Raw genomic sequence first — 461,373 nt, 5'->3', positions numbered from 1 at the left:
GGCACGGCAACCGGTGAGCAAAGTAACTGGATGTCAGGTCAGCATGGCGAAGAAGGTGGCTCGATGCGCGGTGCGGCGAATGCCCTGCGTAACCAGGCTGCGGCAATGGGCGGTAACGTGATTTACGGCGTGAGCAGCCCAACGCAGAGTATGCTGTCCAGCTTCGTGCCGACCGCCAGCCAGATGAACGGCCAGGTCTACAAGTGCCCGAACTGATTGCCTTTTTCCCTCTCCCTGTGGGAGAGGGTTAGGGTGCGGGGAAACTAGCGCTGCCGCAGCTGCAGATCCAGCGGCGTCTTGCTCGGCTCTCCGCCAATCTCGCGTGCCAGCTTCGGCACCATATAGCCTGAAACCAGCGTTAACAGTTCGCGCATAATCTGCCGGGCTTCTTCATCCGTCACCATGAAATGGGCCGCGCCCTGAACGCGATCCAGCACGTGCAGGTAATAGGGCATCACGCCCGCATCAAACAGGGCATTGCTCAGGTTAGCCAGCACGCGGGCGTTGTCATTGACGCCGCGCAGCAGCACGCTCTGGTTCAGCAGCGTCACGCCCGCTTTACGCAGACGCGCCATCGCCGCGCGAAAGTCATCGTCAATTTCATTCGCGTGGTTAATATGGTTCACCAGCAGCACCTGCAATCTTGACTGCTCCAGGCGTGACACCAGGCCGTCAGTGACACGTGCCGGAATGACAATCGGTAAACGGCTGTGAATACGCAGGCGCTTAACGTGCGGGATGGCTTCAAGCTGAGTCAACAGCCAGTCCAGCTCATGATCTTTTGCCATCAGCGGGTCACCGCCGGAAAAAATAATCTCATCCAGCTCCGGATGGGCGGCGATATAGTCCAGCGCGACCTGCCAGTTGCGTTTATTGCCCTTGTTTTCGGCATACGGGAAGTGCCGACGGAAGCAATAACGACAATTTACCGCGCAACCGCCTTTTACCAGCAGCAGGGCGCGGTTGAGATACTTGTGCAATAAACCCGGCACCACGCTGTTCTGCTCTTCCAGCGGATCGGTGCTGTATCCCTGCGCGGTGACAAACTCATCCTGCGAAGTAAGCGTTTGTTTTAAAAGTGGATCGTCGGGGTTGCCTTTCTCCATTCGCGCCACAAACGCACGGGGAACGCGCAGGGCGAAAAGGCGTTTTGCCTCGCGGCCTGCAAGCAACTCTGGGTGCTGATCGAGGTCTAAAAGACGCAGCAATTCATCAGGACTGGTGATTACATCGGCAAGTTGCGATAACCAATCTTCTCTGGACGGGGTGTTTAGGGTTACAATATGCGCCATTTTGTGGCTTAGCTACCAGTTAACAAATTTAGAGGGCCTTATGGCAACGTACTATAGCAACGATTTTCGTGCTGGTCTTAAAATCATGATGGACGGCGAACCGTACGCGGTTGAAGCCAGCGAATTCGTTAAACCAGGTAAAGGCCAGGCATTCGCACGCGTTAAGCTGCGCCGTCTGCTGACCGGTACCCGTGTTGAGAAAACCTTCAAGTCTACTGACTCCGCTGAAGGCGCTGATGTTGTTGATATGAACCTGACCTATCTGTACAACGACGGTGAGTTCTATCATTTCATGAACAACTCCACTTTCGAACAGCTGTCTGCTGATGAGAAAGCGGTAGGTGATAGCGCTAAGTGGCTGCTGGATCAGGCTGAGTGCATCGTGACCCTGTGGAACGGCCAGCCTATCGCTGTGACCCCACCAAACTTCGTAGAACTGGAAATCGTTGAAACCGATCCAGGTCTGAAAGGTGATACCGCAGGTACCGGCGGTAAACCAGCCAAACTGTCTACCGGCGCAGTGGTTAAAGTTCCACTGTTCGTACAGACTGGCGAAGTGATCAAAGTGGATACCCGCTCCGGCGAATACGTATCCCGCGTGAAGTAATTTACGTCATGATTGAAGGCGCAGCGCCCGCTGCGCCTGATTTTTGCAGGCAGGGATGATGAAACGTACCGTTAAAATTCTGCTTCTGTTAGCGTTTTCCAGTGCATTGCTTTCCGGCTGTAACACCACCCGTGGAATGGGACAAGATATCCAGGATCTCGGTCATATCATTTCTCACGCCGCCAGCTAAGTTCGTCTAATTTTCCTAAAAATGCTTCCTTTTCCGTCAACCGGCGGGATCTTGTCTATTCTTAAGTTGCTATACACAAAACAACTTTGGCTATAAAAGGAAGATATTATGGTTAAGAAGACAATTGCAGCGATCTTTTCAGTCTTGGTACTTTCTTCAGTGTTAACGGCCTGTAATACCACGCGTGGCGTCGGTCAGGATATTTCTGAAGGTGGTAGCGCAATCTCTGGTGCGGCAACTAAAGCTCAGCAGTAATTAACATACGGTACGAGACCAGCGGGTTTCGTACCGTCAGCTTTCTGATTCCTGCAGGGATAAGAACGGAGAAAAACGCGTATCCATATGCAGTTTCATGCGGATATTGCGTTTGTAGGTATAGACTGTTTTTCCATTGATACTCAGGTGAGCGGCAATTTTTTGATTGCTTGCCCCGTCCATCCACAATGTCAGCACTTTCTCTTCCTGCCGGGTCAGCAAGGGGGCGGCTGCCGTTGGCCTTTCAGCGCTGGCGCGCGAGTTTAATGCGTCGTTGATAGTCGTTGCCACTTCTTCGAGACTGGCGTTTTTCAACAGCGACGACCACACCGGGAACTGTCCGAGCCAGTCGGTCATGCCGCGGTCCTCTCCCGATTGCAGCATAATAAACGGTAATCGTTCACTGGCGTTAAGCAAGGACGAGAGCTGCTGAAAATGATGAATATCCTGCCTGAAGCCGTACAGGTCGGCGATGACCAGCGTGGGTTTCCATTGCAGAATGTGCTCCCTGGCAAGGAACAGATTATTTAGCCCGGTCACAACGTAGTGTCCCGGGAACAAACCGGAATGATTGAGCCATGCTTCAAACCCCGTGCGGGTGAAGTGACAACGGTCAATCAAGAGAATTTTGAACATATTTTATTCGCAGTCGGCTAGTGGTTTGGCTTCCTGCCATCAGAAAGCACATCATCATAGAGAAGTCGGATGAGTGCTAAATGCCGGAACTACGCGCCATACTGCGGCTATTTCTTGCCTTAACGTGTTCAGCAAAAAATGATTGAAAAAAAATAGCACGCTAACCACAATATGGGGCGTAATCTCTGCCTTACGGGACGACCCGTAAGCGTTTCTTTCACCGGGGACGGCCCCAACTTGAATTAAGTTAAGGAGCCTGAAATGTCCTGGATCATTCTTTTTATTGCTGGCCTGCTCGAAGTGGTATGGGCAATTGGTCTCAAGTACACCCACGGATTTACCCGCCTGACGCCCAGCGTCATAACCGTCACCGCAATGATCGTGAGTATTGTCCTGTTATCCTGGGCGATGCGCTCGCTGCCTGTGGGAACGGCTTATGCCGTCTGGACGGGCATTGGTGCGGTGGGGGCCGCCATCACCGGCATTCTGCTGCTGGGAGAGTCAGCGAGTCTGGCGCGTATCGCCAGCCTCGCCTTGATTGTGGCCGGCATCGTTGGGCTGAAGCTCAGCACCCATTAATGGGGCTGTTTTACCCAGATGAGCTTTGACACATCAAACCCTTGTCGGGTCGCGACGTCCAGCATCTGCTGTTTCATTTCTGACGAAATAGTTGGCGTGCGGGAAAGTATCCACAAATAGTCGCGATCCGGCCCGCAGACCAGCGCGTGACGGTACTCTCTGTCGAGCGCGATCACGTTATAGCCCCCATAAAACGGGCCGAAGAAAGAGACTTTGAGCGCGGCCCGTCGCGGGTCGCCCGTGAAGTACGCTTTCCCAATCGACTGCTGCCACATCTCCCGATCGGGATTATAGCCCCGGTTGATCACCTGAATACCGCCATCATCCATCGGGCTGTAATTCGCAGTGACCTTCTCTAAGCCCTGCTCAAACCGATGGTCGAGGCGCGCGATTTCATACCATGTTCCAAGGAAGCGTTGTGCATCAAAAGGCGAGACGACGGTAACGCCTGGAGGTGGGGTAGGGGAACTGCAGGCAACCACTAAAAACGCGGCTGTCACCGCGGCGATAACAGGCAGAATGCGCATAGGAGTTTCCTTACTGTTTTTTGTTAAGTGTAGATGACGGCAAGGAAAATGTGGTTTTTGTGCGGTGTGTTTCGCCGGGTGGTCACCCCGTGAATTTTGTAGGCCGGGTCAGGCAAAGCCGCCACCCGGCAATGTTTTACTGCAGCGCGTCGAGGATACGGTATGCCGCCTCAACGCGTGCCGGGTTCGGATAGCTTTTATTCGCCAGCATCACAATGCCGAGCTGCTTTTCGGGAATAAATGCCACGTAGCTGCCAAACCCGCCGGTAGAGCCTGTTTTATGGACCCAGGATGCGTTGACCGGGGGCGCCGGTGGATTCACTTCTCTCGCAGGCAACGGTGCCAGCGCCACCTTATTGTCGCTACCTTCAACCACGGTTTTGGCATCGACCGGCCAGTTAAGCATTTCCCAGCCTAACCCCTGATACATGGCACCCACGCGCCAGTAGCGAGACTGCGCCAGGGTAATGCCTTTCCTGAGTGAACTATCCTGAAGCGAGTCCGGCTTCATGTTGACTATCACCCAGTTTGCCATATCCTGCACGTTGGTTTTTACGCCATAGGCTTCAGCGTCCAGCATGCCTGGCGAAACGTGTACCGCTTTACCGTCGCGGTATCCCCAGGCGTAATGCGCCTCTTCCGCTTTCGGAACGTTAATCCAGGTATGGTCCAGCTTGAGCGGCTTAAAGACCCGCGTCGTTATGGCCTGCTCATAGCTCATGCCGGAAGGTTTGACCGCCAGCGCGCCAAAAAGACCGATGCTGGCGTTGGCGTAAAGACGCGTGGTGCCCGGCTTCCACTGCGGCTGCCAGTTTTGATAAAAGCGCAGCAGAGAGGCGTTATCCGTGACCTCATCCGGTACCTGTAACGGCAAACCTCCTGCGGTATAGGTTGCCAGATCCAGCATGCGGATCCCCTGCCACTGCTTGCCTGTCAGTTCAGGCCAGTATTTGGTCACCGGATCGCCCAGCGATATTTCACCCCGAGCAATGGCATCGCCGCCCAGTACGCCGGTGAAGGTTTTACTTATAGAGCCCAGCTCGAATAAGGTTTGTGGGGTGACAGGTTTATTCGCCGCAACATCGGCTTTACCGAAGGTAAAGTAGTGCGGCTGACCCTGATAAATCACCGCCACTGCCATACCCGGAATGGCCTGCGCTTTCATCAGCGGCGTAACGGTACGTTCCACCACCTCAGCCAGCTGTTTTTCTGACATCGGTGCAGCCAATACCGAGCAGGAGGTGCTGAGCAGCAGGGCGCAGCAAAGGGATTTAGTCATCATCAGTTATCTTCCGTAATAGCAGTTCAAGGGAGTGTCCGGGCCCGTCAGACCGCTGTAGTCTGTTGGATTTGACTATGGCTGACAAACGGTTAAATTTACCATTAGCTGTTAATTTTTCTAACGGACGAGACCATGACGCGCAGCTATCTCCCTCTTAATTCCCTTCGGGCGTTTGAAGCAGCCGCCAGGCATCTCAGTTTTACGCATGCCGCTATCGAGCTGAACGTCACCCATTCCGCGATTAGCCAGCACGTAAAGGCGCTGGAGCAGCACCTTAATTGCCAGCTGTTTGTCCGCGTTTCGCGTGGCCTGATGTTGACCACCGAAGGCGAGAATTTGCTGCCGGTGCTGAATGACTCGTTCGATCGTATCGCCGGAATGCTGGATCGCTTTGCCAGCCAGCGCGCTCAGGAGAAGCTCAAAATAGGTGTGGTAGGGACTTTTGCCACGGGAGTTTTATTCTCGCTGCTTGCGGACTTTCGCCGCTGCTATCCGCATATTGATCTTCAGCTTTCCACCCATAACAATCGCGTCGACCCGGCGGCTGAAGGGCTTGATTACGCCATTCGCTACGGTGGCGGCGCGTGGCATGGAACCGATGCTGAATTCCTTTGCCCTGCGCCGCTGTCTGCGCTCTGTACGCCCGACATTGCCTCCTGTCTAAAAAGCCCGGCAGATATCCTGAAGTTTACCCTGCTGCGCTCCTACCGGCGCGACGAGTGGGCTGCGTGGATGCAGGCAGCGGGTGAACATCCTCCCTCACCGACGCACCGGGTGATGGTGTTTGATTCGTCCGTGACCATGCTGGAAGCCGCGCAGGCAGGCACAGGGATTGCCATTGCGCCTGTGGACATGTTTACCCATTTACTCAGCAGCGAACGCATCGTGCAGCCGTTTGCAACGCAGATTGACCTCGGCAGCTACTGGCTCACAAGACTACAGTCACGGACAGAAACGCCCGCAATGCGCGAGTTTGCCCAGTGGCTGGTGGGGAAGATGCAGAAATAAAAGGCCCGCCGGGTGGCGGGCCTGAAGCGTCAGATGGTGACCACGGCAATCAGCGTCACCACGGTCAGGATGGTCGCCAGACCGTAGAACACCCATTTCCCGCTCGGTACATGAATTTTCAGGTCATGCATCGCATGGTGAATACGGTGCAGACCACACCACAGCGGCAGGACGATCATCAGGAAGATGAATACGCGGCCGATAAAGCTGCTCGCGAACGCCAGTACGCGCTCGTAGCTCAGCGCATCGCCCGGGAACAGCCCCAGCGGCAGCATAATGCCGACCAGCAGAATGATGACGGGGGCGATGATGGCACTCCACATGCCGCCTGCGCCAAACAGGCCCCAGAAGACCGGCTCGTCAGAACGTTTTGGATTTGGATTGATCACAGTAGTCTCCTTACCAGAACAGTGCGACAAACAGAATGACCACAGTGACCAGAATCGTCACTGCCCAGAGCCCTTTAATTACCGGCTCTGGCCCCATTTTCTCGCCTTTTACGATGATGTTCGCTGCTTTTGGCGCCAGCTCAAACCAGGTTTTGGTATGAAGCAGCGCGGCCGCGAGCACGATCAGGTTCAGAACAACAATGATCGGGTTTTGCAGGAAACCGACAAAGCTGGCCCAGGCTTCCGGGCCATGCTTGAGGGCAAAAACGCCGTACATCAGCTCAAGGCTGAACCAGACCGCCGGTACCGCCGTGCCTTCACGCAGCATGTAGAAGCGATAAAACGGCAGGTTTTTCCACCAGGTGGACGGCACAGGCCGCACATAGGCTTTGCGTTTAGTCGTCATCATGCACTCCTTAGCGTGGTTTCAGGGTAGCGATAAGAAAGTCTTTCGAGCTTTCCACTTTACCCTGTTGAATAGCGGCGGCCGGGTCGACGTGCTTCGGACAAACTTCGGAGCAGTAACCCACAAAGGTACAGCTCCAGACGCCGTTCTGGCTGTTAAGCTGCGCCATACGTTCTTTTTTACCGTGGTCGCGGCTGTCTTCGTTATAGCGGTGCGCCAGGGTAATGGCGGCCGGGCCGATGAACTCCTTGTTCAGGCCAAACTGTGGACAGGCTGCGTAGCACAGGCCGCAGTTGATGCAGCCGGAGAACTGATGATATTTCGCCATCTGAGCCGGCGTCTGGGTATTTGGCCCCTGATCCGGCGTGCGCGGATTACCGATGATGTACGGCTTAATGGCTTCCAGGCTTTCGATAAAGTGGGTCATATCGACCACCAGATCGCGTTCAATCGGGAAGTTGCCCAGCGCTTCTACCTTAATGCCTTTGGTGTACTCGCGCAGGAAGGTCTTACAGGCCAGCTTCGGCACCTTGTTGACCATCATGCCGCAGGAGCCGCAGATTGCCATGCGGCAGGACCAGCGGTAGCTCAGGTCTGGCGCCAGGTTATCTTTGATATAGCCGAGCGCATCCAGCAGGGAGGTTTGCTCGTCATAAGGTACTTCATAGAAAGCGCTGTGCGGTGCGGCGTCCACTTCCGGATTGTAGCGCACCACTTCAACCTTCATTTTTTGCATCTCAGCCATTCGCCTTCTCCTTCTTCTCGGCGGCTTCTGCTTCTGCACCGTACACGCGTTTAGCCGGCGGCAGCGTGGTGATTTTCACGTCGCTGTAGTCCAGACGTGTGGTGCCATCTGCATCGCGCCAGGCGAGAGTGTGTTTCAGGAAATTGACGTCGTCACGTTCGGTACAGCCTTCGTCCAGACGCTGGTGGGCCCCACGCGACTCTTTACGCGCCAGCGCAGAGTGCGCCATACATTCCGCGACGTTCAGACCGTGGCCCAGCTCAATGGTGTAGAGCAGGTCGGTGTTGAATACGCTGGAGGTATCGGTGATGCGTACGCGCTTGAAGCGCTCCTGCAGTTCCGCCAGCTTATCGACGGTTTTTTGCATCAGCTCTGGTGTACGGTAAATACCGCAGCCTTCTTCCATCGACAGGCCCATCTCGTCGCGGATCTTCGACCAGTTCTCGTTACCCTCCTGGTTCACCAGATCTTTCAGGCGTTTTTCAACGTCTGCGACCTGCGCATCCAGCGCGGCACCGTTGGCTTCGCCTGCGGTAGCTGCCCGCTCCATCGCGCGCTCGCCCGCCATGCGGCCAAAGACGACCAGCTCTGCCAGCGAGTTAGACCCGAGACGGTTGGCGCCGTGCAGACCCACGGAGGAACACTCGCCGACGGCGAACAGGCCTTTAATACGGGTTTCGCACTGCTGGTCGGTTTCGATCCCGCCCATGGTGTAGTGCGCGGTTGGACGCACCGGAATCGGCTCTTTCACCGGGTCGACGCCGACGTAAGCTTTCGCCAGCTCGCAGATGAACGGCAGACGTTCCAGCAGTTTCTTCTCGCCAAGGTGACGCAGGTCGAGATAGACCACATCGCCGCGCGGCGTGGAGATGGTGTTGCCTTTGCGCCACTCGTGCCAGAAGGCCTGAGAGACTTTGTCGCGCGGGCCGAGTTCCATGTATTTGTTCTTCGGCTCGCCGAGCGGGGTTTCCGGGCCCATGCCGTAATCCTGCAGATAGCGGTAGCCGTTTTTATTGACCAGAATACCGCCTTCACCGCGGCAGCCTTCCGTCATTAGAATGCCGGAGCCCGGCAGGCCGGTTGGGTGATACTGGACGAACTCCATATCGCGCAGCGGTACGCCGTGACCGAGCGCCATGCCCATGCCGTCACCGGTGACGATGCCGCCGTTGGTGTTATAACGATAAACGCGACCCGCACCGCCCGTCGCCATCACTACCGCGTTGGCGCGGATCTGGACAAGCGTGCCTTCCATCATGTTCATCGCCACCAGGCCACGCGCCTGTCCGTCATCAACCAGAATGTCGAGGACGAAATGTTCATCGAAGCGCTGAATTTGTGGGAACTGGAGGGAGGTCTGGAACAGGGTGTGCAGCATGTGGAAGCCGGTTTTATCGGCGGCGAACCAGGTGCGTTCAATCTTCATACCGCCAAAGCGGCGAACGTTGACGCTGCCGTCCGGGCGGCGGCTCCACGGACATCCCCACTGCTCAAGCTGGGTCATTTCCGTTGGACAATGATGCACAAAGTAGTCAACGACATCCTGTTCGCAAAGCCAGTCGCCCCCTGCAACCGTGTCGTGGAAATGGTATTCAAAGCTGTCATGATCCTGCGCAACGGCGGCGGATCCTCCTTCTGCTGCCACTGTGTGACTACGCATTGGATAGACTTTTGAAATCAATGCGATTTTAGCGTTGGGATTAGCTTGTGCTGCAGCAATCGCAGCACGTAATCCAGCCCCGCCAGCGCCTATTACGGCAAGATCGGCTTGAAAAGTTTGCACGACATTCCTCCAGATTTTTGTTATTTCGCAACGCGACAAACTAAAGGTAGTTCACCCGTCCAAAAGGACGATTGCGAAAGCGTTTCCACTGCTCCTTTATGGGTAAAACAGTATAACCGTGTAGATGTCAGGGAAATTTGACGTGTTCGATTTTTTTGCTGTTCTGTACGGCGATTTATCATGAAGATTGATGAAATACGTCACGAAAAAGTTCACCTAAATGAAATGCCCTTTTTTACTGCGCAAAATTTGTCTCTGCCCCTGCTAACGAGTAGACTTCGTGCCCTTGTCTGAAATCGGAGAACAACTCATGAGCGAAACGGCCACCTGGCAGCCGAGCGCATCCATCCCTAATCTGTTAAAACGCGCTGCAATTATGGCGGAGATCCGCCGTTTCTTTGCCGACCGCGGAGTCCTGGAGGTGGAAACGCCGTGCATGAGTCAGGCAACGGTAACGGATATTCATCTGGTGCCGTTTGAAACCCGTTTTGTTGGCCCCGGCCACTCTCAGGGCATAAATTTGTATCTGATGACCAGCCCGGAATACCACATGAAACGCCTGCTGGCGGCGGGGTGTGGCCCGGTGTATCAGCTGTGCCGCAGCTTCCGTAATGAAGAGATGGGGCGTCACCACAACCCGGAATTCACCATGCTGGAGTGGTACCGCCCGCATTATGATATGTACCGCCTGATGAATGAGGTGGACGATCTGCTCCAGCAGGTGCTGGACTGCTCGGAAGCCGAAACGCTCTCCTATCAGCAGGCTTTCCAGCGCCATCTGGAAATCGATCCGCTGTCGGCGGACAAAACCCAGCTGCGCGAAGTGGCGGCAAAACTGGATCTGAGCAACGTGGCGGATACCGAAGAGGATCGCGACACGCTGCTGCAGCTGCTGTTTACCTTCGGCGTAGAACCCCAGATTGGCAAAGACCGTCCGACGTTTGTCTATCACTTCCCGGCAAGCCAGGCGTCACTGGCGCAGATCAGTACCGAAGATCATCGTGTCGCAGAGCGTTTTGAGGTCTATTACAAAGGCATCGAACTGGCGAACGGCTTCCACGAACTGACGGATGCCCGCGAGCAGCAGCAGCGCTTCGAGCAGGATAACCGCAAGCGCGCCGCGCGCGGTCTGCCGCAGCAGCCTATTGATGTGAATTTGCTTGAAGCATTAAAAGCAGGTCTGCCGGATTGCTCCGGCGTGGCGCTGGGTGTTGACCNCTATTGATGTGAATTTGCTTGAAGCATTAAAAGCAGGTCTGCCGGATTGCTCCGGCGTGGCGCTGGGTGTTGACCGTCTGGTGATGCTGGCCCTGGGCGCAGAGCAGCTTGGCGATGTGATTGCGTTTACCGTAGATCGCGCCTGACGGCAGTTTACCCTCTCCCGCGGGAGAGGGTTGCCCCGCTTACCTTACAAACTTCCCGCCGGGCGCGTACGCGCCGCTGACGTCAGCGTTCTTCCCGTTTTACGCCCGTCCAGGCTTTCGAGACGCATCTGGAACGGTGGGAACGGCATATCAATACCGTGCTCGCGGAAGCCCGCCAGAATCAGCTGGTGGATCTCATGGCGCAGCGGCATACGGTGTCCCATTTCGGCGGCGTAGATGCGCAGCTCGAAAATCTGGATCCCCTGCTGTAAATCCACAAGGAATACTTCCGGCGCCGGGTTGTCGATTACCAGCGAACAGCGCTCAGCCGCAGTGTAGAGGATCTGGGTGACCTCTTCGCTGTTGGCGTCCGACGGCGCCGGTACCGTCAGCACCACGCGGGTAACGGAGTCTGACAGCGACCAGTTGATGAACTGCTCGGTAATAAACGCCTTGTTTGGCACGATGATCTCTTTGCGATCCCAGTCGCTGATCGTCGTCGCGCGGGTGTTGATCTTCGTGATGCTGCCGGTCAAATCGCGGATCGTTACGGTATCGCCAATACGGATCGGTTTTTCGAACAGAATGATCAGGCCAGAGATGAAGTTGGCGAAGATCTCCTGTAAACCAAAACCTAACCCTACACCAAGGGCCGCCACCAGCCACTGCAGCTTCGACCACTCAATACCGATCATCGAGAAGCCAACCAGCCCGCCAAACAGCATGATCAGATATTTGGTAATGGTCGTAATCGCATAGCCCGTCCCCGGCGTTAAATCCAGATGCTGCAGCAGCGCCAGCTCCAGCAGCGCCGGGAAGTTGCGTACCAGCTGCGTGGTGATGATCAGCACCAGAATGGCAATCAGCACCGCCCCTAAGGTAATCGGCTCCAGGCTTTCAACACCCTGCACCGTAGACGTCACGTCCCAGAGAGAGATGTTCTCCAGGAAGCCGAATGCGGAGTGGATCTCTGACCACAGGAAGATGACCGAGAGGAGGGCAATCAGCATCAGTATGGAACGAACCAGGCGCAGGGACTGGGTACTGATGGCATCCAGATCCAGCTCGACTTCGTCCGCTTCCGTTGTGCCTTCCGTACTGTTGACGTGGTTTGGCTCTTCTTCACCACGCGCGCGCTGGGCGAGGATCTCCGCCCGGCGATGCTTGGCACGATCGAAGGCCAGACGGCGGCGCTGGATCAGCATCCAGCGGCGGATCACGTGGTACACCACCAGCAGCAGGAACCAGATGGCCACCGAGGTTTCCAGCCGCGCCAGCAGCGCCTGCGCGGTTGCCAGATAGCCTACCGCGGCTGCCAGCATCGCAAACAGCGGCGCGCTAAGCAGCAGGTTCCAGAGCAGCCGGTTGAACATGTTTTCGCCGCTGCCGGATTTATCGAGATAGAGCGGAATACCCGCGCGTTTCAGGCTGAGCGTAACGATGGCCAGCGCCCCGCATATCAGCATAAAGCAGAGGCGGCCCAGCGAGCCTGAGAATTCCCGGTCGTTGAGATTATCGAACATGATCAGCGCCATAATCAGCGGCACAATCAGCCCGATGCTCATCAGGTAGTAACGCATGGCGCGCGCAACGCGATTACGCGGCCAGCCAAAGTGGGTGATGAACAGGCCATTGGGGCGCGCGAAGGTGGCGCAAATCATGACCACCCACAGCAGCGGCACCGTGGCGGTGACGCCATCGCCAATCGCGACCGCGAGCGGATAGGGCCAGGCTTCTCGCAGGCCATACCCCAGCGTCATCCACAGCACCGGCAGCGGGGAGGCGACAAGAATCGACCAGAATACGGTGCGCAACGTCAGCCAGAAGTGATCCTGGGTGACTTTCCCGACCCTGGAGCTGGAACGCTCCAGGAAGCGGGTGAAATGTCTGCGCGAGTAAATGCTGAAGCCCACCAGAATCAACGCCCCGAGCAGCGGGAAAATGGTCTCTTTGCTGGTAAACATCATCACGCTGGCCTGTCCCAGCTGGCTGACGGTGTCCAGCGAAATCAGGCGACGCAGGTCCTGGACAATCTCAATCGGCCACGAGAAGGTCATCGGACGCACGTCGGACGTCCAGAAGAGATAACGGTGCGTAGCCTCGTTCACCTCTTTCAGCGCATCTTCCAGCTGGCTATTGGAGACTTTTAGCTTGGTCAGCTCCAGAATCAGCGTATCCCCGCCCTGGAGCAGGGAGTTCAGCAGTTCACGCTGGGTACGCAGCTGGGCTTCCAGAATACGGTTTTGCTCGCTGGTCAGGGGCTGTCCGTCAGCCTGACGGATCTGGCGAATTTGCGGCTGTTTATTGAGAAGATCTTCAAAGTGCAGTCGCTGAACGCGCAGCTGGGCCATCTCGGTATCCAGCTGTTGCGGCTTCGGCATTTCCGGCAGGCGCGCGACCTGGGCACGTAACGCTTCGCCCAGCAGGTTTGATGATCCGAGCCATTGGGACTGCTCGCGCAGGGTGTTGAGCGCCTGGCGAACCTGCAGGGTTTGATTGGTGGCCTGACGCTGCTGCGAGGCAACCAGATCCATGCGCTGCGCCTGCTGGTTCAGCGCGGCAGAAAGCTCGCGGTTGACCCTGAATTGTTCGTTGATACCGGCAGGCAGGTTTTCGCTGTTTTCCGCCAGCAGTTCGGTGCTTTCAAGGGCACGCTCGGCTTCGCGCTGACGCTGGCTGTTAAGCTGATTGCGCAGGGCCTGGAGATACGCATCCAGCTGCTCGCTCTGCTTCTGAGCGAGTTCAGAGCGCATCCGCGACAGCTCCTGGCGGTTATTGGCGGAAAGCTGCGCCAGCTCCAGCTCATCGACAAGGGCCTTCAGGCGAGCAGATTCTGCCTGCAGGCCCAGATTTTGAGCCTGAGCCTGTGGCGTATTGCCGCTTTGCGTACCCACGCGACGCTCAACTTCATTAAGCTGGCGGCGGGCATCGGTTTGCTGCTGCGGAAGCTGGCTGAGGGAGTCGGCAATTTCACGCGCTCGCTCCTGCTCCTGCTGGGCAAGGCGGCTCTTTTCCAGAAGCTGGCTGCTGACCTGCAGGATCTCCTGGTTCAGGGCGTCGGAGGTCATGCCTGCTGGCACATCGCGCGGTTCGTCACGCAAATTATTGAGCTGCGCGCGCAGCGTCTGCGAGAGTTTGGGGAAATTGTCGATAACCTGCTGATACTGCTGAGCGCGCTCAAGAGAGCCTTTTCGCTCCTCAAGCGCGTTCAGGGCAGCCTGGAGCGACTCGACGGTCTCTGGCTGAGCGGGTTTAGCCGCTTTTGCCTGCTCCAGTTCCTGGGTTATCTGTTTGGCGTCGGGGGCTGTCGCTGCGTACGCCCCCATGCTGAGGCACCAGGCCATCAGTAGAACGATAATCGGGCGCACGTCAGCGATCCTTCTGTTGTTAGCCTTCGTCTTTTTTGTCGTCAACCAGCGGGCTGGCGTCGTGCTCGGCGTTGATCTCTTCCTGCGGTAGCGGCGCTGGTTCTGCATCCGGCGTCACGAAGGTTTCGGTAGAGACCGCCAGCGGCTGGCCCAGTTTGGTGACCGACAGGCTTTCGAGCTGTTCAGCCAGCTTCACTTTGCCCGGCGCAAACAGGTTGATTACGGTAGAGCCCAGCTTGAAGCGACCCATCTCCTGACCTTTCAGCAGGGCCACCGAGCCTTCCGCTTCACCGGCAGGCCAGGTCCAGCGTTTGATCACGCCTTCGCGCGGTGGGGTGATGGTGCCCGCCCAGACGGTTTCGATGCTGCCTACGATGGTCGCACCCACCAGAATCTGCGCCATAGGGCCAAATTCAGTATCGAACAGACAGATGACGCGCTCGTTGCGGGCAAACAGGTTCGGCACGTTCTGCGCGGTCAGGTGGTTTACAGAGAACAGGTCTCCCGGGACGTAAATCATTTCACGCAGGATACCGTTACACGGCATGTGCACGCGATGGTAGTCGCGCGGTGAAAGATAGGTGGTGGCAAAGGTACCGTTACGGAACAGATCCGCCATCAGGTAGTTACCAGCCAGCAGCGCTTCCAGACTGTAGTTATGGCCCTTCGCCTGCAAGATTTTGTCGTCTTCGATATTACCCAACTGGCTGATCACGCCGTCTGCCGGCATCACCAGGACGTTAGGGTCGGTGTTCAGCGGGCGCACTTCGTCACGCAGCGGGCGTACGAAGAACTCGTTGAAGGTGCGGTAGCTGGCGGTATCCGGCTTCTGCGCCTCTTTCATATCGACCTTGTAATATTTTACGAAAAGGTCGATGACCAGTTTGGTCAGCCAGCCCGCGCGTTTGCTTGCGCCCCAGCCCGCCAGGCGAGTGAGCCACAGTTTTGGCAGAATGTATTGAAGCGAAAGTTTAAATGCGTTTAACAAGGTAGCCTCCAGGCCATTGTTTTGTCGTTCCTGATCCGGCGTTAAGCCGCCGGAACCTGAAAAAAGGGGACGATTTTAGCGATGCTTAGCTTAGTTGTCAGTTATCAGAATCAGAAAAGTTTTTACGCGTTTTTACGTCTTCCATGCTCTCAAGAATGCGGTGGTAATTCTCGAAGCGAGTTTCCGCGATCTCACCTTTCTCAACCGCTTCACGAATAGCGCAGCCTGGGTCGTTATCGTGCTTACAGTCGCGGTATTTACAGGCGCCTAAATAATCATGGAATTCGACAAATCCGTTAAAGATTTGTTCCGGCTCAAGGTGCCACAAACCGAACTCACGCACCCCCGGGGAGTCGATCACGTCGCCGCCGTGCGGGAAATGATACAGACGCGAGGCGGTGGTGGTGTGCTGGCCCAGGCCAGAGACGTTGGACACATCGTTGGTCAGGATCTCTTGCTGGAGGCCGAGCAGGTTGTTCAGCAGGCTCGATTTACCTACGCCGGACTGGCCCGCAAAGATGCTGATGCGGTCGGTCAGCGCCTCTTCCAGCGGTTTAAGGCCATCTTTGGTGCGGCTGGAGACCATCAGCACGCGGTAACCAATCTTGCGGTAGATATCCATCTGCTCATTCACGAAGGCCATACCGTCGTCATCCAGCAGATCGATTTTGTTCAACACGATAATCGGTTCAACCTGCAGCGTTTCGCAGGCGACGAGGTATCGGTCGATAATGTTGAGCGAAAGTTCGGGCAAAATCGCCGAAACAATGACGATCTGGTTAATGTTGGCGGCAATAGGTTTGACCCCGTCGTAGAAATCGGGACGGGTTAACACGGACGTGCGCTCATGAACCGCTTCAACGATACCTTTTACCGTAACGCCTTCCGCCGCCTCTTTACCCGGTCGCCAGACCACGCGATCGCCGGTAACCAGTGAACGGATGGTGCGACGGATATTGCAACGGTGAATATCCCCGTCGGCGGATTCGACATCGGCATGCATACCGAAACGGCTGATGACTACGCCTTCTGTCGCTTCACCAAACAGGTTGTCGTCATAATCCGGCTTCTCCGAAGTGGTTTTAAGACGGCGCTGGTGGTTGGCGTTTACGCGGCGCTGCTGCCCTTTGGAGAGTTTATTTTTACTCAATCGCGCTGGCTCCTGGTCGCCCGTAAGGGGCAAAACCTCTATGATACACTCTAATTAATACTAGTTAACCTGCTACTGCCGGTTATGCGAGAAGGGTGGAAAATAACATGAGCGCGGATGAAAACAACCTGATTTGGATCGATCTCGAAATGACCGGGCTGGATCCCGAGCGCGATCGCATCATTGAAATTGCAACGCTGGTGACGGACGCTAACCTGAATATCCTGGCTGAAGGGCCAACGATTGCGGTGCATCAGTCCGACGACCAGCTGGCTTTGATGGATGAATGGAACGTGCGCACCCACACCGGCAGTGGCCTGGTGGAGCGCGTGAAGGCGAGCACGTTCGGCGATCGCGAGGCGGAGCTGGCGACGCTTGAGTTCCTGAAACAGTGGGTTCCGGCAGGCAAATCGCCTATCTGTGGGAATAGTATCGGCCAGGATCGCCGTTTCCTGTTTAAGTACATGCCGGAGCTGGAGTCATATTTCCACTACCGCTATCTGGATGTCAGCACCCTGAAAGAGCTGGCGCGTCGCTGGAAGCCTGAAATCCTCGACGGCTTCAAAAAGCAGGGGACTCACCAGGCGATGGACGATATCCGTGAGTCTGTGGCGGAGCTTTCCTACTACCGCGAAAACTTTATTAAGCTGTGATTTTGCGATCCGGCGCCTTGCGTGGCCGGGTTTTTGTCGTTAAATTGTTCAGCTTGCCGATTAATTAAGCATTTGAACTTAATTTCGAAAAAATCGCTTTAAGGGGGGTTGCAGCTAAAAGGATTTCTCGTATAATGCGCCTCCCGTAACGACAGAGAATTACACGTTACGACAGCAACAAAAGCAGTGCAGATTTGCGGGAATAGCTCAGTTGGTAGAGCACGACCTTGCCAAGGTCGGGGTCGCGAGTTCGAGTCTCGTTTCCCGCTCCAAAATTTGAAAAGTGCTTCCAAAGCACGGACCACCCACGCGGGAATAGCTCAGTTGGTAGAGCACGACCTTGCCAAGGTCGGGGTCGCGAGGTCGAGTCTCGTTTCCCGCTCCAAAATTTGAAAGTGCTTCTAAAGCACGGACCACCCAAGCGGGAATAGCTCAGTTGGTAGAGCACGACCTTGCCAAGGTCGGGGTCGCGAGTTCGAGTCTCGTTTCCCGCTCCAAATTCTTCTTAATCTCTAAAATATCCACAGCGAAAAGAGTCGTTGGGGACGTTTTCTATTGTCTCTGAAATACTCTTGTGAACAGAGTTATCCACAGAAACTACGCTTAACCGTAACAGGGTTAAAACTTAGCAGGGTGAATAATATCTTTGTAACGCGCTGTATTTAATAAATAAATTTTCATTTCAAAATGTTATTGAGATCACTTGACCTCTTCTCCAGCCCAGATGGCGCTTGAGTTTGTAATTTTATTCACAGGCTGTGAATAGTTCAGGCATCCCGCGTAAGCCCTTTTTCAATCACCCGCACCAGACGCTGTTTCTTCGGTAGCTGCACCTCGATCGTGCAGGCATTACGCTTCTCTATTTGCTGCGCAATCGCCCATTCTATGTGTTCATCAAGAAGTGGGTGCTCACCTTTACGGCTTTCAAGCGCCCGAACATTCGCTTCATCCCACGGGGCATTACCCAGCGCGACGGCAACATTACGCAGCCAGCGCAGATGACCGATACGGCGAATGGCCGAACCTTCCGTCACTTTCAGGAACCAGGCTTCGGTCCAGGCGAATAACTCAACCAGCTGCGGTGCATGCAGCGCCTTACGCGGGCTGAAATCCTCTTCGTCCGTGAGCTGCGAATAGCGGTTCCACGGGCAGATCAGCTGGCAGTCGTCGCAGCCGTAGATGCGGTTGCCGATAAGTGGTCGAAATTCCTCTGGAATGGCCCCTTCCAGTTCGATAGTGAGGTAGGAGATGCAGCGGCGCGCATCAACGGTGTAAGGCTCGACGATGGCACCCGTCGGGCAGATGGTCATGCAGGCCACGCAGCGTCCGCAGCCTTCCTCTACCGGGCCGTCTACCGGCAATGGTAAATCAATCAGCAGTTCACCCAGGAAGAAGAACGATCCGGCGTCGCGGCTGAGGATAAGTGAGTGCTTACCTGTCCAGCCAAGCCCGGCTTTTTCGGCGATCGGGCGCTCAAGAATAGGCGCAGAATCGACAAAGGGTCTAAAATTCAGCGAAACACAGTGCTGCTGAATAGTTTCCCCGAGTTTTTTTAAACGGTTACGCAAGAGCTTATGGTAATCACGTCCCAGGGCGTACCTGCTGACGTAACCCAGAGCGGGATTTTTTAGCGTGCGCGCAAAGGCCGCGTTGGCGGGCAGATAATTCATGCGCACGCTGATGACGCGTAACGTGCCCGGCAAAAGCTCGTGAGGGCGGGCGCGCATCATGCCATGACGCGCCATCCACTCCATTTCGCCGTGGTATTGTTTGTCCAGCCAGGCCTGCAGTTTTGGCTCGCTGGCGGAAAGGTCGGTATCGGTAATGCCCACCTTCTGGAAGCCAAGCTCAGCACCCCACTGTTTTATTTTTTGCGCTAATTCATTGAGATCGAGGGGCTGTGACATGACGGACCATACGGTGAAGAAAAACCCCGCAAGTATACCACATTCCATCTGGCATGCGGATGACCTCCGGCGCGCCGAAAAAGAGGCCGCAGACAGCCTCGGGATTACCCTTTATGAACTGATGCTGCGCGCGGGGGAGGCGGCGTTTAACGTTGCCCGCAGCGCGTACCCTCAGGCCGCCCACTGGATGATTCTGTGCGGTCACGGCAATAACGGCGGCGACGGCTACGTCGTCGCCCGTCTCGCGGTTGCGGCAGGTATCCGCGTGACGTTGCTGGCCCTGGAGAGTGATAAACCGCTGCCTGAAGAGGCCAGCGCGGCGCGGGAGGCGTGGCTTAACGCAGGCGGCGTGATTCATGCGCCTGATATCGTCTGGCCGGAAGAGGTGGATCTGATTGTTGACGGTCTGCTGGGTACCGGGCTACGCAGTGCGCCTCGCGAGAACATTGCCGCCCTTATTGAACACGCTAACAGACATTCCGCGCCGGTAGTTGCCCTGGATATTCCCTCTGGCCTGATTGCACAAACCGGCGCGACGCCGGGGGCGGTCATTCAGGCTGCACATACGGTAACCTTCATCGCCCTCAAGCCGGGGCTACTGACCGGTAAAGCACGAGACGTTGTTGGCGTGCTGCACCACCATGCGCTGGGGCTGGAGAGCTGGCTGTCCGGGCAGGAAACGCACCTCGCGCGTTTTGATGCTTCGCAGCTTGCGGCGTGGCTCCCGCCGCGCCGGCAGACGTCCCATAAGGGCGATCACGGCAGGCTGGTGATTATTGGCGGCGATCATGGTACGGCAGGTGCGATTCGCATGGCCGGCGAGGCGGCTCTGCGCTGCGGTGCCGGATTAGTGCGAGTACTCACTCGCATTGAGAATATAGCGCCGATCGTTACGGCCCGACCGGAGCTGATGGTCCATGAGCTTACGCCTCAGTCGCTTGAAGAAAGCCTGGAATGGGCGGATGTGGTGGTGATCGGCCCCGGGCTCGGGCAGCAGGCATGGGGCAAACAGGCCCTGCAAAAGGTCGAGAATTTTCGTAAACCGATGCTGTGGGATGCCGACGCGCTTAACCTTCTGGCAATAAACCCCGATAAGCGTCACAATCGCATTCTGACGCCACACCCCGGCGAAGCCGCGCGCCTGCTTAACTGCAGCGTGGCAGAAATTGAAAGCGATCGCTTACTTTCTGCTCAGCGTCTGGTAAAACGTTACGGAGGTGTTGCTGTTTTGAAAGGGGCAGGAACCGTTGTTGCCAGTGACGAGACGCAGGGCATTATTGATGCCGGAAATGCGGGCATGGCAAGCGGCGGCATGGGCGATGTGCTTTCCGGCATCATTGGCGCATTGCTTGGACAGAAACTTCCCCTTTATGATGCAGCCTGCGCGGGCTGCGTGGCCCACGGTGTCGCGGCGGATAAACTGGCCGCGCGTTACGGTACACGCGGCATGCTGGCCACCGATCTTTTTTGCACGCTGCGGCGTGTTGTTAACCCGGATGTGATTGACGTAGAAAATGACTAATCGAGCGATTCCTTTACCTGATGAACAAGCCACTTTAGAACTCGGCAAGCGCGTGGCGCAGGCCTGTCAGGGGGCAACCGTCATTTATCTGTATGGTGATTTAGGTGCGGGTAAAACCACCTTCAGCCGGGGTTTTTTGCAGGCGTTAGGGCATAACGGGAATGTGAAAAGCCCAACCTACACGCTGGTAGAACCGTACACCCTTGAAAATCTCATGGTGTATCACTTCGATTTATACCGCCTTGCGGATCCTGAGGAGCTGGAATTTATGGGGATCCGTGATTATTTTGCCAACGACGCCATTTGCCTGGTGGAGTGGCCGCAACAAGGTGCGGGTGTGCTGCCTGACCCGGATGTCGAAATTCACTTAGATTACCAGGCACAAGGGCGTGAGGCGCGCATCAGTGCTGTTTCCTCATCAGGCAGTTCCTTACTGGCGCGACTGGCCGGTTAAGCGTAGGGATGACGGGATGATAAATCGCGTTAAAGGTTGGTTGTTGGCTGCCACCGTGCTGCTGTGCGCGCAGGCCGGGGCGGCAAACCTCTCAGATATTCAGGTATCAAACGGCGAAAGCCAGGCCCGGATCACGTTCAGCTTTATGGGCGATCCTGAATATGCGTTTTCACAACCAGACAGCCACAGCGTGGCGCTGGATATCAAACAAACAGGCGTGATCCAGGGGCTACCGCTGCGGTTCAGCGGCAACAACCTGGTAAAAAGTATCCGTTCGGGAACGCCGCAGGATAGCCAGTCGTTACGCCTGGTGGTTGATCTGACCGAAAAGGGCAAAACGAAGGCGGTGAAGCAGCAAAACGGGGCGAACTATACGGTGGTGTTTACCATCAATGCCGACGCGCCGCCACCGCCTCCACCGCCGCCGGTCGTAGCGAAGCGCGTGGAAGAACCGGTGTATACGCCGCGTCCTTCTGAACCTGCGCGTAATCCGTTTAAATCGCAGAACGATCGCATTACTGCGGCAACCAGCAGCAATACGGTGACGCGTCCGGCGGCCAGCGCGCGACGCGCGACGGTCAGCGGTGACAAAGTGATTATCGCCATTGATGCGGGCCACGGCGGGGAAGACCCGGGGGCGATTGGCCCTGGCGGCACGCGAGAGAAAAACGTCACTATCGCTATCGCGCGGAAACTGCGTTCGCTGCTCAATGACGACCCCATGTTTAAAGGCGTGTTGACCCGCGACGGGGACTACTTTATCTCCGTAATGGGACGCTCGGACGTGGCGCGTAAGCAAAACGCGAACTTCCTGGTCTCTATTCATGCGGACGCCGCACCGAATCGTAGCGCCACCGGCGCCTCGGTTTGGGTGCTGTCGAACCGTCGCGCTAACAGCGAAATGGCCAACTGGCTGGAAGAGCACGAGAAGCAGTCTGAACTGTTAGGCGGCGCGGGCGACGTGCTGGCGAACAGCCAGTCCGATCCGTACCTCAGCCAGGCGGTGCTGGATTTACAGTTCGGTCATTCGCAGCGCGTCGGGTATGATGTCGCCACTAACGTATTGAACCAGCTGCAAAGCGTTGGCGTGCTGCATAAGCGCCGTCCGGAACATGCCAGCCTCGGTGTTCTGCGCTCCCCGGATATCCCGTCCATCCTTGTAGAGACGGGCTTTATCAGTAACAACGGTGAAGAGCGTCTGTTGGGAAGCGATAGTTACCAGCAGCAAATTGCCGAAGCGATTTATAACGGTTTACGTAAATATTTTGAGGCGCATCCTCTGCAGTCTGCGCCGCAGAGCGGCTCAGCACAGACGGCCAGCGCAGCGCTGCCGGGTGAGATGACCGCGACCAACTAAGGAGCATTCATGCCGATTCAGGTTCTACCGCCGCAGCTCGCGAACCAAATCGCCGCCGGTGAGGTGGTGGAACGCCCTGCGTCGGTGGTGAAGGAGCTGGTGGAAAACAGCCTCGATGCGGGCGCAACCCGCATCGATATTGATATCGAACGCGGTGGCGCGAAGCTTATCCGCATTCGCGACAACGGCTGTGGCATTAAAAAAGAGGAGCTGGCGCTGGCGCTGGCTCGTCACGCCACCAGTAAAATCGCCTCTCTGGACGATCTGGAAGCGATTATTAGCCTCGGTTTTCGCGGTGAAGCGCTGGCCAGTATTAGCTCGGTTTCGCGCTTAACGCTGACCTCCCGTACCGCTGAACAGCAGGAAGCCTGGCAGGCTTACGCCGAAGGGCGCGATATGGATGTGACGGTCAAACCCGCGGCGCACCCTGTCGGCACGACGCTGGAAGTCCTGGATCTGTTCTACAACACCCCCGCCCGACGCAAGTTTATGCGTACCGAGAAGACCGAGTTCGGCCATATCGACGAGATCATTCGCCGTATCGCGCTGGCCCGTTTCGATGTCGCCATCAACCTCAGCCATAACGGTAAGGTGATGCGCCAGTACCGCGCGGTGGCGGAAGGTGGACAGAAAGAGCGTCGCCTGGGCGCTATCTGCGGGACGCCGTTTCTGGAACAGGCTCTGGCTATTGAGTGGCAGCACGGCGATCTGGCTTTACGCGGCTGGGTTGCCGATCCAAACGCGAGCAGTGCTGCGTTCTCTGAAATTCAGTATTGCTACGTGAACGGGCGCATGATGCGCGATCGTCTCATCAATCACGCGATTCGCCAGGCCTGCGAAGACAAACTCGGGGCCGATCAGCAGCCAGCTTTCGTCCTTTATCTGGAAATCGACCCCCATCAGGTGGATGTAAACGTTCATCCTGCCAAGCATGAGGTGCGTTTCCACCAGTCGCGTCTGGTTCACGACTTCATTTATCAGGGCGTGGCCGCCGTGTTGCAGCAGCAGGCAGCGCCAACGCTGCCGCTGGAGAACGACGCCCCTGCGCCGCGTCCGCTGCCTGAAAACCGTGTAGCGGCAGGGCGCAACCATTTTGCTGAGCCTGCCGTCGCGCGTGAACCGGAAGCTCCGCGCTTCTCCCAGGCCGGGAGCGCACCGCGTCCAACGGGCGCGAACTACCCGAATGCCCAGCCGGGCTATCAGAAGCAGCAGGGAGCGTTGTACCGCAAGCTGCTGGAAACGCCCGCCGTGGAGCGAAAAGAGCACATTCCGCCAGCTCAGCCTTCTCTGGACGGCCATAGCCAGAGTTTTGGCCGGGTGCTGACGATTATCGCGCCGGATATGGCGCTGCTTGAGCGTGACGGCAAACTGATGCTTCTGGCCCTGCCGGTCGCCGAACGCTGGCTCAAGCAGGTGCAGCTTACGCCAGGCGAAAATGCAGCCTGCGCGCAGCCGTTATTAATTCCGGTTCGCCTGAAAATATCCCCTGATGAAACGAGGGTATTGCAGCGCGCAGAGCCGCAGCTGGCGCAAATGGGTATTGAAACTGTGCTCGAACCACAACATGTGACAATTCGTGCCGTGCCTTTACCCTTACGCCAACAAAATTTACAAAACTTGATTCCTGAACTGATAGGCTACCTGGCGCAGCAAACGTCGTTTGATGCCGCCAACACCGCGCAGTGGATCGCCCGCCATCTGGCAAGCGAACACGCGCCGTGGAGTATGGCGCAGGCCATTAGCGTGCTGGCGGAGGTAGAACGCCTCTGTCCGCATCTGGTGAAAACGCCGCCGGGTGGGTTATTACAACCTGTTGATTTACAAACGGCGATGAACGCCCTGAAACATGATTGACGCAAGTAAGGCGAGCCTGCCTAAGGCAATTTTTTTAATGGGCCCAACGGCCTCCGGCAAAACGGCGCTAGCCATTGAGTTGCGTAAAGTTTTGCCTGTAGAGTTGATTAGCGTCGACTCCGCCCTCATCTACCGGGGGATGGACATCGGCACGGCGAAGCCTGACGCAGAAGAGTTGCGTGCGGCACCGCACCGTTTGCTCGATATTCTCGACCCGGCTCAGGCGTACTCCGCAGCGGATTTCCGTCGGGATGCCTTAGCCGAGATGGCCGAGATAACGGCGGCGGGACGTATACCGCTGTTGGTTGGCGGAACCATGCTCTATTTCAAGGCGTTGCTGGAAGGGTTGTCACCTCTGCCATCCGCGGATCCGGAAATAAGAGCGAAAATTGAGCAGCAGGCGGCAGAGCAGGGTTGGGACGTTTTGCATCAGCAACTGGCGGAGATTGACCCGGTTGCTGCAGCACGGATCCATCCAAATGATCCGCAAAGGCTTTCCCGGGCACTGGAAGTTTTTTTCATTTCGGGTAAAACTTTAACGGAACTGACGCAAACGTCAGGAGACGCTCTGCCGTATCAGGTGCATCAGTTCGCCATCGCCCCGGCGAGCCGTGAACTGCTCCATCAGCGAATTGAGCAGCGTTTTCATCAGATGTTAGCTTCAGATTTTGAAGCAGAAGTGCGGGCGCTATTTGCCCGTGGAGATTTGCATACGGACATGCCTTCCATTCGTTGTGTGGGATATCGCCAGATGTGGTCGTATCTTGAAGGTGAGATTTCATACGATGAAATGGTTTATAGAGGTGTTTGCGCCACGAGACAGTTAGCGAAGCGCCAGATCACCTGGTTGCGCGGTTGGGAGGGTGTTCACTGGTTAGACAGTGAAAAACCGCAACAGGCGTTAAACGAAGTGATTGAGGTTGTTGGTGATATCGCTCACTGAATGTGTACAATTGAGACGTATCGTGCGCAATTTTTCAGAATCGCAAGGTTCTAAGTACAAAACAAGCATATAAGGAAAAGATAGAATGGCTAAGGGGCAATCTTTACAAGATCCGTTCCTGAACGCATTGCGTCGGGAACGTGTTCCAGTTTCTATTTATTTGGTGAATGGTATTAAGCTGCAAGGTCAGATTGAGTCTTTCGATCAGTTTGTGATTCTGTTGAAAAACACGGTCAGTCAGATGGTCTACAAGCACGCTATTTCTACTGTTGTTCCGTCCCGTCCGGTATCTCATCACAGCAATAACGCTGGCGGCGGCACTGGTAGTAACTACCATCATGGCAGCAGCGCGCAGGGTTCTTCAACGCCGGCGCAGGACAGCGACGAGACCGAATAAGGTTTCGCACTGTTATCCACACGGGGAGCCAGGGATCCTGCGTTCCCCGCTGATCTTTTTAGAGAGGTTTACGCTTGTTTGACCGTTATGATGCCGGTGAGCAGGCGGTGCTGGTACACATCTATTTTTCGCAAGACAAAGATATGGAAGACCTCCAGGAGTTTGAATCTCTGGTCTCTTCCGCCGGTGTCGAAGCAATGCAGGTGATTACCGGTAGCCGTAAAGCGCCGCACCCAAAGTATTTTGTTGGTGAAGGTAAAGCAGTCGAAATTGCGGATGCCGTAAAAGCAACCGGCGCGTCAGTCGTGTTGTTTGATCATGCGCTGTCTCCAGCCCAGGAGCGCAACCTGGAAGCCCTTTGCGAATGCCGTGTTATCGATCGCACGGGTTTGATTTTAGATATTTTTGCTCAGCGTGCACGTACCCACGAAGGGAAACTGCAGGTTGAGCTGGCGCAGCTGCGCCATCTGGCAACGCGTCTGGTGCGTGGCTGGACACACCTTGAAAGACAAAAAGGCGGGATTGGTTTGCGCGGCCCGGGTGAAACCCAGCTCGAAACCGACCGTCGTTTGCTGCGTGGCCGAATTACCCAGATCCTTTCACGTCTGGAACGTGTAGAGAAACAGCGTGAACAGGGGCGTCGGGCGCGAACCAAAGCCGACATCCCGACGGTGTCGCTGGTGGGCTATACCAACGCCGGTAAATCCACCCTGTTTAACCAGATAACCGAGGCCCAGGTGTATGCCGCAGACCAGCTGTTTGCGACCCTGGACCCTACGCTGCGCCGTATTGACGTCGCAGACGTCGGTGAAACGGTGCTGGCGGATACCGTAGGGTTTATCCGCCACCTGCCGCATGACCTGGTGGCGGCGTTTAAAGCCACCCTGCAGGAGACGCGACAGGCGACTCTGCTGCTGCACGTGATTGATGCGGCAGACGTGCGCGTGCAGGAGAACATCGACGCGGTGAACGTGGTGCTCGAAGAGATCGACGCCCACGAGATCCCCACGCTGTTGGTCATGAATAAGATCGATATGCTGGACGATTTCGAACCGCGTATCGACAGAGATGAAGAAAACAAACCGATTCGGGTCTGGCTTTCTGCCCAGACCGGTATTGGTGTGCCACTGCTTTTCCAGGCTTTGACAGAACGTCTTTCCGGTGAGGTAGCTCAGCACACGCTGCGACTGCCGCCACAGGAAGGCAGGCTGCGCAGCCGGTTTTATCAGCTTCAGGCGATAGAAAAAGAGTGGATGGAGGATGACGGCAGCGTGGGGATGCAGGTGCGTATGCCGATCGTTGACTGGCGTCGCCTCTGTAAACAAGAACCTGCGCTGGTCGACTATATCGTCTGATCAGAAAGGGGATGCCTGAATAATTCGCCCTTGCATAACAAATATGGAGCATATACATGGCGTGGAATCAGCCCGGTAATAACGGACAAGACCGCGACCCGTGGGGAAGCAGCAAACCTGGCGGCAACTCTGAGGGAAATGGCAACAAAGGTGGTCGCGAGCAGGGGCCGCCGGATCTGGATGATATCTTCCGCAAACTGAGCAAGAAGCTTGGTGGCCTTGGCGGAGGAAAAGGTTCTGGCTCGGGTGGCAATTCCACTCAGAGTTCGCGCCCGCCAATGGGTGGCCGCGTAGTGGGCATCGTGGCCGCTGCGGTAGTCATCATCTGGGCAGCCAGCGGGTTCTACACCATTAAAGAAGCAGAACGCGGCGTAGTCACCCGTTTCGGTAAGTTCAGCCATCTGGTTGAGCCGGGTCTGAACTGGAAGCCGACCTTCATTGACGATGTGACCGCGGTAAACGTGGAATCTGTCCGTGAACTGGCCGCCTCTGGCGTGATGCTGACCTCTGACGAAAACGTGGTGCGCGTTGAGATGAACGTGCAGTACCGCGTGACCGATCCTGAGCGTTATCTGTTTAGCGTGACCAGCGCCGATGACAGCCTGCGTCAGGCGACCGACAGCGCCCTGCGCGGTGTGATCGGTAAATACACCATGGACCGTATCCTGACCGAAGGTCGTACCGTTATTCGTAGCGATACCCAGCGCGAGCTGGAAGAGACCATTCGTCCGTACAACATGGGTATTACTCTGCTGGACGTCAACTTCCAGGCTGCGCGTCCGCCGGAAGAGGTGAAAGCCGCATTTGACGATGCGATTGCTGCCCGTGAAAACGAACAGCAGTACATCCGTGAAGCAGAAGCGTACACCAACGAAGTTCAGCCACGCGCTAACGGTCAGGCGCAGCGTATTCTGGAAGAAGCGCGCGCGTATAAGACGCAGACCATCCTGGAAGCTCAGGGTGAAGTGGCTCGCTTTGCGAAGATCCTGCCGGAATATAAAGCGGCACCGGAAATTACCCGTGAGCGTCTCTATATCGAGACCATGGAAAAAGTGCTGAGCCACACCCGCAAAGTGTTGGTTAACGACAGTAAAGGCGGAAACCTGATGGTTCTGCCGCTGGATCAGATGCTGAAAGGCAGTTCTGCGCCAGCAGCGAAAGGCGACACCAGCGGCGCGAACAACCTGCTGCGTCTGCCGCCAGCCTCATCAGGCAGCGCCAGCACGAACACAACGCCTTCTTCGAACGATGGTGACATTATGGACCAACGCCGTGCTAACGCGCAGCGTAACGACTACCAGCGTCAGGGGGAATAAGGATGCGTAAGTCAGTTATTGCGATCATCGTCATCGTACTGGTCGCGCTTTATACCTCGATCTTTGTGGTGAAAGAAGGCGAGCGTGGGATTAAGTTCCAGTTCAGCAGCGTCGTGCGTGACGGCGACAAACGCCCGGTGATTTACGAGCCGGGTCTGCACTTCAAGGTGCCGTTTATTCAGTCCGTGAAAACGCTTGATGCGCGTATCCAGACCATGGATAACCAGGCCGACCGTTTCGTGACCAAAGAGAAGAAAGACCTGATCGTTGATTCCTATATCAAATGGCGCATCAGCGATTTCAGCCGTTACTTCCTGGCAACGGGCGGCGGTGACGTTTCTCAGGCAGAAGTGCTGCTGAAACGTAAGTTCTCTGACCGCCTGCGTTCCGAGATTGGTCGTCTGGATGTGAAAGACATCGTGACCGACTCCCGTGGTCGTTTGACCCTGGAAGTACGCGATGCGCTGAACTCCGGTACAGCGGGCACTGAAGATGAAGTTTCAACGCCGGCAGCAGATGATGCGATTGCCAAAGCGGCTGAACGCGTTCAAGCGGAGACCAACGGTAAAGTGCCGGTGATCAACCCGAACAGTATGGCTGCGCTGGGTATCGAAGTGGTTGACGTGCGTATTAAGCAGATCAACCTGCCAGTTGAAGTGTCCGAGGCGATTTACAACCGTATGCGCGCCGAGCGTGAAGCGGTAGCCCGTCGTCACCGTTCACAGGGCCAGGAAGAGGCTGAGAAGCTGCGTGCTGCAGCGGACTACGAAGTCACCAAGACGCTGGCGGAATCTGAGCGCCAGGGCCGTATCCTGCGCGGTGAAGGCGATGCCGAAGCGGCGAAGCTGTTCGCGGATGCCTTCAGCCAGGATCCTGACTTCTACGCCTTTATCCGTAGCCTGCGCGCTTACGAGAATAGCTTCCAGAGCAACCAGGATGTGATGGTGCTCAGCCCGGACAGCGATTTCTTCCGTTATATGAAGACGCCGACTAACGCAACGCGATAAACTCAGGTCCGTTTGAGTATTCAAACCACCGCTCCCAACGGAGCGGTGGTTTTCTTTTATAAGGAATAAAAATGAATTCAACGATCTGGCTCGCACTGGCTTTGGTCCTGGTGCTGGAAGGTCTTGGACCGATGCTTTATCCGCGTGCCTGGCGCCGAATGATCGCCACGATGAGCCAGCTGCCGGATAATATTTTGCGTCGTTTTGGCGGCGGTCTTGTGGTTGCGGGCATCGTGATCTACTACATGTTGAGGAAAACGATTGGCTGATCAAAAAGTAGACGCAATCGGCGTATTTTGAGGTCAAAAAGTGCTGTATATCTGAAAAAGCGATGGTAGAATCCATTTTTAAGCAAACGGTGATTTTGAAAAAAATGGGTAACAACGTCGTCGTACTGGGCACCCAATGGGGTGACGAAGGTAAAGGGAAGATTGTTGATCTTCTGACTGAACGGGCTAAATATGTTGTACGCTACCAGGGCGGTCACAACGCAGGCCATACTCTCGTAATCAACGGTGAAAAAACCGTCCTCCATCTTATTCCATCAGGCATTCTTCGTGATAACGTCACCAGCATCATCGGTAACGGCGTTGTGCTGTCTCCTGCTGCGCTGATGAAAGAGATGAAAGGTCTGGAAGACCGTGGTATCCCTGTTCGTGAGCGTCTGCTGCTCTCCGAAGCCTGCCCGCTGATCCTGGATTATCACGTGGCGCTGGACGTAGCGCGTGAGAAAGCGCGCGGCGCGAAAGCGATCGGCACCACCGGTCGTGGTATCGGTCCGGCTTACGAAGATAAAGTTGCACGTCGCGGTCTGCGCGTGGGCGACCTCTTCGACAAAGCAACCTTCGCTGAAAAACTGAAAGAAGTGATGGAATATCACAACTTCCAGCTGGTGAACTTCTACAAAGCTGACGCTGTTGACTACCAGAAAGTGCTGGATGACGTCATGGCGATCGCTGACATTCTGACCGGTATGGTTGTTGATGTGTCCGATCTGCTGGACCAGGCGCGCAAGCGTGGCGATTTCGTCATGTTCGAAGGTGCGCAGGGTACGCTGCTGGACATCGACCACGGTACCTATCCGTACGTAACGTCCTCTAACACCACTGCAGGTGGCGTGGCGACCGGCTCTGGCCTGGGTCCACGTTATGTGGATTACGTGCTGGGCATCATCAAAGCGTACTCCACTCGCGTGGGTGCGGGTCCATTCCCGACCGAGCTGTTTGATGAAACCGGCGAGTTCCTGTGCAAGCAGGGTAACGAGTTTGGCGCGACCACCGGTCGTCGTCGTCGTACCGGCTGGCTGGATGCGGTTGCAGTGCGTCGTGCAGTGCAGATCAACTCCCTGTCTGGCTTCTGCCTGACCAAGCTGGACGTACTGGACGGCCTGAAAGAAGTGAAAATCTGCGTAGGCTACCGTATGCCAGATGGCCGCGAAGTGACCACCACTCCGCTGGCTGCTGACGACTGGGAAGGCATTGAGCCAATCTACGAAACCATGCCGGGCTGGTCTGAGACCACTTTCGGTGTGAAAGAGCGTAGCGGCCTGCCGCAGGCGGCGCTGGATTACATCAAGCGTATTGAAGAACTGACCGAAGTGCCGATCGATATTATTTCTACCGGCCCGGATCGTACTGAAACGATGATCCTGCGCGACCCGTTCGACGCATAATCTTCGTGACTGCTGGCCTGCGGGGAGACCCGTAGGCCGGATAAGCGTAGCGCCATCCGGCGACCGCTCCTGGATTTCCGCTTTTTCGCCCCGTCTGTCAAATAAATTAGCCGCTCACTATCTGGCTGGTTTATCATCATTAATGAATATCTCTGCGGTTTAACCGCGTTTTCCCTTTTTCCTGAGGTTGATGTGCAGTTAACAAGTTTCACCGATTACGGCTTACGTGCGCTGATTTACATGGCGTCGTTACCCGAGGGGAAGATGACCAGTATCTCTGAAGTGACAGAGGTCTACGGCGTATCCCGTAATCATATGGTCAAAATAATCAATCAACTTAGTCGTGCCGGATACGTTGCTGCCGTCCGCGGGAAGAATGGTGGGATCCGTCTCGGTAAACCGGCACAGAGTATTCGTGTTGGCGATGTGGTACGTGAACTGGAGCCGCTGTCTCTGGTGAACTGCAGCAGCGAGTTCTGTCACATCACGCCCGCTTGCCGCCTGAAAAAGGCGCTTTCAAAGGCCGTGCAAAGTTTTCTCATGGAACTGGATAACTACACGCTGGCCGATTTGGTTGAAGAGAATCAACCGCTTTATAAATTATTGCTGGTGGAATGAAGAAAATTTCCACCGGAGCTGACAACGGAGGAACCGACATGTCACATGATCCTTTCCAGGAACGCGAAGCCGAAAAATACGCGAATCCTATTCCCAGCCGCGAGTTCATCATTGAACACTTAACAAAACGCGAAAAACCCGCCAATCGTGAAGAACTTGCCGTTGAATTAAACATTGAAGGTGAAGAGCAAATTGAAGCCCTTCGCCGCCGCCTGCGCGCGATGGAGCGTGACGGGCAGCTGGTCTTTACCCGCCGCCAGTGCTACGCGCTGCCAGAACGCCTCGATCTGCTGAAAGGGACCGTCATTGGTCACCGCGATGGCTTCGGCTTCCTGCGCGTGGAAGGCCGTAAAGACGATCTGTACCTCTCATCTGAACAGATGAAAATGTGCATCCACGGCGACCAGATCCTGGCGCAGCCGCTGGGCGCTGACCGTAAAGGCCGCCGCGAAGCGCGCGTGGTACGCGTTCTGGTGCCAAAAACCAGCCAGATCGTCGGCCGCTACTTTACCGACGCGGGCGTGGGCTTCGTGGTGCCGGACGACAGCCGTCTGAGCTTCGACATTCTGATCCCACCTGAAGAGGTGATGGGCGCCCGCATGGGCTTTGTGGTGGTGGTTGAACTCACCCAGCGCCCAACCCGTCGCACCAAAGCGGTAGGTAAAATCGTCGAAGTGCTTGGCGACAACATGGGCACCACGATGGCCGTTGATATGGCATTGCGTACCCATGAAATTCCGTACATCTGGCCGAAAGCGGTTGAAGAGCAGATCGAAAGCCTGCGCGAAGAAGTGCCGGAAGAATCCAAAGTGGGCCGCGTGGATCTGCGCTCCCTGCCGCTGGTCACTATCGACGGTGAAGACGCCCGCGACTTTGATGACGCCGTATACTGTGAGAAAAAACGTGGCGGTGGCTGGCGTCTGTGGGTTGCTATCGCTGACGTAAGCTATTACGTCCGTCCGCACACCCCGCTGGATAACGAAGCCCGCAGCCGCGGTACCTCGGTCTACTTCCCGTCCCAGGTCGTGCCGATGCTGCCGGAAGTGCTGTCTAACGGCCTGTGCTCCCTGAACCCGCAGGTTGACCGTCTCTGTATGGTTTGCGAGATGACCATCTCCACCAAAGGGCGCTTAACCGGCTATAAGTTCTACGAAGCGGTGATGAGCTCGCATGCGCGTCTGACCTATACCAAGGTCTGGCATATGCTGCAGGGCGACCAGGATCTGCGCGAACAATACGCGCCGCTGGTCAAACACATCGAAGAGCTGCATAACCTCTACAAAACGCTGGATCAGGCGCGCGAAGAGCGCGGAGGGATCTCGTTTGAGAGCGAAGAAGCGAAATTCATTTTCAACGCCGAACGCCGCATTGAGCGTATCGAGCAGACCCAGCGTAACGACGCGCACAAGCTGATCGAAGAGTGTATGATCCTGGCGAACATCTCGGCGGCACGCTTCGTTGAGAAAGCCAAAGAGCCTGCGCTGTTCCGTATTCACGATAAGCCGACCACGGAAGCCATTACGTCGTTCCGCTCCGTGCTGGCTGAACTGGGTCTGGAACTGCCCGGGGGCAACAAGCCAGAGCCGCGCGATTACGCTGAGCTGCTGGAGTCTATTGGCGACCGTCCTGACGCAGAAATGCTGCAGACGATGCTGTTACGCTCTATGAAGCAGGCGATTTACGATCCGGAAAACCGCGGACACTTTGGCCTGGCGCTGCAGTCTTACGCCCACTTTACGTCGCCGATCCGTCGTTATCCTGACCTCTCTCTGCACCGTGCGATCAAGTATCTGCTGGCGCAGGAGCAGGGCCATAAAGGAAACACCACCGAAACCGGTGGCTACCACTATTCGATGGAAGAGATGCTGCAGCTGGGTCAGCACTGCTCCATGGCCGAACGTCGTGCCGATGAAGCAACACGCGACGTGGCGGACTGGCTGAAGTGTGACTTTATGCTCGATCAGGTCGGTAACGTCTTTAAAGGCGTGATTGCCAGCGTGACCGGCTTTGGTTTCTTCGTTCGTCTGGACGAGCTGTTCATCGACGGTCTGGTGCACGTCTCCAGCCTGGATAACGACTACTACCGCTTCGACCAGGTCGGCCAGCGCCTGATTGGCGAATCTGGCGGCCAGACCTACCGTCTGGGCGACCGTGTGGAAGTGAAGGTCGAAGCCGTGAATATGGACGACCGTAAGATCGACTTCAGCCTGATCTCCAGCGAGCGCGCGCCGCGTAACGTCGGCAAAACCGAGCGTGAAAGGGCGAAAAAAACCGGTAACGGTAAACCGGGCGGCGGTAAACGTCGTCAGGCGGGCAAGAAGGTAAACTTCGAGCCGGACAGCGCGTTCCGCGGCGAGAAGAAACAGAAGCCGAAGGCGGCGAAGAAAGAAGCCCGTTCAGCGAAAAAACCTTCCGCGAAAACGCAGAAAATCGCTGCCGCCACTAAAGCGAAGCGCGCGGCCAAGAAAAAGCAGGCGGAGTAAATTCTCCCCTCAACCTGACCCTCTCCCCAGCGGGGGGAGGGGAAATACTTATTACGAGAACCATCAATGAGTGAAATGATTTACGGCATCCACGCGGTGCAGGCCCTTCTCGAGCGCGCACCGGAGCGTTTTCAGGAAGTGTTTATTCTGAAAGGGCGTGAAGATAAGCGTCTGATGCCGCTGATCCACGCCCTGGAAGCGCAGGGCGTGGTGATCCAGCTGGCGAATCGCCAGTTCCTGGATGAGAAAAGCGAAGGCGCGGTCCACCAGGGGATCATTGCCCGCGTGAAGCCGGGTCGTCAGTATCAGGAAAACGATCTGCCGGATCTGATTGCCGAGCTCGAGAATCCGTTCTTCCTGATCCTCGATGGCGTAACCGATCCGCACAACCTCGGCGCGTGCCTGCGCAGCGCCGATGCGGCGGGCGTGCATGCGGTGATCGTGCCGAAAGATCGCTCCGCGCAGCTGAACGCGACGGCGAAGAAGGTGGCCTGCGGCGCGGCGGAAAACGTTCCGCTGATCCGCGTGACTAACCTGGCGCGCACTATGCGTCTGCTGCAGGAAGAGAATATCTGGATCGTCGGTACCGCCGGTGAAGCGGATCATACTCTGTACCAGAGCAAAATGACCGGCCGTCTGGCGCTGGTGATGGGCGCGGAAGGCGAAGGTATGCGTCGTCTCACCCGCGAGCACTGCGACGAGCTGATCAGCATACCGATGGCGGGCAGCGTGTCGTCCCTGAACGTTTCCGTTGCGACGGGCATCTGCCTGTTTGAAGCGGTGCGTCAGCGCGGAGAATAAACAGCAAGGCCGTCCACAGGACGGCCTTTTGTGTTTTCTCCCTCTCCCTGTGGGAGAGGGGCGGGGTGAGGGCACCAGACGGTGACAACCTCACTCCTCTAGCGACCGCAAATGGTCGTCCTTCCTCAGCGTCATCAGCGCGAAAATACTCACTACCGCCGTCGCCATCACGTAATACGCCGGAATATCCAGGTTGCCCGTCTGCTTAATCAGCCCGGTAATAATTAACCCTGCGCATCCCGAGAAAATCGCGTTCGACAACGAGTAGGCCAGCCCCAGCCCCGTATAGCGCACGCGCGTCGGGAACATCTCAGACAGCATCGCCGGGCCCGGACCCGCCAGCATGCCCACCAGACCGCCCGCAATCAGTACCACAACAGCCTTCACCGCCAGCGTGCTCGACTCCGCCTGCAGGATTTTCAGCAGCGGAAGGGCGAGGATCAGCAGCAGCGCGGTGGCGATAATCATCACCGTGCGGCGTCCGATCCGGTCACTCAGGATCCCCGACGGAATGATGGTCAGCGCAAAACCAATATTCGAAATCACCGCTATCAACAGCGCCTGGTTGAACCCGGTGTGCAGCGCCGACTGAAGATAGGTCGGCATAATCACCAGGTAGGTATACCCCGCCGCAGACCAGACCATGACGCGCCCAATCCCCATCACGATGGCCCGGAGCGTGGCGACAGTATCCGCCTGAGCGACAGCCGGTTTATCCTGCTGCTGCACAAAGCTCGGTGTCTCTTCCATACTGACGCGAAGCCACAGCGCCACAACGCCCATGGGCAGCGCCAGGAAGAACGGAATGCGCCAGCCCCAGTCGTGCAGGGCTTCAGGCGTGAGAAGGGTGGAGAGCAGCGCCACGATGCCTGCGCCCGCCAGCAGCCCCAGCGCCACGGTAAAGGACTGCCACGCGCCATAGAGCCCACGCTTGCCGCGCGGGGCGAACTCCGTCATCAGCGAGACCGCGCCGCCGTACTCGCCGCCCGCGAACAGCCCCTGCAGGATGCGCAGCAGCGTAATAATCAGCGGCGCGGCAATCCCGATGCTGGCGTAGACCGGCACAACGCCGATGGCGGCGGTAGCGAGCGTCATCAGCACCAGCACGATAATTAGCGTCGGCTTACGGCCAATCCGGTCGCCGATGCGGCCAAACACCACCGCACCCAGCGGGCGGAAGAAGAAGGCGATGGCAAACGAGGCGTAGGTGAGGATCAGGCTGGTCAGCCCCGCCTCTCCTTCAAGCTGGAAGAAGTTTTTCGCAATGACGGTCGCCAGAAAACCGTAGACCGCAAACTCATACCACTCGATAAAGTTACCAATGGAGCCTGCAATTAATGCTCGCTTGTGCGCGTCCGGTTGCATAACGATCCTCACTGAAAAGGGTAAGAATAAATTATTCAACAAAAGCGGAGTCATGAAATAGTTTATTCTTATGTTCTGTGAGCTATTTCACGAATGATATCAGCGGGATCGTGAACGTGTGACTCCCCTCCCATGCAGCGCGTGCGCGGTCTGTCCATACTTATCGTCATTGCCACTGAAGGAGGGAGACAGCATGCACTGGCAGACCCATACCGTTTTCAATCAACCTGCACCGCTTTCCAACAGCAACCTTTTCCTCTCGGACTGCGCCCTGCGCGATGCAGTTACGCGTGAAGGCGCCGAGTGGGATATCGAACTCCTCGCCAGCATTGGCCAGCAGCTGGGTACGGCGGAATCACTGGAGCTGGGCAGGCTGGCAAACGTTAATCCGCCCGAGCTACTACGCTATGACGCCGCCGGAGAGCGGCTGGACGACGTGCGTTTTCATCCGGCATGGCATCTGCTGATGCAGGGGCTTTGCGCCAACCGCGTGCATAACCTGGCGTGGGAAGAGGAGGCGCGTAAAGGGGCGTTTGTCGCTCGGGCCGCACGCTTTGTGCTGCATGCTCAGGTGGAGGCGGGCACGCTTTGCCCGGTCACCATGACGTTCGCCGCCACGCCGCTGCTGCAGCAGGCGCTCCCCAAAGCATTTCACGACTGGCTGACGCCGCTGCTCAGCGATCGCTACGATCCGCATCTCGCCCCCGGTGCGCAAAAGCGCGGCCTGCTGATTGGCATGGGGATGACGGAAAAGCAGGGCGGCTCGGACGTGCTTAGCAACACCACCAAAGCGGAAAAATGCAGCGACGGCAGTTACCGGCTGGTGGGGCATAAATGGTTTTTCTCCGTCCCGCAAAGCGATGCGCATCTGGTGCTGGCCCAGGCGAAGGGCGGGCTATCCTGCTTTTTTGTGCCGCGCTTTTTGCCTGACGGACAGCGCAACGCCGTCCGGCTGGAGCGCCTCAAGGACAAGCTAGGGAACCGCTCCAACGCCAGCAGCGAGGCGGAGTTTCTTGATGCCTCCGGCTGGCTGCTGGGGGAAGAGGGCGAAGGGGTACGGCAGATCCTCAAAATGGGCGGTCTGACGCGATTTGACTGCGCGCTGGGCAGCCACGGACTGATGCGTCGGGCGCTCTCGGTGGCGCTGTACCATGCCCACCAGCGTCAGACCTTCGGCAAAAACCTCATCGATCAGCCGTTAATGCGGGAAGCATTAAGCCGGATGGCGCTGGTGCTGGAGGGGCAAACGGCGCTGCTGTTCCGCCTGGCCCGGGCGTGGGACAAGCGTGCCGATCCGCAAGAGGCCGCCTGGGCGCGGCTGTTTACCCCGGCGGCGAAATTTAGCGTCTGTAAAGCAGGCATCCCGTTTGTGGCTGAGGCGATGGAGGTGCTGGGTGGGAATGGATATTGCGAAGAGAGCGAACTTCCCCGCCTGTACCGCGAGATGCCGGTGAACAGTATCTGGGAAGGGGCAGGAAATATTATGTGCCTGGACGTTCTGCGCGTGCTGGCGAAGCAGCCGGGTATTCACGACCTGCTTGCCGACGAGTTTGCGCAGGTGAAAGGGCAGGACAGACACTTCGACCGCAGCTGGCGACAGCTTCAGCAAAAACTGCGTAAACCGCAGGAGGCGCAGGGGCGGGAGATCGCGCAGCAGCTTTTCTTGCTGGGTGCCGGAAGCCAGATGCTGCGGCACGCATCGCCCCCGGTGGCGCAGGCGTGGTGCCGCATGATGCTGGACACCCGTGGCGGCACGCTGATGAGCGAGCAGGTACAAAGCGACCTGCTGCTGCGTGCGACGGGCAGAGTTGGCTAGCCTTTTAGCTGGAACAGGCTCACCAGCTGAGTCAGGTGTGAACCCTTCTCGCGCAGCGTTTGAGCGGTTTGCTCGCTGCGTGAGATGCGGTCGGCATTGATATGCGACGCTTCGCCAATATGGGTCATGGCGAGGTTCACCTGGCCGATCCCGGCGGACTGCTCGCGTGAGGCATGGTTAATCTCGGTGACCAGCTGGCTGATGTTATCAATATGAATGATGATGTCGTCCATCGCCAGGCGCGTCCGTTCAGACAGCGCATGACCCTCACTCACTTTTCTGAGCGTATCGCCAATCAGCTGCTCAATCTCCTTCACCGCGTTAGCGCTGCGACCCGCCAGCGCGCGAACTTCCTGCGCGACTACCGCAAACCCTTTTCCGTGCTCGCCCGCGCGAGCCGCTTCCACAGCCGCATTCAGCGCCAGAATATTGGTCTGGAAAGCGATGGATTCGATCACGCGCGTGATGTCTTCGATGCGTTTTGACGCTTCGCGAATGTCGTCCATGGTCGACACCGCGTGGGTGACCGTCTCACCGCCCTGATGGACCGCGAGCGAGGTTTCACCCACCAGCTGCTGCGTTTGCTCCATGTTGGCGGCATTTTGCTGCACGGTGGCGGCCAGCTGCTCCATGCTGGCGGACGTCTCCTCCACGCTGCTGGCCTGCTTGTTGATCTGCTCTGAAATCTCGCCAGTGTCGGCGGCCAGCGCGTTGGTGCCCAAATGGATCTCGCCTGCGGCCTCACGGACCTGCAGGACAATTTTTTGCAGGCCGCCGCCGATGCCGTTGATGGCATCGATCAGCTGGCCGACTTCGTCCTGACGCGTCACGGGCAGGGTGGAACGGAGATCCCCTGCGGCATATTGACGGGCAAGATGGATCACGTTGCGCAGCGGTCGGGTCAGCACGCGGCGAATAATGACCACGAACAGGCCAGCAAAAAGGATGGACAAGACTACGCCGGCCAGCAGGAAGCGATCGCGCATGGCGGTAACGCTTGAGAGCAGCACCGATTTATCCACTTCGCCCACGATAGTCCAGTTCCAGCCCGGCAGCGGGGTATAGGCCATTTTCAGCGTCCGGCCGTCGTCGCTTGTACGCTCCAGCGTGCCGGGTTTGTCACTCAGAAGCTGTTGCTGCGTCGCGCCGTCCCACTGCGGCAGTTTTCCCTCTTCGCTGGCGTGGAACAGGTATTGCCCGCGCGTTTTGCCGTTGCTGCGATCCAGCACGAAGAAGCGACCGCTCTCGCCCAGGCGGCGGTTGAGGATTTTCTCGCGCATGACGTTCCAGGAGTGGGTGATGTCCACCCCGACAAAGACGATCGCAATGACCTGCCCTTCGGCGTTTTTAACGGGCTGGTACTGGGTGATGTAGCGTTTGCCGAAAAGCAGCGCCAGGCCGCGGTAGACTTCACCTTTGTTGACGGCTGCAAAGGCCGGGCTGGCGTTATCCAGAACGGTACCCATTGCCCGATCGCCATTCTCTTTGCGCAGGGAAGTGGCTACGCGCACAAAGTCGTTACCGCTGCGTACAAACAGCGTCGAAATGGCTCCCGTACGGTTCAGGAACTCGTCCGAAAGGGTGTTATTTTCATGCAGCCCGGTTTCTCCGCCTTTCAGAAGCGGAACGCTGAGCCCGTTAATCGTCTGGGTTTGGGAAATATCAATGTTCAGGGGCTGCGGTAAAAAGGTGGTAAACAGACGGGTATATCTCTCAACCTCTTCACTCAGGCTGGTATTAAACATCTGCACCATGTCGACCATGCCGGTGGACTGATTATGCAGATCTTCGACCGCAAGGGCTTCAAGCTGCTGGCTGGCTTTTTGGCTGAGCAGAAAAGTGAATAGCAGAAACAGCGTGGCGACACTGACGCCAGTCAGCAGCGAGAGTTTCGCCCCCAGGCCCGCACGGCGGAAAAAGTTGATCATAAATTGCTCATCATTGAAAAGTTATGGTTCTTCAACGGCAGAGCGGGGATTACGTTTACTGTTTTAATGTAACAAAATGTTATTCAATTGTTCTTTATTGGTTTTATATAAGATAAAAAATTTGCAAAAACGAAAAGCCACTAAAAATAAGTGGCTTTTATCAGGAGGGAGTTTACACGTAGAGAATGGCCTGTACCCGCCAGCGATCGATATGGTTATCTTCCTGCATCTGGATGATGCGATACCATGAAGCACCCTGCTCATCGGCCTTTAATGCCACGACACGTTCAACGTCTTGCGGGCTCCCCGAGATATTATTCACGGAGATCTGGCCAATTTCATTCAGGCCAGTCACACAATCAGCACTGGCGAATTCTGCTGACTGCGCGGTGGTGCTCAGCAGGCCTGCTGAGAGCAACAGTGAGGTCAAAGCAAGAGTTCGTTTCATCGTCAGCTCCATTTCACATATATCCGGTATCCGCCGGGCAATCCTTCGCTAATAAACTCCCTTCCATTGATGCGGGCGTGGAGTTTATTGTGGACAGGAAAATGTCTATGGACGCAAAGCAGTGTAAATCTCGTTCAAAGGAAAACCATTATTTGCGGTACAAAATGGCCTGTGAGTACCACTGTCCCGTTATGATGGTTTCGTCGATCATAATGATGACGTAATAATCTGCTTTGGCGGCGACGGCCTGTGCTTTTATTGCCGATTCTGCGTCATCCGGAGAACCGCGAACCAGCGCGGAGATGGTGCCCATTCGTTGTAATCCTTCCGTCTGATTACGACGAATCTCCTGTGGATGATCGGCGACCGGTGGAGCGGGTTGCGGTGTTCCCTGCAGCGCGCTACAGCCACTCAGCAGAAACACCAGCAATAAAGCAGCAAACCTGCGCATAACCATATCTCGTTTCCTGATAGCCATAGTGTAGTTGGCTGTGAATTTAGTTTTGGGGGAATGTTCCCGAAGTGTTATCTGGGACGTATATTTCGAATGAAAATGACGCGAAAGCGTAACCCAGTTCTCAACATTATGAATCATAGATTCGCACAGGGTCGACAATGATTGAAATTGAAATACGCCACCTCGGCGACCATGAAATTTTACACGCGATGCCGGCGGGTAAACGTGATAAACCGCTGCCTGTTGTCGTTTTTTATCACGGGTTTACCTCATCGAAGCTGGTTTACAGTTATTTTGCGGTAGCGCTGGCGCAGGCGGGTTTTCGCGTGGTGATGCCAGATGCACCCGACCACGGCGCACGCTTTACGGGTAATGAACAGGCGCGGCTGGGTCAGTTCTGGCAGATTCTGCACGGGAGTCTGACCGAGTTTGCCGGGCTGCGCGATGCGCTTTATGGGGCAGGGCTGGTGGCCGACAATCGTCTGGCGGTAGCCGGGGCATCGATGGGCGGTATGACGGCGCTGGGGATTATGACGCATCATCCTGAAGTGAAGTCTGTCGCCTGTCTGATGGGCTCGGGCTACTTTACTTCGCTGGCGAAGACCCTTTTCCCCCCTCAGGATTTAACGGAAATGACGGCGACGCTGGCAGAGTGGGAAGTGACCCGGGCATTGCCGCGCGTGGCCGATCGTCCGCTGCTGCTGTGGCACGGTGACGCGGATGATGTGGTCCCGCCCGAGGGAACCTTCCGTCTGCAGCAGGCGTTAATCAATGAAGGGCTGGACGGTAATCTGACCTGCCTGTGGGAACCGGGCGTCCGCCACCGCATCACGCCAACGGCGCTGGACGCTACGGTGGCGTTTTTCCGCCAGCACCTGTAACGCGCAGGACTTTGACGCCCTTATCTTCCCGCTTCGGGAGGATCTCTGGGGGCTCTTTTACCGGGAGTATTCCGGAGCTATTCACAAAAAAAAGCCCCCGGGCAGGGGGCAACGTCAACTATGGCTATGTTCTCGTTGTTGGCTTTCCTGGTGCTAGCGTTAAAGCGTTATCGGTAAATATCTGCACTGGCGTGCATATTGCCGTTGCTGCCGGGCTCACGCGTTAACATCACGTGGTAATAGGTTGCGCCCTGCGCATCGGTTTCTTCATTTAGTGCCTGATCTGCTTCACTTTCCGTGGCGAAATTATGATTGATGTAAATTACGCCCAAGCTTTGCACATCATCCATGTTTCTGGCCTGTCGGCTGTCTATCTTGATGGCTGCCATCGCGTTTGCACTGAGCAAAAGCGCCGCCATCATGGCTAATGCGATTTTTTTCATGATATGCGCTCCACGACTACGTGCTGCGAGAGGGGGGATGCTCCTTCTTTAATTCAGGCGATCTCTGATTAAAGTGTAATCACTCATCCGGCGGGGATGCGTGACCATTTCTGATGCAGTTGTTCAAAAAAACAACGCTTCCGGGTGTGACCAATTTTAAATCACCCACTTAGACCCGCTTCGCGCTTTGTGCGAATTATTTGTGCAATCAGCTTGAGTTTCCAGGGGCGCGCAAGTATTATGACGCGTCAATTTTTCAGCCGACCTTTAACACGTTCCTTGCCTCCCCGGGCCTCGGCTGACCCAGACAGGAGGCTGAATAATCCGTAAGGAGCAATTCGATGCGTCATTACGAAATCGTTTTTATGGTCCATCCTGACCAGAGCGAACAGGTTCCGGGTATGATCGAGCGTTACTCTGCTGCCATCACTGGTGCAGAAGGTACGATCCACCGTCTGGAAGACTGGGGCCGCCGTCAGCTGGCTTACCCGATCAACAAACTGCACAAAGCACACTACGTTCTGATGAACGTTGAAGCGCCGCAGGAAGTGATCGATGAGCTGGAAACTACCTTCCGCTTCAACGATGCCGTTATCCGCAGCATGGTTATGCGTACCAAAAACGCAGTTACCGAAGCATCTCCGATGGTTAAAGCGAAAGACGAGCGCCGTGAGCGTCGCGATGATTTCGCAAACGAAACCGCAGATGATTCTGATGCTGGGGATTCTGAAGAGTAATTTCTGATGACCAACCGTCTGGCGTTGTCCGGCATCGTATGCAGGGCTCCCCTTCGAAAGGTCAGTCCATCAGGAATTCCGCATTGCCAGTTCGTGCTTGAGCATCGTTCTGTGCAAGAGGAAGCCGGGTTTCACCGGCAGGCGTGGTGCCAAATGCCCGTTATTATTAGCGGACACGAAAACCAGGCCATTACTCACAGTTTAACGGTCGGTAGCGCAGTAATCGTTCAGGGGTTCATCTCTTGCCACAAGGCAAAGAACGGCCTGAGCAAAATGGTTCTGCATGCCGAGCAGATTGATTTGATAGATTCTGGAGACTAGCCATATGGCACGTTATTTCCGTCGTCGCAAGTTCTGCCGTTTCACCGCGGAAGGCGTTCAAGAGATCGACTATAAAGATATCGCAACGCTGAAAAACTACATCACCGAAAGCGGTAAGATTGTCCCAAGCCGTATCACCGGTACTCGTGCAAAATACCAGCGTCAGCTGGCTCGCGCTATCAAACGCGCTCGCTACCTGTCCCTGCTGCCGTACACTGATCGTCATCAGTAATCGGGCACGGTCCATTAATACGACTTTAAGAGGATAAGGTAATGCAAGTTATTCTGCTTGATAAAGTAGCAAACCTGGGCAGCCTGGGTGATCAGGTTAACGTTAAAGCGGGTTACGCACGTAACTTCCTGGTTCCACAGGGTAAAGCTGTTCCAGCTACCAAGAAAAACGTAGAGTTTTTCGAAGCACGTCGCGCTGAACTGGAAGCCAAACTGGCTGACGTTCTGGCGGCTGCTAACGCTCGCGCTGAAGCAATCAACGCACTGGGCACCGTTACCATCGCGTCTAAATCAGGCGACGAAGGTAAACTGTTCGGTTCCATCGGTACTCGCGATATCGCTGATGCAGTTTCTGCAGCAGGCGTTAAAGTGGCTAAGAGCGAAGTTCGTCTGCCGAACGGCGTTCTGCGTACCACTGGTGAGCACGAAGTTGACTTCCAGGTTCACAGCGAAGTGTTCGCTAAACTGGTTGTTAACGTTGTAGCTGAGTAATTTTTTACTCTGCTCACGTTGAAACGCCGGCCTTGTGCCGGCGTTTTGCTTTTTACAGATCCGGGTCTTAACGCGCCCTGATGAAACTGCCGTCTGGCTGGCGGGTAAACAGTACCTGTTGCCCATTTCCCGTATCAATCGTTAACCCTGTCACCACCCCGCTGGCATTCTGGCGAACCTGTACCATCTGTCCATTCTGCAGGTTACTGAGCGGCTTACCCGCACCTTCCACCTTCGCCATGGCATACACGTCGGTTGGCGGCAGGTTGTGGTCGCGGAACAGCTGTGCCAGCGTTTTGCCCGGCTCTACGCGATAGGAACGCCACTGTTGCTCAATGCCGGTAGGCTGTTGCGTCTGAGGCTGAGACGGGGCGGCGGCTTGATCCTGCGGCTGTTCATCCTGAATGGGCTCTGGCTCAACCGGCGCGACCTGACCCGGATCGTTAGACGGGGTCACAAGCTGCGTCTGCATCGGCTGTGCGTCAGGCTGTGGCCGCGTCTGCGACTGAATATCCAGCTGAGCATTGCGGGCGACGGGTGCGGTATCGACATCATCGCCCCCGGAAGGAAGCAGGAAGCCCACGATCACCATCAGCGCGCCAATGATGATCCCTCTGCGATGCAGAGGAGGCAGCGGGTCCATGATGCGAAAATTGTCCGGCGCCTGCCAGATTTTCGCCAGGGTAGGTTTCAGTTCAAATCGCCCGGGCATGGCACTCCTCCTGCTCCGCGTATTTTTTATCCTGTGCCCCGAAGTATAGTTTGCTAACTGCCTGAACGGCGTAGTAAACCCGACATCCGTGACATCAGTTCGGGATTAATCCTGGTTATCTCTATTGTTTCTGTTTCGTCGCGGTTTGTCACCTTAACTTCAGACAAAGTTTTACCCATAAGGGCATGGCTGATATGCTGCCCGCTACTTTAAATGTGATGGAAGGAAAACCCATGACCACCCCGACTTTTGACACTATCGAAGCGCAGGCAAGTTACGGTATCGGCTTGCAGGTAGGACAGCAGCTGAGCGAATCCGGCCTGGAAGGTCTGTTACCAGAAGCGCTGGTGGCGGGTATCGCTGACGCGCTGGAAGGCAAACAGCCTGCCGTTCCGGTAGACGTTGTGCACCGTGCGCTGCGTGAAATCCACGAACGTGCTGACGCCGTGCGTCGCGCGCGCTTCGAAGAGATGGCAGCCGAAGGTGTGAAATATCTGGAAGAGAACCGCGAGCGTGAAGGCGTGAACAGCACCGAATCCGGTCTGCAGTTCCGCGTGATCAATCAGGGCGACGGCGCAATCCCGGCGCGTACCGACCACGTTCGCGTGCATTACACCGGTAAGCTGATCGACGGTACCGTGTTCGACAGCTCAGTGGCGCGCGGCGAACCGGCTGAATTCCCGGTCAACGGCGTGATCGCAGGCTGGATCGAAGCGCTGACCCTGATGCCGGTCGGTTCCAAATGGGAACTGACTATCCCGCATAACCTGGCCTACGGCGAGCGCGGCGCTGGCGCGTCCATCCCGCCATTCAGCACCCTGGTCTTTGAAGTCGAGCTGCTGGAAATTCTGTAATCGAATTTTCTTATTTCCTCTCCCCGGTTGGGGAGAGGAAAATAGTGTAAAAACCTATAGTTACGGTGCTATCAACATTTTATCTTGCAAACGAAACTGTTGCGTGTATTTTTGTGAGCTGTTTCGCGCTGTATGAGTGATATGACACTCACTTTCAACATATTATTAACATAATATCTAAATCATAGTATTCATCCCGCCGATTCTTACCTAATATCGATTAGCCCTTACAAGGGAACGTCATCTTTTGACGTATTTAAAGGCCAGAAGAGCCTTAACAACACAGACAGGCATAAACAGGAAAATATCACATGGTAGATCAGGTCAAAGTCGTCGCCGACGAAGAGGCGTCGTCTGAACAGTCGCTACGGCGCAATCTCACTAACCGTCATATTCAGCTCATTGCGATTGGGGGTGCCATCGGTACCGGGCTGTTTATGGGGTCAGGCAAAACCATCAGTCTCGCCGGGCCGTCGATCATATTCGTTTATATGATCATCGGTTTTATGCTCTTCTTCGTGATGCGTGCAATGGGTGAACTGCTGCTCTCGAACCTCGAATACAAATCCTTTAGCGACTTCGCTTCTGACCTGCTCGGGCCGTGGGCGGGCTATTTTACCGGCTGGACCTACTGGTTCTGCTGGGTCGTCACCGGTATGGCGGACGTCGTGGCGATTACCGCCTACGCGCAGTTCTGGTTCCCGGGGCTGTCGGACTGGGTCGCCTCGCTGGCGGTCATTGTTCTGCTGCTGAGTCTTAACCTCGCCACCGTTAAAATGTTCGGTGAGATGGAGTTCTGGTTCGCGATGATCAAAATCGTGGCGATTGTCGGGCTTATCGTCGTGGGTCTGGTGATGGTGCTCACCCACTTCCAGTCGCCAACGGGCGTTCAGGCGTCGTTTACCCATCTGTGGAATGACGGCGGCTGGTTCCCGAAAGGCATTAGCGGCTTCTTTGCCGGCTTCCAGATCGCGGTTTTTGCTTTCGTGGGCATTGAGCTGGTGGGCACGACGGCAGCGGAGACCAAAGATCCCGAGAAGTCTCTCCCGCGCGCGATTAACTCTATTCCGCTGCGTATCATCATGTTCTACGTCTTCGCGCTGATCGTCATTATGTCCGTGACGCCGTGGAGCTCCGTGGTGCCAACCAAGAGCCCGTTCGTTGAGCTGTTCGTGCTGGTAGGCCTGCCTGCTGCCGCGAGCCTGATTAACTTCGTGGTGCTGACCTCTGCTGCCTCGTCTGCCAACAGCGGCGTATTCTCCACCAGCCGTATGCTGTTTGGTCTGGCGCAGGAAGGCGTGGCGCCGAGCGCGTTCGCCAAGCTGTCGAAGCGCGCGGTACCGGCAAAAGGGTTGACCTTCTCCTGCATGTGCCTGCTGGGCGGCGTGGTGATGCTCTACGTGAACCCAAGCGTGATTGGCGCGTTCACCATGATCACCACGGTCTCAGCGATCCTGTTTATGTTCGTCTGGACCATCATCCTCTGTTCATACCTGGTGTACCGCAAGCAGCGCCCGCACCTGCATGAAAAATCGATCTACAAGATGCCGCTGGGCAAGCTGATGTGCTGGGTGTGCATGGCGTTCTTCGTCTTCGTGCTGGTTCTGCTGACGCTGGAAGATGATACCCGTCAGGCACTCATCGTCACGCCGCTGTGGTTTATCGCGCTGGGGCTGGGCTGGGTGTTTATCGGTAAGAAACGTATGGCAGGCGTAAGGTAAAAGCAAAACGGCAACTTCGGTTGCCGTTTTTAGTTTTTGCACCCTCTCCCCGTGGGAGAGGGCCGGGGTGAGGGCATCAGGCCGCAGCGGCCTTTTTTATTCCCCAGCTAATGCCCGCGGGAACAGAACGTTGTTCTCAAGACTGATGTGTTCCATCAGGTCGTCAATCATCTCGTTAATGCCGTTGTACATCGCTTTCCACGTTGTGCACGCTTCTGGCGGCGGCGTGACGTTGTGGGTGGTGTGTTTGATTACTTCCAGCAGTTCACCCGCGTCATCGTGTTCGCTTTCCATCACGCTGATAGGCCCCATCGCCTGGCTTCCCATTCCCTGTTTAATCATCGGGAAGAGGATCTGCTCTTCTTTCATCATGTGGCTGGAAAGCTCTTCGTGCAGCAGGGTCAGGTATTTCGCCAGACCGCGCGGTACGGAAGGTTTGTCGGCATGTACGCGCTCAACTTTGGTCGCCTGCAGGATCAGTTCCGGCAGCTGTTCACGGTGACGGTCATGGTATCGCACGATGATATGGTCGATGATTTCAGCGAGCGGGGCGGTTCGCCAGTCTTTGTCGACGGGCTGCCCGGCCAGCTGCGCCAGCTCTGCTTCAATCACCTCAACGTCCAGTTCCTTGCGTGAGGCCGCACGCGCCAGGGTTTGCTTACCGCCGCAGCAGTAATCCATATCGTATTTACGGAACAGCGCAGAAGCGCGAGGAATGGAGAGCGCCAGCTCGCCAAGGGGTTGGTCGCGAAAGGCCATAGCAGTTACCTCGTCATCAATAATATAAAATGCATATTAAATGCATCTTTAAGCCAGCGCTATAACCCTTTAGAGGGAAGGGGGAAAGTGGGATGCAGATCACAAAAAAATACCCCGTTTAACTCTCTGAATGGACTTAGGAAAGTGGTTTAGAAACTTTTTAAAGGTGTAGAAACAGTAAACAACCCGCCGCGCCTGCCGATATATCCACGTCAGACAAACCTGCATATAACAAAGGCAACGCATGTTTAAACGTATAAAAGTCATTACCCTTCTGATTTCGGTGCTGCTTGTGCTCGGCATCATGCAAGTGATTTCCGCGGGTATCTTTATCAACGCGCTGAATAACGATAAAGACAATTTCACCGTGTCGCAGCTCTCCAGCAAGAACGTGGCGGAGTTTACCGATGCGTGGATCAGTCTGAACCAGGCGCGCGTGACGCTGAACCGCGGGATGCTGCGTCTGCAAAGCAGCATGGCCTCTCAGATTAACGGTGGGCAGCTCAATGAGCTGGTCAACACGGCGAAAAATCTGCTCGCCGATGCGCAGGTCCATTACGATAAATACTATGCCTTGCCAAATACGCCGGGCCTGGACGAGAACCTGGCCAAGCGTCTGGAAGAGCAGTACCGCATTTACTCCTCAACGCTGACGCAAATGAACGTTCTGCTGAGCCAGGGCAATCTGGAAGACATGTTCAAGCAGAACGCGGAGCAAAAGCAGACCGCGATGCAGGCGGTTTACCGTGAATGGCGTGAAGCGCAGGCAACGCTTACCGATAAAGGCATCCAGGACAATGAAAGCGACTACAGGCGCATCCTGTGGATCCTCTCTGCGGTTATGCTGCTGGTGATTGTGGTGATTATCTCCAGCTGGGTAGCCATGCGCCGCGTGCTGCTGCTGCCTCTGGAAGAGGTGATTAACCATATTCGCGCCATTGCGGCGGGGGATTTAACCCAGCCGATTCAGGCTGAAGGTAAGAACGAAATGGCTATCCTGGCGCGCAACGTTCAGGAGATGCAGACCTCGCTGGCGAACACCGTGGGCGTGGTGCGTGAAGGTGCGGATACCATCTACACCGGTGCCGGTGAAATTTCTGCCGGCAGCAACGACCTCTCTTCCCGTACCGAGCAGCAGGCCGCGTCTCTGGAAGAGACGGCAGCCAGCATGGAACAGCTGACGGCAACCGTGAAGCAGAACGCCGATAACGCGCGTCAGGCTTCCCGTCTGGCGCTGGACGCCTCCTCTACGGCGAAGAAGGGCGGTAACGTGGTTGAAGGCGTGGTGCGTACGATGGACGAAATCGCCACCAGCTCCAGTAAAATCGCGCAAATTACTAACGTAATCGACGGTATTGCCTTCCAGACTAACATCCTGGCGCTGAACGCGGCGGTGGAAGCGGCGCGCGCGGGCGAGCAGGGCCGTGGTTTTGCGGTGGTGGCAGGGGAAGTGCGTACTCTCGCCCAGCGCAGCGCCCAGGCGGCGAAAGAGATCAAAGCGCTGATCGATGATTCCGGCGAGCGCGTGAACGCGGGCTCCCAGCTTGTTAACGAAGCCGGGGAGACGATGGCAGAGATCGTCAATGCGGTCACCCGCGTCACCGACATCATGGGTGAAATCGCCTCGGCCTCTGACGAGCAGAGCCGCGGTATCGACCAGGTGGGCCAGGCGGTAGCCGAGATGGACCGCGTGACCCAGCAGAACGCCTCGCTGGTAGAGGAATCTGCGGCCGCGGCGGCGGCGCTGGAAGATCAGGCTGCCCGCCTGAACGAAGCGGTGGCGGTGTTCAAAATCACCCGCAACCAGGCGGTCAAAGCGGCGCCGGTGAAAACCTACGTGCCCAAAGCGCAGCCCGTAGCGGCGGCGTCTGAAGGGAACTGGGAAACGTTTTAACATCATGCCGGGTGGCGCTGGCGCTTACCCGGCCTACGAAACGGCTTCTTGTAGGCCGGGTAAGGCGGAGCCGCCACCCGGCAAAAATCACGCCTCCGACGCCGGAATGACCCTCGGTTTTTCCGGCTTCGCTCTTACCGCCATCACCACTCCCACCACCAGCAGCGCGATGCCGCAGGCCGTGAATAGCGGCGGCACGCTCTGGCGCATCAGGAAGGTATAAAGCAGTCCGGCCAGGGTTTCGAAGACAATCAGCGGCCCTAAAATCACCGTCGGCAGCTTCTGGCTGGCAATATTCCAGCACAGCGCGCCCACCCATGAGCACAGCACCGCAATCGCAACCATCAGGCCAACAAACACCCAGGGTCTTGGCCCGAAAGGTTGAGCGAAGTCTGGCTGTTGTTGGCCTAACCAGATGCACGCCCCGGCATAGCCCACCAGCGAGACGGGCAGCGTGACCAGCGCCTGCGCCGTCGCCCACATCATCGGGTGCTTGTCCGGGTTCTCCCGCAGCCAGCGCGCGTTGCGCAGGGCATACCATGCCCAGCACGCCACGGAAATGAACGCCAGCACAATGCCAGAACCGTAACGCCACAGGTCAATATCCGCCTGCCCGTGACGCAGCTCGGCAATATTGACGCATACCAGCCCCACGGCGGTGCATACCAGCGCCGGCGCCATTTTTGACCACGCCAGTTTGCCATCGCGGTGGCTGTAGAGCAGGTTAGCAAAGACGGGGATGACGACCGGCAGCGTGCCGATAATCATGGTAGATACCGGCGCACCGGTACGCTGAATGGCACTCGCAAGGCAAACGTAGTAGATAAGATTGCCCATCATGGTCAGCGCCAGCGCGGTGCACCAGTCCTGACGGCTGAGCTGACGCAGGCGCGCGCGTCCCAGCCACGCCAGAGGCAGGGCAATCAGCCCGAGCGCCAGATAACGTCCGGTCGACTGCAGTATTGCCGGATACTCGGGCACGATCAGCGGTCCGACAAAAATCAGCCCCCACATCATCCCGGCCAGCAGGGCATACAACACTCCACTAATCATTTTTCCATCCACAGGTATTTACGCTGCATGCAGTGTAGGAGGGGAAAATGCGCGCGTATTGTATGAGATTGCGCATTAGCGCCGGGTGACCTGCTTCTGGTAGCGCACGGGCGTAATGCCGTAGCGGCGGGTAAACGCGCGGGTTAAATGGGACTGGTCGGTCAGCCCGGTCGCGGCTGCCACTTCGGCGGCCGGCATGCCGTGGGTGAGGAACGCTTTGGCGCGCCAGAGGCGAATGGCCATCAGCATCTGGTGCGGCGTAACGTGAAAATGGGCTTTGAACTGGCGCTGGAAGTGGTACGGGCTGAGCGAAACGACGCTGGCCAGCTCGTCCAGCGTCAGGGCGCGCATATAGTTGTCGTGCAGGTACTCGCGCACGCGTTCGAAGCGGTGCGCGCCTTCCTGAATCACCGGCGCGTGATGGGCCAGCGGCTGGAAGGTCTCAATCAGATCCAGCAGTAATCCTTTTTGCGCAAGCGGATCGTCCGTATGCCACAATCCGTAAATCAGCCTGCCGATTTGCTGCGAGCGCAGCGGGTCATGACGCGTGACATCGCTAAACCACCAGTGCCGGAGGCCGGTCACCTCTTCCAGCAGATCGGGTTCGATATAGACCATCCGGTAGCGCCAGCCGCCTTCGGTGGCGGATTCGCCGGTATGGATCTCGTCCGGGTTCATGGTGACGACGGATTTTTCCGCCGCGAGATGCTGGGTACCGCGATAGCGAAAGCGTTCGGCACCGGTTTCAATCGTGCCGATCCCGAAGGCTTCATGGGTGTGCGGCTCAAAGGCGTAGTCAGAAATATGCGCGTGATAAAGCTCCAGACCCGGCAACTGCGCCAGATGGCGAAAGCGCGCGCTGTCTCTTTCATCATTAAACTGTTCAGGTACGCCTTGCACGTTGAGCCTCCTCGTGGTCATCTTTTCATTATCAGAGATGACCGGAATTTATGCACTAAACATCTTTGCCCGGACGGTCTTACGGTAATCCCCCGGTGAAACCGTTGTTTTATGCTTAAACTGGCGATTAAAGTGCGCAATATCCTGATATCCAACCGCATTTGCAATCTCCTGAATACACAGATTGGTGGATTGCAGCATTGTCATGGCGGATTCAATTCTGGCGGTTAATAAATACTGCAGTGGGGACATGTCGGTGGCATTTTTAAAGCGGCGATTAAAGTTGCGCAAACTCATGCCAGCCATATCTGCAAGATTCTGCATGGATATATCCGAGGCGCAGTTGGCTTTTATCCAGATTTGAATTTGAATAATATCTTCATCCGGATGGGGTTTGTTTTCTTCACTGTAACATTGGCGTTCAAACTGGCTACGAATTTCATGGAAAAATGTCCGTTGAGTATGTGTGGCTACACGTTTCCCGTATATCGTTTCTATAAAATGGATCGTCAGATCGGACAGGGCCTTAACGCTTGCGGCGCAGAAAATATTATCGGCCTGAGTGAGAAAATGTTTTGTCTGTAATTTTACGCTGGGGTAGTCGCGCGAGAATTGTTTGAAGTAGTGCCAGTGGGTGGTGGCGGGCTTTCCGTTTAGCAATCCCGACTCCGCCAGAAAACAGCAGCCCGTTCCGACGGCGGCGATGCGGGTTCCTCGCGCGGCCTGCTCGGTCAGCCATTCCAGAAGTTCAGGCTGTTGTCTGACCACCGCGCGAGGGTTGCGCCACAGGGCAGGAAGATAGATCACGTCATAGTGCCTGTCTGCGGCAAGGGTGGTATCGGCGGTAATGCTAAAACCACTGTGCGTCAGAATGGGCTCGCTGTTTATGCCAATGGTATTCACCTTCAGAATATTCTCCGGGCGACAGAGCCTGAAGGGCGACTTCTCCGGTTTGTGCGTGCCTGCGTGGGATGTTGTTTTTTGCTCAGCTAAATAGCTACTGGCTGCCGCTTTCCACATTTCAATCGGAAGACTGAGACCGGAACTTAGCATGCGTTCACATAACACAAATCCTATTTGTGTATTTGTCATTTTTGATTAATACCTGTTTTGACTATTATTTTTGGTAGCTCATCGTTGCCGTGGCCAAAAAAGTCAGCGTTTTGGCTGGATTTTCATATTAGCTTTTGTTGGTGATTTGTAAACTAATATCTGAAATTATCGCACTTGCTTAATAAAATAAATCCACGACCACGAGAGAATAAATTATGGTGAAATTACCCGTAATAACGGCTTTTGGCGGCTATAGTCCAGCTGGTCGTAGTTCTTCACATCATGCATTTCGTCGAATGATTATTGAATCATTATCGGAAGAGGAACAGCAGGATACCTTATTATCGTTAGCCATCCTGATGGGCGTCCTTAAATATGATGAAGGTGGGCATTACGATATTTCCGGTAAAAGATTCACACCTGCTCAGGCTGCCGCGAGGATAAAAGACGAGGTGCTAGAGGGAACCCTTATCAGAAAAATTACGCGCGACTATTTTGATGTCGATGCTATTGCCAGCCATGCAAAATTGAATATGGCTTCAGGCGAAGAGGGATTCAGTTTTAATATATCTGCCAGGCAATTACCTCAACCCTTACCGGCGGGATGGCACGTTGAGGAATTAGCGGATCGGCGCGTCCGTATTACCGTTCAGGGAGAGATGGACTGCAAAATTGAGGCGTTGCTGCGCACGGAGGTTCAGGCTGCAGGGCTGTTGCCGCAGGGATTCCGTCCGGGCGATCATTACAATTCACAGTTCCATCCGCGGGCGTTACAGATGGCGATTGTCGGAGCGTCAGACGCCATCAACGCCCTGGGGATCCCGTGGCGAGAGATACAGGACAAAATCACGCCGGATCAGCTCGGCGTCTATTCGGGCAATATCATGGGGCAGCTCGACGATTATGGCTTTGGCGGGATGCTGCAGTCGCGCCTGAAAGGCCATCGCGCCAGCGCCAAACAGTGCCCGCTGGGCCTGAACAGCATGTGCGCCGATTTCCTCAATGCGTATGTGCTGGGTAGCGTCGGTCATACCAGCGCCACGCTGGGGGCGTGCGCCACGTTTCTGTATAACCTGAATGCGGCAGTCGAAGATATCAAAGCGGGGCGCATTCGCGTAGCCGTCGTTGGCAGCGCCGAAGCGCCGGTCACCTCAGAAGTGATTGAAGGATTCGATGCCATGGGCGCCCTGGCAACGGAGAGCAAGCTTAAGCACACTGATGAAACGGAAACGGCCGACTGGCGCAACAGCAGCCGCCCGTTTGGCAACAGCTGCGGTTTTGTTATCGCAGAATCCAGCCAGTATGTCGTGCTAATGGACGACGAGCTGGCGCTGCAACTTGGCGCAGAGATCCACGGTTCGGTGGGGAATGTCTTCATCAACGCTGACGGCTTTAAACGCTCTATTGCGTCACCGGGGCCGGGGAATTACATCACCGTGGCGAAAGCCGTAGCCTCTGCGGTATCGATGGCCGGGATAGAGACGGTGCAGAAGGGATCGTTTATTCAGGCGCACGGCTCAAGCACGCCGAAGAATTGCGTCTCCGAGGCGGATATTTTTGATCGCGTTGCGCAAGCTTTTTCGATTCGCGACTGGCCGGTGACGGCGGTGAAATCGTATCTCGGACACTCTCTGGGCCCCGCCAGCGGCGACCAGCTAATCAGCTGCCTCGGCGTCTTCCGCTATGGTATTTTGCCGGGAATTAAAAGCGTGTCCCACATCGCGCCGCAGGTGAACAATGCGCGCTTAACCATTCCTCTTCAGGACTGCAAATTAAAGGAAGGCCAGGGACAAATCGCCTTTATTAATTCAAAAGGCTTTGGCGGTAATAATGCCACGGGGGTGGTTTACTCGCCAAAGCTTACCCATCAATGGTTGCGCAAACGCTATGGGGAAACGGTGTTTGCGAATTATCAGCAGCGTAACCGCCAGGTGCGACGTCAGGCTAACGCCTACGACGAGGCGGCGTCGCAGGGGGAACTTAATGTCATTTATCTTTTCGGCCAGCAGGGGATAAATGAGGAAGATATTAAGATTGATACGAATGGCATCACCATTCCCGGATTTGAAAAACCGATAACGTACGCAACGGATAAAGAATACCCGGACTTTTAATCGTTATATCTGTTTTTATTATTAATAAATATGAGCGGGCCGGGTAAGGGAAATCACCCGGCCGCAGGAAAGAACGGTGACACCGTTAAAGAATGGCTTTAATACTCTGCGCCAGCGGCGTCGTTGCGCGCCCGATCAGCTTGCTCAGCGTATGGCTATCGTCAAAGAGTCCCCCTTTGGACGCACCCACATCCGAGTCCGCCAGCATATCTGCCAGCCCTGCAGGCAGGCCGACGCTTTTCAGGGCGGCGGCAAAATCCGCTTCACTGAGATTCTGATAGGTTACCGGCTTCCCGCTCTGTTTGCTGAGTTCAGCCGCCAGTTCGCTCAGCGTCCAGCCGTGGTCGCCCGCCAGTTCGTAGACCTTGCTCGCGTGGCCCTCTTCAGCAATCACTTTGGCGGCCGCCGCGGCATAGTCGGCGCGGGTGGCAGAGGCAATTTTGCCTTCGCCTGCCGCACCAATAAACACGCCGTGTTCCAGCGCAGGCGGCGCGCTCGCCAGGTAGTTTTCGGTATACCAGCCATTGCGCAGCAGGGCATAAGGGATGCCGGACGCCGCCAGCGCTTTTTCAGTGGCAACGTGTTCAACGTGCAGACCCAGCGGTGAGTTGTCCGCATGCAGCAGGCTGGTGTAGGCGATAAATTTCACGCCTGCCGTTTTGGCGGCGTTAATCACGTTCTGGTGCTGGGTCGCGCGCTGGCCGACTTCGCTGGAAGAGATCAGCAGCAGCTTATCCACGCCGCTCAGCGCGGCGGTGAATGCGGCTTCATCCGTGTAGTCCGCCTGGCGAACGACAATTCCCTGCTGGCTTAAGGCCTGCGCTTTCGCCGGGTTACGTACGATGGCCACAATCTGGCTGGCCGGTACGGTTTTCAACAGCTGTTCGATAACGAGATGGCCAAGCTGGCCGGTAGCACCGGTAATCGCGATCATGATGAATCTCCTTCGTGTTTGTCTGGTGTTGTGGCACACTAGCACCATAGCTAACTTTTAGTAAGTACGTACAAAAAGGTAAGTATGAAAACAACGATACCGACGCTCAGCGAACAAATGCGCGATGGCAATCTTTTCGCGGAACAGTGCCCGTCACGCGAGGTGCTCAAACACGTGACCAGCCGCTGGGGTGTCCTGATTCTGCTGGCCCTGCGCCAGGGAACGCATCGCTTTAGCGATCTGCGCCGTAAAATGGGCGGGGTGAGCGAAAAGATGCTGTCCCAGTCACTCCAGGCGCTGGAGCAGGACGGGTTTGTCGATCGCGTGTCGTATCCGGTGGTGCCGCCGCACGTAGAGTATAGCCTGACGCCGATGGGGATTGAGGTCAGCGAGAAAGTCGCCGCGCTGGCGGACTGGATTGAGGTGAATACGCCGAAGGTGATGGCGAATCGGGACGATCGCGCGGCCTGATGTCTTCACCCTGACCTAATGCCTGCGTGGGCGACCCCCTCTCCCTTGAGGGAGAGGGCTGGGGTGAGGGGGAACATATAACTCTGGTGGTCATTCCGTCCACTTGATGTTCCTTGCTACTCTTTAACGACATGGCCTTGGAACGTGCCAGGGCGGCTCAATCGCCGCCGCCCTGGCGACCCGGGCTCCCGGCGGTAAATCGCCGCTTCGCGGTGCCCTCAGCTTATTCCTTCAGGCTATCGGGTCGGGCATGAGCCTGCATCCCTGCAGGCCACGCCCTCTCGGCGCATCCTTGCGCCTCGCCCCGGCCTTGCGGAAACGCTTCGGCGATTTACAGCCGGACCAGGGCATCGCTGCAATTCATTAATTTTTCTGAAGAAATATTCATCGCTTCGAGTTGGAAAATTACTGAGGACCCCTCTCCCATAGGGAGAGGGAACAAACACGAAAAACGGCAACGTATGCTGCCGTTTTGTTTTTACTTGCTCAAATCCACCTGATAAATCGCGAACCCGATATCATCCGTTGCGACCTTCTTCATCGGATACTGGGCTTTATCCTTGATAAACGCGGCTGCCTTATCGGACGGCGACGTTTCTATGCGGATATCCAGCTTCGTATCGCTGTGGATCGGCGCGAGGCGCCAGTTGTTGTCCACCGCCGGATGAATTTCGCCCGCCTTCTTCGACTCCGCGCTGATCCACGCCGCCAGCACCGAGCGGTTCTCGTCCGGCGAGGCAAAGGCGATGTGGCTATCTCCCGTACCGGCAAACTTACCGCCGTAGGCGCGGTAGTTATTGGTCACCACCAGGAAGGTGGCATTCGGGTCGATCGCCTTGCCGTTGAAGGTCAGGTTTTTGATGCGCTCAGCCTGGAGGTTGAGAGCCTGACACTCGCCGTCATATTTCGCCGGCTGGGTGACGTCAATCTGGTAGTTCACGCCGTCGATCACGTCGAAGTTATAGGTACGAAAGCCGTCCCAGTTAATCAGCGACTGCGGCTTACTGCTGTGCGGGTCAATCTGGTTAAACTGTCCGGCAGAGCACTCCAGCCACTCTTTCACCTCCTGGCCCGTCGCTTTTACCACCACTAGCGTGTTCGGGTAGAGGTAGAGATCGGCGGCGTTACGGAAGGTCAGCTGGCCCTTTTCGACTTCAACATAGCTTGCCGGGTCGTTCTTACGCCCGCCCACCTTGAATGGCGCAGCCGCTGACAGGACCGGCAGTTTTGCCAGATCCGGATCGCCCTGCACAAAGTGTTCCGCATAGGCTTTCTGCGCCATGTTGACGACCTGAACGGTCGGGTCGTCCTGCACCAGCGCCAGGAAGCTGTACATGTTATCGGCGGATTTGCCGATCGGCTTGCTGACGAATTCGCGCGTGGCGTCGTGATCGTGCTTCAGCACGTCGACCAGTTTTTTATCTTCCGCCGCCAGAGATTTTTTAGCCGCAGCGTCGTAAATCGGGCGCGCTTCGGCTTTTGACTGCGTCACCTTCCAGCTGCCGCCGTCGTTATTCAGCACCAGATCCACCACGCCAAGATGGTCGCCCCACATGCCCGGCATCACCGAAGGCACGCCGTTGAGCGTCCCTTTCTCAATGTCCGCTCCTTTGATGCTGGCGAAATCTTTGCCCGGGAAGACCGCGTGGGCGTGGCCGAACAGGATCGCGTCGACGCCTGGGACTTCACTCAGATAGTAAACGGAGTTTTCTGCCATGGCCTGATACGGATCGGCGGAGAGGCCCGAGTGGGCGACAACGACCACCAGATCGGCGCCTTTTTCGCGCATTTCCGGCACGTATTTCCGCGCGGTTTCGGTGATGTCGTTAACGGTCACTTTACCGTCGAGGTTGGCTTTATCCCACGTCATGATCTGCGGCGGCACAAAGCCGATATAGCCGATTTTCAGCGTCTGTTTTTTGCCGTCCTTGTCGACGACGTTTGTCTCTTTAATCAGGTAAGGGGTAAAGAGCGGCTTTTGCGTCTTAACGTCGATGATATTGGCGTTAACGTACGGGAATTTCGCACCGGCGAGCGCATCGTGCAGGTATGTCAGACCGTAGTTGAATTCGTGGTTACCGAGGTTGCCGACGGTATAGTCCAGGGTGTTCATCGCTTTATAAACAGGATGGATCTCGCCTTTTTTCAGCCCCCTGGTCGCCATGTAATCCCCGAGCGGACTGCCCTGAATGAGATCGCCATTGTCGACCAGCACGCTGTTTTTCACTTCGCCACGCGCCGCATCGATCAGGCTTGCCGTGCGTACCAGACCGAATTTTTCCGTCGGGGTATCTTTGTAGTAATCGAAGTCCATCATGTTGCTGTGCAGATCGGTCGTTTCCAGAATACGCAGATCTACCGTCGCCGCCTGTACGCTTGCTGCAATCAGCGTCGCCAGAAGCGTTGCACTAAACTTAATCATCAGAGGAGTCCTTTTTTCGATGCAGAGCACAAAAGAGTATGTATCTATAGCTTGTTGCTTACAGAAATGTGAATCCTGACAGAAAAAAGTCACCTGAAACCGGAATTGCTTCACAGATAGCGGAATTGTTCACATTACGATATAACTAAAACAAAGAGTTAACCTCACTGCGTTAACAAAGAGGTGGAAAATGCTAGTTAAAATTTGTCAGCTCGCACGGGATGCGGGAGATGCCATCATGCAGGTGTATGACGGCAGTAAACCTATGGAGGTGGTCAGCAAAGCCGACGACTCTCCGGTCACGGCGGCGGATATCGCGGCGCATAAGGTGATCCTGAAAGGATTACAGGCTTTAACGCCGGATATCCCCGTTCTGTCAGAAGAAGCGCCGCAAAGCTGGGACGAGCGCCAGCACTGGCAGCGTTACTGGCTGGTCGATCCGCTGGACGGGACAAAAGAGTTCATCAAGCGCAACGGTGAATTCACCGTCAATATCGCCCTGATTGAGAAGGGCAAAGCGGTGCTGGGCGTGGTCTACGCGCCGGTGATGAAGGTGATGTACAGCGCTGCAGAAGGGAAGGCGTGGAAGGAAGAGTGCGGCGTGCGCAAGCAGATCCAGGTGCGCGATGCGCGTCCACCGCTGGTGGTGATTAGCCGCTCGCACAGCGACAGCGAGCTGCAGGAGTACCTGCAGCAGCTGGGTGAACACCAGACCACCTCGATTGGCTCATCGCTGAAATTCTGCCTGGTGGCGGAAGGCCATGCGCAGCTCTACCCTCGCTTTGGGCCAACCAACGTCTGGGATACCGCGGCAGGTCATGCCGTTGCCGCGGCCGCCGGGGCGCATGTTCATGACTGGCAGGGCAAGCCGCTGGACTATACCCCGCGCGAATCCTTCCTCAACCCCGGCTTCCGCGTCTCTATTTACTGAGCCAGCAGCTTATGCAGCAGGTCGACAACCTGCTGCACCTCTTCCTGGGTTAACGCGCCGTCTTTCGCCCACTGTACGCGGCCCTCTTTATCCAGCACGATAATCGCGGAGCTCTCTTCTTCCAGCTGCCAGGCCTTACGGGTTACGCCGTTGCTGTCGACGATAAACTGCGACCACGGGTAGAGCTTTTTATTGCTCTCAAGGCTTGAGCGCACAAACATCCCGGAGCCCGGAATGGCGTCGTCGGTGTTAACAATGGTGGTCGTCTGGTAGCGGTCGTGAGGGAATTTTGCGGCCTTGATCGCTTCCACCAGGGTAGCATTTTTCTCTTTTGCGGATGTACGACCGGCAATATGTTGTACAACTCTCACTTTGCCCGCGAGCTGCGCGCTATTCCAGGCTTTGTAGCTAAACTTATCATTGTCGAGAATCAATTCTCCCCGGTCAGCAATGCCGACTGGCGGTACACGTTGTCCTTTTTCAATGTTGTGAGCGGAAGCCCACAGTGGCAGCAGCAGGCAGGCTGCTGCAAGGATATTACGTAGGGTCATGGCGTTTCCTTATTGTTTGCAGGTGATCCGACCACTTGGTCTTGCGCTTTTAATCATAAGTGCGATCAATGGGGTTTTCCCGCAATCCCGATGCCAGTTTGCGGGCGAACGCACATATCCATGAAAAAACGACGGCTTATACTGCGCCCGGTCACGCTTTGCAAAGATTATTCTGAATAATTGTAATCAAACGGTAAATAAACTTATGCACACTGGGTAACACCGTAGTTCTGGTCTATAGTCATTGGGCATTAAAATTTGCGCTCAGGACAGTCGGGCCGATTGTGGCACCGCAAGAGCGTATGATTCGCAGGAGATACAAGAATGAAAATTTTCCAACGCTACAACCCGCTTCAGGTGGCGAAGTACGTGAAGATCCTGTTCCGTGGACGGTTGTATATCAAGGATGTTGGCGCTTTTGAGTTTGATAAGGGCAAGATCCTTGTCCCAAAAGTGAAGGACAAACAGCACCTGTCTGTGATGTCCGAAGTCAACCGTCAGGTTATTCGTCTGCAGACTGAGATGGCTTAACCAACGTGCTATGCAGTAGTTAAAAAAAACGGCTCCCAATGGGAGCCGTTGATGTTTGTAGAGGCTGGCGCTTTACGCCGACACCTTCTCTTCCGCGTCCGGCAGCTTCGGTACCAGTACGGTCGGTTTATTGTCGATGCGGGTCACGAGCAGCTGGTCGATGCGGTAGTTATCAATATCCACCACTTCAAACTTGTAGCCGGAGAACTTCACCGAGTCGGTACGTTTCGGGATCTTACGCAGCATAAACATCATAAAGCCGCCAATGGTCTCGTAGTTACCGGACTGCGGGAACTCGTCGATATCCAGCACGCGCATCACGTCTTCAATCGGTGTGCCGCCATCAATCAGCCATGAATTATCGTCACGCTGAACAATCTGCTCTTCCAGCCCCTGGCCAACCAGGTCGCCCATCAGTGTGGTCATCACGTCGTTCAGGGTGATAATACCCACCACCAGCGCGTATTCGTTCATGATAACCGCGAAGTCTTCCCCGGCGGTTTTGAAACTTTCCAGCGCTTCTGAGAGCGTCAGGGTGTCCGGCACAATCAGGGTATTGCGGATCTGCACGCCGCTGTTGAGCGCCAGGCTCTGGTTTGCCAGCACGCGGTTCAGCAGGTCTTTGGAGTCGACGTAACCGATGATGTGGTCGATATCTTCATTACAGACCAGGAACTTAGAGTGCGGATGCTGCGCTACTTTGTTCTTCAGGCTCTGCTCATCTTCATGCAAATCGAACCAGATAATGTTTTCACGGCCCGTCATGGAAGACGGCACGGTACGGGATTCCAGTTCGAATACGTTCTCAATCAGCTCGTGCTCCTGCTTGCGCAGCACCCCGGCCAGCGCGCCGGCTTCCACCACCGCATAAATGTCGTCAGAGGTGATGTCGTCTTTACGCACCATCGGCAGCTTAAAGATGCGGAAAATGACGTTCGCCAGGCCGTTGAAGAACCACACCAGCGGACGAAACACGTACAGACAGAAGCGCATCGGGTTGATGATACGCAAAGCCACAGCTTCTGGCGCAATCATACCGATGCGTTTCGGGGTCAGGTCTGCAAAGAGGATGAACAGGCCGGTTACCAGCGAGAAGGAGAGGATAAAGCTCAGCTGTTCGGCCAGTTCAACGGACATGTACTTAACAAACAGACTATAAAACGCCGGGGAAAACGCCGCATCACCCACGATACCGCCGAGAATGGCGACCGCGTTGAGGCCAATTTGCACCACGGTGAAGAACATCCCGGGATTTTCCTGCATTTTCAGGATGCGGGTGGCATTGATGTTGCCTTCATCGGCAAGCAGCTTCAGTTTGATTTTACGGGACGCGGCCAGCGAGATCTCAGATATCGAGAAAAACGCGCTGACGGCAATCAGACAAAGTATTACTAAAATACTGTTTAACATAGTTTATCCGGCTTCTCGCCAGATCCTCAGAAGGGGAGTTGATACCATTTGTGTGAAAACACATTGAAAATCAGCTCGTAGCGTTGAGCCGATTATTTCAGCGGGTAGTATAGCGTAAAGAGATGTAAATCTGCCAGAGGTCACAATTTGGCATAAAAAAGACCGGACAGCGTGGCGCTGTCCGGTACGGGCGACGATTTAACGGCTGATAATCAGGCCAGCTGTGGCGGCAGGCAGACGCCGATGCCCCCGATACCGCAGTAGCCGTACGGGTTTTTATGCAGATACTGCTGGTGATCGTCCTCGGCATAGTAGAACGGTTTCGCGGTGGTGATTTCCGTCGTCACCTCGCGCGTATCGCCCGCTTCACGCATGGCCTGCTGGAAACGCTCAAGGCTGGCGCGCGCGGCGGCATCCTGCTCGGGCGTGAGCGGATAAATAGCCGAACGGTACTGTGTGCCGTGGTCGTTGCCCTGACGCATGCCCTGCGCCGGGTCGTGGTTTTCCCAGAAGACCTGCAGGAGCTGCTCGTAGCTGATGACTGCAGGGTCATAGACCACGCGTACCGCTTCCGCATGCCCGGTTTCGCCGGAGCAGACTTCGCGATAGGTAGGATTCGGCGTGTAGCCGCCCGTGTAGCCAGCCGCCGTGCTGTAAACGCCGGGCAGCTGCCAGAAGAGGCGCTCAACGCCCCAGAAGCAGCCCATGGCGAACAGGGCGATTTCCATTCCCTCCGGCACGTTGGTCATGGAATGGTTATTGACGGCGTGTAAGGTCGCCACAGGCATAGGGGGGTTGCGTCCCGGTAATGCATCAGTTTGTGAAACCAGATGCTTTTTGTCGAATAAACTCACGATGGGGCCTCCCGGGGTGCGATGTTTCGGTTAAGGTTGTCACGAAGCGTTTAATTGAACACAATAAATGCGCTGAATGAGTCTAGATTTAATCATAAGAAATATTTGGGTGTTACACCCGTTTTCAACCCGTGATTTGGGTTTTTGGCCAACAGGCCGTATTTTGCCGCGGAGCGGTACTTCATTTGCTTCCAGGGTGGAAACAGGGATATTCAGGAGAAAACGTGACAAAAATCCGCCAGTTATGTTTAGTCAGTGTATTGCTGACAAGCGGGATTGCCAGCGCGGCGAATGTCCGTTTGCAGGTTGAGGGGTTATCCGGGGCGCTGGAAAAAAACGTGCGTGCGCAGTTGTCGACCATCCAGAGTGATGAGGTGACGCCGGACCGGCGTTTTCGCGCGCGCGTCGATGACGCCATCCGTGAAGGGCTGAAAGCGCTGGGGTATTACGAACCCACCATTGATTTCGATCTCCGCCCGCCGCCAAAGAAGGGGCGCCAGGTTCTTATTGCCCGCGTTTCGCCGGGTGAGCCGGTATTGATTGGCGGCACGAACGTCATTCTGCGCGGCGGGGCGCGTACCGACCGGGATTACCTGGACCTGCTCAGCACGCGGCCGAAAATCGGTACCGTGCTTAACCACGGTGACTACGATCATTTCAAAAAAGAGCTGACGAACGTTTCCCTGCGTAAGGGCTACTTCGACAGCCAGTTCAATAAAAGCCAGCTAGGGATTGCGCTGGATCGGCGTCAGGCCTTCTGGGATATCGATTATGACAGCGGAGAACGCTATCGCTTTGGCGATGTGACGTTTGAAGGGTCGCAAATTCGTGAAGAGTATCTGCAAAACCTCGTGCCGTTCAAAAAAGGGGATTACTACCAGTCGAGGGACCTGGCGGAACTGAACCGTCGTCTTTCCGCTACCGGCTGGTTTAACTCCGTGGTTGTCGCACCGGAATTTGATAAGTCTCGCAAAACGAAGGTGTTGCCGCTGCATGGCGTTGTCTCGCCGCGCACCGAGAACACCATTGAGACCGGTGTTGGCTACTCGACGGATGTTGGACCACGCGTGAGAACCTCGTGGAAAAAGCCGTGGATGAACTCGTACGGTCACAGCCTGACCACCAGCCTGAGCCTCTCTGCGCCCGAGCAGCAGCTGGATTTCAGCTATAAAATGCCGCTGCTGAAAAACCCGCTTGAGCAATATTACCTTGTGCAGGGCGGTTTCAAGCGCACCGACTTGAACGACACAAAGCAGGACTCGACGACCCTTGCGGTCTCCCGCTTCTGGGATCTCTCCAGCGGCTGGCAGCGCGCCATTAACCTGCGCTGGAGCCTGGACCACTTTACCCAGGCCAACGTCACCAATACCACCATGCTGCTTTATCCGGGCGTGATGATCAGCCGTACCCGCTCGCGCGGCGGCCTGATGCCGACCTGGGGCGACTCACAGCGCTACTCCATCGATTATTCCAACTCCGCCTGGGGCTCCGACGTGGATTTCTCGGTGATTCAGGCGCAAAACGTCTGGATCCGCACGCTGTACGACAAACACCGCTTTGTGATGCGCGGCAATCTCGGCTGGATTGAAACGGGAGACTTCGAGCGCGTTCCGCCGGATCTGCGCTTCTTCGCCGGGGGCGACCGCAGCATTCGTGGGTATAAGTACAAATCGATCTCGCCTGAGAACGAAAAGGGCCAGCTGACCGGGGCATCAAAACTGGCGACCGGATCGCTGGAGTATCAGTACAACGTCAGCGGAAAGTGGTGGGGCGCCATGTTTGTTGACGGTGGCGAAGCGGTGAACGATATCCGCCGCAGCGACTTCAAAACCGGCGCGGGCGTGGGCGTACGCTGGCAGTCACCCGTCGGACCCATCAAGCTCGACTTCGCCGTGCCTGTCGGCGACAAAGAAGAGCACGGATTACAGTTTTACATCGGTCTGGGGCCTGAATTATGAGTTTATGGAAGAAAATAAGCCTCGGGGTGCTGATTTTTATCGTGCTGCTGCTCGGTACGGTGGCGTTTCTGGTGGGAACGACGACCGGGCTGCATCTGCTGTTTAACGCTGCGAACCGCTGGGTGCCGGGGCTGGAGATTGGCCAGGTAACGGGCGGTTGGCGCGATCTGCGTCTGAAGAATATCCGCTACGAGCAGCCGGGCGTGGCGGTGAACGCCGGGGAGTTCCACCTGGCGGTGAAGCTGGGCTGCCTGCGCGACAGCAAGCTCTGCGTCAACGATCTGTCGCTTAAAGACGTCAACGTGGCGATAGATTCGAAAAAAATGCCGAAGTCTGCGCCGGTCGAGGAAGAGGACAGCGGCCCGCTGAATCTCTCCACGCCGTACCCGATCGCGCTCTATCGGGTCGCGCTTGATAACGTCAATATCAAAATCGACGACACTACCGTTTCGGTGATGGATTTCACCTCCGGCCTGCGCTGGCAGGAGAAAAACCTGACCCTGACGCCGACGTCCCTGCAGGGCTTGCTGATCGCGCTGCCGAAGGTGGCCGACGTGGCGCAGGAAGAGATCGTCGAGCCGAAGATCCAGAACCCGCAGCCGGAAGAAAAGCCGCTGGGCGAAACGCTGAAAGATCTCTTCTCGAAGCCTGTCTTGCCGGAAATGACCGACGTTCATCTGCCGCTGAACCTCAACATCGAGGAGTTCAAAGGCGAGCAGCTGCGCCTGACCGGCGATACCGATCTGACGGTCTATAACATGCTGCTGAAAGTCAGCAGCATTGACGGCAACATGAAGCTCGACGCGCTGGATATCGACACCAACCAGGGCTCGGTGAATGCGTCAGGGAATGCCCTGCTGCGCGACAACTGGCCGGTGGACATCACGCTGAACAGCGCGCTTAACATCGATCCGCTGAAAGGCGAAAAGGTGAAGGTCAAAGTGGGCGGGGCGCTGCGCGATAAGCTGGATGTCGGGGTGAATCTCTCCGGCCCGGTGGACATGGTCCTGCGCGCGCAAACGCAGCTGGCGGAAGCCGGGCTGCCGCTCAATCTGGAGGTTGTCAGCAAGCAGCTTTACTGGCCGTTCACCGGCGAAAAGCAGTTCCAGGCCGATGACCTGAAGCTGAAGCTGAGCGGCAAGATGACCGACTACACGCTCTCGTTCCGCACCGCGGTGAAGGGCCAGGGCGTGCCGCCTGCGAATATCACGCTGGATGCGAAGGGCAACGAACAGCAGGTCAACCTCGACAAGCTGACAGTCGCGGCGCTGGAAGGCAAAACCGAGCTGACCGCGCTGCTCGACTGGCAGCAGGCGATCAGCTGGCGCGGCGAGCTGAAGCTGACGGGCATTAACACCGCCAAAGAGGTGCCGGACTGGCCCTCGAAGCTGGATGGCCTGATTAAAACCCGCGGCAGCCTGTACGGCGGTACGTGGCAGATGGACGTGCCGGAAATCAAGCTCACCGGGAATGTGAAGCAGAACAAGGTTAACGTTGAAGGCTCGGTGAAAGGCAACAGCTATCTGCAGTGGGTTATCCCGGGGCTGCACGTGGCGCTGGGCCGCAACACGGCGGATATCAAAGGCGAGCTGGGGGTGAAAGATCTCAATCTGGACGCCACCATCGACGCGCCGAATCTGGATAACGCCCTGCCGGGTCTGGGCGGCACGGCGAAAGGCCTCGTGAAAGTGCGCGGTACGGTGGAGGCACCGCAGCTGCTGGCGGACATTACCGCCAATAACCTGCGCTGGCAGGAGCTGAGCGTTGCCCGCGTCCGCGTGGAAGGGGATGTGAAATCCACCGATCAGATCGGCGGTAGCCTGAACCTGCGCGTGGAGCGCATTTCTCAGCCGGACGTGAACATTAACCTGGTCACCCTGGACGCCAAAGGGAACGAGAAGCAGCACGACCTCCAGCTGCGCGTGCAGGGCGAGCCGGTCTCCGGCCAGCTTCACCTTACCGGCAGCTTCGACCGCAAGGAAGAACGCTGGAAAGGGACGCTGGATAACACGCGTTTCAATACGCCGGTCGGGCCGCTGGCGCTCTCGCGCGCCATAGCCCTCGACTACCGCAACGCTGAGCAGAAGATAAGCATTGGGCCACACTGCTGGACCAACCCGAATGCGGAGCTGTGCGTGCCGCAGACCATCGATGCGGGTGCGGAAGGGCGCGCGCAGATCAACCTCAACCGCTTCGATCTGGCGATGCTGAAGCCGTTTATGCCGGACACGACCCAGGCCAGCGGCGTCTTCAGCGGGAAAGCCGATGTGGCCTGGGACACCACCAAAGAGGGGCTGCCGCAGGGCAGCGTCACGCTGTCCGGGCGTAACGTGAAGGTGACGCAGGAGGTCAACGACGCGCCGCTGCCGGTGGCGTTCGATACCCTGAACCTGAGTGCCGATCTGCATAACAATCGCGCGCAGCTGGGGTGGACGATCCGCCTGACCAACAACGGTCAGCTGGACGGGCAGGTCCAGATTACCGATCCGCAGGGACGGCGTAATCTGGGCGGCAACGTCAACGTCCGTAACTTCAACCTGGCGATGGTGAACCCGATTTTCGCGCGCGGGGAAAAAGCGGAGGGCATGCTGAACGCTAACCTGCGCCTGGCCGGTAACGTGCAAAGCCCGCAGCTGTTCGGTCAGATGCGGCTCAGCGGCGTGGATATCGACGGTAACTTCATGCCGTTTGACATGCAGCCCAGCCAGATCGCGATGAACTTCAACGGCATGAGCTCGACGCTGAGCGGCTCGGTATTGACGCAGCAAGGGCAAATCAACCTGAGCGGCGACGCGGACTGGAGCCAGCTCGACAACTGGAGCGCCCGAATTGCCGCGAAGGGCAGCCGGGTACGCATCACCGTACCGCCGATGGTGCGCCTGGACGTCTCGCCTGATGTGGTCTTTGAAGCCACGCCAAGCCTCTTCACGCTTGACGGACGCGTCGACGTGCCGTGGGCGCGCATCGTGGTTCACGACGTGCCGGAAAGCGCGGTCGGCGTCTCAAGTGATGAAGTGATGCTCAATGAAAATCTGAAACCTGTCGAACAGAAGAGCGCGGGCATACCGATCAATAGTAACCTCATCGTGCACGTGGGAAATAACGTGCGGTTGAATGCGTTTGGGCTGAAGGCGAGGCTGACGGGCGATCTGAAAGTGGCGCAGGATAAACAAGGGCTTGGCCTGAACGGGCAGATCACTATTCCTGAAGGGCGTTTCCACGCCTATGGTCAGGATCTGATTGTGCGCAAAGGCGAGCTGCTGTTCTCCGGTCCACCGGATCAGCCCCTGCTGAACATCGAGGCGATTCGTAACCCGGAAGCGACGGAAGATGACGTCATTGCTGGCGTTCGCGTCACCGGTTCCGCCGACGAACCGAAGGCGGAGATCTTCTCTGACCCGGCGATGTCGCAGCAGGAAGCGCTCTCTTATCTGCTGCGTGGACAAGGTCTGAACAGCGGACAAAGCGACAGTGCGGCGATGACCTCGATGTTAGTGGGTCTGGGGGTTGCACAAAGTGGGCAGGTTGTGGGTAAAATCGGCGAGACGTTCGGCGTAAGCAATCTGGCGCTGGACACCCAGGGCGTGGGTGACTCCTCGCAGGTGGTGGTCAGCGGCTATGTACTGCCGGGTCTGCAGGTAAAATATGGTGTGGGGATCTTTGACTCACTGGCAACTCTCACGTTACGCTATCGCCTGATGCCCAAGCTATATCTGGAAGCAGTGTCCGGCGTAGACCAGGCACTTGATCTGCTCTATCAGTTTGAGTTTTAGCAATGCGAATATTTGTCTACGGCAGTTTACGAACCAAGCAAGGCAACAGTCACTGGATGACCAATGCCCTGCTGCTGGGGAATTACAATATCGAGAACTACCAGTTGTACAGCCTGGGCCACTATCCAGGCGCGGTTCCGGGCGAAGGAACAGTACAGGGTGAAGTCTATCGTATTGATAACGCGACGCTTGCCGAACTTGATGCCTTGCGCACCAGGGGCGGTGAATACGCACGCCAGTTGATCCAGACGCCGTACGGAAGTGCGTGGATGTACGTCTACCAGCGTCCGGTCGAAGGGTTAACGCGGATTGTAAGCGGTAACTGGTTAGACAGAGACCAGTACTGAAAAAAACAACGCCACCGTGAGGTGGCGTTGTTTTTTTTATTTCTTCAACTCTCTTCTGTATCCCGGCGTCGGGTTAAAAACAGAGGAACGAACAGCATGATGTACGGGGCAATAAGCCATAAAAAACACAAGGCGCGTGAACGGCCATAGTAGTTTATGCACCGCGTATTGCTTGAAATGACGGGCAGGAAAAACAGTAAAAACAGCAGAATCACATAATCGCTTCGATAAGGGATCCATAAGTAAAACAAAAACCAGGCAAGCTGGAATGTCATGATGCAGAGATACTGCCATTTACTGTCTTTACCGTAACAGTCAAACGCCTTTATGTAGCCCATCTTTATGCTTTGAAGAAAGAAACTTAGCATGTATAACGCTCACGATCGCGACGGTCAGGAGTTTATGTGTTTTTTAAAGGCACAAAAAAGCCCCGACTCGCGGGGCCTTCATTAACAGCAGTAAGAATTACTTCTTAGCTGCGCGTTCGAAAGAGGCAATGATTTCTGCTTTCGCCGCTTCTGCGTTGTCCCAGCCGTCAACTTTAACCCACTTGCCTTTTTCGAGGTCTTTGTAGTGCTCGAAGAAGTGAGTGATCTGCGCTTTCAGCAGCTCTGGCAGGTCGTTCACATCTTTGATGTGATCGTATTCTTTGCTCAGCTTGGTGTGCGGTACCGCAACCAGCTTCGCATCTTCACCGGATTCGTCGGTCATTTTCAGCACGCCAACTGGACGGCAGCGAATGACGGAGCCTGGCTCCAGTGGGTATGGCGTTGGGACCAGCACGTCAACCGGGTCACCGTCCAGAGACAGGGTGTGGTTGATGTAACCGTAGTTGCACGGATAGAACATCGCGGTAGACATGAAACGGTCTACGAACAGGGCGCCGCTCTCTTTGTCCACTTCGTATTTGATCGGATCTGCGTTAGCCGGGATTTCGATAACTACGTAGATGTCTTCTGGCAGTTCTTTACCCGCTGGGACGTTGAGTAAGCTCATGTCGGTGTCCTTTAAAATGGATGGTAAACAAGTGGCAGGTATTATAGCCAACTCGCGCTGAATGTCTCCGCCTGTTTTCGCTTTCTCTCCCCGCTTTCTCCACTTTTCAGACCGATTCCATGACAGAAAAATCCATAAACTCAGCCGCATTTTTCATGGTGAAATGAAAGCGATTACAAACTTGTGATTAACGTTTTATTCACTTTTCTGAAGTGTGATGTAACGCAATTCGTTACATATTTCATGGGCTATAGTCATTTCGCAGAACATCTTTTAACCAACAATAAACACCCCTACGAGGACGCTCATATGTGGAAGCGCTTACTTCTTGTCACAGCAGTTTCGGCAGCCATGTCGTCTATGGCGATGGCCGCTCCCTTAACCGTAGGTTTTTCGCAGGTCGGCTCTGAATCTGGCTGGCGAGCGGCAGAAACCAACGTTGCCAAAAGCGAGGCTCAGAAACGCGGCATTACCCTGAAAATCGCCGATGGTCAGCAAAAACAAGAGAATCAGATCAAAGCCGTGCGCTCCTTTATCGCCCAGGGCGTGGATGCCATCTTTATTGCACCCGTCGTGGCGACCGGCTGGGAACCCGTCCTGAAGGAAGCGAAAGACGCTGAGATCCCTGTCTTCCTGCTCGACCGTTCCATCGACGTCAAAGACAAATCCCTCTATATGACCACCGTGACCGCCAACAACGTGCTGGAAGGGCAATTGATTGGCGACTGGCTGGTGAAACAGGTCGACGGCAAGCCGTGTAACGTCGTTGAGCTGCAGGGCACTGTCGGCGCGAGCGTGGCCATCGACCGTAAAAAAGGCTTTGCTGAGGCCATCGCTAAAGCGCCAAACATCAAGATTATCCGCTCTCAGTCCGGCGACTTTACGCGCAGTAAAGGTAAAGAGGTCATGGAGAGCTTCATCAAAGCTGAAAACAACGGCAAGAACATCTGCATGGTTTACGCCCACAACGATGACATGGTGATCGGTGCGATTCAGGCAATTAAAGAAGCGGGCCTGAAGCCGGGCAAAGATATCCTCACCGGCTCTATCGACGGCGTGCCGGACATCTACAAAGCGATGATCGACGGCGAAGCCAACGCCAGCGTGGAGCTGACGCCAAACATGGCGGGCCCGGCATTCGACGCGCTGGAGAAATTCAAGAAAGACGGCACGATGCCTGAGAAGGTGACGGTCACCAAGTCCACGCTCTACCTGCCTGACACGGCGAAAGAAGAGTTAGAGAAGAAGAAGAATATGGGCTACTAAGAACCGCGCCCCTCACCCCAGCCCTCTCCCCGGAGGGGAGAGGGAAAAGGGCGGTTTGGGCAGAAATTTATAGACTGGCACGAATAGTCCCCTCTCCCCTCCGGGGAGAGGGTCAGGGTGAGGGGGAAAACCATGACCACTGAACAACACCAGGAAATCCTCCGCACAGAGGGCTTAAGCAAATTCTTCCCCGGCGTAAAGGCGCTGGATAACGTTGATTTCAGCCTGCGGCGCGGTGAGATCATGGCGCTGCTGGGTGAGAACGGCGCGGGAAAATCGACGCTGATTAAATCCCTCACCGGCGTTTATCACGCCGATCGCGGCACCATCTGGCTGGAAGGCAACGCCATTTCGCCGAAAAATACCGCCCATGCCCAGCAGCTGGGGATCGGGACGGTGTACCAGGAAGTAAACCTGCTGCCGAATATGTCGGTGGCGGATAATCTGTTTATTGGCCGTGAGCCGCGACGTTTTGGCCTGCTGCGCCGCAAAGAGATGGAGGCGCGGGCGACAAAGCTGATGGAGTCGTACGGCTTCTCCCTTGACGTCCGCGAGCCGCTGAACCGCTTTTCCGTGGCGATGCAGCAGATCGTCGCCATCTGTCGCGCGATCGATCTCTCCGCGAAGGTACTCATCCTCGACGAACCCACCGCCAGCCTCGATACCCAGGAAGTTGAGATGCTCTTTACCCTGATGCGCCAGCTGCGCGATCAGGGCGTCAGCCTGATCTTCGTTACCCACTTCCTCGATCAGGTATATGAGGTAAGCGATCGCATCACGGTGCTGCGCAACGGCAGCTTTGTCGGCTGCCGCGAAACCCGCGAGCTGCCGCAGATCGAACTGGTGAAAATGATGCTGGGCCGCGAGCTGGAAACCAACGCCCTTCAGCGCGCCGGGCGCACGCTGCTCAGCGAGAAACCGGTCGCCGCGTTCAGCGATTACGGTAAGAAAGGGGTGATCTCGCCGTTTAATCTGGAAGTCCGCCCTGGCGAAATTGTCGGGCTGGCGGGCCTGCTGGGCTCCGGCCGGACCGAAACCGCCGAGGTGATATTCGGAATCAAGCCGGCCGACAGCGGCACCGCGCTGATCAAGGGCAAACCGCAAACCCTGCGATCCCCGCATCAGGCCTCCTGTCTGGGCGTCGGCTTCTGCCCGGAAGATCGGAAAACGGACGGCATTATTGCCGCGGCTTCGGTGCGGGAAAATATCATTCTGGCGCTGCAGGCCCAGCGCGGCTGGCTGCGCCCGATCCCCCGTAAAGAGCAAAACGCCATTGCCGAGCGCTTTATCCGTCAGCTGGGTATTCGTACCCCGAGCGCGGAACAGCCTATCGAGTTCCTCTCCGGCGGCAACCAGCAGAAGGTGCTGCTCTCCCGCTGGCTGCTGACCAAACCCCAGTTCCTGATCCTCGACGAACCGACCCGCGGCATTGACGTGGGGGCGCACGCCGAAATTATCCGGCTTATCGAAACCCTGTGCGCGGACGGTCTGGCGCTGCTGGTTATTTCGTCCGAGCTGGAAGAGCTGGTGGGCTATGCCGATCGCGTCATCATCATGCGCGATCGCAAACAGGTGGCAGAGATCCCGCTGGATAAGCTGTCCGTTCCGGCGATCATGAATGCCATCGCGGCATAAGGAGTAAATCGTGATGCCCCGTTCGCTTTCGCAAACCGGTGAGTCTAAGCGCCGCTTCAGCTGGCCAACCGGCACGCCGCAAATCGCAGCGCTGCTGGTGGTTCTGCTGGTGGATAGCCTGGTCGCGCCGCATTTCTTCCAGATTATCGTGCAGGATGGGCGCCTGTTTGGCAGCCCGATAGACATTCTAAACCGTGCCGCGCCCGTGGCGCTGCTGGCCATCGGGATGACGCTGGTCATCGCCACCGGCGGGATTGACCTCTCCGTCGGCGCGGTGATGGCTATCGCCGGGGCCACGGCAGCCTCCATGACCGTGTCCGGACACAGCCTGCCGGTGGTACTGCTGGCGGCCTTAGGCACCGGCGTGCTGGCCGGATTATGGAACGGCATTCTGGTGGCGGTGCTGAAAATTCAGCCCTTTGTCGCCACCCTTATCTTAATGGTGGCCGGGCGCGGCGTGGCGCAGCTGATTACCTCCGGGCAGATTGTCACCTTTAACTCGCCGAGCCTGGCGTGGATCGGGAGCGGCAACCTGCTGTTCTTCCCGACGCCGGTGATCGTTGCCCTGGTCACGCTCGTTGTCTTCTGGCTTTTCACCCGCAAAACGGCGCTGGGCATGTTCATTGAAGCCGTCGGGATCAACATCCGCGCCGCGCGCAACGCCGGGGTCAACACCCGTCTGATGGTGATGCTGACCTACGTGCTGAGCGGCGTCTGCGCCGCCATCGCCGGGGTCATCGTCGCCGCTGATATTCGCGGGGCCGATGCCAACAACGCGGGACTCTGGCTGGAGCTGGACGCGATCCTCGCGGTGGTGATCGGCGGTGGATCGCTGATGGGCGGGCGCTTTAACCTGCTGCTCTCGGTGATTGGCGCGCTGATCATTCAGGGAATGAACACCGGGATCCTGCTTTCGGGGTTCCAGCCGGAACTCAACCAGGTGGTGAAAGCGGTGGTCGTGCTCTGCGTGCTGATCGTCCAGTCGCCGCGCTTTGTCAGCATCATTAAGGGGATCCGTGGCCATGATAAAACGTAATTTACCGTTGATGATCACGCTGGGCGTGTTTGTGCTGGGGTATCTCTACTGCCTCACCCAATTCCCCGGTTTTGCCTCGACCCGCGTGATTTGCAATATCCTGACCGATAACGCCTTTTTAGGCATCATCGCCGTCGGGATGACCTTTGTGATCCTCTCCGGCGGGATCGATCTCTCCGTTGGCTCGGTGATCGCGTTCACGGGCGTATTCCTCGCGAAGGCGATCGGCTTCTGGGGGATCTCTCCGCTGGTGGCGTTTCCGCTGGTGCTGGCGATGGGCTGCGCGTTTGGCGCCTTTATGGGGCTGCTGATTGACGCGTTAAAGATCCCGGCGTTTATCATTACCCTCGCCGGGATGTTCTTCCTGCGCGGAGTGAGCTATCTGGTGTCGGAAGAGTCGATTCCGATTAACCATCCGGTGTACGACACGCTCTCCAGCCTGGCGTGGAAAATTCCCGGCGGCGGCCGCCTGAGCGCGATGGGGCTGCTGATGCTGGGCGTGGTGGTGATTGGCATCTTCCTCGCCCACCGTACCCGGTTTGGCAACCAGGTTTACGCCATCGGCGGTAACGCCACGTCGGCAAACCTGATGGGGATCTCCACCCGCAGCACCACCATCCGCATCTATATGCTCTCGACCGGCCTGGCGACGCTGGCGGGTATCGTCTTCTCGGTGTATACCCAGGCGGGCTATGCCCTTGCAGGCGTGGGCGTGGAGCTGGATGCGATTGCTTCTGTGGTCATCGGCGGCACGCTGCTCAGCGGCGGGGTGGGGACGGTGCTGGGAACGCTGTTCGGCGTGGCTATCCAGGGGCTGATACAAACCTATATCAACTTTGACGGCACGCTCAGCTCCTGGTGGACGAAGATCGCCATCGGCATTCTGCTGTTTATTTTTATTGCCCTGCAGCGTGGCCTGACGGTGCTCTGGGAGAACCGTCAAAGCTCGCCTGTTACCCGCGTAAACACATCGGTAACAGAGCGATAACACGCTGAATTTGCTTAAAGTCTAAACATTTTCCGGTAGCGGCCGATACTCTTTTTTTATGCCCAGAAATATCTCGCTACCGGAAATAATATCATGCTTAAAACGCTATCGATTCGTACCGGCTTGCTCTCTTTACTGGCCGTTATGACCCTTCTGCTGCTGATTGTCAGCGGCATTGGCATTTATGCCCTCACACAGAGTTCTTCTTCACTGCAGCGTATTAATCACCTTCAGGGTGAGCAGATGGTGCAGCTTAATTCAGGCTATACGCTGATCCTGCGCGCGCGCAATGAGGCGGGCCAGGCCGTCCGCATGATGGAAATCGGCATGCTGGACGATGCGGCCAAAGCGGTAAAAAACATCAATCAGGAAGTTGCCCTGGCCCAGAAAACGCTGAAAGGCGTGATCGACGGCGGCGTGGCTGACGAGCAGGGGCAACAGCTGCTCGATAAAGTGGCGGCCAGCCTGGCGACGTATAGCCAGCAGGGGATCAACCCGATGCTGAAAACCCTGAATGATCAGAGCGCGGACGGGTACTACGATCTTCTGGAGAAGACGCTGATTCCGGTGGCGAAGCAGTTTGATAACGACATGCAGGCGTTTCAGAAATGGAGCGAAGCGCGTGGTCAGGCGGAAGTGAGCGCCGTGCAGGCGAGTAAAACCCGCGTACTGATCCTGATTATCGTCGCAGCGCTGCTGACGGCGGGCATTATCGTGCTCGCGTGGCTGGTGCTGCGCCATATGCTGCTCAAGCCGCTCTCTGCATCGATCGCTCAGCTGGAGAACGTGGCGGCGGGGGATTTAACCCATACGCTGAATGCCCCCGCGAGCCAGGAGTTTAACCGCCTCAATGCGGTGATAGAGGAGATGCGGCAGTCGCTGATGAACTCGGTTATGCGGGTACGCGATGCCAGCTCGCAAATTGACACCGGTAGCCGCGAGCTGACGCTGGGAAACCGCGATCTTGCCGAGCGTACGGAATCCACCGCCACGTCGCTGGAGCAGACGGCGGCCAGCATGGAACAGATCACCGCGACGGTGAAGCTCAACGCCGATAACGCCGAGCAGGCGCACCAGCTGGCGAAGTCGGTGTCCGACACGGCCGATCACGGCAGCGAAATGGTCTGCTACGTAATTGAAAAAATGCGCGATATCTCCGGCAGTTCGGCGCGCATCGCCGACATCCTGAGCGTGATCGACGGTATTGCCTTCCAGACCAATATTCTGGCGCTTAACGCCTCCGTGGAAGCGGCGCGCGCGGGCGAGCAGGGGCGCGGGTTTGCCGTCGTCGCGGGCGAAGTGCGAAACCTTGCCAGCCGCAGCGCCGACGCTGCGAAAGAGATCCGATCGCTTATCAGTGATTCGCAGACCCACGTTAACGAGGGCAGCGAGCTGGCACAGCAGGCCGGCGAAACGATGGACGAAATCGCAACAGAAGTGCTGCGGATGACCAAACTGATGCGTGAGATTGCGACCGCGTCTCAGGAGCAGAGCCGCGGCATTGAGCAGGTGAATATTGCGGTGAATCAGATGGACGAAACCGCGCAGCAGAATGCGGCGCTGGTGCAGCAATCCTCCGCCGCGACCCGCTCCCTTGAAGAGCAGTCGCGTCAGCTGATGGAAGCCATGTCATCATTCAAAGTGACGACTCAGACCGCTGCATAATATTACCCAGCCCCGGTACGTTCTGTGCCGGGGTTTTATTTTTTCCGGAATTAACTGCCGCAATATTATCGTGAATTTCACCCATTAATATTTCCAGTGAGCTGGTTAAGGCTAACGCTTTTTCCGTCGGTTCAAGATATAAACCTTTGCGGAAAAATAACGGTTCATCAAAGAGTTGATTAAAACGCTTTAGGGCCAGACTCACCGCCGGACGTGACATCTCCAGACGCAAAGAGGCTTTAGCCATGCTGCCGCAGCGGACGATTTCAATAAAGACAGGGATAAGATTTAAATCAATGCCGGTATTAGCACGGGAATAATTGTTCATTGCGATTCTGCTCCACGAAATATCTGTCAAACTGTTATGGAAATAATGCAGGAGCAGTGGTGAATATTAAAGCCTGTTTTTTATAAACACTTATACGGTAAAATATATAAATGACCAGGGGAGCCAGAACGGCTCCCCTGTAGAGAGGCATTACGCGTCCGGATACTCACGGATAAAACGTTCAACGTCTTCAACCATGTGGTTGTTGCCGACGAAGAATGAACGGCGCTGGTGAAGGCTTTCCGGCACGATATCCAGAATACGTTCTTTACCGTCGCTCGCCTTGCCGCCCGCCTGTTCGGCGAGGAACGCCATCGGGTTGCACTCGTACAGCAGGCGCAGCTTCCCGTCCGGGTGGCTGGCGGTGCTTGGGTAGAGGTAGATACCGCCTTTCAGCAGGTTACGGTGGAAATCCGCGACCAGAGAGCCAATGTAGCGGGACGTGTACGGGCGCTGGGTCGCTTTATCTTCTTCCTGGCAGAATTTAATGTACTTCTTCACGCCGTTCGGGAATCGGATGTAGTTGCCTTCGTTGATGGAGTAGGTGTTACCCTTCTCCGGGAAGCGCATGCGTTCCTGGCTCAGGCAGAAAACGCCCAGTGAAGGATCGTACGTAAAGGCGTGAACCCCGCAGCCGGTGGTGTACACCAGCATGGTGGAGGAGCCATAAACGACGTAACCGGCAGCAACCTGGTTAATGCCCGGCTGCAGGAAATCTTCTTCGGTCACCGGCGTGCCAACAGGCGTGACGCGGCGGTAGATGGAGAAAATGGTACCGACAGAAACGTTAACGTCGATGTTTGAGGAACCGTCGAGCGGATCCATCAGAACAACGTATTTAGCGTGTTCACACCCTTCGAAAACAACAATTTCATCTTCTTCTTCAGAGGCGATACCCGCAACGATGTCGCGCGCGCGCAGTGCAGCTTTCAATTTTTCATTTGCGAACAGATCGAGCTTCTGTTGAACCTCGCCCTGAACGTTCTCGGCACCGCTGGCACCCAGGATGTCGACCAGACCGGCCTTGTTGATATCGCGGTGGATGATCTTAGCGCCCAGCTTTATTGCCGACAGCAAAGCAGTGAGTTCACCGGTAGCATGAGAGAACTCGTGCTGCTTTTCGACAATAAATTCACCTAACGTTTTCATAACACTTTCCCTGCATCTTTGTGAGTAGAGCGATTGTATGTTCACTAAAACGACTAAAGCCCAACAATCTTAACAAACATTCAAATATTAGCGCAGAGGTGAATCGCGCCAGCAACATACGGATTTACCTGAAATGCGTTTCACAGCCGCTAACATGTGAGTAAAATGTGCGCCACATTGAAGAAGGATAGTGACGTATGCGCATTCATATATTGGGGATTTGTGGCACTTTCATGGGCGGACTGGCAATGCTGGCGCGCTCGCTGGGCCATGAAGTGACAGGTTCGGACGCCAATGTGTATCCGCCAATGAGCACACTTCTGGAGAAACAGGGCATCTCGTTAATTCAGGGCTACGATGCCAGCCAGCTGGATCCCGAGCCGGACCTGGTGATCATCGGCAACGCCATGACCCGCGGCAATCCGTGCGTCGAGGCGGTTCTGGAACGCAATATTCCGTTCATGTCCGGCCCGCAGTGGCTGCATGACTTCGTCCTGCGCGACCGCTGGGTGGTTGCCGTTGCCGGTACCCATGGCAAAACCACGACTGCGGGCATGGCGACCTGGATCCTCGAAGCCTGCGGCTACAAGCCGGGCTTCGTGATTGGCGGCGTACCGGGTAATTTCGACGTTTCTGCGCGTCTGGGTGACAGCCCGTTCTTCGTGATCGAAGCCGACGAATACGACTGCGCGTTCTTCGACAAACGCTCCAAGTTCGTGCATTACTGCCCGCGCACGCTGATCCTCAACAACCTTGAGTTCGACCACGCGGATATTTTTGACGACCTGAAAGCGATCCAGAAACAGTTCCACCACCTGGTGCGCATTGTTCCGGGCCAGGGGCGCATCATCCTGCCGGAAAACGACATCAACCTGAAGCAGACGATGGCGATGGGCTGCTGGAGCGAGCAGGAGCTGGTGGGCGAGCAGGGCCACTGGCAGGCGAAGAAGCTCAACGCCGATGCCTCCGAGTGGGAAGTGCTGCTCGACGGTGAAAAAGTGGGTGAGGTGAAGTGGGGCCTGGTGGGCGAGCACAACATGCACAACGGCCTGATGGCTATTGCTGCGGCGCGTCACGTTGGCGTTCTGCCTGCGGATGCGGCCAATGCGCTGGGCTCGTTCATTAACGCCCGTCGCCGTCTGGAACTGCGCGGTGAAGCCCACGGCGTGACCGTATATGACGATTTTGCACACCACCCGACGGCCATTTTGGCAACGCTTGCCGCCCTGCGCGGCAAGGTCGGCGGCACAGCCCGCATCCTCGCGGTGCTGGAACCGCGCTCGAACACCATGAAGATGGGCATCTGCAAAGATGATCTCGCGCCGTCGTTAGGACGTGCCGATGAGGTCTTCCTGCTGCAGCCGCAGCATATTCCGTGGCAGGTGGCCGAAGTGGCCGATGCCTGCATTCAGCCCGCGCACTGGAGCGCGGATGTGGATGCGCTCGCGGATATGGTGGTGAAAGCCGCTCAGCCTGGCGATCACATTCTGGTGATGAGCAACGGCGGTTTTGGTGGGATCCATCAGAAGCTGCTGGACGGTCTGGCGAAGAAAGCGGAAGCGGCAGCCGCAGAGTAAAAAAAAGCCCGGTGGCGCTTGCGCTTACCGGGCCTACATTCTTTCCTCCCTCGCCCTCCGGGGAGGGGGGAACTGATTACTCTTCGTTCTCAGACAGCTCGCGCAGATACTGGAAAATCAGGCGCGCAGACTTCGGCGGCTTATTCCCTTCTTTCTCTTTCTGCGCGTTGCGGATCAAGGAACGCAGCTGCTGGCGGTCGGCATCCGGCCACAGGTTCAGCACTTCCGGTACGGCATCATCACCCTGTTCAATCAGGCGATCGCGGATCTGCTCAAGCTTATGGAAAAACGCAACCTGCTGGTTGTGGCGGTTTTTCAGCTTGTCCAGCGCCTGGCGGATCGGATCGACGTCGCGCTGACGCAGCATTTTCCCGATAAGCTGAAGCTGGCGACGACGGCCTTCTTTCTTGATTTTCTGTGCCAGTTCAATGGCATCACGCAGATCCTGGTCGAGCGGGATCTTGTCCAGCGCGTTTTTACCCAGTTCTACCATTTCTGCGCCAAGCTGTTTTAACTCTTCGGCGTCACGTTTAATTTCACTTTTACTGACCCAGATGATCTCATCATCTTCGTCTTCGATGTCATCACCGGGAACGTCGTCGAGCCAGTCTTCGGGCTGCTTAGTCATGTCAGGCTCCTTAAAAAAAGAGGCTAATGTTACCAGTTAAGACGCGCACTGAAAAACGGTTCTCTGTTAGACTTCAGATAACTCTCTCTTACAGTATGGCATTTGCGATGAAAGTAACCTCACAAGTTGAAGCGCAGCGTAAGATTCTTGAAGAAGCCGTCTCCACCGCGCTGATGCTTGCTTCAGAAAAATCAGATGGCGCCGAAGTGGCGGTCAGCAAAACCACCGGCATCAGCGTGAGCACCCGCTATGGTGAAGTGGAGAACGTAGAATTCAACAGCGATGGCGCGCTTGGGATCACGGTGTATCACCAGAATCGCAAAGGCAGCGCGTCATCTACCGATCTCAGCCCGGATGCCATTGCCCGTACGGTGCAGGCGGCGCTGGATATCGCCCGTTATACCTCTCCGGATCCTTACGCAGGCGTGGCGGATAAAGACCTGCTGGCGTTTGACGCGCCGGATCTCGATCTTTTCCACCCGGCGGAAGTAACCCCGGACGAAGCGATCGAACTCGCCGCGCGCGCCGAGCAGGCTTCCCTGCAGGCCGATAAGCGCATCACCAATACCGAAGGCGGCAGCTTCAACAGCCATTACGGCATCAAAGTCTTCGGCAACAGCCACGGCATGCTGCAGGGCTACTGCTCTACCCGTCATTCGCTCTCCAGCTGCGTGATCGCTGAAGAGAACGGTGACATGGAGCGTGACTACGCCTATACCATTGGCCGCGCGCTGGGGGATTTGCAGTCTCCTGAGTGGGTGGGTAAAGAGTGTGCCGAACGCACGCTGTCACGCCTGTCGCCGCGCAAACTCTCCACCATGAAGGCCCCGGTTATTTTTGCCAACGAAGTGGCGACCGGTCTGTTTGGCCATCTGGTGGGCGCTATCGCAGGCGGCTCGGTTTACCGTAAATCGACCTTCCTGCTCGACTCGCTGGGCAAGCAGATTCTGCCGGAATGGCTCACCATTGAAGAACATCCGCACCTGCTGAAAGGGCTGGCCTCCACGCCGTTCGACAGCGAAGGCGTGCGCACCGAACGTCGCGATATCATCAAAGACGGTATTCTGACCCAGTGGCTGCTGACCAACTACTCCGCGCGCAAGCTGGGGCTGAAAAGCACCGGACACGCTGGCGGCATCCACAACTGGCGCATTGCCGGACAGGGCCTGAACTTTGAGCAGATGCTGAAAGAGATGGGCACCGGTCTGGTGGTCACCGAGCTGATGGGCCAGGGCGTAAGCGGCATTACCGGAGACTACTCGCGCGGCGCGGCGGGCTTCTGGGTGGAAAACGGCGAAATCCAGTATCCGGTGAGCGAAATTACCATCGCTGGCAACCTGAAGGACATGTGGCGCAATATCGTTACGGTCGGTAACGATATTGAAACACGTAGCAATATACAGTGTGGTTCTGTACTTCTGCCGGAAATGAAAATCGCCGGTCAGTAATACCCGTAAAGGCGTTTTAATAATAAAAAAGGAAGTGAGCAATGCGTAAACATCTGTTAGCGATCGTCGCGGCTTCAACGCTGGTTCTTGGCTCTTCTGCGTTTGCTGCCGATCTTGAAGACGACATGGGCATCCTCGGTCAAAACCTGAAGGTGGTGCAGAAAACCGACAATGCGGCTGAAATGAAAGACGCGCTGACCAAAATGCGTGAAGCGGCGCTGGACGCACAAAAAGCGACGCCTCCGAAGCTGGAAAGCAAAGCGGCAGACAGCGCAGAAATGAAAGACTATCGCCACGGCTTTGACGTGCTGGTCGGCCAGATCGACGGCGCGCTGAAGCTGGCTAACGAAGGCAAAGTGAAGGAAGCCCAGGCGGCGGCCGAGCAGTTTGTGACGACCCGTAACACCTATCACAAGAAATACCGTTAACCGATCGCGCATCTGACAAACAACCAGCGGGGGCCAGCGGCCCCCGTTTTTTTTTATGCGGTAATAAGTAAACCCTATCGCCATCACATTTTTGCGTCACCGCGCCTGAACGTTTCGTTTCCCCGGCGCGCGTTTTGCCGCTGGAATACGTGATATTCATCACGCAAATACCGGGATTAATTCAGATTCACCGCATTTATGTGGCACAGATCACTGCTGCGGCTCGCCTTTCCACTTCGAAGTGGAAAACAACTCGCTACAAACAATTCCCCCCCAACGTTAGTTTTATTCCAGAGCCATTAACGGGGTAAGACCAGTGATTAACGGAGCGGTAATGAACGACGTTGGGGAACAGGCAGAGCAAACAGAACAGCTCGCGAACACCATGCTGCAGCAGGTTTATGCCCTGCTGGCCCGAAACAACATCATCCCCAATGCGGTACAGGAGCAGATGCTCACCTCCCACGTGCGCGCAATGGCGCACCGGTCCGTGACCGGCGAGCCGCTGCCGGAGGTTGAAGCAGAGCTGTTTGACGAAATTTCACCGGATTCAATGCGGCTCGCCCGTGAAGTGGTCGCGCAGTTTGGCAATCTTCCTGATGAAGAAGCCTGGCTGCTCTCCGTTCACTTTGAAGTCGCGAAAGACAACCTTTAAGGAGCAACACATGGAACAGATTACAGTCGTGATTGGCGATCGCCTGGGTAAAGGTCAGAAAGTGGCTGCCGGTGTGGAAAAAGCAGGTGGACGCGCGGTGGTTGTACCGGGCATGGCGGCGGACATGAAGCTCGGCGACGTGATGAAAGCGGAAAACGCCACCTTCGGCATCTCCTTCTGCGGCAGCGGCGGCGCGGGTGCCATCACTGCCCAAACCAAATATGGCTACAAGGCCAAATACGGCATGCGTTCGGTGGAAGAGGGCGTGACCGCCATCAACGAAGGCTGCAACGTGCTGGGCTTCGGCTTTATGGATAAAGAAGAGCTGGGCGAGCGTCTGGTGCAGGCGTGGCAGAAGAAATACGGCGCATAAGCATGAAAGAACAGTTCACAACCACGGTGAGAGTGAAGGGCAAAGGCGACGCCAAAGCGCGCGCCTTTGCCGACGCGCTCAACCACGTTCAGGCCGCGGTGATGAAAGCCTCACCGCATATCTTACTGCGTATTGAGCCACAGGATGTGCAGGTCGTTCAGGCGCAAGAAGCGGTGCGAAAAGAAGCGTTTCTGTTCTTCTTTCTGCGCCGGGAAAGACGCACCTACAGCGTGGAGCTGGATGTGACCGTCAACGTGACCGCTATCAATCTTGACCAGGTGGATTTCGTCACGCAACGCTGATTATTCATAAAAGGGCAGACTGATGTTCTTAATTATATTAATAAAATCGCTCATCATTGGCGGCCTGGTTGGCGTCGGTGTCGGAGCCGGGGCTGCACGCATGTTTCATGCGCCTACCACTCAGGGTATGGGCGCGTTTCGTACGTTGGGGGAACTGAACTCCTGCGAAGGGGATCCGGCGTCCCACTTCTCCTTTGGGTTAGGTTTCTTCTTTAACGCCTGGGCCTCTTCCGTGGCCGCAGGGGCTTTCACACAGGACGTTGACCACCGCATCATCCCGAACTGGGGTGCTGCTGCGCTGATGATCAAAAACCGTAACGTCGGCGAAACGCTGCACGACCCGCGCAAAATGGCGATTGCCTGCGGCGTGATTGGCATGCTCGTCGTCACCTTCCTGAACCTGACCGCCTCCTCCGTGCCGGCAGCGCTTCAGGTCACCGCCGTGAAGGTTCTGGTACCGGCGGCAAACCTGCTGGTGAACACCGTGATGCCGGTGATCTTCTGGCTGGCAGCTATCGACGCGGGTAAAAAATCGGGCTTCTGGGCCACCATCTTTGGCGGCGCGGCGCAGCTGATTATGGGGAACGCCGTACCGGGCCTGGTGCTGGGGATCCTGATCGGTAAAGGCGTGGAAGAGAGCGGCTGGAACCACGTCACCAAAGTGATGATGGCGGCGATCGTCCTGCTCTTCGTGCTGAGCGGCTTCTTCCGCGGCTTCGACATGAAGATGATCGAATCCTTCCATCTGACCGTGCCGAACTGGCTCGACATGATCCACAACTCGCTCAGCGGTAAATAACAGGAGCCTCTAAATGGAACAGAATAAAGGTTTTTGGTATGCCGACTGGTCGTTCCCGATCTTCGTTGGCCTGCTCTCCTCCGGCGTTTTCGCCGGGACGCACATGTACTACCTCTACGGCATCGGCGCGTTTAACGAAGTGGCCTTCGTGGCGATGCTGAAAGCGGGGATCGATACCGGGGTTTACGGCGCGGTGGCGGCGTTCGGCGCGAGCTTCCTGTTCGCCCGCATTATCGAAGGGTCGCTGGTGGGTATTCTCGACATCGGCGGCGCCATCCAGACCGGCGTGGGTCTCGGCGTTCCGGCGCTGCTGCTGGGCGCGGGCATCATGTTCCCGGTGACCAACTTCATTGCCGCGCTGATTACCGGCCTGGTGATTGGTCTGGCGATTGGCTACGTCATCATCCTGGCGCGTAAGTTCACCATCAACCAGAGCAACTCCACCTACGGTGCAGACGTGATGATGGGCGCGGGTAACGCCTCCGGCCGTTTCCTCGGGCCGTTGATTATCCTCAGCGCCATGACCGCCTCCATTCCTATCGGCGTCGGCTCCCTGCTGGGTGCGCTGGTGTTCTACATCTGGCAGAAGCCGATCACCGGTGGCGCGATCCTCGGCGCAATGCTGTTGGGCTGGCTGTTCCCGGTCGCCCTTTAATACCCGCGGGCGCTCAGGCGCCCGCCTTATCAGGAGATTCTCATGTTTGATTTACTCCTGCGCCGTGCGCGCCTTGCCGACGATACCCTGACCGATATCGCCATTCAGGACGGGAAGATCGCGGCGCTGGGCAAGATTGACGCCCCCGCGTATAAAACGGTTGAGCTGAACGGCGACGTGTTCGTCAGCGCAGGCTGGATTGACTCCCACGTTCACTGCTACCCGAACTCCCCGATTTACCACGACGAGCCGGACAGCGTGGGCATTGCCACCGGCGTCACCTCCGTGGTGGACGCGGGCAGTACCGGTGCCGACGACGTGGACGATTTCTACGAAATCACCCGTAAAGCCTCCACCGAGGTGTTTGCCCTGCTGAACATCTCCCGGGTGGGGCTGATTGCCCAGAACGAACTGGCCAACATGGCGAATATTGACGCCGACGCGGTGAAGCAGGCGGTGAAGCGCCACCCTGATTTTATCGTCGGCCTGAAGGCGCGCATGAGCAGCAGCGTGGTCGGTGAAAACGGCATTACGCCGCTGGAGCGCGCTAAAGCCATTCAGAAAGAGAACGGCGACCTGCCGCTGATGGTGCACATCGGCAACAACCCGCCGAACCTCGACGAAATCGCCGAGCTGCTGAGTTCCGGCGACATCATCACCCACTGCTATAACGGCAAACCCAACCGCATTCTGACGCCCTCCGGCGAGCTGCGCGCCTCCATCACCTCCGCCCTGAAGCGCGGCGTGCGCCTGGACGTTGGCCACGGTACGGCGAGCTTCAGCTTTGAGGTGGCGAAACGCGCCATCGCGATGGGCATTCTGCCGCACACCATCAGCTCGGATATCTACTGCCGCAACCGCATCAACGGGCCGGTCGGCTCGCTGGCAAGCGTGATGTCGAAGTTTCTCGCCATCGGCATGTCCTTGCCGCAGGTGATTGACTGCGTGACCGCCAACGCCGCCGACGGCCTGCGCCTGGCGCGCAAGGGCCGCATCCAGCCGGGTCTCGACGCCGACCTGACGCTGTTCACGATTAAACGCCAGCCGACGGTGCTGACGGATGCCGAAAACGACAGCCTGCAGGCTGAACACATTCTGGTGCCGCTTGCCGCGATCCGCGCGGGCAAGGGCTACATGACCGAACAAGGGAGCACGGAACATGCCTTCGATTTATGAGAAGTACCATTTAAAGCAGGTTATCAACACCTCTGGCCGCATGACGGCGCTGGGCGTCTCCACGCCGCGCCCGGAAGTGGTGCAGGCGGCGATGGACGGCATGAATCACTATTTCGAGATGAAGGATCTGGTCAATAAAACCGGGGAATACATCGCGAAGCTGCTGCATGTGGAAGGCGCGACGGTGGTTTCCTGCGCGTCGGCGGGCATAGCCCAGTCGGTGGCGGCGGTGCTGGTGAAAGACAGCGACTGGCTGCTGGAAAACCTGCACGTGACCCCGATTGAGAACAACGAAATCGTCCTGCCGAAAGGCCACAACGTAAACTTTGGCGCGCCGGTGGGCACCATGGTGGCGCTGGGCGGCGGCAAGCTGGTGGAGGCGGGCTACGCCAACGAATGCTCTGCCGATCAGCTGGCTGCGGCGATCACCCCGCGCACGGCGGCGATCCTCTACATCAAATCGCACCACTGCGTGCAGAAAAGCATGCTCAGCGTCGAGCAGGCGGCGGTGGTGGCGCGCAAGCACGATCTCCCGCTGATCGTCGACGCGGCGGCGGAAGAAGATCTGCACGCGTACTACCGATCCGGCGCCGATCTGGTGATCTACAGCGGCGCGAAGGCGATTGAAGGCCCAACCAGCGGGCTGGTGATCGGTAAAACCCAGTACGTTGAGTGGGTGAAGCGCCAGACGGCGGGCATTGGCCGCGCGATGAAGGTGGGCAAAGAGGGCATTCTTGGCCTGACCTGCGCCATCGAACACTACCTGACGGCGACCAAAGAGAGCGGCGCCGAGATGGTGGCGAAGATGACGCCGTTTATCGACGCGCTCAACACCCTGAACGGCGTGACCGCGCGCGTGGTCTGGGACAGCGCCGGTCGCGATATCGCCCGCACCGAGATCAAGTTCGACGAAGCCACAACGGGCGTCGGCACGGGCGATCTGGTGGCGAAGCTCAAGCAGGGGGAATACGCCATTTACTTCCGTGGCTACAAGGCCAACGAAGGGATTATCGAGGCGGACGTGCGCAGCGTGAATGCTGACCAGCTGAACATCGTGTATCGCCGCATTAGCGAAGTATTAGGACAGGAGAAAAAAGCATGAAACTGACCCCCAACTTTTACCGTGACCGCGTCTGCCTGAACGTGCTGGCAGGATCGAAAGCCAACGCCAGCGCCATTTACGAGGCGGCGGAAGGTCACGTGCTGGTGGGCGTGCTCTCCAAAAATTACCCGGACGTGGCGAGCGCCGTTGCCGATATGCGTGAATATGCCGCGCTGATCGATAACGCACTCTCCGTCGGCCTCGGCGCGGGGGATCCGAACCAGTCGGCGATGGTAAGCGAGATCTCCCGTCAGGTGCAGCCGCAGCACGTCAACCAGGTCTTCACCGGCGTGGCCACCAGCCGCGCGCTGCTGGGGCAGAATGAGTCGGTGGTCAACGGCCTGGTCTCTCCGACCGGCACCGTGGGCATGGTGAAAATCTCCACCGGACCGCTGAGCAGCAACGCACCGGACGGCATCGTACCGGTTGAAACCGCGATTGCCCTGCTGAAGGATTTCGGCGGCAGCTCCATCAAATACTTCCCGATGGGCGGCCTCAAGTGCCGTGATGAGTACAACGCGGTGGCGGAAGCCTGCGCCCGTCACGACTTCTGGCTGGAGCCGACCGGAGGTATCGATCTGGAAAACTATGAGGAGATCCTGCAGATCGCCCTCGACGCGGGCGTGAGCAAAATCATCCCGCATATCTACAGCTCGATTATCGACAAAGCCAGCGGCGACACGCGCCCGGAAGACGTGCGTACGCTGCTTGCGATGACGAAGAAGCTGGTGAAGTAGTATCTGCCCTCACCCTAACCCTCTCCCAAAGGGAGAGGGAACTTTTACCCCCTCTCCCTTTGGGAGAGGGCCGGGGTGAGGGAAAACAAACCGCACAAATATAAAGGAGCCACCATGCACACCCGTACCCTGCTTGTTGCTTCACTCTCAATGCTCGCCACCGCCGCTATCGCCCAGCCGCAGTACGCCTGGGTGGGCACCTACAACCCCAACGGCGAAGGGCTGTACCGCTTTACCGTTGACCCGCAAAGCGGCGCGCTGGCGAATAAAACGCTGGTGAGCAGGCTGCCGAACGCCGCGCAGCTGGCCGTCTCGCACGACGGCAAAACGCTCTATCTGGCAAGTGAAGTGGAGCAGGGCGTGGTGCAGGCGCTGCGGGTGGGGGATAACGGCGCGCTGAGCGAGCTTAATCAGGTGGCCTCCGGCGGCGCGGGGCCGGTTTACCTGTCGCTGACGCCGAACGGTCGACATCTGCTGGTGGCTAACTATGTCAGCGGATCGATCGCCGTTTTGCCAGTCAACGCAGACGGCAGCCTGGGTGAGGCTACGGATAAACGTCAGGATCAGGGCGAACCGGGCGCGGCGAAGCCGGAAGCGGCTGTCGAAGGAAGCTTTGCCATCAGCGATCATAACGGCCCCCACGCGCACATGATCGCCGCCGATCCGAGCGGGAAATACGTGTTTTCCACCGATCTTGGGCTGGATCGCCTCTACCAGTATCGTTTTGACGATCGAACAGGGAAGCTGACGCCGAACGATCCGCCGTTTATCAGCGCCTCCTCAAAAGGCGCCGGGCCGCGCCACTTTGTCTTTACGCCAAAAGGCGATGCCCTGTGGCTGATTAACGAAGAGGCGTCTACGCTCACCCATTATACCGTGAACGCTAACGGCACCCTGAAAGAGGGCAAAACGCTCTCAGCCCTGCCGGAAGGTTACAAAGGCACCAGCTTTGCTGCCGGGCTCGCATTAAGCGCCGACGGTAAACAGCTGTATGTGGCTAACCGTTTGCATAACAGCATCGGGCACTTTACCGTAACAGCGGAGGGCACGCTGACGCATCAGGATGACGTGTGGACGCGCGGCGACTACCCGCGCACCCTGACGCTCGATAAGCAGGGACACTGGCTGTACGTCATGAACCAGCGCAGCGACAACATCACCCGTTTCCGCGTGGCGCAGGACGGGAAATTAAGCTTCGAGCCGGACTATACCCCGGTCGGCAGCCCATCTCAGATGGTCATTTCACCTTAAGCTGTAAGAGGACAAACCCGTGCGATTTCCGAACCAACGTTTAGCGCAACTGTTCGATTTGTTGCAAAACGAGACGCTGCCGCAGGACGAGCTGGCGCAGCGGCTGTCGGTCTCCACGCGAACCGTCCGTGCCGATATCACCGCCCTGAACGCGCTGCTGGCAGGCCACGGCGCGCAGTTTATATTGAGCCGGGGCAACGGCTATCAGCTCAAAATTGATGATGCCCAGCGCTACCAGCAGCTGCAGGCATCCCACCCGCGCGCGCTGCGTATTCCCCGGACCGGGCCGGAGCGCGTGCACTATCTGGTGGTGCGTTTTCTGACCTCGGCATTTTCTCTTAAGCTCGAGGATCTGGCGGACGAGTGGTTCGTCAGCCGCGCCACGCTGCAGAGCGACATGACCGAAGTCCGCGAGTGGTTCCACCGCTATAACCTGACGCTGGAAACGCGTCCTCGCCACGGCATGAAGCTGTTTGGCAGCGAGATGTCGACCCGCGCCTGCCTGACCGATCTGCTCTGGGAGCTTGCGCAGCAGGACAGCCTGAACCCGCTGGTGACCGACGTGGCGCTGAATGCAGGCGTGGCGGAGCAGATGGTGCCCGTGCTGCACGAGGCGCTGACGCGTCATCACATCCGTCTGACCGATGAAGGCGAGCTGTTCCTGCGCCTGTACTGCGCGGTGTCGGTGCGGCGCATCAGCGAGGGCTATCCGCTGCCGGAATTCCACGCCGAAGACGTGGAAGAGAATGTGCGCGAGGCGGCGAAGGATATCGCCGTCACTATCCAGCAGCTGGCGGGCAAAGCGCTTTCACCTTCAGAGGAGAGCTGGCTGTGCGTGCACATTGCGGCGCGGCAGATCCAGGAGATTGCCCCGAGCGCCATTAACGCGGATGACGACGAAGCGCTGGTCAACTACATCCTGCGCTACATCAACACCCACTATAATTACAACCTGCTCAGCGACGCGCAGCTGCACGCGGACCTGCTCACGCACATCAAAACCATGATCACCCGGGTGCGGTATCAAATCATGATCCCCAATCCGCTGCTGGATAACATCAAGCAGCACTACCCGATGGCGTGGGATATGACCCTCGCGGCGGTGTCGAGCTGGGGAAAATACACGCCGTATGTGATCAGCGAAAACGAAATCGGCTTCCTGGTGCTGCATATCGGCGTCGGGCTGGAGCGCCATTACAACATCGGCTACCAGCGCCAGCCGCGGGTGCTGCTGGTATGCGACGCCGGGAATGCTATGGTCCGCATGATCGAGGCGGTGCTCCAGCGCAAGTACCCGCAGATTGAGGTGGCCCGCACGCTCACCCTGCGCGAGTACGAGCTGGCGGATTCCATCGGCGAGGACTTTGTCATTTCCACCGCCCGCGTGAGCGAAAAATCTAAACCGGTGGTGATGATCGCCCCATTCCCGACCGATTACCAGTTAGAACAGATCGGCAAGCTGGTGCTGGTGGACCGCACCCGCCCGTGGATGCTGGATAAATACTTCGACGCGGCCCATTTCCGCATTATCGACAAGCCCGTTGACCAGCAAACGCTGTTCCGTGAACTGTGCGCGCAGCTTGAAGGCGAGGGGTTTGTCGGCGCGGAGTTCCTGGATTCTGTCGTCGAGCGTGAAGCCATCGTCAGCACCATGCTCGGCGACGGCATCGCGCTGCCGCACTCCCTCGGCCTTTTAGCGCAGAAAACGGTGGTCTATACCGTGCTCGCCCCGCACGGCGTTCAGTGGGGAGATGAAACCGCGCACGTCATCTTCCTGCTCGCCATCAGCAAAAGCGAATACGAAGAGGCGATGGCGATTTACGATATCTTCGTCACCTTCCTGCGTGAACGGGCGATGTCGCGGCTCTGTAGCTGCGGAGATTTTGCCGGGTTTAAGGCGGTGGCGATGGAGAGTTTGAGCCGGTTTTGAGGTAAGGGCGGACGGATAACATCCGCCTTTTTTCAACGCAGATGATGCACAACCTGGTTGCTGCTGCCGCGCCAGATCAGCGCCGGGTCTTTTAAATCCTGCACGAACTTGCCGTCGACCAGGACGTTAATCAGATCCACTACTTCTCTTTGCTGCGCATTGAGTTCATCCAGCTTATATCCCGTCCAGACCCAAATATCTTTGCCTGCACATTCGCGGCGAATGCGCTTCACCAGCTTCAGGATCTCCGGCACGTTTTGCGGGTGCAGCGGATCGCCGCCGGAGAGCGAAATCCCCTGGCGTTTGATGCGCGAGTCGTTCAGGTCGTTGACGATCCGGTCTTCCATTTCGGCGGTGAACGGCATGCCGGAATTTAAGCGCCAGGTGCTTTTGTTATAGCAGCCGGGGCATTCGTGGACGCAGCCTGAAACGAACAGGGTGCAGCGGGTGCCGGGGCCGTTGACGATGTCGACGGGGTAGTATTGATGATATCGCATAGAAAATGTCCAGAGAATTTGTGCGCGCTGATGCCCTCACCCCGACCCTCTCCCACAGGGAGAGGGGGAAGAGTTCCCTCTCCCTTGAGGGAGAGGGGTAGGGTGAGGGGGAGAACCCTGCGCCGAACTTACCCGATCTGCCCATTCCCCAAATGCTTCACGCGACGCTTCACCTCTTCCTGCTTCCCGGCGTTAAACGGACGCGCGTCCGGGCTGCCGAGATAGCCGCACACGCGACGGGTCACGGAGACGCGAGCCGCATCGTGGTTGCCGCATTTCGGGCAGGTAAAACCTTTGCTCGTACACTCGAACTCACCGGTAAAGCCGCACTCGTAGCACTCGTCGATTGGCGTGTTGGTCCCGTAATACGGCACGTGCTGATAGCTATAATCCCACACGTCTTCCAGCGCCTTCAGGTTGTGCTGAATGTTCGGGTACTCGCCGTAGCAAATGAAGCCGCCGCTGGCGATCGGCGGATAGGCCGCTTCGAAGTCGATCTTGTCGTACGGGTTCACCTTTTTCTCCACGTCGAGGTGGAAGCTGTTGGTGTAATACCCTTTGTCGGTCACGCCTTCCACGATCCCGAACTCGGCGGTATCCAGACGGCAGAAGCGGTCGCACAGGTTCTCGCTCGGCGTGCTGTAGAGGCTAAACCCGTAGCCGGTTTCCTCTTTCCACTGGTCAACCGCGTCGCGCAGGCGCTGAACGATGGCGATGCCTTTCTCACGCAGGGCCTCGCTGTCGTACATATGCGTATCGCCCGCCAGGGCGTTGATGGTCTCGTGAATACCGATATAGCCCAGCGAAATGGACGCGCGACCGTTTTTGAAGATCTCAGACACGTCATCATCCGCTTTCAGACGTACGCCGCAGGCCCCTTCCATATAGAGAATTGGCGCCACGCGGGCCTTGACCCCTTCCAGACGTGCAATACGGGTCATCAGCGCCTTACGCGCCAGCTGCAGGCGCTCGTCCAGCAGCGTCCAGAATTCCGCTTCATTGCCTTTCGCCTCCAGCGCGATGCGCGGCAGGTTCAGGCTGATGACGCCCAGGTTGTTGCGCCCGTCGTGGATCTGCTCGCCGTTTTCATCTTCGTACACGCCGAGGAAGCTGCGGCAGCCCATTGGCGTTTTAAACGAACCGGTCACTTTGACGACCTGATCGTAGTTCAGGATGTCCGGATACATGCGCTTGCTCGCGCACTCCAGCGCCAGCTGTTTGATGTCGTAGTTCGGATCGCCAAACTTGTGGTTCAGGCCGTCGCGGATGGCGAACACCAGTTTCGGGAACACTGCCGTTTTGCGGTTCTTGCCGAGACCGGAAATGCGGTTGCGCAGGATGGACTGCTGGATCAGGCGTGATTCCCAGCTGGTGCCCAGCCCAAAGCCGAAGGTCACAAACGGCGTCTGGCCGTTGGCGGTGTGCAGCGTGTTTACCTCATACTCCAGCGACTGGAAGGCGTCGTAGCACTCTTTCTCGGTGCGGGAGTGCGCGTAGCCGTCGGCGTCCGGGATCTGCCACTCTTCGGCCGTTTTACGATGCTTGTTGAAGCTTGCCGTCACGAACGGGGCCAGCACTTCATCAATGCGGTTAATCGTGGTGCCGCCATAAATATGGCTGGCGACCTGAGCGATAATCTGCGCGGTGACGGCGGTGGCCGTGGAGATCGACTTAGGCGGTTCAATCTCGGCGTTACCCATTTTAAAACCGTGGGTCAGCATGCCTTTCAGGTCGATCAGCATGCAGTTGAACATCGGGAAGAACGGCGAATAGTCGAGATCGTGGTAGTGAATTTCACCGCGCTCGTGCGCCGAGACCACGTCGCGCGGCAGCAGATGCTGACGGGCATAGTGTTTGGCAACGATACCGGCCAGCAGGTCGCGCTGAGTCGGGATCACTTTACTGTCTTTGTTGGCGTTTTCATTGAGCAGGGCGGAGTTGGTCTGCTCCACCAGGCCACGGATCTCCTGGTTCAGACGACCGCGCTTCTCACGCTGCACGTCACGATCGTGACGGTACTCAATGTAGGCGCGCGCCAGCTGCTTGTAGGGCCCCGCCATCAGCTGGTTCTCAACCGCGGTCTGGATCTCACTGATATCGACCTGGCTGCGTTCGTTCATCTGGCTGCTAACGACTTCTGCGACGGTGGCGCAGTAATCTGCGTCATCGACTCCCGCTGCTTTAGCTGCACGCAGAATGGCTTCCTGGATGCGCTCTGATTTAAACGGCACTTTACAGCCATCACGTTTCATCACATGCGGTGTCATGATCACTCCATTTTTTGAAAACAGGTTATCCACAGAGGTGGAGAAGTCATAACCAGGCATATTCCCCGCCGGGCCAAAGACTTCCCGCGTTCCCAGCTCGTGTTATCCACAATTCCGGCCAGCGTAAGCGCCGTCTTGTTGTTGGAATAGTAGACGATAAATACAAGATGTTGGGTCGGCGTGCATTTTAAGTGCTACATATAGTGATTTGCATCAAACATGTTTGCGATTTATTTGATGCAGAACAAAGTAAAAAGACGAGAGTACAAACGACGGGCGCTTCAGCGATTGTAAAGGCGCGAGAGAAAAATCTGATTATTTACTCAACAAAAACAGTAAAGTAAGCCGGGTGCTGAGCCGCACCCGGTAGAGAGAATTACTGCTGCAACCACCAGACGGCTTCAAACGGACGCAGCGACGTCGTTTGCGGTGCAGGGTAGTTACTCATCACCACCTGCGACCTATCGCTGAGAGCGTCTGTCTGCCATTCCTGCGGCGTATTACTCAGGTTCGCCGCCACCATCAGCGTCTGCCCCTGCCACTGACGACGGTAGCACCAAAGAGAAGGATGTTCCGGCAGAAGATCCTCATAATCTCCCCACGTCAGCACCGGCAGGGTTTTACGCAGGCCGATCAGCGACTGGTAGGTGTAGAACACCGAATCCGGGTCGTCGAGCGCCGCGCGGGCGTTCACCGTCTCGTAGTTATCGCAGACCCCAATCCACGGCTCGCCCTCGGTAAAGCCCGCATTGTGCGAAGCGTCCCACTGCATTGGGGTTCGCCCGTTATCGCGGGACTTACTCGCCAGAATCGCCAGTAGTTCATCCGGTTCGCGGCCGTTGGCGCGCAGTTCGGCGAACATGTTCAGGCTTTCCACGTCGCGATAGTCGGTGATGCGGCTGAAGTGCGGGTTGGTCATCCCCAGCTCCTCGCCCTGGTAGATATACGGCGTGCCCTGCATGCCGTGCAGCACCATGCCGAGCATCTTCGCGGCCTGTACGCGGTATTCCCCTTCGTCACCAAAGCGCGACACGATGCGCGGCTGATCGTGGTTACACCAGAACAGCGCGTTCCACGCCCTGTTGTGCATCCCCTGCTGCCAGTGGCGGAAGAGGGTTTTCAGCGCCACGAAGTCCGGCTTCGCCTTCGTCCATTTTTCGCCGCCGGGGTAGTCCACCTTCAGGTGGTGGAAGTTAAAGGTCATCGACAGCTCGCGTCCGTCGAGCGAGGCGTACTGCTGGCAGTTCTCCAGCGAGGTCGAGGACATCTCGCCCACCGTCATCAGGTTGCGCGGGGTGAAGACGTCGCGGCTCATCTCCTGCAGATATTCGTGAACGCGCGGCCCGTCGGTGTAGAAGCGGCGGCCGTCTCCGGTGTTGTCGTCCGGGAAATCCTGATCTTTCGAAATCAGGTTAATCACGTCGAGACGCAAGCCGTCGACGCCGCGATCGGCCCAGAACTCGCACACCTTTTTCAGCTCGGCGCGCACTTCTGGGTTCTCCCAGTTGAGATCCGCCTGCTCCGGGGCGAACAGATGCAGGTAATACTGCTCGCTCTCGGCGTGCCAGCGCCAGGCGTTGCCACCAAACTTGGAGCGCCAGTTGTTGGGAAGCAGCTCCGGCGTGCCGTCGCGCCAGATGTAGAACTGGCGGTACGGGCTCTCTTTGTTCAGCGACTCGCGGAACCAGGCGTGCTGCGTGGAGGTGTGGTTAAACACCATATCCAGCACGATACGGATGCCGCGCTCGTGCGCCCGGGCAACCAGCTCGTCGAAATCATCCAGCGTGCCGTAAGCCGGGTCGATGGCGGTGTAATTCGCCACGTCGTAGCCGTTATCCACCTGCGGGGAGATATAAAACGGCGTCAGCCAGATGGCGTCGATGCCGAGGGTTTTCAGGTAGTCCAGACGCTGCGTCACGCCGCGCAGATCGCCGGTGCCGCTGCCGGTGGTATCCTGGAAGCTCTTTGGGTAAATCTGATAGATGACGCCGTTCTGCCACCAGTGAGGAAGGGTATTCATAGTGCGTTCCTGCAAATGCGAAGGGGCGCAACTGCGCCCCGAAAGAAGAAGTTAAACAATCTGCAGCGAGCCCTGACGGAACTTACGCTGGTAAACCACGGTGGTGAGCGCCATAGGGACGATAATCGCGATGGCCATCGCCAGGGCAAACACCTGCCAGTAAGCGGGCTGGATGGAGAGGATGCCCGGCAGGCCGCCGACGCCAATCCCGTTCGCCATCACGCCGTTCAGACCACACACCAGGCCCGCCAGACCGGAACCGATCATCGCGCAGAGCATCGGGAAGCGGTATTTCAGGTTGATACCGTACATCGCCGGTTCTGTGACGCCGAGGTAAGCAGAGATGGCTGCCGGAACGGAGATCTCACGCTCGTTGTGCTTGCGGCTGACGATGATGATGCCAGTGACCGCCGACGCCTGTGCAATGTTAGACAGGGCGATAATCGGCCAGACCGGCGTGCCGCCGAGGCTCTGGATCATCTGCATATCAATGGCCAGCGTGGTCTGGTGCACGCCGGTGATCACCAGCGGGGCGTACAGGAAGCCAAACAGCGCGGCTCCAATCGGCGCGAAGCTGCCGGTCATCAGGTGACGCACCGCGAAGGCTACGCCGTCGCCGATCATGCGGCCAAACGGACCGATAAAGGCGTGCGCCAGGAACACCGCCAGGATCAGCGAGCAGACCGGCACCACCACCAGATAGAGGTAATCGGGCACGATGCGCTTCAGGCGCGTTTCAATAAAGCCCAGCGCCAGACCCGCCAGCAGGGCCGGAATGACCTGCGCCTGATAGCCCACTTTGGCGATAGTAAACAGGCCGAAGTTCCACACCTCAGGCACCTGCTGACCAAGTAAGTAAGCGTTCATTAACTGTGGAGAGACCAGCGTGACGCCCAGCACGATACCGAGAATCGGCGTGCCGCCCATTTTGCGCACCGCGGACCAGCAAATCCCGACCGGCAGATAGAAGAAGATCGCCTCGCCAATCAGCCACAGGAAATCGTAAACGGTTTTCAGCGCCGGATACATCTGCGCCAGGGTTTTGCCGTCGCTCATCGGCACATCGCCGATGACGTTACGGAAGCCTAAGATTAAGCCCCCGCTGATCAGCGCGGGCAGCAGCGGGAAGAAAATTTCCGCGAAGTGGGAAATCAGCTGCTCGTGCCACTTCATATTCTGGCGCGCGGCCTTCTTCGCCTGCTCTTTATCGGCAGAAGAGTGCCCGGTTGTCGCCAGCAGAGCCTGATAGTAATCGCCCACTTCGGTACCAATAACGACCTGGAACTGCCCGGCGTTGGTGAAGCAGCCTTTGACCATGGAAAGTTCTTCAATGGCCTTCGGGTTGGCTTTGGCCGGATCGTTCAGCACGAAGCGCAGGCGGGTAATGCAATGGCTGACGGTGGCGATGTTTTCGCGTCCGCCGACCAGGACGATCAGCCGATCGATATCTGCTTGTTTGACTTTACTCATCATGAAACCTCATGACAGATGGTGAGGGGGTGTAATGACCTGAGCGCAAGCCTACTCCTTCAGCGTGACGGCGAAAATGGGAACGTTCCCGAAATCAGGCGAAGATCACAATAATCTGTTTTAGAGGGGTTACGAAAGGTGAGCGGGAATGACGATCTGACGAGGCTCTGAACGCCCGTTTATCTGCTCGATCAGCTGCGCGGCGGCCTGTCTGCCGGACTCGGCGTAGCCCGGATCGACGGTGATGATCTCCGGGTGCAGGAACTTCATCAGCGGCGTGCTGCCGACGCTCGCCACCTGCAGATTATCGATGCGCTGCTCCTGCAGAAATTTGCTGGCACCCAGCGCCAGGGTATCCGTGGCGCACACCAGCGCCGTGGTCTGCGGCGTCAGAACGCTGGCGACCTGCTCGTAGCCCTGCTTCATGCCCAGCCCGGGCAGGGAGGCCACGGCGGAGAGGTTGTGCTTTTTGCAAAAGGCCAGATAGGCCTCATGCCGACGCTTGCCGGTGGTGACGTCCGCGTGCGGGACGCCGAGGAAGCTGATGTGACGATGGCCCTCGTCAAACAGGCGCTGCATCAGGGTAATGATCGCGCCCTCGTCGTCATAGCAGACGGAGGCAAAACCGTGTGCATCGCGCGCCAGCAGCACCAGCGAAGGCTGCCAGGGTTTCAGCATCTCGTCCTTAATGCCGGTAAAACCGAACAGCACCACGCCATCAATGTTGCGCCGCTGGAGCATCCCCAGATGCTCTTCAACCAGCTGCACAGAGAACTGGCTCTCCATCATGATCGGATCATACCCCTGCTCGTAGAAGGCGGGTAGCATGGTCTGCACGGCGAGATTTTCAGACAGAGAGTCCAGACGAGAAACAATGATGGCGACGACTTTGTCACTCTGCCCGCGCATGGCGCGCGCGGAGCGGGAAGGGGAAAAACCGTGCTGATTCATGACCGCCTCAACGCGCTCGCGGGTGCGTTCGCTGACGCCGCTTTCGTTGTTCAGCACGCGTGAGACGGTCGATTTCCCCACGCCGCTTAAACGCGCGATGTCTTTAATCGTAAGGCGGTTCTGCATGCTGTATTCCCTGTAACAACGACGATGTAGTGAATTGAGCCTAATGCTATAGCGCGATTTCGCTATGGGCAAAGTCTGGTTTACGTTCGGTTTATTTGCAGGGGGGTATAATACCGCCCGAATCGTCATAAAGGGTACGCTTAAATCCTTATACTGCGCAGCGACACCCTGTTTTTTTACTTACCGGAGGCTTCATGGATCCCGATCCCACACCTCTCCTGAACGGGAGAATGCGTTCTTTCCGGTAAGCCAGCTTTTGCTGTCTCACCGGCGTGAGGCAGCAACGTCTTAAACGTTCCTGCTTGAAAAATTGAGTGCCTCTCAGGTACGGCTTTGCCACGCCTGAAGGAATTGCTGCGTCCGCATTCGCGGATGCGGAGGAATGACTATGTTTAAAAATATCACCCGGCAGCTGCAGGCCCTGCTGAGCCGCCACCTGCCACACCGTCTTGTTCAGCGCGACCCGCTGCCAAACGCCAAAAACATGGCGGGGGCGGCGATCCCCGCGTCCCTGACCGAACGCTGCCTGAACGTGGCGGCGATGGATGAAAACGAAGTCTGGCGCGCGTTCGGCGGACACCCGGAAGGGCTAAACGCGGCCGAAGTGGAAAAAATCCGCGCCGTGCACGGCGATAACCAGATCCCGGCGCAAAAGCCGTCTCCGTGGTGGGTGCACCTGTGGCTCTGCTACCGCAACCCGTTCAACCTGCTGCTGACCGTGCTCGGCCTCATCTCCTACGCGACGGAAGATCTGTTTGCCGCAGGCGTCATTGCCCTGATGGTGGGTATCTCCACGCTGCTGAACTTTATTCAGGAAGCCCGCTCCACCAAAGCGGCGGACGCCCTGAAGGCGATGGTCAGCAACACCGCGACCGTCTCGCGCGTGATTAACGATCTCGGCGAAAACGCCTGGGTGGAGCTGCCTATCGACCAGCTGGTGCCGGGCGATCTGGTGAAGCTGGCCGCGGGGGACATGATCCCGGCGGATTTACGCATTATCCAGGCGCGCGATCTGTTCGTCGCTCAGGCCTCCCTGACCGGGGAATCCCTGCCCGTTGAAAAGGTAGCGCGCAGCCGCGACCCGCAGCAGATGAACCCGCTTGAATGTGACACCCTGTGCTTTATGGGCACCACGGTGGTCAGCGGCACCGCGCAGGCGATTGTCACCGCCACCGGGGGCGACACCTGGTTTGGTCAGCTTGCCGGGCGCGTCAGCGAGCAGGAGAGCGAGCCAAACGCCTTCCAGAAAGGGATTGGCCGCGTCAGCATGCTGCTGATTCGCTTTATGATGGTGATGACGCCGATCGTGCTGCTGATCAACGGCTACACCAAGGGCGACTGGTGGGAGGCGGCCCTGTTCGCGCTCTCCGTGGCCGTTGGCCTGACGCCGGAAATGCTGCCGATGATCGTCACCTCCACGCTGGCGCGCGGGGCGGTGAAGCTCTCTAAACAGAAAGTAATCGTTAAACACCTCGACGCCATTCAAAACTTTGGCGCGATGGACATCCTCTGCACCGATAAAACCGGCACCCTGACGCAGGACAAAATCGTGCTGGAGAACCACACCGATATCTCCGGCAAAACCAGCGAGCGCGTCCTGCACAGCGCGTGGCTGAACAGTCATTACCAGACCGGGCTGAAAAACCTGCTCGACGTCGCGGTGCTGGAAGGGGTGGACGAGGAATCCGCCCGCACGCTCTCCGGCCGCTGGCAGAAGGTGGATGAGATCCCGTTCGACTTCGAGCGCCGCCGCATGTCGGTGGTGGTGAGCGAGCAGACGGACGTGCATCAGCTGATCTGCAAAGGGGCGCTGCAGGAGATCCTCAACGTGTCGACGCAGGTTCGCTATAACGGCGACATCGTGCCGCTGGACGACACCATGCTGCGCCGCATCAAGCGCGTCACCGACAACCTGAACCGTCAGGGGCTGCGCGTGGTGGCGGTCGCGAGCAAGTTCCTGCCCGCGCGCGAGGGGGACTATCAGCGTATCGACGAATCCGATCTAATCCTCGAGGGCTACATCGCCTTCCTCGATCCGCCGAAAGAGACCACCGCGCCGGCGCTGAAAGCGCTGAAGGCGAGCGGTATTACCGTCAAAATTCTCACCGGCGACAGCGAGCTGGTGGCGGCCAAAGTGTGCCATGAAGTGGGGCTGGACGCGGGCGACGTGGTGGTGGGAAGCGATATTGAGCACCTGTCCGACGACGAGCTGGCGAAGCTTGCCCAGCGTACCACGCTGTTTGCCCGCCTGACGCCGATGCACAAAGAGCGCATCGTCACCCTGCTTAAGCGTGAAGGGCACGTGGTGGGCTTTATGGGCGACGGCATCAACGACGCGCCCGCGCTGCGTGCGGCGGATATCGGTATCTCCGTCGATGGCGCGGTGGATATCGCCCGCGAAGCGGCGGATATTATCCTGCTGGAAAAGAGCCTGATGGTGCTGGAGGAGGGCGTGATCGAAGGGCGCCGTACCTTCGCCAATATGCTCAAGTACATCAAGATGACCGCCAGCTCCAACTTCGGTAACGTCTTCAGCGTGCTGGTGGCGAGCGCGTTTCTGCCGTTCCTGCCGATGCTGCCGCTGCATCTGCTGATCCAGAACCTGATGTACGACGTGTCGCAGGTAGCGATCCCGTTTGATAACGTCGACGACGAGCAGATCCAGAAGCCGCAGCACTGGAACCCGACGGATCTGGGGCGCTTTATGCTGTTCTTTGGGCCGATCAGCTCCATCTTCGACATCCTGACCTTCTGCCTGATGTGGTTTGTGTTCCACGCCAACACCCCGGAACACCAGACGCTGTTCCAGTCCGGCTGGTTCGTGGTGGGTCTGCTGTCGCAGACGCTGATTGTGCACATGATCCGCACCCGCCGCATTCCGTTCATCCAGAGCCGCGCCGCGTGGCCGCTGATTGTGATGACGGGGATTGTGATGGCGCTCGGCATCGCGCTGCCGTTCTCGCCGCTGGCAGGCTACCTGCAGCTGCAGGCGCTGCCGCTGAGCTACTTCCCGTGGCTGGTGGCGATCCTCGCGGGCTATATGGTGCTGACGCAGATGGTGAAAGGATTCTATGCGCGTCGGTACGGGTGGCAGTAATTTTTTACCCTCACCCTAACCCTCTCCCTGGAAGGGAGAGGGGACCGCTCGGTGCCGCCTTTCACCCTCGCTCCTTTGGGGAGAGGGCCGGGGTAAGGGGGCTGGCTTTCCTCCCAAATTCAACAACCTGTGATCTCCGTCGGCGCATTCGCTTGACGACAAATTGAGCGCATGTTAACAGAATGTTTTGCCTTTATTTGGCCCGTCAGATAAGGAACATTCATGTTACGGTACAGTCTCTTAACCGCCGGGCTGATGCTCGGCGCCTCAGCCTTTGCCGCCCCGGCAGGCGACCTCCCTTTGATGCCCTGGCCTGCGAAGGTCGAACGCCCGACGACCCAGGGCGCGCTGGTGCTCAACAACAATGTATCCATTAGCGTCAGCGGGGACGATCTCGGTGACGCCGTCAACCGCCTGCGCCAGCGCATGGCCCTGCAAACCGGCTGGACGCTGCAGCCGCAGGCCGACAAGCCTGAAAAGCCGACCATCCGCATCGCGGTTGCCAAAAAGGTCAAGCCGCAGCCGCTGCCGGACAGCGATGAAAGCTATAGACTCACGGTGGACGCCAGCGGCGTCGATATCTCCGCCAACACTCGCTTCGGCGCGCTGCGCGCCATGGAAACCCTGCTCCAGCTGATGCAGAACGGCGCGGAAAACACCTCGCTGCCGTGGGTCACCATTGAAGATTCGCCGCGCTTCCCGTGGCGCGGGCTGCTGCTCGACTCAGCTCGTCACTTTATTCCGCTGCCGGATATCAAGCGCCAGATCGACGGCATGGCCGCGGCGAAGCTCAACGTCCTGCACTGGCACCTGACCGACGACCAGGGCTGGCGCTTCAGCTCGAAGCGCTACCCTAAGCTGACGCAGCTTGCCAGCGACGGGCTGTTCTACACGCCTGAACAGATGCGCGAGGTGGTGCGTTACGCCGCCGAGCGCGGTATCCGCGTGGTGCCGGAAATCGACATGCCGGGCCACGCCTCGGCGATTGCCGTAGCCTATCCGGAGCTGATGAGCGCCCCGGGGCCGTACGATATGGAGCGCCACTGGGGCGTGCTGAAGCCGGTATTAGATCCCACAAAAGAGGCAACCTACGCCTTTGCTGATGCGATAGTCAGCGAACTGGCGGCGATCTTCCCCGATCCGTATCTGCATATCGGCGGCGATGAGGTGGACGACAGCCAGTGGAAAGCGAACGCCTCGATCCAGAACTTCATGCGCGACAACAGGCTGGCGGACAGCCACGCGCTGCAGGCGTATTTCAACCGCAAGCTGGAAACGATCCTTGAGAAGCATCACCGTCAGATGGTCGGCTGGGACGAGATCTATCATCCCGACCTGCCGAAAAGCATTCTGATCCAGTCCTGGCAGGGGCAGGACGCGCTGGGGCAGGTGGCGCAGAACGGCTACAAGGGCATTCTCTCCACCGGCTTCTATCTCGACCAGCCCCAGTCCACCGCCTATCACTACCGCAACGAAATTGTCCCGCAGGGGCTGAACGGCGTGGATGTGATTGCAGACACGGACAGCGTCCAGAGCTGGGCCTTTTCCATGCCGCGCCTGAAGGGCAAGCCGGTGGAGGGGAGCTTCACGCTGGTGAAAGGGGACGCAGGCTGGCGCGGGTTTATTGATTTTGCCGGGAAATCGCGCCGCGCGGTGCAGGATATTGAATGGCGTGACGACAGCCAGGTGACCTTCACCGTCGATACGTGGATGGGCGAGACGCGCCCGGTGGTCTCCGTTGATAACGACAAGCTCACCGGCTATTTCCTGGTGGGGAATACGCGTTACCCAATCAGCGGCACGCGTCTGGACGCGGTGCCGAAAGGCATTCCGCCCGTCGTGCCGGACGTGGCGAATCAGGCCAACCTGCTCGGCGGGGAAGCCGCGCTGTGGGCGGAAAACGTGGTGGCGCCGGTTCTGGATATCCGCCTGTGGCCGCGCGCCTTCGCGGTGGCGGAGCGGCTGTGGTCCGCGCAGGACGTCAACGACGTCGAGAACATGTACACTCGCCTGCAGGCGATGGACAGCTGGTCGACGGTGTCTGTCGGGCTGCAGCAGCATACCCAGCAGCAGGTGCAGTTTACGCGCCTTGCCGGTAATGCCGACACGCTGCCGCTGCAGATCCTCGCGCAGGCGGTAGAGCCCGCGCAGTATTACACTCGTCAGCACCTGAAGTTCCAGGCGGGAAATTATCATCAGTTCGAACCGCTCAACCGCTTCGCCGATGCGCTGAACGCCGAAAGCGCCACCGTGCGGCAGATGAACAAATGGGCGGACCGCCTGGTGAGCGATGCGGAAGACGCGGAAAGCGCCGACGCGCTGCGCCACGTCTTTAACCGCTGGCAGAGCAACACCAGCGACGCGCTGGCGTTAAGCGAAAACAGCTATCAGCTGAAGGCGATGAAGCCGGTGATCCAGGAGGTAGATAAGCTGGCCTCCATTGGCCTGCGGCTGACGGATCTGGTCGCGCGCCAGGGCACGCTGGATGATAAAGAGATAGCCTCGATTCAGAGCGAGCTGGATAACGCGGCGAAGGTTCAGGACGAAGTGGTGATTGCGGCGGTCTATCCGCTGGAGACGCTGCTCAGGGCGACGCGGAATCAGTAGCAAGCAACAAAAAAGGCAGCCTGGGCTGCCTTTTTTATCGCCAAAGCGAATTAGCGACGTACGGCGATCGCTTCGATTTCAATTTTCACGTCTTTTGGCAGACGGGCCACTTCCACGCAGGAGCGCGCCGGGAAGGTGGCGTTGTGCTCGGTGAAGAACGCTTCGTAAGTGGCGTTAACGGTCGCGAAATCGTTCAGATCCTTCACGAAAACGGTGGTTTTCACGATATCGCCCACTTTCAGACCGGCAGATTCAACGATAGCCTGCACGTTTTCCAGGGACTGACGCGCCTGTGCCGCGACGTCTTCCGGCACCGCGCCGGTTTTTGGGTTCACCGGGATCTGCCCGGAAGTGATGATCATGCTACCCAGATCAACGCCCTGAACGTAAGGGCCGATAGCCGCTGGTGCATTTTCCGTCGCGAGTACTTTGCTCATGTTTTCTCCAGAATTACAGCGTTAAGAATGTTCCCGGCCATTATAACAGCCGGGATTTCATTACCAACCTCAATTAGTTGGCCAGCACCACATAATGAGAAAACTCTTTTTCGCAGTATTTGCATTTGAGCGCGATGTCATCGGCGCGTTTTTTCACTGCAAAGCTGGAAGAAACCGGCTCAGCGTGACTGATGCAGTTGCTGTTCGGGCAGACCAGCACGCTTTCGATACGATCCGGCAGGCTCGGACGGGATTTGCCGACCACTTCATACTCGTCGATGCGGTTGACGGTGGCGTCCGGCGCGTACAGCGACAGCTGGTTGACCTGCTCGTCGGTCAGGAAGGTGTTCTCGATTTTAATCAGGTCCTTGCGGCCCATCTCGCCCGACGGCAGGTTCAGGCCGATGGTGATGCGCTGGTCGGTTTCGGTCAGTTTGAACAGCGTCAGCAGCTTAAAGCCCACCTGCGCAGGGATGTGGTCAATCACGGTGCCGCGCTTGATGGCTTCAACCTGGAGTTTGTTATCGTGTGTCATGGTCGTTTCCCCTTACAGTGCCAATTCGCGATTCAGAACCAGTGCCAGTAACGCCTGGCGGGCGAAGATGCCGTTTCCGGCCTGCTGGAAGTACCAGGCGTGCGGCGTCTTATCCACGTCTGTGGTGATCTCATCGATGCGCGGCAGCGGATGCAGCACCTTCATGTTGTCGCGCGCGCCCTCGAGGTCGCTGGCGCGCAGCACGAACTGTGCCTTCACGTTGGCGTATTCGGACGGATCCAGACGCTCTTTCTGCACGCGGGTCATGTAGAGAATATCCACGTGGCTCATCACCTCTTCGATGCTGGCGTGCAGGCTCCACTGAATGCCTTTCTCATCCAGCATGTCGAGAATGTACTGCGGCATCGCCAGCGCGTCAGGCGCGATGAAGAAGAAGCGGTTGCCGTTAAATTTCGCCAGCGCCTGGGTCAGGGAGTGGACGGTGCGGCCATATTTCAGGTCGCCGACCATGGCGATATTCAGGTTCTCGAGCTTGCCCTGCGTCTCCTGAATGGTGAACAGATCCAGCAGGGTCTGCGTCGGGTGCTGGTTGGCACCGTCACCGGCGTTCAGCACCGGGATGCCGCCGGAAAATTCGGTCGCCAGGCGCGCCGCGCCCTCCTGCGGATGACGCATCACAATCGCGTCGACGTAGGTGCTAATCACTGAAATGGTGTCCGCCAGGGTCTCGCCTTTTTTACCCAGCGACGTGTTGCTGCTGTCCGAGAAGCCCACCACGCTCGCGCCCAGGCGGTGCATGGAGGTTTCAAAGGAGAGGCGGGTGCGGGTCGAGGCTTCGAAGAAGCAGCTCGCAATCACCTTGTGCTTCAGCAGCTCCGGTTGCGGATTGGCCTTCAGTTTTGCCGCGGTTTCCAGAACCAGTTCCAGCTCTTCGCGGCTGAGGTCGTTTATGGAAATGATGTGTTTTTGATAAAGCGGATTCATGTTTATCTCCTGACGCCGGGCAAAAAAAAGCCCCTCAAATGAGGGGCTCTGGGAATAGGTTTAGCAACGGGAAGAAAAACGGCAGGCCAGCGTCTGATTTCAGACGCGGTAAGACGTTATGTCGTACACGCTTGACCATGCTTCCTCCCGGCAAATTGTCGGGCATTATACGCAGCTCGCTTTTCGGATCAAGCGATTTAATGCACGCTTTACTCAATGCAAACGGTTCTTTATGAATATTAATGCGTTCTGAGTAAATAATTAATTTGCTTATGCACCAGTGCGGTGCGCTTCACGACCCGGGGAGCGACCCAGACGATACTGCTGCCGGCCACCACGCCTAAAATTTCCGGTAGCTGGTGATAATCCAGAATACGCGCCACCGCGCGGCCATATCCGGCGACGGTATGAACAAGGATAAACTCGCTATTGTGCTCGACGCTGACCACCATTTCGGACACGGTACGCGCGGCGTCGGGGGCAGGGCGCAGCTGGGGATTCAGCGAATAAATCTTTAGCCCTTTGGCATTTCGAATTTTTATGACGCCGAGCAATTTAAGCAGACGTGAAACGGTGGACTGGCTGATGGTCTCAAAACCACGCTCCTGCAAATCCCGGCGGATCTCCTCCTGAGAGAGATAGCTCTTTTCTGCGATCAGGCGCTGGCAGACCGTCAGCTGTAGTTGCTCTTTGGGAGAGTACTCTTCGTAATCCATCATAGTTCCCATATCAGTTCCTGAAATAACCGGTGGCACCGCACCGATCCGTAGGCCGGATAAGCGCAGCGCCATCCGGCAAATCACAACAAGGCACCCAGACTTAACGCCACCATAATCACCACAGTTAAAATGCCCAGCAGCGGCGCCACCCATTTCAGATAGCGCACGTAGGGCACGCGGGCGATAGCCAGCCCGCCCATCACGACGGCAGAAGTGGGCGTGACGAGGTTAACGATGCCGGAGGCCGACTGGTAAGCCGTCACCACCAGGTCGCGGTTGACGTTAGCGAAATCGGCAAGCGGCGCCATGATCGGCATCGTCAGAACGGCCAGGCCGGATGAAGAAGGCACAAGAAACGACAGCACGACCTCCAGCCAGTACATCACGTTGATAAACGCTACCGTGGACAACCCGCTGACCAGCCCTTCCGCGCTGTGCAAAATGGTGTGGGTAATCATGCCCTTATCCATGATGACTACGATACCGCGCGCGATGCCGATAATCAGCGCGACGCCCAGCAAATCTCGCGCGCCGTTGATAAACGTCGACGTCAGCTCCTCTTCGCTCATGCGGGCAATCAGGCCGACGATAATCGCGCTGGCGAGAAACACCGCTGAGATCTCTGCCATCCACCAGCCCAGCACCGCCACGCCGTAGATCATCACCGCGAAGGCGAGGGCGAAAATCACCAGGATGATTTTGCGCACCGGGGTGAATTCCAGCGACTGTTCGCCCTTGTCGCCGAGGAAATGGGCGCGGTTCTCTTCCTGTTTGTCTGCGACGATCGACAGCGACGGATCCTGGCGCACCTTACGGGCGTAACGCATCACCCACGCCACGCAGATGACCCAGCCGATGACCAGCAGCGCCACGCGCAGGGCAATGCCGTTAGTGAAGGGGATCCCGGCGGCGTTGGCGGCGATCACCGTGGCAAACGGGTTAATGGTAGAGCCGAGCGTGCCGATCCCCGCCCCGAGCAGCACGGTAGAGGCGGCGACAACCGGATCGAACCGGGCGGCCAGCATCACCGGTACCAGCAGGGTGTAGAACGGCAGCGACTCTTCGGCCATGCCGTAAATGGTGCCACCTGCGGCAAACAGCGCCATCAGGATCGGGATCATCCACTCCTCGCGCCCGCGCAGCCGGGTGGTGACGCGCTCGATCCCGGCGTCAATCGCCCCGGTTTTGGTGACGATCCCGAGAAAACCGCCGATGATCAGGATAAACAGCGCGACGTCGATCGCCCCGGCCTGGCCGGAGACCGGATCGTACAGCCCGGCGATGGGCGCCATCAGGACGGAAACCAGCCCCTGCGGATGTGCCGCCACGTGCGCGTACGTTCCGGCAATCGGGACTTCTTTACCGAGGGTTTCGTTCATCGCCATCTGGTACTGACCGGCGGGGACGACCCAGCTCAGCGCCGCCACAACGGCAATCAGGAAAAAGAGAATGGTGTAAGCGGAGGGAAACTTAAACTTGCCCATGATGTTCTCCTTAAACCCGGCGCACCGCGCGGCGCGCCGGGCGGTGATTAGTCGCCGAGTGTCGCCACCATGACCGCTTTAATGGTGTGCATGCGGTTCTCTGCTTCGTCGAAGACGATGGAGTTCGGTGATTCGAAGACCTCTTCCGTCACCTCCAGCCCCTTCAGGCCGTAGGCCATCTCGATCTCGCGGCCCACTTTGGTGTGCTCGTTGTGGAACGCCGGCAGGCAGTGCATAAACTTGACGTTCGGGTTGCCGGTGGCTTTCATCACGTCCGCGTTGATTTGAAACGGCTTCATCAGGCTGACGCGCTCGGCCCAGGCTTCCTTCGGCTCGCCCATGGAGACCCACACGTCGGTGTAGAGGAAATCGGTCCCCCGCACGCCTTCTTCCACGTCGTCGGTGAGGGTGATGCGCGCGCCCGTCTCTTTCGCGATGGCGCGGCACTGCTCAACCAGCCCGGCTTCCGGCCAGAAGGATTTCGGCGCGACGAGGCGGATATCCATCCCCATCTTGGCCGCGCCGACCATCAGCGAGTTGCCCATGTTGTTACGCGCGTCGCCGAGGTAGGCAAAGCTCAGCTCCGGCAGGGTTTTGCCCGGCGCGTGCTCCAGCATGGTCATCAGGTCGGCGAGGATTTGCGTGGGGTGGAACTCGTCGGTCAGGCCGTTCCACACCGGCACGCCCGCGTACTCGCCCAGCTCCTCAACGATGGCTTGGCCGTAGCCGCGGTATTCGATTCCGTCATACATGCGGCCCAGCACGCGGGCGGTGTCCTTCATCGACTCTTTATGGCCGATCTGCGAGCCGCTTGGGCCGAGGTAGGTGACCTGCGCGCCCTGGTCGAACGCGCCCACTTCGAAGGCGCAGCGGGTGCGGGTGGAGGTTTTTTCAAAGATCAGGGCGATGTTTTTTCCGACCAGGGTTTGCTTTTCACGTCCGGCTTTTTTGGCGGCCTTCAGCTCGATGGCGAGGTCGATCAGGTACTGGATCTCCGCCGGGGTGTAGTCCAGCAGTTTCAGGAAGTTGCGGTTTTTCAGATTGATGGTCATGTGGGAAATCCTTTTAAAAATTTAGCTGTCTGGTGCCCTCACCCCAGCCCTCTCCCACGGGGAGAGGGTGTAATCGTCTCCTCTCCCTTAGGGAGAGGGTTAGGGTGAGGGGAGAGTGTGCTCAATTACGAATCAACGTGCCTTTCTCGCCCGCCAGGATCTCAGCGCCGTCGGCCAGCGCGCCGATCCCGGCAATGCCGTTGCAGGCTTCTACAAACTCGCGGCAGGCGGCCACTTTCGGCCCCATCGATCCGGCGTCGAACTGCATGCCTCTGAGCAGCTCCGGCGTCACCTGCGCCAGCGGGCGCTGGGTCGGCTTGCCCCAGTCGAGGTACACCGCGTCGGCATCGGTCAGGATCAGCAGGGCGTCGGCCTCGATCTGGCGCGCCAGCAGGGCGGCGGAGAGGTCTTTGTCGATCACCGCCTCAATGCCGCGATAGCCGTTGGCGTTCTCCACTACCGGCACGCCGCCGCCGCCGTTGCAGATCACCAGATGATCGCGCTGGATCAGCGCCGTGATGGCGTCGCTCTCGACGATGCGTTTCGGCTGCGGTGACGGCACCACGCGGCGGACGTAGCTCCCGTCGGCCTTGAACACCCAGCCTTTTTCCGCGGCGAGCGCTTTCGCCTGGGCTTCGCTGTACACCGGGCCGATGTATTTGGTCGGGTTGCTGAAGGCAGGGTCGGCAGCGTCCACTTCCACCTGCGTGAGCAGGACGCTCACCTCGCGCTGCGGCAGATTGTTTTTCAGCGCCTGCTGGAGCATGTAGCCGATCATTCCCTGGCTTTCGGCGCCGAGAACGTCCAGCGGGTAGGGCGTCACTTTGTCGTAGGCGCTGTTCTGCAGCGCCAGCAGCCCGACCTGCGGCCCGTTGCCGTGCACCAGCACCACGCGCCACTGTTCCGTCAGCCCGGCGATGGTGCGGGCGGCCTGCTCGATGTTCTGGCGCTGGATTTCAGCTTCCAGCGGCTCGCCGCGCTTGAGCAGCGCGTTGCCGCCCAGCGCAACAACCAGAGTGGGTTTTCGTTCCATGATGGCTCCTTTAAATTCCGTCGCGTTCCAGCGGGCAGCTCATGCAGCGCGCGCCGCCGCGGCCGCGTCCGAGCTCGTCGCCCGGGATAGGCAGCACGGTGATGCCCGCTTTGTCGTACTTCTCGTTGGTCCAGACGTTGCGCTCGTAGCCGATCACCACGCCCGGGCGGATGGTCAGCACGTTGTTGGCGTCGTTCCACTGCTCGCGTTCGGCTTCAAAGGCGTCGCCGCCGGTGGTGATCAGGCGCACCTGGTTAATGCCGAGCGCTTTCTCGATGGCGTGCAGCAAGTCGGTTTCCTGGGTGCGCAGCAGGCCGCCGCGTCCGTCCGGGGTGAGAGTCCAGCACTGGGCGTCCTTGCGCACCACTTCCGGGTAGACCGAGAAGGTGTCCACGTCGATGTGGGTCATCACGGTGTCGAGGTGCATGCAGGAGCGGTGTTTTGGCAGCTCAACGGCGATCACGCGCTCGGCCTGACGGTGTTTGAACAGGCTGTTGGCGAGGAACTCCACGCCCTGCGGCGTCGTGCGTTCTGACATGCCGATCAGCACCGCGCCGCGTCCAATAACCAATACGTCGCCGCCTTCTAGGGTGGCGTGGTCGTAATTAATATTCTCGTCGCCGAAATACTTAATAAAATCGCCGTCGGCAAACGCCGGGTGCCAGCGATATATTGCCCGCAGGTTATTGGTTTCACGCTGACGGGCCGGTTTCGCCATGGGGTTAATAGAGACGCCGTTATAAATCCAGCACGAGGTATCGCGGGTAAATAAATGGTTCGGCAGCGGCTTCATAATAAAATCATTCGCCGTGTGGGTATCCACCACCATATTTTTAATCGCCGCCGGAATTTCGCCGTAGGTTAATCCGCCGCTCAGTCTGCGCGCCAGTTCGCGGTGCGGCATATCCGCCAGCCAGCCGCGCACGTCGCCGGCAAAGGTGGGGCCGAGGCGATAGTCGGAGATTTGAGTATCCAGCAGCCAGGCTTTCGCTTCTGCAATATCAAGGGTTTGTGTCAAAAGGTCGGTCAACAGCAGGACTTCCACACCCTGCTCGCGCAGCGTGTTGGCGAAGATGTCATGCTCCTCACCCGCCCGCTCAACCGAGAGCACGTCATCGAAAAGCAGCTCCTGACAGTTCGATGGCGTTAAACGTTTCAGACTTAAATTAGGACGATGCAGCATAACGCTACGCAATTGACCAATTTCAGAACCGACGTAATGCTTTTCCATAATTATTCCTTTAACTGTTTTTCAGAATAAAAAGGGCATGCGCCATGTGATGTGTTTAATTTCATGGCGGCTAAGCTCAATTGATTTCGTGATTCATACTAGGCAGTTAAATAATCCGTATTGTGATATTGCTCACGCGAAACCGGATATTTAGCTGTTTGTTTTCATTTGCATGATTCGCATCAGATAATGATTAATTTCATATTATTGAGGGGTGAATAGCTAAGCATGATCTGCTGGCATTATTTGAGGTTGTTATTATTTTGTAGATTTTAATCGTTTGAAATAAGTTGTTATGTGTCTGATTTTAAATGATAAATATTATAAGCAAGAATGGCTATGCAATTAACGTAATTAACTATTTTTGACTTAAGAAAAATCAATAAATAATTATGGTTTTTTAGAGCAAATTATCAAAACAGTAAAGTGTGAGACGGCAACGAGTTTTGTTAATAAGAGAGCATGATCAAGAGGTTAGAACAGCCGTCCGATAAGCGTTGATCGAGGTTATGCATAACCCCTGCATAATTGCCTGGGCAGGATTAACAGTGGGTTAACACCTTTCCCGATAAACATGCGCTCGCGCAAACCTCTTCAAAAAAGGGCTGGTATGGCAGTCTTAACTCTCGTATAAAAGATAAAAATGAAACGTTGTTTTACGTAGAGGAATTTCACATGATTATCGGCAACATCCACCATCTGCAGCCCTGGCTGCCTGACGAGTTGCGCAAGGCGATTGAGCACGTTAAAGCCCACGTCACCGACGCCACGCCGCTCGGGAAACACGACATCAACGGCAGCAGCCTGTTTTATCTGGTCTCGGAAGACATGACCCAGCCGTTCGCCGGGCGCCGCGCCGAGTACCACGCGCGCTATCTGGACATCCAGATTATTATGAAGGGCCAGGAAGGGATGACCTTCAGCACCCTGCCGCACGGTACGCCGGACACCGACTGGCTGGCGGACAAAGACATCGCGTTCCTGCCGGAAGGCGAGCAGGAGAAAACAGTGGTGCTGAGCGAAGGGGATTTTGTGGTGTTCTGGCCGGGCGAAGTGCATAAGCCGCTGTGCGCGGTGGGGGCACCGGCGCAGGTCAGGAAAGTGGTTATTAAAATGCTGGTTGAGTAATTTCCCCTCATTACAGGGGAGAGGGTGTAAAAGTTCCCTCTCCCTGTGGGAGAGGGCCGGGATGAGGGCATCAGACCGCAGAAGAGTCCATCACTCCCCAAGCGTCGCCACCATCACCGCCTTAATCGTATGCATCCGGTTTTCCGCCTGGTCGAACACGATGCTCGCCGCCGACTCAAACACCTCGTCCGTCACTTCCATCCCGCCGTGCAGATCGAACTCTTTCGCCATTTGCTTGCCGAGGGTGGTCTGGTCGTCATGGAACGCCGGCAGACAGTGCAGGAACTTCACGTTCGGGTTGCCGGTCAGCACCATCATCTGCGCATTCACCTGATACCCGCGCAGCAGCGCAATCCGCTCCGCCCACTTCTCTTTGGCTTCGCCCATCGACACCCACACGTCGGTATAGATAAAGTCCGCGCCCTTCACGCCCGCCGCCACGTCTTCCGTCAGCGTGATCTTCCCGCCGTGCTTCTCCGCCAGCGCGCTGCACTCCGCCACCAGGCTCTCTTCCGGCCAGCAGGCTTTCGGGGCCACCAGGCGCAGATCCAGCCCGGTCAGCGCCGCCGCTTCCAGCATCGAGTTGCCCATGTTGTTGCGCGCGTCGCCCGCGTAGACCAGCGTCATCTCGTTAAACGCCTTGCCAGGCAGGTGCTCCTGCATGGTCAGCAGGTCCGCCAGCAGCTGCGTCGGGTGGAACTCGTTGGTCAGCCCGTTCCACACCGGCACGCCCGCGTACTGCGCCAGCGTTTCGACCACTTCCTGGCCGTGGCCGCGATACTGAATGCCGTCGTACATCCGCCCGAGAACCCGCGCGGTATCCTTAATTGACTCTTTATGCCCAATCTGGCTGCCGCTCGGCCCTAAATACGTGACGCGCGCGCCCTGGTCAAATGCGGCAACTTCGAAAGAGCAACGTGTACGGGTCGAGTCTTTTTCGAAGATGAGCGCGATGTTTTTACCGGTAAGCTTCTGTACTTCCTTGCCATTTTTTTTATCGGCTTTGAGCTGTGCGGCAAGGGTCAGCAGAGAAGTGAACTGTGCAGGGGTAAAGTCGAGCAGTTTCAGAAAGTGTTTCTTGTATAAATCGGACATTTTATCCTCGCATGGCGAACGCCACTTATTGAATTAAAATTCACTTTATATGTGTAATTATTCATTTGCAACCCCGTTTCACAATTCTTTCTTACAAAGGTGGAGGCAAACCCGTCCGTGTGTGAAAATAGAAGTATCTGCCGCACTTTAAAGAGGATTGAGCCATGGCAAACCCGGAACACCTGGAAGAGCAACGCGAAGAGACGCGTCTGATTATTGAAGAACTGCTGGAAGACGGTAGCGATCCGGACGCGCTGTACACCATCGAGCACCATTTCTCTGCGGATGATTTCGACGCCCTGGAAAAACTGGCCGTGGAAGCCTTCAAGCTGGGTTACGAAGTGACCGAGCCGGAAGAGCTGGAAGTGGAAGAGGGCGACACCGTCATCTGCTGCGACATCCTGAGCGAGGGCGCGCTGAAGGCAGAGCTTATCGACGCGCAGGTAGAACAGCTGATGAACCTGGCCGAGAAGTTTGAAGTGGAATACGACGGCTGGGGAACCTACTTCGAAGATCCGAACGGTGAAGACGGCGAAGAAGGCGACGACGAAGATTACGTCGACGAAGACGACGACGGCGTGCGTCACTAAGCGTTTCAGGCGGTGGCGCTCGCCACCGCTTTTTCAAGGCAGAACCATGGATTACCCGCAGATACTCGCCCCCGTACTCAACTTCCTCCAGTGCCCGACCCCGCAAGCATGGATTGATAAAGCCCGCGACCCGGCGAACCTGCCGCTGCTGCTCACCGACCACATGGTGTGCGAGCTCAAGGCCGCCCAGACCGCGCTGCTGCTGGTGCGTAAATACGTCGCCGACGAAAGCGGTGCCGACGCGCTGCTCGACTGGCTCAAGCCCTACGAACAGTTCACCTTCCGCGACGGCCCGGAGCCCGACTTCATCGCCCTGCACAGGCAGATTGGCAAAAGCGTGATGCCCAAAACCGACGACCCGTGGGGCCAGGCGCTCATCGACAGCATGGTGCTCCTGATTAAAGAGGAGCTGCACCACTTCTGGCAGGTGCGCGAGGCGATGCTGGCCCGCGACATTCCGTACGTCAAAATCACCGCCAGCCGCTACGCCAAAGGGATGCTGAAGGAAGTGCGCACCCACGAACCGCTGACGCTGATCGACAAGCTCATCTGCGGCGCCTACATCGAAGCCCGCTCCTGCGAACGCTTCGCCGCGCTGGCCCCGTTCCTCGACGACGACCTGCAGAAGTTCTATCTCTCGCTGCTGCGCTCGGAAGCGCGCCATTATCAGGACTACCTGACGCTGGCCCAGCAGGTGAGCGACGACGATATCTCACCGCGCATAAAGCTTTTTGGCGAAATTGAAGCCACACTTATCTCGACACCGGACAACGAGTTTCGCTTCCACAGCGGCGTACCGGTGTAAACCGGCACAACTCAAGGATAAGGATGCGAGATGAATAAAACGTGGACCCGTACCGCGATGGTTGTTGTGGTGGCCGCCGCCGTGGCGTTCTGGGTGTTCTTCGACAGGCAGCGCGCTCCGGAACGGCAAATGGATTCCGCCCTTAACGCGATGCCCGCCTGGCAGGTGATTAAGGAGCAGGAGCCCGCGCTGCATCAGCGCATCCTCGACCAGATGGCCGCCCTGCAAAAAGCGGGCGAGCCGGAGCAGCAGATTATCGACACCATCCAGCCGCAGATCCTGCATCTGCAGATGTCGCGCCTGCAAAACGCCCCGGACGCTAACGTGGTGAACTACATGACCATCAACATGGAGCATACCGCCGCCATCCAGAAGGTGAGCGACGACGCCTGCTTCCGCTTCCTCTACCCGACGGTGAAGGGCGGCGTGAACCCGATGCGCATGCTGGATAAAGACCTGATGGCGCGGCGCATGCAGGCCGACGCCGACATGATGCGCGCGGCCTACGGCAAAAACCGCCACACCGTGACCCCGGCCGAACGCGAGGCGGCCGTCGAGGACGTGCGACCGATTATGAAGGCACTTGCCGATAAGTACGGCGAGGACATCCAGCTGCTGCAGATGCCGGAGAAAGCGGCGGGCAAAGAGAAGCTTTCCTGCGATATGGTGCAGGAGATGTGGGCCAAGGTGCTGTCGCTGCCGGAGAAGAAGGCGGCGGGGGTGATTCGTCTGGCGGTGTCCGAGCTGGAGTGACGAAGGGCGCTGGTTTTTTGGGCACTTAGCGCGGGTTTAGCGCGTCGTCGCTTGCATGGCGGCGCGCGACAGGTATAATCCACAACGTTTCCGCATCCCCTTCAGTGCCGAAGTGGCGAAATCGGTAGACGCAGTTGATTCAAAATCAACCGTAGAAATACGTGCCGGTTCGAGTCCGGCCTTCGGCACCATTAGTACTTCCAAGAACATCCGACAAAGTCCAATTATCCCTTAAAAATCAGTGCTTGCAGCGATTTTACGTCCTGAGTTGTACGAGGTTGTCCGTTGAAATCCGGATGTCATTGGGGGCATAATTGGGGGCATCTTAACTTCGATTAGAAATGTGCCCCCAAATGAAGCTCAACGCCAGACAGGTCGAGACCGCAAAGCCAAAAGACAAAACCTACAAAATGGCCGATGGCGGCGGTTTGTATCTCGAGGTTTCGGCCAAGGGCTCTAAATATTGGCGCATGAAATACCGACGCCCCTCTGACAAAAAAGAGGATCGCCTCGCTTTTGGTGTTTGGCCTACGGTAACGCTTGCTCAGGCACGAGCAAAGCGTGATGAAGCTAAAAAAATGCTAGTGCAGGGCATTGACCCTAAAGCTGAACAGAAAGAAGCTCAGGCAGAGAATTCGGGGGCATATACTTTCGAAATCATTGCCCGCGAATGGCATGAAAGTAACAAGCGCTGGAGTGAAGACCATCGATCGCGCGTTCTTCGCTATCTTGAGCTTTATATCTTCCCTCATATCGGTTCGTCCGACATTCGCCAGCTCAAAACCAGTCACCTGTTAGCCCCGATTAAAAAAGTTGATGCCAGTGGTAAGCATGACGTAGCTCAGCGCTTGCAACAGCGCGTCACGGCTATTATGCGTTATGCAGTACAGAACGATTACATCGACTCTAATCCAGCCAGTGACATGGCCGGGGCGTTATCGACAACTAAGGCGCGACATTATCCCGCTTTACCCTCCAGCCGGTTCCCTGAGTTTCTTGCTCGTCTTGCTGCATATCGTGGCCGTGTAATGACACGGATCGCAGTCGAGCTTTCCTTACTAACTTTCGTGCGCTCCAGTGAGTTACGCTTCGCGCGTTGGAATGAGTTCGACTTTGATAAATCTCTCTGGCGCGTACCAGCAAAACGAGAAGAAATTAAAGGCGTGCGTTACTCGTACCGTGGCATGAAGATGAAAGAGGAGCATATTGTTCCGCTTAGTCGGCAGGCGGTGATTTTGTTGGATCAGTTAAAGCAGATTAGTGGTGATAAAGAGCTGCTTTTTCCGGGTGATCATGACGCAACTAAAGTTATGAGCGAAAACACAGTAAACAGCGCATTACGTGCGATGGGATACGACACGAAAACCGAGGTCTGCGGGCATGGATTCAGGACGATGGCGCGTGGTGCGCTAGGTGAATCAGGATTATGGAGTGAGGATGCAATAGAGCGACAATTAAGTCATTCGGAACGTAATAACGTGCGTGCTGCATATATTCATACTTCCGAGCATTTAGACGAGCGTCGCCTGATGGTACAATGGTGGGCGGACTATCTGGAAGAGAATACACATAACTATATAACACCTTATGATTTCGCTAAAAATTAATTATTTTCTCAGTGCATGCGAAGGAGAGTAGATGAGCATTAAATCAATCAGGATTGAAAATTTATTATCTTATGATACGTTAATAATAAATAATATTAAAGATTTAAATTGTGTAATTGGGAAAAATAATGTAGGTAAAAGCAATTTATTAAAACTATTGTCCTTTTTTTACAAAAAAATCGATAATATTAAATGCATACCTCCTGAGTTACACTCAAATTATAGTAGTCATGGAAGTATTTCAATACAATATGATTTAACAAGAATTAAAAATATAGTAACTTCAAAAAGAAAAGGAAAAACAGATTTTTTTAAACATATATACAACACCTTTTTTAAAGGTTCACCAATGGGGGTTGAGAAAGATTTTTTCACTAACAGAATCAATGACACAACTTTTACGCTTAAATTGACAATCCATAGTAATAATGCATTTTCTTGGTCAACCAAAAATAATTCTGAAATAGATTTGATTGGCTATTTATTTCCATTTTTTGAAATAGAAACTAGGCATATAAATTTGTATGATTGGGATAAGTTATGGGATCTAATTAGCAGATTGAAGTCGTTCAAAGTAGATGGGGTTAAAAAAGAAGAAATTATTGATTTCTTGAATGAAAAAATCTCTCCTAATAGTAATGCATATAAGGATTTCACCTCTAAAATTCAGGATATAACAAAGGTATCATCCTATAGCTATAGAGAGAGGGTATTAAACTATGTAAAAATTGGGTTAAATGGTCAAACGTTTAATGTTGGCGGTAAAGACCTTACTACTCAATCGGATGGAACAAATTCTTTAGAATATTTATCACTTTTCTTAAAGCTTTTAGTTTCTTTAACTCGGAGAGAATACATTTCACCAATAGTTTATATTGATGAGCCTGAAATTGGGCTTCATCCTAAGGCGAATGAAAAACTAATCTATGAGCTTTATCAATCTTATGAATCTTTCAAAAAAACAAAAGAATCCTTTGAAAAGGGTAAATATGCAACTCCGTTGCCAAAAATTTTTATCGCAACCCATTCAGCAAATATAGCCAAACATATTATCAAATATTTTAAAGATAATCATCAGATACTTCATTTTAGGATTGAAGAAAATCATACTCGCGTTGGTGTAATGAAGTCTACATATGAAGATAGGCGTTTTTTAAATATCTTTAATGATAATGAAGCAAGATTATTTTTTAGTGATATTATCTTATTTGTTGAAGGCGATACTGAACTGGAAGCGTTCTCAAACTTTTCACTTTCTAAAAAATATCCTCACATGAATAATGTGGAACTTTATCAGGCAGGATCAAATGTATATCTTGAAAATTTAAATCCGAACAGATCAAAATTATCAATTCCGTATTTTTACCTATTTGATAGAGACAAAACGTTACAATACGAGGTTACTAAGCGGCAGTGTAAAGTAATGCTTCAGGGAAATGGGGGGTTATTCAGTTTAAAACCTGAGAAATTAGACTCTGAAATAGAATACTATATGAAGGGATATAGTTCTGAATACAGGGTTCAAGTTTCAATCTTGAATGATATTAAATCTTCAGAAGGAAAGGTTCTATCTTTTAATAATAAAACGTTAGACTTTGATAATATCAGTAAAGCATATGTGAATAAACTTGTTGATAATATAGATAGTTATTTATCAAATAAGAATATTATAGTGTTAAGTAGCACTTTTGAAGAGTGCTTAATAAATGAGAATTCGCTTCCATTGTTTTTACTTTGGCTTCATCATTCCAATGGTATAGATGTCGATAACATACTTAAAAACTTAGAGGGGCTAACATATTTCAATTACAGAACTCTTGCTACTTATTTACGGTTGATTTTTAATGGAAAGGCAACAACTGGTTTAGTCTATAAACATCTAAAAAACAAAGACTTTAAACTTGGGCAGCGTTTATTAAATATTGTCGAAAGAGAAATTCAGAAGAAGTGTTTTTATACGGGGAAAACTGGTGGATGGGTCACTTCATTTCTTGATTTCGCTATAGCCCATCTTGAATTGGAAGCAGCAAAAACATCTACATCGTTTGATAGTAAATTTTCTTTAATTTTCCCAGAGTTTTATAGTATGATAGATAAGCTTCGTCTCGATAGAGGGTAAGGGGCCATGAAAATGGTTCAAGATCTGATTCGTCAGACTTGACTAGCCCTAATAAAGACCAGTTCCTCCTACGATGTTATGATTATCTTGGATGAGCTTTTAGTTTCACTGCCCGTGAAAAGTTGTTCTTGGTATCGGGACGAAGCACATTTTATACATTATTAGGTTGCTACTATAATGCATATTATCGATAAAAATTTGTTCAAAACTCAAATTGCACCAAAGGATCTTTTGGAGGATGATGTCATTCCATCGATTCCATATTCTAGCGTGCTCGAAAAAAAGATAAAAAAAAGATACATATATGCTTTAAAAAATAAATCCCCTGCATTGCTTGCTCAGCGAAATTTAATTGAAGTGTTGTTACGAAGAATTGATTTAAATGATAGTGTAGTAGGTTTTAGGAAGGGCGCCTGCTATTTGAATTTTCTTGAGCCTCACTCGAATAACTATCACTTCCTTCGTTTTGATATAAAAAACTTCTTCCATTCAATTGACGAAAAGTTGTTGAGGGATTGCTTTTCATCATATTTTAAAGACGAGTGTATTGACCCCAAAAATAAGCAAAAATTAATTTCATCATTCCTCAATTTGATATTGTTTCATGTCGGCAGTTCCTTTGGGAATGATGATGATAAAGGAAAAAGAATTTTACCTGTTGGCTTTCCTGCGTCTCCGTTCGTATCAAATATTTTTCTTCGTAAAATTGACATAATTATCCAAAGAACATGTGCGCTGTATAATATAACATATACTAGATATGCCGATGATATGCTATTTTCATCCTCTCGCGCTGACAAGTACATTCATTCGGATTCTTTTGAGCATGAAATTAAAGTGATTCTTTCATCACATAAATTAAAGGTAAATGAGAAAAAAATCGTTAAGGCGAAGCATAGGATATCTCTAAATGGATATGTTATCCAATCCTCTTCATTGACAAATAGGAAGAATGTTAACGATATAAGTGGTGTTTTTATTTCAAACAAGAAGATAATAAAGTTAAAAAAAATCATCCATGAATTTAATAAAAAGCCAGTAGATTACACTAAAATCATGGAGGGGATTTTTAGGGAGAAAATAAAGCCTGATAATTTTGCTTTCCCGATAACTAGAGCGTTTAAACAAAAATTTTATAAAACCCAGGTTCGTAATAAGCTTTGCGGCTATCGTGCTTATTTAATATCGTTCATAAAGTTTAACCTCAGATATGATTGCATTCCTGATGAGAAAATAGAGTCATATTCAAAAATGATTGATGAAATTGACGCTATTATTAAGTGATAGTTGGTTGAGGGATATTTTTGCACTGTAAGATGACTTTATCAATATAGTTTTGCGCAATACTTACGCCAGCACGCCAGCACGCCAGCACGCCAGCACGCCAGCACGCCAGCACGCCAGCACGCCAGCACGCCAGCACGCCAGCACGCCAGCACGCCAGCACGCCAGCACGCCAGCACGCCAGCACGCCAGCACGCCAGCACGCCAGCACGCCAGCACGCCAGCACGCCAGCACGCCAGCACGCCAGCACGCCAGCACGCCAGCACGCCAGCACGCCAGCACGCCAGCACGCCAGCACGCCAGCACGCCAGCACGCCAGCACGCCAGCACGCCAGCACGCCAGCACGCCAGCACGCCAGCACGCCAGCACGCCAGCACGCCAGCACGCCAGCACGCCAGCACGCCAGCACGCCAGCACGCCAGCACGCCAGCACGCCAGCACGCCAGCACGCCAGCACGCCAGCACGCCAGCACGCCAGCACGCCAGCACGCCAGCACGCCAGCACGCCAGCACGCCAGCACGCCAGCACGCCAGCACGCCAGCACGCCAGCACGCCAGCACGCCAGCACGCCAGCACGCCAGCACGCCAGCACGCCAGCACGCCAGCACGCCAGCACGCCAGCACGCCAGCACGCCAGCACGCCAGCACGCCAGCACGCCAGCACGCCAGCACGCCAGCACGCCAGCACGCCAGCACGCCAGCACGCCAGCACGCCAGCACGCCAGCACGCCAGCACGCCAGCACGCCAGCACGCCAGCACGCCAGCACGCCAGCACGCCAGCACGCCAGCACGCCAGCACGCCAGCACGCCAGCACGCCAGCACGCCAGCACGCCAGCACGCAGGGGGCACTTTTAATACAGGTGTAATGGTGTTCTCAGGCTGCCCCAAGACTGGCGCTGTAGTGCAGGGACGGGAAAACGCATGTAAAACCATGCCCCCTTTGGATGCATGGCTTAATTGAGGGAAATAACTGGATTTATATAGGTTGTTTGACGGGCTGCTGCACGGTCAGCGTGGCGACGGAGATAAATCCCGCTCTGTTTAGTGGTGATTTTGTCACCATTATTAACTCACTAAGCAGCAACAGGCCTGAAATGCTTTCTGCCGCGTAATTCTGCTCTGGCCAGCTGCTCTTCACCCTAGTAACTTGCGTTTCGACAGCGCCCCAAAGCGGTGAGATTTACCCCTATCTTGACCCTGTCGGCTCCTCGGGATTTGAATGATCAACACCATTTAATCCCACAGCGCGCACTCGTAGCCCCGCCACGCCTGCCCGCTTTATGGAGTGGTTTTCATGCAGTTGCATGATAGGCTCTTAACCGCGCCTAATCTGGCCTGAGAAGTAAAAATGCAAGTGCATATAGTCATGCGATTTCATGCAGTATAGGCATGCACTCATGCTACAGACATCAAAAAACCCGGCACTGGCCGGGCTTAAGTGAGCTTTTCTGTTCAGGTCAGAACAGCTTTCTTTTTTTTTCTGTCGTCATGTGATCCTGATACCGGTGCTGAACCGATCAGACTCATCACGTCGTCCCGGAATCTCAACGGCAATATTTCATTCGTCCACTTCAGCATTAGATTCAGGATAAATTCACGATACAACGTATCTGCATCATTTGTCCCTTCAATAATGCCCGGTATATGCGCTGAGCTATTCCGCTCAAACTGTCTGTACTTCATCCTGAGCAGGCTGCTCAATTCGGCACCGTGGAAAATAAAAAAATCTCGTAAAAGCTCATCGATACGCTCCTCAGTGATGCCATGATGGCAGTTTATATAGACGTTTGCCTTACGCGCGGTCGCTGCAGCCAGTACCGGCAGCTGCTCTTCTTTTTCAGTAATCAGCCCGGCCAGTTCTGTGGCTGTTTCCTGTTGTTCCAGATACTCAGCCCGGAGAGCTTTCATCTCCGGCGTTACGATGCCGCCGCTCTGGTTAAGCAATTCCCTGAACTGCGCCCGATTGTCTTTGCTGACCTGCTCAGTTTCGGTCTGATGCTGGCGCAGAGCCCGAAGGTTCTCAATGGCTGCTTCTTCGGCCTGTCTGGCCTCCACCCAGGTCTGCATTTTTTGGTAAAGGTCGATAATTCGGGACTGCCATTCCGAGGAAAGGCTTTTTGTCAGTTTTTCCGTCTCGCGGGCTATTTCATTTGCAGGCAATCTCATGAGCCAATCCGCATCCTGAAGCGGTTTTTTTGCCCTCGCGAGAAGTGTTACTACATGTCCGGTTGCGGCCTGAATCTGGTTTTCCGTCAATTGTTGTTCTGTCATATCGTTGTTCCTCCTCATTTTATTGTGCATGACGGTCTTTAAGGGTACAGGCTGAACCGTAGCGGCCCAGTGTATGCGGCTGACGTACAAGAGAATCGCTCTGTGATTCAGGCTCAGGCGCCGCTGGTTTATGGGGCTTCATAATTATCGTGTCCACACTTTCCAGGGCAGTAAATGTGCAGGAGCATTCAAGATTCTGGCACTGATACCATGAGCGTTTAACCGATGGAGCTTCATATGCGCTGGTTCTGGCGTGTGCGACCGTGCCACATTCAGGACACTTCAGGGCCATATCAATACCCTCCTTTTTCATTAAGCCTGTTGAGGCGGGCCAGGAAAACTTTATGTTTTGCCGGAGTGAAAGTGGCTGAAGCATCAGCTCGCATTGATGCATCCACCGTTAATCCGGTTTCGTCGATAACGCTCTTATATGCTGCTGAAATTACAGGAGTACGGATTTCGGTTTGTCGGACTACAGCGGTGCGTAATATTTTCATTGCCGCCTCAAGCCCGTATGGTGCGCAAAGAAAAGGAGCCAGAGCGTCAGTGAGTGCATCACCATGCTCGCTCATGAAGTTTTCAGCTGCGCTTGTAACACAGCTTTCCAGCACAATCTGGTGAGCATAAAGACCATCCCGGGCGGCACAGTTAATTTGCCATTCGAGGAGTGCAAGGCGCTCACGAAGATTTTCAAGCTGGCTGGCATATGCTGCCGGTTTTTCTTCAGTATCCAGAAGAGCCGCCAAACGAAGCTGGCTGGTACTTTGCACATTACGTAGTGTCAGCCAGCTTTTTATCGCCGCGCGGTAATCGTTAAGAGCTTCCTGATTAATGGTTCCGGTAGTCATGTCAGCACCTGGTGGTTTGTCGTGTTGTCAATTGTGCTGTCATGCATACAAAGCTGCCATTGAACGCCATTGTGCGAGCGACTAGACAAAGACTTCTTTTTGGCTAGCCAAGAAAGGTCTCGCTTAGCTGAGTTTGTTTCAGACTTACTTTAACTATTCACTACTATTCACTTAGATAAAATAATAGATAATACAGTAAGTTAAAAAGTGAAGGGGTGGCAAAGCAGTATTCATCGACTGTTCATAACTGTTCACATGGAATAAAATCATTTATAGTATTTTTTCATAATGGATGGCTGTTTTATTCCTCATGGGTATTCATTTTTTGCTCCCCACCACTATTCACCCTTATTCAGTAGTATTCAACAGGCACATAAACAGACTGCATCTTTTGGCTGGAAAATAACATTTTTGCCTCTTGCCATGGTGTTGCATTTCATACTGATTTTTATAAAACTAGAGCTGTCCGGTTCTGTATGGATTCATTTTTGATATATTTTAAGATTTAAGGTGGAGTTATTTAACATCAAGTTTTTTATGCAGGCCAAAATTTTATACATTGGATGCGTTTCGTGAATATGTCCGTATGTAGGGACCTGCAATGCAAGGCCCCGTATAGTATTTATGCAGCATTGCTGTATGAACTCCGGAGGCAGCAGCATTACGTGCAATGACTCATGGGGTTAGTAAACCATTAGATGAATGGTAGTTCCTATTAATGCTCCTGTATTTATAGCCCGCAGGCATAGTGTTTATTATGTCATTTTATAAGGTTTGATCGGATTTTAAGTTCCATAAAATCAATACGTGACGCTAAATAAATAATGCGTGCGCAAGCAAGCTATATACACATAATAAGGAACTACCTGAATCCGTATGAATTTATCCGGACTTTTGTTGAAATTAAGAGGGTAGACAAATGCATAATATTTCTGTTTCTGCGCCAGCTCCGGCTGCGCCATTATTTCCTATTCCGAACCAGCATGAGCGTTTTTTACGCCTGCCTGAGGTGATGCACTTATGCGGGTTGTCTCGCTCGACCATTTACGATCTGATCAGCCGCGATGCGTTTCCGAAGCAGATCCCGCTTGGCGGAAAAAATGTCGCCTGGGCACAGTCTGAGGTCAGCGCATGGATGGCGGACCGTATCAGCGCCCGTGGGCGGGGATGTGATGCATGATGATACCTGAACACATTAAATACCTTTTCTCAGGCTTGCTTACTGTCGCCATTTCTATGTATAGTCTTTCCGCTGTCGCAAAATCGGCAGCCGGAATTGGCGTTCCGCGAAACTCAATGGCGACACCAGACGCGCCAGGCGTCTTTTTTTTCGTCGTAGCTCAGGCACACCCATTTTCCGGGCTGTGGTGTTTATGTGTACACCGTGGTTCTATCGTGATAATGGCAGTCCGGGCGGGGCAGCCTTCGGGCTGGCCGGTATCCATTGAGGCCGGTTACGCCAACCCCGTTCGGGCTGCCACCAGTGAAATTGGCGTTTCCGGTGGTAGCAATAACCGCCACTCAATGGAGGCTGCCATAATGGCTACAATCCTCACCTCGTCACACCCGAAATATGTCTTTGTGTTTGCCGCAATCCGCCGTGCAGACACTCAACCTCGCATTTGTATGCTCCGCACTGTGGCCTGCGATGAGCGTTCCGCACGCCTTTCGTTGGTTCGTGATTATGTGCTCTCCCTTTCTGCACGCCTGCCTGCCAAAGAGGTGACACTATGAACCAGTTTGAGATCTCCTACGACGATATTGTAAGGCTGAAACATTTACGCAATGTGGGTGAATATGTCACTGGCATGGCAGCCCTGCAGGACTGTTATGAACAGCCAGCGGGGGCCCAATGTGAACAACTGGTTTCCCTCATCTATCTGATGACAGAGCAGTTGGATGGTGTGGTGCAGCGCTGCCATGACGACCTGATGAATGCGGAGGTGGCCTGATGCAATCCTGTGAATCTCATCTGGCACTTCGCGCCGCTCTGTATCGACGTGCCGTAGCTTGTGCCTGGCTGACTCTCAGCAGTCAGCGGGAACGTTATTCCGGCCTGACACTCGCTGAACTTGAAGATGCCATCGCCCGCGAGCTGGAAGGGTTCTATCTGCGCCAGCATGGGCAGCAAAGGGGACTGGAAATTGCCTGCGCGTTGCTTTCGGATCTAATGGAGTCGGGGCCGCTTAAGGCCTGTCCGGTTCTCTCACTGCTCGGAGTGACGGTAATGGATGAACTTTGCTCCCATCACCTCAATAAACCAGCGCTGCATTAAGGAGGGCCGCACAATGTCAGGAATGAAAGTTAGCCAGGCTGAGAAAGCAGCTCGAGGTCACTGGTCAAGTATCTTACCCGCACTGGGCGTAAACGTATTGAAAAATCGTCATCAGCCTTGTCCGGTATGCGCCGGGAAAGACCGCTTTCGATTTGATGACCAGGAAGGACGGGGAACGTGGTTCTGTAACAAGTGCGGGGCAGGTGATGGTTTGGCGCTTGTGAGTAAAGTACTGGATGTAGGCGTTAGTGAAGCGGCAGACAGAATAAACGGCATTACCGGAAATCTGCCACCGGTATCTCAGGAAAGGCTTGAATCCGGTTCTCTTGATAATAAGACCGGGAAACAAACTGCAGCAGCGCTGGCTGCCCGTTTGTTTGAGAAATCTCGTCAGACCACTGGCAATGCCTATCTGACGGGCAAAGGGTTTTCTGCACTGCCTTGCCGGGAATTAACCGCCGTGCATAAAGTCGGTGGTGTGACATTCCGTATGGGAGATCTTATCGTTCCACTGTATGCAGATGGGGATCTGGTAAATTTGCAGTTAATCAAGGCTGATGGCGGCAAATGCTTCCTTAAAGGCGGTCAGGTTAAGAATGCCTTTTACCTTGTTGAAGGTACTGCCAAATCAGCTAAACGGCTCTGGATAGCGGAAGGATATGCCACTGCACTTACTCTCAACCATCTGACTGGCGATGCTGTCATGGTGGCCTTTTCATCCGTCAATTTCCTTTCCCTGGCGAGCGTTGCCTGCAGTCAGTACCCAACGCACCAGATAATTATTGCTGCTGACCGCGATCTCAACGGTGCGGGGCAAACAAGGGGCGTAGCTGCTGCCAAGGCCTGCAATTGCACAATGGCGCTCCCACCTGTGTTTGGTGACTGGAATGATGCATTCACGCAGAATGGCGAAGAAGCCACCCGGCAGGCAATTTATGAGGCCATAAAACCAGCCGTTGCCAGCCCGTTCGACACAATGAGCGAAGCTGAATTTAGCGCGCTGAGCGTCAGTGAAAAAGCGCAGAGGGTAGTGGATCACTATAAAAATGCACTGGCAGTAGACCCGAATGGGCAGCTCCTTTCACGCTATGAGGCGGGGGCCTGGAAAGTTATCTCTTACGCCGATTTTGCCCGTGATGTGGCTGCGCTGTTTCAGCGCCTTGGCGCACCTTTTTCATCCGGGAAAATTGCCTCTATCGTGGAAACCCTCAAACTGATTGTTCCGCAACAGCAGAATCCAGCGCGGCAGCTGATCGGGTTTCGCAACGGTGTGCTCGATACCCGGACAGGATTGTTCAGCCTGCACGATAAGAAGCACTGGTTACGTACGCTGTGCGAGGTGGATTACACGCAGCCTGTAGACGGCGAGGCACTGGAAACTCATGCCCCGGCATTCTGGCGCTGGCTGGATCGCGCCGCAGGTTTCAAACCAGAAAAGCGGGACATTATCCTGGCGGCACTGTTTATGGTGCTGGCTAACCGTTATGACTGGCAGCTGTTTCTGGAGGTCACTGGCCCTGGCGGAAGCGGAAAGAGTATTCTGGCTGAAATAGCAACAATGCTGGCAGGTGAGGATAATGCTACCTCTGCAACCATTGAAATGCTTGAGTCACCACGAGAACGAGCCGCATTAATTGGTTTTTCACTGATTCGACTTCCCGACCAGGAAAAGTGGAGCGGTGACGGGGCCGGCCTAAAAGCCATCACTGGCGGCGATGCGGTATCCGTTGATCCCAAATACCAGAACGCCTATTCAACCCACATTCCTGCAGTTATTCTGGCTGTGAACAATAACCCGATGCGTTTCACTGATCGTAGTGGTGGAGTTTCACGCCGAAGGGTGATCCTGCATTTTCCCGACCAGATAGCCCCGGAGGAACGCGATACCCAGCTCAAAGAGAAAATTGCCAGCGAGCTGGCGGTGATTGTTCGCCAGCTTATGCAACGTTTCAGCGACCCAATGAGTGCCAGGACATTACTTCAGTCGCAGCAGAACTCCGATGAAGCGCTCACCATCAAGCGTGATGCTGATTCAGCGTTTGATTTTTGCGGATACCTTGAAGTCTTACCTGACACCACGGGAATGTTTATGGGGAACGCTAACATTGTCCCACGTCAGCCTCGTACATACCTTTACCATGCCTATCTGGTCTACATGGAAGCCAACGGCTATAAAAATACGCTCAGTCTGACCATGTTTGGCAAGGGGCTGCCGTTAATGCTGAAAGAGTATGGGCTGCAGTACGAGAAGCGGCGGACCAATCAGGGAATGCAGACCAATCTGGCACTCAGAGAGGAAAGCAATGCTGACTGGCTACCTAAGTGCGATGGCCCAGCAACCAATTAACGTATAACTGACCCGGCATACGCCGGGTTTTTTCTTTTCAATGAATGTAGAGTTTACTGTTCACTCTACACCATATTGTTAACTTCTATTTTATTGATATTAAAGTTAATTATGTCGCAGTGAACAGTGTGCACGCTTTTCTAAAGAAAAAGTAATTTTGGGTGTTGAGGACTTTTGGTTTGGATCCGTTGCACGGAACCTAACCGGGGATATTAAAATTGTGCTTTGATTACAAATGGCTAAAAACTCGTCTTTTTTACCGATGGGAAGAAAAAAAGTGGGGGCACAAATGGGGGCATAAATCTGTTTTTATATTGAAAAATATTTATTTAACAATGACTTGTGTCTATATTTGAGTCCGGCCTTCGCACCATTAGTTCTTCTATAACCATCCGCAAAAGTCCGATAAACGCTTCAAAAACAACAACCTTTTGATATGTCTGTTCTGTTCACATGCCATGTTGTTTTCCAGAACATGCAAAGGGTGATTAATGTATGTTCGACTCGTTAATAAAATTGACTCATTCTTATACCTTCCTCTATTGCAACTTCGCACAAGCAAGGCGCTGTTAAGCTGAACTCTATTTCATCGATACCAACTTCAAATATTTTTCAGCTAAAAACTAACACATCAGAGTTTGGATACGATTCATGTTGTCGGCGTGGCTGGTTGTTGTTGAAAATGTTAGCTATTCTGTACCAAACGGACATTGAATTCAGTAATGATGCACTTTGATGGTATAACGCATGATAGTTTTGTCTTTAGGCTTAACCCTCAACACCAATACTGGCAGCCAGATTTACATCAATAGCACTCTTGGAAAAATGCAGTAGACCTAATGAAAATCTGTTTGTAGAGTCGTTATCTCGCTTACATTTTTTATGGTTATTTCTTGGAATATTCGTTCTACGGTGATAGTGTCAGATGTGATAGTGCAAGGCATATGTTTAAACATATACAGTAAGGAATATTGTAATGCTTGCAGATACCTCTGAACTCCGTGAGTTCATAAAAAATATTTACCCAAGTTTTGCCTTACATAGCACAGCAAAAGCATCAGGACAGCGAGTTGTTTACTTTGGACGATTTACCTCACATCAAAGTATTGAACCCCATAATTGTGACTCATGGGGTGAGGTTGTTGTGAAAATTAGTGAGGCGACATCTAGATCTTCTATTTCATATTTGCAAAAAGAAATTGAAATTCTAAAATCATTAAAGACAGATTGTTTTCCAAAGTTATTTTTCGATGAGGTAATAACGACTCATCCAATAACTGAGGAACCATTAAATCCAGTGAGAATTATTAGTATAGAGGAGAAAATAGATTCGCAGAATTTAACTGAGATTATCAAGGATTATAATACTGAGAAGAAAGTTATTCTGTTCTTGATAGAAATGATTAATGCAATGAAGTTGCTATGGGGGCATGCTCAATCTCTTGTTCATAGAGATCTAAAACCGGATAATATTTTAGTAAAAAAAGATGGTCGTTTGGTCATAATTGATTTAGGTATTCTTAGGCAGGAAGGGGTGAAAGGAGTGACCAATAGCTTTAATGTGATTGGGCCATGTACACCATGTTATGCAAGTCCTGAACAAGCTACTAATGACAAGAAGAATATATCATTTAAAACTGATATGTTTTCTCTTGGTATTATTTGTTATGAAATGTTAAGTGGTGCGAACCCATTTCTTGGTGATGAGGGTGAACACTATTTTGATGATGTTTTAGAACGCGTCTGTACATATGACCCTCCATCGCTTGAGACACATGGAGTGTCTAGTGCATTTTCAAGAGTTATCGCAAAAATGATGAGTAAAGAACCATTTAAAAGATATCGTACAGTTGGAATTCTCTTACAAGACTTGGAGGCTTTGGTATAACTTATGGCTATAAAATTATTACATCAAATGGGGCATAATTCTATATGGAATAAAGATTCATTTGAAAAAGATGGTGTTGGTGTTGGGCTTTGTTACAGCCCTGTACATGAAATTGCAAAGAATATAAATTCAACAAAAAGACAGCTAAAAGAAACCTCAATTTTTGATCCTCAATTTTACCTCCCTAGTTCTCAGAAAAAGAAATTTCAGTCGTATGATTTTTTCCCAAATACTATTCTTGGCGAAAAAGGATTTAATACAATTGATTTTACTGCTATTTCAAGTGAATCAGCAAAGCGTTGTGTGGATTTCCAGATTAAGAATAATTTTGAAAAAATTGTCATACCCGCCAGATTTTACGAACAAATACATCCAAAATATATTGAGCAGCAAAGTGAAAGTTTTGTAGTTCCGTTTATCAATTATATAAAAAAAATAGGTATTGGAGCCAGAAAGAAAATAGTTCTTACTGTCCCAATAACCTCAGGAATGTTGAATGTTGAAGAGTATAAGATTAATATCTTAAACTGGATAACAAGTTTCCCCGAAATTTCAGGGGTGTATTTTATTTGTCAGCATGAAAGAACGTCAAAGCAAATTTCAGATGCTAATTTCTTGCTGGATTATATGGATACGATAAAATCTACGTTGGACGCTGATCTTGAAGTTATTGTGGGCTATACTAACACTGAATCAATTTTATATACATTATGTGGAGATTTATATTTAACAGTCGGTGCATTCGAAAACACAAGGATTTTTTCCTTAGATAAATTTATTGTTTCGGATGAAGATAGAAGGGGACCAAAACCAAGAATTTATATGCCTGCTCTGTTGAATTGGATTAACTTTGAAGAAGCAAAGCTACTTAGAAAACAGAGTCCACAGTTGTGGAGTAAAATTTATACACCAACTAAATATTCTGAAGATGCTTTTAACGCGACAACGACTATAACTTTCCAAAATCCATTGTTATATAAACATTATTTTTTGATGTTCTCCGACCAGATAGATAATATTTCTCAATATCAAGGGGTTAAGCGAGTAGGTTATGTGGCATCAATGGTTGAGCAAGCAATTGAAAACTATACAAGCATTAAGAAGGTATTCACCCTTGAGAAAAATGGTAGTGATGAACACCTTATTCCATGGAGAAATACAATAAAAATGTTCTCAAATAGATGATAAAGAGAGGAATTTTTTTGCTAGTAAGGAATTGGCTTTCCAAAAAGCCAATTCTGATTTATGGCATTCTGGTTTCGGTGAAAACACTTCCTCATAAATTCCATTAACAGAAACGGTTGCTAATCCAATATTGAGTTTTTTGAATTCATCAATATTTAATTTGGCAGCATTTGCTCTATATTGATCTAGAACAACCCACGACTCGTTCGAAAATATTCGGTACCTGCTAGCTTGCCATAAAGCTTTCTTCCAATCACGTAGCTTAGCTTCAATTGCTATGATGGAGGAACAAAGTGGTTTTGGTTGTCTTATTTTTAAATAATTACCATTTTCTGTCTTAATACAGTATCCGGCTTCGATAAATTTATTCAATGCTTTCTTGGCTGAGCTTTCAGATGTGCCAGAAAGGGATACTAAGTATTCTTTAGAAAAGGTTTTTTTGAAAGGTAGTGCTCTAAGTGTATAAGCCCAATCTGCTGGGATTTTACCAAGGTCCAGTAAGCGATCGTCTTTATTAGTTTTGAAAACAACCAAATCAGCAATACCAAAACCACAATCGAACTCATGCTCTAAGTTGATACTTTTACTATCTTCTTTAACTAAAGATGAAAAAATATTAACCAGAGCATGCTCTGACACAAATGGCTCTTGCGCAACATTGATTTTTTTGGTGTATCTATTTGTTTTTATTATGTTTTTCATGGCCTTTGACTATCTGTTTGCATATGCATCTAATATAGTATAGTGTGATTCTTTTTAAGAATCTATCAATTATTTTATTTATTAAGTCGGTAAGCAGGATCGTATGAGTAATTATTACGGAATAGATAACCATAAAATATTTCAGATGAATAATAAAGGTAGGGATTTTTTTGTTGGTGATTTGCATGGTTGTTTAAAGATTTTATTGAGAGCTTTAAAGAAAATTGAATTTAATTTTGAAACTGATCGTTTATTTTGTACAGGGGATACTATTGACAGGGGAGAAGAATCTTCTGATTGTTTGAGATTATCTGAGAATGGGTGGTTTTTTTCAGTGTTAGGTAACCATGAAGCAATGCTCCTTGATGCAATGGATAATTTATATAAAAAGGAGATCTGGTATCGGAATGGAGGTCAGTGGTGGAATGAGATAAACAATTCAGAAAGATTTTTTCTTCAGGATGTTGTATTAAAGAATTTTTGTATATCTATGACAGTAAAAACTATTATAGGAGATGTTGGCATTATCCATTCAGGTTACCCTTTTAACGAATGGCCTTTGCGGAATGATGAGGAATTAATTAAAAGCGACCTTAAAAATATACTTTGGGATAGGGAGATACTCAAGGAATCTCAAGCTGTAATTACTCCGGGTGTTTCATTGATAATATCAGGGCATACACCTCAACAGACTCCGGTTTTACTAGGTAATCATTTATTTATTGATACAGGATGTGGCCATCTTGTGAATGAGAATATTCACAATCCTAGATTAACATTATGTGAAATAATGTCTTCTACAAGTATTATTTTTCATGAGGTAGACTTGAGAAGTTATAGTGTTAAGAATTTTTCTATATAGTTGATACGAAAGTCTAGAGGACAGTAAGACGCTGTTTTAAATTTAAATATATTTTTTAAGGTATTTTACGAGCTAAATAATCAAAACTAAGTTCTGAATACCTCCCTCCGATGCCACTCCACAAACCCCTCCCTTGGATAATTCCCTTTCACCATCGGCAAAGCAATCTGCTTACCAGCAAAATCCCAGAACAACCGCCCAACAATCCCATTCCCATTCACCGCCTCTGATACCAGCACCCGCATATTCTCATCCAGCCCAATCGATCCCTTATCAAACGCCTTATGATGAATCGCACACAGCGCTAGTCCGTTCGGGATCTCACACGGTCCGCCAAACTGCTTCCACTTGATATGCGCGGCTTCAAGTCCAACAGAGGCGTTATCATGCCGCATATTGAATCCGCAAATTGCGCACTCGTAGTTATACGCACGCAATACCTGCTGGCGGAACAGCGGATCGCGAACCTTACGGTACTGCTGGATATCAAAGCCCATTTCATCCGCGATCTCTTCCTGAATGCTTTCAGGAAAGTGCGCTTCAAGGATCTGCTGCGCTAGCGAGCCGATCAGATTTTTGTTCTTATTCAGCAGCGCAAAGTGTTCTTCATCAAACCCGCCTGCGACATTATGTTCTACAAGTTCTTTAACAGGCGGTTGTTTACTGCCAGTGGTTGAGCAGAACTCAGTATTCTGAAGATCCCAGAACCCATCCCCCTTAAGCCGCCAGAAGGGCATGTTCGGGTAATGTGTCTTCCGTTGCGGTCCAAAGCGTTCTAACAGGCTAAGCAACTGCTCGTGTACCTCGGTTCCATAATCAAACAGTCGTGCATGCCCCTGCTGATAGTTCGCCAGCACGTACAGAAGCAATAAAGGCTTATGCGGCGCACGCTGTTCGCCTTTGCGCCAGATAGTGATGTCGGCAATTGCCTGTTCGAGAGTTTTGCTGGAAGCCATCGCGTTACGGAAGAAGGTAAATAATTGCGATGATGCTCGCAAAACTCAGACCAATCAACCCACAATCAACAAAAACATGACCTTAACGCACCCAACCCTATTTCCTGAATCCCCCTCGCAAATTCCAAATTTACCCCACGCCAAACCGCTGTATTTATATTCAGTCCTGTATAATGAGCATCAGAAATTACGCCGAACGGCAAAAGAAGTATCACAGAGAATTTAACGAGGAATTCGCGATATGAAGGTGCTGCAACACCCCCATACCGCTAACCACAAACAACTATGAAGGAGTTGAAAATGGCTGCGACGAATTTTAAGCCAGAGTTTACTGTTTGCAAAACAGAATCAGACGCTTTCAGCGGCATGATTGAAAACCGCGAGCTGGTACGCAAAAACAGCGCCCGCCGTCTTCACGGCAACCCGCCCAACGCGGCGCCCGTCCATCCCCGCGCCGAAACGCCGCAGGACAGTGCCGCCTGCTGCGAACTCTATGCGCGCATAGACATGAAATACCTTCTCCTGGGCGGCGAGTGGTTAACCCGCGCGGGCTTTATCAACGGTATGCCCGTCAAAATCCGCGCCATGAAAGACTGCATCGTGATTACACCACAGCATACAAGAGAATTATGGGGATGCCTGGAAGGGATGAGCGTGGTGAATATAAATAAGCAGAAAGTCGCGCAGTGGTTGAAGACCTTCCCGGGTGCGCTGAATGATACGGGTGATGTTCCGGTGATTAAGCGTGGCAGCGGGCAGGCTGTTTAAACTTCAAACCAGTATGCACGGGCATGTGAGCGCATGCTCGCACTACGCTAAAAGTCGCTCAATCATGATTTATTTGTTCTCTAACAGCCTTAACCAGTACAGCATGAAGCTCGCCAACGGTTAAATCGCGTATCACAGGTTCCGGAATGCCCCGTAGCCTGCGAATCAAGCGGCAGATACCGAAGTAATCTATGCCCTCGGTGCTAAAAAGAAACTCGTTTTCAGCGAGGGAAAAAGTTTTCTCATAGCCATCTTCAGTGACAAGCGTAACGTCAAACGCTGCCTCGCAGTCTTCAATCAGGGCATCGCCATCCATGCCGCATATATCAAGGTCGGCTTCGATTAGGGTGTTCTCATCAATGCGCTTGCGAAGATGTCCAGAGGACTGACGTACAACCTCAATGACCTGCGAAAGAGTGGGGTACATTATGTTGGATTCCGTGGGTGAAGAAATGACGTAGGCATTGATTAATAGACCGAGTTAACGCCTGGGACTTATTATTGAAGGTACAAAGAAAATCAAAATAATCCACACAAACATCCCAATGATTTTTAGCGGCCAGGGTTCGAATACATCAAGGCACACAATTGTGCCTATAATTAATAGTGGTCCTCCCAATACTTCCAGTATTCCTTCTAAGATAGATAACTTATGAGGCAATACACGATTCAGTAAAACACAAGTAAGATGTGTGCCTCCTAAAATAATGATTATAGCTAGAGTGCATTCTCTCCAGTTATCAGTGACACCTACGCAAATGAGGCATAGCACAATCACAAAAACGCAAAGTAACGTATTCAGCATGGAAATAATAAACTTACTCATATCATTTTCCGCCGCGTATTAAAGATATAAAGAAATCATGAATATATCATTCTTAAAAGAATGATAAACGGCATTGGCTAATAATGGATTTAATTATTTGTTGAGACTCGTTTATTTCCGTAATCATCGAGTTAGCGGCTTCATGCCTATCCCACACACTCCGCCGCCCAACCTCAATCAACTCACCTCATCAAAACACCGGCACCCCCAGCCCAACCTTCACCTCCCTCAACGTCGCCTGCGTCACCCCCTGCGCCCGTTCGGTCCCGCGCTTCAGCATCGCCATCAGCTCACCTTTATCCTGCATGTACATCGCCCTCCGTTCCCGCATCGGCGCAATCAGCTCCTGCAAACACCCCTCCAGCTCGTTCTTGCAAACCCGGTCGCCCAGCCCGCCCGCCTGATAGTGCGCCTTCATCGTCGCCACTTTCTCCTTGTCCGGATGAAACGCGTCGAGATACGTAAACACCACGTTCCCCTCAATCTGCCCCGGGTCGCTCACCTTCAGGTGGTTCGGGTCGGTGTACATGGCGCTGACCGCGCGATGAATGGTCTCTTCGCTGGCCGAAAGGTGCAGCGTGTTGCCCAGCGATTTCGACATCTTGGCGCTGCCGTCGATGCCGGGCAGGCGGCTGGTGTCGCTCAGCATCGCCTTGCAGTGGCGCAGCACCGGGGCAGGCAGCAGGCTGTTCATCTTGTGCACAATCTCGTTGGTCTGCTCAATCATCGGCAGCTGGTCGTCGCCGACGGGCACGCACTCGGCCTTAAACGCGGTGATGTCCGCCGCCTGGCTGATGGGGTAGGCCATAAACCCGACCGGCAGCGAGCGGGCGAAGCCCTTCTGCGCAATCTCGTTTTTCACCGTCGGGTTACGCTCCACGCGGGCGACGGTGACGATGTTCATATACAGCATCGTCAGCTCGGCGAGGGCGGGCAGGGCGGACTGCAGGCAGATCGTGGTCAGGTTTGGGTCGATGCCGGCGGCGAGGTAGTCGGCCAGTACTTCGGGAATGTTGTCGCGAATTTTTTGCGGGTTGCTGCCGTTGTCGGTCAGCCCCTGCAGGTCGGCAATCAGCACAAACTGGCTGTGCGTCTGCTGGAGCGCCACGCGCTGGCGCAGCGATCCGACGAAGTGGCCGAGGTGCAGCGGGCCGGTTGGGCGATCGCCGGTGAGGATGGTTGGTGCGTTCATAAAGACTCCTTAATATGCAGTTGCCGAAAGGGGTCTTAGAAATGTGAAAGCCGCCTTTCGGCGGCTATCTGAAAATGGGGAAAACTACTCCGTGCCGCCTTTAAGAAGGCAGCCACCAGCGGTTTACGGTGAGCACGGCGTGGTTTATGTTCATTTCTTTACCGTACCACGTCCGGCGCGAAAAACAAAAGGGCACGTCATGCTGCAATCTCTCAACCATCTGACCCTCGCGGTCAGCGACCTGCAAAAAAGCGTCACCTTCTGGCACGAGCTGCTGGGGCTTGCGCTGCACGCCCGCTGGAATACCGGGGCCTATCTCACCTGCGGCGATCTGTGGGTCTGCCTGTCGTACGACGAGGCGCGCGAGTACGTGCCGCCGCAGGAGAGCGACTACACCCACTACGCGTTTACCGTGGCGGAAGAAGATTTTGAACCGCTCTCGCAAAGGCTTGAGCAGGCGGGCGTCACCGTCTGGAAGCAGAACAAAAGCGAGGGGGCGTCGTTCTATTTTCTCGACCCGGACGGGCACAAGCTGGAGCTGCACGTGGGCAGCCTCGCCGCGCGGCTGGCGGCGTGTCGCGAGAAGCCCTATGCGGGTATGGTGTTTACCTCAGACGAGGCTTGAGGCGCGCACCTTCAGCCTGCCCGCCAGCGTCACGTGCGTGGCGGCATCTTCCTGATTGCACAGGTACTCCACCGCCAGCCGCCCCAGCTCGCTGTAGGGCAACTGGATGCTGGTCAGCGGCGGGGTGAGCTGCTCGGAGATCTTCTGGTCGTCGTAGCCCGCCAGCAGCATGTCCTGCGGAATGCGCACGCCGTTCACCGCCAGCGCTTGGTAGCAGCCAATCGCCAGCCAGTCGCTGGCGCAGAAAATGGCGTCCGGGCGCTCGGCCAGTTCCAGCAGAGAGGTCGTCGCGGTAAAGGACTCGCTGAACTGCCAGTTGGTCTGGCGCACCAGGCCGTCGTCGCACGCGAGTCCGGCTTGCTGCAGCGCCGCCTGGTAGCCCGCCAGACGCTGGCGGGAGGCCTCCATCCAGATCTCGCCGGTGATGTGGGCGATGCGTGTGGCCCCGCAGGCGATGAGGTGTTTAGTCACCTGGAAGGCATTGGCGTAGTCGTCCGGGATAAACGACGGCAGCAGCGGCGAGCCGGGGTCGCGCTGGTTGAGCAGCACCAGCGGGATGCGGGTGCAGTCCTGGAACGCCGTCATGTCCACCAGCGTGGTGACCGGTGAGGCGAGAATAATCCCGATGCAGTTGCGCTTCTCCAGCTGGCGGATGATGTTCAGCGCCAGCTCGATGTCGTCGCCGTAGTCGTAGACGGTGAGCAGGGTCTCGTTGCGCCACGCGGCTTCCCGCGCCTGGCTGATGGCGTCGATAAACGGGTCGAAGCTCTGCATAGAGCTGACCAGCAGGGCGATCTCTTCCTGGTTGCGCGGGGCGTGAACGGCGGGGAGGCGGTCGTAGCCGAGCTCGGTAGCGACGCCAATGACCCGCTGGCGGGTGTCGTCGCTGAGCTTGATGTTGCGTGACTGGTTAAGCACCAGCGATACCGTCGCCTGCGACACGCCCGCCGCCCGCGCAATATCGTTCATCGTCACTTTCGTTTTTCGCTTCATCCGTCCTCTCCCTTTCGCGACTTCGCATCATACCCTAACCGCACGCTTTAGCGCCGTCGATCACGTTTCTCATTCATCGAAGCGTGAACTTTGTGAGGGGCATCGCTTTTCTAAACGCCGTGATTTGCGCATTTGTCCTGCAGCTAATATTTATTAGCTAAATATTATCAGTAAGAGGACGCGTAATGAAAGAGCAGTGGAGCAGGGAGCAGGCACAGTCGTGGTATGAGCAAAAAGGCTGGCTGTGCGGGTTTAACTATCTGCCGTCGACGGCGGTGAACTGGACCGATATCTGGCAGGAAGAGACCTTTGATGCCGAAACCATCGAGCGCGAGCTGGGCTGGGCGGCGGACGCGGGCTACAACACCCTGCGCATCAACCTGCCGTTTATCGTCTGGGAGCATGACCGCGACGGGCTGATGGCGCGCATCGACCGGTTTTTGACGATTGCCGACGGTCGCGGCTTCAGCACCATGCTGACCCTGATGGACGACTGCGGCTTCTCCGGCGACGAGCCGTACCTCGGCCCGCAAAAGCCGCCCGTGCCGGGCAAGCACAACAGCCAGGCGGCGGCGAGCCCGGGGCGCGACAAGGTGTGCGATCCCGACTGCTGGGCAGACATTGAACGCTATATCCGCGACGTTGTCCGCCAGTTCCGCGACGACAGGCGCGTCCTGCTGTGGGATCTGTATAACGAGCCGGGCAACCGCGGCATTTTTGCGACCGGCACGCAGGAGGTGCAGTACGACGCGAAGCTGGAGACCTGCGCGCACGAATTGATGAAGCTGGCTTTCCAGTGGGTGCGTGAAGAAGATCCGACCCAGCCGCTCACCGTCTGCGCGTGGCGTCTGCCGCCGGAGGAGGAGGGCGAGACGTTCTTCCAGCATCCGCTGGACCAGACCGCGCTGGCGCTCTCGGACGTGGTGAGCTTCCACGCCTACACCCACACGGGGCGGATGACGGCGATTATCCAGCAGCTGCAAAAGCTCGGTCGCCCGCTGTTCTGCACCGAATGGCTGGCGCGCCACGTGGGCAGCACCATCGAAGAGCAGCTCCCGCTGATGTACGCGGCGAAGGTCGCGCCGTACCAGTGGGGGCTGGTGCGCGGCAAAACGCAGACGTGGCTGCCGTGGCCGGTGGTGATGAAGGAGTCCACGGACTACTGCCGCCTCTGGTTCCACGACGTGTTCGAGGAGAACGGCATTCCGTTCTCGCGCCGTGAAATCGCATTAATGCAGCAGCTGCGCAAGATCGCCCCGAAAGTTCAGGGCTAATAATATCGACCCGGCGGACCACCGCCGGGCAACCAGGCAGGCATATAACAATGGCAACGACAATGAAAATACCGTCTCGCGAGCTGTGGTCTTATTTTGGCTATGGTTTAGGTCAGTGTTTTAGCTTTGGTTTAGTGGGTTCGTTTATTAACTATTTTTACACCGACGTGCTGGGGATTTCGGCGCTGGCGGCGAGCACCATCTTCCTGATTGCCCGCGCGTGGGACGCGGTTCACGATCCGCTGTTTGCCAGCATTATGGACACCATTAACAGCCGGTTCGGCAAGTTTCGCCACTTTTTGCTGATCGCGCCGCTGCTGATCACCGGCGTCACGCTGCTGTCGTTCTATAAAATCGAAGCGGACATGACCACCAAAATCCTCTACGCCGGGGTGACCTACATCCTGTGGGGGACGCTGTACGCCATCTCCGATATCCCGTTCTGGTCGATGTCGTCGGTGATGACCAACGACTCCGCCCAGCGCACCCGCGCGGTGACGGCGGCGATGCTCGGGGTCAACGCGGGGATTGCCTGCGCCAACATCTTCTTCCCGAAGCTGGCGGCGTTCTTCGCCCAGTACAGCAACGATAAAGGCTACTTTATGGCGGCGCTGGTGATGATGCTGGTGGGCCTGCCGCTGATGCTCAACGGCTTTATGCAGATCAAAGAGCGCGTGCCGCCGAGCCCGGAAAAGGTGACCATCCGCGACACCTTCCGCAATCTGCGCCAGAACAAGCCGCTGTTTATCGTCCTGCTGTCGTTCTTTTTCTGCGTGTTTCATAACGTGGCGGGCGGGCTGTATATCTACTTCTTTATCAACAACCTGGGCGATGGCAGCCTGCAGATGGCGATTGGCGTGATGGGGATCGTGGCGGCGGTGCTGTGCCTGGTCGCCCCGATGCTGACGCGCCGGATGCAGAAGCGGAAGCTGTTTATGATCCTCTGCGGGCTGGACGTGGCGGTGCGCGTGGTGATGTGGTTTGTCGGGTATCAGCAGGTGACGATGCTGTTTATTCTGCTCGGCCTGAGCACGCTGTTCGTGATGATGACCAACATCCTCACCTCGTCGATGATTGCCGACACCATCGAGTACGCGGAGTACCACACCCACAAGCGCTGCGCGGCGATCACCTTCTCCGGGCAGACCTTTACCGGTAAGATGTCGGTGGCGGTGGGTGGCGGGTTAATCGGCGTGTTCCTGACGATGATTGGCTACGTGCCGCAGGCGCAAATCCAGAGCGAAGGCGTGCTGTCGGGGCTGTTCTTCGGGATCTGCCTGCTGCCGGCGATAGGGTCGCTGATCCGAATAGTGTTTATGTCGCGCTTTACCTTCACCGAGGAGAAGCACGCGGAGATTTGTCGGCTACTGGCGGAGCGGAACGCGTCTGCGAAAGCGCCGGGTGGCGGCTGCGCCTTACCCGGCCTACGAAACCCCGTGAGGCAATAAATCGCACAGGCCGACAAAACCCCGAGGATCCACAAATCGCACGGGACATGTAGGCCTGATAAGCGAAGCGCCATCAGGCTTCGCTTTTAAAGACTTACAGCGACTTCACAAACGCCAGCAAATCTTCGTTGAGCTGGTCCTGATGGGTCAGCGCGAAGCCGTGCGGCGCGTTGTCGTACACCTTCAGCGTGGCGTTTTTGATCATCTCCGCCGCCAGCTTGCCGGTGCTTTCAAACGGTACGATCTGGTCGTTGCTGCCGTGGATCACCAGCGTCGGCACGTCGATTTTCGCCATATCCGGGCGGAAGTCGGTTTCGCCGAACGCGGTCACGCAGTCGATGGTGCCCTTCAGCGACGCCAGCAGGGCGATGTTCAGCGTCTGGGTCAGGGCACCGGCGGAAACGGTCTGCCCGGCGTTGATGCCGTAGAACGGCGTCGCGAAGTCGCTGATGAACTGGGCGCGATCTTTACGCAGTCCGTCGCGAATGCCGTCGAACACGCTCTGATCCACGCCCTGCGGGAAGGAGTCGGATTTACCGAAGATCGGCGTCACCGCGCCCAGCAGCGCCAGACCGGCCACGCGCGCGCTGCCGTAGTTGTTGATGTAACGGGTCACGTCGCCGCCGCCCATGGAGAAGCCCACCAGCGCCACGTCGCGCAGATCCAGCGTGGTAATCAGGTCGTTGATGTCGGACGCAAAGGTGTCGTAGTCGTAGCCGTTCCACGGCTGATCCGAGCGGCCAAAGCCGCGGCGGTCAAAGGCGATGGCGCGGAAGCCGCGCTCGGCCAGGTAGTTCAGCTGGCTGTCCCACATGTCGCCGTCCAGCGGCCAGCCGTGGCTGAAGAGAACCGGTTTGCCCGCGCCGCCGTCCTTGTAGTAAATCTGCGTGCCGTCTTTTGCCTTAAACGTTGCCATAGTGTGTTCCTGTGCAGGTGATGATTAGGATTATACCGGCGCGACCAGGTAGCGAATTGCCGGTGATGTTGTGCCCTGATGAAAAGCCAGAACGCGGCTCTGCAGCAGGAGGTCATTCATGGTGTGGCGCTCCTGCTGGCGCAGATGCTCGATCCACGAGCCCATCAGGAAGGTCTCGATAAACAGACCGGGGCGCTCAATATCCTCGTATACCGCCCAGCTCATCGCCCCGGCGCGGCGGCGCACCCGGCGCAGCTCGTGGACGGCTTCCAGGAAGGCTCTGGTGTTCTGCGGGTCGATGATGTACTCGTGCGATACCAGCACCGGGCCGCGCTCGTTGGGCAGATCGATCTCCACGCCGTCCAGCGGCTGGCCGCTCAGGTCGAGGTTCAGGTCCGGATCTTTCCCCAGCTTCCAGCGGAACACGGTGGCGCTCGCCAGCACCATCCCCAGCGTGGCCACAACCAGCGAGGTTGGGGTGCCGAAGCGGGAAGCGATCTGCCCCCAGATGGCGCTGCCCGCAGTCATCGAGCCGAAGAACACCGTCAGGTAGACCGCCAGCGCGCGGGCCTTCACCCAGCGGGCGGCGCTGCGCTGCGCGCCGAGATTCAGCGTTGAAAGCACCGCAATCCACGCGAAGCCGGTGAAGAATTCAAACAGGTTGAGCAGCCAGACGTGGCGCACGAACGCCAGCGCCAGCATGGTGAGGGCAAAGGTCAGGCTGGCGGCCACCATCAGGCGGTCGGCGTCGAGCCGCTGGCGCAGGCGCGGCAGCAGGATCGCCCCGGCAATCGCCCCCAGGCCAATGCACGCCAGCATCACGCCGTAGCCCGCCGGGCCTAAGCCCAGCTCGCGGCGCGCCACCAGCGGCAGTAGCGCCCAGCCCGCGCTGCCGAAAACGAAGAAGGCCACGGTGCGCACCAGCACGTTGCGCAGCACCGGCGCGGCGTGCACGTAGCGAATCCCGGAGCGTACCGCGGAGAAGAAGTGCTCCGGCGGCAGGCGCTGAATGGACGGTGCCGGACGCCAGCGCCACAGCACCCACGCCACGCCGACCACGGACAGCGCGTTGAGGGCAAACACCATCCACGGCCCGGCGAGCGACAGCAGAAAACCGCCCAGCGCCGGGCCAATCGCCCGGCTGATGTTCACCCCCAGCGAGTTCAGCGCCACGGCGGCGCCCAGCTCCGGCTTGCTCACCAGATCGGGCACCACGGCCTGGAACGGCGGCGAGCTCATCGCTGCGCCCACGCTCAGCAGGAACGTCGCCACCAGCAGAACGGTGGGGGTGACGTGTCCGGTGAAGGAGAGCACCGTCAGCCCGGCGGCGGCGATGAACACCCACAGCTGGGAGAAGAGCAGGTATTTACGTCGGTCGACGATGTCCGCCATCACCCCGGACGGCAGGGCAAAGAGGAACATCGGCAGGCTACTGGCCGCCTGCACCAGCGCGATATCCAGCGGGTCGGCGCTCAGAGTCAGCATGCTCCAGTTGATGCCGACGTCGCTCATCCATGAGCCGACGTTAGAGACCACCGTGGCGATCCACAGCATGCGGAACACCGGCTGGCTCAGCGGCTGCCAGGGCGAAACCGTCGGTGCGGGCGTCGTCTCGACGTGTGCGTCGCGAACGTCGTTAACCTGGGTCATGCGAACCTCTCCGTTGCCTTACGCTGCAGCCGCCACTGGCCCGGCCCGGTGAGGGCGAGGGTGGTGAAGATAATCAGCAGCAGCCAGCCAAACTGCCCTTCGGCAATCGACCAGTTCGGGTGGACCGCCAGCATCGCCACCAGCAGCACGGCGATAATCGGCACGCACGCCAGGCGGGTGTACACGCCCGCAATGATAAACAGCGGGCAGATTACCTCGGCGACAATCGCCGGGATCAGGCTGGCGTAAGGCCCGAAGCCGAACGGATCTTCAATGCGCGTCAGCTCTTCGCTGAAGTGCAGCACCTTCGGCAGGCCGTGCACGTACAGCAGCAGCAGGCTGCCGGTCAGGCGCAGGAAGAACAGCCCCAGGTCGACCCGGGGCGGAGCAAAGGTGTTTTTCATCAGAATGCAAAGCAGCTGCAGCCCAGCGCCCCCCAGAAAGCGTTATCGTCGGACACCGGCATCTCTGACGTGCGGGCGAAATCATGCTGGTGGCTGTGAACCCCGCACGGGCCGCTGCAGTGATGGATGGCGCTCATCCCGACGCGGGCGGCCTGCGGCGGCGCGCTGCGGTAGTGGCCCGGTACCTTCACCACCGGGGACCACTCGGGAAGGACCGGAATGGCCGGCGGCGCGAGCGGGCCAAAGCTGCCAGCGGCGTAAACGATGTCGCCGTTGACCACGGTGAGGACGGACTCGATGCCCTTGATCTCCTCTTCCGGCACGCGGAAGAAGTCTTTGCTGAGCACTGCCAGGTCGGCGAGCTGGCCGACCTTGATCTGCCCCTTCTGGTTCTGCTCGCTGGAGAACCACGCGCTGCCCTGGGTCCAGAGCATCAGGGCGGTATCGCGATCCAGGCGGGCGCTGTGGTCGTACATCTGCATCCCGCCGACGGTGCGGCCGGAGACCAGCCAGTAGAGCGCGGTCCACGGGTTGTAGCTCGCCACGCGGGTGGCGTCCGTCCCTAAGCCCACCGGCACGCCGGTCTCGAGCATTTTCGCCACCGGCGGCGTGTGGCGGGTGGCTTCGATGCCGTAGCGCTCGGCAAAGTACTCGCCCTGGAACGCCATGCGGTGCTGGACGGCAATGCCGCCGCCGAGCGCTTTGATGCGGTCGATGTTGGCCTGGGTAACGGTTTCCGCATGGTCGAAGAACCAGTGCAGGCCGTTGAACGGTATGTCGCGGTTCACCTTCTCGAAGACGTCCAGCATGCGGCTGATGGATACGTTATAGGTGGCGTGCAGGCGGAACGGCCAGCGGTGCTCCACCAGATGGCGCACCACGCGCTCCAGCTCGTCCTCCATGCCCGGCGCGAGGTCCGGGCGCGGTTCGAGGAAGTCTTCAAAATCGGCGGCGGAGAAGACCAGCATCTCGCCCGCGCCGTTGTGGCGGAAGAAGTCGCTGCCCTGGCCCGGCGTCAGCATGTCGGTCCATTTTTCAAAGTCTTCCAGCTCGTGGCCCGGACGCTGGGTAAACAGGTTGTAGGCGATGCGGATGGTCATCTGCTTTTTCTCGTGCAGCTCGGCAATCACCTCGTAATCTTCCGGGTAGTTCTGGAAGCCGCCGCCCGCGTCGATGGCGCTGGTCAGCCCCAGACGGTTCAGCTCGCGCATGAACTGGCGGGTGGAGTTAACCTGCTGCTCCAGCGGCAGCTTCGGCCCTTTGGCGAGCGTGGCGTAGAGGATCATGGCGTTCGGACGGGCAATCAGCATCCCGGTCGGGTTGCCGTTGGCGTCGCGCTGGATCTCCCCGCCCGGCGGGTTTGGCGTGTCCTTGGTGTAGCCGACCACCTTCAGCGCGGCGCGGTTGAGCAGGGCGCGGTCGTACAGGTGCAGGATGAAGACCGGGGTGTCCGGCGCGGCGTCGTTGATCTCGTCCAGGGTCGGCATGCGGCGCTCGGCAAACTGGAACTCGGTCCAGCCGCCCACCACGCGCACCCACTGGGGCGACGGCGTGCGCAGGGCCTGCTCTTTCAGCATCCGCAGGGCGTCGGCCAGCGACGGCACGCCTTCCCAGCGCAGTTCAAGGTTGTAGTTCAGCCCGCCGCGGATCAGGTGCAGGTGCGAGTCGTTCAGGCCGGGGATGGCGGTGTGGCCTTTTAAGTCGACCACTTTGGTGCCTTCGCAGTGGTGCTGCATCACCTCGGCGACGGTACCCACTTCCAGAAATTTTCCGTCGCGCACGGCAACGGCTTCCGCGACAGGGTTCTCGCGATCGACGGTGTGAAACTGGCCGTTAACCAGAATGAGATCGGCTTTACCGAGGGTAACCATAAACTGCTCCTGACTGAGAGGGGAATGGTCAGGATTATGGGAACCGGTTTCGGCAAAGATCCAGTTATACAATAGGATAGGTATACCAAAGTATAACTATACTTAAGGTTAACTATACGAAGAGATAATTACGCGCAGGGACGGAAAACCGCAGGATGAGGGTGACTTTATCGTCGCGGCGCTCGCGGCGATTTCACCCTTAACCACTGGAAAATGCTATGACCTCTTCAAAGCTCGAAGTGTTAACCCCTGCGAACTGTCAGGTAATCTTTATCGATCACCAGCCTCAGATGGCGTTTGGCGTGCAGTCTATTGACCGTCAGGTGCTGAAAAACAACACCGTGGCGCTGGCGAAAGCGGCTAAGGTGTTCAACATCCCGACCATCATCACCACCGTTGAGACCGAAAGCTTCTCCGGTAATACCTATCCGGAGCTGCTGGACGTGTTCCCGGGCCAGGACATTCTGGAGCGTACCTCCATGAACTCCTGGGACGACCAGAAGGTGCGCGACGCGCTGCAGGCCAACGGCAAGAAGAAAGTGGTGGTTGCCGGCCTGTGGACCGAAGTGTGCAACAACAGCTTTGCCCTGTGCGCGATGCTGGAAGGCGACTACGAAATTTATATGGTGGCGGACGCGTCCGGCGGCACCTCCAAAGAAGCCCACGACTACGCGATGCAGCGCATGATCCAGGCGGGCGTGATCCCGGTCACCTGGCAGCAGGTGATGCTGGAGTGGCAGCGCGACTGGGCGCGTAAAGAGACCTACACCGCGGTGATGGACATCGTGCGCGAGCACTCCGGCGCGTACGGCATGGGCGTCGATTACGCCTACACCATGGTGCACAAAGCGCCGTCTCGCCAGAAGAGCGAGCACCGCACCTTAGCGCCGGTCCCGGCCCGCTAAGTTCCGCTGGCGGGCTGGTCCCTCATCCGGCTCGCCGCTGCCTCTTTCTCTGGAGTTCACAATGAGTACTGGGCTGATATCCCTTGCGGCAGGCGTGTTGATTGGCCTGATGTATGCCGTGCTGAAGGTGCGCTCCCCCGCGCCGCCCGCGCTGGCGCTGATTGGCCTGCTGGGGATGCTGGCGGGTGAACAGGCGACGCGCCATCTGTTATCCCGCGACGGCGCGCCGCCGCCTCCGGTGACCGTTCCGCAGGTCAAATCGCAGACGGGAGCGTCGTCATGAAAGCATGGATAATTTCGCTGGTGTGCGGCGTGGTTGCTGGGGTAATTTACGCCCTGCTCGACGTGCATTCCCCGGCGCCGCCGGTTGTCGCCCTGCTTGGCCTGTTTGGCATGCTGGTGGGCGAACAGCTCATCCCGGTGGGACGGCGTTTACTGAGTCGCGAACCGCTTACCCTCGCCTGGTTTCGTCACGAATGCGTGCCGAAAATCAGCGGCACGGCGCCTCCTGCGCCCGCGAAGGACGATCGCGACGTTTAATGATTTACCAGAGGAAAGACAGCATGACGCTGCCGTGGCGCATTGCCATCATTGATGACGAACGATCCGTCCGCAGCGGGCTGAGTAATCTCCTGGAGTCGGAAGGCTATGCCGCCGATACGTTTGATTCGGCAGAGGTGTTTCTGAGCCATCCTTTCGCCCTGTCCGGTGCGGCGCTGGTGATCACCGACATCAAGCTGCGGGGCATGAGCGGCCTGGAGCTGTTTGAAAAGCTGCGGCTGCTGGCCGTACCGCCTCCGCCCGTGCTCTTTATCTCCGGTCATGCTGATGAAAATATGCAGCGGTACGCTCTTGATCTGGGCGCCGCTGCATTTTTGCGTAAGCCCATTAACATCGATATTCTGCTGGATCATATTCAGCGGGAGATGGCCCGCCGACAATAAGGATCGCGGATGAACGAACACGAGCAGCCTGCATTCTGGCCCGCCCTGGGGAATCTTCACCAGGGGCGGGTTTTTGTCCTTAAAGAGGATGTGATTTTTACCGTGCTGGCGCAGGAGGGCGGAATCGCCTGGATGCACGCGCGACATCCTCATTCCGGCGGCTCGTTCATTATCGCTACCGCGGTCAGCGACGAAGAGGAAGAGCGGGCCACCCGGCTGCTCAAAAACGAGTTTGCGCTGCGCGACGTGCTGCAGGACAGCTGGGCCATTCGCGCCGTTGCGTCAACGCAGTACCGGGGGCGCTTCGCGCTGGTGTACGCCCCGTTTTCGTTTGAGCTGCTGGCGCGGCGTGCGGGCAGGGCGATCTCGGGCATCACGCGCTTTCTCGAGATGGCGATCCAGATCTGCGTTCCCCTGCGCCAGATGCATCTGCAAAACCTGATCCACGGCGATATCAAGCCCGGCAGTATTTTTGTTCATCACGACGCCACCTGCCGTCTGGGCAGCTTTGGCCTTTCAAGCAGTCTCTCAGATGCCATCACCCAGACCCGGCTTGCCGTTTCAGGCGGTACGCCCGCGTATATGTCGCCGGAGCACACCACCCGCACCCAGCGCCCCGTCGACGGCCGCAGCGATCTCTACAGCCTCGGTATGGTGCTGTACGAACTTCTGACCGGACGCCTGCCGTTTGAGCTGGGGGAGGACGATCGGGCCAACTGGGCGCACTACCATATTGCCTCCGCGCCGCTGGCCCCGGACGCGATCCGCCCGGACGTGCCGGGAATGCTGTCGACCATCATCCTGAAGCTGCTGGAAAAGCACCCCGATAACCGCTACCAGACGGTCGACGGATTGATTGCCGACCTTCGCCGCTGCCAGGCGACGCTGACCTGCGAGGGCGAGATCGTCGCCTTTACCCCCGGCCAGCAGGACCGCACCCCGGCGATCCATCTGGCGGACTCCCTCTTCGCGACGCATCCGCAGGCGAACGACGTTATTGCGGCGTTTGAGCGGGTGAGTCAGAACCTGGTGCCGGAGCTGGTGACAATCGGCGGGCCGTCGGGGATCGGCAAATCTTCGATCATCGCGACGGCGCTCAAAACGCTGCAGCAGCGTACGGTGCTGCTGGCGGTGGGCAAAGTCGACCAGTTTTCGCCGTCGCTGCCCTACGGCGTATTAAGCTCCGCGTTCCGCACCCTGACGCTGCACCTGCTGGGGCTGCCCGCAGACGAGGTGGCGAAGTGGAAAATCCGCCTGTCTCGCGCCCTGGAGGGGCACGAGGCGCTGGCCGTCAGCCTGGTGCCCGAGCTGGGCCTGCTGCTGGAGAGCAAGCCGCGCTTCTCGGCCGATACGTTTTCCATAGATGCCCGGGCGCGCTTCAGCCATATGGTGCTGGCGCTGGTAAAAACCTTTGCCTCGCAGGGCTGCCCGCTGGTGCTGGTGCTCGACGATCTCCAGTGGAGCGACGCCGCCAGCCTGCATACGCTTAAATACCTGCTGATGAACTGCGGCGCTGTTCCGCTGCTGGTGGTCGCGGCCCACCGGGATATCAGCGCCGTGCCCGACGCCGCCCTGCAGGCGCTGCTGGCGGGCCTGCCGGAGGCGGCGCAAAACGCGAGCGAGATTGTCCCGCAGGCGCTTTCCGTGAAAGCAGTGGCGCGCTGGCTGGCGACGGTATTTCGCACCCGCAGCGCGGCGACGACCGACCTCGCCACGCTGATCCACGAGAAGACGGGCGGCAACCCGCTCTTTGTGCACGAGTTTTTCCGCCGCATCGTGGATGACGGCCTGGTGGTGCACAACAAATATCAGGACAAGTGGCACTACGATCTGCAGGCGATCCGCGCCAGGCACTACACCGAAAACCTCGTCACCCTGGTGCTGGAGCAGCTTGAAGAACTCCCCGACGAGACGCGCCGCCTGCTGGGCAGCATCGCCTGTCTCGGCGGCACGGGCGAGATAGAGATGATCTGCCGCGTGGTCGGCATGTCGATGGCGGAAATGCGCTATGCGCTGCACCCGGCGGTGATGGCCCAGCTCATCGTGCTGGCGGAAAAAAAGTACGCCTTCACCCATGACCGGGTGCAGGAGGCGGCCTTTGCGCTGCTCGATCGGCATGAGAGAAGCCATATTCACCTGACCACCGCCAGCCTGCTGGCCGACGCCGCGCGTCAGGCGGCGGGCAACGAGCTGCTGTTCCGCGCCGTTCACCACGTCACGGCCGCGCTGGACAGCATCCAGCCCGCACCGCAGCGCGAAATGTTCCGCGAGCTGAGCCTGCTGGCCGCGCGGCGCGCGAAGCGTTCGGGAGATTACCTTTCGGCGCTCGGCTATATCCAGACCGCCAGAGCGCTGGGCAACGCCGGGACGGTGTCGGACTTTATGCTCGACATCGAAGAGGCGGGCTGCGAGTTTGCGCTGGGGCACCTGGAGCGGACCCGCGAGCTGTGTGACGCCATTCTCGGCTGCCCCGGCGGGCTGACCGAAAAGGCGCTGGCGGCGAACCTGCTGGTGGAGGTGTACATTCGCCAGTCGGACAGCCGTCTGGCGCTGGAGGCGGCGCTCTGCTGGCTGGGGATTTTCGGGATCCAGATTAGCCGCTATCCGGAAGATGCCGACTGCGACGAGGCCTGGGCGCTCTTTTGCAACCGCACGGCCGACGCGCCGCAAAACCTGTTTGCCCAGCTGTCGCGGATGGATAATCCGGAAACCGAAGCGGTGATGAACCTGCTCTACAGCGCCAGCATTTGCGCCAGCTTCATCTGCCCGCGCCTGCACTTTTTGCTGCTCTGCCGCATGATGCACCTGACCCTCGACCACGGCATTACCGGCGCCTCCACCACGGCGATGGCCTGGTTTGGCGTGCTGATTGGCCACCGCTACGCCGAGTACCGCCTCGGATTCCGGTACGGCACCCTGGCCCGCGAGCTGGTGAATCGCCACGGCTACGACGCGTTCGAAGCCAAAACCCTGCTGCCGCTCGACCAGCTCAGCGTCTGGACCCAGCCTTTATCGTTTACCATCGAGTGCGCGAAGGCCTGCTTCACCTCGGCGGTGACCCACGGGGATATGACGATGGCCTGCTTTGCGGCCTGCCACCAGGTGATTAACTTCCTCTCGCGGGGCGATCACCTGGACGGGGTGTTGACCAGCATCGATCGCGGCCTGGCGTTCGTGCGTAAAACCCACTTCCAGGACGTGGAAACCATTTTGATGGTCCAGCGCGGCTACGTTGAGTTTCTGCGAACGCCGGTCATCGGCACCTGGACCGCGTCGCAGGTGCTGCCGGAGGCGCTGCTTCCCGCGTCGCCGGAGCAGGCGCCGGAGAAAAACTCCACCATGCTCTTCTGGTACTGGCTGTATCGCGGCATGGCGCACTTTACCTGCGGCGAATATGCCGACGCGCAGGCGGATCTCGAGATGGCGGGCTGGTACGCGTGGTCTGCGCCGGGCCACATCCATCTGCTGGATTACCATCTCTACAGCGCCCTGGCGCTCTCCCGTCAGCTGACGCCGGAGACCTTCTCGGCGAACCACCGCCGCAGCATTCACGCCCACTACGACAAAATCGCCCTCTGGGCGCGCGTTAATCCCGGCACGTTCGCGGATAAAGAGGCGCTGATTTACGCCGAAATCGTGCGTCTGGACGGAATGAACAGCATTGCGCTCGAGCAGTATGAGAAGGCGGTCCGGCTCTCCCGCGAGGGCGGGTTTAACCCGATCAACGCGCTGGCCCACGAGCTGGCGGGGCGCTTTGCGCTGGCGTGCGGTTACCCGACCGCCTCGGACGCCCACTTCCGCGGCTCGATTGCCGCCTGGGGCCGCGCGGGCGCGCAGGCCAAGGTGCGCCAGCTGGAGCAGGATTTCCCGCACCTGCTGGCCTCCGGGCAGGCCAGCGCCTACGACACGGTGGCGTTCGCCCAGAACGAGACCATCCGCGATCTGCAAAGCGTCATCAAAGCCTCCCGCGCGCTGTCGGAAGAGATTAACCTGGAGCGCTTAATTGAAAATCTGATGACCATCCTGCTCGAACGCGCCGGGGCGCAGCGGGGCCTGCTGCTGCGCGTGAGCGAGAGCCTCATCCCGGAGATTGAGGCCAGCGCCTGGACCAGCACCGAGGGCGTGCGGGTGCGGATCCTGAAAGACGTGCCGACGGCGACCGACCTGCCGCTGTCGGTGCTGGCGGCGGTGATCCGCACCGGGCAGGAGATCCGCACCGGCAGGCCGGAGGAGTTCCATCCCTTCAGTCAGGACCCTTATCTGGTGACCTCGGGGGCGGCGGTCATGTGCGTCCCGATGTTCAAACAGGCGCGGCTGGTAGGCGTGCTCTACCTCGAAAACCGCCTGATGCCGGAGGTCTTCACCGCCGAGCACTCGCGCGTGGTGAGCCTGCTGGGCGCGCAGGCCGCGGTATCCCTTGAGACGGCGCGGCTGTACGCCGAGCTGCTGGCGGAGAACATCCAGCGCCGACGGGTGGAGAAAGAGCTGCGATCCAGCCAGACCTCGCTGATGCTCGGCGAGCAGATCAGCCACACCGGCAGCTGGCGCTGGGAGCTGGAGCAGGATCTGATGTTTGTCTCGGAAGAGTACGCCCGCATTCTCGGCCTGCCCGGGCAGCAAAAGACGATCTCCATGGCGGAGTTTTTGACCTTCGTCCATGAGGACGATTACGCCCGCATCAGCGCCATCGTCACCCAAAGCGTGCGCGACGGGCTCTCCATGCGCGCGGAGTTTCGCGTTAAGCGTACCGACGGCTCAACGCGCTACATCCTCGGGATTGGCGATCCGGTGGGCGTGGGCAGCGAGGTGAACGAGTATTACGGCATCATCACCGATATCACCGGCCAGCGCGCGGCGGAGGATGCCATGCGGGTCGCGCAGGCGGATCTGGCGCGGGTTTCCCGGGCCACCACCGTCGGGCAGCTGACCTCCTCCATCGCCCACGAGATCAACCAGCCGCTGATGTCGATCGTCTCGAACGCCGGGGCGAGCCTGCGCTGGCTCAACCGCGAGCCCGCCCGTCTGGATAAAGTGCGTGAGGGGCTGGAGGAGATCGCCGCGGAAGGCGCGCGGGCGGGGGAGATCATTCGCAGCATCCAGTCCCTGACGCGCAAGCAGGATCCCACCTTCTCGCGCATCGACATGCACTACCTGATCCACCATATCATCACGCTCTCGCGCAGCGAGCTGGAGCAGAGACACATTAGCGTTGATTATCTGTTAAGGGCGCAGGACAGCTTTATCACCGGCGATAGCGTGCAGATCCAGCAGGTGCTGCTCAATCTGGTGATGAATGCGGTTGAGGCGATGGCCGAGGTGAAGGATCGCGCCAGCACCATTACCCTCAGCACCGCCAACGCGGACGGGAAAGTGATCGTCGAGATCGCCGATACCGGGAGCGGCATTGAGCCCGAGCGGCTGGAGCAGATTTTTGACTCGTTCTACTCCACCAAGGCGCAGGGGATGGGGATGGGGCTGACCATCAGCGCCAGCATCATCGAGCGCCACTGCGGGAAGCTGAGCGCGCGCCGCCGGGAGCCGTACGGCACGGTGTTCGCGTTTGCGCTGCCGCTGGCGGCGCAGGAAGGGTAAAGGTTACTCCGCAGGCTGGCTATTGGTCAGGCGCTCAACGGCCCTGACCAGCTCCGCGACGGAGCGCACCTGCATTTTCTCCATCACGCGGCGGCGGTGCACCTTCACCGTGATCTCGCTGACGCCCAGCTCGGCGGCAATCTGCTTGTTCAGCATGCCGCTTATCGCCAGCGTCAGCACCTCGTGCTCGCGCGGGGTGAGGGACATGTGGCGCTGCTTCAGGGCGTAGTGCTCTTTATTGCGCGCGGCGTTGTGTTCCGCCAGCTGAAGCGCGGACTCAATGGCGTCGATAAGCGCGGTGGATTCGACGGGCTTGGTGAGAAATTCGTACGCGCCGCCTTTAATGGCGCGCACCGACATCGGGATAGTGCCGTGGCCGGTAAGAAAAATAATCGGGATCTCGCGCCCGCTGTCCTTTAGGGCGTCAGCCACCTCAAAGCCCGAGATGGCGGGCATTTGCATATCGAGGACCACGCACGACGGGAGCTCTTCAAAGCGGTGTTGAAGAAACGCTTCTGCCGATGAAAAGCCGACGGCGTTCAGGTCCGCCGAATCCAGCAGCCCGATCACGGACTGCCTGACTGCGTCATCGTCATCAACCACATACACAATGTGTTCCATTCACCGCCCCGGTGCTGATTTACATGTCGAGGATGCAAACAATCCCGCCGGTTACGTAAGGGACTGTTTATGCTGACTTTCATCTTAACACATTAACTATCATTATCATTTAACAATATGATAACCGTATGAAGATGAAGTATAGCGATACGTGACCGGGGCGGCTAAGCAACGAAACGCTGATTTTATGCACCCACAAGCTCAATGCGGTTGCCGTCCGGATCCGCAATTACCGCTTCATAGAAGCCGTCCCCGGTCATGCGCGGGGCGCTGAGCAGCGTGCCGTTGGCCTGTGCCCGCTCCGCCATGCTGTCGACCTGCGCTTTGCTGCCGACGTTGATGGCGATATGCGCCCAGCCGATAAACTCCGGGTGCGCAGGGGCGTCGGACAGATCCGGCAGCGTCATCAGCTCGATGGTCGGCCCGTTATCCAGCGTAATAAAGTGTGATTCGAAACCGGGACGATTTTTACTGACGTAGCGTTCGTTACTGCGGCCACCAAACACCGTTTCCCAGAACTGAACCTGCGCGTTCAGGCTGCGGGTCCAGAGTGCGACATGGGCAATATTCATAAGCTCCCTCGTTATTTGTCTGTGAGGACTTTCACCGGTAAAACAGGCTACACTCTGGTTTTGAGCGCGACAAGCTGAGGAAATAACAATGCACTACACACTGAAAGATAGCGACAAGGAAAAAGCGGAAGGGTCAAACGGCGCGGGCGCTCTGCAGCAAAAACTGCTGGAGTCTCGTTCGATTGTGATCTCCGGTGAGATCAACCAGGAGCTGGCGCAGAAGGTCATCACCCAGATGATCCTGCTGCAAAGCGTCAGCAACGATCCGATCAAGCTGTATATCAACAGCCAGGGCGGCCACGTGGAAGCGGGCGATACCATCCACGACTTCATCAAGTTCATCCGCCCGGAAGTGCACGTCATCGGCACCGGCTGGGTGGCGAGCGCCGGGATCACCATCTTCCTGGCGGCGAAAAAAGAGCACCGCTACTCGCTGCCAAATACCCGCTTTATGATCCACCAGCCGCTGGGCGGCGTGCGCGGTCAGGCGACGGATATTGAGATCGAAGCGCGCGAGATCATCCGCATGCTGGATCGCGTGAACAAGCTGATCGCTGACGCCACCGGCCAGCCGCTGGAAAAAGTGAAAAAAGACACCGATCGCAACTTCTGGATGTCTCCGGCAGAAGCGCTGGACTACGGCATCGTGGGTAAACTGATTACCCATTATGACGAGCTGAAGCTGGATTAAGTTTTCGCGGCGTGTTTGTGTCGGGTGGCGGCTTCGCCTTACCCGACCTACGCCGGACCTAGCGTACCTCGAACACCACCGCCATCCAGTTCGTTCGCGTGCCTGGCGGAAACGCCGGGTAAGGATCGAGCCGTGTGCATGCCCCCGCCCAGATGTATGTATCCTCATCAATGCGATACCAGTGCGCGTTGCCTTCCACAGCATCCCCCATCACCGCAGCCTGCACCGTCAGCTGGCTTCCCGCAGGGAGTTCACGCGCCACGGGCGAGAATACCGAGGGGTTCTGTTTACGCGTGTAGACCGCTGTTTTGGTCTTAACAAAGCCAGTGACCGGCAGTTCAGTGAAATCGCTCATTTCAGGCCTCATGACAGTTCTCTCTTAACGTAACGATATAAGCCGCTGTAAATATGGCGATCACGATAAAGCGTGAAACTGTCAGAATGTGTCATGCAGAAGTCTGAAAGGCACCCGTTGAGCGGGTGCCTGGAGGATTACTTAATTCTGGGCTGCGATGCTGATAAGTTCGTAGATTTTTTTTGCCCCGGCATTTGATTGAGTCAGTTCAATATTATGTTTCTGGCCATTCTTCATATGCAGGACAATTTTTTTATTAAAGGATCCTTTTATGACTACGCTACTGACTTCGCTGAAGCGGGCGTAGAAAGTTTCATACAATTTTCCCAACACGCAAAAAACACCGTCATCGGTTAATACCACACCATGATCCCCTTGGCCGAAAACCGTTTCGTCGTAGTAGAACAGGATCGCATCTTCCGTGAGAGGAGGCAGCGATTGACGATGACTGGCCGCCTGGACGAAATTGCTTATTTTTTTCGCGTTGAGATTGTCGTAGCGGTAAAAATTGTGGTCTTTGTTCGTCGCATACTGTGTTAATTCACCCCCGGCTGGTTTGTGTTCCAGCGCTGGCAAGGTTTGCTGTGGCTGTTGTGGTGTTGTTATCGTTGCCTCCGATACGGAACCAACCATAGAGGCACCAACAGCTCCCATCCCCGGAAGCGTCTGGGAGGTCACGCTATGTTGAATGGTGGTCACAGTTCGGGTGTAAGCGTTGACATGGCTCCCTCCTCGCATATGCGCTGATACGTTTTGCGGGGTTTTGACCACGGTCTGCACCGGGGTCAGCACGGTTCTGAATGCCGCGCGTAAGGATGCCACAATCGAGACGATCAGAAGTGCGATAAGTGGGACCGAAAGCCACATAATTGAAAAATAGAAAATACTTTGCTTAGTGTTGGTTGCCAGCTGCGTTAACCTGGAACAATAAAGCCCTGCAGTTATCACGTACACGACACCACAAGCGATAGTGGCAGCCATGTTGCTCTCCCCGTCCATTGCCATTTCCTGGATAACGGGAAAGAGCAAACATCCATAGAGAACAGCGCTAAAGAGCGCATCGGGAAGTAATGTTTTTATCGTCTCAAAGGCTTTCGCAATATTGTAGAAGATCCACAGAAGTAACAATATCCAGCCAATGACAGGAATAGCTGCGGCGATAGCCATAAGTATCATGCTGACGATCATACTGCCAAGAATATTGCCTAAATGCCCTTCCGAAATAAGATACCAGATAAAATACAGGAAGGAACCGGCGAGAACGGCCGGGAAGGCGACCACAATGCTTGCAGGTATAAAGAAAATGAACCCGCCAAAGATAAGTAATAACAAAAAGCAAAGGCCAGGCCCATTATTGTCAGGTGTTGAGTTTGCTTCAGCGTCTATAGACATATTAGTGATCTGCCTGCGGGTTAATGATAGGGAATGGAATAAATGCCCTTGGTGTAAGCAAACTGAGAGGTAAAGGCTGTTTGGTCTTTCCGTTAACTAACGCCAGTGACGTCAGGCGCAGCGTGAGATTGCTTTCGCAATAATGCTCGCCTTCGGCGAAAGCCGTTTGGTATCGCGTGGCATCAGAATCGCCGAATGGGTCTACCTGCAAAGTATCATGAGCTACAAGGTTATTTTTTGCATCAACGAGGTCAAAGCCTATCTCTAACGAACCAACGCTTTCCATGCCACTGTCCAGCGTGAAAGTGGCGCTGCACATCCCTTGATTTGCCCAGACGGTGTTTGAGTGCCAGATCTCAATCGCATGAGTTGGAGCAGCGAATAAAAGACATGCGAATACTATGCTACAGTGTAAGTAACGGCTCATCATATTTTATCATCCTGAAAATGATGTATTAATCAACATAACCGTATGTTGCATCATCACCGGTGTCCGCTTCTTTTACGAGGCCTTGACCGCGATATTCATTAGGTAAAAACCCCCCATTAGTGCACTCTTTTTTCATGATGAGCTTTTGGTTTTTATATACTTTCAGGCCGGTATAATCCCATCCTTTTCCCGTGCCGCTATAAACAACATAGCTGTAGTTGCCATTGATGAAACGATAATAATAAGCGCCGCCACCCGAGAACGTCATTTCACCCAGGCGAACCTGCGTTTTGTCTCCCTCATTTTGGGGGAGAGTCATTTCTACTTTTTCAAGTGAGCCGTAATAATAAGTAGGAACATCATGATCCAGACGGACGATAACATATTTTCCGTTCGTGAGTTCGCAGTTGAAAATAAGTTCAGGCTCAGGCGGTGCAGCATGAACGCTTGGAGTTGTCGCCAGAAGTGTCAATAATCCAGCAGAGAGTAATTGAGATTTCAACGTTATTTTTCCTTAGCAGGTAAAGCAGCCGGTAATCCGGCTGCTATTTTATTATTGTAAAGCCAGTGTTTCTTGTAATTCATTCAGCTGTCCCTGCAGCTTCTGCAGTTCCATCTGTTTTTGCAATTCGGAAGCGCTTGGTTTGTTTTGCGCCTCCTTCATACTTTTTTCCAGGTCTGCAACTTGCTTTTGAGCATCAGCCCGGCCAGCTGTTTTTTTCTTCAACTGGGCGACCAGATTGTTCATCGACTTTTGCAGTTCTTGCTGCGATTTTTGTTTACTGGCTACGTTGGCATTGCTCAGTGCTTTCTCTTTTTCAATCGCATCATTCACCGCTTTGAACTCTTTATTCAGTTCCTGATCGTGTTGCAGCGTTTTTTGTTTATCTTCAACGCGCTTATCCCAGGTGCCGGAGTAGTTGCAGTTAAATTTGGTAATAATGCTGACATCACCGGTTGTCGGGTCACAATCTCGCGCGTTAGTGGCACAGCCGGCTAATATGAGTGCGCTGAGTGCAAGAAAAATATAACGCATTGCTATTCCCCTCAACCGACTTTCAGCGCGGTGCGCTGGGTATAGAGGCTATCGAGCTCGCCCTGCAGAGAGCCAATTTTGTCGCGCATCAACGCAATCTCGCTATCCAGATTTTGGGTATCACTGCCGGATTTGCTCATGTCTGCAGAAACGTCCTGCCACTGCTTCTCATGTTTTTTCATGTCGGTGATGGTGCCGCGAAGGTAAGCAATGTTGGCATCCACTCCTTTAATTTGCTTCTGTACGGCGTCTTTTTTCACCGTGTTTGCAGCCATATCTTTTTCTATTTGAGCGAGGGTCTTTTTATCAGAGTCGATAACCGATTTTGCAACGCTGGTTGCGTTCTGAATGCGTTTGTTTTCGGCTTCAACATCCTTAATCGTTGCGTTTAACTGCAGCTCTTGGGAGGCGTATTTTTTGCGCTGATTATCCAGATAGGCGTTAGCCCCCATACCCACACCGCAACCGGCGATAGCGGCGGCGGCCATACATACCGCTTTGTTGCTGGAGTTACTGACAGCGCAAGCCAGTGCGCCGATTACCGCGCCGCCAGCACAGGCCTGCCAGCCTGATTTATTGAAAAACTCAACGTCCTGATTATTGGCAAGGCGCGGGTCGACGCCGCCACTACTTCCCGTACTGCCATTCTGGCACCCCGCCAGAAATACCATCATTCCTGCTATCACTGCTGTGCGAATAACCTTTAACATTCCAATCTCCTGAACTATTTAATTATTTTTTTTACATGAACTAAGCCACGCCTCGCGCGCAACTTTTCCATCTTTCCAGTACCCCTGAAGGTTCTTCCAGTAGGTATTGAGATAACCGTTAAGGTTGGTTTTTCCGCGTGCAGCCATCTGTTGCAATACGACAGCGACCTGCGGTTCGATGAGGGGTTTGTCATAGGTTGTGCCCATGTCTACCAGGGTGTCAGCGTAATAACTGGTAATAAAATCAAGGGCTTTTTGATGTTGACCAAGCTGTTCCTGACGGCGGGAGCAATTAGCATCAAGCTGGCTGCCTGCGGCACAGGTTTTGGTGAAGAGCTGGTTGAGACGATCGTAAAACTCGCCGTCATCTTTCATTTTTGTGCACAAAAAGGCGCCCAACTGTAACGATGTGCGTATTGCCTGATCCCGTTGTTCATCCCGAAGCTGGCTATTTGCGCGCAGCTCACCACGCAGTTGCTCAAGTTGTTTCTTCAGTGCGTCATCCTGGACTTTTGCCGAGATAGCATTCAGGTTTTTTAGCGAATCATCAGCTTTGCCTGCAGGTGTCTCCTTTTTACCCGTGCCTAATGATTGCCACTCTTTTTCAATCTCTTTCACCCGCTCGCGTGATGTCAGGGTTGTGGAAACTAAAACCAGACGAACACCGGTGCTTTTGGTTGTATTCTCGCCCGCATTGGCATAGTACGGCTCCTCTCCACGCAGTGAACTGCGGATATCCGCCTGAGGAGTCATATAACTGCCCCCCCGAACGACATAGCCCCCAGCCTTACCATGCAGGCGATCGAGCTTGTTCAGGCGGAACGGGTCAAACATCATCTCTGCTGCGTTGCCCAGTATGTCGTGCAATCCCAGCGGGTTAGGTTTCAGCAGGCCGGTAAGCTGAAGTTTTCCATTTGCAGACTGTGCCCCCGCAAACCAGACATAACCGTTTAATCCTTCAGGCATGGGGAAGTGGCGATCGCGGAACTCTGCGGGGGAAACCGCGAGCCCGCCGCGTGCGGCAAACTCCCACTCGGTTTCTGTCGGAAGCCGTAAAAATCCCGCCTGACCATCATCTTCAGGCAGTGCAGAAAGTTTTTCTTTTCGTAACCACAGGTTGTATTGATTTGCGAATACCATGGCATCCATCCAGCCAATACTCACCTTCGGTAAACGTCCTTTCATATCCGTCGTCGGGCATTCCCCAGAAAGCGCGCGATACTGCAGGTCGCTCAGTTCATATTTGGCCATCAGGTAATAACGGCCCTTACCACCCTTCTCCGGGAAACTGCCTGCAATGTGTTCCTGGCGAGATTGTTCAACGTATCCCCAGTCGTCGCCTTCTTGCCCCAGCGTGATGTTGTAATCTTCCAGCGGTTTATTCAGCGGGATAGCGACTTTGCGAAATGCCATGGCACCGTCGCACGGCATAGGCAATATCACGTCATCGGCCAGAGGTTTTGGGTTCCAGAACTTTTCATCCCAGGTGGCATTCGCCGCGCAGGCGTACCCGAGTCCAATGATAGCCAGGCTCATCGCCAGTTTAGATTTCACGTAAACTCTCCGCAGGTTCGATTTTCAGTGCGCGCAGTGCTCCGATAGCGGCCACGCCTAACGCCACGGCAAGGACACAGAGCAATGCGGCGATAAAATGAAGGGGGTCAAGGTGACAGACGAATGCCTGGTCCGGTAAAGAACTGCCCAACACATGGTTGAACAATGCGCTGCCCAGCAGGTAGATGATCACACCCAGTCCGTATGAGACGCCGGTCAAACACAGCGCCTGAATAATAATAAAAAGCGTCACAGCGCGACGGCGAAAACCCAGAAGGCGCAGCACGGCCATATCTTTGCGCTTACGATCAATGTTGGCGATGAAGGCACCGACTAACGAGGCGATGCACCCTGATGCAGAGATCCAGGCAATCACGCCAAAGATAATCCCCAGCACACGGTCGATGGCACGCACAGACTCAATTTGAGCTGACTGAGTGATAGCCTCAATGTTCTGCGTCTCCAGCCACCGCGCGAGGAGTGAAACGTCATCTATCGAACTGGCATAGATACGTGCTCTTGAATAGCGGGTTCTCTCTCTGGGCGGCTTGCCATCGCTGACCCCCAGCAAGGGAACCTGAAAGCCATCGCGGTAGTCTTCCAGAGCAACAAGCAAAGACAATGTAATAAAGGCACCTTGACGTGAAAATTTTGCGTCATCCAGCACGCCGGTAACGGTTAAAGCGAACGTGGCGCGTTGGTTTTTCCCTTCGCTTTTTCGGCTCACCATCAGGCGCAGGATATCTCCTGGCTGCACGCCAAGGCGCCGTGCCGCACTGGCGCTGAGTACGGTATCGCTGTCTTTGACCGGTGCTCTGACATCCTGCAAAAGAGGATCGCCTTTGGCCGTCGGGATCACTTCAGCACCCGGGACAAAGTGTTGCCCGTCCCGGACCAGATCGGCCTGAGTGTTCAGCGAACGGGTTAACGGAATCGAAAATCCGACTTCTGAACGGCGGGCGAGCTTATCAAGCCAGGCAAAATCATAATTACCATTACCCGTTATACGTACTTCCCGGGTGCGAGGGTCGTCGAGAAGCTGATGGCGAAGCTGGCTGACAATGCCATTCTTCAATCCGAACAGCAGCAATAACGGTGCGATAACGGCAATCAAAGAGAAGATGATGCACAGCGCGACCTTGCGATCGTGAATGAGATCGCGCAGAGCCATACGGCATAGCAGGGTGCCTGACGCTGGCATATCAGCTGGGTAAGAAGACACTTTTTCCCTCTCCGGTCACGGCCTGATATCGGTCAATCCCAAAATGCGTCACGCGCTGCCAGTCGTGGCTCACAACAATGGCTGCCATATCCAGTGAGCGCACCATGCCGATCATCAGGTCAAACAACCGGTCTGCATTATCAGGATCCAGCGCCGCAGTCGGTTCATCGGCAAGGAGTAAGCGTGGCTGGTGGGCAATCGCACGGATGAAGGCAACGCGCTGGCGCTCGCCGATAGAAAGCCGGGAAGGCATTCTTGTCAGCAGCGGTCGCACGCCCAGGCTGTCGATGGCCTTATCGAGCCAGGCTGACTGTAGGCTAAGTCCTGCCAGCCTGCGAACCAGAGTGATGTTTTCTATCACGGGTAACCAGGGCAACAAGCCGCCGTGCTGTAGCATAAACCCAAGCTCGCGTGCGCGAAGCGCGGCCAGGACAGGCTCGTTTTCAGCCATGAGCGGTATTGAAATATCGCGACCGGCGAGCCGGTATTCGGCAAGATGCGCTGGGCGGAGGATCGCCCCTATCATCTCCAGAAGCGTGCTTTTACCGCACCCGCTAGGCCCGGTTAGAGCGACCACCTCTCCCTTTTTCAACGAGAGGTGCGGGAGGGCGACGCTATAGCCATGCGTCCCGCCCCGGCTGATCTCCATATCGCGGATCCTCAACATCAGGGCAGGTTCTCCAGAGGTACCGGATAAACGTTATCGCGTGGGTCGCTATCGGGCGCTAATGCCACCCAACGGTCTACATCCTGGTTGTAGCGTTGATAGTAATTAAGCTTGGTATTCAGCCTGCGGATGAAACGCTCCTGCTCAAGGCCATCCCAGCTTTTCCAGGTTTCTTCGTCCAGGCTCAATACTTCACTGAGGTAAGGTAAGCTCTCGATATATTCACCGAGCAGTCCCATCTCTCCGAGTCGGGTCGCATTTTTCCCTTTCGCCTGGTTTGGATCGTTGCCCATGGTTGCCGCCAGAGAACGCAGGCTGGCAAACATGTCATCCGGAGAGATCATCCCCTCATTGGCGGCATTGACGATCTTCTTCATGACATCGCTCAGATCGCTGAGCTCGCTTTTCGTGAGCAGTACGCGCACCTCGGTCGCCGGGATGTTTTGGTCAATCAGATCGCGGTCGCTTATCCATGACTTGAATACCGGTGGTGCCGTGGTGCCTTGCTTTTCACCCAGATAGGCAAGACGCATTGCCTTACTTAACTTGTCGGCATCACTGAGCAGGGGATCTTCTTTCTTACCGGCATATTTAGGGCTTGCCCCCAGCGCGCTCCCCGCCGTTTCTTCGCCGCTCCAGGCTGTTTTAATCTGGCCGGTAATGGCATTCGCCAGGTTATCGACCATACTACCGAAGCTATTTACATCACCTGAATCAATAGGATAGTAGAGCGGTTTGTGCAGGAATGGATTTAACGTCAGCTCCTGATACTGGGCTTCAGCAGAACTGTGATTTTTCTTACCATCAGAGGTTTTCAGATGTAACGCATACAGCGCAACGCCACGATAGGCGGCTTCCTGACGCACCTGGGCGGCATCCAGATGGGTTGACGAGAGCTTATCTGTGCCATCAAGCGCGCCTGCGTCAGTAATCAGTACAACGTAGCGGGCGCCAAACTGCGTCCAGTCCACTTTGTCCAGCGCTGTCATGACCCCGCCGTAAGCATCTTCATCAACCTTGCTGCTGGAAACGGTAGCCTGCTTCAGGTCATGTACTTTAGCGAGGAAGTCTTTACCATCTTTAACGGTATTGGGGTCGACATACATCTTGCTGTCGTATTCAAGACCCGGCACCGCTTTCACGCTGGAGCGGAAAGCTACCAGGCCAAACTTGACCTGATCCTGTAAGTGTTCCTTCTCGATCCTCTTGTAGATCTTATCGATCGCCTCTTTAGTGCGATCGATATACGGCCCCATCGAGATGGTGGAGTCGATCACAAAGACAACCGAGGCGGAGAACCCTTTCATCATGTTCTTTTCATCAGCAGCGGACGCGGCCTTTTTTGCGGGCGACTTTTCGCTGACGGAGGCAACGTTGAGTACACGTACCTGGAAGCCGGTATCGGTAAACACATCATCTGAGCCAAGAACAGGTAAGAGATAAAAGTTTTTTAACTGATCCACCATGTAATCAGGCTCGCGTGCCAGAACCTGCGGGACCGGTTTATGGCTGCTCAAACTGTTGAGCATTGGTTGCAATGTTGCCGCAGGGTTTTTGCTGTTCAGAAGAGACTCAACGTCGGATTTCTCTTTAAAGAACAGCATCGGTTGACGGCCAGCAGGATTGGTAAACGCCAGCGTCAGCTGCATTTTCCAGTCAACGGTGCAGGAGGAATTCATCCAGCCAGCGGTATGACCAAAGCTGTCCGGCCCAACCTGCAGCCACGTGTCCTGACCCTGCGTTGTCCTTTGGTAAACATAGAATCGACTGAAGGCCGGCTGCTCTTTACCTGCTTCACCTGCTTTGGCGGACAGCTGGCAGCCTGGGTAAGTCAGTACCCGCTGGAATAACGCATGTTTACCTTCCTGCAAAAGCGGCTGTTTACCCGCGGCACAGGCGGGGGATGCCAGCGTTGCGGCACACACCAGGCTACTGAACCAATGCATGTATTTCATTGTTTATCCTATTTCTTCAGCTCAGCTAAACGGGCTTTGGCCTCGTTATTCTGCGGATCCAGATTTACAACCGACTCATACCAATACGCCGCTGTCTCTGCGTCAGGATTGAAGCATCCCCCTGGTTTTGCGGTTTTCGGGTCATATTCTTGTGCATAACGAACGGCCATCTGCGTATCGCCGGACTGGGCTTTATAGGCGTAAAGGCGCTGAGCGATATCGCAATGTTTTGCCGCTTTCGCTTTTGCGATGACGTCCAGCAGTTGTGCACTACTTGGCTGGCTACGCAGGCACCCTTTAACGAACGCCATTTCATTGCCGCTCGCCATTTGTTCATCACCACACGGCCCGGTAATTTTCGCGACGGGCGCGGGAGGTGCCGCTGGAATTGCAGGCTCTGGCTTACGGGTAAACCACCACCCAGCAGCGGCCAGCAGGAGCAATAGAATGGCTAATCCCGCAAATAACGGCAGCTTACTTTTCGGCTTCTGCGGCTGTTGAGATACAGGCTTTTCTGCGACAGGTTCTAAAACGACAGGTTCCGGTTCTTGAACGGACATCGGCTGCACGATGGGGGTATCATTCAGCGTCTGTATATTTTCCGGGAGTGGGTTTTCACCACCGGCCTGGGAGCTGAGTAGCCCTTCAGCGATGGTCAGAATCCCCATATCCTTATTACTTCCATCTTTGATGGTGATGCGATAGGCCGCCTGGCGGTTGGCGAGTAGTGGATCGATCAGAGAAGGGCCGACCTGAACGCAGGGCGTCTCCTCATTTTGTATCAGTGGAGGAAGGGCGAGGAAAATCTCGCCACTGACCCAATCACCGTGGCTATCCAGATACAGGCGATCCTGATTACGTACTACCGAGATTGTGACGCCCTCGGCATCGCCTTTCCAGCCTTTCAACAAGAGCAATGCGAATCCTGGTTGTATAGGGGTCAGCGTCTTAAGTTCAGGTTTGATCACGTCCAGTTACTCCTTTGCCAATTTAATCTGGCGGAGAATGACGCCCAGATTTTCGTTCTGCGCGACGCTAATCTCGCGTCCGGCAGAATGACCTGCGTTTTCGGTAATGAGTGCTTCCAGTCCAACCAGCCAGTCGATGATAAAGAAGGCACTGTAGTTCAGCTGTTGCGGCGTCAGGCGTGCCAGGCGTTCATCACCTTTCCAGACCACGCTGTCGCACGTTGGTGGACGGGTAAAGATCGGCTGTTCGGGCTGGTTGAGACGGGCCGGGCGTTTCGATTCCGGCATATTTTGATAGCCCAGCCAGGTGATGAAATCGCTCATCACGTGAAGCACGCGTGAAACCTGACGCTCGACCATACGTTCGCGACGAACGCCAGCCTGCTCGGTATTTTTCATTGCATTGACCAGCACGTCCTCGACACGTGAACGCAATAACCCCGTGATCAATTCGTCTACCAGCGCTTCGGCAATCGGGCGCGGAAGACTGATGTAGTTGAGCATGGCGGCGGTTTCAGGCAGGCCGCGCAGATGGTTAATCCAGAGCTGAACGCTCTGGTGCGCGAAAGCGATCTCATGGCTGTGCGTCGTCACCGCAGTTGCGCTGCTTTCGAAAGCATCTTCCACACCGATATCAAAGAATCCTGCATCTTCTTCTTCTGCTTCATGCGCAGACAGGGTCGTTTGCTGCATGTAAAGTGCATGGAGATCGCGGCGTGCCGGAACCAACCGCGCCAGCAGTTCGCCGTGCATGCCGCTGCGTTTTTTCAGGGTGGCAAGGATCTCTTGCGCAATTCGGGATTTTCTGGACAGCTCTTCTTCGCCGTCCGGCTGGTACCAGTTCCCCAGTCCCCCTTCGACCAGTTCGTGGCGGATCTCGTCGAGCTGTTCTGCGATCCGCTCCAGTTTCAGTTCAGGACGGGCGACGCGGGCCAGATAATCGGCCATTCGGCGCATACCACCGTCGTTGAGGGTGAGCATCGCATCCCAGGCTTCAGCAGGGTTCGCGATGTAGCGAGCGACAGCTTCATCTTCAAGGAAGGTTTTCCGCATCAGTGCGAGCTGCCCGCCATTGTCGTCGTTGAAAGCCGCTTCACTACCTGCGTTCATGCGGATAAAGGGCGTTTGCTGGCGCGGTTTGCGTACCAGGAACGTGTTATTGAACGCCTGGCCCTGGCTCCATTCCTGCATCCATTTGTACTGGCCAAAACGCTCGGTCATCGCCATTTTGATCATCCCGCCAAGCCCCCAGGACTGGCGAAGAAGTGCTTCGTCATGGGAAAGGTTTTGGCTAATGCGCAGATCAAACATGGTTAATGCCCAGACTAGGCCAGGTAAGCGACGACCACGCGCGTCGGCATCGGCGCCCTGGGTGTAACGGATCCACTCGTCCAGAACGCCGCCCACTTCTTTGACATCAGACTGTTTTGTTGAGGCCGTACACACCACCAGGACATTCATCTCCTGGTTTTCGGTGTAACGTTCAAAAAGATAGGCCACTTTTCCGCGCAAAATTAACTGCGCTAGCGGGTTGCTCTCTGCATTTTTAACCTCGCGAGTGACATCACTCATGGACTCCACCGCCAGACGGCCGCGATAACCCGGGAAATCAAGCAAGTCGACGGCTTCGAAGATTGTTTCGCGAGGCGGAGCCATTAACGGGATATGCAATTCAACGGTAAGCGCAGTGAGCTCTGCCAGCGATAGCGAAATAGACGCACCCGTTTGCCCATTTACCACAGGACAGACTTCAATAGTCTGATCCGACGGGGTATTCAGCCGCTCCAGCATATCGACGTTCATGATGCTATCCCGCTGGATAAGCAGGCCGTTTTCGTTACGAACCAGCGTGCTCAGTGGGGCACGCAGCTCCTGCACTCCACCGAGACGCTGTAGCGTGTTGGCAAAACGGATATAGGCATTGGTTAGTTCTGGTACTTCGCCCCATAAAACGGAGAAAAGCTGGCCGCGATCTTCAACAGAAAGCCATGGTGCGAGGCTTACTGCCTGTGGCCAGTAGGTCAGGGCAAAACGGCTTTGCGTTTTCTCAGCATGGCGGATGAGGTAATCCCAAAAAGAAACTACGTCATCTTCGGTCACGCCAGGGCTGCGGGAGGTCAGGCGTCGTTTCGACAGGGACGTTAACAGATCGCTGATGCGTTTTTCATCGAACTGCCAGTCAAATTTTTCCTGGTTGAAGTCATGGATGAATGCGTTGGCGAGGATCTTCCCCATTTCCACTTCGTTGAAGAGCTGTAACGTGACAGGCCAGCGGTCGTCTGAGCTCTGAGCACTGCGGCTAAACCGGGTAACAAGACCCGTCGCCTCTTTGCCGCCGCCAGGCGGGTTGATGTGGGTCAGAAAATCGAGCTGATTGCCGCCGAGGCGTGTTTCCAGCTTTCCGTTTTCACCCGCAGCCAGCGCGGAAATGAGATACGATTTGCCTGCCTGCGACAAGCCAAAGAAGCCGATTGTCATCGGTTTCGCTGCGGCCTGCGCCAATCTGCGTGCTTTGTTACGGCTGCGGCGCAAGTTCATGGTCAGGCGATCGGCTTCAGTGTTCAGGCGCGGCGCGTCCTGACGAACGCTTGCGATCCAGTCAATGGCCCGGCCTGCACCTTGTTCGACGCCATTCCAGCCCTGGATAATGGTGTTGGGATGAATAGTGCTCATTAGCTTTTAATACTCCCGCTATCCAGCCAGTAATGGGTTTCACTCAGCCCATTACCGACCATTGTGTTCAACTGGAATGCAACATCTCTACGACCATAACCGCGCTGTGCGTTTTTCATTTCCATCGAGCCAATCTGGAAGCGCTCCGGACTGACCGGTTCTTCGCTACTACGTCCACGTCCCTGTTCTGCGGTTAAACCGATGCTTATTACAGCATCACCCGACAGCTCGCTTGCCAGGTTCGCACTGGTAATTTTTAGGGTGTAAAGTGCGGTCGATGGCCAGCGTTCGTTATCAAGCTGGCGGAAACCGATACGCACTTCCCCCCGTGCTTCAAAGCCTTTCCCTTCCGGTAACTGGAAATCAGCGGAGTCCAAATCAACGTCGCGATAGGCGACATTGCTGTCTTTAATCACATTGTTTCCATCAAGCATCCCGACATAGCGGATGGTTGAATAAGGCTTAAAGTTCGCAGTGCGGAAGAAGAAGTTGTTGAGCCTGGATTTCTCCGCTAACAGGCACAGCATCGCCCCCACAACGGCTGTCGATTTCGGATCGTCAATGCATCCTTTTTTGTTAAACGGATACCAGCCACCGGTTTCATAACCGTGGAGTGGCAGCACGCGAGAAGGGGGAACAGGTTGAAGCTGGCGAATGAGCGCTTGAATTCCCGGCAGGCGGGATGGACGACCGGTTAAAAGTAATACATCGCAGTTGTAGTGCCAAAGCACTTCGCACAACGCGCGCAGGCTGTGGCAAATGTTCATTCGCCCGCTGCGAGGGTCGATAAATTCATTGTGCAGACGCGCAAGATCCAACTCCAGCGGTACATCCAGAATGGAGAACGGTACTTCGCTCGCAAGCTGTCCGGAACGGGCAACGTCGTTGACGTAATCCTGTACTTTCTCGGTTGGAAGATTATCGGCAAGTAGCTCACGGAAGGTGTAATTCAGTATCTCCCGACCATTTTCCGGGGAGTACTCTTCATAGCGATGCAAAATAGATAACGCCAGAGGCGCGAAGATCTGCAATGTAAGCTGCTGACGTAATACCTGTTTTCCGGCTTCGATCGATTCACTACCGAACAGTTGTGACATCATTGATTCGGCTGCAAGATCGCTGTGGCCGACTTTGGTCATGGCCGCTTTTACTGCTGGCTGGAGGAAAAGCCGTATAACATCCAGCAGTATGTCGTCGCCTGCTACCTTAAACCCTTCACGGAAAAGCTGTTTCGGGGTAATCCGGACGTTAATGCCCTGGCCTTCATCCAGCGTGTAGCGAGAAATGACGAGATCGGTCGTTCCTCCGCCAATGTCAATCGACGCGATTTTTAATGAGCGTGTATCGCTGGTGTCCTTTTGAGTATCGGGACGGCGAGTAGCTGCAAAAAATTCGTCCGTGCGACCGCCAAAGTAGTTCTGCGTTTCGTTATAGAGATATACCAACTGCCCACAGGTGGCTTCGTCCCACTTCACGTGTACGCCTGGATGGGCGTATTTCAAGCATTGCGGGTCATCGCCTTCATAATCCATCTCTTCCCAGCCGAGCGCTTTCCAGACCATGCGGATAGCGTCATGCATGCTCTCCTCAAAGATAGCGCGCTCAGGCTTTGGCATCGCCGGAGGGACAGTCATAATGACATTTCGTAAACGACGCGGTGTGCTGGCGTGGTTCATCTTCAGCCGCTGTGAAGGGCTGTTGATTTGCATGAGAGCCTGGCTTAATACCTCTGACAACATCATCGTCATCAGCGAGCTACGACTGTATACCGGCGTGAAGACGGGCATACGGTCTTCTTCATTTTTCAGGCGAATGAGCAATTTCCCCTGATCGTTGACCATATACAGCAGCGGTGCTGCAGTGGCTAACGGCTCTCTGTCACTTTTCACGAAGGCCTGGCTAAAGCGCCATCCCGGTGAATAGGGTTGATCGTCCCAGAGGTAGCGTTTAGGGCTGGAGATCCCTGTTGAGCCCTCGGTACCCAGGCGTTGAGCCGCCATTCTGAAGGCTTCTCCGCCGACGCGTCCAATGGTTGGCCATGTGAAGGCATCGCTGCGCCCGCTTTTTAGCGAGAAATCCTGCTTGCCGAATTCGGCCTGGGCAAACTCGAGACGGCTGTCAAAAGGCTCGTTATAAACAAATTGCGGTTGGCTCAAATCTCGGAGCTGAAGCTGATAAAGTTGAGAAAGCCCTTTATTGTCGTCACGATGTTCTTCGATCAGGATGCCGCAGCTACGTGAGTTACCAATGTCCAGCACGAGGTCTACAGGTATCGCTGAGTCCCGGATTTTTACGTCGTTGACCTGTACTTCAGGAACGACAATCGTCGTCGCCAGGACATGCAGCAGGTTAAGATAATGCGCCTGATGTTCCTTCTGCAGTAGTTGTTCATCAATGTCATCAATATGTTGGCGTAATACTTCGCGAGCCTGAGTACTGAAAATTTCCCGTAGCCATTCATTCACCCATGGCAGTGAGAGAAACTCCCCCATCTCGTGAGGATGGCGTGCCAGAGCAAATCCCGCCCCTGAACGGATATCATCCTCGCCCGGTGCGAGATACTGCGTATTCTCGCGATCCGGGAAAATTTTGGTATCAAAAATCAGAGTAGCGCGCCAGGTATTGCCCTTTTCATCCGGCTCAGGCAGCTCATGGAACTGGACGCGTGACCAGTTATACGGCCCGTGAGCAAAGGCTCGTGGCGGGTTGAAGCGGAAAAATGGCAGCGGTAACCAGAGGCCGCGATAGAGGCGTAGCGACTCTTCGGTCGTCAATGTGTAGTCGGAGTCTGCGTAGCGAGGAGGTTCGCTGTCAGGCTGAGGGATCTGCAGCTTATCTTCCCTCTCATTATAGATAAGCCGCATAATAGCCTCGTCGCCCTGTTGACGAAGAAATTCCCCATATTCTTTACGCGTTGGCAGGGTAAAGGCGAAATCAAGGAACTGGATCCCGCTGTCGCGAATAAGTTTGACCTGTTTTTTAAAATCAGTGAGTTCAGCGAGCATTTACTGACTTGCCTCCTGCTTCATCGAAATAGGGAAAAGTGTTTTGGCGTCGTAACGGCCTTTGCAATCCGCAATGTTTTGCGCGCCGGGAGCACACAGAATTTCTGGCATTTGGTAGCGTGAGCCATCGGAGCACAGTGCTTCTCCCTGATTGTTAATGGCGAGATGACCTGACTGAATAGCCGCGTTGACCGCGCCACGACAGGTCACACCGTCGCCACGGATCATCTGTACTTCGCCCTTACCGTCATTGATTTGGTAACTCAGACTAAGGGGCTTTCCTGTGCGTTGGTCCTGAATACCAGCCCCTGCGTGCCAGTTCCCGTCCAGAAAACGGGTGTTTCCTTGGGCCAGTGAAGATGCGGGCAGGGTCAACGGGACTTTAGCGCCAGTTGAGGTATTGGCCGATGGCTCTTCGAGAGCAGGTGCTGTTCCGCCGGGATGAGGGCTATTCGTGGCTGACGCAGGATCCACAGCAGATGCCGTTGCTGCTGCGCTTTGTGACGGCGTTTGTAATGCTGATTGCTCTTGTGACGTTGTGAGTGAAGTGCCCGTGGTGCTTAAAATCTCACTGCCCGTTGTCGAATGCAGGTTCGCCTTAGACGTTGTTGTGCTGATGATGGCCCTTGACGACGGCGCAAGAGATTCGGCTGTTGGAAGGTGGGGCGCGGGCAAAGCGGGTACGGAAGATGAAATACCAGGTATCGTTATGCCTGGCATGCAACCCCGTAAGAACAGTAGTGCTAAAAAGAGTAACAGAAGTAGCGGCAGTAGCCAACGCAACCATGCGGGTAAGAGCAACCACCAGCGTCCTTTGGCGGGCCTTTGATGCGTGAAAGTGCGTTCTGGTATCACCGGTTCAATACTGGCTGATTGCGGAGGCAAGGCTGTAGATATTGGACGCAAACAGTCTAACGGCTCGATGCGGGCCTGGTTAGTGGCGTTCACAAATCCCCAAAAACTGATGACTGGCTTTCCACCTACCAGCCACACGTGCTGCTGATCGGGGAATTGCATCGCTTTTTCAAGTAATTTCCCAAAGAGCCGGCGTTCCGGCTGCTGGCTTTGGGCAAATTCATTACTTATCTGGCGAAACGCTGCATGGGTGGTTTCGAGTTGTGCGAGCGCGGCCTGGCGCTCAGCTTCCGTTGCGGCCGTCCATGGAATAACGTCACCGGCCAGCGGGGCATACCAGTCGATTCGATCGCCATGCTCGCTGATTTGCGGGATGGCTAAAGTGTCAGCAACCGCCGTTTGTTTTCTAAGTCGTAGGGTTTCACGCAGCTGTAATGCGGAAATATATACTGCCTGTCCATTCTCACCCATCGACTGATATTTATCGAGCTTGTCACTGCATAGAAAAATTTCTTTCACGCTGCATGCCTTTGCTGTTAAACGAACAAGTGAAAGCAAGTTCCACTGTGGAAAAGGACGCCGCAAATACGCCGGGTAATCTGCGTCAATTGTTTATGGCAACAAAATATTGAGTATTATCGGCAAATGGCCGAAAACGTTTAGACCTAAACTAAACTTATTATTGGGACGTGCGCCTATCCGATTGCCGCAAAAAAAGTTTCGCTGTGAAACTATATTTCTGGCAATGTATTCATTTTCTCTAATGTGTTAATCACAACCCTGCGGTATATATTCCTTCACGGCGTTGTTCATCATCTTATTAAACTCCTGCGTATTATTGACAGCAAATACCTTTCCACCTGTATTGCTGGCAATACAGTTTCCGGCGCCGGTATTCATGATATCGACAACATTGACCTGTAATCGGGGCTTACGTTTTTTTAGCTCAAGCGCGACATCGCAAGGCGAGCCTCCGCATGTCTCTTCCCCGTCCGTCACCAGTAGAATTATGGCATCACGGTCAACGCCATTAACTCGTTTCCCCGCCTCTTCTAACGCCTCTGCCAGAGCGGTTTTACCCACCGGCTGGATTTTATCAATTAACTTTTTTAGCTCAGCGCGTTGTTCCGGCAGGAAAGCCGGAGTTGCGTTCACCTGGTGGCAATTAGCTGCGGCAATAAGGCTAATGTCCATGTCATTTGGCACGTCATCGATAATGTGTTTAGCGGATTGATGCGCGAGCGTAATGCGACGAGGTTCACGATCGATACCGGGTACAGGTTTATCCTGCATCCACCGCATTATCTCTTCTGGTGTGGCATCCATGCTCATGGCCATAGAGCCAGAAGCATCAAAAATAATAACCATTTCAGGTGCCTGCTGTTTTGTCCGCTGTGCCGGGCAGAGCATTTTGACCTGATGCTCAGGGGCTGGCTGGACGGGAGAAACGGCAGGAGTGGCTACTTTGACAGTCGGCCAGCAGCCGCGCAGGAGAACAAGAGCCAGAAGCAGAGCCAGTGCTAAAAGCCCCAGCCATAACCACCCACGCTTTTTAGCCAGCGGTTCTGCCGGCAACTTAGTTTCAGGCATGATGTCCCAGCCTGTAATCACAGGCTGACCGTCAACGATCCATATTCTTTCTGGTGAGGGCTGTCTGGCTATTTTTGCCAGTAACTGCAGTGTTTCGGGAGAAGTCTGCGCGCTAGTCGAGAGTGTTTGATGAAGTTGAGTGAGTGCCGCCAGCTTTTGTGAGAGGAGTATGGCGATTTTGTCTCGCTCAACGACGTTTAAAGCGTTAAAGCGTTGGGGTTTACCATTTATTTCGCTATACCATTCAACCGCACCATCTTCAGCCTGCTGAGGGCGGGCAAAAAGATTGAGATAAGTTTTAGAAAGGTGTCGGTCAATAAGATTATTTAAGGCAGAAAACGTTGAAATATATTCTTGTAAGCAATGTTCGCTTTCAACAGTCCTTGTGATTCTAATCATTGCCTTTAATGAGCCAGGTATGCAAAAGAAAATAGCTTAGAGCTAAATATAAAGAATGACAATCTCTAATGCTAATCTTGTTCTTAAAATTAAAAAACTACCAGTTTTAAGAGGTAAGATGCCTTGAGTAAAAGTAAACGTCGGACGGGGGAAAAGGTTCAGGAAAAAGTATCATTTAAGTTTTACTTTAATACTACTTCACCTAATGACCAGGTTTAATCATTGCCAACACGCGCGTGGCAGGCAAATCATCTGCGCTTGACCCACGACAAAGCAGCCCTCCACGCTCTCCACCATAATCGCGCCTGTTTCCCCTCTCACTGGTGCTACCCATGGCGTATCAACTGAACCTGAACTGGCCGGAATTTCTTGAGAAATACTGGCAAAAACAACCCGTAGTGCTGAAAAATGCCTTCCCGAATTTTGTCGACCCGATTACCCCGGACGAGCTGGCAGGGCTGGCGATGGAGCCGGAAGTCGATAGCCGTCTGGTGAGCCATTTCAATGGCAAATGGCAGGCCAGCAATGGTCCGTTTGAGCACTTTGACGATCTGGGAGAAACCGGCTGGTCGCTGCTGGCGCAGGCGGTGAACCACTGGCACATGCCCGCCGCGGAGCTGGTGCGTCCGTTCCGCGTCCTGCCGGACTGGCGTCTGGATGACCTGATGATCTCCTTCTCCGTGCCGGGCGGCGGCGTGGGCCCGCATATCGATCAGTACGACGTATTCATCATTCAGGGGATGGGCAGCCGCCGCTGGCGCGTCGGCGACAAGCTGCCGATGCGTCAGTTCTGCCCGCATCCGGCGCTGCTGCACGTCGATCCGTTCGAGCCGATCATCGACGAAGATCTGGCCCCGGGCGATATCCTCTACATCCCGCCTGGATTCCCGCACGACGGTTTTACCCATGAGACGGCGCTCAACTACTCGGTCGGTTTCCGCGGGCCGAACGGTCGCGATCTGATCAGCAGCTTCGCCGATTATGCGCTGGAAAACGATCTGGGCGGCGAGCACTACAGCGATCCGGATCTGACCTGTCGCGAACACCCTGGCCGCGTGGAGCAGTACGAACTCGATCGCATTCGCCAGATGATGTTCGATATGATTAGCAAGCCGGATGATTTCACAAAATGGTTCGGCAGCTTTGTCTCTACGCCGCGCCACGAGCTGGATATCGCGACCGCCGAGCCGCCGTACGCGCCGGAAGAGGTGCTGGACGCGCTGCAGGGCGGCGAAACGCTGTCTCGCCTGAGCGGCCTGCGCGTGCTGAACGTCAACGGCAGCTTCTTTATCAACAGCGAACAGCTGGAGACGGTAGACGCGAAAGCGGCGGATGCGCTGTGCCGCTACACCGAACTCGGTCAGGCCGAGCTGGGCGATGCGCTGAAAAACCCGGCGTTTGTTGAAGAGCTCACCGGGCTGATTAACCAGGGATACTGGTACTTCGACGAGTAACCTGCCTGTTGCCCGGTGGCGCTGCGCTTACCGGGCCTACAGGATCGGTTTTCTCCCTCTCCCTGTGGGAGAGGGTCGGGGTGAGGGTATCAGGCCGCACTACTCTTCCATCGCAATCACAATCGCTTCACCCATCTTCTTCAACGCCTCGCGATTTTTGTCCGTCGGCGGCAGCGCCACGTTGATCCGCAGGCAGTTGCGGTACTTCCCGGAGGCGGAAAACAGCGACCCGGCCGCGGCCTGGATCTTCAGCCGACACAGCTGCTTGCTGACGCACACCATGTCGACCTTTTCCGGCAGCTCAATCCACAGCAGGAAGCTGCCCTGCGGGCGCGTGACGCAAATCTCTGCCGGAAAATACTGCCGCACCCAGCAGGTGTAGGTTTCCATATTCTGCTGATAAATCTGGCGCATACGACGCACGTGGCGATGGTAATGGCCGTCGCGAATAAACGCCGCCACCGCCATCTGCGTGCCCGGCACGTTAAACCCGCCCGCGGCGTATTTCATGTGCATCACCCGGTCGTAATAGCGCCCCGGCACAATCCAGCCGACGCGCAGGCCCGGCGCCACGGTTTTGGTAAACGAGCTGCAGAGGATCACGCGGCCGTCGATATCCATCGAATGAATGGTGCGCGGGCGCGGGTACTCCGCCGCCAGCTCGCCGTAAATATCGTCCTCCACAATCACGATATCGTGCCGCTGGGCCAGGGCTAAGACCTGCTTTTTCCGCGCTTCCGGCATGATAAACCCGAGCGGGTTATTGCAGTTGGGCACCAGAATCACGGCCTTGATCGGCCACTGCTCCAGCGCCAGCTCTAACGCCTCGATGCTGATCCCGGTCTCGGGATCGGTAGGAATTTCAATCGCCTTGATGTCAAACCCGCGCAGCATCTGCATGGTGCCGTGAAACGACGGCGACTCCACCGCCACGATATCCCCCGGCTTGCACACCGAGAGCAGGGCAATCGACAGCGCGCCGTGGCAGCCGTTGGTGATGACAATCTCGTTCGCCGCCACGGTGGATCCGCCGTCCAGCATCAGGCGGGCGATCTGCTCGCGCAGCTCCAGGCGGCCGTCGAGCACGTCATAGCTCAGCATCTCGGCAGGATTATGCTGCGCGATGCGGCTCATCTCGCGCCACAGGGGCTTCAGGCTCGGCTGGTTAATATCCGGCGAGCCGCCGCCGAAGGAGATCATCTCTTTGTCGGCGCGGGCGTCCAGCAGCATCATCACCTCATCCCACTGGGTGACGTCCACGGGGCGCTGCACCGGGCGCGTCATGGCCGGAACCGGCGGCTGGGCCTTGCGCTGCGAGACAAAATAGCCGGAGCGCGGCTGAGGGGTGATCAGCTGGAGATTTTCGAGGATCTGATAGGCCTGCTGTATGGTGCTGATGCTCACGCCGTGCTCCTGGCTCAGCGTGCGCACCGACGGCAGACGTTCGCCGCTGCGATACAGCCCTTGTTCAATACGTTCTGCCAGAAGGTTGGCGAGATGTTGATAGCGCGTCATGCTGTATCCTTTGTTTTCACCATACAGATTACAAAACCAGTACAGATTGCCGTAAAAATTGGCATGCAGATACTGTTTTAGCGGATCTGTATGTTAAACAAAAGGTGTTTTTGAGTCTGTATTGCACAGGCCGATTTCCAGGATGATAACCCCACTGGTACAGTGAGGAGAGCATCATGGAATTCTATGAGAATCGTTCAAAACGTCCGTTCGTCGTGTTTGTCTGGATCGGCAAAACGATCTGCAACTGGTATCGCATCAACCGCACTCGCCGCATCCTGAGCCAGATGAGCGACGAGCAGCTCAAGGACGTTGGTTTATCCCGCAATGATGTTTAAACCGTAGGCCGGGTAAGGCGTAGCCGCCACCCGGCGATTTCAGCTCAACAGCGCAAGCGTCTGCCGCTTCGGCCTCTCCAGCAACGCCAGCGCCTCTTCATATGACCGCACGTTGTTATAGCCCATCACCAGCCCGTAGCGTTTGCCCGAGCCGCGATACCACTCCGAAAGCGCATTCACCTGCAGCTGCTGTTCCTGCCAGCAACGGGCGATCTCCCGGTCACCGCTTCCTCTGGTCAGGAACGCCACGATATGCATCCCGCCGTCATTTTGCTCGGTGAAAAACAGATCGCCATACACCTCGCGCAGGGCGGCAATCATCCAGTCGCGGCGGGTTTGATACAGCGCGCGCATCTTTTTCAGGTGACGGAAAAAATGCCCTTCGTTGAGAAACGCGGTGAGGATCTTTTGCGTCAGCACCGGCTGGCCGCTGGTGGTAATGTCCGCGCAGTCGGTAAAGGCCCCGACGGTGCTGGCGGGCATCACCACGTAGCCAGTGCGCAGCGACGGCATGATGGTTTTACTGAAGGTGCCCATAAAAATCACCCGGTCGTGCTGGTCGAGGCTTTTCAGCGACGGCAGCACCTTGCGGGTGTAGTGAAACTCACCGTCGTAATCGTCTTCGATGATCCACGCCTCGTTCTGGCTGGCCCAGTCGAGCAGCTGCTGCTTGCGCGGCAGCGAGAGGGTGACCGCCAGCGGGCTCTGGTGCGACGGGGTGACGATGGCAAAACGGGCGTCGCGGTGGTGACGGAGCAGATAATCCGTATCGATACCTGAACGGTCGACCGGCACCGTGTGCAGGCGCGGCACGATCCGCTTGAGCAGCTGCTGGCCCATAAAATAGCCCGGATCTTCAAACACCACCTTGTCGCTGCGGCTGGCAAGGGTGTCGAGGATCAGCCGCAGGCTGCCGCTGTAGCCGCTGGTGATCAGCACCTGTTCGGCGCTGCAGGACAAGCCGCGCGAGATGTTGAGATAGCTGGCGATGGCCTGGCGCAGCGGATACCAGCCCAGAACGGGCGGGTTGAGCATCTCCTCCTGACGCATGGCGCGCGTCGCCTGGCCCGCCAGCAGCAGCCATTTTTTATACGGAAAGCTGTCGAGGGCGGGAATGCCGGGGCGCAGAAACCCCGCCCGCTCGCGCTGGCTGATGAGGGATGCCGGAAGCGTGCCGGTGGTCTGTTCCGCAGGGGCATTGTTATCCGGCAACAGTAAATCGGGGTTCACCCGCGTGCCGCGTGCGCCCTGGCTCACCAGATACCCTTCGCCCGTCAGAATGGCGTACGCCGTTTCGACGGTTTTACGCGCCACCTTCAGCTCTTCCGCCAGCACGCGGATGGCGGGCACCTTATCGCCCGGCTTCAGCACGCCGCGCGTGATGTTGTCGCGATAGCGGGAATAAATCTCGTGATAGCCCGGCTTCATGTCCTACCTCGTTTCGCGCTTTTTGTATCTTTTTACTATGTCATGAACGGCGTAGATTTGCTGTATCGCATGACATATGCCGCACAAAAAGAGGAAAGACAATGAGCACTCGCGTCAACCACCATAAAGCTACACCTGCCCTCGCTAACGCCCTGTCCGCCCTGAGCATGGAGGTGGCAAAAACCTCCATCGACCCGGCGCTGAAGCACCTGATCGACATTCGCGTGTCGCAGCTGAACGGCTGTACCTTCTGCCTGGATATGCACTCGAAAGAGGCCAAAATTGCCGGCGAGCGCGAGCTGCGCCTGTACCATCTGGCGGCCTGGCGCGAGTCCCCGCTGTTCAGCGCCCGCGAGAAAGCCGCGCTGGCCTTCACCGAAGCGCTGACCCAGATTGGTGTTCACGGCGTGAGCGACGCGCTGTACCGCAGCGTGGCGGAGCACTTCTCGGACGTGGAGATTTCAGAGTTGAACTTCGCCATCGTGGCGATCAACGCCTGGAACCGTCTGGGGATCACCTCCCGCATGGCGCCGGGCTCGCTGGACGCGGCTTACGGGCTGAACAAGGCTAACCTGGAATAATCCCGCGCTCGCGGATCGTTGCCACCAGCGCCCGCAGGCCTGGCGGAACGTGGCGATGGCCGGGGTAGTACAGGCGCAGTCCGGCAAAGGGCTGCGCCCAGTCGTTTAGGACGCTCACCAGTTCTCCACGCTCCAGCTCTTCACGGATATACAGTTCCGGCAAAAATCCCACCCCTAATCCCGCTTTTACGGCGCGGATCGAGGCAAAAAGATCGGACGTCGCAAAGCGCGGTGGCACGGCAAGGGCGTACGTTTCCCCCCGACGCGCCAGCTCCCAGCGGTAGATCCCACCGTGGGCCATACGCATGCCGATCCCCTGATGCGAAAGCAGATCGTCCGGCGTCTGCGGAATGCCGTGACGGGCAAAATAGTCCGGCGTGGCGGTAACCAGCTGGCGGATCTCCCCGGTCAGCGGCACGGCGATCATGTCCTGCGGCACGGACTCTTCAAGGCGGATCCCCGCGTCGTAGCCTTCCGCGACGATGTCGATCATTCGCGCTTCGCTGACGGTCTCTACGCGCATCTTCGGGTAGCGGATCATAAAGTCGATCAGCAGCTGGTCCAGAAACAGGGTGCCGATATGGTTCGGCACGTTCAGACGCAGCGTGCCGGCGGGTTCCCCGGTGTCGCTGTGGATCTCCTCGCTGGCGAGACGGATCTCCTGCAGGGCCGGGCCGATACGCGCCACATAGCGCTGTCCGGCGTCGGTGAGCGCCACGCTGCGGGTGGTGCGGTTAAAGAGGCGGGTATCAAGGCGGCTCTCCAGCCCGGCGATGGCGTTGCTTACCGCCGTGGCTGACATGCCCAGCTCCTGCGCGGCGGCGCGAAAGCTGCCGCGTCGCACGACCGCCATCACCACTTCCAGCTCTGTCAGACCTGAACGATGCATAGATTATCCTGAAAATCGAAACAACCCTTGCAGCATAGCGTGGATTATCGCAACAGAGAAGCCGTGACAGACTGTGCTCACACAGCCTGAGGAGGTTTATATGCACACCATCGAACAGATCTTTATTAATGGCGAATTTGTTACCCCGCACGGCAACGAGTGGTTTGATTTGTACAACCCGGCGACGGCGCAGGTCATCGGCCAGGTTCGTCTGGCGGATGAGATTGACGCGGAGCGTGCCGTTGCGGCGGCGAAAGCGGTGTTCCCGGCGTGGTCGCAGACCACTAAACAGGAACGCCTCGCGGCGCTAAAACGTATGCACGCCGCCGTGGCCGCCCGTCACGACGATCTGCTGGAAGCGGTCATTGAAGAGTACGGCGCGCCCGCCTCGCGCTCTGCGTGGATGGCTAGCTATCCGGCGGAGGTGATTGCTCAGGCCATTGAGGCGCTGGAGGCGTTTGAATTTATCACCCCCGCAGGCGCAGCGACGGTGCAGATGACGCCGCTTGGCGTGGCCGGGCTCATCACGCCGTGGAACAGCGACGCGGGGTTTATCTGCGGCAAGCTGGCGGCCGCGCTGGCTGCGGGCTGTACGGCCGTCATCAAGCCGAGCGAAATGAGCGCCCTGCAAACCCGGATTGTCACCGAAGCGCTGCGCGATGCCGCGCTGCCGGCGGGCGTGTTTAACATCGTCACCGGACGCGGCGAAACCGTCGGTGAAACCATCAGCCGTCATCCCGACGTGGCAAAAATCTCGTTTACCGGCTCGACGAATACCGGCAAGGCGATCCTGCGCAACGCGGCGGAGAGCTTTAAGCGCGTTACCCTGGAGTTAGGCGGTAAATCGCCGACGATCCTGCTGGATGATGTGGATCTGGCGCAGGCGATCCCGCTGGTGATTCAGGCCGGATTTATGAACAGCGGGCAGGCGTGCGTGGCCGGAACGCGCATTCTGGTGCCGCAGGCGCGCAATGCGGAGATCGAAGCCGCATTGGCGCAGGCCGTGGCGGCGGTGAAATCGGGCGATCCGCGCGATAGCGCGACGGACGTCGGCCCGATGGTCAGCGAAAAGCAGTGGCAGCGGGTGCAGGGCTATATCCGTAAAGGAATCGAAGAGGGAGCGCGCCTGCTGGCGGGTGGTGAAGGGAGACCAGACGGCACGCGAGACGGCTGGTTTGTGCGCCCTACGCTGTTTGCCGACGTGAACAACCAGATGACGGTCGCCCGTGATGAGATTTTCGGCCCGGTGCTGTGCGCGATCCCTTATCGTGACGAGGCGGAGGCTGTCGCCATTGCCAATGATACCGACTACGGACTGAGCGCGATGGTGCTGGGCGGCGATGCGAACCGCGCGCGACGCGTGGCGCAGCAGATTGTTTCCGGTCGCGTGCTGGTGAATACCCTTGCCCATGAGCCGAAGGCGCCGTTCGGCGGGTTTAAGCACTCCGGCGTGGGGCGCGAGATGGGCGAGTGGGGAATTCGGGCGTTTATGGAGCCCAGGTCGATTCTAAGCTAAAACCTGCCCGGTGGCGCTGCGCTTACCGGGCCTACATCATCCCACAGGCCGGATAAGCGCAGCGCCATCCGGCACAACACTTCGCTCTTTGCCGAAGCATCGTTCCTCTCTACCCTGCATTATCTCCCCAACATCACTACGTAGAGACCATCATGATTGCAGTCATTTTCGAAGCCAAAGCCGCGCCCGCCCATCAGGCGCGCTACCTGCAGCTCGCTGCCGAACTCAAACCTTTGCTGGCGGACATCGACGGCTTTATCGATATCGAACGGTTCCAGAGCCTGACGACCGACGGCAAAATCTTGTCGCTTTCCTGGTGGCGGGATGAAGAGGCCGTCCGCCGCTGGAAGCAGAACGTATTCCATCAGGCGGCGCAGGCCGAAGGGCGGGAGTCGATTTTCGCGTACTACCGCATTCGGGTGGCGCAGCTGGTGCGGGAGTACAGTTCCGAAACCGGAGGGCACGCGGATGTATGACGTTCAACTCATTCTGCTGACGGATGATGATAAGCTGGCCGCAGAGATCACCGAACCCTGGGCGACACATGTTAAAAACGAGCCTACCTCCTGATAACGGCGCGGCGCTGGAACAGGCCATTGCCGCGGTGGCTGCCGCAATGGCCGATCCGTCGCGCGTAAAGATGCTGTGCGCGCTGATGGACGGGCGGGCGTGGACCGCCACCGAGCTGAGCGCGGCGGCAGACGTTGCGCCGTCGACCGCCAGCGGCCATCTCGCCCGGCTGGTGGAAGGGCAATTGGTTACCTGCCTGTCGCAGGGGCGGCACCGCTATTATCGTCTGGCGGGGCACGACGTGGCGGCGCTGGTGGAGCAGATGATGGGGCTCTCCTGGAGCCGCATCACCCCGCCGGAAACAAGCGCGCCGAAAGCCATGCGCGAGGCCCGAACCTGCTACGACCATCTTGCCGGAAGGGTTGCGGTGCAAATCTACGATTTTATGCAGGCGGAAGGCTGGCTGGAGGCAGACGGTTCAGCGCTCACGCCGTATGGCCGCGAGCAGTTCCTGACGCTCGGCGTTTCGTTAAGCGCTCACCCGCGCCGAAAAGCCTGCTGCGCCTGTCTGGACTGGAGCGAGCGGCGGTTTCATCTGGGCGGTGAGGCGGGCGCGGCGCTGCTCATTCATCTGGAAAGCAAAGGGTGGATCCAGCGGGTGGCTGGGTACAGGGAGGTGGTGGTGACGGCTTCGGGGAAAAGTGCCGTTCAGAGACTTTTTAGCCGCTAAACTCTGCTGCGGGCTGGTGCCCTCACCCCGACCCTCTCCCACGGGGAGAGGGAGAAAATCGTTTCGCAATTCCTGCTCTTTTACCTCTCGTTTCTTGATACTTACCCTGATAACTATTATCGTTACCGCGTGTGACGAGAGGTTTCCCCATGAGCGAAGAAGAACTGTTTAGCCGCAGGCCGATGGGCATGCGGATGGCGATGATCGTGCGCCAGTGGCGTGCCGTCATCGACGACGCCATTCTCGATACCGGGTTAACCCAGTCGAGCTGGACGGTGATGATGCAGCTTCATCAGCTCGGGGATAACGTCTCCGTGAGTGAGCTGGCGGAGGTGCAGGGCATTGAACTGCCGCCGCTGATGCGCACCCTGACACAGCTGGAAAAGCAGGGTTACCTGCTGCGCTCCGTATCGCCTTATGACAAGCGCATCCGGCTTCTGACGCTGACGCCTGAGGGAAAAGCCATATTAAAAAGGCTCACTCAGGTGATTGAGACCTATCAGGCGCGCGTATCGCAAAACATCGCGCCGGAACATATCGACATTTTCAGCGCCACCCTGAATCAATTCGCCTGCAATTTGCGGACAATCCGCGAAGAAGATAACAAGACCGAAAAATAATGACCCCTGAACAAAAGTTTGCCCGCTGGGTAAGGGTGAGTATTGCCTCTTTCCTGCTGATGTTTGTCTACTTTATCGTCGCGGATATCTGGATCCCGCTGACGCCGGACTCCACCGTGATGCGCGTGGTGACGCCGGTTTCTCCGCGCGTCTCCGGCTACGTGGCGGCGGTACATGTCCACAACAACAGCCAGGTGAAGAAAGGCGATCTGCTGTTTGAGCTCGACGACACGCCGTTTCGCAATAAAGTGGAAGCGGCGCAAATCGCGCTTGAGCAGGCACGCCTTTCCAACGACCAGCTGGATGCGCAGATCGCTGCCGCGCAGGCCAGCCTGAAAACCGCCGTGCTGACCGCGCGTAACGACAAAGTGACCTTCGATCGCTACCAGAAGCTGAGCACCCTGCAGAACGTCTCGCAGGCGGATCTGGATAAGGTTCGCACCACCTGGCAGAGCAGCGAGCAGTCCGTCAGCTCTATCCAGGCCAATATCCATAACCTGCGCATTCAGCGCGGCGAGCGGGACGAGCATCGCAACGTGACGCTGCAAAAATACCGTAACGCGCTGGATGAGGCGGAACTTAACCTCGGCTGGACGAAGGTCTATGCCCAGGCGGACGGCACGGTCAGTAACCTGCAGTTAAGCCCGGGCTTTTACGCTTCCTCGGGTTCAGCCGCGCTGGCGCTAGTGAACAACCAGACCGATATCGTCGCCGATTTTCGCGAAAAAAGCCTGCGCCATACCCATCAGGGCACCGACGCCGCCGTGGTGTTCGACGCCTTCCCGGGGCACGTTTTCCGCGCCCACGTGACCAGCAGCGACGCGGGTATACTGGCGGGTCAGGAGGCCGTTAACGGTCAGCTGTCCGAGCCGGAAACCTCCAACCGCTGGGTGCGCGATGCCCAACGCATGCGCATTCACGTGACGCTGGACGAAGAATTGCCGAAGCATCTGCCGACCGGCGCGCGCGCCACCGTGCAGCTCTACAACAGCGAGGGGCCGTTTGCGCGCTTCTTCTCGGGGATGCAGATCCACCTGGTGAGCCTGCTTCACTATGTCTATTAGCACCCTGGCGCGGGTGTTTACCCCGCACGGCAACATCGTCTATACGGCAAACGACTTTCGCCAGACCCTGCGCATCGTCTTCGCCGGGATGATTGCGCTGAGCATCTCCAGCTTCTACAACACCAGCTACGGCGTATTTTTCGTAGTCTATCCGATCATGCTCCTGTCGCTGGTGCCGGTGTTTAACCGCCACGTGGCGAAGCAGTTTATCTTCAGCGCCGCGCTAAACTGCGTCGAAATGATCTTCATTATCGGCTATCTGTCGCAATGGCCGGTCATCATGACGCTGGTGGTGTTTGCCCTGTACGTGATGCGTTTTCGCTTTATGAGCAAGGGGCCGCTGTTCCTGTTTGGCTCAATGGGCGTGGTGTGCCAGAGCGTGATGCTCAACTTTATGAGCTACCCCACTACCAGCTGGCACACGCTGCTGTTTTCCAACATCGAAGCGAGCGTGATGGCGGTGTGCCTGAGCGCGCTGATGAACTATCTCCTGCCGGACGTGGAGCCCCGCAGGCCGCCGCCGCTGATTGAGAAAGACGATGCCCGCGTGCGCCACGAGTCGCTGCTCTCCGGCACCGTCGCGACGCTGATATTCGTGGTGTTTCAGATTAGCGACTTAAGCGATTCGCTTTCGGCGCTGATGGCGGGGATTTTGATCCTGTTCCCCATGCACTACCGCGGTTCGGTGATGAGCTCGATCTGGCGCGTGGTCGGCGTGGTGCTGGGCTGCCTCTATATTCTGGTGGTGCAGCTGATCCTCTACGATCACAGCAGCCATATGCTGCTGATGATGCCGCTGATTGGCCTCGGGCTGGCGTTTGGTGCGCGTCTGCACGTGATGGAAAAGGTGGGCGCGGGCGTGGGGTTCTCCAGCATCACGACCATCGGCATTATGTTCGGGCAGAACATGCACCCGGACACTGACCTGGTGTTCAGCGATCTCTACCGCATCACCTCCGTTACCTTTTCGCTGGTCGCAACGCTGACGATGGTCTTCCTGGTGCACCTGATCCTCAACCGCTTTGAGGCGACGCGCTACGTCATCGCGCCGCCCAAAGTAGATTAATGCCCCAGCACGGCAGGCAGCTGCGAGAGTAAAAACAGGATCAGGCCTATCGTCCCGCCGACCAGCGTGCCGTTGACGCGGATGAACTGCAGGTCTTTTCCGATATTGAGCTCAATCTGTCGGGACATGTCTTTGGCGTCCCAGCTTTTGACCGTGTCGCTGATGTGGCGCGTCAGGAACGCGGCGAAATCCGGCGCGAGGCGGTGCGCGGCCTGCTCCAGATGTTCGTTCAGCGACGCCCGCAGGCTGGCGTCGTTAGACAGCGTTTCGCCAAACCACAGCCCGGCGTTGGCGATGCGCTGCTTCACGCGCGAATCCTCGCTTTGCATATCCGCTTTCAGCCACTGGCGCAGGTCGGCCCACATCTCTCCCAGATAGCGGTTAAACGCCTCATCGTTTTTCAGGTAGTGCTTGATGTTGTCGGCTTTCGCCGCCATTTCCGGATCGTTTTTCAGGTTGTCGATAAGCTTCAGCGTGGCGCGGTCGAACGCCTGGCGGATCTGGTGCGTGCGGTCGTGGCTGATATCGTCCAGCAGCGCGTTCACCGCGTTCGACACCATCTCCGCGCTTTGATCGCCCAGCCACTCGGTGGGCAGCACCATCGCTTTGCGCGGGTGTTCGGTCTTCAGCCAGTGGACAATCTGATCGGCAATAAAGTCCCGCGTGCTCTCCCGCTGAATCAGGGTAATCAGACGGTTGATGATCGCATCCAGCAGCACCTGGTGGCGGTTGTTTTTGGTCATGCTCTCCAGCATCACGGCGCTGGTTTCGGTGAAATCGACCTTGTCGATGGCCTTATGCACCGCCCGTTTGAGCAGGCGCTGAATGCGTCCATCGTCGGTGAGTTCGAGAAAACCGCTCATCACCTGCATCAAGTGCAGCCCGACGCGCTGAGCGTTGTCGGGCTTGCTGAACCAGGCGCCGATCATCTGGGCAGGTTCATAGCGGCGGATGAGTGCCACCAGCGACTGGGTATCAAGAAACTTCTCCTGCACAAACTGGCCGAGATTGTCGCCGATCCGGTCTTTATTGCGCGGGATAATCGCCGTATGGCGCGAGATAAACGGAATGGGCACCCGGCGGAACAGCGCAACTACGGCAAACCAGTCTGCCAGCGCGCCGACCATCGCCGCCTCGGCAATGGCCTTCACGCCGCGCACCCAGAAGGTCTGCGGCAGGAACAGGGTGGTGATAAACGCTGCGGCGGCAACCAGCAGCAGCGACAGCGCCAGCAGCTTGGCGCGTTTGAGTTCAGCTATTTTTTCCATGGGTTAAGGATAGAGGGAAGCGGGGGGAAAGTGCAAAGAAGGAGAAGGACCTCCGCGTTTCAGCTTCTGGAATGCGCCTTCAGATATTGAAATTGAACGATGTCGACCGGTTCAATTTACGAACGTTTTGTATATGCTTTTTTGTATATACAATAAGGGAAGGGTACACTATGCCAACGGAGTTTGAATGGGATACCAACAAAGCGAAAAGCAATCTCATTAAGCATGGGATCCGCTTTGAAGAAGCTGTTCTGGTGTTTGACGATCCTTACCATTTATCTTTGCAGGATCGTCATGAAAATGGAGAGTTCCGTTGGCAGACCATTGGCCTTGTACATGGTCTAATTGTCATTATGGTCGCACACACGGTACGTTTTGAAAGTGGTGACGAAGTCATTCGAATCATTAGCGCACGAAAGGCGGACCGTAAAGAGAGGAGCCGTTATGAGCATGGTTAAACATAAACGCGGTAGTGCGCCTGAGATGAGTGCTCGCCGTGAGGCTGAGCTCAAAGCACTAGCCGAAAAATCGGAAGCAGAGATTGATTACAGCGATATCCCTGCCATGGAAGATGAACAGTGGTCAGGGGCGGTGCGAGGGAAGTTCTATCGGCCACTCAAAACTCAGGCGTCTGTACGTATCGACGCTGACGTGATGGAGTGGCTTAAACGGCCTGGAAAAGGTTACCAGACGAGGCTCAATGCCATTTTGCGTGAAGCTATGCTGCGCGATCAAAACAAAAAATAAGCAACGGGCGGCGTCAGGCTGCCCGCTATCTCAGCGTATATTTTCCAGTAGCCGCCACAGCACCCACCCGCCAAATCCCATCAGCACCACCCCCGCCGTGCGCTCTATCAGCCACAGCGAACGGCTGAGCTTCTTTTGCACCGACGATAGCCCCATCAGCGATACCAGCGCCAGATCCCACACCAGCACCACCATTACCATCCAGACGCCGCAGGTCGCCTGCTGAAGCAGCGTGACGTCCGGACCCAGCAAGGCCGTCATCAGCGCCAGATAGAACAGCGCGTTCTTCGGGTTTAGCAGCGCCGAACCGAGCCCCAGCAGGATCTGCTTTTGCAGCGAGGGAAAGCGCTGGTGGGTTTCATTCAGCGCCAGCGCCTGCTGGCGGCTGCGAATCAGATGCGAGCCGATCCACAGCAGGTACAGCGCCCCGCAAAGTTCGATAAGGGTAAACAGCCACGTAAACTGGCGCAGCGCGCTCCAGCCGATAATCACCAGAAGAATATAAAGCGCGTTGCCCGCGGCAATGCCGAGGCACAGTCCGGCGCTGCCGCGCAGCCGATAGCGCGCGGCGTAGCCCACCAGCAGGAAGAAATCCGGGCCCGGGCTTAACAGGGCGACAAAGTGCGCCAGCGCCAGGGCGAGAAAAGCGGAAGGGAAGAACAGTTCCATAGCGACCTCGGTTAACAATCCGAGGTCAGAGTACGGCGCTGCAGAACCTATTTATTGTCTGATATTGATCGGCCGGTGGCGTACTGGCGCGGCGTGGCGGCGGTATAGCTGACGAAGGTCTTATGAAAATGGCTCTGGTCGGCAAAGCCGCTCTGGTAGCCAACGTCGGCAATATCATCCCCGGCACGCAGCCGCGCCTTGGCGTACTCCACGCGGGAGATGTTGAGAAAGTTGCCCGGCGTCAGGCCGGTGTCCTGTCTGAAGGTGCGAATCAGCGTCTCCTTGCGCAGCGAGAAGCGTTGGGCAAGCTCGTCGAGGGAAGGCGGGCAGGCGAGATCGGAAAGGAATGCCTGCTGAACCTGCTGGCTGGTTGCGCGAAGCGCGTCAGCGTTATCCGCGGTGCGGGGAAGGGAAGAAAGCAGCGTTTCCAGTGATGCCGGAGACAGGGTCTCAACAACGTCCAGGTAATGGGCAAACAGGGTTGGGCTACGAATCACCTGTAGCGCCAGCGGAAGCCCTGTGTCGATGTAGAGCATATGGTAGCTGCGCGGTTGCCCGGCGACGGGGTTACAGCTGTGCGGCACACCGGCCGGGATCGCGATGAGGTCCCCGGGGTTAAGGATGTACTCTCTGTCATGACACACGCAGCAGGTTTGGCCCTCCACAATCGCGCCGATGGAAAGCTGAGGGTGACTGTGGCGTTTGTACGCCTGCGTACTCTGCCAGGTGCTGCGCAGCTCAAGGCCTGAGGCGTGGTGAAAAGTCTGGCGGATATGTCGGGTATCGGTCATGGACGCTCCTTCTGGAGGTTTTTTATACCACGTCAGCGAACCGTCCGGCAGCGCTTCATTAAGAACCTTCCGGATATACCCAACTTTACGTCCACAGCCAGTCATGTTGACTACCCTTAATACCCTAAGCGGTAAAACAAGGAGATTCGACATGGCTTATCAGACAGTAAATCCTGCCACTAACCAGCTCATCAAAGAATACCCCTCACATACCGACGCGGATATCGAAGCGGCGCTCAGCGCGGCCGATGCGCTTTATCATTCGGACTGGGCGAAAGGCGACATCAGCCAGCGCCTGCCGGTGCTTTATAAGCTTGCCGATCTGATCGACGAGCGCGTGGAGGATCTGGCGAAAATCGCCAGCCAGGAGATGGGTAAGCTCATCGAACAGAGCCGCGGCGAGGTGAAGCTGTGCGCGCAGATCGCCCGCTACTACGCCGACAACGCGCAGCGGTTCCTGGCCCCGGTGAAATATGACTCAGAACTCGGTGAAGCCTGGGTGGAGCATCACCCCATCGGCGTGCTGATGGCCGTTGAGCCGTGGAACTTCCCGTATTACCAGCTGATGCGCGTCCTGGCGCCGAACCTGGCGGCGGGTAACCCCGTCATCGCCAAGCATGCCAGCATCGTGCCGCACTGCGCCGAGACCTTTGCCCATCTGGTGCGCGAGGCGGGGGCGCCGGAAGGGGCATGGACCAACCTGTTTATTTCGTCCGAGCAGGTGGCGAACATCATTGCCGACGATCGCGTGCAGGGCGCCGCATTAACCGGCTCCGAAAAGGCGGGCAGCGTGGTGGCGGCGCAGGCGGCGAAGCACATCAAGAAATCTACGCTGGAGCTGGGCGGTAATGACGTGTTCGTGGTGATGGATGACGCAGACCTTGAGAAGGCCGTGAAAATTGGCGTTAACGCGCGACTCAACAACGCCGGGCAGGTCTGCACCGCGGCGAAGCGCTTTATCCTGCATGAAAAGATTGCAGAGGCCTTCCTGAGCAAATTCACCGAGGCGTTTAAGCAGGTGAAGATTGGCGATCCGCTGGACGAAAGCACCACGCTGGGGCCGCTGTCGTCTAAAGATGCGCTCGAAACGCTGACCAGACAGGTTAACGAGGCGGTGAAAAACGGCGCCACGCTGCACTATGGCGGCAAACCGGCGCAGCGCGACGGGAGTTTCTTCGAACCGACGATCCTGACGAATATCTCCCGCGATAACCCGGCGTATTTCGGAGAGTTTTTCGGCCCGGTGGCGCAGATGTACGTGGTGAAAAACGACGACGAGGCGGTCGCGCTGGCGAACGACTCCCACTACGGCCTGGGCGGGGCGGTATTCAGCCAGAATATCGAGCGCGCGAAGAAAATGGCGTCGCGGATTGAGACCGGGATGGTGTACATCAACTGGCTCACCGATACCGCGCCAGAGCTGCCGTTCGGCGGCGTGAAGCGCTCCGGCTACGGGCGCGAGCTGTCGGATCTGGGGATCAAAGAGTTTGTGAACCAGAAGCTGGTGGTGGTGCATAAGTAAGAGGTCATAAAAAACCTGCCAGCCGGCAGGTTTTTTTAAAGGGATTATTGCACTTCGATCTTGTCCCAGCCGCTTTTGAACATGCAGCTGTCAACTAACGTATCCCGGCGATATTCATTCGCGTCTTCAACCGTGTAGCTCGTGGAAATATCCTTTTTCTTGTTCTTTTTGTCCGTTTTTTCCGAGCTGGATCCGGTTACGACGTTATCCGGGGGCAGATCGATCAGCGCCTGCGCTTCGCATTCCGCGAGCTTTTTATTCATTTCCGCATCGCTGACGCCCGGTTTCACCCATTTGTACTGGACGCAGCCGGCGAGCATCAGCGTGAGGCTCAGAACGCAAAGCGCGGTCATGCGGTGTTTCATCAGAAGGTGACTCCACCGCCTACATATGCGCCGTCAATCAGCGTGTGGCCAGGACGACCGTCTTTGCCGTCCACGCTCACGTGGCGGTAGCCCACTTTCAGGGTCACTGGCGTAATTGGCGTCCAGCTTACGCCGCCGTTGGCTTCGACGTAGTTTTTCACGCTGTTGTTCAGGCCTTCTGGTGCGACATAGCCTTCACCGTACACGTGGATGCTGTCGGTCAGGGCAACGTTTACGCCGCCGCCAATCGGGAACGCCACGCCGTTATCGCCTTTTTTCGGGCCGAGGTAGATGGCTTTTGCGCCCGCGTTCAGCATCACCGGGCCAAGACCCAGGTTGTAGCCTGCGCCCACGCCGCCGGTCTGGGTACCGTCGTCGGTGTTTTTCAGCCAGTTACTTTCGAGATAAACACCGGATGAGGATTTCCCCATTTCCAGATTGAGGTTGGTAAAGTTTTTACCCTGCTCAACGGTGCCGCCCATCGCCAGTGCGGAACCCGATACGGCAGCCAGAGCAGAAAGAAGAAGGATATTCAGTTTTTTCATGTTTTTTGCCTCGTCATTAAATTCATCTGGGCGCACCTTAACAAGCGATGTTAATGACTGCAAATGTGATATAAATCGAGCTTTTATACTGATATTGTTAACTTTTTTATTGAAGTTGTTGCAATGATGTTTGATTGTCGGGGTGTCAACAGGGGATGTTTTTAGCGTTTAGGAACCGTTTAGTTTTTTGACTAAACATAAACTGAACGAGGCGGGGATAGTGATTTGAGATGAATTAATTGGGTTTCTAATAATTTCCAAAAATGTTTCGCCTGTCACACAAAACAACAAAGCCTTACATTTCGAGCGATGAATATACGTTCAATCGCGCAGGCCGGTTTCCCTTCCATGTCATTTTTCTGACACGTTTATTCTTTACGTTGTTGGCTTCACTAACTGGATGCTAACAATATGAAAAGAAAAATTATTCCTGTACTTATCGGCTGTGCGCTCTCTTTCTCTGGCCTGGCGGCGCAGCCCACTGCTGAGCGCTATGTCGTCAGCTTCCCTGAAGGCTCCCACGTGAGCTACAGCGGCGCGTTTGCCAGCGCGTTTCCGAACGGACTCCCCGTGGGAATCGGTTCTGGCCTGCTGTTTACGGGCAAGCAGGGCGACGCCCTGACCTTTGCGACCGTGACCGATCGCGGTCCAAACGCCGATGCGCCAAAAATGGGTAAAAACGAAGCCAAAATATTTGTCACACCTGATTTCGCGCCGCTGCTGATGACCATCCGCGTTCAGAACGGCAAAGCGGAGGCTGTCGACGCCCGCCCGCTGCATGATGATAAAGGCGAGATTAACGGTCTGCCGCTGCAAAGCGGCGTGATTGGCTCCACCAATGAAGTGGCGTTCAGCGATACCCTCAAGATCCTGAAGGGCGACAACCGTGGCCTGGACACGGAAGGCATCACCCCGGACGGCAAAGGCGGCTACTGGCTGTGCGACGAATATGGTCCGTTCCTGATTAACGTCGACAGCAAAGGGAAGATCCTGGCGATCCACGGGCCGCAGGCCGCGGAAGGGGAGAAATCCATCGCGGGTGGCCTGCCAAACATTATCAAATGGCGCCAGGCGAACCGGGGCTTTGAAGGCCTGACCCGGATGCCGGATGGGCGGATTATCGCCGCCGTGCAAAGCACGCTGGATATTGACGGCAAGAGCAAAAAGCAGGCGCTGTTTACGCGTCTGGTGAGCTTCGACCCGGCGACCGGGAAAACGGCGATGTACGGTTACCCTATCGACAGCGCGGCCTACAGCAAAAACAGCGACGCCAAAATCGGCGACATCGTGGCGCTCGATAACCAGCACATCCTGCTGATTGAGCAGGGAAGCGATAAAAACGACGGGATGCGTAACCTGATTTACAAGGTGGATCTCAGCAAGGCGAGCGACCTTTCCGCCTTCGACAAGCCGGGCGAGTACCCGGAGTTTGATGATGAGAAAACCCTGGCGCAGCGCGGCATTACCCTTGCGGCTAAAACGCAGGTTGTCGACCTGCGCGCGCTGGGCTGGCAGCAGGAAAAGGCCGAAGGGCTGGCGCTGATCGACAGCAAAACGCTTGCGGTAGCGAACGATAACGACTTTGGCGTAAAGGTGGCGATGCAAAACCCGGTCGAGGGCAAGAAGCTCAAGGATTATCGGGTGAACGCGGAAGGCAAGCTGACGCTGGATGATAAGCCGGTGGAAACCACGCTCAGCGTGAAGCCGCTGAAGAAGCCGGAGTCGGACAGCGAGCTGTGGATTGTGACGCTGCCGGAGGCGGTGAAATAAGTATCCCCACAAAATAATGCCTGCACAGACGCCCCCTCTCCCTTGAGGGAGAGGGCTGGGGTGAGGGGGAACATACGGCTCTAGTGGTCATTCCGTTCACTTCATGTTCCTTGCTACTCTGTAACGGCATGACCGGTGAACGTGCCAGGGTGGCTCAATCACCACCACCCTGGCGACCCGGGCTCCCGGCGGTAAATCGCCGCTTCGCGGTGCCCTCAGCTTATTCCTTCAGGCTATCGGGTCGGGCATGAGCCTGCATCCCTGCAGGCCACGCCCTCTCGGCGCATCCCTGCGCCTCGCCCCGGCCTTACGGAAACGCTTCGGCGATTTACAGCCGGACCAGGGCGTCGCTGTAAGTCATTAATTAACCTGAAGCAACGTTCATCGCTTCAGGTTAATAAATTACTGGGCAGAGGGGATGCATGGCTGTTATTTCTTCAGCCCCGCAAACGCCGCCCGAATCTCTTCTTCCGGGAGTTGGATACCGATAAACACCATCACGCTGTGCGGTGCTTCCTCGCCCCAGGGGCGATCCCAGTCGGCGCTGTACAGGCGCTGCACGCCCTGGAACAGCAGGCGGTTCGGCTCGCCGTCAATCCACAGCATCCCTTTGTAGCGCAGCAGCTTGTCGGCAAACGACAGCAGCAGGTTTTCCATCACGCGCGAAACCTCGCTGATGTCCACCGGGTAGTCCAGCTCCACCACTATCGACGCCACGTCGTTTTGCCTGTCTCCCATAAAGTGGAAGCGCGGTTTCGCGGTGACGTTCTCCTCCAGCATAAAGCCGTTGGTGTTGAACAGCTGAGACAGATCGATGTCGCCATGCGTCACCGTGTGAACCGGCGCGCGGGAGTTAATGCGCGTCAGGCGCTCGCGCAGTTTTTCGCTTTCGCCCGCCACGTCGGTTTTGGTCAGCAGGATGCGGTCGGCGTAGCCCACCTGAGACTGGGCGATGGTGAACTGGTTCATCTGCTCGTCGGCGTGAACCGCGTCGACCATGGCAATCACGCCGTCCAGCAGGTAGCGCTGGCAGAGGATTTCGTGAGAGAAAAAGGTCTGAATAATCGGGCCGGGGTCGGCCATGCCGGTGCACTCGATCACCAGGCGGTCAAAGTCGATCTCGCCGCGATCGCGGCTGTCGAGTAGATCCAGCAGGGCGTCTTCTAATTCGTTAGAGCGGGTGCAGCAGATGCAGCCGTTGGTCAGGGTTTTGATCTGGGTGGCGCGATCGCCGATCAATTGATCGTCAACGGAGACCTCGCCGAATTCGTTTTCGATGACGGCGATTTTGAAGCCGTGCTGTTCGTTCAGGATGTGGCGCAGCAGGGTGGTTTTACCGGCGCCGAGGAAACCGGTCAGCAGGGTAACGGCAATCGGGGTCATGGTCTCTCCTTTAGCAGCAGCGAACGCCGCCTTCTCCACTTCCGCCGTAGCGCGCTTCCTGACGCTCGCGGAAGAATTCGGTGTAGGTCATGTAGGGCTTATCCGGATGGTTGGTCTTCATATGCTCAACGTAGTTGTCATAGTCCGGAATGCCAATCAGCATTTTCGCCGCCTGACCGAGGTATTTTTTTGCTTCGCCTAAGTTACCAAACATTGTGGGTTCCAGACAGAAAAAGCCCGGCGATGTGAGTCCGCTGGGCTTATGTTTTCCTCACCCCAGCCCTCTCCCAAAGGGAGAGGGGGAGGATTGCGGATTAATGGTGTGAAGAGGTCTTCACGCCGCCTTCCGGCACCGGCACGTACGGGGTTTCTTTATCCGTACGGCCGTCGGCGTTGCGCACGTTCAGCCAGGTTTTGATGCCGTAGAAGATGATGCTGTACACCACCACCAGGAACAGAATGCTCAGTCCCGCGTTGGTGTAGTTGTTCACCACGATATGGTTCATATTGGCAATCTGCTGCGCGGTCAGGTCCGCGCCGCCTGCGGCAATCTTCTCTTTGTACTGGTTAGCCATGAAGAAGAAGCCTTCCAGCTGCGGGTTGGCGCTGAACAGCTTCAGGCCAAGCGCCCAGGTGGTGCAGAGCAGCAGCCACAGCGCAGGAACAACGGTTACCCAGATGTATTTGGTGCGCTTCATCTTCACGAGGACCACGGTACCCAGCACCAGAGCAACGGCTGCGAGCATCTGGTTAGAGATACCGAACAGCGGCCACAGGCTCTTCACGCCGCCGAGCGGGTCGACAACGCCCTGATACAGCAGGTAGCCCCAGAGGCCTACGCAGCCCGCAGTACCCAGAATGCCCGCCACCAGAGAGTCGGTTTTCTTCAGGAACGGCACGAAGTTACCGAGCAGGTCCTGCAGCATGAAGCGGCCCGCACGGGTACCGGCGTCCAGCGCGGTCAGGATGAACAGCGCTTCGAACAGAATACCGAAGTGGTACCAGAAGCCCATGTCCGCCCACGGCAGCACCTTGTGGAACACGTGTGCAATACCGACGGCCAGCGTCGGCGCGCCACCGGCGCGGTTCAGCACGGACGGTTCTCCGATGTCTTTTGCCGTCTGCATAATCTGCTCAGGTGAAATCACGAAGCCCCAGGAGCTGACGGTCGCCGCCGCGTGTGCGCTCGCGTCCTTCAGCTGCGCCATAATCAGCGCCGCGTTGTCACCGCCCATTTCGTGCAGGTTTGGCATGGTGATGCCGAGGCCAGCAGGCGGGGTGTTCATCGCGAAGTAGAGACCCGGTTCGATAATGGAGGCTGCAACCAGCGCCATGATCGCCACGAAGGACTCCATCAGCATCGCGCCGTAGCCGATCAGACGCGCGTCTTTCTCGTTCGCCAGCAGCTTAGGCGTGGTACCGGAGGCAATCAGGGCGTGGAAGCCGGAGACCGCACCGCAGGCGATGGTGATAAACAGGAACGGGAACAGGGCGCCTTTCCACAGCGGGCCGGTACCGTCGATGTACTGGGTTACCGCAGGCATTTTCAGGTCCGGGTTAATCACCAGGATACCGATCGCCAGACCGACGATAACGCCGATTTTGAGGAAGGTCGCGAGGTAGTCACGCGGGGCCAGAATCAGCCAGACCGGCAGCAGCGCGGAGATAAACGCATAGCCAATCAGCGCGAAGGTAATGGTGGTGTCTTTGAAGGTCAGCGCCGGGCCCCAGTACGGGTCGTGCGCAATCACGCCGCCGAAGTAGATGGAGGCCACCAGCAGCACGATACCAATCACCGACACTTCGCCCACGCGTCCCGGTCTCAGGAAGCGCATGTAGATACCCATGAACAGCGCAATCGGCACGGTTGAGCAGACGGTGAAGACACCCCACGGGCTTTCGGCCAGCGCTTTCACCACGATCAGGGCCAGCACCGCTAGGATGATGATCATAATCAGGAAGCAGCCGAACAGCGCGATCGTCCCCGGCACGCGGCCCATCTCTTCTTTGACCATCTCACCCAGAGAGGCGCCGTTACGGCGAGAAGAGATAAACAGCACCATAAAGTCCTGCACCGCACCCGCCAGCACCACGCCGGCGAGCAGCCACAGGGTACCCGGCAGGTAGCCCATCTGCGCGGCCAGCACCGGGCCCACCAACGGGCCTGCGCCGGCGATAGCGGCAAAGTGGTGACCAAACAGCACGTAGCGGTTGGTTGGCACGTAGTTCAGGCCGTCATTGTTAATGACCGCCGGAGTGGCGCGCGTCGGATCGAGCTTCATGACCTTCTGCGCGATGTACAAGCTGTAGTAGCGATAAGCAACAAGATAGACGGAAACGGACGCAACCACGATCCACAGGGCGCTTACGTGTTCGCCCCGGCGTAATGCGACAACCGCCAGACAGAAAGCGCCGAGGATCCCGAGTAAGGCCCAGGGCACGTGCTTCAGTAGTTTTTTAGTATCCATAGTAAGACCTGGTTTTTTATGTAAAGAAAAAAGGGTCAGGGTTCGTTGTGAGGAGGTATTGATTAATGCTGGAGCGATCGTGCCAGATCCTCGCGCGTGTAAAGGACGGTAAATGAATGAGTGGTTGAAAGTGCCGGGTGAGCGGTCAAAGGGGGCGACGAGCGGTTCCGGCTCGCCGCCAGGGGACGAAATTATGTGATTGAGATCACTTGATTATTCGGGTTACGCTCCACCGCCAGATAGTTCTCCAGCGTTCTAATCAGTTTTTCCTTCAGCCAGTTCGGTTCCAGAATCTGAATGTGGGGCAGCCAGTAGAACAGCAGCGGCAGGATCTGGTTCTCGTGCGCCGCCTGGCAGCGCAGCGTGACGCCGCCCTGTTGCTCCTCCAGCAGCTCCTGTTCCGGCAGAAGATCGCGGCGCAGGAAGTAATGTGAAATATTATCTTTGATAAATATTTTCACCGCGAAAGTATTTTCAGACACCCAGGGATCGAGGCTTTTCTCCAGCAGCTCAAGGACATTTTCTTCGGGCGTAAAGGTCGTTTTCTGAATATCAAACCAGCTAATCTGGCTCAATGAGAAGGATTTCAGGCGGCTATTTTCGGTGGCTTGTAAATACCATATATTTTTTTTGTTAATGAGTTTATAGGGATTAATCAGACGGGTTTTTCCCTTATAAACGATCTGACAAACATTATGGTTTTTAATCGATTTCTCGATTTTCGTTAAATGACGGCGAATATCGCGTTCTACCGTGTGTTCTGCCTCATTGCCAAGAATAAGAATATGGTTTTCGTCAACGCGCGTTTCAAGCTTTTGCCAGAATTCCATATTTCTTTCAGGGAAAAAGCTGTCAGCATTCAGGAAGTTAGCGAGGGTGTGATGTAAGCCTTGTCCGCCGGGCGATTGCGCAGAATGGATCAGCCGATATAGCCCGTTACCGGTATGTTCAACAATGGGAGAGAGGGCATTTAAATCCCGGTAGACGGTACGCTCGGTAATTTTAAATTTCTCCATTAGCGCACTGCGGTTTACCACACCGTTTAAATGTAGCTCAACCAGAATATCGACCAGACGTTCAGCCGAGCGGCTCCGCGTCGTTTTAGCCATAAGGTCATCCTGTATATTTAGGTATGCGCTGAATGATGCGGATGCACTGACAAAGGGTGTCAGTATTCAGTCACAGAAAATTTCTCTTATGGGTATATAACGGCGTGATTTAGCGGAAACCTTAGGAGTTTTTGTAGAAAGCGGCGCTGGCCGGAAAAAAAGGCCAGCGCGAGGGGGGATCACACGGCGGCTTCCGCCTCCAGCATGACCGGATGGAAACGGCGCTTGAAGTAGATCAGACCGTGTCCCGCGTCACTCAGAATGATGTTCTTAACTTCAACAAGGTAGACAAGATGCGTGCCGATGGTTTGCACCTGGCTAATCTCGCCCTCAAGGCTGGCGAGCGCGCCCTTGAGCACCGGCTGCGCCAGCGGGCCTTTCTGCCAGCAGGAGAGGGCGAAGCGCTCCTCCATCGTCATACCGGTCATCCCGGCGAAATGGCGAGCCATGATCTCCTGCTCGTGGTTCAGTACGTTAACGCACAGCCTGCCGTTGCCCTGAAATACCGGGTTCATGGCGCTGTTGGCGTTGATGCACACCATAATCGACGGCGGGGTGTCAGTCACCGAACAGACGGCTGTAGCGGTAATGCCGCAGCGGCCCGCCTCGCCCTCGGTGGTGACCACATTGACCGCCGCCGACAGGCTGCTCATTGCGTCGCGAAAACGCAGGCGTTGTTCATCTGAATGCATTGCAACCTCCCGCTGCGCTATTTCAGCAGCTTGTCGAGCATGTTGATATCGCTGTTGTTGTGCAGGTGCGGCACCGTCCAGCCGTGCTGGTCGTATTCGGACATGCAGCGGTCGACCATCGCCATCATTTTGTCCATGTTGCCGGAGCTCTGCGCTTGGCGCAGACACTGCAGGCGGATCTCATCCTGGCTGCCGGAGTAGTTGATTTCGTACAGCTCGTGACGGCCGCCGAACTCGCTGCCGATGGCGTCCCACATCAGCTTCAAAATCTTGATGCGCTCGACGTGATCCATGCCGTTGGAGCCGCGCACGTACTTCGCCAGATACTGGTCGATCTGCGGGTTGTTCAGATCCCGGGCGCTGGACGGCAGGTAGATCAGCCCGGACGTCACGTTACGCTCGATGATGTTCTTGATCTTGGCGTAGGCCATCGGCGCCATCACGCGGTAGGTTTGCAGCGCGGCGTGATCCGGCAGATACGCGCCGTTGACCCATGGGGTGGCTTCGGAGCACATGGAGTCGCTCAGCGCCCAGAACATGTTGCGCCAGGCCACCACTTCGCCGAGATCGGCCTGCACGCCGCGGAACTCCAGGGTGCCGGTGCACTCCAGGGATTTCTTCAGCAGGGCGGTGATGAAGTCGAGCTTCACCGCCAGGCGAACGCAGGCCTGCAGCGGGTACATCCGCGCAAAGCCGCCTTCCATCGTCCAGCGACGGCAGCGGTCGAAATCGCGGTAGATCAGCACGTTTTCCCACGGGATCAGCACATGATCCATCACCAGGATCGCGTCGTTCTCGTCGAAGCGGCTGGAGAGCGGGTAGTCGTACGGGGATCCGGTTGCGCCTGCCACCATCTCGTAAGAGGCGCGGGAGATCAGCTTCACGCCTTCGGCATCCATCGGCGCGACGAACATCAGCGCGAAGTCCGGGTTTTCGCCCATCACCTGCGCGGAGCCGAAGCCGATCATGTTGTAGTGGGTCAGCGCCGAGTTGGTTGCCACCACTTTCGCGCCGCTGACGATAATCCCGGCGTCGGTCTCTTTCTCCAGCTTGATGTAGACGTCTTTCACCTCGTCCGCCGGCTTGTGGCGGTCGATCGGCGGGTTAACGATGGCGTGGTTGAAGTACAGGCCGGTTTCCTGAATGCGGGTGTACCAGTTGCGGGCGTTCTGTTCGAACTGGCCGTAGAAGGCCGGGTTGGCGCCGAGCGCGCAGCCGAACGCGGCTTTGTAGTCCGGCGTGCGGCCCATCCAGCCGTAGCTCAGGCGCGACCACTCGGCGATGGCGTCGCGCTGCTGGCGCAGGTCGTCGGCGCTTTTCGCCACGCGGAAGAACTTGTGGGTATAGCCGCCGCTGCCGGTGTCGGTGCCCCAGCAGAGCGTGTCCTGCATCTCCGGCTTGTGCAGCGCGTCGTACATCTGTGCGATGGAGGCCGCCGCGTTGCGAAACGCCGGATGGGTGGTGACGTCTTTGACGCGCTCGCCGTAGATATAAATCTCACGGCCGTCCTGCAGGCTTTTTAAATACTCTTCGCCGGTTAACGGACGTTTGGCATCAGCGCGGAAATCTTCAGGCTTCATAGGGACCTCGTATCGTAATAAGGTTGTTAAATTTATGTTTTGTTTTTGTTGTTTAATTGAAGCCTGAGAGGGGCGGAACGTGAAGGGACGATTGGGACAACGACGGGTACTTTTCGCGAGAGATCGCAGAGTGTGATTTCCCTCACCCTAACCCTCTCCCAAAGGGAGAGGGGACGGTTACTCCCTCTCCCTTTGGGAGAGGGGAACAGGCGACACCGGTACTTTCTGCGCCCGATACGCGCTCGGCGAACACCCCACTAAGCGATTAAAAAAACGGGCAAAATAGGCCGGGTCCTTAAACCCCAGCTGCCAGGCAATGTCGCTGACCGCGCTGTCGGAGAAGAGCAGCAGCCGCCTGGCTTCCCGCAGCTGGCGGTCGAAGATCAGCCGCTTCGGCGGGCGGTTGGCGAAGCGGCGGCAGATATCGGTCAGGCGGGATTCGGTCAGGTGCAGCTCGCTGGCGTATTCCGGCACCGTCCAGTGCTGGTGGTAATGAACGTCAATCAGCTGGGTAAAGCGCTGGAACAGCTTCAGCTCGCCGCGCATGCCGCCCGAAGCGTGGTCGTCGAGCTTCGCGTTGCGCAGCAGCAGGGTAAACACCGCCTGCGCCAGCAGGACCAGAGTATGTTCGCGCCCCGGCAGCTGTTCCGTGGATTCCCGGGCAATGAGCTGCCAGTAGTGCTTCAGCGCCGCCAGCTCGTCCGGCCTGTCGGCCAGCGACAGGCAGATCCCCGGCAGGCCAAACGCTTCCCGCGTGCCGGGGTAGAGCACCTCCAGCAGCGGCCAGATCAGATCCTCGCGCACCGTCAGCACGTGTCCGTCGCTGTCGGATTCGGTGATAAACGCGTGCGGCACCGACGGCGGCGTGAGGACGAACAGCGGGGCCTGCACCGAGTAGCGGTGATCGTCGAGCTGGAGCTCAATCTGCCCGGTATCGAGAAAGTGCATCTGAAAATACTGGTCGTGACGGTGCGCCTGCATGTCGCGGCCAAAAAAGGCCGCCATGCGCGCGAACGACTGGTAGTGCACATCGTCGGTGCCCAGACTTTCGTCGTACTCCTTGCTGATATCAATGTTGGCGATAGGGCTCTGGCACATGCTCGTTCCTCTGTTGATCCCGCTGCGTCATCGGAATGCGCGTCAGCACCAGCGCGCCGACCACCAGCAGCCCGGCCACAAACCACAGTCCGGAGCTGAAGCTGCCGGTCGCATCACGCAGAATGCCGATCAGCAGCGGGCTGACGGCGGATCCGACGTTGCCGATGGCGTTGATCACCGCCAGCGCCACCGCGCGGGACTGCAGGCTAATCACCCGATCCGGCGTGGTCCAGAATATCGCCATGGCGGTAAAGGATCCGGTTGAGGCCATAATGATGCCAAGCAGCTGGATCAGGCTGTGATCGGTGGCCGAGGCCAGCATCCATCCCGCCGCGGCGAACAGGTACGGCAGGATGGTGTGCTTTTTTCGCTCTTTCAGCCTGTCGGAGCGTCGGCTCCACCAGATCATCCCGAGAATGGTGCAAAACTGCGGGATCGCCGCCAGCAGGCCGATGACGATATTGCTGCTCCCCGTGTTGAAGCTTTGCAGGATCTGCGGCGTCCAGATGTTGATGGCGCTGAGCGTGTTGGTCAGGCAGAAGTAGGCCAGCGTGTAGAGCAGCACCGCCGGGGTCAGCACTTCGCGCAGCGTCGATCGCGGCGTGACGGACTGGGCAATGGCGACCTCCTGCTCGCGGGCGATCATCGTTTTCAGCGCCTGCTTTTCGTCGTCGTCGAGCCAGGTAGCTTGATCCGGCGTGTCGTTGAGATAAAACCAGGTCACCACGCCGAGCACCACCGACGGCAGCCCCTCCAGCAGGAACAGCCACTGCCAGCCCTTCAGGTTCCACAGCCCGTCCATCGCCAGAATGTAGCCGGAGAGGATCGAGCCGAGCATCATGGTCACCGGCATGGCGATCATAAACAGCGCGTTGGCGCGGGCGCGGTGATAGGCCGGGAACCACCAGGTGAGGTAGACCAAAATCCCCGGCAGGAAGCCCGCTTCGGCAATACCCACCAGCATGCGCAGAACGTAGAGCGTTTCAGGGCTGGTGGCAAACATGGTGCAGGTGGAGGCGATGCCCCACACCACCATGATCCCGGCGATCCAGCGCCGCGCGCCGATCTTCGCCAGCATGATGTTGCTCGGGATCCCGCACAGCACGTAGGTGACGTAAAACAGCGTCGCGGCCAGGCCAAACATGGTCGACGTGAGGCCCAGATCTTTGCCCATCGTCAGCCCGGCAAAGCCGATGTTGATACGATCGAGAAACGAAAAGACAAACAGGATAAAGAGAAAGACGATCAGGCGTCGGAACAGCTTGTTAATGGCGCGATGTTCAACAGCTTTATTATCATGGGTTTGCAGGGTAGAGGTCGTCATGGTGCGCTCCAGATCTTACGTTTAGTAGACGGATTTATTGTTATTAACTGACGTAACCGGTTGTTCGATAAAGCGTGCCGCCAGCGCTTCGGCGCCGCGGGCGAGCAGGGTGGTGTCGACGCCGACGGCGACAAACAGCGCGCCAAGCTCGAGGTAGCGTTTTGCCAGCGGCTCGTTCGCCATCAGGATGCCGGGGGCTTTGCCCGCGCTGAGGATCTGCGCGATAGCCTGCTCGATGGCGGCCTGCACCTCCGGGTGCTGCGGATTGCCGGCAAAGCCCATGTCGGCGCTCAGATCCGCCGGGCCGATAAACACGCCGTCGACGCCTTCCACGTCGAGGATCTGCGGCAGATTTTTTAGCGCCTCGCGGGTTTCAATCTGCACCAGCACGCACATGGCGTCGTTGGCCTGCTGCAGGTAATCCGGGATGCGGTTCCAGCGCGAGGCGCGCGCCAGGGCGCTTCCGACCCCGCGAATGCCCGCGGGCGGGTAGCGGGTGGCACGTACCGCCAGCCGCGCTTCGTCGGCGTTTTGCACCATCGGCACCAGCAGGGTTTGCGCGCCCACGTCCAGCAACTGTTTGATCTGCACCGGGTCGTTCCACGACGGGCGCACCACCGGCTGGCTGGGATAGGGCGCGATGGCCTGTAATTGGGTTAAGACGGTTTGCACGCTGTTCGGCGCGTGCTCGCCGTCGATCAGCAGCCAGTCGAAGCCTGCCCCGGCCAGCAGCTCGGCGCTGTAGCTGCTGGTGAGCCCCAGCCATAAACCGATTTGCGGGCGGCCCGCCTTCAGCGCCGCTTTGAATGCGTTTTGCATGGTTGTCTCCTTACACAAAGCGGCAGCTGATGGAGCCCATGTTGCCGTAGTCGACGTGGAAGGTGTCGCCTCTGCTGGCGGGCACCGGGCGGGTAAACGAGCCGCCGAGAATAATCTGGCCGGGCTCAAGCTGCACGTCGTACGGTGCCAGCTTGTTCGCCAGCCACGCCACGCCGTTCGCCGGGTGGTTAAGCACGCCAGCGGCGACGCCGGTCTCTTCGATCACGCCGTTGCGGTAGAGCAGGGCGGAGATCCAGCGCAGATCCAGCTCGTCGGGCTTAATCGGACGGCCGCCGAGGATCACCCCCGCGTTGGCGGCGTTATCGGAGATGGTATCGAACACCTTGCGCGGGCGCTGGGTTTCCGGGTCAACGTTGTGGCAGCGGGCGTCGATCAGCTCCAGCGCGGGGATCACGTAGTCCGTGGCGTTGTAGACGTCGAAGATGGTGCAGTTCGGGCCGCGCAGCGGTTTTGCCAGCACGAATGCCAGCTCCACTTCGATGCGCGGGACGATGAAGCGATCGACCGGGATGTCGCTGCCGTCGTGGAAGAACATGTCGTCCAGCAGCGCGCCGTAGTCCGGTTCGCTAATCTGCGAGCTGGCCTGCATCGCTTTGGAGGTCAGGCCGATCTTGTGGCCCTTCAGCACGCGTCCTTCGGCAATCTTCAGGCTGACCCATTCGCGCTGTACGGCGTAGGCGTCGTCGATGGTGATCGTCGGGTAGTCAAGGGAGATCTGGCGGATCTGCTCCCGGGACTGTTCCGCCTGATGCAGACGATGGGCGATCAGGGTATGGGTATGTTTGTCGAGCATGGCGATATCCTGTTTTACGTTTGTTTTCTCCCTCTCCCCGTGGGAGAGGGACGGGGTGAGGGCATCAGGCCGCAGAGATTTCCCCTCACCCTAACCCTCTCCCAAAGGGAGAGGGGACGGTATTACTTAAACAACGCGTGCACGTTGTTTTGTTTGTAATTGAGCGTCGGATGCAGCTCCTCGAGCTCGAACGACAGCGCCAGATAGCGGCTCGCCATTAGCGCCGAGAAGTGCGTTTTGATCAGCGCAAACAGCATTTCCCCCACGGCTTCCCGGCTCTCCAGACTGCGCCCGGCGCCAATCTTCAGCGTCATATGCACAAAGGCGTAATCGTGCCTGCCGTCGGCCATCTGCCAGGTGTCCAGCCAGTGGGCGCGGCTGCGGATGCCCCCGATGGGGAAGATGCCCGTGGCGGCCAGCGCCTCGTTCACTTTGGCAAACAGCCCCGGCAGGTCGGCCTGCTCGCGGATATTGTCGGTACATTCAGCAATAAAGTGCGGCATGGTGGCTCCTTACGCGGGCAGCGGGAAAACGGCGTTGACCTGGCCGGTGCCGGAGCTGGCGAACAGCTCGGTGAGGAACTCCACCTTGCCGTCGTATTTGTCCCAGCCGAGCATCCCCAGCAGCATCACCGTGTCGTGCATGTTGCCCTCGCCGTAGCAGTAGTCGGCGTACTCCGGCAGCATGCTGCAAAACTCTTTGAACTGCCCCTCGCGCCACAGCTTCACCACGCGCTCGTCCATCTGGCGGTCGAACTCGCGGGTGTAGCTGTTCATCCCTTCCTCCGCGCGCTGGTCGTCGATAAAGCGGTGCGACAGCGAGCCGCTGGCGAGCACCGCCACGGTGCCGTCGTATTTTTCGATGGCGCTGACGATGGCCTCGCCCAGCCTGCGGCTGTCGGCGAAGTCGTGAACCGTGCAGAACGCCGAGATGGAGACCACTTTGAAGTGTTTATCCGCGTTCATATAGCGCATCGGCACCAGCGTGCCGTACTCCAGCTTTAGGCTCGGGATGTTGTGCGCTTTGGCGCGCACGCCGAGCTTCACCGCCTCGTCGGCAATCAGCTGGCCGAGCGCCGGGTTGCCGTCGTAGTCGTAGGTCATGTCGCGGATAAAGTGCGGCAGCTCGTTGCTGGTGTAGACGCCCGCAAAATGGTCCGCACAGTTGATGTGGTACGCGCTGTTCACCAGCCAGTGGGTGTCGAACACGATGATGGTGTCCACGCCCAGCTCGCGGCAGCGCTTGCCGATCTCTTTATGCCCGTCGATGGCCGACTGGCGGCAGCCGTGGTTTTTCCCCGGCAGCTCGGAGAGGTACATCGACGGAACGTGAGTGATTTTTGCCGCTAACGCTAATTTACCCATGGTCAGATCCCCCACTTTGGAATCGGATGGTCGCCCATGGAGATGCAGACGTTCTTCATCTCCGCGAACACTTCGAAGCTGTACTCGCCGCCCTCGCGGCCGGTGCCGGAGGCCTTCACGCCGCCAAACGGCTGGCGCAGGTCGCGCACGTTCTGGGTGTTGACGAACACCATCCCCGCTTCGATATTCCGCGCCAGGCGCAGCACTTTGCTGACGTCCTGGGTCCAGATGTATGACGCCAGGCCGTACTCCACGTCGTTGGCCAGCCGCAGGCCTTCCGCTTCGTCCTTAAACGGCAGCAGGCAGGCCACCGGCCCGAAGATCTCCTCCTGCGCCACGCGCATGCGGTTGTCGACGTCCGCCAGCACGGTCGGGCGCAGGAAATTGCCGCCCTTCAGGTGTGCAGGCAGGTCGGTTGGTTTGTCCGGGCCGCCCGCCAGCAGGGTTGCACCCTCTTCAATGCCGAGGCGGATGTAGCCGGAGACTTTCTCCCAGTGCTGCTTGCTGATGAGTGCGCCGATCTGGGTGTTCGGATCGGTCGGGTCGCCCACGCGAAGGCGGTTGGCGCGCTCGGCAAAGCGCTTCACGAATTCCGGGTAGATGCTCTGCTGGATAAAGATGCGCGAGCCCGCGGTGCAGCGCTCGCCGTTGATGGAGAAGATGGTGAACAGGGCGGCGTCCAGCGCGCGCTCGATGTCGGCATCTTCAAAAATCAGCACCGGGGATTTGCCGCCCAGCTCCATGGAGTATTTCTTCAGCCCGGCGTTTTTCATGATGTTGCGCCCGGTGGCGGTGCCGCCGGTGAAGGAGACGGCGCGCACGTCGTGATGGCGCACCAGCGCGTCGCCTGCCGTCGCGCCGTAGCCCTGCACCACGTTGAGCACGCCCGCCGGAATGCCCGCCTCCAGCGCCAGCTCGCCCAGACGGTCGGCGGTCAGCGGGGAGAGTTCAGACATCTTCAGCACCGCGGTGTTTCCGAGTGCCAGGCACGGCGCGACCTTCTAGGTGGCGGTCATAAACGGCACGTTCCACGGCGACACCAGCGCGCAGACGCCCACCGGCTGCACCAGGGTGTAGTTGAGCATCTTGTCGTCGACCGGGTAGGTTTTGCCGTTCATCTGCTGGCACACCTCGGCGAAGAACTCGAAGTTGTGCGAGGCGCGCGGGATCAGCACGTTTTTGGTCTGGTGGATCGGCAGGCCGGTGTCGGCGGTTTCCATGGCGGCGATCTCGGGCACGTTCTGGTCGATCAGGTCGCCCAGACGACGCATCAGGCGCGCGCGCTCCTTCATCGGCAGGTTGGCCCATTTCGGGAACGCCTCTTTGGCGGCGGCGACGGCCTGGTGAACTTCAGCTTCACCGCCGGCGGCGACTTCCGCTAATACCTCGCCGGAGGCCGGGTTGGTAGTGTGGAAGTACTCGCTTCCGGCGACGTTTTTACCGTTGATCCAGTGGTTAATCTTTTTCATTTTGCAGTCTCCTCGCTGACAATTCGGTTCACCAGGCGTCCCACGCCTTCCACTTCCACCACTACCTCATCGCCCGGCACCACGTCGGACAGCCCCTTCGGCGTGCCGGTGGCAATCATGTCGCCCGGCTGCAGGGTCATAAAATCGCTCAGGTACGCAATCAGGTACCGGATGCTGAAAATAAGATCGGCGGTGGTGCCTTCCTGGCGCAGCTCGCCGTTGACGAAGGTGCGCAGGGTGAGGTTGTGCGGATCGGGGATGGCTTCTTTTGGCACGATGTTTGGGGAAATGGGGGTCAGCCCGTCCCGGCTTTTCACCCTCAGGTTCGGTCGGTAGTAGTTTTCCAGGTAGTCGCGGATGGCGTAGTCGTTGCAGACCGTATAGCCCGCAACATAGTCCATCGCCTCGGCTTCGCTGACCTTACGCGCGGTTTTACCGATGACCACCACCAGCTCCGCTTCGTAATGCATGTATTCGATATTGTTCGGGCGCACCGACGTCTGGCCGTCGCCGTTGAAGGTGTTCGGGGCTTTGATAAATACCAGCGGCTCGGTGGGCGGCTTGAAGTCCAGCTCGCTGGCGTGGTCGGCATAGTTCAGACCGAGGGCAAACAGCGTGGCGTGCGGCGGCGTGCTGTGCGCAATGGCGACGTCGCGTTCATCCACCACCGGGTTTTCCAGCGGCGGAAAACCTTCCGCCAGAACGCGCACGCGATCGCCCGGGCGGATCTCCACGCGGCTTTGCGGGGTGCCGAGCAGGATCGCATCGCCGGGATTGAGGGTGGCGAACTCGCTCAGGGCGCTCAGCAGTTCGGCGGCGCTGCGCTGAAGATCGGCCGTGCTCCAGTGGTCCGCTTCGCGGCCGTTGATCTCGGTGATGATGGTCAGGTTATCCACGTTATCCACGGCGACAAGTTCACCGAGCGGGCAAAATCCGTCCCGGCATTTGGCCTTGATGGCCGGGCGGTAGAAGCTCTCTTCCGGCAGGCTCACCTCGTTGGCGAGCGCATATCCCGCGATGTACTCCGCGGCGTCCTCCACGCGCACCTTGCTGGCGGTTTTGCCCACGACCAGCGCCACCGTCGCGCCGCTTAATACCGTTTCCCCGTGCGGGAAGGGGATCGGCTCGCCCGCGCGAATCACCGTGTTATGCGGTTTGATAAACCACACCGCCGTTTTCGGCGGCGTGTTGTAGGGAGCTTTTTCAAAGGCCTCACGCCAGGCGTCACGCTGGCTTTGATGGTTGAGGGCGACGGCAAAAACGGTACCTTTCATTCATATACTCCTCACCCCGGTGGTCCGGGTTGTGATTTCATTAATATGTTAATGATCTGGTTTTATGCTTTTGCTGTTTATTTCGCAATCAGAAGTGAAATATTTGTGATGTGAATAACAATAAATTTACATATTGGGTTTTATTGATAATAAAATCATGTTCTTAATAAAATTGATGGGTTTCTGTTAGACTTTTTGACGGAAAACGTGTTGTTTATAAAAGCATCTTTTAGGGATTGTTTACTTGTTAATGATGGGAAGGGGAAAGGCTATGCATGATTCATTAACCATCGCGCTGCTGCAGGCGCGGGAAGCGGCGATGTCGTACTTCCGCCCGATCGTGAAGCGCCATAACCTGACCGAGCAGCAGTGGCGCATCGTGCGCGTGCTGGCTGAGCATCCGTCGATGGATTTTCACGATCTGGCGTTTCGCACCTGCATCCTTCGCCCGAGCCTGACCGGCATCCTGACGCGCATGGAGCGCGACGGCCTGGTGCTGCGCCTAAAGCCGGTGAACGACCAGCGCAAGCTGTACGTGTCGCTGACCAAAGAGGGGAATACGCTGTATGAACACGCCCAGGCGCAGGTCGAAGAGGCGTATCAGCAGATCGAGGCGGAATACACGCCGGAGAAGATGAAACAGCTGACGGCGCTGCTGGAAGAGTTTATTGAACTCGGAAACCGGCATAACGCAGCGCGGGAAGAAGAGTAAAAACCACAAATTCCAGAATGATTTTCGTAAAGTTTTCCCTTTCCAGGCCGAAAATTCTGTATCTGTCTGAGGAAAGAGAAAACATGTTAAACCGTATCAAGATTGTCACCAGCTTAATGCTGGTTTTAGCGATATTTGGCCTTTTACAACTCACGTCCGGTGGTCTTTTCTTTAATGCCCTTAAGAATGACAAAGAGAATTTCACCGTCCTGCAAACCATTCGCCAGCAACAATCCACGCTGAACGCCAGCTGGGTAGCGTTGCTGCAAACCCGTAATACCCTGAACCGTGCGGGTATCCGCTACATGATGGATCAGAGCAATATCGGCAGCGGCGCGACCGTTAACGATTTGATGCAAATCGCGTCTACGTCTCTGAAACAGGCGGAAAAAAACTGGGCTGCCTACGAAGCCCTGCCGCGCGATCCGCGTCAAAGCGATGCGGATGCCATGGAGATCAAGCGTAACTATGATATTTACCACGGTGCGCTGGCGGAGCTGATTCAGCTGCTGGGTGCCGGCAAAATCAACGCCTTCTTCGACCAGCCGACCCAGAGCTATCAGGACGGTTTTGAGAAGCAGTATGTGAGCTACCTGCAGCAGAACGACAAGCTGTATCAGACGGCGGTCGAAGACAGCAACAGCTCCTACAGCCAGGCTATCTGGGTGCTGATCAGCGTTCTGATTGCCGTGCTGGTGGTGATCGTGGCCGTCTGGCTCAACATCAAGCAGACGCTGATCTCTCCGCTGAATCGTCTGATCGACAACATTCGCCATATCGCCAGCGGCGACCTGGTGAAGCGCATTGAGGTTCAGGGCACCAACGAGATGGGTGAACTGGCCGACTCGCTGCGCCATATGCAGAGTGAGCTGGTGCGTACCGTCGGCGACGTGCGTAACGGCGCGAACGCGATCTACAGCGGCGCGAGCGAAATTGCGATGGGCAATAACGACCTCTCTTCCCGTACTGAACAGCAGGCCGCTTCCCTGGAAGAGACCGCTGCCAGCATGGAGCAGCTGACGGCAACCGTTAAGCAGAACGCCGAAAACGCCCGTCAGGCGAGCCACCTTGCGCTGAGCGCTTCTGAAACCGCGCAGAAAGGCGGCAAAGTGGTGGATAACGTGGTGCAGACCATGCGCGATATCGCGGGTAGTTCGCAGAAAATTGCCGACATTATCAGCGTGATCGACGGCATTGCCTTCCAGACCAACATTCTGGCACTGAACGCGGCGGTAGAAGCGGCGCGTGCGGGCGAGCAGGGCCGTGGTTTTGCGGTGGTGGCAGGTGAAGTGCGTAACCTGGCCCAGCGCAGCGCCCAGGCGGCTCGCGAAATCAAGAGCCTGATTGAAGACTCCGTGGGCCGCGTGGAAGTGGGCTCAACGCTGGTAGAAAGCGCCGGTGAAACCATGGGTGAGATCGTGAACGCGGTGACCCGCGTAACGGACATCATGGGTGAAATCGCCTCTGCGTCTGACGAGCAGAGCCGCGGTATCGACCAGGTGGGTCTGGCGGTCGCTGAGATGGATCGCGTGACCCAGCAGAACGCCTCGCTGGTAGAGGAATCTGCCGCAGCGGCGGCCGCACTGGAAGAGCAGGCGAGCCGTCTGACTCAGGCCGTGGCGGTGTTCCGCATACAGCAGGAGCAGATGAAAGCGCGCGAATTCGCTGCGGCTAAAGCGGTTTCCACGCCGGTGATGGCGCGTAAAGCCGCGACGGCCGATTCAGGCGATAACTGGGAAACGTTCTAACCCGGTGCGTTGTGCCGGGTGGCGGCTACGCCTTACCCGGCCTACGGAAGGTTGTTGCAGGCCCGGTAAGCGCAGCGCCACCGGGCGATATCAAAGCGGCAGACGCATGGCACAGCGGGAGTTATACGCTAAGCCGTGCGCTGCTTCTTCTTCACGTTTTTCACGCAGTTCAGGCGTGAGTTCAGCTACGTATTCAAACCCCAGCTTTGCATAGAACGGCGCGTTCCACGGTACGTCCCTGAACGTCGTCAACGTCAGCGACGCCAGCCCCAGCGTGCGGGCATGGTCTGCCACGCAGGCGATAAGCTGCCTGCCGATCCCTTTTCCCTGCCAGTCCAGATCAACCGAGAGTTCGACAATAAACAGTGATGAAGGGTGGGCCTCGGCAAGGATAAACCCGACGGGCTGGTCGTTCGCCAGCGCCAGCCAGCTTAGCCCACGTTCGGCATACTCAAGGTGCTGCTCAGCGGAAATGACCTCACCGTCGGCAAGCCAGGCGAGACACGGGTCTTCACGAAAGCGCTCGCCCGCCGCGCGTTCAATGGCGGGAAGGGAGGCAACGTCGCCGGGACGCGTGGGGCGGACGGTGAGGTTAAGGTCGACCATTAGCCTGCGCGACTCACAATTTTAATTTCGACCATGCCAATGCCGAGCTCGCGCGGTGAATGGCCGAGAATATTCCCTTCATTGGTGGACTGCGGATCCGGCGGCACGATCACCAGGGTATTGCTGCGCGATGGGTTCTCAAAATGCAGCGTGTGCGTGCTGACGTCGTTCCCGAGCGTCAGCATCTGCTCCTGGCTGCCCACGCGAACCGGTACGGGCTTGTTAGCGTTGGGGCCATACGCTCTGGCGGTGATCACCAGGTCGAATTGTTCCGGCAGGGGATGGGCGTACTCAATTTTCACCTCATTACCCAGCTGCGCGTTGGACCAGCGCCCCCAGGACTCCGGACGCGAGATGCCGCTAAACTGCTTCACTTCCTCGGGCGCGCCGGCCACGTTAAAGATAAAACTGTCCGCTTTGTAGCGAATGTCGTTATCGCTGATTTTCAGCATGTCGACGTTACGCTGATAGCGCGCGGTATCAATCACCGTATCGTTGAACGCGGTTTTGCCTTTCCACTGGGCTTTATCCACGTGCTGTACGGTTTGCTCTCCGCCGAGCTGACCCTGAGAGACGCACCAGTCGGTAGAAAGCGCCAGCGGCTGCGACCAGAGCTGGCCCATCTTGTAACATCTGTCGACCCATACGAAATTATCGCGTGGGGCAAAATCGGCCAGCTGATAGCGCAGCGGCGCGGAATATTCGCTTTCCGGCAGCGGCTCGACGCGCCCCGCCGACACGCGCACCAGCAGCGGCAGACGGAAGCTGCTGCCCGAGAAGGCAATCGTGTTTTTATCCCGATCGACGGTGAAGTCCTTCATCTCTTTCGGGAAGTTCCACAGGCGGATAATGTCTGGCTTCCAGGCGAGGATTTTATCCTTCATGTTGAGGAACACTTCCGACAGGGATTGCCCCGACAGCGTGCTGCGGCCCAGGCCAATAAAGTTGTCGCCGCCCAGAATGTCCAGCACGGTTGCGCCGTTATCCATGGAGTTGCGTTTGGTGGCGATGACCTCCTGCTGCGGCTGGTCGCCGCGCAGGACGAAGAACAGGTTGCTGCGATCCTGCTTGTTGAGCCGATCCCAGGCGCTGTTTTTCATCGCCAGATGGTCAGACGAAACGACGATGACGGTGTTTTTAAACCAGGGCGAGGCTTTGATTTTCTCGACCAGCGCGGCAATGTGCTCCTGGCTGCAGGTCACGGCGCTGAAAGACGTGTTGTTTTTGCCATCCACGTCATAGCTTTTGCGTTTGCAGCTGCGCGAGACGAACCCGTCCGGATGGTGGGTGTCCACCGTCAGCGCAAAGAGGGAGAAACGCTTGCCCGCGCGGGAAAGCTCCTCGAATTTCTTCCAGGTTTCGTCGAGTACCGTATCGTCATAGAAGCCCCAGTCGTTACGGTAGCTCGGATCGGCAACCGTCGTTTTTAACTCTTCTGAGCCATACAGGTGGTCAAAACCGTGTGATTTCAGGAACACGTCTTTTCCGGCAAAGCGCAGGTTTGCCCCCTGCACAAAATAGTTTTCGTAGCCGGAGTTTTTCAGGATATCGCCGAGGCAAATATTCTGGGGGAAGAACGTCGACATCGAGGCTGAGGCGTTACCTTCAAAAGGCGCGAACAGCGGGATACCGCACTGGGAGGCAACCATTCCGGCAATCGTATAGTCCGTACCCGGCAGCTGCATGGTGTGGCTGAAGTCGAGACCTTCGTTTTTCAGCGCCCCCAGGTCCGGCGTCAGGTTCGGGAAGGCATCGTTATCAAAGTACGTGCGTTCCAGGCTTTCACCGTAGATGTAGACCAGGTTGAGCTTCGGGCTGGCGATCGTTTTGGACGGTTCTTTGTAGTAAGCCGCGAAATCCGGATCGCCATCGCGCGACTGGGATTTTACCAGCTCGGTGATCTGATGGAACGCCGGGCTGGCGTCGACGGATGCCAGCGCCAGGAATAACGCCAGCAGGCTGTAGCCATGATGGTGCGGAAGATGGCGACGTCGGCGCAGCACCCAGGCCAGCGCGCCAAAAATCGTCACCAGCGCGACGATAAGGCCGAGCCCCGGAAGAATGTATTTGCCCACGCCCGCGCCCGTCAGGCTGTTCGTCAGCGTGTAGAGCACCGCATCGTTAATACCGTCACCGGTAAAATAGTCGCTGGCGTATAAGGTAATGTTTAAAATAATAAAAATGCCGAGTACTACCAGCGTGGCGATAAACCACCAGGTGTGACGGCCGGCTTTCCAGGCGTAAACGCCGACAGAAGCCAGAAAAAGGATAAGAGACATGAATTCTGACAACAGCATATCCTCATGACGCCAGGTGCTTCGCTGGCTAACTGTTTATTTTTTGGGTCATACAATGTAATTGCGATGTCGTTAAGCTGCAATTTTAGTGTCACGAAAGTGTGCTGTTGTTAGGATTTGGTTTAGAAAATCGTTTTTATGAAGAAGGTCGCATCCTGACAAACGGACGCTGAGACGGTGGCAACCAGGAAAAACGCTCGTTTAGCGCCGCGTTGCAAGACTATCGCATTAAACGCGGCGTGTTGTGGCAGAAAAAGGGATGGATCAGGAGATGAAATTAACGCCTTGTTTCAGCACCAGATCGCAGGCTTTGGTTTTCACCTGTTTTGCCAGAGAAGAGTTGCCGAGGGTGCTCAGGTTTAGCTGCTGCCCGTTTTGCGCGTTAAGCAGGCCCTGAATGCCGTCCATATAGTTGGTATCCGCTTTCTGCTCCTGGGTATCCAGACCCAGTTTACCCAGCACCTGGTTTTTAACGTTTTGCGCGTCGGTCACGGAGGCCAGCTTTTGCTTCGCGCAATATTCCAGAATCCCCGCCGCGTTGTTCATCGTGCCCGCGCTGAGGCTCTGAGAGCTGTTGCCCAGCAGGCTGGTGAGGGAAGAGGCGGAGAGTCCACCCTGAGAGCTGCTGCTCTCTTTGGTCAGCTCATTTGCCGCGCTTGACAGGGACTCCTGCCAGGACGCCGCTTGCGCTGCGCCGGTCACCAGCAGCGCGCCTAAAAAGGTGCTGATTAGAATCTGTTTTTTCATCATGGCTCTCTCAAAAAGGTCCGTTTTGGGCCGAAGGGGTTCCAGTATATACCTATGCCCAGGCGGCGATTCCTGGAACTGTCTTAATACTCTTTGCCGGTAACGCGGCTGCGGTAACTTTCCCAGTCGAAGATGACATAAAGACTGTTACCCAGCTTCATGCGGTCCATGACGCGTTCACCCAGCAGGCGGGTCATCTCGTCGATATTGTGGTTCGTCAGCATGCCGGTGGGGCGTTTGGACGAGGAGCGGCGGTCGACAATCTGGTTGATGATCACTTTTTCATAGCGGGATTCTGTCTGAACGCCAATCTCGTCGATGACCAGTAAATCGACATTGCTCAGATCGTTGAGCAATTGCTCTTCGCTGGTTTCGCGGTTGCTGAAGGTGTCTTTCATCGCGGACATGATATCGGCCACGGTGATGATAAGAACCGATTTACCCCGCAGAAGCAGCTCGTTGCAGATGGCGGCTGCAAGGTGGTTTTTTCCGGTACCCGGCTTGCCGCTAAAGATGAAGCTGGCGATATTGCCGTCGAATTCATCCACGTACTGACGGGCGGCGGCAAGGGCGTTCATTTGTCCGTTGGTTTCGACTTTATAGTTATCGAACGAGCAGTTCTGGTGCAGGGGACGGATACCGGAGCGGTTAAAGGTGCGCTGCATTTTCATCGCCCGGTTTTCCCTGGCGAGCGCGGCGGCGCGGATCTCACCTTGCTCTTTTTGCCACGCCAGCAGCTCTTCACCCGTGGTGAAAGCGGGCTTCACGTTGGCAGGCATCATTTTTTGCAGACGTTTCATCAGGTCGCCGACGTTCTTCATTTCGCACCTCGGAATCCGCTGGGGATCTGTTTATCCGGTTCGGAAAACGCGTTGATATCGCGTTTGGGCTGGCCGTTGTTGCCGGCGCGGGTAATTTGAAGATGACGCGCGAGCTTTTGCTGCCACTGAATGTGGGTGAAGACTTTCCCTTCCGCCTGCCACCAGGCGGTAAACGCGGCGAGCTCTTCGGCGGTGGCCGGTTGGGTTAACGCGATGCCCCACAGCGCCGCCTGCCGCTGAAAATCTGCATCCGGCTGCCAGCCCGCGTACAGGGCAAATTTTCCCATCGGAACGGTCACGGGAACGTTGACCGGCTCATCAAAGAACTGGTTGTCCAGCGTGATATCGCTCGCCGGGCGTGACAGTTGCGCTTCAATCTCCAGAAGCTGTGCCAGGCGTTCCGGCGTGATTGCGTAGAACGCCGGCGCGTTGTCGGCAAAAACCGCAACCGTGCCGCCTTCGGCATGGGTCAACACACCGCGTGGGTCGCGCATAAAGGCATCAATGCCAGCAATGCTGGTGGTCAGAATTCTGGAGGACATAACGCTTACTCTACTGATTACTACGGGCGTGATATGGGCTTATGGTAGCACAGAGAGAGGAAAGGGAAGGAGGGGATTTCCCCGGTGGCGCTGCGCTTACCGGGGCTACGGTCGTAGACCTGAAAAGCGCAGCGCCATCAGGCATTTATCACGCGATAATATTCAGGGTCACGTCGATGTTGCCGCGGGTCGCGTTAGAGTACGGGCAAACAATGTGCGCCGCATCGACCAGCTTTTTGGCTTCCGCGGGATCCATACCCTCAACGTGGATGTTCAGTTTTGCTTCGATACCAAAACCGGTTGGCAGCGGGCCAATACCCACTTCGCCTTCAATAAAGGCATCTTTTGGCAGGGTAAATTTGTCGCGTGCGGCCACGAACTTCATCGCGCCCAGGAAGCAGGCAGAGTAGCCCGCAGCAAACAGCTGCTCAGGGTTCGTTACTTCTCCGCCCATGCCGCCCATCTCTTTTGGCACGCCCAGTTTTACGTCCAGTACGCCATCGGAAGAGGTCGCGCGGCCGTCACGGCCACCGGTTGCTTTTGCTTTGGCGGTATAAACAACTTTTTCTAAAGACATGGCAGGTTCCTCATCTTGCTTTAATGTGTGCTATTAAATAGCGTGCGATTTATATGGGTGATAATCACGCGTAAAGTATAGCTTTACGCGCGGTGTAGCTGTTGTCGCAAAAGTTCGAGCTGCTGTTTGAGCGCCAGCAAAGTGTCGGTATCACACTGCGCTGCGCAACCCACCGCATGGGGAATACCCAATGCCTGCTGCTGCAGTTCACGTCCCGCTTCGCTCAGGGTAACGGCGACCTGACGTTCGTCTTTACGCGAACGGTGACGGTTGATTAACCCACCACTTTCCAGCCGTTTTAACAGCGGCGTCAGTGTCGCAGAATCCAGAAACAGGCGTTCGCCGATGTCCGACACCGTGACGTCATCCTGCTCCCACAGCACCAGCATTACCAGATATTGCGGGTAAGTAAGTTTCAGCGGTGCCAGCAGTTGCCGGTACAGCTTGTTAAGCGCCAGATTTGCCGAATAGAGGGCAAAGCAGAGCTGGTTATCCAGCTTGAGCGCAGCGGTTGCGTCGTTCGTTTTCGCGTTCATAAGATGAATATAGATAGTGTGCGATTTAATTGCAAGCAATTTTATGGGCAGGTGTAGCGGAGCGCCACCTGAACGGCCATTTTGCGGTAGTGCTGGCGCTGAGCCTGTTCGTCCGCCCCGTCTTCAAACAGGAGCGTGAAGGTGTAGCTGTTGGCAACGTAGTGAAAGCTGAAGCTGCTTATCAGGCGGTGAAGATCGCGGGCGTCAACCGTCTGGCTGAAGAGCTGCTTTTCTTTGCCCCGGAGCAGGATGCCCTCCAGCAGGTCGAGCGCGCTACGGTTGACCTGGCGCAGATAGCTCGACTGCTGCATAAAGCGGCCCCGCTGCATGTTTTCCATGCAGATAATCCGGATGTAGTCCGGGTGGTCGGCATGATAGTCAAAGGTGGCTTCAACCAGGTTGACCAGCGCTTCGACGGGGGGCATTCCCGCCAGGCTTAGCGCTTTTTCACTGGCGCGAATCTGGGTGTAAACATATTCCAGAACCAGGAGATAGAGATTCTCTTTATTCTTAAAATGGTAAACCACCATGCGTTTGGTGGTGCCCGCTTTTTCCGCGATCTGCTCCATGCGGGCACCGTTCAATCCATACTCGGCAAAAAGCGCGATGGCGCTCTGAAAAATTTTCTCTTTCAGGCTGGATTCTTCGCTGTGCTCGGGGTGTTCGCTGCCAGGGTTAGCCACATCCTTTCCTTATTTTCACCAAACGGACCAGAAGGATTATCTCCATGGCAGCGAAATAACACAAATATCAAACGCGTGGGCGTTTGCGGTACAGCCACAGCCCGGGGATCGACAGCCCGATGGAGAGCGCGCCGACGATGGACGAGGCCTTAAGAAAGTTGCTCAGGAGGAGGATCATCTGCGGCTCGGTGTAGCCAAAATGGCTGATTTTCACCGCGGAAATCATCGCCGTATAGGCAGATATGCCGGGGAACATTGGGATCACGGCGGCGACGGTGAACACCTTGGGATGCGCCAGATACCAGCGCGACCACTGGATGCCGATACTGCCGACCAGCATGGAGGCCATAAATGTCGACCATTCGATGTTAAATCCTGCGGTCATCATCACCATTCGCGAGCCATGACCAATCGCGCCCAGCAGCGCACACCATCGCAGAGCGCGTTGCGGAACGTTAAACACCATCGCAAAGCCGACGGCAGGAATGGCGGCCAGAAGCATGTCCTGTGCCAGCGCCAGCAGAAAATCTATCACGCCCATCCGCGTAACCCCCAGAGTGTCATGGCCATCACAACGCCGATGCAGGTCGCCAGCGTCAGCAGGCTGGCAATAGCCCAGCGTGCCAGACCGGTATTGATGTGTCCTTTAAACATGTCGGCGACGGCGTTAATCAACGGAAAGCCCGGAACAAGCAGAAGCACGCTGGCGGCCATGGCAATCGTCGGGGTAGTGGCAAACTGCGGCAGGCGCAGCAGCAGGCCGGAAACCGTGGTGGCGACAAACGCGGTAATGCAGAAGTTAATTTGCGGATGCAGCTGCCGGTGCGTCAGCAGCTGGCGAACATACATGGCGATACTGCTGGCGAAAAAGGTGACGATCGCGCCGTCCCAGCCGCCTTTGTTGAGCTTACAAAAGCAGGCGCAAGACAGCCCTACCATCACCACGACAAGCCAGCGCGGATAACGCAATGGCTTAATTTGGCAGAACCGTTTTTCAATCTCCCGAAGATCGAGAAGCTTATGTTCAGCAAGGATGACGATGTGCTGCACTTCGGTCACGACATGCATGTTAATGCCGCGATCATGGTTTTTGCGGGTGGAGGTCAGGCACTGGCCGTCTTTGATCGTGGTCAGCACGATGGCGTTAGATGAAATAGCGCTTTCAACGCTATCCATACCCAGCGCCAGTCCCAGCCGGGTGGAAAGCTCCTCAACCAGCGCGCTTTCCGCGCCGTGCTGGAGCAGAAAAAGACCGCACTGAATACATAGCCGCGTGATAGCACGCTGCGTTGACCGATCTGCCTGCATGTATTGTCCTGAAGAAGGTGGAAAGTTGCCGGTTGGCCCATAGCGATTACTTTTAGCACAAAGTGCAGTGCCTCTTGCTGTGGGCCAGATCAAGGTTTATGCAAACAGTTGCAGCCCCTACGTGCGGAAGGGGTTGGGATTAATTCATCATTCTGGTGAATTATAATTATTGAAAGATAAGTTATATATATTTAGTTATTCTAATTTTATATTGTAGTTATTTTAATGACACTGCAATTAAATTTAATTTCGCTTTGTGAGATATTACTGCTGTTTAGGTATTTCTTAAACTAAGAAAACATCTCATCTTCTGCTTGTATTAACCTGCTTTACACTCAGGGACGAAAATACTCATACGTTGATGCATTTTAACGTTACTCATCACATGAAGAATGGACACGGAGGGTCTATGTTGTCTTTGCACGGTAAGCATAGCGTTATCATTAGCCGGATACCGGTCATGCAAAACGGGTTGGGGAGCGTAATGACTCGCCATTTCCCCGATTTTGAATTGACCTATTGCAGCTCATTGCAGGAGTTAACACTGCTCCAGCTACGCCGCGCTGACGTCATCATTGCCGATATTACAGGCGAATACTGGAATCCTCGGGGCGCGCTCGAAGAGTATTTCAATTTATTGAATCAATACCGGAACATTCACTGGATCTTTTTAGTTTCGCGGCCGCTTAACCCTATTGCCGTTGAGCTACTTGTGCGCCCGGAAAGTACGTTGCTTTCTGATATGGAACCCATTGAAGGCCTGGTGAACGCTATTCGGGCAGGTAGCCAACGCGCAGAGCGGGTAAGCCAGACGTTGTTAACCCCGGAACCTCAAAGTACGGGGGAAGAAGACGAACAGGTTATCGCGCTTACGCACTCCGAACGCAAAGTTTTGCGACTGTTGGGTAAAGGATGGGGGATTAACCAAATCGCCACATTGCTTAAGAAGAGCAATAAAACCGTCAGTGCGCAGAAAAACAGTGCGATGCGACGGCTGTCATTACGCAGTAATGCCGATATGTACGCCTGGATAAACAGTACACAGGGAATGCGAGAGCTGAGTTTGATGTCAGCCTATGGAGAGTTCGAGGAATGGAAAAAACCGATTCAACAAGACATATCGCCATCGTTGAAAATTGCACGATGAGTGCTGTTGGGCTACAGCATCTTTTTGCGCTGCCCGGCCTGAATCATTATCAACTGCATCTGTTTAGTGAATTTGACAGCTTTCAGAAAGCACTTCAGCACGTCAATTTTTTCTCGCTGATCTATTCATATTCCGATGCGCGAGACGACCGTCGTAGCTGCCTGGCGCACCTGCGGGATTTTGCCTTTACGCATGGCCATATCCAGCGCATTATCCTGGTCGCTGATGAGATGGAAGCAAGATTGATTAGCCATCTTTCCCCGTCACGCCTTCACGGTGTGGTCAGTAAATCGCTGAAGCTTGAGCTTCTGCAGAAGGAACTCATGGTGTTGCTGAGCGAAACCCTACGCATCAATGACAATATGATGAATCACTGGTACCAGAGTCAAAGCAGAATGTTAAGCCCAACGGAACGGGCAATATTGCGTTATATGTCTTGCGGCTATTCCATTCCTCAAATCGCGGCACAGCTTGAACGCAATATTAAGACCATCCGGGCGCATAAGTTTAATGCGATGGTGAAGCTGGGGGTGAACTCTGACGTAGGGCTGCTCGATGCGGCGGATATTATTACCCACCTTTCGGTAAGAGAACCGCGAAGTTCGATACTCAGCAAGCCGACTTTTTTATAACCTGCCTGATGAGCGCCAGACAGGCTCTGGCGCATCAATCAGATGCAAACATCAACCCATTTTGCGGAAGTCAGCTCTGCCATTCTGTCAGGTGAAATACGCACGGCACTATGAATTGCACCTGCTGCGGGCAGAACTTCGGCGTACTGCTTTAATGAGATATCGCAGTAAACCGCGAGCGGGTTTTCCAGGCCGAACGGGCACACGCCGCCAACGGGGTGACCGGTGATGGTCACCACTTCATCACTGCTGAGCATGCGCGCTTTTGCACCAAACGTATCTTTCAGCTTTTTGTTATCCAGGCGCGCATCGCCTTTCGCCACCACCAGTATCACCTCATTTTTCACCTTTAATGATAAGGTCTTGGCGATTTGTCCCGGTTCAACACGATGGGCGGCAGCAGCCAACGCAACGGTAGCAGTACTCTGGCTAAGTTCAATAACGTCTATATCCGGCGCGTTGTCGGCAAAAAACTGCTGTACAGACTGCAAACTCATTGTTTCCTCCTGACAAATATCCTGCGTAATCTGTCATAAGAATTTATGCTCTGTAAATATCTCTTCAGTAACAAATATCCCGAACGGCTGATTTCTGGATCCTCTTCACAATCACGGAAACCGGTTACAGTAACCGGTTGCAGAGCGTGATGCGTCGATTAATACTGAGTACGTAACGTCCCCTGTATCCAATAATAAGAGCAAATTATGAAACCATTCCGTCTGAGCAGTACCACTGGTACACAAGCCAGCAAGGTTGTGAAGGTGATTTATGGAACAACGTGCGGCGCAAATGTGCCCGTAACAAACGTCTGACAGGAGATCTGCCATGTCTGCCAACCATGCTGCGTTTAACCTGATATTCCGTTTTGTTGAAAATTACGTGAGCCCGATTGCCGGGCGGATCTCTTCCCAGCGTCATGTCATGGCTATCCGTGATGGGTTTATCTCCGCGATGCCATTTATGATTGTGGGTTCATTTTTGTTAGTGTTCGCATACCCGCCGTTTTCGCCGGATACCACCTGGGGGTTCGCCCGAGCCTGGCTGGATATGGCGAAGCAGTTTGAAGGCCAGATCCTGACGCCGTTTGATATGACGATGGGCATTATGTCCATTTATATCTGTGCGGCCATCGCCTATAACCTTGGCAAACACTATGTCAAATCACACCAGTTAGACCCGTTTATGTGCGCCATGCTGTCGCTGATGGCGTTTCTGCTGGTCGCGGCACCGAAAACCAAAGGCACGCTGCCTGTCGATAGCCTGGGTGGGACGGGGATTTTTACCGCGATCCTGGTGGCGATCTACTGCGTTGAGATGATGCGTTTCCTCAAGGCGCATAACATCGGTATTCGCCTGCCAGACCAGGTACCTCCGATGATCAAAAACTCTTTTGATCTGCTCATCCCGGTGCTGGTAGTGGTGTTGACGCTTTATCCTCTGAGCCTGCTCATTCAGTCTCAGTTCGGCATGCTGATCCCGCAGGCCATTATGTCGGTCTTTAAACCTCTGGTTTCCGCAGCGGATTCCCTGCCTGCGATCCTGCTGGCCGTGTTGATTGGCCATCTGCTGTGGTTCGCCGGGATCCACGGCGCCGCCATCGTCTCCGGGATGCTGCAGATGTTCTGGCTGACCAACCTGGGCGCTAACCAGACCGCGCTGGCCGCCAGCCAGCCTCTGCCGCATATTTTTATGGAGGCGTTCTGGACGTTCTTTATCGTGATTGGCGGGTCGGGCGCCACGATGGGGCTGGTGATTTGCTATTTGCGTAGCCGTTCAGCGCATTTACGCTCTATCGGGCGTTTGAGCGTGGTACCCAGCTTCTTTAACATCAATGAACCCGTTATCTTCGGTACGCCAATCGTTATGAACCCGGTGTTCTTTATTCCGTTCCTGCTGGCACCGATGGTAAATGCCGTGCTGGCCTGGGCGGCGATGACGTTTGACCTGATTGGCCGCGTCATCTCAGTGGTTCCCTGGACGGCACCGGCGCCAATAGGCGCTGCGTGGGCTCTGGGCTGGGATTTCCGCGCGGCTATTCTGGTTGTGGTTCTGGCCTGCGTATCGGCAATCATCTACTTCCCGTTCTTCAAAGTGTACGAGAAACAGCTGCTGGAGCAGGAAGCGGAAGAGGCACAGCGTAACGCGGAAGAGGACAATCAGCAGGTGGCTTAGGTTAAAGCAAAACGGCAACTCAGGTTGCCGTTTTTAGTGTTTGTTCCCTCTCCCTGTGGGAAAGGGGGCAGGTTGAGGGCATCAGGCCGGGGCCGACTACTTCAGCGTGCAATCCCCGCACTGCTTAACGTCCGGCAGGCGGTAGCGCTGGCAGCAGGTGCGGCGAACCAGAAGCCCATCACGGAGCACGACGGTACGGAATAACGGGTTGTCGCGGCCATCGGAAAGCTGTTTTGCAAAGAAGCAGGACTGACGCAGGGCATCAACGTTCTCATCACCAAGCAGAGGCTTCATTTCCGTTAAATACCAGTGGATTAAATAGCCCGTATTGCTCCAGATAAGCTTCGCGTTAATCTCTCCCGTCGCTTCAAGCACTTCCACCACCGGGATCAGGGCCTGGGTTATAAGCTGCTCCATGCGTTCCTGAGCCGTCAGGCGTTCCGCGTTCTGGTCTTCGTGCAGATCAATCCAGAAACAGGCTGCGCGCCCGGTTTCGTGAAACTCGACGTGGAAATTATCCGGCGAAAGTTCCAGCATGCTCTTCTGGGTTAACAGCGCCAGCATGAGGGGAGGCACCATCAGGCCGATATACCACTGCGCCCAAAGAGAGAGCAGTGGTTTATTTTCCCGCGTAAGAGTGGGCTGATTGCGATAGATATGGTCGGAATAGGTGGCCAGCAGCGACTGCAGTTTTGTCGGTTGACGCCACTCTGAGAGCGTCATGGCGTGGTTCGGGTGCGCTTCATCAAGGCGGATAAAGTCCAGCAGGTGGGCGCGCGTCTCCGCAATCTTTTCCCGTATGGCATCAGCAAGCGAAGCATTCCCGCTGGTGAGGGGCGCTCGCCAGAGGAGGGGCTCGACGATGTGTGCGGTATGCGTAGCCATAGTATAGATAGAAATCTAAATGATAATGATTGCCAATCCTAACTATTGCTCATATCAATGGCAAGACTTTTGTCTTTAAGACACCGCCGTGATGTTTATGCCGTCTGCAGCTCTTCACTTAACAGAATGTTATTGCGCCCCATATGCTTTGCTTCGTAGAGGGCTTTGTCCGCTTTTTCCAGCGCGCCTTCCACGTCTTCATCCTCGAAAATGGCAATACCAATGCTGATGGTGACGTTTGTCGCGACGCTCTCGTTAAACAGATGCGGGATTTTCAAATCGTAGACTTTCTGACGGATCCGCTCGGCCGTCTGGCGAGCATGTTCGAGTGAAATATTGGTCAGCAGCACCATGAACTCTTCTCCGCCAAAACGCGCCACAATATCGCGAGAACGCACGGCGTCGCGGATTGCCGCAGAGACGCGCTTCAGCGCCTGATCGCCCATCATATGGCCATAGTGATCGTTATAGGCTTTGAAGTGATCGATATCCATCAGTAGGACAAAGTGCTCGCCATTTTCTACCGTCGGCAGGTTCTCCAGACGGCTTTGCAGACCGCGACGATTATAGAGCCCGGTAAGCGGGTCCATCATGCTGAGATCGGTAAGGGTTTCTCGCTCTTCCAACAGGCGCGAGAGCAATTCCTGAGCGAAACGATCGTTACGCGTTTGCAAAATGTTATGTATAGCAATTGCCACCACAGGAAGTGCGAAAGAATAGGTCATTCTCAGCCATATATCGTGATCGCTTAGCCACAGGCAGACAATAAAGGTGGGCAATGAGTGCAGCGTAAATGCTTTGATATTACTCGCGAATGCCAGCGTTCCGATAAAAAGTACCGTTAATAGAGCGATTAACAAATACGTCGCGTGGTCGTGGGGAATTAAGGCGAATTTAGACTCAATTTGCCAGGCCCACAAAATACCGAAGATCCCTGAAACAACGGGAATATTTATCTTCCGTGCGCGCTTTCTCCAGTGCCAGACGAACAGGCCGGTGCTGATGGAGAAAATAGCAATAAGTGGGGCAGATAACAGGCGTACAGAATTGAGCGGATTTGTTACCGAGAACACTGCCGAAGTTGCGTTCAGAAATAAAAATAAACGTAACGACAATTGATATTTTCTGTGAACCAAAGACCGCCAGGATTGTGATGTCATAGTCGTGCGTTTTTATTAAAATTTAATTAAAACAAATAAGTAGGTTCTGTTTCGCAATAAAACATGCAAAAAACTCAAAGAGTAATTATCAGAAAATCTTTAGATGTTGTTAACAGGTGTGCAATTTATCACCTTAGGCAATTCCTGTCATTACGGGAAAGGTAAAGGTCGATGGATTTTGATTCATTCAGCTGACAAATGATAACTTGTGTCATATGATATTGGTTATCATTATCGTTGCGAGAGGGCAGATCATGTTGAACAGGGCGCTTGGCAGTGGTTGGGGGGTATTGCTACCGGGAGCCATTCTCGGCGGGTTGATGTTTGCCGATCTCTCCCTTGATACCTGGAAAGCGATCATTGTGTCAGGCCTGTTAGTCACGTCAGGCATGATCTGGCATAAGCAGCTTCGCCACTTTGTTTTACTGCCATCATGCGTAGCACTGGTCAGTGGAATTCTGGTGATACTGATGAGTTTGAAATAACAGGGAAAAACAAGGGGAACTTCAGAAGGGATGTAAGATAATTGGTGCGAGGGGGGGGACTCGAACCCCCACATCCTAAGGACACTAACACCTGAAGCTAGCGCGTCTACCAATTCCGCCACCTTCGCACAGTCATCTTACTATTGTTGATATCGCCTCGTTGGTGCGAGGGGGGGGACTCGAACCCCCACATCCGTAAGGACACTAACACCTGAAGCTAGCGCGTCTACCAATTCCGCCACCTTCGCCCAGTGCGAGCAATATCATTGTGATTTATGGTGCGAGGGGGGGGACTCGAACCCCCACATCCGTAAGGACACTAACACCTGAAGCTAGCGCGTCTACCAATTCCGCCACCTTCGCATACCATCGATACTGTAAAAGTATCGTAACCACGGAGGCGCATTCTAGATGTTTTCAGCTTTACGTCAACAGAAAAGTGCGCGCGACGCCTTGATTGCTGCAAAAATGGCCGATGCAGGCGCCATGCGGAGCCGGATGGCGCTTGTGCTTATCCGGCCTGCTGGAGCGGAGATTACTTTTTGGCCTGGCGCGTCATGACGGTACGGTAGACCTTAAAGCGGCCGGTCTGGGCGATCACTTCGTGGAAGCCGAAGGTTTCGTCCAGCACTTTCGGGTACGCCAGGAAGGCGTTCGCGACAATACGCAGCTCGCCGCCGCTGTTCAGATGACGGGTTGCGCCGCGGATCAGCGTTTGTGCCGCTTCAAGGCTGGTCTCCATGCCGTCGTGGAACGGCGGGTTGGAGATAATCATGTCGAAGCGACCGGTGACGTCGGAGAAGACGTTGCTGGCAATCACCTCGCCTTCAATGCCGTTTGCGGCAAGCGTTGCGCGGCTGGCTTCAACAGCCGGGGCGCTCACGTCACAGAGGGTTAAGCGCACTTTGGGTGAATGGCTGGCGAGCACGGTAGAGAGCACGCCCGCGCCGCAGCCCACGTCCAGCACTTTGCCTTTGGTGTGCGGCGTCAGGGTGGAGAGCAGCAGCTTGCTGCCCGTATCCAGCGCGTCGCGGCTGAATACGCCCGGCAGGGTTTTGATGGTCAAGCCGTCAAGCTGGTACTCGTCCCAGTATGCCTGTGGATCGAACGTTGTCTGTTTTTCCAGACGGCCATGATACAGACCACAGCGGCGTGCGCTGTCGACTTTATTCAGCGGTGCGTAGCCTTCCAGCATCTGTTCAGCGCTACGCACGCCGCTGCGGTTCTCACCCACCACGAAAATATCGCAGCCGACCGGCAGCAGGGAGAGCAGGTTCATCAGCTGAAACTGGGCTTCCGGTTTATTCTTCGGCCAGTAGTAGATCAGCGTATCGCAGTCGGCGATATCGCTCTGCTCCGCCACCAGGCTAAAGCGCGCGCGCTCGCCCATCTGGCGGCTCAGCACCTGCCAGTGGTGGTAGTATTGGGTATGGGCACGGCTTTCAGCACAGTCGAAACGCGCAGGCAGGTCATCCTGCATATCTCCGGCAAACAGAATACGGCTTTCTTCGAAATCATCACTGTGACGCAGCAAGACTTCACTTGCCGGGGTAAATGCAGACATGAATTGTTCCTCAATAAACTCAGGCGGGGATTATAGTAGGTAGATGGCGCACTTTCGACACATTTGCTATATTTGCGCGCCTGAGAGACAGGAGTTTTCCCTATGACATCCCGACGAGACTGGCAGTTGCAGCAGCTGGGCATTACCCAGTGGGCTTTGCGTCGCCCGACGGCGTTGCAGGGCGAAATCGCCATTTCCATCCCTGCGCACGTTCGTCTGGTGATGGTGGCGGAAGAACTGCCTGCCCTGAATGAACCCCTGATCGATGATGTCCTTCGCAGCCTGAAGATGACGGCCGACCAGGTTTTACAGCTGACGCCAGAGCGTGTCGCGATGCTTCCTCCTGATAGCCGCTGTAACAGCTGGCGTATCGGAGAGACAAACGAGATCCCCCTCCAGGGGAGCCAGATCTGCTCGCCAGCGCTGGACGAACTGAAAGCCAACCCAAAAGCGCGCAGCGCGCTATGGCAACAAATCTGCGAATATGAACACGATTTCTTCCCTCACGACGCCTGACCTGACCACAGCGTTTGCGATTGAAACACGCGCCCACGCCTTTCCGTGGAGCGAAAAAACCTTCGCCAGCAATCAGGGCGAACGGTATCTGAACTTCCGTCTGGACGTTGACGGCACCATGGCCGCCTTCGCGATCACGCAGGTTGTTCTTGATGAAGCGACGCTGTTTAATATTGCGGTTGATCCCGCGTTCCAGCGCCGTGGGCTGGGAAGAGAACTGCTCGAGCACCTCATTCGTGAGCTCGAAACCCGTGACGTTTTCACCCTGTGGCTGGAGGTGCGCGCATCGAATGTCGCCGCCATCGCGCTCTATGAAAGCTTAGGCTTTAACGAGGCGACGGTCCGCCGTAACTACTACCCCACCGCAGAGGGACGTGAAGACGCCATCATAATGGCTCTGCCGATTGGATAACGAATATAAGGTTGTAACGATGAAATGGGACTGGATTTTCTTTGATGCCGACGAAACGCTGTTTACGTTTGACTCGTTCGGCGGCCTGCAGCGGATGTTTCTCGACTATAGCGTGACCTTCACCGCTGAAGATTTTCAGGACTATCAGGCGGTAAACAAGCCGCTGTGGGTGGATTACCAGAACGGTGCCATCACCGCGTTACAGCTTCAGCACCAGCGTTTTGACGTCTGGGCGGAACGCTTAAAGGTCAGTCCGGGAACGCTGAATGATGCCTTCCTGAACGCGATGGCCGATATCTGTGCGCCACTGCCGGGTGCGGTTTCCCTGCTGAATGCGTTGAAAGGGAAGGTGAAACTGGGGATCATCACCAACGGTTTTACCGCCCTGCAGCAGATCCGCCTCGAGCGCACCGGCCTGCGCGATCATTTCGATGCGCTGGTGATCTCGGAAGAGGTGGGCGTACCTAAACCGGATCCGCGTATTTTCGATTACGCGCTGGCGCAGGCCGGTAATCCCGACCGCGATCGCGTCCTGATGGTGGGTGATACGGCAGAGTCAGATATCCTGGGCGGCATGAAGTCAGGTTTGTCGACCGTCTGGCTCAACGCGCATGGCCGCGTGAAGCCTGAAGGCATCGAGCCGACCTGGACCGTGACGTCGTTGAACGAACTGGAGCAACTCCTGTGTAAACAATGATTGCCTGCCCCCCATTGATGGGTAAAATAGCCGCAATTTTGTATTCCATGATGCGTGGCGTGCTGCCGCGCTTATAAAAGAAGATTTAATTATGACGTTGTCTCCTTATCTGCAAGAGGTGGCCAAGCGCCGCACTTTTGCCATTATCTCGCACCCGGATGCCGGTAAAACGACCATCACTGAGAAGGTGTTGCTGTTCGGACAGGCGATCCAGACTGCCGGTACCGTTAAAGGCCGTGGCTCCAGCCAGCATGCAAAATCTGACTGGATGGAGATGGAAAAGCAGCGTGGTATTTCGATTACCACCTCAGTGATGCAGTTCCCGTATCACGACTGCCTCGTGAACCTGCTGGACACCCCGGGCCACGAAGACTTCTCCGAAGATACCTACCGTACCCTGACGGCGGTGGACTGCTGTCTGATGGTGATCGACGCCGCGAAAGGTGTAGAAGACCGGACCCGTAAGCTGATGGAAGTTACCCGTCTGCGCGATACGCCGATCCTCACCTTCATGAACAAACTCGACCGCGACATCCGTGACCCGATGGAGGTGATGGACGAAGTGGAAAGCGAGCTGAAAATCGCCTGTGCGCCAATCACCTGGCCAATTGGCTGCGGCAAGCTGTTCAAAGGGGTGTATCACCTCTATAAAGACGAAACCTACCTGTATCAGACCGGTAAAGGCCACACCATTCAGGAAGTTCGCGTGGTGAAAGGTCTGGATAACCCTGAGCTGGACGTGGCAGTCGGCGAAGAGCTGGCCGCGCAGCTGCGCGACGAGCTGGAGCTGGTCAAAGGCGCGTCTCACGAATTCGACAAAGAGCTGTTCCTTAGCGGTGAAATTACCCCGGTCTTCTTCGGTACCGCGCTGGGTAACTTCGGCGTTGACCACATGCTGGACGGTCTGGTGGCGTGGGCGCCGCGCCCGATGCCGCGTAAAACCGACACCCGTGAAGTGGAAGCGCAGGAAGAGAAATTCACCGGCTTCGTGTTCAAAATTCAGGCCAACATGGACCCGAAACACCGCGACCGCGTGGCGTTTATGCGCGTGGTGTCCGGTAAGTATGAAAAGGGCATGAAGCTGCGTCAGGTGCGTACCGGTAAAGACGTGGTGATCTCCGACGCCCTGACCTTTATGGCGGGCGACCGTTCGCACGTTGAAGAGGCGTATCCGGGCGACATCATCGGTCTGCACAACCACGGCACGATTCAGATCGGCGATACCTTCACCCAGGGTGAAATGATGAAGTTCACCGGTATTCCGAACTTCGCACCGGAGCTGTTCCGTCGTATCCGTCTGCGCGATCCGCTGAAGCAGAAACAGCTGCTGAAAGGCCTGGTTCAGCTCTCCGAAGAGGGCGCCGTGCAGGTGTTCCGCCCAATCGCGAACAACGACCTGATCGTGGGCGCGGTCGGCGTGCTGCAGTTCGACGTGGTTGTCGCGCGTCTGAAGAGCGAGTACAACGTGGAAGCGATTTACGAGTCTGTGAACGTCGCGACCGCGCGCTGGGTTGAGTGTTCTGACGTGAAGAAATTCGAAGAATTTAAGCGTAAGAACGAAATTCAGCTGGCGCTGGATGGCGGCGATAACCTGACCTATATCGCGCCAACGATGGTGAACCTGAACCTGACGCAGGAACGTTACCCTGACGTTCAGTTCCGTAAAACCCGCGAGCACTAATCCCTCTCAGAGCACGGCTGCCGCCGTGCTCTTCTTTAATTCCTGTCTTATTAATCCCTTGCGGAATGTTCTTAATTCAACGCAATTTCACGCTATTCGCGCGTTTTTTACCCAATTCTGAAAGCGGCTCTGTGAGAGTGATCTATATTTAACTCAGTGTTTAACACCGGGTGTGGATAAATTAACTGTTCAATGCATGACTTTAGGTTGTCCATTTTGCCCGTGTGTTTATTCGCAATATATAAAACTACTAAGGAAGTATGTAGCCCGAATAACGGGTAAACACAGGAATAGATCGATGAATATGACAAGACTGAAGATTTCGAAAACTCTGCTGGCTGTAACCCTGGGTAGCGTTCTGGTGAGCGGTTCCGCTCTGGCGGAAAGCAGCACAATGGATAAAGCCCAGTCCACGGCCGATACCGCAGGGCAAAAAATCGATAGCTCTATGAATAAAGTCGGCAACTTCATGGACGACAGCTCAATCACAGCAAAAGTGAAAGCCGCACTGGTGGATGATGAAGCCATCAAAAGTACCGATATTTCCGTTAAGACCGACAAGAAAGTGGTCACGCTGAGCGGCTTCGTGGAAAGCCAGGCTCAGGCCGAACAGGCGGTGAAAGTCGCGAAAGGCGTTGAAGGCGTTGCGTCCGTCAGCGATAAGCTGCACGTACGTGACGGCAAAAACGCGTCGGTGAAAGGTTATGCCGGTGATGCCGCTACTACCAGCGAAATCAAAGCTAAACTTTTAGCAGATGACATCGTGCCGTCCCGCAAGGTGAAAGTGGAAACCACCGATGGTGTGGTTCAGCTCTCCGGTACGGTAGATTCGCAGGCGCAAAGTGAACGCGCCGAGTCCATCGCGAAGGCGATTGACGGTGTGAAAAGCGTTAAAAACGATCTGAAAACGAAGTAAATCTGGACCATTCGCCCGTCTGGTTAAAACCTGCGGGCGAAATAAGAACGACTCTGGAAAAACGCCGGTGAGTGACCTGAGCGCTCACGTTTAGCGGCCGACATTAACTATGGTAAAGGAGAAGCTTATGTTTCGTTGGGGCATTATATTTCTGGTTATCGCGTTAATTGCCGCCGCATTGGGCTTTGGTGGACTGGCAGGTACAGCGGCATGGGCAGCTAAAATTGTCTTCGTTGTGGGTATTATTCTGTTCCTGGTCAGCCTGTTTACGGGTCGTAGACGTCCGTAGCAAACGCAATATTCCTTCAACAAAAAAAAGCCAGTCACTGTGACTGGCTTTTTCTTATTTGCGTAACAGGTCGGGTGCGTTACTGTGGTGTTATAAAATAATCAAAACAGGAAAGCAGAGGTGGGGCAACGAATTCCCGTTACGCTCGGCAATATTGCGCCGCTGACGTTAAAGCCGTTTCGCGCAGGACAACTCGCACTGGTTTGCGAGGGGGGAGGGCAGCGCGGCATTTTCACCGCCGGCGTGCTGGATGAATTTATGCGCGCGCAGTTCAACCCGTTTGACCTTTACTTCGGCACCTCTGCCGGGGCGCAGAACCTCTCTGCCTATGTGTGTAACCAGCCCGGCTACGCGCGAAAGGTCATCATGCGCTACACCACGGCGAAAGAATTTTTTAATCCGGTGCGCTTTGTGCGCGGCGGCAACCTGATCGATCTTGACTGGCTGCTGGAGTCGACCTCCAGCCAGATGCCTCTGGCCATGGATACCGCTGCCCGTCTGTTTGATAGCGGCAAAGAGTTCTGGATGTGCGCCAGCCGGGGCGATGACTATTCGCCGGGCTATTTTTCTCCTCAGAAGGAGAACTGGTTGGACATCATCCGCGCCTCCAGCGCGATCCCCGGCTTTTATCGTACCGGTGCCCTGCTGGACGGCATTAGCTATCTGGACGGGGGGATCAGTGACGCGGTGCCGGTGCAGGAAGCCGCCCGGCGCGGGGCGAAAACCATTGTGGTGATCCGTACCGTACCGTCGCAAATGTATTACACGCCCCAGTGGTTCAAACGGATGGAGCGCTGGTTGGGCGACAGCAGCCTGCAGCCGCTGGTGAACATCGCGAAGCAGCATGAAACCACCTACGGCGCGATGCAGCGCTTCATTGAAAAACCGCCGGGCAAGCTGCGTATTTTTGAAATCTATCCGCCTAAGCCGCTGCTGAGCATGGCCCTGGGCAGCCGCGTCCCTGCGCTGCGCATGGATTACAAAACGGGGCGGCTGTGCGGGCGTTACTTCCTGGCGACGGTGGGGAAAATGCTGGCGGAGCAACCGCCGCTTCATCGCCATAAACGCATTATTTTGCCGCCTGCGATTGTCGCCAACGACGCCCTGACGATGCCGCTGGTGGATATTCCGCAGGCGAATGACGCTTTACTGGATAACGAGGATCTGGCGTGACGCACCGCTTTGTCGATACCCACTGCCACTTTGATTTTCCGCCGTTTACGGGGGATGAAGCGCAAAGCATAGCGAAAGCGGCCGAAGCAGGCGTTCAGGCTATCATTGTGCCGGCAGTTGAAGCGGCCTATTTTTCCCGGGTGCTGGATCTTTCCACACAGCACCCTGCGCTCTATGCCGCGCTCGGCCTGCATCCGATTGTGATTGAGCGGCATCTTGATGAGCACATTGAGAGGCTTGATGAGGTCGTGCAGACCGCAGGAAACAAACTTGTCGCCATCGGTGAGATCGGCCTCGATCTTTATCGTGAGGATCCGCAGTTTGAGCGCCAGCAGACGATCCTCGACGCGCAGCTCAGGCTGGCGAAGCGCCACGATCTGCCGGTGATCCTCCACTCAAGACGCACGCACGATAAGCTGGCGATGCACCTGAAACGCATCGATCTGCCGCGAAAAGGGGTCGTGCACGGTTTCTCCGGCAGCCTGCAGCAGGCGCAGCGTTTTATTGAACTGGGCTATAAAATTGGCGTCGGTGGCACCATCACCTATCCGCGCGCCAGTAAAACCCGGGACGTGATGGCACAGCTGCCGCTGTCGGCGCTCCTGCTGGAAACCGACGCGCCGGATATGCCGCTGAATGGTTTTCAGGGCCAGCCGAATCGCCCGGAACAGGCGGCGCGCGTGTTTACCACCCTATGTGAACTGCGAAAAGAGCCTGAAGAGGTGATTGCCGATGCGCTGCTGGAAAATACCCGTTCGGTATTTGGCATCACGCTATAGGTAAAGTGCCGGACGAATCACCGTTATCTTCTGTTTTTCCAGCGCCCGCGCCAGCGGTTCAACGTCCTCGGGCGTGGCGCTGCGCCACGACGCAGCCTCACCGTAAACGCCATGCGCATGAAATGCGTTGATGCGTACCGGAACATTTCCAAGCCCGTGGATAAAGGTCGTTAGCGGTTTGAGATGTTCCAGATAATCACACAGCTCCGGAATCACCAGCAGGCGGAGTTCCGTCAAACGGTGACGATCTGCCAGCCAGCGGATGCTCTGCTTGATCTGCGGGTTTTCGCGTCCGGTCAGGAAACGGTGATGCTCGTTCCCCCACGCCTTCAGATCCAGCATTGCGCCATCCAGTACCGGCAGCAGCTTTTGCCAGCCGGTTTCGCCTAACAGACCGTTGCTGTCTACCAGGCAGGTGAGGTGGCGCAGGGCGGGATCGGCTTTGATCGCGGTAAACAGGGCAATCAAAAACGGCAATTGCGTTGTGGCTTCGCCGCCGCTGACGGTGATCCCTTCGATAAACGGTGCGGATTTGCGGACCTGAGCGAGGATCTCTTCCACGCTGAAGCGGTGCGCCATAGGCGTTGCCTGCTGCTGGCACAGATGCAGGCAGGTGTCGCACTGCTGGCAGTCACACTCCTGCCACCAAACGCGTCCGGCCTGAATCGTCAGCGCGTCGTGCGGGCAGTGGGGCACACAGTCCCCGCAGTCGTTGCAGCGGCCGATCGTCCACGGGTTGTGGCAGGTTTTACAGCGCAGGTTGCAGCCCTGCAGGAACAGCGCCAGGCGGCTGCCCGGCCCGTCCACGCAGGAAAAAGGAATGACCTGACTAACTAAAGCGCATCTGCTGTTCATGGCTTATCACGCGCGGCTGACGTTCCAGAATACGGGTATTGCGTGCGGCCTCTTCCCCCAGCCACGTGGTATTGGTGCGCGATCCGGCTTCCCGGTATTTCTCCAGATCCGACAAGCGAACCATGTAGCCTGTCACGCGGACCAGATCGTTACCCGCTACGTTGGCGGTAAATTCACGCATTCCCGCTCTGAACGCCCCCAGGCAAAGCTGAACCACCGCCTGCGGGTTGCGTTTGACCGTCTCCTCCAGGGTGAGAATATCGCTGATTCCGGAGTGATAGTGTTTGTGATGCGGCGCAACGGCCAGCAGATGGCTGATGGGATCCGGCTCGTCGCCGTAAGGCAAGCGCGCGCCCGGCGTGGTGCCCGAATCGGAACTGATCCCCGACTGCGCGTGAAGCATCGCGCGAAGCTTCCAGCCGTGCTTCACCGGCGTGCTTTCAACGAACGCTGCAAGCTGTTCGCTGATGCGATAGCCCAGCGCGTTGGCCTGTTCATCCTTTCCGTAGCGTCCCGCTATTCCTGCTTTCTCACAGAGCGCGTTTACCGCTTCCGCCAGGCCGTACATGCCAAACATGGGTACAAACCGTTCCGCATCAATCAGCCCCTCTTTTACCAGGAAGCTATTCTCAAAGAAGCCAGATTGCTCGTAAAGGAAACCGCAGCGTGCATCGATGATGGCAATTTGCTGCTGGCAGTAGTGCGGGAGCGTGCGGGTGAAGAAGTCGTCAATGGATGCGCTGCGTTCAGCAATGGCTTTGAGGTTAAGGCGCACCAGGGTGCTGCCGCCGCCTGCAAGCGGCAGGGAGTTGTAACAGCTCACCACACCATAACGGCCTTTTGTGAAAATTTTATCATTCATCGGGCCATTAGAAATATGCGGTTTGCTGCATTCACAAATGTTTTTCGCCACCTCAAGCAGCAAATCATCCGGGGTGATATCGGGATCGTAGATAAAGGTCAGGTTCGGCGCGACCTGCTTCAGCTCTGCATCGGCACGCAGAATGGCGCGCGTGACTGGCGTATCTTCAGGCCCGATGTTTGCGTGCATAAACGCATCCGGCAGCGTACGGTCGAGATAGCGCCAGAAACGTTTTATTCGGCTATCGATCTCTTCTTGTGTTAGAATTCTAACATATGGGGTCAATATCGCATCAAGCTGACCGAGATAGACCGGCATCGATGTGACGGACGGAACATGATGGTAGAGGATGGTTAACAGCGAGAGGGCGTCGTCGAGATCTTTCGCGCCTTCCAGCTCCAGCCACGCTGAACCGTTAGCCAGAAATTTTGCGTAATCCGGCAGAACGTAACGGGGTTTGTAAGGCGAATGGCCTTCGAACATGTCGCAGATAAACCCTTCGTCCAGTGCGGCTCGTGCGGCCTCAGGAAGTGCCAGGTAAGGCAGGTTGTTTTCCGCTTCCAGCGCCAGAAAATGACGTTTTTGTTCCGGGGTTAACACCGGGCTTGTGACAATGTGCTGGCAACGTTGTTGCAGGGCGTCGGGGCTGGAGTGGGGCATAGTCGCTTCCTTGAGTATTCTGCGGATGATGAACGGATTGTAGGAAGCCAGCCTGTCGGGGCTTTTGATCCGACAGGGGGTATCGCTGCTTTAGTCGGCAATTTACGCGCTAAAGTTTGAAGAAGATCTCATTACAGTAATGCAAATTTGTATGCAGTTTTCATTAACTGTGATGAATGTCGAAGTGTGGATGCGGGTGAATGTTAGAATACTCACAGACCCGCAAGGTAAAATTTATACGGCACTGCCGTTGGAGAATGTTATGACCGATTTAACTGCAAGCAGCCTGCGCGCGTTGAAACTGATGGACCTGACCACCCTGAACGATGACGACACCAATGAAAAAGTCATCGCCCTGTGCCATCAGGCGAAAACGCCGGTGGGTAACACCGCAGCCATCTGTATCTACCCGCGCTTTATCCCGATTGCCCGTAAGACGCTGAAAGAGCAGGGTACGCCGGACGTGCGCATTGCAACCGTAACTAACTTCCCGCATGGCAACGACGATATCGAGATCGCGCTGGCAGAAACCCGCGCGGCGATTGCTTACGGCGCAGACGAAGTTGACGTGGTGTTCCCGTACCGCGCGCTGATCGCCGGTAACGAGCAGGTCGGTTTTGACCTGGTGAAAGCCTGTAAAGACGCGTGCGCGGCGGCAAATGTGCTGCTGAAAGTGATCATCGAAACCGGCGAGCTGAAAGAAGAGGCGCTGATTCGTAAGGCATCTGAAATCTCCATCAAAGCCGGTGCGGATTTCATTAAAACCTCTACCGGTAAAGTGCCGGTGAATGCGACCCCGGAAAGCGCGCGCATCATGATGGAAGTGATCCGCGACATGGGCGTATCCAAAACCGTTGGTTTCAAACCTGCGGGCGGCGTGCGTACCGCTGAAGACGCGCAGCAGTTCCTGGCGATTGCCGACGAACTGTTTGGCGCCGACTGGGCCGATTCCCGTCACTACCGCTTCGGTGCGTCCAGCCTGCTGGCCAGCCTGCTGAAAGCGCTGGGTCACGGCGACGGTAAGAGCGCAAGCAGCTACTGATTGCCAGACAATGCCGGATGACGCTTCGCTTATCCGGCCGACAGGATCGTAGGGCGGGTAAGCGTAGCGCCACCCGCCACAACTCCCCCGATTCCGCATGGAGGTTACCGTGTTTCTCGCACAAGAAATTATTCGTAAAAAACGTGATGGTCATGCATTAAGCGATGAAGAGATCCGCTTCTTCATCAACGGCATTCGTGATAACACCGTCTCAGAAGGGCAGATTGCGGCTCTGGCGATGACCATTTTCTTCCACGATATGTCGATGCCTGAGCGCGTGTCGCTGACCATGGCGATGCGAGATTCAGGAACCGTTCTGGACTGGAAAAGCCTCAACCTTAACGGCCCGATTGTGGATAAGCACTCCACCGGCGGCGTGGGTGACGTGACGTCTCTGATGCTCGGCCCAATGGTTGCAGCCTGCGGCGGTTACATCCCGATGATCTCCGGGCGCGGCCTGGGCCACACCGGCGGTACGCTCGACAAACTGGAAGCCATTCCGGGCTTCGATATCTTCCCGGACGACAACCGCTTCCGCGACATTATTAAAGACGTTGGTGTGGCGATTATCGGCCAGACCAGCTCTCTTGCTCCGGCAGACAAGCGTTTCTACGCCACCCGCGACATCACCGCGACCGTTGACTCCATCCCGCTGATCACCGCCTCTATCCTGGCGAAGAAACTGGCAGAAGGGCTGGACGCGCTGGTGATGGACGTGAAGGTGGGCAGCGGCGCGTTTATGCCGACCTATGAACTTTCTGCTGCGCTTGCGGAAGCGATCGTTGGCGTCTCCAACGGCGCGGGCGTGCGCACCACTGCGCTGCTCACCGACATGAACCAGGTGCTGGCCTCCAGCGCCGGTAACGCCGTCGAAGTGCGTGAAGCGGTGCAGTTCCTGACTGGTGAATACCGCAACCCGCGTCTGTTCGACGTCACCATGGCGCTGTGCGTTGAGATGTTAATCTCCGGCAAGCTGGCCAAAGACGACGCAGAAGCCCGCGCGAAGCTGCAGGCGGTGCTGGATAACGGCAAAGCGGCGGATATTTTCGGCCGCATGGTTGCAGCCCAGAAAGGCCCGACCGATTTCGTCGAAAACTACGCGAAATACCTGCCAACCGCGACGCTTAGCAAAGCGGTGTATGCCGATAGCGAAGGGTATGTCTCTGCAATGGACACCCGTGCGCTGGGTATGGCGGTGGTCTCGATGGGCGGCGGCCGTCGTCAGGCGTCAGACACCATTGATTACAGCGTCGGCTTTACCGATATGGCCCGCCTGGGCGACAGCGTTGACGGTCAACGTCCGCTGGCGGTGATCCACGCGAAAGACGAAGCCAGCTGGCAGGAAGCGGCTAAAGCGGTGAAAGCGGCAATTACGCTTGACGATAAAGCGCCGGAAACCACACCGACTGTCTATCGCCGCATCACCGAATAGCGGTATACTGATCTGATCGATAATTTTTGAAGCACTACGTACGGAGAACAATTATGAAACGTGCATTTATTATGGTGCTGGACTCATTCGGCATCGGCGCAACCGAAGATGCAGAACGTTTTGGTGACGTGGGTTCCGATACCATGGGCCATATCGCGGAAGCCTGTGCGAAAGGCGAAGCGGATAACGGTCGTAAAGGCCCTCTGACTCTACCTAACCTGACCCGCCTCGGTCTGGTGAAAGCGCATGAAGGTTCTACCGGTAAAATCGCAGCCGGTATGGACGGCAACGCGGAAGTCGTGGGCGCCTACGCCTGGGCTCACGAGCTCTCCTCCGGTAAAGACACCCCGTCTGGCCACTGGGAAATCGCCGGTGTGCCGGTGCTGTTCGACTGGGGTTATTTCTCCGATCACGAAAACAGCTTCCCGCAGGAGCTGCTCGATAAGCTGGTGAAGCGTGCCAACCTGCCGGGCTACCTCGGTAACTGCCACTCTTCCGGTACCGTGATCCTGGATCAGCTCGGCGAAGAGCACATGAAAACCGGCAAGCCGATTTTCTACACCTCTGCTGACTCCGTGTTCCAGATTGCGTGCCATGAAGAGACGTTTGGCCTGGATAAACTCTACGAGCTGTGCGAAATCGCCCGTGAAGAGCTGACCGAAGGCGGCTACAACATTGGCCGCGTGATCGCGCGTCCGTTCATCGGCGACAAAGCGGGTAACTTCCAGCGTACCGGTAACCGTCACGACCTGGCCGTTGAGCCACCGGCACCGACCGTACTGCAGAAGCTGGTTGAAGAGAAAGACGGCCACGTGGTTTCCGTGGGTAAAATCGCGGATATCTACGCCAACTGCGGCATCACCAAAAAAGTGAAAGCCACCGGTCTGGACGCGCTGTTTGATGCCACCATCAAAGAGATGAAAGAAGCGGGCGACAAGACTATCGTCTTCACCAACTTCGTGGACTTCGACTCCTCCTGGGGCCACCGTCGCGACGTTGCGGGCTATGCAGCGGGTCTTGAGCTGTTCGACCGCCGTCTGCCGGAGCTGATGGAGCTGGTGGGCGAAGATGACATTCTGATCCTGACCGCGGACCACGGCTGTGACCCAACCTGGACCGGTACCGACCACACCCGTGAGCACATTCCGGTGCTGGTGTATGGCCCGAAAGTGAAGCCGGGCTCGCTCGGTCACCGTGAAACCTTCGCGGACATCGGCCAGACCCTGGCGAAATACTTTGGTACGTCTGACATGGAATATGGCAAGGCCATGTTCTAAACGGATTGGGTGCGGCCTGATGCCCTCACCCCGACCCTCTCCCACAGGGAGAGAGAGAACAGAATGTAGGCCGGGTCAGGCGTAGCCGCCACCCGGCAAAAACAACAATGTAAAAGGAACTGAAGATGGCAACTCCTCACATTAACGCAGAAATGGGTGATTTCGCTGACGTCGTATTGATGCCGGGCGACCCGCTGCGCGCGAAGCACATTGCAGAAACCTTCCTTGAAGACGTGCGTGAAGTGAACAACGTTCGCGGCATGCTGGGCTTCACCGGTACCTATAAAGGCCGCAAAATTTCCGTTATGGGCCACGGCATGGGTATCCCATCCTGCTCCATCTACACCAAAGAGCTGATCACCGACTTCGGCGTGAAGAAAATCATCCGCGTTGGCTCCTGCGGCGCGGTGCGCATGGACGTTAAGCTGCGCGACATCGTTATCGGCATGGGTGCCTGCACCGATTCCAAAGTTAACCGCATGCGTTTCAAAGACCATGACTTCGCGGCGATTGCTGACTTCGGCATGGTGCGTGACGCGGTTGACGCGGCAAAAGCGCTGGGCGTTGAAGCGCGCGTGGGTAACATCTTCTCTGCTGACCTGTTCTATGCCCCGGACGGCGGCGAGATGTTCGACGTGATGGAAAAATACGGCATTCTGGGCGTTGAAATGGAAGCGGCGGGTATCTACGGCGTCGCGGCTGAGTTTGGTGCGAAAGCGCTGACCATCTGCACCGTGTCTGACCACATCCGTACCCACGAGCAAACCACTGCTGCCGAGCGCCAGACCACCTTTAACGACATGATCAAAATCGCGCTGGAATCCGTTCTGCTGGGCGATAAAGAGTAATTCTGTCTCTTCCCTCCCTCTCCCTGTGGGAGAGGGCCGGGGTGAGGGCACCAGACCGCACCTAGCGCACGGCCTGTGCAATCCACGCCGACAGCTCCCGCAGCTCTTTTTCCTGCTCCGGGAAATCTCCGATCAACGCGTCGCATTCCTGCTGCAGCATATCTGCCCTGTACAAACAGCCCTGCAAACGTGCCGCCAGCGCCTCTAATGGTGCCGGGTTCAGGCTATCGGTAAACACCTGCGTGCGGGTGATATGGCCTTTCTCCACGTCAAAATGCAGCTCCACGCCGCCCCAGGTAAAACGCTCATCAAGCAGATGGGAAAACGCAGGAGCCTGACCGAAGTTCCATTCCCAGCTGCTCTGGCGGGCGAAGGTTTCGGCGAAGTTGGGCAGGTCCGGGGTTTTGTCAGGGGAGATGACTTCTGCTTCCACGCGCTCGCCGTAATGTTCAAAGAACGCGTCACGGATCGCATCGCAAATCTGCTCGTGCGTAATTCCCGGCAGCAGTTCCACCAGATTTGCCACGCGGCCGCGCACGGAGGTAATTCCTTTGGCCTGGAGCTTTTTCTTATCCGGATTCAGGTAGTTCGCCAGACGGCTCAGATCTGCGTTCAGCAACAGGGTGCCGTGGTGGAACCCGCGATCCATCGTTTCGCGGTAGGCGGAGCCGGAGACCTTCCGGTCGCCCTCGGGGGTTTTCACCACCAGATCGTTACGCCCGGACGCTTCTGCCGTCACGCCGAGTGAATTGAGGGCGTTAAGGACGATGGAGGTTGAGATGGTTTTGTCGTATTCCGGTTTGCCCGCCATAAAGGTAAAGCAGGTATTGCCCAGATCGTGAAACACCGCGCCGCCTCCGCTGCTGCGGCGTGCGAGACGGACGTTGTCCTCTTCCATACGCCGCGTATTGCACTCTTTCCACGGGTTTTGCGCGCGGCCGATGACTACCGTATCGGCGTTCCGCCAGAGAAACAGTACGCGCTGGGTGGCGGGCATCTGGCGGAAGATGCACTCTTCTACCGCGAGATTAAACCAGGGATCGTAAGAGTCAGAGATAAGCAGGCGTAACGTCGTCATGGCAAAGTTCCTTTTCCGAATCGTTCGCCTACTTTATCACTAATCTTTCTTCTCGCTCTCTTCGTCTTCGGGGACGGAGTTGCTGGCGGTCAGCAGGAACGGGGATTGCTGCCAGCGCGAGCGCTTGCCGCGAAGCAGGGTGCGCGCCAGCACAACGCCGATGGCGAGTGAAAGCAGCAGCATCAGGCGCAGAATATTGGTGGTATTATCGACCTGTTTGGCTTCAGTAGGCAGGGTGTGGGTATCGAGGGTCAGGCGCAGATAGCCCAGTGGGCCATTCTTCCCCTGAATAGGTTCGACAATCTGCTGGTTAAAGTAGCCCCCGGCTTTTTTCCCGTCCAGCGCCAGCCTGTCGCGCACGTCGACGTGTTCGCCCGCGCGGGCAATCAGGTTGCCTTGCTCATCATAGACGCCGGCATCAAGAATGCGGCTGTTCTCCGTGAGCAGGCGTAAAACCTGGCCTATCCGCTTCTCGTCCGGCGTTTCGGTACGCATGGACGGCGCGACGTTGAGCGTCACCTGGCGCGCCAGCGTGCGGGCCAGCTCTTCAAACTGCGGGTTGCGTTGCCGTTGATGGTTCTGGCTAAACCACGATGCCCCTTGCATCAGCACCACTAATAGTGCGAGACAGGAAAGGACAATCACGGCGCGATGGAGCCGGAATTTCAGTTTTGCGCGAGCCATATTCCACCTGCTGAAAATTTACGGCTTAATGTTGCCAGAAGTGATGGTTACAGGGTAGCCTCATGCGTTATTTTCCCTCTGCAACCTTCCGGCGCGAACGAAATTACAGGAGCTTTAATGCCGAACATTACCTGGTGTGACCTGCCAACGGATGTCTCTTTATGGCCAGGATTGCCGCTCTCTTTAAGTGGCGATGAGGTGATGCCTCTGGATTACCACGCCGGTCGTAGCGGCTGGCTCCTCTACGGACGCGGTCTGGATAAGCAACGCCTGACCCAGTATCAAAGCAAGCTGGGTGCGGCAATGGTCATCGTCGCCGCCTGGTGCGTGGAAGACTACCAGGTTATTCGCCTGGCGGGTTCCCTGACGCAGCGCGCAACGCGTCTGGCGCACGACGCCGGGCTGGACGTCGCGCCGCTGGGCAAAATTCCGCATCTGAAAACCCCTGGCCTGCTGGTGATGGACATGGACTCTACCGCCATTCAGATCGAGTGTATTGACGAGATTGCGAAGCTGGCGGGCAGCGGCGAGCTGGTGGCGGAAGTCACCGAGCGTGCGATGCGCGGCGAGCTGGACTTCACCGCCAGCCTGCGCCAGCGCGTGGCGACCCTGAAAGGGGCCGATGCCAACATTCTGCGTCAGGTGCGCGACGTGCTGCCGCTGATGCCAGGGCTGACGCAGCTGGTGCTGAAGCTGCAGTCCCTCGGCTGGAAGGTGGCGATTGCTTCCGGTGGCTTCACCTTCTTCGCGGATTACCTGCGGGAAAAACTCCATCTGACCACCGTGGTGGCCAATGAGCTGGAGATCATGGACGGCAAGCTGACCGGCCAGGTGATCGGCGATATCGTTGATGCCCAGTACAAAGCCAATACGCTGACGCGTCTGGCGGAAAAATATGAAATTCCGGTCGTGCAGACCGTCGCCATCGGCGATGGCGCGAACGACCTGCCGATGATCAAAGCCGCCGGTCTGGGCATTGCCTACCATGCCAAGCCAAAAGTGAATGAAAAGACGGAAGTCACTATCCGTCACGCTGACCTGATGGGGGTGTTCTGCATTCTCTCCGGCAGCATTAATCAGAAATAACGAGGTAAACCGTGGCGAAAGCTCCAAAACGCGCATTTGTCTGTAATGAATGTGGTGCGGATTATCCGCGCTGGCAGGGGCAATGCAGCGCCTGTCATGCCTGGAACACCATCACCGAAGTGCGTGGTGTGGCGGCTTCGCCGAGCGTGGCGCGCAATGAGCGCCTGAGCGGCTATGCCGGTAACGCGGGCGTGGCGAAGGTGCAAAAACTTTCGGACATCAGCCTCGAAGAGCTGCCGCGCTTCTCCACCGGGTTCAAAGAGTTTGACCGCGTGCTCGGCGGCGGCGTGGTGCCGGGCAGCGCGATCCTGATCGGCGGTAACCCGGGCGCGGGTAAATCGACCCTGCTGCTGCAAACGCTCTGCAAGCTTGCCGAACAGATGAAAACCCTGTACGTCACGGGCGAGGAGTCTCTGCAGCAGGTGGCGATGCGCGCGCACCGTCTGGGCCTGCCGACCGGCAACCTGAACATGCTCTCCGAAACCAGCATCGAGCAGATCTGCATGATTGCCGAAGAAGAGCAGCCGAAGCTGATGGTGATCGACTCCATTCAGGTGATGCACATGGCGGACATTCAGTCCTCACCGGGCAGCGTCGCGCAGGTGCGTGAAACCGCGGCTTACCTGACGCGCTTTGCCAAAACGCGCGGCGTGGCGATTGTGATGGTCGGCCACGTGACCAAAGACGGCTCGCTGGCCGGACCGAAGGTGCTTGAACACTGTATCGACTGCTCCGTGATGCTCGACGGCGACGCGGATTCCCGTTTCCGTACCCTGCGCAGCCATAAAAACCGCTTTGGCGCGGTTAACGAACTGGGCGTGTTTGCCATGACCGAACAGGGGCTGCGCGAAGTCAGCAACCCGTCGGCCATCTTCCTGAGCCGTGGCGATGAGATCACCTCCGGTAGCTCGGTGATGGTGCTGTGGGAAGGGACGCGCCCGCTGCTTGTCGAAATTCAGGCGCTGGTGGACGTGTCGATGATGGGCAACCCGCGGCGCGTGGCGGTCGGTCTGGAACAGAACCGTCTGGCGATCCTGCTGGCGGTGCTGCACCGCCACGGCGGGCTGCAGATGGCGGATCAGGACGTCTTCGTTAACGTGGTCGGCGGCGTCAAAGTCACGGAGACCAGCGCAGACCTGGCGCTGCTGCTGGCGATGGTCTCCAGCCTGCGCGACAGGCCGCTGCCGCAGGACCTGGTCGTCTTCGGCGAAGTGGGCCTCGCCGGGGAAATCCGTCCGGTACCCAGCGGCCAGGAGCGTATCTCCGAGGCGGCAAAACACGGTTTCCGCCGGGCGATCGTTCCCGCTGCCAACGTGCCGAAAAAGATCCCGGAAGGGATGCAGGTTTTCGGCGTGAAAAAACTCGCTGATGCGTTAAATGTCTTTGACGACTTATAATTACGTAAATTTGATTTTGCAGGAGGCACCGTAATTTATGTCATCATTTGACTACATCAAGACCGCAATCCGCCAGAAGGGCTGCACGCTGCAGCAGGTGGCGGACGCCAGCGGCATGACCAAAGGCTACCTGAGCCAGCTGCTGAACGCCAAAATCAAAAGCCCCAGCGCGCAGAAGCTGGAAGCGCTGCATCGCTTTCTGGGGCTGGAGTTCCCGCGTATGCAAAAGAACATCGGCGTGGTGTTCGGCAAGTTTTACCCCCTGCATACCGGACATATCTATCTGATTCAGCGCGCCTGTAGCCAGGTTGACGAGCTGCATATCATCATGGGCTACGACGAAACCCGCGACCGTCAGCTGTTTGAAGACAGCGCCATGTCGCAGCAGCCGACCGTGCCGGACCGCCTGCGCTGGCTGCTCCAGACCTTTAAGTACCAGAAAAATATTCGTATTCATGCCTTTAACGAAGAGGGCATGGAGCCGTATCCGCACGGCTGGGACGTGTGGAGCAACGGCATCAAAGCGTTTATGGAAGAGAAGGGCATTGCGCCTAACTGGATCTACACCTCTGAAGAGTCCGACGCGCCGCAGTTCCGCGAGCATCTGGGCATCGAGACGGTGCTGATCGACCCGAAACGCACCTTTATGAACATCAGCGGGGCGCAGATCCGCGAAAACCCGTTCCGCTACTGGGATTACATTCCGACCGAAGTGAAGCCGTTCTTCGTGCGTACCGTCGCGATCCTGGGCGGCGAGTCGAGCGGGAAATCGACGCTGGTCAACAAGCTGGCGAACATCTTCAATACCACCAGCGCGTGGGAGTACGGCCGCGATTATGTCTTCTCGCACCTTGGCGGCGACGAGATGGCGCTGCAATATTCCGATTACGACAAAATCGCGCTCGGTCATGCCCAGTACATTGATTTTGCGGTCAAATACGCCAACAAAGTGGCGTTTATCGATACCGATTTCGTGACCACACAGGCGTTCTGTAAAAAATATGAAGGGCGCGAGCACCCGTTCGTGCAGGCGCTGATTGACGAATACCGCTTTGACCTGGTGATCCTGCTGGAAAACAACACCCCGTGGGTGGCCGACGGCATGCGCAGCCTCGGCAGCTCCGTGGACAGGCGGGAATTCCAGTCCATGCTGGTGGAGATGCTCAACGAAAACAACGTTGAGTTTGTCCATGTGGAAGAGTCTGACTACGACTCCCGCTTCCTGCGCTGCGTCGAGCTGGTGAAGGAGATGATGGGGGAGCAGGGGTAAAAACTTACCCCTCACCCTAACCCTCTCCCAAAGGGAGAGGGGACTTTAACCGCCCTCTCCCTGTGGGAGAGGGCCGGGGTGAGGGCATCAAGCCACTCAGAACTCAACCACCACTTTCCCCCGCATATGTCCCTCCAGCACTTTACGGTGCGCCTCGGTAATGCTTTCCACGCTCAGCCCGTGCAGCGTTTCGCTGAGCGAACTTTCAACCACGCCGTTATCCACCAGTTTTGCCACCTCATTGAGGATCTCACCCTGACGCGCCATATCCGCGGTCTGGTACATGCTGCGGGTGTACATAAACTCCCAGTGCAGGGCGGCGGATTTGGACTTCAGCTTGTCCTGGTTCAGCGGACGTTCATTTTCAACGATGGAACAGATATGCCCCTGCGGCGCAATCAGTTCGCTGACCGCATCCCAGTGCCCGTCGGTGTCGTTGAGGATGAAAATGTAATCCACAAAGGTGAGCCCCTGTTTCGCCAGCTCGCCTTTCAGATCGCGGTAGTTGACGACAATATCAGCCCCGCGATCGCGGCACCACCGGGCGGAATCTTCTCGTGAAGCCGTTGCGACGATCTTCACCTTGCTGTTGTGCTTCGCAAAGGGGATCGCCAGCGATCCCACGCCGCCCGCGCCGCCGATGATCAGCAGCGTTTTGTCCGCCCCGGCATCCTGAATGTTCAGGCGTTCAAACAGACCTTCCCACGCGGTGAGCGCGGTCAACGGCAGTGCAGCGGCAGCCGCCCAGCCGAGGCTGGCAGGCTTGTGGCCGACTATGCGTGCATCAATCAGCTGGTGCGTGGTGTTGCTGCCCGGGCGGGTGATGTCGCCCGCGTACCAGACCTCGTCACCCGGCTTAAATCCGGTCACGCCAGCCCCAACCGCTTTGACGATCCCGCTGGCATCCCAGCCGAGGATGCGCGGTTCGTTCAGCCCGTTTTTAGCGATGCCCGCGTGGACTTTGGTATCGACCGGGTTAACGGAGACGGCCTTCACCTCTACCAGCAGATCGTGCTCGCCGGGCCGCGGCATTGGCGGGGTGATTTCAATGAAGATGGACGGATTTTCTGGGTTAACGGCAATAGCTTTAACAGACATGGTGTGTTCCTCAATAGCATGCGTTTTGTTGAGGCTAGTCTATAAAGTGGCCAGCTGCGTGATAAGATGGACAATCAAGAACTCAGCGTTCGTACAGGATGAACAATCATGTTTAAGCAGCTGCAGGATATGGCGCTGTTCGCGCTGGTGGCGGAGATGGGCAGCTTTACCGCTGCCGCGCAGAAAGCCGAACTGCCGAAATCCAGCGTTAGCCAGCGAATTAGCCAGCTGGAGCAGCAGGTGGGTATCCGCCTTCTGAACCGCACCACGCGCAGGATTAGCCTCACGTTTGCGGGCGAGCACTATCTGGTGCACTGTCGCGAAATGCTGGCGGCCAGCGAGCGGGCCGAGTACGCCATTCAGCGGCTGCGCGAAAACCCCAGCGGGCGGCTGCGGATCACCTGTCCGGCGGGAATTGGGGCGACGCTGCTGGCGCACATGAATGCCGAGTTTCAGCTTCGCTATCCTGACGTTTCGCTGGATGTGTCGATCTCTGATGACGTGGTGGATCTGGTCGAGGCCGGTTTTGACGTAGCGCTGCGTACCGGTAAGCCGCAGGACTCCTCCCTGATTGGCCGGATGATCGGGCACTGCCCGCGCTACATGCTGGCCTCACCGGACTATCTGGCGCGTCGGGATCCGCTGACGCATCCCGGTCAGCTGGTGGAGCACCGCTGCATTACGCACCGGGCGTGGTCGGAGTGGCTTCTGCGAAGCGAGAGCGAGGATTACCGCTATCTGCCGGATAACGCGCACATGACCGATAATCTGGTCTACGCCCGTGAGTGTGCGATTGCCGGTGCGGGGATCACGCTCTTACCCGCGTTTCTGCTGGAAGATAAAATTGAAAAAGGGGCGCTGGTTCAGGTGCTGCCGGAGTGGAATGTTGAAGGTAACGATCTGTGGCTGGCCTACCCAAGCCGCAAGCTGAATTCGCCTGCGCTGATGAGCTATATCGAGTTTGCGATGCAGTTTGACGAGGTGAAGCGGTATTACGTGGGTGGGTGATTTTGTGCGGCCTGATGCCCTCACCCTGGCCCTCTCCCACGGGGAGAGGGTACAAACATAAAAAACGGCAACCGAGGTTGCCGTTTTGCTTTTATTTCGCAATACGCTTGTACTTAATACGCTTCGGCTCCAGCGCGTCGGCGCCCAGCGTGCGTTTCTTGTACTCTTCGTATTCGGTGAAGTTACCTTCGAAGAACTCCACTTTACCTTCGTCCTGATAGTCCAGGATGTGGGTCGCGATACGGTCCAGGAACCAGCGGTCGTGCGAGATAACCATCGCACAGCCCGGGAACTCCAGCAGGGCGTTTTCCAGCGCGCGCAGGGTTTCGATATCCAGGTCGTTTGTTGGTTCATCGAGCAGCAGAACGTTACCGCCCACCTGCAGCAGCTTCGCCAGGTGCAGACGACCGCGCTCGCCGCCGGACAGCTCGCCCACGCGTTTGCCCTGGTCGGTGCCTTTGAAGTTAAAGCGGCCAACATAGGCGCGGCTTGGCATCTCGGTGTTGCCGATACGCATGATATCCAGACCGCCGGAGACTTCTTCCCACACGGTTTTGCTGTTATCCATCGCGTCACGGAACTGGTCAACGGAGGCCAGCTTCACGGTTTCACCCAGGGTGATAGAGCCGCTGTCAGGCTGTTCCTGACCGGACATCATGCGGAACAGGGTCGATTTACCCGCGCCGTTCGGACCGATGATGCCGACGATAGCGCCTTTCGGTACGGAGAAGGTCAGGTCGTCGATCAGCAGACGGTCGCCGTAGGACTTACGCAGGTTGGTCACTTCAACCACTTTATCCCCCAGACGTGCTCCAGGTGGAATAAACAGTTCGTTGGTTTCGTTACGTTTCTGGTATTCGGTATTGTTCAGCTCTTCGAAGCGTGCCAGACGGGCTTTGCCCTTAGACTGACGGCCTTTCGCGCCCTGACGAACCCACTCCAGCTCTTTCTCGATAGACTTACGACGCGCCGCTTCCTGAGAAGCTTCCTGCGCCAGACGCTGATCTTTCTGCTCCAGCCAGGAAGAGTAATTGCCTTCCCAAGGAATACCTTCACCGCGGTCCAGCTCCAGGATCCAGCCGGCGACGTTGTCGAGGAAGTAACGGTCGTGGGTAATCGCCACAACGGTGCCTTCGAAGTCGTGCAGGAAGCGCTCCAGCCACGCCACGGATTCCGCATCCAGGTGGTTAGTCGGTTCGTCGAGCAGCAGCATGTCTGGTTTTTCCAGCAGCAGGCGGCACAGCGCCACGCGGCGGCGTTCACCCCCGGAGAGGTTCGCGATTTTCGCATCCCAGTCCGGCAGACGCAGGGCATCAGCCGCGCGCTCCAGCTGCACGTTCAGGTTGTGACCGTCGTGCGCCTGGATGATCTCTTCATACTTGCCCTGCTGCGCGGCCAGCTTGTCGAAGTCCGCATCCGGCTCAGCGTATTTGGCATACACTTCATCCAGACCTTTCAGCGCGTTAACCACTTCGGATACCGCTTCTTCAACGGATTCGCGAACGGTGTGTTCCGGGTTCAGCTGAGGTTCCTGCGGCAGGTAACCAATCTTGATGCCAGGCTGCGGACGGGCTTCACCTTCGATGTCTGTATCAATGCCGGCCATGATGCGCAGCAGGGTGGACTTACCGGCACCGTTGAGACCCAGAACACCGATTTTTGCGCCCGGGAAGAAGCTCAGCGAGATATTTTTAAGAATATGACGTTTCGGCGGGACAACTTTGCCGACACGATGCATGGTATAAACGAATTGAGCCACGTTGGACTTCGCCTCTTTTATCGTAATGAGAAGGAATTTCAGCCTCGAAGTGTAGCCTTTTTCACGTCCTAATCCCAGCCAGGAACGTTGGGAGTGTTAAAACGCGCAAGAAAGGTAAAAAAGTGTCCATGACGTGGCGCGTTGAAGGATGCCTGGTTAGCATAAGTTAATTAGACTTTGACGTGGCAAGACGCTGCAATTGACGAAAAAACAATGAGGAAGAGCTTGTGGAAAAAGCCAAACGGGTGGTCTGGCGTCTGCTGGCTGCCAGCGTATGCGTAATGGCGGTAAGCCAGGCGGTGCATGCCGATTCACTGGATGAACAACGTAACCGCTACGCCCAGATTAAACAGGCGTGGGACAACAAGCAGATGGATACCGTGCAGGCGCTGATGCCGACGCTAAAGGATTATCCGCTGTATCCGTATCTGGAGTATCGCCAGATTACGGACGACCTGATGAACCAGCCTACCGTCACCGTGAATAACTTCATTCAGGCGAACCCGACCCTGCCGCCTGCCCGAAATCTCCAGTCTCGTTTTGTGAATGAGCTGGCGCGTCGCGAAGACTGGCGCGGCCTGCTGGCGTTTAGCCCTGAGAAGCCGAACGCCACCGAAGCCCAGTGTAACTATTACTACGCGAAATGGGCGACCGGCCAGCAGGAAGAGGCCTGGGCCGGAGCGAAAGAGCTCTGGCTGACCGGAAAAAACCAGCCGAACGCCTGTGATTCCCTGTTTAGCGCGTGGCGTGCTTCCGGCAAGCAGGATCCGCTCTCCTACCTTGAGCGCATCCGTCTGGCGATGAAAGCCGGTAACACGCGTCTGGTGACCACGCTGGCGGGGCAGATGCCGTCCGATTACCAGACGATCTCCACGGCGGTTATCTCGCTGGCTAACGATCCAAACAGCGTCCTGACCTTTGCCCGCAGTACGGGCGCGACCGATTTTACCCGCCAGATGGCGGCGGTGGCCTTTGCCAGCGTGGCGCGTGACGATGTGGAAAACGCGCGGCTGATGATCCCGCAGCTGGTGCAGGCGCAGCAGCTCAATGAGGAGCAAACCCAGGAGCTGCGCGACATTGTGGCGTGGCGACTGATGGGCACCGATGTGACCGATGAACAGGCGCGCTGGCGTGACGATGCCATTATGCGTTCGAATTCTACGTCGCTGGTGGAACGCCGCGTGCGCATGGCGCTGGGCACGGGCGATCGTCGCGGGCTCAATACCTGGCTCGCGCGTTTGCCAATGGAGGCCAAAGAGAAAGACGAATGGCGCTACTGGCAGGCCGATCTGCTGATGGAGCGCGGCCGTGATGATGAGGCCAAAGAGATCCTCCATTCGCTGATGCAGCAGCGCGGGTTTTACCCAATGGCTGCCGCGCAGCGTCTGGGCGAGGAGTACACCTTCCGTATAGATAAAGCGCCTGTCAACGCGAACCCGGCGCTGACGCAGGGGCCAGAAATGGCGCGCGTTCGCGAGCTGATGTACTGGAATATGGATAACACCGCGCGCAGCGAGTGGGCGAATCTGGTGACCAGCCGCACCACCGATGAGAAAGCCCAGCTTGCCCGCTATGCGTTTGATAATCACTGGTGGGATCTCAGCGTGCAGGCGACGATCGCCGGTAAGCTCTGGGATCATCTGGAAGAGCGTTTCCCGCTGGCGTACAAAGATCTTTTCGATCGCTATACCAGCGGCAAAGATATCCCGCAAAGCTACGCGATGGCGATTGCCCGTCAGGAGAGCGCATGGAACCCGAAAGTCCGCTCCCCGGTGGGCGCCAGCGGCCTGATGCAGATTATGCCGGGCACGGCGACGCACACGGTGAAGATGTTTAATATTCCTGGCTACAGCAGCCCGTCACAGCTTCTCGATCCGGATACCAACATCAACATCGGTACCAGCTATCTCCAGTATGTGTATCAGCAGTTCGGCAATAACCGCATCTTCTCTTCGGCGGCGTATAACGCGGGTCCTGGGCGCGTGCGCACCTGGCTCGGCAACAGCGCCGGACGCATCGACGCCGTAGCGTTTGTGGAGAGCATCCCGTTCTCGGAAACGCGCGGCTACGTGAAGAACGTGCTGGCCTATGACGCTTACTATCGTTACTTCATGGGGCAGAAAGATACCCTGATGAGCGATGCCGAATGGCAGAGACGTTACTGATCGGCGTGGGTTGTGTTATGCTGTACTCGCTAAAGAGTACAAGAGGCAGCATAACATGACCCAGCATTCCCCGTATTCCTCGGCAATGGCCGAACAACGTCATCTGGAGTGGCTTCGTTTTGTGGAGCTGCTGCGTCAGTCTTACGAACAGGATCTGCATTTACCCCTGATGCAGCTGATGCTCACGCCGGACGAGCGCGAGGCGCTGGGCACCCGCGTGCGGATCATTGAGGAGTTGCTGCGCGGGGAGATGAGCCAGCGCGAGCTGAAAAATGAGCTCGGCGCGGGCATTGCAACGATCACCCGCGGCTCGAACAGCCTGAAGTCGGCGCCGGTTGAGCTGCGCCAGTGGCTGGAAGCGGTATTGCTGAAAAACGCCGGATGACGGCGTTGCCCTATCCGGCCAATAAACTTACCGATAAATCGCGTTATGGAACGGGCTTAAGGCCAGAATCACGGCCTGGTGATAAACGCCTGAACGCGTCAGCGCGCCTGCGGTAAAGACGCCAATCGCCCCTTCTTTACGGCCAATCTCATCGATTCCGGTGTACTGCGACATCACCGGCCCGAGCGCTTCACCCGCACGGACTTTTTCCAGAATGACCTCCGGCAGCGGCAGGGTGGCCGAACGCGCTTCACCGCGCTGCTCGCGGCTTTCGATGACAACCCAGCTAAAGGTTGCGCCTTCGTCGATACCTGCTTCAATCGCTACCCAAAAATCAGCATTCGGTGCTGCGGCCTTAGCGTTTGCCACGCGATTTCGTGCGCCAGCGCGCGTTTCCTCGCTGCCAAACGGCTGTTCAGGTACGCCACTCTCGACGCCGATGGCCTCAATATGGCAGGATCCTGCGCCGAAGATCTCGTCAAATGCCCTTAGAATTGCCTGAATTTTGGCAGGATTAGTGGTAGCAGAGACAACATGGTGCATAATTAAGCTCGATTCAAAAAAAAACTCATCGCAGTATAACGGAAAAAAAGCATGTTACAGGTATACCTTGTTCGCCACGGTGAAACGCAGTGGAACGCCGAGCGACGTATTCAAGGCCAGTCAGACAGTCCTCTCACCGAGAAGGGTGTGCAGCAAGCGTGGCAGGTGGCGGAACGCGCCAGAACGCTGGGCATTACCCACGTGATCACCAGCGATTTAGGTCGCACACAGCAGACGGCGCGCATCATCGCAGATGCCTGCGGCTGCGACGTTATGCTGGAGCCGCGCCTGCGCGAGCTGGATATGGGCGTGCTGGAGAAACGCCATATCGATACGCTGACGGAAGCGGAGGAGGGCTGGCGCCGCACGCTGGTGAACGGTACCGAAGATGGCCGTATTCCTGAAGGCGAATCCATGCAGGAGCTTAGCGTACGCATGCATGCCGCGCTGGCGGAGTGCCTGAAGCTGCCGGCGGGAAGCCGTCCGCTGCTGGTGAGTCACGGGATTGCGTTGGGTTGTCTGGTGAGCACCATTCTGGGGTTACCGGCTTACGCTGAGCGCCGTTTGCGCCTGCGCAACTGCTCCATTTCCCGGATTGATTATCAGGAAAGCGCGTGGCTGGCGTCGGGCTGGGTAGTGGAGATGGCAGGGGACATTTCGCATCTCGATGCCCCTGCGCTTGACGAACTGCAGCGTTAACGACGTATCGGAATCAAGAATTCCATACGCAGATTGATTGGGCCTTCTTCCGGTTTGGCATCCTGCGCCGGGTAGTAGCGCTCAATGTCCTGACCTTTACGGCGATTCAGATTCAGCATCGGCATGCAGGTTCCGTAAACGGTCAGGATAAACTCCTGAACCCCCGTTCCCAGCCCTTCATAGGCGAACATCACGTATTCGCCGCCTTCCAGCACGACTGGCTTCGAACCCTGAATATACCCATTGGCCATCTCTGGCGTCAGCGCGGTGGTGTAGAACACCTCCTGCTCGTCGTCTTTTTCCTGGCTTGGGTGCGTTTCGTTGAGGCCATACAGGATTGGCGGGATCGTCGGTGCGTGGCTCAGGAAGTCGCGCCAGAACTGGACGCGCATCTGATGACGGAACTCTGAAATCTGCTCCAGTGAACAGGAGTAGCTTTGTGTCGTGCCGATCAGATGGGTTTCCGGCAGCGCGACAATTTCATATTTCGGCATCGCGAACTCGCCCAGACGCAGCGGCGGACGCATGCCAAACGAGCTCCAGTCAGGCGAGCGACGATAAAGCGCTGGCGTCAACGAGAACTGTTTTTTAAAGGCGCGGGTGAAGGTCTGCTGCGAATCGAAACGATATTGCAGGGCAATATCCAGAATCGGCCGCGCGGTCAGGCGCAATGCCACAGCAGATTTTGATAAACGACGTGCGCGAATATAGGCCCCGATAGCATGACCGGTGACATCCTTGAACATCCTTTGCAGATGCCACTTGGAATAGCCTGCTTTAGCCGCCACATTATCCAGTGACAAAGGCTGGTCGAGATGACCTTCCAGCCAGGTGAGCAGGTCGCGAATAATTCCAGCCTGATCCATATACTATCCTCATCCTTAAAACAGCAGGTGCCTGATAACAGGTTAGCGGATAATAGCATTTTTTGATGTTTTAGCATTCAGTGTTTTTTTTGCGCATTCATGCTTTTTAGAGCACATTACAGGCAGATATATTCTAATCCTGTGATCTTGCTACATTTTTGTCTAAAGTGTTGAATAATCGCTCAGTGTAATTTTAAAGAATGGTAACAATATGAAATACAAGACTTTGATGTTCACCGCGCTGATGCTGGTGGTCGGGCGCGCGGCGCAGGCAGAACAGATTGGCTCCGTCGATACCGTGTTCAAAATGTTCGGCCCTGACCACAAAATCGTGGTGGAGGCGTTTGACGATCCGGACGTGAAAAACGTCACCTGCTACGTCAGCCGCGCGAAAACGGGTGGTATCAAAGGCGGGCTGGGACTGGCGGAAGATACCTCCGATGCGGCGATTTCTTGTCAGCAGGTGGGGCCGGTTGAGTTGAGCGATAAAATTAAAAACGGTAAAGCGCAGGGCGACGTGGTGTTCCAGAAACGAACCTCGCTGGTGTTCAAAAAGCTGCAGGTGGTGCGTTTCTATGATGCCAAACGCAACACTCTGGCGTACCTTGCCTACTCTGACAAAGTGGTGGAAGGCTCGCCGAAAAACGCGATCAGTGCGGTGCCGATTATGCCGTGGCATTAATTCAGGGATGAATCATGCAACAACCTGTGGTCTGGCTGGTTGAAGACGAAACCAGTATCGCCGATACGCTGATCTACATGCTTCAGCAGGAAGGATTCGCGGTAAAGGCGTTTGAACGCGGTTTACCCGTGCTGGAGGAGGCGCGGCGGCAGGCTCCGGCGCTCGCCATTCTGGACGTCGGGCTGCCGGACATCAGTGGATTTGAGCTTTGCCGCCAGCTGCTGGCGCAGCATCCCTCACTGCCCGTGCTGTTTCTGACGGCGCGCAGTGATGAGGTAGACAAGCTGCTTGGCCTGGAAATGGGGGCTGATGACTACGTTGCGAAACCTTTCTCCCCTCGTGAAGTCTGCGCCCGGGTGCGGACGATTTTACGGCGCATGCAAAAATCCGCTGCGCCAGCAGCAACGTTGCGTATCGGGCAGTTTGAACTGAACGAGCCTGCCGCGCGAATTAGCTGGTGCGGGGAAGCATTGCCCCTGACCCGCTACGAATTCTTGCTGCTCAAAACCTTGTTGCAGGCCCCCGGGCGGGTCTTTTCTCGTCAGCAGCTCATGGACAAGGTGTGGGGTGAAGACGGCGACAGCTTCGATCGTACCGTGGACACCCACATCAAAACCCTGCGCGCCAAGCTGCGGGCTGTGAACGAGGAACTCTCACCCATCAGCACCCATCGCGGTATGGGCTACAGTCTGGGCCTTTACTGATGCGCATTGGGATGCGGCTATTGCTGGGGTACTTCCTGATCGTGGCCATCGCCGCGTGGTTTGTGCTGTCGATCTTTGTTCAGGAAGTAAAGCCAGGCGTGCGCAGGGCAACCGAGGGCACGTTAATCGATACCGCGACCCTGCTGGCTGAAATTGGGCGTGATGATTTGCTTTCGGGCCATGCTCAGCAGGGCAAACTGGCACAGGCCTTTTCTCAGCTTCATCAGCGCCCTTTCCGCGCCAATATCGGCGGGATTCATAAAGTGCGTAACGAGTACCACGTCTACATGACTGATGCGCAGGGGCGCGTCGTGTTTGATTCCGCCGGTCTGGCCGTGGGTCAAGATTACTCGCGCTGGAACGACGTCTGGCTGACGCTTCGCGGCGAATACGGCGCGCGCAGTACCCAGAGCCATCCTGACGATCCGGAGAGCACGGTGATGTATGTTGCCGCGCCGGTTGTGGAGCAGGGCAAGATTATCGGCGTGCTGTCGGTCGGGAAACCTAACAGCGCGATGGCACCGGTTATCCATCGCAGCGAGCGGCGGATCCTGTGGGCAGGCGGGGCGCTGCTCGGCATTGCCCTGCTGATCGGTCTTCTCGTCGCCTGGTGGATCAATCGTTCTATCAGTACGTTATCGCGCTATGCCGACTCGGTGACCACGGATACGCCTCTCCCGCTGCCTAATCCTGGCAGTAGCGAACTGCACAAGCTAGCCCAGGCGCTGGAGAATATGCGCATTCGCCTTGAGGGGAAAAACTACATTGAACACTATGTCCATGCGCTGACCCACGAGCTGAAAAGCCCCATCGCCGCCATACGCGGCGCGGCGGAAATTCTCTCCGAGCAGCCGCCGCCGCAGGTGGCCGCGCGGTTTATCGATAATATTCTGGTGCAAAACGCGCGTATGCAGTCGTTGGTTGAAAAACTGCTCACCCAGGCGCGGCTTGAAAATCGCGTCGAGATTACGCCTCAGACCGTCCGCGTCGACCTGCTGTTTACGCGTCTTGCCGACGCGCGCTCGGCGCTGTTGGCGGCAAAAGAGATTAGGCTGACCCTCCAGCCCGCTTCGCTTCATGTTGAAGGCGATCCCGACCTGCTCGAACAGGCGCTCGGTAATTTGCTGGATAACGCTATCGATTTTACGCCGCAGGGCGGCGCCATTGAACTGGCGGCCCGGGAAGTGCAGGGGCAGATACAGCTGATCGTCACCGACAGCGGAAGCGGGATCCCGGATTACGCGCTGGATCGTATTTATGAGCGCTTTTATTCTCTGCCGCGGGAGAACGGGTTGAAGAGCAGCGGACTCGGGCTGGCGTTTGTTCAGGAGGTGGCGCGTCTGCATCAGGGAGAGATTACATTGCGTAATCGTGATGAAGGTGGCGTGATGGCCACGCTGATACTTCACCGTCCCTTCACATAACTTCAAACTGACCCCACACGGCCTGGTTACGCTCTCCTCATCACAAAGGAGACGTAATGATGAAATCCCCACTGTTCTGGAAAATTAGCACCCTGCTGGGGTGCATCCTGCTGCTGTTAGTTCCGCTGTTTATGGTCAGTAACCTGATATCAGAGCGGGAGAGCTACCGCAATGATGTCGAAAATACGCTTCGCCAGAGTACCAGCGGACCGCAAAAACTGGTCGGCCCGATGATTGCGATTCCGATGACGGAGATCTTTTACAAGATAGAGGACGAGAAGAAGGTCGAATACAAGAAAAGCTATATGCATTTCATTCTGCCGGAATCTCTGGTTATTGAAGGTAACCAGCGCGTTGAGTCGAGAAATATTGGTATCTATGACGGGCAGATCTGGAACACGGACCTGAAGATAAAAGCGCAGTTTAATACCGAAGAGCTGAAGCAGTTGAAAGGGGAAACGATCGCGACAGGGCAGCCGTTTATCGTGACGGGCGTCGGCGACGCGCGGGGTATTGGCACGGTCAGTATCTCTAAAATTAATGGTGAGACCCTAAGCGTGGAACCCGGTTCAGGCGTCTACGGTGCGCTTGCTGGGATCCACATCCCGCTGACCGACAAAGCGCTGGAAGCCAAAACGTTTGCGCTTGATATGTCCCTCAGCCTGGCGGGAACCGGCAGTTTTGCGGTGGTGCCGGTAGGGCGTAATAGCGAAATGACGCTCAACAGCAACTGGCCGCATCCGGGTTTTATGGGCGATTATCTCCCTGTTAAGCATCAGATAGGTGAGTCTGGTTTCCAGGCGAACTGGCAGAGCAGCTGGTTTGCAAATAACCTTGAGAGTTGGTTCTACGGCAAGGAGTCGCCGGAGTGGGAGGCGCTCCCGGCCTTTAGCGTGACGGTAGCGACGCCAGCCGACCAGTATCAATTGACCGACCGGGCAATTAAATACGCTATTTTGCTGATTGCGCTGACGTTTATGGCTTTCTTTGTCTTCGAAACCTTAACCGGATTACGCCTTCATCCGATGCAGTATCTGCTGGTGGGGCTGTCGCTGGTCCTGTTCTATCTGGTGTTGCTGGCGCTGTCTGAACACGTCGGGTTTACGCCAGCCTGGATTGTTGCAAGCCTGGTTGGCGCAGCGATGAACGGAATGTACCTGCAGGCCGTGCTGAAAAGCTGGAAACGCAGCGGGCTGTTTGTGCTGGCACTCCTCGGACTGGATGTTGTGATGTGGTTCCTGCTGCGCTCGGAGGACAGCGCGCTGCTGCTGGGGTCAGCGGTTCTCGCGCTGGCGCTGTTCGCGGTGATGTACCTGACCCGGCATTTCGACTGGTACTCGCTCTCTCAGCCGAAGCGACCTGAGCCACCCGCAGCACCGGATGACGATACGATGCGGATCTGGAAATAAAAAAACGGCGCAAATGCGCCGTTTTTTAATGCGTTAACTGCGGGATTACTCCTGCAGATCGCCGCAGAAACGATACCCTTCGCCGTGGATCGTGGCGATGATTTCCGGCGTATCTGGCGTAGATTCGAAATGCTTACGAATACGACGAATGGTCACGTCTACGGTACGGTCGTGCGGTTTCAGCTCACGGCCGGTCATTTTCTTCAGCAGCTCTGCACGGGACTGAATTTTGCCCGGGTTTTCGCAGAAGTGCAGCATCGCGCGGAATTCACTGCGCGGCAGTTTATACTGCTCACCGTTCGGGCTAATCAGAGAACGGCTATTGATATCAAGTTCCCAGCCGTTGAATTTGTAGCTGTCTACGCTACGACGCTCTTCGCTGACCGTACCCAGGTTCATGGTGCGGGACAGCAGGTTGCGTGCACGAATGGTTAACTCGCGAGGATTGAACGGCTTGGTGATGTAGTCATCCGCACCGATTTCCAGGCCAAGAATTTTATCAACTTCGTTATCACGGCCCGTCAGGAACATTAACGCGACGTTCGCCTGCTCGCGCAGTTCGCGCGCCAGAAGAAGACCGTTTTTGCCCGGCAGGTTAATATCCATGATCACCAGGTTGATATCATTTTCAGAAAGGATCTGATGCATCTCTGCGCCATCGGTCGCTTCAAAGACATCGTAGCCTTCTGCTTCGAAAATGCTCTTTAACGTGTTGCGTGTTACCAACTCGTCTTCAACGATAAGAATGTGCGGGGTCTGCATGTTTGCTACCTAAATTGCCAACTAAATCGAAACAGGAAGTACAAAAGTCCCTGACCTGCCTGATGCATGTCGCAAATTAACATGATCGGCTTAACGTGACTAAAGTACGTAATTGCGTTCTTGATGCACTTTCCATCAACGTCAACAACATCATTAGCTTGGTCTTGGGTACTTTCCCTTTGGACCCGACAGTGTCAAAAACGGCTGTCATCCTAACCATTTTAACAGCAACATAACAGGCTAAGTGACACCAGACACCCAATAAAACTACGCTTCGTTGACATATATCAAGTTCAATTGTAGCACGTTAACAGTTTGATGAAATCATCGTAGCCGAATGCTAGCCTTTGTCACAATTTTTCAATAAACCAACTAGTTGCGGGCATTGATTTATAAACGAAGCGAATCCAATCAGAATAGGGTATTCATGTCGCTATTATCATTATAAAACATAGGGATAATAGTGTTCTGTTAACATTCTAACTGATTGTTCAGACAAGGAATAGTTTAGCGTTTTTAATTTGTTATGAAACGCTATTTCGGTGATTTGTGTTGCATTTTTGTAAATTCGCGCCGCGTAATATGTTGAGGTGCATCACATTTTTGCCCGCTAACTGATTAAAAAGAGAGCATAAATGCATCTGTCGATTGTACTGGTTGCCCCAGCCAGAGCCGAAAATATAGGCGCTGCCGCGCGCGCCATGAAGACCATGGGATTCACCGATTTACGTATCGTGGACAGCACTGCCCACCTGGAGCCTGCGGCTCGTTGGGTCGCGCACGGATCGGGCGATATCCTCGATAATATAACCACTTACGCGACGCTTGCTGATGCGCTGCACGACATTTCGTTTACCGTTGCGACCACCGCGCGCAGCCGGGCGAAGTTCCATTACTATGCCACGCCAGCGGAGCTGGTGCCGATGCTGAGCGAGAAAAGCCAGTGGCTGGATAAAGCCGCGCTGGTGTTTGGTCGTGAAGATTCCGGATTGACCAACGAAGAGCTGGAGCTGGCGGACGTTCTTACCGGTGCGCCGATGGTCGCCGATTATCCCTCCCTGAATTTAGGCCAGGCGGTCATGGTCTATTGCTATCAATTAGCCTCCCTAATACAAATCCCTCAACCACCGGCAGAAGGGGCAAATGAAAATCAGCTGGCTGCCCTGCGCGCTCGCGTTGAGCAACTGTTGTCTCAGCTGGGTGTGGCGGACGATCAAAAAATGGCTGACTGGCTGCAGCAGCGTTTGGGGCGTCTTGAGCAGCGGGACACCGCAATGCTGCACCGTTTGCTGCACGATATTGAAAAAAAATTGGCGGAGTAAAATCCTGTCATAAGTTTTTACTATGGTGAATAAGTCTGTACTGATGGGTTGCACTTGGGCGAATCGGATGAAAATAAATCTGCAAACAGCGGGACGTGAGAGTCTCCCGAATTGTGATCAAATTAAAAATTCGTTGACTTAAGGTGCCCGATCCTTTAACCCTAAAAGAATACAGGACAGACAGATAATAATGACAGAGTACACAACATCCATGAAACGCATCAGCATCACCACCATTACTACAACCATCATCATTACCACAGGTAACGATGCGGGCTGACGCGTACAGGAAAAACAAAAAAAAGCCCGCACCTGAACAGTGCGGGCTTTTTTTTCGGCTAAAGGAAACGAGGTAGAACCATGCGAGTGTTGAAGTTCGGCGGTACATCAGTGGCAAATGCAGAACGTTTTCTGCGTGTTGCCGATATCCTGGAAAGCAACGCCAGGCAGGGGCAGGTTGCTACCGTGCTCTCTGCCCCGGCAAAAATCACGAACCATCTGGTGGCGATGATTGAAAAAACCATCGGTGGCCAGGATGCACTCCCGAACATCAGCGACGCAGAGCGTATCTTCGCTGACTTGCTGCAAGGGCTGGCAGAGGCGCTGCCTGGCTTCCCGCACGCTCAGCTGAAGTCCTTCGTTGAGCAGGAATTCGCACAAATCAAACACGTCCTGCACGGCATCAGCCTTCTCGGCCAGTGCCCGGACAGCGTCAACGCGGCGCTGATCTGCCGGGGCGAAAAACTCTCTATCGCCATCATGGCCGGCGTGCTGGAAGCGCGCGGACATAGCGTGACCGTGATCGACCCGGTTGAAAAACTGCTGGCGGTGGGCCACTACCTCGAATCCACCGTTGATATTGCCGAATCAACCCGCCGTATCGCCGCAAGCAAAATTCCTTCTGACCATATGATCCTGATGGCAGGCTTCACCGCCGGTAACGAGAAGGGCGAGCTGGTAGTGCTGGGCCGTAACGGCTCCGACTACTCCGCCGCAGTGCTGGCCGCCTGTTTACGCGCGGACTGTTGTGAAATATGGACTGACGTCGACGGCGTTTATACCTGCGACCCGCGCCAGGTACCCGATGCCAGACTGCTGAAATCGATGTCGTACCAGGAAGCGATGGAGCTTTCCTACTTCGGCGCCAAAGTGCTTCACCCGCGTACCATCTCCCCGATTGCCCAGTTCCAGATCCCTTGCCTGATTAAAAACACCGGTAACCCGCAGGCACCGGGTACGCTGATTGGCGCGAGTACCGATGAAGACGGTCTGCCGGTCAAAGGCATCTCCAACCTGAACAACATGGCGATGTTCAGCGTCTCCGGCCCGGGGATGAAGGGGATGGTCGGCATGGCGGCGCGCGTGTTTGCGGCTATGTCCCGCAACGGTATCTCGGTGGTGCTGATTACCCAGTCTTCTTCCGAATACAGCATCAGCTTCTGCGTGCCGCAGGCTGACTGCCTGCGCGCCCGTCGCGCGCTGGAGGAGGAGTTCTATCTGGAACTCAAAGAAGAGCTGCTGGAGCCGCTCGCCATTCAGGAGCGTCTGGCGATTATCTCCGTGGTCGGCGACGGCATGCGTACGCTGCGCGGTATCTCCGCGAAGTTCTTTGCCGCGCTGGCGCGCGCCAATATCAATATCGTGGCAATTGCCCAGGGCTCGTCAGAGCGCTCAATTTCTGTTGTCGTGGACAACGATGACGCGACCACCGGCGTACGCGTGGTTCACCAGATGCTGTTCAACACCGATCAGGTTATCGAGCTGTTCCTGATTGGCGTCGGCGGCGTGGGCGGCGCGCTGCTGGAGCAGGTGAAGCGTCAGCAGGAGTGGCTGAAGAAGAAACATATCGATCTGCGCGTCTGCGGGATCGCCAACTCCAGAGCGCTACTCACCAACGTTCACGGTCTGAACCTGGAAAACTGGCAGGCCGAGATGAACGAGGCGAAAGAGCCGTTCAACCTGGGCCGCCTGATCCGTCTGGTGAAAGAGTATCATCTGCTTAACCCGGTGATTGTCGACTGTACCTCGAACCAGGCGGTGGCCGACCAGTACGCCGACTTCCTGCGCGAAGGGTTCCACGTGGTGACGCCGAACAAAAAGGCCAACACCTCGTCGATGGATTACTATCACCAGCTGCGTCTGGCGGCGAGCAAGTCGCGCCGCAAGTTCTTGTACGATACCAACGTGGGCGCGGGCCTGCCGGTTATCGAGAACCTGCAGAACCTGCTGAACGCGGGCGACGAACTGCAGCGTTTCTCCGGCATTCTCTCCGGCTCGCTGTCCTTTATCTTCGGCAAGCTGGATGAGGGGATGAGCCTCTCGGACGCGACCCGCGCCGCACGCGAGCTGGGCTATACCGAGCCGGATCCGCGTGACGATCTCTCTGGTATGGACGTGGCGCGTAAGCTGCTGATTCTGGCACGTGAAACGGGCCGTGAGCTTGAGCTTTCCGATATCGTGATTGAACCGGTCCTGCCGGCAGAATTTGACAGCAGCGGTGATGTCGCTGCATTCATGGCAAATTTGCCGCAGCTTGACGATGCTTTTGCCGCGCGCGTTGCGAAAGCCCGTGATGAAGGTAAGGTATTGCGCTATGTTGGCAACATTGAAGAAGATGGCGTGTGCCGGGTGAAGATTGCCGAAGTGGATGGCAACGATCCGCTGTACAAAGTTAAAAACGGCGAAAACGCCCTCGCGTTTTACAGCCACTATTATCAGCCATTGCCGCTGGTGCTTCGCGGCTATGGCGCAGGGAACGATGTTACGGCGGCGGGTGTGTTTGCCGATCTGCTGCGTACCCTGTCATGGAAGTTAGGAGTTTAACATGGTCAAAGTTTATGCCCCGGCTTCCAGCGCGAATATGAGCGTCGGATTTGACGTGCTGGGCGCGGCGGTGACGCCGGTGGATGGTTCACTGCTGGGCGATACGGTCACGGTGGAAGCGGCAGACAGCTTCAGCCTGAACAATGTGGGCCGCTTCGCCAGCAAACTGCCGTCTGAGCCGCGCGAAAATATCGTCTATCAGTGCTGGGAACGCTTCTGTCAGGAGATCGGCAAAAACGTGCCGGTTGCCATGACGCTGGAAAAAAGTATGCCGATTGGCTCGGGGCTGGGTTCCAGCGCTTGTTCGGTGGTCGCCGCGCTGGTGGCGATGAACGAGCACTGCGGCAAGCCGCTGAACAACAACCGCCTGCTGGGGTTGATGGGCGAGCTGGAAGGGCGCATCTCCGGCAGCATTCACTATGACAACGTGGCGCCGTGCTTCCTCGGCGGCATGCAGCTGATGATCGAAGAAAATGGCATCATCAGCCAGCAGGTGCCAGGGTTTGATGAGTGGCTGTGGGTGCTGGCCTATCCGGGCATTAAGGTCTCTACCGCGGAAGCGCGTGCGATCCTGCCCGCGCAGTATCGTCGCCAGGACTGTATCGCCCACGGGCGTCATCTGGCGGGCTTTATTCACGCCTGCTACACCCGTCAGCCGCAGCTGGCGGCGAAGCTGATGAAGGACGTCATTGCTGAGCCGTACCGCACGAAGCTGCTGCCCGGCTTTAACGAGGCGCGACAGGCATCGATGGATATCGGCGCGCAGGCGTGCGGCATCTCCGGCTCCGGCCCGACGCTGTTCGCCCTGTGCGACAAGCCTGACACCGCGCAGCGCGTGGCGGACTGGCTCTCTAAACACTACCTGCAAAATCAGGAAGGCTTTGTTCATATTTGCCGTCTGGACACGGCTGGCGCACGAGTACTGGGATAATTAATGAAACTCTATAACCTTAAAGATCATAACGAGCAGGTCAGCTTCGCGCAGGCGGTAACTCAGGGGCTGGGCAAAAATCAGGGGCTGTTCTTCCCGCATGACCTGCCGGAATTCCAGCTGACCGAGATCGACGAGCTGCTGAAGCAGGACTTCGTCACCCGCAGCACCAAAATTCTGTCTGCGTTTATCGGCGACGAAATTCCGCAGGAGCTTCTGGAAGAGCGCGTGCGTGCGGCGTTCGCTTTCCCGGCGCCGGTGAAGCAGGTTGAGCCTGACGTTGGCTGCCTGGAGCTGTTCCACGGTCCGACCCTGGCGTTTAAAGACTTCGGCGGCCGCTTTATGGCGCAGATGCTGACCCACATCAGCGGCGACAAACCGGTGACCATCCTCACCGCGACCTCCGGCGATACCGGTGCGGCGGTGGCGCATGCCTTCTACGGACTGAAAAACGTCCGCGTGGTGATCCTCTATCCGAAAGGCAAAATCAGCCCGCTGCAGGAAAAACTGTTCTGTACGCTCGGCGGCAACATTGAAACCGTGGCGATCGACGGTGATTTCGATGCCTGCCAGGCGCTGGTCAAGCAGGCTTTCGACGACGAAGAGCTGAAGGTGGCCCTGGGTCTGAACTCTGCCAACTCCATCAACATCAGCCGTCTGCTGGCGCAGATCTGCTACTACTTCGAAGCGGTGGCGCAGCTGCCGCAGGAAGCGCGCAACCAGCTGGTGATCTCCGTGCCGAGCGGTAACTTCGGTGACCTGACGGCAGGTCTGCTGGCGAAATCCCTGGGTCTGCCGGTGAAACGCTTTATCGCGGCGACCAACGCCAACGACACCGTGCCGCGCTTCCTGAAAGACGGGAAGTGGGCGCCGAACGCCACGCAGGCGACGCTCTCCAACGCGATGGATGTGTCACAGCCGAACAACTGGCCGCGCGTGGAAGAGCTGTTCCGCCGTAAGATCTGGCGTCTGGGTGACCTGGGCTACGCCGCGGTGACGGATGAAACCACCAAAGAAACCATGCGCGAGCTGAAGGCGGTGGGGTATACCTCTGAACCGCACGCGGCGATTGCCTACCGCGCGCTGCGCGACCAGCTTAACCCGGGTGAATATGGCCTGTTCCTGGGCACCGCGCATCCGGCGAAGTTCAAAGAGAGCGTGGAAGCGATCCTGGGCGAAACGCTGCCGCTGCCGAAAGAGCTGGCCGAGCGCGCCGACCTGCCGCTGCTGTCACATGAGCTGCCCGCGGATTTTGCCGCGCTGCGTAAGCTGATGATGACGCGCGCGTGATTGTGTTGCCCGGTGGCGGCTACGCCTTACCGGGCCTACAACGACCACGACGACCTCATCGTAGGCCGGGTAAGGTGAAGCCACCACCCGGCTTTTTTATGGAGAAATTAAGGAGAGAAAAAGCAGGAAAAAAGCAGAAATTCCCAATAAATGCGGTCACTTAGCGTTTAGGATTGCAGAGAATAACATCCCCCGTTCCCCTCGCGTACTCTCCTTACATCGGCCCACGTTGGGCAAGAAGAATAAGGAGTCACCTGTGTCTACACTGAAACCTGCACTCATCGCGCTTTCACTGGTGCTGGCCGCCCCCATGGCGGTTCAGGCATCTGAAATTACCCTCGTACCTGCGGTCAAACTGCAGATTGGCGACCAGGATAACAACGGTCATTACTGGGACGGCGGCCGCTGGCGCGACCACGACTGGTGGAAAGCGCACTATGACTGGCGTGATAACCACTGGCGTCCACATGATGAGCATCGTAAACACGACGCTCGTCACGATGACCATCACCACGATGACCGCCGCGACGATCGCGGCCCGGACTGGAAACACCATTAATGCAAAACCCCGCCAGCTGGCGGGGTTTGTTTTTACTGCTCGTGGCGCTTAAATACCAGCTCGCCTTTCCCTGACGATACTTCGTCAAAGAAATAGCCTTCGCTGTTAAATTTGGTTAACTGCTCCGGCTTCGTCAGGCGGTTCTGGATGATGTAGCGGCTCATCAGGCCGCGCGCTTTCTTAGCGTAGAAGCTGATCACTTTGAACTTACCGTTCTTCTCGTCGAGGAATACCGGTTTGATAATCTCCGCATCCAGCTTTTTCGGCTTCACCGACTTGTAGTATTCGTCGGATGCCAGGTTAATCACCACGTTATCGCCCTGAGCGTGCAGCGCCGCGTTCAGCTTATCGGTAATGATATCGCCCCAGAAATGGTACAGGTCTTTGCCTTTGGCATTTTCCAGGCGAATCCCCATCTCCAGACGATACGGCTGCATCAGATCCAGCGGGCGCAGTACGCCGTACAGACCCGACAGCATGCGCAGATGCTGCTGGGCAAAATCGAAATCGGCTTCGCTAAAATCTTCCGCCTGCAGGCCGGTGTAGACATCACCTTTAAACGCCAGAATCGCCTGGCGAGCGTTAGCCGGGGTGAAATCCGGGTGCCACTCGTGAAAGCGGGTCGCGTTAAGATCGGCCAGCTTGTCGCTGATGCTCATCAGCGAGGCGATTTGCGGCGCAGAGAGCTTACGCGCTTCGCGGATCAGCTGTTGCGAGTAGTCCAGCAGTTCAGGCTGGGTATAGCGCTCGGTGGCGAGCGGGCTCTGGTAGTCGAGCGTTTTTGCAGGTGAAATCAGAATCAGCATATCCAGTCCTTGCAGGAAATTTAGAGCGACTTTAGCAAAAAATCGCCCTGAATTGATCGATAGCTGTTATTGCCGCGGCAAATCATCCCACGTGCCGGGGGCAAGCTGCGCCTTAATATCGGGATAGCGGGCGGGATCAAATACCGGCGGAACGCCGAGTTTGCGCTGACGCAGATAGTCTCTGGCAATCAGGGTCACAACGGGCGAGAGCAGCAGGATAGCGGTGAGGTTCGTGATCGCCATTAGCGCCATAATGATATCGGCCAGCTGCCAGACCAGCGGCATACTGAGGAAGGAGCCAGCGATGATCATCAGAATGACCGCGAGCCGCAGGGCTCCGATTGCGGTACGGGAGTCGAGCTTCAGGAAAATAAGGTTATTTTCGGCGTAGAGGTAATTCACCACAATCGAACTGAAGGCAAACAGTACCAGGACGAGCGAGACAAATCCTGCTCCCCAGCCGCCGGTCAGGTTCACCAGCGCCTGCTGGAGAAGCTGTATCCCGGCGGTTCCTGAGGAGTGCGGGACGGGGCCTGCCAGCAGCAAAATCATGGCGCTGGCGGAGCAGATGATAATGGTATCGGTAAAGACGCCAATCATCTGCACAATGCCCTGTGCGGCCGGGTGCGGCGGCCAGGAAGAGGCGGCAGCGGCCGCGTTGGGGGTTGACCCCATTCCGGCTTCATTGGAGAACATGCCCCGCTGAAAACCCGCCATCAGCGCCTGGCTAAAGGTATAGCCCAGCGCCCCGGAGGCCACCTCGCGCCAGCCAAAAGCGCTTTTGACGATGGTCGCAATCACGCCAGGCACCTGGTCGATATGCAGGGCGGCGACGAACAGGCTCGCGACAACCCAAAGCAGCGCCATAACGGGAACCAGCCACTGCATCAGGCGGGCAACGCCCCTGAGACCGGCAGAAATGGTGAGCAGAACGACGAGGGCTAAAGCAATACCGGCGACCCACTCCGGGCAGGAGAAGGCATAGCGCAGGGCATTGGCGACAGAATTTGCCTGGACGGTATTAAAAATAAGACCGTATGCGAGCAGTAAAAAAAGCGAGAACAGAACGCCCATCCAGCGCATCCCCAAACCACGCGCCATGTACCAGGCAGGACCGCCGCGAAACTGGCCGTTTTTATCTTTCTCTTTATACAGCTGGGCGAGCGAACTTTCGGCAAAGGAGGTGGCCATTCCGAGTAGCGCCGTCACCCACATCCAGAAGACCGCGCCTGGCCCGCCGGCGCTGATGGCCAGCGCAACGCCCGCCAGATTCCCGCTGCCGAGGCGTGCCGCCAGGCTGGTACAGAGTGCCTGGAACGACGTTAATCCGCCCGGCTGGGGCGTAACGCTGTTTTTCAGACTTCTGCCAAACTTGCGAATATAACGAAACTGGATAAACCCACTGCGTAGCGTAAACCAAATACCTGCTCCCAGAAGCAGGTAAATCATTATCGAACCCCACAGGACTTCGTTAATAAAGAAAAAGAAATCAGGCATTAACGTCCCTCTTGTTGATGCCAAAGTGAATATGTAAGCGCTACCACTGATTGGGCATGCTGTTGCTTAGCAGCCTGTTAATCTTCCGAGTTTACCATACTCTACCTAAGCGCACTGTCTGCGGTTGCGCTACCCCTCCGTCGTGTTATCATCAGGGCAGACCGGTTACATCCCCCTAACAAGTAAACCTGTCATTTTTCCGCTGCAGACATGCTGTCGGTAGCGTGAATTATCCAGGGCACGTTAAAAGAGAAACACTATCATGACGGATAAATTGACCTCCCTTCGTCAGTTCACCACTGTCGTAGCTGACACCGGAGATATCGCGGCAATGAAGCTGTACCAGCCGCAGGATGCCACAACTAACCCTTCTCTGATCCTTAACGCCGCACAGATCCCTGAGTATCGCAAACTGATTGACGACGCAGTGACCTGGGCGAAAGCACAGAGCAACGACCGCGCGCAGCAGGTTGTGGATGCCACCGACAAACTGGCAGTGAACATCGGTCTGGAAATCCTGAAGCTGGTTCCTGGCCGTATCTCTACCGAAGTGGATGCACGTCTCTCCTACGACACCGAAGCGTCTATCGCCAAAGCGAAACGTCTGATCAAAATGTACAACGATGCAGGCATCAGCAACGACCGTATCCTGATCAAACTGGCTTCTACCTGGCAGGGTATCCGCGCGGCAGAGCAGCTGGAAAAAGACGGTATCAACTGTAACCTGACCCTGCTGTTCTCCTTCGCGCAGGCGCGTGCATGTGCAGAAGCAGGCGTATACCTGATTTCTCCGTTCGTGGGCCGTATTCTGGACTGGTACAAAGCCAACACCGATAAGAAAGAGTACGCGCCGGCTGAAGATCCAGGCGTGGTTTCTGTTACTGAAATCTACGAATACTACAAACAGCACGGCTATGAGACTGTGGTTATGGGCGCAAGCTTCCGTAACGTCGGTGAAATCATCGAGCTGGCTGGCTGTGACCGCCTGACCATCGCCCCTGCGCTGCTGAAAGAGCTGGCAGAAAGCGAAGGTACCATCGAGCGTAAGCTGTCTTACACCGGTGAAGTGAAAGCGCGCCCAGAGCGCATCACTGAATCCGAGTTCCTGTGGCAGCACAACCAGGATCCAATGGCTGTAGATAAGCTGGCGGACGGTATCCGTAAGTTTGCTGTTGACCAGGGCAAACTGGAAAAAATGATCGGCGACCTGCTGTAATCATTCTGCGTGACCGGGCTTCCGGTCACGCGACTTCTTTCGTACCCTGTCTGAATCTCCTCTCTGCGTGTATCATTCCCTTTAATCAGTACTTTTTGAATGGAATGGATATGAATACCTTACGCATCGGCCTAGTGTCGATTTCTGACCGCGCCTCCAGCGGTGTTTACCAGGATAAAGGCATCCCCGCTCTGGAAGAGTGGCTTGGCAGCGCGCTGACCACCCCCTTTGACATTCAGACCCGCCTGATCCCTGACGAACAGCCGATCATCGAGCAGACGCTCTGCGAGCTGGTGGATGAGATGAGCTGCCACCTTGTTCTGACGACGGGCGGAACCGGCCCCGCGCGCCGCGACGTGACGCCGGACGCAACGCTGGCGATTGCCGATCGTGAAATGCCGGGCTTTGGCGAGCAGATGCGCCAGATAAGTCTACACTTTGTCCCGACGGCCATTCTTTCCCGTCAGGTGGGCGTAATCCGCAAACAGGCATTGATTCTGAACCTGCCGGGGCAGCCGAAGTCGATCAAAGAGACGCTGGAAGGGCTGAAAGCGGAAGATGGCAGCGTCCTCGTTCACGGCATCTTTGCAAGTGTACCGTATTGTATACAGCTCCTTGACGGCCCCTATGTGGAAACCGATGAGAAAGTGGTAGCAGCTTTTCGCCCGAAAAACGCACGTCGCGAAACAATCTCCTGAAATTAACCAATATGTGACATTAGCTGAAGCGGCGATGGCGTGGTAAAGCTTTTACGGTATAGTAATTTTTTCTTTACGACTGCTGTAAAAATAAATCCACAATACACGCAAATGGTTCGCTATGTCACATAACACCCGACCTCTGAATCGACAGGACTACAAAACTCTCACGCTCGCGGCCTTAGGCGGTGCGCTGGAGTTTTACGACTTTATCATCTTCGTCTTCTTCGCCGCCGTGGTGGGAGAGCTCTTCTTCCCGGCGGATATCCCGGATTGGCTGCGTCAGGTGCAAACCTTCGGCATTTTTGCCGCCGGGTATCTGGCGCGTCCGCTGGGCGGCATTATCATGGCCCACTTTGGCGATCTGGTCGGGCGCAAGAAGATGTTTACCCTTAGCATCCTGCTGATGGCCGTGCCGACGCTGGCTATTGGTCTGCTGCCCACCTATGCCTCGATGGGCATTCTCGCTCCGTTGCTGCTGTTGCTGATGCGCGTTCTTCAGGGCGCGGCGATTGGCGGTGAAGTGCCGGGCGCGTGGGTGTTTGTCGCGGAGCATGTTCCGGCGCGCCGCATTGGAATCGCCTGCGGAACCTTAACCGCGGGGTTAACGGTAGGGATTTTGCTCGGTTCCGTCGTCGCGACAATTGTCAACACCAGCATGACGCAGCAGGCCGTGCACGACTGGGGCTGGCGTATTCCGTTCCTGCTGGGCGGGGCGTTTGGTCTGGTCGCGATGTACCTGCGCCGCTGGCTGCAGGAGACGCCGATTTTCCTCGAGATGCAGCAGCGCAAAGCGCTGGCGCAGGAGCTGCCGGTGAAGGCGGTCGTGGTACGTCATAAAAAAGCGGTGGTGGTGTCGATGCTGCTCACCTGGCTGCTTTCGGCGGGCATTGTGGTGGTGATATTGATGTCCCCGGTGTGGCTGCAAAAGCAGTACGGTTTCGCCCCTGCCGTGACGTTACAGGCGAACAGTATCGCGACAATCATGCTCTGCTTTGGCTGTCTGGCCGCCGGGCTGGCGGCAGATCGTTTCGGCGCCAGCGTTACCTTTATCGTCGGCAGCCTGTTACTGGCCGCATCAAGCTGGGCGTTTTACCATCTGGCGGGCAGCCATCCTGAACAGCTGTTCCTGCTGTACGGCACGGTAGGGCTGTGCGTGGGCGTTGTCGGGGCGGTACCGTACGTGATGGTCCGCGCGTTCCCGCCGGAGGTACGCTTCACCGGGATCTCATTTTCCTACAACGTGTCGTATGCCATTTTCGGCGGGCTGACGCCGATTGCGGTGACGGTGCTGATGGGCGTGTCGCCTATGGCGCCAGCCTGGTATGTACTCGCGCTTTCGTTGATGGGGCTGGGATTAGGGATTTGGCTGGGGCAGATGAAGGGATGTCGTGCCCGCGAAGCGGACACGACAGAGGGATCAGTGTTTTTCACCAATCGGTAGAATGGTGCGGTCAAACTGTTCGTTCAGCACTTCACCCATTGCGAGGTAGATAGCGCTTGCGCCGCAAACCAGACCAATCCAGCCTGCAACATGAACGATGCCTTCGTTATCCACCAGGTGTCCGATCGCCAGCAGGGCGAACAGCACGGTCAGGCTCAGGAAAACGAACTGCAGCATGCGGTTACCTTTCAGGGTACCGAAGAACATGAACAGGGTGAAGACGCCCCACAGGCCCAGGTAAACGCCCAGGAAGTGGGCGTTTGCCGCGTCTGCCATGCCCATTTTAGGCAGCAGCAGAATGGCAACCAGGGTCAGCCAGAAAGAACCGTAAGAGGTGAAGGCGGTTAAGCCGAAGGTATTGCCTTTCTTATATTCCAGCAGGCCCGCGAAGATTTGCGCGATACCGCCGTAAAAAATGCCCATCGCCAGGATGATGCCATCCATCGGGAACATCCCGATATTGTGCAGGTTCAGCAGGATAGTGGTCATGCCAAAACCCATCAGGCCCAGCGGAGCCGGATTAGCCAACTTAGTGTTGCCCATAAGTCCTCAAAAAAATCATCATTAATATGGTGAAATGGTTAAACCCGCGTCAGTTCTCCCTGACTGGGCGCGGCATCATAATGGGCGCAATCGGTGGCGTCTATGATCTCATCAGGGTGAAATTAAAATTTTTTTTATGCTTGCCCCTTGATGGATGCCGTCGCGACCCCATCTTGTAGTCAACCGCAGTGTGTGGACCTGAAAAAAATCAAATCTGGGCAGTTGAAAAAGCACGTTCTGCCCTTATTACAGGTACACAACCACATGTTGACTGAATTTTTAGTGGAGACGTTTAGATGGGTAAAATTATTGGTATCGACCTGGGTACTACCAACTCTTGTGTAGCGATTATGGATGGCACTACTGCACGCGTGCTGGAGAACGCCGAGGGCGATCGCACCACGCCTTCTATCATTGCTTATACCCAGGATGGTGAAACTCTGGTTGGTCAGCCGGCTAAACGTCAGGCAGTGACAAACCCGCAAAACACCCTGTTTGCGATTAAACGCCTGATCGGCCGCCGCTTCCAGGACGAAGAAGTTCAGCGTGACGTTTCCATCATGCCTTACAAAATCATCGCGGCAGATAACGGCGATGCATGGCTTGATGTGAAAGGCGCTAAAACTGCACCACCGCAGATTTCTGCTGAAGTGCTGAAGAAAATGAAGAAAACCGCTGAAGATTACCTGGGTGAGCCGGTAACTGAAGCTGTTATCACCGTACCTGCCTACTTCAACGATGCTCAGCGTCAGGCAACCAAAGATGCTGGCCGTATCGCAGGTCTGGAAGTAAAACGTATCATCAACGAACCAACCGCTGCTGCACTGGCTTACGGTCTGGATAAAGAAGTTGGCAACCGTACTATCGCGGTTTACGACCTGGGTGGTGGTACCTTCGATATCTCTATTATCGAAATCGACGAAGTTGATGGCGAAAAAACCTTCGAAGTTCTGGCAACCAACGGTGATACCCACCTGGGTGGTGAAGACTTCGATACTCGTCTGATCAACTATCTCGTTGACGAGTTCAAGAAAGATCAGGGCATTGACCTGCGTAACGACCCGCTGGCCATGCAGCGCCTGAAAGAAGCCGCTGAGAAAGCGAAGATCGAACTTTCTTCCGCTCAGCAGACCGACGTGAACCTGCCGTACATCACTGCAGACGCGACCGGTCCTAAACACATGAACATCAAAGTGACCCGTGCGAAACTGGAAAGCCTGGTAGAAGACCTGGTGAACCGTTCAATCGAGCCGCTGAAAGTTGCCCTGCAGGACGCTGGCCTGTCCGTATCTGACATCCAGGACGTTATCCTGGTCGGTGGTCAGACGCGTATGCCAATGGTTCAGAAGAAAGTGGCTGAGTTCTTTGGTAAAGAGCCACGTAAAGACGTTAACCCGGACGAAGCGGTCGCAATCGGTGCTGCGGTTCAGGGGGGCGTACTGACCGGTGAAGTTAAAGACGTACTGCTGCTGGACGTTACCCCGCTGTCTCTGGGTATCGAAACCATGGGCGGTGTGATGACTGCGCTCATCAACAAAAACACCACCATCCCAACGAAACACAGCCAGGTGTTCTCTACCGCTGAAGACAACCAGTCTGCGGTAACCATCCATGTGATTCAGGGTGAGCGTAAGCGTGCGGCGGATAACAAATCTCTGGGTCAGTTCAACCTGGACGGTATTAACCCGGCACCGCGCGGCATGCCGCAGATCGAAGTCACCTTCGACATCGATGCTGACGGTATCCTGCACGTGTCTGCGAAAGACAAAAACAGCGGTAAAGAGCAGAAGATCACCATCAAGGCATCTTCTGGCCTGAACGAAGCGGAAATCGAAAAAATGGTTCGCGATGCCGAAGCTAACGCGGAATCCGACCGTAAGTTCGAAGAGCTGGTTCAGACCCGTAACCAGGGTGACCATCTGCTGCACAGCACCCGTAAGCAGGTTGAAGAAGCAGGCGATAAACTGCCAGCGGAAGACAAGACTGCTATCGAAGCTGCACTGAGCGCGCTGGAATCCTCACTGAAAGGTGAAGATAAAGCGGACATCGAAGCGAAGATGCAGGAACTGGCGCAGGCTTCTCAGAAGCTGATGGAAATCGCTCAGCAGCAGCACGCTCAACAGCAGGCGGGCGCTGACGCTTCGGCGAACAACGCGAAAGACGACGACGTTGTCGACGCTGAGTTCGAAGAAGTTAAAGATAAAAAATAATCGCCCTGATGCAGGGTAATTAATCGGCACGGGCGTAGGAGAACTCTCCACGCCCGTGCTCGCATGTTAAGGGGCTTAAAAAAACCAATGGCAAAGCAAGACTATTACGAGATTTTAGGCGTTCCGAAAACTGCGGAAGAGCGTGAAATCAAAAAGGCGTACAAGCGCCTGGCCATGAAATTCCACCCGGACCGTAACCAGGGTGACAAAGAGGCTGAAGCCAAATTTAAAGAGATCAAAGAAGCCTACGAAGTCCTGACCGATGCACAAAAACGTGCGGCCTATGACCAGTACGGTCACGCAGCCTTTGAACAGGGCGGCATGGGCGGCGGTGGATTCGGTGGCGGCGGCTTTGGCGGCGGCGCTGACTTCAGCGATATCTTTGGCGATGTATTTGGCGACATTTTCGGCGGCGGCCGTGGTCGTCAGCGCGCGGCGCGCGGCGCGGACCTGCGCTACAACATGGAGCTGACGCTGGAAGAGGCCGTTCGCGGCGTAACCAAAGAGATCCGTATCCCGACGCTGGAAGAGTGTGACGTTTGCCACGGCAGCGGCGCGAAAGCGGGCACACAGCCTCAGACCTGTCCAACCTGTCACGGCTCTGGTCAGGTACAGATGCGTCAGGGCTTCTTCGCGGTACAGCAGGCCTGTCCTCACTGTCACGGTCGCGGCACGCTGATTAAAGATCCGTGCACCAAATGCCACGGCCACGGTCGCGTTGAGAAAACCAAGACCCTGTCCGTTAAAATCCCGGCTGGCGTCGATACGGGCGACCGCATCCGTCTGGCCGGTGAGGGCGAAGCAGGCGAGCACGGCGCACCGGCAGGCGATCTGTACGTTCAGGTTCAGGTCAAGCAGCACGCCATCTTTGAGCGTGAAGGCAATAACTTGTACTGCGAAGTGCCGATCAACTTCGCGATGGCGGCACTCGGTGGCGAAATCGAAGTGCCAACGCTGGACGGTCGCGTGAACCTGAAAGTGCCTGGGGAAACCCAGACCGGCAAGCTGTTCCGCATGCGCGGGAAAGGCGTTAAATCCGTTCGCGGTGGCGCGCAGGGCGACCTGCTGTGCCGCGTCGTCGTCGAAACGCCGGTTGGCCTGAACGACAAGCAGAAACAGCTGCTGAAAGAGCTGCAGGAGAGCTTTGGCGGCCCGACGGGCGAGAAAAACAGCCCGCGTTCCAAAAGCTTCTTCGATGGCGTCAAAAAATTCTTCGATGATTTGACTCGCTGATTCGTTAGCTGGTTTTCATCTTCTCAAAGCCCGGAAGCGATTCCGGGCTTTTTTATTTGCGCGTATAGCTCGGTTAAACTGAGTCTATACTCAACATTAATCTGTTTTTGCCGAGCTATTTGGCTTGGTATTATGGTTTTATCGAGGTATTGTTGTAAAAGAGAGAACTTAAATGAAATTACTACACCGTTTCTTTAGCAGTGAGGCGTCCGGTGGCGTGATCCTGATTATTGCCGCAGCGGCCGCGATGGTGCTCGCTAACCTTGGCATCACGCAGGATCTCTACCATGCATTTCTGGAAACGCCCGTTGAGCTGAAGGTCGGGGCGCTGGAAATTAATAAGAACATGCTGCTGTGGATCAACGATGCGCTAATGGCGGTGTTCTTCCTGCTGGTGGGTCTTGAGGTTAAGCGCGAGCTGGTGCTGGGCTCGCTTGCCAGCCGCCAGCGCGCGGCGTTTCCGGTGATCGCAGCGATTGGCGGAATGGTCGTTCCGGCGTTGCTCTTCCTGGCGTTCACCTGGCAGGATCCTGTTGCGCGTGACGGCTGGGCGATCCCGGCCGCGACGGATATCGCCTTTGCGCTCGGTGTCTTAGCCTTGCTCGGTAGCCGCGTGCCGGTGGCCCTGAAAATCTTCCTGATGGCGCTGGCGATCATCGATGACCTGGGTGCCATTGTGATTATCGCGCTGTTCTACACCAGCGATCTGTCGATCCTGTCCCTGAGCGTCGCCGCCGGGGCGATTGCGGTGCTGGCGCTGCTGAACATCTTCAATGTTCGCCGCATCGGTATCTATATCCTGGTGGGGATGGTGCTGTGGACGGCGGTACTGAAATCCGGCGTGCACGCCACGCTGGCAGGCGTGATTGTGGGCTTCTTCGTGCCGCTTAAACCGCAGGACGGCAAGTCGCCTGCCAAACAGCTGGAGCATGTGCTGCACCCGTGGGTTGCCTTTATGATCCTGCCGCTGTTTGCGTTTGCCAACGCGGGAGTTTCCCTCGGCGGCGTGACGCTGGACGGGCTGACGTCCGTGCTGCCGCTGGGCATTATTGCCGGGCTGTTTATCGGTAAGCCGCTGGGCATTAGCCTCTTCTGCTGGCTGGCGACGAAGCTGAAGCTGGCGTCATTGCCGCATGGCACCACGTTTTCGCAAATTATGGCCGTCGGCGTGCTGTGTGGAATCGGGTTTACGATGTCGATCTTTATTTCGACACTGGCGTTTGGTACGCATGCGCCTGAGCTTATCGTCTGGGCTAAACTCGGCATTCTCATCGGGTCATTACTGGCCGCGGTAATCGGTTATACCTTGTTGAAGGTGAAGTTGTCCGGACAGGCCGTCCAGGCATAACGGAACACCGGGAGGAGGCGATCCTCCTCCCGATACACACTCAGGGAGAGAAGACGCGATGTCTCATTTAAATTACAACCATCTGTACTACTTCTGGCACGTCTACAAACAGGGTTCGGTGGTGGGAGCAGCAGAGGCGCTCTACCTGACGCCGCAAACCATCACCGGGCAAATCAAGGCCCTGGAAGAGCGTCTGCAGGGGAAGCTGTTCAAGCGTAAGGGGCGTGGGATTGAACCCAGCGAACTGGGTGAACTGGTTTTCCGCTATGCGGACAAAATGTTCACCCTGAGCCAGGAGATGCTGGATATCGTCAACTACCGCAAAGAGTCGAACCTGCTCTTTGACGTGGGCGTGGCGGATGCGCTGTCCAAGCGGCTGGTGAGCGGCGTGCTGGATGCGGCGGTAGTCGAAGATGAGCAAATCCACCTGCGCTGCTTTGAATCCACCCACGAGATGCTGCTGGAACAGCTGAGCCAGCACAAGCTGGACATGATTATCTCGGACTGCCCGATCGACTCCACCCAGCAGGAAGGGCTGTTCTCGGTGAAGATTGGCGAATGTGGCGTGAGCTTCTGGTGTATCAACCCGCCGCCGGAGAAAACCTTCCCGGCCTGCCTGGAAGAGCGTCGCCTGCTGGTGCCTGGGCGACGCTCAATGCTCGGACGCAAGCTGCTGAACTGGTTTAATTCGCAGGGGCTGAAGGTAGAAATCCTCGGTGAGTTCGACGATGCGGCGCTGATGAAAGCCTTTGGCGAAGCGCATAATGCGATTTTCGTTGCGCCGACGCTGTACGCGCACGATCTCTATTCGGACGACAAGATTACGGAGATAGGCAGAGTGGATAACGTGATGGAGGAGTACCACGCCATATTTGCCGAAAGAATGATTCAGCACCCGGCGGTGCAGCGAATCTGCAACCGTGACTACTCGGCGCTGTTTACGCCACCGGCAATCTGAAGGCATAAAAAAACCCGCGTTAAGCGGGTTCTTTAAACAAGCAACAACAAGTAGCGATTAAGCCAGTTTGTTGATCTGCGCGGTCAGGTTTGCTTTATGACGCGCTGCTTTGTTTTTGTGGATCAGACCTTTAGCAGCCTGACGATCCACGATTGGTTGCATTTCGTTAAATGCGTTCTGCGCTGCAGCTTTGTCGCCTGCTTCGATTGCTGCGTATACTTTCTTGATGAAAGTACGCATCATAGAGCGACGGCTTGCGTTGTGCTTACGAGCCTTTTCAGACTGAACGGCACGTTTCTTAGCTGATTTGATATTAGCCAAGTCCAACTCCCAAATATGTTCTATGTGGACAATTCAAAGGCCGAGGAATATGCCCTCTTTGCCTTCTTTTGTCAATGGATTTGTGCAAATAAGCGCCGTTAATTAGCGACGCTACGTTACGTAGTGATGGCGCAGGATTCTACCAGCTTGTCTTCCCTGAATACAGCCTTTCGGCATAAAAATCGCAGTTCAAGAGCAGATTTTTTCGCTGCGAAAGGTCAGCCTGATGAAATCATTACGGCTTTCTGTTTTGCGCGAACAATCGCCGGTTAACCTTAACCGCTGTACAAGGTATACTTTGGCGATTTTCACTGTTTTGAGCCAGACATGAAGCTGATACGCGGCATACATAATCTCAGCAGCGCGCCACACGGGTGCGTGCTGACTATTGGTAATTTCGACGGCGTGCATCGTGGTCATCAGGCGCTGTTGCAGGGATTGCGGAAAGAAGGGGAGGCCCGTGGCCTGCCCGTTGTAGTGATGATTTTCGAGCCGCAGCCGCTGGAATTGTTCGCGGGCGATAAATCTCCCGCCCGACTCACTCGCCTGCGCGAGAAATTGCGCTATCTGGCGGAGTCCGGCGTGGACTATGTATTGTGTTTACGTTTCGATCGTCGCTTTGCCGCGCTGACAGCACAAAATTTCGTCAGCGACCTGCTGGTTAAGCGTCTTGGCGTACAGTTTCTTGCCGTGGGCGATGATTTCCGCTTTGGCGCTGGTCGTCAGGGCGATTTCTTGCTATTACAGAAGGCTGGTCTGGAGTACGGATTTGACGTCACCAGCGCGATGACCTTCTGCGAAGGCGGCGTGCGCGTCAGCAGCACGGCGGTGCGTCAGGCGCTGGCTAATGATGACCTGGACACGGCAGAAACCCTGCTGGGCCATCCGTTCACCATCTCTGGCCGCGTGGTCCATGGCGATGCGCTGGGCCGCACGATAGGCTTCCCGACGGCGAATATACCGCTGCGTCGTCAGGTTTCCCCGGTTAAAGGGGTGTATGCGGTGGAAGTTGCAGGACTGGGCGATAAGCCGTTCTACGGCGTCGCCAACATTGGCACGCGTCCGACCGTCGCCGGTGTGCGTCAACAGTTAGAAGTGCACCTGCTGGACGTTGTAATGGACCTCTATGGTCGCCATATAGATGTGATACTGCGTAAAAAAATACGCAACGAGCAGCGATTTGGTTCGCTGGATGAACTAAAAGCGCAAATTGCGCGAGATGAATTGACGGCCCGCGAGTTTTTTGGGCTTTGAACCCGGCTTAATTGCCTACGTGATAAATACGGAACCGAGAATCTGATGAGTGACTATAAATCAACCCTGAATTTGCCGGAAACAGGGTTCCCGATGCGCGGCGATCTCGCCAAGCGCGAACCGGGAATGCTGGCGCGTTGGACCGATGATGACCTGTACGGCATCATTCGTGCAGCCAAAAAAGGCAAAAAAACCTTCATTCTGCATGATGGCCCTCCATATGCGAATGGCAGCATTCATATTGGTCACTCGGTTAACAAGATTCTGAAAGACATTATCGTGAAGTCCAAAGGCCTCACGGGATATGACTCGCCTTACGTTCCGGGCTGGGACTGCCACGGTCTGCCAATCGAGCTGAAAGTGGAGCAAGAGTTTGGCAAGCCGGGTGAAAAGTTCACCGCCGCCGAGTTCCGTGCGAAGTGCCGCGAATACGCCGCTACGCAGGTTGATGGTCAGCGCGCTGACTTCATCCGTCTGGGCGTGCTGGGCGACTGGTCGCACCCGTACCTGACCATGGACTTCAAAACTGAAGCCAACATCATCCGTGCGCTGGGTAAAATCATCGGTAATGGCCACCTGCACAAAGGCGCTAAGCCGGTGCACTGGTGCGTGGACTGCCGCTCTGCGCTGGCAGAAGCGGAAGTTGAGTATTACGACAAAACCTCTCCGTCTATCGACGTGGCGTTCAACGCTGTCGATCAGGATGCGGTGAAGGCTAAATTTGGCGTCTCCTCGGTAAACGGCCCGATCTCTCTGGTGATCTGGACCACCACCCCGTGGACCCTGCCGGCGAACCGTGCGATCTCCCTGTCCGGTGAGTTCGAATACGCGCTGGTTCAGATTGATGGTCAGGCGGTTATCCTGGCGAAAGATCTGGTTGAGAGCGTGCTGAAGCGCGCGCATATCAGCGACTACACCGTGCTGGGCACCGTGAAAGGTGACGCGCTGGAGCTGATGCGCTTCAAGCACCCGTTCCTGGACTTCGACGTTCCGGCGATCCTGGGCGATCACGTAACGCTGGAAGCGGGTACCGGTGCGGTGCATACCGCCGGTGGCCATGGTCCTGACGACTACAACATCAGCCTGAAGTACGGTCTGGAAATCGCTAACCCTGTTGGCCCGGACGGATCTTACCTGCCAGGTACCTATCCGGCGCTGGACGGTATCAACGTCTTCAAGGCGAACGACATCATCGTCGACATGCTGCGCACCAGCGGCGCGCTGCTGCACGTTGAAAAAATGCAGCACAGCTATCCGTGCTGCTGGCGTCACAAAACCCCGATCATCTTCCGTGCGACCCCGCAGTGGTTCGTCAGCATGGATCAGAAAGGCCTGCGCGAGCAGTCTCTGGAAGAGATCAAAGGCGTGCAGTGGATCCCTGACTGGGGCCAGGCGCGTATCGAATCCATGGTGGCTAATCGTCCTGACTGGTGTATCTCCCGTCAGCGTACCTGGGGCGTGCCGATGTCTCTGTTCGTGCATAAAGAGACGCAGGAGCTGCACCCGAACACTCTGGAACTGATGGAAGAAGTGGCGAAGCGCGTCGAAGTTGACGGTATTCAGGCGTGGTGGGATCTCGACTCCCGCGACATCCTGGGCGCTGACGCAGACACCTACGAGAAAGTGCCGGATACCCTGGACGTGTGGTTCGACTCCGGGTCTACCCACTCCTCCGTGGTTGACGTGCGTCCGGAATTTGCCGGTCACGCTGCCGATATGTATCTGGAAGGGTCTGACCAACACCGCGGCTGGTTCATGTCATCTCTGATGATCTCCACCGCCATGAAGGGGAAAGCGCCTTACCGTCAGGTACTGACTCACGGTTTCACCGTGGATGGTCAGGGCCGTAAGATGTCCAAATCTATCGGTAACACCGTTTCTCCGCAGGATGTGATGAACAAGCTGGGCGCAGACATTCTGCGTCTGTGGGTAGCCTCTACCGATTACACCGGCGAAATGGCGGTGTCTGACGAGATCCTGAAGCGTGCTGCCGACAGCTATCGTCGTATCCGTAACACCGCGCGCTTCCTGCTGGCGAACCTGAACGGGTTCGATCCGGCAAAAGACATGGTGAAACCGGAAGAGATGGTGGTGCTGGACCGCTGGGCGGTAGGCTGCGCGAAAGCGGCGCAGGAAGATATTTTGAAAGCCTATGAGTCTTACGACTTCCACGAAGTGGTGCAGCGCCTGATGCGCTTCTGCTCCATCGAGATGGGCTCGTTCTACCTCGACATCATCAAAGACCGCCAGTACACCGCGAAAGCGGACAGCGTGGCGCGTCGTAGCTGCCAGACCGCGCTGTTCCACATCGCAGAAGCGCTGGTGCGCTGGATGGCGCCGATCATGTCCTTCACCGCGGACGAAATCTGGGGCTACCTGCCGGGCGAGCGTGAGAAGTATGTGTTCACGGGCGAGTGGTACGAAGGTCTGTTCGATCTCTCCAGCACCGAAGCGATGAACGATGCCTTCTGGGACGAGCTGCTGAAAGTGCGTGGCGAAGTGAACAAGGTTATCGAGCAGGCGCGCGCGGACAAGAAAGTCGGCGGCTCTCTGGAAGCGGCAGTTACGCTGTATGCCGAACCGGAGCTGGCGGCAAAGCTGACGGCGCTGGGCGATGAATTACGATTTGTCCTGTTGACCTCCGGTGCGAAAGTTGCGGATTATGCCGATGCTTCTGCTGATGCTCAGCAGAGCGAACTGCTCAAAGGACTGAAAGTCGCGCTGAGCAAAGCCGACGGTGAGAAATGCCCGCGTTGCTGGCATTACACCACCGATGTTGGCCAGGTGGCGGAACACGCAGACATCTGCGGACGCTGTGTAAGCAACGTCGCCGGTGACGGCGAAAAACGTAAGTTTGCCTGATGAGTAAAACTCTCTGTTCAACAGGACTGCGCTGGCTGTGGCTGGTTGTGGTGGTGCTGATTATCGATCTGGGCAGCAAGTTCCTGATCCTCCAGAATTTCGCTCTGGGGGAGACGGTTCCGCTGTTCCCGTCGCTTAACCTGCACTACGCGCGTAACTACGGCGCAGCGTTTAGTTTCCTTGCCGACAGCGGTGGCTGGCAGCGCTGGTTCTTTGCGGGTATCGCTCTCGGTATCTGCGTGATCCTCGCGGTGCTGATGTACCGCTCGAAGGCCACGCAAAAGCTGAATAACATTGCCTACGCGCTGATCATTGGCGGCGCGCTGGGCAACCTGTTTGACCGCCTGTGGCACGGCTTTGTGGTCGATATGATCGACTTCTACGTCGGCGACTGGCACTTCGCGACCTTTAACCTGGCCGATACGGCAATTTGTATCGGTGCGGCGTTAATCGTGCTGGAAGGCTTCTTGCCTAAACCGGCCGCGAAAGAGCAGGCGTAACACACTCGCCCGGTGGCGTAATGCTACCGGGCAAAACAAGCGAGCAATTTGCATGTCTAAATCCGTACAGAGCAACAGCGCGGTTCTCGTTCACTTCACGCTGAAGCTGGATGACGGCTCCACGGCCGAATCCACCCGCAATAACGGCAAACCGGCCCTGTTTCGTCTTGGCGATACCTCCCTGTCTGAAGGTCTTGAGCAGCAGCTTCTGGGCCTGAAAGAGGGTGAGAAAAAAGCCTTTTCGCTGGAGCCGGATGCCGCGTTTGGCGTGCCGAGTCCGGACCTGATCCAGTATTTCTCGCGCCGCGAGTTTATGGACGCGGGTGAACCGGAGATCGGAGCGATTATGCTCTTTACCGCTATGGACGGCAGCGAAATGCCTGGCGTGATCCGCGAGATCAACGGCGACTCTATTACCGTTGACTTCAACCATCCGCTTGCCGGGCGTACCGTTCATTTTGATGTTGAAGTGCTGGAAATCGATCCTGCACTGGAGGCCTGAAATGCAGATCCTGTTGGCTAACCCGCGCGGCTTCTGCGCCGGTGTAGACCGCGCTATCAGCATTGTTGAAAACGCGCTGGAGATTTACGGCGCGCCGATTTATGTGCGTCACGAAGTGGTGCACAACCGCTACGTGGTCGACAGCCTGCGCGAGCGCGGCGCCATCTTCATTGAACAAATCAGCGAAGTGCCGGACGGTGCGATCCTGATCTTCTCCGCGCACGGCGTCTCTCAGGCGGTACGTAACGAAGCAAAAAGCCGCGATCTGACCGTATTCGATGCCACCTGTCCGCTGGTGACAAAAGTGCATATGGAAGTGGCTCGCGCCAGCCGTCGTGGTGAAGAGTCGATTCTGATTGGCCATGCCGGACATCCGGAAGTCGAAGGCACCATGGGTCAGTACAGTAACCCGGAAGGGGGGATGTATCTGGTTGAGTCGCCTGAAGATGTCTTTACGCTGAACGTGAAAAATGAAGCCCGTCTGTCGTTTATGACCCAGACGACGCTCTCCGTAGACGATACCTCAGAGGTGATTGACGCGCTGCGTCAGCGCTTCCCGAAGATCGTCGGCCCGCGTAAGGATGATATCTGCTACGCGACCACTAACCGTCAGGAAGCGGTGCGCGCACTGGCTGAACAGGCGGATGTGGTGCTTGTAGTCGGCTCCAAAAACTCGTCTAACTCCAACCGTCTGGCCGAACTGGCGCAACGCATGGGGAAAGCGGCTTTCCTGATTGATGATGCGTCGGATATTCAGGAGGCGTGGGTTAAGCACGCGGGCTGTGTCGGCGTGACGGCCGGGGCGTCTGCGCCAGATATTTTGGTACAGAACGTCATTTCTCGTTTGCAGGAACTGGGCGGTGGCGAAGCGGTGCCGCTGGAAGGACGTGAAGAGAACATTGTTTTTGAAGTCCCGAAAGAACTGCGCATCGACGCCCGCGAAGTCGAATAGTCCTTTTTCTGATGAAAGGCCAGCACCTCCTGTGCTGGCCTTTTTTTTACCCGTTACTTTATCGTGACGACAAAATCATGTCTTTTACTGATATTTAAGTCGGTTTCACGTTAAATTCTAATTATCGGTGTTTTCAGTTGGCAGTGCTTATCAAGGCTGGTTAATCTGAAAACGGTTTACATCATTTTAACGTAAGAGAATAACTATGCATGATGCACAGATCCGTGTCGCCATTGCGGGCGCGGGTGGACGTATGGGCCGTCAGCTTATTCAGGCGGCACTTCAGATGGATGGCGTCGCGCTTGGCGCGGCACTGGAGCGTGAAGGTTCGTCGCTACTGGGGACCGATGCCGGTGAGCTGGCAGGCGCAGGCCACACGGGCGTTACCGTGCAAAGCAGCCTGGAAGCGGTAAAAGAGGACTTCGATGTATTCATCGATTTTACCCGCCCGGAAGGGACGCTCGCGCATCTGGCGTTTTGTCGCCAGCACGGCAAGGGGATGGTGATCGGCACCACCGGTTTTGACGATGCGGGCAAGCAGGCTATCCAGGATGCATCAAAAGAGATTGCGATTGTCTTCGCGGCAAACTTCAGCGTGGGCGTTAACGTCATGCTGAAGCTGCTGGAGAAGGCCGCGAAGGTGATGGGCAACTATACCGATATCGAGATCGTAGAAGCTCACCACCGTTACAAAGTTGATGCGCCATCGGGTACGGCGCTGGCGATGGGCGAAGCGATTGCTCATGCACTTGATAAAGATTTAAAAGACTGCGCGGTCTATACCCGTGAAGGTTACACCGGCGAACGCGTTCCTGGCACCATTGGCTTCGCAACCGTGCGAGCGGGTGACATCGTCGGCGAACACACGGCGATGTTCGCCGATATTGGCGAACGTGTCGAAATTACGCATAAAGCCTCCAGTCGAATGACGTTCGCCAACGGCGCCGTACGTTCCGCTTTGTGGCTTAAAAAGAAGAAAGATGGCCTTTTTGATATGCGGGATGTGCTCGATCTCAACAATTTGTAAGCATTATTACCCATCGTGATGTGGTTATTGCAGTCGTAATTGTTTGATTGCATAGGGCAATATTTTATTGCCCTTTTATTTTATCTGTTTCATTATGTATTTTTGATCAAGTCTCTAAATATCTCTCTCTTGTGGCGTTTTAACGTTACTGAAATGTAAATTTTGACCATCTGGTCCACTTTATAGTGCTGCACTATCTCATTTTTCATTAAACCAGGCGCGCAAGCGTTTTCTGCAGTGATTTACCTGATCTTTTTGTCGCTTAAGCCGTATTCCAATCGCCAGACTTGCAAAAGAGTAAATAAAATATCCGTTTTAAGTTGACTTTTACCCACCAAATCCCCAGAATGCCGCCGTTTGCCAAAAATCCGCTGGCAACACATTTGCATTGATCCATGACATGCTATGAATTAATATGCAAATAAAGTGAGTGAATATTCTCTGGAGGGTGTTTTGATTAAGTCAGCGCTATTGGTTCTGGAAGACGGAACCCAGTTTATCGGTCGGGCCATAGGGGCAACGGGTTCGGCGGTTGGGGAAGTCGTTTTCAATACTTCAATGACCGGTTATCAAGAAATCCTCACTGATCCTTCCTATTCTCGCCAAATCGTTACTCTTACTTATCCTCATATCGGCAATGTCGGCACCAATGCGGCTGACGAAGAATCTTCTCAGGTACATGCGCAAGGCCTGGTCATCCGCGACCTGCCGCTGATTGCCAGCAACTTCCGCAATACCGAAGACCTCTCTTCTTACCTGAAGCGCCATAACATCGTGGCGATTGCCGATATCGATACCCGTAAGTTAACGCGTCTGCTGCGCGAGAAGGGTGCACAGAACGGCTGCATCATCGCGGGTGATAACCTCGATGCGACGCTGGCGCTGGAAAAAGCGAAAGCCTTCCCGGGCCTGAACGGCATGGACCTGGCGAAAGAAGTGACTACTGCTGAAGCCTACAGCTGGACGCAGGGTAGCTGGACGCTGGAACGCGACCTGCCTGAAGCGAAAAAAGAGAGCGAGCTGCCGTTCCACGTGGTGGCCTACGATTTCGGCGCCAAGCGCAACATCCTGCGCATGCTGGTTGACCGCGGCTGCCGCCTGACGGTGGTTCCGGCACAAACGTCTGCCGAAGACGTGCTGAAGATGAATCCGGACGGTATTTTCCTGTCCAACGGCCCTGGCGACCCGGCGCCGTGCGATTACGCCATCGCCGCCATCAAGTCCTTCCTGGAAACCGACATCCCGGTATTCGGCATCTGCCTCGGCCATCAGCTGCTGGCGCTGGCGAGCGGTGCGAACACCGTTAAGATGAAGTTCGGCCACCACGGTGGTAACCACCCGGTGAAAGACATCGATAACAACACGGTGATGATCACCGCGCAGAACCACGGCTTTGCTGTCGATGAAGCCTCGATGCCGGCTAACCTGCGCGTGACCCATAAGTCGCTGTTCGATGCCACCCTGCAGGGAATTCATCGCACCGATAAGCCAGCATTCAGCTTCCAGGGTCACCCGGAAGCCAGCCCGGGCCCACACGACGCCGCGCCGCTGTTCGATCACTTCATCGAACTTATCGAGCAATACCGTAAGACCGCTAAATAATCAGGAGCCGAGAAGACAATGCCAAAACGTACAGACATAAAAAGCATCCTGATCCTTGGCGCTGGCCCGATCGTGATCGGCCAGGCCTGCGAATTCGACTACTCCGGCGCGCAGGCGTGTAAAGCCCTGCGTGAAGAGGGTTACCGCGTAATCCTGGTAAACTCTAACCCGGCAACCATCATGACCGATCCGGAAATGGCTGATGCAACCTACATCGAGCCGATTCACTGGGAAGTGGTGCGTAAAATCATCGAGAAAGAGCGTCCGGACGCGGTGCTGCCAACCATGGGCGGCCAGACGGCGCTGAACTGTGCGCTGGAGCTGGAGCGTCAGGGCGTGCTGGAAGAGTTCGGCGTGACCATGATTGGTGCGACCGCCGATGCGATTGATAAAGCAGAAGACCGTCGCCGCTTCGACGTGGCGATGAAGAAAATCGGCCTCGACACCGCGCGTTCCGGTATCGCACACAACATGGAAGAAGCGCTGGCCGTCGCGGCTGACGTGGGCTACCCGTGCATCATCCGTCCATCGTTCACCATGGGCGGCACCGGCGGCGGTATCGCCTACAACCGCGAAGAGTTCGAAGAGATTTGCGAACGCGGTCTGGATCTCTCTCCAACCAAAGAGCTGCTGATTGATGAATCGCTGATTGGCTGGAAAGAGTACGAGATGGAAGTGGTGCGTGATAAAAACGACAACTGCATCATCGTCTGCTCCATCGAAAACTTCGATGCAATGGGTATCCACACCGGTGACTCCATCACCGTTGCGCCAGCCCAGACCCTGACCGACAAAGAGTATCAAATCATGCGTAACGCCTCGATGGCGGTACTGCGTGAAATCGGCGTGGAAACCGGCGGTTCTAACGTGCAGTTCTCGGTGAACCCGAAAACAGGCCGTCTGATTGTTATCGAAATGAACCCGCGCGTGTCCCGTTCCTCCGCGCTGGCCTCTAAAGCGACCGGCTTCCCGATTGCGAAAGTGGCGGCGAAGCTGGCGGTGGGTTATACCCTCGACGAGCTGATGAACGACATCACCGGTGGCCGCACGCCTGCGTCCTTCGAGCCGTCAATCGACTACGTTGTGACCAAAATTCCACGCTTCAACTTCGAGAAATTCGCAGGCGCGAACGACCGTCTGACCACCCAGATGAAATCTGTCGGTGAAGTGATGGCGATTGGCCGCACGCAGCAGGAATCCCTGCAGAAAGCGCTGCGCGGCCTCGAAGTGGGCGCGACCGGTTTTGACCCGAAAGTGAGCCTGGACGACCCGGAAGCGCTGACCAAAATCCGCCGCGAGCTGAAAGACGCGGGCGCAGAGCGTATCTGGTATATCGCCGATGCCTTCCGTGCGGGCCTGTCCGTCGATGGCGTGTTCAACCTGACCAACATCGACCGCTGGTTCCTGGTGCAGATTGAAGAGCTGGTGCGTCTGGAAGAACAGGTCGCGGAGCTGGGCATCAACGGCCTGGACGCTGACTTCCTGCGCGTGCTGAAGCGCAAAGGCTTCGCCGATGCGCGTCTGGCTAAGCTGGCGGGCGTGCGTGAAGCGGAAATCCGCAAGCTGCGCGACCAGTACGACCTGCACCCGGTCTACAAGCGCGTGGACACCTGTGCGGCTGAATTCTCGACCGACACCGCCTACATGTACTCCACCTATGAAGACGAGTGCGAAGCGAACCCGTCCGTCGACCGCGACAAGATTATGGTGCTGGGCGGCGGTCCAAACCGTATCGGCCAGGGCATTGAGTTCGACTACTGCTGCGTACACGCCTCGCTGGCGCTGCGCGAAGACGGTTACGAGACCATCATGGTCAACTGTAACCCGGAAACGGTTTCTACCGACTACGACACCTCTGACCGCCTCTACTTCGAGCCGGTTACCCTGGAAGACGTGCTGGAAATCGTGCGCATCGAGAAGCCAAAAGGCGTTATCGTGCAGTACGGCGGCCAGACCCCGCTGAAGCTGGCGCGCGCGCTGGAAGCAGCAGGCGTGCCGGTTATCGGCACCAGCCCGGACGCGATTGACCGTGCGGAAGACCGCGAGCGTTTCCAGCAGGCGGTTGACCGTCTAAAGCTGAAACAGCCGGCGAACGCCACCGTCACCGCCATTGAAATGGCCGTTGAGAAGGCGAAAGAGATTGGCTACCCGCTGGTGGTGCGTCCTTCCTACGTGCTGGGCGGCCGCGCGATGGAAATCGTTTATGACGAAGCCGACCTGCGTCGCTACTTCCAGACTGCGGTGAGCGTTTCCAACGATGCGCCAGTGCTGCTCGACCGCTTCCTCGACGACGCGGTTGAAGTGGACGTTGACGCCATCTGCGATGGCGAAATGGTGCTGATTGGCGGCATCATGGAGCATATCGAGCAGGCAGGCGTGCACTCCGGCGACTCCGCCTGTTCTCTGCCAGCGTACACCCTGAGCCAGGAGATTCAGGACGTGATGCGCCAGCAGGTGCAGAAGCTGGCCTTCGAGCTGCAGGTTCGCGGTCTGATGAACGTCCAGTTCGCGGTGAAAGATAACGAAGTCTACCTGATTGAAGTCAACCCGCGTGCGGCACGTACCGTACCGTTCGTCTCCAAAGCCACCGGCGTACCGCTGGCGAAAGTGGCGGCGCGCGTGATGGCGGGCCAGACGCTGGCGCAGCAGGGCGTGACCAAAGAGATCATTCCACCGTACTACTCGGTGAAAGAAGTGGTGCTGCCGTTCAATAAATTCCCGGGCGTTGACCCGCTGTTAGGGCCAGAAATGCGCTCTACCGGGGAAGTGATGGGCGTGGGCCGTACCTTCGCAGAAGCGTTCGCGAAGGCGCAGCTGGGCAGTAGCTCCACCATGAGAAAATCAGGCCGTGCGCTGCTCTCCGTTCGCGAAGGCGACAAAGAGCGCGTGGTTGACCTGGCCGCCAAGCTGCTGAAACAGGGCTTCGAGCTGGACGCGACCCACGGTACCGCGATTGTGCTGGGCGAAGCCGGCATCAACCCGCGTCTGGTGAACAAGGTGCATGAAGGTCGTCCGCACATTCAGGACCGTATCAAGAATGGCGAATACACCTACATCATCAACACCACAGCAGGCCGCCAGGCGATTGAAGACTCCAAGCTGATTCGCCGCAGCGCGCTGCAGTACAAAGTGCACTACGACACCACCCTGAACGGCGGTTTCGCAACGGCCATGGCGCTGAACGCGGATGCCACCGAGAAGGTGATTTCAGTGCAGGAAATGCACGCGCAGATTAGCAAATAAGTAAAAATGCCCGGTGCCGTTCGGCTGCCGGGCATTCTCCCATCTTCAGAACCTTCTGGTTTTTCATCCGCTTTCAGTCAGTTAGCCTAAAATGGTTAGGTCGATAACGAAATTCAACTGAGAGCAGGGGAAAACACCATGCAAAATAAATTACTGATCGCTTCCGTTCTGGCTGCCACGACAATGTTTACCGTTGCGGGCTGTTCGTCTAATCAGGCCGTAAAAACCACCGATGGCAAAACCATTGTCACCGACGGCAAACCGCAGGTAGATGACGATACCGGTCTGGTGTCGTATAAAAACGCCGAAACCGGTCAAACCGAGCAGATCAACCGTGACCAGGTGAAATCCATGGGCGAGCTGGATAACTAATTCAGAATTCTGACGTAAGCCCGTCAATAATATTCACTATTAGCCTGTTGAATTACTGACTACACTCTTTTGTTAAAAGAAAGCAGTAACAACAGGCTAATCAATGATTCTGATAATTTATGCCCATCCTTATCCGCAGCACTCGCATGCGAATAAGCGGATGCTTGAGCAGGTAAGGACGCTTGATAACGTAGAGATACGTTCCCTCTATCAACTTTATCCCGATTTTAATATCGATATCGCCGCCGAACAGGAGGCGCTTTCCCGTGCCGATCTGATTATCTGGCAGCATCCAATGCAGTGGTACAGCACGCCCCCGCTCCTGAAACTGTGGATTGATAAAGTCTTCTCCCACGGCTGGGCGTATGGCCACAACGGCAATGCGCTAAAAGGAAAAAGCCTGATGTGGGCGGTTACCACCGGCGGTGGGGAAAGCCATTTTGATATCGGTTCCTTCCCGGGGTTTGACGTCCTGGCGCAGCCGCTGCAGGCGACCGCGCTCTATTGCGGTCTGAACTGGCTCCCGCCGTTTGCGATGCACTGCACGTTTGTTTGCGACGATGAAACGCTGCAGGCGCAGGCTCGTCATTATAAACAACGCTTACTTGAGTGGCAGGAGACGCACCATGGATAGCCATACGCTGATACAGGCGCTGATTTACCTCGGCGCGGCGGCGCTGATTGTGCCCGTGGCGGTACGCCTGGGGCTGGGTTCGGTGCTCGGCTACCTGATTGCAGGCTGCGTCATTGGGCCGTGGGGCTTTAGACTGGTCACGGATGCCGAGGCGATTCTCCATTTCGCTGAGATTGGCGTGGTGCTGATGCTGTTTGTGATTGGCCTGGAGCTCGACCCGCAGCGGCTGTGGAAGCTTCGCGCCTCGGTATTTGGCGGCGGGGCACTGCAGATGGTGGCCTGCGGCCTGCTGCTGGGTGGGTTCTGCATCCTGTTGGGTATGGACTGGAAAGTGGCAGAGCTCATCGGCATGACGCTGGCGCTCTCCTCGACGGCGATTGCCATGCAGGCGATGAACGAGCGAAATCTGACGGTCTCCCAGATGGGACGCAGCGCGTTCTCGGTGCTGCTGTTCCAGGACATTGCCGCTATCCCGCTGGTGGCGATGATCCCGCTGCTGGCGGCCAGCGGTTCCTCTACCACGCTGGGCGCTTTCGCGCTGTCGGCGCTGAAGGTGGCGGGCGCGCTGGCGCTGGTGGTGCTGCTTGGCCGCTACGTGACCCGCCCGCTGCTGCGGTTTGTCGCTCGTTCTGGCCTGCGCGAAGTGTTCAGCGCCGTGGCGCTGTTCCTGGTGTTTGGCTTCGGTCTGCTGCTGGAGGAGGCCGGGCTGTCGATGGCGATGGGGGCGTTCCTCGCAGGCGTGCTGCTGGCGAGCTCTGAATACCGTCACGCGCTGGAAAGCGATATCGAGCCGTTCAAAGGGTTGCTGCTGGGACTGTTTTTCATCGGCGTCGGGATGTCCGTCGACTTCGGTACGCTGGTGACGCATCCGCTGCGGATCGTCATCCTGCTCGTCGGCTTCCTGGTCATTAAAATGGTGATGCTGTGGCTGATTGCTCGCCCACTGAACGTGCCGGGCAGGCAGCGCCGCTGGTTCGCCGTGCTGCTGGGGCAGGGGAGTGAATTTGCGTTCGTGGTGTTTGGCGCCGCGCAGATGGCAAACGTGCTCGATCCCGAGTGGGCGAAGGCGCTGACGCTGGCGGTCGCCCTGTCGATGGCGGCGACGCCGGTGCTGCTGGTGGTGCTGACGCGTCTGGAAAAATCGGACAGCGGGCAGGAGCGCGAGGCCGACGAGATCGACGAGGAGCAGCCGCGCGTCATCATCGCCGGATTTGGCCGCTACGGGCAGATCGTGGGTCGTTTACTGCTGTCGAGCGGGGTGAAAATGGTCATCCTCGATCACGACCCCGACCATGTCGATACCCTGCGTAAATTTGATATGAAGGTGTTTTACGGGGATGCAACCCGCGTCGATCTGCTGGAATCCGCCGGGGCGGCAAAAGCCGAGGTGTTGATTAACGCCATTGACGATCCGGAAACCAGCATGCAGATGGTGGAGCTGGTAAAAGAGCATTTCCCGGCGCTGACTATTATCTCCCGCGCGCGCGATGTAGATCACTACATCCGGCTGCGGCAGGCGGGCGTAAACGCGCCCGAGCGTGAAACCTTCGAAGGTGCGCTGAAGTCTGGCCGCATGGCGCTGGAAAATCTTGGGCTTGGCGCGTATGAAGCACGCGAACGGGCAGACCTGTTCCGCCGCTTTAATACCGAGATGGTCGAAGAGATGGCGGCGATGGCTGGCAGTACCGCCACCGAGCGTGCGGCGGTGTTCAAACGCACCAGCGCGATGCTGACGGAAATCATTAACGAGGACCGTAACCACCTGTCGCTGATCCAGCGCCATGGCTGGCAGGGCACGGAAGAGGGCAAGCATACCGGCGATCCGGCTGACGAGCCCGAGAGTAAACCTTCCGCGTGAAGTGGAGTTGCCAGCAATATTAAAAAATTTCTTTATCTTTACCCTGCCGCCAGTCGACGAAAGATTAAGCTTTCCGTATAGTGGCGGCAATTTTTTGCATCCGGGAAATTTTCAATGATCAGTCTGATTGCAGCGCTGGCGGTGGACCGCGTTATCGGTATGGAAAATGCCATGCCGTGGAACCTGCCTGCCGATCTCGCATGGTTTAAACGTACTACGTTAAACAAGCCGGTAGTGATGGGCCGCCTGACCTGGGAGTCGATTGGTCGTCCATTGCCGGGCCGTAAGAATATCGTTATCAGCAGCCAGCCGGGCACTGACGATCGCGTCGAATGGGTAAAATCAGTAGACGAGGCGATTGCTGCATGCGGCAATGCCGAAGAGATCATGGTGATTGGCGGTGGGCGCGTGTACGAGCAGTTCCTGCCAAAAGCGCAGAAGCTGTATCTGACCCACATTGATGCAGAAGTGGAAGGGGATACTCATTTCCCGGACTACGATCCGGACGAGTGGGAATCGGTATTCAGCGAATTCCACGACGCGGATGCACAGAACTCCCACAGCTACTGCTTCGAGATTCTGGAACGTCGTTAAGTGATTTTCCCTCTCCCGGCCGGGAGAGGGAATTACGTATCAGGAGGCAACGGCCTCGCTTTCCCCCAGGTCCAGCTGTCGGTTGGACGGCTGCACAAAGTAAGCTTTATCTTCCCAGCGCAAGCAGGTTAACTCTCCGCCCCAGCAGCATCCGGTATCCAGACCGTAAATCCCTTCCGGTGTTCCTTTTCCTTCCAGTGCAGCCCAGTGGCCAAATACCACGCTGTACTCGCTTGTCACCGGTCCCGGAATGGCAAACCACGGTTTCAGCGGCGCGGGCGCGCTTTCCGGCGTCTCTTTGGAATACATATCCAGCTGTCCGTTCGGGAAGCAGAAGCGCATGCGGGTGAACGCGTTGGTGATAAAGCGCAGACGGGCCAGACCGCTGAGATCCTCGCTCCAGTGGTTCGGCATATCGCCGTACATGGCATCGAGGAAGAAAGGATACGAGTCGCTTGCCAGCACCGCCTCAACGTCACGCGCGCAGGTTTTCGCCGTCTCAAGATCCCATTGCGGGGTGATCCCGGCATGCGCCATGACCAGCTTTTTCTCTTCGTCGATCTGCAGCAGGGGCTGCCGGCGCAGCCAGTTAATCAGATCGTCCGCGTCCGGCGCATCCAGCAGTGGGGTGAGGCGATCTTTAGGCTTGTTGCGGCTGATCCCGGCGAAAACCGCCAGCAGATGCAGGTCGTGATTACCCAGCACCATGCGCACGCTATCGCCCAGCGATTTGACGAAACGTAATACTTCAAGGGAGCCGGGGCCACGCGCGACTAAATCGCCCGTCAGCCAGAGCGTGTCCTGTCCTGGCGTAAAGTCGACCTGTTTTAATAATGCGATCAGTTCATCGTAGCAACCGTGAACGTCGCCAATCAGATATGTAGACATTAGATTAATGAATGAGTGTGGTTACGGCGAGACGGAACACAGGAATGGCAACGCGGAAATCATTGCCATCGACGTCGACCATTTCATAATGGCCTTGCATGGTACCCATCGGCGTTTCAATCACCGCGCCGCTGGTGTACTGGTACTCTTCGCCAGGGGCGATGTGGGGCTGTTCACCAACCACTCCTTCGCCCTGAACTTCGATTTCGCGGCCATTGCCGTTAGTGATAAGCCAGTAGCGCCCGCGCAGCTGCACGGGCATCCGCCCCAGATTGCGAATGGTCACGGTGTAAGCGAAAACAAAACGTTCTTCGTCCGGTGAGGACTGTGATTCAACATAGACGCTTTGTACATGGACACATACGCGGGGCGAATCAATCATGGCTTAACTCTCCTTCGGCGGCGCATTATCGCTGATGTAATTAGCCAGCTTGCAGTACTGCTCTACGGAAATGTTCTCCGCACGCATTGCCGGGTCAATCCCCAGCTCGGCTAACACCTCAACGGTAAACGAATTGCTCAGGCTGTTACGGATCGTTTTACGGCGCTGGTTAAAGGCTTCTGTGGTAATGCGGCTCAGTACGCGCAGATCTTTAACCGGATACGGTTTCGTTTTGTGCGGCACAAGGCGCACAACCGCTGAATCCACTTTTGGTGGTGGTGTGAACGCTGACGGCGGTACTTCGAGTACCGGGATCACGTTGCAGTAATACTGTGCCATCACGCTTAAACGACCATACGCTTTACTGTTCGGGCCTGCAACCAGACGGTTAACAACCTCTTTTTGCAACATGAAGTGCATGTCGGCAATGGCATCAGTATAGCTAAAGAGGTGGAACATGAGCGGCGTGGAGATGTTGTACGGCAGGTTGCCGAAGACGCGCAGCGGCTGGCCCATTTTTTCTGACAGTTCGCCAAAGTTCATAGTCATGGCGTCCTGCTGATAAATGGTCAGCTTCGGCCCGAGGAACGGATGCGTTTGCAGGCGTGCGGCCAGATCGCGGTCCAGTTCGATGACGGTCAGCTCGTCGAGGCGTTCGCCTACCGGCTCGGTCAGCGCGGCAAGGCCCGGGCCGATTTCGACCATCGCCTGGCCTTTTTGCGGATTAATAGCCGAGACAATGCTTTCGATCACGAACTGATCGTTAAGGAAGTTTTGCCCGAAACGTTTACGGGCTAAGTGGCCCTGATGGACTCGATTAGTCATTGAGTATTAACAATCATTTTGATGGCGAGATTAAGCGCCGTAATAAAACTGCCGACATCCGCTTTCCCCTGGCCTGCCAGATCCAGCGCAGTACCGTGGTCAACGGACGTTCGAATAAAGGGTAAACCGAGGGTGATATTCACCCCGCGGCCAAAGCCCTGGTATTTTAGCACGGGCAGGCCCTGATCGTGGTACATCGCGAGCACGGCGTCGGCATTATCCAGGTATTTCGGCTGGAAAAGGGTATCTGCAGGCAGCGGCCCGCTGAGGTTCATCCCCTTCGCCCGCATTTCGTTGAGTACCGGAATGATGGTGTCGATCTCTTCGGTGCCCATGTGCCCGCCTTCACCGGCGTGCGGATTCAGGCCGCAGACCAGCACGTGCGGCTGCGGGATCCCAAACTTTGTCTGCAGATCGTGGTGCAAAATCCCGATGATCTCGCGCAGGAGCTCAGGGGTGATCGCATCAGGAATGGCTTTGATCGGCAGATGGGTAGTCACCAGCGCAACGCGCATTTCCTCCGTCGCCAGCATCATCACCACTTTCGGGCTGTGCGAGCGCTCTTCGAAGAACTCCGTATGCCCGGTAAAGGGTATACCCGCTTCGTTGATGACGCCTTTGTGGACGGGGCCGGTGATCAGGGCGGCAAATTCGCCCTTCAGGCAACCGTCGCAGGCGCGCGCCAGGGTTTCAACGACATAGTGGCCGTTTTCCGTGCTGAGCTGGCCCGGAATAACCGGCGTACGAAGGGGAACTGAAAGAAGGGTGAGGGTACCGGCTTGCTGAGGTGCAGGCTGTTGGCCTTCAACGTAAGGGATGAGCGTTAAAGGCAGACCGAGCAGCGTTGCCCGGTCTTGTAACAGTGTTGCATCGGCGCAGACAACCAGCTCTACCGGCCAGCTGCGCTGGGCGAGCTGGACAACGAGGTCAGGCCCAATCCCGGCGGGTTCGCCGGGCGTGATAACAACACGATGCTGTTTCATTAGTTGCTCAGAACTTTCACGTAAGCGCTGGCGCGTTGTTCCTGCATCCAGGTTGCGGCTTCTTCAGAGAACTTACGGTTAAACAGCATACGGTAGGCTCTGTCTTTCTGTGCCGCATCCGTTTTATCAACGTTACGGGTGTCCATCAGCTCGATCAGATGCCAGCCAAATGAAGAGTGGACCGGCGCGCTGATCTGGCCTTTGTTCAGCTTCATCAACGCGTCGCGGAAGGCAGGATCGTAAATATCCGCAGCCGCCCAGCCCAGATCGCCGCCCTGGTTAGCAGAGCCTGGATCCTGAGAGAACTCTTTTGCTGCCTTCGCAAATGAGGTTTTACCGCTCTTAATGTCAGCTGCGATCTGTTCCAGCTTCACACGCGCCTGATCGTCAGTCATGATCGGTGACGGTTTCAGAAGTATGTGGCGAGAGTGAACTTCGGTGACGGAGATATTTTGGCTCTGGCCGCGCAGATCGTTCACCTTCAGAATGTGGAAGCCCACGCCTGAACGGATAGGACCAACGATATCCCCTTTCTTCGCCGTGCTCAGCGCCTGGGCAAAGATAGATGGCAGCTCCTGAATACGTCCCCAGCCCATCTGGCCGCCTTTCAGCGCCTGTTGGTCAGCGGAGTAGGTGATTGCCAGCTTGCCAAAGTCGCCGCCGTTACGCGCCTGTTCAACAATCGAACGCGCCTGGCTTTCTGCTTCCGCAGCCTGATCTGACGTTGGGTTCTCTGGCAGTGGGATCAGAATGTGGCTCAGGTTCAGCTCTGTGCTCGCATCGTTCTGGTTACCCACCTGTTTTGCCAGCGCGTCCACTTCCTGAGGCAGGATTGTGACGCGGCGACGCACTTCGTTGTTACGCACTTCCGAAATCAGCATCTCTTTACGGATCTGGTTACGGTAGGTGGCGTAGCTGATGCCGTCATAGGCCAGACGGCTGCGCATCTGGTCTAAAGACATATTGTTCTGCTTCGCGATGTTAGCGATCGCCTGATCGAGCTGCTCGTCAGTGATCTTCACACCCATTTTCTGCCCCATCTGCAGAACGATCTGATCCATGATCAGACGCTCCAGGATCTGGTGGCGCAGCGTAGCGTCATCCGGAAGCTGTTGACCGGCTTCGCCCGAATTGAGCTTCACCGATTTCATCAGACCGTCAACGTCACTTTCAAGCACGACGCCGTTGTTAACCACAGCAGCGACTTTATCAACAACCTGGGGGGCGGCGAAGCTGGTATTCGCAACCATAGCGACACCGAGCAGCAGCGTTTTCCAGTTCTTCATACTTTTTCCATTTCAATTAACCGCAAAGCGGATTACGTTGCAAATCAAGCACATTACAAGGCGCTACTGTACGGCAGAATATTCGAGCGCAGCATTTTCTGCGTACCCAGACCGTAGTTGGAACTCAGGCCGCGTAACTCGAAGTTAAAGCCAATCACGTTATCGTATTTGCTCTGATTGTTTTCACTGTTCCAGCCGTTAAGCTTGCGTTCGTAGCCGACACGCAGCGCGTAACAGCAGGAGTTATATTGCAGACCCACCATCTGGTCAGCAGGTTTATTGGCGTTAGTGTCAAAGTAGTAAGCGCCTACGATTGACCAGCGGTCGGCAATTGGCCAGCTCGCTGCGCCACCCACCTGCGAAATACCGTCTTTATACTGCTCTGCAGTACCATAGTTTGGTAACGTCGCCTGAATATATTCCGGGCTGGCATAACGATAGGTCAACTGCAACATACGATCTTCATCCCGGCGGTACTCAATCGCCGCCGTACTGTTGGCGATATTGTCGAGACGGGTGTCATATTGCACGCCACCGCGAAGACCCCAACGATCGGTCATACGCCAGTAGGTATCACCAGCCCAAATCAGCGAACCTGTCTTGTTATCTTTCTCCCACTTAATATTGTCATCGCCCGTGCGAGACTCGGTGAAATAGTAGATTTGACCAACAGAAACGTTAAAACGTTCAACGGCAGCGTCATCATAAACGCGTGATGTGACCCCGGTCGTTAACTGGTTCGCTGAGGCGATGCGGTCAAGGCCACCGTAGGTACGGTCGCGGAACAGGCCGCTGTAATCAGATTGCAGTAAAGAGGAGTCATAGTTATTGATGTTGCTCTGATCGCGATAAGGCACGTACAGGTACTGCATACGTGGCTCCAGCGTCTGGGTATAGCCATCCGCCAGAAGTCCCATATTGCGTTCGAAGATCATCTTACCGTCCATTTTGAACTGTGGAAGCGTACGGTTTACGCTTTCCTCAAGATGAGCGTTGTTGCTGGTGTTGTAATCATCAATATTTTTTTGCTGATAGTGTGTCGCCATCAGCTTGGCTTCCGTGTTCAGGCTTGCCCAGTCATTCGACCATGGCAAGTTGATGACGGGCTCCAGGTGAACTCGGGTGGCTTCCGGCATATTGGAATTGGTGTTTACAAAATGCACCGCCTGACCATAAATACGGGTGTCGAACGGACCCACGTCATTCTGGTACCAGTTAACGTCCAGCTGCGGCTCGGCGCCATAGGTACTCGCCGTCTGGCTGGAGAACACCTGGAACTGCTTGTTGGTTACCGTCGCATCGAAGTTCTGCACCGCATAGCCAACGCTGAAGATCTGCGTGGCATAACCATCGGTACTCGAACCGTATTTTGACGAGAAATCGTTAAAGTAGTTCGGGTCACTGACCTTGGTGTAGTTAACGTTGAAACGCCAGACCTGATCCATCACCCCGGAATGCTGCCAGAAATACATCCAGCGGTGTTTATCGCCTTCGGTCGGATGCTCGTCCTGGAAGACTTTATCCGACGGCAGATAATCCAGCTCCATCAGACCCGCACCGGCGTGGGTCAGATATCGGAACTCGTTCTCCCACATGATGTTGCCGCGCTTGTGAATATAGTGCGGCGTGATCGTCGCATCCATGTTTGGCGCGATGTTCCAGTAATACGGCAGGTAGAACTCAAAGTAGTTCGACGTGCTGTATTTGGCATTCGGGATCAGGAAACCGGAGCGGCGTTTGTCACCGACGGGAAGCTGCAGATAAGGGCTGTAGAATATGGGAACAGGGCCCAGCTTAAAGCGGGCGTTCCAGATCTCTGCGACCTGTTCTTCGCGGTCATGGATAACCTCGCTCCCGACCACGCTCCAGGTATTGGAACCCGGCAGACATGACGTGAACGTGCCGTTTTCCAGGATCGTATAGCGGTTTTCACCGCGCTGTTTCATCAGGTCAGCGTCACCGCGCCCCTGGCGACCCACCATCTGGTAATCACCTTTCCAGACGTTAGTATCTTTAGTATTCAGGTTTGACCAGGCTTTCGGACCTTTCAGGATGACCTGATTGTCGTCATAGTGCACATTACCCAGCGCATCCACCGTTCGTACCGGCTCGGCCGCACCTTCCGGCTGTTTCTGGTGCAATTGCACTTCATCTGCCTGCAGGCGGCTATTTCCCTGGTTAATATCGACATTGCCCGTAAACGTGGCATTGTCAGGGTAAGTCCCTTTCGAACTGTCGGCAGTAATGGTTACCGGCAAGCTATTTGTATCGCCACTCACCAGTGGGCGATTATAACTTGGGACGCCAAGCATACACTGCGAGGCGAGATCGGCCGCCAGCCCCTGTTGACTGTACAGGGCGGAGCCAATCATTGTGGCCAGGAGGGTGGGGATACGTTTTTTCATACGTTGTATTTTATTGTTCCGTCATCAGTGGCTACGGCTTACAAACGCTCAGAGACTATCTTACTCATCTGCGCAGTACCAGCGTTAATCCTGCCCGTTTGCGTGCCAGAGTGTTAGGCTCGCTATCGAATGACGAGTATGATAAAGCAAATTATAGGCGATGTCCTTCAATTGACCGTGACTTGAACACAGTGATGATGACGTTGCGTCGGCCAGGAATATGACTATCCGGGGAGTATATGCAGTATTGGGGTAAAATAATCGGCGTTGCGTTCGCCATCATCATGGGTGCCGGGTTCTGGGGGATTGTGCTTGGGCTTATTATCGGCCATATGTTTGATAAGGCGCGCAGCCGCAAAATGGCCTGGTTTGCCAATCAGCGCGAGCGTCAGTCACTCTTTTTCTCCACCACCTTTGAGGTCATGGGGCACTTAACCAAATCCAAAGGGCGTGTCACAGAAGCCGATATTCAGATTGCCAGCGTCTTTATGGATCGCATGAATCTGCACGGCGACTCCCGTCTGGCAGCGCAAAATGCGTTTCGCATCGGTAAGTCGGATAATTATCCGCTTCGCGAAAAAATGCGTCAGTTCCGCAGCATCTGCTTTGGACGTTTTGATTTAATTCGGATGTTTCTGGAAATTCAAATCCAGGCGGCCTTCGCAGACGGCTCACTTCATCCTAATGAACGTGACGTGCTGTACGTCATTGCGGAAGAGCTGGGCATCTCCCGCATGCAGTTCGACCAGTTCCTGCGCATGATGCAGGGCGGGGCGCAGTTTGGCGGCGGCTATCACCAGCAGTCGTCCGGCGGTGCCTGGCAGCAGGCGCAGCGTGGTCCGACGCTGGAAGACGCCTGCAACGTGCTTGGCGTTAAGCCCTCTGACGATCAGACCACGATTAAACGTGCCTATCGTAAGCTCATGAGCGAACACCATCCGGACAAACTGGTCGCGAAAGGCTTACCGCCAGAAATGATGGAGATGGCGAAGCAAAAAGCGCAGGAAATCCAGAAGGCGTACGAGCTCATTAAAGAGAAGAAAGGTTTCAAATAAGAAAAAGCCCGACGATGTCGGGCTTTTTTTTAGAAGTCCACCGGGGCTTTAAACGTCATCGCGTTACCGAAGGCCGGATGGGTGATGGTGAGCGTCTGCGCGTGCAGCTGCAGACGTGGCGCTAAGGCCAGCGCTTCAGGCGGCGCGTAGAAGCGGTCGCCCAGAATCGGATGACCCAGGGCGAGCATATGCACGCGCAGCTGGTGCGAACGTCCGGTAATCGGCTTAAGCAGGACGCGCGCGGTATTATCCGGCGCGTACTCCAGCACTTCGTACTCGGTCTGCGCGGCCTTGCCGGTTTCGTAACACACCTTCTGCTTAGGCCGGTTTGGCCAGTCGCAGATCAGCGGTAAATCTACCAGCCCTTCCGCCTGCGCGGGGTGGCCCCAGACGCGGGCGACATACTGCTTTTTCGGCTCGCGCTCGCGGAACTGGCGCTTTAACTCGCGTTCCGCCGCTTTGTTCAGCGCCACCACAATCACGCCGCTGGTGGCCATATCCAGGCGATGGACAGACTCCGCCTGCGGATAATCGCGCTGAATGCGCGTCATCACGCTGTCTTTGTGCTCGTCCAGACGCCCCGGCACGGACAACAGGCCGCTGGGCTTGTTGACCACCATAATGTGTTCATCCTGATACAGAATGACCAGCCAGGGATCCTGAGGCGGATTGTAAGGCTCCATCACCATCTTGCGCTCCGTTTACTGATGCGTCACAACGATAAGACGCAGGGCATCCAGACGCCAGCCAGCCTGATTCAGGCTTTCCAGCACCTGCTGACGGTTGCTTTCAATCGCCGCCAGCTCGTCGTCGCGGATGTTCGGGTTGACCGCTTTTAACGCTTCCAGACGGGACAGCTCCGCAGACAGTTTCTCGTCGGCTTCACTGCGCGCGGCGTCAATCAGTGCTCTGGCCGCTTTTTCAATCTGGGTTTCGCCCAGTTGCAGAATAGCGTGCACATCCTGCTGTACCGCGTTCACCAGCTTGCTGCCCGTGTGGCGGTTTACCGCGCTCAGCTGTCGGTTGAAACTCTCGAATTCAACCTGTCCCGCCAGGTTCGTGCCGTTTTTGTCCAGCAGCAGGCGGACGGGCGTTGGCGGCAGGAAGCGGGTGAGCTGCAGCTGTTTCGGCGCCTGCGCTTCCACAACGTAGATCAGCTCCACCAGCAGGGTGCCCACCGGCAGCGCCTTGTTTTTCAACAGGGAGATGGTGCTGCTGCCGGTATCGCCGGAGAGGATCAGGTCCAGACCGTTGCGGATCAGCGGGTGTTCCCAGGTGATAAACTGGGCATCTTCGCGGGACAGCGCCACGTCACGCTCGAAGGTGATGGTACAGCCATCTTCCGGCAGGCCCGGGAAATCCGGAACCAGCATGTGATCGGACGGGGTCAGGACAATCAGGTTCTCGCCGCGGTCGTCCTGGTTGATGCCGACGATGTCGAACAGGTTCATGGAGAAGCTGATCAGGCTGGTGTCATCATCCTGTTCTTCAATACTCTCAGCCAGCGCCTGCGCTTTTTCACCGCCGTTGGAGTGGATCTCCAGCAGGCGGTCGCGGCCCTGCTCCAGCTGCGCTTTCAGCGCGTCGTGCTTCTCACGGCAGGACTTGATCAGCTCATCAAACCCTTCCGCGTTTTCCGGCGCGGCCAGGTAGCCGATCAGATCGCCATGCACTTGATCATAAATGGTGCGGCCCGTTGGGCAGGTATGTTCAAACGCGTCCAGACCTTCGTGGAACCAGCGTACCAGCACGGACTGCGCGGTTTTTTCCAGATACGGCACGTGGATCTGAATATCATGCGCCTGACCGATACGATCCAGACGGCCGATACGCTGCTCCAGCAGATCCGGGTTAAACGGCAGATCGAACATCACCAGGTTGCTGGCAAACTGGAAGTTACGGCCTTCAGAGCCGATTTCCGAGCACAGCAGAACCTGTGCGCCGCTGTCCTCTTCCCCGAACCACGCCGCGGCGCGGTCGCGCTCGACGATGGACATGCCTTCGTGGAACACGGCGGCGCGAATGCCTTCACGCTCGCGCAGAACCTGCTCCAGCTGCAGCGCGGTGGCCGCTTTGGCGCAGATCACCAGCACCTTCTGAGAGCGGTGCGCGGTCAGGTAGCCCATCAGCCACTCCACGCGCGGATCGAAGTTCCACCAGGTGCCGGTATCACCTTCAAATTCCTGGTAGATTTGTTCCGGATAAAGCATGTCGCGGGCGCGCTCTTCCTGGGTTTTGCGCGCACCCATAATGCCGGAGACTTTAATCGCCGTCTGATACTGCGTCGGCAGCGGCAGCTTAATCGTATGCAGCTCGCGTTTCGGGAAGCCTTTGACGCCGTTACGGGTGTTACGGAACAGCACGCGGCTGGTACCGTGGCGGTCCATCAGCATGTCGATCAGCTCTTTACGCGCGGATTCCGCGTTGCCGCTGTCGCTGTTCGCAGCCTGCAAAAGCGGCTCGATGTCCTGCTCGCCAATCAGATCGCTCAGGGTGTTGAGTTCGTCATCAGAAAGACGTTTGCCCGCCAGCAGCATGGCGACGGCATCGGCGACCGGGCGGTAGTTATTCTGTTCTTCCACGAACTGCGCAAAGTCGTGGAAACGGTTTGGATCGAGCAGGCGCAGACGGGCGAAGTGGCTTTCCAGACCCAGCTGCTCCGGCGTTGCGGTCAGCAGCAGGACGCCAGGCACGCGCTCGGCAAGCTGCTCAATAGCCATGTATTCGCGGCTCGGCGCGTCTTCGCTCCAGACCAGATGGTGCGCTTCGTCAACAACCATAATGTCCCACTCGGCATCGCACAGGTGCTCAAGACGCTGCTTGCTGCGGCGCACGAAGTCGAGGGAGCAAATGACCAGCTGTTCGGTTTCAAACGGGTTGTCGGCATCGTGCTGCGCTTCGGCATAGCGTTCATCGTCGAACAGGGAGAAACGCAGGTTAAAGCGGCGCAGCATCTCAACCAGCCACTGGTGCTGCAGGGTTTCTGGCACCACGATCAGCACGCGTTCGGCAGCGCCGGAAAGCAGCTGTTGATGCAGGATCATGCCCGCTTCGATGGTTTTACCCAGGCCCACTTCATCTGCCAGCAGCACGCGCGGCGCGTGACGACGGCCCACGTCGTGGGCGATGTTCAGCTGGTGGGGGATCAGGCTGGTGCGCTGGCCGCGCAGGCCGCTCCACGGCATGCGGTACTGTTCACTCTGGAACTTACGCGCGCGATAGCGCAGGGAGAAGCGATCCATACGGTCGATTTGCCCGGCAAACAGGCGGTCCTGCGGCTTGCTGAATACCAGTTTGCTGTCGAGCAGCACTTCGCGCAGGATGACATTGGCTTCATCCGTATCAAGACGAGTACCAATGTAGGCGAGCAGTCCATTCTCTTCTTTTACGTCTTCAATCTTGAGCTGCCAGCCGTCATGGCTGGTCACGGTGTCGCCCGGATTGAACATCACGCGGGTAACAGGGGAGTCATTGCGAGCGTACAGACGGTTTTCACCGGTGGCAGGGAAGAGGAGGGTAACCATACGCGTATCGATTGCTACGACGGTTCCTAGTCCAAGTTCGCTTTCTGTATCGCTGATCCAGCGTTGACCAAGTGTAAAAGGCATAGTTGTTCGGCTCTAATCTTTAATTGCAGGCAATAGTTCGACTACCGTCAAAAAAGACGGTCAACGAAAAATGGGTCCAGGAATGGAAAGGGCGCTATGGTACTGGATGGCAGCCATTTCGTCACGCGTCAAAATAGGCCAAGTTGCCCTGTAACCAGTGTAGCAAAATCATCGTCGATGAAGGGCAAAATTCCGTCGGCAACCGGCTGAAGCTGGCGCGTCAGATAGTGTTCGTAATCCAGAGGAGAGTGCTGATAATCCACGGGTTCCGGGCCGCTAATGGTCCAGACGTATTTGATGGTTCCCCGGTTTTGATACTGCGGCGCGCGGCCACGGCGGACGTTTTCTTCATCCGCCAGACGCGCGGCGCGTACGTGCGGAGGAACGTTACGCTGGTACTCCGCCAGCGGGCGGCGCAGGCGCTTGCGATACACCAACTGCGCGTCAAGTTCGCCCGCCATCAGGCTGGCTATCGTCTCGCGCACGTAGTCCTGATACGGCTCATTGCGAAACACCCGCAGATAGAGCGTCTGCTGGAACTGCTGCGCCAGCGGCGTCCAGTCGGTACGTACCGTCTCCAGCCCTTTAAAAACCATCCGCTGCGCGTCGCCTTCCTGAATCAGCCCGGCGTAGCGCTTCTTGCTGCCCTGATCGGTGCCGCGAATGGTGGGCATTAAAAAGCGGGCGAAATGGGTTTCAAATTCCAGCTCCAGCGCGCTGGTTAACCGCTCTTTCTGCAAATGTTCCTGCCACCAGTCGTTCACGAAGGCGACCAGCGCGTTGCCGATTTGCGCGGCGTCGTCTTCTGAATGCGCGCCCTTAAGCCACACAAAGGTGGAGTCCGTGTCGCCGTAGATGACGTCATAGCCCCGGGACTCAATCAGCGCTTTGGTCTGGCGCATGATCTCGTGCCCGCGCATGGTGATCGAGGAGGCCAGACGCGGATCAAAGAAGCGGCAGGCGCTGGTGCCCAGCACGCCGTAAAAGGCGTTCATAATGATTTTCAGCGCCTGTGATAGCGGCTTGTTGCCGTGGCGCTTGGCCTCATCGCGGCCGTGCCAGATTTTTCCCACGATTTCAGGCAGACAGTGTTTTTCCCGCGAGAAGCGTGCGCCGAGGAAACCTTCGGTGCTGTGCTCATCATCCGGCTGGGCCATGCCCTCAACCAGCCCGACGGGATCGATCAGGAAGGTACGGATAATCGACGGGTAGAGGCTTTTGTAGTCCAGCACCAGAACGGAGTCATACAATCCTGGCCGGGAGTCCATCACGTATCCGCCGGGGCTTGCCTGCGGCGGCACGTCCCCGAGGTTGGGGGCGACGTATCCCGCCCGGTGCATCCGCGGAAAATAAAGGTGGCTAAAGGCGGCAACCGAGCCGCCGTGCCTGTCGACCGCCAGGCCGTTTACCGTCGCGCGCTCCAGCAGGAACGGCATAATCTCGGTTTTGTGAAAAATCTGCGTGACCAGCTCGCAGTCTTTCAGGTTGTAGGTGGCAAGCGCCGGTTTATCTTCATTAAAGCGCCGGTCGATCTCGTCCATTCTGTCCCAGGGGTTGTCGATGGATTTGCCTTCGCCAAGCAGCTCCTGTGCGACCGCTTCGAGGGAGAATGAAGAGAAGTTCCAGAAGGCGGACTTAAGCGCCTCGATGCCGTCGATAATCAGGCGACCGTTGGCCTGCGCGAAGAAAACACCGTTCTTAAAACCGTGTTCGCGCCATTCCAGCTCGCTGTTTCCGCGCCCCAGCATCAGCGGGATGCGGTAGCGCTCGGCGTGCTTTTGCAGGACGCGCAGGTCGAACTGCACCACGTTCCAGCCGATCAGGACGTCGGGGTCGTTGTCGGCAAACCACTGGTTAAGCTTCTCCAGCAGCTGCGGGCGGCTGTTGGCGTACTCAAGCCGGAAATCCAGCGCGGATGCATCGCCATTCGGCGGCCCGAGCATATAGACAACCCGATCGCCGCAGCCTTCCAGACCGATGCAGTACAGTTCGCCGTGACGGGTGGTTTCGATATCCAGGGAGACCCACTTCAGCGGCGGGCGGTAGTGCGGATTCGGCTTCAGGCGCGCGTTAACGAGGCTGCCGCTCTGCGCGGTGCCGTCGACCCAGACGGGGGCGGTGATGAACCGCTCCATCAGAAAGCGTTCCGGTGGGCGGATATCGGCCTCGTAGAGCGTCACGCCCGCCTCGCGGAGCAGCTTTTCATAGCGCATCAGCTGGCGATGTGCGCGACAGTAGAGGCCGTAAACCGGCTGACGGTGGAAATCCTTTAGCTCAAGCGGGGTGATGCGCCAGCCGTTTTCGCCGCGCAGCAGCTGCTTCACCTTTTCGACGTGGGCTTCAGGAATAAAGGCCACGGATTCCTGCGGGGGCAGCGTAACGTGCAGCGGACCGCTGTCGGTTGCCAGCCAGAACGCGACCTCGGTGCCCTGAGGGGTATCCCGCCAGTGTCGGGTCAGTAAAAAGCCTTCTTGCGCCTGCGCCACGCCGTTATCCCAGAAAACAAAACCAGGCCTGATTATAGCCTGGTTAAGATTTTAATGCTGGGTTTATATACAGTTTACTGCCCGTAATAGGCCTTCGCACCGTGCTTGCGCAGGTAATGCTTATCCAGCAGGGTTTGCTGCATATCCGGCAGCTGCGGCGCCAGCTGGCGACAGAAGATCCCCATATAGGCGACCTCTTCGAGCACGATGGCGTTATGCACCGCGTCTTCTGCGTTTTTACCCCAGGCAAACGGGCCGTGGGAGTGCACCAGCACGCCGGGCATTTGCGCGGCGTCGATCCCCTGTTTCTCAAAGGTTTCGACAATCACGTTCCCCGTTTCCCACTCGTACTCACCGTTAATCTCGGCGTCGGTCATCAGACGCGTGCAGGGAATGGTGCCGTAAAAGTAGTCCGCGTGCGTGGTGCCGGTCGCCGGGATGGACTGGCCCGCCTGCGCCCAGATGGTGGCGTGGCGCGAATGGGTATGCACGATGCCGCCGATGGTCGGGAATGACCGATACAGCAGGCGGTGAGTCGGCGTATCGGAGGACGGTTTTTTCTTACCTTCGACCACTTCGCCGGTCTCGAGGCTGACAACGACCATATCGTCTGCGGTCATCACCGTGTAATCCACGCCGGAAGGCTTAATCACGAACACGCCTTTTTCGCGGTCAACGGCGCTGACGTTGCCCCATGTCAGGGTGACCAGATTATGTTTCGGCAGCGCCAGGTTGGCTTCGAGCACCTGACGTTTGAGATCGTCTAACATCGTTATCTCCCTGCCCGGTGAGCGTAGCGTCACCGGGCATTCCATACTTAGCGTTTTGATCCGTAATAGACTTCGTTCCAGCGCAGCGCGTCTTTGAACGCAGGCAGGCGGGTATCGTTATCGATGACGGTCAGCTCGATGTCGTGCAGCTCGGCGAACTGACGCATGTCGTTCAGATCAAGGGCGTGGCTGAACACCGTGTGGTGCGCGCCGCCGGCCAGGATCCAGGCTTCTGAGGCGGTTGGCAGGTCAGGCTGTGCTTTCCACAGGGCGTTGGCCACCGGCAGTTTCGGCAGGGAGTGCGGCGTTTCAACCGCATCGACGCAGTTCACCAGCAGGCGGAAGCGATCGCCCAGGTCGATCAGGCTGGCGTTGATGGCCGGGCCCGTACGGGTGTTGAAGATCAGACGCGCCGGATCGGCTTTGCCGCCGATGCCGAGGTACTGCACGTCGAGGATCGGTTTCTCTTCCACGGCGATCGTCGGGCACACTTCCAGCATGTGCGAGCCGAGTACCAGGTCATTGCCGTTTTCGAAGTGATAGGTGTAGTCCTCCATAAAGGAGGTGCCGCCCTGCAGACCGGTCGACATCACCTTCATGATGCGAAGCAGAGCGGCAGTTTTCCAGTCGCCTTCGCCCGCAAAGCCGTAGCCCTGCTGCATCAGACGTTGTACCGCCAGACCCGGCAGCTGTTTCAGGCCGTGGAGGTCTTCAAAGGTAGTGGTAAAGGCGTGAAAGCCGCCCTGTTCCAGGAAGCGCTTCATGCCCAGCTCGATGCGCGCCGCGTCCAGCACGTTCTGACGCTTGTCGCCGTTGATTTGTGCCGCAGGCGTCAGGCGGTAGCTGCTTTCGTACTCGTCCACCAGCGCGCTCACGTCGCCGTCGCTGATTTCATTTACTACCTGCACCAGGTCGCCCACGGCCCAGGTATTCACGGAGAAGCCGAACTTGATCTGCGCGGCCACTTTGTCGCCGTCCGTGACCGCCACTTCACGCATGTTGTCGCCGAAACGCACCACTTTCAGATGGCGGGTATCCTGTTTGGATACTGCCTGGCGCATCCAGGAGCCGATACGCTGTTGCGCTTTGCCATCCTGCCAGTGGCCGGTGACCACCGCGTGCTGCTGGCGCATACGCGCGCCGATGAAGCCGAACTCGCGGCCGCCGTGCGCGGTCTGGTTCAGGTTCATAAAGTCCATGTCGATGCTGTCCCACGGCAGGGAGGCGTTGAACTGGGTATGGAACTGCAGCAGCGGTTTGTTGAGGATAGACAGGCCGTTGATCCACATTTTGGCGGGTGAGAAGGTGTGCAGCCACACCACCAGACCGGCGCATTTATCGTCGTAGTTGGCGTCGCGGCAGATGTGGGTAATTTCGTCAGGCGTCGTGCCCAGCGGTTTCAGCACCAGTTTGCACGGCAGTTTAGCTTCCGCGTTCAGCGCGTTAACGACGTGCTCCGCGTGTTTCGTCACCTGCTGCAGCGCTTCCGGTCCGTACAGATGCTGGCTGCCAATCACAAACCACACTTCATAGTTATTAAAAATGGTCATCATCGTGTCCTTAATGGGTCAGGGTTGCCGTAGTGTCCGCGGTGCTTTTGGCCGGGGCGGCGACAGGGAGATAGTGAAGTTCGGCGCTTTTTGCCCATTGCTGGTAGCGCTGATAAAGCTGTTCAAAGCGTTGCGCCTGCTGGGCACGCGGCTGAAGCGTGTTTTCGACGGCGCTCGCCATATGCTTCTGCGCGGTCGGAATGTCGGCGTGAACGCCTGCGGCCACGGCAGCGAAAATCGCCGCGCCCAGCGCGCAGCACTGATCGGAGGCCACAATCTGCAGCGGACGGTTCAGCACGTCGCAGCAGGCCTGCATGATCACCGGGTTTTTACGGGCGATGCCGCCCAGCGCCATCACGTTGTTCACGTCGATACCCTGCCCGGTGAAGCACTCCATAATGGCGCGGGCACCGAAGGCCGTTGCGGCAATCAGACCGCCGAACAGCGCAGGCGCGTCGGTCGCCAGGTTGAGATCCGCGATCACCCCTTTCAGGCGCTGGTTGGCAAACGGCGTGCGGCGGCCGTTAAACCAGTCCAGCACCACCGGCAGGTGATCGAGAGACGGATTTTTTGCCCAGGCTTCGGTGAGCTGAGGCAGAAGCTGCTTTTTGCTGTCGGCTATCTGGGTTTTCAGTTCAGGATGCGCCGCCGCCAGCTGGTCCAGCGGCCAGCCGAGCACGCGACCAAACCAGGCGTAGATATCGCCAAACGCGGACTGACCGGCTTCAAGACCGATGAAGTCCGGCACCACGCTGCCGTCAACCTGGCCGCAGATGCCTTTCACCGCCCGGTCGCCGACGGTGGCTTTATCTGCCGTCAGGATGTCGCAGGTGGAGGTCCCGATGACTTTGACCAGCGTGTTTGGCTGTGCGCCCGCGCCCACGGCGCCCATATGGCAGTCAAAGGCGCCGCCGGAGATGGCCACGTTCTGCGGCAGGCCGAGGCGCGTCGCCCACTCTTCGCAGAGGGTGCCGACGGGAATATCGGCGGTAAAGGTGTCGGTAAAGAGCGGGTACGTCAGGCTCTTGTTGAGGATCGGGTCGAGCTCATCGAAGAACGCGGCCGGAGGCAGGCCGCCCCAGCTTTCGTGCCACAGGGATTTATGCCCGGCGCTGCAGCGGCCGCGGCGGATATCCTGCGGGCGGGTGGTGCCGGAGAGCAGGGCAGGCACCCAGTCGCACAGCTCAACCCATGACGCCGCAGCCTGCGCAACGGCTGCGTCGGCACGGGTGACGTGAAGGATCTTGGCCCAGAACCATTCGCTGGAATAAATCCCGCCGATGTAGCGCGAGTAGTCTGTTTTGCCCGGCTGGTGGCACAGGCGCGTAATGGCTTCAGCCTCTTCTACGGCGGTGTGGTCTTTCCACAGCACGAACATGGCGTTCGGGTTGTCGGCAAACTCCGGGCGCAGCGCCAGCACGCGGCCTTCGGCATCCACCGGGGCAGGCGTGGAGCCGGTGCTGTCGACGCCAATTCCGACAATCTCAGCCCGCTGGGCGTCAGTCAGTTCGGCAAGGACGGTTTTGATCGCCGCTTCCATCGATTCGATATAGTCACGCGGGTGGTGACGGAACTGGTTGTTCGGCGCATCACAGTAGCGCCCCTCTTGCCAGCGCGGGTACCACTCAACGCTGGTTGCTATCTCCTGGCCGGACGTACAGTCCACTGCCAGCGCGCGAACCGAATCGCTGCCAAAATCGAGGCCAATCGCAATTGCCATGGTGTTGCTCCATCGAAAAAACAGGTATGGAAGAACATTAGAGACTGGGGAAAAAAGTCGTCAGGCAGGATCCGCTAATCTTATGGACTAAATTGCTGTTACAACGGAAAGTGTGACGCCGTGCAAATATTCAATGTGGACATTTCTGCCGCACTTATAGACACTTTTGTTACTGGTTATCTGCCTGCTATGGCGGAGAAATCAGGGGGAAAGGCTGAAACATGGCGGACGTAAAAGCAGCGTGATGCTTTTTGGATCTTTTCGCGGGCCATTTTAAAGCTGCTTTTAGTGATATGGACAATTGGTTTCCTTCAGGACCCTTGGGAGAACTGAATCTATGGCCGAAACGCAAAACGATCCTCTGCTGCCGGGATACTCGTTTAACGCGCACCTTGTGGCGGGACTGACCCCTATCGAGGCTGAGGGATACCTCGACTTTTACGTCGACCGACCGCTCGGTATGAAAGGGTATATCCTCAATCTGACCGTGCGAGGGGAAGGGATCATCAAGAACGGTGACCAGCAGTTTGTCTGCCGCCCCGGCGATATCCTGCTGTTCCCGCCGGGGGAGATCCACCACTATGGCCGTCATCCGGATGCCAAAGAGTGGTATCACCAGTGGGTCTATTTCCGTCCGCGCGCCTACTGGCAGGAGTGGCTTTCGTGGCCAGCTATTTTTGCGCATACCGGTTTTTATCGCCCGGATGAGGTTCATCTGGCGCAGTTTCGCGAGCTTTTTGCGCAGATTATCGAGGCGGGACAGGCCGGTGGTCGCTACGCTGAACTGCTGGCGATTAACCTGCTTGAACAGCTGCTGCTGCGACGGATGGAGGCGATTAACGAGTCGCTTAACCCCCCGCTGGACAACCGCGTGCGCGACGCCTGCCAGTACATTAGCGACCACCTGGCCGATAGCCAGTTTGATATCGCCAGCGTTGCTCAGCACGTCTGCCTGTCGCCGTCGCGGCTGTCGCATCTGTTCCGCCAGCAGCTGGGCGTCAGCGTATTGAGCTGGCGCGAGGATCAGCGCATCAGCCAGGCGAAGCTGCTGCTCAGCACCACCCGGATGCCGATCGCCACCGTCGGACGCAACGTGGGCTTTGAGGATCAGCTCTATTTTTCTCGCGTGTTTAAAAAGTGCACCGGTGCCAGCCCGAGCGAATTCCGCGCGGGATGTGAATAAACGGTAAAAAAATATAAACAAACAGGTGAATGCAGAAAGCAACCTGTAAACTATTCAGACAATTGTTGCCTTGACGCGGTGCGGGGCGCTAAGCAGAATCGCTGATTCGTTTTCTGACCGGAATAGTTATGCAGGCATTGCTGGAACACTTTATTACCCAGTCCGTTATGTACTCGCTCATCGCCGTGGCGCTGGTGGCGTTTCTGGAATCGCTGGCGCTGGTTGGGCTGATCCTGCCCGGCACCGTGATGATGGCAGGGCTTGGGGCGCTGATTGGCAGCGGCGAGGTTAATTTCTGGCAGGCGTGGCTGGCCGGGATTATCGGCTGCCTGCTCGGCGACTGGATCTCCTTCTGGCTGGGCTGGCGCTTTAAGAAGCCGCTGCACCGCTGGTCGTTCATGAAAAAGAACAAAGCCTTGCTGGATAAAACCGAGCATGCGCTGCATCAGCACAGCATGTTTACCATCCTCGTCGGCCGCTTTGTCGGGCCAACGCGTCCGCTGGTGCCGATGGTGGCGGGGATGCTGGATCTGCCCGTCGCGAAATTCGTGGTGCCGAACATTATCGGCTGCGTCTTCTGGCCGCCGTTCTACTTCCTGCCGGGGATCCTCGCGGGCGCGGCCATCGATATCCCTGACGGTATGCAAAGCGGTGAGTTTAAGTGGCTGCTGCTGGGTACGGCTGTGCTGCTGTGGCTGGCGGCATGGCTCTGCTGGCGACTGTGGCGCAGTGGGAAAGCCAGCGTCGATCGCCTGACGCGCTATCTTCCGCGCTCTCGCCTTTTGTGGCTGGCCCCGCTGACGCTTGGCGTGGCTGTGGTAGCCCTGGTTGCGCTGATTCGTCACCCGCTGATGCCGGTGTACGGCGAGATTTTATTAAAAGTGGTGAGCCGTTAACGACGATTTCCCTCTCCCTGTGGGAGAGGGCCAGGGTGAGGGCATCAGACGGCACGAATGCCCAACAGTGAAGACGCCCCTGCCTTACCGCTCAGCAGTTCTTCTGTTTTTCCATCCCACAAAATACGCCCTTCGGCAATCACCACCGATCGCGGCGCGATGCGGGCGGCATCCTCAATACTGTGTGAAACCATCAGCATCGTCAGCTGCTGGCGCTGGCAGACGTCCTGAACCAGGGCGAGCATCTCCTGGCGCAGCGCGGGATCGAGCGCCGAGAACGGCTCATCCAGCAGCAGGATCGGCTGCTCGCGGACAAGACATCGCGCCAGCGCCACGCGCTGACGCTGGCCGCCGGAAAGCTCACCCGGCAGCCTGTCGATGAACTCGTTGATCCCCATCTGGGCGGCAATGATCTCCAGCTTCTGGCGCTGGGCATCGTTCAGCCTGAGTCCCGGATGCATCCCCAGCGCGATGTTTTGCCGCACCGTCAGATGGGTAAACAGGTTGTTTTCCTGAAACAGCATTGAGACCGGACGTTTCGCGGGCGGCGTGTGGGTATGATCGTGATTGTTAATGACGATCGCGCCGCTTGCCGGCTGCAGAAAACCCGCAATCAGATTAAGCAGCGTGCTTTTTCCCGCGCCGCTTGGGCCAAGCACGGCGATCATCTCCCCCTGGCGCGCGGAGAGCGTGAAGCGCATCGGCAGATGCTGGTAAAGCCAGGTTACATCAGTCAGTTTTAACATCACGCCCCGGAAGTTTTTCGATAACGGTAAATAAGGCAAAGCACAGCAGCAGCAGTAACAGCGCGGTGACCGCGCCGTCCTGACTGCGATAAGAGCCGATTTGCTGATAGAGCCAGTATGGCAGCGTGCGGAAATCGTCATTGCCGAACAGCGCGACAACCCCAAAATCCCCAATCGACAGCACGCAGGCAAACGCCAGCGCCTGCGCCAGCGGACGTTTCAGCGCGCGCAGTTCCACCACCTTCAGCCGCTGCCAGCCCTGCATGCCCAGCGACTGGCACAGCAAACCGTAGCGGCTGTTGACGTCGCGCATCGGGTTTTCCAGCACTTTGAGCGCATAAGGGATGGCCATCAGGGCGTTGGTGAAAATCACAATGCCGTCGGCCCTTTCCGGCAGGCCGATGGTGCTGTTGAACAGTAAAAAGAAGCCCGTCGCCAGTACGATGCCCGGCATCGCCAGAATCAGCATCCCTGTCAGCTCCAGCGTCTGCCCGGCCTTTTGGGCCTGCCGGGCATAGAGTTCACGGCTGCTCCACAGCAGCATCATGGTTAGCATGACGCACAGTAACCCTGCCGCCAGCGCGATACGTAGCGAGGTCCAGGTCGCCTGCCAGAGGATGGGCTGTTGCAGGACGGACATGAGATTGAGGTTCAGTCCGTCAACGATAACGGCCATCAGCGGCGGCAGCAGAAGCAGGAGCGCCAGCGCGATCAGGATAAAATCGGTAACGCGGCTGTGCAGGCTGTCCTGCGGATCGCGCCAGCCGGTTATTTGATTACTGCCAGCAGGAATGGCTTTACTCAGTCGCTGGCTCAACAGGACCAGCGCAAGGCAGCACGCCATCTGCACCATCGCCAGCAGCGCGGCGCGACCGGGATCGTAGTCGTAACTCAGCGCCTGGTAAATCGCCAGCTCAATGGTGGTGGCCTGCGGCCCGCCGCCGAGGGACAGCACGGTGGCAAAGCTGGCAAAGCAGAGCATAAAGATTAACGCCGCGACGGGCGGGATCTGGCGGCGCAGCCATGGCCATTCGACAAAGCGGAAGAATGACACGCCGCGCATGCCGAGCTGGGCAGCAATCTGACGCTGTTCGCCGGGAATGTTTTCCAGCGCCTGCAAGAAGAGGCGCGTTGCCATCGGCATATTGAAAAACACGTGCGCCAGCAGAATGCCCTGCAGTCCGTAAGGAGAGAATGACCATTCCAGACCAAGCTGGCCGAACAGCGAAGCCAGCCAGCCCTGGCGACCGTAAACGCTGAGGATGCCAAATACCGCCACCAGCACGGGCAGGATCAGCGTCATGGCGCACAGGCGCAACAGTGCCAGCCTGCCGGGAAAACGGCGCCGATACAGGGCGCGTGCCAGGAAAATAGCCGGGAGCACCGACAGCAGGGCAGAGAGAGACGCCTGCCAGAAGGAGAACCGGATAACGTGCCAGAGGTAGCTGTCGTGCCAGAGGGCGAGCAGGTCGCTCTCTGGCGCGTTGAACCACAGTGCAAGAAAAGCCCCCAGGCTGACCGCCACCATCACTGTGGCGGCGAGCAGCCCGGGAAGTAACCAGCCGGGAATCAACGGCTGACGGCGCGTTGCCATTCACTTACCCATGCTGCACGCTGCGCGGCGACCTGCTGCGGCGTAAACTCCAGCGAGGTGTTTGGTTTGGTCAACTGCTCGAAACCTGCGGGCAGCGCAACGTTCGTGACCGGATACATCCAGTTGCCTGCGGGAATCGCATTCTGGAACGCCGGTGAAACCATAAACTTCAGGAACTTCTCGGCCAGCTCCGGCTGCTTGCTGGCGGCGGTACGCGCGGCGACTTCCACCTGCAGATAGTGCCCTTCAGCAAAATCAGCGGCAGCATAGTTATCTTTCTTCTCGGCGATGATGTGGTAGGCCGGAGAGGTGGTGTAGCTCAGCACCAGATCGCTTTCACCTTTCAGGAACAGGCCATAGGCTTCGCTCCAGCCTTTGGTGACGGTGACGGTTTTGGCGGCCAGTTTCTGCCACGCCTCCGGCGCTTTATCCCCGTAAACCTTTTGCATCCACAGCAGCAGGCCCAGGCCTGGCGTACTGGTGCGCGGATCTTCATAAATCACGCGCCATTTCTGGTCACTCTCAACCAGCTCTTTCAGGCTCTTCGGCGGGTTTTTCAGCTTATTTTTGTCGTAAACAAAAGCAAAGTAGCCATAGTCGAACGGCACAAAGGTGTCGTTTTTCCAGCCGCCCGGCACGTTAACGGCCTCTGCCGCTACGCCGCTTTTGGCAAACAGTTTGGTTTGCGAGGCGGCTTCCAGCAGGTTGTTATCCAGCCCGAGCACCACGTCGGCCTTGCTGTTTTTCCCTTCCATGCGCAGACGGTTGAGCAGCGATACGCCATCTTCCAGCGCCACGAACTTCAGCTCGCAGTTACAGTCAGCTTCAAAGGCTTTTTTAACCACCGGGCCAGGGCCCCAGTCGGCAGAGAAGGAGTCATAGGTGTAGACCGTCAGGACGGGCTTCGCAAAAGCAGGCAGCGCAAACAGCGCCAGCAGGGGGAGAACTTTTTTTAACACTTTGCACCTCAAAGTTGAGTGGCAAAGGATTTTGAGCAACAGCCTCAAATCCCTTCGCCGGCGTTATCCGGATCAGGTTCGACGGGTATTATCTCAGCGCACATCTGTGATGCAGCACCCCGTTGAGAACGGCGCTATTGTAATGATTTGGTGAATATTACGAAAGCGTTATGGCTCCGGCGGCGCAAACCAGGCGGATTTAAAATCAAACCAGCCCAGGGTATTCATCCGCAGGCCGCGCATGCTGCGCTGGCCCTGGATCATCAGCCAGTGGTGGATCAACGGTACGATCGCCTGCTCGGCCAGCAGCTGCTGGCACCACGCTGCAAGATTCATTTCGCCCGCGCGCCACAGGGCGGCATCCTGCTGCCAGTCACGGTCGATGCAGTGCTGGATCAGCGGGACTTCATACAGATGCGAGAAAAGGGAAAAATCGAGCGGCAGGGTAAAGTTGGCGCTGTTGAGCCAGATATCACTGGCTATCTCCCCCTGATGCCATTCGTCATAGTCCACTTCCCTGACCTCTAACGTGACCCCTTCGGCTGCCAGCAGCCGGGTCATGATTCTGGCGATAAAACGATGCTCCACGTGCTCGCGGTAGTAGGTCAGGGTGATGGACTCCAGCCCTGCGGGTTTGTCACAGTGAACCGGGCGGGCGTGGTGCCAGCGCGGAAGCAGGCCGTACGCCGGGAACCAGTATGTCTGGTACTGCTCTTCCGCATGGTAAATCAGATTGGAAGGGGACAAAACGTGGCTAACCCACTTGCGGACGGCCTGGTTTGCCCCACGGTGGGTGCGGCGGTCAAACAGGAGATAGTAACACCCTTCCTCGAGGCGACTCTCCACGGCTTTTTCTCCCGTGGTGGGGCCTTCCAGCGTCAGCCCGCAGCTCAGGTCTTCATTGAGATCCGGCAATACCCAGACGTTCACTTCGTCGATGAGCGCCCGATAGCCAAAGTAGTCGTCGAACGCGCGGATTTTCAGCTGATTGCTGTTATTGCGGGACACGGAGTAAGGCCCGGTACCAATCGGCAGGCTGGCAAAATTGTTCATTGATTCCCACTCGCCGGGCAAAATCATCGACGGCACGTAGCCCAGCAGCCAGGGAAGCCACTTATCCTGCTGCGACAGCTCAATATCCAGCGTCCAGGCCGTGGGCGAGTGGATGCGGGAGATATGCGAGTAGAGCGGTAGCCTGCGGGCACGTTCCAGGGAGGCGATGACGTCGTGCATTTCCAGCTCGCGGCCGTGGTGAAAGTGGATGCCGGGGCGTAAAAAGAAGCGCCAGTGGCGCGGGGAAAGTTGCTGCCAGTGATGAGCGATATCCGCCTCCAGTTCCCCGTTTTCCTCATTTATCCGCGTCAGGCCGCTGAAGATTTGCCGGGCCATATGCGTTTCTGAGCGCCGTAAGGCCGTGCCGGGCAACAGATTTTTCATCGGACGGTAGTAGAGCACCCGCAGAATGTGGCGGCCCTGACGAAAGCTGCGCCCGAGATGGGAAACCAGCATCTGGCGCACGGCGGCTTTGTCGCCAACCAGCTGTACCAGCTGATCGATGCGGTCCTGCTCGAGCAGATCTTCCGCGCGCTGCTGCTGCAGCGCCAGCCCGGTATAGAGGAAGGTCAGCCGCGAACGTTTGCCGCGTCCCGCCTCCGCTTCCCAGCTTAACCAGCCCTGCTGCTGCATGGTGTTGAGCAGCGTGCGCATATGGCGGCGGGAGCAGCTAAGCAGGTCAGCCAGCTCGTTGAGCGTAGTCTCCTGCGATTGCCCCTCGCAGCACTGCCAGAGGCGGATAAACTGTTGTTGCAGACGACCGGAAGGCATAAAAGGGGAACTCCTGACAAAAAACCAGCAATTTATTTATCCCTATATTAGGCCAATAATTCTCCCCGATGAAGCGAGGAGGTAAATTATGAAGAGGTCTACCGCACGTCAGTTCTATCAGCAGTACTTTTCAGCGACAAAAGGATCGTCCTGGCTGGCCCGCCGGTGTGCAGAGCAACGGCTGAAAACGTTAGAAGAATTGATGCAGTGGGACGTTACAACACCGACCTCTTCCCGCTAACTCGCCTCGATCATGTGTGACTGAGTATTGGTGCTTATCACCCGCCAGCAAAATGTTTTTGCTGGCTTTTTTCGTTTACTATTCACCCAATTTCGATTCGCTTTCACAAGGACTTGCGCATGCTCTGGTTGATGACGATGGGGCGACGCCTGAACGGCGTGTATGCCGCTTTTATGCTGGTGGCCTTTATGATGGGCGTGGCGGGGGCGCTGCAGGCGCCGACGCTGAGCCTGTTTCTCAGCCGCGAGGTGGGGGCGCAGCCGTTTTGGGTCGGCCTGTTTTACACCGTTAACGCCATTGCCGGGATCCTGGTCAGCCTCGCGCTGGCGAAACGATCGGACAGCCAGGGCGATCGCCGCAGGCTGATCCTCTTTTGCTGCGCCATGGCCGTGGGCAACGCGCTGCTCTTTGCCTTCAACCGTCATTATCTGACGCTCATTACCTGCGGCGTGCTGCTGGCGTCGCTGGCGAACACCGCCATGCCGCAGCTGTTCGCGCTGGCCCGTGAATATGCGGATAGCTCAGCGCGTGAAGTGGTGATGTTCAGCTCGGTGATGCGCGCCCAGCTTTCGCTGGCGTGGGTCATTGGTCCGCCGCTGGCCTTCATGCTGGCGTTGAACTACGGCTTTACCACCATGTTTTCCATCGCCGCCGGGATTTTTGTCATCAGCCTGGCGCTGATTGCCTTCGCGCTGCCGTCCGTGGCGCGCGTCGAACAGACGACGGATAAACCTGTCACCGAGGTGAGCGGCTGGCAGGACAAAAACGTCCGCATGCTGTTTATTGCCTCCACGCTGATGTGGACCTGCAACACCATGTACATCATCGATATGCCGCTGTGGATCAGCAGCGATCTGGGCCTGCCGGACAAGCTCGCGGGGATCTTAATGGGAACTGCCGCCGGGCTGGAAATTCCGGCAATGATTCTGGCGGGTTACTACGTTAAGCGCTTTGGAAAGCGCAGGATGATGATTGTCGCCGTGGCGGCCGGGGTGCTGTTCTACGCGGGGCTGATCCTTTTCCATTCGCGGGAAGCGTTGCTGGCGCTGCAGCTGTTTAACGCCGTGTTTATTGGGATTGTTGCCGGGATCGGCATGCTCTGGTTTCAGGATCTCATGCCCGGTCGTGCCGGCTCGGCGACCACGCTTTTTACCAACAGCATTTCAACCGGGGTGATTCTGGCGGGCGTGATTCAGGGGGCGCTGGCGCAAAGCTACGGGCATGCGTCTGTCTACTGGATGATTGCGGCGCTATCCGTCATGACGCTCCTGCTGACCTGCCGCGTAAAAGACGTGTGATCGGATGAACGAAACGGAGCCCGGGAACGCCGGGCTCTGTGAACCGTTTTATTCTGAATACTGATATTTACGCTGCGCGCGTAGCGTCAGGTACATATGAACGAGGCCCATGAAGCCGTGTGCCCAGAAATATGTCTCAATAAAGACCGTCAGGAATTTATGCAAATCCAAGACGGATTCCGTCACGGACGAAACCGGCCCGAGCGTGGCGTTCAGCACGAACCAGGCCGCGCCGCAGAGTGCAACGCCCAGCAGCGCCAGCACGCCCAGACCTTGCACCGTTGCTGCCATACCGCCGGCATGCGCGTCAGGAAGCTGACGCTGCGCGAGGGTGCGAATATCGTCAACAATTCCGCGAAAATCCAGCGCCAGCCAGGCGAAGTAATACTTAAATCCGCGCTGGGTTAACATCCATGCCATCATGGCAATGCCACAAAAAATTAAACCAAATCCGGAGATAACATGGATCCAGGTGACAATTCCGTTCAGCCCGGATTCGTGGAGGGCTTCACTTTCGGTGAAATTAGAATTGATAATCTGGGCGAGGACCAGTACGGCCACAAGAATGTGCAGTATGCGAAGAAAAGGCGTTTCTTTATGGGGAAGCGTATCGCGTAATGTTGGTTTCATCGCTTTTTACCTCAAAAATGAGAGAGCTGATGCGATGAAGTGTGACGCAGATTAATTAACGAAACCTTAACGGTCGGTTGCGTCACACTGTATTTATGCGTTCCGGTTAGTGGGCAGGATCAATATGCGTCATCACGTTCAGCACATTGAATTTTTGCATCACGTTATTTCTGGCATTCACGGCAATCTGATGTCCTTCTTTTACGCTTAATTCGCCGTTCACTTCAAGATGGACATCGACAAGGGCTAAATCGCCCATCTTGCGTGTTTTTAAATCATGGAGTCCGGTGACGCCCTCGGTTGCGAGAAGACACGTTTTGATGTCGTGCTCCAGCTCGGGCTCAAGCGAACGGTCCATCAGATCGTGCAGGGCATCGGCAGAAAATTTGTAACCCATGTGGGCGATGAATACTCCGACAATTAGGGCCGCAATGAGGTCCATCGCGTGAAAGCCCACTAAATTCCCGGCAATGCCGATGGCGACAACCACTGACGACGCTGCGTCAGAACGGGCATGCCAGGCATTGGCTATCAGCAGCGAGGACTGAATACGTTTTCCCGTGGCAAACATGTATCTGAACAAGCTTTCCTTTACCACCAGCGCCAGAATCGCCACCCACAGCGCGGCCCCTTTCACCAGCTGATGCGTCTCGGGGTGAAGCAGTTTATTGCCTGCGGACCAGAGCATCCCGACCCCCACAAGCAGCAGAATAGCGCCAATAATGAGCTTTGCACCGTTTTCGAAACGCAGATGACCGTAATGATGATCGATATCAGAGGCTTTCTGACTCTTTTTATTCGCAACCAGAACGACAAAGTCGGAGGATAAATCGGAAAGAGAATGAATCCCATCAGCAATTAAACCTTGTGAGCCGGAAAATATTCCTGCAACTATCTGAAAGGCGGTGAGTAAACTATTTGTTATCACGCTTACTAATGTGCATTTATGTATTTCCCGAGAACGGATATGAGACTCATTGCCATTTCTCTTTTCCATGATTATTTCCGCTGCCAGCTGATTGAGCGGTTATTCTGCGCAGGAAACATTAAATTGACATTAAATATAACGTCATTATTGGCTGGGTTTGGGAAGTATTTACAGAAGGAGGCGGGTATCGGGATAAAACGCGGCCTGCAGAGTGGACTGCAGGCCGGAGGATTATTTCATAAATGCAGGTTGTTTGTTTTCGTAAGCGGCAATCGCCGCGTCGTGCTGGAGAGTTAAACCGATGCTGTCCAGACCGTTAAGCATGCAGTGACGGCGGAACGCATCAATGCTGAAGCTGTAGGTCTTATCCCCGGCTTTCACCACTTCTGCTTCCAGATCCACTTCAAACGAAATGCCCGGATTCGCCTTAACCAGCGCGAACAACTCATCGACCTGTTCATCGCTCAGCGTGACGGGCAGCAGCTGGTTGTTGAAGCTGTTACCGTAAAAAATATCCGCGAAGCTTGGGGCAATGACCACTTTAAAACCGTAGTCGGTGAGCGCCCACGGCGCGTGCTCACGGGATGAGCCGCAGCCAAAGTTTTCGCGTGCCAGCAAAATGGAGGCGCCTTTATATTCCGGGAAGTTCAGAACGAATTCCGGATTAGGCACTTCTCCCTTATCGTCCAGGAAACGCCAGTCGTTAAACAGATGTGCGCCGAAACCGGTACGCGTCACTTTCTGCAGAAACTGTTTTGGAATAATAGCGTCAGTATCGACGTTAGCGGCGTCCAGCGGGACAACCCGGCCCGTATGTTGGGTAAATTTCTCTGCCATGATTGTCTCCTTATTTCAGGCTGCGAATATCGGCGAAATGGCCGGTGACTGCCGCAGCGGCGGCCATTGCCGGGCTGACCAGATGGGTGCGCCCACCGCGGCCCTGACGGCCTTCAAAGTTACGGTTGCTGGTGGAGGCGCAGCGCTCGCCCGGATTCAGGCGATCGTTGTTCATGGCCAGACACATGGAGCAGCCGGGCAGACGCCACTCGAAGCCCGCTTCGATAAAGATCTTATCCAGACCTTCGGCTTCCGCCTGGGCTTTCACCGGGCCGGAGCCAGGTACCACCAGCGCCTGAACGCCTGGCGCCACTTTGCGGCCTTTGGCAATCTCGGCTGCGGCACGCAAATCTTCGATACGGGAGTTGGTGCAGGAACCGATAAAGACTTTATCAATGGCGACATCGGTCAACGGCACGCCGGGCTTCAGTCCCATGTAGGCCAGCGCTTTTTCCGCACTGGCGCGCTCGACCGGATCGGTAAAGGATGCCGGGTCAGGGATATTGTCGTTAACGGAAATCACCTGGCCCGGATTGGTGCCCCAGGTCACCTGAGGCGCAATCTCTTCTGCCTGCAGCGTGACGACGGTGTCAAACGTTGCCCCATCGTCGGTTTTCAGGGTTTTCCAGTACGCGACCGCGTCGTCAAAATTCTGACCTTTCGGCGCGTGCAGACGACCCTTCACGTAGTTGAAGGTGGTTTCGTCCGTCGCGACCAGACCGGCTTTTGCGCCCATCTCAATGGCCATGTTGCACAGGGTCATGCGCCCCTCCATGCTCAGCGCCTGGATGGCTTCCCCGCAGAACTCAACAACGTGACCGGTGCCGCCTGCGCTGCCTGTTTTACCGATGATGGCCAGCACGATGTCTTTTGCGGTAATACCCGGTGCGGCTTTACCCTTCACTTCAATCTTCATGGTTTTGGCGCGGCCCTGTTTCAGGGTCTGCGTTGCCAGCACATGTTCCACCTCGGAAGTGCCAATCCCGAACGCCAGAGCGCCAAACGCGCCGTGGGTCGCGGTATGGGAGTCCCCGCAAACGATGGTCATGCCCGGCAGGGTGATCCCTTGTTCAGGCCCCATCACGTGAACGATGCCCTGATACGGATGGTTCAGGTCGTACAGCTCAACGCCAAATTCATTGCAGTTCTTAATCAGCTCCTGCATCTGGATACGCGCCATCTCACCCGAGGCATTGATGTCTTTGGTCTGGGTGGAAACGTTGTGATCCATCGTCGCGAAGGTTTTACCCGGCTGACGTACCGGACGCTTGTGCGCGCGCAGGCCGTCAAATGCCTGAGGAGAGGTCACTTCGTGCACCAGATGACGGTCAATGTACAGCAGCGGGGTTTCGTTTGGTGCCTCGTAAACAACGTGCGCATCAAACAACTTTTCATATAACGTCTTAGCCATGATTACACCCCTTCAGCGACATAGCGGGCAATGATGTCGCCCATTTCATCGGTACTGACTGCCGCCGTGCCGCGTGCTAAATCGCCGGTACGGACGCCTTCTTCTAACGCCCGGTTAATGGCGTTTTCAATTGCGGTTGCCGCCTCGCCTGCATCCAGGCTGTAGCGCAGCAGCAGGGCCAGGGAGAGGATCTGCGCAATCGGGTTGGCAATATTTTTGCCGGCGATATCCGGCGCGGAGCCGCCCGCAGGCTCGTACAGGCCAAAGCCTTCTTCATTCAGGCTTGCGGAGGGCAGCATGCCCATGGAGCCGGTGATCATCGCGCATTCGTCAGAGAGAATATCGCCGAACAGGTTGGAGCACAGCAGCACGTCAAACTGGGACGGATCTTTAATCAGCTGCATGGTCGCGTTGTCGATGTACATGTGCGACAGCGCGACGTCCGGGTACTGCTTAGCAACTTCACTGACGATCTCGCGCCACAAAATGGAAGACTGCAGCACGTTCGCTTTATCAATGGAGGTCACTTTATGGCGGCGTTTGCGCGCCGACTCGAACGCGATGTGGGCGATACGTTCGATTTCGAAACGGTGATACACCTCGGTGTCGAACGCTTTCTCGTGTTGTCCGCTGCCTTCGCGTCCTTTTGGCTGACCGAAATAGATCCCGCCGGTCAGTTCACGCACGCACAGAATGTCGAAACCGTTGGCGGCGATATCCGCGCGCAGCGGGCAGAACTCTTCCAGACCCTGATACAGCTTCGCCGGACGCAGGTTGCTGAACAGTTTGAAATGTTTACGCAGCGGCAGCAGCGCGCCGCGTTCTGGCTGCTCTGCCGGCGGCAGGTGTTCCCATTTCGGGCCACCGACGGAACCAAACAGCAGGGCATCAGCATTTTCGCAGCCTTCCACGGTCGCTTTTGGCAGCGGCGTACCGTGGTTATCAATCGCAATACCGCCCACGTCGTAGTGGCTGGTGGTGATTTTCATCGCAAAACGCGCGCGAACGGCTTCCAGTACTTTCAGCGCCTGTGCCATCACTTCCGGACCAATACCGTCGCCCGGCAACACAGCAATATGGTAATTCTTCGACATTACACGGTTTCCTTGTTGTTCTCTTTATTCTGAGCTTTGCGTTGCAACTCTTTTTCGACTTCGGCGGCGCGCCAGATGTTGTTCAACACGTGCACCATCGCTTTCGCGGAGGACTCAACGATATCGGTCGCCAGGCCCACGCCATGGAAGCGGCGGCCATTATGGGTAACAACAATGTCGACCTGACCCAGTGCATCTTTGCCGTGGCCCTTGGCCGTCAGGTCATATTTCACCAGCTCAACGTCGTACTCGGTGACGCGATTAATCGCCTGATAGATGGCATCGACAGGGCCGTTACCGTTAGCGGCCTCTGCTTTAATTTCATCGCCGCAGGCCAGTTTGACCGAGGCGGTGGCGATGTCGCTGGAGCCGGACTGCACGTTGAAGTAATCCAGACGGAAGTGCTCCGGCTCTTCCTGCTGCTTATTAATAAAGGCCAGCGCTTCCAGGTCATAGTCGAACACCTGGCCTTTTTTGTCGGCCAGCTTCAGGAACGCGTCGTACAGCTGATCCATGTTGTAATCGCTGTCCTTATAACCCATCTCTTCCATACGATGTTTAACCGCCGCGCGACCGGAACGGGAGGTCAGGTTCAACTGCACCTGATTCAGGCCGATGGATTCCGGGGTCATGATTTCGTAGTTTTCACGATTCTTCAGGACGCCATCCTGGTGAATACCGGAGGAGTGCGCGAAGGCGCCGGTACCGACAATTGCTTTGTTAGCCGGAATGGGCATGTTGCAAATCTGGCTGACGGTCTGGCTGGTGCGCCAGATTTCGTTGTGATTGATGCGGGTGTGCACGTCCATGATGTCTTTGCGCACTTTGATCGCCATGATCACTTCTTCCAGCGAACAGTTGCCCGCGCGTTCGCCGATACCGTTCATCGCGCCTTCTACCTGACGCGCGCCAGCGTGGACGGCGGCGATGGCATTGCCTACGGCCAGACCCAAATCATCGTGGGTGTGGACGGAGATAATTGCTTTATCAATATTCGGCACGCGGTCATACAGGCCGGTGATGATGTTGGAGAACTCAAACGGCATGGTGTAGCCGACGGTGTCCGGGATGTTGATGGTTTTCGCGCCCGCGTTGATGGCGGCTTCTACAACGCGCGCCAGGTCTTCGATTGGCGTACGGCCCGCATCTTCACAGGAGAACTCAACGTCATCGGTATAGTTGCGTGCGCGTTTAACCATGTAGACCGCGCGCTCAATCACCTCATCCAGCGTGCTGCGCAGCTTGGTTGCGATGTGCATAGGCGAGGTAGCAATAAAGGTGTGGATACGGAACGCTTCGGCGACCTTCAGCGACTCGGCGGCGACGTCGATGTCTTTCTCTACGCAGCGCGCCAGGGCACAGACGCGGCTGTTTTTAATGGTGCGCGCAATGGTCTGTACGGATTCGAAATCACCCGGGGAAGAGACAGGGAAACCGACCTCCATCACGTCAACACCCATACGTTCGAGAGCCAGCGCGATCTGCAGTTTCTCTTTTACACTCAGGCTTGCCTGTAATGCCTGTTCACCGTCACGTAAAGTTGTATCGAAAATAATGACTTGCTGGCTCATGGGTTAGGTCCTTGTCAGTCTTAGGGCGCCTTGCTACGAGCATAAAAAAACCCGCGCAGTGGCGCGGGTTTCTAGTCTTACTGGTGACGATTCAACGCTGAATTTCGCCCGCCAGTCTACCGCGCACAGTGGATGCGTTTAGTAGTAGTAGACCGGTGAAACGAATGGTGCGTGTCATGAATCGTGCTCCGTTAAATTCAATATGCTTTTAGTGGTACTGGATACGGTTGTTCATGTCAACCCCTGAGGATGAAAACGGGCCCGACAGATGGAATCAACCGGGTATTCACTTTAGCTAATTGTGCTGGTTTTAGCTTTTTTGACCCGATTAATTGTCTAATTTTGGACTTGAGAAAAGAGTTGCAGATACCAATAAATATAAATGTTTAAAAATGAGTGAAATGTTTTGAAGAGGATGCCTGGTGCTTAAAGGGTTTTGATATCATAAAGTTATAAATGCAGTGAATCTATTTCGAAACGCTGAAAAGCGAACAGAGATAACAGGTTGTTAACTAACTGTAGGGCGATAGTAATAACAGTTTAATAATACTTAAGCCATCATTAACCTGACGGCAATTGTATATTGGTTTGATTTATGGTTTCATTTAAATCCTAAAGTCAAACATATCAGTTTTGTTCATTAATTTTCGTTAATATACAGTCTTTATTTATTCCGAATTTTAAATAATTCTCTTTCGCTGATCGTATTTGCATGATAAATGATATTTTTCAGGATTATTACCGTACGTTGGCAAAGGGGTGTAGCGTGACAGTGGAGTCAGAAGTGCCAGAAAATAATATTAAACAACCTCAAGCTACTGATGGGATTAAACCACAGTTACGCACGGTGGATCTGAATCTTCTGACGGTGTTTGATGCTGTCATGCAGGAACAGAATATCACCCGCGCTGCCCAAACCTTGGGGATGTCACAACCTGCCGTGAGTAATGCCGTTGCCAGGCTTAAGCTTATGTTTAACGACGAATTATTTGTTCGCTACGGGAGGGGGATCCAGCCTACGGCGCGCGCATTCCAGCTGTTTGGCTCCATTCGTCAGGCGTTGCAACTGGTCCAAAATGAGCTGCCGGGATCGGGCTTTGAACCCTTAAGCAGCGAGCGCGTATTCCATCTTTGTGTCTGTAGCCCTTTAGACAATTATTTAACGTCGATTATCTATAATAAAGTTGAAGAGATCGCACCCAATATCAATCTTGTTTTTAAATCATCCCTGAATCAAAACACAGAACATCAGTTACGCTATCAGGAGATCGAATTCGTTCTGGGGTATGAAGAGTTCCGTCGTCCGGAATTTTCCTGCGTGCCGCTGTTTAAAGATGAAATGGTTTTGGTCGCCAGTAAAAAACACCCGCGCCTGAATTCTCCGCTGCGAGAAAACGATGTTTATAACGAGCAGCACGCCGTTGTTGCGCTCGACAGATATGCTTCCTTTAGCCTGCCGTGGTATGACACTGCGGATAAACAGGCGAGCGTGGCTTATCAGGGCATGGCCATGGTCAGCGTATTAAACGTGGTTTCCCAGACACAGCTGGTGGCAATTGCGCCGCGCTGGCTGGCAGAAGAGTTTTCTGACCCTTTAAATCTGCAAATTTTGCCTCTGCCGCTCAAGCTAAATAGCCGTACCTGTTATCTTTCCTGGCATGAAGCAGCGGGCCGGGATAAAGGACATCAGTGGATGGAAGAGTTGCTGGTTGGCATCTGTCGCCGGTAAACGCATCAGGATAAATCGCATCGGTTTATGTGATTTATCCTGAGTTTTTTTAGATAACTGCTATTTTCTTCTGTGATGATTTTTTTTTGGCTGCTCTACGGCACGCAAAAATAGATGATTTCCTGCATTGTCGCGCTTTTCAGCGATGATTTATCACCTCACTCTCTATTCCCAGATGAATTAACCATATCTTCTGTGAACGGCTGCTTTTTCTGCTTTACGCACCGTTTATCTCCCCGGGTTTGCTAATTGCCTGCCTCATAACGAGCGGTTAAGGTAAAGAACACTCTGCAAAATATAAGATTGGTTCATCCCAATCGTAAGACGGTGCGGAAATGAATTCGGCAGTCCGTCTTTAACAAAATGCCTGGAGGCAAAGCATGGAGATGTTGTCTGGCGCGGAAATGGTCGTTCGGTCGCTGATCGATCAGGGCGTAAAGCAAGTGTTCGGCTACCCTGGCGGTGCGGTCCTCGATATTTATGATGCGCTGCATACGGTTGGGGGCATTGACCATGTTCTGGTACGTCACGAGCAGGCGGCGGTACACATGGCTGACGGCCTGGCACGTGCGACGGGTGAAGTGGGCGTGGTATTAGTCACGTCCGGCCCCGGCGCGACAAACGCCATTACCGGCATTGCGACGGCCTATATGGACTCCATTCCGCTGGTGATCCTCTCCGGGCAGGTGGCAACCTCACTGATTGGCTACGATGCGTTTCAGGAGTGCGACATGGTCGGGATTTCGCGTCCCGTTGTGAAGCACAGCTTCCTGGTCAAGCAAACAGAAGACATTCCCGGCATACTGAAAAAAGCCTTCTGGCTGGCGGCGAGCGGACGTCCGGGACCGGTGGTGGTCGATCTGCCTAAAGATATTCTCAACCCAGCAAACAAGCTGCCTTATGTCTGGCCGGAATCGGTCAGCATGCGCTCTTATAACCCCACAACGCAGGGGCATAAAGGTCAGATCAAGCGAGCGTTGCAAACGCTTCTGGCAGCTAAAAAACCGGTGGTCTATGTCGGTGGCGGGGCGATCAACTCTGCCTGTGAAGCCCAGCTTCGTGAACTGATTGAAAAGCTTAACCTGCCCGTTGCGTCGTCGCTGATGGGGCTGGGGGCGTTTCCTGCCACCCATCGTCAGGCGCTGGGGATGCTGGGGATGCACGGTACCTATGAAGCCAACATGACAATGCATCATTCCGATGTGATCTTTGCCGTCGGCGTGCGCTTTGACGATCGCACCACTAACAATCTGGCGAAGTATTGTCCGAACGCCACCGTGCTGCACATTGATATCGATCCAACGTCAATTTCAAAAACGGTGTCGGCTGATGTGCCGATCGTCGGTGATGCCCGGCAGGTTCTGGAGCAAATGCTGGATCTGCTGACTCAGGAGAGTGCAACCCAGCCGCTGGATGAGATCCGCGACTGGTGGCAGCAGATTGAGCAGTGGCGCGCGCGTCAGTGCCTGAAATATGACACGCAAAGTGAAAATATTAAGCCGCAGGCGGTCATTGAAGCGGTGTGGCGACTGACGAAAGGTGAGGCGTACGTGACCTCAGACGTGGGGCAGCATCAGATGTTTGCCGCCCTGTATTACCCGTTTGATAAACCGCGACACTGGATCAACTCCGGTGGTTTGGGAACTATGGGCTTTGGTCTGCCTGCCGCGCTGGGCGTGAAGCTGGCGCTGCCGAATGAAACCGTCGTCTGCGTGACGGGGGACGGCAGTATTCAGATGAACATTCAGGAGCTGTCTACCGCGCTGCAATATGAACTGCCGGTACTGGTGCTGAACCTGAATAACGGGTATCTCGGTATGGTGAAGCAGTGGCAGGATATGATCTACTCTGGCCGCCACTCTCAGTCATACATGAAATCGCTGCCGGATTTTGTTCGTCTTGCTGAAGCTTACGGCCATGTAGGCATGCGGGTGACCGATCCGGCTGAGCTGGAGACGAAGCTCGCGCAAGCGCTTGAGCACGTTAAAAACAACCGCCTCGTCTTTATGGATGTGATTGTTGATGGGACCGAGCACGTTTATCCGATGCATATTCGTGGTGGTGGTATGGATGAAATGTGGTTAAGCAAAACGGAGAGAACCTGATATGCGCCGGATATTATCTGTTTTACTGGAAAACGAGTCTGGCGCACTGTCTCGCGTCATTGGCCTTTTTGCGCAGCGCGGCTATAACATTGAAAGCCTGACCGTTGCCCCAACGGAAGACCCGACGCTGTCGCGCATGACGATCCAAACCGTCGGCGATGCCAAAGTGCTTGAGCAAATTGAAAAACAGCTGCATAAGCTGGTCGACGTACTGCGCGTGAGCGAGCTGGGGCAGGGGGCCTACGTTGAACGTGAGGTCATGCTGGTGAAAATCCAGGCCAGTGGCTACGGGCGTGATGAAGTCAAACGCAATGCGGATATTTTCCGCGGACAAATTATCGACGTAACGCCTTCTCTTTATACGGTGCAGCTGGTCGGGACAAGCGACAAGCTGGATGCTTTCCTCGCGTCCGTGCGGGACGTTGCAAAAATTGTCGAGGTCGCGAGATCGGGTGTCGTAGGTCTGTCACGCGGCGAGAAAATCATGCGTTAGTTGTCAAAAAGGTTCGCCTCTTTCTGCCCGGTCACCAAAGCCGGGCTTTTTTTTGCGTAATCAGCCGACAACGCAGATAAAAGCGGTTGCCGCGAAGTCTTTTCTGCGTTTAGATGTTAAAAGATTTAACCATAACCTTGACAGGGCCATGGACTCTTTTCTTTTTTTAAGGGGCAATTGTGAAACTGGATGAAATCGCCCGGCTAGCCGGCGTGTCACGAACAACGGCCAGCTATGTGATTAACGGTAAAGCAAAGCAGTACCGTGTCAGCGACAAGACCGTTGAAAAAGTTATGGCGGTGGTTCGTGAGCATAACTACCATCCGAATGCTGTCGCAGCCGGTCTGCGTGCCGGGCGTACCCGCTCTATTGGTCTGGTGATCCCTGACCTGGAAAACACCAGCTATACCCGTATCGCCAACTATCTTGAACGTCAGGCGCGCCAGCGCGGCTATCAATTGCTGATTGCCTGCTCGGAAGACCAGCCCGACAACGAAATGCGTTGCATTGAGCATCTGCTCCAGCGCCAGGTGGATGCCATCATCGTGTCGACCTCCTTGCCGCCAGAGCATCCGTTCTACCAGCGCTGGGCGAACGATCCGTTCCCAATCGTTGCGCTGGACCGCGCGCTCGATCGCGAGCATTTCACCAGCGTCGTGGGTGCGGATCAGGATGATGCAGAAATGCTGGCCGCAGAGCTCAGAACGTTCCCCGCTGAAACAGTGCTGTATCTTGGCGCGTTGCCCGAGCTTTCCGTGAGCTTCCTGCGTGAGCAGGGATTCAGAACCGCCTGGAAAGACGATCCGCGCGAGGTTCACTACCTCTATGCCAACAGCTACGAACGTGAAGCCGCAGCGCAGCTGTTTGAGAAATGGCTGGAAACGCATCCGATGCCTCAGGCGCTGTTCACTACGTCATTTGCGCTGTTGCAGGGCGTCATGGATGTGACCTTACGTCGTGAAGGTAAACTGCCCTCCGACCTGGCGATTGCCACGTTCGGGGATAATGAGCTGCTCGACTTCCTGCAGTGCCCGGTGCTGGCGGTAGCACAGCGTCACCGCGATGTGGCTGAACGCGTGCTTGAGATTGTGCTGGCAAGCCTGGATGAGCCGCGCAAACCGAAGCCGGGTCTGACGCGTATCAAACGTAATCTCTACCATCGCGGAATTTTAAGCCGCCAAAAATGAAATGACCGGGGCGGAGAAATCTGCCCCATTTTGTTGTGATTATTCGTGCAGATAATTCCCGGAGAGAAATTAGGATAATTCTTGCGGGATCGTAATCGCCTATTTTTTTAATTCATTCTGGCTTTTAAATTGTCCTTTTAAAGAACATGCGGGCGATTTTAAACAGCTATCTTTGTATTATTTTGTTACAAACCCTCTTCGGTCGATGAATATTCAGACGTTTTTCCTCTTACTGCTCCAGCTTACGTGGCAACCTCCGCGCTTACCGGGCACCAGGATGAATCTGGCGCTGTTATCCCCTGAGAATCTGTCATAAAATGCTGCCCGCGTCGCAAACTGACACTTTATATTTATCTGCGATGATATTGAGTGAGCTTTAACGCTAGTGTGCATATTCGGTTTTTTTCTTACAAATATTCATAACGTTAATTTTGCCTCGCCAGTTGTGCAGTTATTAACCAGGACTGTTTATCTCTGTAAATAGAGGGCCTTCGGGTCCTTATAGGGAGAGTCCTGGCTTGACAAGCTTTTCCCTCGCTCCGTAAACTCCTTTAGGTGGGAATTTGTGGGTTAAAGTGGTGAGGAGGGGTGAGACTGGCATGTTCCGTGGAGCTACGTTAGTCAATCTCGACAGCAAAGGGCGTTTATCGGTACCAACCCGATACCGCGACCAGCTGATTGAGAACGCTGCGGGTCAAATGGTTTGCACCATTGACATTAACTCCCCCTGCTTGCTGCTTTACCCCTTGCCTGAATGGGAAATTATTGAGCAAAAGCTGTCGCGACTGTCGAGCATGAACCCGCAGGAACGCCGCGTGCAGCGGCTGTTATTGGGACATGCCAGTGAATGTCAGATGGATAACGCAGGGCGGTTACTGATTGCCCCTGTGTTGCGGCAACATGCCGGTCTGACCAAAGAAGTGATGCTGGTCGGGCAGTTCAACAAGTTTGAACTGTGGGATGAAACGACCTGGTATCAACAGGTCAAGGAAGATATCGACGCTGAGCAGTCTGATTCCGCGACATTATCGGAACGGCTGCAGGACTTGTCTCTATAAATATGATGGAAAATTATAAACACAAAACGGTGTTACTGGACGAGGCCGTAAACGGTCTGAATATTCGTCCGGATGGCATCTACATTGATGGCACGTTTGGTCGCGGTGGTCACTCGCGTTTGATTCTCTCCCAGCTTGGAGAGGAAGGACGTCTGCTGGCAATCGATCGCGATCCGCAGGCAATTGCCGTTGCACAAACCATCAATGACCCACGCTTTTCCATCGTGCATGGACCTTTCTCTGCGCTCGCGGATTATGTTGCCGAGCGTGGCCTGACGGGCAAGATCGACGGGATTCTTCTCGATCTTGGCGTCTCTTCACCCCAACTTGATGATGCTGAACGTGGTTTCTCCTTTATGCGTGATGGTCCGCTGGACATGCGTATGGACCCGACGCGCGGTCAGTCTGCCGCTGAGTGGTTACAGACCGCTGACGAAGCCGATATTGCATGGGTCATCAAAACGTTTGGCGAAGAGCGCTTTGGCAAACGTATTGCGCGCGCCATCGTTGAGCGCAATCGCATTGAGCCCATGACCCGCACCAAAGAGTTGGCCGAAGTGATCGCGGCGGCGACACCGGTGAAGGATAAGCACAAACATCCCGCGACCCGTACCTTCCAGGCGGTTCGCATCTGGGTAAACAGTGAACTGGAGGAAATAGAGCTGGCGCTAAAAAGCTCGCTCGACGTGCTAGCCCCGGGTGGGCGGTTATCCATCATCAGCTTCCATTCGCTGGAAGACCGTATTGTGAAACGCTTTATGCGTGAACAAAGCCGCGGTCCACAGGTGCCAGCGGGGCTGCCGATGACGGAAGAACAACTCAGGAAACTGGGTGGCCGTCAGTTGCGAGCATTAGGCAAGTTGATGCCGGGCGAAGAAGAAGTGGCAGAGAATCCACGCGCCCGTAGTTCAGTGCTGCGTGTTGCAGAGAGGACGAACGCATGATCGGCAGAGTGACAGAGACCCTAAGCAAAGTTAAGGATTCGTTAGGAAGCAACGAGCGCCATGCCTTGCCTGGCGTGATCGGCGACGATCTTTTGCGGTTTGGGAAACTGCCACTCTGTCTGTTCATTTGCATCATTGTCACGGCAGTTACGGTGGTGACCACCGCCCACCATACACGTTTATTGACTGCGCAACGCGAGCAGATGGTACTGGAACGCGATGCGCTGGATATTGAATGGCGAAATCTGATCCTTGAAGAAAACGCGCTCGGCGATCACAGCCGGGTTGAACGGATCGCAACGGAAAAGCTGCAGCTGCAGCATGTTGATCCTTCGCAGGAAAATATCGTAGTACAAAAATAAGGGAAAACGCGACGCATGAAAGCAGCGGCAAAAACGCTAAAACCAAAACGTCAGGAAGAACAGGCCAACTTTGTTAGTTGGCGTTTTGCGTTGCTTTGCGGCTGCATTTTACTGGCGCTGGGTTTCCTGCTGGGACGCGTGGCCTGGCTGCAAATCATCGCCCCTGACATGCTGGTACGCCAGGGCGATATGCGCTCTCTGCGCGTCCAGGAAGTGTCGACATCTCGCGGGATGATCACCGACCGCTCGGGTCGTCCGCTGGCGGTGAGCGTGCCGGTGAAGGCGATCTGGGCCGATCCTAAAGAACTGCATGACGCTGGCGGGATCACGCTTGATAACCGCTGGAAGGCGCTTGCGGATGCGCTGAAGATGCCGCTGGACCAGTTAGCTTCACGCGTAAATACGAACCCGCGAGGGCGGTTTATCTATCTGGCGCGTCAGGTTAACCCTGACATGGCGGACTACATCAAAAAATTGAAGCTGCCTGGGATCCATCTGCGTGAAGAATCCCGTCGTTACTATCCATCCGGCGAAGTGACTGCTCACCTCATTGGCTTTACTAACGTTGATAGCCAGGGGATTGAAGGCGTTGAAAAAAGCTTTGATAAATGGCTCACCGGCCAGCCCGGCGAGCGTATTGTGCGTAAGGACCGCTATGGTCGCGTGATCGAGGATATTTCCTCTACGGACAGCCAGGCCGCGCACAATCTGGCCCTGAGTATTGATGAGCGGCTACAGGCGCTGGTTTACCGCGAGCTGAACAATGCCGTGGCCTTCAACAAAGCGGAATCGGGCAGTGCCGTGTTAGTCGATGTCAACACGGGTGAAGTGCTGGCGATGGCCAATAGCCCGTCCTACAACCCTAACAATCTTACCGGTACGCAGAAGGATATTATGCGTAACCGTACCATCACCGACGTGTTCGAACCGGGTTCGACCGTTAAGCCGATGGTGGTCATGACTGCCCTTCAGCGCGGTATCGTCAATGAAAACACCGTCCTGAATACCATTCCATACCGAATTAACGGCCACGAGATCAAAGACGTGGCGCGCTACAGCGAATTGACCCTGACCGGGGTGTTACAGAAGTCGAGTAACGTCGGTGTTTCAAAGCTGGCGTTAGCGATGCCGTCCTCAGCGTTAGTAGAGACTTACTCACGTTTTGGGCTTGGAAAGGCGACCAATTTGGGGTTGGTCGGAGAACGCAGTGGCTTATATCCTCAAAAACAACGGTGGTCTGACATAGAGAGGGCCACCTTCTCTTTCGGCTACGGGCTAATGGTGACACCGTTACAGTTAGCGCGAGTCTACGCAACGATCGGCAGCTATGGCGTTTATCGTCCGCTGTCGATTACCAAAGTTGATCCACCGGTTCCCGGCGAGCGTATCTTCCCGGAATCAACCGTCCGTACGGTTGTTCATATGATGGAAAGCGTGGCGCTGCCCGGCGGCGGCGGCGTGAAGGCGGCAATCAAAGGTTATCGCATCGCCATCAAGACCGGCACGGCGAAAAAAGTAGGGCCGGACGGCCGCTATATCAACAAATACATTGCCTATACCGCAGGCGTTGCGCCTGCAAGCAATCCGCGTTTTGCGCTGGTGGTCGTGATAAACGATCCGCAGGCGGGTAAATACTACGGCGGCGCCGTCTCCGCGCCTGTGTTCGGGGCTATCATGGGCGGCGTGTTACGCACCATGAACATTGAACCGGATGCGCTGGCGACGGGCGAAAAAAGTGAATTTGTAATTAATCAAGGCGAGGGTACAGGTGGCAGATCGTAATTTGCGCGACCTTCTCGCTCCGTGGGTGCCAAATGCACCGGAGCGAGCACTGCGAGAGATGGTACTGGACAGCCGCGTGGCTGCTTCTGGCGATCTTTTTGTGGCGGTGGTCGGTCATCAGGCGGACGGGCGTCGTTATATCCCGCAGGCGATTGCGCAAGGTGTGGCTGCCATTATTGCTGAGGCCAAAGATGAGGCAACCGACGGTGAGATCCGTGAAATGCACGGGGTGCCGGTCATCTATCTCAGCCAGTTAAACGAGCGTCTTTCCGCGCTGGCAGGACGTTTTTATCACGAACCTTCCGACCAGCTGCGCCTGGTCGGCGTCACGGGTACGAACGGTAAAACCACTACCACTCAGCTGATGGCGCAGTGGGCCCAGCTGCTGGGTGAAACCGGTGCGGTGATGGGTACCGTGGGTAACGGCCTGCTGGGCAAAGTGAGCCCGACGGAAAACACCACCGGCTCGGCCGTAGACGTACAGCATGTGCTTGCCGGTCTGGCAGGGCAGGGGGCAACCTTTGCTGCGATGGAAGTCTCTTCGCACGGTCTGGTTCAGCACCGCGTCGCGGCGCTGAAATTTGCCGCTTCCGTGTTTACCAACCTGAGCCGCGATCATCTTGATTATCACGGTGATATGGAGCATTACGAAGCCGCGAAATGGCTGCTGTTCTCTACTCACCATTACGGACAAGCCATCATCAACGCCGACGACGAAGTGGGCCGCCGCTGGCTGGCGAAGCTGCCGGATGCGGTTGCGGTGTCGATGGAAGACCATATCAATCCGAACTGCCACGGCCGCTGGCTGAAGGCGGTTGAGGTGAATTATCACGACAGCGGGGCGACAATCCGCTTTGCCTCTTCCTGGGGTGAAGGCGAAATTGAAAGCCGCCTGATGGGCGCGTTTAACGTCAGCAACCTGCTGCTGGCGCTGGCAACGCTGCTGGCGCTGGGTTATCCGATGGCTGAACTGCTGAAAACCTCAGCGCGTCTGCAGCCGGTTTGCGGCCGTATGGAAGTGTTCAGCGCGCCGGGGAAACCGACCGTTGTGGTTGATTATGCCCACACGCCGGATGCGCTGGAAAAAGCGCTGGAAGCGGCGCGCCTGCATTGCGCCGGTAAGCTCTGGTGCGTGTTTGGCTGCGGCGGCGATCGCGATAAAGGCAAACGCCCGCTGATGGGGGCTATTGCCGAGCAGTTCGCAGATATTCCGGTTGTGACCGATGACAACCCGCGTACTGAAGAGCCGCGCGCCATCATTAATGACATTCTGGCGGGCATGCTGGACGCGGGCCGCGCTCGCGTGGTGGAAGGGCGTGCGGAAGCCGTGACCAACACCATCATGCAGGCGCAGGAGAATGATGTTGTCCTGCTGGCGGGCAAAGGCCATGAAGATTATCAGATCGTTGGCAATCGCCGTCTGGACTACTCGGACCGCGTAACGGCAGCTCGTCTGCTGGGAGTCGTGGCATGATTAGCATCACGTTAAGCCAGGCTGCTGCCATTCTTAAGGGCGACCTGCACGGGCTGGACCTGACCATTGATGCCGTAACGACGGACACCCGCAAAATCACCGCAGGCTGTCTGTTTGTGGCGCTGAAAGGCGAGCGTTTTGACGCGCATGATTTTGCGGAACAGGCCAAAGAGAACGGCGCCGGTGCGCTGCTCGTCAGCCGCAAGCTCGATATCGATCTGCCACAAATTGTGGTGAAAGATACGCGTCTCGCGTTCGGTGAGCTGGCCGCCTGGGTTCGCCAGCAGGTCCCTACGCGCGTTGTCGCCTTGACCGGTTCATCAGGCAAGACGTCGGTGAAAGAGATGACGGCGGCGATCCTCAGCCAGTGCGGGAATACGCTTTATACCGCGGGCAACCTCAATAATGACATCGGCGTGCCGATGACATTACTCCGCCTGACCAAAGAACATGAATTTGCGGTAATCGAGTTAGGGGCAAACCACCAGGGCGAAATCGCCTGGACCGTGAGCCTGACTCGCCCGGAAGCCGCGCTGGTGAATAACCTCGCGGCTGCGCATCTGGAAGGCTTTGGCTCGCTGGAAGGCGTAGCGAAAGCCAAAGGTGAGATTTACACCGGCCTGCCGGATGACGGTATCGCCATTCTGAACGCCGACAACAACGACTGGCTGAACTGGCAAAGCATTATTGGTTCGCGTAAAACCTGGCGCTTCTCGCCGAATGCGGCCAACAGTGATTTTACCGCGACCAATATCCATGTGACGTCGCACGGTACGGAGTTCACCCTCACCACCCCAACGGGTGGCGTAGATGTGCTGCTGCCGCTGCCGGGTCGCCATAATATCGCCAATGCGCTTGCGGCGGCGGCGTTGTCGACGGCAGTGGGCGCGTCGCATGAAGCGATTAAAACCGGGCTGGCGAACCTGAAAGCCGTGCCGGGGCGTCTGTTCCCGATTCAGCTTTCGGAAAACAAGCTGCTTCTTGATGACTCCTACAACGCGAACGTGGGCTCGATGACGGCGGCGGTGCAGGTGTTATCTGAAATGCCGGGCTACCGCATCATGGTGGTGGGCGATATGGCAGAGCTGGGCGACGAAAGCGAAGCCTGCCATACCCAGGTCGGTGAAGCGGCGAAAGCGGCAGGGCTGGACTGCGTGCTGAGCGCAGGAAAACTGAGCCAGGCGATTAGCCATGCCAGCGGCGTTGGCGAGCATTTTGCTGATAAAACCGCGTTGATAGCGCGCCTTAAGGCGTTGATTACAGAAAAACAAATTGTGACTGTGTTAGTGAAAGGTTCACGTAGTGCCGCCATGGAAGAGGTTGTGCACGCATTACAGGAGAACGGGACATGTTAGTTTGGCTGGCCGAACATTTGGTCAAATATTATTCAGGCTTTAACGTCTTTTCGTATCTGACGTTTCGCGCCATCGTCAGCCTGCTGACTGCGCTGTTCATCTCGTTGTGGATGGGCCCGCGCATGATTGCCCGTCTGCAAAAACTCTCTTTCGGCCAGGTTGTGCGTAACGACGGTCCGGAATCGCACTTCAGCAAGCGCGGCACGCCAACCATGGGCGGGATCATGATCCTGACCGCCATCGTCGTTTCCGTGTTGCTGTGGGCCTATCCTTCCAACCCGTACGTCTGGTGCGTTCTGACGGTACTGGTGGGTTATGGGATCATCGGTTTTGTGGATGATTACCGCAAAGTCGTCCGCAAAGATACCAAAGGCCTGATCGCGCGCTGGAAGTATTTCTGGATGTCGGTGATCGCGCTGGGCGTGGCCTTCGCGCTGTATCTGGCAGGCAAAGACACGCCAGCTACCGAGCTGGTCGTGCCGTTCTTTAAAGACGTGATGCCGCAGCTGGGGCTGTTCTACATCCTGCTGGCCTACTTTGTGATTGTCGGTACCGGTAACGCCGTTAACCTGACCGACGGTCTGGATGGCCTGGCCATTATGCCAACCGTCTTTGTGGCCGCCGGTTTTGCGTTGGTGGCGTGGGCGACCGGTAACATGAACTTTGCGAACTACCTGCACATCCCTTATTTGCGCCACGCGGGTGAGCTGGTGATCGTCTGTACGGCGATTGTCGGCGCGGGGCTGGGCTTCCTGTGGTTCAACACCTATCCGGCGCAGGTCTTTATGGGGGACGTCGGTTCTCTGGCCTTGGGCGGTGCGCTCGGCATTATCGCCGTACTGCTGCGTCAGGAGTTCCTGCTGGTGATCATGGGCGGCGTGTTTGTGGTTGAAACCCTGTCGGTGATTTTGCAGGTCGGTTCCTTCAAGCTGCGCGGTCAGCGCATCTTCCGTATGGCGCCGATTCACCACCACTATGAACTGAAAGGCTGGCCGGAGCCGCGCGTGATTGTGCGCTTCTGGATTATTTCGCTGATGCTGGTGCTGATTGGCCTGGCAACGCTGAAGGTACGTTAATCATGGCAGATTACCAGGGCAAAAAAGTCGTTATCATCGGGTTGGGCCTCACGGGGCTCTCCTGCGTGGACTTTTTCCTCGCACGCGGCGTGACGCCACGCGTGATGGATACGCGTGTCTCTCCGCCGGGTCTGGACAAACTGCCGGAACAGGTTGAACGCCACCTTGGTGGTCTGAATGATGACTGGCTGCTGGCAGCCGATCTGATTGTCGCAAGCCCAGGTATGGCGCTGGCGCATCCTTCGCTGAGCGCTGCTGCGGATGCGGGCGTTGAGATTGTCGGCGATATCGAGCTGTTCTGCCGCGAAGCGCAGGCACCTATTATCGCCATTACCGGTTCTAACGGTAAAAGCACCGTCACCACCCTGGTGGGTGAAATGGCGAAAGCGGCGGGCATGAACGTCGGCGTTGGCGGTAACATTGGTTTACCCGCTCTGATGCTGCTGGATAAAGGCTGCGAGCTGTATGTTCTCGAGCTTTCCAGCTTCCAGCTGGAAACCACCTCCAGCCTGCACGCTGCGGCTGCGACGATCCTCAACGTGACTGAAGATCATATGGACAGGTATCCATTTGGTCTGCAGCAGTACCGTGCCGCCAAGCTGCGCGTTTATGAAAATGCCAAAGTCTGCGTTGTAAACGCCGATGACGCGCTGACCATGCCCGTACGCGGTGCAGACGATCGCTGTATCAGCTTCGGTATCACGATGGGGGATTACCACCTGAACCGTCAGCTGGGCGAAACCTGGCTGCGCGTGAAGGGTGAGAAAGTGCTGAACGTGAAAGAGATGAAGCTCACTGGTCAGCACAACTATACCAATGCCCTGGCGGCGCTGGCGCTGGCGGATGCAGTAGGGCTGCCGCGCTCCTCCAGCCTGAAAGCGTTAACCACGTTTTCTGGTCTGGCGCACCGTTTCCAGCTGGCGCTGGAGCACAACGGCGTGCGCTGGATTAACGACTCCAAAGCTACCAACGTCGGAAGCACGGAGGCCGCGCTGAACGGTCTGCACGTTGACGGCACCCTGCATTTACTGCTGGGCGGCGACGGTAAATCAGCTGATTTTTCCTCCCTGAAGCCGTATCTCGCCGGAGATAACGTCCGCCTGTACTGCTTCGGCCGTGACGGCAGCGAGCTGGCTGAACTGCGCCCTGAGGTTGCCGAGCAAACCGAAACCATGGAACAGGCGATGCGGCTGATTGCCCCTCGCGTGAAGCCAGGCGATATGGTGCTGCTCTCTCCGGCCTGTGCCAGCCTCGATCAATTCAAGAATTTCGAACAGCGTGGTGATGTCTTTACCCGCCTGGCGAAGGAGTTAGGCTAATGCGTTTATCTCTCCCTCGCCTGAAAATGCCGCGCCTGCCAGGATTTGGGATCCTGGCATGGGTATTTGCGGCGCTCAAAGGCTGGGTGATGGGCTCTCGTCAAAAAGATAACGACAGCCTGGTCATGTACGATCGCACGCTGTTCTGGCTCACTATGGGGCTGGCGGCGGTCGGCTTCATTATGGTGACGTCAGCCTCAATGCCCGTCGGGCAGCGTCTGGCGAACGATCCTTTCCTGTTTGCCAAGCGTGATGGTCTTTACATCATCCTGGCGTTCTGCCTGGCGCTGGTGACCCTGCGTCTGCCGATGGAGTTCTGGCAGCGCCACAGTACGGCGATGCTGATCGCCTCGATTATTATGCTGCTGATCGTACTGGTGGTGGGGAGCTCTGTTAACGGGGCTTCACGCTGGATCGCCTTTGGCCCGCTGCGCATTCAGCCTGCGGAATTTACCAAGCTCTCCCTGTTCTGCTACCTGGCTAACTACCTGGTGCGTAAGGTTGATGAAGTGCGTAACAACCTGCGCGGCTTCTTAAAACCGATGGGCGTGATTCTGGTGCTGGCGGTATTACTGCTGGCGCAGCCTGACCTCGGTACCGTTGTCGTGCTGTTCGTTACCACCCTGGCCATGTTGTTCCTGGCGGGCGCGAAGCTGTGGCAGTTCATCGCTATCATCGGGATGGGGATTTCGGCGGTTGTGCTGCTGATCCTCGCCGAGCCTTACCGTATTCGCCGTGTGACCTCGTTCTGGAACCCGTGGGAAGATCCGTTCGGCAGCGGCTATCAGCTGACGCAGTCGCTGATGGCCTTTGGTCGCGGTGAAGTCTGGGGGCAAGGGCTGGGTAACTCGGTACAGAAACTGGAGTATTTACCGGAAGCGCATACTGACTTCATCTTCTCCATTATTGCGGAAGAACTGGGTTATATCGGTGTGGTACTAGCGCTTTTAATGGTATTCTTCGTCGCTTTCCGCGCCATGTCCATCGGCCGGAAAGCGCTTGAGATCGATCACCGCTTCTCAGGATTCTTAGCCTGTTCAATTGGTATCTGGTTTAGCTTCCAGGCATTGGTTAACGTCGGGGCCGCAGCGGGTATGCTGCCGACCAAAGGTCTGACGTTGCCGTTGATCAGTTATGGTGGTTCGAGTCTGTTGATTATGTCGACGGCCATCATGTTTTTGTTGCGTATAGATTATGAGACGCGTCTGGAAAAAGCCCAGGCGTTTACACGAGGTTCACGATGAATCAACCGAAGCGGTTAATGGTGATGGCAGGCGGTACCGGCGGACACGTGTTCCCGGGGCTGGCGGTTGCGCACCATTTAATGGATCAGGGCTGGCAGGTACGCTGGCTGGGAACCGCAGACCGCATGGAAGCCGACCTGGTGCCGAAGCACGGTATTGAGATCGACTTTATTCGTATTTCCGGCCTTCGGGGCAAAGGCCTCAAGGCAATGCTGCTGGCTCCGGTGCGTATTTTTAACGCCTGGCGTCAGGCGCGCACCATCATGAAGCGCTTTAAGCCAGATGTGGTGCTGGGCATGGGCGGCTATGTCTCTGGTCCTGGCGGGCTGGCGGCGTGGTCGTTAGGCATTCCCGTTGTGCTACATGAACAAAACGGTATTGCCGGTCTGACCAACAAGTGGCTGGCGAAAATCGCTACCAAAGTTATGCAGGCGTTTCCCGGTGCGTTCCCGAAAGCGGACGTGGTGGGTAACCCGGTGCGTGTGGACGTGCTGGCGCTCCCGCTGCCGGACGCTCGCCTGACGGGCCGTGAAGGGCCTGTTCGTGTACTGGTCGTCGGCGGCTCTCAGGGCGCACGCATTTTAAACCAGACGATGCCGCAGGTTGCCGCAAAGCTGGGGGATACCGTGACCATCTGGCACCAGAGCGGAAAAGGCGCTCAGCAGACCGTTGAGCAAGCTTACGCAGACGAAGGCCAGCCGCAGCATAAAGTCACAGAATTTATCGACGACATGGCGGCAGCGTATGCCTGGGCCGATGTCGTGGTCTGTCGTTCAGGCGCGCTGACGGTGAGCGAGATCGCCGCCGCCGGTCTGCCGGCCCTGTTTGTGCCGTTCCAGCACAAAGACAGACAGCAATACTGGAATGCGCTGCCGCTTGAGAAAGCCGGTGCCGCGAAGATTTTTGAACAGCCACAATTTACCGCCGACGCGGTCGCCACCACCCTGGCGGGCTGGAACAGAGACGCACTGCTGGAGATGGCGCAACGCGCACGCGCGGCCGCTATCCCTGATGCGACGGAACGGGTGGCAAAAGAAGTGAGCCTGGCAGCCCAGGCTTAACCCTCGCAGCGCGTTTTGCGCTGCACGAATTTTAAGTAGTCGATGGCGTTTAGAGAATGAATACACAACAACTGGCAAAACTGCGTTCAATCGTGCCCGAGATGCGTCGCGTCCGGCACATTCACTTTGTTGGCATCGGTGGTGCTGGCATGGGCGGTATTGCCGAAGTGTTAGCTAACGAAGGTTATCAGATCAGCGGGTCTGACCTGGCGCCAAACCCTGTTACGCAGCAGCTGGCGTCGCTTGGGGCGACTATCTATTTCAACCATCGTCCAGAAAATGTGCGCGATGCGAGCGTGGTGGTGGTCTCCAGCGCCATCTCCTCTGACAACCCGGAAATCGTTGCCGCACATGAAGCGCGCATTCCGGTGATCCGCCGTGCAGAAATGCTGGCGGAACTGATGCGTTTCCGTCACGGCATCGCCATTGCCGGGACCCACGGTAAAACCACGACCACGGCGATGGTCTCCAGTATTTATGCGGAAGCGGGTCTCGACCCGACGTTCGTCAACGGCGGTCTGGTCAAAGCCGCGGGCGTACACGCGCGTCTGGGCCACAGTCGTTATCTGATTGCCGAAGCGGATGAGAGCGACGCGTCGTTCCTGCACCTGCAGCCGATGGTGGCGATTGTCACTAACATCGAAGCTGACCATATGGATACCTACCAGGGCGACTTCGAGAACTTAAAGCAGACCTTCATCAACTTCCTGCACAACCTGCCATTCTATGGACGTGCGGTGATGTGCGTAGACGATCCGGTGATCCGCGAGCTGCTGCCGCGCGTGGGTCGTCAAATCACCACTTACGGCTTCAGCGAAGACGCTGACGTCCGCGTGGAAGAGTACAAACAGATCGGTGCGCAGGGGCACTTCACGCTGGCGCGTCAGGACAAAGAGCTGCTGCACGTCACGCTGAATGCGCCAGGTCGCCATAACGCCCTCAATGCCGCAGCGGCTGTGGCCGTCGCGACGGAAGAAGGCATTGATGATGATGCCATTCTGCGCGCGCTGGAAAGTTTCCAGGGCACCGGCCGTCGCTTCGACTTCCTCGGTGAATTCCCGCTGGACGCCGTGAACGGTAAAGCCGGCACTGCGATGCTGGTGGACGACTACGGCCACCATCCGACCGAAGTCGATGCCACCATTAAAGCCGCGCGTGCAGGCTGGCCGGACAAAAATCTGGTGATGGTCTTCCAGCCGCACCGCTTCACGCGTACGCGCGATCTGTACGACGATTTCGCCAGCGTCCTGTCACAGGTAGACACCCTGTTAATGCTGGACGTGTACGCCGCAGGCGAGACGCCGATTCCGGGGGCTGACAGCCGTTCCCTGTGTCGTACCATCCGTGGACGCGGTAAAGTTGACCCTATTCTGGTTTCTGACCCAGCACAGGTGGCGGAAATTCTGGCACCGGTCCTGACAGGTAATGATTTGATTCTGATTCAGGGCGCGGGAAATATCGGCAAAATCGCCCGTACCTTAGCTGAAATCAAACTGAAGCCGCAAACCCAGGAGGATGAGCATCATGGCTGATAAGATTGCTGTCCTGTCTGGCGGCACCTCCGCCGAGCGCGAGGTTTCCCTGAATTCCGGCGCGGCTGTGCTGGCGGGCCTGCGTGAAGCTGGCGTCAATGCGCACCTGGTCGACCCAAAAGAGGTCGACGTGACGCAATTAAAAGCCATGGGTTTCGATAAAGTCTTTATCGCTTTGCATGGTCGCGGCGGCGAAGACGGCACCCTGCAGGGGCTTCTGGATTTGATCGGCATGCCGTACACCGGCAGCGGCGTGATGGCCTCCGCTATCTCTATGGACAAACTGCGCAGCAAGCTTCTGTGGCAGGGCGCGGGGTTACCCGTTGCGCCATGGGTAGCACTGACGCGTCGCGAATTTGAATTGGGCCTGCCGGATAGCGTTAATACACGCATTGCTGAGCTGGGCTTACCGGTTATTGTAAAGCCCAGCCGGGAAGGTTCGAGCGTGGGAATGTCCAAAGTCGAGAAAGCTGAAGATCTTTCGTCCGCTTTAGCACTGGCATTTCAACATGATGAAGAAGTTCTGGTTGAAAAATGGCTCAGCGGGCCGGAATTTACCGTCGCGATGCTTGGCGAAGAAATTTTACCGTCAATTCGTATCCAACCGGCCGGAACCTTCTATGATTATGAGGCGAAGTATCTCTCTGATGAGACGCAATATTTCTGCCCTTGTGGTCTTGAAGCTGAGTGTGAAGCCGATTTACAGTCCCTGGTGCTTAAAGCCTGGCATATTCTGGGTTGTCAGGGCTGGGGACGCATCGACGTGATGCAGGACAGTGACGGACAATTTTATCTGCTGGAAGCGAATACCTCTCCGGGAATGACCAGCCACAGCCTTGTGCCGATGGCCGCGCGTCAGGCGGGGATGAGCTTCTCGCAGTTAGTCGTACGCATTCTGGACCAGGCGGGCTGATATGTCTCAGGCTGCATTGAACACGCGCAACCGCGATGACGAGGACGAATACGCCTCCTCACGCCGCAGTAATGGAACGCGTCTTGCAGGCATCATTTTCCTGCTCGGGGTGCTGTGCACCGTGTTTATCAGCGGCTGGATGGTCCTGGGCTGGATGGAAGATGCGCAGCGGTTGCCGCTTTCTAAGCTGGTGGTCACCGGTGAGCGTCACTACACGCGTAACGACGATATTCGCCAGTCAATTCTGGCGCTGGGCTCGCCTGGCACTTTTATGACGCAGGACGTCAACATTATCCAGAGCCAGATAGAACGTCTGCCATGGATAAAACAGGCGAGCGTAAGAAAGCAATGGCCTGATGAATTGAAGATTCATCTGGTTGAATATGTGCCCATTGCGCGTTGGAATGATCAGCACATGGTTGACGCAGACGGAAACTCCTTCAGCGTCCCGGCCGATCGTGTCAACAAGCAAAATTTACCGATGTTGTATGGCCCGGAAGGTAGCGAAAACGAGGTGTTACAAGGTTTTCGCGAAATGGGGCAGGTGCTGGCGAAGGACAGGTTTACGTTAAAAGATGCTGCCATGACGGCGCGCCGTTCCTGGCAGCTGACGTTAACGAACGGCATTAAGCTCAACCTGGGACGCGGCGACACAATGAAGCGTCTGGCGCGTTTTGTCGAACTTTACCCGGTTTTACAGCAGCAGGCACAGACTGACGGCAAACGGATAAGCTACGTTGATTTGCGCTATGACTCAGGCGCAGCAGTCGGTTGGGTACCGGCTCCGGTCGAGGAACCTAATCAGCAACAGAATCAGGCACAGGTACAGGCAGAACAACAATGATCAAGGCGACGGACAGAAAACTGGTAGTTGGACTGGAGATTGGCACCGCGAAGGTTGCCGCTTTAGTAGGGGAAGTTCTGCCCGACGGTATGGTCAATATCATTGGCGTAGGCAGTTGCCCGTCCCGTGGTATGGATAAAGGTGGGGTAAACGATCTTGAATCGGTGGTGAAATGCGTTCAGCGCGCCATCGATCAGGCTGAACTGATGGCAGATTGCCAGATTTCTTCTGTCTATCTGGCCCTTTCTGGTAAGCACATTAGCTGCCAGAACGAAATCGGTATGGTGCCGATTTCCGAAGAAGAAGTGACACAGGAAGACGTTGAAAACGTCGTGCACACGGCGAAATCCGTGCGTGTCCGCGACGAACATCGCGTGCTGCATGTCATTCCACAGGAATATGCAATTGACTACCAGGAAGGGATCAAGAACCCGGTCGGTCTTTCTGGCGTACGTATGCAGGCAAAAGTGCACCTGATCACATGTCACAACGATATGGCGAAGAACATTGTAAAAGCCGTTGAACGTTGTGGCCTGAAAGTTGACCAACTTATTTTCGCGGGTCTGGCGGCAAGTTATTCCGTGCTGACCGAAGATGAACGTGAACTGGGTGTCTGTGTGGTCGATATTGGTGGTGGTACAATGGATATCGCCGTGTATACCGGCGGTGCGTTGCGCCACACGAAAGTGATCCCTTATGCCGGGAACGTTGTGACCAGCGATATTGCTTACGCTTTTGGTACGCCGCCGAGCGATGCAGAAGCGATTAAAGTGCGCCACGGCTGCGCGCTGGGGTCTATCGTTGGCAAAGATGAGAGCGTTGAAGTGCCGAGCGTCGGTGGTCGTCCACCGCGTAGCCTGCAGCGCCAGACGTTGGCAGAGGTGATAGAGCCGCGCTATACCGAGCTGCTCAACCTGGTCAACGAAGAGATTTTACAGTTACAGGAACAGCTTCGTCAGCAGGGCGTTAAACATCATCTTGCGGCGGGGATTGTATTAACCGGCGGTGCAGCGCAAATTGAAGGTCTTGCGGCCTGTGCTCAGCGCGTATTCCATACGCAGGTGCGTATTGGTGCGCCGCTGAATATCACCGGTTTAACGGATTATGCTCAGGAGCCGTATTATTCAACGGCTGTGGGCCTGCTCCACTACGGGAAGGAATCTCATCTCAGTGGTGAAGCAGAAGTGGAAAAACGCGTCTCAGTGGGGTCGTGGGTCAAACGACTGAACAACTGGTTGCGAAAAGAGTTTTAATTTTTTTAAGAGACCGGAGAGAATTAGCGGTCTCGGGCGACAGGCACAACGGAGAGAGAAATTATGTTTGAACCTATGGAACTGACCAACGACGCGGTGATTAAAGTCATCGGCGTCGGTGGCGGCGGCGGTAACGCCGTAGAGCATATGGTGCGTGAACGCATTGAAGGTGTTGAATTCTTCGCAGTTAACACCGATGCGCAGGCACTGCGTAAGACGGCTGTAGGCCAGACTATCCAGATCGGCGGTGGTATCACCAAAGGGCTGGGAGCAGGGGCTAACCCGGAAGTCGGTCGCAATGCGGCTGAAGAAGATCGTGAAGCGCTGCGCGCTGCACTGGAAGGTGCGGACATGGTCTTCATCGCAGCAGGCATGGGTGGCGGTACCGGTACCGGCGCAGCACCTGTTGTGGCTGAAGTGGCAAAAGATTTAGGTATCCTGACCGTTGCTGTCGTGACCAAGCCTTTCAATTTTGAAGGCAAGAAGCGTATGGCCTTCGCGGAGCAGGGTATCACCGAGCTGTCCAAGCATGTGGACTCGCTGATCACCATCCCGAACGACAAGCTGTTGAAAGTTCTGGGTCGCGGTATTTCCCTGCTGGACGCATTCGGTGCAGCAAACGACGTGCTGAAAGGCGCGGTTCAGGGTATCGCTGAACTGATTACCCGTCCTGGCCTGATGAACGTTGACTTTGCAGACGTTCGCACCGTGATGTCCGAAATGGGCTACGCGATGATGGGCTCTGGCGTGGCGAGCGGTGAAGACCGTGCTGAAGAAGCGGCTGAAATGGCTATCTCTTCTCCACTGCTGGAAGATATCGATCTGTCTGGTGCGCGCGGCGTGCTGGTCAACATTACCGCTGGCTTTGACCTGCGTCTGGATGAGTTCGAAACCGTGGGTAACACTATCCGTGCGTTCGCCTCTGACAACGCGACCGTGGTAATCGGTACTTCCCTTGACCCTGAAATGAACGACGAGCTGCGTGTTACCGTTGTTGCGACCGGTATCGGTATGGACAAGCGTCCTGAGATCACCTTAGTGACCAACAAGCAGACTCAGCAACCGGTAATGGATCGTTACCAGCAGCACGGTATGTCTCCTCTGACTCAGGAGCAGAAACCGGCCGCGAAAGTGGTGAACGACCCAACGCCGCAAACGGCGAAAGAGCCAGATTATCTGGATATCCCGGCGTTCCTGCGTAAGCAAGCTGACTAAGAATTGGCTGGAATTAGGGGATTTGCGCTCTTTGTGCTAAACTGGCCCACCGTTAGTGATATACACTCTCGGTTGGATAGTTAATTTGGCGAGATTATACGATGATCAAACAAAGGACACTTAAACGTATCGTTCAGGCGACTGGTGTCGGTTTACATACCGGCAAGAAAGTCACGCTGACGTTACGCCCTGCGCCGGCCAATACCGGGGTCATCTATCGTCGCACCGACTTGAATCCACCGGTAGATTTTCCGGCCGATGCCAAATCTGTGCGTGATACTATGCTCTGTACTTGTCTGGTGAACGAGCATGACGTGCGGATTTCTACCGTAGAGCACCTGAACGCCGCCCTGGCGGGTCTGGGTATCGACAACATTATTGTTGAAGTCGATGCGCCAGAAATCCCGATTATGGATGGCAGTGCTGCACCGTTCGTCTATCTGTTGCTGGATGCCGGCATCGAAGAACTGAACTGCGCGAAGAAATTTGTACGCATCAAAGAGACCGTTCGCGTCGAAGATGGCGACAAGTGGGCTGAATTCAAACCGTACAATGGTTTCTCGTTGGACTTTACCATCGACTTTAACCATCCGGCGATTGACTCCAGCACCCAGCGCTATGCGATGAACTTCTCTGCCGATGCGTTTATGCGCCAGATCAGCCGAGCCCGTACATTTGGCTTCATGCGTGATATCGAATATCTGCAGTCCCGCGGCCTGTGCCTGGGCGGCAGCTTCGATTGTGCCATCGTTGTTGACGATTATCGCGTACTGAACGAAGACGGCCTGCGTTTCGAAGATGAATTCGTTCGTCACAAAATGCTGGATGCTATCGGCGACCTGTTCATGTGTGGTCACAACATCATTGGTGCATTTACCGCGTTCAAATCCGGTCATGCGCTGAACAACAAACTGTTGCAGGCCGTCCTGGCAAAACAGGAAGCCTGGGAATATGTGACCTTCGAAGACGAAGCTGAACTGCCGCTGGCTTTCAAAGCACCAAGCATGGTTCTGGCGTAACGGTTCAAACCGTTTCGTAAAAAAATCGACTGGTTAACCTGGTACTCTCTCCGACCAGGAAGACCAGTCGTTTTTATTTTTACCCTTCTTCGTTTACCCCTGCGGTATCTCTCGTTTGTCTTACTCAGAAAATTATGTGCGTTAGCTGCATTCTTGACCGTTTTTCTCCGCGGCGGCACCTCATTCCTGCTGATGTATATTGGCTTTAGTGGTACTATCTGGGCGCTAAAATGAATAACTGAACTCAGCCTCTGCAAGGCTGGCTTATTGGGTGGAGCAGGTGAGCGGAATACTGACGCGCTGGCGACAATTTGGCAGACGTTACTTCTGGCCGCATCTCTTATTAGGGATGGTCGCGGCGAGTTTCGGCTTGCCTGCGCTCAGCAACAGTGCCGAAGCGGCGACGCCCGCAAAAACCTCCACCACTAAACACGATCTCAACACGCGGGTTAACTTCACTAACCTCGCGTGGCTTGAAGCCAGTCGCCGCCCAAACTTCACCGTCGATTACTGGCACCAGCACGCTATCCGCACCGTTATCCGCCATCTGTCCTTTGCGATGGCACCGCAGGCCATGCCTATTGCGGAAGAGGCGCTGCCGGTGCAGGCTCAGCATCTTGCCCTGCTGGACACGCTCAACGCGCTGCTCACGCAGGACAGCCAGCCGCCGGTCATGGTTCTTCAGACAACGCAGCGTGCGTTTGTTTCACCAGCTTCATTCTCTGTTTCAACCTGGATTAGCCAGGCTCACGGCATTCGCGCCGGGCCGCAACGCCTCAGCTAAATTAACTTTTTCAATACCTTAATTTATCTGCCCACAATGGGGCGTTTGAGAATTTATTATGCTAATCAAATTGTTAACTAAAGTTTTTGGTAGTCGTAACGATCGTACCCTGCGCCGTATGCGCAAAGCTGTTGCCGTCATCAACGGTATGGAACCGGCGATGGAGAAGCTCTCTGATGACGAGCTGAAAGCGAAAACGGCGGAATTCCGCGCGCGTCTGGAAAAAGGTGAAACCTTAGAAAGTCTGATCCCGGAAGCGTTTGCTGTCGTGCGCGAAGCGAGTAAGCGCGTATTCGGCATGCGTCACTTCGACGTTCAACTGCTGGGTGGTATGGTGCTCAACGAGCGCTGCATCGCGGAAATGCGTACCGGTGAAGGTAAAACCCTGACCGCAACGCTGCCGGCTTACCTGAACGCGCTGACCGGTAAAGGCGTTCACGTGGTTACCGTCAACGACTATCTGGCGCAGCGTGACGCCGAAAACAACCGCCCACTGTTCGAATTCCTCGGTATGACCGTCGGCATCAACATGTCCGGCCTGCCTGCGCCAGCCAAGCGCGAAGCGTATAACGCGGACATCACCTACGGCACCAACAACGAATACGGCTTCGACTACCTGCGTGACAACATGGCGTTCAGCCCGGAAGAGCGCGTACAGCGTAAGCTGCACTATGCGCTGGTGGATGAGGTTGACTCCATTCTGATCGATGAAGCGCGTACCCCGCTGATCATCTCCGGCCCGGCTGAAGACAGCTCCGAGATGTACCGTAAAGTCGACAAAATCATTCCACACCTGCTGCGCCAGGAGAAAGAGGACTCGGATACCTTCCAGGGTGAAGGCCACTTTTCCGTAGATGAAAAAGCGCGCCAGGTGAACCTGACCGAACGTGGTCTGGTGAAAATTGAAGAACTGCTGGTAGCTGAAGGCATCATGGAAGAGGGTGAGTCCCTGTACTCCCCGAGCAACATCATGCTGATGCACCACGTGACCGCTGCACTGCGCGCCCACGCGCTGTTCACCCGCGACGTCGATTACATCGTTAAAGACGGCGAAGTGATCATTGTCGATGAACACACCGGCCGTACCATGCAGGGACGTCGCTGGTCTGACGGTCTGCATCAGGCTGTGGAAGCCAAAGAAGGTGTGGATATTCAGAATGAAAACCAGACGCTGGCGTCTATCACCTTCCAGAACTACTTCCGTCTGTACGAGAAGCTGGCGGGGATGACCGGTACTGCTGATACCGAAGCGTTTGAATTCAGCTCCATCTACAAGCTGGATACCGTGGTCGTTCCAACCAACCGTCCAATGATCCGTAAGGATATGCCGGACCTGGTGTACATGACCGAAGCGGAAAAAATTCAGGCGATCATCGAAGATATTCGCGACCGCACTGCCAACGGCCAGCCGGTTCTGGTGGGGACCATCTCAATCGAGAAATCTGAAGTGGTTTCTCACGAGCTGACTAAAGCGGGTATCAAACACAACGTTCTGAACGCCAAATTCCACGCCAAAGAAGCGGACATTGTTGCGCAGGCGGGTTATCCGGCTGCCGTAACCATCGCCACCAACATGGCGGGTCGTGGTACCGATATTATGCTGGGCGGTAGCTGGCAGGCTGAAGTGGCGGAGCTTGAAAACCCAACGCCAGAACAGATTGCCCAGATCAAAGCCGACTGGCAGGTTCGTCATGACGCCGTCCTGGCTTCCGGCGGTCTGCACATTATCGGTACAGAGCGTCACGAGTCTCGTCGTATCGATAACCAGCTGCGTGGCCGTGCGGGTCGTCAGGGTGATGCCGGTTCATCCCGCTTCTACCTGTCTATGGAAGATGCGCTGATGCGTATTTTCGCCTCCGACCGTGTGTCCGGCATGATGCGTAAGCTGGGGATGAAACCTGGCGAAGCCATCGAGCACCCTTGGGTGACTAAAGCGATCGCTAACGCACAGCGTAAAGTGGAAAGCCGCAACTTTGATATTCGTAAGCAGCTGCTGGAATATGATGATGTGGCTAACGATCAGCGTCGTGCAATCTATACTCAGCGTAACGAACTGCTGGACGTGTCCGACGTGAGCGAAACCATCAACAGCATTCGTGAAGATGTGTTTAAAGCCACCATCGACGCGCATATTCCACCGCAGTCTCTGGAAGAGATGTGGGATATCGAAGGCCTGCAGGAACGTCTGAAAAATGACTTTGACCTCGATCTGCCAATCAAAGAGTGGCTGGATAAAGAGCCTGAGCTGCACGAAGAGACCCTGCGCGAACGTATCTTTGAAACCGCGCTGGACGTCTACAAGCGTAAGGAAGAGGTTGTTGGCGCTGAAATGATGCGTCATTTCGAAAAAGGCGTAATGCTGCAGACGCTCGACTCCCTGTGGAAAGAGCACCTGGCGGCGATGGACTACCTGCGCCAGGGTATTCACCTGCGTGGCTATGCGCAGAAAGATCCGAAGCAGGAATACAAGCGTGAATCCTTCTCCATGTTTGCCTCGATGCTGGAATCACTGAAGTACGAAGTGATCAGCACCCTGAGCAAGGTTCAGGTGCGTATGCCGGAAGAAGTGGAAGCGATGGAGCAGCAGCGTCGTGAAGAGGCCGAGCGCCTGGCACAGATGCAACAGCTGAGTCATCAGACCGACGACAGCGAAGCCGCAGCGGCGATCGCCGCGCAGACCGGCGATCGTAAAGTGGGTCGTAACGATCCTTGCCCGTGTGGTTCCGGTAAAAAGTACAAGGCGTGCCACGGCCGCCTGAGCTAAGTTCATAAAAAAACAAAAAGGCGCAGATATCTGCGCCTTTTTTATGGAAGTGACAATATGAAAATACTGCAAATTGCCGTCGGGATTATTCGCAACCCGCAAAACCAAATCTTCATCACCCAGCGCGCTGCCGACGCCCATATGGCGAACAAGTGGGAGTTTCCAGGCGGTAAAATCGAGTCAGGTGAAACGCCGGAAGAGGCGCTGGTTCGGGAGCTTCAGGAAGAGGTGGGGATCACGCCGCTTGGCGCAACGCTGTTTGATAAGCTTGAGTACCAGTTTCCGGACAGGCACATCACGCTGTGGTTCTGGCTGGTAGAAAACTGGGAGGGGGAACCCTGGGGAAAAGAGGGACAGCCGGGTAACTGGGTGGAACTTCAGGCAAGTGATGCCGAAAAATTCCCGCCAGCTAATGAACCCGTGATCCTGCGGTTAGTCGCACAACCGTAGGCCTGCTGAGCGAAGCGCCAGCAGGCTTTACAGATTACTGCTGGGTTTCACTCCAGTCATCGCTATCCGAGAGATCGCCTTCGCTTGGAATGCGTTTCTCTTCCGCCGCCCATTCGCCCAGGTCAATGAGCTGACAGCGCTTGCAGCAGAATGGGCGGAACGGACAGACTTCGCCCCAGACAACGGTTTTGCCACAGGTTGGGCAGCTTACGGTGGTGACATCAGACATCGGCACTCCTTAACAACAGGCCAGTTCAAAATCGAGACGTTCCGGCACGGTGCCATTTTCACTGTCCAGCGGCATAAAGCGAATCGCAAAGCGGCTCTTATGCCCGGAAATCTGTGGGTAAAGCTGTTCGCCGAGAGACAGGTTGAGACGCAGAAGATCGGCATCATCACCGTTATCCTGGAAGAAACCATTCAGGCTGGTTTGCTTGCGGAACGGCGCAGAGTTACGGATCAGATCGAGGATCAGCGACAGCGTCTGGTGCATTGGCTCCAGGCTTGCCAGCCAGCTGTTCACCTGTGCGTCACGCTGCGCCTGTGGCATATGTAGCCACATATGCAGCGTCGGCAGGTCGAAGCTGCAGCAGCCGCCAGGAATGCTCAGACGCTGGCGCACCAGGCCAATCAGGCGGTCTTCACGCAAAAACTGCCCGACGCGCGGCGCGGCCATCAGGACGGCACTGCTGCTTTTCAACTGCTGGCGGAGCGCGTCGATACGGCTCTGATCTACGCCGGGGACCTCCGTCCATGCCTGCAATTTACGCTGCTGGCGCTCCAGCTCTTTGAGTAATTCTGTGCGGACATCGCCGCGTTCAATCACATCCAGCAGATCGCCTACGTTGCGGAAGAAGTGCAGCGCGGTGGCATGATCGTTAACAGGCAGATGTTGTGAAAGTTGTTGAATAAGGAATTCGATGCGCAGCCAGGTGCGCATTTTTTCGTTGAGCGGATGCTCAAAAAGGATGTGTGTCGACATTATGGTTTTTCCTGTGCAACGGCCTGCGCGGCGAACGTCAGATACTGCGCGTGCAGACGGGCAACATCCGATGCAATGGCATCTGGTGCGCCGTTATTATCAATAACATCATCCGCCACGGCAAGGCGCTGAGCGCGCGTAGCCTGAGCGGCAAGAATTTGTTCAGCATGCTCCCGAGAGACGCGATCGCGCGTCATGGTTCTCTGGATTTGCGTTTCGGGTGCGACATCAATCACCAGCACGCGATCGGCTTTCTTCTGCAGCTGATTTTCAACCAGTAGCGGAACCACCCACAGGACATAGGGCGAGCGGGCTGCGGCTATCTGACGTTGAGTTTCCTGGTGGATGATGGGGTGGAGCAGGGCATTAAGCCAGTCTTTTTCCGCAGAATCAGAAAAAATACATTCGCGAAGCTGACGGCGATTCAGTGTGCCATCGGCACTGATGACTGCCTGACCAAAATGTTCTGCGATGGCCTTTAGCGCGGATGTATTGGGCTCTACCACCTGGCGGGCAATGATATCGGCATCAATAATCGTGATACCCAAACGAGAGAACGCGTCCGCAACGGTACTTTTGCCACTACCGATGCCGCCGGTTAATGCGACGATATACCCCATTAATTCAAATCCTGGGAATTATTCATTATTAAAATCAGTTGTTTAAAACTATTAGGTGCGCCAGCAACTGTTTGACCCTGTTTACCTGCTTTTTACCAGGTAAATTTATAGGATTGTAGCGTAAAAAAAGAGAATTTCGCAGTCTTGCGGAGCAGGTATTAGCGCGTATGATAACGTCACTGGAGTTGTGCTTTTAACATATTTGCCTCTAACCCCAGGAATCCGCACATGCGTATCGAAGAAGATCTGAAGTTAGGTTTCAAAGACGTTCTTATCCGCCCTAAACGCTCTACACTGAAAAGTCGCTCAGACGTTGAACTCGAACGTCAATTCACCTTTAAGCATTCCGGTCAGACCTGGTCTGGCGTGCCGATCATCGCTGCCAACATGGATACTGTGGGAACCTTTGAGATGGCAACCGCCCTGGCACAGTTCGACATTCTCACCGCCGTGCACAAACATTACAGCCCTGAAGAGTGGAATGCGTTTGTTGCGACCGCGCCTGCTGACGTGGTGAAGCATGTGATGGTTTCTACCGGCACCTCCGATGCGGATTTCGAGAAGACCAAACAGATCCTGAACGCTAACCCGGCGCTCAACTTCGTTTGTATTGACGTGGCGAACGGTTACTCCGAGCACTTCGTGCAGTTCGTCAGCAAGGCGCGTGAAGCCTGGCCGACGAAAACCATCATCGCGGGCAACGTGGTGACCGGTGAAATGTGTGAAGAGCTGATCCTTTCCGGTGCAGATATCGTGAAAGTGGGTATTGGCCCGGGTTCCGTGTGCACGACCCGCGTCAAAACCGGCGTCGGTTATCCGCAGCTCTCTGCAGTCATTGAATGCGCCGACGCGGCGCACGGTCTGGGCGGCCAGATCATCAGCGATGGCGGCTGCACCATGCCGGGCGACGTTGCGAAAGCCTTCGGCGGCGGCGCAGACTTCGTAATGCTCGGCGGTATGCTGGCTGGACACGAAGAGAGCGGTGGTACCGTTGTGGAAGAAAATGGAGAGAAATTTATGCTCTTCTACGGCATGAGCTCTGAATCCGCGATGACCCGTCACGTCGGTGGCGTGGCAAAATACCGTGCGGCAGAAGGCAAAACCGTGAAGCTACCTCTGCGCGGCCCGGTTGAATACACCGCGCGCGATATCCTCGGCGGCCTGCGCTCGGCCTGCACCTACGTTGGGGCATCCCGCCTGAAAGAGCTGACGAAACGTACGACGTTTATTCGTGTTCAGGAACAGGAAAACCGCGTGTTCAATAGCCTGTAATGGCTTCTGCTGGCGCATGCCCGTGCGCCAGCACTGTGTAGCCCTAACCCGTGCTCATCGCATCTCCCAGATGGAAAATCGGTAGGTACATTGCCACCACAAGCGTGCCGATGATGACCCCTGTCACAATCAGAAGCACTGGCTCGAGAAGTGCCGCCAGATTATCTGCCCGTTGAAAGGTCTGTTCCGTGTGGTGCCGGGCGAGATTTGCCAGCATGATGTCCAGCGCACCTGACATTTCACCGGTTCGTAAAAGCTGAATACACAGCGGGGTAAAGATGGCCGCTTTCTGAAAGGATGACCAGACGGGGAGACCTTTTTCAATGTCCTCCCGAACGCTGCGGAGTATCCCCCGCCAGTAACAACTTTCAACGGTCTCCTCTGCGCTCTCCAGTCCCTGTAAAAAGGGGATACCTGCCTGCTGCGTAAGTGACAGTACGGTAAAGATGTGTCCCAGTTTTTGGCCTTTTGCCAGCGCGCCCATCACGGGCATGTGCATCAGCATGCGCTGCCAGCGAGGGTTCTGCCTCAGAGCCCAGGCGGCGGCTAAGGGCGCTAATAACGCGGCGAACAACGCGAGGGCATAGGACTGGATAAATGCGGCCATCCCCATGACCATTTGTGTCAGCATCGGAAGCGGCGTGTTAAACGTTTTGTAGATCGCGGCAAACTCGGGCAAGACCAGAATGACCATCGCCAGCACCACGAGTAAGGCCAGCGTCAGGACGATCGCCGGATAGCGCAGGGCCTTTTTCACTTTCTCTCTGAGCTGCTGCTGCGCTTTTTGCTGCTGCGCGAGCTGGCGGCAGCACTCCTCCAGTTTCCCTGTGAGCTCACCGGTTTTCACCATCGAGACATGCAGTGGGCTAAACACCGCTGGCCACTTTTTTAGCGACTCAGAAAAGGGGGATCCCTCACTGAGCTCATCGGCAATGCTTTGCAGCAGCGCCTGCCACGGTTTTAACGGATGTTGCTCTGCCAGCATCTGCAGGCTGTGGGACAACGTCAGCCCCGCCTGCAGAAGCGTCGCGAGCTGGCGAAACATCTCGTAGCAGTGATGCGGCCGCCAGCGGTGCCGCTGAGCGCATCGGGTCAGCGCCAGAGGATGGAGATCGCTACGCATCAGCCTGGTGAAGGCGGCATTGCGGTCTGTGGCCCAGAGTGTTCCGCTTTGGGGTTCACCTTCTTTGGTGAGCGCTCGCCAGCGCCAGAGCTGATTAGCAGCCATCCGGCATTCCCAGCACGCGTACCAGCTCTTCGATCGTGGTCAGCCCTTTTTCGACGGCCATGCAGCCGTGCTCAAAAAGAGAAATCATTCCCGCCTGCCGGGCACTCGCCTCTATTACTTCGATTCCCGCCCCGCTGGCAATGGCCCGGCGCAGGGTATTGTCGATCGCCAGTACTTCAAAAATGGCCACGCGGCCATAAAAACCGTGATAACAGCGATCGCAGCCGGTGGGCTGCCAGCGTGGAAGCGGTCTGGACCATACGGCGCGCGGTAATTCAGCATGCTCGCTGGCTTCCCGGCGACAGTGCGGGCACAAACGCCGGACCAGCCGCTGGGCAATCACCATCGACAGCGCGGAAGATATCATCCAGCGCGCGACGCCCATCTGCTCCAGGCGAATCAGGGTTTCCGTCGTCGAGTTGGTGTGCAGCGTTGACAGCACCAGATGACCGGTCTGGGCGGCATTAATGGCAATTTCTGCCGTTTCACCGTCACGGATTTCGCCGACCATAATCATGTCTGGATCCTGACGCAGCAGCGCCCTCAGCACGCTCTGGAATGTTAAACCCGCCCGGGGATTAATCTGCGTCTGGTTTAATCCCGCAAGGGGGATCTCAATCGGATCCTCCACGCTACAGATGTTGACGTCAGGGGTATTACGCGCCTGCAGCGCGCTGTACAGCGTCACGGTTTTGCCGCTGCCGGTGGGGCCGGTGACCAGAATGAGCCCCTGCGGCTGGTGGAGAACCTCATTGAAACAGGCCAGTTGTTCTGCGCTCATGCCAAGCGCTTTCGGCTCAAGAGCCTGCTGAACCTGATGCAGCAGACGCAGAACAATTTTCTCACCACCGCTACAGGGAAGCGTCGCGATCCGAAACGAGACCGGCTCGTTTGCCAGCTCAATCGTAAACTGACCGTCCTGAGGTAAACGACGTTCTGCAATATCAAGATTACCCAGCACCTTTAAACGTGCGCTGAACAGGCTTGCCAGCGAGGCGGAAAGCGGAGGCTGGGGGCAAAGAACCCCGTCGATGCGTAACCGAATCTGGCATGCATGCTCCATCGGTTCGATATGAATGTCGGAGGCGCGCTGGTTGATTGCCTGCTGCAGCGTGTGGTTGAGGATATCCACCGTCGAGTGTGTTTGCGAAACGACGGGCAGATGCGATTGTGACGTTAGCTGCCGGTGTTTTTCCATGCGCTCAGCGCTCCAGCACTCAATATCAATCCGTTTCTGGGTCGCGAAGCGCAGCGCCTCCATGAGTTCAGCCGCGGGGCTGCCCACGACGGCGATGCTGACCATCTCACTGTCGCTGGTGAGCAGCAGAGCGTGATGGCGCTGACAAAGCGCCACGAGTTGATCGGTATTCATTATCCGCTCCTCAGTTATTGTCGAAGCGGAAAACGTCTTCGCAGGCCTGTTTCAGGGCGCTGTCAGCACTGATGTTGCAGTCGCGCGTCCAGCCCGTCATACCGTTGCCGTCGCTCCACCGTGGCGTCATGGTTACCGTCAGCCCGTTAAGACTCTCTTGTCCTGTTAAGGTCACGGTCCCTTTCGCCACGCTCATTCCTGAAACGTAGCGTGTCGTGGTGGGGGAAGGGATACCGTTACTGCCGGCGTCGCAGCTCTCCACGCCACCGTGATCCAGCGCGCAAAGCTCAATGGCCGTGCGGTAGGGAACGAAGGTTTGCAGCATATCGGTCAGCGCCGCCTTGCGCAGGTAGTTCTGATAGGCGGGAACGCCGATAGCGCTCAGAATCGCAATGATGCCAATGACCACCATCAGCTCAATGAGTGTGAAGCCTTGTTGTCTGTCCATATCTGCTCCTTATGCAAAGTGGCGCTACTTTGTCAGCGAGAAAGAGCAGAAACGAGAGGCAAAAAAGGGAACGGGAAGGAGGCTTCAGAGAATTTATTCAGTGTTGCAGGGAAGAACAGCGGATCTGCGAGCGGGGCTGAAATTCCCCTCTCCGGGTGGAGAGGGGAGAATGCGTTATTTGAAGCGCATTGAGAGGTCGAGGGCGCGAACGTGTTTGGTCAACGCGCCGACGGAGATGTAATCCACGCCGGTTTCGGCGAATTCACGGATCGTTTCGAAAGTGACGTTCCCGGATACTTCAAGCTGGGCCCGGCCGTTAGTCAGTTTTACCGCCTCGCGCATCTGCTCTGTTTCGAAGTTATCGAGCATGATGATATCGGCCCCGGCCTTGATCGCCTGCTCCAGCTCTTCCAGGCTTTCGACCTCTACCTCGACAGGCACATCCGGGTGCAGCCAGAAGGCTTTCTCCACCGCCTGACGCACGGAGCCAGAGGCAATAATGTGGTTCTCTTTAATCAGGAAGGCGTCGGATAAGCCCAGGCGATGGTTTGCGCCGCCGCCGCAGAGCACCGCATACTTCAGCGCGGTGCGCAGGCCCGGCAGCGTTTTGCGGGTATCCAGCAGCTGGGTGCGGGTACCGGCCAGCAGGTCAACGTAGCGACGCACTTCGCTGGCCACGCCAGAGAGCGTTTGTACAAAATTGAGCGCGGTACGTTCGCCGGTCAGCAAGACGCGGGAAGGACCGTCCAGTTCAAACAGCGGCTGGTTTGCCGTAATTGCCTCGCCGTCCTCAACGTGCCAGATAATCTGCACATCATCACCCGCCAGCTGGGTAAAGACCTCTTCAACCCAACGCTTGCCGCAAAAAACGCCGTCTTCACGGGTGATAATGACCGCGTGCGAGCGCGTCTCTTTTGGCAACAATTGTGCGGTAATATCCTTATCAGCGTTAACGTCACCGCCCAGATCTTCTTTCAAAGCATGGGAGACGCTTGCCGGAATATCCATATTAATACGTTCCAGAAGCGCTTCACGTCGGTGGTCGGGGTTGTAGCGGCGAGGCGGCATGATAAAACTCCAAATTGGTAACGAATCATAATATTGAAACATGCTACTCTGAACCGAGTCATTGCACCATACAGAAGGAGTTCCAGCATGTTGTTAGAAAACGGATGGCTGGTGGATGCGCGGCACGTGCCCTCGCCGCACCACGATTGCCGCCCGGAGGATGAAAAGCCCACACTGCTGGTGGTTCATAATATTAGTCTCCCGCCGGGTGAATTTGGCGGCCCGTGGATCGATGCGTTATTCACGGGAACGATTGATCCCGATGCTCATCCCTTCTTTGCTGAAATTGCACATCTGCGCGTATCGGCTCACTGCCTGATTCGTCGCGATGGTGAAGTGGTTCAGTATGTTCCCTTTGATAAGCGCGCCTGGCATGCCGGCGTGTCGATGTATCACGGGCGCGAACGGTGCAACGATTTTTCTATCGGGATCGAACTGGAAGGCACGGATACGACGCCCTACACCGATTCACAGTATCATCAGCTAGCGGCAGTAACCCGCACGCTTATCGGACTCTACCCTGCTATCGCCGAAAATATCACGGGACACAGTGATATAGCCCCGGAGAGAAAAACCGATCCCGGTCCGGCCTTTGACTGGCCCCGGTTTCGCGCCACGCTCACCGCGTCGTCAGAATAAGGAGATACCATGACGTTGTTTACCATGCTGCTGGTTATCATCGCTGAACGCCTGTTTAAGCTCGGCGAGCACTGGCATCTGGATCACCGGCTGGAGGTATTATTCCGCCGTATCAAACATTTTTCCATGCTGCGCACGCTGCTGATGATGGCAGGGGTGATGGTCATTACGTTCCTGCTCCTGCGTTCGCTGTACGGACTCTTTTTCAACGTGCCGCTGCTGGTGGTGTGGATCCTGCTCGGCGTGCTGTGCATTGGCGCAGGCAAGGTGCGTTTACACTATCACGCATACCTGAAAGCCGCCTCCCGTGACGATGCCCATGCGCGCGGTGCCATGGCGAGCGAGCTGACGATGATCCACGGCGTGCCGCCGGACTGCGACGAGCGCGAATTCCTGCGCGAGCTGCAAAACGCGCTGCTGTGGATTAACTTCCGTTACTATCTTGCGCCGCTGTTCTGGTTTGTAGTGGGGGGCCCGCTGGGGCCGGTACTGCTGATGGGATATGCGTTCCTGCGCGCCTGGCAGACCTGGCTTGCCCGTTATCTGACGCCGCATGAACGCCTGCAGTCCGGTATTGATGCCATCCTGCACGTGATCGACTGGCTCCCGGTGCGTCTGGTCGGCGTGGTGTACGCGTTAATTGGTCACGGTGAAAAAGCGCTGCCCGCATGGTTCGCTTCTCTTGCCGATCGCCATACGTCGCAGTACCAGGTGCTAACGCGTCTGGCGCAGTTCTCGCTGGCGCGTGAGCCGCATACCGACAAGATTGAAACGCCGAAAGCCGCTGTCTCCATGGCGAAGAAAACGTCGTTTGTGGTGGTGGTTATCGTGGCGCTGCTGACTATCTACGGCACGCTGGTGTAGGCCAGCGCGCCGCAAAGGCTAAAGCGTATCCGCGGGCGGGATGCCGAAATCAGGCATCCCGCTTTCATTCCAGCGGACAAGCTTCAGTCGGGTATGGCGATTCGGATCGTACAGCGGGTCGCCCTCAATTTCGGTGTAGTTCCGCGCGTGATACACCAGCACATCTTCCCCTTCCGGCGTTTGCGTAAAACTGTTGTGGCCCGGGCCGTACTGACGATTTTCGTAGCTGGTAACGAACACCGGACGCGGGGATTTGTGCCAGTTTGCCGGGTTTTGCGGATCGGCATTCAGGTCTATCCACAGTAGACCCATGCAGTAGTTCTCGTCGGTGGCGCTTGCGGAATAGCTGATAAACAGCTTATCGCCATGAACCAGCACCGCCGGGCCTTCGTTAACCCAAAATCCGCGACGCTCCCAGTCATACTCCGGCTTGCTGAGCATCACCGGCTCGCCTTTCAGCGTCCACGGGGTCTCCATTTCACACAGATAAAGATTGGAGTTACCGGTGATGTCCGGCGCTTTTTGCGCCCACAGATACCAGCGTTTCCCCTGATGTACAAAGGTGGTGGCGTCCAGAGCGAAGGTATCGAAAGGCGTTTTGATTTGCCCTTTCTCCACCCACGTGCCGGTGAGCGGATCGCCGTCGGCACATTCAATGGCGAACATACGGTGCTGGAACATTCCGAGCGCGTCGAGCGCCTGGGTGTGCGTTGCAGCAAAATAGATGTACCACTTCCCGTCGATGTGGTGCAGTTCCGGCGCCCAGATCAGCTGGCTCATCGGGCCGGTGTTGGGTTTGTGCCAGACCACCACTTCTTCGGCATTACGTAAGCCTTCCAGAGACTCTGCGCGGCGGATCGCCAGCCTGTCGTACTCCGGCACGGAGGCGATAAAATAATACTGCCCCTCGTGGCGTAAAATGTACGGATCGGCGCGTTGTTCAATAAATGGGTTTGGCCAGGTTTGCATTCGGCTTTCCTTATTTTGTCTCTGCGGCTTTGAGTTCCTGATAATCATTCAGCTCGCGGTAGTTATTGCGACGCTTTTCCAGATCGGACTGGATCTGCTTCATGGTTTCGCGGTCCACTTTCAGCAGGCGCACTACGCCAGCGGTAACTAAGTATCCAATGCCGGGAATGACGGTAAAGAGCAGCACGATCCCATTAATGGCGTCCGCGCTCTGCGCTTTTGCGCCCGCGTCATAGCCGTACCAGGAGAGCAGGAAGCCGACCATCGCCCCGGCAATCGCCAGCCCCAGCTTCAGGAAGAAGATGTTGCCGGAGAAGCTGATCCCGGTGATGCGCTTACCGGTCTTCCACTCGCCGTAGTCGTCCACGTCGGCCATCAGCGACCAGTGCAGCGGAGACGGGATCTGGTGCAGGATGTTCAGCAGGAAGTAGAGCACCACGATGGTGGCGGTGGCTTTCGGGTCGAAGAAATAAAAGGCGGTTGAGAAAATCGCCAGAACGATATTGGTCCAGAAGAAGACCTTGAGCTTGCACCAGCGGTCGGTCAGCACTTTTGCCAGCACGCTGCCGAGCATCATGCCGACCACGCCCAGGCTGATAAACAGCGTGGCGAAATGGGTGCTCTGGCCCATCACCCAGGTGACGTAATACATGGTGGCCGCCATGCGGATAAAGCCCGGGCAGACGTTGCACAGGGTCAGGAGCAGAATGCGTACCCACTGGTCGTTCTTCCACACGTCTTTCAGATCGTTTTTCAGCTCGTCGTTGGTCTGTACCGCCGGGCGCACGCGCTCGCGCACGGTGGCGAAGCAGAACAGGAACATGCAGGTTCCAATCAGCGCCAGAACGGTCATCGCCATTTGATAGCCTTTGGCTTTGTTATCCCCGCCAAACCAGTCGGCCATCGGCAGCAGCGTTAATGAGAGCAGCAGCGTGGCGATGCCGACCAGCACGAAGCGATACGACTGGCAGGCCACGCGCTCCTTTGGATCGTTGGTGATCACCCCGCCCAGCGAGCAGTAGGGAATGTTGATGGCCGTATAGGTTAAAGAGAGCAGGAAGTAGGTGACAAACGCATAGATAACTTTGCTGTTATAGCTCCACTCCGGCGTGGTGAACATCAGAATGCTGAACAGAGCGTAGGGGAAAGCGATCCACAGCAGCCATGGACGAAACCGACCATATTTGCTGCGGGTACGGTCAGCAATCGCGCCCATGATCGGGTCCGTTACGGCGTCAATCACGCGCACGGAAAGCAGCAGCACGCCAACCAGCGCAGGGGCGAGGCCAAAAATATCCGTATAAAAATAGTTAACAAACAGCATGATGGCGCCGAAGATGATGTTGCATCCCGCGTCTCCCATCCCATAGCCGATTTTTTCTTTTACTGACAGTGTGTTGTTATCCATCGACAGCTCTCCGGTTTACGGTATGGAGAGAATTATTTGCTGGCAAAGGAATATATGCGTTGCAGTATCAGGGCGGTGATATGGATAAATGCGCTGTGGGCGTGAAAGTGTGAGGGAGGTAACAACGCGCGGCACCCGCAAAAGCAGGCGCCGCGGAGAGAGGCTTAGTGTGCTTTCATGGCATTACGGCTTTTCTGGCTGAAGAGATAGCCCACGCCAAGGATCGCAATCCAGACCGGGATCAGGTAGACGGAAATCGCCATACCCGGCGTGATCAGCATGATCACCAGCACGGCCGCCATGAACACCAGGCACACCCAGTTGCCCAGCGGATAGAGCAGGGCAGGGAAGCGGGTGGTGACGCCCTGCTGCTGCTTGGCGCGGCGAAACTTCATGTGCGCCAGGCTGATCATCGCCCAGTTGATGACCAGGGCAGAGACCACCAGTGCCATCAGCAGGCCAAACGCCGATTCCGGTGCCATATAGTTAATGAGCACGCACAGCGCGGTCACAACCGCCGAAACCAGAATTGTGTTTACCGGCACGCCGCGTTTATCGACGTTGAGCAGCGCTTTAGGCGCGTTGCCCTGCTGGGCCAGGCCGAACAGCATGCGGCTGTTGCAGTATACGCAGCTGTTGTAAACGGAGAGCGCTGCTGTCAGAACAACCACGTTGAGTGCGTTTGCTACAAAGGTGTCGCCCAGCTCGTGGAAGATCAGCACAAACGGGCTGGTGTCGGCGGTCACGCGCGTCCACGGCAGCAGGGAGAGCAGCACGGCCAGCGAGCCCACATAGAAGATCAGAATGCGGTAGATAACCTGGTTAGTGGCTTTTGGAATGCTTTGCTCCGGGTTGTCGGCTTCAGCGGCGGTGATGCCCACCAGCTCCAGACCGCCGAAGGAGAACATGATGATGGCCATCATCATCACCAGACCGGTCATGCCGTGAGGCAGGAATCCGCCCTGTTCCCAGAGGTTGCGCACGGTTGCCTGCGGGCCGCCGTTGCCGCTGAACAGCAGCCAGCCACCGAAGATAATCATCGCCACTACGGCAATCACCTTAATAATGGCAAACCAGAACTCCATTTCACCGAACACTTTTACGTTGGTCAGGTTAATGGCGTTAATAATGACGAAGAAAGCCGCTGCGGAGGCCCAGGTTGGGATCTCGGGATACCAGAACTGAATGTATTTCCCGACGGCGGTAAGCTCGGCCATGGCAACCAGAACGTACAGCACCCAGTAGTTCCAGCCCGAGGCGAAACCGGCAAAGCTGCCCCAATATTTATAGGCAAAGTGGCTGAAGGAGCCTGCGACCGGCTCTTCAACGACCATTTCACCCAGCTGGCGCATAATCAGAAAGGCAATAAAGCCGGCAATCGCGTAACCCAAAATAATGCCGGGACCGGCTGACTGGATAACGGATGCGCTGCCCAGAAACAGGCCGGTACCAATCGCACCGCCCAGTGCGATGAGCTGTATATGGCGGTTTTTAAGCCCGCGCTTTAGCTGATCGCCGTGCTGTTGAGCTTCCATTTGAAACCTCGTGTGTGGTTGTTATGTTCACGCTGTGCGTGTGTAATTATGAAAATCCATATTCTGTATTTATTTCTTTACGGTTAACGAGACCGAAAAAAGCGGACATGACTTCCGTAAGCGCAAGAATAGTGGTAAGCGCCTGCGAATGCACCTGCTTTATGAAGGGGTGATGACGACTTGAATAAAAAGAAAGCATTTGTAAATCGGCCCGCTCATTCTTCCTAACCCAACCTATAGAATAGAAATGCTCCGTAAGTGGGCGAATTTTCATTATTTGCCTTGTTGAATCGCTTCAGATTGCAAAAACCCTCGTTTCATTATGGTTAAAACTCCCTCTAAAGGAGTAATCAACTCATTTGTGCAAAGTTACATTTCTGAAACGTTATTTCTGTAAGGTTGTTAAAATGTGCAGGGTTTACTGATTTCAATCAAAACCAATATGGACAGAAGGTGAATACTTTGTTACTTTAGCGATACGAAATAGAAATTGGTAAGACCAATTGACTCCGGGCAAAAAGGCGTAAGACAGGGAATATGGCCTACAGCAAAATTCGCCAACCAAAACTATCTGATGTGATTGAGCAGCAGCTGGAGTTTTTAATCCTCGAAGGGACTCTGCGCCCGGGTGAGAAACTTCCGCCAGAACGCGAGCTGGCAAAACAGTTCGACGTTTCACGTCCCTCTCTGCGTGAGGCGATTCAACGTCTCGAAGCAAAGGGCTTGCTGCTTCGTCGCCAGGGCGGCGGAACCTTTGTGCAAAACAGCCTGTGGCAGAGCTTCAGCGATCCGCTGGTAGAACTTCTCTCTGACCACCCAGAATCCCAGTTTGACCTGCTTGAGACCCGTCACGCGCTTGAAGGTATTGCGGCCTATTACGCCGCCCTTCGCAGCACTGATGAAGATCGCGTGCGTATCCGCGAACTGCATCAGGCCATTGAACGGGCACAGCAGTCCGGCGATCTAGACGCCGAGTCCAGCGCCGTCGTCCAGTATCAAATCGCCGTCACCGAAGCGGCCCACAACGTGGTGCTCCTCCATCTGCTACGCTGCATGGAGCCGATGCTGGCCCAGAACGTTCGTCAGAATTTTGAATTGTTGTATGCCCGTCGGGACATGCTCCCACTGGTAAGCAACCATCGCACCCGAGTATTCGAGGCGATAATGGCCGGGGAACCGGAGCAGGCGCGCGAAGCGTCGCACCGACATCTGGCTTTCATTGAGGAAATCTTGCTGGACCGCAGCCGTGAACAATCGCGTCGCGAACGTTCATTACGCCGCATACAGCAACGAAAGGATTAAGCGCCAGGTACTTTTAGAGCGCGGCAACTAAACGCAGAACCTGTCTTATTGTGCTTTTGGTTGTTCAAATAGTTCGGGTTATATCGCGGCGGCAAGCGCGCGAATCCCCGGGAGCATAGCGAACTATGTGACCGGGGTGAGAAAGCGCAGCCAACAAAGAGATAACCCGAAATATTAAGAACAAAGAGCACAATGGGACAGGTTCCAGACAAATCAACGTATTAGATAGATAAGGAATACCCCCATGTCAGAACGTCTCCAAAATGACGTGGATCCGATCGAAACTCGCGACTGGCTACAGGCGATCGAATCGGTCATCCGTGAAGAAGGTGTTGAGCGCGCTCAGTATCTGATTGATCAGCTGCTTTCTGAAGCCCGCAAAGGCGGTGTGAAGGTTGCTTCAGGTGCAGGGGCTAGCAACTACGTAAACACGATTGCCGTCGAAGACGAACCGGAATACCCGGGCAATCTGGATCTGGAACGTCGTATCCGTTCTGCAATCCGCTGGAACGCCATCATGACCGTTCTGCGCGCATCCAAGAAAGACCTGGAACTGGGTGGCCACATGGCGTCCTTCCAGTCTTCTGCAACCGTTTACGAAGTGTGCTTCAACCACTTCTTCCGTGCAGCGAACGAGAAAGACGGCGGCGATCTGGTGTACTTCCAGGGCCACATCTCTCCGGGCATCTATGCACGTGCATTCCTGGAAGGTCGTCTGACTGAAGAGCAGATGAACAACTTCCGTCAGGAAGTTCACGGTAAAGGTCTGTCTTCTTACCCGCACCCTAAACTGATGCCTGAATTCTGGCAGTTCCCGACCGTATCTATGGGTCTGGGCCCAATCGGTGCGATCTATCAGGCTAAATTCCTAAAATACCTGGAACACCGTGGTCTGAAAGACACCTCTGAGCAGACCGTTTACGCCTTCCTGGGCGACGGCGAAATGGATGAGCCAGAATCCAAAGGTGCGATCACCATCGCAACCCGTGAGAAGCTGGACAACCTGTGCTTCATCATCAACTGTAACCTGCAGCGTCTGGATGGTCCGGTAACCGGTAACGGCAAGATCATCAACGAACTGGAAGGCATCTTCGCAGGTGCTGGCTGGAACGTGATCAAAGTCATGTGGGGCGGTCGTTGGGATGAGCTGCTGCGTAAAGACACCAGCGGTAAACTGATCCAGCTGATGAACGAAACCGTTGACGGTGACTACCAGACCTTCAAATCCAAAGACGGTGCCTACGTTCGTGAGCACTTCTTCGGCAAATATCCTGAAACCGCAGCACTCGTTGCAGACTGGACTGATGAGCAGATCTGGGCTCTGAACCGCGGTGGTCACGATCCGAAGAAAGTCTACGCTGCACTGAAAAAAGCGCGTGAAACCAAAGGTAAAGCGACTGTAATCCTGGCCCATACCATCAAAGGTTACGGCATGGGTGATACCGCAGAAGGTAAAAACATCGCTCACCAGGTTAAGAAAATGAACATGGACGGCGTGCGTTACATCCGCGACCGTTTCAACGTTCCAGTGACCGATGAGCAGGTAGAAAACCTGTCTTACATCACCTTCCCGGAAGGTTCTGAAGAGCACAAGTACCTGCACGAACGTCGTCAGGCGCTGAAAGGCTACCTGCCAGCTCGTCAGCCTAACTTCACCGAGAAGCTGGAACTGCCAGCGCTGGAAGACTTCTCTCAGCTGCTGGAAGAGCAGAACAAAGAGATCTCCACCACTATCGCTTTCGTTCGTGCCCTGAACGTGATGCTGAAGAACAAGTCGATCAAAGATCGTCTGGTTCCAATCATCGCCGACGAAGCGCGTACTTTCGGTATGGAAGGTCTGTTCCGTCAGATCGGTATCTACAGCCCGAACGGCCAGCAGTACACCCCGCAGGACCGTGAGCAGGTTGCATACTACAAAGAAGACGAGAAAGGTCAGATCCTGCAGGAAGGTATCAACGAGCTGGGCGCAGGCGCATCCTGGCTGGCTGCTGCGACCTCTTACAGCACCAACAACCTGCCGATGATCCCGTTCTACATCTACTACTCCATGTTCGGGTTCCAGCGTATCGGTGACCTGTGCTGGCAGGCAGGCGACCAGCAGGCTCGCGGCTTCCTGGTAGGCGGTACCTCCGGTCGTACGACTCTGAACGGTGAAGGTCTGCAGCACGAAGATGGCCACAGCCACATTCAGTCTCTGACTATCCCTAACTGTATCTCTTACGATCCGTCTTACGCATACGAAGTGGCAGTCATCATGCATGACGGTCTGCAGCGCATGTACGGTGAAGCGCAAGAGAACATTTACTACTACATCACCACCCTGAACGAAAACTACCACATGCCGGCAATGCCAGCAGGTGCCGAGGAAGGTATCCGTAAAGGTATCTACAAACTCGAAACCATCGAAGGTAGCAAAGGTAAAGTTCAGCTGCTGGGCTCCGGCTCTATCCTGCGTCACGTACGTGAAGCAGCGCAGATTCTGGCGAAAGACTACGGCGTGGGTTCCGACGTGTACTCTGTGACCTCCTTCACCGAACTGGCGCGTGATGGCCAGGATTGTGAGCGCTGGAACATGCTGCACCCACTGGAAACTCCACGCGTTCCGTACATCGCTCAGGTGATGAACGACGCGCCAGCGGTGGCGTCTACTGACTATATGAAACTGTTCGCTGAGCAGGTTCGTACTTACGTTCCAGCTGATGATTATCGCGTTCTGGGTACTGACGGCTTCGGTCGTTCTGACAGCCGCGAAAACCTGCGTCACCACTTCGAAGTTGATGCTTCTTACGTGGTTGTAGCAGCACTGGGCGAACTGGCTAAACGTGGCGAAATCGATAAGAAAGTGGTTGCGGACGCAATCACCAAATTCAACATCGATGCAGAAAAAGTTAACCCGCGTCTGGCGTAAGAGGTAAAAGAATAATGGCTATCGAAATCAATGTACCGGACATCGGGGCTGATGAAGTTGAAATCACCGAGATCCTGGTCAAAGTAGGCGACAAAGTTGAAGCTGAACAGTCGCTGATCACCGTAGAAGGCGACAAAGCCTCTATGGAAGTCCCGTCTCCTCAGGCTGGCATCGTTAAAGAGATCAAAGTCTCTGTTGGCGATAAAACCGAGACCGGCAAACTGATCATGATTTTCGATTCCGCCGACGGTGCAGCTGCTGCTGCACCTGCGCAGGAAGAGAAGAAAGCCGCTCCGGCCGCCGCTGCTCCAGCAGCTGCCGCGAGCGCGAAAGAAGTGAACGTGCCTGACATCGGCGGTGACGAAGTTGAAGTCACTGAAATCCTGGTGAAAGTGGGCGACACCGTTGCGGCTGAGCAGTCACTGATCACCGTAGAAGGCGACAAAGCCTCTATGGAAGTGCCGGCTCCGTTCGCGGGTACCGTTAAAGAGATCAAGATCAACACCGGCGACAAAGTGTCTACCGGCTCCCTGATCATGGTCTTCGAAGTGGCGGGGGCTGCACCTGCCGCCGCGCCTGCGCAGGCCGCTGCTCCGGCTCCGGCTGCTGCACCAGCAGCTGCTGGCGGCGCGAAAGACGTTAACGTACCGGACATCGGCGGTGACGAAGTTGAAGTGACCGAAGTGATGGTGAAAGTGGGCGACAAAGTTGCCGCTGAACAGTCACTGATCACCGTTGAAGGCGACAAAGCTTCTATGGAAGTGCCAGCGCCGTTCGCGGGTACCGTTAAAGAGATTAAGATCAGCACCGGCGACAAAGTGTCTACCGGCTCTCTGATCATGGTCTTCGAAGTGGAAGGCGCTGCGCCTGCCGCAGCTCCGGCTGCCGCGGCTGCTCCAGCACCGGCTGCTGCACCGGCTCAGGCTGCTAAACCCGCCGCTGCCCCTGCTGCTAAAGCAGAAAAATCTGAGTTCGCTGAAAACGACGCTTACGTCCACGCTACCCCGCTGATTCGTCGTCTGGCGCGCGAGTTCGGTGTGAACCTGGCGAAAGTGAAAGGGACCGGCCGTAAGGGTCGTATCCTGCGCGAAGACGTTCAGACCTACGTGAAAGACGCGGTGAAACGCGCCGAAGCTGCACCAGCTGCAGCCGCTGGCGGCGGTATCCCGGGCATGCTGCCATGGCCGAAAGTGGACTTCAGCAAGTTCGGCGAAATCGAAGAAGTGGAGCTGGGCCGTATCCAGAAAATCTCTGGTGCTAACCTGAGCCGTAACTGGGTGATGATCCCGCACGTTACGCACTTCGACAAAACCGATATCACCGATCTGGAAGCGTTCCGTAAACAGCAGAACGCTGAAGCTGAGAAGCGCAAACTGGACGTGAAATTCACCCCAGTGGTCTTCATCATGAAAGCCGTTGCCGCTGCCCTTGAGCAGATGCCACGCTTCAACAGCTCCCTGTCCGAAGACGGCCAGAAGCTGACGCTGAAGAAATACATCAACATCGGTGTTGCGGTTGATACGCCAAATGGTCTGGTTGTTCCGGTCTTCAAAGACGTGAACAAGAAGAGCATCACTGAGCTGTCCCGTGAACTGACCGTGATCTCCAAAAAAGCGCGTGATGGTAAGCTGACTGCCGGCGAAATGCAGGGCGGCTGCTTCACTATCTCCAGCATCGGCGGCCTGGGTACCACCCACTTCGCACCGATTGTTAACGCGCCGGAAGTGGCTATCCTCGGTGTGTCCAAGTCCGCGATGGAGCCGGTGTGGAACGGCAAAGAGTTCGTGCCGCGTCTGATGATGCCAATCTCTCTGTCCTTCGACCACCGCGTGATCGACGGTGCTGATGGTGCGCGCTTCATCACCATCATCAACAACATGCTGAGCGACATTCGCCGCCTGGTGATGTAATCGAAAAGCCGGCCAGTCGGCCGGCTTTTTTCTGATAATCTCATGGTGTTTGTGAGGTTATTGGCGAAAGCGACAATTCGTGAGCCGTTTGTTGTTTCAAAATTGTTAACAATTTTGTAAACTGCGGGCGGATAGAACGACCCGGTGGACGACGGGTATAAATTAAGAGGTCATGATGAGCACAGAAATCAAAACTCAGGTCGTAGTACTTGGGGCAGGCCCGGCAGGTTACTCCGCAGCATTCCGTGCAGCGGATTTAGGTCTGGAAACCGTCATCGTAGAACGTTACAGCACCCTCGGCGGTGTTTGTCTGAACGTCGGCTGTATCCCTTCTAAAGCGCTGCTGCACGTAGCGAAAGTTATCGAAGAAGCCAAAGCGCTGGCTGAACACGGTATCGTCTTCGGCGAGCCGAAAACCGATATCGACAAAATTCGTACCTGGAAAGAGAAAGTTATCACTCAGCTGACCGGCGGTCTGGCGGGTATGGCCAAAGGCCGTAAAGTGAAAGTGGTAAACGGTCTGGGTAAATTCACCGGTGCGAACACCCTGGAAGTGGAAGGCGAAAACGGCAAAACCGTGATCAACTTCGACAACGCGATCATCGCGGCAGGCTCTCGCCCAATCGAACTGCCATTCATTCCGCATGAAGATCCACGCGTGTGGGATTCCACCGATGCGCTGGAGCTGAAAACCGTTCCTAAGCGTCTGCTGGTCATGGGCGGCGGTATCATCGGTCTGGAAATGGGTACCGTGTACCATGCGCTGGGTTCAGAGATCGACGTGGTTGAAATGTTCGACCAGGTTATCCCGGCTGCCGACAAAGACATCGTTAAAGTCTTCACCAAACGCATCAGCAAGAAATTCAACCTGATGCTGGAAACCAAAGTGACTGCCGTTGAAGCGAAAGAAGACGGTATTTACGTTTCCATGGAAGGCAAAAAAGCCCCATCCGAACCACAGCGTTACGACGCCGTGCTGGTGGCTATCGGCCGTGTGCCGAACGGTAAAAACCTCGACGCGGGCAAAGCTGGCGTGGAAGTGGACGACCGTGGCTTTATCCGCGTTGACAAGCAGCTGCGCACTAACGTGCCGCACATCTTTGCTATCGGCGATATCGTCGGTCAGCCAATGCTGGCGCACAAAGGTGTTCACGAAGGTCACGTTGCCGCTGAAGTTATCGCCGGCATGAAGCACTACTTCGATCCGAAAGTCATTCCATCTATCGCGTACACCGAGCCAGAAGTGGCATGGGTGGGTCTGACTGAGAAAGAAGCGAAAGAGAAAGGCATCAGCTACGAAACCGCCACCTTCCCGTGGGCTGCTTCTGGCCGTGCTATCGCGTCCGACTGCGCTGACGGTATGACCAAACTGATCTTCGACAAAGAGACTCACCGCGTCATCGGTGGTGCGATTGTCGGTACCAACGGCGGCGAGCTGCTGGGTGAAATCGGTCTGGCTATCGAAATGGGCTGTGACGCTGAAGACATCGCGCTGACCATCCACGCTCACCCGACTCTGCACGAGTCCGTGGGCCTGGCGGCAGAAGTGTTTGAAGGCAGCATCACCGACCTGCCAAACGCGAAAGCGAAGAAGAAATAAGTTTCTTCAGATGAAAAAAAGCGGCCAATGGCCGCTTTTTTTATGCGCTGCGTTCAGGGGGCCACAGGCTGCCAGGTTTTATCAGGGTTATAGGCGGCTAGCGCCCGGGCTTTCTGCTCTGAATCGCTGCCGAGATCGGACTGATACACCTTGTCGTCCTGGTTTATCACAAAGCTCATGACGCCCGTCTGACCATAGCTGACCGGCCAGGCCACCATCGCGAAACCGTTGTTATCCGGCAGGATGCGGAAGCGATAGCCGTGATAGCCGGTACCTGGCTCTTTCGGGCTAAATGCCGGGCCGAGCGGGCTGGGCGCTTCGCCGGGCGAGGCAGGCCAGTACAAACCGTCTTTTTTGCCTTTCGAGCTGACAATCTTCTGCGCGTATTTCTGGTTCATCGCAAAATAGCTTTGCTGCGCATCAACATAGGCATGCAAGGCTTCAATGGCGGCGAGCTCATTACGCCCGATTTCACGGGTCAGGATCTCTTCAGCGCCTTCTTTGATGTCGAACTGCCAGCCTGCAGAGGTTTTGATCACCGGGATGGGAAGCTGCCAGCCGCTGTCTCCGACAACCAGGTGTGCCGTATCCCCTTCGACAACCGTGGTATGACGGACGTTCCAGTCGCGCAGGAAGCGATCGACAGCATCCGGATCAACGCCTTCGGGGGGCAGAAAATCTCGCCAGTTCTCTCCAAGCAGGTTGGTCATCGCGCTCTCATTATGCTCACTGATGGCTTTGGTCAGCGCATCGGTTGCCCGATCGGGCGTGCTAAAGGACTGCTGCGCCATCACCGGGGCCGAAAGCATGAATAACACCATTCCGCTCAGTAGTTTACGTTTCATGTCGGTTCCCTTAGCGATGTCGAATTTCACGGCGTTCAGCACGTCCACCAGACGCCTGACGTGGCTGCTGCTGGCGCGCAGCGAGCTGTCTGCTTTGCGCACCGCGCTGCTGCTGCGCCTGCCAGTTCGCCGAGCGGCTGTCGTTACCGCTCAGCGCATTGGCCCGGGGCTGGCTGCTTCGCTGCTGGAGAGAGCGTTGCTGCGCGGGCTGCGAAGCCCGCTTCTCTTGTCTCTGCGCGGTGGTCTGGCGGTTTTCTCGCTGCTGCGCGGTGCTTCGCTTCGCCGTCTGCGGTTTGGTGTCGTAGCCGCGGTAGTTATTGCGCTGCGAAATCTGCTTCAGCTGTTCGCCTGAGGCCTGACGCTGCACGTCTTTCGTTCCGGTGCGCGCCGTCTGGGGGAAGGTTTTGCCCGTGGATTTCTCCATCTGGCTCAGCGCAGCCTGACGCTGGCTATCGCGGTTAACCGGTTTTTGCTGCGTTGAACTGAGCCCTGTCGCCGCGTTGGTGGCGTGGAAGCGAGTGTTGAGCTGGTTAGTCGGGTAGGGCACGCCTTCCCGATAGGCCGGGTTGTGCTGCCAGGTGCGGTTGGCGTCCGTCAGGCGCTGTCCGCTGATTTTATTGAAGTTCTCAACGTTGATATTGATATTGTTATCACCGTTGCGGTTATAGCCGCCGTGATTATCCCAGTCGCCATGGTGATGATCCCAGTCATCGTCATCATCCCAGTCGATGTTGCTGAAGATGGCATAGGTTGTGGCGACGCCCAGGCTGAAGCCTAAACCGTTTACGAAGCTGTTGCCAAACTGCTCCCCGGGAGTAGGCGGAAGATAGGTGGGCGGATAGGCGGTATTTGGCCAGGTACCGTAAACCGTATTGGGGTTATAGGTGGGGACGTAAACAACCTGCGGATCGGCAGATTCAATTTTGATTACCGTTGGGGCGGGCGCGGACGTCGTGGTTGTTGTTGCGTCGGCGGTGCTGGTTTTCGCTGGCGCCGGTTTTGTCACGGTGGTGACCGTCTGCTGGGGCGTGGATTGTAAAGCGCCGGTCTTCTGCGCCAGCGCGCGCAGGCGCTGAACGGAATCCATCACGTCCTTCGGCTGCGCGAGAAACGCATCACCCAGATTTTGTACCCACGGCGGGTTCTCACCCATCAGGGACATAAGCTGAGGAAACGCGACCAGCGATTTTACGCTGGGATCCCAGGGCTGGCTGGCAACGGCCTGAATCGCGGCGTCCCCTTCCATTTTAGGGTTGTCTTTGGACCACTGCGCCGCCTGGATCACGTTGGCCGGATAGGTCGACGCCATTAAAATTTGCGACAGCAGGGCATCCGGGTAGAGCGCGATGGGAGCAACCCATTGATCGATTTGCGCGGCAGTGTAGGCTGGCGCGACAACAGGTGCGGGCTGGGCTGCGGCAGGCGCTGGTGCAGCCGGTTGTTGTGCGACGGGGGCCGGCGCGGCGGGCTCCGTCGCGCGGCCTTTGACAAACATGACGCCCGAGGCGGCAAACAGCCCGGCACTGCACAGAAGGACGAGCAGATGTGGCTTAAAGGGCAACTTCATAAAATGACTCCAACGAGACAAGCGCTGTGCCGTGAGGCGTTACGGTTGGCGTGAGTATTATTCACCCGTCTTTTACTGTTTTGACTTTTATTGGGAAGCGTCCGGTACGTCCGGATAAAGAGTGTGAGTATTTATTACACAATTATATCTGATGAAGAAAAAACTGAAGCGTCACGGTGCAGAAGATACCGCAAAAAGATGCCCTGAATCCCCGCTACACCATGCTTAACGATTCAGCAAATTTTTTAATGTTGCTTTTTTGTAAACGGATTAACACTGTGCAGAAATCCTGCTATGCTGCCCGACGCGGTATCGGGCATTTACCCTACAAACTGCTGTCTCACAGGAGCGTGAAGAGAACGCCCGCCGCATATGACAATGAGAGCGAGGAGAACCGTCGTGCTAGAAGAATACCGTAAGCACGTAGCAGAACGTGCCGCCGAGGGAATTGTACCCAAACCTTTAGATGCAACCCAAATGGCCGCGCTCGTCGAGCTGCTGAAGAACCCGCCTAAGGGCGAAGAAGAATTCCTGTTAGATCTGCTGATCAACCGCGTACCGCCTGGCGTAGATGAAGCTGCCTACGTAAAAGCCGGATTCCTTGCTGCTATCGCCAAAGGCGAAGCCACCTCCCCACTGGTTACTCCTGAAAAAGCCATTGAACTGCTCGGCACCATGCAGGGTGGTTACAACATTCATCCGCTGATTGACGCGCTGGATAACGACAAGCTGGCACCGATTGCCGCTAAAGCGCTCTCGTCCACGCTGCTGATGTTCGATAACTTCTACGACGTAGAAGAAAAAGCCAAAGCAGGCAACGTCTATGCGAAGCAGGTGATGCAGTCCTGGGCTGATGCCGAATGGTTCCTGAACCGCCCAGCGCTGGCTGAAAAAATCACCGTTACCGTCTTTAAAGTGACCGGTGAAACCAACACCGATGACCTCTCTCCGGCACCGGACGCGTGGTCTCGCCCGGATATCCCTCTGCACGCTCTGGCGATGCTGAAAAACGCCCGTGAAGGTATTGAGCCGGATCAGCCGGGCAGCGTCGGCCCGATCAAACAGATCGAAGCCCTGCAGAAAAAAGGGTTCCCGCTGGCCTATGTGGGTGACGTTGTGGGTACCGGTTCTTCCCGTAAGTCCGCAACCAACTCCGTGCTGTGGTTCATGGGCGACGACATTCCGCACGTGCCGAACAAGCGCGGCGGCGGCCTGTGCCTCGGCGGCAAAATTGCGCCAATCTTCTTCAACACCATGGAAGATGCGGGCGCACTGCCGATCGAAGTGGACGTTTCTAACCTGAACATGGGCGACGTGATTGACGTTTACCCGTACAAAGGCGAAGTACGCAACCACGAGACCAACGAGCTGCTGGCAAGCTTCGAGCTGAAAACCGACGTGCTGATCGACGAAGTGCGCGCCGGTGGCCGTATCCCGCTGATCATCGGCCGTGGCCTGACCACCAAAGCGCGCGAAGCGCTGGGGCTGCCGCACTCAGACGTGTTCCGTCAGGCGAAAGACGTTGCTGAAAGCAACCGCGGTTATTCTCTGGCACAGAAAATGGTGGGGCGCGCGTGCGGCGTAGCCGGTATTCGTCCTGGCGCGTACTGCGAGCCTAAGATGACCTCCGTGGGCTCTCAGGACACCACTGGCCCAATGACCCGTGACGAACTGAAAGACCTGGCGTGCCTGGGCTTCTCTTCTGACCTGGTGATGCAGTCCTTCTGCCACACGGCGGCCTATCCGAAGCCGGTTGACGTGACCACGCACCACACGCTGCCAGACTTCATCATGAACCGCGGCGGCGTTTCCCTGCGTCCGGGTGACGGCGTAATCCACTCCTGGCTGAACCGCATGCTGCTGCCGGATACCGTCGGTACCGGCGGTGACTCCCATACCCGTTTCCCAATCGGTATCTCCTTCCCGGCGGGCTCCGGTCTGGTGGCGTTTGCTGCTGCGACCGGCGTGATGCCGCTGGATATGCCGGAATCGGTGCTGGTGCGCTTCAAAGGTAAAATGCAGCCGGGCATCACCCTGCGCGACCTGGTTCACGCGATCCCGCTGTATGCGATTAAACAGGGCCTGCTGACCGTTGAGAAGAAAGGGAAGAAAAACATCTTCTCTGGCCGTATCCTGGAAATTGAAGGTCTGCCGGATCTGAAAGTGGAGCAGGCGTTCGAGCTGACCGATGCTTCCGCCGAGCGCTCTGCGGCTGGCTGTACCATCAAGCTGAACAAAGAGCCGATTATCGAGTATCTGACCTCCAACATCGTGCTGCTGAAGTGGATGATTGCAGAAGGCTACGGCGACCGTCGTACGCTGGAGCGTCGTATCCAGGGCATGGAAAAATGGCTGGCCGATCCGCAGCTGCTGGAAGCCGATGCTGACGCAGAGTACGCGGCGGTGATCGACATCGATCTGGCGGATATCAAAGAGCCAATCCTGTGTGCGCCGAACGATCCGGACGACGCGCGTCCGCTGTCTGAGGTTCAGGGCGAGAAGATCGACGAAGTGTTCATCGGATCCTGTATGACCAACATCGGTCACTTCCGTGCTGCCGGTAAGCTGCTGGATACCCACAAAGGCCAGCTGCCAACCCGTCTGTGGGTAGCGCCGCCAACCCGTATGGACGCGGCTCAGCTGACCGAAGAGGGCTACTACAGCGTGTTTGGTAAGAGCGGGGCGCGTATCGAAATCCCTGGCTGTTCCCTGTGTATGGGCAACCAGGCGCGCGTAGCCGACGGTGCGACGGTGGTTTCCACCTCTACCCGTAACTTCCCGAACCGTTTAGGTACCGGTGCGAACGTCTTCCTGGCCTCTGCGGAGCTGGCGGCGGTTGCGGCGCTGATTGGCAAACTGCCAACGCCGGAAGAGTACCAGACCTTTGTGGCTCAGGTGGATAAGACCGCGGTGGATACCTATCGCTATCTGAACTTCGATCAGCTTTCTCAGTACACCGAGAAGGCCGACGGGGTTATCTTCCAGACGGCGGTATAAACAGCAAAACCGTCTCCATGAGACGGTTTTTAGTGTTTGCACCCTCTCCCGTGGGAGAGGGACGGGGTGAGGGCATCAGGCCGCAGGGTCTTGCTCTCACCTTTTTATTTTCATTCCTCCCACCTCTCCCGCTTTTTTTCTTCCTCGCTGCTGCGATAATTACCTTAATGGCTTTGCAGAGGAAAACACTATGGATTACGAATTTCTGCGCGACATCACCGGAGTGGTGAAAGTGCGTATGTCGATGGGCCACGAAGCCGTTGGACACTGGTTTAACGAAGAGGTGAAAGAAAATCTCGCACTTCTTGATGAGGTTGAACAGGCGGCAAATACGGTGAAAGGCAGTGAACGATCCTGGCAGCGCGCCGGGCATGAATATACGCTGTGGATGGACGGTGAAGAGGTCATGGTGCGTGCCAACCAGCTCGAGTTTTCAGGTGACGAGATGGAAGAGGGGATGAGCTACTATGACGAAGAAAGCCTGTCGATGTGCGGCGTAGAGGATTTCCTTCAGGTGGTAAATGCCTACCGCGACTTTATGAAACAGAAATAACAGCCCGGAGCATCCCTGCTCCGGCTTGCTCTTACACGGCCGGAATATTGCGGCCGTAGTAAATCTCGCGCATCTCTTTCCAGAGCAGGTCAGTAATCGCCTTACGCTCTTCTTCGCTCAAATCTTCCGGCTTCGTGTGGAACATATAGTGCTTAAGGTCGAATTCCTTAAGTAACATCTTGGTATGGAAGATATTTTCCTGATACACGTTCACGTCCATCATGTCGTACAGCGATTTCATGTCCTCGGACATAAAGTTCTGGATGGAGTTAATCTCGTGGTCGATGAAATGCTTCATGCCGTTGATATCGCGGGTAAAACCACGCACGCGATAATCAATGGTGACGATGTCCGATTCCAGCTGGTGGATTAAATAGTTCAGCGCGTTCAGCGGTGAAATCACGCCGCAGGTCGACACTTCAATATCGGCGCGGAACGTGCACAGCCCGCCTTCCGGGTGACTCTCCGGGTAGGTGTGCACGCAGATATGGCTTTTATCCAGGTGGGCCACGACCACTTCCGGCAGCGGGCCCGGATGTTCAGTTTTGTCGATAAGCTTCGGATCGACCGGCTCTTCGCTGACCAGAATAGTCACGCTGGCGCCCTGAGGTTCATAATCCTGTCGGGCGATGTTCAGGATGTTTGCGCCAATAATGGAACAGGTTTCTGACAGGATCTCGGTCAGACGGTTGGCGTTGTAGAGTTCGTCGATATAGGCGATGTAACCATCGCGTTCTTCCGCTGTTTTGGCATAGCAGATATCGTAAATACAAAAACTCAGGCTTTTCGTCAGGTTGTTAAAGCCATGCAGTTTAAGCTTTTTCAATTAGCTCACCCCCTTAGTGGATAATGCGTCCTGCAGGTACTGCGGCAGGGCAAACGCTGCGGTATGAATTGCCGGATTGTAGTATCGGCACTGAAGACCGGCCTGATGGAAGCGGGCCTGAATAATTTCGGTGGAGAGATGGCGTAATACGTCGTTATCGGTCGCCCAGGCAAAGGTCATGATCCCGCCGTAGTACGTCGGAATGGCCGCCTGATAGAAGCTGACGTCATCGAAATAGGTGCTTAGCTTACGATGGCTATCCAGCGCTTCATCCTGCTGCAGGAAGCAGACGCCATTTTGGGCGACAAAAATCCCGCCCGGGTTCAGGCAGCGCTTGCAGCCTTCGTAGAAGGAAGAGGTAAACAGCGACGCGCCGGGGCCGATTGGGTCGGTGCAGTCGGAGATAATGACGTCAAAGGTCTGCGAGGTCTGGTTAACAAAGTTAACGCCGTCGTCAATCACCAGGCTAAAGCGCGGATCGTCATAGCTACCGGCATTGTGGTTGGGCAGATACTGGCGGCAGAAAGAGACGACGCCCGCATCGATTTCCACCATGGTGATGGTTTCAATGGAACGATGGCGGGACACTTCACGCAGCATTGCGCCGTCGCCGCCGCCGATAATCAGAATATGCTTCGCGTGTCCGTGCGCCAGCAGCGGAACGTGGGTCATCATTTCGTGATAGATAAACTCGTCGCGCTCGGTGGTTTGCACCACGCCGTCCAGCGCCATCACGCGGCCAAAGGCGGCGTTTTCGAAGATAATGAGATCCTGGTGATCGGTTTTCTCATGATAGAGCACGTTATCAACGGCAAAGTACTGACCAAACTGGTCATGCAGTGTTTCATGCCACAACGTGTGGTCGGCCATACGCGGACTCCTCCTTTGTTAACATCCGTTACGCTCACAAAAAATGAGCGAAACATGATAGCTAACTATAACCGTGGTTGCACGGCTATAGGTTCAACAGGGGGCGTCGGGAAGGTTATTTGACGTAGGCGAGCAGGCTGAGTGAGTCGCGAGCCAGCGCTTTACATTTTTTGGCAGTGGGAATACCAATACCGCTCAAGTCACGGTAGCTGTCTTCGCCGAGGGCCTTCATGTCGAAGCTGTCGTAGTTGCTGAGATCCCACTGGTTTTGCTGGGCAAAAAAGACCAGCGCGCGGCGAATCTGCCCGTTGGGTAAATTCTGGTAGCCACAATCATTTTTCAGGAATACAAAAACCGCCGTTAAATCGGCCATATCTTCCGCTTCATTTTCACTTAGCGCATAGCTGTTCGCACACATTGCCATCAGGCTTCCGAACAAAATTGTCCTGAAAAACGTCTTCATTGCTTCTACCACTTCTTCACGGAAAATTAACGTTAGCATACTTGATGCCGGTGCGACGATCTTTATTATTGCCGCTTTACTTGACCTTCCGGTAAGGGGAGGGTTTATGCTCAAAAGATCGCCTGCTGGAAATAAGGAAATGAACATGCAACGTCGTGATTTTTTAAAATATTCCGCTGTGCTGGGGGCTGCCAGCGCATTACCTCTCTGGAGCCGCGCGGTTTTAGCGGCCGACAGGCCTGCCTTACCCATTCCTGACTTACTGACCGCTGACGCCCGCAGCCGTATCCAGCTTGTGGTTCAGGCCGGTAAAACGACGTTCGGCGAGCACAACGCCACGACGTGGGGCTATAACGGCAATTTGCTCGGTCCGGCGCTTCAGCTACGTAAAGGGAAAGCGGTGACGGTGGATATCCACAACACGCTCGCCGAAGAGACGACGCTGCACTGGCACGGGCTGGAAGTGCCGGGCGAGGTGGACGGCGGGCCGCAGGGCATCATCAAAGCGGGCGGTACGCGCAGCGTCACCTTTACGCCCGATCAGCGCGCGGCGACCTGCTGGTTCCATCCGCATCAGCATGGCAAAACGGGCCATCAGGTGGCGATGGGGCTGGCGGGGCTGGTGCTGATTGAAGACGACGAAAGCCGCCTGCTGCGCCTGCCGAAACAGTGGGGCATCGACGATGTACCGGTGATTGTGCAGGACAAGAAATTCAACGCTGACGGGCAAATTGACTACCAGCTGGACGTGATGAGCGCGGCGGTAGGCTGGTTTGGCGACACGCTGCTGACCAACGGCGCCATTTACCCTCAGCACGCCGCGCCGAAAGGCTGGCTGCGCCTGCGCCTGCTCAACGGCTGTAACGCACGCTCGCTCAATTTCGCCGCCAGTGATAAACGCCCGCTGTATGTGGTAGCCAGCGACGGCGGGCTGCTGCCGGAGCCGGTGAAGGTGAGCGAGCTGCCGATGCTCATGGGCGAACGCTTTGAGGTGCTGGTGGATATCAGCGACGGCAAGCCGTTTGACCTCGTGACGCTGCCGGTGAGCCAGATGGGGATGGCGGTCGCACCGTTTGATAAGCCGCATCCGGTGCTGCGTATTCAGCCGCTGCTGGTGGCCGCTTCCGGCACGCTGCCTGATACGTTAACCACTTTGCCAGCTCTCCCGTCGCTGGAGGGGCTTACGCAGCGCAAGCTGCAGCTCTCCATGAACCCGATGCTCGATATGATGGGCATGCAGGCGCTGATGGCGAAATATGGCGATAAGGCGATGGCGGGGATGCAGCACGGCCAGATGATGGGCCACATGAATATGGACCACGGCAAAATGGGCGGCATGGGGAATATGAATCACGGCGACCATGGCTTTGATTTCCACAACGCCAACACGATCAACGGCAAAGCGTTCGACATGAACACGCCGATGTTTGCTGCGACAAAGGGTCAGCTTGAGCGCTGGGTGATTTCAGGCGAAGGGGACATGATGCTGCACCCGTTCCATATCCACGGCACCCAGTTCCGCATTCTCACAGAGAACGGCAAAGCGCCGGATGCGCATCGCGCGGGCTGGAAAGATACGGTGAGAGTGGAGGGCGGCGTCAGCAAGGTGCTGGTGAAGTTTGACCACGAGGCGCCGAAAGAGTTTGCCTATATGGCGCACTGCCACCTGCTGGAGCATGAAGATACGGGGATGATGCTCGGCTTTACCGTATAAAAAAAGCCGGGTGGCGGCTTCACCTTACCCGGCCTGGATTTCGCAGGTGCGGCCTGATGCCCTCACCCTGACCCTCTCCCACAGGGAGAGGGAACAAACACAAAAACGGCAACCGAAGTTGCCGTTTTGCTTTTATTTGCCTTCGTCAGGCAACGCATACGCGACGATATAGTCGCCCATCTTCGTGCCAAACGAACCGTGACCACCCGCTGAGATGACAACGTACTGCTTGCCATTCACTTCATAGGTCATCGGCGTGGCCTGTCCACCCGCCGGCAGACGGCTCTGCCACAGTTTTTCACCGTTGGTCATGTTGTACGCGCGCAGGTAGTTATCTGCGGTTGCCGCGATGAACAGCACGTTACCGGCGGTGGAAATTGGGCCACCCAGCATTGGCATACCCATATTGAACGGCACCGGAACCGGCATCGGGAACGGCATGCTGTCCTGTGGCGTACCAATACGTTTTTTCCATACGATCTGGTTGGTTTTCAGATCCAGACCGGAGATATAACCCCAGGCAGGCTGTTTACACGGCAGACCAAACGGCGACAGGAACGGGTTCAGCGTTACGCCAAACGGTACGCCGTACTGCGGCTGAATGCCGGCTTCGGTACCGCTGCCTTTCGCATCTTTCGGTTGCTCCATTGGGTTGCCCGGACCGCGTGGGATCAAGCGGGAAACGAACGGCAGCGCCATCGGGTTGGCAATTGCCACCTGACGGTTAGGGTCAACGGAGATCCCGCCCCACTCGAACATCCCCAGGTTACCCGGGAAGACCAGCGTGCCCTGCTCAGACGGCGGCGTGAAGATGCCTTCATAGCGCAGCTGGTGGAACATCACGCGGCACACCAGCTGGTCAAACATGGTGGCACCCCACATGTCCGCACCGCTGAGGTCTTTCTTCGGACGGAAGCTCAGGTCAGAGAACGGCTGGGTTTTGCTGACGTAATCGCCTTTCGCCGCGCCCTGCGGAACCGGTTTTTCCGGTGCTGGCACAACCAGCTTGCCGTTGCTGCGATCCAACACGAAGATGTTGCCCGTCTTGGCCGGCGCGTAAATCACCGGAACGGTTTTGCCATCAACGGTAATGTCCGCCAGCGTCGGCTGGGACGGCATATCCATATCCCACAGATCGTGGTGAACGGTCTGGTAGCTCCATGCCAGCTTACCGGTGGTCGCATTCAGCGCCACGATAGCGCTCGCATAACGCTCCTGCTCCGGCGTGCGGTTACCGCCCCAGATATCTGGCGTGGTCACACCCATTGGCAGATAGACCAGGTCCAGCTTCGCGTCATACGCCGCTGGCGCCCAGGAGTTTGGCGAGTTAAAGGTAAAGGTGTGCTCGTCCGACGGGATCGCGTTGGGATCTTTCGCGCCCGGGTCGAAGGCCCACAGCAGTTTACCGGTGTTCACGTCGAAACCACGGATTACGCCGGAGGTTTCACGCGTGGAGAAGTTATCCGTTACCGAACCGGCAATCACGATGGTTTTATCGGTGATGATTGGCGGTGAGGTTGGCTCATACAGACCCGGCGTGGTGTCCGGCATGTTGGTCTGCAGGTTCAGGATACCTTTGTTGGCAAAGGTTTCACACAGCTTGCCCGTTTCGGCATTGATGGCGAACAGACGGCCATCGTTCACCGGCAGCATGATGCGGCGAGGACAGTCAGCAACCACTTCCGGGCTCGCATTCTCGGCGCGCGCTTCGTGGTAAGAGACGCCGCGGCAGGTGACGTGCTGGAAGGACGGGTTGGAATTCAGCTGCGGATCGAAGTGCCATTTCTCTTTACCGGTGGCCGCGTCGAGCGCGAACAGACGCTGGTGCGCCGTACACAGGTAGAGCATATTGCCGACTTTAATCGGCGTGACTTCGTTGGTCAGCTCGCCCGGATCGTTCGGCATCTTCAGGTCGCCGGTACGGAATACCCAAGCTTCCTTCAGGTTTTTAACGTTGTCCGCGTTGATCTGCTTCAGCGGGGAGTAACGTTGACCTTCCTGGTTACGACCATACGCTGGCCAGTCGCCGTCAGCGACCTGGGAGATAGCTGCCGCAGGCGTGGATTCCGCGTTCAGCGTACCGTTGATCTCCTGCGGGTCATTAAAGCCAGCCCAGGTCAGAATGCCGCCGGTAATCAGCAGGGCAACAACCAGGCCCGCCACAGCACCGCTGGAAGGCACAATCAGGCGACGCCAGACGAACGGCAGGATCAGCCAGATACCGAAGAAGACCAGGATGTCGCTGCGCGGCGTCAGTGCCCAGAAGTCGAACCCGACTTCCCAGACGCCCCAGATCATGGTGGCAAGAAGGAGGGCGGCATACAGCCACAGTGCAGATTGTTTTCTACGCAACAGCAGGACGGTTACGCCAACCATAACCAGACCCGCAATCGGGTAGTACCAGGAGCCGCCTAAAGCGACCAGCCAGACGCCACCGATTAACAGATACAGCGCGCAGAAGGCTGCGAATGCGGCTGTTAATGTCACCAGTAGACGCGGCTGTTTAGAGTTTGTTTCAGCCATAGAAAGTGTACTCGTCAGTTTTTGTTAATAATTTGCTAGCAACTAATTATAGATATTAACAAGTGTGATCGGAATCACAATATTTGCTTTTTATAACTCATACGCCAGGCTTATCCATTTGCTGATATAATGGCTGGCTTGCGTATCAGTGCTGGATATTAACTCATCCGTATTGAGAGATTTTCACTAAAATCATTTGGTTAGTAATATGAAACATACTGTTGAAGTGATGATCCCGGAAGCCGAGATCAAAGCGCGTATCGCCGAACTGGGTCGTCAAATCACCGAACATTACAAGGACAGCGGCAGCGAAATGGTGCTGGTCGGTCTGTTGCGCGGCTCTTTCATGTTCATGGCAGACCTGTGCCGTGAGGTGCATGTGCCCCATGAGGTCGATTTTATGACCGCCTCCAGCTACGGCAGCGGCATGTCCACTACCCGTGATGTGAAAATCCTGAAAGATCTGGATGAAGATATTCGTGGCAAAGATGTGTTGATCGTTGAGGACATCATCGACTCCGGCAACACGCTGTCAAAAGTGCGCGAGATCCTGAGCCTGCGCGAGCCAAAATCTCTGGCGATTTGTACGCTGCTGGATAAACCCGACCGTCGTGAAGTGCAGGTGCCGGTAGAGTTCGTGGGCTTCTCGATTCCTGACGAATTCGTCGTCGGTTACGGCATTGACTACGCGCAGCGCTATCGTCATCTGCCGTATGTTGGGAAAGTAGTATTGCTGGACGAGTAATCGAGGGCTGATGCCCTCACCCCGGCCCTCTCCTACAGGGAGAGGGAGAAAATCCCCGGCTTTATTTATGATTTACATGCTTAAGCTGAAGGTTGGCAATCCCCGAACGGTAACGCTGCTCCAGCGTTTCGCGGTTGGTGGCGGTCACTTCCAGATTGCGCAGCAGGCCATCGTGAATCCCGTACGCCCAGCCGTGGATAGAGACCTTCTGCCCGCGTTTCCACGCTGATTGCATGATCGTTGAGTGGCCCAGGTTATACACCTGCTCCATCACGTTGAGTTCGCAAAGGGTATCCATGCGACGCTCCTGCGGCATTTCGCCCAGCAGTGAGCTATGTTTGAACCAGATATCGCGGATGTGCAGTAGCCAGTTATCAATGAGCCCCAGTTCCGTGTTTTCAACCGCCGCCTGCACGCCGCCGCAGCCATAATGGCCGCAAATGATGATGTGCTCGACTTGCAGAACGTCCACGGCATACTGAACAACAGAAAGACAGTTGAGATCGGTGTGAATCACGAGATTGGCGACATTGCGGTGAACAAACAGTTCACCGGGTTCAAGGCCGGTCAGGCGCTCCGCCGGTACGCGGCTGTCGGAACATCCAATCCAGAGAAAGCGTGGGTTCTGAGCCTGCGCGAGTTTTCCAAAAAATCCGGGGTCTTCCTCCACCAGCATTTTTGACCATAGTGCATTGTTGCTGATGAGTGTATCTATGTTGTTCATGGAGGTTAGCGACCTGTAACCGAGTTATTGCGTTGCGCTACTATAGGGTAACCCGACTTTTAATGAAACCACACAACGTGTGTAAGAACTGAAGGTAAGTTAATTTCATGGCAATTGCACTGGAGCTTGAGCAGCTTAAAAAAACCTATCCGGGTGGCGTTCAGGCGCTACGCGGAATAGATCTGAAAGTAGAGGCCGGCGATTTTTACGCGCTTCTGGGGCCGAACGGGGCCGGGAAATCGACCACCATTGGGATTATCAGCTCGCTGGTCAATAAAACGTCCGGCCGGGTGAGCGTCTTTGGGTACGACCTGCAAAAAGACGTGGTGAACGCCAAGCGCCAGCTGGGGCTGGTTCCGCAGGAGTTCAACTTCAACCCGTTCGAGACGGTGCAACAAATTGTCGTTAACCAGGCGGGCTATTACGGCGTTGAGCGTAAAGAGGCCCTCGAGCGTAGCGAAAAATACCTTAAGCAGCTCGATCTGTGGGAAAAGCGTAACGAACGCGCGCGCATGTTGTCCGGCGGGATGAAGCGCCGCCTGATGATTGCCCGTGCGCTGATGCACGAGCCAAAGCTGCTGATCCTCGATGAACCGACAGCGGGTGTTGATATCGAACTTCGTCGCTCCATGTGGGGCTTCCTGAAAGATCTCAACGACAAAGGCACCACCATTATTCTGACCACCCACTATCTGGAAGAGGCTGAAATGCTGTGCCGCAATATCGGCATCATTCAGAACGGCGAGCTGGTGGAGAACACCTCGATGAAGAATCTGCTCTCCAAGCTGAAATCCGAAACCTTCATTCTCGATCTGGCGGCGAAAAGCGCGCTGCCAAAACTTGAAGGTTACAACTATCGTCTGGTAGATACCTCGACGCTGGAAGTGGAAGTGCTGCGCGAGCAGGGGATTAACAGCGTGTTCTCACAGCTGAGCGCGCAGGGGATTCAGGTTTTAAGTATGCGTAACAAAGCGAACCGACTGGAAGAGCTGTTTGTCTCTCTGGTACATGACAAACAAGGAGACAAGGCATGACGCATCTTTACTGGGTCGCGCTGAAAAGTATCTGGGCGAAAGAGATCAACCGCTTTATGCGTATCTGGGTGCAAACCCTGGTGCCGCCGGTTATCACGATGACGCTCTATTTCATCATCTTCGGTAACCTGATTGGCTCCCGGATTGGTGAGATGCACGGCTTTACCTATATGCAGTTTATCGTGCCGGGCCTGATCATGATGGCGGTGATCACCAACGCCTATGCCAACGTGGCGTCGTCGTTTTTCAGCGCCAAGTTCCAGCGCAATATTGAAGAGCTGCTGGTCGCACCGGTGCCGACGCACGTCATTATCGCGGGCTATGTCGGCGGCGGCGTGGCGCGCGGGCTGTGCGTGGGGATCCTGGTCACGGCGATTTCGCTGTTCTTCGTGCCGTTCCAGGTCCACTCGTGGCTGTTTGTCGCGCTGACGCTGCTTCTGACGGCGATCCTGTTCTCGCTGGCCGGTCTGCTGAACGCCGTGTTCGCCAAAACGTTTGACGATATCAGCCTGATCCCGACCTTCGTGCTGACGCCGCTGACCTATCTCGGCGGGGTGTTCTACTCCCTGACGCTGCTGCCACCGTTCTGGCAGGCGCTGTCGCACCTGAACCCGATTGTCTACATGATCAGCGGGTTCCGCTTTGGCTTCCTCGGCATCACCGATGTGCCGCTGTTTACCACGGTGGCGGTACTGGTGGTGTTCATCATCGCCTTCTACCTGCTCTGCTGGTCGCTGATCCAGCGCGGACGCGGGCTGCGCAGCTAATCTTTTGCCCGGCGACGCTCTGTTTGCCGGGCACTTTCTTTGACAGTTATCACCGTAAGCTAACCTTCACTCCGCTAAACTACTTGCCTGCTAAGGAGGGAGTTATGCTGGGATGGGTTATCACCTGCCACGATGAACAGGCGCAGGAAATGCTGGATAAGCTTGAAGCCAGATTTGGCCCGCTGGTGCAATGCCGGGCGGTAAACTACTGGCGCGGGTTGAGCACCAACATGCTGAGCCGCATGATGTGCGATGCCCTGCATGAAACGGACACCGGGGATGGCGTGATTTTTCTTACCGATAAATCGGGCGCGGCGCCTTACCGCGCAGCCGCGTTGCTGAGCCATAAGCACGCGTGCTGTGAAGTGATCTCGGGTATTAACTTCTCCCTGCTGGCGTTAATGTATCCGCAGCGTGGATCCTTAAGCAGCGCAGAGTTTCGCCAGGCCATCGTGGCGCAGGGCGTTCCGGGCGTCAGCAGCTTGTGGCATCAGCAGCAAAAAAATCCTCCCTTCGTCCTGCTCCACGATTTGTATAAGAATTAAACGTGGGTATTGATGTCTCATTTGTTACAATAGCGGCAGTTTTCCGCACCGATTAAGACACCATGCTACCGCGCATTCTTTTCTTGCTATTGATGCTCATTTCCGGCGTCAGCTCAGCCAGTTTACTCAGTCAGCACACGCTGCCTGCCCAGTACATGCAAACCACCGAAGACGCGGCGATCTGGGCGCAGGTGGGGAACAGCGTGATCAACGTCGGTAACGTGCGCTCCGGGCAGATCCTGGCCGTTGTGCCCGCGGCGGCGGACTACTACGAATTTCACTTCGGTTTTGGCACGGGGTTTATCGACAAGGGGCACCTGGAGCCGGTTCAGGGGAAACAGCGCGTCGAGGACAGCCTCGGGGATCTCAATAAGCCCCTGAGCAATCAGAACCTCATTACCTGGAAAGACACCCCGGTGTATAACGCGCCGTCGAGCGGCAGCGCGCCGTTCGGCACGTTAAGCGCCAATCTGCGCTATCCCATACTGAATAAACTGAAGGACCGGCTGAATCAGACCTGGTTCCAGATCCGCATCGGCAATCGTCTGGCGTGGATCAGCAGCCTGGATGCGCAGGAAGATAACGGCCTTCCGGTTCTGACCTACCATCATATTTTGCGTGATGAAGAAAACACGCGCTTTCGACATACGTCCACGACCACTAGCGTACGTGCGTTCAACAACCAGATGGCCTGGCTACGCGATCAGGGTTATACCACTCTGACGATGTACCAGCTTGAAGGGTACGTGCGTAACAAAATGAACCTGCCTGCAAAATCGGTGGTGATTACCTTTGACGACGGCCTGAAATCCGTCAGCCGCTATGCCTATCCTGTGCTGAAAGAGTACGGCTTCAAGGCTACCGCGTTTATTATCTCTTCCCGTATAAAAGGCCATCCGCAGAAGTGGGATCCAAAATCGCTGCAGTTTATGAGCGTGCAGGAGATTAAGGGGATTCAGGATGTGTTCGATATTCAGTCCCACACCCACTTCCTGCACCGCGTGGATGGGTATAAGCACCCGATTTTACTGAGCCGCAGCTATCACGTGATTTTGTTTGATTTTGAACGCTCGCGTCGCGCGCTGGCGCAGTTTAATCCACGCGTGCTCTATCTTTCCTATCCGTTTGGCGGCTACGACAATAAAGCGATAAAGGCGGCGAATGATGCCGGTTTCCATCTGGCGGTGACGACGGTGAAAGGGAAGGTGAAGCCGGGGGATAATCCGTTCTTACTGAAACGCCTGTACATCTTAAGAACGGATTCGCTGGAGACCATGTCGCGGCTGATCAGCAATCAGCCGCAGGGATAGTGCTTAAGCAACCTGAACCGGAATCGCCTTCGCGGTACGTTTCATGTCGTTGTCGCCTTCAAAGTAGGCAACTTTCGGCTGCCAGCGGCGCGCTTCTTCATCAGACATCATCACGAAGCTGGCGATAATCACAATATCGCCCACGTCCGCGCAGTGCGCTGCCGCGCCGTTAACGGAGATGATTTTAGACCCGCGCTCGGCGGCGATGGCGTAGGTTGAGAAACGTTTGCCGTTGTTAACGTTCCAGATATCAATCGCTTCGTTTTCAAGGATGCCCGCAGCATCAAGGAAATCCTGGTCGATGGCGCAGGAGCCTTCATAGTGCAGGTCGGCCTGGGTGACTTTCACACGGTGAAGCTTACCTTGCAGCATTTTGCGAATCATTACGTTTACCTTTCATCTTCCGGGTAGAGAAACCTACGCCAGTTCAACCACTTTGTTGTCGATTAGGCGGGCCTGACCAAGCCATGCCGCCACCAGAATGACCGCACGTTTGCTGGTCTGTGTAAGCTCCAGAAGCGTATCGGCATCGCGAATTTGAATATCATCAGCGCGGAAGCCTTTATCGTTCAGCGCCTGTTCAGCCAGAGCAATAATCTCTTCGGCCGTTAACTCTTTCGCCAGCAGCTGTTCTGCCATGGTGTTCATGACCTTGCTTAAGCCCGGCGCGATTTTACGCTGGTCCGCGGTCAGGTAGCCATTTCGCGAGCTGAGCGCCAGACCGTCTTTGGCGCGTACAATCGGTACGCCGACAATCTCGATATCGTAGCCCATATCCGCAACCATCTTGCGGATCAGCGCCAGCTGCTGGAAATCTTTCTCACCGAAGCAGGCAACGTCCGGCTGCACCAGGTTGAACAGCTTGCTGACGATGGTCGATACGCCGCGGAAATGACCCGGGCGGCTTGCGCCTTCCAGCATGGTGGAAATGCCCGGTACGTCAACGTAGGTGGCCTCATCGGTACCCTGAGGATAGACATCCGCCGGTGCCGGAGAGAAGACAATATCCGCATGGCGTTTTTTGAGCTTCTCGCAATCTTCCTGCAGGGTGCGCGGATAGCGTGCCAGATCGTCGGCGCGGTCAAACTGCATTGGGTTAACGAAGATACTGACCACCACGATATCTGCACGGGCTCTTGCTTCGTCAACCAGCTTCATATGGCCGTCATGCAGGTTGCCCATGGTCGGGACCAGTGCGATACGTTTACCTTCCTGACGCGCACGACGGATATGCTGGCGCAGCAGCGGCAGGGTTTCAATGATTAGCACAACGAGACTCCTTAATGGAAACTGTGTTCTTCACCCGGGTAAACACCGGATTCAACGTCGGCAATATACTGCCTGACCGCAGCGCGCATGTCGCCCGCTTCGGTGAGGAAATTTTTGGCAAACTTCGGAATATGCCCGCCGGTGATGCCAAAGGCGTCGTGCATCACCAGGATCTGACCGTCGGTCACGTTGCCTGCGCCAATACCAATCACCGGAATCGACAGGGCTTCAGTAATACGCTTCGCCAGCTCAACCGGCACGCACTCCAGCACCAGCAGCTGGGCGCCTGCGGCTTCCAGCGCCAGGGCATCATCAAACAGCGTCTGGGCGGCGTCACCGCGGCCCTGCACTTTATATCCACCAAAGATGTTGACGGACTGCGGCGTCAAGCCCAAATGGCCGCACACCGGCACGGCGCGCTCGGTGAGCATCTTCACCGTATCCACCAGCCAGGCGCCGCCTTCAATTTTGACCATGTTAGCGCCAGCACGCATGACCGCTGCCGCGTTTTCGAATGCCTGCTCCGGCGTGGCATAGGCCATAAACGGCAGATCGGAGAGCAGCAGGCAGGCTGGAGCCCCGCGGCGCACCGCACGGGTGTGGTAAGCGATATCCTCAACCGTGACCGGCAGGGTGGAATCATGTCCTTGTACCGTCATCCCTAACGAATCTCCGACCAGCATGACGTTGATACCCTCTTCGGCAAAGAGTTTGGCGAAGCTGTAGTCATACGCGGTGATGGTGGCGAAGCGTTTTTTTTCCTGTTTGCATTTCTGCAGTAAGGAGATGGTGGTTGGTTTCATACTGTTTCCTGATAGCCCAAAAGCGAATCTTTGCGCATTCTAACAGTAACATTCGGGGGAACAATGATTTTAGGTAACCGATTAGCCACAATTATTTTGAGGTTAATCGGCAGGGGAACCGGATCACCAGCGGGCGGGTCTTTCCGCGTTGAGGTTGTCCAGAATGGTCCGGAGTGGGATGCCATCCGGGAAGATGAGATCGGGGGCGACTTCAAACAGCGGCCAGAGCATAAACCCGCGGTTTTTCATGTCGTAATGCGGAACGGTGAGACGTTCAGTGTTAATGGTTTCGTGACCAAACAGCATAATGTCGAGGTCCAGCGTGCGCGGTCCCCAGCGCTCGGCTTTGCGTACGCGTCCCTGCTGCAGTTCGATGCGCTGGGTGTTATCCAGCAGCGTTTCGGCATCAAGGGCAGTTTCCAGCACCACGGCGGCATTGAGATAATCAGGCTGATCCTGCGGGCCCAGCGGCGGCGTGCGGTAGAAAGAGGAGACCGCCACGATCTTGCTTTGCGGGATCTCCCCCAGCGCCTGTACGGCAGCGTTCACCTGCTCCAGCGGAGAGGCTAAATTGCTGCCGATGGCGATATACGCGAGGGTCATGCTGTCCCTTCACGACGCGGCGCGCGTTTGCGCGGACGGCGATGGCGGCGACGCGGTTCCGGCTCTTCATCCAGCCCGGTGAGCATATCTTTTTGCTCCGGCGGTGCGGAAACCTGGAATTCGGCCCACCACTGCGCCAGGCGCTGCAGCTCCTGGTTGCGTTCAATTTCAGCACGCAGCGACAGCAGATCGAAGGCGGCGCGGAATTTTGGATGCTCCATCAGCTTCCAGGCGCGTTTGCCCTGACGACGGGACATGCGCAGCTGAAGCTGCCAGATATCGCGCACCAGCGTGGTAATGCGTTTTGGAATAGCGAGCGTACGGCACCCTTCGTCCAGCACGTCGTTTGCGGCCAGCGCGAAGGCGTCATAATAGGCCAGCCCGCTCTCCTGGGTAATTCGCTGGGCCGTTTCCAGCAGCGGATACCAGAACATCGCCGCAAACAGGAACGCCGGATTGACGCGCATGTCGTTGCGAATACGGGTATCGGTATTTTTCAGCACCTGCGCAATCATCCGCTCCATTGGGCTGTCACCGCTTTCGGTGAAGTAGCGGGTAATGGTCGGGAAGAGGGGCTGGAACAGGTTGTATTCGCGCAGCAGATTGTAGGTTTCAAAGCCGTGGCCAGCCTGCAGCAGCTTCAGCGCCTCTTCAAACAGGCGGGCAGGCGGCACGTCGTTAATCAGCGTTGCCAGGCGCGGAATCGGCTCTGCCGTTTCCGGGCTGATGCGCATATTGAGCTTGGCGGCGAAACGCACGGCGCGCAGCATACGCACGGGATCTTCACGATAGCGCGTTTCCGGCGTGCCGATCAGACGGATCAGACCTTCTTTCAGGTCCTGCATGCCGCCGACGTAATCACGCACGGTGAAATCCGCCACGCTGTAATAAAGGCTGTTGATGGTGAAGTCGCGACGCTGGGCATCTTCTTCAATAGAGCCGAAGATATTGTCGCGCAGCAGCATGCCGTTCTGGCCGCGCTGTGACGTGGTGCGATCGGATGCGCCCGCTTCGTGGTGGCCGCGGAAGGTCGCCACTTCGATAATTTCCGGGCCAAACATCACGTGAGCCAGACGGAAACGGCGGCCAACGAGACGGCAGTTGCGGAATAATTTGCGCACCTGCTCAGGCGTGGCGCTGGTCGTCACGTCGAAATCTTTTGGTTTTTTGCCCAGCAGTAAATCACGCACTCCACCGCCCACGAGATAGGCCTCGTAGCCCGCTTTATTCAGACGATAGAGCACCTTGAGGGCATTTTCACTGATATCTTTGCGGGAAATAGTGTGCTGCTCACGCGGAATAACCGACATGTGTGGCTGTGCAATAGCATCGTTCGCCATGCTCTCTTCGCGGCTTAGCACTTTACGGCAAAAATTAGCGACTCGGGTAAAAATGGTACACCTCGTAGTGTGTTTTGTTATGAAAAAAGCGGCTAATCATAGCTCAGCGCAACGCATTTGAGAATGCTGGATTTTTGGCACTGCCGCGAGCGTCCAGTTGGCAACGGCCATTTTCAGCAGTTCGTCAATACGCAGATCCTGCCATTCGTTGGTTACATTCTGGTTGAGAAATCGCAGCGCGTCGATCAAAACAGGACGCGGATCGCCGTCTGGCAGGGCCGGGGCGTGGTTCTGCTTTGACAATTTAAAGCCCTGCGCATTGACCGCCAGCGGCAGATGAATGTAGTCCGGTGCCGTCCAGCCAAACTGGTGATACAGCGATATTTGTCGCACGGTCGGCTCGACCAGATCCGCCCCGCGCACAATTTCCGTCACGCCCTGGAAACGATCGTCGACGACCACCGCCAGGTTATAGGCAAACAGGCCGTCACGGCGGTGAATAATAAAATCCTCACGCGCCAGACGTTCATCGGCATGAATCTCACCGGAGAGGAGATCGGTAAAGCGCGTCACCGGGGAGCGCTGCTTTATACGTACGGCGGCATTTTCCGGGGGAAGATTAAGCGTGCGGCAGTGGCCGTCATAGACCCCTCCCACGCTCTGGATACGCGCGCGGGTGCAGGTGCAGTTATATGAAAGCCCCCGATCGCGAAGCCAGGCCAGACGTTCCCGATAGGCATCGTGACGTTTTGACTGCCAGAGCACCTCGTCATCCCAGTGAAGACCGTAATGTTCCAGCTGACGCAGAATAGTGTCTGCAGCACCGGGAACTTCACGCGGGGGATCAATATCTTCAATGCGGACAAGCCATTTTCCCAGGCGGGCGCGAGCCTGCAGGTAGCTGCCGAGCGCGGCAATCAATGAGCCGAAGTGTAATTCACCGGAAGGAGATGGCGCGAAGCGCCCAATATAGTGTGATTCAGACATATCAACAGTAACAAGGCGGGAGAGACTCCCGCCTTTGGAGTGTGTAAACAGCGCTGGTATTAACCGGCCATCTGTTTTTCGCGGATTTCGGCCAGCGTTTTACAGTCGATGCACAGATCGGCGGTTGGACGCGCTTCCAGGCGACGAATACCGATTTCAACACCGCAGGATTCGCAGTAGCCAAAATCTTCGTCTTCGACTTTTTTCAGCGTTTTCTCGATCTTTTTGATCAGTTTGCGTTCGCGGTCACGGTTACGCAGTTCGAGGCTGAACTCTTCTTCCTGAGCGGCACGGTCTACCGGATCCGGGAAGTTGGCAGCTTCATCCTGCATATGAGTAACGGTGCGATCGACTTCATCCCTGAGTTGATTACGCCATGCTTCAAGAATACGCTTGAAGTGCGACAGCTGGGCTTCGTTCATATACTCTTCGCCCGGCTTCTCTTGATACGGCTCCACCCCAGCGATGGCGAGAATACTCAGGGACGATGTTTTACGGTTTTGCCCTTCTTGCATGTTGCTTCTCCTTAACACGCACTATCGATCCCCGTGTTGGGGGAAAAATCAGGTCGCTATAAATAGCAGATGCTTTTCCGTAAGGCAATTATCTAAACGTAACACTTGACAAGCCTGTGAGGAAAAGCGTATTTGCGCACGCGGCCAGAACACTTATTCGACAATCGTCTAATCCCTTACAAGACAATGGGAAGAGAGGATCTCAGAGTCATATTATCGGCAGAAAGTTCCGCTTTATAAGCGAAAACCTCTACCCCCTGCTTTTGTGCCTCATTCAACAATTGCGCGTATTTAGGATCAATATGGCGGGCAGGGGAGAAACGTTCAATGGCTGAATGCAACACCGCAAACAGCAATACGGCGCGTTTGCCCGCCGCCGCAACACTCATTAGCTCTCGCAGATGCTTCTGGCCACGCAGCGTTACCGCATCCGGGAAGTAGCCATTTTCCTGTTCCGCTAACGTCACTGATTTTACTTCAATATAGCACTCGGGCCTGTCTTCCGCCTGTAACATGAAGTCAATTCTGCTGCCTTCATCGCCATATTTCACTTCACTTTTATGCGTGCCATATCCCACCAGTTCGGGAATGGCGCCAAGGGTCAGCGCTTCCTTAACCAGCTGATTTGCGCGCTGGGTATTAACGCAAATAAATGCCCCGTTTTGGGTTTCGGTCACTTCCCAGGTATGGGCATATTTGCGTTTACTATTTTCTGAAGTGGAATACCAGACCCTGTCACCCGGCGTCGCACACCCCGTCATGGCGCCGGTATTGGGGCAGTGCAGGGTGAGCTGAACCCCTTCGGGGGTGATCACGTCGGCGAGGAAGCGTTTGTAGCGTTGGATAAGCGTAGCGTGTTGCAGGGGAGGACTAAACTTCATCAGAATTCCTTTCGGTGTTGCCCAGCGTCCAGCGCTGTAGCGGCGTATAGCGGGTGCGTCCCTGTGCAAAGACGGATTCGTAAAGCGCGAATGCGTTGACCGGAAAGGCCCAGTGAAAACCCGGCGGCGGGATAGCAACGGCCTGACCGGCATCGCGCAGCAGCGTGATATGTGGATGAAACGGCTGTGGGCTCTGATAACAGCCGCTGCGCGCCGCCTGGGCGCGCAGCATATTCGCCAGCTGCAATAATCCGCGCGGCGGCTGGCGCGTTCCCAGCCACACCACGCGCGAACGCGGCCACTGGCCCGCGTCGTCGAGGTGCAGCGTAAATTCCGGCTGGGCAATACGCCCGGCCATTGCGGCTAACGCCCGCTGTTTTTCGGCACTGACGTCGCCCAAAAAGGCCAGCGTCAGGTGCAGGTTGGCCGCCGCGACAGGGCGGCCCGCTTCCGGCGAAAAGCAATCGGCGCGCCAGCGAACAATTTGACGCTGTATGGTGGTGGGCAATTCAATGGCAAAAAACAGCCGTTTCGACTCAGGCATACGGAGGACTCGGTAATGATATGCGCCGATGCTACAATGTACGCCGACTAATGTTAACCCTCTGGAGCTGTTAGTGTCCTCATTGCCGGTCGCCGTCATTCTTCCTGAGCTTCTCGCTGCCTTACACCATTCCCCACAGGTTTTGCTGAATGCCCCTACGGGCGCGGGCAAGTCCACCTGGCTGCCGCTGCAGATTCTGAAAGACGGAAATATCCGCGGGAAAATTATCCTACTGGAGCCGCGCAGGCTGGCCGCGCGCAACGTGGCGCAGCGTCTGGCGGAGCTGCTGAATGAAAAACCGGGCGAAACGGTAGGTTACAGGATGCGTGCCGAGACCTGCGTTGGCCCGACAACGCGTCTTGAAGTGGTCACCGAGGGTATTCTCACCCGCATGCTGCAAAACGATCCGGAGCTGACCGGCGTCGGGCTGGTGATCCTCGATGAGTTCCACGAGCGCAGCCTGCAGGCGGATCTGGCCCTCGCGCTGTTGCTGGACGTGCAGCAGGGGCTACGCGACGATCTCAGGCTGCTTATTATGTCGGCCACGCTGGATAACGAGCGGCTACGACAGGCATTACCCGGTGCGCCGGTCATCAGCTCAGAAGGGCGGGCGTTTCCGGTTGAACGCCGCTATCAGCCGCTTCCCTCCCATCAGCGTTTTGACGAGGCCGTCGCCATTGCCACCGCTGAGCTGCTGCGCCAGGAGCCTGGTTCCCTGCTGCTGTTTTTGCCGGGCGTCGGTGAAATTCAGCGCGTGCAGGAGCAGCTTTCTACCCGCGTAGGCGCCGACGCGCTGCTTTGCCCGCTCTACGGCGCGTTGTCGCTGCAGGATCAGCGTAAAGCGATTGTTCCCGCACCGGCGGGGCAGCGCAAGGTGGTGCTGGCAACCAACATTGCTGAAACCAGTTTGACCATTGAAGGTATTCGCCTGGTGGTGGATAGCGCGCAGGAGCGGGTGGCAAGCTTTGACCCTCGTACCGGGCTGACTAAACTCCTGACGCAGCGCATCAGCCAGGCGTCGATGGTGCAGCGCGCGGGCCGTGCGGGGCGTCTTGAGCCGGGCATCTGCCTGCATTTGACCAGCGCGGAGCAGGCTGAACGCGCCGCACAGCAAAGCACGCCGGAAATTTTACAAAGCGATTTGTCTGGTCTGGTGATGGATCTGCTCCAGTGGGGCTGCCCGAACCCTGAGCAGCTCACCTGGCTTAATCCTCCTCCTGTCGTAAACCTCACCGCTGCGCGCACGTTGCTGACCCAGCTTGGCGCGCTGGAAGGCGAGCGTCTGACGGCGCGCGGCCAGAAAATGGCGGCGCTGGGCAACGATCCGCGTCTGGCCGCGATGCTGGTGGCCGCGCAAGGGGATGATGAAATTGCCACGGCGGCAAAACTGGCGGCTATTCTTGAGGAGCCGCCTCGCGGTGGCAGCAGCGATCTGGGGCAGGCGTTTTCGCGCAGCCAGGGGAACTGGCAGCAGCGGGCGCAGCAGCTGGGCAAACGCCTGAATAGCCGGGGAGGTGCGCCTGACAGCGATAAGATTGCCTTCCTGCTGGCCCAGGCTTTCCCGGACAGGATCGCGCGTCGGCGCGGGCTGGACGGTCGCTACCAGCTGGCAAACGGCATGGGAGCGATGCTGGATAGCGATGATGCGCTGACGCGTCACGAATGGCTGATCGCCCCGCTGTTGCTGCAGGGCAGCCATTCTCCGGATGCGCGTATCCTGCTGGCGATAGCCGTAGATATTGACGCCCTGACGCGTGCCTGTCCGCAGCTGCTTCAGCAATCTGATACCGTGGAATGGGATGACGCCCAGGGCACGCTGAAGGCCTTTCGTCGCAGCCAGATTGGCAAGTTGACGCTTGGGACGAAGCCGCTGGCGAAGCCGTCGGAAGACGAGCTTCATCAGGCGATGCTGAACGGAATTCGGGAAAAAGGGCTGAGCGCCCTGAACTGGACGCCGGAAGCGGAGCAGTACCGCATTCGTCTGCACTGCGCCGCGAAGTGGCTACCGGAATACGGTTGGCCTGCGGTGGATGACGAGACGCTGCTCGCTACGCTTGAGCGCTGGCTACTGCCGCAAATGAGCGGCGTACACTCTCTGCGAGCCCTTAAGGCGCTTGATGTTAAGACCGCGTTACAGAATTTACTGGACTGGTCATTACGTCAACGTCTGGATAGTGAACTGCCAGGGCATTACACTGTGCCGACCGGAAGCCGGATTGCCATCCGTTATCATGAGGATAATCCGCCGGCGCTGGCGGTTCGGATGCAGGAGATGTTTGGTGAAGCCACAACGCCGTCCATTGCGGAAGGGCGTGTGCCGTTAGTGCTTGAGCTGCTGTCGCCTGCGCATCGTCCATTACAAATCACCCGAGATTTGGGTGCGTTCTGGGCGGGAAGCTACCGTGAAGTGCAAAAAGAGATGAAGGGGCGATATCCCAAACATGTCTGGCCGGACGATCCGGCGAATACGGCGCCGACGCGGCGAACGAAGAAATATTCGTAGGTTAGGTGAAAGAGGGAGTGCGGCCTGATGCCCTCACCCCGGCCCTCTCCCACGGGGAGAGGGAGAAAACACTAAAGACTTTCCTGACAGGAAAGTCTTGCTGTTTATTTTGAGAGATTTCTTCTTTCACAGGCCTGTGAAAGAAAAGAAAATCTGGCCTTTGCGCCTGAAAGTTGCGGAGAAAAAGCATGGCGGGGAATGACCGCGAGCCAATAGGACGTAAGGGAAAACCAACGCGTCCGGCGAAAGAAAAGGTAAGCCGTCGTCGCCTCAGAGATGAGGACTATGACGATGACTATGAAGACGATTATGAGGATGAAGAACCGATGCCGCGTAATGGAAAAGGCAAAGGGCGTAAGCCTCGGGGCAAACGCGGCTGGTTCTGGCTGCTGCTGAAGCTGTTTATTGTTTTTGTCGTCCTGATGGCGATTTACGGCGTGTATCTGGATCAGAAGATCCGTAGCCGTATCGACGGTAAAGTCTGGCAGCTACCTGCGGCAGTGTATGGCCGTATGGTGAACCTTGAGCCAGATATGTCCATCACCAAGAACGAGATGGTCAAACTGCTGGAAGCCACCCAGTATCGTCAGGTGTCAAAAATGACGCGGCCTGGCGAATTTACCGTGCAGTCCAACAGCATTGAGATGATTCGTCGTCCGTTTGATTTCCCGGACAGCAAAGAGGGGCAGGTGCGCGCGCGTCTGACCTTTGACGGCGATCGTCTGGACACCATCGAGAACATGGATAACAACCGTCAGTTCGGTTTCTTCCGTCTCGATCCGCGTCTGATCACCATGCTTTCGTCAGCAAACGGCGAGCAGCGCCTGTTCGTGGCGCGTAACGGCTTCCCGGATCTGCTGGTTGATACGCTGCTGGCAACCGAAGACCGTCACTTCTACGAGCACGATGGCATCAGCCTCTACTCGATTGGCCGCGCGGTACTGGCTAACCTGACTGCCGGTCGCACCGTGCAGGGAGCGAGTACGCTGACCCAGCAGCTGGTGAAAAACCTGTTCCTCTCCAGCGAACGCTCTTACTGGCGTAAAGCGAACGAAGCCTACATGGCCGTGCTGATGGATGCGCGCTACAGCAAGGATCGTATCCTTGAGCTGTACATGAACGAGGTGTACCTTGGTCAGAGCGGCGATAACGAAATCCGCGGCTTCCCGCTGGCGAGTCTGTACTACTTTGGTCGCCCGGTAGAAGAGCTGAGCCTGGACCAGCAGGCGCTGCTGGTGGGCATGGTGAAAGGGGCGTCCATTTATAACCCGTGGCGTAACCCGAAACTGGCGCTGGAGCGTCGTAACCTCGTTCTGCGTCTGCTGCAACAGCAGCAGGTGATTGACCAGGAGCTGTACGACATGCTGAGCGCGCGTCCGCTGGGCGTTCAGCCGCGCGGCGGCGTGATTTCGCCTCAGCCTGCGTTTATGCAGCTGGTGCGTCAGGAGCTGCAAAGCAAGCTCGGTGATAAGGTCAAAGATCTCTCCGGCGTGAAGATCTTCACCACCTTTGACTCCGTGGCGCAGGATGCGGCCGAAAAAGCGGCGGTGGAAGGCATTCCGGCGCTGAAGAAACAGCGTAAGCTCTCCGATCTTGAAACCGCGATGGTGGTGGTTGACCGTAACACCGGCGAAGTGCGCGCGATGGTGGGCGGGGCCGAGCCGCAGTTTGCAGGCTACAACCGTGCGATGCAGGCGCGTCGCTCAATCGGCTCTCTGGCAAAACCGGCAACCTACCTCACAGCCCTGAGCCAGCCAAATCAGTATCGCCTGAATACCTGGATTGCGGATGCGCCGATCTCCCTGCGCCAGCCTAACGGCCAGGTCTGGTCACCGCAGAACGATGATAAACAGTTCAGCGGCCAGGTCATGCTGGTGGATGCGTTGACCCGTTCCATGAACGTGCCAACGGTGAACCTGGGCATGTCGCTGGGACTGCCGGCGATTGTCGATACCTGGCAAAAACTGGGCGTGGCGAAAGATCAGCTGCACCCGGTGCCGGCGATGATCCTCGGCGCGCTTAACCTGACGCCGATCGAAGTGGCGCAGGCGTTCCAGACCATTGCCAGCGGGGGCAACCGCGCGCCGCTGTCTGCCCTGCGCTCAGTGATTGCCGAAGATGGTTCCGTGCTGTATCAGAGCTTCCCGCAGGCGGAGCGTGCCGTTCCTGCTCAGGCCGCCTATATGACGCTGTGGACGATGCAGCAGGTCGTGCAGCGCGGTACCGGCCGTCAGCTGGGCGCGAAGTATCCGGGTCTGCATCTGGCGGGTAAAACCGGGACCACCAACAACAACGTCGATACCTGGTTCGCCGGTATTGATGGCCGTGAAGTGGTGATCACCTGGGTAGGCCGCGACAACAACCAGCCGACCAAGCTGTACGGCGCGAGCGGGGCGATGTCGATTTACCAGCGCTATCTGGCGAATCAGTCTCCTGTGCCGCTGAATCTGGTTGCGCCGGAAGATATCGTCGATATGGGCGTGGACAGTTCCGGTAACTTCGTCTGCGGCGGCGGAATGCGTACGCTGCCTGTCTGGACCGCAAACCCGGACTCGCTGTGCCAGCAAAGCCAGCCAGAACAGCCAACGGGTAACCCGTTCGACCAGTCTTCTCAGCCACAGCAGCCGCAGCAGCAACAGCCGCAGCAGCAGAATGAGAAGAAAGACAGCGACGGTGTCGCGGGCTGGATTAAAGACATGTTCGGCGGTAACTAAGCTTTTAAAGCCCTCTTCCCTGGAAGGGGGCTTTTTTTACCCGTAAACCTCATTTCGTTAACCCTCGCTTTAACTCTGATTAACCCTTCGTTTTCTCTTGATGATTTCTTAAACCCTTAATTCTCATAGGGCCGCTTACTGCTTGCTATGCAACCAGCGTTTCGCATATTATTCTGGCGCTCATAATAATAATTCTCGTTTACGTTATCATTCACTTTCACATCAGAGATTCAACATGGCGCTTTCCAATACTGCTCAGCCAATGAACACGTCGCTGCGTAAGCTCGCGGTCGTCGTCGCCACAGCGGTTGCCGGCATGTCTGCTTATGCTCACGCGGCCGAAACCCCGAAAAAAGAAGAAACCATTACGGTTACCGCAGCACCTGCGGCACAGGAAAGTGCCTGGGGGCCTGCTGCGACCATCGCCGCACGGCAATCCGCGACCGGAACCAAAACGGATACCCCTATTCAAAAGGTTCCACAGTCTATTTCTGTGGTCACGGCCGAAGAGATGGCGCTGCATCAGCCGCGCTCGGTGAAAGAAGCCCTGAGCTACACGCCGGGCGTTGCGGTAGGCACGCGCGGCGCGTCTAACACCTATGACTATTTGATCATCCGCGGCTTCGCGGCCGATGGCCAGACGCAGAATAACTACCTCGACGGCATGAAAATGCAGGGGAACTTCTATAACGACGCGGTGATTGATCCTTATATGCTGGAGCGCGCCGAGATCATGCGCGGTCCGGTTTCCGTTCTGTACGGCAAAAGCAGCCCGGGCGGTTTGCTGAACATGGTCAGTAAGCGCCCAACAACCGAGCCGCTGAAAGAGATCCAGTTCAAAGTCGGCACGGATAGCCTGTTCCAGACCGGGTTTGACTTTAGCGATGCGATCGACGACGACGGCGTTTACTCTTATCGCTTAACGGGCGTTGCGCGTTCTAATAACGCCCAGCAGGAGCGTGCGGAAGAGCAGCGTTACGCCATCGCGCCATCGTTCTCATGGCGTCCGGATGATAAAACCACCTTCACGTTCCTCTCCTACTTCCAGAACGAGCCTGAAACGGGCTACTACGGCTGGTTGCCAAAAGAGGGAACGGTTGAGCCGCTGCCGAACGGCGATCGTCTGCCGACGAACTTCAACGAAGGCGCGAAGAACAATACCTATTCCCGTAACCAGAAAATGGTGGGATACAGCTTCGACCACGAGTTCAACGATACCTTTACCGTGCGTCAGAACCTGCGCTTTGCCGAGAACAAAACCTCGCAAAACAGCGTATATGGCTATGGCGTCTGTACCGATCCGGCAAACAGCGGCAACAAACAGTGTGCCGCGCTAGCGCCATCGGACAAAGGCCATTATCTGGCGCGTAAATACGTTGTCGATAACGAAAAGCTGCAGAACTTTACCGTTGATACCCAGCTGCAGAGCAAATTCTCAACCGGCGAGGTGGACCACGTCCTGCTGACCGGCGTTGACTTTATGCGCATGCGAAATGACATCAACTCCTGGTTTGGTTACGACGACTCTGTTCCGCTGCTGGATCTCTACAATCCGGTAAACGGCGATTTTGATTTCGGCTCAAAAGATCCCGCGACCTCCGGCCCATATCAGATCCTCAACCGTCAGAAGCAGACGGGGCTGTACGTTCAGGATCAGGCGCAGTGGGATAAAGTGCTGGTAACCCTGGGCGGCCGTTATGACTGGGCCGATCAGGAATCCTACAACCGCGTGACGAACACCACCTCCAAACGTGATGATACCCAGTTCACCTGGCGCGGTGGCGTTAACTATCTGTTTGATAACGGCGTAACTCCGTACTTTAGCTACAGCGAATCGTTTGAACCGGCTTCGCAGACCGATGCCCAGGGCAAACTGTTCTCGCCGTCTAAAGGCAAACAGTACGAAGCGGGCGTGAAATACGTGCCGAACGATCGTCCGATCGTCGTCACCGGTGCGTTGTACCAGCTGACCAAAACCAACAACCTGATGGCGGACCCGGCGGGCTCCTTCTTCTCGGTTCAGGGCGGTGAAATCCGCGCGCGTGGCGTAGAACTGGAAGCGAAAGCGGCCCTCTCTGCGAGCGTCAACCTGGTGGGGTCTTATACTTACACCGATGCGGAATACACCACGGACACCACCTACAAAGGCAACACGCCTGCTCAGGTGCCAAAACACATGGCATCGTTGTGGGGCGATTACACTCTGTTTGACGGTGCGCTGTCGGGTCTGACGCTGGGTACCGGCGTGCGTTACACGGGCTCAAGCTATGGCGATCCGGCGAACTCCTTCAAGGTGGGCAGCTACACCGTAGTCGATGCGCTGGTCAGATACGATCTGGCACGCGTTGGCATGGCTGGCTCAAACGTGGCGCTGCACGTAAACAACCTGTTCGATCGTGAGTACGTTGCCAGCTGCTTCAATACCTACGGCTGCTTCTGGGGTGCTGAACGTCAGGTTGTTGCCACCGCGACCTTCCGCTTCTAATCTCTCTTCGGGCACGGTTCGCCGTGCCCTTTTTATTTAAGTTGGCTGATATGCAGGATATTCAAACGCAACCCGACACCACCTTTACGCTCAACCATCTCTCCTTTCGCGTACCCGGGCGCACGCTGCTGCATCCGCTCTCTCTGACGTTTCCGGCCGGTAAAGTGACGGGCCTGATTGGTCATAACGGTTCCGGTAAATCCACGCTTCTCAAGATGCTGGGGCGCCATCAGCCGCCTTCAGAAGGCGATATTCTGCTGGATGACCAACCGCTGGAGAGCTGGAGCAGTAAAGCCTTTGCCCGCAAAGTGGCCTATCTGCCGCAGCAGCTGCCGCAGGCGGAAGGGATGACGGTGCGCGAGCTGGTGGCGATTGGGCGTTATCCGTGGCACGGTGCGCTTGGGCGCTTCGGCGTCGCCGACAGAGAGAAGGTGGAAGAGGCGATTGCGCTGGTCGGGCTAAAACCGCTGGCGCACCGTCTGGTGGATAGCCTGTCCGGCGGCGAACGTCAGCGCGCGTGGATCGCGATGCTGGTGGCGCAGGACAGCCGCTGTCTGCTGCTGGATGAACCGACCTCTGCGCTGGATATCGCCCATCAGGTCGACGTCCTGGCGCTGGTGCATCGCCTGAGCCAGCAACGTGGCCTGACGGTCATTGCGGTCCTGCACGATATCAACATGGCCGCGCGCTATTGTGACTACCTCGTCGCGCTGCGCGGGGGCGAGATGATTGCCCAGGGGACACCGGCAGAGCTGATGCGCAGCGAAACGCTGGAACATATTTACGGTATTCCGATGGGTATTCTGCCTCACCCGGCCGGGGCTGCACCGGTGAGCTTTGTCTACTGATGCTGAATAACACACGCATTAGCCGCCGTCGCCTGCTGACGGCGATGGCGCTCTCGCCGCTGCTGTTAAAAATGAATACGGCGCGTGCCGCCGCCGTCGATCCGCACCGTATTGTGGCCCTGGAGTGGCTGCCGGTCGAACTGATGATGGCGCTCGGCGTCACGCCCTATGGCGTGGCGGACATTCCTAACTATAACCTCTGGGTGAACGAGCCAAAGCTGCCGGACTCGGTAATCGACGTCGGTCTGCGAACGGAGCCAAACCTTGAGCTGCTGACCCAGATGAAACCCTCGTTCCTGTTCTGGTCAGCGGGCTACGGCCCGTCAGAGGAGACAATGGCGCGCATTGCGCCGGGACGTGGATTTGCTTTCAGCGACGGTAAAAAACCGCTGGCCGTGGCGAAAAACTCGATTAACGAGATGGCGCATTTCCTCAACCGCGAAGCGGAGGCCAAAAAGCATCTCGACGAATTTGATGCCCTGATCGACTCCCTGAAGCCGCGCTTTGCTCACCGGGGCGATCGTCCGCTGCTGATGGTGACGCTGCTGGACGCCCGCCATATGCTGGTCTTCGGTAAAAACTGTCTGTTCCAGGAGGTGCTGGACAGCTTCGGTATTCGCAACGCCTGGGAAGGGGAGATGACCTTCTGGGGCAGTACCGCCGTGGGTATCGACCGCCTGGCGGCGTTTCGCGATGTGGACGTGCTCTGTTTCGATCACGGTAACGAACGCGACATGCAAACCCTGATGGCGACCCCGCTCTGGCAGGCGATGCCGTTTGTGCGCGAGAAGCGCTTCCAGCGCGCCCCGGCGGTCTGGTTCTACGGTGCGACGCTGTCGGCCATGCATTTTGCCCGCGTGCTGGATAACGCCCTGGGAGATAAAGCATGAGTACGCGTATCGCCCGCTTCCCGGCGCTGCTGTTATCCCTGCTTTTTCTGGTTGCGCTGGTATTAACCGGGTTCAACCTCTCCGCGGCCTTACCGCGCGCGCAGTGGGGGGCCGCTCTGGCCTCGCCGGATATCGACAATATTCAGCAGATGCTGTTCCACTACAGCCTGCTGCCGCGTCTGGCGATCTCCCTTTTGGTCGGGGCCGGCTTAGGGCTGGTAGGCGTGCTGTTCCAGCAGGTTTTACGTAACCCGCTGGCAGAGCCAACCACGCTCGGCGTCGCGACCGGCGCGCAGCTTGGGATCACTATCACCACGCTGTGGGCGCTGCCGGGAGCGTTAACCTCGCAGTTTGCGGCACTCGCGGGAGCGTGCGTGGTGGGCGCGCTGGTCTTTGGCGTGGCCTGGGGCAAGCGCCTTTCTCCTGTGACGCTTATTCTGGCCGGGCTGGTGGTGAGCCTGTACTGCGGGGCGATTAACCAGCTGCTGGTGCTGTTCCATCACGATCGGCTGCAAAGCATGTTCCTGTGGAGTACCGGCACGCTCACCCAGACCGACTGGAGCGTTGTAGAGCACCTCTGGCCGCAGCTGGCTGGCGGCGTCGTGCTGACGCTGCTGCTCCTGCGCCCCCTGACGCTCATGGGGCTGGATGATGGCGTGGCGCGTAACCTGGGGCTGGCGCTGTCGCTGGCTCGTCTGGCGGCGCTGACGCTGGCGATTGTATTGAGTGCCCTGCTGGTCAACGCGGTTGGCATCATCGGGTTTATCGGCCTGTTTGCGCCGCTGCTGGCGAAAATGCTCGGGGCGCGTCGCCTGCTGGCGCGTCTGATGCTGGCGCCGCTGATTGGAGCGCTGATCCTCTGGCTTTCCGATCAGCTTATTCTCTGGCTGGCGCAGGTCTGGAGGGAAGTGTCCACCGGCTCTGTGACCGCGCTTATCGGGGCGCCGCTGCTGCTGTGGCTGCTGCCGCGCCTGCGCAGCATGAGCGCACCGGCGATGGACGCCGGCGATAAAGTCTACGCTGAACGTCAGTCGGTGCTGTGGTTTAGCCTTGCCGGTCTGGCGGTGCTGATTATCGCCTCGTTCGCGGCGCTCTCATTCGGACGCGATGCCATGTGCTGGCACTGGGCAACGGGTGATTTACTCAATGAACTGGTGCAATGGCGCTGGCCGCGTATCTTCGCTGCGCTGATCGCAGGGGTGATGCTGGCGGTGGCGGGGTGCATTATTCAGCGTCTGACCGGCAACCCGATGGCAAGCCCTGAAGTGCTCGGGATCAGCTCTGGCGCCGCCTTTGGCGTGGTGCTGATGCTGTTCTTTGTGCCGGGGAATGCGTTTGGCTGGCTGATGCCAGCCGGCAGTATCGGTGCGGCAGTCACGCTGATTATTATCCTGATTGCCGCCGGTCGCGGCGGGTTTTCACCGCACCGCATGCTGCTGGCCGGGATGGCGCTCAGCACCGCATTTACCATGCTGCTGATGATGCTGCAGGCCAGCGGCGATCCGCGTATGGCGAAGATCCTGACCTGGATTTCCGGCTCAACCTACAACGCCACCGGCAGCCAGGTGGTCTGGTCCGGGATCGCGATGCTCGTGCTGCTGGCGATGGTGCCGCTGTGCCGCCGCTGGATGACCATTCTGCCGCTCGGCGGCGAAACCGCGCGTGCGGTGGGAATGGCGCTGACGCCAGCGCGCGTGGCCCTGCTGCTGCTGGCGGCGTGCCTGACGGCTGTGGCAACCCTGACGATTGGACCGCTGAGTTTTGTCGGATTAATGGCGCCGCACATTGCCAGAATGATGGGATTCCGGCGGACGATGCCGCATATCGTCATGTCGGCCCTGACGGGCGGGGTGATGCTGGTGTTCGCGGACTGGTGCGGAAGAATGGTGCTGTTCCCGTATCAGATCCCGGCGGGTCTGCTGTCGACCTTTATCGGTGCGCCGTACTTTATTTATCTGTTGAGAAAGCAGAGTCGGTAATAAAAGTAAACGGCAATCCTTTGATTGCCGTTTTAGTGTTTGCTCCCTCTCCTCGTGGGAGAGGGTTGGGGTGAGGGCATCAAGCCGCACATCTTACAGCTTCGCAAACACCTTGCGCGCCGCGTCGATGGTGTTGTTGATATCATCTTCGCTGTGCGCCACGGACATAAAGCCCGCTTCGAACGCGGACGGCGCCAGGTACACGCCTTCGTCCAGCATCAGGTGGAAGAAGCGCTTGAAGCGTTCAACGTCGCACTTCACCACGTCCTGATAGCAGGTCACGGTTTTCGCATCGGTGAAGAAAATCCCGAACATGCCGCCCACGTGGTTAACCACCAGCGGAATACCCGCTTCTTCTGCCGCTTCCAGCAGACCGTTTGCCAGCTGCGAGGTCAGGTCGGTCAGGGTTTCGTGAATACCCGGCTGTGCCACTTCGGTCAGGCAGGCAAAGCCCGCCGCCATGGCGATAGGGTTACCGGAAAGCGTGCCCGCCTGGTAAACCGGGCCGGTTGGCGCCAGGGCTTCCATCACGTCCTTACGACCACCGAATGCGCCGACCGGCATGCCGCCGCCGATGATTTTGCCGAGGCAGGTCAGGTCCGGCACGACGTCGTAGTAAGACTGTGCCCCCGCCAGCGCCACGCGGAAGCCGGTCATGACTTCATCGATGATCAGCAGCGCGCCGAACTCGTCGCACAGGGCGCGCAGGCCCGGCAGGAAGTCAGGCTGCGGTGGGATACAGTTCATGTTGCCGGCAACCGGCTCAACGATGATGCAGGCGATCTCCTGCGGATACTGCTCGAACGCCGCGCGAACGGTAGCAAGATCGTTGTAGGTGCAGGTCAGGGTGTGCTTCGCGAAATCTGCCGGTACGCCAGGCGAGTTCGGCTGGCCGAGCGTCAGCGCGCCGGAACCGGCCTTCACCAGCAGACAGTCGGCGTGACCGTGGTAACAGCCTTCAAACTTGATGATTTTATCGCGACCGGTAAAACCGCGCGCCAGGCGGATGGCGCTCATGGTGGCTTCGGTACCGGAGTTCACCATACGCACCATGTCCATGGTAGGCACCAGTTCGGTCACCAGCTCCGCCATTTTCACTTCCATTTCGGTTGGCGCACCGAAGCTCAGGCCGCGCTGGGCGGCTTCAATTACCGCGTTACGAATGGCCGGATGGTTGTGCCCCAGCACCATCGGCCCCCAGGAACCCACATAATCGATATAGGCTTTGCCATCGACATCATACAGATACGCGCCGTCAGCACGTTCGATAAACAGCGGCGTACCGCCCACGCCGGTGAAGGCGCGCACAGGTGAGTTCACGCCACCCGGAATAAGCTCGCGGGCTGCACTGTAGAGGTTTTCAGACTTGCTCATGGCGTCGTTCCTGGTTCGAATAAAATGGTTAAGCCCACTATTCTATGTGATTCGGGGAAGGTTATGAAATTTTTAGCCGGGCAATGCTTTAAGATTTGTTAAGTAATTTTCAGGAGACGGTAGGGCCGTCTCTGGTAAAATCCTCGCGGCTTTTTGTGTGACAAATAAGAACAGGACATGAAATCAGATTCTCCGTCTTTTGAAGAACAACAGTTTACGCGCGCCCAGCACCGAATCAGCATTCGGCGGCTGCTCAATCGCGATAAAACGCCGCTGGCGATCCTGCTGGCCGCTGCCGTGGTGGGCACTCTCGCGGGCCTGGTTGGCGTAGCGTTTGAAAAAGCGGTTAATGCCGTACTCAACTGGCGAGTGGGCACCGTGGCCGGTTTCGCCGACAGCGAATGGCTGGTCTGGGTGTGGGCATTCGGGCTGTCCGCGCTGTTTGCCATGGTGGGGTATTTTCTGGTGCGTAAATTCGCGCCGGAAGCGGGGGGATCGGGCATCCCGGAAATTGAAGGCGCGCTGGAGGAGCTGCGTCCGGTACGCTGGTGGCGGGTGATTCCGGTTAAGTTCATCGGCGGCATGGGGACTCTGGGCGCGGGAATGGTGCTTGGACGGGAAGGACCCACGGTACAGCTGGGGGGGAACGTCGGCCGCATGGTGGGCGATCTGTTTCGGATGCGAAGCGCCGAAGCGCGCCATACGCTGCTGGCAACCGGCGCGGCGGCGGGACTTTCCGCCGCGTTTAACGCGCCGCTGGCGGGCATTTTATTCATTATCGAAGAGATGCGCGCGCAGTTCCGCTACAACCTGATCTCAATTAAAGCGGTATTCACCGGCGTCATTATGTCGAGCATCGTGTTTCGCATCTTTAATGGCGAGGGAGCGGTCATTGAGGTGGGTAAACTGACCAACGCGCCGGTCAACACCCTGTGGCTTTACCTGATCCTCGGCATGATTTTTGGCGTGGTGGGGCCGCTGTTTAACACCTTTATCCTGCGCGCTCAAGATATGTTCCAGCGCATTCACGGCGGGAACACCACGAAATGGGTGCTGATGGGCGGTCTGCTGGGCGGAATGTGTGGCGTACTCGGGTTTATCGAGCCGAATGCCGCAGGCGGCGGGTTCGGGCTGATTCCCATTGCGGCGGCGGGGAATTTCAGCGTGGGTCTGCTGCTGTTTATGTTTATCTCACGGGTTATCACGACGGTACTGTGCTTCTCTTCCGGCGCGCCCGGGGGAATTTTTGCCCCGATGCTGGCGCTGGGTACGCTGCTCGGGACCGCGTTTGGTATGGCGGCTGAAGTGGGCTTTCCCGCCTATCACCTTGAAGCCGGGACCTTTGCGGTGGCCGGAATGGGGGCGCTGCTGGCCGCGTCCCTGCGTGCGCCCTTGACCGGGATCGTGCTGGTGCTGGAAATGACGGACAATTACCAGCTCATTTTGCCAATGATCATCACCTGTCTCGGCGCGACACTATTAGCCCAGTTCCTGGGTGGAAAACCGCTATACTCCACCATCCTCGCGCGTACCCTGGCGAAACAAGAGGCTGAACGGGCCGCCATGCAGAATACTTGAATGAATTACCAGGGTATTAGATAATGAGACAAAGAATTGGGTGAATTTTACCCAATAGCAGTATTCATGGGAGCATAAGATGAGTGATGACGTAGTAGCTGTACCGCTCGAATTTACCGAAGCAGCAGCCAACAAAGTGAAAGTCCTGATTGCCGACGAAGACAATCCGGATCTGAAACTGCGTGTTTATATTACCGGTGGCGGCTGCAGCGGCTTCCAGTATGGTTTTACCTTTGACGATCAGGTTAACGATGGCGATATGACTATCGAGAAACAGGGCGTCGCGCTGGTGGTTGACCCGATGAGCCTGCAATATCTGGTGGGTGGTTCGGTGGATTACACCGAGGGTCTGGAAGGTTCGCGCTTTGTGGTCACGAACCCGAATGCGACAAGCACCTGCGGGTGTGGATCTTCGTTCAGCATCTAAGAGAGTGCGGGCTGATGCCGTTACTCCGTCCCTCTCCCACAGGGAGAGGGAGAAAAGACTAAAAACGGTAACCTTGCGGTTACCGTTTTGCTTTTACCTGCCATTATCATCCAGCGCAAACGTCGGCAGCTTCAGGTGCCAGCGTATCGCCGCTAAGCGTATCACCAGCGTCACGACCATCCCCAGCATCGCGGCATTTTCCAGCGGGAGGGCAAAGGTGTAGTACGCGGTAGCGTGAACAATCCCGCCCACAATGCAGGCCGTTGCGTAAATTTCAGTACGCAGGATCATCGGCACTTCACGCGCCAGAATGTCGCGAATGATCCCACCGCCCACGCCGGTTAATACGCCCATGCAGATTGCCACCATCGGACCGGTACCGGCATTAAACGCCTTGTTGACGCCAATACCGACAAACACGGCCAGACCCACGGCATCCAGTACCGGCAATATCCACTTGGGTAAGCGGCGGGGCTGGCGAACCAGCACAATGGTCAACAGGCAGGTGACCATCGCGACCACCAGATCGGTAGGATCTTTCACCCAAAACACCGGGCCATTTGCCAGCGCCATATCGCGGATAGTCCCGCCGCCGACGGCGGTCACGACGCCCAGCACCAGCACGCCAAACGGATCCATGCGTAGTTTTCCGGCGAGCAGAACGCCGGAGATAGCAAAAACGGCTGTGCCAAGAATATCCAGCCAATAAACGAGCATCGTTAAATCCTCGAAAAGGGTCTTATGTTAGTGACTCTCTGCCAGCGCGGCACAGAGCTGTTTTGCGGCGAGGATAATACGCGGGCTGGCGCGTTCAAACCAGTCGCTGTTGAGCGGGATCACCGGAATTTTTAGCTGCTTTTGCCAGAATTGTTCAATTTTAGGAATCTCGCTCGCATTTCCGACCACGACGATGGCCTGCGGCTGGCGCGCCAGCACCTGTTCGCGGCTCACCTGAGGCCACGGCACCCGGCTGGCAGCAAAGATATTTTCACCGCCACAGACTTCCAGCACCTGGTTCTGAATCGACCCTTTTCCGGTGGTGAACAGCGGCTGGCTGCCAAACTGCAGGAAGATGCGTTTTTTAAAAGGGGTATCGTATCGGGATTTCAGCGCGGCATAGTCGCTCAGCATCTGTTTCGCCGCAGCCTCGGCTTTTTTGGGCGTAGGGCTGTAGGGTGCCAGGGCGCGTAGCGCCTGAGCGACCTGCTCAATGCTGACGGCATCAATCCACATCACCTTTATGCCAAGCGAGGTGAGCTGGTTGACCTGCCGCTCGGCGTTGCCGCCGCGCCAGGCCAGCACGAGATCCGGTTTAAGCGCCACGATGCGCTCAAGGTTCATCCCCTGCCAGGTTGCCACCTGTTCAATACCCGCGGCTTGCGGTGGGTAATCCGAAAAGCTACTCACGCCAACGGGCGTGATCCCGGCGGCAAACGCCAGTTCCGTATTTGCGGGAGAGAGGGTAATCACGCGCGGTAACGCATAGAGCCACAGCGGTGCGAGAAGAAGCAGGGCGGCCAGCGCCCTGACGGTATGTTTAGCCACGTGCCAGATTCTGCACCAGGCGCTCCACCATCACGGTGGACTGTTTTGCCGCAACGGTCAGGAACTCGTCGAAGCTGATGTGGGACTGCTGGTCTGCCACGTCAGAGATGGCGCGAACCACCACGAACGGTACGCTGAAGTTATGGCAAACGTGAGCGATCGCGGTCGCTTCCATCTCAACGGCAACCGCCTGAGGGAAGTTATGACGGATTTTCGCCAGCCCAACGGAGCCGTTGATGAAGGCATCACCGCTGACAATCAGACCGCGTACCGCGTTGAGGTTGAGTTCTGCGATGCAGGTCTCTGCCGCCGCAATCAGCTTGTCGTCAGCTTTAAAACCAGCAGGGCAGCCCGGGAGCTGGCCGTACTCGTAACCGAACGCGGTGACGTCGGCATCGTGGTAACGCGCTTCGTCGGAGACAACGATATCGCCCACTTTCAGCGTCGGCGCCAGGCCGCCCGCAGAGCCGGTATTCACGATCACGTCCGGCTTGCAGCGCTCAAGCAGCAGGGTTGCACCCAGCGCAGCAGCCACTTTACCGATGCCTGATTTCAGCAGAGCCACGTCAACACCGTTCAGCTGGCCGGTATAGATCTCACAACCTCCCAGAGAGAGGGTCTGACGGTTCTCAATTTTGTCACGCAGCAGCGTAACTTCTTCTTCCATTGCACCAATAATGCCGATTTTCATAGATTTACTCGCGATGTGCCTTGTTAAGATGCATAGTCTATCATGCGGTTAAGGGGAAACGCATTCTCACGCGGGGGAGCACATGTCACCAATCGATTTTCGCACCAAAATAAACTGGCACCGACGTTTCCGTTCGCCGCAGGGCGACAAGAGCGAACATGAGATCCTGCGTATATTCGAGAGCGATCGCGGGCGGATCGTTAACTCGCCTGCCATCCGCCGTCTGCAGCAAAAAACTCAGGTGTTCCCGCTGGAGCGTAACGCCGCGGTGCGCACGCGCTTAACCCACTCGATGGAAGTGCAGCAGGTCGGGCGCTACATTGCCAAAGAGATTTTGAGCCGTCTCAAAGAGCAGCGTTTACTGGAAGCCTATGGTCTGGACGAGCTGACGGGGCCCTTCGAGAGCATCGTTGAGATGGCCTGCCTGATGCATGACATCGGCAACCCGCCTTTCGGCCACTTTGGTGAGGCGGCGATCAATGACTGGTTTAAGCAGCGGCTTTATCCTTCGGATGCGGTAAGCCAGCCCCTCAGCGATGACCGCTGCATCGTACGCGATTTACGCCTGCGTGAAGGTGAAGAGGGGCTGAACGATCTGCGCCGTAAAGTGCGCCAGGATTTGTGTCACTTCGAGGGCAACGCGCAGGGGATCCGGCTGGTCCATTCCCTGATGCGCATGAACCTGACCTGGGCACAGGTCGGCTGCATTCTGAAATATACGCGCCCCGCGTGGTGGATGGGGGATACGCCCGCGTCCCACAGCTATTTAATGAAAAAACCGGGCTATTACCTTTCCGAAGAGGCCTATATTGAACGGTTACGTAAAGAACTTTCATTGACGCCAAACGGCCGCTTTCCATTGACGTGGATTATGGAAGCCGCCGATGATATTTCCTATTGCGTGGCCGATCTGGAAGATGCCGTGGAGAAAAGAATCTTCAGCGTCGAGGAGCTTTATCAACATCTTTATGCGTCCTGGGGTACCCATGAAAAAAGTTCGCTGTTTGCGCAGGTTGTCGAAAATGCCTGGGAAAAATCGCGCTCAAATACATTAAGCCGCAGTACGGAAGACCAGTTCTTTATGTATTTGCGGGTCAATACATTAAATAAACTGGTGCCGTATGCGGCGTCGCGTTTTATTGATAATTTGCCGCTCATTTTCAGCGGGGAATTCAACCACGCGCTGCTGGAAGATGACAGTAGTTTCAGTCAACTCCTTGAGCTTTATAAACATGTGGCGATGCGGCATGTATTCAGCCATCCGGATGTCGAGCAGCTAGAGCTGCAGGGCTATCGGGTAATCAGTGGGTTACTGGAAATTTATTCCCCGTTGCTTCAGCTGTCGGTCGATGAATTCAGCGAACTGGTGGAACACGAGCGCGTGCGCAGAATACCCATCGAATCGCGGCTTTATCAGAAACTTTCTACCCGGCATCGTCTGGCGTATGTCGAAGCGATTGGTAAGCTGGAACGCAACTCTCCCCAATGGCCGGTGATGGAATATTATTATCGCTGCCGTCTTATCCAGGACTATATCAGCGGCATGACGGATTTGTATGCCTGGGATGAATACCGCAAGCTCATGGCGGTGGAATAATTCCGGAGTTTTGTAAAGACGGCCAATAAATTTTTACCTTTTCCATAAACTTATCGCCGGAACTAAGCGGTATAAAATGAATCTGAGTTACACAGCAATTTTGCGTTACCTGTAAATCGAGATTGAGAAATATGAAAAAAACCACATTAGCAATGAGTGCACTGGCTCTGAGTTTAGGTTTAGCGCTGTCTCCTCTGACTGCTACTGCAGCCGAGACCGCGTCGTCGGCAGCAACCGCGCAGCAGATGCCAAGCCTGGCACCGATGCTCGAAAAAGTGATGCCATCGGTGGTGAGTATTAACGTTGAGGGCAGCACGACCGTCAATACGCCGCGTATGCCGCGTAACTTCCAGCAGTTCTTCGGCGACAACTCGCCGTTCTGCCAGGACGGTTCGCCATTCCAGAGCTCTCCGTTCTGTCAGGGCGGCGGTGCCGGGGATGACAGCCAGGGAGGCGGCCAGCAGCAGAAATTCATGGCGCTTGGCTCGGGGGTAATTATTGATGCGGCGAAAGGCTACGTCGTCACTAACAACCACGTTGTCGATAACGCGAACAGCATTAAGGTTCAGCTGAGCGATGGCCGCAAGTTTGACGCCAAAGTGGTGGGTAAAGACCCGCGCTCCGACATTGCGCTGATCCAGATTCAGGATCCGAAAAACCTGACGGCGATTAAAATTGCCGACTCTGACGCGCTGCGCGTGGGCGACTATACCGTGGCGATCGGTAACCCGTTCGGTCTGGGTGAAACCGTGACCTCGGGTATCGTCTCAGCGCTGGGTCGTAGCGGCCTGAACGCGGAAAACTACGAAAACTTCATCCAGACGGATGCGGCGATCAACCGCGGTAACTCCGGCGGTGCGCTGGTGAACCTGAACGGTGAGCTGATCGGTATCAACACCGCTATCCTGGCACCGGACGGCGGCAACATCGGTATCGGCTTTGCTATCCCGAGTAACATGGTGAAAAACCTGACCGCGCAGATGGTGCAGTATGGCCAGGTGAAACGCGGCGAGCTGGGTATCCTCGGTACGGAGCTGAACTCCGAACTGGCTAAGGCGATGAAAGTTGACGCTCAGCGCGGGGCATTCGTCAGCCAGGTGATGCCAAATTCCTCTGCGGCGAAAGCGGGCATTAAAGCGGGGGATGTGATCACCTCCCTGAACGGTAAACCGATCAGCAGCTTTGCCGCCCTGCGTGCCGAAGTGGGCTCGATGCCGATTGGCAGTAAAGTGACCCTCGGCCTGCTGCGCGACGGTAAGCCGGTTAACGTGAGCCTGGAGCTGCAGCAGAGCAGCCAGAATCAGGTGGATTCCAGCACCATCTTCAGCGGTATTGAAGGTGCCGAGATGAGCAATAAAGGCGCAGACAAAGGCGTGGTGGTGAACAACGTGAAAGCGAATTCACCGGCAGCCCGTATCGGCCTGAAAAAAGGCGATGTGATCATGGGCGCTAACCAGCAGCCGGTGAAAAACATCGCTGAACTGCGCAAAATTCTCGACAGCAAGCCTTCCGTGCTGGCGCTGAATATCCAGCGTGGTGATACCTCTCTTTATCTGCTGATGCAGTAATCCTCTGAAGCCCCTGTTCGCAGGGGCTTTCTCGTTTTTGTGATTCTTGCCACAACTCCATACTTCTTCCTCTCTCTTTGTGCATTCGCACAATGCAGCCGTCGCTGAACTTCCCTATGCTTGAGCTCTGCTCACGGGAGGGTTACATGGCTGGCTGGCATCTTGATACCAAAATGGCGCAGGATATCGTGGCGCGCACCATGCGCATCATTGATACCAATATCAACGTAATGGATGCCCGCGGGCGCATTATTGGCAGCGGCGATCGCGAGCGTATTGGGGAATTGCACGAAGGTGCGCTGCTGGTGCTTTCTCAGGGGCGGGTCGTGGATATCGACGATGCGGTAGCGAAACACCTGCACGGCGTACGTCAGGGCATCAATTTACCGCTGCGTCTTGAAGGCGAAATTGTGGGGGTAATTGGCCTCACCGGCGAGCCCGAGTCACTGCGAAAATACGGTGAGCTGGTCTGTATGACGGCAGAGATGATGCTGGAGCAGTCGCGCCTGATGCACCTGCTCGCTCAGGACAGCCGCCTGCGTGAAGAGCTGGTAATGAACCTTATTCAGGCGGAAGAGCATACGCCTGCGCTCAGCGAATGGGCGCAGCGTCTGGGGATCGATTTAAACCAGCCGCGCGTGGTGGCGGTCATTGAGGTCGATAGCGGCCAGCTTGGCGTGGACAGCGCGATGGCCGAGCTGCAGCAGCTGCAAAATGCGCTGGCGACGCCGGAGCGCGATAACCTGGTGGCGATCGTTTCTCTGACGGAAATGGTGGTCCTCAAACCGGCGCTCAATGCGTTCGGCCGCTGGGATGCCGACGATCATCGTCGTCGCGTGGAGCAGCTGATCTCCCGGATGGAGGAGAACGGCCAGCTGCGTTTTCGCGTTGCGCTGGGCAACTACTTTACCGGGCCGGGCAGTATCGCCCGCTCCTGGCGTACCGCGCGCACCACCATGATGGTGGGCAAGCAGCGGATGCCGGAGAGCCGCAGCTATTTCTATCAGGATCTGATGCTGCCGGTGCTGCTCGACAGCCTGCGCGGGGGCTGGCAGGCCAATGAGCTGGCGCGGCCATTAGCGCGTCTGAAAGCCATGGACAACAATGGCCTGCTGCGCCGGACGCTGCAGGCGTGGTTCCGGCATAACGTGCAGCCGCTGGCGACCTCGAAGGCGCTGTTTATTCACCGCAATACGCTTGAGTATCGGTTAAACCGGATTTCAGAGCTGACGGGGCTGGATCTGGGAAACTTTGACGACAGGCTGCTGCTGTATGTGGCGCTACAGCTGGACGAACAGAGATGATGCTGTATGCGGTCTGGTGCCCTCACCCCATCCCTCTCCCACGGGGAGAGGGCGCAAACACTAAAAACGGCAATCAAGGATTGCCGTTTTGCTTTTATTTCCGCGTTAATTTCTCAAGATCCGCTTCAATCTCGCTGATCTTATTCGTCACAACGCTTTCAAGGTGACGCAGGTCGTCAAGGATCTTACGCTTAAGATCGACTTCGGTGCGGTCGCGCTGGCAGATCTGATCGAGTTCATCGATCACATAGCGCAGGTTAGGGCTGATTTCCTGTACTTCTTTGTAGCCCTGTCCTACACCGTCAGCCACAACGGTCTTACGCTGGCGTGGATATTTAAACTTCACGCTTTTGGCGAAAAACTCTCCTTTGTCCTTGTGAAAATAGATTTTCAGAATATCGTTATTGGCTTCCTGACGGAGGCTGTAACGATCAATTTCATCAGGATTGGTAATGCCCAGACTTTTCAGATTATCGTACATAGCGGTACCCTTGATCTCAACATAACCTTTGAATAATTAACGAAAAAATCTATTTTCGCCACCCTCAGATATAAAAAAAGCGGGGTTGCCCCCGCTTTTTGTTATACCCGATTAATCGATGGTGCGCAGCAATTCGTTGATGCCCACTTTACCGCGCGTTTTCGCATCCACTTTCTTCACGATAACCGCACAGTACAGGCTGTATTTGCCATCTTTTGACGGCAGGTTGCCGGAAACCACCACGGAGCCCGCCGGAACGCGACCGTAGTGAACTTCACCGGTTTCACGGTCGTAAATACGGGTGCTCTGACCGATGTAAACGCCCATGGAGATCACGGAGCCTTCTTCAACGATCACGCCTTCAACCACTTCAGAGCGCGCGCCGATGAAGCAGTTGTCTTCGATGATGGTCGGGTTAGCCTGCAGTGGCTCCAGAACACCACCGATGCCCACGCCGCCGGACAGGTGAACGTTTTTACCGATCTGCGCGCATGAACCGACGGTCGCCCAGGTGTCAACCATGGTGCCTTCGTCAACGTAGGCACCGATGTTCACGTAGGATGGCATCAGCACGGTGTTGCGTGCGATGAATGCGCCCTGACGAACCGCCGCAGGCGGTACCACGCGGAAGCCTTCTTTCTGGAAACGCGCTTCGTCGTAGTCAGCGAATTTCATTGGCACTTTATCGAAGTAGCGGCTTTCTGCTCCGTCGATAACCTGGTTATCGTTGATACGGAAAGAGAGCAGCACGGCTTTCTTCAGCCATTGATGAGTGACCCACTGACCGTCGATTTTTTCTGCCACGCGCAGCGCGCCGGAATCCAGAAGGGAAATCACCTGGTTTACCGCTTCACGGGTCACGGTATCCACATTTGCCGGGGTAATCTCGGCGCGACGCTCAAAAGCGGACTCAATAACGTTCTGTAACTGCTGCATTGTTTACTCTTTCCATTTCACTAAAAAACATATCACCCTTTATCGTTTGGATTGAGGGCTGCTGTCAACCGTTGTTGCACTTCAAGCTGCAGGTCATTATTAAGGGCACGCCGGTCCGCTGTTGCGATTATAAATAAATCTTCTACTCGCTCGCCAATCGTTGTAATTCGGGCGCCGTGGAGCGAAATTCCCAGATCGGCAAAAACCTGGCCGACGCGGGCAAGCAGCCCTGGCTGGTCGAGCGCGATCAGCTCCAGGAACGATTTACGGTCGGTGTGGGTCGGCAGGAAATTGACCTCGGTATCGACGGTAAAGTGGCGCAATTTCGCCGGCTGGCGACGCGGCTGCGGGGGCTGCCAGCTGCGCTGGGTAATCGCCTGTTCCAGACCAAAACGTATCCCTTCATGCCTGTCCGACGAGAGCGGGCTGCCGTCCGGCTCAAGCACGATAAAGGTGTCCATCGCCATGCCGTCGCGGGTGGTGAAAATCTGCGCGTCGTGAACGCTCAGGTTACGCCTGTCCAGCTCGGCGCAGACCGCAGCAAACAGGTAAGGTCGGTCCGGGCTCCAGATGAAAATCTCCGTCCCGCCGCGGGTGGCCTGCGGGCTCAGCAGGATCATCGGCTGGGACAGATCGTGCTTGAGCAGATGCCGCGCGTGCCACGCAAGCTGGTTTGGGCTATGGCGGACAAAATAGTTGGCGCGGCAGCGGGCCCAAATCTGATGCAGTGCCTCTTCATCAATATTATCCATCCGCAGCAGCGCCAGCGCCTGCAGCTGGTGATGGCGCACGCGCTCGCGCATGTCCGGGGTGTTTTGCATCCCGCGACGCAGCTGTTTTTCGGTGGCGAAGTACAGCTCGCGCAGCAGGCTCTGCTTCCAGCTGTTCCACAGGGTCTCGTTGGTGGCGCAGATATCGGCCACCGTCAGGCAGACCAGATAGCGCAGACGGTTTTCCGTCTGAACCTCTTCAGCGAACTGCTTGATCACTTCCGGATCCTGAATGTCACGACGCTGCGCGGTGACCGACATCAGCAGGTGATGGCGCACCAGCCAGGCCACCAGCTGCGTTTCACGCGAGTTCAGGCCGTGCAGTTCGGCAAATTTCAGCACGTCCTGCGCGCCCAGCACCGAATGGTCACCGCCGCGACCTTTGGCGATATCGTGGAACAGGGCGGCAATCAGGATCAGTTCCGGATGGGTCAGGCGCGGCCACAGTTCGACGCAGAGCGGGTGGCGGGAGCGCGTCTCTTCTCTCGCAAAGCTTTCCAGCTTGAGCATCACGCGGATCGTGTGTTCATCCACCGTGTAGGCGTGGAACAGATCGAACTGCATTTGCCCGACAATGTGCGACCACTGCGGCATATAGGCCCACAGCACGCTGTGGCGGTGCATCGGCAGCAGGCCGCGGCTGACGGCGCCCGGGTGGCGGAGCATGCTCAGGAACAGCGAACGCGCTTCCGGGATATAGCACAGCGGCTGCGTCAGATGACGGCGCGCATGGCGCAGATGGCGCAGAGTGGTGGAGTAGATCCCGGTGATGGTGCTGTTGCGCACCATGGTATAGAACATCCGCAGAATCGCTTCCGGCTCGCGGATGAACAGCGTTTCGTCGCGCAGGTCGATAAGCGTGCCGCGCAGCTGGAATTCGTCATCAATCGGGCGCGGTTTTTCGTCCGCCGTCAGGGCCAGAATGGCCTCGTCGAACAGCTGCAACAGCATCTGGTTCAGCTCGGTCACCCGGCGGGTGACGCGGAAGAAATCCTTCATCATGTGCTCAACCGGCTCGTTGCCTTCGCCCTGATAATTCAGGCGCTGAGCCACGCTGAGCTGGCGGTCAAACAGCAGGCGGTTATCGTAGCGGGTGACTTCCAGATGCAGGGCAAACCGGATGCGCCACAGCAGGTGCAGGCACTCGTTCAGCTCGTTACGCTCGGCCTCGGTTAAAAAGCCGAAGCCGACCATCTCGTCCATCGAAGTGGCGCCAAAATGGCGGCGGGCGACCCACTGCAGGGTGTGGATGTCGCGCAGGCCGCCGGGGCTGCTTTTAATATCGGGTTCAAGATTATAGCTGGTGCCGTGGTAGCGCTGGTGGCGCTGGTTTTGCTCCTCGACCTTCGCGGCGAAGAACTTTTCTGACGGCCAGAAGCCGTCGCTGAAGATGTGTTTTTGCAGCTCCAGGAACAGGGCGACGTCACCAATCAGCAGGCGGGTTTCAATCAGGTTGGTGGCGACGGTCAGGTCCGATAACCCTTCCAGCAGACACTCTTCCAGGGTACGCACGCTGTGGCCGACTTCCAGCTTTACGTCCCAGAGCAGCGTCAGCAGTTCGCCAATTTTTTGCGCCTGTTCGTCCGGCAGCTTTTTGCGGCTTAAGATCAGCAGATCGATATCGGAAAGCGGATGCAGCTCACCGCGGCCATAGCCCCCGACGGCAACCAGCGCAACATCACTGATTTGCCCAAACCCGTAATCGATCCACAGGCGCTGCAGCAGCTGGTCGATAAATTCGGTGCGCGCTTCAATGAGCTGCTCGGCCGACACGCCTGCGTCAAACGCGCTGCCCAGCCAGCGATGGAAAACATCCATATGGGCTTTAATATGCGCGCAGGTCAGCTCGTGCGACGGCCAGACGCCCGGGTTATCGGGCTGGTCGGGGAGGGTGGGAAGTGCTGTGTTAGCATACTGTTCGGGTAAAAGATTACTCATCGTGCGCCACCCATAAGAAAAAGCTATAGCCATTAAAAAAGCCGGCATTTGCCGGCTTTTTTATCATTCATCGTGCGTCAGTATCGCCGGGATGGTGTCATCCTTGCGCAACGTCATAATTTCGCAGCCGTTGTCTGTTACCACAATAGTATGCTCGTACTGCGCAGACAAGCTTCTGTCTTTGGTTTTCACCGTCCAGCCGTCTTTCATGGTGCGGATGCGGTAATCACCCGCGTTGACCATCGGCTCAATGGTAAAGGTCATGCCTTTTTGCAGCACCACGCCGCCGTCATCTGCATCATAGTGCAGGACCTGCGGTTCTTCATGGAAGACGCGACCAATGCCGTGTCCGCAGTACTCGCGCACCACGGAGAAACCTTCGGCTTCCACAAACTTCTGGATTGCCGCACCGAGGGTACGCAGGCGAATACCCGGTTTAACCATTTTCAGCGCCAGGTAGAGGCTCTCTTGCGTCACTTTGCACAGACGCTCGCCGAGAATCGTCGGCTTGCCAACGATGAACATTTTTGAGGTGTCACCGTGGTACTCGTCTTTAATGACGGTTACGTCGATGTTGACGATATCGCCATCTTTCAGCAGTTTTTCGTCATCCGGAATGCCGTGACACACCACTTCATTAATAGAGATGCAGACGGATTTCGGGAAACCGTGGTAGCCGAGGCAGGCGGAAACCGCGTGCTGCTCGTTCACGATATAGTCGTTACAGATACGGTCCAGTTCACCGGTGCTGACGCCCGGCTTCACGAACGGCTCGATCATTTCCAGCACTTCCGCGGCCAGACGACCGGCGATGCGCATCTTTTCAATTTCTTCAGGTGTCTTAATAGAGATAGCCATGTAATCTGTCCATCGGTGTCGATTTTTTCGACAATACTAGTCTAAGTGTCGTCAATGGTATCAGTCAGGCACGCTCCGTGCCAAATTGAGAATCATTAACAGCACACTCCGCCAACAACTGTTGGTTTCTGGTCGTGTTTTGTGGTATAAAGCGCGCCGGACTTCCGATCCATCTCAGATACACAGGCTGGACGGAAGCGACAAATCTCACTTTGTGTAACAACACACACGTATCGGCACATATTCCGGGGTGCCCTTCGGGGTCGGTAATATGGGATACGTGGAGGCATAACCCCAACTTTCAATATAGAGGTTTTAAACATGGCAACTGTTTCCATGCGCGACATGCTCAAGGCTGGTGTTCACTTTGGTCACCAGACCCGTTACTGGAACCCGAAAATGAAGCCTTTCATCTTCGGCGCGCGTAACAAAGTTCACATCATCAACCTTGAGAAAACTGTACCAATGTTCAACGAAGCCCTGGCTGAGCTGAACAAGATCTCTTCCCGTAAAGGTAAGATTCTGTTCGTTGGTACTAAGCGCGCTGCAAGCGAAGCTGTGAAAGATGCTGCTAACAGCTGCGACCAGTTCTTCGTGAACCATCGCTGGTTGGGCGGCATGCTGACCAACTGGAAAACTGTTCGTCAGTCCATCAAACGCCTGAAAGATCTGGAAACCCAGTCTCAGGACGGTACTTTCGACAAGCTGACTAAGAAAGAAGCGCTGATGCGCACTCGTGAACTGGACAAGCTGGAAAACAGCCTGGGCGGTATCAAAGATATGGGCGGCCTGCCAGACGCGCTGTTCGTAATCGATGCAGACCACGAGCACATCGCAATCAAAGAAGCTAACAACCTGGGTATCCCGGTATTCGCTATCGTTGATACCAACTCCGATCCGGACGGTGTTGACTTCGTTATCCCGGGTAACGACGACGCAATCCGTGCTGTTAGCCTGTACCTGAGCGCTGTAGCTGCTACCGTTCGTGAAGGCCGTTCCCAGGATCTGGCTTCTCAGGCGGAAGAAAGCTTCGTAGAAGCTGAATAATAAGGTTTTACCCCTTATTAGTACCGTGTATGAATAGGGGCCCATTACCGGCCCCTTTTTTCAATTTACACTGTTTGGCCCACGGCCGGGCAGTTCACATCTCCCGAGGATTTAAGAATGGCTGAAATTACCGCATCCCTGGTAAAAGAGCTGCGCGAGCGTACTGGCGCAGGCATGATGGATTGCAAAAAAGCGCTGACTGAAGCGAACGGCGACATCGAGCTGGCAATCGAAAACATGCGTAAATCCGGTGCGATCAAAGCAGCTAAAAAAGCAGGCAACGTTGCTGCTGACGGCGTGATCATCACTAAGATCGACGGCAACTACGGCATCATTCTGGAAGTTAACTGCCAGACTGACTTCGTTGCTAAAGATGGTGGTTTCCAGGCATTTGCTAACAAAGTTCTGGACGCAGCTGTTGCGGGTAAAATCACTGACGTTGAAGTTCTGAAAGCACAGTTCGAAGAAGAACGTGTTGCGCTGGTTGCTAAAATCGGTGAGAACATCAACATCCGTCGCGTATCTTCTCTGGAAGGCGACGTTCTGGGCTCTTACCAGCACGGTGCACGTATCGGTGTTCTGGTTGCGGCTAAAGGCGCTGACGAAGAGCTGGTTAAACAGCTGGCAATGCACATTGCTGCAAGCAAACCAGAATTCGTTAAGCCAGAAGACGTGTCTGCTGAAGTGGTAGAGAAAGAGTACCAGGTTCAGCTGGACATCGCGATGCAGTCTGGTAAGCCAAAAGAAATCGCAGAGAAAATGGTTGAAGGCCGCATGAAGAAATTCACCGGCGAAGTTTCTCTGACTGGCCAGCCATTCGTAATGGACCCAAGCAAGTCTGTTGCTCAGCTGCTGAAAGAGCACAACGCTGACGTAACTGGCTTCATCCGCTTCGAAGTGGGCGAAGGCATCGAGAAAGTTGAGACTGACTTCGCAGCAGAAGTTGCTGCAATGTCCAAGCAGTCTTAATGATTGAAAAGGAGCCGCCTGAGGGCGGCTTCTTTTTGTCACCCGTCACAGGAAATCAGACAGGCTCCAGTATCGCTGTGCTGATTTGCGGCATATCATGTCGCCAGAATTAACCCCCATCTTAATCGTTGACAGTCTCAGGAAAGAAACATGGCTACCAATGCAAAACCCGTGTACAAACGCATTCTGCTTAAGCTGAGTGGCGAAGCGCTGCAGGGATCGGAAGGCTTCGGTATTGACGCAAGCATCCTTGATCGCATGGCACAGGAAATCAAAGAACTGGTCGAACTGGGTATCCAGGTTGGCGTGGTCATTGGCGGTGGCAACCTTTTCCGTGGTGCTGGTCTGGCGAAAGCGGGGATGAACCGCGTTGTGGGCGACCACATGGGTATGCTGGCAACCGTCATGAATGGCCTGGCAATGCGTGATGCACTGCACCGCGCCTATGTGAATGCCCGCCTGATGTCCGCGATCCCGCTGAATGGCGTTTGCGATAATTACAGCTGGGCAGAGGCCATCAGCCTGCTGCGCAATAACCGCGTGGTGATCCTCTCCGCCGGTACGGGTAACCCGTTCTTTACTACCGATTCCGCTGCCTGCCTGCGCGGTATCGAGATCGAAGCCGATGTGGTACTGAAAGCGACCAAAGTAGACGGCGTGTTTACTGCCGACCCGGCAAAAGATCCTTCTGCCACCATGTACGATCAGCTGAGCTACAGCGAAGTGCTGGATAAAGAGCTGAAAGTGATGGATCTTGCCGCCTTCACGCTGGCTCGCGACCACAAACTGCCGATCCGTGTCTTCAACATGAACAAGCCTGGCGCACTGCGTCGCGTGGTCATGGGCGAAAAAGAAGGCACTTTGATCACGGAATAATTTCCGTCGACGATAAATACAGGTAAGATTCCGCTTTATTTTGTAGTGGTATCTTACCCGGGCGCGCCTTTGGCGTTGTCATGAATTAAACGCGACTATACTTAGCACACCTGTAGCGCTGTGCTGGCGGATAGTCTGCCTGAGACAAGTTTTCAAGGATTCGTAACGTGATTAACGACATCAGAAAAGATGCTGAAGTACGCATGGACAAATGCGTAGAAGCGTTCAAAAACCAAATCAGCAAAATCCGTACTGGCCGTGCTTCCCCAAGCCTGCTGGATGGCATCATCGTAGAATATTACGGTACGCCAACCCCTCTGCGCCAGCTGGCGAGCGTGACGGTTGAAGATACCCGTACGCTGAAAATCAACGTCTTCGACCGCTCTATGAGCCCGGCCGTTGAGAAAGCGATTATGGCCTCTGACCTTGGACTGAACCCAAGCTCTGCGGGCGCAGACATCCGCGTTCCACTGCCTCCGCTGACGGAAGAACGTCGTAAAGATCTTATCAAAGTGGTTCGTGGCGAAGCTGAGCAGGGTCGTGTATCCGTGCGTAACGTCCGTCGCGATGCGAACGATAAAGTGAAAGCACTGCTGAAAGAAAAAGAGATCAGCGAAGATGACGATCGTCGTTCTCAGGACGACATTCAGAAAATGACCGACGCGGCCATCAAGAAAATTGATGCGGCGCTGGCAGAAAAAGAAGCGGAACTGATGCAGTTCTGATTTCTGTCGTACACTGATAAACGCCGTTCAGAAGGACTTCGGGTCTTGCTGGCGGCGTTTTGCTTTTATCTGGTCTAACTTTTTTCGGGCATCTCATGAAGCATTTAACACTCCTCGGCTCAACCGGCTCTATCGGTTGCAGCACTCTCGACGTCGTTCGCCATAATCCTGAACTTTACACCGTGACAGCGCTGGTGGCCGGTAAGAATGTGCAGCGAATGGTCGAACAGTGTCTGGAGTTTGCGCCCCGCTATGCGGTGATGGATGACGAAGAGAGCGCGCGTCTGCTGAAAGCACAGCTGCGTGAAAAGGGCAGCCGAACCGAAGTGCTGAGTGGACAGCAGGCGGCCTGCGAGATGGCGGCGCTGGACGAGGTGGATCAGGTTATGGCGGCCATTGTCGGCGCGGCAGGGCTGCTGCCGACGCTTGCCGCGATTGATGCCGGTAAGGATGTTTTGCTGGCCAATAAAGAGTCGTTGGTCACCTGCGGGCGCCTGTTTATGGATGCGGTGAAGCAGCGCGGCGCGCGTCTTCTGCCGGTCGACAGCGAACACAACGCGATTTTTCAGAGTTTACCGCAACCTTTTCAACAGAACCTGGGGTACGCTGACCTGGAGCAGAATGGCGTGGTGTCTATTCTGCTTACCGGGTCTGGTGGCCCGTTCCGTGAAACGCCACTGTCTGAACTGCGTGCGATGACACCGGATCAGGCGTGCCGTCATCCGAACTGGTCGATGGGGCGTAAAATCTCCGTTGATTCTGCCACCATGATGAACAAAGGTCTGGAATACATTGAAGCACGCTGGCTGTTTAATGCGTCAGCGAAACAGATGGAAGTACTGATTCACCCGCAATCGGTGATTCACTCGATGGTGCGTTATCAGGATGGTAGCGTGCTGGCACAGCTGGGCGAGCCGGACATGCGTACGCCGATTGCCCATTCAATGGCGTGGCCAAATCGAGTGAAATCCGGCGTGAAGCCGCTTGATTTCTGCAAGCTAAGTTCCCTGACGTTCAGTGAACCAGACTACGACCGCTATCCTTGTCTGAAGCTTGCGATGAATGCCTTTGACCAGGGGCAGGCGGCGACGACGGCACTTAATGCAGCCAATGAAATTACCGTTGAGGCATTTCTGAATCAGCAAATTCGTTTTACCGATATCGCGTCGTTAAATTTATCGGTACTGGACATGATGGATTTGCGCGAACCACAAAGCGTGGAAGAGGTGCTGGCGGTGGATGCAGCTGCGCGTAATATTGCACGCCAACGGGTGACACGTCTCGCAAGCTGGTGATAAAGCAAGCACTAGTCGTCGTGCTATTTGTTAGCGTTGGGCTTCAGTGATATAGTCTGCGCCACCTGATCGCAGGTATTTGACTTAATGTGGTCAGGTGAGCCGTGGTTTGACACGGCTTTTTTATGTATAGGCTTCAGTATTCCTGAGTACCGTTAAATCCTTTTCAGGGACAAAAAACGCGTTATGTTGTCTGCGAATCAACCAATAAGCGAAAATTTGCCAGCTCATGGCTGCCGTCATGTAGCAATCATTATGGATGGCAATGGCCGCTGGGCGAAAAGACAAGGGAAGATACGAGCCTTTGGGCATAAAGCGGGGGCGAAATCCGTTCGCCGCGCCGTTTCTTTTGCCGCCAACAACGGCATTGATGCGTTAACGCTCTATGCTTTTAGCAGTGAAAACTGGAATCGACCTCTGCAGGAAGTGACTGCGTTGATGGAATTGTTTGTGTGGGCGCTAGACAGCGAAGTAAAAAGCCTGCACCGCCACAACGTCCGCCTGCGTATCATTGGCGATACCAGTCGTTTTAACTCACGTTTGCAGGAACGGATCCGCAAAGCTGAAGCGCTGACGGAAAATAATACCGGTTTGACGCTGAATATTGCGGCGAATTACGGCGGACGCTGGGATATTATCCAGGGCGTTCGGCATCTGGCCGAACAGGTTCAGGAAGGGCTGTTGAGACCCGACCAAATTGATGAAGAGGCGCTGAGCAAGCAAATCTGCATGAATGAACAGGCACCTGTGGATTTGGTAATTAGGACAGGGGGGGAACATCGCATAAGTAACTTTTTGATATGGCAAATTGCCTATGCCGAACTTTACTTTACGGATGTTCTTTGGCCCGATTTTGATGAACAAGACTTTGAAGGTGCGCTGCATGCCTTTGCCAATCGAGAGCGTCGTTTCGGCGGCACCGAGCCTGGTGGCGACAAAGCCTGATGGGGGTAGCTTTTGCTGAAGTATCGCCTGATTTCCGCTTTTGTATTAATACCCATTGTCATTGCGGCGCTGTTTTTACTGCCCCCGGTGGGATTCGCTATTGTCACGCTGGTGGTGTGCATGCTCGCTGCGTGGGAATGGGGACAGTTTAGCGGCTTTACCTCGCGCACTCAGCGAGTATGGCTTGCGGTACTTTGTGGCTTTATCCTGGCCATAATGCTGTTTACGTTGCCTGAATATCACCATGATATTCATCAGCCCCTGGTTGCCGGTTCCTTGTGGATATCGCTGGCCTGGTGGGTTGCCGCGCTGTTGCTGGTTCTTTTTTACCCGGGTTCCGCGGCATTGTGGCGTAATTCAAAAGTGCTGCGACTGATTTTTGGCTTGCTCACAATTATTCCTTTTTTCTGGGGTATGGTTGCGCTGCGAGCGTGGCACTACGACGAAAACCACTACAGCGGTGCGATCTGGCTGCTTTATGTGATGATTCTGGTCTGGGGGGCTGACTCCGGGGCCTATATGTTTGGTAAACTGTTTGGCAAACATAAGCTGGCACCGAAGGTTTCTCCGGGCAAAACCTGGCAAGGATTCATCGGCGGCCTGTTTACGGCAGCGATCATCTCCTGGGGCTACGGCGTCTGGGCGAATCTTGAAGTGGCACCGTCAATACTGCTGGTGTGCTCGATTTTTGCTGCGCTTGCCTCCGTGCTCGGTGATTTAACCGAAAGTATGTTTAAGCGTGAAGCAGGGATTAAGGACAGCGGACACCTGATTCCAGGGCATGGCGGTATACTGGATCGCATTGATAGCCTGACAGCGGCTGTTCCAGTGTTTGCGTGTTTGCTTTTACTGGTATTCGGGACGATTTAACGGAAGGTTTTATGCTGAGCATTCTCTGGAATCTGGCGGCGTTCATTGTTGCACTGGGTGTACTGATTACCGTGCATGAATTTGGCCATTTCTGGGTTGCTCGCCGCTGTGGCGTGCGCGTAGAGCGATTTTCCATCGGTTTTGGTAAATCACTCTGGACGCGCACCGACCGCCACGGCACGGAATTTGTCATCGCCCTTATCCCGCTGGGCGGCTACGTCAAAATGCTCGACGAACGCGTCGAGCCTGTCGCTCCTGAGCTGCGACACAGCGCATTCAACAATAAAACCGTTGGACAACGCGCCGCCATCATTGCTGCCGGACCGGTAGCCAACTTCATCTTTGCGATTTTCGCTTACTGGCTGGTGTTTATCATCGGCGTCCCTGGCGTACGTCCGGTGGTGGGTGAAATTGCCCCCAATTCCATCGCGGCGAGTGCGCAAATTACATCCGGGATGGAACTTAAAGCGATTGATGGCATCGAAACCCCTGATTGGGATGCCGTGCGACTGCAGCTGGTAGCCAAAATCGGCGATCCGCAGACCACCATCAGCGTATCGCCGTTTGGTTCAGATACGCGTCAGGACAAAGTACTCGATTTACGTCACTGGCGTTTCGAGCCAGACAAAGAGGATCCCGTCGCTGCGCTGGGCATTCGTCCACGCGGCGCGCAGATTGAGCCGGTATTAGCCGAAGTACAGGCAAATTCGGCGGCGAGCAAAGCGGGTTTGCAAGCGGGCGACAGGATCGTTAAAGTCGATGGTCAACCATTAACAGAGTGGATGACCTTTGTTACTCTGGTGCGCGATAATCCGGGAACGTCTCTCGCGCTGGAAGTTGAAAGGCAGGGCAGTCCGCTTTCGCTGACGCTGATCCCGGATACGAAGTCGGTCGGCAAAAAGGCAGAAGGGTTTGCAGGCGTTGTGCCAAAAGTGATCCCGCTGCCAGATGAGTACAAGACAATACGCCAGTATGGGCCGTTCAGCGCCATCCTTGAAGCCACGGATAAAACATGGCAACTGATGAAGCTGACGGTCAACATGTTGGGGAAATTGATAACCGGTGATGTGAAACTGAACAACCTCAGTGGGCCAATTTCGATTGCTCAGGGGGCTGGGATGTCAGCGGAATTCGGGGTGATTTACTATCTCATGTTCCTCGCGCTCATTAGCGTGAACCTTGGGATAATCAACCTGTTCCCGCTTCCCGTTTTAGACGGGGGTCATCTGCTGTTTTTGGCGATTGAAAAGCTAAAAGGCGGGCCGGTATCCGAGCGAGTTCAAGACTTTAGTTATCGCATTGGCTCGATTTTGCTGGTGCTGTTAATGGGGCTTGCACTTTTCAATGATTTCTCTCGGTTGTAAGAGAGTGTTAGGAAGAACGCATAATAACGATGGCGATGAAAAAGTTGCTCATAGCGTCGCTGCTGTTTAGCAGCGCCACCGTATACGGTGCTGACGGGTTCGTAGTGAAAGACATTCATTTCGAAGGCCTCCAGCGTGTCGCCGTTGGTGCGGCCCTCCTCAGTATGCCTGTACGCCCCGGCGATACGGTTAATGATGATGATATCAGTAACACCATCCGTGCTCTGTTTGCCACCGGCAACTTTGAGGACGTCCGCGTCCTGCGCGATGGTGATACGCTGCTGGTACAGGTAAAAGAACGTCCGACGATCGCCAGTATCACTTTCTCCGGTAACAAGTCGGTGAAAGATGACATGCTCAAGCAGAACCTTGAAGCATCTGGTGTTCGTGTGGGTGAGTCCCTGGACCGCACAACCCTTTCAGACATTGAAAAAGGTCTGGAAGACTTCTACTACAGCGTCGGTAAATACAGCGCCAGCGTGAAAGCGGTTGTCACTCCGCTGCCACGTAACCGTGTTGACCTGAAGCTGGTCTTCCAGGAAGGTGTTTCTGCGAAGATCCAGCAGATCAACATTGTCGGCAACCACGCGTTCAGCACCGACGAACTGATCTCCACCTTCCAGCTGCGCGATGAAGTGCCATGGTGGAACGTGGTGGGCGATCGCAAATACCAGAAACAGAAACTGGCGGGCGACCTCGAAACCCTGCGCAGCTACTATCTCGATCGTGGCTATGCGCGTTTCAACATCGACTCGACTCAGGTCAGTCTGACTCCGGACAAGAAAGGTATCTACATTACGGTTAACATCACTGAAGGCGAGCAGTACAAGCTTTCTGGTGTTGAAGTGAGTGGTAACCTGGCGGGGCATTCTGCTGAAATCGAATCGCTGACCAAAATTCAGCCGGGCGATCTGTATAGCGGTTCCAAGGTAACCAAAATGGAAGACAGCATTAAGAAGCTGCTCGGCCGCTACGGTTATGCCTATCCGCGCGTACAGACTCAGCCGGAAATCAATGACGCGGATAAAACCGTTAAGCTGCATGTGAATGTTGATGCGGGCAACCGTTTCTACGTGCGTAAGATCCGCTTCGTCGGTAACGACACCTCCAAAGATTCCGTTCTGCGTCGCGAAATGCGTCAGATGGAAGGCGCATGGTTGGGAAGCGACCTCGTTGATCAGGGTAAAGAGCGTCTGAACCGTCTGGGCTATTTTGAAACGGTGGATACCGATACCCAGCGCGTACCGGGCAGCCCGGATCAGGTTGATGTCGTATATAAAGTGAAAGAGCGCAACACCGGTAGCTTCAACTTCGGTGTGGGCTACGGTACTGAAAGCGGCGTCAGCTTCCAGGTCGGCGTGCAGCAGGATAACTGGCTGGGTACGGGTTACTCTGTCGGTATTAATGGCACCAAAAACGACTACCAGACCTACTCTGAGTTCTCTGTGACTAACCCATACTTCACCGTTGACGGTGTAAGCCTGGGCGGTCGTATCTTCTATAACGACTTTAAAGCAGACGACGCGGACCTGTCTTCTTACACCAACAAGAGTTACGGTGTCGACGGTACGCTTGGCTTCCCGGTTAATGAATACAACACCCTGCGTGCGGGCTTGGGTTACGTGCATAACGACCTGTCCAACATGCAACCGCAGGTGGCGATGTGGCGTTATCTGGACTCTATCGGCCAGTCAACCAGTAAAAATGGTAATGACAATGGCTTCGCGGCGGATGACTTCACCTTTAACTACGGCTGGACCTATAACCGTCTCGACCGTGGTTACTTCCCAACGGAAGGTTCTCGCGTCAACCTGAACGGTAAAGTTACCGTGCCGGGTTCCGATAACGAGTTCTATAAGGTCACGCTGGATACCGCGTCCTATTTCCCGATCGATGACGATCATAAGTGGGTGGTTCTGGGTCGTACCCGTTGGGGCTATGGAGATGGTCTGGGTAGCAAAGAACTGCCGTTCTATGAAAACTTCTATGCGGGTGGCTCCAGCACCGTTCGTGGTTTCCAGTCCAACAACATTGGTCCGAAAGCGGTTTACTACGGCGGAAACGACAAAGATAACTGTGATAAGTCTTCCTCGTCAGAAGTCTGTAGCTCCAATGACGCGGTGGGCGGTAACGCCATGGCCGTTGCCAGCCTGGAGTTCATCACGCCAACGCCGTTTATCAGTGATAAATATGCGAACTCGGTCCGTACGTCCTTCTTCTGGGATGCCGGTACCGTGTGGGATACCAACTGGCAGAATACTGCCCAGATGCGCGCAGAAGGCATTCCTGACTACAGCGATCCGAGCAATATTCGCATGTCTGCCGGTATCGCATTACAATGGATGTCACCGCTGGGGCCGTTGGTCTTCTCCTACGCCCAGCCGTTTAAGAAATATGATGGAGACAAAGCGGAGCAATTCCAGTTTAACATTGGTAAAACCTGGTAATAATCCGCTGCAAAGGAATGCGTTGGCAGTGTAGCGCTGACAACTGGCGATCGGTAACACGGTCGCCTTGCCACGCAAAGAACGGTACCTTCTGGTGCCAATGGGATGGTAAGGAGTTAATTGTGAAAAAGTGGTTATTAGCTGCAGGTCTCGGTTTAGCGATGGCAACTTCTGCTCAGGCAGCAGACAAAATTGCAATCGTCAACATGGGTAATTTGTTCCAGCAGGTTGCACAGAAAACGGGTGTTTCTGCGACTCTGGAAAACGAATTCAAAGGCCGTGCAAGCGAACTGCAGGGTATGGAAAACGATCTTCAGTCCAAAATGCAGCGTCTGCAGCGTGATGGTTCTACCATGAAAGCAAGCGATCGCAGCAAGCTGGAAAAAGACGTAATGGCTCAGCGCCAGACGTTCTCCCAGAAAGCGCAGGCTTTCGAGCAGGATCGTCAGCGTCGTTCTAACGAAGAACGCGGCAAGCTGGTAACTCGCATTCAGACTGCTGTTAAAGCAGTGGCTGCCGATCAGAGTATCGATCTGGTTGTAGATGCGAACGCCGTTGCTTATAACAGCAAAGATGTTAAAGACATCACTGCTGATGTTCTGAAACAGGTTAAATAAGTAATGCCTTCAATTCGACTGGCTGATTTAGCTCAGCAGTTGGATGCAGAATTACACGGTGATGGCGATATCGTCATCACCGCTGTTGCGTCCATGCAATCTGCTAAAGCTGGCACGATTACCTTCATGGTAAGCCCTAAGTACCGTGAGCAACTGGCTCAATGCCAGGCGTCAGCTGTTGTACTGACGCAGGACGATCTTCCATTTGCCACTGTAAGCGCGCTGGTAGTGAAAAACCCCTACCTGACGTATGCACGCATGGCTCAAATTCTTGATACCACGCCGCAGCCGGCCCAGAACATTGCGGCCAGTGCAGCGATTGATGCGACGGCCAGGCTTGGTAACAACGTCGCCGTTGGCGCGAATGCAGTTATCGAATCCGGCGTTGTGCTGGGCGATAACGTCGTCATTGGCCCGGGCTGCTTCGTTGGGAAAAATACGAAAATCGGCGCCGGAACCCGTTTATGGGCCAATGTGTCCGTTTATCATGATGTTGAAATTGGCGAAAATTGCCTCGTCCAGTCCAGCACCGTTATTGGTTCTGATGGCTTTGGTTACGCTAACGATCGTGGTAACTGGGTTAAGATCCCGCAGCTTGGTCGCGTTATTATTGGCGATCGCGTAGAGATCGGCGCCTGTACCACCATTGACCGTGGCGCGCTTGACGACACGATCATTGGCAATGGTGTTATCATCGATAACCAGTGCCAGATTGCGCATAACGTTGTGATTGGCGACAATACCGCGGTTGCGGGTGGCGTCATCATGGCAGGCAGCCTGAAAATTGGCCGTTATTGCATGATTGGCGGCGCGAGCGTGATTAATGGCCATATGGAAATATGCGACAAGGTGACTGTGACGGGAATGGGCATGGTAATGCGTCCTATCACTGAACCTGGCGTCTATTCCTCAGGTATTCCGCTACAACCCAACAAGGTATGGCGTAAAACAGCAGCTCTGGTGATGAACATTGATGATATGAGCAAGCGCCTCAAGTCCCTTGAGCGTAAGATCGATCAACAAGATTAAGCGTCATCCGTTTAACGCTATTTTTCCCGGCCTGTCGGCTTTCTAATAAACCGGCAGGCCGTGTTATTATTGTTATCAGTACATTTTGACAGGAAGAGTATTTTGACTACTGACACTCATACTCTGCATATTGAAGAGATTTTAGAACTTCTGCCGCACCGCTACCCGTTTCTGCTGGTAGACCGTGTGCTGGATTTTGAAGAAGGTCGTTTTCTGCGCGCAGTGAAAAATGTTTCCGTGAACGAGCCGTTTTTCCAGGGACACTTCCCTGGTAAGCCTATCTTCCCGGGTGTGTTGATTCTGGAAGCGATGGCTCAGGCTACCGGTATTCTGGCGTTTAAAAGCGTTGGCAAACTGGAGCCAGGTGAGCTGTATTACTTCGCGGGTATTGATGAAGCGCGCTTTAAGCGCCCTGTCGTGCCTGGTGATCAGATGATCATGGAAGTCACTTTTGAAAAAACGCGTCGTGGCCTGACTCGCTTCAAAGGCGTAGCGCTGGTTGACGGCAAAGTTGTTTGCGAAGCGACGATGATGTGTGCTCGTAGCCGGGAGTCCTGATACGTGATTGATAAATCCGCCTTTATTCATCCTACCGCTATTGTGGAAACCGGTGCCATCATTGGCGCTAACGTCCACATTGGCCCGTTTTGTATTGTTGGACCCCATGTCGAAATTGGTGAGGGTACAGTACTGAAATCTCATGTTGTCGTGAATGGTCACACGACCATTGGCTGCAATAACGAGATCTATCAGTTCGCTTCCATCGGCGAAGTTAACCAGGATCTGAAATATGCTGGTGAGTCGACCCGTCTGGAAATTGGCGATCGTAACCGTATTCGCGAAAGCGTCACTATTCATCGTGGAACAGTACAGGGTGGTGGGTTGACGAAGGTGGGCAGCGATAACCTGTTTATGGTTAATGCTCACATCGCGCACGACTGTACCGTGGGTGACCGCTGTATTCTTGCCAACAACGCAACGCTGGCAGGACACGTATCGGTTGATGACTTCGCAATTATTGGCGGCATGACCGCAGTCCATCAGTTCTGCATCATTGGTGCGCACGTGATGGTTGGCGGATGCTCCGGTGTGGCGCAGGACGTCCCACCGTATGTGATTGCGCAGGGCAACCATGCCACGCCGTTTGGCGTGAACATCGAAGGCCTCAAGCGTCGTGGTTTTAGTCGCGAAGCGATTACTGCCATCCGCAACGCGTACAAACTGCTGTACCGTAGCGGTAAAACGCTGGAAGAGGCGAAGCCGGAAATTGCCGAGCTGGCGAATAAGCACCCGGAAGTGAACGCGTTCATGGAATTCTTTGACCGTTCAACAAGGGGTCTGATTCGTTAATGGTCGACAGTCGTCCGCTTACGATAGCCCTGGTCGCCGGAGAAACCTCCGGCGATATTCTTGGTGCCGGTCTCATCCGCGCGCTTAAGGCGCGTGTACCCAATGCTCGCTTTGTCGGCGTTGCTGGCCCGCTGATGCAGGCCGAAGGCTGTGAAGCCTGGTATGAAATGGAAGAACTCGCCGTGATGGGCATCGTTGAGGTGCTGGGACGGCTACGCCGTTTGCTGCACATCCGCGCCGATCTCACCCGCCGTTTTACCGAACTCAAACCCGATGTGTTTGTCGGTATCGATGCGCCTGATTTCAACATTACCCTCGAAGGGAATCTGAAAAAGCAGGGTATCAAAACAATTCACTACGTCAGTCCGTCCGTCTGGGCGTGGCGACAGAAACGCGTTTTCAAAATCGGACGGTCCACCAACCTGGTGCTGGCTTTCCTGCCTTTCGAAAAAGCGTTTTACGACAGATTTAATGTTCCGTGCCGTTTTATCGGTCATACCATGGCGGATGCGATGCCATTGGATCCGGATAAAAACGCGGCGCGCGACGCGCTGGGCATCCCGCACGATGTGCACTGTCTGGCACTGCTACCGGGCAGCCGTGGCGCAGAAGTTGAGATGCTGAGCGCCGATTTCCTCAAAACTGCGCAAATTCTTCGCCAGACCTATCCGGATCTTGAAGTGGTTGTTCCGCTGGTAAATGCGAAACGCCGTGAGCAGTTTGAGCGCATCAAAGCGGAAGTCGCCCCGGATCTTCACGTCCGTCTTCTGGACGGGAAAGGGCGGGAAGCGATGTATGCGAGCGATGCCGCGCTGCTGGCCTCCGGCACGGCGGCGCTGGAATGCATGCTGGCGAAATGCCCGATGGTGGTCGGTTATCGCATGAAGCCGTTCACTTTCTGGCTGGCAAAACGTCTGGTTAAAACGGATTATGTCTCCCTGCCAAACCTGCTTGCCGGGCGCGAGCTGGTGAAAGAGCTGCTGCAGGATGAGTGCCAGCCGCAGGCGCTTGCCGATGCACTACTGCCGCTGCTCGCGAACGGCAAGACCAGCCACCAGATGCACGATACCTTCCGCGAACTGCATCAACTGATCCGCTGTAATGCTGATGAGCAAGCGGCTGATGCGGTGCTGGAGTTAGCAAAATGATGGAATTTGTTTATCCTCACACTCGCCTTGTGGCGGGCGTGGACGAAGTGGGTCGTGGCCCGTTGGTCGGGGCTGTGGTGACTGCCGCGGTGATCCTCGATCCGGCTCGCCCGATTATCGGGCTGAACGACTCAAAAAAATTGTCTGAAAAACGCCGTCTGGCGCTGTTCAGTGAGATTCAGGAGAAGGCGCTGGCCTGGAGCCTGGGGCGCGCTGAACCGCATGAAATAGACGAGCTGAATATTTTGCATGCCACGATGCTGGCGATGCAGCGTGCGGTAGCAGGTCTGAAAATTTCCCCGGAATATGTCCTGATTGACGGCAACCGCTGTCCGGCATTGCCCATGCCTTCAATGGCGGTCGTCAAAGGCGATAGTCGGGTCGCAGAAATTAGCGCCGCTTCTATCATTGCCAAAGTGACGCGCGATGCCGAAATGGCCGCGCTGGACCTCACTTATCCTCAGTATGGTTTCGCCCAGCATAAGGGTTATCCCACACCTTTCCATCTGGAAAGGCTGGCTGAACATGGCGCAACCGAACATCACCGACGCAGTTTTGGCCCGGTGAAACGCGCGCTGGGACGGGTGTCCTGAATCAATACGCAAGCAATTAAGTAACGCGGAATCTGAAGATGGCTGAACCACGTTTCGTACACCTGCGGGTGCATAGCGACTACTCCATGATCGATGGGCTGGCGAAGACCGGGCCGCTGGTAAAAAAGGCGGCCTCCCTTGGCATGCCCGCGCTGGCGATCACCGATTTTACCAACCTGTGTGGCCTGGTGAAGTTCTACGGAACGGCGCACGGTGCGGGAATGAAGCCTATCGTCGGCGCAGATTTTCATGTCCAGAGCGATCTCGTCGGCGATGAAATGACGCAAATCTCCGTGCTGGCGATGAACAACACGGGCTATCAAAACCTCACTCTGCTTATCTCAAAAGCCTATCAGCGCGGATATGGTGCGCTGGGCCCGTGGATCGACAGGGACTGGCTGGCTGAGCTGAACGAAGGGCTGCTGCTGATCTCTGGCGGCCGTATGGGCGATGTCGGTAAATGCCTGCTGCGCGGCAATAGCGCGCTGGTGGATCAATGCGTCTCGTTCTATGAAGAGTATTTCCCGGATCGTTATTATCTGGAGTTGATCCGCACCGGTCGTCAGGACGAAGAGAGCTATCTGCATGCGGCGGTCGCACTTGCGGAAGAACGCGGGCTGCCCGTCGTCGCGACAAACGATGTACGCTTCCTCGAGCCGGGAGATTTTGACGCTCACGAAATTCGCGTGGCGATCCACGATGGCTTCACGCTCGACGATCCGAAACGGCCGCGTAATTACTCCGCTCAACAGTACATGCGCAGCGAGGAGGAGATGTGTGAACTCTTCTCCGATATCCCCGAAGCGCTGGAAAACAGCGTAGAGATCGCCAGGCGCTGTAACGTTACCGTCCGCCTCGGCGAATACTTCCTGCCGCAGTTCCCGACGGGTGACATGACCACGGAAGATTTCCTGGTCGTGAAATCAAAAGAAGGTCTGGAAGAGCGTCTGGAATTCCTGTTCCCGGATGAGGCCGTTCGCAAAGAGAAGCGGCCGCCGTACGATGAGCGCCTGGATATTGAACTCCAGGTCATCAACCAGATGGGCTTCCCGGGCTACTTCCTGATCGTAATGGAGTTTATCCAGTGGTCAAAGGATAACGGCGTACCGGTCGGACCGGGGCGTGGCTCCGGTGCGGGATCGCTTGTGGCCTATGCGCTTAAAATTACCGACCTCGATCCGCTGGAATTCGACCTGCTGTTCGAACGTTTCCTTAACCCGGAACGTGTCTCCATGCCCGACTTTGACGTCGACTTCTGCATGGAGAAACGCGACCAGGTGATCGAGCACGTTGCCGATATGTACGGCCGTGATGCGGTATCGCAGATTATTACGTTCGGTACGATGGCGGCGAAAGCGGTTATCCGCGACGTCGGCCGCGTGCTGGGCCACCCGTACGGGTTTGTCGATCGCATTTCTAAGCTGGTGCCGCCCGATCCGGGCATGACGCTGGCAAAAGCGTTTGAAGCCGAACCTCAGCTGCCGGAAATCTACGAAGCTGACGAAGAAGTGAAAGCGCTGATCGACATGGCGCGCAAGCTGGAAGGCGTCACGCGTAACGCCGGTAAGCATGCGGGGGGCGTGGTTATCGCCCCGACCAAAATTACCGACTTCGCGCCGCTCTACTGCGATGAAGCGGGTGAGCACCCGGTTACTCAGTTTGATAAGAACGACGTAGAATACGCCGGGCTGGTGAAGTTTGACTTCCTCGGCCTGCGTACGCTGACGATCATCGACTGGGCGCTGAAGATGATCAACCCGCGCCGGGAAAAGCAGGGCCTTGAGCCGATAGACATTGCCGCCATCCCGCTGGATGACAAGAAAAGTTTCGACATGCTGCAGCGCTCGGAGACGACGGCCGTCTTTCAGCTTGAATCCCGCGGCATGAAAGATCTGATTAAACGCCTGCAGCCCGACTGCTTCGAAGATATGATCGCACTGGTCGCCCTGTTCCGTCCGGGCCCACTGCAGTCAGGGATGGTAGATAACTTTATCGACCGTAAGCACGGTCGCGAAGAGATTTCTTACCCGGACGTTCAGTGGCAGCATGAAAGCCTGAAGCCGGTGCTGGAGCCAACCTACGGCATTATCCTGTATCAGGAACAGGTCATGCAGATTGCTCAGGTGCTTTCCGGCTATACGCTCGGCGGCGCGGACATGCTGCGTCGTGCGATGGGTAAGAAAAAGCCGGAAGAGATGGCCAAGCAGCGCTCCATCTTTGAAGACGGGGCGAAGAAAAACGGCGTTGACGGCGAGCTGGCGATGAAAATCTTCGACCTGGTGGAGAAATTCGCCGGGTACGGATTTAACAAATCCCACTCCGCCGCCTATGCTTTGGTGTCGTATCAAACGCTGTGGCTGAAAGCGCACTATCCTGCTGAATTTATGGCGGCGGTAATGACGGCCGATATGGACAACACCGAGAAGGTGGTTGGCCTGGTGGACGAGTGCTGGCGCATGGGGCTTAAGATCCTGCCGCCGGATATTAACTCAGGGCTCTACCACTTCCACGTCAACGACGACGGAGAGATCGTTTACGGGATCGGCGCGATCAAAGGCGTGGGCGAAGGTCCGATCGAGGCGATCATCGAAGCGCGTAACAACGGCGGGTATTTCCGCGAGCTGTTCGATCTTTGCGCCCGTACCGACACCAAAAAACTGAACCGTCGCGTGCTGGAAAAACTGATCATGTCCGGCGCGTTTGACAGGCTGGGGCCGCACCGTGCCGCGCTGATGAATTCCCTCGGCGACGCCCTGAAAGCGGCGGATCAGCACGCAAAAGCGGAAGCCATTGGTCAGGCGGATATGTTCGGCGTGCTGGCGGAAGAGCCAGAGCAGATCGAGCAATCTTATTCCAACTGCCAGCCGTGGCCAGAACAGGTGGTACTGGATGGGGAGCGTGAGACGTTAGGCTTGTACCTGACGGGGCACCCGATCAACCAGTACATCAAAGAAATTGAGCGCTATGTCGGCGGCCACAGGCTTAAAGACATGCATCCGACAGAACGTGGTAAAATCACCACGGCTGCGGGGCTCGTGATTGCCGCAAGGGTTATGGTCACCAAGCGCGGTAATCGTATCGGCATCTGTACGTTGGATGACCGTTCCGGGCGTCTGGAGGTGATGTTGTTCACCGACGCGCTGGATAAATACCAGCAATTGCTGGAAAAAGACCGCATACTTATCGTCAGCGGACAGGTCAGCTTTGATGACTTCAGTGGGGGGCTTAAAATGACCGCCCGCGAAGTGATGGACATTGACGAAGCCCGGGAAAAATATGCTCGCGGGCTTGCTATCTCGCTGACGGACAGGCAAATTGATGACCAGCTTTTAAACCGACTCCGTCAGTCTCTGGAACCCCACCGCTCGGGGACAATTCCAGTACATCTCTACTATCAGAGGGCGGATGCACGTGCGCGGTTGCGCTTTGGTGCAACGTGGCGTGTCTCTCCGAGCGATCGTTTACTGAACGATCTCCGTGGCCTCATTGGTTCGGAGCAGGTGGAACTGGAGTTTGACTAATACAGGAATACTATGAGTCTGAATTTCCTTGATTTCGAACAGCCGATTGCTGAGCTGGAAGCGAAAATCGATTCTCTGACAGCGGTAAGCCGTCAGGATGAAAAACTGGATATTAACATCGACGAAGAAGTGCATCGTCTGCGCGAGAAAAGCGTAGAGCTGACCCGCAAAATCTTTGCCGATCTCGGCGCATGGCAGGTGGCCCAGCTGGCTCGCCATCCACAGCGTCCGTACACCCTGGATTATGTCCGCCTGGCGTTTGACGAATTTGACGAACTGGCAGGCGATCGCGCATACGCTGACGATAAAGCTATCGTTGGTGGTATCGCGCGTCTGGACGGACGCCCGGTGATGATCATTGGTCATCAGAAAGGTCGTGAAACCAAAGAGAAAATCCGTCGTAACTTCGGTATGCCAGCACCAGAAGGCTACCGTAAAGCCCTGCGTCTGATGGAGATGGCTGAGCGTTTCAACATGCCAATCATCACCTTCATCGACACCCCGGGTGCATACCCTGGCGTGGGCGCGGAAGAGCGCGGTCAGTCTGAAGCCATCGCGCGCAACCTGCGCGAGATGTCTCGTCTGAAGGTGCCGGTCATCTGTACCGTTATCGGTGAGGGTGGTTCCGGCGGTGCGCTGGCGATTGGCGTGGGCGATAAAGTGAATATGCTGCAGTACAGCACCTATTCCGTTATCTCTCCGGAAGGCTGTGCGTCCATTCTGTGGAAAAGCGCCGACAAAGCGCCGCTGGCTGCAGAAGCAATGGGCATCATTGCGCCACGCCTGAAAGAGCTGAAGCTGATCGACTCCATCATCCCGGAACCGCTGGGTGGTGCGCATCGTAAGCCGGAAGTAATGGCGGCTTCTCTGAAAGCGCAGCTGCTGGCTGACCTGGCGGATCTGGACGTGCTGAGCAAAGACGATCTGCTCAACCGCCGCTACCAGCGTCTGATGACCTACGGTTACGCGTAAGCTTCACAATTATCTGAAAAGCCGCACAATGTTGCGGCTTTTTTTATACCTGCGGTTTAGCCGGACTATGCTTAGCTAATGTTTTTTAAGGAGGAAGCCCATGAATATCATTGCCATTATGGGGCCACACGGCGTCTTTTATAAAGATGAGCCGATTAAGGAGCTGGAGCAATCCCTGCAGTCGCGCGGGTATCAGCTAATCTGGCCGCACAACAGCGCCGATCTGCTGAAGTTCATCGAGCATAACCCGCGTATCTGCGGCGTGATCTTCGACTGGGACGAATACGATCTCGAACTGTGCAGCGACATCAACAAGCTGAACGAATACCTCCCGCTGTACGCGTTTATCAATACCCACTCAACCATGGACGTCAGCGCCAATGATATGCGTATGGCGCTGTGGTTCTTTGAATATTCCCTCGGCGTTGCGGAAGATATTGCGACCCGCATTCAGCAATACACGAATGAATATCTCGATAACATCACTCCCCCCTTTACCCGTGCGCTCTTCACCTACGTGAAGGAGGGGAAATATACCTTCTGTACGCCAGGTCATATGGCGGGAACGGCCTATCAAAAAAGCCCGGTGGGCTGCCTGTTCTATGATTTCTTCGGTGGCAACACCCTAAAAGCGGACGTGTCTATTTCAGTCACCGAACTAGGCTCTCTGCTGGATCACACCGGCCCGCATCTTGAAGCCGAAGAGTATATCGCCCGCACCTTTGGCGCCGAGCAGAGCTATATGGTGACCAACGGCACCTCGACCTCGAACAAAATTGTCGGGATGTACGCTGCGCCTGCTGGCAGCACCTTGCTGATTGACCGTAACTGCCATAAATCGCTGGCACACCTGCTGATGATGAGCGACGTCGTACCGCTCTGGCTGTCGCCCACGCGTAACGCGCTCGGTATTCTTGGCGGCATTCCGCGCCGGGAGTTCACCCATGACGCCATTGAAAGTAAGGTCGCGGCAATTCCTGGCGCAAGCTGGCCTGTCCATGCGGTGATCACCAATTCCACCTACGACGGTTTGCTGTACAACACGAACTGGATCAAACAGACGCTGGACGTGCCGTCGATCCACTTCGATTCCGCATGGGTGCCTTACACTAATTTCCATCCGATTTACGCAGGCAAAAGCGGCATGAGCGGTGAACGGGTGCCGGGGAAAGTGTTCTTCGAAACGCAGTCGACGCATAAAATGCTGGCGGCGTTTTCCCAGGCTTCGCTTATTCACATCAAAGGCGAGTACGACGAAGACACGTTCAACGAAGCCTTTATGATGCACACCACCACCTCGCCGAGCTACCCGCTGGTGGCCTCTATTGAAACGGCCGCGGCGATGCTGCGCGGCAATCCCGGTAAGCGTCTCATCAATCGTTCGGTGGAACGCGCGCTGCATTTCCGTAAAGAGGTGCAGCGGCTGAAAGACGAAGCCGACGGCTGGTTCTTTGATATCTGGCAGCCGGAAGAGATTGATGAAGCAGAATGCTGGCCCGTCTCGCCCGGCGAAGACTGGCATGGCTTCCGGGATGCCGATAGCGACCATATGTTCCTCGACCCGGTAAAAGTGACGATCCTGACGCCGGGCATGGATGAGCAGGGCAAGATGAGCGATGAAGGTATTCCGGCCGCGCTGGTCGCGAAATTCCTTGATGAACGTGGCGTGGTGGTGGAGAAAACCGGTCCCTATAACCTGCTGTTCCTGTTCAGCATCGGGATCGACAAAACCCGGGCGATGGGGTTGTTGCGCGGCCTGATGGAGTTTAAGCGGGCCTACGATCTCAACCTGCGGGTGAAGAACATGCTGCCGGATCTCTACGCGGAGGATCCCGACTTCTATCGAAATATGCGCATTCAGGATCTGGCCCAGGGGATCCACAGGCTGATCCGTCAGCACGATCTGCCGCGTCTGATGCTTCAGGCGTTCGATGTCTTACCGGAGATGAAGTTTACCCCGCACAAGGCATGGCAGCGCCAGGTGAAAGGGGAGGTCGAAACCGTCGAGCTGGAAAACCTGGTCGGGCGCGTATCGGCTAACATGATCCTGCCTTACCCACCGGGCGTTCCGCTCCTGATGCCGGGAGAGATGATTACCGAAGAGAGTCGGGCCGTGCTCGATTTCCTGCTGATGCTCTGCTCTGTCGGGCGCCACTATCCCGGTTTTGAGACGGATATCCACGGTGCGAAGCGCGACGAGAGCGGCGTTTACTGGGTGCGAGTCCTAAAATAAGGGTGACCGCTTGCCAGGCGCGGGTTTTCGGTTGTAACGTTCAGGCATCATAAAAAGGAGAAGCTATGCTGGGTTTAAAAGCTGTTCATCATATTGCGATCATTGCGACCGATTACGCGAAAAGTAAGGCCTTCTACTGCGACATCCTGGGCTTTACGCTCATGAGCGAGGCCTACCGCGAGGAGCGCGACTCCTGGAAGGGCGACCTGGCGTTAAACGGGCAATATGTGATTGAGCTCTTCTCTTTTCCTTTTCCGCCTGCACGTCCGTCCCGCCCGGAAGCCTGCGGCCTGCGTCATCTTGCCTTCAGCGTCGATGACCTGGATAGCGCAGTTAAGCATCTGGAAGCGCACGGCGTGACGTGCGAAGCGATACGCGTCGATCCGTTCACCGACAAGCGCTTTACCTTTTTCAACGATCCGGACGGCCTGCCGCTGGAGCTTTATCAGCAGTAATGGTTGTCCTGTGTGATAATGCCCGCTCAGTTCGGGCATTTTTTATGTGTAATCTCCTATGACCTTACCCGCTATCGCACAAGCCGTTTCACCGTACCGCCAGCTGCTGGTGGGGTTTAGCGGTGGCCTGGATTCTACCGTGTTGCTGCATCGCCTTAAGCTTTGGCGCGATCGGGAACCTGACGTCCAGCTTCGGGCGATGCATATTCACCACGGATTAAGTCCTCACGCAGAGGCGTGGGTGGTGCACTGTGAAGCCTTGTGTGCGGCCTGGGCGATCCCGCTCATCGTTGAGCGCGTCACGCTTGCGGAGGAGGGGCTGGGCATCGAAGCGCAGGCGCGGAAAGCCCGCTATGCCGCATTTGCCGGGGCATTACGTCCTGGAGAAGCGCTGGTCACGGCCCAGCATCTGGACGATCAGTGTGAAACCTTTCTGCTGGCCCTTAAGCGGGGCAGCGGCCCGGCGGGACTTTCTGCCATGCCGACGCGTTCTGAATTTGCCGGCACAACGTTACTGCGTCCGCTGCTTGGCGAGACGCGGGCCTCACTGGAAGCCTGGGCGCGAGAACATCAGCTGAACTGGATCGAAGATGAGAGTAACCAGGATGACGGCTATGACCGTAACTTCCTGCGTCTGCGCGTCCTCCCGCTTTTAGGCGAGCGCTGGCCGCATTTCGCCGACGCGACGGCAAGAAGCGCCATGCTGTGCGCCGAACAGGAATCGTTGCTGGATGAACTGTTGAGCGACGAGCTGGCTGCACTCATTTCTGCCGACGGGGCGTTGGCGATCGCACCGATGAAAGCGATGAGCCCGGTACGTCGCGCCGCGCTGTTACGGCGCTGGCTGGCCTTTCATCGCGCCGCGATGCCGTCGCGGACAATGCTGAGCCGTATCTGGGACGAAGTCGCACTGGCGCGGGATGATGCTTCTCCGTGCGTCCACCTGAACGGTTTTGAGGTTAGACGTTATAAAGGGGAGCTCTGGTGGATAAAATCCATGCCCTCTCTGACCGATGTGGTGCTCGACTGGCTTTCTCCTGACGCGCCCCTGATATTGCCCTGTGAGGCAGGACGCGTTTCTCTTCTGTCGTCTGGTCATGTGCGGCTGCCGAAGCCCGATGAACCTGTCACCGTGCGCTTTAAGGCTGGCGGCCTGCTGCATATCGTCGGGCGCAACGGGGGACGGAAGCTGAAGAAAATATGGCAGGAGTGTAACGTGCCGCCGTGGCTGCGCGACACCACGCCGCTACTGTTCTACGGTGAAACGCTTATCGCTGCGGCAGGGGGGTTCATCACGGAAGAGGGGTGGTCAGAAGAGGGCGTTCGTTTTGAGTGGCAGAAAGCGTAACGGGCAGCCAGGCTGCCCGTTAGTGTCATCAGGATTCGCTCACCACGACGGTGCCGATTTGCGGGTGGCTGAAGCTGGCTATTTTGTCCAGACGCAGCTCACGCGTCGCACCGGCGTCTTCCACTATCAGGTATTCCACATTCTTTCGTGAAACCAGATCGCTGGCTTTCGCCTTCAACACTTCGCCATCTTTTAGCTCCAGCGTCAGTAATAAATGATGCTGGCAGGCGAGTTCGAGGTTGTCATAGTCATCACAATTGATGGGTTGATAAGTATCATTCATCGACATAATCGCTCACCAGTAAATTCGCCGCAGCATACGCTGCTTTTTCCCTGACCGACTCTGAAAGGCTCTCATCAGAGGCCACTTCATTAAGCACCTTCAATACACAGCCCAACGCGTCCGGGATATACCCCAGATCTCCGCTGGCGATTTCCGCATACCGTTTGCGAATTAACTCACAATAATTATTCACATCCCCTCCCGCCAGCGCACTGACTTACTGTGAGATATCATTAAGCCTACGAAGATAAACTCGGTTTAGCAAGGTGACTATACCATACTCATTTAAGCAATATCAGGGCCTTGATAGCGGTGTATTTAACACCCTGTAACAGCCTTTTGCCGCGGTTTTCGCTACAATGTGCGCCTGATTCGAATGGAGTTCTCTCATGGCGCTGAAAGCGACAATTTATAAAGCTGTGGTCAATGTGGCCGATCTGGATCGCAACCAGTTCCTCGATGCGTCGCTTACGCTGGCACGCCACCCCTCCGAAACCCAGGAGCGCATGATGCTGCGCCTGCTGGCGTGGATTAAGTATGCCGACGAGCGTCTGCAGTTTTCCCGTGGGTTAAGCGCAGAAGACGAGCCTGAAGCCTGGCTGCGCAACGATCATCTGGGTATCGATTTGTGGATCGAACTCGGCCTGCCGGACGAGCGCAGAATTAAGAAGGCCTGCACCCAGTCCGCTGAAGTGGCCTTATTCGCGTATAATCAGCGCGCTGCGGAGATCTGGTGGCAGCAAAACAAGGGCAAGTGCGGACAGTTTAAAAATCTCACGGTCTGGTATCTGGACGATGAGCAGCTGGCGCAGTTGAGCGAATTTGCCAGCCGGACCATGGTTTTGCAGGCGACGATTCAGGATGGTGCCATCTGGCTCTCTGATTCTCAGAATAATCTGGAAATTCATTTAACGGCGTGGCAACCCGCGTCATGATCGTCTTGTCCCGAAACGTCAGCATCCCTGACAACGAGCTGGAGATCACCGCCATCCGTGCGCAGGGGGCTGGCGGGCAGCACGTCAACAAGGCGTCGACGGCTATCCATTTGCGTTTTGACATTCGGGCCTCAAGCCTGCCAGAGTATTATAAAGAAAGCCTGCTTGCCGCCAGCCATCACCTGATCACCAGCGATGGCGTGATTGTGATCAAAGCCCAGGAGTACCGCAGCCAGGAGCTCAACCGGGAAGCGGCGCTAGCCAGGCTGGTGGCGGTCATCAAAGAGCTAACGGCAGTACAAAAAAGCCGCCGGGCAACGCGGCCAACCCGCGCATCGAAAGAGCGTCGGTTGTCCTCGAAGGCCCAAAAATCCACAGTGAAAGCACTACGCGGTAAAGTTCGTCGCCCGACAGAGTGACGAAAGGGAACACACTTTTCATAAGGAATTCATTGTGAAAAAAGCATTATGGTCAGCGCTGGCAGTGAGTACGCTGTTTGCGCTTTTTGGGTGTAACAACCGCTCCGAAACGCAGGTTTTACAACCCACGCAAACGGAAGAATTAAAACCGATGCAGCAGAGCTGGCGCGGCGTATTGCCTTGCGCGGACTGTGAAGGCATTGAAACGTCTCTGTTCCTGCAAAAAGATGGCACCTGGGTGATGAATCAGCGCTATCAGGGCGCTAAAGAGCCTTCTTCTTTTGCAACTTATGGAACATGGGCGCGTACGGCAGAGAAGCTGGTCCTGACGGATACCTCCGGTGAGAAAACCTTTTTCCGCGCCAAAGGCGAGGGGATGGAGATGCTCGACCGCGAAGGCAACCCGATTGAATCCCAGCTCAACTACACGCTGGCGCCGGTAAAAGCGGCTCTGCCTGCCACGCCGATGGCAATGCGGGGGATGTACTTCTATATGGCGGATGCGGCGATATTTACCGACTGCGCAACCGGCAGGAAGGTCAGCGTGGCAAACAATGCGCAGCTTGAACGTGATTACGCTGTGGCACGCGGCAATGACAGTAAGCCGGTACTGCTGACGGTTGACGGTCACTTTACGCTGGAGCCAAACCCGGATAGCGGGGAGATGGTGAAAACGCTGGTGGCAGATAAAGACGCGAAGTTTGTTGCGGGTAAAGACTGTAACAGTAAATAAGCCGACGCTGCGCCATTAAAAAACCCCGCCTGAGCGGGGTTTTTTGTTTAGCCTTTGATGGCTTTCACCAGGTAATCAAGAATGTCGCCGGTCTTGATCATCTGTTTCTCGCCGCTGCGACGGTATTTGTATTCAATCTCATCGCTGTCGAGGTTACGGTCGCCGATGACGACGGTGTGCGGGATACCGATCAGTTCCATATCGGCAAACATCACGCCTGGACGCTCTTTACGGTCATCCATCAGCACTTCGATACCCTGAGCGCGCAGCTCGGCATACAGCTTCTCGGCCAGCTCCTGCACGCGGTAAGACTTGTGCATGTTCATTGGCAGAATAGCCACCTGGAACGGCGCAATATTGTCCGGCCAGACGATGCCGCGTTCGTCGTAGTTCTGCTCAATCGCCGCAGCCACCACGCGCGTCACCCCGATACCGTAGCAACCCATGGTCAGGATCTGGTTACGGCCATCTTCACCCTGAACAGCCGCGTTCAGCGCGCGAGAGTATTTATCACCCAGCTGGAAGATATGACCCACTTCGATGCCGCGCTTAATCATCAGGGTACCCTGGCCGTCCGGGCTTGGATCGCCTGCAACCACGTTACGGATGTCAGCCACTTCCGGCGTCGCCAGGTCGCGATCCCAGTTGATGCCGAAGTAATGTTTACCGTCGATGTTCGCACCTGCGGAGAAGTCGCTCATTGCCGCAACCGTGCGGTCAATGACAACAGGCACCGGTAGATTGACTGGACCCAGTGAACCTGGACCCGCATTCACCACGGCGCGGATTTCCGCTTCCGTTGCGAAGGTCAGCGGGCTGGCAACCTGCGGCAGCTTCTCGGCTTTCACTTCGTTCAGCTCGTGATCGCCACGCACCAGCAGGGCAACCAGCGGGTAAGCGCTGCCTTCGGTGGATTTCACCAGCAGCGTTTTCACGGTTTTTTCGACAGGCAGATTGAACTGCTCAACCAGCTCGGCAATGGTTTTAGCGTTTGGCGTATCAACCAGCGTCATCTCTTGCGTTGCCGCCCCGCGTGGTTCTTTTGGCGCCAGCGCTTCTGCAAATTCGATGTTCGCCGCGTAGTCTGAAGAGTCAGAGAAGATCACATCGTCTTCACCGCTCTGCGCCAGTACCTGGAACTCATGGGATGCGCTACCGCCGATGGAGCCGGTATCAGCCTGCACAGCACGGAAATCCAGACCCATGCGGGAGAAGATTTTGCTGTACGCCGCATACATTGCGTCGTAGGTCTCTTGCAGTGATTCCGGAGAGGTATGGAAAGAGTAAGCATCTTTCATCAGGAATTCGCGAGAGCGCATAACGCCGAAACGCGGGCGAACTTCGTCACGGAACTTGGTCTGGATCTGGAAGAAGTTCAGCGGCAGCTGTTTGTAAGAGCTCAGCTCATTACGAATCAGGTCGGTAATGACTTCTTCATGCGTTGGGCCGAGAACGAACGGACGCTCGCCGCGATCGACAAAGCGCAGCAGTTCAGGACCATACTGTTCCCAACGGCCGCTCTCCTGCCACAGGTCAGCGGGCTGAACCACAGGCATGGACACCTCGATAGCACCGGCGTTGTTCATCTCTTCACGCACGATGTTTTCGACTTTTTTCAGGACGCGCACGCCGGTCGGCAGCCAGGTATATAACCCGGAGGCCAGCTTGCGGATCATCCCGGCGCGCAGCATCAGCTGATGGCTGATCACTTCGGCGTCGGCAGGCGTCTCCTTCAGAGTGGAGAGCAGATATTGGCTAGTACGCATGTTGTTACGGTTCCATTTCGACGATTGGAACAGGCTGAAACACCAGCCTGACACAAAAAAAGTGGTTTAGTTTACCAGTGTGGCAAAGATGCCAAAAGAGAGGAGAACAAAATTACCTGGGTTCAAGGGCAAACACTTCAAAACCTGCCCCGGTGACGCGCCAGCGAACGTTGAAATCGAGCAGCCAGACGGCGTACGTTTTTCCTTCTTCCTCTTCTTTACGGTAGGCCGGACGCGGGTCCTGTGCCAGAACTTCAGTGATGAAATCCCGTAAGCGAGGATAGCGTTTCTCCAGCTGACCGAGCTGCGCGGTTATCTCAGGCGTAAAATAAACAGGCATGTCCGCCTGCGGCGCGTCCTGAGCATAACTTGCACGCGCGTCCGGGAGGGCTTCGGCGAAGGGCAGATAGGGTTTGATGTCGATTACCGGCGTGCCGTCTACCAGGTCCAGGCTACCTAACTCCAGTATCACCCGATCTTTCTGGCAGCGTATGCCTTTCAGTTCAACCAGCGACATGCCAACCGGGTTTGGGCGGAAGGTCGAGCGGGTCGCAAACACGCCCATTCTCGCATTTCCGCCAAGACGAGGAGGGCGCACGGTAGGACGCCAGCCGCCTTCCATCGTCTGGTGAAACACGAACACCACCCATAAATGGCTGAAAGCCTCGAGCCCGCGTACCGCATCGGACTGATTGTAAGGCGCAATCAGGTGAAGCTCACCGCTTCCGCTGGTCACAAGACCGGGCTGGCGGGGGACGGCGAACTTCTCTTTATAAGGAGAGTGGATAACGCCTATCTGCTCGAACTGAAATGCACTCATTTCGCCGTGATGTTCAGCGCAGAACCGATGCAAACCGCCTGACGATAGCAGCCCGGCGTGCCGCTGGTGACTTCGCAGCTGTGCAGCAGAACCGCGTTGGCTTTCATTTTTGCGGCATTAATCTGCATACGTTTACGCGCTGTCGGAATATTTGGTGGTGAGTCCTGATTGGTCGCCTGACAGGATTCGCCGCTCACTTCGCCCAGTTCACGGAACGGTTTACCGACGAGTTCGTCTGCTTTCGTGATAATGCGAACCGGCGCAGGGCGAACCACTTTCGGTTTCGTAGGCTCGGTTTTTGGCGGGGTTGCCGTGCTTTGAACAGGTTCAACGGGAGATCTGCTTAGCATAGAACAGCCGCTCAGCATGAGTGCTAAAAGACAGATCGGTAAAGCACGCATAATAGTTCCTCAATGGATAATCAAAACGTCAGATATTGAATCAGTTGACTGCACAAATGACAAGACGGGCATAAGCCCGTCCTGATGATATTACACTGAGGTGAGATTACCAGCCTTTAACAGCGCCGCCGTTAAACACTTTGTTGGCTTCCTGGTAAACTTCATCAGACTGATAAGCCTGAACGAATTTCTTCACGTTTTCCGCGTCCTTGTTGTCTTCGCGAGTCACGATCAGGTTAACGTACGGGGAGTCTTTATCTTCAACGAAGATACCGTCTTTAGCCGGCGTCAGGCCAATCTGGCTGGCATAGGTGGTGTTGATCACGGCCAGGGCAATCTGCGCATCGTCCAAAGAACGTGGCAGCTGCGGTGCTTCCAGTTCAACAATTTTCAGATTTTTCGGGTTCTCGGTGACATCCAGAACGGTTGGCAGCAGGCCAACACCGTCTTTCAGTTTGATCAGGCCCACTTTCTGCAGCAGCAGCAGGGAACGGCCAAGGTTGGTTGGGTCGTTAGGCACGGCAACCTGAGAGCCCGGCTGCAGCTCGTCCAGCGATTTAATTTTCTTAGAGTAACCGGCAATTGGATAAACGAAGGTGTTACCAACACCCACCAGTTTATAGCCACGATCTTTGATCTGCTGATCCAGGTATGGCTTATGCTGGAAGGCGTTAGCGTCGATATCGCCTTTGCTCAGCGCTTCGTTCGGCAGAACGTAATCGTTGAAGGTCACGAGCTCAACGTCCAGGCCATATTTCTCTTTCGCCACTTTCTGAGCAACTTCAGCAACCTGTTGTTCTGCACCCACGATAACGCCCACTTTAATGTGGTTTGGATCTTTTTCGTCCTGACCGCAACCCACCAGTGCCAGAGAGCCGATCAGCGCGCCTACTGCTGCAAAGGTCTTTAATTTAAACGCCATGTTTTATCCTTAACTCGTAGAGTTTGTGTTGTGTGTAACGTTATTTGTGAGTAACGGTCCGGACGATGCGATCGCCGGAGAACTGGATTAAATAAACCAGAACAACCAGCAATACCAGAACGGTATTCATCACGGTAGCGTTATATCCAATATAGCCGTACTGGTAACCAATCTGGCCTAAACCGCCAGCGCCAACTGCGCCACCCATTGCGGAATAACCGACCAGCGTGATGAGCGTGATGGTTGCCGCGTTCACCAGGCCCGGCAGTGCTTCCGGGAGCAGAACTTTGCGGACGATCTGCATCGGCGTTGCGCCCATCGCGCGTGAGGCTTCGATCAAACCGGTTGGGATCTCCAGCAGGGCGTTTTCCACCATACGGGCGATAAACGGCGCGGCCCCCACGGTCAGCGGAACGATGGCCGCCTGCAGACCGATAGACGTTCCGACGATCACGCGGGTAAACGGAATCATCCACACCAGCAGAATAATGAAGGGAATAGAACGGAAGATGTTCACCAGCGCAGAGAGCGTACGGTACAGTTTCGCGTTCTCAATGATTTGACCCGGACGCGTCACGTACAGCAATACGCCGACCGGCAGGCCAATCACAAAACCAAAGAAGCCAGAGACAAAGGTCATTGCCAGCGTTTCCCAAACGCCGCGAACCAGCAGCCACATCATCGGCTCAGACATAACCCAGTACCTCTACTTTTACGTGGTGTTCTTGCAGCCAGGCAATCGCGGCCTGGGTTTCTTCTTGTGTGCCGTGCATTTCTGTCAGCATGATGCCGAACTTCACGCCACCGGCGTAATCCATCTGCGCGCTGATGATGTTGTTGTTCACGTTAAAGCGACGCGCGGTTTCGGAAAGCAGGGGAGCGTCAACGGACTGACCGGTGAACTCCATGCGCAGCATCGGGACGCTGTCTGCTGCGGGTTCGGTTTTCAAACGCTCCAGATAATCTTCCGGAATATCCAGATGCAGCGTGGACTGGATGAACTGCTGTGCCAGCGGCGTCTTCGGATGCGAGAAGACTTCACTTACCGTGTCCTGCTCGATCAGTTCACCGTTGCTGATGACCGCCACGCAGTCGCAGATGCGTTTCACCACGTCCATCTCATGCGTAATAAGGAGGATCGTCAGGCCCAGGCGACGGTTAATGTCTTTCAGCAGTTCCAGAATCGAACGCGTGGTTGCCGGATCCAGTGCGCTGGTGGCTTCATCACACAGCAGTACCTTAGGATTACTTGCCAGCGCGCGGGCAATGGCCACTCGCTGCTTTTGCCCACCGGACAGATTTGCCGGGTAGCTATCATGCTTATCGCCCAGACCCACGAGGTCGAGCAGTTCGGTGACGCGACGCTTCACTTCTTCTTTCGGCGTATTATCCAGCTCAAGCGGCAGGGCAACGTTGCCGAACACGGTGCGGGAAGCCAGCAGGTTAAAGTGCTGGAAGATCATGCCAATCTGACGACGCGCTTTGGTGAGTTCTTTCTCTGAGAGGGCGGTAAGTTCCTGGCCGCCAACTTCTACGCTGCCCTGGGTTGGGCGCTCAAGCAGGTTAACACAACGAATCAGCGTGCTTTTACCTGCACCCGATGCGCCAATGACGCCATAAATTTGACCAGCAGGAACATGCAGGCTGACGTTGTTCAGCGCCTGAATGGTTCGGTTCCCCTGCTGGAACACTTTGGTGATATTGGAAAGTTTAATCATTAGATTATTTTTATCGTATGTAAGTTAGCCGTGGCATTTTCTTCTGCCAGATACGGGTGATGACCGTAAACAAAACGGATGTTAAGGCATCCAGACGTCTAAATCAATCCAACTCTGTACGATGAGCACTTTATTGCGCTGCGATTCATGAGATACTAGTCGAACATGCCTTTTTCAGGAGCAAACCGGTGGCAAAATCAGTACCCGCAATTTTTCTCGATCGTGATGGCACTATTAATGTGGATCACGGTTATGTTCATGAGATTGATGAGTTCGAGTTTATCGAGGGCGTAATAGATGCCATGCGCCAGCTGAAAGAGATGGGTTATGCGCTGGTGGTTGTGACGAACCAGTCCGGTATTGCACGCGGTAAATTCACCGAGGCGCAGTTCGAGACGCTGACGGAATGGATGGACTGGTCGCTAGCCGACCGCGGTGTGGATCTCGACGGCATCTACTATTGTCCGCACCACCCGCAGGGAACCGTTGATGCGTATCGTCAGACCTGCGACTGCCGTAAGCCGCATCCTGGGATGTTCATCTCTGCACAGGAGTTCCTGCACATTGATATGTCTGCTTCTTATATGGTGGGCGATAAACTGGAAGATATGCAGGCAGCAGCAGCGGCGGGTGTAGGAACCAAAATATTAGTTCGCACCGGTAAGCCAGTGACGCCAGAAGCAGAAAATGCAGCGGATTGGGTAATTAATAGTCTGGCCGATCTGCCAAAAGAGATTAAAAAGCACCAAAAATAGCCTTTTTGGTGAAAAGATGAGCGGTTGAAATAAAAATGCATTTTTCCGCTTGTCATTCCTCGGCCGCCCCCTATAATGCGCCTCCATCGACACGGCGGATGTGAATCACTTCACAGACAACCCGGTCGGTTGAAGAGAAAAATTCTGAAATAACGGGTTGACTCTGCAAGAGGAAAGCGTAATATACGCCACCTCGCAACGGTGAGCGAAAGCCGCGTTGCACTGCTCTTTAACAATTTATCAGACAATCTGTGTGGGCACTCAAAGTGACATGGATTCTTAACGTCCTCGGACGAAAAATGAATACCAAGTCTCTGAGTGAACATACGTAATTCATTACGAAGTTTAATTCACGAGCATCAAACTTAAATTGAAGAGTTTGATCATGGCTCAGATTGAACGCTGGCGGCAGGCCTAACACATGCAAGTCGAGCGGTAACACAGGGAGCTTGCTCCCGGGTGACGAGCGGCGGACGGGTGAGTAATGTCTGGGAAACTGCCTGATGGAGGGGGATAACTACTGGAAACGGTAGCTAATACCGCATAACGTCGCAAGACCAAAGAGGGGGACCTTCGGGCCTCTTGCCATCAGATGTGCCCAGATGGGATTAGCTAGTAGGTGGGGTAACGGCTCACCTAGGCGACGATCCCTAGCTGGTCTGAGAGGATGACCAGCCACACTGGAACTGAGACACGGTCCAGACTCCTACGGGAGGCAGCAGTGGGGAATATTGCACAATGGGCGCAAGCCTGATGCAGCCATGCCGCGTGTATGAAGAAGGCCTTCGGGTTGTAAAGTACTTTCAGCGGGGAGGAAGGCGATAAGGTTAATAACCTTGTCGATTGACGTTACCCGCAGAAGAAGCACCGGCTAACTCCGTGCCAGCAGCCGCGGTAATACGGAGGGTGCAAGCGTTAATCGGAATTACTGGGCGTAAAGCGCACGCAGGCGGTCTGTCAAGTCGGATGTGAAATCCCCGGGCTCAACCTGGGAACTGCATTCGAAACTGGCAGGCTAGAGTCTTGTAGAGGGGGGTAGAATTCCAGGTGTAGCGGTGAAATGCGTAGAGATCTGGAGGAATACCGGTGGCGAAGGCGGCCCCCTGGACAAAGACTGACGCTCAGGTGCGAAAGCGTGGGGAGCAAACAGGATTAGATACCCTGGTAGTCCACGCCGTAAACGATGTCGACTTGGAGGTTGTGCCCTTGAGGCGTGGCTTCCGGAGCTAACGCGTTAAGTCGACCGCCTGGGGAGTACGGCCGCAAGGTTAAAACTCAAATGAATTGACGGGGGCCCGCACAAGCGGTGGAGCATGTGGTTTAATTCGATGCAACGCGAAGAACCTTACCTACTCTTGACATCCAGAGAACTTTCCAGAGATGGATTGGTGCCTTCGGGAACTCTGAGACAGGTGCTGCATGGCTGTCGTCAGCTCGTGTTGTGAAATGTTGGGTTAAGTCCCGCAACGAGCGCAACCCTTATCCTTTGTTGCCAGCGGT

419 protein-coding genes, 7 tRNA genes, 1 rRNA gene, 4 pseudogenes, 1 riboswitch and 1 other annotated feature (1 of these 433 only partly in view) are annotated in these 461,373 nt (G+C 56.1%); of the genes and pseudogenes, 236 read left to right on the top strand and 195 right to left on the bottom strand.

Annotation, left to right across the window (positions count from 1 at the left end; translation table 11 throughout):
• Positions 1-216, top strand: partial view of a DUF4156 domain-containing protein gene (locus SPH27_RS12580; protein WP_023310115.1) — the 3' portion only. The gene continues 138 nt to the left of window position 1, outside the view; only the last 216 of its 354 coding nucleotides appear in the window; its start codon lies off the left edge, out of view; its stop codon occupies positions 214-216.
• A 47-nt stretch (positions 217-263) separates the two neighbouring features.
• Here SPH27_RS12580 and epmB read toward each other — a convergent pair whose 3' ends face one another.
• Positions 264-1,292, bottom strand: a complete 1,029-nt coding sequence (gene epmB / locus SPH27_RS12575; RefSeq protein WP_182072238.1) for an EF-P beta-lysylation protein EpmB — start codon at positions 1,290-1,292, stop codon at positions 264-266.
• Positions 1,293-1,332: 40 nt separating this feature from the next.
• Here epmB and efp point away from each other — a divergent pair, with 40 nt between their 5' ends.
• The 3 genes from efp to ecnB all read left to right on the top strand — a co-directional run bounded on the left by efp (position 1,333) and on the right by ecnB (position 2,344).
• On the top strand, positions 1,333-1,899 hold the full coding sequence (gene efp / locus SPH27_RS12570) for an elongation factor P (RefSeq protein WP_010427766.1): 567 nt from the start codon (positions 1,333-1,335) through the stop codon (positions 1,897-1,899).
• Positions 1,900-1,957: 58 nt separating this feature from the next.
• Positions 1,958-2,089, top strand: a complete 132-nt coding sequence (locus SPH27_RS12565; protein WP_058840422.1) for an entericidin A/B family lipoprotein — start codon at positions 1,958-1,960, stop codon at positions 2,087-2,089.
• A 108-nt stretch (positions 2,090-2,197) separates the two neighbouring features.
• Positions 2,198-2,344: a lipoprotein toxin entericidin B gene (gene ecnB, locus SPH27_RS12560; protein WP_003025482.1), complete on the top strand. Its 147-nt coding sequence runs from the start codon at positions 2,198-2,200 to the stop codon at positions 2,342-2,344.
• 36 nt (positions 2,345-2,380) lie between these two features.
• On the opposite strand, the gene SPH27_RS12555 is transcribed toward ecnB, so the two are convergent.
• The gene (locus SPH27_RS12555) at positions 2,381-2,980 is read right to left on the bottom strand and encodes a helix-turn-helix transcriptional regulator (RefSeq protein WP_033144453.1); all 600 of its coding nucleotides are present in this window, start codon (positions 2,978-2,980) and stop codon (positions 2,381-2,383) included.
• Between the two features lie 261 nt (positions 2,981-3,241).
• On the opposite strand from SPH27_RS12555, the gene sugE reads away from it, so the two are divergent.
• Positions 3,242-3,559, top strand: a complete 318-nt coding sequence (gene sugE / locus SPH27_RS12550; RefSeq protein ID WP_008502938.1) for a quaternary ammonium compound efflux SMR transporter SugE — start codon at positions 3,242-3,244, stop codon at positions 3,557-3,559.
• On the opposite strand, the gene SPH27_RS12545 is transcribed toward sugE, so the two are convergent.
• A complete protein-coding gene (locus SPH27_RS12545) occupies positions 3,556-4,086 on the bottom strand; it encodes a lipocalin family protein (RefSeq protein WP_023310119.1) in 531 nt (176 codons plus the stop codon). The two genes, sugE and SPH27_RS12545, sit on opposite strands and share 4 nt — an antisense overlap.
• A 136-nt stretch (positions 4,087-4,222) precedes the next feature.
• Positions 4,223-5,368, bottom strand: coding sequence for an ACT family cephalosporin-hydrolyzing class C beta-lactamase (gene blaACT / locus SPH27_RS12540; protein ID WP_182072236.1), 1,146 nt, complete (start codon positions 5,366-5,368; stop codon positions 4,223-4,225).
• 132 nt (positions 5,369-5,500) lie between these two features.
• Here blaACT and ampR point away from each other — a divergent pair, with 132 nt between their 5' ends.
• A complete protein-coding gene (gene ampR / locus SPH27_RS12535) occupies positions 5,501-6,376 on the top strand; it encodes a LysR family transcriptional regulator AmpR (RefSeq protein WP_048980833.1) in 876 nt (291 codons plus the stop codon).
• Between the two features lie 29 nt (positions 6,377-6,405).
• Here the strand turns inward: ampR and frdD are convergent, their stop codons facing one another.
• Genes frdD through frdA form a run of 4 tightly spaced genes read right to left on the bottom strand, consistent with a single transcriptional unit; the run spans position 6,406 to position 9,699 of the window.
• Entirely contained in the window at positions 6,406-6,765 is a 360-nt protein-coding gene (frdD, locus tag SPH27_RS12530; RefSeq protein WP_000609653.1) for a fumarate reductase subunit FrdD, read from the bottom strand.
• A 10-nt stretch (positions 6,766-6,775) separates the two neighbouring features.
• Complete coding sequence (gene frdC / locus SPH27_RS12525; protein WP_029739890.1) at positions 6,776-7,171, bottom strand: fumarate reductase subunit FrdC; 396 nt, start codon at positions 7,169-7,171, stop codon at positions 6,776-6,778.
• A gap of 10 nt (positions 7,172-7,181) precedes the next feature.
• On the bottom strand, positions 7,182-7,916 hold the full coding sequence (locus tag SPH27_RS12520) for a succinate dehydrogenase/fumarate reductase iron-sulfur subunit (protein WP_023310124.1): 735 nt from the start codon (positions 7,914-7,916) through the stop codon (positions 7,182-7,184).
• A complete protein-coding gene (gene frdA, locus SPH27_RS12515; protein WP_023310125.1) occupies positions 7,909-9,699 on the bottom strand; it encodes a fumarate reductase (quinol) flavoprotein subunit in 1,791 nt (596 codons plus the stop codon). The genes SPH27_RS12520 and frdA overlap by 8 nt, the downstream gene beginning before the upstream one ends.
• A 310-nt stretch (positions 9,700-10,009) precedes the next feature.
• Here frdA and epmA point away from each other — a divergent pair.
• A pseudogene (gene epmA, locus SPH27_RS12510) lies at positions 10,010-11,063 on the top strand (elongation factor P--(R)-beta-lysine ligase).
• A gap of 44 nt (positions 11,064-11,107) precedes the next feature.
• On the opposite strand, the gene mscM reads toward epmA, so the two are convergent.
• From mscM to rsgA, 3 genes are all read right to left on the bottom strand, one after another.
• Complete coding sequence (gene mscM, locus SPH27_RS12505) at positions 11,108-14,431, bottom strand: miniconductance mechanosensitive channel MscM (RefSeq protein ID WP_039261016.1); 3,324 nt, start codon at positions 14,429-14,431, stop codon at positions 11,108-11,110.
• A gap of 19 nt (positions 14,432-14,450) precedes the next feature.
• The gene (gene asd / locus SPH27_RS12500; RefSeq protein WP_033144458.1) at positions 14,451-15,419 is read right to left on the bottom strand and encodes an archaetidylserine decarboxylase; all 969 of its coding nucleotides are present in this window, start codon (positions 15,417-15,419) and stop codon (positions 14,451-14,453) included.
• A 97-nt stretch (positions 15,420-15,516) separates the two neighbouring features.
• Positions 15,517-16,569, bottom strand: a complete 1,053-nt coding sequence (gene rsgA / locus SPH27_RS12495; RefSeq protein ID WP_182072234.1) for a small ribosomal subunit biogenesis GTPase RsgA — start codon at positions 16,567-16,569, stop codon at positions 15,517-15,519.
• Between the two features lie 107 nt (positions 16,570-16,676).
• On the opposite strand from rsgA, the gene orn reads away from it, so the two are divergent.
• From orn to SPH27_RS12475, 4 genes are all read left to right on the top strand, one after another.
• Positions 16,677-17,222 carry an oligoribonuclease gene (gene orn / locus SPH27_RS12490; protein ID WP_023310130.1) on the top strand — a complete coding sequence of 182 codons (546 nt, stop codon included), beginning with the start codon at positions 16,677-16,679 and terminating at the stop codon, positions 17,220-17,222.
• A 196-nt stretch (positions 17,223-17,418) separates the two neighbouring features.
• A tRNA-Gly gene (locus SPH27_RS12485) sits at positions 17,419-17,494 on the top strand.
• 37 nt (positions 17,495-17,531) lie between these two features.
• Positions 17,532-17,607 (top strand) — tRNA-Gly (locus tag SPH27_RS12480).
• Positions 17,608-17,643: 36 nt separating this feature from the next.
• Positions 17,644-17,719: transfer RNA gene (locus SPH27_RS12475), tRNA-Gly, on the top strand.
• Between the two features lie 270 nt (positions 17,720-17,989).
• Here SPH27_RS12475 and queG read toward each other — a convergent pair.
• On the bottom strand, positions 17,990-19,129 hold the full coding sequence (queG, locus tag SPH27_RS12470; RefSeq protein WP_182072232.1) for a tRNA epoxyqueuosine(34) reductase QueG: 1,140 nt from the start codon (positions 19,127-19,129) through the stop codon (positions 17,990-17,992).
• On the opposite strand from queG, the gene nnr reads away from it, so the two are divergent.
• From nnr to rlmB, 14 genes are all read left to right on the top strand, one after another.
• Complete coding sequence (gene nnr / locus SPH27_RS12465) at positions 19,128-20,651, top strand: bifunctional ADP-dependent NAD(P)H-hydrate dehydratase/NAD(P)H-hydrate epimerase (protein ID WP_182072230.1); 1,524 nt, start codon at positions 19,128-19,130, stop codon at positions 20,649-20,651. The two genes, queG and nnr, sit on opposite strands and share 2 nt — an antisense overlap.
• Positions 20,644-21,105, top strand: a complete 462-nt coding sequence (tsaE, locus tag SPH27_RS12460; protein ID WP_013095283.1) for a tRNA (adenosine(37)-N6)-threonylcarbamoyltransferase complex ATPase subunit type 1 TsaE — start codon at positions 20,644-20,646, stop codon at positions 21,103-21,105. The genes nnr and tsaE overlap by 8 nt, the downstream gene beginning before the upstream one ends.
• A gap of 16 nt (positions 21,106-21,121) precedes the next feature.
• Positions 21,122-22,462 carry an N-acetylmuramoyl-L-alanine amidase AmiB gene (gene amiB, locus SPH27_RS12455; protein WP_033144462.1) on the top strand — a complete coding sequence of 447 codons (1,341 nt, stop codon included), beginning with the start codon at positions 21,122-21,124 and terminating at the stop codon, positions 22,460-22,462.
• A gap of 9 nt (positions 22,463-22,471) precedes the next feature.
• Positions 22,472-24,316, top strand: coding sequence for a DNA mismatch repair endonuclease MutL (mutL, locus tag SPH27_RS12450; protein ID WP_182072228.1), 1,845 nt, complete (start codon positions 22,472-22,474; stop codon positions 24,314-24,316).
• Positions 24,309-25,259, top strand: a complete 951-nt coding sequence (gene miaA, locus SPH27_RS12445) for a tRNA (adenosine(37)-N6)-dimethylallyltransferase MiaA (protein WP_023310135.1) — start codon at positions 24,309-24,311, stop codon at positions 25,257-25,259. The genes mutL and miaA overlap by 8 nt, the downstream gene beginning before the upstream one ends.
• A gap of 85 nt (positions 25,260-25,344) precedes the next feature.
• Entirely contained in the window at positions 25,345-25,656 is a 312-nt protein-coding gene (gene hfq / locus SPH27_RS12440; RefSeq protein WP_023334248.1) for an RNA chaperone Hfq, read from the top strand.
• 74 nt (positions 25,657-25,730) lie between these two features.
• Positions 25,731-27,011: a ribosome rescue GTPase HflX gene (gene hflX, locus SPH27_RS12435; protein ID WP_023310136.1), complete on the top strand. Its 1,281-nt coding sequence runs from the start codon at positions 25,731-25,733 to the stop codon at positions 27,009-27,011.
• Positions 27,012-27,067: 56 nt separating this feature from the next.
• Positions 27,068-28,327 carry an FtsH protease activity modulator HflK gene (gene hflK, locus SPH27_RS12430; RefSeq protein ID WP_121424846.1) on the top strand — a complete coding sequence of 420 codons (1,260 nt, stop codon included), beginning with the start codon at positions 27,068-27,070 and terminating at the stop codon, positions 28,325-28,327.
• A 2-nt stretch (positions 28,328-28,329) separates the two neighbouring features.
• Complete coding sequence (gene hflC, locus SPH27_RS12425) at positions 28,330-29,334, top strand: protease modulator HflC (protein WP_023334250.1); 1,005 nt, start codon at positions 28,330-28,332, stop codon at positions 29,332-29,334.
• Between the two features lie 71 nt (positions 29,335-29,405).
• The gene (locus SPH27_RS12420; protein ID WP_003855996.1) at positions 29,406-29,603 is read left to right on the top strand and encodes a DUF2065 domain-containing protein; all 198 of its coding nucleotides are present in this window, start codon (positions 29,406-29,408) and stop codon (positions 29,601-29,603) included.
• A gap of 104 nt (positions 29,604-29,707) precedes the next feature.
• Positions 29,708-31,006 (top strand): adenylosuccinate synthase, encoded by a 1,299-nt coding sequence (locus tag SPH27_RS12415; protein ID WP_024907332.1) that lies wholly within the window; start codon positions 29,708-29,710, stop codon positions 31,004-31,006.
• Positions 31,007-31,198: 192 nt separating this feature from the next.
• The gene (nsrR, locus tag SPH27_RS12410) at positions 31,199-31,624 is read left to right on the top strand and encodes a nitric oxide-sensing transcriptional repressor NsrR (RefSeq protein ID WP_023334253.1); all 426 of its coding nucleotides are present in this window, start codon (positions 31,199-31,201) and stop codon (positions 31,622-31,624) included.
• A 38-nt stretch (positions 31,625-31,662) separates the two neighbouring features.
• On the top strand, positions 31,663-34,107 hold the full coding sequence (gene rnr, locus SPH27_RS12405) for a ribonuclease R (protein ID WP_039261027.1): 2,445 nt from the start codon (positions 31,663-31,665) through the stop codon (positions 34,105-34,107).
• A gap of 66 nt (positions 34,108-34,173) precedes the next feature.
• Positions 34,174-34,908, top strand: a complete 735-nt coding sequence (gene rlmB / locus SPH27_RS12400; protein WP_028015258.1) for a 23S rRNA (guanosine(2251)-2'-O)-methyltransferase RlmB — start codon at positions 34,174-34,176, stop codon at positions 34,906-34,908.
• Positions 34,909-34,998: 90 nt separating this feature from the next.
• On the opposite strand, the gene SPH27_RS12395 is transcribed toward rlmB, so the two are convergent.
• The gene (locus tag SPH27_RS12395; protein ID WP_087823503.1) at positions 34,999-36,273 is read right to left on the bottom strand and encodes an MFS transporter; all 1,275 of its coding nucleotides are present in this window, start codon (positions 36,271-36,273) and stop codon (positions 34,999-35,001) included.
• A gap of 193 nt (positions 36,274-36,466) precedes the next feature.
• Here SPH27_RS12395 and SPH27_RS12390 point away from each other — a divergent pair, with 193 nt between their 5' ends.
• Positions 36,467-38,089 (top strand): isovaleryl-CoA dehydrogenase, encoded by a 1,623-nt coding sequence (locus tag SPH27_RS12390; protein ID WP_182072225.1) that lies wholly within the window; start codon positions 36,467-36,469, stop codon positions 38,087-38,089.
• Here the strand turns inward: SPH27_RS12390 and SPH27_RS12385 are convergent.
• From SPH27_RS12385 to bsmA, 3 genes are all read right to left on the bottom strand, one after another.
• A complete protein-coding gene (locus SPH27_RS12385) occupies positions 38,086-40,017 on the bottom strand; it encodes a methyl-accepting chemotaxis protein (RefSeq protein WP_182072223.1) in 1,932 nt (643 codons plus the stop codon). The two genes, SPH27_RS12390 and SPH27_RS12385, sit on opposite strands and share 4 nt — an antisense overlap.
• Before the next feature lie 172 nt (positions 40,018-40,189).
• On the bottom strand, positions 40,190-40,477 hold the full coding sequence (gene yjfN / locus SPH27_RS12380) for a DUF1471 family protease activator YjfN (protein WP_032665074.1): 288 nt from the start codon (positions 40,475-40,477) through the stop codon (positions 40,190-40,192).
• A 136-nt stretch (positions 40,478-40,613) separates the two neighbouring features.
• On the bottom strand, positions 40,614-40,943 hold the full coding sequence (gene bsmA / locus SPH27_RS12375; RefSeq protein ID WP_029740376.1) for a biofilm peroxide resistance protein BsmA: 330 nt from the start codon (positions 40,941-40,943) through the stop codon (positions 40,614-40,616).
• A 137-nt stretch (positions 40,944-41,080) separates the two neighbouring features.
• Between bsmA and yjfP the strand changes: the two genes are divergently transcribed.
• Positions 41,081-41,803: an esterase gene (yjfP, locus tag SPH27_RS12370; protein ID WP_039261034.1), complete on the top strand. Its 723-nt coding sequence runs from the start codon at positions 41,081-41,083 to the stop codon at positions 41,801-41,803.
• A gap of 167 nt (positions 41,804-41,970) precedes the next feature.
• On the opposite strand, the gene yjfY is transcribed toward yjfP, so the two are convergent.
• Entirely contained in the window at positions 41,971-42,246 is a 276-nt protein-coding gene (gene yjfY, locus SPH27_RS12365) for a DUF1471 family protein YjfY (protein ID WP_047652039.1), read from the bottom strand.
• A 341-nt stretch (positions 42,247-42,587) separates the two neighbouring features.
• Here yjfY and rpsF point away from each other — a divergent pair, with 341 nt between their 5' ends.
• The 4 genes from rpsF to rplI are packed head-to-tail and all read left to right on the top strand — an operon-like array spanning position 42,588 to position 44,027.
• Positions 42,588-42,983 carry a 30S ribosomal protein S6 gene (rpsF, locus tag SPH27_RS12360; RefSeq protein ID WP_014068637.1) on the top strand — a complete coding sequence of 132 codons (396 nt, stop codon included), beginning with the start codon at positions 42,588-42,590 and terminating at the stop codon, positions 42,981-42,983.
• Positions 42,984-42,989: 6 nt separating this feature from the next.
• Positions 42,990-43,304 carry a primosomal replication protein N gene (gene priB, locus SPH27_RS12355; protein ID WP_008502895.1) on the top strand — a complete coding sequence of 105 codons (315 nt, stop codon included), beginning with the start codon at positions 42,990-42,992 and terminating at the stop codon, positions 43,302-43,304.
• A gap of 4 nt (positions 43,305-43,308) precedes the next feature.
• Positions 43,309-43,536 (top strand): 30S ribosomal protein S18, encoded by a 228-nt coding sequence (gene rpsR / locus SPH27_RS12350; RefSeq protein ID WP_000135199.1) that lies wholly within the window; start codon positions 43,309-43,311, stop codon positions 43,534-43,536.
• A 41-nt stretch (positions 43,537-43,577) separates the two neighbouring features.
• Complete coding sequence (gene rplI, locus SPH27_RS12345) at positions 43,578-44,027, top strand: 50S ribosomal protein L9 (RefSeq protein WP_023310148.1); 450 nt, start codon at positions 43,578-43,580, stop codon at positions 44,025-44,027.
• Positions 44,028-44,094: 67 nt separating this feature from the next.
• On the opposite strand, the gene SPH27_RS12340 is transcribed toward rplI, so the two are convergent.
• Complete coding sequence (locus tag SPH27_RS12340; RefSeq protein WP_182072221.1) at positions 44,095-44,739, bottom strand: OapA family protein; 645 nt, start codon at positions 44,737-44,739, stop codon at positions 44,095-44,097.
• A gap of 233 nt (positions 44,740-44,972) precedes the next feature.
• Between SPH27_RS12340 and fklB the strand changes: the two genes are divergently transcribed.
• Complete coding sequence (fklB, locus tag SPH27_RS12335; protein ID WP_008502892.1) at positions 44,973-45,593, top strand: FKBP-type peptidyl-prolyl cis-trans isomerase; 621 nt, start codon at positions 44,973-44,975, stop codon at positions 45,591-45,593.
• 311 nt (positions 45,594-45,904) lie between these two features.
• A complete protein-coding gene (gene cycA / locus SPH27_RS12330) occupies positions 45,905-47,314 on the top strand; it encodes a D-serine/D-alanine/glycine transporter (RefSeq protein WP_048977313.1) in 1,410 nt (469 codons plus the stop codon).
• A gap of 96 nt (positions 47,315-47,410) precedes the next feature.
• On the opposite strand, the gene ytfE is transcribed toward cycA, so the two are convergent.
• On the bottom strand, positions 47,411-48,073 hold the full coding sequence (ytfE, locus tag SPH27_RS12325; RefSeq protein WP_033144474.1) for an iron-sulfur cluster repair protein YtfE: 663 nt from the start codon (positions 48,071-48,073) through the stop codon (positions 47,411-47,413).
• Between the two features lie 244 nt (positions 48,074-48,317).
• Here ytfE and SPH27_RS12320 point away from each other — a divergent pair, with 244 nt between their 5' ends.
• Positions 48,318-49,967, top strand: coding sequence for a methyl-accepting chemotaxis protein (locus SPH27_RS12320; protein ID WP_045888470.1), 1,650 nt, complete (start codon positions 48,318-48,320; stop codon positions 49,965-49,967).
• A gap of 87 nt (positions 49,968-50,054) precedes the next feature.
• On the opposite strand, the gene SPH27_RS12315 is transcribed toward SPH27_RS12320, so the two are convergent.
• From SPH27_RS12315 to SPH27_RS12305, 3 genes are all read right to left on the bottom strand, one after another.
• Positions 50,055-51,020, bottom strand: coding sequence for a DMT family transporter (locus tag SPH27_RS12315; RefSeq protein ID WP_182072219.1), 966 nt, complete (start codon positions 51,018-51,020; stop codon positions 50,055-50,057).
• 75 nt (positions 51,021-51,095) lie between these two features.
• Complete coding sequence (locus SPH27_RS12310; RefSeq protein ID WP_182072217.1) at positions 51,096-51,920, bottom strand: AraC family transcriptional regulator; 825 nt, start codon at positions 51,918-51,920, stop codon at positions 51,096-51,098.
• A 48-nt stretch (positions 51,921-51,968) separates the two neighbouring features.
• The gene (locus SPH27_RS12305) at positions 51,969-53,012 is read right to left on the bottom strand and encodes a GlxA family transcriptional regulator (protein ID WP_039261045.1); all 1,044 of its coding nucleotides are present in this window, start codon (positions 53,010-53,012) and stop codon (positions 51,969-51,971) included.
• 620 nt (positions 53,013-53,632) lie between these two features.
• Between SPH27_RS12305 and SPH27_RS12300 the strand changes: the two genes are divergently transcribed.
• On the top strand, positions 53,633-55,087 hold the full coding sequence (locus tag SPH27_RS12300) for a beta-ketoacyl synthase (RefSeq protein WP_259346774.1): 1,455 nt from the start codon (positions 53,633-53,635) through the stop codon (positions 55,085-55,087).
• A gap of 85 nt (positions 55,088-55,172) precedes the next feature.
• On the opposite strand, the gene SPH27_RS12295 is transcribed toward SPH27_RS12300, so the two are convergent.
• The gene (locus SPH27_RS12295) at positions 55,173-56,021 is read right to left on the bottom strand and encodes an SDR family oxidoreductase (RefSeq protein ID WP_182072213.1); all 849 of its coding nucleotides are present in this window, start codon (positions 56,019-56,021) and stop codon (positions 55,173-55,175) included.
• Positions 56,022-56,105: 84 nt separating this feature from the next.
• Between SPH27_RS12295 and SPH27_RS12290 the strand changes: the two genes are divergently transcribed.
• Entirely contained in the window at positions 56,106-56,492 is a 387-nt protein-coding gene (locus tag SPH27_RS12290; protein ID WP_023331869.1) for a winged helix-turn-helix transcriptional regulator, read from the top strand.
• A 478-nt stretch (positions 56,493-56,970) separates the two neighbouring features.
• Here SPH27_RS12290 and SPH27_RS12285 read toward each other — a convergent pair whose 3' ends face one another.
• Complete coding sequence (locus SPH27_RS12285; RefSeq protein ID WP_182072211.1) at positions 56,971-58,914, bottom strand: bifunctional 2',3'-cyclic-nucleotide 2'-phosphodiesterase/3'-nucleotidase; 1,944 nt, start codon at positions 58,912-58,914, stop codon at positions 56,971-56,973.
• Positions 58,915-59,104: 190 nt separating this feature from the next.
• On the opposite strand from SPH27_RS12285, the gene cysQ reads away from it, so the two are divergent.
• Positions 59,105-59,845 carry a 3'(2'),5'-bisphosphate nucleotidase CysQ gene (gene cysQ / locus SPH27_RS12280; RefSeq protein WP_182072209.1) on the top strand — a complete coding sequence of 247 codons (741 nt, stop codon included), beginning with the start codon at positions 59,105-59,107 and terminating at the stop codon, positions 59,843-59,845.
• Here the strand turns inward: cysQ and SPH27_RS12275 are convergent.
• The gene (locus SPH27_RS12275) at positions 59,839-60,396 is read right to left on the bottom strand and encodes a YtfJ family protein (protein WP_047059492.1); all 558 of its coding nucleotides are present in this window, start codon (positions 60,394-60,396) and stop codon (positions 59,839-59,841) included. The genes cysQ and SPH27_RS12275 overlap by 7 nt on opposite strands.
• Before the next feature lie 324 nt (positions 60,397-60,720).
• Between SPH27_RS12275 and SPH27_RS12270 the strand changes: the two genes are divergently transcribed.
• Complete coding sequence (locus SPH27_RS12270) at positions 60,721-60,927, top strand: DUF1107 domain-containing protein (protein WP_024551446.1); 207 nt, start codon at positions 60,721-60,723, stop codon at positions 60,925-60,927.
• 72 nt (positions 60,928-60,999) lie between these two features.
• Here the strand turns inward: SPH27_RS12270 and SPH27_RS12265 are convergent, their stop codons facing one another.
• On the bottom strand, positions 61,000-62,337 hold the full coding sequence (locus SPH27_RS12265; RefSeq protein WP_032662457.1) for a hemolysin family protein: 1,338 nt from the start codon (positions 62,335-62,337) through the stop codon (positions 61,000-61,002).
• 212 nt (positions 62,338-62,549) lie between these two features.
• Complete coding sequence (gene msrA / locus SPH27_RS12260) at positions 62,550-63,191, bottom strand: peptide-methionine (S)-S-oxide reductase MsrA (RefSeq protein ID WP_322435694.1); 642 nt, start codon at positions 63,189-63,191, stop codon at positions 62,550-62,552.
• Positions 63,192-63,415: 224 nt separating this feature from the next.
• On the opposite strand from msrA, the gene tamA reads away from it, so the two are divergent.
• From tamA to SPH27_RS12245, 3 genes are read left to right on the top strand one after another with little or no spacing between them, the layout of a single operon-like run.
• Positions 63,416-65,149: an autotransporter assembly complex protein TamA gene (gene tamA / locus SPH27_RS12255; protein ID WP_033144487.1), complete on the top strand. Its 1,734-nt coding sequence runs from the start codon at positions 63,416-63,418 to the stop codon at positions 65,147-65,149.
• Entirely contained in the window at positions 65,146-68,922 is a 3,777-nt protein-coding gene (gene tamB / locus SPH27_RS12250; protein ID WP_182072207.1) for an autotransporter assembly complex protein TamB, read from the top strand. Before tamA ends, tamB begins: the two co-directional genes overlap by 4 nt.
• 2 nt (positions 68,923-68,924) lie before the next feature.
• On the top strand, positions 68,925-69,269 hold the full coding sequence (locus SPH27_RS12245; RefSeq protein ID WP_014830431.1) for a gamma-glutamylcyclotransferase family protein: 345 nt from the start codon (positions 68,925-68,927) through the stop codon (positions 69,267-69,269).
• 465 nt (positions 69,270-69,734) lie between these two features.
• Here SPH27_RS12245 and ppa read toward each other — a convergent pair whose 3' ends face one another.
• The gene (gene ppa, locus SPH27_RS12240; RefSeq protein ID WP_010427397.1) at positions 69,735-70,265 is read right to left on the bottom strand and encodes an inorganic diphosphatase; all 531 of its coding nucleotides are present in this window, start codon (positions 70,263-70,265) and stop codon (positions 69,735-69,737) included.
• A gap of 309 nt (positions 70,266-70,574) precedes the next feature.
• On the opposite strand from ppa, the gene ytfQ reads away from it, so the two are divergent.
• The 5 genes from ytfQ to SPH27_RS12215 all read left to right on the top strand — a co-directional run bounded on the left by ytfQ (position 70,575) and on the right by SPH27_RS12215 (position 76,855).
• Complete coding sequence (gene ytfQ, locus SPH27_RS12235) at positions 70,575-71,531, top strand: galactofuranose ABC transporter substrate-binding protein YtfQ (protein WP_014882271.1); 957 nt, start codon at positions 70,575-70,577, stop codon at positions 71,529-71,531.
• A gap of 132 nt (positions 71,532-71,663) precedes the next feature.
• Positions 71,664-73,166, top strand: a complete 1,503-nt coding sequence (gene ytfR, locus SPH27_RS12230) for a galactofuranose ABC transporter, ATP-binding protein YtfR (RefSeq protein WP_029741733.1) — start codon at positions 71,664-71,666, stop codon at positions 73,164-73,166.
• A 10-nt stretch (positions 73,167-73,176) separates the two neighbouring features.
• The gene (ytfT, locus tag SPH27_RS12225) at positions 73,177-74,202 is read left to right on the top strand and encodes a galactofuranose ABC transporter, ATP-binding protein YtfT (RefSeq protein WP_165356711.1); all 1,026 of its coding nucleotides are present in this window, start codon (positions 73,177-73,179) and stop codon (positions 74,200-74,202) included.
• A complete protein-coding gene (gene yjfF, locus SPH27_RS12220) occupies positions 74,189-75,190 on the top strand; it encodes a galactofuranose ABC transporter, permease protein YjfF (protein WP_023293434.1) in 1,002 nt (333 codons plus the stop codon). The genes ytfT and yjfF overlap by 14 nt, the downstream gene beginning before the upstream one ends.
• 93 nt (positions 75,191-75,283) lie before the next feature.
• Positions 75,284-76,855 carry a methyl-accepting chemotaxis protein gene (locus tag SPH27_RS12215; protein WP_033144491.1) on the top strand — a complete coding sequence of 524 codons (1,572 nt, stop codon included), beginning with the start codon at positions 75,284-75,286 and terminating at the stop codon, positions 76,853-76,855.
• On the opposite strand, the gene SPH27_RS12210 is transcribed toward SPH27_RS12215, so the two are convergent.
• Both SPH27_RS12210 and fbp read right to left on the bottom strand, forming a co-directional pair.
• Complete coding sequence (locus tag SPH27_RS12210) at positions 76,827-77,183, bottom strand: helix-turn-helix domain-containing protein (protein WP_033144492.1); 357 nt, start codon at positions 77,181-77,183, stop codon at positions 76,827-76,829. The two genes, SPH27_RS12215 and SPH27_RS12210, sit on opposite strands and share 29 nt — an antisense overlap.
• A gap of 150 nt (positions 77,184-77,333) precedes the next feature.
• On the bottom strand, positions 77,334-78,332 hold the full coding sequence (fbp, locus tag SPH27_RS12205) for a class 1 fructose-bisphosphatase (RefSeq protein WP_023310178.1): 999 nt from the start codon (positions 78,330-78,332) through the stop codon (positions 77,334-77,336).
• Between the two features lie 197 nt (positions 78,333-78,529).
• Between fbp and mpl the strand changes: the two genes are divergently transcribed.
• A complete protein-coding gene (gene mpl, locus SPH27_RS12200) occupies positions 78,530-79,909 on the top strand; it encodes a UDP-N-acetylmuramate:L-alanyl-gamma-D-glutamyl-meso-diaminopimelate ligase (RefSeq protein ID WP_029739256.1) in 1,380 nt (459 codons plus the stop codon).
• Positions 79,910-79,985: 76 nt separating this feature from the next.
• Here mpl and yjgA read toward each other — a convergent pair whose 3' ends face one another.
• On the bottom strand, positions 79,986-80,537 hold the full coding sequence (gene yjgA / locus SPH27_RS12195; RefSeq protein WP_029739257.1) for a ribosome biogenesis factor YjgA: 552 nt from the start codon (positions 80,535-80,537) through the stop codon (positions 79,986-79,988).
• A gap of 95 nt (positions 80,538-80,632) precedes the next feature.
• Between yjgA and pmbA the strand changes: the two genes are divergently transcribed.
• The 12 genes from pmbA to SPH27_RS12135 all read left to right on the top strand — a co-directional run bounded on the left by pmbA (position 80,633) and on the right by SPH27_RS12135 (position 91,393).
• Positions 80,633-81,985 carry a metalloprotease PmbA gene (gene pmbA, locus SPH27_RS12190; protein ID WP_023310180.1) on the top strand — a complete coding sequence of 451 codons (1,353 nt, stop codon included), beginning with the start codon at positions 80,633-80,635 and terminating at the stop codon, positions 81,983-81,985.
• A gap of 41 nt (positions 81,986-82,026) precedes the next feature.
• Positions 82,027-82,413: a cytochrome b562 gene (gene cybC / locus SPH27_RS12185; RefSeq protein ID WP_008501412.1), complete on the top strand. Its 387-nt coding sequence runs from the start codon at positions 82,027-82,029 to the stop codon at positions 82,411-82,413.
• A 316-nt stretch (positions 82,414-82,729) separates the two neighbouring features.
• A complete protein-coding gene (locus SPH27_RS12180) occupies positions 82,730-83,068 on the top strand; it encodes a glycine dehydrogenase (RefSeq protein WP_025911967.1) in 339 nt (112 codons plus the stop codon).
• 10 nt (positions 83,069-83,078) lie between these two features.
• Positions 83,079-83,441, top strand: coding sequence for an SFCGS family glycine-rich protein (locus SPH27_RS12175; protein ID WP_023293430.1), 363 nt, complete (start codon positions 83,079-83,081; stop codon positions 83,439-83,441).
• A 2-nt stretch (positions 83,442-83,443) separates the two neighbouring features.
• Positions 83,444-83,743, top strand: coding sequence for a DUF4312 family protein (locus tag SPH27_RS12170; RefSeq protein WP_006810338.1), 300 nt, complete (start codon positions 83,444-83,446; stop codon positions 83,741-83,743).
• A gap of 22 nt (positions 83,744-83,765) precedes the next feature.
• Complete coding sequence (locus tag SPH27_RS12165; protein ID WP_023310182.1) at positions 83,766-84,542, top strand: DUF4311 domain-containing protein; 777 nt, start codon at positions 83,766-83,768, stop codon at positions 84,540-84,542.
• Between the two features lie 13 nt (positions 84,543-84,555).
• On the top strand, positions 84,556-85,197 hold the full coding sequence (locus SPH27_RS12160) for a DUF4310 family protein (RefSeq protein WP_023310183.1): 642 nt from the start codon (positions 84,556-84,558) through the stop codon (positions 85,195-85,197).
• Positions 85,198-85,239: 42 nt separating this feature from the next.
• Positions 85,240-86,373: an amidohydrolase/deacetylase family metallohydrolase gene (locus SPH27_RS12155; protein WP_039261066.1), complete on the top strand. Its 1,134-nt coding sequence runs from the start codon at positions 85,240-85,242 to the stop codon at positions 86,371-86,373.
• Positions 86,357-87,475 carry a DgaE family pyridoxal phosphate-dependent ammonia lyase gene (locus SPH27_RS12150; protein ID WP_182071975.1) on the top strand — a complete coding sequence of 373 codons (1,119 nt, stop codon included), beginning with the start codon at positions 86,357-86,359 and terminating at the stop codon, positions 87,473-87,475. The genes SPH27_RS12155 and SPH27_RS12150 overlap by 17 nt, the downstream gene beginning before the upstream one ends.
• Positions 87,472-88,212, top strand: a complete 741-nt coding sequence (gene dagF, locus SPH27_RS12145) for a 2-dehydro-3-deoxy-phosphogluconate aldolase (protein ID WP_033144496.1) — start codon at positions 87,472-87,474, stop codon at positions 88,210-88,212. The genes SPH27_RS12150 and dagF overlap by 4 nt, the downstream gene beginning before the upstream one ends.
• A gap of 114 nt (positions 88,213-88,326) precedes the next feature.
• Positions 88,327-89,463 (top strand): lactonase family protein, encoded by a 1,137-nt coding sequence (locus SPH27_RS12140; RefSeq protein WP_033144497.1) that lies wholly within the window; start codon positions 88,327-88,329, stop codon positions 89,461-89,463.
• Positions 89,464-89,482: 19 nt separating this feature from the next.
• Positions 89,483-91,393 carry a BglG family transcription antiterminator gene (locus SPH27_RS12135; protein ID WP_182071977.1) on the top strand — a complete coding sequence of 637 codons (1,911 nt, stop codon included), beginning with the start codon at positions 89,483-89,485 and terminating at the stop codon, positions 91,391-91,393.
• A 32-nt stretch (positions 91,394-91,425) separates the two neighbouring features.
• On the opposite strand, the gene nrdG is transcribed toward SPH27_RS12135, so the two are convergent.
• The 5 genes from nrdG to treR all read right to left on the bottom strand — a co-directional run bounded on the left by nrdG (position 91,426) and on the right by treR (position 98,724).
• On the bottom strand, positions 91,426-91,890 hold the full coding sequence (nrdG, locus tag SPH27_RS12130; protein ID WP_039261072.1) for an anaerobic ribonucleoside-triphosphate reductase-activating protein: 465 nt from the start codon (positions 91,888-91,890) through the stop codon (positions 91,426-91,428).
• Between the two features lie 128 nt (positions 91,891-92,018).
• Positions 92,019-94,157, bottom strand: coding sequence for an anaerobic ribonucleoside-triphosphate reductase (gene nrdD / locus SPH27_RS12125; protein WP_032662478.1), 2,139 nt, complete (start codon positions 94,155-94,157; stop codon positions 92,019-92,021).
• A gap of 376 nt (positions 94,158-94,533) precedes the next feature.
• Positions 94,534-96,177 (bottom strand): alpha,alpha-phosphotrehalase, encoded by a 1,644-nt coding sequence (gene treC / locus SPH27_RS12120; RefSeq protein ID WP_182071979.1) that lies wholly within the window; start codon positions 96,175-96,177, stop codon positions 94,534-94,536.
• A gap of 51 nt (positions 96,178-96,228) precedes the next feature.
• Positions 96,229-97,647, bottom strand: coding sequence for a PTS trehalose transporter subunit IIBC (gene treB / locus SPH27_RS12115; protein WP_029739268.1), 1,419 nt, complete (start codon positions 97,645-97,647; stop codon positions 96,229-96,231).
• Between the two features lie 129 nt (positions 97,648-97,776).
• Positions 97,777-98,724 (bottom strand): trehalose operon repressor TreR, encoded by a 948-nt coding sequence (gene treR / locus SPH27_RS12110; protein ID WP_047059516.1) that lies wholly within the window; start codon positions 98,722-98,724, stop codon positions 97,777-97,779.
• Positions 98,725-99,112: 388 nt separating this feature from the next.
• Between treR and mgtA the strand changes: the two genes are divergently transcribed.
• Together mgtA and SPH27_RS12100 are read left to right on the top strand one after the other, a co-directional pair.
• The gene (gene mgtA, locus SPH27_RS12105; protein ID WP_048980694.1) at positions 99,113-101,821 is read left to right on the top strand and encodes a magnesium-translocating P-type ATPase; all 2,709 of its coding nucleotides are present in this window, start codon (positions 99,113-99,115) and stop codon (positions 101,819-101,821) included.
• 222 nt (positions 101,822-102,043) lie between these two features.
• Entirely contained in the window at positions 102,044-104,428 is a 2,385-nt protein-coding gene (locus SPH27_RS12100; protein ID WP_207167916.1) for a beta-N-acetylhexosaminidase, read from the top strand.
• Positions 104,429-104,478: 50 nt separating this feature from the next.
• On the opposite strand, the gene ridA is transcribed toward SPH27_RS12100, so the two are convergent.
• The 4 genes from ridA to SPH27_RS12080 form a co-directional block, all read right to left on the bottom strand.
• Positions 104,479-104,865, bottom strand: a complete 387-nt coding sequence (ridA, locus tag SPH27_RS12095; RefSeq protein WP_008501391.1) for a 2-iminobutanoate/2-iminopropanoate deaminase — start codon at positions 104,863-104,865, stop codon at positions 104,479-104,481.
• 73 nt (positions 104,866-104,938) lie between these two features.
• The gene (gene pyrI, locus SPH27_RS12090) at positions 104,939-105,400 is read right to left on the bottom strand and encodes an aspartate carbamoyltransferase regulatory subunit (protein ID WP_023310197.1); all 462 of its coding nucleotides are present in this window, start codon (positions 105,398-105,400) and stop codon (positions 104,939-104,941) included.
• A 12-nt stretch (positions 105,401-105,412) separates the two neighbouring features.
• The gene (gene pyrB, locus SPH27_RS12085) at positions 105,413-106,345 is read right to left on the bottom strand and encodes an aspartate carbamoyltransferase (RefSeq protein WP_023310198.1); all 933 of its coding nucleotides are present in this window, start codon (positions 106,343-106,345) and stop codon (positions 105,413-105,415) included.
• A gap of 34 nt (positions 106,346-106,379) precedes the next feature.
• Positions 106,380-106,484, bottom strand: a complete 105-nt coding sequence (locus SPH27_RS12080; protein ID WP_022646880.1) for a pyrBI operon leader peptide — start codon at positions 106,482-106,484, stop codon at positions 106,380-106,382.
• Here SPH27_RS12080 and SPH27_RS12075 point away from each other — a divergent pair.
• Positions 106,464-106,581 (top strand): annotated as a pseudogene (locus SPH27_RS12075) (hypothetical protein). The gene SPH27_RS12080 and the pseudogene SPH27_RS12075 overlap by 21 nt on opposite strands.
• Before the next feature lie 3 nt (positions 106,582-106,584).
• Here SPH27_RS12075 and SPH27_RS12070 read toward each other — a convergent pair.
• The 5 genes from SPH27_RS12070 to arcA (SPH27_RS12050) all read right to left on the bottom strand — a co-directional run bounded on the left by SPH27_RS12070 (position 106,585) and on the right by arcA (SPH27_RS12050) (position 111,864).
• The gene (locus tag SPH27_RS12070; RefSeq protein WP_029739272.1) at positions 106,585-107,064 is read right to left on the bottom strand and encodes an arginine repressor; all 480 of its coding nucleotides are present in this window, start codon (positions 107,062-107,064) and stop codon (positions 106,585-106,587) included.
• A gap of 80 nt (positions 107,065-107,144) precedes the next feature.
• Positions 107,145-108,548 carry a YfcC family protein gene (locus tag SPH27_RS12065; protein ID WP_033144505.1) on the bottom strand — a complete coding sequence of 468 codons (1,404 nt, stop codon included), beginning with the start codon at positions 108,546-108,548 and terminating at the stop codon, positions 107,145-107,147.
• Between the two features lie 47 nt (positions 108,549-108,595).
• Positions 108,596-109,600, bottom strand: a complete 1,005-nt coding sequence (argF, locus tag SPH27_RS12060; RefSeq protein ID WP_182071983.1) for an ornithine carbamoyltransferase — start codon at positions 109,598-109,600, stop codon at positions 108,596-108,598.
• Positions 109,601-109,721: 121 nt separating this feature from the next.
• Entirely contained in the window at positions 109,722-110,633 is a 912-nt protein-coding gene (gene arcC, locus SPH27_RS12055; protein ID WP_033144506.1) for a carbamate kinase, read from the bottom strand.
• Positions 110,634-110,643: 10 nt separating this feature from the next.
• Complete coding sequence (gene arcA, locus SPH27_RS12050) at positions 110,644-111,864, bottom strand: arginine deiminase (RefSeq protein WP_029739276.1); 1,221 nt, start codon at positions 111,862-111,864, stop codon at positions 110,644-110,646.
• 675 nt (positions 111,865-112,539) lie between these two features.
• Between arcA (SPH27_RS12050) and SPH27_RS12045 the strand changes: the two genes are divergently transcribed.
• The gene (locus SPH27_RS12045) at positions 112,540-112,992 is read left to right on the top strand and encodes a YhcH/YjgK/YiaL family protein (protein WP_182071986.1); all 453 of its coding nucleotides are present in this window, start codon (positions 112,540-112,542) and stop codon (positions 112,990-112,992) included.
• A 90-nt stretch (positions 112,993-113,082) separates the two neighbouring features.
• On the opposite strand, the gene argF (SPH27_RS12040) is transcribed toward SPH27_RS12045, so the two are convergent.
• Positions 113,083-114,087, bottom strand: coding sequence for an ornithine carbamoyltransferase (argF, locus tag SPH27_RS12040; protein WP_182071987.1), 1,005 nt, complete (start codon positions 114,085-114,087; stop codon positions 113,083-113,085).
• Entirely contained in the window at positions 114,057-114,152 is a 96-nt protein-coding gene (argL, locus tag SPH27_RS12035) for a putative translational regulatory protein ArgL (RefSeq protein ID WP_213328991.1), read from the bottom strand. Before argL ends, argF (SPH27_RS12040) begins: the two co-directional genes overlap by 31 nt.
• A 99-nt stretch (positions 114,153-114,251) precedes the next feature.
• Between argL and rraB the strand changes: the two genes are divergently transcribed.
• From rraB to SPH27_RS12000, 7 genes are all read left to right on the top strand, one after another.
• Positions 114,252-114,677: a ribonuclease E inhibitor RraB gene (rraB, locus tag SPH27_RS12030; protein WP_029739283.1), complete on the top strand. Its 426-nt coding sequence runs from the start codon at positions 114,252-114,254 to the stop codon at positions 114,675-114,677.
• Positions 114,678-114,723: 46 nt separating this feature from the next.
• Positions 114,724-115,482: a tRNA isopentenyl-2-thiomethyl-A-37 hydroxylase MiaE gene (gene miaE / locus SPH27_RS12025; RefSeq protein WP_003862942.1), complete on the top strand. Its 759-nt coding sequence runs from the start codon at positions 114,724-114,726 to the stop codon at positions 115,480-115,482.
• A 30-nt stretch (positions 115,483-115,512) separates the two neighbouring features.
• The gene (locus tag SPH27_RS12020) at positions 115,513-116,235 is read left to right on the top strand and encodes a topoisomerase II (RefSeq protein ID WP_182071989.1); all 723 of its coding nucleotides are present in this window, start codon (positions 115,513-115,515) and stop codon (positions 116,233-116,235) included.
• A 106-nt stretch (positions 116,236-116,341) separates the two neighbouring features.
• Positions 116,342-116,426: transfer RNA gene (locus tag SPH27_RS12015), tRNA-Leu, on the top strand.
• 162 nt (positions 116,427-116,588) lie between these two features.
• Entirely contained in the window at positions 116,589-117,842 is a 1,254-nt protein-coding gene (locus tag SPH27_RS12010; protein WP_059385692.1) for a tyrosine-type recombinase/integrase, read from the top strand.
• 31 nt (positions 117,843-117,873) lie between these two features.
• Positions 117,874-119,961, top strand: a complete 2,088-nt coding sequence (locus SPH27_RS12005) for a retron Eco8 family effector endonuclease (protein ID WP_094916123.1) — start codon at positions 117,874-117,876, stop codon at positions 119,959-119,961.
• 177 nt (positions 119,962-120,138) lie between these two features.
• Positions 120,139-121,245, top strand: coding sequence for a reverse transcriptase family protein (locus tag SPH27_RS12000; protein WP_182071991.1), 1,107 nt, complete (start codon positions 120,139-120,141; stop codon positions 121,243-121,245).
• Between the two features lie 63 nt (positions 121,246-121,308).
• On the opposite strand, the gene SPH27_RS11995 is transcribed toward SPH27_RS12000, so the two are convergent.
• The 4 genes from SPH27_RS11995 to SPH27_RS11980 form a co-directional block, all read right to left on the bottom strand.
• The gene (locus SPH27_RS11995) at positions 121,309-122,088 is read right to left on the bottom strand and encodes a hypothetical protein (RefSeq protein WP_322435693.1); all 780 of its coding nucleotides are present in this window, start codon (positions 122,086-122,088) and stop codon (positions 121,309-121,311) included.
• 614 nt (positions 122,089-122,702) lie between these two features.
• Entirely contained in the window at positions 122,703-123,521 is an 819-nt protein-coding gene (locus SPH27_RS11990) for a hypothetical protein (RefSeq protein ID WP_181240940.1), read from the bottom strand.
• Positions 123,522-123,540: 19 nt separating this feature from the next.
• Positions 123,541-123,813 (bottom strand): ogr/Delta-like zinc finger family protein, encoded by a 273-nt coding sequence (locus tag SPH27_RS11985; RefSeq protein ID WP_059385953.1) that lies wholly within the window; start codon positions 123,811-123,813, stop codon positions 123,541-123,543.
• A gap of 1 nt (position 123,814) precedes the next feature.
• Positions 123,815-124,369, bottom strand: coding sequence for a phage polarity suppression protein (locus SPH27_RS11980; RefSeq protein ID WP_181240941.1), 555 nt, complete (start codon positions 124,367-124,369; stop codon positions 123,815-123,817).
• Between the two features lie 919 nt (positions 124,370-125,288).
• Here SPH27_RS11980 and SPH27_RS11975 point away from each other — a divergent pair.
• From SPH27_RS11975 to SPH27_RS11945, 7 genes are all read left to right on the top strand, one after another.
• The gene (locus tag SPH27_RS11975; protein WP_059385955.1) at positions 125,289-125,549 is read left to right on the top strand and encodes a helix-turn-helix transcriptional regulator; all 261 of its coding nucleotides are present in this window, start codon (positions 125,289-125,291) and stop codon (positions 125,547-125,549) included.
• Entirely contained in the window at positions 125,546-126,103 is a 558-nt protein-coding gene (locus SPH27_RS11970; RefSeq protein ID WP_059385956.1) for a host cell division inhibitor Icd-like protein, read from the top strand. The genes SPH27_RS11975 and SPH27_RS11970 overlap by 4 nt, the downstream gene beginning before the upstream one ends.
• A complete protein-coding gene (locus SPH27_RS11965; RefSeq protein ID WP_059385957.1) occupies positions 126,100-126,321 on the top strand; it encodes a hypothetical protein in 222 nt (73 codons plus the stop codon). The genes SPH27_RS11970 and SPH27_RS11965 overlap by 4 nt, the downstream gene beginning before the upstream one ends.
• Positions 126,321-126,644, top strand: a complete 324-nt coding sequence (locus tag SPH27_RS11960) for a DUF5375 family protein (protein WP_181240937.1) — start codon at positions 126,321-126,323, stop codon at positions 126,642-126,644. The genes SPH27_RS11965 and SPH27_RS11960 overlap by 1 nt, the downstream gene beginning before the upstream one ends.
• Positions 126,645-126,657: 13 nt before the next feature.
• A complete protein-coding gene (locus SPH27_RS11955; protein ID WP_059385959.1) occupies positions 126,658-128,991 on the top strand; it encodes a primase-helicase zinc-binding domain-containing protein in 2,334 nt (777 codons plus the stop codon).
• Between the two features lie 976 nt (positions 128,992-129,967).
• On the top strand, positions 129,968-130,879 hold the full coding sequence (locus SPH27_RS11950) for a serine/threonine protein kinase (RefSeq protein ID WP_182071994.1): 912 nt from the start codon (positions 129,968-129,970) through the stop codon (positions 130,877-130,879).
• 3 nt (positions 130,880-130,882) lie between these two features.
• The gene (locus tag SPH27_RS11945; protein ID WP_182071996.1) at positions 130,883-132,064 is read left to right on the top strand and encodes a hypothetical protein; all 1,182 of its coding nucleotides are present in this window, start codon (positions 130,883-130,885) and stop codon (positions 132,062-132,064) included.
• On the opposite strand, the gene SPH27_RS11940 is transcribed toward SPH27_RS11945, so the two are convergent.
• A complete protein-coding gene (locus SPH27_RS11940; protein ID WP_182071998.1) occupies positions 132,053-132,766 on the bottom strand; it encodes a hypothetical protein in 714 nt (237 codons plus the stop codon). The genes SPH27_RS11945 and SPH27_RS11940 overlap by 12 nt on opposite strands.
• Before the next feature lie 103 nt (positions 132,767-132,869).
• Here SPH27_RS11940 and SPH27_RS11935 point away from each other — a divergent pair, with 103 nt between their 5' ends.
• Positions 132,870-133,628 carry a metallophosphoesterase gene (locus SPH27_RS11935; protein WP_182072000.1) on the top strand — a complete coding sequence of 253 codons (759 nt, stop codon included), beginning with the start codon at positions 132,870-132,872 and terminating at the stop codon, positions 133,626-133,628.
• 86 nt (positions 133,629-133,714) lie between these two features.
• On the opposite strand, the gene SPH27_RS11930 is transcribed toward SPH27_RS11935, so the two are convergent.
• Positions 133,715-134,584, bottom strand: a complete 870-nt coding sequence (locus SPH27_RS11930; RefSeq protein ID WP_182072002.1) for a phosphorothioated DNA-binding restriction endonuclease — start codon at positions 134,582-134,584, stop codon at positions 133,715-133,717.
• Between the two features lie 300 nt (positions 134,585-134,884).
• On the opposite strand from SPH27_RS11930, the gene SPH27_RS11925 reads away from it, so the two are divergent.
• A complete protein-coding gene (locus tag SPH27_RS11925; RefSeq protein ID WP_182072004.1) occupies positions 134,885-135,352 on the top strand; it encodes a SymE family type I addiction module toxin in 468 nt (155 codons plus the stop codon).
• 58 nt (positions 135,353-135,410) lie between these two features.
• Here the strand turns inward: SPH27_RS11925 and SPH27_RS11920 are convergent, their stop codons facing one another.
• Together SPH27_RS11920 and trpS are read right to left on the bottom strand one after the other, a co-directional pair.
• Positions 135,411-135,779, bottom strand: coding sequence for a hypothetical protein (locus SPH27_RS11920; RefSeq protein WP_182072006.1), 369 nt, complete (start codon positions 135,777-135,779; stop codon positions 135,411-135,413).
• Between the two features lie 589 nt (positions 135,780-136,368).
• Positions 136,369-137,370 (bottom strand): tryptophan--tRNA ligase, encoded by a 1,002-nt coding sequence (gene trpS / locus SPH27_RS11915; protein WP_182072008.1) that lies wholly within the window; start codon positions 137,368-137,370, stop codon positions 136,369-136,371.
• A gap of 199 nt (positions 137,371-137,569) precedes the next feature.
• On the opposite strand from trpS, the gene fosA reads away from it, so the two are divergent.
• Positions 137,570-137,995, top strand: a complete 426-nt coding sequence (fosA, locus tag SPH27_RS11910; protein WP_094935531.1) for a FosA/FosA2 family fosfomycin resistance glutathione transferase — start codon at positions 137,570-137,572, stop codon at positions 137,993-137,995.
• Here fosA and SPH27_RS11905 read toward each other — a convergent pair.
• Positions 137,981-138,988 carry a LacI family DNA-binding transcriptional regulator gene (locus tag SPH27_RS11905; RefSeq protein ID WP_048980656.1) on the bottom strand — a complete coding sequence of 336 codons (1,008 nt, stop codon included), beginning with the start codon at positions 138,986-138,988 and terminating at the stop codon, positions 137,981-137,983. The genes fosA and SPH27_RS11905 overlap by 15 nt on opposite strands.
• Before the next feature lie 185 nt (positions 138,989-139,173).
• Between SPH27_RS11905 and SPH27_RS11900 the strand changes: the two genes are divergently transcribed.
• On the top strand, positions 139,174-140,262 hold the full coding sequence (locus tag SPH27_RS11900; protein WP_048980654.1) for a cellulase family glycosylhydrolase: 1,089 nt from the start codon (positions 139,174-139,176) through the stop codon (positions 140,260-140,262).
• A gap of 50 nt (positions 140,263-140,312) precedes the next feature.
• Entirely contained in the window at positions 140,313-141,710 is a 1,398-nt protein-coding gene (locus SPH27_RS11895; RefSeq protein ID WP_182072010.1) for an MFS transporter, read from the top strand.
• 94 nt (positions 141,711-141,804) lie between these two features.
• On the opposite strand, the gene SPH27_RS11890 is transcribed toward SPH27_RS11895, so the two are convergent.
• From SPH27_RS11890 to SPH27_RS11875, 4 genes are read right to left on the bottom strand one after another with little or no spacing between them, the layout of a single operon-like run.
• On the bottom strand, positions 141,805-142,626 hold the full coding sequence (locus SPH27_RS11890; RefSeq protein ID WP_182072012.1) for an alpha/beta fold hydrolase: 822 nt from the start codon (positions 142,624-142,626) through the stop codon (positions 141,805-141,807).
• Between the two features lie 30 nt (positions 142,627-142,656).
• The gene (locus SPH27_RS11885; protein ID WP_182072014.1) at positions 142,657-144,276 is read right to left on the bottom strand and encodes an MFS transporter; all 1,620 of its coding nucleotides are present in this window, start codon (positions 144,274-144,276) and stop codon (positions 142,657-142,659) included.
• Positions 144,273-144,680, bottom strand: coding sequence for a DoxX family protein (locus SPH27_RS11880; protein ID WP_182072016.1), 408 nt, complete (start codon positions 144,678-144,680; stop codon positions 144,273-144,275). The genes SPH27_RS11885 and SPH27_RS11880 overlap by 4 nt, the downstream gene beginning before the upstream one ends.
• Complete coding sequence (locus SPH27_RS11875) at positions 144,680-146,551, bottom strand: amidohydrolase (RefSeq protein WP_182072018.1); 1,872 nt, start codon at positions 146,549-146,551, stop codon at positions 144,680-144,682. The genes SPH27_RS11880 and SPH27_RS11875 overlap by 1 nt, the downstream gene beginning before the upstream one ends.
• A gap of 218 nt (positions 146,552-146,769) precedes the next feature.
• On the opposite strand from SPH27_RS11875, the gene SPH27_RS11870 reads away from it, so the two are divergent.
• The 5 genes from SPH27_RS11870 to SPH27_RS11850 all read left to right on the top strand — a co-directional run bounded on the left by SPH27_RS11870 (position 146,770) and on the right by SPH27_RS11850 (position 153,992).
• Positions 146,770-147,456 carry a hydrolase gene (locus SPH27_RS11870; RefSeq protein WP_023334356.1) on the top strand — a complete coding sequence of 229 codons (687 nt, stop codon included), beginning with the start codon at positions 146,770-146,772 and terminating at the stop codon, positions 147,454-147,456.
• Positions 147,457-147,517: 61 nt separating this feature from the next.
• Positions 147,518-147,739: a DUF1427 family protein gene (locus SPH27_RS11865; protein ID WP_039260948.1), complete on the top strand. Its 222-nt coding sequence runs from the start codon at positions 147,518-147,520 to the stop codon at positions 147,737-147,739.
• On the top strand, positions 147,736-147,996 hold the full coding sequence (locus tag SPH27_RS11860) for a XapX domain-containing protein (protein WP_010427264.1): 261 nt from the start codon (positions 147,736-147,738) through the stop codon (positions 147,994-147,996). The genes SPH27_RS11865 and SPH27_RS11860 overlap by 4 nt, the downstream gene beginning before the upstream one ends.
• 23 nt (positions 147,997-148,019) lie before the next feature.
• Positions 148,020-148,400: a response regulator transcription factor gene (locus SPH27_RS11855; protein ID WP_033144522.1), complete on the top strand. Its 381-nt coding sequence runs from the start codon at positions 148,020-148,022 to the stop codon at positions 148,398-148,400.
• Positions 148,401-148,409: 9 nt separating this feature from the next.
• Positions 148,410-153,992: an ATP-binding protein gene (locus SPH27_RS11850; RefSeq protein WP_182072020.1), complete on the top strand. Its 5,583-nt coding sequence runs from the start codon at positions 148,410-148,412 to the stop codon at positions 153,990-153,992.
• A gap of 3 nt (positions 153,993-153,995) precedes the next feature.
• Here SPH27_RS11850 and SPH27_RS11845 read toward each other — a convergent pair whose 3' ends face one another.
• Entirely contained in the window at positions 153,996-154,613 is a 618-nt protein-coding gene (locus tag SPH27_RS11845; RefSeq protein WP_032660951.1) for a response regulator transcription factor, read from the bottom strand.
• 185 nt (positions 154,614-154,798) lie between these two features.
• Positions 154,799-155,185: a VOC family protein gene (locus SPH27_RS11840; RefSeq protein ID WP_182072022.1), complete on the bottom strand. Its 387-nt coding sequence runs from the start codon at positions 155,183-155,185 to the stop codon at positions 154,799-154,801.
• 88 nt (positions 155,186-155,273) lie between these two features.
• Here SPH27_RS11840 and SPH27_RS11835 point away from each other — a divergent pair, with 88 nt between their 5' ends.
• Positions 155,274-155,876, top strand: a complete 603-nt coding sequence (locus SPH27_RS11835; RefSeq protein ID WP_023310243.1) for an ATP-dependent Clp protease proteolytic subunit — start codon at positions 155,274-155,276, stop codon at positions 155,874-155,876.
• A gap of 58 nt (positions 155,877-155,934) precedes the next feature.
• On the opposite strand, the gene SPH27_RS11830 is transcribed toward SPH27_RS11835, so the two are convergent.
• The 15 genes from SPH27_RS11830 to SPH27_RS11760 form a co-directional block, all read right to left on the bottom strand.
• On the bottom strand, positions 155,935-156,231 hold the full coding sequence (locus SPH27_RS11830) for a hypothetical protein (protein ID WP_048980634.1): 297 nt from the start codon (positions 156,229-156,231) through the stop codon (positions 155,935-155,937).
• A gap of 141 nt (positions 156,232-156,372) precedes the next feature.
• A complete protein-coding gene (locus SPH27_RS11825) occupies positions 156,373-157,623 on the bottom strand; it encodes a hypothetical protein (protein WP_182072024.1) in 1,251 nt (416 codons plus the stop codon).
• A 1-nt stretch (position 157,624) separates the two neighbouring features.
• Positions 157,625-158,053, bottom strand: coding sequence for an IrmA family protein (locus SPH27_RS11820; protein WP_182072026.1), 429 nt, complete (start codon positions 158,051-158,053; stop codon positions 157,625-157,627).
• A 25-nt stretch (positions 158,054-158,078) separates the two neighbouring features.
• Positions 158,079-158,555 (bottom strand): hypothetical protein, encoded by a 477-nt coding sequence (locus SPH27_RS11815; RefSeq protein ID WP_058840477.1) that lies wholly within the window; start codon positions 158,553-158,555, stop codon positions 158,079-158,081.
• A 51-nt stretch (positions 158,556-158,606) separates the two neighbouring features.
• Entirely contained in the window at positions 158,607-159,089 is a 483-nt protein-coding gene (locus SPH27_RS11810) for a hypothetical protein (protein WP_182072028.1), read from the bottom strand.
• A gap of 11 nt (positions 159,090-159,100) precedes the next feature.
• Positions 159,101-159,799 carry a hypothetical protein gene (locus SPH27_RS11805; protein WP_033144530.1) on the bottom strand — a complete coding sequence of 233 codons (699 nt, stop codon included), beginning with the start codon at positions 159,797-159,799 and terminating at the stop codon, positions 159,101-159,103.
• 18 nt (positions 159,800-159,817) lie between these two features.
• Positions 159,818-161,353, bottom strand: coding sequence for an SUMF1/EgtB/PvdO family nonheme iron enzyme (locus SPH27_RS11800; RefSeq protein WP_182072036.1), 1,536 nt, complete (start codon positions 161,351-161,353; stop codon positions 159,818-159,820).
• Positions 161,343-162,524, bottom strand: a complete 1,182-nt coding sequence (locus SPH27_RS11795) for an ABC transporter permease (RefSeq protein WP_232056989.1) — start codon at positions 162,522-162,524, stop codon at positions 161,343-161,345. The genes SPH27_RS11800 and SPH27_RS11795 overlap by 11 nt, the downstream gene beginning before the upstream one ends.
• A gap of 31 nt (positions 162,525-162,555) precedes the next feature.
• Positions 162,556-163,242 carry an ABC transporter ATP-binding protein gene (locus SPH27_RS11790; protein ID WP_087823597.1) on the bottom strand — a complete coding sequence of 229 codons (687 nt, stop codon included), beginning with the start codon at positions 163,240-163,242 and terminating at the stop codon, positions 162,556-162,558.
• Positions 163,242-165,197 (bottom strand): vWA domain-containing protein, encoded by a 1,956-nt coding sequence (locus tag SPH27_RS11785; protein ID WP_048980623.1) that lies wholly within the window; start codon positions 165,195-165,197, stop codon positions 163,242-163,244. Before SPH27_RS11785 ends, SPH27_RS11790 begins: the two co-directional genes overlap by 1 nt.
• Before the next feature lie 8 nt (positions 165,198-165,205).
• A complete protein-coding gene (locus tag SPH27_RS11780) occupies positions 165,206-166,165 on the bottom strand; it encodes a hypothetical protein (protein WP_048980622.1) in 960 nt (319 codons plus the stop codon).
• A gap of 6 nt (positions 166,166-166,171) precedes the next feature.
• On the bottom strand, positions 166,172-168,838 hold the full coding sequence (locus tag SPH27_RS11775; RefSeq protein ID WP_182072038.1) for a putative virulence factor: 2,667 nt from the start codon (positions 168,836-168,838) through the stop codon (positions 166,172-166,174).
• Positions 168,838-171,843 carry a virulence factor SrfB gene (locus tag SPH27_RS11770; protein WP_182072040.1) on the bottom strand — a complete coding sequence of 1,002 codons (3,006 nt, stop codon included), beginning with the start codon at positions 171,841-171,843 and terminating at the stop codon, positions 168,838-168,840. The genes SPH27_RS11775 and SPH27_RS11770 overlap by 1 nt, the downstream gene beginning before the upstream one ends.
• Entirely contained in the window at positions 171,844-173,217 is a 1,374-nt protein-coding gene (locus SPH27_RS11765; RefSeq protein WP_233476975.1) for an SrfA family protein, read from the bottom strand.
• A 249-nt stretch (positions 173,218-173,466) separates the two neighbouring features.
• Positions 173,467-174,687, bottom strand: coding sequence for a VWA domain-containing protein (locus tag SPH27_RS11760; RefSeq protein WP_033144537.1), 1,221 nt, complete (start codon positions 174,685-174,687; stop codon positions 173,467-173,469).
• Positions 174,688-175,019: 332 nt separating this feature from the next.
• Between SPH27_RS11760 and SPH27_RS11755 the strand changes: the two genes are divergently transcribed.
• Positions 175,020-176,141 carry a cupin domain-containing protein gene (locus SPH27_RS11755; RefSeq protein ID WP_182072042.1) on the top strand — a complete coding sequence of 374 codons (1,122 nt, stop codon included), beginning with the start codon at positions 175,020-175,022 and terminating at the stop codon, positions 176,139-176,141.
• Between the two features lie 99 nt (positions 176,142-176,240).
• Here SPH27_RS11755 and SPH27_RS11750 read toward each other — a convergent pair whose 3' ends face one another.
• Positions 176,241-177,656, bottom strand: a complete 1,416-nt coding sequence (locus SPH27_RS11750) for a PLP-dependent aminotransferase family protein (protein WP_108417186.1) — start codon at positions 177,654-177,656, stop codon at positions 176,241-176,243.
• A gap of 176 nt (positions 177,657-177,832) precedes the next feature.
• Between SPH27_RS11750 and SPH27_RS11745 the strand changes: the two genes are divergently transcribed.
• Positions 177,833-177,994, top strand: a complete 162-nt coding sequence (locus SPH27_RS11745) for a DUF1127 domain-containing protein (RefSeq protein WP_039260956.1) — start codon at positions 177,833-177,835, stop codon at positions 177,992-177,994.
• Between the two features lie 39 nt (positions 177,995-178,033).
• On the opposite strand, the gene SPH27_RS11740 is transcribed toward SPH27_RS11745, so the two are convergent.
• Positions 178,034-179,422 carry a PLP-dependent aminotransferase family protein gene (locus SPH27_RS11740; RefSeq protein ID WP_182072044.1) on the bottom strand — a complete coding sequence of 463 codons (1,389 nt, stop codon included), beginning with the start codon at positions 179,420-179,422 and terminating at the stop codon, positions 178,034-178,036.
• 101 nt (positions 179,423-179,523) lie between these two features.
• Between SPH27_RS11740 and SPH27_RS11735 the strand changes: the two genes are divergently transcribed.
• Positions 179,524-180,003, top strand: coding sequence for a carboxymuconolactone decarboxylase family protein (locus SPH27_RS11735; RefSeq protein ID WP_008501331.1), 480 nt, complete (start codon positions 179,524-179,526; stop codon positions 180,001-180,003).
• Here the strand turns inward: SPH27_RS11735 and SPH27_RS11730 are convergent.
• Positions 179,990-180,892, bottom strand: a complete 903-nt coding sequence (locus SPH27_RS11730; RefSeq protein ID WP_033144541.1) for a LysR family transcriptional regulator — start codon at positions 180,890-180,892, stop codon at positions 179,990-179,992. The two genes, SPH27_RS11735 and SPH27_RS11730, sit on opposite strands and share 14 nt — an antisense overlap.
• Before the next feature lie 100 nt (positions 180,893-180,992).
• On the opposite strand from SPH27_RS11730, the gene SPH27_RS11725 reads away from it, so the two are divergent.
• The 6 genes from SPH27_RS11725 (at position 180,993) to SPH27_RS11700 (ending at position 186,398) form a co-directional block, all read left to right on the top strand.
• A complete protein-coding gene (locus tag SPH27_RS11725) occupies positions 180,993-182,408 on the top strand; it encodes an aldehyde dehydrogenase family protein (RefSeq protein WP_207167923.1) in 1,416 nt (471 codons plus the stop codon).
• Positions 182,409-182,560: 152 nt separating this feature from the next.
• Positions 182,561-182,884: an antibiotic biosynthesis monooxygenase family protein gene (locus SPH27_RS11720; RefSeq protein WP_033144543.1), complete on the top strand. Its 324-nt coding sequence runs from the start codon at positions 182,561-182,563 to the stop codon at positions 182,882-182,884.
• Positions 182,885-182,952: 68 nt separating this feature from the next.
• A complete protein-coding gene (locus SPH27_RS11715) occupies positions 182,953-183,648 on the top strand; it encodes an ArsR/SmtB family transcription factor (RefSeq protein WP_182072048.1) in 696 nt (231 codons plus the stop codon).
• Between the two features lie 149 nt (positions 183,649-183,797).
• Positions 183,798-184,268, top strand: coding sequence for a MarR family winged helix-turn-helix transcriptional regulator (locus tag SPH27_RS11710; protein WP_033144545.1), 471 nt, complete (start codon positions 183,798-183,800; stop codon positions 184,266-184,268).
• The gene (locus SPH27_RS11705) at positions 184,265-185,332 is read left to right on the top strand and encodes an HlyD family secretion protein (protein WP_127353288.1); all 1,068 of its coding nucleotides are present in this window, start codon (positions 184,265-184,267) and stop codon (positions 185,330-185,332) included. The genes SPH27_RS11710 and SPH27_RS11705 overlap by 4 nt, the downstream gene beginning before the upstream one ends.
• Positions 185,322-186,398, top strand: coding sequence for a DUF2955 domain-containing protein (locus tag SPH27_RS11700; RefSeq protein WP_023310256.1), 1,077 nt, complete (start codon positions 185,322-185,324; stop codon positions 186,396-186,398). The genes SPH27_RS11705 and SPH27_RS11700 overlap by 11 nt, the downstream gene beginning before the upstream one ends.
• On the opposite strand, the gene SPH27_RS11695 is transcribed toward SPH27_RS11700, so the two are convergent.
• Positions 186,395-187,666 carry a DUF445 domain-containing protein gene (locus SPH27_RS11695; RefSeq protein WP_039260963.1) on the bottom strand — a complete coding sequence of 424 codons (1,272 nt, stop codon included), beginning with the start codon at positions 187,664-187,666 and terminating at the stop codon, positions 186,395-186,397. The genes SPH27_RS11700 and SPH27_RS11695 overlap by 4 nt on opposite strands.
• A 170-nt stretch (positions 187,667-187,836) precedes the next feature.
• Between SPH27_RS11695 and SPH27_RS11690 the strand changes: the two genes are divergently transcribed.
• Together SPH27_RS11690 and SPH27_RS11685 are read left to right on the top strand one after the other, a co-directional pair.
• Complete coding sequence (locus tag SPH27_RS11690) at positions 187,837-188,124, top strand: BrnT family toxin (protein WP_010427219.1); 288 nt, start codon at positions 187,837-187,839, stop codon at positions 188,122-188,124.
• Positions 188,111-188,413, top strand: a complete 303-nt coding sequence (locus tag SPH27_RS11685; RefSeq protein ID WP_048976412.1) for a BrnA antitoxin family protein — start codon at positions 188,111-188,113, stop codon at positions 188,411-188,413. Before SPH27_RS11690 ends, SPH27_RS11685 begins: the two co-directional genes overlap by 14 nt.
• A 30-nt stretch (positions 188,414-188,443) precedes the next feature.
• On the opposite strand, the gene SPH27_RS11680 is transcribed toward SPH27_RS11685, so the two are convergent.
• Together SPH27_RS11680 and SPH27_RS11675 are read right to left on the bottom strand one after the other, a co-directional pair.
• Positions 188,444-189,082, bottom strand: coding sequence for a LysE family translocator (locus SPH27_RS11680; RefSeq protein WP_182072050.1), 639 nt, complete (start codon positions 189,080-189,082; stop codon positions 188,444-188,446).
• Positions 189,083-189,129: 47 nt separating this feature from the next.
• Entirely contained in the window at positions 189,130-189,873 is a 744-nt protein-coding gene (locus SPH27_RS11675; protein WP_182072052.1) for an AraC family transcriptional regulator, read from the bottom strand.
• 151 nt (positions 189,874-190,024) lie between these two features.
• Here SPH27_RS11675 and SPH27_RS11670 point away from each other — a divergent pair, with 151 nt between their 5' ends.
• Positions 190,025-191,395, top strand: coding sequence for an NAD-dependent succinate-semialdehyde dehydrogenase (locus SPH27_RS11670; protein ID WP_182072054.1), 1,371 nt, complete (start codon positions 190,025-190,027; stop codon positions 191,393-191,395).
• 44 nt (positions 191,396-191,439) lie between these two features.
• Here SPH27_RS11670 and SPH27_RS11665 read toward each other — a convergent pair whose 3' ends face one another.
• Both SPH27_RS11665 and SPH27_RS11660 read right to left on the bottom strand, forming a co-directional pair.
• Complete coding sequence (locus SPH27_RS11665) at positions 191,440-191,760, bottom strand: hypothetical protein (protein ID WP_182072056.1); 321 nt, start codon at positions 191,758-191,760, stop codon at positions 191,440-191,442.
• Positions 191,760-192,305, bottom strand: coding sequence for a YfaZ family outer membrane protein (locus tag SPH27_RS11660; RefSeq protein ID WP_023310269.1), 546 nt, complete (start codon positions 192,303-192,305; stop codon positions 191,760-191,762). The genes SPH27_RS11665 and SPH27_RS11660 overlap by 1 nt, the downstream gene beginning before the upstream one ends.
• A gap of 411 nt (positions 192,306-192,716) precedes the next feature.
• Here SPH27_RS11660 and SPH27_RS11655 point away from each other — a divergent pair, with 411 nt between their 5' ends.
• Positions 192,717-194,075: an esterase-like activity of phytase family protein gene (locus SPH27_RS11655; protein WP_182072058.1), complete on the top strand. Its 1,359-nt coding sequence runs from the start codon at positions 192,717-192,719 to the stop codon at positions 194,073-194,075.
• 429 nt (positions 194,076-194,504) lie between these two features.
• On the opposite strand, the gene yjiA is transcribed toward SPH27_RS11655, so the two are convergent.
• The 14 genes and pseudogenes from yjiA to hpaG form a co-directional block, all read right to left on the bottom strand.
• Positions 194,505-195,458: a GTPase gene (gene yjiA / locus SPH27_RS11650; protein WP_182072973.1), complete on the bottom strand. Its 954-nt coding sequence runs from the start codon at positions 195,456-195,458 to the stop codon at positions 194,505-194,507.
• 10 nt (positions 195,459-195,468) lie between these two features.
• Positions 195,469-195,672 carry a YbdD/YjiX family protein gene (locus SPH27_RS11645; protein ID WP_003856610.1) on the bottom strand — a complete coding sequence of 68 codons (204 nt, stop codon included), beginning with the start codon at positions 195,670-195,672 and terminating at the stop codon, positions 195,469-195,471.
• 100 nt (positions 195,673-195,772) lie between these two features.
• Positions 195,773-197,926: a carbon starvation CstA family protein gene (locus SPH27_RS11640; protein ID WP_023334384.1), complete on the bottom strand. Its 2,154-nt coding sequence runs from the start codon at positions 197,924-197,926 to the stop codon at positions 195,773-195,775.
• A gap of 191 nt (positions 197,927-198,117) precedes the next feature.
• The gene (locus SPH27_RS11635; protein ID WP_039262271.1) at positions 198,118-199,035 is read right to left on the bottom strand and encodes a helix-turn-helix transcriptional regulator; all 918 of its coding nucleotides are present in this window, start codon (positions 199,033-199,035) and stop codon (positions 198,118-198,120) included.
• A gap of 179 nt (positions 199,036-199,214) precedes the next feature.
• A complete protein-coding gene (locus tag SPH27_RS11630) occupies positions 199,215-199,727 on the bottom strand; it encodes a 4-hydroxyphenylacetate 3-monooxygenase reductase subunit (protein WP_182072974.1) in 513 nt (170 codons plus the stop codon).
• A gap of 17 nt (positions 199,728-199,744) precedes the next feature.
• Positions 199,745-201,307: a 4-hydroxyphenylacetate 3-monooxygenase, oxygenase component gene (gene hpaB, locus SPH27_RS11625; RefSeq protein WP_033144556.1), complete on the bottom strand. Its 1,563-nt coding sequence runs from the start codon at positions 201,305-201,307 to the stop codon at positions 199,745-199,747.
• Positions 201,308-201,484: 177 nt separating this feature from the next.
• Entirely contained in the window at positions 201,485-202,405 is a 921-nt protein-coding gene (gene hpaA / locus SPH27_RS11620; protein WP_182072975.1) for a 4-hydroxyphenylacetate catabolism regulatory protein HpaA, read from the bottom strand.
• Positions 202,377-203,729: a 4-hydroxyphenylacetate permease gene (hpaX, locus tag SPH27_RS11615; protein ID WP_048978976.1), complete on the bottom strand. Its 1,353-nt coding sequence runs from the start codon at positions 203,727-203,729 to the stop codon at positions 202,377-202,379. The genes hpaA and hpaX overlap by 29 nt, the downstream gene beginning before the upstream one ends.
• Before the next feature lie 21 nt (positions 203,730-203,750).
• A complete protein-coding gene (gene hpaI, locus SPH27_RS11610) occupies positions 203,751-204,548 on the bottom strand; it encodes a 4-hydroxy-2-oxoheptanedioate aldolase (RefSeq protein WP_064673190.1) in 798 nt (265 codons plus the stop codon).
• A 10-nt stretch (positions 204,549-204,558) separates the two neighbouring features.
• Complete coding sequence (gene hpaH, locus SPH27_RS11605; protein ID WP_039262280.1) at positions 204,559-205,362, bottom strand: 2-oxo-hept-4-ene-1,7-dioate hydratase; 804 nt, start codon at positions 205,360-205,362, stop codon at positions 204,559-204,561.
• 122 nt (positions 205,363-205,484) lie between these two features.
• Positions 205,485-205,865, bottom strand: a complete 381-nt coding sequence (locus tag SPH27_RS11600) for a 5-carboxymethyl-2-hydroxymuconate Delta-isomerase (RefSeq protein WP_087823458.1) — start codon at positions 205,863-205,865, stop codon at positions 205,485-205,487.
• A gap of 9 nt (positions 205,866-205,874) precedes the next feature.
• Positions 205,875-206,726, bottom strand: a complete 852-nt coding sequence (gene hpaD / locus SPH27_RS11595; RefSeq protein ID WP_048978973.1) for a 3,4-dihydroxyphenylacetate 2,3-dioxygenase — start codon at positions 206,724-206,726, stop codon at positions 205,875-205,877.
• Between the two features lie 2 nt (positions 206,727-206,728).
• Positions 206,729-208,195 (bottom strand): annotated as a pseudogene (gene hpaE, locus SPH27_RS11590) (5-carboxymethyl-2-hydroxymuconate semialdehyde dehydrogenase).
• Positions 208,192-209,469, bottom strand: a complete 1,278-nt coding sequence (gene hpaG / locus SPH27_RS11585) for a 4-hydroxyphenylacetate degradation bifunctional isomerase/decarboxylase (protein WP_182072976.1) — start codon at positions 209,467-209,469, stop codon at positions 208,192-208,194. Before hpaG ends, hpaE begins: the two are co-directional and overlap by 4 nt.
• Positions 209,470-209,740: 271 nt before the next feature.
• On the opposite strand from hpaG, the gene hpaR reads away from it, so the two are divergent.
• Positions 209,741-210,181, top strand: a complete 441-nt coding sequence (gene hpaR, locus SPH27_RS11580; protein WP_182072977.1) for a homoprotocatechuate degradation operon regulator HpaR — start codon at positions 209,741-209,743, stop codon at positions 210,179-210,181.
• A gap of 83 nt (positions 210,182-210,264) precedes the next feature.
• On the top strand, positions 210,265-211,929 hold the full coding sequence (gene tsr, locus SPH27_RS11575; protein ID WP_182072978.1) for a methyl-accepting chemotaxis protein: 1,665 nt from the start codon (positions 210,265-210,267) through the stop codon (positions 211,927-211,929).
• Positions 211,930-212,019: 90 nt separating this feature from the next.
• Here tsr and SPH27_RS11570 read toward each other — a convergent pair whose 3' ends face one another.
• The 10 genes from SPH27_RS11570 to SPH27_RS11525 form a co-directional block, all read right to left on the bottom strand.
• Positions 212,020-212,535 carry a GNAT family N-acetyltransferase gene (locus SPH27_RS11570; protein ID WP_182072979.1) on the bottom strand — a complete coding sequence of 172 codons (516 nt, stop codon included), beginning with the start codon at positions 212,533-212,535 and terminating at the stop codon, positions 212,020-212,022.
• Entirely contained in the window at positions 212,535-214,826 is a 2,292-nt protein-coding gene (opgB, locus tag SPH27_RS11565) for a phosphatidylglycerol--membrane-oligosaccharide glycerophosphotransferase (RefSeq protein WP_047060246.1), read from the bottom strand. The genes SPH27_RS11570 and opgB overlap by 1 nt, the downstream gene beginning before the upstream one ends.
• Positions 214,827-215,096: 270 nt before the next feature.
• The gene (locus tag SPH27_RS11560; protein WP_073001066.1) at positions 215,097-215,579 is read right to left on the bottom strand and encodes a DUF2501 domain-containing protein; all 483 of its coding nucleotides are present in this window, start codon (positions 215,577-215,579) and stop codon (positions 215,097-215,099) included.
• 83 nt (positions 215,580-215,662) lie between these two features.
• Positions 215,663-216,400 carry a DNA replication protein DnaC gene (gene dnaC / locus SPH27_RS11555; protein ID WP_023334409.1) on the bottom strand — a complete coding sequence of 246 codons (738 nt, stop codon included), beginning with the start codon at positions 216,398-216,400 and terminating at the stop codon, positions 215,663-215,665.
• Entirely contained in the window at positions 216,397-216,942 is a 546-nt protein-coding gene (dnaT, locus tag SPH27_RS11550; RefSeq protein ID WP_029742210.1) for a primosomal protein DnaT, read from the bottom strand. The genes dnaC and dnaT overlap by 4 nt, the downstream gene beginning before the upstream one ends.
• Before the next feature lie 148 nt (positions 216,943-217,090).
• Positions 217,091-217,519, bottom strand: coding sequence for an organic hydroperoxide resistance protein (locus tag SPH27_RS11545; RefSeq protein WP_023310299.1), 429 nt, complete (start codon positions 217,517-217,519; stop codon positions 217,091-217,093).
• Positions 217,520-217,602: 83 nt separating this feature from the next.
• The gene (locus SPH27_RS11540) at positions 217,603-218,055 is read right to left on the bottom strand and encodes a MarR family winged helix-turn-helix transcriptional regulator (RefSeq protein WP_048978978.1); all 453 of its coding nucleotides are present in this window, start codon (positions 218,053-218,055) and stop codon (positions 217,603-217,605) included.
• A 41-nt stretch (positions 218,056-218,096) separates the two neighbouring features.
• On the bottom strand, positions 218,097-218,738 hold the full coding sequence (locus SPH27_RS11535) for a TetR family transcriptional regulator (RefSeq protein ID WP_182072980.1): 642 nt from the start codon (positions 218,736-218,738) through the stop codon (positions 218,097-218,099).
• 67 nt (positions 218,739-218,805) lie between these two features.
• On the bottom strand, positions 218,806-219,279 hold the full coding sequence (locus SPH27_RS11530) for a threonine/serine exporter (protein WP_023310302.1): 474 nt from the start codon (positions 219,277-219,279) through the stop codon (positions 218,806-218,808).
• Entirely contained in the window at positions 219,270-220,046 is a 777-nt protein-coding gene (locus SPH27_RS11525; protein WP_182072981.1) for a threonine/serine ThrE exporter family protein, read from the bottom strand. The genes SPH27_RS11530 and SPH27_RS11525 overlap by 10 nt, the downstream gene beginning before the upstream one ends.
• A gap of 409 nt (positions 220,047-220,455) precedes the next feature.
• On the opposite strand from SPH27_RS11525, the gene SPH27_RS11520 reads away from it, so the two are divergent.
• Positions 220,456-221,193 (top strand): helix-turn-helix transcriptional regulator, encoded by a 738-nt coding sequence (locus SPH27_RS11520; protein WP_182072982.1) that lies wholly within the window; start codon positions 220,456-220,458, stop codon positions 221,191-221,193.
• Entirely contained in the window at positions 221,190-221,825 is a 636-nt protein-coding gene (gene bglJ / locus SPH27_RS11515; RefSeq protein WP_207168181.1) for a DNA-binding transcriptional activator BglJ, read from the top strand. Before SPH27_RS11520 ends, bglJ begins: the two co-directional genes overlap by 4 nt.
• A 38-nt stretch (positions 221,826-221,863) precedes the next feature.
• Here bglJ and SPH27_RS11510 read toward each other — a convergent pair whose 3' ends face one another.
• Complete coding sequence (locus SPH27_RS11510) at positions 221,864-222,322, bottom strand: YbaK/EbsC family protein (protein WP_008502085.1); 459 nt, start codon at positions 222,320-222,322, stop codon at positions 221,864-221,866.
• 328 nt (positions 222,323-222,650) lie between these two features.
• Between SPH27_RS11510 and SPH27_RS11505 the strand changes: the two genes are divergently transcribed.
• Entirely contained in the window at positions 222,651-223,997 is a 1,347-nt protein-coding gene (locus SPH27_RS11505; protein WP_023310306.1) for a PTS sugar transporter subunit IIC, read from the top strand.
• Between the two features lie 96 nt (positions 223,998-224,093).
• Here SPH27_RS11505 and fhuF read toward each other — a convergent pair whose 3' ends face one another.
• Positions 224,094-224,882 (bottom strand): siderophore-iron reductase FhuF, encoded by a 789-nt coding sequence (gene fhuF / locus SPH27_RS11500; protein WP_048978967.1) that lies wholly within the window; start codon positions 224,880-224,882, stop codon positions 224,094-224,096.
• A gap of 95 nt (positions 224,883-224,977) precedes the next feature.
• Complete coding sequence (locus SPH27_RS11495; protein WP_039260916.1) at positions 224,978-226,042, bottom strand: GGDEF domain-containing protein; 1,065 nt, start codon at positions 226,040-226,042, stop codon at positions 224,978-224,980.
• 215 nt (positions 226,043-226,257) lie between these two features.
• Between SPH27_RS11495 and SPH27_RS11490 the strand changes: the two genes are divergently transcribed.
• Entirely contained in the window at positions 226,258-226,527 is a 270-nt protein-coding gene (locus SPH27_RS11490; RefSeq protein WP_039260915.1) for a DUF1435 domain-containing protein, read from the top strand.
• Between the two features lie 42 nt (positions 226,528-226,569).
• On the opposite strand, the gene SPH27_RS11485 is transcribed toward SPH27_RS11490, so the two are convergent.
• From SPH27_RS11485 to rsmC, 4 genes are all read right to left on the bottom strand, one after another.
• A tRNA-Leu gene (locus SPH27_RS11485) sits at positions 226,570-226,655 on the bottom strand.
• A 33-nt stretch (positions 226,656-226,688) separates the two neighbouring features.
• Positions 226,689-226,775: transfer RNA gene (locus SPH27_RS11480), tRNA-Leu, on the bottom strand.
• 28 nt (positions 226,776-226,803) lie between these two features.
• Positions 226,804-226,890: transfer RNA gene (locus SPH27_RS11475), tRNA-Leu, on the bottom strand.
• Positions 226,891-227,062: 172 nt separating this feature from the next.
• Complete coding sequence (gene rsmC, locus SPH27_RS11470) at positions 227,063-228,091, bottom strand: 16S rRNA (guanine(1207)-N(2))-methyltransferase RsmC (protein ID WP_029740018.1); 1,029 nt, start codon at positions 228,089-228,091, stop codon at positions 227,063-227,065.
• A gap of 102 nt (positions 228,092-228,193) precedes the next feature.
• Between rsmC and SPH27_RS11465 the strand changes: the two genes are divergently transcribed.
• The 8 genes from SPH27_RS11465 (at position 228,194) to SPH27_RS11430 (ending at position 234,554) form a co-directional block, all read left to right on the top strand.
• Positions 228,194-228,607: a DNA polymerase III subunit psi gene (locus SPH27_RS11465; protein ID WP_033144572.1), complete on the top strand. Its 414-nt coding sequence runs from the start codon at positions 228,194-228,196 to the stop codon at positions 228,605-228,607.
• Positions 228,576-229,019, top strand: coding sequence for a ribosomal protein S18-alanine N-acetyltransferase (rimI, locus tag SPH27_RS11460; protein ID WP_033144573.1), 444 nt, complete (start codon positions 228,576-228,578; stop codon positions 229,017-229,019). The genes SPH27_RS11465 and rimI overlap by 32 nt, the downstream gene beginning before the upstream one ends.
• A 19-nt stretch (positions 229,020-229,038) precedes the next feature.
• Complete coding sequence (gene yjjG, locus SPH27_RS11455; RefSeq protein WP_023310313.1) at positions 229,039-229,716, top strand: pyrimidine 5'-nucleotidase; 678 nt, start codon at positions 229,039-229,041, stop codon at positions 229,714-229,716.
• Positions 229,717-229,807: 91 nt separating this feature from the next.
• Positions 229,808-231,397: a peptide chain release factor 3 gene (prfC, locus tag SPH27_RS11450; protein WP_182071492.1), complete on the top strand. Its 1,590-nt coding sequence runs from the start codon at positions 229,808-229,810 to the stop codon at positions 231,395-231,397.
• Positions 231,398-231,695: 298 nt separating this feature from the next.
• Positions 231,696-232,313, top strand: a complete 618-nt coding sequence (gene osmY, locus SPH27_RS11445; RefSeq protein WP_028015434.1) for a molecular chaperone OsmY — start codon at positions 231,696-231,698, stop codon at positions 232,311-232,313.
• Positions 232,314-232,440: 127 nt separating this feature from the next.
• Complete coding sequence (locus SPH27_RS11440) at positions 232,441-232,602, top strand: DUF1328 domain-containing protein (RefSeq protein WP_003856556.1); 162 nt, start codon at positions 232,441-232,443, stop codon at positions 232,600-232,602.
• 120 nt (positions 232,603-232,722) lie between these two features.
• Positions 232,723-233,775, top strand: coding sequence for a patatin-like phospholipase family protein (locus tag SPH27_RS11435; RefSeq protein WP_048979045.1), 1,053 nt, complete (start codon positions 232,723-232,725; stop codon positions 233,773-233,775).
• Positions 233,772-234,554, top strand: a complete 783-nt coding sequence (locus SPH27_RS11430) for a TatD family hydrolase (RefSeq protein WP_033144575.1) — start codon at positions 233,772-233,774, stop codon at positions 234,552-234,554. The genes SPH27_RS11435 and SPH27_RS11430 overlap by 4 nt, the downstream gene beginning before the upstream one ends.
• On the opposite strand, the gene SPH27_RS11425 is transcribed toward SPH27_RS11430, so the two are convergent.
• Complete coding sequence (locus SPH27_RS11425; protein WP_182071491.1) at positions 234,549-235,409, bottom strand: YjjW family glycine radical enzyme activase; 861 nt, start codon at positions 235,407-235,409, stop codon at positions 234,549-234,551. The genes SPH27_RS11430 and SPH27_RS11425 overlap by 6 nt on opposite strands.
• Positions 235,384-236,931, bottom strand: coding sequence for a YjjI family glycine radical enzyme (locus SPH27_RS11420; protein WP_182071490.1), 1,548 nt, complete (start codon positions 236,929-236,931; stop codon positions 235,384-235,386). The genes SPH27_RS11425 and SPH27_RS11420 overlap by 26 nt, the downstream gene beginning before the upstream one ends.
• Positions 236,932-237,193: 262 nt before the next feature.
• Between SPH27_RS11420 and deoC the strand changes: the two genes are divergently transcribed.
• The 4 genes from deoC (at position 237,194) to deoD (ending at position 241,530) form a co-directional block, all read left to right on the top strand.
• Positions 237,194-237,973 (top strand): deoxyribose-phosphate aldolase, encoded by a 780-nt coding sequence (deoC, locus tag SPH27_RS11415; RefSeq protein WP_023310320.1) that lies wholly within the window; start codon positions 237,194-237,196, stop codon positions 237,971-237,973.
• 109 nt (positions 237,974-238,082) lie between these two features.
• Positions 238,083-239,405: a thymidine phosphorylase gene (gene deoA / locus SPH27_RS11410; RefSeq protein WP_033144578.1), complete on the top strand. Its 1,323-nt coding sequence runs from the start codon at positions 238,083-238,085 to the stop codon at positions 239,403-239,405.
• Positions 239,406-239,458: 53 nt separating this feature from the next.
• Positions 239,459-240,682, top strand: coding sequence for a phosphopentomutase (deoB, locus tag SPH27_RS11405; protein WP_033144579.1), 1,224 nt, complete (start codon positions 239,459-239,461; stop codon positions 240,680-240,682).
• A 125-nt stretch (positions 240,683-240,807) separates the two neighbouring features.
• On the top strand, positions 240,808-241,530 hold the full coding sequence (deoD, locus tag SPH27_RS11400; RefSeq protein WP_010427122.1) for a purine-nucleoside phosphorylase: 723 nt from the start codon (positions 240,808-240,810) through the stop codon (positions 241,528-241,530).
• A 61-nt stretch (positions 241,531-241,591) separates the two neighbouring features.
• On the opposite strand, the gene lplA is transcribed toward deoD, so the two are convergent.
• Both lplA and SPH27_RS11390 read right to left on the bottom strand, forming a co-directional pair.
• Positions 241,592-242,608: a lipoate--protein ligase LplA gene (lplA, locus tag SPH27_RS11395; RefSeq protein ID WP_033144580.1), complete on the bottom strand. Its 1,017-nt coding sequence runs from the start codon at positions 242,606-242,608 to the stop codon at positions 241,592-241,594.
• 39 nt (positions 242,609-242,647) lie between these two features.
• Positions 242,648-243,292: a YtjB family periplasmic protein gene (locus SPH27_RS11390; RefSeq protein ID WP_033144581.1), complete on the bottom strand. Its 645-nt coding sequence runs from the start codon at positions 243,290-243,292 to the stop codon at positions 242,648-242,650.
• Positions 243,293-243,409: 117 nt separating this feature from the next.
• Between SPH27_RS11390 and serB the strand changes: the two genes are divergently transcribed.
• The 3 genes from serB to nadR are packed head-to-tail and all read left to right on the top strand — an operon-like array spanning position 243,410 to position 247,045.
• Positions 243,410-244,378 carry a phosphoserine phosphatase gene (serB, locus tag SPH27_RS11385; protein ID WP_023310325.1) on the top strand — a complete coding sequence of 323 codons (969 nt, stop codon included), beginning with the start codon at positions 243,410-243,412 and terminating at the stop codon, positions 244,376-244,378.
• 11 nt (positions 244,379-244,389) lie between these two features.
• On the top strand, positions 244,390-245,775 hold the full coding sequence (gene radA / locus SPH27_RS11380; RefSeq protein WP_014068810.1) for a DNA repair protein RadA: 1,386 nt from the start codon (positions 244,390-244,392) through the stop codon (positions 245,773-245,775).
• Between the two features lie 37 nt (positions 245,776-245,812).
• Complete coding sequence (gene nadR, locus SPH27_RS11375; protein WP_006810194.1) at positions 245,813-247,045, top strand: multifunctional transcriptional regulator/nicotinamide-nucleotide adenylyltransferase/ribosylnicotinamide kinase NadR; 1,233 nt, start codon at positions 245,813-245,815, stop codon at positions 247,043-247,045.
• A 96-nt stretch (positions 247,046-247,141) separates the two neighbouring features.
• Here the strand turns inward: nadR and SPH27_RS11370 are convergent, their stop codons facing one another.
• Positions 247,142-248,143 carry a zinc-binding alcohol dehydrogenase family protein gene (locus SPH27_RS11370; protein WP_143347551.1) on the bottom strand — a complete coding sequence of 334 codons (1,002 nt, stop codon included), beginning with the start codon at positions 248,141-248,143 and terminating at the stop codon, positions 247,142-247,144.
• 108 nt (positions 248,144-248,251) lie between these two features.
• Here SPH27_RS11370 and SPH27_RS11365 point away from each other — a divergent pair, with 108 nt between their 5' ends.
• The gene (locus SPH27_RS11365; protein WP_058840512.1) at positions 248,252-249,151 is read left to right on the top strand and encodes a LysR family transcriptional regulator; all 900 of its coding nucleotides are present in this window, start codon (positions 248,252-248,254) and stop codon (positions 249,149-249,151) included.
• A gap of 91 nt (positions 249,152-249,242) precedes the next feature.
• On the opposite strand, the gene ettA is transcribed toward SPH27_RS11365, so the two are convergent.
• A complete protein-coding gene (gene ettA / locus SPH27_RS11360; RefSeq protein ID WP_006810191.1) occupies positions 249,243-250,910 on the bottom strand; it encodes an energy-dependent translational throttle protein EttA in 1,668 nt (555 codons plus the stop codon).
• 227 nt (positions 250,911-251,137) lie between these two features.
• Between ettA and sltY the strand changes: the two genes are divergently transcribed.
• Positions 251,138-253,075, top strand: coding sequence for a murein transglycosylase (sltY, locus tag SPH27_RS11355; RefSeq protein ID WP_182071489.1), 1,938 nt, complete (start codon positions 251,138-251,140; stop codon positions 253,073-253,075).
• Positions 253,076-253,130: 55 nt separating this feature from the next.
• A complete protein-coding gene (trpR, locus tag SPH27_RS11350; RefSeq protein ID WP_023310330.1) occupies positions 253,131-253,460 on the top strand; it encodes a trp operon repressor in 330 nt (109 codons plus the stop codon).
• Between the two features lie 27 nt (positions 253,461-253,487).
• On the opposite strand, the gene yjjX is transcribed toward trpR, so the two are convergent.
• Complete coding sequence (gene yjjX / locus SPH27_RS11345; RefSeq protein ID WP_120159185.1) at positions 253,488-254,003, bottom strand: inosine/xanthosine triphosphatase; 516 nt, start codon at positions 254,001-254,003, stop codon at positions 253,488-253,490.
• 51 nt (positions 254,004-254,054) lie between these two features.
• Between yjjX and gpmB the strand changes: the two genes are divergently transcribed.
• Positions 254,055-254,702 carry a 2,3-diphosphoglycerate-dependent phosphoglycerate mutase GpmB gene (gpmB, locus tag SPH27_RS11340; RefSeq protein ID WP_023310332.1) on the top strand — a complete coding sequence of 216 codons (648 nt, stop codon included), beginning with the start codon at positions 254,055-254,057 and terminating at the stop codon, positions 254,700-254,702.
• Here gpmB and robA read toward each other — a convergent pair.
• The gene (gene robA, locus SPH27_RS11335) at positions 254,699-255,568 is read right to left on the bottom strand and encodes an MDR efflux pump AcrAB transcriptional activator RobA (protein WP_023310333.1); all 870 of its coding nucleotides are present in this window, start codon (positions 255,566-255,568) and stop codon (positions 254,699-254,701) included. The two genes, gpmB and robA, sit on opposite strands and share 4 nt — an antisense overlap.
• Positions 255,569-255,779: 211 nt before the next feature.
• On the opposite strand from robA, the gene creA reads away from it, so the two are divergent.
• The 4 genes from creA to creD are packed head-to-tail and all read left to right on the top strand — an operon-like array spanning position 255,780 to position 259,787.
• Positions 255,780-256,250: a protein CreA gene (gene creA / locus SPH27_RS11330; RefSeq protein WP_058840514.1), complete on the top strand. Its 471-nt coding sequence runs from the start codon at positions 255,780-255,782 to the stop codon at positions 256,248-256,250.
• Between the two features lie 14 nt (positions 256,251-256,264).
• A complete protein-coding gene (gene creB, locus SPH27_RS11325; protein WP_047060200.1) occupies positions 256,265-256,954 on the top strand; it encodes a two-component system response regulator CreB in 690 nt (229 codons plus the stop codon).
• Positions 256,954-258,378 carry a two-component system sensor histidine kinase CreC gene (creC, locus tag SPH27_RS11320; protein ID WP_047060198.1) on the top strand — a complete coding sequence of 475 codons (1,425 nt, stop codon included), beginning with the start codon at positions 256,954-256,956 and terminating at the stop codon, positions 258,376-258,378. The genes creB and creC overlap by 1 nt, the downstream gene beginning before the upstream one ends.
• Before the next feature lie 56 nt (positions 258,379-258,434).
• Entirely contained in the window at positions 258,435-259,787 is a 1,353-nt protein-coding gene (creD, locus tag SPH27_RS11315) for a cell envelope integrity protein CreD (RefSeq protein ID WP_182071488.1), read from the top strand.
• A gap of 45 nt (positions 259,788-259,832) precedes the next feature.
• Here creD and arcA (SPH27_RS11310) read toward each other — a convergent pair whose 3' ends face one another.
• On the bottom strand, positions 259,833-260,549 hold the full coding sequence (gene arcA, locus SPH27_RS11310; RefSeq protein ID WP_003856501.1) for a two-component system response regulator ArcA: 717 nt from the start codon (positions 260,547-260,549) through the stop codon (positions 259,833-259,835).
• Between the two features lie 95 nt (positions 260,550-260,644).
• Here arcA (SPH27_RS11310) and yjjY point away from each other — a divergent pair, with 95 nt between their 5' ends.
• The 7 genes from yjjY to SPH27_RS11275 all read left to right on the top strand — a co-directional run bounded on the left by yjjY (position 260,645) and on the right by SPH27_RS11275 (position 267,474).
• Positions 260,645-260,785: a protein YjjY gene (gene yjjY, locus SPH27_RS11305; RefSeq protein WP_085928893.1), complete on the top strand. Its 141-nt coding sequence runs from the start codon at positions 260,645-260,647 to the stop codon at positions 260,783-260,785.
• A 399-nt stretch (positions 260,786-261,184) separates the two neighbouring features.
• Entirely contained in the window at positions 261,185-261,871 is a 687-nt protein-coding gene (locus SPH27_RS11300) for a tRNA/rRNA methyltransferase (protein ID WP_029740855.1), read from the top strand.
• 211 nt (positions 261,872-262,082) lie between these two features.
• Complete coding sequence (gene thrL, locus SPH27_RS11295) at positions 262,083-262,151, top strand: thr operon leader peptide (protein ID WP_015572623.1); 69 nt, start codon at positions 262,083-262,085, stop codon at positions 262,149-262,151.
• Positions 262,090-262,207: a sequence feature (Thr leader region), on the top strand. It overlaps the preceding gene by 62 nt.
• Positions 262,208-262,231: 24 nt before the next feature.
• Positions 262,232-264,694, top strand: a complete 2,463-nt coding sequence (gene thrA, locus SPH27_RS11290) for a bifunctional aspartate kinase/homoserine dehydrogenase I (RefSeq protein WP_039260867.1) — start codon at positions 262,232-262,234, stop codon at positions 264,692-264,694.
• A gap of 1 nt (position 264,695) precedes the next feature.
• Positions 264,696-265,625, top strand: coding sequence for a homoserine kinase (gene thrB, locus SPH27_RS11285; protein WP_032660770.1), 930 nt, complete (start codon positions 264,696-264,698; stop codon positions 265,623-265,625).
• Between the two features lie 3 nt (positions 265,626-265,628).
• Entirely contained in the window at positions 265,629-266,915 is a 1,287-nt protein-coding gene (thrC, locus tag SPH27_RS11280; protein ID WP_039260864.1) for a threonine synthase, read from the top strand.
• A 256-nt stretch (positions 266,916-267,171) separates the two neighbouring features.
• A complete protein-coding gene (locus SPH27_RS11275; protein WP_182071487.1) occupies positions 267,172-267,474 on the top strand; it encodes a DUF2502 domain-containing protein in 303 nt (100 codons plus the stop codon).
• Between the two features lie 32 nt (positions 267,475-267,506).
• Here the strand turns inward: SPH27_RS11275 and yaaA are convergent, their stop codons facing one another.
• Both yaaA and SPH27_RS11265 read right to left on the bottom strand, forming a co-directional pair.
• Positions 267,507-268,280 carry a peroxide stress protein YaaA gene (gene yaaA / locus SPH27_RS11270; RefSeq protein WP_182071486.1) on the bottom strand — a complete coding sequence of 258 codons (774 nt, stop codon included), beginning with the start codon at positions 268,278-268,280 and terminating at the stop codon, positions 267,507-267,509.
• Positions 268,281-268,346: 66 nt separating this feature from the next.
• The gene (locus SPH27_RS11265; RefSeq protein WP_069303649.1) at positions 268,347-269,777 is read right to left on the bottom strand and encodes an alanine/glycine:cation symporter family protein; all 1,431 of its coding nucleotides are present in this window, start codon (positions 269,775-269,777) and stop codon (positions 268,347-268,349) included.
• Between the two features lie 262 nt (positions 269,778-270,039).
• Here SPH27_RS11265 and tal point away from each other — a divergent pair, with 262 nt between their 5' ends.
• From tal to SPH27_RS11250, 3 genes are all read left to right on the top strand, one after another.
• Positions 270,040-270,993: a transaldolase gene (gene tal / locus SPH27_RS11260; RefSeq protein ID WP_023310342.1), complete on the top strand. Its 954-nt coding sequence runs from the start codon at positions 270,040-270,042 to the stop codon at positions 270,991-270,993.
• A gap of 110 nt (positions 270,994-271,103) precedes the next feature.
• Positions 271,104-271,691, top strand: a complete 588-nt coding sequence (gene mog / locus SPH27_RS11255) for a molybdopterin adenylyltransferase (protein WP_023310343.1) — start codon at positions 271,104-271,106, stop codon at positions 271,689-271,691.
• A 121-nt stretch (positions 271,692-271,812) separates the two neighbouring features.
• Complete coding sequence (locus SPH27_RS11250) at positions 271,813-273,135, top strand: MFS transporter (protein ID WP_101744432.1); 1,323 nt, start codon at positions 271,813-271,815, stop codon at positions 273,133-273,135.
• On the opposite strand, the gene satP is transcribed toward SPH27_RS11250, so the two are convergent.
• Positions 273,112-273,678 carry an acetate uptake transporter gene (gene satP, locus SPH27_RS11245; protein ID WP_023334461.1) on the bottom strand — a complete coding sequence of 189 codons (567 nt, stop codon included), beginning with the start codon at positions 273,676-273,678 and terminating at the stop codon, positions 273,112-273,114. The two genes, SPH27_RS11250 and satP, sit on opposite strands and share 24 nt — an antisense overlap.
• A 296-nt stretch (positions 273,679-273,974) precedes the next feature.
• Here satP and dnaK point away from each other — a divergent pair, with 296 nt between their 5' ends.
• The 4 genes from dnaK to nhaR all read left to right on the top strand — a co-directional run bounded on the left by dnaK (position 273,975) and on the right by nhaR (position 279,427).
• A complete protein-coding gene (dnaK, locus tag SPH27_RS11240) occupies positions 273,975-275,888 on the top strand; it encodes a molecular chaperone DnaK (protein ID WP_024907421.1) in 1,914 nt (637 codons plus the stop codon).
• An 87-nt stretch (positions 275,889-275,975) separates the two neighbouring features.
• Positions 275,976-277,121 (top strand): molecular chaperone DnaJ, encoded by a 1,146-nt coding sequence (gene dnaJ / locus SPH27_RS11235; RefSeq protein WP_023310347.1) that lies wholly within the window; start codon positions 275,976-275,978, stop codon positions 277,119-277,121.
• Positions 277,122-277,293: 172 nt separating this feature from the next.
• Positions 277,294-278,469, top strand: coding sequence for a Na+/H+ antiporter NhaA (gene nhaA, locus SPH27_RS11230; RefSeq protein ID WP_039260856.1), 1,176 nt, complete (start codon positions 277,294-277,296; stop codon positions 278,467-278,469).
• Between the two features lie 58 nt (positions 278,470-278,527).
• Positions 278,528-279,427 carry a transcriptional activator NhaR gene (gene nhaR, locus SPH27_RS11225; protein ID WP_033144600.1) on the top strand — a complete coding sequence of 300 codons (900 nt, stop codon included), beginning with the start codon at positions 278,528-278,530 and terminating at the stop codon, positions 279,425-279,427.
• 57 nt (positions 279,428-279,484) lie between these two features.
• Here the strand turns inward: nhaR and rpsT are convergent, their stop codons facing one another.
• Complete coding sequence (gene rpsT, locus SPH27_RS11220; RefSeq protein ID WP_003856458.1) at positions 279,485-279,748, bottom strand: 30S ribosomal protein S20; 264 nt, start codon at positions 279,746-279,748, stop codon at positions 279,485-279,487.
• A gap of 101 nt (positions 279,749-279,849) precedes the next feature.
• Between rpsT and SPH27_RS11215 the strand changes: the two are divergent.
• The 13 genes and pseudogenes from SPH27_RS11215 (at position 279,850) to folA (ending at position 295,148) form a co-directional block, all read left to right on the top strand.
• Positions 279,850-280,068: pseudogene (locus SPH27_RS11215) on the top strand (DUF2575 domain-containing protein).
• A gap of 7 nt (positions 280,069-280,075) precedes the next feature.
• Positions 280,076-281,002, top strand: a complete 927-nt coding sequence (gene ribF / locus SPH27_RS11210) for a bifunctional riboflavin kinase/FAD synthetase (RefSeq protein ID WP_023310350.1) — start codon at positions 280,076-280,078, stop codon at positions 281,000-281,002.
• A gap of 45 nt (positions 281,003-281,047) precedes the next feature.
• A complete protein-coding gene (gene ileS / locus SPH27_RS11205) occupies positions 281,048-283,864 on the top strand; it encodes an isoleucine--tRNA ligase (protein WP_182071485.1) in 2,817 nt (938 codons plus the stop codon).
• On the top strand, positions 283,864-284,364 hold the full coding sequence (gene lspA, locus SPH27_RS11200) for a signal peptidase II (protein WP_033144602.1): 501 nt from the start codon (positions 283,864-283,866) through the stop codon (positions 284,362-284,364). Before ileS ends, lspA begins: the two co-directional genes overlap by 1 nt.
• Before the next feature lie 52 nt (positions 284,365-284,416).
• Positions 284,417-284,866 carry an FKBP-type peptidyl-prolyl cis-trans isomerase gene (fkpB, locus tag SPH27_RS11195; RefSeq protein ID WP_003856450.1) on the top strand — a complete coding sequence of 150 codons (450 nt, stop codon included), beginning with the start codon at positions 284,417-284,419 and terminating at the stop codon, positions 284,864-284,866.
• 1 nt (position 284,867) lies between these two features.
• Entirely contained in the window at positions 284,868-285,818 is a 951-nt protein-coding gene (gene ispH / locus SPH27_RS11190) for a 4-hydroxy-3-methylbut-2-enyl diphosphate reductase (protein WP_096149825.1), read from the top strand.
• A 205-nt stretch (positions 285,819-286,023) separates the two neighbouring features.
• Positions 286,024-286,845, top strand: coding sequence for a 4-hydroxy-tetrahydrodipicolinate reductase (gene dapB, locus SPH27_RS11185; protein WP_182071484.1), 822 nt, complete (start codon positions 286,024-286,026; stop codon positions 286,843-286,845).
• A 453-nt stretch (positions 286,846-287,298) separates the two neighbouring features.
• Entirely contained in the window at positions 287,299-288,447 is a 1,149-nt protein-coding gene (gene carA / locus SPH27_RS11180; RefSeq protein ID WP_048979027.1) for a glutamine-hydrolyzing carbamoyl-phosphate synthase small subunit, read from the top strand.
• 18 nt (positions 288,448-288,465) lie between these two features.
• Positions 288,466-291,690 carry a carbamoyl-phosphate synthase large subunit gene (carB, locus tag SPH27_RS11175; protein ID WP_039260850.1) on the top strand — a complete coding sequence of 1,075 codons (3,225 nt, stop codon included), beginning with the start codon at positions 288,466-288,468 and terminating at the stop codon, positions 291,688-291,690.
• Positions 291,691-291,828: 138 nt separating this feature from the next.
• Positions 291,829-292,062 (top strand): YgdI/YgdR family lipoprotein, encoded by a 234-nt coding sequence (locus SPH27_RS11170; protein WP_023310357.1) that lies wholly within the window; start codon positions 291,829-291,831, stop codon positions 292,060-292,062.
• Between the two features lie 103 nt (positions 292,063-292,165).
• Positions 292,166-292,696 (top strand): glutathione-regulated potassium-efflux system oxidoreductase KefF, encoded by a 531-nt coding sequence (gene kefF, locus SPH27_RS11165; RefSeq protein WP_023310358.1) that lies wholly within the window; start codon positions 292,166-292,168, stop codon positions 292,694-292,696.
• The gene (gene kefC, locus SPH27_RS11160; RefSeq protein ID WP_182071483.1) at positions 292,689-294,554 is read left to right on the top strand and encodes a glutathione-regulated potassium-efflux system protein KefC; all 1,866 of its coding nucleotides are present in this window, start codon (positions 292,689-292,691) and stop codon (positions 294,552-294,554) included. Before kefF ends, kefC begins: the two co-directional genes overlap by 8 nt.
• A gap of 114 nt (positions 294,555-294,668) precedes the next feature.
• The gene (gene folA, locus SPH27_RS11155; RefSeq protein ID WP_008502023.1) at positions 294,669-295,148 is read left to right on the top strand and encodes a type 3 dihydrofolate reductase; all 480 of its coding nucleotides are present in this window, start codon (positions 294,669-294,671) and stop codon (positions 295,146-295,148) included.
• A gap of 39 nt (positions 295,149-295,187) precedes the next feature.
• Here folA and apaH read toward each other — a convergent pair whose 3' ends face one another.
• The 6 genes from apaH to lptD are packed head-to-tail and all read right to left on the bottom strand — an operon-like array spanning position 295,188 to position 301,917.
• On the bottom strand, positions 295,188-296,036 hold the full coding sequence (apaH, locus tag SPH27_RS11150) for a bis(5'-nucleosyl)-tetraphosphatase (symmetrical) ApaH (protein ID WP_023310360.1): 849 nt from the start codon (positions 296,034-296,036) through the stop codon (positions 295,188-295,190).
• A gap of 4 nt (positions 296,037-296,040) precedes the next feature.
• Positions 296,041-296,418 (bottom strand): Co2+/Mg2+ efflux protein ApaG, encoded by a 378-nt coding sequence (gene apaG, locus SPH27_RS11145; protein WP_023310361.1) that lies wholly within the window; start codon positions 296,416-296,418, stop codon positions 296,041-296,043.
• A gap of 3 nt (positions 296,419-296,421) precedes the next feature.
• Positions 296,422-297,243, bottom strand: coding sequence for a 16S rRNA (adenine(1518)-N(6)/adenine(1519)-N(6))-dimethyltransferase RsmA (gene rsmA, locus SPH27_RS11140; RefSeq protein ID WP_023310362.1), 822 nt, complete (start codon positions 297,241-297,243; stop codon positions 296,422-296,424).
• Positions 297,240-298,226, bottom strand: coding sequence for a 4-hydroxythreonine-4-phosphate dehydrogenase PdxA (gene pdxA / locus SPH27_RS11135; RefSeq protein WP_029740873.1), 987 nt, complete (start codon positions 298,224-298,226; stop codon positions 297,240-297,242). The genes rsmA and pdxA overlap by 4 nt, the downstream gene beginning before the upstream one ends.
• The gene (gene surA, locus SPH27_RS11130) at positions 298,226-299,512 is read right to left on the bottom strand and encodes a peptidylprolyl isomerase SurA (protein WP_182071482.1); all 1,287 of its coding nucleotides are present in this window, start codon (positions 299,510-299,512) and stop codon (positions 298,226-298,228) included. The genes pdxA and surA overlap by 1 nt, the downstream gene beginning before the upstream one ends.
• Before the next feature lie 53 nt (positions 299,513-299,565).
• Positions 299,566-301,917, bottom strand: coding sequence for an LPS assembly protein LptD (lptD, locus tag SPH27_RS11125; RefSeq protein ID WP_182071481.1), 2,352 nt, complete (start codon positions 301,915-301,917; stop codon positions 299,566-299,568).
• A 239-nt stretch (positions 301,918-302,156) separates the two neighbouring features.
• On the opposite strand from lptD, the gene djlA reads away from it, so the two are divergent.
• Positions 302,157-302,972: a co-chaperone DjlA gene (djlA, locus tag SPH27_RS11120; protein WP_023310366.1), complete on the top strand. Its 816-nt coding sequence runs from the start codon at positions 302,157-302,159 to the stop codon at positions 302,970-302,972.
• 29 nt (positions 302,973-303,001) lie between these two features.
• On the opposite strand, the gene rluA is transcribed toward djlA, so the two are convergent.
• The 6 genes from rluA to araB form a co-directional block, all read right to left on the bottom strand.
• Positions 303,002-303,661, bottom strand: coding sequence for a bifunctional tRNA pseudouridine(32) synthase/23S rRNA pseudouridine(746) synthase RluA (rluA, locus tag SPH27_RS11115; protein ID WP_008502014.1), 660 nt, complete (start codon positions 303,659-303,661; stop codon positions 303,002-303,004).
• A gap of 12 nt (positions 303,662-303,673) precedes the next feature.
• A complete protein-coding gene (gene rapA / locus SPH27_RS11110) occupies positions 303,674-306,580 on the bottom strand; it encodes an RNA polymerase-associated protein RapA (RefSeq protein WP_182071480.1) in 2,907 nt (968 codons plus the stop codon).
• A gap of 128 nt (positions 306,581-306,708) precedes the next feature.
• Positions 306,709-309,066, bottom strand: a complete 2,358-nt coding sequence (gene polB / locus SPH27_RS11105; protein ID WP_182071479.1) for a DNA polymerase II — start codon at positions 309,064-309,066, stop codon at positions 306,709-306,711.
• 74 nt (positions 309,067-309,140) lie between these two features.
• A complete protein-coding gene (araD, locus tag SPH27_RS11100) occupies positions 309,141-309,836 on the bottom strand; it encodes an L-ribulose-5-phosphate 4-epimerase (protein WP_039260840.1) in 696 nt (231 codons plus the stop codon).
• A gap of 47 nt (positions 309,837-309,883) precedes the next feature.
• The gene (gene araA, locus SPH27_RS11095) at positions 309,884-311,386 is read right to left on the bottom strand and encodes an L-arabinose isomerase (protein WP_023310371.1); all 1,503 of its coding nucleotides are present in this window, start codon (positions 311,384-311,386) and stop codon (positions 309,884-309,886) included.
• A gap of 10 nt (positions 311,387-311,396) precedes the next feature.
• Positions 311,397-313,106: a ribulokinase gene (araB, locus tag SPH27_RS11090; RefSeq protein WP_182071478.1), complete on the bottom strand. Its 1,710-nt coding sequence runs from the start codon at positions 313,104-313,106 to the stop codon at positions 311,397-311,399.
• Between the two features lie 337 nt (positions 313,107-313,443).
• Between araB and araC the strand changes: the two genes are divergently transcribed.
• Positions 313,444-314,289, top strand: a complete 846-nt coding sequence (gene araC, locus SPH27_RS11085; protein WP_023310373.1) for an arabinose operon transcriptional regulator AraC — start codon at positions 313,444-313,446, stop codon at positions 314,287-314,289.
• Positions 314,290-314,417: 128 nt separating this feature from the next.
• The gene (locus SPH27_RS11080; protein ID WP_047060155.1) at positions 314,418-315,185 is read left to right on the top strand and encodes a DedA family protein; all 768 of its coding nucleotides are present in this window, start codon (positions 314,418-314,420) and stop codon (positions 315,183-315,185) included.
• Positions 315,186-315,229: 44 nt separating this feature from the next.
• Here SPH27_RS11080 and thiQ read toward each other — a convergent pair whose 3' ends face one another.
• The 4 genes from thiQ to sgrR all read right to left on the bottom strand — a co-directional run bounded on the left by thiQ (position 315,230) and on the right by sgrR (position 320,308).
• A complete protein-coding gene (gene thiQ / locus SPH27_RS11075) occupies positions 315,230-315,931 on the bottom strand; it encodes a thiamine ABC transporter ATP-binding protein ThiQ (protein ID WP_048975040.1) in 702 nt (233 codons plus the stop codon).
• On the bottom strand, positions 315,915-317,525 hold the full coding sequence (gene thiP / locus SPH27_RS11070) for a thiamine/thiamine pyrophosphate ABC transporter permease ThiP (RefSeq protein WP_048979019.1): 1,611 nt from the start codon (positions 317,523-317,525) through the stop codon (positions 315,915-315,917). Before thiP ends, thiQ begins: the two co-directional genes overlap by 17 nt.
• Positions 317,501-318,484: a thiamine ABC transporter substrate binding subunit gene (thiB, locus tag SPH27_RS11065; RefSeq protein ID WP_033144619.1), complete on the bottom strand. Its 984-nt coding sequence runs from the start codon at positions 318,482-318,484 to the stop codon at positions 317,501-317,503. The genes thiP and thiB overlap by 25 nt, the downstream gene beginning before the upstream one ends.
• Positions 318,485-318,515: 31 nt before the next feature.
• A riboswitch (TPP riboswitch) is annotated at positions 318,516-318,616 on the bottom strand.
• Positions 318,617-318,652: 36 nt separating this feature from the next.
• Positions 318,653-320,308, bottom strand: a complete 1,656-nt coding sequence (gene sgrR, locus SPH27_RS11060) for an HTH-type transcriptional regulator SgrR (protein WP_033144620.1) — start codon at positions 320,306-320,308, stop codon at positions 318,653-318,655.
• 88 nt (positions 320,309-320,396) lie between these two features.
• Between sgrR and sgrT the strand changes: the two genes are divergently transcribed.
• Together sgrT and SPH27_RS11050 are read left to right on the top strand one after the other, a co-directional pair.
• Positions 320,397-320,549 (top strand): glucose uptake inhibitor SgrT, encoded by a 153-nt coding sequence (gene sgrT / locus SPH27_RS11055; protein WP_023334488.1) that lies wholly within the window; start codon positions 320,397-320,399, stop codon positions 320,547-320,549.
• 119 nt (positions 320,550-320,668) lie between these two features.
• On the top strand, positions 320,669-321,847 hold the full coding sequence (locus SPH27_RS11050) for a sugar efflux transporter (protein WP_096149815.1): 1,179 nt from the start codon (positions 320,669-320,671) through the stop codon (positions 321,845-321,847).
• 48 nt (positions 321,848-321,895) lie between these two features.
• Here SPH27_RS11050 and SPH27_RS11045 read toward each other — a convergent pair whose 3' ends face one another.
• The 7 genes from SPH27_RS11045 to leuL all read right to left on the bottom strand — a co-directional run bounded on the left by SPH27_RS11045 (position 321,896) and on the right by leuL (position 328,496).
• Positions 321,896-322,477 carry a cytochrome b/b6 domain-containing protein gene (locus SPH27_RS11045; RefSeq protein WP_045400998.1) on the bottom strand — a complete coding sequence of 194 codons (582 nt, stop codon included), beginning with the start codon at positions 322,475-322,477 and terminating at the stop codon, positions 321,896-321,898.
• A 106-nt stretch (positions 322,478-322,583) separates the two neighbouring features.
• Positions 322,584-323,474, bottom strand: a complete 891-nt coding sequence (locus SPH27_RS11040) for a cation diffusion facilitator family transporter (protein ID WP_182071477.1) — start codon at positions 323,472-323,474, stop codon at positions 322,584-322,586.
• 162 nt (positions 323,475-323,636) lie between these two features.
• Positions 323,637-324,242, bottom strand: a complete 606-nt coding sequence (leuD, locus tag SPH27_RS11035; protein WP_039260825.1) for a 3-isopropylmalate dehydratase small subunit — start codon at positions 324,240-324,242, stop codon at positions 323,637-323,639.
• A 10-nt stretch (positions 324,243-324,252) separates the two neighbouring features.
• Complete coding sequence (leuC, locus tag SPH27_RS11030; RefSeq protein WP_182071476.1) at positions 324,253-325,653, bottom strand: 3-isopropylmalate dehydratase large subunit; 1,401 nt, start codon at positions 325,651-325,653, stop codon at positions 324,253-324,255.
• A 2-nt stretch (positions 325,654-325,655) separates the two neighbouring features.
• Positions 325,656-326,747, bottom strand: coding sequence for a 3-isopropylmalate dehydrogenase (leuB, locus tag SPH27_RS11025; protein WP_048979013.1), 1,092 nt, complete (start codon positions 326,745-326,747; stop codon positions 325,656-325,658).
• Complete coding sequence (gene leuA, locus SPH27_RS11020; protein ID WP_029741222.1) at positions 326,747-328,318, bottom strand: 2-isopropylmalate synthase; 1,572 nt, start codon at positions 328,316-328,318, stop codon at positions 326,747-326,749. The genes leuB and leuA overlap by 1 nt, the downstream gene beginning before the upstream one ends.
• Before the next feature lie 91 nt (positions 328,319-328,409).
• Positions 328,410-328,496 (bottom strand): leu operon leader peptide, encoded by an 87-nt coding sequence (leuL, locus tag SPH27_RS23110; RefSeq protein WP_071786497.1) that lies wholly within the window; start codon positions 328,494-328,496, stop codon positions 328,410-328,412.
• Between the two features lie 588 nt (positions 328,497-329,084).
• On the opposite strand from leuL, the gene leuO reads away from it, so the two are divergent.
• The 23 genes from leuO (at position 329,085) to mutT (ending at position 356,281) form a co-directional block, all read left to right on the top strand.
• A complete protein-coding gene (gene leuO, locus SPH27_RS11015; RefSeq protein ID WP_045888154.1) occupies positions 329,085-330,047 on the top strand; it encodes a transcriptional regulator LeuO in 963 nt (320 codons plus the stop codon).
• Between the two features lie 380 nt (positions 330,048-330,427).
• Complete coding sequence (ilvI, locus tag SPH27_RS11010) at positions 330,428-332,152, top strand: acetolactate synthase 3 large subunit (protein WP_029741224.1); 1,725 nt, start codon at positions 330,428-330,430, stop codon at positions 332,150-332,152.
• Position 332,153: 1 nt separating this feature from the next.
• Positions 332,154-332,645, top strand: a complete 492-nt coding sequence (gene ilvN, locus SPH27_RS11005) for an acetolactate synthase small subunit (protein WP_023310389.1) — start codon at positions 332,154-332,156, stop codon at positions 332,643-332,645.
• 179 nt (positions 332,646-332,824) lie between these two features.
• Positions 332,825-333,832 carry a catabolite repressor/activator gene (gene cra / locus SPH27_RS11000; RefSeq protein ID WP_008501993.1) on the top strand — a complete coding sequence of 336 codons (1,008 nt, stop codon included), beginning with the start codon at positions 332,825-332,827 and terminating at the stop codon, positions 333,830-333,832.
• A 599-nt stretch (positions 333,833-334,431) separates the two neighbouring features.
• Positions 334,432-334,890 carry a division/cell wall cluster transcriptional repressor MraZ gene (mraZ, locus tag SPH27_RS10995; RefSeq protein WP_021240528.1) on the top strand — a complete coding sequence of 153 codons (459 nt, stop codon included), beginning with the start codon at positions 334,432-334,434 and terminating at the stop codon, positions 334,888-334,890.
• A 2-nt stretch (positions 334,891-334,892) separates the two neighbouring features.
• A complete protein-coding gene (gene rsmH / locus SPH27_RS10990; RefSeq protein WP_021240527.1) occupies positions 334,893-335,834 on the top strand; it encodes a 16S rRNA (cytosine(1402)-N(4))-methyltransferase RsmH in 942 nt (313 codons plus the stop codon).
• Positions 335,831-336,196 (top strand): cell division protein FtsL, encoded by a 366-nt coding sequence (ftsL, locus tag SPH27_RS10985; RefSeq protein WP_008501989.1) that lies wholly within the window; start codon positions 335,831-335,833, stop codon positions 336,194-336,196. The genes rsmH and ftsL overlap by 4 nt, the downstream gene beginning before the upstream one ends.
• A gap of 15 nt (positions 336,197-336,211) precedes the next feature.
• Positions 336,212-337,978 carry a peptidoglycan glycosyltransferase FtsI gene (locus SPH27_RS10980; RefSeq protein WP_033144627.1) on the top strand — a complete coding sequence of 589 codons (1,767 nt, stop codon included), beginning with the start codon at positions 336,212-336,214 and terminating at the stop codon, positions 337,976-337,978.
• Positions 337,965-339,452: a UDP-N-acetylmuramoyl-L-alanyl-D-glutamate--2,6-diaminopimelate ligase gene (murE, locus tag SPH27_RS10975; protein WP_048979011.1), complete on the top strand. Its 1,488-nt coding sequence runs from the start codon at positions 337,965-337,967 to the stop codon at positions 339,450-339,452. Before SPH27_RS10980 ends, murE begins: the two co-directional genes overlap by 14 nt.
• Positions 339,449-340,807, top strand: coding sequence for a UDP-N-acetylmuramoyl-tripeptide--D-alanyl-D-alanine ligase (murF, locus tag SPH27_RS10970; RefSeq protein ID WP_182071475.1), 1,359 nt, complete (start codon positions 339,449-339,451; stop codon positions 340,805-340,807). The genes murE and murF overlap by 4 nt, the downstream gene beginning before the upstream one ends.
• Positions 340,801-341,883 (top strand): phospho-N-acetylmuramoyl-pentapeptide-transferase, encoded by a 1,083-nt coding sequence (gene mraY, locus SPH27_RS10965; protein WP_008501985.1) that lies wholly within the window; start codon positions 340,801-340,803, stop codon positions 341,881-341,883. Before murF ends, mraY begins: the two co-directional genes overlap by 7 nt.
• Positions 341,884-341,885: 2 nt before the next feature.
• Positions 341,886-343,202, top strand: a complete 1,317-nt coding sequence (gene murD, locus SPH27_RS10960; protein ID WP_039260814.1) for a UDP-N-acetylmuramoyl-L-alanine--D-glutamate ligase — start codon at positions 341,886-341,888, stop codon at positions 343,200-343,202.
• The gene (gene ftsW, locus SPH27_RS10955) at positions 343,202-344,446 is read left to right on the top strand and encodes a cell division protein FtsW (protein WP_023310395.1); all 1,245 of its coding nucleotides are present in this window, start codon (positions 343,202-343,204) and stop codon (positions 344,444-344,446) included. Before murD ends, ftsW begins: the two co-directional genes overlap by 1 nt.
• Positions 344,443-345,507 carry an undecaprenyldiphospho-muramoylpentapeptide beta-N-acetylglucosaminyltransferase gene (gene murG, locus SPH27_RS10950; RefSeq protein ID WP_039260813.1) on the top strand — a complete coding sequence of 355 codons (1,065 nt, stop codon included), beginning with the start codon at positions 344,443-344,445 and terminating at the stop codon, positions 345,505-345,507. Before ftsW ends, murG begins: the two co-directional genes overlap by 4 nt.
• Positions 345,508-345,563: 56 nt before the next feature.
• A complete protein-coding gene (gene murC / locus SPH27_RS10945) occupies positions 345,564-347,039 on the top strand; it encodes a UDP-N-acetylmuramate--L-alanine ligase (RefSeq protein WP_033144631.1) in 1,476 nt (491 codons plus the stop codon).
• A complete protein-coding gene (locus tag SPH27_RS10940; protein ID WP_182071474.1) occupies positions 347,032-347,952 on the top strand; it encodes a D-alanine--D-alanine ligase in 921 nt (306 codons plus the stop codon). Before murC ends, SPH27_RS10940 begins: the two co-directional genes overlap by 8 nt.
• A gap of 1 nt (position 347,953) precedes the next feature.
• Complete coding sequence (gene ftsQ / locus SPH27_RS10935) at positions 347,954-348,796, top strand: cell division protein FtsQ (protein ID WP_023310399.1); 843 nt, start codon at positions 347,954-347,956, stop codon at positions 348,794-348,796.
• Positions 348,793-350,049, top strand: a complete 1,257-nt coding sequence (gene ftsA, locus SPH27_RS10930) for a cell division protein FtsA (RefSeq protein ID WP_023334508.1) — start codon at positions 348,793-348,795, stop codon at positions 350,047-350,049. Before ftsQ ends, ftsA begins: the two co-directional genes overlap by 4 nt.
• 63 nt (positions 350,050-350,112) lie before the next feature.
• Positions 350,113-351,264, top strand: a complete 1,152-nt coding sequence (ftsZ, locus tag SPH27_RS10925) for a cell division protein FtsZ (RefSeq protein ID WP_008501978.1) — start codon at positions 350,113-350,115, stop codon at positions 351,262-351,264.
• Positions 351,265-351,365: 101 nt separating this feature from the next.
• On the top strand, positions 351,366-352,283 hold the full coding sequence (lpxC, locus tag SPH27_RS10920) for a UDP-3-O-acyl-N-acetylglucosamine deacetylase (protein WP_008501977.1): 918 nt from the start codon (positions 351,366-351,368) through the stop codon (positions 352,281-352,283).
• A gap of 280 nt (positions 352,284-352,563) precedes the next feature.
• A complete protein-coding gene (gene secM / locus SPH27_RS10915) occupies positions 352,564-353,067 on the top strand; it encodes a secA translation cis-regulator SecM (protein ID WP_048975096.1) in 504 nt (167 codons plus the stop codon).
• A gap of 58 nt (positions 353,068-353,125) precedes the next feature.
• Positions 353,126-355,831 carry a preprotein translocase subunit SecA gene (gene secA / locus SPH27_RS10910; protein ID WP_023310402.1) on the top strand — a complete coding sequence of 902 codons (2,706 nt, stop codon included), beginning with the start codon at positions 353,126-353,128 and terminating at the stop codon, positions 355,829-355,831.
• Between the two features lie 57 nt (positions 355,832-355,888).
• On the top strand, positions 355,889-356,281 hold the full coding sequence (mutT, locus tag SPH27_RS10905) for an 8-oxo-dGTP diphosphatase MutT (protein ID WP_023310403.1): 393 nt from the start codon (positions 355,889-355,891) through the stop codon (positions 356,279-356,281).
• 34 nt (positions 356,282-356,315) lie between these two features.
• On the opposite strand, the gene yacG is transcribed toward mutT, so the two are convergent.
• Genes yacG through coaE form a run of 3 tightly spaced genes read right to left on the bottom strand, consistent with a single transcriptional unit; the run spans position 356,316 to position 357,883 of the window.
• Positions 356,316-356,510 (bottom strand): DNA gyrase inhibitor YacG, encoded by a 195-nt coding sequence (gene yacG / locus SPH27_RS10900; protein ID WP_182071473.1) that lies wholly within the window; start codon positions 356,508-356,510, stop codon positions 356,316-356,318.
• A 9-nt stretch (positions 356,511-356,519) separates the two neighbouring features.
• The gene (zapD, locus tag SPH27_RS10895; protein ID WP_023310405.1) at positions 356,520-357,263 is read right to left on the bottom strand and encodes a cell division protein ZapD; all 744 of its coding nucleotides are present in this window, start codon (positions 357,261-357,263) and stop codon (positions 356,520-356,522) included.
• Positions 357,263-357,883, bottom strand: a complete 621-nt coding sequence (coaE, locus tag SPH27_RS10890; RefSeq protein WP_182071472.1) for a dephospho-CoA kinase — start codon at positions 357,881-357,883, stop codon at positions 357,263-357,265. The genes zapD and coaE overlap by 1 nt, the downstream gene beginning before the upstream one ends.
• A 228-nt stretch (positions 357,884-358,111) precedes the next feature.
• Here coaE and SPH27_RS10885 point away from each other — a divergent pair, with 228 nt between their 5' ends.
• Positions 358,112-359,155 (top strand): GMP reductase, encoded by a 1,044-nt coding sequence (locus SPH27_RS10885; protein WP_064673239.1) that lies wholly within the window; start codon positions 358,112-358,114, stop codon positions 359,153-359,155.
• Between the two features lie 43 nt (positions 359,156-359,198).
• Here SPH27_RS10885 and hofC read toward each other — a convergent pair whose 3' ends face one another.
• The 4 genes from hofC to nadC all read right to left on the bottom strand — a co-directional run bounded on the left by hofC (position 359,199) and on the right by nadC (position 363,271).
• Positions 359,199-360,383 (bottom strand): protein transport protein HofC, encoded by a 1,185-nt coding sequence (hofC, locus tag SPH27_RS10880; RefSeq protein WP_182071471.1) that lies wholly within the window; start codon positions 360,381-360,383, stop codon positions 359,199-359,201.
• Entirely contained in the window at positions 360,373-361,755 is a 1,383-nt protein-coding gene (gene gspE / locus SPH27_RS10875; RefSeq protein WP_182071470.1) for a type II secretion system protein GspE, read from the bottom strand. Before gspE ends, hofC begins: the two co-directional genes overlap by 11 nt.
• 10 nt (positions 361,756-361,765) lie before the next feature.
• On the bottom strand, positions 361,766-362,203 hold the full coding sequence (gene ppdD, locus SPH27_RS10870; RefSeq protein ID WP_058840541.1) for a prepilin peptidase-dependent pilin: 438 nt from the start codon (positions 362,201-362,203) through the stop codon (positions 361,766-361,768).
• Positions 362,204-362,377: 174 nt separating this feature from the next.
• Positions 362,378-363,271 (bottom strand): carboxylating nicotinate-nucleotide diphosphorylase, encoded by an 894-nt coding sequence (gene nadC / locus SPH27_RS10865; RefSeq protein WP_182071469.1) that lies wholly within the window; start codon positions 363,269-363,271, stop codon positions 362,378-362,380.
• Positions 363,272-363,358: 87 nt separating this feature from the next.
• On the opposite strand from nadC, the gene ampD reads away from it, so the two are divergent.
• Both ampD and ampE read left to right on the top strand, forming a co-directional pair.
• A complete protein-coding gene (ampD, locus tag SPH27_RS10860; protein ID WP_182071468.1) occupies positions 363,359-363,910 on the top strand; it encodes a 1,6-anhydro-N-acetylmuramyl-L-alanine amidase AmpD in 552 nt (183 codons plus the stop codon).
• A gap of 9 nt (positions 363,911-363,919) precedes the next feature.
• Entirely contained in the window at positions 363,920-364,774 is an 855-nt protein-coding gene (gene ampE / locus SPH27_RS10855; protein WP_033144645.1) for a beta-lactamase regulator AmpE, read from the top strand.
• Positions 364,775-364,792: 18 nt separating this feature from the next.
• On the opposite strand, the gene SPH27_RS10850 is transcribed toward ampE, so the two are convergent.
• The 4 genes from SPH27_RS10850 to SPH27_RS10835 all read right to left on the bottom strand — a co-directional run bounded on the left by SPH27_RS10850 (position 364,793) and on the right by SPH27_RS10835 (position 368,960).
• Complete coding sequence (locus tag SPH27_RS10850) at positions 364,793-365,743, bottom strand: family 43 glycosylhydrolase (protein WP_182071467.1); 951 nt, start codon at positions 365,741-365,743, stop codon at positions 364,793-364,795.
• A 10-nt stretch (positions 365,744-365,753) separates the two neighbouring features.
• A complete protein-coding gene (locus SPH27_RS10845) occupies positions 365,754-367,151 on the bottom strand; it encodes a glycoside-pentoside-hexuronide (GPH):cation symporter (RefSeq protein ID WP_033144647.1) in 1,398 nt (465 codons plus the stop codon).
• A gap of 164 nt (positions 367,152-367,315) precedes the next feature.
• On the bottom strand, positions 367,316-368,686 hold the full coding sequence (aroP, locus tag SPH27_RS10840; protein ID WP_029739677.1) for an aromatic amino acid transporter AroP: 1,371 nt from the start codon (positions 368,684-368,686) through the stop codon (positions 367,316-367,318).
• Positions 368,687-368,732: 46 nt separating this feature from the next.
• Positions 368,733-368,960 (bottom strand): hypothetical protein, encoded by a 228-nt coding sequence (locus SPH27_RS10835; protein WP_080934400.1) that lies wholly within the window; start codon positions 368,958-368,960, stop codon positions 368,733-368,735.
• A 263-nt stretch (positions 368,961-369,223) separates the two neighbouring features.
• On the opposite strand from SPH27_RS10835, the gene pdhR reads away from it, so the two are divergent.
• The 4 genes from pdhR to lpdA all read left to right on the top strand — a co-directional run bounded on the left by pdhR (position 369,224) and on the right by lpdA (position 376,406).
• Positions 369,224-369,988: a pyruvate dehydrogenase complex transcriptional repressor PdhR gene (gene pdhR / locus SPH27_RS10830; RefSeq protein ID WP_008501960.1), complete on the top strand. Its 765-nt coding sequence runs from the start codon at positions 369,224-369,226 to the stop codon at positions 369,986-369,988.
• A gap of 244 nt (positions 369,989-370,232) precedes the next feature.
• Positions 370,233-372,896 carry a pyruvate dehydrogenase (acetyl-transferring), homodimeric type gene (gene aceE, locus SPH27_RS10825; protein WP_023310418.1) on the top strand — a complete coding sequence of 888 codons (2,664 nt, stop codon included), beginning with the start codon at positions 370,233-370,235 and terminating at the stop codon, positions 372,894-372,896.
• Positions 372,897-372,910: 14 nt separating this feature from the next.
• On the top strand, positions 372,911-374,806 hold the full coding sequence (gene aceF, locus SPH27_RS10820; RefSeq protein WP_039260787.1) for a pyruvate dehydrogenase complex dihydrolipoyllysine-residue acetyltransferase: 1,896 nt from the start codon (positions 372,911-372,913) through the stop codon (positions 374,804-374,806).
• A gap of 175 nt (positions 374,807-374,981) precedes the next feature.
• Complete coding sequence (gene lpdA, locus SPH27_RS10815) at positions 374,982-376,406, top strand: dihydrolipoyl dehydrogenase (RefSeq protein ID WP_003856313.1); 1,425 nt, start codon at positions 374,982-374,984, stop codon at positions 376,404-376,406.
• Between the two features lie 53 nt (positions 376,407-376,459).
• Here lpdA and SPH27_RS10810 read toward each other — a convergent pair whose 3' ends face one another.
• A complete protein-coding gene (locus SPH27_RS10810; RefSeq protein ID WP_039260923.1) occupies positions 376,460-377,251 on the bottom strand; it encodes a DUF2950 family protein in 792 nt (263 codons plus the stop codon).
• A 10-nt stretch (positions 377,252-377,261) separates the two neighbouring features.
• A complete protein-coding gene (locus SPH27_RS10805; protein ID WP_182071466.1) occupies positions 377,262-378,818 on the bottom strand; it encodes a DUF3300 domain-containing protein in 1,557 nt (518 codons plus the stop codon).
• Between the two features lie 399 nt (positions 378,819-379,217).
• Here SPH27_RS10805 and acnB point away from each other — a divergent pair, with 399 nt between their 5' ends.
• Both acnB and yacL read left to right on the top strand, forming a co-directional pair.
• Positions 379,218-381,815: a bifunctional aconitate hydratase 2/2-methylisocitrate dehydratase gene (gene acnB, locus SPH27_RS10800; protein ID WP_033144650.1), complete on the top strand. Its 2,598-nt coding sequence runs from the start codon at positions 379,218-379,220 to the stop codon at positions 381,813-381,815.
• Positions 381,816-382,005: 190 nt separating this feature from the next.
• Positions 382,006-382,368: a protein YacL gene (gene yacL, locus SPH27_RS10795; RefSeq protein WP_023310423.1), complete on the top strand. Its 363-nt coding sequence runs from the start codon at positions 382,006-382,008 to the stop codon at positions 382,366-382,368.
• Between the two features lie 31 nt (positions 382,369-382,399).
• Here yacL and speD read toward each other — a convergent pair whose 3' ends face one another.
• The 3 genes from speD to SPH27_RS10780 all read right to left on the bottom strand — a co-directional run bounded on the left by speD (position 382,400) and on the right by SPH27_RS10780 (position 384,527).
• The gene (gene speD / locus SPH27_RS10790; protein ID WP_032649781.1) at positions 382,400-383,194 is read right to left on the bottom strand and encodes an adenosylmethionine decarboxylase; all 795 of its coding nucleotides are present in this window, start codon (positions 383,192-383,194) and stop codon (positions 382,400-382,402) included.
• Positions 383,195-384,064 (bottom strand): polyamine aminopropyltransferase, encoded by an 870-nt coding sequence (gene speE, locus SPH27_RS10785; protein ID WP_047060116.1) that lies wholly within the window; start codon positions 384,062-384,064, stop codon positions 383,195-383,197.
• A 115-nt stretch (positions 384,065-384,179) separates the two neighbouring features.
• Positions 384,180-384,527 carry a YacC family pilotin-like protein gene (locus SPH27_RS10780; protein ID WP_014882582.1) on the bottom strand — a complete coding sequence of 116 codons (348 nt, stop codon included), beginning with the start codon at positions 384,525-384,527 and terminating at the stop codon, positions 384,180-384,182.
• 145 nt (positions 384,528-384,672) lie between these two features.
• Here SPH27_RS10780 and cueO point away from each other — a divergent pair, with 145 nt between their 5' ends.
• Entirely contained in the window at positions 384,673-386,241 is a 1,569-nt protein-coding gene (gene cueO / locus SPH27_RS10775) for a multicopper oxidase CueO (protein ID WP_182071465.1), read from the top strand.
• Between the two features lie 132 nt (positions 386,242-386,373).
• Here cueO and SPH27_RS10770 read toward each other — a convergent pair whose 3' ends face one another.
• On the bottom strand, positions 386,374-388,764 hold the full coding sequence (locus tag SPH27_RS10770; RefSeq protein WP_182071464.1) for a glucose/quinate/shikimate family membrane-bound PQQ-dependent dehydrogenase: 2,391 nt from the start codon (positions 388,762-388,764) through the stop codon (positions 386,374-386,376).
• 208 nt (positions 388,765-388,972) lie between these two features.
• Here SPH27_RS10770 and hpt point away from each other — a divergent pair, with 208 nt between their 5' ends.
• Complete coding sequence (hpt, locus tag SPH27_RS10765) at positions 388,973-389,509, top strand: hypoxanthine phosphoribosyltransferase (RefSeq protein ID WP_008501948.1); 537 nt, start codon at positions 388,973-388,975, stop codon at positions 389,507-389,509.
• Positions 389,510-389,570: 61 nt separating this feature from the next.
• Here hpt and can read toward each other — a convergent pair whose 3' ends face one another.
• Entirely contained in the window at positions 389,571-390,233 is a 663-nt protein-coding gene (can, locus tag SPH27_RS10760) for a carbonate dehydratase (RefSeq protein ID WP_008501947.1), read from the bottom strand.
• 107 nt (positions 390,234-390,340) lie between these two features.
• Here can and SPH27_RS10755 point away from each other — a divergent pair, with 107 nt between their 5' ends.
• From SPH27_RS10755 to SPH27_RS10740, 4 genes are all read left to right on the top strand, one after another.
• Entirely contained in the window at positions 390,341-391,267 is a 927-nt protein-coding gene (locus SPH27_RS10755) for an ABC transporter ATP-binding protein (protein ID WP_032660633.1), read from the top strand.
• Entirely contained in the window at positions 391,264-392,034 is a 771-nt protein-coding gene (locus SPH27_RS10750; RefSeq protein ID WP_023310428.1) for an ABC transporter permease, read from the top strand. Before SPH27_RS10755 ends, SPH27_RS10750 begins: the two co-directional genes overlap by 4 nt.
• 104 nt (positions 392,035-392,138) lie before the next feature.
• Entirely contained in the window at positions 392,139-392,579 is a 441-nt protein-coding gene (locus tag SPH27_RS10745; RefSeq protein WP_033144654.1) for a PTS sugar transporter subunit IIA, read from the top strand.
• A gap of 62 nt (positions 392,580-392,641) precedes the next feature.
• A complete protein-coding gene (locus SPH27_RS10740; RefSeq protein ID WP_182071463.1) occupies positions 392,642-393,889 on the top strand; it encodes a polysaccharide deacetylase family protein in 1,248 nt (415 codons plus the stop codon).
• 3 nt (positions 393,890-393,892) lie between these two features.
• Here the strand turns inward: SPH27_RS10740 and panD are convergent, their stop codons facing one another.
• The 9 genes from panD to thpR form a co-directional block, all read right to left on the bottom strand.
• Complete coding sequence (gene panD, locus SPH27_RS10735) at positions 393,893-394,273, bottom strand: aspartate 1-decarboxylase (RefSeq protein WP_006810068.1); 381 nt, start codon at positions 394,271-394,273, stop codon at positions 393,893-393,895.
• A 33-nt stretch (positions 394,274-394,306) separates the two neighbouring features.
• Positions 394,307-395,158 (bottom strand): pantoate--beta-alanine ligase, encoded by an 852-nt coding sequence (panC, locus tag SPH27_RS10730; RefSeq protein WP_023310431.1) that lies wholly within the window; start codon positions 395,156-395,158, stop codon positions 394,307-394,309.
• An 11-nt stretch (positions 395,159-395,169) separates the two neighbouring features.
• Positions 395,170-395,961: a 3-methyl-2-oxobutanoate hydroxymethyltransferase gene (panB, locus tag SPH27_RS10725; protein ID WP_014882600.1), complete on the bottom strand. Its 792-nt coding sequence runs from the start codon at positions 395,959-395,961 to the stop codon at positions 395,170-395,172.
• Between the two features lie 123 nt (positions 395,962-396,084).
• Complete coding sequence (gene folK / locus SPH27_RS10720; protein ID WP_033144656.1) at positions 396,085-396,564, bottom strand: 2-amino-4-hydroxy-6-hydroxymethyldihydropteridine diphosphokinase; 480 nt, start codon at positions 396,562-396,564, stop codon at positions 396,085-396,087.
• On the bottom strand, positions 396,561-397,958 hold the full coding sequence (gene pcnB / locus SPH27_RS10715) for a polynucleotide adenylyltransferase PcnB (RefSeq protein WP_072162357.1): 1,398 nt from the start codon (positions 397,956-397,958) through the stop codon (positions 396,561-396,563). The genes folK and pcnB overlap by 4 nt, the downstream gene beginning before the upstream one ends.
• 42 nt (positions 397,959-398,000) lie before the next feature.
• A complete protein-coding gene (gluQRS, locus tag SPH27_RS10710) occupies positions 398,001-398,891 on the bottom strand; it encodes a tRNA glutamyl-Q(34) synthetase GluQRS (protein WP_048978995.1) in 891 nt (296 codons plus the stop codon).
• Between the two features lie 59 nt (positions 398,892-398,950).
• Complete coding sequence (gene dksA, locus SPH27_RS10705) at positions 398,951-399,406, bottom strand: RNA polymerase-binding protein DksA (RefSeq protein WP_001155232.1); 456 nt, start codon at positions 399,404-399,406, stop codon at positions 398,951-398,953.
• A gap of 176 nt (positions 399,407-399,582) precedes the next feature.
• On the bottom strand, positions 399,583-400,287 hold the full coding sequence (gene sfsA, locus SPH27_RS10700) for a DNA/RNA nuclease SfsA (RefSeq protein ID WP_039260626.1): 705 nt from the start codon (positions 400,285-400,287) through the stop codon (positions 399,583-399,585).
• A complete protein-coding gene (gene thpR / locus SPH27_RS10695; protein WP_033144659.1) occupies positions 400,277-400,831 on the bottom strand; it encodes an RNA 2',3'-cyclic phosphodiesterase in 555 nt (184 codons plus the stop codon). The genes sfsA and thpR overlap by 11 nt, the downstream gene beginning before the upstream one ends.
• A 73-nt stretch (positions 400,832-400,904) precedes the next feature.
• Between thpR and hrpB the strand changes: the two genes are divergently transcribed.
• From hrpB to fhuB, 6 genes are all read left to right on the top strand, one after another.
• Complete coding sequence (gene hrpB / locus SPH27_RS10690) at positions 400,905-403,334, top strand: ATP-dependent helicase HrpB (protein WP_182071462.1); 2,430 nt, start codon at positions 400,905-400,907, stop codon at positions 403,332-403,334.
• Positions 403,335-403,522: 188 nt separating this feature from the next.
• The gene (gene mrcB, locus SPH27_RS10685) at positions 403,523-406,048 is read left to right on the top strand and encodes a bifunctional glycosyl transferase/transpeptidase (protein ID WP_033144661.1); all 2,526 of its coding nucleotides are present in this window, start codon (positions 403,523-403,525) and stop codon (positions 406,046-406,048) included.
• Between the two features lie 235 nt (positions 406,049-406,283).
• Positions 406,284-408,533: a ferrichrome porin FhuA gene (gene fhuA / locus SPH27_RS10680; protein WP_087823359.1), complete on the top strand. Its 2,250-nt coding sequence runs from the start codon at positions 406,284-406,286 to the stop codon at positions 408,531-408,533.
• A gap of 50 nt (positions 408,534-408,583) precedes the next feature.
• Positions 408,584-409,381, top strand: coding sequence for a Fe3+-hydroxamate ABC transporter ATP-binding protein FhuC (gene fhuC, locus SPH27_RS10675; protein ID WP_033144663.1), 798 nt, complete (start codon positions 408,584-408,586; stop codon positions 409,379-409,381).
• On the top strand, positions 409,381-410,271 hold the full coding sequence (gene fhuD, locus SPH27_RS10670) for a Fe(3+)-hydroxamate ABC transporter substrate-binding protein FhuD (protein ID WP_182071461.1): 891 nt from the start codon (positions 409,381-409,383) through the stop codon (positions 410,269-410,271). Before fhuC ends, fhuD begins: the two co-directional genes overlap by 1 nt.
• Complete coding sequence (gene fhuB, locus SPH27_RS10665) at positions 410,268-412,250, top strand: Fe(3+)-hydroxamate ABC transporter permease FhuB (RefSeq protein ID WP_182071460.1); 1,983 nt, start codon at positions 410,268-410,270, stop codon at positions 412,248-412,250. Before fhuD ends, fhuB begins: the two co-directional genes overlap by 4 nt.
• Positions 412,251-412,343: 93 nt before the next feature.
• Here fhuB and hemL read toward each other — a convergent pair whose 3' ends face one another.
• Positions 412,344-413,624: a glutamate-1-semialdehyde 2,1-aminomutase gene (gene hemL / locus SPH27_RS10660; RefSeq protein WP_096150673.1), complete on the bottom strand. Its 1,281-nt coding sequence runs from the start codon at positions 413,622-413,624 to the stop codon at positions 412,344-412,346.
• 177 nt (positions 413,625-413,801) lie between these two features.
• Here hemL and clcA point away from each other — a divergent pair, with 177 nt between their 5' ends.
• Positions 413,802-415,202 carry a H(+)/Cl(-) exchange transporter ClcA gene (gene clcA / locus SPH27_RS10655; protein ID WP_182071458.1) on the top strand — a complete coding sequence of 467 codons (1,401 nt, stop codon included), beginning with the start codon at positions 413,802-413,804 and terminating at the stop codon, positions 415,200-415,202.
• Positions 415,203-415,281: 79 nt separating this feature from the next.
• Positions 415,282-415,629 carry an iron-sulfur cluster insertion protein ErpA gene (gene erpA, locus SPH27_RS10650; RefSeq protein WP_023310446.1) on the top strand — a complete coding sequence of 116 codons (348 nt, stop codon included), beginning with the start codon at positions 415,282-415,284 and terminating at the stop codon, positions 415,627-415,629.
• A 93-nt stretch (positions 415,630-415,722) separates the two neighbouring features.
• On the opposite strand, the gene SPH27_RS10645 is transcribed toward erpA, so the two are convergent.
• The 3 genes from SPH27_RS10645 to mtnN are packed head-to-tail and all read right to left on the bottom strand — an operon-like array spanning position 415,723 to position 417,865.
• Complete coding sequence (locus SPH27_RS10645) at positions 415,723-416,346, bottom strand: TRIC cation channel family protein (RefSeq protein ID WP_023310447.1); 624 nt, start codon at positions 416,344-416,346, stop codon at positions 415,723-415,725.
• Positions 416,347-416,373: 27 nt separating this feature from the next.
• Positions 416,374-417,174 carry a vitamin B12 ABC transporter substrate-binding protein BtuF gene (gene btuF / locus SPH27_RS10640; RefSeq protein WP_182071457.1) on the bottom strand — a complete coding sequence of 267 codons (801 nt, stop codon included), beginning with the start codon at positions 417,172-417,174 and terminating at the stop codon, positions 416,374-416,376.
• On the bottom strand, positions 417,167-417,865 hold the full coding sequence (mtnN, locus tag SPH27_RS10635; RefSeq protein WP_014882620.1) for a 5'-methylthioadenosine/S-adenosylhomocysteine nucleosidase: 699 nt from the start codon (positions 417,863-417,865) through the stop codon (positions 417,167-417,169). Before mtnN ends, btuF begins: the two co-directional genes overlap by 8 nt.
• An 82-nt stretch (positions 417,866-417,947) precedes the next feature.
• Here mtnN and dgt point away from each other — a divergent pair, with 82 nt between their 5' ends.
• The 3 genes from dgt to cdaR all read left to right on the top strand — a co-directional run bounded on the left by dgt (position 417,948) and on the right by cdaR (position 422,334).
• The gene (gene dgt, locus SPH27_RS10630) at positions 417,948-419,462 is read left to right on the top strand and encodes a dGTPase (protein ID WP_048978988.1); all 1,515 of its coding nucleotides are present in this window, start codon (positions 417,948-417,950) and stop codon (positions 419,460-419,462) included.
• 131 nt (positions 419,463-419,593) lie between these two features.
• Positions 419,594-421,030, top strand: coding sequence for a serine endoprotease DegP (gene degP / locus SPH27_RS10625; protein WP_024907518.1), 1,437 nt, complete (start codon positions 419,594-419,596; stop codon positions 421,028-421,030).
• 146 nt (positions 421,031-421,176) lie between these two features.
• Complete coding sequence (gene cdaR, locus SPH27_RS10620; RefSeq protein ID WP_023310452.1) at positions 421,177-422,334, top strand: DNA-binding transcriptional regulator CdaR; 1,158 nt, start codon at positions 421,177-421,179, stop codon at positions 422,332-422,334.
• Positions 422,335-422,428: 94 nt separating this feature from the next.
• On the opposite strand, the gene SPH27_RS10615 is transcribed toward cdaR, so the two are convergent.
• The 4 genes from SPH27_RS10615 to map form a co-directional block, all read right to left on the bottom strand.
• Positions 422,429-422,815: a DUF3461 family protein gene (locus SPH27_RS10615; protein WP_014168696.1), complete on the bottom strand. Its 387-nt coding sequence runs from the start codon at positions 422,813-422,815 to the stop codon at positions 422,429-422,431.
• A gap of 111 nt (positions 422,816-422,926) precedes the next feature.
• Positions 422,927-423,751 (bottom strand): 2,3,4,5-tetrahydropyridine-2,6-dicarboxylate N-succinyltransferase, encoded by an 825-nt coding sequence (gene dapD, locus SPH27_RS10610; protein WP_008501915.1) that lies wholly within the window; start codon positions 423,749-423,751, stop codon positions 422,927-422,929.
• 32 nt (positions 423,752-423,783) lie between these two features.
• Positions 423,784-426,459: a bifunctional uridylyltransferase/uridylyl-removing protein GlnD gene (gene glnD / locus SPH27_RS10605; RefSeq protein ID WP_039260604.1), complete on the bottom strand. Its 2,676-nt coding sequence runs from the start codon at positions 426,457-426,459 to the stop codon at positions 423,784-423,786.
• 63 nt (positions 426,460-426,522) lie between these two features.
• Positions 426,523-427,317 carry a type I methionyl aminopeptidase gene (gene map, locus SPH27_RS10600; RefSeq protein ID WP_033144670.1) on the bottom strand — a complete coding sequence of 265 codons (795 nt, stop codon included), beginning with the start codon at positions 427,315-427,317 and terminating at the stop codon, positions 426,523-426,525.
• Between the two features lie 321 nt (positions 427,318-427,638).
• Here map and rpsB point away from each other — a divergent pair, with 321 nt between their 5' ends.
• From rpsB to tilS, 20 genes are all read left to right on the top strand, one after another.
• Positions 427,639-428,364 carry a 30S ribosomal protein S2 gene (rpsB, locus tag SPH27_RS10595; protein WP_003856207.1) on the top strand — a complete coding sequence of 242 codons (726 nt, stop codon included), beginning with the start codon at positions 427,639-427,641 and terminating at the stop codon, positions 428,362-428,364.
• Between the two features lie 117 nt (positions 428,365-428,481).
• Complete coding sequence (tsf, locus tag SPH27_RS10590) at positions 428,482-429,333, top strand: translation elongation factor Ts (RefSeq protein WP_014882627.1); 852 nt, start codon at positions 428,482-428,484, stop codon at positions 429,331-429,333.
• A 150-nt stretch (positions 429,334-429,483) separates the two neighbouring features.
• The gene (gene pyrH, locus SPH27_RS10585; protein WP_008501910.1) at positions 429,484-430,209 is read left to right on the top strand and encodes a UMP kinase; all 726 of its coding nucleotides are present in this window, start codon (positions 429,484-429,486) and stop codon (positions 430,207-430,209) included.
• A 167-nt stretch (positions 430,210-430,376) separates the two neighbouring features.
• Complete coding sequence (gene frr, locus SPH27_RS10580) at positions 430,377-430,934, top strand: ribosome recycling factor (RefSeq protein ID WP_003856180.1); 558 nt, start codon at positions 430,377-430,379, stop codon at positions 430,932-430,934.
• Positions 430,935-431,029: 95 nt separating this feature from the next.
• A complete protein-coding gene (ispC, locus tag SPH27_RS10575) occupies positions 431,030-432,229 on the top strand; it encodes a 1-deoxy-D-xylulose-5-phosphate reductoisomerase (RefSeq protein WP_058840561.1) in 1,200 nt (399 codons plus the stop codon).
• A gap of 186 nt (positions 432,230-432,415) precedes the next feature.
• A complete protein-coding gene (gene ispU, locus SPH27_RS10570; RefSeq protein WP_024907522.1) occupies positions 432,416-433,174 on the top strand; it encodes a (2E,6E)-farnesyl-diphosphate-specific ditrans,polycis-undecaprenyl-diphosphate synthase in 759 nt (252 codons plus the stop codon).
• A gap of 12 nt (positions 433,175-433,186) precedes the next feature.
• Positions 433,187-434,044: a phosphatidate cytidylyltransferase gene (gene cdsA, locus SPH27_RS10565; RefSeq protein WP_023310457.1), complete on the top strand. Its 858-nt coding sequence runs from the start codon at positions 433,187-433,189 to the stop codon at positions 434,042-434,044.
• Positions 434,045-434,055: 11 nt separating this feature from the next.
• Positions 434,056-435,408 (top strand): sigma E protease regulator RseP, encoded by a 1,353-nt coding sequence (rseP, locus tag SPH27_RS10560; protein ID WP_023310458.1) that lies wholly within the window; start codon positions 434,056-434,058, stop codon positions 435,406-435,408.
• A gap of 29 nt (positions 435,409-435,437) precedes the next feature.
• Positions 435,438-437,855, top strand: a complete 2,418-nt coding sequence (gene bamA, locus SPH27_RS10555; protein WP_033144673.1) for an outer membrane protein assembly factor BamA — start codon at positions 435,438-435,440, stop codon at positions 437,853-437,855.
• Positions 437,856-437,977: 122 nt separating this feature from the next.
• Positions 437,978-438,472: a molecular chaperone Skp gene (gene skp / locus SPH27_RS10550; protein ID WP_032644135.1), complete on the top strand. Its 495-nt coding sequence runs from the start codon at positions 437,978-437,980 to the stop codon at positions 438,470-438,472.
• Between the two features lie 3 nt (positions 438,473-438,475).
• A complete protein-coding gene (gene lpxD, locus SPH27_RS10545; RefSeq protein WP_032644136.1) occupies positions 438,476-439,501 on the top strand; it encodes a UDP-3-O-(3-hydroxymyristoyl)glucosamine N-acyltransferase in 1,026 nt (341 codons plus the stop codon).
• A gap of 102 nt (positions 439,502-439,603) precedes the next feature.
• Positions 439,604-440,059 (top strand): 3-hydroxyacyl-ACP dehydratase FabZ, encoded by a 456-nt coding sequence (gene fabZ, locus SPH27_RS10540; protein ID WP_010426706.1) that lies wholly within the window; start codon positions 439,604-439,606, stop codon positions 440,057-440,059.
• A 3-nt stretch (positions 440,060-440,062) separates the two neighbouring features.
• Positions 440,063-440,851 carry an acyl-ACP--UDP-N-acetylglucosamine O-acyltransferase gene (gene lpxA, locus SPH27_RS10535; protein WP_023310462.1) on the top strand — a complete coding sequence of 263 codons (789 nt, stop codon included), beginning with the start codon at positions 440,063-440,065 and terminating at the stop codon, positions 440,849-440,851.
• Complete coding sequence (gene lpxB / locus SPH27_RS10530) at positions 440,851-441,999, top strand: lipid-A-disaccharide synthase (RefSeq protein ID WP_023334578.1); 1,149 nt, start codon at positions 440,851-440,853, stop codon at positions 441,997-441,999. The genes lpxA and lpxB overlap by 1 nt, the downstream gene beginning before the upstream one ends.
• Entirely contained in the window at positions 441,996-442,592 is a 597-nt protein-coding gene (gene rnhB / locus SPH27_RS10525) for a ribonuclease HII (protein ID WP_024907528.1), read from the top strand. Before lpxB ends, rnhB begins: the two co-directional genes overlap by 4 nt.
• 38 nt (positions 442,593-442,630) lie before the next feature.
• Positions 442,631-446,113, top strand: a complete 3,483-nt coding sequence (dnaE, locus tag SPH27_RS10520; protein ID WP_033144674.1) for a DNA polymerase III subunit alpha — start codon at positions 442,631-442,633, stop codon at positions 446,111-446,113.
• 12 nt (positions 446,114-446,125) lie between these two features.
• Positions 446,126-447,085, top strand: coding sequence for an acetyl-CoA carboxylase carboxyl transferase subunit alpha (accA, locus tag SPH27_RS10515; protein WP_023310466.1), 960 nt, complete (start codon positions 446,126-446,128; stop codon positions 447,083-447,085).
• Between the two features lie 100 nt (positions 447,086-447,185).
• Entirely contained in the window at positions 447,186-449,318 is a 2,133-nt protein-coding gene (locus tag SPH27_RS10510; RefSeq protein WP_182072882.1) for a lysine decarboxylase LdcC, read from the top strand.
• A 65-nt stretch (positions 449,319-449,383) separates the two neighbouring features.
• Positions 449,384-449,773, top strand: coding sequence for a VOC family protein (locus SPH27_RS10505; RefSeq protein WP_023334583.1), 390 nt, complete (start codon positions 449,384-449,386; stop codon positions 449,771-449,773).
• A 58-nt stretch (positions 449,774-449,831) separates the two neighbouring features.
• Complete coding sequence (gene tilS / locus SPH27_RS10500) at positions 449,832-451,121, top strand: tRNA lysidine(34) synthetase TilS (protein ID WP_182072881.1); 1,290 nt, start codon at positions 449,832-449,834, stop codon at positions 451,119-451,121.
• 28 nt (positions 451,122-451,149) lie between these two features.
• Here tilS and rof read toward each other — a convergent pair whose 3' ends face one another.
• A complete protein-coding gene (gene rof / locus SPH27_RS10495; RefSeq protein WP_008501890.1) occupies positions 451,150-451,410 on the bottom strand; it encodes a Rho-binding antiterminator in 261 nt (86 codons plus the stop codon).
• Positions 451,397-451,597, bottom strand: coding sequence for a YaeP family protein (locus tag SPH27_RS10490; protein ID WP_006173580.1), 201 nt, complete (start codon positions 451,595-451,597; stop codon positions 451,397-451,399). Before SPH27_RS10490 ends, rof begins: the two co-directional genes overlap by 14 nt.
• 196 nt (positions 451,598-451,793) lie before the next feature.
• Between SPH27_RS10490 and SPH27_RS10485 the strand changes: the two genes are divergently transcribed.
• The 3 genes from SPH27_RS10485 to nlpE are packed head-to-tail and all read left to right on the top strand — an operon-like array spanning position 451,794 to position 453,491.
• On the top strand, positions 451,794-452,339 hold the full coding sequence (locus SPH27_RS10485; RefSeq protein WP_047060067.1) for a YaeQ family protein: 546 nt from the start codon (positions 451,794-451,796) through the stop codon (positions 452,337-452,339).
• Positions 452,336-452,758 (top strand): alternative ribosome rescue aminoacyl-tRNA hydrolase ArfB, encoded by a 423-nt coding sequence (gene arfB / locus SPH27_RS10480; RefSeq protein ID WP_182072883.1) that lies wholly within the window; start codon positions 452,336-452,338, stop codon positions 452,756-452,758. Before SPH27_RS10485 ends, arfB begins: the two co-directional genes overlap by 4 nt.
• A 34-nt stretch (positions 452,759-452,792) precedes the next feature.
• Positions 452,793-453,491 carry an envelope stress response activation lipoprotein NlpE gene (gene nlpE / locus SPH27_RS10475; RefSeq protein WP_039260572.1) on the top strand — a complete coding sequence of 233 codons (699 nt, stop codon included), beginning with the start codon at positions 452,793-452,795 and terminating at the stop codon, positions 453,489-453,491.
• Between the two features lie 47 nt (positions 453,492-453,538).
• Here the strand turns inward: nlpE and proS are convergent, their stop codons facing one another.
• The 6 genes from proS to metN form a co-directional block, all read right to left on the bottom strand.
• Positions 453,539-455,257: a proline--tRNA ligase gene (proS, locus tag SPH27_RS10470; protein ID WP_182072880.1), complete on the bottom strand. Its 1,719-nt coding sequence runs from the start codon at positions 455,255-455,257 to the stop codon at positions 453,539-453,541.
• A gap of 112 nt (positions 455,258-455,369) precedes the next feature.
• Entirely contained in the window at positions 455,370-456,077 is a 708-nt protein-coding gene (gene tsaA, locus SPH27_RS10465) for a tRNA (N6-threonylcarbamoyladenosine(37)-N6)-methyltransferase TrmO (protein WP_182072879.1), read from the bottom strand.
• Positions 456,074-456,478 (bottom strand): Rcs stress response system protein RcsF, encoded by a 405-nt coding sequence (gene rcsF / locus SPH27_RS10460; protein WP_063440181.1) that lies wholly within the window; start codon positions 456,476-456,478, stop codon positions 456,074-456,076. The genes tsaA and rcsF overlap by 4 nt, the downstream gene beginning before the upstream one ends.
• Before the next feature lie 106 nt (positions 456,479-456,584).
• A complete protein-coding gene (metQ, locus tag SPH27_RS10455; protein ID WP_014168729.1) occupies positions 456,585-457,400 on the bottom strand; it encodes a methionine ABC transporter substrate-binding lipoprotein MetQ in 816 nt (271 codons plus the stop codon).
• Between the two features lie 40 nt (positions 457,401-457,440).
• Entirely contained in the window at positions 457,441-458,094 is a 654-nt protein-coding gene (locus SPH27_RS10450) for a methionine ABC transporter permease MetI (RefSeq protein ID WP_014168730.1), read from the bottom strand.
• Positions 458,087-459,118: a methionine ABC transporter ATP-binding protein MetN gene (gene metN / locus SPH27_RS10445; RefSeq protein ID WP_023310475.1), complete on the bottom strand. Its 1,032-nt coding sequence runs from the start codon at positions 459,116-459,118 to the stop codon at positions 458,087-458,089. The genes SPH27_RS10450 and metN overlap by 8 nt, the downstream gene beginning before the upstream one ends.
• Before the next feature lie 188 nt (positions 459,119-459,306).
• Here metN and gmhB point away from each other — a divergent pair, with 188 nt between their 5' ends.
• Together gmhB and SPH27_RS10435 are read left to right on the top strand one after the other, a co-directional pair.
• Positions 459,307-459,873 carry a D-glycero-beta-D-manno-heptose 1,7-bisphosphate 7-phosphatase gene (gene gmhB / locus SPH27_RS10440; protein WP_048974968.1) on the top strand — a complete coding sequence of 189 codons (567 nt, stop codon included), beginning with the start codon at positions 459,307-459,309 and terminating at the stop codon, positions 459,871-459,873.
• 367 nt (positions 459,874-460,240) lie between these two features.
• Positions 460,241-461,373, top strand: a 16S ribosomal RNA gene (locus SPH27_RS10435); the annotation flags it as partial.

This window comes from Enterobacter sp. A103, from assembly GCF_034427535.1.
In the GTDB taxonomy this organism is placed as follows: Bacteria; Pseudomonadota; Gammaproteobacteria; order Enterobacterales; family Enterobacteriaceae; genus Enterobacter; species Enterobacter asburiae_B.
Note: the sequence above shows the minus strand (reverse complement) of the source record. Positions and strands in the feature narration are given on the sequence as shown.

Coding starts and splice junctions, on each gene's coding strand:
- epmB (WP_182072238.1), bottom strand. CDS start 1,292: ATGGCGCATATTGTAACCCTAAACACCCCGTCCAGAGAAGATTGGTTA.
- efp (WP_010427766.1), top strand. CDS start 1,333: ATGGCAACGTACTATAGCAACGATTTTCGTGCTGGTCTTAAAATCATG.
- SPH27_RS12565 (WP_058840422.1), top strand. CDS start 1,958: ATGAAACGTACCGTTAAAATTCTGCTTCTGTTAGCGTTTTCCAGTGCA.
- ecnB (WP_003025482.1), top strand. CDS start 2,198: ATGGTTAAGAAGACAATTGCAGCGATCTTTTCAGTCTTGGTACTTTCT.
- SPH27_RS12555 (WP_033144453.1), bottom strand. CDS start 2,980: ATGTTCAAAATTCTCTTGATTGACCGTTGTCACTTCACCCGCACGGGG.
- sugE (WP_008502938.1), top strand. CDS start 3,242: ATGTCCTGGATCATTCTTTTTATTGCTGGCCTGCTCGAAGTGGTATGG.
- SPH27_RS12545 (WP_023310119.1), bottom strand. CDS start 4,086: ATGCGCATTCTGCCTGTTATCGCCGCGGTGACAGCCGCGTTTTTAGTG.
- blaACT (WP_182072236.1), bottom strand. CDS start 5,368: ATGATGACTAAATCCCTTTGCTGCGCCCTGCTGCTCAGCACCTCCTGC.
- ampR (WP_048980833.1), top strand. CDS start 5,501: ATGACGCGCAGCTATCTCCCTCTTAATTCCCTTCGGGCGTTTGAAGCA.
- frdC (WP_029739890.1), bottom strand. CDS start 7,171: ATGACGACTAAACGCAAAGCCTATGTGCGGCCTGTGCCGTCCACCTGG.
- SPH27_RS12520 (WP_023310124.1), bottom strand. CDS start 7,916: ATGGCTGAGATGCAAAAAATGAAGGTTGAAGTGGTGCGCTACAATCCG.
- orn (WP_023310130.1), top strand. CDS start 16,677: ATGAGCGCGGATGAAAACAACCTGATTTGGATCGATCTCGAAATGACC.
- nnr (WP_182072230.1), top strand. CDS start 19,128: ATGACGGACCATACGGTGAAGAAAAACCCCGCAAGTATACCACATTCC.
- queG (WP_182072232.1), bottom strand. CDS start 19,129: ATGTCACAGCCCCTCGATCTCAATGAATTAGCGCAAAAAATAAAACAG.
- tsaE (WP_013095283.1), top strand. CDS start 20,644: ATGACTAATCGAGCGATTCCTTTACCTGATGAACAAGCCACTTTAGAA.
- amiB (WP_033144462.1), top strand. CDS start 21,122: ATGATAAATCGCGTTAAAGGTTGGTTGTTGGCTGCCACCGTGCTGCTG.
- mutL (WP_182072228.1), top strand. CDS start 22,472: ATGCCGATTCAGGTTCTACCGCCGCAGCTCGCGAACCAAATCGCCGCC.
- miaA (WP_023310135.1), top strand. CDS start 24,309: ATGATTGACGCAAGTAAGGCGAGCCTGCCTAAGGCAATTTTTTTAATG.
- hfq (WP_023334248.1), top strand. CDS start 25,345: ATGGCTAAGGGGCAATCTTTACAAGATCCGTTCCTGAACGCATTGCGT.
- hflK (WP_121424846.1), top strand. CDS start 27,068: ATGGCGTGGAATCAGCCCGGTAATAACGGACAAGACCGCGACCCGTGG.
- hflC (WP_023334250.1), top strand. CDS start 28,330: ATGCGTAAGTCAGTTATTGCGATCATCGTCATCGTACTGGTCGCGCTT.
- SPH27_RS12420 (WP_003855996.1), top strand. CDS start 29,406: ATGAATTCAACGATCTGGCTCGCACTGGCTTTGGTCCTGGTGCTGGAA.
- SPH27_RS12415 (WP_024907332.1), top strand. CDS start 29,708: ATGGGTAACAACGTCGTCGTACTGGGCACCCAATGGGGTGACGAAGGT.
- rnr (WP_039261027.1), top strand. CDS start 31,663: ATGTCACATGATCCTTTCCAGGAACGCGAAGCCGAAAAATACGCGAAT.
- rlmB (WP_028015258.1), top strand. CDS start 34,174: ATGAGTGAAATGATTTACGGCATCCACGCGGTGCAGGCCCTTCTCGAG.
- SPH27_RS12395 (WP_087823503.1), bottom strand. CDS start 36,273: ATGCAACCGGACGCGCACAAGCGAGCATTAATTGCAGGCTCCATTGGT.
- SPH27_RS12390 (WP_182072225.1), top strand. CDS start 36,467: ATGCACTGGCAGACCCATACCGTTTTCAATCAACCTGCACCGCTTTCC.
- SPH27_RS12385 (WP_182072223.1), bottom strand. CDS start 40,017: ATGATCAACTTTTTCCGCCGTGCGGGCCTGGGGGCGAAACTCTCGCTG.
- yjfN (WP_032665074.1), bottom strand. CDS start 40,477: ATGGAGCTGACGATGAAACGAACTCTTGCTTTGACCTCACTGTTGCTC.
- bsmA (WP_029740376.1), bottom strand. CDS start 40,943: ATGGCTATCAGGAAACGAGATATGGTTATGCGCAGGTTTGCTGCTTTA.
- yjfP (WP_039261034.1), top strand. CDS start 41,081: ATGATTGAAATTGAAATACGCCACCTCGGCGACCATGAAATTTTACAC.
- yjfY (WP_047652039.1), bottom strand. CDS start 42,246: ATGAAAAAAATCGCATTAGCCATGATGGCGGCGCTTTTGCTCAGTGCA.
- rpsF (WP_014068637.1), top strand. CDS start 42,588: ATGCGTCATTACGAAATCGTTTTTATGGTCCATCCTGACCAGAGCGAA.
- priB (WP_008502895.1), top strand. CDS start 42,990: ATGACCAACCGTCTGGCGTTGTCCGGCATCGTATGCAGGGCTCCCCTT.
- rpsR (WP_000135199.1), top strand. CDS start 43,309: ATGGCACGTTATTTCCGTCGTCGCAAGTTCTGCCGTTTCACCGCGGAA.
- rplI (WP_023310148.1), top strand. CDS start 43,578: ATGCAAGTTATTCTGCTTGATAAAGTAGCAAACCTGGGCAGCCTGGGT.
- SPH27_RS12340 (WP_182072221.1), bottom strand. CDS start 44,739: ATGCCCGGGCGATTTGAACTGAAACCTACCCTGGCGAAAATCTGGCAG.
- fklB (WP_008502892.1), top strand. CDS start 44,973: ATGACCACCCCGACTTTTGACACTATCGAAGCGCAGGCAAGTTACGGT.
- cycA (WP_048977313.1), top strand. CDS start 45,905: ATGGTAGATCAGGTCAAAGTCGTCGCCGACGAAGAGGCGTCGTCTGAA.
- ytfE (WP_033144474.1), bottom strand. CDS start 48,073: ATGGCCTTTCGCGACCAACCCCTTGGCGAGCTGGCGCTCTCCATTCCT.
- SPH27_RS12320 (WP_045888470.1), top strand. CDS start 48,318: ATGTTTAAACGTATAAAAGTCATTACCCTTCTGATTTCGGTGCTGCTT.
- SPH27_RS12315 (WP_182072219.1), bottom strand. CDS start 51,020: ATGATTAGTGGAGTGTTGTATGCCCTGCTGGCCGGGATGATGTGGGGG.
- SPH27_RS12305 (WP_039261045.1), bottom strand. CDS start 53,012: ATGACAAATACACAAATAGGATTTGTGTTATGTGAACGCATGCTAAGT.
- SPH27_RS12300 (WP_259346774.1), top strand. CDS start 53,633: ATGGACTGCAAAATTGAGGCGTTGCTGCGCACGGAGGTTCAGGCTGCA.
- SPH27_RS12295 (WP_182072213.1), bottom strand. CDS start 56,021: ATGATCGCGATTACCGGTGCTACCGGCCAGCTTGGCCATCTCGTTATC.
- SPH27_RS12290 (WP_023331869.1), top strand. CDS start 56,106: ATGAAAACAACGATACCGACGCTCAGCGAACAAATGCGCGATGGCAAT.
- SPH27_RS12285 (WP_182072211.1), bottom strand. CDS start 58,914: ATGATTAAGTTTAGTGCAACGCTTCTGGCGACGCTGATTGCAGCAAGC.
- cysQ (WP_182072209.1), top strand. CDS start 59,105: ATGCTAGTTAAAATTTGTCAGCTCGCACGGGATGCGGGAGATGCCATC.
- SPH27_RS12275 (WP_047059492.1), bottom strand. CDS start 60,396: ATGACCCTACGTAATATCCTTGCAGCAGCCTGCCTGCTGCTGCCACTG.
- SPH27_RS12270 (WP_024551446.1), top strand. CDS start 60,721: ATGAAAATTTTCCAACGCTACAACCCGCTTCAGGTGGCGAAGTACGTG.
- SPH27_RS12265 (WP_032662457.1), bottom strand. CDS start 62,337: ATGTTAAACAGTATTTTAGTAATACTTTGTCTGATTGCCGTCAGCGCG.
- tamB (WP_182072207.1), top strand. CDS start 65,146: ATGAGTTTATGGAAGAAAATAAGCCTCGGGGTGCTGATTTTTATCGTG.
- SPH27_RS12245 (WP_014830431.1), top strand. CDS start 68,925: ATGCGAATATTTGTCTACGGCAGTTTACGAACCAAGCAAGGCAACAGT.
- ppa (WP_010427397.1), bottom strand. CDS start 70,265: ATGAGCTTACTCAACGTCCCAGCGGGTAAAGAACTGCCAGAAGACATC.
- ytfQ (WP_014882271.1), top strand. CDS start 70,575: ATGTGGAAGCGCTTACTTCTTGTCACAGCAGTTTCGGCAGCCATGTCG.
- ytfR (WP_029741733.1), top strand. CDS start 71,664: ATGACCACTGAACAACACCAGGAAATCCTCCGCACAGAGGGCTTAAGC.
- yjfF (WP_023293434.1), top strand. CDS start 74,189: ATGATAAAACGTAATTTACCGTTGATGATCACGCTGGGCGTGTTTGTG.
- SPH27_RS12215 (WP_033144491.1), top strand. CDS start 75,284: ATGCTTAAAACGCTATCGATTCGTACCGGCTTGCTCTCTTTACTGGCC.
- SPH27_RS12210 (WP_033144492.1), bottom strand. CDS start 77,183: ATGAACAATTATTCCCGTGCTAATACCGGCATTGATTTAAATCTTATC.
- fbp (WP_023310178.1), bottom strand. CDS start 78,332: ATGAAAACGTTAGGTGAATTTATTGTCGAAAAGCAGCACGAGTTCTCT.
- mpl (WP_029739256.1), top strand. CDS start 78,530: ATGCGCATTCATATATTGGGGATTTGTGGCACTTTCATGGGCGGACTG.
- yjgA (WP_029739257.1), bottom strand. CDS start 80,537: ATGACTAAGCAGCCCGAAGACTGGCTCGACGACGTTCCCGGTGATGAC.
- pmbA (WP_023310180.1), top strand. CDS start 80,633: ATGGCATTTGCGATGAAAGTAACCTCACAAGTTGAAGCGCAGCGTAAG.
- cybC (WP_008501412.1), top strand. CDS start 82,027: ATGCGTAAACATCTGTTAGCGATCGTCGCGGCTTCAACGCTGGTTCTT.
- SPH27_RS12175 (WP_023293430.1), top strand. CDS start 83,079: ATGGAACAGATTACAGTCGTGATTGGCGATCGCCTGGGTAAAGGTCAG.
- SPH27_RS12170 (WP_006810338.1), top strand. CDS start 83,444: ATGAAAGAACAGTTCACAACCACGGTGAGAGTGAAGGGCAAAGGCGAC.
- SPH27_RS12165 (WP_023310182.1), top strand. CDS start 83,766: ATGTTCTTAATTATATTAATAAAATCGCTCATCATTGGCGGCCTGGTT.
- SPH27_RS12160 (WP_023310183.1), top strand. CDS start 84,556: ATGGAACAGAATAAAGGTTTTTGGTATGCCGACTGGTCGTTCCCGATC.
- SPH27_RS12155 (WP_039261066.1), top strand. CDS start 85,240: ATGTTTGATTTACTCCTGCGCCGTGCGCGCCTTGCCGACGATACCCTG.
- SPH27_RS12150 (WP_182071975.1), top strand. CDS start 86,357: ATGCCTTCGATTTATGAGAAGTACCATTTAAAGCAGGTTATCAACACC.
- dagF (WP_033144496.1), top strand. CDS start 87,472: ATGAAACTGACCCCCAACTTTTACCGTGACCGCGTCTGCCTGAACGTG.
- SPH27_RS12140 (WP_033144497.1), top strand. CDS start 88,327: ATGCACACCCGTACCCTGCTTGTTGCTTCACTCTCAATGCTCGCCACC.
- nrdG (WP_039261072.1), bottom strand. CDS start 91,890: ATGCGATATCATCAATACTACCCCGTCGACATCGTCAACGGCCCCGGC.
- nrdD (WP_032662478.1), bottom strand. CDS start 94,157: ATGACACCGCATGTGATGAAACGTGATGGCTGTAAAGTGCCGTTTAAA.
- treC (WP_182071979.1), bottom strand. CDS start 96,177: ATGAATACCCTTCCTCACTGGTGGCAGAACGGCGTCATCTATCAGATT.
- treB (WP_029739268.1), bottom strand. CDS start 97,647: ATGAGTAAAGTCAAACAAGCAGATATCGATCGGCTGATCGTCCTGGTC.
- treR (WP_047059516.1), bottom strand. CDS start 98,724: ATGCAGAACCGCCTTACGATTAAAGACATCGCGCGTTTAAGCGGCGTG.
- mgtA (WP_048980694.1), top strand. CDS start 99,113: ATGTTTAAAAATATCACCCGGCAGCTGCAGGCCCTGCTGAGCCGCCAC.
- SPH27_RS12100 (WP_207167916.1), top strand. CDS start 102,044: ATGTTACGGTACAGTCTCTTAACCGCCGGGCTGATGCTCGGCGCCTCA.
- ridA (WP_008501391.1), bottom strand. CDS start 104,865: ATGAGCAAAGTACTCGCGACGGAAAATGCACCAGCGGCTATCGGCCCT.
- pyrI (WP_023310197.1), bottom strand. CDS start 105,400: ATGACACACGATAACAAACTCCAGGTTGAAGCCATCAAGCGCGGCACC.
- pyrB (WP_023310198.1), bottom strand. CDS start 106,345: ATGAATCCGCTTTATCAAAAACACATCATTTCCATAAACGACCTCAGC.
- SPH27_RS12080 (WP_022646880.1), bottom strand. CDS start 106,484: ATGGTCAAGCGTGTACGACATAACGTCTTACCGCGTCTGAAATCAGAC.
- SPH27_RS12070 (WP_029739272.1), bottom strand. CDS start 107,064: ATGATGGATTACGAAGAGTACTCTCCCAAAGAGCAACTACAGCTGACG.
- SPH27_RS12065 (WP_033144505.1), bottom strand. CDS start 108,548: ATGGGCAAGTTTAAGTTTCCCTCCGCTTACACCATTCTCTTTTTCCTG.
- argF (WP_182071983.1), bottom strand. CDS start 109,600: ATGACCATCAATCTGAAAAACCGCAACTTCCTGAAACTGCTGGACTAC.
- arcC (WP_033144506.1), bottom strand. CDS start 110,633: ATGGAACGAAAACCCACTCTGGTTGTTGCGCTGGGCGGCAACGCGCTG.
- arcA (WP_029739276.1), bottom strand. CDS start 111,864: ATGGAAAAGCATTACGTCGGTTCTGAAATTGGTCAATTGCGTAGCGTT.
- SPH27_RS12045 (WP_182071986.1), top strand. CDS start 112,540: ATGATTATCGGCAACATCCACCATCTGCAGCCCTGGCTGCCTGACGAG.
- argF (WP_182071987.1), bottom strand. CDS start 114,087: ATGTCCGATTTATACAAGAAACACTTTCTGAAACTGCTCGACTTTACC.
- argL (WP_213328991.1), bottom strand. CDS start 114,152: ATGAATAATTACACATATAAAGTGAATTTTAATTCAATAAGTGGCGTT.
- rraB (WP_029739283.1), top strand. CDS start 114,252: ATGGCAAACCCGGAACACCTGGAAGAGCAACGCGAAGAGACGCGTCTG.
- miaE (WP_003862942.1), top strand. CDS start 114,724: ATGGATTACCCGCAGATACTCGCCCCCGTACTCAACTTCCTCCAGTGC.
- SPH27_RS12020 (WP_182071989.1), top strand. CDS start 115,513: ATGAATAAAACGTGGACCCGTACCGCGATGGTTGTTGTGGTGGCCGCC.
- SPH27_RS12010 (WP_059385692.1), top strand. CDS start 116,589: ATGAAGCTCAACGCCAGACAGGTCGAGACCGCAAAGCCAAAAGACAAA.
- SPH27_RS12005 (WP_094916123.1), top strand. CDS start 117,874: ATGAGCATTAAATCAATCAGGATTGAAAATTTATTATCTTATGATACG.
- SPH27_RS12000 (WP_182071991.1), top strand. CDS start 120,139: ATGCATATTATCGATAAAAATTTGTTCAAAACTCAAATTGCACCAAAG.
- SPH27_RS11990 (WP_181240940.1), bottom strand. CDS start 123,521: ATGACAGAACAACAATTGACGGAAAACCAGATTCAGGCCGCAACCGGA.
- SPH27_RS11985 (WP_059385953.1), bottom strand. CDS start 123,813: ATGGCCCTGAAGTGTCCTGAATGTGGCACGGTCGCACACGCCAGAACC.
- SPH27_RS11980 (WP_181240941.1), bottom strand. CDS start 124,369: ATGACTACCGGAACCATTAATCAGGAAGCTCTTAACGATTACCGCGCG.
- SPH27_RS11975 (WP_059385955.1), top strand. CDS start 125,289: ATGCATAATATTTCTGTTTCTGCGCCAGCTCCGGCTGCGCCATTATTT.
- SPH27_RS11970 (WP_059385956.1), top strand. CDS start 125,546: ATGATGATACCTGAACACATTAAATACCTTTTCTCAGGCTTGCTTACT.
- SPH27_RS11965 (WP_059385957.1), top strand. CDS start 126,100: ATGAACCAGTTTGAGATCTCCTACGACGATATTGTAAGGCTGAAACAT.
- SPH27_RS11960 (WP_181240937.1), top strand. CDS start 126,321: ATGCAATCCTGTGAATCTCATCTGGCACTTCGCGCCGCTCTGTATCGA.
- SPH27_RS11955 (WP_059385959.1), top strand. CDS start 126,658: ATGTCAGGAATGAAAGTTAGCCAGGCTGAGAAAGCAGCTCGAGGTCAC.
- SPH27_RS11950 (WP_182071994.1), top strand. CDS start 129,968: ATGCTTGCAGATACCTCTGAACTCCGTGAGTTCATAAAAAATATTTAC.
- SPH27_RS11945 (WP_182071996.1), top strand. CDS start 130,883: ATGGCTATAAAATTATTACATCAAATGGGGCATAATTCTATATGGAAT.
- SPH27_RS11940 (WP_182071998.1), bottom strand. CDS start 132,766: ATGAAAAACATAATAAAAACAAATAGATACACCAAAAAAATCAATGTT.
- SPH27_RS11935 (WP_182072000.1), top strand. CDS start 132,870: ATGAGTAATTATTACGGAATAGATAACCATAAAATATTTCAGATGAAT.
- SPH27_RS11930 (WP_182072002.1), bottom strand. CDS start 134,584: ATGGCTTCCAGCAAAACTCTCGAACAGGCAATTGCCGACATCACTATC.
- SPH27_RS11925 (WP_182072004.1), top strand. CDS start 134,885: ATGGCTGCGACGAATTTTAAGCCAGAGTTTACTGTTTGCAAAACAGAA.
- SPH27_RS11920 (WP_182072006.1), bottom strand. CDS start 135,779: ATGTACCCCACTCTTTCGCAGGTCATTGAGGTTGTACGTCAGTCCTCT.
- trpS (WP_182072008.1), bottom strand. CDS start 137,370: ATGAACGCACCAACCATCCTCACCGGCGATCGCCCAACCGGCCCGCTG.
- fosA (WP_094935531.1), top strand. CDS start 137,570: ATGCTGCAATCTCTCAACCATCTGACCCTCGCGGTCAGCGACCTGCAA.
- SPH27_RS11905 (WP_048980656.1), bottom strand. CDS start 138,988: ATGAAGCGAAAAACGAAAGTGACGATGAACGATATTGCGCGGGCGGCG.
- SPH27_RS11900 (WP_048980654.1), top strand. CDS start 139,174: ATGAAAGAGCAGTGGAGCAGGGAGCAGGCACAGTCGTGGTATGAGCAA.
- SPH27_RS11895 (WP_182072010.1), top strand. CDS start 140,313: ATGGCAACGACAATGAAAATACCGTCTCGCGAGCTGTGGTCTTATTTT.
- SPH27_RS11890 (WP_182072012.1), bottom strand. CDS start 142,626: ATGGCAACGTTTAAGGCAAAAGACGGCACGCAGATTTACTACAAGGAC.
- SPH27_RS11885 (WP_182072014.1), bottom strand. CDS start 144,276: ATGACCCAGGTTAACGACGTTCGCGACGCACACGTCGAGACGACGCCC.
- SPH27_RS11880 (WP_182072016.1), bottom strand. CDS start 144,680: ATGAAAAACACCTTTGCTCCGCCCCGGGTCGACCTGGGGCTGTTCTTC.
- SPH27_RS11875 (WP_182072018.1), bottom strand. CDS start 146,551: ATGGTTACCCTCGGTAAAGCCGATCTCATTCTGGTTAACGGCCAGTTT.
- SPH27_RS11870 (WP_023334356.1), top strand. CDS start 146,770: ATGACCTCTTCAAAGCTCGAAGTGTTAACCCCTGCGAACTGTCAGGTA.
- SPH27_RS11865 (WP_039260948.1), top strand. CDS start 147,518: ATGAGTACTGGGCTGATATCCCTTGCGGCAGGCGTGTTGATTGGCCTG.
- SPH27_RS11860 (WP_010427264.1), top strand. CDS start 147,736: ATGAAAGCATGGATAATTTCGCTGGTGTGCGGCGTGGTTGCTGGGGTA.
- SPH27_RS11855 (WP_033144522.1), top strand. CDS start 148,020: ATGACGCTGCCGTGGCGCATTGCCATCATTGATGACGAACGATCCGTC.
- SPH27_RS11850 (WP_182072020.1), top strand. CDS start 148,410: ATGAACGAACACGAGCAGCCTGCATTCTGGCCCGCCCTGGGGAATCTT.
- SPH27_RS11845 (WP_032660951.1), bottom strand. CDS start 154,613: ATGGAACACATTGTGTATGTGGTTGATGACGATGACGCAGTCAGGCAG.
- SPH27_RS11840 (WP_182072022.1), bottom strand. CDS start 155,185: ATGAATATTGCCCATGTCGCACTCTGGACCCGCAGCCTGAACGCGCAG.
- SPH27_RS11835 (WP_023310243.1), top strand. CDS start 155,274: ATGCACTACACACTGAAAGATAGCGACAAGGAAAAAGCGGAAGGGTCA.
- SPH27_RS11830 (WP_048980634.1), bottom strand. CDS start 156,231: ATGAGCGATTTCACTGAACTGCCGGTCACTGGCTTTGTTAAGACCAAA.
- SPH27_RS11825 (WP_182072024.1), bottom strand. CDS start 157,623: ATGTCTATAGACGCTGAAGCAAACTCAACACCTGACAATAATGGGCCT.
- SPH27_RS11820 (WP_182072026.1), bottom strand. CDS start 158,053: ATGATGAGCCGTTACTTACACTGTAGCATAGTATTCGCATGTCTTTTA.
- SPH27_RS11810 (WP_182072028.1), bottom strand. CDS start 159,089: ATGCGTTATATTTTTCTTGCACTCAGCGCACTCATATTAGCCGGCTGT.
- SPH27_RS11805 (WP_033144530.1), bottom strand. CDS start 159,799: ATGTTAAAGGTTATTCGCACAGCAGTGATAGCAGGAATGATGGTATTT.
- SPH27_RS11795 (WP_232056989.1), bottom strand. CDS start 162,524: ATGGCTCTGCGCGATCTCATTCACGATCGCAAGGTCGCGCTGTGCATC.
- SPH27_RS11790 (WP_087823597.1), bottom strand. CDS start 163,242: ATGTTGAGGATCCGCGATATGGAGATCAGCCGGGGCGGGACGCATGGC.
- SPH27_RS11785 (WP_048980623.1), bottom strand. CDS start 165,197: ATGAAATACATGCATTGGTTCAGTAGCCTGGTGTGTGCCGCAACGCTG.
- SPH27_RS11775 (WP_182072038.1), bottom strand. CDS start 168,838: ATGAGCACTATTCATCCCAACACCATTATCCAGGGCTGGAATGGCGTC.
- SPH27_RS11770 (WP_182072040.1), bottom strand. CDS start 171,843: ATGCTCGCTGAACTCACTGATTTTAAAAAACAGGTCAAACTTATTCGC.
- SPH27_RS11760 (WP_033144537.1), bottom strand. CDS start 174,687: ATGATTAGAATCACAAGGACTGTTGAAAGCGAACATTGCTTACAAGAA.
- SPH27_RS11755 (WP_182072042.1), top strand. CDS start 175,020: ATGGCGTATCAACTGAACCTGAACTGGCCGGAATTTCTTGAGAAATAC.
- SPH27_RS11750 (WP_108417186.1), bottom strand. CDS start 177,656: ATGACGCGCTATCAACATCTCGCCAACCTTCTGGCAGAACGTATTGAA.
- SPH27_RS11745 (WP_039260956.1), top strand. CDS start 177,833: ATGGAATTCTATGAGAATCGTTCAAAACGTCCGTTCGTCGTGTTTGTC.
- SPH27_RS11740 (WP_182072044.1), bottom strand. CDS start 179,422: ATGAAGCCGGGCTATCACGAGATTTATTCCCGCTATCGCGACAACATC.
- SPH27_RS11735 (WP_008501331.1), top strand. CDS start 179,524: ATGAGCACTCGCGTCAACCACCATAAAGCTACACCTGCCCTCGCTAAC.
- SPH27_RS11730 (WP_033144541.1), bottom strand. CDS start 180,892: ATGCATCGTTCAGGTCTGACAGAGCTGGAAGTGGTGATGGCGGTCGTG.
- SPH27_RS11725 (WP_207167923.1), top strand. CDS start 180,993: ATGCACACCATCGAACAGATCTTTATTAATGGCGAATTTGTTACCCCG.
- SPH27_RS11720 (WP_033144543.1), top strand. CDS start 182,561: ATGATTGCAGTCATTTTCGAAGCCAAAGCCGCGCCCGCCCATCAGGCG.
- SPH27_RS11715 (WP_182072048.1), top strand. CDS start 182,953: ATGTTAAAAACGAGCCTACCTCCTGATAACGGCGCGGCGCTGGAACAG.
- SPH27_RS11710 (WP_033144545.1), top strand. CDS start 183,798: ATGAGCGAAGAAGAACTGTTTAGCCGCAGGCCGATGGGCATGCGGATG.
- SPH27_RS11700 (WP_023310256.1), top strand. CDS start 185,322: ATGTCTATTAGCACCCTGGCGCGGGTGTTTACCCCGCACGGCAACATC.
- SPH27_RS11695 (WP_039260963.1), bottom strand. CDS start 187,666: ATGGAAAAAATAGCTGAACTCAAACGCGCCAAGCTGCTGGCGCTGTCG.
- SPH27_RS11690 (WP_010427219.1), top strand. CDS start 187,837: ATGCCAACGGAGTTTGAATGGGATACCAACAAAGCGAAAAGCAATCTC.
- SPH27_RS11685 (WP_048976412.1), top strand. CDS start 188,111: ATGAGCATGGTTAAACATAAACGCGGTAGTGCGCCTGAGATGAGTGCT.
- SPH27_RS11680 (WP_182072050.1), bottom strand. CDS start 189,082: ATGGAACTGTTCTTCCCTTCCGCTTTTCTCGCCCTGGCGCTGGCGCAC.
- SPH27_RS11675 (WP_182072052.1), bottom strand. CDS start 189,873: ATGACCGATACCCGACATATCCGCCAGACTTTTCACCACGCCTCAGGC.
- SPH27_RS11670 (WP_182072054.1), top strand. CDS start 190,025: ATGGCTTATCAGACAGTAAATCCTGCCACTAACCAGCTCATCAAAGAA.
- SPH27_RS11665 (WP_182072056.1), bottom strand. CDS start 191,760: ATGAAACACCGCATGACCGCGCTTTGCGTTCTGAGCCTCACGCTGATG.
- SPH27_RS11660 (WP_023310269.1), bottom strand. CDS start 192,305: ATGAAAAAACTGAATATCCTTCTTCTTTCTGCTCTGGCTGCCGTATCG.
- SPH27_RS11655 (WP_182072058.1), top strand. CDS start 192,717: ATGAAAAGAAAAATTATTCCTGTACTTATCGGCTGTGCGCTCTCTTTC.
- yjiA (WP_182072973.1), bottom strand. CDS start 195,458: ATGACCCCGATTGCCGTTACCCTGCTGACCGGTTTCCTCGGCGCCGGT.
- SPH27_RS11645 (WP_003856610.1), bottom strand. CDS start 195,672: ATGTTTGGTAACTTAGGCGAAGCAAAAAAATACCTCGGTCAGGCGGCG.
- SPH27_RS11640 (WP_023334384.1), bottom strand. CDS start 197,926: ATGGATACTAAAAAACTACTGAAGCACGTGCCCTGGGCCTTACTCGGG.
- SPH27_RS11635 (WP_039262271.1), bottom strand. CDS start 199,035: ATGGCTAAAACGACGCGGAGCCGCTCGGCTGAACGTCTGGTCGATATT.
- SPH27_RS11630 (WP_182072974.1), bottom strand. CDS start 199,727: ATGCATTCAGATGAACAACGCCTGCGTTTTCGCGACGCAATGAGCAGC.
- hpaB (WP_033144556.1), bottom strand. CDS start 201,307: ATGAAGCCTGAAGATTTCCGCGCTGATGCCAAACGTCCGTTAACCGGC.
- hpaA (WP_182072975.1), bottom strand. CDS start 202,405: ATGTGCCAGAGCCCTATCGCCAACATTGATATCAGCAAGGAGTACGAC.
- hpaX (WP_048978976.1), bottom strand. CDS start 203,729: ATGACGACCTCTACCCTGCAAACCCATGATAATAAAGCTGTTGAACAT.
- hpaI (WP_064673190.1), bottom strand. CDS start 204,548: ATGCAAAACGCATTCAAAGCGGCGCTGAAGGCGGGCCGCCCGCAAATC.
- hpaH (WP_039262280.1), bottom strand. CDS start 205,362: ATGCTCGACAAACATACCCATACCCTGATCGCCCATCGTCTGCATCAG.
- SPH27_RS11600 (WP_087823458.1), bottom strand. CDS start 205,865: ATGCCGCACTTTATTGCTGAATGTACCGACAATATCCGCGAGCAGGCC.
- hpaD (WP_048978973.1), bottom strand. CDS start 206,726: ATGGGTAAATTAGCGTTAGCGGCAAAAATCACTCACGTTCCGTCGATG.
- hpaG (WP_182072976.1), bottom strand. CDS start 209,469: ATGAAAGGTACCGTTTTTGCCGTCGCCCTCAACCATCAAAGCCAGCGT.
- hpaR (WP_182072977.1), top strand. CDS start 209,741: ATGCATGATTCATTAACCATCGCGCTGCTGCAGGCGCGGGAAGCGGCG.
- tsr (WP_182072978.1), top strand. CDS start 210,265: ATGTTAAACCGTATCAAGATTGTCACCAGCTTAATGCTGGTTTTAGCG.
- SPH27_RS11570 (WP_182072979.1), bottom strand. CDS start 212,535: ATGGTCGACCTTAACCTCACCGTCCGCCCCACGCGTCCCGGCGACGTT.
- SPH27_RS11560 (WP_073001066.1), bottom strand. CDS start 215,579: ATGAAAAAACAGATTCTAATCAGCACCTTTTTAGGCGCGCTGCTGGTG.
- dnaC (WP_023334409.1), bottom strand. CDS start 216,400: ATGAAGAACGTCGGCGACCTGATGAAACGTCTGCAAAAAATGATGCCT.
- dnaT (WP_029742210.1), bottom strand. CDS start 216,942: ATGTCCTCCAGAATTCTGACCACCAGCATTGCTGGCATTGATGCCTTT.
- SPH27_RS11545 (WP_023310299.1), bottom strand. CDS start 217,519: ATGTCTTTAGAAAAAGTTGTTTATACCGCCAAAGCAAAAGCAACCGGT.
- SPH27_RS11540 (WP_048978978.1), bottom strand. CDS start 218,055: ATGAACGCGAAAACGAACGACGCAACCGCTGCGCTCAAGCTGGATAAC.
- SPH27_RS11530 (WP_023310302.1), bottom strand. CDS start 219,279: ATGGGCGTGATAGATTTTCTGCTGGCGCTGGCACAGGACATGCTTCTG.
- SPH27_RS11525 (WP_182072981.1), bottom strand. CDS start 220,046: ATGCAGGCAGATCGGTCAACGCAGCGTGCTATCACGCGGCTATGTATT.
- SPH27_RS11520 (WP_182072982.1), top strand. CDS start 220,456: ATGTTGTCTTTGCACGGTAAGCATAGCGTTATCATTAGCCGGATACCG.
- bglJ (WP_207168181.1), top strand. CDS start 221,190: ATGAGTGCTGTTGGGCTACAGCATCTTTTTGCGCTGCCCGGCCTGAAT.
- SPH27_RS11510 (WP_008502085.1), bottom strand. CDS start 222,322: ATGAGTTTGCAGTCTGTACAGCAGTTTTTTGCCGACAACGCGCCGGAT.
- SPH27_RS11505 (WP_023310306.1), top strand. CDS start 222,651: ATGTCTGCCAACCATGCTGCGTTTAACCTGATATTCCGTTTTGTTGAA.
- fhuF (WP_048978967.1), bottom strand. CDS start 224,882: ATGGCTACGCATACCGCACACATCGTCGAGCCCCTCCTCTGGCGAGCG.
- SPH27_RS11495 (WP_039260916.1), bottom strand. CDS start 226,042: ATGACATCACAATCCTGGCGGTCTTTGGTTCACAGAAAATATCAATTG.
- SPH27_RS11490 (WP_039260915.1), top strand. CDS start 226,258: ATGATATTGGTTATCATTATCGTTGCGAGAGGGCAGATCATGTTGAAC.
- rsmC (WP_029740018.1), bottom strand. CDS start 228,091: ATGTCTGCATTTACCCCGGCAAGTGAAGTCTTGCTGCGTCACAGTGAT.
- SPH27_RS11465 (WP_033144572.1), top strand. CDS start 228,194: ATGACATCCCGACGAGACTGGCAGTTGCAGCAGCTGGGCATTACCCAG.
- rimI (WP_033144573.1), top strand. CDS start 228,576: ATGAACACGATTTCTTCCCTCACGACGCCTGACCTGACCACAGCGTTT.
- yjjG (WP_023310313.1), top strand. CDS start 229,039: ATGAAATGGGACTGGATTTTCTTTGATGCCGACGAAACGCTGTTTACG.
- prfC (WP_182071492.1), top strand. CDS start 229,808: ATGACGTTGTCTCCTTATCTGCAAGAGGTGGCCAAGCGCCGCACTTTT.
- osmY (WP_028015434.1), top strand. CDS start 231,696: ATGAATATGACAAGACTGAAGATTTCGAAAACTCTGCTGGCTGTAACC.
- SPH27_RS11440 (WP_003856556.1), top strand. CDS start 232,441: ATGTTTCGTTGGGGCATTATATTTCTGGTTATCGCGTTAATTGCCGCC.
- SPH27_RS11425 (WP_182071491.1), bottom strand. CDS start 235,409: ATGAACAGCAGATGCGCTTTAGTTAGTCAGGTCATTCCTTTTTCCTGC.
- SPH27_RS11420 (WP_182071490.1), bottom strand. CDS start 236,931: ATGCCCCACTCCAGCCCCGACGCCCTGCAACAACGTTGCCAGCACATT.
- deoC (WP_023310320.1), top strand. CDS start 237,194: ATGACCGATTTAACTGCAAGCAGCCTGCGCGCGTTGAAACTGATGGAC.
- deoB (WP_033144579.1), top strand. CDS start 239,459: ATGAAACGTGCATTTATTATGGTGCTGGACTCATTCGGCATCGGCGCA.
- deoD (WP_010427122.1), top strand. CDS start 240,808: ATGGCAACTCCTCACATTAACGCAGAAATGGGTGATTTCGCTGACGTC.
- lplA (WP_033144580.1), bottom strand. CDS start 242,608: ATGACGACGTTACGCCTGCTTATCTCTGACTCTTACGATCCCTGGTTT.
- SPH27_RS11390 (WP_033144581.1), bottom strand. CDS start 243,292: ATGGCTCGCGCAAAACTGAAATTCCGGCTCCATCGCGCCGTGATTGTC.
- serB (WP_023310325.1), top strand. CDS start 243,410: ATGCCGAACATTACCTGGTGTGACCTGCCAACGGATGTCTCTTTATGG.
- nadR (WP_006810194.1), top strand. CDS start 245,813: ATGTCATCATTTGACTACATCAAGACCGCAATCCGCCAGAAGGGCTGC.
- SPH27_RS11370 (WP_143347551.1), bottom strand. CDS start 248,143: ATGTCTGTTAAAGCTATTGCCGTTAACCCAGAAAATCCGTCCATCTTC.
- SPH27_RS11365 (WP_058840512.1), top strand. CDS start 248,252: ATGTTTAAGCAGCTGCAGGATATGGCGCTGTTCGCGCTGGTGGCGGAG.
- trpR (WP_023310330.1), top strand. CDS start 253,131: ATGACCCAGCATTCCCCGTATTCCTCGGCAATGGCCGAACAACGTCAT.
- yjjX (WP_120159185.1), bottom strand. CDS start 254,003: ATGCACCATGTTGTCTCTGCTACCACTAATCCTGCCAAAATTCAGGCA.
- gpmB (WP_023310332.1), top strand. CDS start 254,055: ATGTTACAGGTATACCTTGTTCGCCACGGTGAAACGCAGTGGAACGCC.
- robA (WP_023310333.1), bottom strand. CDS start 255,568: ATGGATCAGGCTGGAATTATTCGCGACCTGCTCACCTGGCTGGAAGGT.
- creA (WP_058840514.1), top strand. CDS start 255,780: ATGAAATACAAGACTTTGATGTTCACCGCGCTGATGCTGGTGGTCGGG.
- creB (WP_047060200.1), top strand. CDS start 256,265: ATGCAACAACCTGTGGTCTGGCTGGTTGAAGACGAAACCAGTATCGCC.
- creC (WP_047060198.1), top strand. CDS start 256,954: ATGCGCATTGGGATGCGGCTATTGCTGGGGTACTTCCTGATCGTGGCC.
- creD (WP_182071488.1), top strand. CDS start 258,435: ATGATGAAATCCCCACTGTTCTGGAAAATTAGCACCCTGCTGGGGTGC.
- arcA (WP_003856501.1), bottom strand. CDS start 260,549: ATGCAGACCCCGCACATTCTTATCGTTGAAGACGAGTTGGTAACACGC.
- SPH27_RS11300 (WP_029740855.1), top strand. CDS start 261,185: ATGCATCTGTCGATTGTACTGGTTGCCCCAGCCAGAGCCGAAAATATA.
- thrA (WP_039260867.1), top strand. CDS start 262,232: ATGCGAGTGTTGAAGTTCGGCGGTACATCAGTGGCAAATGCAGAACGT.
- thrB (WP_032660770.1), top strand. CDS start 264,696: ATGGTCAAAGTTTATGCCCCGGCTTCCAGCGCGAATATGAGCGTCGGA.
- thrC (WP_039260864.1), top strand. CDS start 265,629: ATGAAACTCTATAACCTTAAAGATCATAACGAGCAGGTCAGCTTCGCG.
- yaaA (WP_182071486.1), bottom strand. CDS start 268,280: ATGCTGATTCTGATTTCACCTGCAAAAACGCTCGACTACCAGAGCCCG.
- SPH27_RS11265 (WP_069303649.1), bottom strand. CDS start 269,777: ATGCCTGATTTCTTTTTCTTTATTAACGAAGTCCTGTGGGGTTCGATA.
- tal (WP_023310342.1), top strand. CDS start 270,040: ATGACGGATAAATTGACCTCCCTTCGTCAGTTCACCACTGTCGTAGCT.
- mog (WP_023310343.1), top strand. CDS start 271,104: ATGAATACCTTACGCATCGGCCTAGTGTCGATTTCTGACCGCGCCTCC.
- SPH27_RS11250 (WP_101744432.1), top strand. CDS start 271,813: ATGTCACATAACACCCGACCTCTGAATCGACAGGACTACAAAACTCTC.
- satP (WP_023334461.1), bottom strand. CDS start 273,678: ATGGGCAACACTAAGTTGGCTAATCCGGCTCCGCTGGGCCTGATGGGT.
- dnaK (WP_024907421.1), top strand. CDS start 273,975: ATGGGTAAAATTATTGGTATCGACCTGGGTACTACCAACTCTTGTGTA.
- dnaJ (WP_023310347.1), top strand. CDS start 275,976: ATGGCAAAGCAAGACTATTACGAGATTTTAGGCGTTCCGAAAACTGCG.
- nhaA (WP_039260856.1), top strand. CDS start 277,294: ATGAAATTACTACACCGTTTCTTTAGCAGTGAGGCGTCCGGTGGCGTG.
- nhaR (WP_033144600.1), top strand. CDS start 278,528: ATGTCTCATTTAAATTACAACCATCTGTACTACTTCTGGCACGTCTAC.
- ribF (WP_023310350.1), top strand. CDS start 280,076: ATGAAGCTGATACGCGGCATACATAATCTCAGCAGCGCGCCACACGGG.
- ileS (WP_182071485.1), top strand. CDS start 281,048: ATGAGTGACTATAAATCAACCCTGAATTTGCCGGAAACAGGGTTCCCG.
- lspA (WP_033144602.1), top strand. CDS start 283,864: ATGAGTAAAACTCTCTGTTCAACAGGACTGCGCTGGCTGTGGCTGGTT.
- fkpB (WP_003856450.1), top strand. CDS start 284,417: ATGTCTAAATCCGTACAGAGCAACAGCGCGGTTCTCGTTCACTTCACG.
- ispH (WP_096149825.1), top strand. CDS start 284,868: ATGCAGATCCTGTTGGCTAACCCGCGCGGCTTCTGCGCCGGTGTAGAC.
- dapB (WP_182071484.1), top strand. CDS start 286,024: ATGCATGATGCACAGATCCGTGTCGCCATTGCGGGCGCGGGTGGACGT.
- carB (WP_039260850.1), top strand. CDS start 288,466: ATGCCAAAACGTACAGACATAAAAAGCATCCTGATCCTTGGCGCTGGC.
- SPH27_RS11170 (WP_023310357.1), top strand. CDS start 291,829: ATGCAAAATAAATTACTGATCGCTTCCGTTCTGGCTGCCACGACAATG.
- kefF (WP_023310358.1), top strand. CDS start 292,166: ATGATTCTGATAATTTATGCCCATCCTTATCCGCAGCACTCGCATGCG.
- kefC (WP_182071483.1), top strand. CDS start 292,689: ATGGATAGCCATACGCTGATACAGGCGCTGATTTACCTCGGCGCGGCG.
- folA (WP_008502023.1), top strand. CDS start 294,669: ATGATCAGTCTGATTGCAGCGCTGGCGGTGGACCGCGTTATCGGTATG.
- apaH (WP_023310360.1), bottom strand. CDS start 296,036: ATGTCTACATATCTGATTGGCGACGTTCACGGTTGCTACGATGAACTG.
- apaG (WP_023310361.1), bottom strand. CDS start 296,418: ATGATTGATTCGCCCCGCGTATGTGTCCATGTACAAAGCGTCTATGTT.
- rsmA (WP_023310362.1), bottom strand. CDS start 297,243: ATGACTAATCGAGTCCATCAGGGCCACTTAGCCCGTAAACGTTTCGGG.
- pdxA (WP_029740873.1), bottom strand. CDS start 298,226: ATGAAACAGCATCGTGTTGTTATCACGCCCGGCGAACCCGCCGGGATT.
- surA (WP_182071482.1), bottom strand. CDS start 299,512: ATGAAGAACTGGAAAACGCTGCTGCTCGGTGTCGCTATGGTTGCGAAT.
- lptD (WP_182071481.1), bottom strand. CDS start 301,917: ATGAAAAAACGTATCCCCACCCTCCTGGCCACAATGATTGGCTCCGCC.
- djlA (WP_023310366.1), top strand. CDS start 302,157: ATGCAGTATTGGGGTAAAATAATCGGCGTTGCGTTCGCCATCATCATG.
- rluA (WP_008502014.1), bottom strand. CDS start 303,661: ATGGTGATGGAGCCTTACAATCCGCCTCAGGATCCCTGGCTGGTCATT.
- rapA (WP_182071480.1), bottom strand. CDS start 306,580: ATGCCTTTTACACTTGGTCAACGCTGGATCAGCGATACAGAAAGCGAA.
- araD (WP_039260840.1), bottom strand. CDS start 309,836: ATGTTAGACGATCTCAAACGTCAGGTGCTCGAAGCCAACCTGGCGCTG.
- araA (WP_023310371.1), bottom strand. CDS start 311,386: ATGACCATTTTTAATAACTATGAAGTGTGGTTTGTGATTGGCAGCCAG.
- araB (WP_182071478.1), bottom strand. CDS start 313,106: ATGGCAATTGCGATTGGCCTCGATTTTGGCAGCGATTCGGTTCGCGCG.
- araC (WP_023310373.1), top strand. CDS start 313,444: ATGGCCGAAACGCAAAACGATCCTCTGCTGCCGGGATACTCGTTTAAC.
- SPH27_RS11080 (WP_047060155.1), top strand. CDS start 314,418: ATGCAGGCATTGCTGGAACACTTTATTACCCAGTCCGTTATGTACTCG.
- thiQ (WP_048975040.1), bottom strand. CDS start 315,931: ATGTTAAAACTGACTGATGTAACCTGGCTTTACCAGCATCTGCCGATG.
- thiP (WP_048979019.1), bottom strand. CDS start 317,525: ATGGCAACGCGCCGTCAGCCGTTGATTCCCGGCTGGTTACTTCCCGGG.
- sgrR (WP_033144620.1), bottom strand. CDS start 320,308: ATGCCTTCCGGTCGTCTGCAACAACAGTTTATCCGCCTCTGGCAGTGC.
- sgrT (WP_023334488.1), top strand. CDS start 320,397: ATGAAGAGGTCTACCGCACGTCAGTTCTATCAGCAGTACTTTTCAGCG.
- SPH27_RS11050 (WP_096149815.1), top strand. CDS start 320,669: ATGCTCTGGTTGATGACGATGGGGCGACGCCTGAACGGCGTGTATGCC.
- SPH27_RS11045 (WP_045400998.1), bottom strand. CDS start 322,477: ATGAAACCAACATTACGCGATACGCTTCCCCATAAAGAAACGCCTTTT.
- SPH27_RS11040 (WP_182071477.1), bottom strand. CDS start 323,474: ATGGAAAAGAGAAATGGCAATGAGTCTCATATCCGTTCTCGGGAAATA.
- leuD (WP_039260825.1), bottom strand. CDS start 324,242: ATGGCAGAGAAATTTACCCAACATACGGGCCGGGTTGTCCCGCTGGAC.
- leuC (WP_182071476.1), bottom strand. CDS start 325,653: ATGGCTAAGACGTTATATGAAAAGTTGTTTGATGCGCACGTTGTTTAC.
- leuB (WP_048979013.1), bottom strand. CDS start 326,747: ATGTCGAAGAATTACCATATTGCTGTGTTGCCGGGCGACGGTATTGGT.
- leuA (WP_029741222.1), bottom strand. CDS start 328,318: ATGAGCCAGCAAGTCATTATTTTCGATACAACTTTACGTGACGGTGAA.
- leuL (WP_071786497.1), bottom strand. CDS start 328,496: ATGACACGCACCATTCGTTTCACCGGTCTACTACTACTAAACGCATCC.
- ilvI (WP_029741224.1), top strand. CDS start 330,428: ATGGAGATGTTGTCTGGCGCGGAAATGGTCGTTCGGTCGCTGATCGAT.
- ilvN (WP_023310389.1), top strand. CDS start 332,154: ATGCGCCGGATATTATCTGTTTTACTGGAAAACGAGTCTGGCGCACTG.
- mraZ (WP_021240528.1), top strand. CDS start 334,432: ATGTTCCGTGGAGCTACGTTAGTCAATCTCGACAGCAAAGGGCGTTTA.
- rsmH (WP_021240527.1), top strand. CDS start 334,893: ATGATGGAAAATTATAAACACAAAACGGTGTTACTGGACGAGGCCGTA.
- ftsL (WP_008501989.1), top strand. CDS start 335,831: ATGATCGGCAGAGTGACAGAGACCCTAAGCAAAGTTAAGGATTCGTTA.
- SPH27_RS10980 (WP_033144627.1), top strand. CDS start 336,212: ATGAAAGCAGCGGCAAAAACGCTAAAACCAAAACGTCAGGAAGAACAG.
- murF (WP_182071475.1), top strand. CDS start 339,449: ATGATTAGCATCACGTTAAGCCAGGCTGCTGCCATTCTTAAGGGCGAC.
- mraY (WP_008501985.1), top strand. CDS start 340,801: ATGTTAGTTTGGCTGGCCGAACATTTGGTCAAATATTATTCAGGCTTT.
- murD (WP_039260814.1), top strand. CDS start 341,886: ATGGCAGATTACCAGGGCAAAAAAGTCGTTATCATCGGGTTGGGCCTC.
- ftsW (WP_023310395.1), top strand. CDS start 343,202: ATGCGTTTATCTCTCCCTCGCCTGAAAATGCCGCGCCTGCCAGGATTT.
- murG (WP_039260813.1), top strand. CDS start 344,443: ATGAATCAACCGAAGCGGTTAATGGTGATGGCAGGCGGTACCGGCGGA.
- murC (WP_033144631.1), top strand. CDS start 345,564: ATGAATACACAACAACTGGCAAAACTGCGTTCAATCGTGCCCGAGATG.
- SPH27_RS10940 (WP_182071474.1), top strand. CDS start 347,032: ATGGCTGATAAGATTGCTGTCCTGTCTGGCGGCACCTCCGCCGAGCGC.
- ftsQ (WP_023310399.1), top strand. CDS start 347,954: ATGTCTCAGGCTGCATTGAACACGCGCAACCGCGATGACGAGGACGAA.
- ftsA (WP_023334508.1), top strand. CDS start 348,793: ATGATCAAGGCGACGGACAGAAAACTGGTAGTTGGACTGGAGATTGGC.
- ftsZ (WP_008501978.1), top strand. CDS start 350,113: ATGTTTGAACCTATGGAACTGACCAACGACGCGGTGATTAAAGTCATC.
- lpxC (WP_008501977.1), top strand. CDS start 351,366: ATGATCAAACAAAGGACACTTAAACGTATCGTTCAGGCGACTGGTGTC.
- secA (WP_023310402.1), top strand. CDS start 353,126: ATGCTAATCAAATTGTTAACTAAAGTTTTTGGTAGTCGTAACGATCGT.
- mutT (WP_023310403.1), top strand. CDS start 355,889: ATGAAAATACTGCAAATTGCCGTCGGGATTATTCGCAACCCGCAAAAC.
- yacG (WP_182071473.1), bottom strand. CDS start 356,510: ATGTCTGATGTCACCACCGTAAGCTGCCCAACCTGTGGCAAAACCGTT.
- zapD (WP_023310405.1), bottom strand. CDS start 357,263: ATGTCGACACACATCCTTTTTGAGCATCCGCTCAACGAAAAAATGCGC.
- coaE (WP_182071472.1), bottom strand. CDS start 357,883: ATGGGGTATATCGTCGCATTAACCGGCGGCATCGGTAGTGGCAAAAGT.
- SPH27_RS10885 (WP_064673239.1), top strand. CDS start 358,112: ATGCGTATCGAAGAAGATCTGAAGTTAGGTTTCAAAGACGTTCTTATC.
- hofC (WP_182071471.1), bottom strand. CDS start 360,383: ATGGCTGCTAATCAGCTCTGGCGCTGGCGAGCGCTCACCAAAGAAGGT.
- gspE (WP_182071470.1), bottom strand. CDS start 361,755: ATGAATACCGATCAACTCGTGGCGCTTTGTCAGCGCCATCACGCTCTG.
- ppdD (WP_058840541.1), bottom strand. CDS start 362,203: ATGGACAGACAACAAGGCTTCACACTCATTGAGCTGATGGTGGTCATT.
- nadC (WP_182071469.1), bottom strand. CDS start 363,271: ATGCCGCCTCGCCGCTACAACCCCGACCACCGACGTGAAGCGCTTCTG.
- ampD (WP_182071468.1), top strand. CDS start 363,359: ATGTTGTTAGAAAACGGATGGCTGGTGGATGCGCGGCACGTGCCCTCG.
- ampE (WP_033144645.1), top strand. CDS start 363,920: ATGACGTTGTTTACCATGCTGCTGGTTATCATCGCTGAACGCCTGTTT.
- SPH27_RS10850 (WP_182071467.1), bottom strand. CDS start 365,743: ATGCAAACCTGGCCAAACCCATTTATTGAACAACGCGCCGATCCGTAC.
- SPH27_RS10845 (WP_033144647.1), bottom strand. CDS start 367,151: ATGGATAACAACACACTGTCAGTAAAAGAAAAAATCGGCTATGGGATG.
- aroP (WP_029739677.1), bottom strand. CDS start 368,686: ATGGAAGCTCAACAGCACGGCGATCAGCTAAAGCGCGGGCTTAAAAAC.
- SPH27_RS10835 (WP_080934400.1), bottom strand. CDS start 368,960: ATGAAAATTCGCCCACTTACGGAGCATTTCTATTCTATAGGTTGGGTT.
- pdhR (WP_008501960.1), top strand. CDS start 369,224: ATGGCCTACAGCAAAATTCGCCAACCAAAACTATCTGATGTGATTGAG.
- aceE (WP_023310418.1), top strand. CDS start 370,233: ATGTCAGAACGTCTCCAAAATGACGTGGATCCGATCGAAACTCGCGAC.
- aceF (WP_039260787.1), top strand. CDS start 372,911: ATGGCTATCGAAATCAATGTACCGGACATCGGGGCTGATGAAGTTGAA.
- lpdA (WP_003856313.1), top strand. CDS start 374,982: ATGAGCACAGAAATCAAAACTCAGGTCGTAGTACTTGGGGCAGGCCCG.
- SPH27_RS10810 (WP_039260923.1), bottom strand. CDS start 377,251: ATGAAACGTAAACTACTGAGCGGAATGGTGTTATTCATGCTTTCGGCC.
- SPH27_RS10805 (WP_182071466.1), bottom strand. CDS start 378,818: ATGAAGTTGCCCTTTAAGCCACATCTGCTCGTCCTTCTGTGCAGTGCC.
- yacL (WP_023310423.1), top strand. CDS start 382,006: ATGGATTACGAATTTCTGCGCGACATCACCGGAGTGGTGAAAGTGCGT.
- speE (WP_047060116.1), bottom strand. CDS start 384,064: ATGGCCGACCACACGTTGTGGCATGAAACACTGCATGACCAGTTTGGT.
- SPH27_RS10780 (WP_014882582.1), bottom strand. CDS start 384,527: ATGAAGACGTTTTTCAGGACAATTTTGTTCGGAAGCCTGATGGCAATG.
- cueO (WP_182071465.1), top strand. CDS start 384,673: ATGCAACGTCGTGATTTTTTAAAATATTCCGCTGTGCTGGGGGCTGCC.
- SPH27_RS10770 (WP_182071464.1), bottom strand. CDS start 388,764: ATGGCTGAAACAAACTCTAAACAGCCGCGTCTACTGGTGACATTAACA.
- hpt (WP_008501948.1), top strand. CDS start 388,973: ATGAAACATACTGTTGAAGTGATGATCCCGGAAGCCGAGATCAAAGCG.
- can (WP_008501947.1), bottom strand. CDS start 390,233: ATGAACAACATAGATACACTCATCAGCAACAATGCACTATGGTCAAAA.
- SPH27_RS10755 (WP_032660633.1), top strand. CDS start 390,341: ATGGCAATTGCACTGGAGCTTGAGCAGCTTAAAAAAACCTATCCGGGT.
- SPH27_RS10750 (WP_023310428.1), top strand. CDS start 391,264: ATGACGCATCTTTACTGGGTCGCGCTGAAAAGTATCTGGGCGAAAGAG.
- SPH27_RS10745 (WP_033144654.1), top strand. CDS start 392,139: ATGCTGGGATGGGTTATCACCTGCCACGATGAACAGGCGCAGGAAATG.
- SPH27_RS10740 (WP_182071463.1), top strand. CDS start 392,642: ATGCTACCGCGCATTCTTTTCTTGCTATTGATGCTCATTTCCGGCGTC.
- panD (WP_006810068.1), bottom strand. CDS start 394,273: ATGATTCGCAAAATGCTGCAAGGTAAGCTTCACCGTGTGAAAGTCACC.
- panB (WP_014882600.1), bottom strand. CDS start 395,961: ATGAAACCAACCACCATCTCCTTACTGCAGAAATGCAAACAGGAAAAA.
- folK (WP_033144656.1), bottom strand. CDS start 396,564: ATGACCCTCGCGTATATCGCCATCGGCAGCAATTTAGCCTCTCCGCTG.
- gluQRS (WP_048978995.1), bottom strand. CDS start 398,891: ATGTCTGAATCACACTATATTGGGCGCTTCGCGCCATCTCCTTCCGGT.
- dksA (WP_001155232.1), bottom strand. CDS start 399,406: ATGCAAGAAGGGCAAAACCGTAAAACATCGTCCCTGAGTATTCTCGCC.
- sfsA (WP_039260626.1), bottom strand. CDS start 400,287: ATGAAGTTTAGTCCTCCCCTGCAACACGCTACGCTTATCCAACGCTAC.
- thpR (WP_033144659.1), bottom strand. CDS start 400,831: ATGCCTGAGTCGAAACGGCTGTTTTTTGCCATTGAATTGCCCACCACC.
- mrcB (WP_033144661.1), top strand. CDS start 403,523: ATGGCGGGGAATGACCGCGAGCCAATAGGACGTAAGGGAAAACCAACG.
- fhuA (WP_087823359.1), top strand. CDS start 406,284: ATGGCGCTTTCCAATACTGCTCAGCCAATGAACACGTCGCTGCGTAAG.
- fhuC (WP_033144663.1), top strand. CDS start 408,584: ATGCAGGATATTCAAACGCAACCCGACACCACCTTTACGCTCAACCAT.
- fhuD (WP_182071461.1), top strand. CDS start 409,381: ATGCTGAATAACACACGCATTAGCCGCCGTCGCCTGCTGACGGCGATG.
- fhuB (WP_182071460.1), top strand. CDS start 410,268: ATGAGTACGCGTATCGCCCGCTTCCCGGCGCTGCTGTTATCCCTGCTT.
- hemL (WP_096150673.1), bottom strand. CDS start 413,624: ATGAGCAAGTCTGAAAACCTCTACAGTGCAGCCCGCGAGCTTATTCCG.
- clcA (WP_182071458.1), top strand. CDS start 413,802: ATGAAATCAGATTCTCCGTCTTTTGAAGAACAACAGTTTACGCGCGCC.
- erpA (WP_023310446.1), top strand. CDS start 415,282: ATGAGTGATGACGTAGTAGCTGTACCGCTCGAATTTACCGAAGCAGCA.
- SPH27_RS10645 (WP_023310447.1), bottom strand. CDS start 416,346: ATGCTCGTTTATTGGCTGGATATTCTTGGCACAGCCGTTTTTGCTATC.
- mtnN (WP_014882620.1), bottom strand. CDS start 417,865: ATGAAAATCGGCATTATTGGTGCAATGGAAGAAGAAGTTACGCTGCTG.
- dgt (WP_048978988.1), top strand. CDS start 417,948: ATGTCACCAATCGATTTTCGCACCAAAATAAACTGGCACCGACGTTTC.
- degP (WP_024907518.1), top strand. CDS start 419,594: ATGAAAAAAACCACATTAGCAATGAGTGCACTGGCTCTGAGTTTAGGT.
- cdaR (WP_023310452.1), top strand. CDS start 421,177: ATGGCTGGCTGGCATCTTGATACCAAAATGGCGCAGGATATCGTGGCG.
- SPH27_RS10615 (WP_014168696.1), bottom strand. CDS start 422,815: ATGTACGATAATCTGAAAAGTCTGGGCATTACCAATCCTGATGAAATT.
- dapD (WP_008501915.1), bottom strand. CDS start 423,751: ATGCAGCAGTTACAGAACGTTATTGAGTCCGCTTTTGAGCGTCGCGCC.
- glnD (WP_039260604.1), bottom strand. CDS start 426,459: ATGAGTAATCTTTTACCCGAACAGTATGCTAACACAGCACTTCCCACC.
- map (WP_033144670.1), bottom strand. CDS start 427,317: ATGGCTATCTCTATTAAGACACCTGAAGAAATTGAAAAGATGCGCATC.
- rpsB (WP_003856207.1), top strand. CDS start 427,639: ATGGCAACTGTTTCCATGCGCGACATGCTCAAGGCTGGTGTTCACTTT.
- tsf (WP_014882627.1), top strand. CDS start 428,482: ATGGCTGAAATTACCGCATCCCTGGTAAAAGAGCTGCGCGAGCGTACT.
- pyrH (WP_008501910.1), top strand. CDS start 429,484: ATGGCTACCAATGCAAAACCCGTGTACAAACGCATTCTGCTTAAGCTG.
- ispC (WP_058840561.1), top strand. CDS start 431,030: ATGAAGCATTTAACACTCCTCGGCTCAACCGGCTCTATCGGTTGCAGC.
- ispU (WP_024907522.1), top strand. CDS start 432,416: ATGTTGTCTGCGAATCAACCAATAAGCGAAAATTTGCCAGCTCATGGC.
- rseP (WP_023310458.1), top strand. CDS start 434,056: ATGCTGAGCATTCTCTGGAATCTGGCGGCGTTCATTGTTGCACTGGGT.
- bamA (WP_033144673.1), top strand. CDS start 435,438: ATGGCGATGAAAAAGTTGCTCATAGCGTCGCTGCTGTTTAGCAGCGCC.
- lpxD (WP_032644136.1), top strand. CDS start 438,476: ATGCCTTCAATTCGACTGGCTGATTTAGCTCAGCAGTTGGATGCAGAA.
- lpxB (WP_023334578.1), top strand. CDS start 440,851: ATGGTCGACAGTCGTCCGCTTACGATAGCCCTGGTCGCCGGAGAAACC.
- rnhB (WP_024907528.1), top strand. CDS start 441,996: ATGATGGAATTTGTTTATCCTCACACTCGCCTTGTGGCGGGCGTGGAC.
- dnaE (WP_033144674.1), top strand. CDS start 442,631: ATGGCTGAACCACGTTTCGTACACCTGCGGGTGCATAGCGACTACTCC.
- accA (WP_023310466.1), top strand. CDS start 446,126: ATGAGTCTGAATTTCCTTGATTTCGAACAGCCGATTGCTGAGCTGGAA.
- SPH27_RS10510 (WP_182072882.1), top strand. CDS start 447,186: ATGAATATCATTGCCATTATGGGGCCACACGGCGTCTTTTATAAAGAT.
- SPH27_RS10505 (WP_023334583.1), top strand. CDS start 449,384: ATGCTGGGTTTAAAAGCTGTTCATCATATTGCGATCATTGCGACCGAT.
- tilS (WP_182072881.1), top strand. CDS start 449,832: ATGACCTTACCCGCTATCGCACAAGCCGTTTCACCGTACCGCCAGCTG.
- rof (WP_008501890.1), bottom strand. CDS start 451,410: ATGTCGATGAATGATACTTATCAACCCATCAATTGTGATGACTATGAC.
- SPH27_RS10485 (WP_047060067.1), top strand. CDS start 451,794: ATGGCGCTGAAAGCGACAATTTATAAAGCTGTGGTCAATGTGGCCGAT.
- arfB (WP_182072883.1), top strand. CDS start 452,336: ATGATCGTCTTGTCCCGAAACGTCAGCATCCCTGACAACGAGCTGGAG.
- proS (WP_182072880.1), bottom strand. CDS start 455,257: ATGCGTACTAGCCAATATCTGCTCTCCACTCTGAAGGAGACGCCTGCC.
- tsaA (WP_182072879.1), bottom strand. CDS start 456,077: ATGAGTGCATTTCAGTTCGAGCAGATAGGCGTTATCCACTCTCCTTAT.
- rcsF (WP_063440181.1), bottom strand. CDS start 456,478: ATGCGTGCTTTACCGATCTGTCTTTTAGCACTCATGCTGAGCGGCTGT.
- metQ (WP_014168729.1), bottom strand. CDS start 457,400: ATGGCGTTTAAATTAAAGACCTTTGCAGCAGTAGGCGCGCTGATCGGC.
- SPH27_RS10450 (WP_014168730.1), bottom strand. CDS start 458,094: ATGTCTGAGCCGATGATGTGGCTGCTGGTTCGCGGCGTTTGGGAAACG.
- metN (WP_023310475.1), bottom strand. CDS start 459,118: ATGATTAAACTTTCCAATATCACCAAAGTGTTCCAGCAGGGGAACCGA.